The sequence below is a fragment of the Halomonas sp. SL18_1 genome, assembly GCF_055755715.1.
Map to the genome: position 1 here is coordinate 57,672 of NZ_JBVTRK010000001.1, position 452,258 is coordinate 509,929.

The window sequence follows — 452,258 nt, forward strand, 5'->3', positions numbered from 1 at the left end:
TACGCCTGCGCCAGCCGCTACTCGGGGCACTATGTGGTGACGCTGTCGGTGGACCAGGTGCTGTTCAAGCAGCCGATCCACGTCGGCGAGCTGGTGACCTTCCTGGCCAGCGTCAACCACGTGGGCCGCTCCTCCATGGAGATCGGCATCAAGGTGGTCGCCGAGAACATCCGCGACAAGGTGATTCGCCATACCAACAGCTGCTATCTGACGATGGTGGCGGTGGACGGCCACGGCAAACCGGCCCCGGTGCCGCCGCTTACCCTGGCGACACCGCAGCAGAAGCTGCGCTTCGAGAAGGCCGCGCTGCGCAAGAAGCTGCGCAAGCAGGCCGAAGAGGAGGAGCGTCGCACCCAGGCGGCCCACGATGACCAGTGATCCCCTCTCTTAAGGAAGCGCTGAACAAATCGCCGAGCGAGATGAAGCGCAAGGCGCCCGGAGCACAGGAACCGGAGCATATGGGGTATATGTGAGGATTCCGCCGGTCCGACGCCTCGGCACCGCGCAACGTAGCGATTCGCTCGCGCAGGCATTTGTGCAGTGTTTCCTCAACCGCAGCCGATTGCGGTGATTCTGCCCGCCTCATCCAGGCGGACGTTGAGCCGGTCGGCGCGGTATTCCATGGTGTAGGCGTGACCGGGGCGCATCACCCGCAGCGCCTCGGCACCGCTCTCTTGCTGAAGCACCTCACCGAGCGCCTCACTGTAGGAGTCGCCGATGTGCGCCTGAACGCGCTGGGCCCCGCAGGGGTCATCCTGGCGGTCGGCGGTGGGCGGCGGCGGGGCCGGCTCGTGGGGCGGCGGCGTGGTGGGCATGGCGCAGGCCGTAAGCATCAGGGCCGCGCCGAGCGGCGCGGCGAATCGGTACCACATGGGGCGTCTTCCTGTGACAGTGAATTCGGCACCGGCATCCCCGGCGCCGCTGGAAAGGCTCAGTAGGTGGAGCGCTCGATCGCCTCACCGCCCTCCTGAATGTCCTGGCCGGCACCGCGAATGGTATTGCAGCCACCCAGCAGCGACAGGGCGAAGAGTGCCACCAGTATCAGCGCGAGCATCCGTCTCATGATTGCCTCCGATCTCGAGTCAGGGGAACATCGTTCACTTTAGCATCGATGGCGGAAAATCGCCCCGCACCTCCGGCACTGTGCCATCATGCAGGCAGCGTCCCGGAATCACAGGCCAGAATCACAGGAGAGTGCCATGCCCCCCTTCGAGCCGGATGAGCGCCTGGTGGCCGACAGCTACCCGGTCACCGAGCTGCCGCTGTGCCAGCTGCGACTGATGGACGACGCCCGCTTTCCCTGGCTGGTGCTGATCCCCCGTCATCCCGGCATCCGGGAAGTCTTCGAACTCGATGAGTCAGACCAGCAGCAGCTATGGCGAGAAGCCAGCCGCATCGGCCAGGCGCTGATGCGGAGCCTCGAGGGGACAAGCTGAACGTGGCGAGCCTGGGCAATCAGGTCGCCCAGCTGCATGTCCACGTGATCGTGCGCCGCCGCGATGACGATGCCTGGCCGTCACCCGTGTGGGGACATGGCACGGCGGTTCCCTACGACCTGGACGGCCTGGCTGCCATGCGCGACCGGCTGCTGGCCCAGCTCGAGGGGCTCGAGCTGGGCTAGCCTCCGAAGGGGCCGGTCCGCGGCGTCGCCTCCCCGCTGCGGGAGGGCGGCTCGCCCAGCAGTGGCGCCGAGCCGGGCTGACTGACTCCGGTCACCGACAGCGACACCCCCAGCACCAGGATCGCCAGGCCGCCTCCCAGGGCGGCCCAGCTCAGCAGGCGACCGGCGCGCTGTGCCCCGCCCTGACGCGCCAGTCGCCGCTCCGCCCAGCCGCGGGCCATGACGCTGGCTAGCGCCAGCCCCGAGACGGTGAGCGCCGTGCCCAGCGACATCACCAGCACCGCCGCCACCCCGACCACGAATTGGCCGAGCAGGCTCGCCGCTCCCAGCAGCAGCACGGCACCGCTGCAGGGTCGCATGCCGATGGCCACCACCGTTGCCAGAGCGGTGCGCCAGTCGGCGGCCTGCTGCGGATCCAGATGATGATGGCCGCCGCAGCAGTGGTCATGGGCATGAGCGTGACCCTCGGCACGGGGGGCCGGCGACGCGCGGCGCAGCTGGCGGATCGCCCGCAGGCACAGCCAGGCCCCCAGCAGCGCCACCATCAGGAAGCTGGCCTGCTCGACCCACACCACGCTGCCCATGGCCTGACGGGTCACCCAGCCCAGCCCATACACCAGCACGACCACCAGGCCGATGGCCATCATGCCCTGCAGCAGGGAAGCGGCGAAGGAGAGCCCCAGGGCACGACGCACGGCGCCCCCCTGGGACAGCAGGTAGGTGGTCAGCACCGCCTTGCCGTGGCCCGGCCCGGCGGCATGAAAGACCCCGTAGCCGAAGCTGATCCCCAGCAGCACGGCCCAGGTGGCGGGGACGGCGCGCCGGAGAGCTCGGTGATCGCCAGGGTCAGCGCCCGATGCAGGTCCCGCTGCCAGGCCACGATCTGAAAGCTCAGCGACTGAAAGCCCCCCTGGAAGGCCAGGTGGAAAAGCAGCGCGGCCAGCAGCAGCGCAACGGCTGCCAGCCACCACTTGCCGCTCACGCGGCGAAGCGCTACTCGCATGTCACCTCCCCGGTCTCGGCAAAGTGGCGCCCGAGGCCCGGCGCGGCCTCGTCGGTGATATCGAGCATCGCCGCCTCCATGACTCGCTCCGGGTCCGGGTCGGCGGGCACGATGCGCGTGCTGCAGGCCAGGTCACCGCCCACCACCAGGGCATCGTCCAGCGGCGTATTGCCCTCGGCCTCATGCACCACCTCCAGGTAGTAGGTGGGATCGAAGACCTTGTAGTGGAGGGTCCGCTCCTGCAGGGGCTGCGGCGTCGCCAGCGGCAGCAGGAAGATGAACTCGATGCGCCCGCCGCGCGACATCACGGTGTACTCGCTGACCTCGCCCAGGGCCAGCCGCTCACCGCCCAGCCGCAGCTCGGTAAAATAGTCGTGGGGACGCAGGTTCTCGCGGATCTCGGCGCCCAGCTGGTCGAGCCCGGCTTCGATCCCGCCACCCCCGGCGGCATGCTCCAGCTCCTCGAGAATCACCAGGCTGTAGAAGGGGTCCATCCGCCAGGCCTGGTGCAGGCCCTCCAGGCGCCCCTGGTCATCGACCACCAGCCGCATGCGCATATCGATCCAGCCGTGCGGGTGCGCCAGGGCCAGGCCCGGCACGAGCAGCAGGGCAGCGGCCAGCGCGGTGAGCCCGCGCCAGCGTCGCAAAACGAGACAAGACAGTGTCATGGTGGTGCAGGGACTCCCGATAGTGAAACAGCTACCTCTATTGCGCCCAGGGCCCCAGCCCCAGGCGCGACTCGAGATCCGCAAGCAGCGGGTCGAGCAGGTGCGGCGGCAGCGGCCGCCCACCGCGCGTCGCCGTCAGGCTGGCACGAGCTCCCTCGCCCTCTGCCGTCACCGTCAGCTGGACGCGATAGCCCGGCCAGCGCGACAGCACGGCCTCGGCGCGGCCCAGCGCGGGGTCGGCATGGCGGATCACGTAGCCCTGCTCGGCCAGCAGGTTGATCCCCTCGCGCAGGGTGGCCTCCGGAGAGGCGGCGTAGGCGAGCTCCCGCGGCTCCGGGGGCGTGGCACCACCGGCCGCACAGCCGGCCAGTCCGGTCGATAGCAGCACAACGAGCAGCCAGCGCCTCACAGGACCTCCCCGGGTTCGACCCGCTCCAGCGCCTCGCGCAGCTGCCGACAGAAGTCGGCATCGCTGGCGCTGCGTGAAGTGCGCTGATCGCCCTGCCAGTCGATCACCTGGAGATCCCGGCTGACCCGGACCGCCTGGCCATCAGCCACCAGCGAGACCCGCTCCAGCCGCGTGGCGTCGGCGGGCCGAGCATAGCCGACGCTGCCGAACCCGACCATCACGCCGGTAGAGAACCCCGCGCCACGCCCTACCCCGTAGCTGCCGTACCAGGTGGGACGGGACCAGCCGTCATAGGGGGTGCCGTAGCCGGGCACGCGATGACGGCGCTCGACGCTGATCACACCAAGCGCCGGGGCGGTGTGGCGCACCTCGAAGCCATCCTGCTCGAACACCACGGCGGCTCGGCGCACCCACTCGACCGGCGACGGCTCGCTGGCCTCCCAGCGACACGCCGCGGCCGGCCGCGGCTCGGCCGCGGGCAGCACGGTCGGCGTGGTCTCGCAGCCGGCCAGCACCAGCACAATGGGCATCGGCCACCAGGGGCGCATGGCATGTCTCCTGAGCAGATTTCCTTCGTCTTGCCGGCAGTCTACGCTGGCCCGGGCGCCATGCAACCACCCGCCGAGCCAGCCTCGACCCGATATCAACGCCCCCTTCAGAGTCCCGTCGGCGCCAGGGGTTCCTTGACCCGCCACAGCGGGTGGCAAAATGGCGCAGCCCCTTGAAAACCGAGCCGCCAGCCGGCATCCCATGGGGAGACGCTATGGCGGCGATGGCAAGATTTGGCTTACCCGCCATCCGGCAAGCCCTTACACTGGGCCCGTCGTTTCGGACCCTATCGCGAACAAGGAGGCACTCGCATGACCGACACCAATGCCATCGGCCTGCATCAAGGCAGCGCCAGCCAGCTGGCCGACAAGCTCAATGCCCTGCTGGCCAACTACCAGATCTTCTACATGAACGTGCGCGGCTACCACTGGAACGTGAAGGGCCCCCAGTTCTTCGAGCTGCACACCAAGTTCGAGGAGTTCTATACCGACCTGCTGGTCAAGGTCGATGAGGTGGCCGAGCGCATCCTGACGCTGGGGCACACGCCGGTGCACGCCTACAGCGACTACGTGGCGATGGCCGAGATTCGCGAAGACAAGGAAGTACACGACGGCGAGGCCTGCGTGCGCGGCGTCCTCCAGGGATACCAGACCCTGATCGAGCTGCAGCGCGAGATCCTCGCCCTGGCCGCCGACGCCGACGACGAGGGCACCGCCGCCCAGGCCGGCGACTACATCCGCGAGCAGGAAAAAACCGTATGGATGCTTAACGCCTACCTGGGCTGAGCCGCCCCCCTCGGCTGACCGTGACGCCGCCCGTGCCGGGCGGCGTCTCGCTATGCGGGCAACTCAGCCCTCGGCCAGCTCCTCGACCAGCGCCCTGAGCAGCGTCCAGAACTCGCTCACCGACGCCAGCTCGACCCGCTCATCGGGCGAGTGGGCGCCGCGGATCAGCGGACCGAAGGAGATCATCTGCAAACCGGGGTATTTGCCGGCGAGAATGCCGCACTCCAGGCCGGCGTGGATCACCTTGACCGCCGCCTCACTGCCCAGCTGCTGGCGGTGCAGGCGACAGAAACGCGTCAGCAGGGGGCTGTCGGCGCCGGCGTTCAGCCCGGATAGACGTTCTCGACCCGGGTGTGCGCACCGATCAGTTCGAACAGGGCGCGAAACCGCTCGGCGATGTCCTGCGCGGCGCTGTCGCGCAGCGAGCGCACCAGGGCGCAGAGATGGAAGCGGCCGTCCTCCAGGCTGACCACTCCCAGGTTGTTGGAGGTTTCCACCACCCCGTCCAGCTCGGGGCTCATGCGCTCCACGCCGCAGGGCGCAGCCGACAGCGCCGCCACCAGCATGCGGCTGGCGTGGGCGTTGAGCGCCTGGGCGGGGGGCGACATCAGCGGGTGCAGGGTCAAGGACAGGCCGTCATCGACGCCGGCCAGCTCACCGCGCAGCTCCTGCTGCAGGGCGGCGACCCGCTCGCCGGCCGCGGCCGCCTCGTCGGCAGGCAGCACCAGGGTGGCGAACGCCTCGCGGGGCAGGGCATTGCGCAGGGTGCCACCATGGTAGTCCACCAGACGCGCATCGAAGGCCTCCAGCGAGCGCAGCACCCGCACCAGCAGGCGGTTGGCGTTGCCGCGACCGCGATGGATATCGATGCCCGAGTGTCCGCCCACCAGGCCGGTCAGCGACAGCCGCAGAGCCACCTCGTCCTCAGCCAGCGGGGCAGTGGGCAGCGCCGCCTCGACCACCACGTCGGCGCCGCCGGCGCAGCCGATGAACACCTCGCCGCGATCCTCGGAGTCCAGGTTCAGCAGCACCTGGCCCTCGAGCCAGCCCTCCGCCAGGTTCAGGGCGCCGCCCATGGAAGACTCTTCCTCCAGGGTGAACAGCGCCTCCAGGGGCCCGTGGGTCAGGCTGTCGTCTTCCAGGATGGCCAGGGCCGCCGCGACTCCCAGGCCATTGTCGGCGCCCAGGGTGGTATGGCGGGCATGCAGCCAGCCGTCGGCCACATAGGTCTCGATGGGGTCGCGGGTGAAATCATGGGGGTGGTCGGCGTTGGCCTGAGCCACCATGTCCAGATGCCCCTGCAGGATCACCCCGGGGGCGTGCTCATGGCCAGGCATGGCCGGCTTGCGCAGGCGCAGGTTACCGTGGGCGTCGCGATCATGCGCGAGCCCCCGGGCGTCGGCCCAGCGCTCGAGCGTGGCGACCAGTTCGGCCTCGTGGCCGGAAGGGCGCGGCGTGTTGCACAGGGTGCGAAAGTGGCGCCACAGCGGCTGCGGCGAAAGCTGCTCGAGGTGTTCGTTCATGGCGAGTCTTCATCGAGGTTAACCGCGCTACCTTACCGGGCAAACCGCGTCGGGAAAAGCGCTCAGTCGTCCGCCTCGGCCCCGAGCATGGCGGCCACCGCCTGGCGCAGCTGTGCCATGGCCTGGCGACGCCCGGCCACCCCCAGCTGCGCCGCCAGCCAGGTCGGGTCGCGGCCCTGGAAGGCCCAGGCCACCAGCCAGGCGAGCGCCGGGGCAGGGTCGGCGTCGAGGATCCGGCGACGCAGCAGCGCCTGCAGCGCCGGGCGGACCGTGGCCGGCTCCCGCCGGCCATAGGCGACATCGGCAAGGTCCTGGCGATCGCGCGCCGACAGCCTGGGCCGCGCCCCCTCGGCGAGCAGCGCCAGCGCCACCTGCGGATCGAGCGCCTTCAGCTCGAAGGCCAACAGCGCCGGCAGCAGGCGTTGAAAGTCCGCCGTCAGCGACTCGGCCAGGGCCTCGCCCCGGACACTGGTAGACATGACCACCATTAACGCATGCTCGCCGGTGGCGGTCTCTCGCGAGAGCCCCAGGCGCACCGCGCGAAAGCCCAGCGCCCGCCAGAAGGCGATCAGCTGAGGCTCGGCGCCGAAGCTGGCTCCCACCAGATCGATACCCGCCTCCCGCGCCGCCGCCAGCTCTGCCGTCAGCAGGCGGCGCCCCAGCCCCTCCCGGCGTCGCTCGGGGTGCACGGCGATACGCTGCACCCGCCGCAGTCGTGCGATCAGCGCCTCCCGGCAGCCGGCGTGGGCCGCCAGCGACTGCGCCAGCAGGTGGCCCGGCGGCCGGCGCTCGCCGCGCGCCACCCGCTCGGCCAGGGCGGCAGAAAAACCGCCCTCGTCGCCGACCACCGCCACCGCCTGGGGGCGCGCTTCGGCCTCCAGGGTGGCAATGCGCAGTCCCGGGGCGTCGAGCAGGCGCCGCAGATCGCTGGGCGTGGTGCGGTAGTGGGCCTGGACCAGCAGGCCGAAGAGGTCGCGCAGCGCCGACTCCCGGCAGGCCAGGTCGTCGCGGGACCAGCGCCTGAGCGTAAGGCGCTCCGCCGGGGCGGGTGGCGGCTCGGCATCCAGCAGCAGCAGGTCGGCCAGGCGCCGCTCCAGCGGATCACCCGCCGCCCAGCGTACCGGGGCAGCCAGATGCATCTCCCGCCAGTCGGGGGTCTGGCGCCTCAGGCGGTCGCGAAAACGCAGCGCGAAGCCGCGTCCCGAGCCTTCGTAGCCGTGCACCGTGGTGGCGAAGGCGATGCGCGGGAAGGCCGCCAGCCACTGCCCCAGCAGGGCAGCGGGAATGGCCGCCGCCTCGTCCACCAGCAGCAGCGTGCCGGGCCCGCCCGCCTCGCCTCGCTCGGCCAGGGTCGCCAGCTCGTCCGGGGCGCAGAACTCCACCCGGCCGCCTTCCGGGTCTAGGAAGACATGGTTCTGCAGAGCTCCCGCCGGGCGTAGCCGCTCGAGCCGCTCGAACAGCGCCGCCACCGCCGCCGGCCGCGGGGCGGTGATGCGAATCCGCCGCTCGCCGGCGGCCAGCAGCCGCGCACAGGCGATCCCCAGGGCCGCGGTCTTCCCGCGGCCCCGATCGGCGGTCAGCACCAGGGGGCGGCGGCGCCGCAGCTTGACCAGGCCGGCGACCGCCGCGGCCTGGTCGGCGGTCAGACAGTCGGGGTCGGCGCGCGTCGCCGGCATCCGGGGCGAGGCGTCGGGCAGCGCCGGCAGGCGAAGTCCAGCCGCGCTCCAGCAGGCGATCTCCTCGGCCGTCGTTAGCCTCCGGACAAGGCGCGCCAGATAGCGCGAGCCGCCGTCATCCGGCGCATCGCCGGGCGCTTCCCAGCAGGGCGGCGTCAACAGCAGCAGCAGACCGCCGGCCCGCAGGGTGCCGCCGAGGGCACCGAAGGCGTCCGGGTCGAAGCTGACGTCACCGGAGGCGGCATCGACCACCAGCAGATCCTGCTCGCCCCCAGGCGGCTGCGCGCCTGCGAGGGGGGCAGCACCGCCTCCGCCTCGAGGGTCGGCGGCGCCACGTCCGACACCCAACAGGGACGGCGCCAGCCGCCCCCTCGCCACAGCGCCAGCGCACGTTGGCGGGCATCCGCCGGCTCACCGCGCACCCACACCAGGCCTCGCCAGCCAAGCTGCCCCAGCTGGTATGACCAATTGAGCAAAGAGTCCGTCTCAGATTCCATTAGCCACCTCGCCACCCGCTGAACACCCTCGCCTTTCGACGGAAAAAGCATCCCCTGCGCTTAGCCATTGGTCGCACCCATTGGCTCGACAGCAACCGTAAGCCTGCTAATTCTGGCGCAAAGTTCCTCGACGTTCCATGCAGGACGACCATAGTTCCGGCGTCGTTCCGAGAATTTGCCTCATCGATCCGAATGCCGCGTCGCAGCAGTCGCATTGCCATTATTGGTATTACCAATTTTCCAAACTTGAGCACTCCGCAGGCCGCCTATAGTCTCTTTCCTCGGAACTAGGCCTTTTCCTACAACAATACCCGTCACAATGAAGTGGAGTCGCGTCTATGCAAGCCTCATCCGGCCGCCGTACGTCCGTTCGTTTCGCGCTCAGCGGCACTGCCGCTGCCATTATCCTCGCCGGCGCCACCCTGGCCAGCACCGCCAGCGCCCAGGAGCGCGTCCGCTGGCAGGTCCCAATCGCTTTCCCCTCCCACCTGGTCGGCCTGAGCACCCCGGTGGTGCATCTCTCCGAAAGCCTGGAGGCCATTTCGGGAGGCAACATCAACCTGCGTTACTACGAGCCGGGCGAGCTGATCCCGCCCTTCGAGATCCTCGATGCGGTATCGGAAGGTCGCTATCCGGCCGGCTTTACCTGGGTGGGATACGACCAGGGCAGCATCCCTTCGCTGCCGCTCTTTGCCGGCGCCCCCTTCGGCTTTGAGCCGCCGGCCTACCTGGCCTGGCACTACCACGGTGACGGCCACGAGCTGCTCAAGGAGATCTACGAGCCCTACGACGTGCATCCGCTGCTGTGCAGCATGATCGGCCCCGAAGCGGCGGGCTGGTTCGCCGAGCCGCTGGAGTCGCTGGACCAGATCGACGGCCTGCGCATCCGCTTCGCCGGCATCGGCGGGCGAGTGATGGAGCGCCTGGGCGCCTCGGTGACCATGCTGCCCGGCGGCGAGCTCTACCAGGCCATGGAGCGCGGCACCATCGATGCCACGGAGTTCTCCGCGCCGGCCGTGGATCGCATTCTCGGCATGCAGGAGATCGTCAACAACTATGTCCTGCCGGGCTGGCACCAGACCTTTACCACCGCCCACCTGCTGATCAACAAGGATGCCTGGGAGGCCCTTGAGGACACCACCCGCGCCCAGATCGAGCTGGGCTGTCGCTCCGCGACCCTGTTCGGCTTCGCCGAGAGCGAGTGGGAGAACCCGCTGGCCCTGCGCGACTTCCAGGCCGAGGGGGTCAACGCCCAGGTGCTGCCGGAGGAGATCCTCGAGGCGCTGCGTGAGGTCACCTACGAGGTCCAGGCCGAGATCGCCGCCGAGGACGAAATGTTCCGTCGCGTTCTGCAGAGCCAGCAGGACTGGATGCGCATTCACGGCGACTGGCACGTCAAGGGACACCTGCCGCGCGAACACTTCGCACCCGACAGGGTGCAGCAGCTCGACTGAGCACCGCTCGGATGAGCTCGACCGGAGGGCCTGCCCAGGCTCTCCGGTAGTTTTGCCCCCTCAGGCCCAGAGAGCCCTTCATCATGTCGACCCACGTTTCAGACTCGCCGGATCCCCGTGATCTACCCACCAATGCGCTCAGCCATCGGCTGGACATCACCGTTGCCACCATCGGCAAGCTGCTCTCCTGGCTGTGGCTGGCCACCCTGGCAGTGGTGCTGACCAACGTCTTCAGCCGCTTCATCCTCGGACGCGGCTCCATCGCCCTGGAAGAGCTCTCCTGGCACTTCTTCGGCGCCACCATGATTCTGACCCTGGCCTACGCCGTGGTCACCGATGACCACGTGCGCGTCGACGTGCTGCGGGAGAAATTTTCGCTGCGCTTCCAGGCCTGGGTGGAACTGCTCGGCATCGTGCTGCTGATGCTGCCGGTGCTCTATTTCATGATCGACAACCTCATCGAGTACGCCTATCGCTCCTTCACCCGAGGCGAGCGTTCCCAGGCGCCCAGCGGCCTGCCCTACCGCTTCATCATCAAGAGCACGCTGCCCATCGGCATGGCCCTGATTGCCATTGCGCTCTCGTCGCGGGCGCTGCGCTGCTGTACCTATCTTTTCCGCTTTCCGCGGGAGCTTCACCTGCGTCGCCCGAGCGACTTTCGCTAACGCGGATCAGCGAGGATCATCATGGGTCTTGAAGAACTACTCGTCATCGGCATGTTTGCCGGTTTCATGGGGCTGCTGCTGCTTGGCTTCCCCGTCGCCTGGTCGCTGGCCGGCATCGGCTTTCTGTTTGCCATCATCGGCCACGTGCTGGTCGAACACTTCCACGCCGACCTCTGGTTCTCCTGGGGCGGCACCATCGGCGTGCTCGACCGCCGGCTCTACGGCATCGTCGCCAACGAGCTAATGGTGGCACTGCCGCTGTTCATCTTCATGGGCATCATGCTCGACCGCTCCGGCATCGCCGAGCGGCTGATGAACTCCCTGGTCCGGGTGCTGGGCGGGCTGCGCGGCGGCTATGCCGTCACCGTGGTCATCGTCGGCGTGCTGCTGGCCGCCTCCACCGGCATCGTCGGCGCCTCGGTGGTACTGCTCGGCATGCTCTCCATCGGCCCCATGCTGCAGGCCAAGTACAACAAGTCGCTGGCCGTCGGCACCGCCTGCTCGGTGGGCACCCTGGGCATCCTGGTACCGCCGAGCATCATGCTGGTGCTGATGGCCGACCGCCTGGGTACCTCGGAGGCCTCGGTGGGCCGGCTGTTCATGGGGGCGCTGATTCCCGGGATCATGCTGGGGGTAATGTACATCGCCTATATCCTGATCGCCGCCTATATCAAGAAGGACCTGGCCCCGGCACCGGAGAACCGCAAGCCGCTCAACACCCGTGCACTGTTCGAGGTGCTGATTGCCGTGCTGCCGCCCATGGCGCTGATCGTGGCGGTACTAGGCTCGATCTTCACCGGCTTTGCCACCACCACCGAGGCCTCGGCGGTGGGCGCCCTGGGCGCCATGCTGCTGGCCCTGTTCAGCCGCCGACTCAGCCTCGAGGTGGTCTCCAAGGCGCTCTACCAGACCACTCGCACCACGGCCTTCATCTTCGGCATCTTCGTCGGTGCCACCATCTTCGCCGTGGTGCTGCGCGGCCTGGGCGGCGACGACGTGATCCGCGATGCCATCACCGGCCTGCCCTTCGGGCCCGCCGGCGTGGTGCTGACGATCATGCTGGTGGTGTTCCTGCTGGGCTTCTTCCTCGACTGGGTCGAGATCACCCTGATCATTCTGCCGCTGGTGGCGCCGGTGGTCTTCAGCCTGGGGGTCGACCCGGTATGGTTCGCCATCCTCTTCGCCATCTGCCTACAGACCTCCTTCTTGACGCCACCGGTGGGGTTCGCGCTCTTCTACATCAAGGGGGTCTGCCCGCCGGGAATCGTCACCCGGGACATCTACCTGGGCGTGGCGCCCTTCGTGGCCCTGCAGCTGCTGGGGCTGGCGCTGGTGTTCTTCTACGAGCCGCTGGCCACCTGGCTGCCCGGCCAGGTCTACGGCGGCCGCTAGGAGCCCTCCTCCACAGCGACCGCCCCAAAGACGGCATCCACCGGCTCGAGCCGCTGGATGCCGCCACCGCAAGGCGCTTCAACTTTGGTCGAACGCCAAGCGGCCTTTCAACGCTGGAAACGCCACCAAGCCCCTTTCCATCAACCGCTCACTCGATCATAAGAATATGATTAACAAGCACAAAGCCTGACTCCACCGCCCCCTCTTTGCTGTCGAGCAAACGCTCGACTGGGTTTCGGTGACGTCTATCGATTGCCGCCATGTGAGCGTGCTAGCTTGTGTCTTGACGCCGAGCTGTGCAGCTGGTCAATACCGACCGCGACGCCACCGCGATACGCCACCTCGGCACGAGTTATCCAATCGACGACACAAGAAACACGAAGGGAGCTCCACATGAAGATGATGACCAAGTTCGCCCTCACCGGCCTGGCGGCCGGCGTTGCGATGGCCGCCCTGTCGTCCACCGCCCAGGCCCAGGAGCGCTGGACCATGACCTCCACCTGGCCGGACAGCATCGATCTGATCGAGATCGATCGCCACTGGGTGAACCTCGTCAATCAGATCGCCGGCGACGAGCTGGAGATCGAGTTCCGTGCCGGCGGCACCCTGATGCCTGGCACCGAGGTGTTCGACGCCACCGAGACCGGCAGCATCGAGGCCGCCGGCGACTGGCCCGGCTACTGGGCCGGCCGCAACCCGGCCTTCTCGCCGCTGGCCACCACCACCATGCTGTTCAACGGCGTGGATTACCTGAACTGGATCCAGCAGTGGGGCGGCTGGGATCTCTACCAGGAGATCTACGGCCAGTACGACATGGTCTATCTGCCCTACGGCATCACCAATAACGAGTCGGGCTTCATGGGCCGCACCCCCATCGAGAGCCTGGCCGACCTGGATGGCAAGCGCCTGCGCCTCTCCGGCCGCGACCAGGGTCGCGTACTCGAACAGCTGGGCGGCTCCCAGGTGACCCTGGCCGGCGGCGAGATCTACCAGGCGGTGGAGCGCGGCGTGGTCGACGGCGCCGAGTTCTCCACGCCGGGCGTGGACTACAACGCCGGCTTCGCCGAGGTGGTTGAGTACTGGTCGGTGCCCGGCTGGCACCAGTCGGCCAGCGTGTTCGGCGTAATGATCAACAAGGACGCCTGGGACGCCCTCTCCGAGGAGACCCAGCAGAAGCTGAAGATCGCCGCCGACGCCACCATGGCCTGGTCGCTGGCCTGGTCCGAGCGCGGCTCCACCGAAGGCACGGTCAACTTCATCGAGGCGGGCGTGGAGATCAACCCGCTCCCCGAGGAGGACCTGGCACGCATTCAGGACATCACCAACGAGGTGATCCTGCGCGGTGCCTGCGAGCATCCGGACCACGCCAAGGTGTACCACTCCATGATCGGCTACCTGGAGCACTATGCGAACTGGCGCGATATCTCCGCGCCGTTCAACATGAGCCGCACCATGGACAACCTGCCGTCCCTGGAAGAGATCGAAGCCTGCCTGTAAGGCGCACCTCAGCCGCCCCGGCCTCGCCCGGGGCGGCCTGCGTTCCGACGTCGGAGACTGATCCATGAATGCGATTGCCAAGGCGATCGACACGCTCAACGAGGTGCTTGGGCGAGTCATCGCACCGCTGATCGCCATCATCACCCTGGTGGTGCTCTACGATATCGCTTCGCGCCTGTTCACCGGGCGCCCCAGCGACTGGGCCTTCGACATCACCAAGATGCTGTTCGGCGCCCACTTCATGCTGATGGCCGCCTATGGCCTGCGCCATCACGCCCATGTCGAGGTCGATGTGCTCAAGCGCCTGCTCTCACGCAAGAAGCAGGCCGCCGTCGAGATCCTCGGCTATCTGCTGTTCTTCGTGCCCTTTATCTGGATGCTGCTGCCGCTGGGCTGGAACTTCTTCATGCGCTCCTTCAGCCGCGGCGAAACCACCTACGGGGTCGTGTCGATTCCCGTTTATCCGGTGAAAGGCGTCATCGTGGTGGCCGCCTTCCTGATCCTGCTCCAGGCCATCGCCATCGTCATCCGTGCCATCCAGCAGCTGCGGGAGGAAACCGCATGAACCTGAGTCCCGAACTGCTGACGCTGTTCATGTTCGGCGGGCTGCTAATCGGCCTGTTCATGGGCCATCCGCTGGCCTTCGTGCTGGGCGGCGTCGCCGTCATCGGCGCCTACCTGGGCCCCGGCGAGCGCATACTCGCCAGCATCATCAACAACATCTACGGCAACGCCATGGACAACTATGTCCTGGTGGCCATCCCGCTGTTCGTGCTGATGGCGCGCTTTCTCAATGACTCGGGGGTCACCGAGAAGATGTTCGCGGTGATGCGCCTGCTGCTGGCCAACCTGCGCGGCGGCCTGGCGCTTACCGTGGTCATCGTCTCGGTGATGCTGGCCGCCACCACCGGCATCGTCGGTGCCTCCATCGCAGTGATGGGCATGATCGCCCTGGCGCCGATGCTCAAGCACGGCTACAACAAGGAGCTCAGCTCGGGCGTGATCATGGCCAGCGGCTGTCTGGGTATTCTGATCCCGCCGAGCATCATGCTGATCCTGATGGCCAGCTACTCGCCGGTGTCGGTGGGCGCCCTGTTTGCCGGCGCCCTGGTGCCGGGACTGATGCTGGGGGCGATGTATGCCCTCTACGTGCTGGTGATCTGCTACGTCAAGCCGAGCTACGGCCCGCCGGTGCCCGCCGAGGAGCGCGCCGAGACCAGTACCGGCCAGCTGCTGGTCATGCTGGCCAAGTACGTGCTGCCGCCGATGACGCTGATCCTGGGCGTGCTGGGGGCGCTGTTCACCGGGGTGGCCACCGCCACCGAGGCCTCGGCCATCGGCGTGGGCATCGCCTTCCTGCTGTTCATGATCTTCGGCGACCGCAAGCTCAAGACCTGCTTTCGCACCCTGATCGAGGCCAGCAAGACCACCACCATGGTGATGCTGGTGCTGGTGGGCGCCACCGCCTTCACCGGGGTCTTCTCCCGCGGCGGCGGCATGACGGTGATCAGCGACCTGGTGATGGCGATGCCCGGTGGTACCACCGGGGCGCTGATCCTGATGCTGTTCCTGGTGTTCCTGCTGGGCATGTTCCTCGACTGGACCGGCATCGTGCTGCTGAGCTTCCCGATCATGCTGCCGATCGTCCAGCAGATGGGCATCGACGTGCTGTGGTTCGTGGTCATGGTGGCGGTGGTACTGCAGACCTCCTTCCTCACCCCGCCGTTCGGCTATGCGCTGTTCTACTTGAAGGGCGTGGCCCCCAAGGGGGTGGAGATCGTCGACCTCTACAAGGCGGTGCTGCCCTTCGTGGCGCTGATCGTGCTGGCCTGCCTGCTGATGGCCTTCTTCCCGGCGCTGGTCACCGGCCTGCCCTCGATACTGGTCGGCTACTGAGCCCAGCGCCTGCCCCCCATGAGCGCCCGCCATCCTCTGGATGGCGGGCGCTCTCTTTATGGGTCGGAAATTTGACCGAGGTCATAAAAATCTTTCCGCGTATCATTACCATTTGCAGGGAGTTGCTTTTTTGCTATCGTGCCGATTGACCGAGACTGGCAGAGGGGACGCAGCCGCCGGAGAGCGGCCTATCTCCCAACCCCCTTCAAGGAATCAGATCCCATGCGCAAGACGCTGTTTGCCGCCACTGCCGTTACCACCACCCTGCTCGCCGCACCGCTGGCCTCCGCCGCCAGTCTGACGCTCTATTCGGGCCGCGGCGAGTCCATGGTCGAGCCGATCATCGCTCAATTCGAGAAGGACACCGGTATCAGCGTACAGGTTCGCTACGGCGATACTGCCCAGCTGGCCGTGCTGCTCCAGGAGGAAGGCGACCGCTCACCGGCCGACCTTTACTGGGGGCAGGACGCCGGCGCCATGGGGGCCATCAGCCAGGCCGGACTGCTGGCCGAACTGCCTGGCGATATTTCATGAAGGACTGCCGACCATCTACACCAGCGAGACTGGCAACTGGGTCGCCGCCAGCGGACGCGCCCGGGTCGTAGCCTATTCGCCGGAGCGTGTCAGCGAGGACGAAATCCCCGAAAGCGTCTTCGACCTCGTCGACGAGCGCTATGAGGGCCGCGTCGGCTGGGCGCCCACCAACGGCTCCTTCCAGTCTTTCCTAACCGCCATGCGCGTCGAGCACGGCGATGACACGACCCGCGAGTGGCTGGAAGGCATGCGTGACAACGGTGCCGTGACCTTCCGCAACAATACCACTCAGGTACAGGGCATCGCCGACGGTGAGATCGACTTTGGCCTGGTCAACAACTACTACCTGCCGCGCTTCCTGGCCAACGACAGCGATTTCCCCGTCTCCCAGGCATTCTTCACCGATGGCGACATCGGCAACCTGGTCAACGTCGCCGGCATCGCCGTGCTGGCAAGCAGCGACAATCAAGACGCCGCCGTGGAATTCGTGCGCTACCTGCTCTCGCCGGCCGCCCAGCAGTACTTCACCGGCAACGTCTACGAGTACCCGGTGACCCGCAACGTGATCCAGAACCCGGTGCTCGAAGACTTCGACCGCCTACTGGAAGTCAGCCCCCAGATCGACCTGGATGAGCTGGAGGATCTCGAGGGCACCCTGAACCTGCTGCGCGATGTCGGGCTGCTGTAAGCCACCCGCACCGCCAGTGACGCGCCGCCTGCCCAGCAGGCGGCATCTGTCTTTCTGAGAGGCACGATGACCCGGACCGACAGCACTGCCCGACCACTGGCCACCCCTCGCCTGTCCCGACTGCTGCCGGGGCGCGTGCCGTTGCATATCCTACTGCCGTCGCTGCTGGTTGCTGCCGCCATGCTGGTGCCGCTGGTCTACCTGGGGCTGCGTGCCTTCGAGGCCGACGGCGCCACCCTGGCCAATCTGGTCTTTCGCACCCGCAACCTCCAGCTGCTGTTCAATACCCTGGGACTCGCCCTGGGCGTCGTGGTCCTGACCACCCTGATGGCTTTCCCGCTGGCCTGGCTGGTCACCCGCACCGATATCCGCTTCAAGCGCACCCTAACCGTACTCGGGGTGATTCCGCTGGCGGTACCGGGCTACGTAATGGCCTACGCGCTAATCGGCCTGGGCGGCAACTACGGGGTGCTGGCACAGCTCACCGGTATCCAGCTGCCGCGCATCCAGGGCTACTGGGGCGCGACCTTGGCGCTATCGCTTTACACCTTTCCGTACCTGTTTCTCAATCTGCGTACCGCGCTGTCCGGTCTCGACGGCAACCTGGAGGAGAGCGCCCGCAGCCTGGGTTACTCCCAGGGCGAGATCCTGCGCCGCGTGATCCTGCCCCACCTGATGCCGGCCCTCATGGCCGGCTGGCTGGTGATCACACTTTACGTGCTGGGCGACTTCGGGGCCGTGGCCCTGATGCGCTATGAAGCCTTCAGCTATGCCATCTATACCCAGTACTCCGGCGCTTTCGACCGTGTCTACGCCGCCTGGCTGGCGATCATGCTGCTGGCCGTGGCCGCCAGTTTCGTGATGCTCGACAGCCTAGTGGTCAAACGCAAGCTGGCACGGGTCGGCACGGGCGTGGCACGCCCGCTGAGGCCCGCGCCGCTGGGTCGCGCACGCTTCCTGGCCTGGCCCTATCTGGTGGCGCTGTTCGCTGCCTCCATCGGCCTGCCGGTGATGATTCTCGGCTACTGGCTGCTGCTCTCACCGCCCGATCTCAGTTTCTTCGCCCGCGTGCCCGGCACCTTCCTGCGATCGGCGGGTGCCGCCCTGCCGGCGGCACTGCTAGCGGCGACCTTCGCCCTGCCGCTGGCGTATCTGACGGTGCGCTACCGCTCGCCCTTCTCCACCCTGGTCGAGCGGACGGCCTACATCGGCTATGCCCTGCCCCCGCTGGCGCTGGCGCTAGCGATGGTGTTCTTCTCGCTGCGCACCGCCCCCTTCTCTACCAGACCCTGGCGCTGTTGATCATCACCTGGGCCATGGCCTCGCTGGCCCTGGCCCTGGGGCCGATCCGCAACGCCCTGCTGCAGACCCGTCCCAGCATGGAGCAGGCCGCCCACTCCCTGGGTCACGGTCCCGTCAGCACCTTCATCCACGTGATCTTCCCGCGCCTGCGGCGCGGCATCCTGGCCGGCGTAGTGCTGGTCTTCGTGCTGTGCATGAAGGAGCTGCCGATCACCTTCCTGCTGGCCCCCACCGGCTATACCACCCTGGCGGTCACCGTCTTTACCCGTACCTCGGAAGGCATGCTGGCCGAAGCGGCACCGTTCGCCGCGGCCATCGTGGTGTTCTCCAGCCTGTCCGTGGGCCTTCTGCTCACCAAGGAGGGCAAATGATGACGAACCTCAATATCAGCGCCGACCCCAAGGGGGCCGCGGTTCGCCTGGCCGACCCGCTGCTGTCGGTCAGCGGCCTGCACAAGCGCTACCGCGACGGCGACCCCCTGGCGGTAGAGGATGTCAGCTTTTCACTGGGCAACGGCGAGATCCTCGCCCTGCTGGGTCCCAGCGGCTGCGGCAAGTCGACCACCCTACGCATGATCGCCGGCTTCGAGGACCCGGACCGGGGCGATGTCTATCTGCGCGGCAAGCGCGTCACCCAGTTGCCGCCCCAGCAGCGCCGCATCGGCATCGTCTTTCAGGACTACGCCCTATTTCCGCACATGAGCCTGGGCGAGAACGTGGCCTTTGCCATGCGTCATGTGCCCAAGGCCAAGCGCCGGGCCAAGGCTCGCGAATGGCTCGACCTGGTGGGTCTGGCCGACCTCGCTGCGCGCATGCCCGACGAGCTCTCCGGCGGCCAGCAGCAGCGCGTGGCCCTGGCCCGGACCCTGGCCGCCGAGCCGGAGCTGGTGTTGCTCGACGAACCCTTCTCCAATCTCGACGCGGCGCTGCGCGAGTCGACCCGCAAGGAGGTGCGCCGGCTGTTCAAGGCCGCCGGCACCTCGGTGATTCTGGTCACTCACGACCAGGCCGAGGCGCTCTCCTTCGCCGATCAGGTCGGCGTCATGCACTCGGGTCAGCTGCTGCAGGTCGACCGCCCGGAGCGCATCTACCAGACCCCGGCCACCGCCTTCGTCGCCGAATTTCTCGGCCATACCAACCTGCTCGAAGGGGAGGCCGATGGCGAAATCGCCCAGACTCCCCTCGGCCCGGTGGCGATCGACCATAGTCGCCGGGGCCCGGTGCAGCTTTCCCTGCGCCCCGAGCATCTGTCGCTGTCGGCGGCCCCGGACGACCACGGGGCCACCATCGTCGAGCGCGAGTTCCGCGGCCACGACTGCTTCTACCTCCTGGAGCACCAGGGCCAGCGCTTCTGCGCCATCACCCCCAGCCACACCCTGTGGAAAATCGGCGAGCAGGTCAGGCTCGAGCCCCAGCGCACCGCCACGGTGCTAAGGGAATAAGCACTACCGAAGGTTCGAGGCGCGAGGGACAAGGGGCAAGGACAGGCCACCCCACTTGGAGCAGCCTCGACTCTCGCTACTGGGCTTAGTGGGCCTCGTCCCAGTTCGCCCCACTCTCCGCCTCGACGATCAGCGCCACCTTGAGTTCGGCGGCGGCCTGCATGCGCGCCTTCACCTCGCCGATAAACTCCTCCACCTGAGCCTCGGCCACCTCGAAGACCAGCTCATCGTGGACCTGCATCACCATCCAGGCGTCCATCTCGCCTTCCTGCAGCCAGGCGTCGACCTCAATCATGGCGCGCTTGATGATATCCGCGGCGGTGCCCTGCATGGGGCGTTGATGGCGGTGCGCTCCGCCCCCTGGCGACGGGCACGATTCTGGGAGTGGATCTCCGGCAGATGCAGGCGTCGGCCGAACACCGTCTCGACGAAGCCGTCCTCCGCCGCCTGGGCGCGGATCCGCTCCATGTAGCGTGCCACCCCGGGATAGCGGTCGAAGTAGCGGTCGATGTAGGTCTGCGCCTGGCTGCGCTCGATATGCAGCTGGCGACTCAGGCCCCAGGCGCTCATGCCGTAGATCAGCCCGAAGTTGATCGCCTTGGCGCTGCGCCGCTGGTCGCTGGAGACCTTGTCGAGTGCCACCCCGAACACCTCGGCGGCGGTGGCCGCATGGATGTCGCACCCCTCGGCGAAGGCCTCGAGCAGACCCTTGTCCTCGGAGAGGTGGGCCATGATGCGCAGCTCGATCTGGGAGTAGTCGGCGGCGACGATGCGGTAGCCCGGCCGGGCGATAAAGGCCTGGCGGATCTTTCGCCCTTCCTCGGTGCGGATCGGGATGTTCTGCAGATTGGGGTCCGACGACGAGAGCCGCCCGGTGGCGGTGACCGCCTGATGGTAGCTGGTGTGCAGCCGGCTGGTCGCCTTGTTGACCAGTCGCGGGAGCTTGTCGGTATAGGTGGACTTGAGCTTGGCGAGCCCACGATGCTCCATGATCACCTTGGGCAGGGGATAGTCCAGCGCCAGCTCCTCCAGCACCGCCTCGGCGGTGGAGGGCGCCCCCTTGGGGGTCTTCTTGAGTACCGGAATCTTCTGCTCCTCGAAGAGGATCTGGCCGAGCTGCTTGGGAGAGCCCAGGTTGAACTCGCGGCCGGCCAGTTCGTGGGCGCGGGCCTCCAGCTCGCGGATACGGGTCTCGAGTTCGCGACTCTGAGCATGCAGGCGCTGCGGGTCCAGCGCCACCCCGGTGCGCTCCATGCGCGACAGCACCGGCACCAGCGGCAGCTCGATGGTCTCCAGCACCTCGGCCAGGCGCCCCTCGGCCTTTAGGCGCGGGCGAAGCTCGCGATGCAGCCGCAGGGTGATATCCACGTCCTCGCAGGCGTAGGGGGCAGCCTGTTCCAGGGCGATCTGATTGAAGGTGAGCTGCCCCGCACCCTTGCCGGCGATCGACTCGAAGGTGACGGTCTTCTCGCCCAGGTACTTCAGCGCCAGCGAATCCATGTCGTGACGGGTGGCGGTGGAGTCGAGCACGTAGGATTCCAGCATGGTGTCTTCGAGCGGGCCCACCACCTGGATATCGTCGCTGGCCAGCACCGAGATATCGTACTTGAGGTTCTGGCCAACCTTGGTCTTGCCGGCATCCTCCAGCATCGGCTTGAGCGCGGCCAGCACGGCGTTGCGGTCGAGCTGCTCCGGGGCGTCCAGGTAGTCGTGACCCAGCGGGATGTAGGCCGCCTCGCCGGGGGTGAGCGCAAGCCCCACCCCGACGATACGGGCCTCCATGTAGTCGAGGCTGGTGGTCTCCAGATCGAAGCAGAAGGTCTCGGCGGCCTCTAGCCGTGCCAGCCAGGCGTCCAGGGCGTCCTGGTCGAGGATCACATGGTCCTCGCGGGCGACGGCACCAGGCGCCTTGCTGGCGTCATCGGCATCGGCCGGCGGTGGGGTGCCGCCGCTCACGTCATCCACGCCCTCGTCCCTGCCCTCGAGGAGCTCCGACAGCCAGGCCTTGAACTCCAGTTTTCGATAGAGTTCGAGCAGCGCCTCCCGGTCGGGATGGGCGATGTCCAGATCGCCAAGGCCCACCGGCAGCTCGCAGTCGGTCTTGATGGTGGCCAACTGGTAGGAAAGAAACGCCTGGTCGCGGTGCGACTCGAGCTTCTTTGGCAGGGTCTTCGCCCCGCGGAAGTCCAGCGACTTGACCTTCTCCAGGTCGGCATAGATGGTGTCAAGCCCACCCCCCATGCCCTGCAGCAGCCCCAGGGCGGTCTTCTCGCCCACCCCGGGCACGCCGGGGATATTGTCGACCTTGTCGCCCATCAGCGCCAGAAAGTCGATGATCAGCTCCGGGGGTAGGCCAAACTTCTCCTGGACGCCGTCGACGTCCAGGGTCTCGTCCTTCATGGTGTTGACCAGGGTGATATGGGCGTTGACCAGCTGGGCCATGTCCTTGTCGCCGGTGGAGATCACCGCGTCGCGACCGGCCTCGGTGGCCTGGCGCGCCAGGGTGCCGATGACGTCGTCGGCCTCCACGCCCTCGATGCACAGCAGCGGCAGCCCCAGCGCCTTGACGCAGGCGTGCAGCGGCTCGATCTGGGCACGCAGGTCGTCGGGCATCGGCGGCCGGTGGGCCTTGTACTGCTCGAACAGCTCGTCACGAAAGGTCTTGCCAGGGGCATCGAAGACCACCGCCATGGGACTGTCGGGGTAGTCCTTGATCAGCCGCTTGAGCATGTTGAGCACGCCCTTGATGGCGCCGGTGGGCTGGCCTTCGGAGGTGGCCAGCGGCGGCAGGGCGTGGAAGGCGCGGTAGAGATAGGAAGAACCGTCGACGAGAACGATGGGCGTATCGGCCATGTATCGGCATCCGTTGAGTCTGGAAGAGCTGGAAGAGTAGCGTGATCCTGAGCCGTCATGATACGCATTGCCCGAGGCTTTTGCCGCCATCCTTGGGATCGTGCGGTCCAAGGTCATACACTGAACCCAGTGACTCGGAAGTACACTACCCAATGGCGATGACAGCCGCTGGCGGTCTCGGAGGCCAATATGAACGTTTCTCACCGCACCCTGGCGGTTGCCCTGCTCTCGCTGGGACTTGGCATGGCGGCCGCCCTGCCCGGCATGGCGCAAACCTCCACCGATATCGAGCCGGACATTACCATCCGTCAGGAGGAGGACCGCACCATCCGTGAGTATCGGGTCAACGGCCAGCTCTATGCCATCGAGATCCAGCCTTCGCGAGGCCCCAGCTACTACCTGGTGGACCACGACGGCGACGGCAACTTCGAGCGTCAGCAGGGCGATCGCATCGCCGTGCCGCAGTGGGTGCTGCGCTCCTGGTAGCCACCCACGGCGCGCTCGCCGGTAGCGACCGCGCACGGCGTCTTCCGTGGGCGTGCATCGCCGTGCCAAGTCGCTACAATAGGCGCCTTGGCAACCTGGGCGAGAGACACATGGCCGTATTCACACCGCTTAGCGACGCACAGGTCGCAGAGTTCCTCAGTCGGTTCGACGTCGGCTCGCTGGTCGCCCTGGAGGGCGTTCCCAGCGGCACGGAGAACTCCACCTTCTTCGTCACTACCGAGCGCCGCCAGCTGGTGCTGACCCTGTTCGAGCAGGGCGAGCACGAGGAGCTGCCGTTCTTCGTCGACCTGCTCGATTACCTTGACGAACACCGCGTGCCCGTCGCGGGGCCGGTACACGACCGTGACGGCATCGCCCTGCACAGTCTGGCCGGCAAACCGGCGCTGCTGTTCCCGCGCCTGCCCGGCCGCCACCCCCAGGCGCCGAACCTGGAGCAGTGCCGAGTGCTGGGCGACACTCTGGGGCACTTACATGTCGTCTCCCAGCGCTTCCCGGGGCACCGACCCAACCCCCGCGACCTCAACTGGCTGACGGCCATGCACCACAAGGTGCTGGTCTACCTGTCGCCGGAAGACCAGACGCTGATGAAGGACGAAGTGGAGATCTACCAGGGCGTGCTCGGCGACGCCCCGGACCTCCCCCAGGGTGCCCTGCACGGCGACCTGTTCCGCGACAACACCCTCTTCGAGGGTGACCGCCTGGGCGGCATCATCGACTTCTACAACGGCTGCACCGGCGATCTGCTGTTCGACCTGGCCATCGTCATCAACGACTGGGCGACCGAGGCCGACGGCCGCCTTAATCGCGAGCGCCACGACGTCATCCTCCGCGCCTACCTGGCACGGCGTCCGATGACCGCGGCCGAGCGCGAGACCTGGCCGACGATGCTGCGCATGACGGCCCTGCGCTACTGGCTCTCCCGGCTGCTGGTGGTCTATGTGGACCCGCCCGCCCACGATCTCACGCCCCATGATCCCGAGCAGTTCCGCACCATCCTGCGGGCTCGCCTCGCGCATGGCGCTCTCCCCCTACCCGAGACAGGCTCATGAACATGGCAAGCAGAGGCGGACCGGCACTGCGCGCCCGGCGCATCTGGAACATCGACCAGTGGGGCAGCGGCTACTTTGACGTGGACGACACCGGCCACGCCCTGGTGCGCCCGTTGGGCAGCGAGAGCGACGGACCCGCGCTGCCACTGGACGAGCTGGTGGACGAGCTGCGCCGGGCCGGGCTGCGCCTGCCGGTGCTGGTGCGATTCACCGATATCCTGCATGACCGGGTCGAGCAGCTGTGCATCGCCTTCGACACCGCCATGGCCGAAGAGAGCTTCGAGGGCGGCTACACTGCGGTCTACCCGATCAAGGTCAACCAGCAGCGCCGGGTGGTGGAGGAGATCCTCGGCACCCAGGAGCGCGGTCGCGGCCGAGTGGGACTCGAGGCCGGCAGCAAGCCGGAGCTGCTCGCCGTGCTGGCGCTCTCCGGCGATGGCTCCTCGCTGATCGTCTGCAACGGCTACAAGGACCGAGAGTACGTGCGCCTGGCACTGATGGGTGAGAAGCTCGGCCATCGGGTCTACCTGGTGGTGGAGAAGCTCTCGGAGCTGCCGCTGATTCTCGAAGAGGCCGAGCGACTCGGCGTCACCCCGCGCATCGGCGTGCGCGCCAGGCTCGCCTCGGTGGGTCGCGGGCGCTGGCAGAATACCGGCGGCGAAAAGTCCAAGTTCGGCCTCACCGCCAGCCAGATCCTGCTGGTGGTCCAGCAGCTGCGCGAGGCCAACGCCCTGGCCAGCCTGCAGCTGGTGCATTTCCACCTGGGCTCGCAGATCGCCAATATCCGCGACATCCAGCGCGGCCTGCGGGAGTGCGCGCGCTTCTACCAGAGCCTGATCTCGCTGGGCGCTCCCGTCGATACCGTGGACGTGGGGGGCGGCCTGGGCATCGACTACGAGGGCACCCGTTCACGCAGCTTCTGCTCGGCCAACTACTCCATGCTCGAGTACGCCCGCAACGTGGTCTACGCCTTTCGCCAGGCGTGCCAGGAGTTCGAGCTGCCGCAGCCGCATCTGATCAGCGAGTCGGGCCGCGCCCTCACCGCGCACCATGCGGTGCTGATCAGCAACGTGATCGGTGACGAGCGGGTCAGCGAACAGGCGCCGGAGCGGCGGGTCGAGGACGACCCCCAGGTCGACGAGCTGTGGCGGGTGCACGACCTGCTCCACGAGATGCACGAGCCGCGCGGGTTGGTGGAAGCCTGGCACGACCTGGTGCATGCCATGGGCGAGCTGCACGAGCGCTTCGTGATCGGTATGGCCGACATCAACGCCCGGGCCGAGGGGGAAGGGGTCTACTTCGCCGCCTGCGCCCGACTGCGCCAACGGCTCGACACCCGCAACCGCGTTCACCGCGAGATCGCCGACGAGCTGGCCGAGAAACTCGCCGATAAGCTGTTCGTCAACTTCTCGCTGTTCCAGTCGGTGCCCGACGTCTGGGGCATCCAGCAGATCTTCCCGGTGCTGCCGCTCTCCGGGCTCAACCGCGAGCCCGAGCGGCGCGGGGTGATTCAGGACATCACCTGCGACAGCGACGGCCGCATCGATGGCTATGTGGACGGCCAGGGGGTGGAGACCACCCTGCCGCTGCCGGAGTGGCAGGAGGGCGAAGAGAAACTGCTGGGCTTCTTCCTGGTGGGCGCCTACCAGGAGATCCTTGGCGACCTGCACAATCTGTTTGGCGACACCGACTCGGCGGACGCCGCCCTGGACGGTAACGGCAGCTGGACGATCAGCCAGATCCAGCAGGGCGATCGAGTGTCGGACGTGCTCGGCTACGTCAACTTCAACGCCGAGGTGCTGCGCCGCCACCTGGCCGACCAGCTCGCCGCCAGCGGCCTCAGCAAGGCCGAGCAGCAGCGCTTCCTCGATGACCTCTCGGCGGGACTGGAAGGCTACACCTACCTGGAGTAGACAGCCGTCGAGGAAGGCGCACCAGAAACGCAAACGCCCCGCCTAGGCGGGGCGTTTGCGTGAGTGGGGCCGTCTCACTCGATGACGCTGGCGGAAACCTCCAGGCCTCCGGTAAGCGTCATGCGCAGGCTGGCACCGCGAGGCAGCTCGCCCACGCCGGACGGCGTGCCGGTCAGCACCACGTCACCGGGCTGCAGCGTGAAATGACGGCTCATCTCGGCCACCAGGGTCGGTACCGGAAACAGCATGTCCGAGCCCTCGCCGTGCTGGCGAAGCTCGCCGTTGATCTCCAGCTCGAAGCTCAGGGCGTTCCAGTTCGGCACCCGGCTGAGCGGCAGGAAAGGGGTCAGCGGGCAGGCACCGTCGAAGGCCTTAGCCACCTCCCAGGGATGCCCTTTTTCCTTGAGACGGGTCTGGACATCGCGCAGGGTCAAATCCAGCCCCAGCCCGATGCCGACGATGGCCCGCTCGGCCTCGTCGCTGGTGGCATGGGCCAGCTCTTCGCCAATCAGCAACGCCAGCTCGATCTCGTAGTGCACTTCGCCCTGGGAAAAAGGCGCATCGAGCGGGGCGTCCAGCGAGACCGCGCTGGTGGACGGCTTGATGAACAGCAGCGGCTCGCTGGGCACCGGGTTGTCCAGCTCCTTGGCATGGTCGGCATAGTTGCGGCCGATGCAGACGATTTTACCCAGCGCATGGGGAAATTCCTGGCCATCGGTAAAACGTGGAACAAAGCGCATGGCGGGTCTTCTCCTTCTCGTTAGCGTGCCGCTCTTCAACGACAAGCGTAACAGTCTACCGCACACCGCGCTGCGTGCCACACTCCCCGACGGCCTGGCCAGGCTCGCTCAGCCCAAGGGGGTCCAGACCTCGTCCGGACCGTGGGCCAGGAAGCTGGGGCGCGGGCGCGGCGCGGCGAAGGGCGCCACACAGCCGTTGTCCCGACGATTGTAGACGAAGAAGACGTTGCTGCGCGGGTCCGGCGACATATTGGCGTTGGAGCCATGCAGCACGTTGCAGTCAAACAGCAACAGGCCCCCGGCGGCGCCGGTCGGCGCCTCGATGCCGTGGCGCTCGACCAGCTGCGACAATGCCTCGCGACTCGGCACGCCGAGCTCCTGCTTCTTGAGCGACTGGCGATGATTGTCTTCCGGGGTCTCGCCAAGACAGGGCACGAACACTCGATGGGAGCCGGGAATCAGCATCAGCGGCCCGTTGAAGTGATGGTTGTCGGTCAGCACGATAGAGGCGCTGACCGCATGCATGGCGGGCATGCCGTCCTCGGCGTGCCAGGTCTCGAAGTCGGAGTGCCAATTGAAGCCTTTGCCCTCGAAGCCCGGCTTGTAGTTGATGCGCGACTGATGCACATAGGGCTCCCCGCCAAGGATCTGGCGCGCCCGCCCCAACAGCCGCTCGTCCCGCGCCAGGGCGGCGAAGCGTTCGGAAAGAAAGTGTACCGCGAACAGCGAACGAATCTCGCGACTCTCCGGCTCGGTGATGCTGAAGTCGCGACCGCGGAACGCCTCGCACTGCAGCAGCTCGTGCAGCTCACTGCGCAGCTCATCGAGCTCCTCGCCGCTGATGAAATCAGGCTCGAACAGAAAGCCCTTGCGCTCGAACTCATCGAGCCTGGCCTGGCTCAGCGGCCCCTGCATGGCGCGCCCCTTGACCACCCCCTCGCGCCGGCTCAGCCACGGCATGTCCAGCGGCTCACTCAAACGCGTGGGGTAGGGATCCTGGCCGGCTCGCGGCGCACCCTTCACTCGGCTAGGCGCCGCCGATGTTCCGGCGGTGGCAGCGAAATCGGCTTGCTTGAGCTTGGGGTTGGACGATGTCTGCACTGACATCCAATCACCTCCTGTGTTTCCGTGATTAGTTTCAGCTAGGCTCGTACCAACGGCAAGACAGCCGCGGGCGACCCCAGGAAAGGAGCCGCTACTATCATCTAAGGGCGGACGTCAGCCGTTTCAACCCCTCCCGGCGCCAGCTCGGCCCGAAGGAGTCAAGCGCGACTAGGCAGCAGGGCTGCCCCGGTTGGCGAGCCGGCCACCCCAAGTGCTAAACCGAGGGACAAGGCAGTCGAACAGGCGCAGGTCGCCACTGCATACGAACGAGGGAGGAGCCTGGCCATGCTACGTTTATATTTTCTGATACCCGACAAGGTCACCGCCACCGACATCGTCCATGAGCTCAGCGAGATGGGCCTGGCCAAGGAGGACATGCACGTGCTGGGCACGGACTGGCGATCTCTCGAAGAGGAAGAGGGCGTCCCCCACGCAACCCTGATCCAGACCTCCGACGTGGTCAACGCCTTCCGTAGAGGCGCCATCACCGGGGGTACTGTCGGCGTGGCGCTGGGCCTGGCCATCCACTTCATACTGGCCGGCACCCATATCGTCTGGATGGTGGTAGGACTAGGCGTATTTGGCACCCTGTTCGGCATCTGGGCCAGCACCATGGTCGGCGTATCGGTGCGCGACATCAAGGTTGCCAAGTTCGACAAGCAGTTAAAACAAGGCCAGCTGCTGCTGATGGTCGACGTTCCGGCCGAGCGAGAGGAGAACGTCACGCGTGTGATCCGCCGCCACCACCCCGAGGTCGTGATCGACAAGATACGCCCCCGGGACAAACGCAAGCACGGCGGCGAAGGTCACTGAAACCGGCAGATCCCCCGCTTTGGACTCTGGCGCGAGGCGGTTCCCATCGTCGGATCATCCACCACTTGCGCCTTTAGCTGCTCGGGGGCGAGAGCTACCGACTGAAGCAGAAGAGGCTCAGTTGACGGTCACGGGTGGGTCAGTAACGAAAAAACCGCCTCAATGGGCGGCTTCTCAACTGCTGCAATTCGTTGATAATCCCGACGTTTAGATGGTGCCGGCACCAGGAGTCGAACCCGGGACCTACTGATTACAAGTCAGTTGCTCTACCAACTGAGCTATGCCGGCTCGGGACCGACTCAGACGAAATGCAGAATCGGAAACAGGGTTGGCGTGGCTGGGGTACCAGGATTCGAACCTGGGAATGCCGATACCAAAAACCGGTGCCTTACCACTTGGCTATACCCCAGCAGTGTGGTGGCCAGAGACGGAATCGAACCGCCGACACGGGGATTTTCAATCCCCTGCTCTACCAACTGAGCTATCTGGCCGCTGCCAACGGTGCGTATTAAACAAGATACCGCCGTCGCCGTCAACCCCTTTCTTATCATGCAGATGAGGAGGCGTGACCAAGGCCCAGCCGCTTAGCGCTCGGGCGGCACATAGCCTTCAGCCTGGTCGGTCTCGCGGTTGTCCAGGAAGCGCTCCATCTGGTCGGTGAGATACTCCCGTGCGGCGGGGTCGAGCATGTTCAGGTGCTTCTCGTTGATGAGTCGCGTCTGCAGCGCCTGCCACTCCTCCCAGGCCCGCTTCGACACACTGGCCTGGATATCTCTGCCCTTCTTGCCCGGCAGGGGCGGAAACGGCAGGGCCTCGAGTTCCTGCTGGTACTTGCGGCAGTAGACAGTCTGGCTCATGGGGTTCTCCTGGTCAGGTGTGGGGGGATCAAGGGCCTGGCGCGGTAAGGGTGAAGGTCGCAAGCGAGGTGAGCAGCGACTTCACCGGTGCCGCCAGGCCCAGGCTGTCGGGGTTATCGGGATCGTACCAGCGCCGGCCCTCGCCCACCGAGTCGAGTCGACTGACTCTGGCCGGCTGCGGGGTGATCTCGAGCCGAAAGTGGCTGAATACATGGGTAAAGGTGGACCCGCTGGGGGCCAGCCTGCTGCCCGGGGCGTGCTGATCCAGCCAGGCCACGAGGGCGGGCTGATCGTCGAACTGCGGCAGGCTCCAGAGTCCGCCCCACAGGCCGCTGGCAGGCCGTCGCTCCAGCAGTACACGCCCCTGGGCATCCTGCAGCACCAGCATCAGGGTGGTACGGGTGGGCAGGGCCTTCTTCGGCTTGGACTCGGGGAAGCGGCGCTGCTCCCCCGCGCATGGGCCACGCAGACGTCCGCAAAGGGACAGCTCACGCATTCGGGCATGCCGCGACGGCACAGGGTGGCCCCGAAGTCCATCATCGCCTGGGTGTAGTCGGCCAGGCGATGATGGGGCGTGTAGTGCTCGGCCAGGGCCCACAGGCGGCGCTCCACGGCCGGCCGCCCCGGCCAACCCGGTATGGCATGCAGGCGAGCGAGGCTGCGCTTCACGTTACCGTCGAGAATCACCGCCCGCCGGCCGCTGCTCTGGGCCACGATGGCCCCCGCGGTGGAGCGACCGATGCCCGGCAGCTCGGCCAGCGCCTCCACCTCGAGGGGCAGCTCGCCGGCATGGTGGTCGACGATCTCCCTGGCCGCCCGGTGCAGGTTGCGGCCACGGGCGTAATAGCCAAGCCCCGTCCACAGGTGCAGGACCTCATCCTGTTCGGCGTCAGCCAGGGCCTGGACGTTCGGAAAGCGCGCCATGAAACGCTCGAAATAGGGGATCACCGTGGCGACCTGGGTCTGCTGCAGCATGATCTCAGATACCCAGACCCGGTAGGGCGAGCGGTCATGCTGCCAGGGCAGGTCGTGGCGGCCGTAGCGGTCGTACCAGGCCAGCAGCCGGCCCTGGAAGGCCTCGGCGGACAGTACGGGCACGGGAGAATCCGTCATCATCGATCCTTGTCGGGCGCGCTCAGGGTCAGCGGCAAAAAAAGCGCCGACACGGGGCCGGCGCAGGGACTGACTTGCTTGATGCTCAGTTGAAGAGACCGCGCAGGGCGTCACGGAGTTCCTGGCCGGCACCCTCCCCGAGCCGCTCCTCGAGCTGTTCCAGGGGGCGCTCCAGGCGCCGCTCGATTTCATCCTGCCCCGGCGCGCGGCCTCGTCGCGTAGCAGCTCGACCAGGCTGGCCTGGAAGGCTTCGCGGTCGAAGCGGCACCACTCGCGGCTATCGCCCAGGTAGCTGCCGGAGCAGCGCACCGGCAGCGGTACCCGCTCCAGGCGCGGGTTGACGCGACAGGCCGCATCGGCGCTATCGACGAAGCGGGCCGCGGCGCGCAGGTCGAAGCGCTCGGTGACCAGGTCCAGCTCCCCCTCGCCGCCCAGTTCAATGCCGGGCAGGGTGAGCAGGATGTCGTCGCTGCGGGCCACACCGTCGTTGATCCGGATACTGGCCTCGGCCCGGTCGAAGCGGGTGTCGGCACTCCAGTCGCGGGTGGTCTCGCGTCCCTCGAGGGCGGCGACGGTGGTGCACAGCTCCCGGGAGACATTGACGTCGAGCACTGCCCCTTCGTCGATATGCGCGGCCAATCGACCATCCAGGTTGCGCCGCAGCTGCAGCCAGCTGTTGCCCCGCGACTCCAGCTGACCGTCGACCGTGAGTCGGCCGCGCAGCGGCGACGGCTCCTCGCTGCGGCCCAGCGCCTGAATCAGCGGCTCCAGGCGCACCCGCGAGAGCGTCGGCGACAGCTGCCAGCGAACCGGGTCGCGGGTCAGGTCGAGCTCCCCGCCGGCATGGAGCTCACCGTCGTAGAACCCTGAGGTGAAACGCTCCAGGCGCTGTCGCCCCTCGCTTCCGGCCAGCTCCAGCTCGACCTCGGCAAAGTCAAGGCCCATCAGCCGTAGCTGCCCCAGCGTCAGGCTGGCGTCCAGGCTCAGTGCCGAGAGCCATTCGGCGGGCACCAGCGGCGCCTCCTCATCGGCATGGGCGCGGCCGATGGCGAAGAAACCGCTCCGCGAGGCGGTATCGGCGGCCCCTTCGGGCGGCGGCAGGTAGGCATCCAGGTCCAGGCGGTCGCCCCGCAGATCCACGTTCAGGTCGTTGCCCGCGAACCCCATGGCCAGGCGGCCGGTGAAGGTGCTGTCATCCAGCACCAGGGTCAGGCTGGAAAGCTCGAGCCGGTTCAGGTCGCCGCGCACCGGACTGGTCATGGCGACGTCGGAGAGCGCGTCCGACCCGGCCATGACCGGCAGTCGCTCCATGCGCGTGAGCCAGGGCCTAAGCGACAGCGGCGCCAGGCTGAGCTGGCCGCTGTAGGTGGGCGCCGTGTCCAGCCCGGCCAGATTGAGATTGCCGCTCAGGCGCAGGCCGTCCGGGCCGCTGAGCTGCAGCTTGCGCAGCTGGGCGGTGTGCTCGGCTAGATCGGCATCGAGCACGAAACCAAGCGAGAGCGCTACCGGCTGCTCGCCCAGCGCCGAGTGCTGGAGGCTGGCATCCAGCTGGCCCTCCTCGAGCCGCATGCGTCGCTGGGAGAGCTCCAGCAACAGCTCCCGGCCGCTGACATTCAATGCCTGGCGCCCCTCCACCTCGGCGAGCCGGGTGGTCGTATTCAGCTGGGGCTCCTCGAGCCGGTAGCGCCGCTCGGCCAGGTCGAGATGAACCCGGCTTTCCAGCGAGACCTCGCTAGAGAGCCCCGGCGTGCGCTCCAGCTCCCGCCAGTCCAGGGCGCCATAGGAGGCTATGCGAAAGGAGGTCCGGAGCGGAAAGGCGCGGGCGGGATTGACGTTGGTGCCGGTCAGGCTGAGCCCTTCCAGCAGCCACTCCCGCTCCTCGCCAAGGTCGCGGTACAGCACCTCGCCGTTGCGCACCTGAACGCTGGCGATGTTCAGTGCCACCGCCAGATTGCCGCCCCCGCGAAGCTGGGGCTGGGGCCGGCGCTGGCCGGGGCCAGCACCGTCTCGGCGCCCTCGCGACGCTCGTCCAGCCGCTGCAGCAGCGACTCCCAGTTGCCGCGCCCCTCGGCATCGCGCTCCAGGCGCAGCTGCATGCCATCCAGGGTCAAGCCCTCGATGGCGATCTCGCGGCGCAGCAGAGGCGCGAAGGCGAGGCTAACCTCGGCCCGCTCGAAGGCCAGGAAGGGGGCCTCATCCTCCTGTTCCGGCAGGCGGCTCTCGACGCTCTCCACGCTGACCCCCAGCCGCGGGTAGAACGACCAGGCCAGCGGCCCCTCCATGGTCAGCTCGAGCCCGCTATGCTCTTCCACCACCTCGATGAGGCGCGGCTTGAAGTCTTCGGGATCGAGAAAGGTCGTGACATATACCACTGCGGCCACCACCACGACGCCGAGCACGCCGATGGCCGCCAGCAGCGTTTGAAAGAGTCGCTTCATGGCGTCTCTTCTCCCTGTCCCTGTAGCGGTGGGTCGAGTTCGAAATAGTCACCGGTGGCATGCAGCCGGTAACCCAGACGGCTGAGCAGCATCTGATCGGGCATCGGCAGCTGGGAGGCCGGCACCCGCAGCTGGCATCCCCGGTCATGGGCCGAACGGCTGATCAGCGCCAGCAGACGCGAGCCGACGCCTCGCCGGCGGGTGGTCTTGCGTACGCACATCTGTGACAGCCACCAGGCGTCGGGGTCGGAGCGCACCGCCACGGCGCCGAGCAGCCGATCATTGAATCGCGCGCAGCCAAAGAAGTGGCCAGCACTGAGGTGGTCGGAAATGAAGTCGTCCACCGCGGCAGGCAGGCGATCGGCCGGGGCATCCTGATAGATGCGCTGCAGATCGAGCCGTACCTGGGCATCCTCGCCCCAGGCGGTGTGATCGACGAGATGTAGCGTTACCGGCATAGGAGCTCTCCGGGGCCAGGCGGCAATGCGCCGCCGCTGTGATGGGCGCATTGTAGCGGATGGGGGCGTCGATTCACTATAATGGCCGCTCTACGGCGGCAAGCGCTGCGGCTTGCCCGCCCGGCAGCGGCCGCGCCGTGCTTCCGGGCCAACCCCTGAATTCGCGCCGGCACCGCAGAGACAGGCCAGCGCTGGAGAGAGTCCCCATGTCCGAGCGTATCGCCACGGTCAGCCGTGACACCCAGGAAACCCAGATCACGGTGTCCGTGAACCTGGATGGCGAAGGTCGACTGACCTGCGAGACCGGCGTTCCTTTTCTCGACCATATGCTCGACCAGGTGGCCCGCCACGGCCTGGTCGATCTCGATATCAAGGCGGTGGGCGACCTGCACATCGACGACCACCACACCGTCGAGGACCTGGGCATTACCCTGGGCCAGGCCTTCGCCCGCGCCATCGGCGACAAGCGCGGCATCCGCCGCTACGGCCATGCCTATGTGCCGCTGGACGAGGCGCTCTCGAGGGTGGTGATCGATTTCTCCGGCCGGCCGGGCCTGTTCATGGAGGTCGACTTCACCCGCGCCAGCATCGGCCGCCTAGACACCCAGCTGTTCTGGGAATTCTTCCAGGGTTTCGTCAATCATGCCGGCGTCACCTTGCATATCGACAACCTGAAGGGGTTCAACGCCCACCACCAGGCGGAAACCATCTTCAAGGCCTTTGGTCGCGCGCTGCGCATGGCCGTGGAGCCCGACCCGGGCATGGCCGGCCAGATGCCGTCCACCAAGGGCTGCCTGTAGGACCGCGACCGACACCAGAGGAGCACTCATGACCATTGCCGTCATCGACTACGGAATGGGCAATCTGCATTCGGTTGCCAAAGCCCTGGAGCACGTCACCCACGAGCATGTGACCATCACCCGCGACCCGCGCCGTATCCGCGGCGCCACCCGCCTGGTGCTGCCCGGCCAGGGGGCGATCCGCGACTGCATGGGTGAACTCGAGAAGACCGAGCTGCGCGGCCTCGTCGAGGAGCTGCTGGCCAGTCAGGCCAAGCCGCTGCTGGGCATCTGCGTGGGCCAGCAGATGCTGCTGGAGCACAGCGAGGAGAACGGCGGCATCCACTGCCTGGGCTTTCTGCCCGGCGAGGTGAGGCGCTTTCCCACCGACATGCGCGACGACCACGACCAGCGCCTGAAGGTCCCGCACATGGGCTGGAACCTGGTGCATCAGCATCGCGAGCATCCGCTGTGGAAGGGCATCGACCAGGACGAGCACTTCTATTTCGTGCACAGCTATCATGCCGAGGCCAGCGACGACGCCACGGTGTTTGGCACCACCGACTATGGCCGCATCAGCGCCCATGTGGCGGTGGGCCGCGATGCCACCTTCGCCGTGCAGTTCCACCCGGAGAAGAGCTCCCGGGCCGGCCTCACCCTGCTGGAAAACTTCGTGCGCTGGACTCCCTGAGCGGCGGCCACACCGCGCCAGGACGACCTCGCCGCACACGACTCATCCACCGGGCGCCCCGCTGCTGCGCCGCCAATCACCGGCGCCCGACGACGCGCCACTAATTTCAGGCGCCCGCAGACGCGCCGCTAATCAGGCGCCCGACGACGCGCCGAAAGGAGCTGGACATGCTGGTAATTCCCGCCATCGATCTCAAGGACGGCCAGTGCGTGCGCCTGAAGCAGGGCCGCATGGAAGACGCCACCACCTATGGCGACGACCCCGTGGCCATGGCCGCTCGCTGGGTCGAGGCCGGCGCCCGTCGCCTGCACCTGGTCGACCTCAACGGCGCCTTCGCCGGCGAGCCGGTCAATGGCGAGGCGGTGACCGCCATCGCCAAGCGCTTCCCCGAGCTGCCGATCCAGATCGGCGGCGGCATCCGCTCCGCCGAGACCATCGAGCACTACCTCGCCGCCGGGGTCAGCTACGTGATCATCGGCACCAAGGCGGTCAAGGAGCCCGACTTCGTCGGCGAGATGTGCCGCGCCTTTCCGGGACATGTGATCGTCGGGCTCGATGCCCGTGACGGTTTCGTCGCCACCGACGGCTGGGCCGAAGTCTCCCAGGTGAAGGCGGTAGATCTCGCCAGGCGCTTCGCCGACGATGGGGTCTCGAGCATTGTCTACACCGATATCGCCCGGGACGGCATGCTGAACGGCGTCAACGTCGAGGCCACCGCGGCGCTTGCCCGCGACGGCGGCCTGCCGGTGATCGCCTCGGGCGGAGTGACCAACCTAGACGACCTGCGTGCCCTGGTGGAAGCCGGTGAGCCGGGGATCCTCGGCGCCATCACCGGGCGTGCCATCTACGAGGGCAGCCTGGACGTGGCCGAAGGCCAGCGTCTCTGCGACCAACTCACCAGCCAAGCGGGGAACTGACCATGCCACTGGCCAAACGCATCATCCCCTGCCTCGACGTCGACGCCGGCCGCGTGGTCAAGGGCGTCAACTTCATCGGCATTCGCGACGCCGGCGACCCGGTGGAGATCGCCCAGCGCTACAACCAGCAGGGCGCCGACGAGATCACCTTCCTGGACATCACCGCCAGTCACGAGGATCGCGACACCACGGTGGAGATGGTCGAGCGAATCGCCGGCGAGGTGTTCATTCCGCTGACCGTGGGGGGCGGCATCCGCTCCTGCGACGACATTCGCACCATGCTCAACGCCGGCGCCGACAAAGTGTCGATCAACACCGCCGCGGTGAACAATCCCGAGTTCGTCCGCGAGGCCGCCGAGCGCTTCGGCAGCCAGTGCATCGTGGTGGCCATCGATGCCAAGCAGGTATCCAAGGAGGGCGAACCGCCGCGCTGGGAGATCTTCACCCACGGCGGCCGCCGCCCTACCGGACTGGATGCCGTCGAGTGGGCCAAGAAGATGGTCGAGTACGGCGCCGGCGAACTGCTGCTCACCAGCATGGACCGCGATGGCACCAAGGCAGGCTTCGACCTGGGCGTGACCCGCGCCATCAGCGAAGCAGTCAGCGTACCGGTGATCGCCTCCGGCGGCGTCGGCAACCTCGACCACCTGGTGGAAGGGGTGCGTGAGGGCGGTGCCGACGCGGTGCTGGCCGCCAGCATCTTCCACTTCGGCGAATACACCATTCCCGAGGCCAAGCGCTATATGGCCGAGCGGGGCATCGAAATGCGACTCTAGGAGAACATATCTCTCTCAGGAGCGTCATCGTGACACCTTCAGGGAAGACGGCCCGTCTCGGCCTGGTCGGAGCGCTACTTTGCCTACTGCTGTCGGCCACCGCGGTGGCCGACAGCTTCTATCCTTCCTGGCCGCCCAAGCCGGAGCTCAGTCATGTGCTGGTGCAAACCAGCCTCTACACCACCCACTTCAGCCCGCGGGACGAGCATAACAACCAGCAGGACCTGATCAGCATCGAGCTCCACAACCCCGACCGCTGGCTGGCGGGCCTTGCCTGGTTCAGAACTCCTACGACCAGCCCACCTGGTACGGGTACGTCGGGCGCAAGTTCCCCTTCTGGGAGCCGGCCGAGAACCTGAGCTTTCGCGCCAAGCTGACTGCCGGCGCCCTGCACGGCTACCGGGGCGAGTACCGGGACAACATCCCCTTCAACCGCTACGGCACCGCCCCGGCCGTGTTGCCCAGCCTGGGGCTGCGCTGGGAGCGCTTCGAGGCCGACCTGATCGTGTTCGGGGTGGCGGGGGCCATGGTCACCGGCGGCATCCGCTTCTAGTCCAACGACAGCCCCAGGTTGCTGACCCCCTCGTTGCGCCCGAGCCGGCGCAGCGCCTTGAGGGAGTCGCGATCGAGCGGGCCCTCCACCGCCTCCAGCACGGCGTCCTGGAAGTCATTCTCCTCGGCCATCAGCGGGTGCTGCTTGAGCAGCGCCGAGAGGCGCCGGGGATCCTCTTCGCCTTCGGTCAGCTCGATAAAGGCGCGCACCCCGCCCTTGGAGGCACGGCTCACCTCCAGGATCGCGTCGGGAGCCTCGCCGCGCAGGGTATCGAGCAGCGCCGAGAGCGCCACCACCGCCTCCAGGGCGCGCCGGGCGCCAAAGCTGTCATCGTCTGTCGGCGGCTCCAGCTCGGCGAGTTTCTCCGCCTGGCGGTCGAAATCGATGCTGGCCTCCTTGACCGACAGCCGCTCCCAGACCAGGTCGAGAATCGCGCGCAGGCCCGCCGCCGGGTTGCCCGCATCACCGACCTGAGCACGGCGGGCCTGGTGGTAAAAGACAAAGTTGGGCAGCAGTCGTTCGCACAGTGCGGCCATGAAGGCCTGCTGACGTCGCGGCTCGAGGGTGAGAAGGCGCTGATGAAAGCCGCTCATGGAGTCTCCTGGCAGTTGGTCTGTCTCATGGGCACGGGTCTCGTCACGGCCAGAGGTAGCGTGGCGGAACGCGATTGCGGTCGTCGAAGACCACCCCTTCGGCCATCAGCCGCTGGCGCTGTTCGTGTGCCCCGGGGTGGTCGGCCAGCCGCCGCGAGGCGGTGATCACCCGAAACCAGGGCAGCGAATGTCCGGCGGGCAGTTCGCGCAGGGCGCGCGCCACCAGCCGCGGCGCGCCACCCTCGGTCATCGACGCGATGCGCCCGTAGGTGGTCACTCGCCCCGGCGGCACCTGGGCGAGGATGGTCAATATCTGTTCGCGCAGCGACGCCTTCATGTACCCTTTCGCTCCCTGACCCTGCGGGCCGCACCGGCACCGCCCATTCATTCTCTACTCGGCGAGGCCTTCATGCACGTCCACCTGCTTCAACACAGCGCTTTCCAGGGCCCGGCGCGTATCGCCGAATGGCTGAGCAGCATGGGACACAGCCATACGATCTTTCACCTCTACGCTGGCGAAGCCCCGCCCAGCCTGGCCGACTGCGATGCCCTGATCGTGCTCGACGGGCCCTGGGGCAGCGAAGACGAGGCCGACCACCCCTGGCTCAAGCGCGAGCGCAAGCTGATCGACCGGGCCCTGGATAGCAACAAGCCGCTGCTGGGGATCGGCCTCGGCGCCCGGCTGATCGCCGAGGCGCTCGGGGCGACCGTGGGACGCGGCACCTTCGCCGAGGTGGGCTGGCACGAGGTAACGCTCTCGCCGCAAAGCCCCCTGGACCTGCCCGAGCGTTTCACCGCCTTCATGTGGCATGAGCGGGTCTTTGCCCTGCCCGACGACGCCCTGCCGCTGGGCAGCAGCCAGGCCAGCCCGGTGCAGGGATTCGCCTGGGACGGCGGTCGCGCGCTGGGCCTGCTGTGTCACCTGGAGCTGACCCGGGCCGGCGTGATCGAGCTGCTCGACGGCGCAGCGCCGCCGCAAGGTGGCGCCGACGGGCCTCACGTCCAGTCCCGCGAGACGATGCTCGCGGAGAGCGCGCGCTTCGACCGCCTGGCCCCGCTGCTCGACCGCCTGCTGAGCCAGTGGCTAAGCACAGGCCGCGCCTGAGCCCCGAACCTCAGGCCAGCGCGGCGCGGTTCGAGCCGGCGCAGGCCTGCTCGGCGGTCTCCGACCAGGCCCTCGCGGCTGCCAGGCAGCTCTCCCAGTCCCCCACGTGCAGGAAGCGGCGGGGGTCTTGCTTCTCCAGCTGGTAACGGTACATGGGGTCGTAGTACTCGGTGAGCAGCGGGGCCAACCACGCCTCGTGGGCCTGGGCATTGCCGCGCTCATGCTCGCGAAACGCCAGCGCCTGGAGCCGAGCGATCCGCGCCAGCCGGGCGCTGCCCAACCGCTTGCGAAGCCGCGCCAGCGCCGAGGCAAGCTGCTTGCGCATCAGCGCCCAGCCCAGCCACTCCCCGCACTGGCGACGATAGACCGCCCAGAGGTCGTCGATATAATCCTTCTGGATTTGCGCCAGCCGCCAGTCCAGCGGCATCTCCACGCGCAGCCTGGGCGCCTGCTCCATGGCTCGCCAGAAGGACAGCGGCACATTGGCCGAGCCGATATGACGCGACTCGTCCTCCACCACCACCGGGCCCGGCAGCGCCAGCAGGCGCAGTCCCATGGCGTGTTCGAAGTCGATCTGCGAAGGCGCCGGCAGCGGATGACGACCGAAGGCGGAGCCCTTGTGGCGCGCACACCCCTCCAGGTCGAGGCCGTTGTCCAGGGACTGGATAAGCGCCGTCTTGGCACAGCCAGTCAGGCCGCCCACCACCAGCAAGGGGTGGTCAGCGGCGGCATCGATGCGTGCGCAGAGCCCCTGGCGCATCGCCTTCCAGCCGCCGCGAATGCGCGGTCGCTCAATACCCGCCTCGGCGATCCACTGCTGGGCGATCTGCGAGCGCAGCCCGCCCCGGAAACAGTAGACGATGGCGTCGGGATGACGCTCCAGCGCCGCCAGCCAGGCGCGGACGCGGCCCGTCTTGATGGCACCGCTGACCAGCCGCTGGCCGAGCGCGATGGCCGCCTGCTGCCCGCGCTGCTTGTATTCGATGCCGACCCGGCGGCGCTCCTCGTCATCCATCAGCGGCAGATTGACCGCGCCGGGCAGCGCGCCCTGGGCGAACTCTACCGGGGCACGCACGTCGATCAAGACCCGCCCCGCGCGCAGCAGCGAGAGGTCGGGGTCGACCTGCGGCAGGCTCATCCGCGCACCTCGATCAGCGCCGGCCCCCTGGCCTTGACCACTTCGCCGAAGGGCTGGAGCTCGATGCCATGGGCGCGACCGATGCGCTCCACGTCATCCTCCCAGGAGGGGTGTACCGAGAGCAGCAGGCCTCCGGAGGTCTGCGGATCGCACAGCCACTGCCAGTGAGGGTCATCCATGGCCGGCAGGCTCTCGCCCAGGGCCTCGCGGTTGCGCCGGGTGCCGCCCGGGACCGCGCCGCGGCGGCGATAGCCCTCCGCCTCGGCCAACCGCGGCAGGCGCCGGAAGTCGATGCGCGCGGCAACGCCGCTGGCCGCACACACCTCGGCCAGGTGACCGGCCAGACCGAAGCCGGTCACATCGGTCATGGCGTGTACGCCCTTGACCTTCGCCAGTTCGACGCCGATCCGGTTCGATTTCAGCATGGTTTCCCGCGCCAGGCCCTGGTGGCCTGCCTCCAGCAGTCCCTGCTTCTCGGCGGTGGTGAGGATCCCCACCCCCAGGGGCTTGGTCAAAAACAGCAGATCGCCGGGCTGGGCCCCGTTGTTGAGCTTGAGATGCTCCAGATCCACCAGGCCGTTGACCGCCAGGCCGAAGATCGGCTCCGGCGCATCGATGGAGTGGCCGCCGGCCAGCGCCAGCCCCAGCTCGCGGCATACCGCCTGGGCGCCGGCCACCACGTCGCCGGCGATCTCGGCCCCCAGCTTGTCCAGCGGCCAGCCAAGAATGCCCAGCGCCATCACCGGGGTGCCCCCCATGGCGTAGACGTCGCTGATGGCGTTGGTGGCGGCAATGCGGCCGAAATCGAAGGGGTCATCGACGATGGGCATGAAAAAGTCGGTGGTCGCGATCATGCCGCGACCGTCGCCCAGATCGTAGACCGCCGCATCCTCGCGGCCCTGATTGCCGACGATGAGTCGAGCATGGGCGGCCCCCGGGCCGGCCTTGGCCAGGATGCCGTCCAGGACATCGGGGGCAATCTTGCAGCCGCAGCCAGCCCCGTGGCTGTACTGGGTCAGGCGGATGGCGCTCATGTCGTTCTCCTTGGCAGTTCCTGTTGGCATTCTAATCAAAGGGCGCAGATGACCGGAATCACAGCACCTCCAGGGCATCGGCCAGCTTGTCCACGGCCACCACCTCCATGCCCTCGGGGGCGCGTTTCGGCGCGTTGGCGCGGGGACGATGGCACGGGTGAACCCGTGCTTGGCGGCTTCGACGATACGCTCCTGGCCGCTAGGGACCGGACGAATCTCACCAGACAGCCCCACCTCGCCAAACACCACCAGCTCACGGGGCAGGGGGCGATTCTGCAGGCTGGAGACCACCGCCACCAGCACCGCCAGGTCGGCGCTGGTCTCCAGCACCTTAACCCCGCCGACCACATTGAGGAAGACGTCCTGGTCGCCGGTGAACAGCCCGCCGTGACGATGCAGCACCGCCAGCAGCATCGCCAAGCGGTTGTGATCGAGCCCCACCGCCACGCGCCGCGGATTGCCCAGCGCCGACTCGTCGAGCAGCGCCTGAACCTCCACCAGCAGCGGTCGGGTCCCTTCCCAGACCACCATCACCAGACTGCCCGAGGCCTGCTCTTCGCTGCGCGACAGGAAGATCGCGCTGGGATTCTTCACCTCCTTCAGGCCGTGCTCGAGCATGGCGAAGACCCCCAGCTCGTTGACCGCGCCGAAGCGGTTCTTCTGCCCACGCAGGGTCCGGAAGCGCGAATCGGCACCGCCCTCGAGCAGCAGGGAAGCGTCGATCATGTGCTCCAGCACCTCGGGGCCGGCCAGGGAGCCGTCCTTGGTGACGTGTCCCACCAGCAGCAGGACGGTATGCGTCTGCTTGGCAAAACGGGTCAGGGCCGCGGCGGATTCACGCACCTGGGCCACGCCCCCCGGCGCCGAGGCGATATCCTCCAGGTGCATGGTCTGGATGGAGTCGATGACCAGTATCTCCGGACGCTCCCGCTCGGCCACGGCAAGGATCGTCTCGACGCTGGTCTCGGCCAGCATCTTGAGCCCCGCCACCGGCAGCTGCAGGCGGTGGGCGCGCATCGCCACCTGGGCGAGCGATTCCTCGCCGGTGACGTAGAGCACCCGCCGGCTCTGTGCCAGTTTGCAGGCGGTCTGCAGCAGCAGGGTCGACTTGCCGGCGCCCGGGTGGCCGCCCAGCAGCACCGCGGAGCCGGGGACTAGCCCGCCGCCCAGCACCCGGTCGAATTCGCCGAAGGTGGACGACAGCCGCGGCACTTCGGCGAGATCGACACTGGCCAGGTCCACTACCTCACGGGACAAACTGCCGGCATAGCCGCCGCGACCGGTTCCGGACGCCGTCCCTGCACCGGGTCGCGCCGCGGCTAGCCGCACCTCGGTCAGGGTATTCCACTCCTGGCAGCTGCCACACTGCCCCTGCCACTTGCGGTACTCGGCACCGCACTCGGTACAGACGAAGGCACTCTTCGCTTTGGCCATGCGCGGGCCCCTCTCGATGAATGGCCCCATTCTACCAGCAGCACCGGCAGCGGCGCCCAAACGCGCGAAGGCGGCCCTCAGGCCGCCTTCGTCGAACTCACGCTCGCCCTCAGAGGCGCTGCAGGCGCAGCATCTCGTTGTTCTCGAAGCGGCGACGCTGGGGGTCGATCAGCTCGAGAGTGGATTCATCGAGGCGCAGGAAATAATAGACCTGGCCATCATCATCGGGCGTCAGCTCATAAACGGTGGCATCCGGATCCACGGCCGTGCCGCTAAGCACTTCCCAGTTGCCGGCGTAGTTCTCGTCCTCCGGCTCCTGCGGATGCTCCCGGTAGCTGGCGCGCAGCGTGAAGGTGCGCTCCGCGAGACTGCTCTGTTCATCGCCCATCAGCCGCACATCCAGGTCGATCCCCCACCGGGACCACAGTTGCGGCAAGGCAGCGTGCCCTGATAGGCCACTTCGCCGTCGTCCATGGCGGGGCGGCCGCATGATCATCGCTCGGGGCGGCGGCACAGCCCGCGAGTAGGGCCAGCATTGCCGAGCTGGCCAGCAGGGTCCTGATTTGCATTCGTTCACTCCTAAGCAATGGGCTTGTCGCCGTAATCTACGGCAGCCTGTTTCACAGCATAACGCCTCTGCGGCTCAGCGGACAGTTTCGATCCGCGGCGGTTCCCTCCGGGCCGACTCACAGGGCGCCCGAGTAGACATGCTGAAACACCAGCGCCAGCACGATGGGCATGACCACCAGGCTCCCCAGATTACCGATCAGCACCAGCGAGGCCACCTTGTGGGGCTCCTGGCGGTACTGCTCGGCCACCAGATAGTTGAGCACTGCCGGCGGCAGGGCCGCAAACACCCACAGGGTAGCGGCCTGCAGGCCGGTCAGCTCCAGCCACAGGACCATCGGGACCGCCAGCAGAAGCCCGGAAAGCGGGCAGAGCACGGCGCCCAACAGCCCCGTCTTCCAGTCGCCGAAATCGATATCGAGCATTCTCACACCGAGGGCGAACAGCATCAGCGGAATGCACACCCCGCCCAGCATATGCAGCGCCTCGAGCAGCCAGCTCGGCAGGGACACCCCTCCCAGGTTGATCGCCAGTCCCGCGATGCTGGCCAGCACGATGGGCATGCGCAGCAACCGCCACAGCGGCGTCCTGGGGCTCAGCATATAAAGCCCCACCGAAAAATGCAGCAGCATCTCGACGATGAACACCACCACGGCCGCCGGCAGCGCCGCTTCACCGAAGGCCAACACCAGTAGCGGAATCCCCATGTTGCCGGCGTTGTTGAACATCATCGGCGGCAGGAAGGTCTTGGGTTCCAGCTTCAGCCACTTGGCCAGCGGCCATAGCACCAGCCCGGAGCCCAGCACCACGACGGCTGCCGCCAGCGCCAGGCCGGCATACTCCTCCAGCGGCGCCCGGCCATCGGCCAGCACAGCGAACACCAGCATGGGGACGAAAAGCTCCATGTTGAGGGTGTTCAGGCCGCGGATGTCAGGCGTACGGTAACGACCATAGAGCGTGCCGCAGCCGGCAATCAAAAATACCGGCAGCAGGGTGGCGAAAATCTGGGCGGTCATATACGGGTTCCAGGATCCAGACGAAAGCGCCTAGGCTAGCATGCTGCCGGCTTGCGCGGTCAGGCCGCAGCGGTCACCATGGGCTAAAGTCCATCATGACGAACAGCGAGCCACCATGAGCCAGTTCTGGAGCCCGGCGGTTCACGAGCTGACCCCCTATGTGCCCGGGGAGCAGCCGCGCGAGCGCCTGATCAAGCTGAACACCAACGAGAACCCCTACCCGCCGGCCCCCGGCGTGGAAACTGCGCTGCGGGAGTTTCCCGCCGACCACCTGCGCCTATACCCGGATCCCGAGTCCCGTGCTCTGCGCCAGGCGCTGGCCGACGAATTTGGCGTCGACATCGGGCAGGTGTTCGTCGGCAACGGCTCCGATGAAGTCCTGGCGCTCGCCTTCCAGGCGTTCTTCTGCCACGGTCAACCCCTGCAGATGCCGGCCATCACCTACAGCTTCTACCCGGTCTATTGCCGGCTGTACGGGATCGAGCGCCAAGGCCTTGCCCTGGATGAGCAGTGGCGCGTGGACCTGAACGCCTTCGATGACAGCGGCAGCGGGGTGATCTTTGCCAACCCCAACGCCCCCACGGCCCACGGCCACGGCCGGGCCGACATCACCAGCTTGCTGGGGCGGGTCACCCAACGCGTCGTGCTCATCGATGAGGCCTATGTGGATTTCGGCGGTAAAAGCGCCATACCCCTGGTAGCCGACCATCCCAACCTACTGGTGACAGGCACTTTTTCGAAGTCTCGCAGCCTGGCCGGTTTGCGGCTGGGCTACGCCGTCGGGTCCCGTGAGCTGATCGAGGGGCTCGAGCGGGTCAAAGACTCCTTCAACTCCTACCCCATCGACAGCCTGGCAAGTGCCGTCGCCATCGCCTCGCTCGAGGACCGGGAACACTTCGACGCCTGCCGGGAGCGCGTGATCACCACCCGCGAACGCACTGCCAGACGCCTTGCCGATCTTGGCTTCCAGGTGCTGCCGTCGCAGGCCAACTTCGTGCTGACCAGCCACCCTGAACACGACGCCGCCCAGCTCTTCGTCGGCCTGCGTGAACGCGGCATCCTGGTGCGTCATTTCAACACCGAGTCACTGCGCGACTTCCTGCGCATCTCCATCGGCACCGACGACGAGATGGACAGCCTGATCGAAGTGCTCGAGGGGCTCTGCCGCTAATACACGAGGCAGCCGCTCACTAACGACGAAACCCAGCCTCTTTCGAAGCTGGGTTTCTGAATAAGTGCCTGACGACCGGGGCGGCCCTCCGTCGGGCGGCGCTCCGCGACTCTCCATGGGGAGTCCCTGGCGTAATCCAGGCTGTAATGCGAAAAGCCCCGCGCTCTTTCGAACGCGGGGCTTTTCTAAATAAATGCCTGACGATGACCTACTCTCGCATGGGGAAGCCCCACACTACCATCGGCGCTGAGCGGTTTCACTGCTGAGTTCGGCAAGGGATCAGGTGGTTCCCACTCGCTATGGTCGTCAGGCGAAAACGGTTGGAATCATGCCGACGCTACGTCTCGTCGTATCCGTCAATGTCGCGCGCAATGCGCAGACCCCTTGGGGTTATATGGTCAAGCCTCACGGGCCATTAGTACCGGTTAGCTCAACGCCTTGCAGCGCTTCCACACCCGGCCTATCAACCAGCTGGTCTCGCTGGGCCCTTCAGGAGGCTCGAGGCCTCGGGGATGTCTCATCTTGAAGGGGGCTTCCCGCTTAGATGCTTTCAGCGGTTATCCCGTCCGCACATAGCTACCCGGCAATGCCACTGGCGTGACAACCGGAACACCAGAGGTGCGTCCACTCCGGTCCTCTCGTACTAGGAGCAGCTCTTCTCAAACATCCAACGCCCACGGCAGATAGGGACCGAACTGTCTCACGACGTTCTAAACCCAGCTCGCGTACCACTTTAAATGGCGAACAGCCATACCCTTGGGACCGACTTCAGCCCCAGGATGTGATGAGCCGACATCGAGGTGCCAAACACCGCCGTCGATGTGAACTCTTGGGCGGTATCAGCCTGTTATCCCCGGAGTACCTTTTATCCGTTGAGCGATGGCCCTTCCATACAGAACCACCGGATCACTAGAACCTACTTTCGTACCTGCTCGACGTGTCTGTCTCGCAGTTAAGCACCCTTATGCTCTTGCACTCATTGCACGATTTCCGACCGTGCTGAGGGTACCTTCGTGCTCCTCCGTTACGCTTTGGGAGGAGACCGCCCAGTCAAACTACCCACCACACACTGTCCTCGATCCGGATCACGGACCTGAGTTAGAACGCCAATGATGCCAGGCTGGTATTTCAAGGTTGGCTCCACCCGAACTGGCGTCCGGGTTTCCAAGCCTCCCAGCTATCCTACACAGGCAACATCAGCGTCCAGTGTGAAGCTATAGTAAAGGTTCACGGGGTCTTTCCGTCTAGCCGCGGGTACACAGCATCTTCACTGCGATTTCAATTTCACTGAGTCTCGGGTGGAGACAGCGTGGCCATCATTACGCCATTCGTGCAGGTCGGAACTTACCCGACAAGGAATTTCGCTACCTTAGGACCGTTATAGTTACGGCCGCCGTTTACCGGGGCTTCGATCAGGAGCTTCGCCCGAGGGCTAACACCATCAATTAACCTTCCGGCACCGGGCAGGCGTCACACCCTATACGTCCGCTTACGCGTTTGCAGAGTGCTGTGTTTTTAATAAACAGTTGCAGCCACCTGGTATCTTCGACCGCCTTCCGCTCCGGCCGCGAGGGCCTTCACGTAGTGGCGGCGTGCCTTCTCCCGAAGTTACGGCACCATTTTGCCTAGTTCCTTCACCCGAGTTCTCTCAAGCGCCTGGGTATTCTCTACCTGACCACCTGTGTCGGTTTGGGGTACGGTCCCACTGTATCTGAAGCTTAGAGGCTTTTCCTGGAAGCGTGGCATCGATGACTTCCACCCCGTGGGGTGTTCGTCTCGCTTCTCGGCCTTAGGGATCCGGATTTGCCTGAACCCCCAGCCTACAAGCTTTCACCAGGACAACCAACGCCTGGCTCACCTAGCCTTCTTCGTCCCCCATCGCAATACAGTGAGGTACGGGAATATTGACCCGTTTCCCATCGACTACGCCTTTCGGCCTCGCCTTAGGGGCCGACTCACTCTGCTCCGATTAGCGTCGAACAGAAACCCTTGGTCTTCCGGCGGGGGAGTTTTTCACTCCCCTTGTCGTTACTCATGTCAGCATTCGCACTCGTGATACCTCCAGCAAGCCTCTCGACTCACCTTCGTCGGCGTACACGACGCTCCTCTACCGCTTGTGTGCATCCCGAAAACCACTCGCTGCTGGCTCGGCTTACGTTGGCGACCAACTCGACTATCGTTGGGCGCTTTCGCTCGCTTCGCTCGCGTAAACGAATAGCTTTGGGTGATGCACACAAGCCCGTAGCTTCGGTACCTGGTTTAGCCCCGTTACATCTTCCGCGCAGGCCGACTCGACTAGTGAGCTATTACGCTTTCTTTAAAGGATGGCTGCTTCTAAGCCAACCTCCTAGCTGTCTGAGCCTTCCCACATCGTTTCCCACTTAACCAGGATTTGGGGACCTTAGCTGACGGTCTGGGTTGTTTCCCTTTTCACAACGGACGTTAGCACCCGCTGTGTGTCTCCCACGCTGGCACTCACCGGTATTCGGAGTTTGCCTCGGGTTGGTAAGTCGGGATGACCCCCTAGCCGAAACAGTGCTCTGACCCCCGGTGGTGATACGTGAGGCGCTACCTAAATAGCTTTCGAGGAGAACCAGCTATCTCCGGGCTTGATTAGCCTTTCACTCCGATCCACAAGTCATCCAAATCTTTTTCAACAGATCCTGGTTCGGTCCTCCAGTTGATGTTACTCAACCTTCAACCTGCTCATGGATAGATCGCCCGGTTTCGGGTCTATATCCAGCGACTGGTCGCCCAGTTAAGACTCGGTTTCCCTACGCCTCCCCTAATCGGTTAAGCTCGCCACTGAATATAAGTCGCTGACCCATTATACAAAAGGTACGCGGTCACACGACGAGCGTGCTCCCACTGCTTGTACGCATACGGTTTCAGGATCTATTTCACTCCCCTCGCCGGGGTTCTTTTCGCCTTTCCCTCACGGTACTGGTTCACTATCGGTCAGCCAGGAGTATTTAGCCTTGGAGGATGGTCCCCCCGTCTTCAGTCAAGGTTTCACGTGCCCCGACCTACTCGATTTCACTGGATCAGGCTTTCGGCTACGGGACTATCACCCGCTATGGTCGCGCTTCCCAGCGCGTTCGCCTAACCATTCACCAGCTTAAGGGCTGGTCCCCGTTCGCTCGCCGCTACTGGGGAATCTCGGTTGATTTCTTTTCCTCGGGGTACTTAGATGTTTCAGTTCCCCCGGTTCGCCTCCCAACACCTATGGATTCAGTGTGGGATACCCTGCTGATGCAGGGTGGGTTTCCCCATTCAGAGATGCCCGGGTCACAGGTTGTTTGCCACCTCGCCGAGCCTTATCGCAGGCTTCCACGTCTTTCATCGCCTCTGGCTGCCTAGGCATCCACCGTATGCGCTTAATCGCTTGACCATATAACCCGAAAGGGTCTGGTCGGCGATTACGTACGACAATTGCCGGATACGCTTGAGACGTATCTCATGTCCTTTCTTCTCAGAAAGGAACTTGTCAGCATGATTCACATTGTTAAAGAGCATTTAGAGCGGTAAGCCCTAAGCTGTAAGCTTTAAGTCAACACCTTGCAGTGTCGTCAAAGCTTATAGCTTAGCGCTGACATCAGACTGTTTTGATGGGGTTTTCTTACAGCTTCAAGCTTACGGCTTAAGGCTGAGAAGATGGTGGAGCCAAGCGGGATCGAACCGCTGACCTCCTGCGTGCAAGGCAGGCGCTCTCCCAGCTGAGCTATGGCCCCTTTCAACATCTCTTTGTGATAAAACCACGAGAAATGTAATTTGTGTGAGACTAGGCGAAAGACGACGACGTGTAGCCTGCTACACGAGGAGTCTTTCAACGACGTATCACGCAAATTTGGTGGGTCTGGGCAGACTTGAACTGCCGACCTCACCCTTATCAGGGGTGCGCTCTAACCAACTGAGCTACAGACCCGGCTAACCACTGGGTCCGCGACCCAAACAGTCTTTGCTCTGGCCGATCAGGTAATTCATTGTGAGCACTTGCCGCGAGGCGGCGATATGTCGTTTAAGGAGGTGATCCAGCCGCAGGTTCCCCTACGGCTACCTTGTTACGACTTCACCCCAGTCATGAACCACACCGTGGTGATCGCCCTCCGAAGTTAGGCTAACCACTTCTGGTGCAGTCCACTCCCATGGTGTGACGGGCGGTGTGTACAAGGCCCGGGAACGTATTCACCGTGACATTCTGATTCACGATTACTAGCGATTCCGACTTCACGGAGTCGAGTTGCAGACTCCGATCCGGACTGAGATCGGCTTTATGGGATTAGCGCACTCTCGCGAGTTGGCAACCCTTTGTACCGACCATTGTAGCACGTGTGTAGCCCTACCCGTAAGGGCCATGATGACTTGACGTCGTCCCCACCTTCCTCCGGTTTGTCACCGGCAGTCTCCCTAGAGTTCCCGACCGAATCGCTGGCAAATAGGGACAAGGGTTGCGCTCGTTACGGGACTTAACCCAACATTTCACAACACGAGCTGACGACAGCCATGCAGCACCTGTCTGTGCGCTCCCGAAGGCACGAATCCATCTCTGGAAACTTCGCACGATGTCAAGGGTAGGTAAGGTTCTTCGCGTTGCATCGAATTAAACCACATGCTCCACCGCTTGTGCGGGCCCCCGTCAATTCATTTGAGTTTTAACCTTGCGGCCGTACTCCCCAGGCGGTCGACTTATCGCGTTAACTGCGCCACAAAGTCCGCGAAGGACCCAACGGCTAGTCGACATCGTTTACGGCGTGGACTACCAGGGTATCTAATCCTGTTTGCTACCCACGCTTTCGCACCTCAGTGTCAGTGTCAGTCCAGAAGGCCGCCTTCGCCACTGGTATTCCTCCCGATCTCTACGCATTTCACCGCTACACCGGGAATTCTACCTTCCTCTCCTGCACTCTAGCCTGACAGTTCCGGATGCCGTTCCCAGGTTGAGCCCGGGGCTTTCACAACCGGCTTATCAAGCCACCTACGCGCGCTTTACGCCCAGTAATTCCGATTAACGCTCGCACCCTCCGTATTACCGCGGCTGCTGGCACGGAGTTAGCCGGTGCTTCTTCTGTGGGTGATGTCCTTCTTCCGGGGTATTAACCGAAAGCCTTCTTCCCCACTGAAAGTGCTTTACAACCCGAAAGCCTTCTTCACACACGCGGCATGGCTGGATCAGGGTTGCCCCCATTGTCCAATATTCCCCACTGCTGCCTCCCGTAGGAGTTCGGGCCGTGTCTCAGTCCCGATGTGGCTGATCATCCTCTCAGACCAGCTACGGATCGTCGCCTTGGTGAGCCATTACCTCACCAACTAGCTAATCCGACATAGGCTCATCCGATAGCGCAAGGTCCGAAGAGCCCCTGCTTTCTCCCGTAGGACGTATGCGGTATTAGCCTGAGTTTCCCAGGTTATCCCCCACTACCGGGCAGATTCCTATGCATTACTCACCCGTCCGCCGCTCGACGCCCAGGAGCAAGCTCCCGTCGTTTCCGCTCGACTTGCATGTGTTAGGCCTGCCGCCAGCGTTCAATCTGAGCCATGATCAAACTCTTCAGTTTAAGATCATATAGTTCTTGCCCTCCCGAGGGAGGAAGCGAACCAAACTTGGCTCAAGGTTCAAACGTTCTCAAAAAGACCCGAAAGCCTTTGACGAGTCGCTTGCCTTGATAATGGTGTGACTTCTCACCACCTCATCGACAAGCGCCCACATGAATTACCTGATCGATTGTTAAAGAGCGGCCCCTGACTCCCCTCAATTTCAACCCGAGGAGCGGAGCGTCTCGCTTGCTGTCGTGACCGGAGCTTCCGGCCTCGCCAGCGCCCTGCGAGGAAGGCGTATTCTACTGACCCGGCTGAGCTTGTCAACTCTCTTCGCTGCCTCACTGCTGTGAGCGTGGCGTCGAAGCCCAGCGTTGCTGGTGGCCGCTCAGAGCCCCTGACGGGCCTCTGTGTCGAGTGGGCGTATTCTACCGAATCCGCCGCGGGCGTCAAGTCGGAACTTTGCGAAGCGATTCGAAAAACCCAAAGCGAGACAACCACTTACCACTCTTGTCACCGCCTGCAACGTTGCCCGTTGCCGGCAGCGGATGCGTACTTTAAGGCTTTCCCCGCCCCTGCAAGGGGCGGCTGTAAAAATATTCGGTTCATCGGAGACTGGCGTGAAATTGCCCTGTGGGAGGGAGCTTTAGCTCGCGAAGTAGCGCGCAGCGCTACCCATGGGGCGCCTGTGGCGCCTTCGCCCGGCAGAGCCGGCCTCCCACCATGAAACCTGCCAAACATGCTCACCTCACGCCAAAGGCGAAGAGCCAAATATTTCAGGCGCCTGACCCGGGCATGGCGAGACGAAGACAGCGAACCTGTCCACAGGTGCTCAGAGACAACCCCCTGTGGATGCTTTTGCGCCCCGGGCAGAGACGACAGCGCCCGCACGAGGCGGGCGCTGCAGAATCTGCCAAAGGGCAACTTACTTGATGATGACGCGGGCGTAGCGCTTCTTCCCCGCCTGAATCACGTAGCTCTTGCCGGTATCAAGCATCGCATCCTTGGCCACCACGTCACCATCCACCTTGACCCGGCCGTTGCCCAGCATGTCCTTGGCCTGGGCGCTGTTGCTGGCAAGCCCCGAGCGGTTGAGCACCGCGGCGATCGGCGCCTGGGCGCTGCCTTCGAACTCTACCTCAACCTCCGGCAGGTCCTCAGGCAGCTCCCCCTCCGCGAGCTGGTTTCCCGCCGACCGGTGGGCATTGGCAGCCGCCTCTTCGCCGTGGTAGCGGCCGATCAGCTCGCGGGCCAGCACCATCTTGATGTCGCGGGGGTTGGCACCGGCCTGGACGTCTCGCTTGAGCGCTTCGATCTCTTCGTTTGCCTTGAGGGAGAGCAGCTCGAAATAGCGCCACATCAGGCTGTCGGGCATCGAGACCAGCTTGTTGAACATGGCGCCCGGCGCTTCGTCGACGCCCACGTAGTTGCCCAAGGACTTGGACATCTTCTGCACGCCGTCGAGCCCCTCAAGCAGCGGCATGGTGATGACCACCTGCGGCTCCATGCCGAAGTGCTTCTGGATCTCGCGTCCCATCAGCAGGTTGAACTTCTGATCGGTACCGCCGAGCTCCACGTCGGCCTCGAGCGCCACCGAGTCGTAGCCCTGCACTAGCGGGTAGAGAAACTCGTGGATCGAGATCGGCTGGCCGGAGGCATAGCGCTTGTCGAAGTCGTCGCGCTCGAGCATCCGCGCCACGGTGCTCTGGCCGGCCAGCTCGATCATGTCGGCGGCGCTCATCGAGGAGAACCACTCCGAGTTGAAACGCACCTCGGTCTTGTCGGGGTCGAGGATCTTGAACACCTGCTCCCGATAGGTCTGGGCATTGGCCTTGACCTCCTCTTCGGTGAGCGGCTTACGAGTGACGTTCTTGCCGGTAGGGTCGCCGATGCGGCCGGTGAAGTCGCCGATCAGGAAGATCACCTCGTGCCCGAGGTCCTGGAACTGGCGCATCTTGGTCAGCAGCACGCTATGGCCCAGATGCAGGTCCGGCGCCGTCGGATCGAAACCCGCCTTGATCCGCAGCTTGCGACCGGAGTCGAGCTTTTTCTTGAGCTCATCCTCGATCAGGATTTCCTGGGTACCACGCTGCAGCAGCGCCAGCGCGCTCGCGACATCGCTCATCGTCTCCTACTCCACGGCAAATCGGTTGCTCGGCCCTGCGGGCAGGGTCCATCGAATGGGGCAGGATGGTAGCATGACTTGAGGCTTCGCGGAGGGGCCGCGGTCACGGGAGATAAAGCGCATGTCACTGTTCATTGGCCTGATGTCCGGCACCAGCCTGGACGGCATCGACGCCGCCCTGGTCCAGGTCGTATCGACAGGCCAGGCAAGGCTGCTGGCCAGCCACGCCGAACCCATGCCGGAGACGCTACGCCAGCAGCTGCTGACACTGTGCCAGGCCGAGCATGTCGACTTTGCCGTCCTGGCCGCCGCCGAAGATGCCTTCTGCCGTCTGCAGGCCAAGGCGGTGACGCGGCTGCTCGACGCCAGCGACTCGCGGCCCGAGGCCATTGCCGCCATCGGCAGCCACGGCCAGACCATCGAACATGCCCCTTGGGGACACGCTGGCGGCCCCGCCTATACCCTGCAGCTGGACAACCCGAGCCTGCTCGCGGAGCTGACCGGCTGCCGGGTGGTGGCCGATTTTCGGCGCCGCGACCTGGCCGCCGGCGGGCAGGCCGCCCCCTGGCACCCGCCTTTCACGAAGCGCTGTTCCGCCACCAGGGCGCGTGGCGGCTGGTACTCAACCTGGGCGGTTTCGCCAACCTGACACTCCTGCCGCCGGCCGACCACGACGCCGAGGTGACCGGCTTCGATACCGGCCCGGCCAATGTGCTGCTGGACGCCTGGCACGCCCGTCACTGCGGCGGGCGCTTCGATGCCAACGGCGCCTGGGCGGCCTCGGGGCAGGTGGACGAGGCCCTGCTAGAGCGACTGCTCGCCGAGCCCTTCTTCCATCGCCCGCCGCCGCGCAGCACCGGCCGCGAGGTCTTTCATCTCGACTGGCTGGCGCGCCAGCTAACCGGAAACGAAGCGCCCGCCGACGTCCAGGCCACCCTGGCGGAGCTGACCGCCACCAGCGTGGCACTGGGCGTGGAGATGGCACGCGAACGCTACGGAGCGCCGCGCCCGGCGGCCCTGATCCCCTGCGGCGGCGGCGCCCACAACCCCCACCTGCTGGATCGGCTGGCACGCCACCTGCCCGACACGCCGCTAATCGCCAGCGCCGACTGGGGCTGGCCCGCCGACTGGCTGGAGGCCGGCGCCTTCGCCTGGCTGGCGTGGCGGCGGCTCGCCGGCCTGCCCGGCAACCTGCCCGCGGTCACCGGCGCCGCCGGCCCCAGGGTGCTCGGCGGCGTCTACGCTCCCTAAAATTCGGTTCTTCGCAGACTGGCGTGAACAGGCTATGTGGGAGGGACGGTTCGACGCCTCGACTTCAGCTCGCGAAGTAGCGCGCAGCGCTACCCATGGAGCGCCTCCGGCGCCTTCGCCCGGCAGAGCCGGCCTCCCACCATCAAACCTGCCAAACATGTTCACGCTAAAGTGCGAAGAACCTAAAAGTCGTCCTCATCGCGCAGCGACAGCCGCTGCGCGCTGTCCTGCGCCTTGGCCAGGGCATCGCTGCCCTCGTCACCATACTTGATCATCATGCGCAGGTCGTTGGCGGAATCGGCATGCACCAGCGCCACTTCCTCGCTGATCTTCCCCGCCTTGAACAGCTCATAGAGCGCCTGATCGAAGGTCTGCATGCCGAGGTCACGGGAGCGGCTCATGACGTTCTTGATCTCCCCGACATCGCCCTTGCGCACCAGGTCGCCCACCAGCGGGGTGCGCAGCAGCACCTCGATGGCCGGGCAGCGACCGCCGTCCACGGTGGGCAGCAGCTGCTGGGCGACGATGGCATGCAGGTTCAGCGACAGGTCGAGCCAGATCTGCTCGTGGCGCTCATGGGGGAAGAAGTGAATGATCCGATCCAGCGCCTGGTTGGCATTGTTGGCGTGCAGGGTGGCCAGGCAAAGGTGGCCGGTCTCGGCAAAGGTCAGGGCGTGCTCCATGGTCTCGCGGGTGCGCACCTCGCCGATCAGGATCACGTCCGGCGCCTGCCGCAGGGTGTTCTTCAGCGCCACTTCGAAGGAGTCGGTATCGATTCCCACTTCCCGCTGGTTGATGATTGCCTTCTTGTGGGGATGGACATACTCGATGGGGTCCTCGACGCTGATGATATGGCCGCCGATGGTCTCGTTGCGCTGCTGGATCATCGACGCCAGGGTGGTCGACTTGCCGGTACCGGTGCCGCCTACCACGAATACCAGGCCCCGCTTGATGTTGGCCAGCTCACCCAGCACCGGCGGCAGCGACAGCTCCTCCAGGTGCGGGATGTCATAGGCGATGCGGCGGATCACCATGGCCATCTGGTTGCGCTGCTGGAAGGCGCTGACGCGAAAGCGCCCTCGCCCCGAGAGGCTCAAGGCGAAGTTCAGCTTCCCGCTCGCGGTGAAAGCGCTCCTTGAATCCCTCCGGCAGCGCCGCGTAGACCAGCTCCCGCACCTGCTCCACCGACAGCCGCTGGTCGCCCAGCGCGGTCAACTTGCCGGCCATCTTCAGCGTCGGCGGCGCTTGCACCGAGATCAACAGGTCCGAGGCTTCCTTCTGGGACATGATGCCCAGCAGCTGTTCCAGCCATTCGCGTGCGGTCATCTAGCGGCTCCCCTGGGTGATGGTCGGTTGCTTACGGCGTCAGCACACTCTTGGCACGCGCCTGGGCCTCTTCCCTGGCCACCACGTTGTCGCTGACCAGCTTGGCCAGGGAAGCATCCAGCGTCTGCATGCCCAGATTGCCGCTGGTCTGGATGGCGGAATAGATCTGCGCCACCTTGTCCTCGCGGATCAGGTTGCGCACCGCCGCGGTGGCGATCAGTATCTCGTGGGCGGCGACCCGGCCGCCCCCTGGCGCTTGAGCAGGGTCTGGGCGATCACCCCCTGCAGCGACTCCGAGAGCATCGAGCGCACCATAGCCTTCTCCTCGCCGGGGAAGACGTCGATGATCCGGTCGATGGTCTTGGCCGCCGAGGTGGTATGCAGGGTACCGAAGACCAGGTGGCCGGTCTCGGCGGCGGTCAGCGCCAGGCGAATGGTCTCCAGGTCACGGAGCTCGCCGACCAGGATCACGTCGGGGTCCTCGCGCAGCGCGCTGCGCAGTGCCGGGGCGAAGCCGTGGGTATCGCGGTGCACCTCGCGCTGGTTGATCAGGCAGCGCTTGCTGCGGTGTACGAACTCCACCGGATCCTCGATGGTCAGGATATGGTCGTATCGATGATCGTTGATGTAGTCGATCATCGCCGCCAGGGTGGTGCTCTTGCCCGAACCGGTGGGGCCGGTCACCAGCACCAGCCCCCGGGGCAGCAGGGAGAGGCGCCGGAAGACATCGCCGAGCCCCAAATCGTCCATCGTCAACACCTCGCTGGGGATGGTGCGAAACACCGCCCCGGCACCCCGGGCCTGATTGAAGGCGTTGACACGAAAGCGCGCCACCCCAGGCACCTCGAAGGAGAAGTCGGTCTCGAAGAACTCCTCGTAGTCGCGCCGCTGGCGATCTCCCATGATGTCGTAGATCAGCTTGCGGACTTCGCGGTCCTCCATGGCCGGCACGTTGAGCCGGCGAATATCGCCATCGACGCGGATCATCGGCGGCAGTCCCGCCGACAGATGCAGGTCAGAGGCGTTCTGCTTTGCCGAGAACGCCAGCAGTTCGGTAATATCCATGCACTTCCCCTGCTCCCAGATACGGTTTCACTTAGTATGACAGACCTTTCGACATGGCGAACTTCGTGTGGCTGAGATGACGGATCTCGTACTTCGCGACTCGCTGGCGGCCGCACGCCGACGGCTGGCCGAGGCCCTGGCGGCCGCCGGGCGGGCCGACGACGACGCACGCTTGCTGGCAGTCAGCAAGACCAAGCCGGCAGCGGCGATTCGCGAGGCGCGAAAGCTGGGCCAGCGGGACTTCGGCGAGAACTACCTCCAGGAGGCCCTCGACAAGCAGGCCGAGCTGGCCGACCTGACGGATATCGTGTGGCATTTCATCGGCCCACTGCAATCCAACAAGACCCGCGCCGTCGCCGAGCATTTTGCCTGGGTACACAGCCTCGACCGTGAGAAGATCGCCCGGCGCCTCAACGATCAGCGCCCGGCCGACATGGCACCGCTCAACGTCTGCCTGCAGGTCAATATCAGCAACGAGGCGAGCAAGTCGGGCGTCACCCTCGACACGCTGCCGGCGCTGGCCGAGGCGGTGCTGGCGCTGCCATCGCTGCGCCTGCGCGGACTGATGGCGATCCCTGCGCCGGCCGACGACCTGGCGACTCAGCGGCGGCCCTATGCCCGGCTGCGCGAGGCCCAGGAGGCGCTGCGCGCACGGTTCCCGGGGCGCCGCTGGACACCCTGTCGATGGGCATGAGCGGCGACCTGGAAGCCGCCATCCTGGAGGGCGCCACCCTGGTGCGGCTGGGCACGGCCATCTTCGGCGAACGCTCGCCTCGATGACGGCACCTACGCGTCGGCCGCCGGCCGGCGTGATTCACAGCAGAGAAAGGACAGATCGCATGGCCAGCAGAGTCACCTTCATCGGCGCCGGCAACATGGCCAGCGCCATCATCGGCGGAATGATCGACAACGGCCATCCGGCCACCGCCATCACCGCCACCTCGCCCAGCGACGCCTTCCTGGCGCCGATCCATGAGCGCTACGGCATTCGCACCAACACCGACAACGCCTCTGCCGTACAAGGTGCCGACGTGGTGGTGCTGGCGGTCAAGCCGCAGGTGATGCGCGAGGTCTGCGAGAGCCTGCGCGACACCCTGCAGCGTCTGCGCCCGCTGATCGTCTCGGTGGCCGCCGGCATCGATGCCGAGACGCTGAACCAGTGGTTGGGCGGCGGCCTGCCGCTGATCCGCTGCATGCCTAACACCCCTCGCTGGTGGGCGCCGGCGCCTGCGGCCTGTTCGCCAACGCCGACGTCAGCGATGAGCAGCGCGCCGAGGCTACCCGGCTGCTCGAGGCCGTGGGCCTGGTCGAGTGGGTCAAGGAGGAGGCGCTGCTCGACGCGGTCACCGCCGTCTCCGGCAGCGCCCCCGCCTATTTCTTCCTGATGTTCGAAGCCATGGAAGAGGCCGGCGTCCAGCAGGGGCTGCCCGCCGACACCGCCCGGCGCCTGGCCCTGCAGACGGCGCTGGGGGCGGCACGCATGGCGCAGCTCAGCGATCAGCCACCGGCCCAACTCAAGCGCAACGTGATGTCGCCCGGCGGCACCACCGAGCGTGCCATCGAGCACCTCGAGCAGGCCGGGCTGCGCGACATCATGCGTGACGCCATGGACGCCTGCGCCGCCCGCGCCCGAGAGATGGCCGAGGAATTCGGCACGCGTTAGGCTTTTTCCGAAAAGTCGGCAAGCTTTTTTCGAACAAGGAGAGGCCCCATGGGCAATCAGCTGGGAAATGCCGGTCTGCTGCTGATCAACACCCTGATTAATATCTACATCTTCATGATGATGCTGCGCTTTCTGCTGCAGGCGTCGGGCGCGGACTACTACAACCCCATCAGCCAATCGGTGGTCAAGATCACCCAGCCGGTGGTGCGTCCCTTCCAGGGCTTCCTCGGCCCGGTGATGGGGCGCTTCGATATGGCGACCCTGGCCGCCGCCTTCGTGCTAAAGGCGGTGAGCATCGTGGTGATTCTGCAGATCGCCGGCTTCGGCATGCCGCCGGTGGCGGGCATCGCCATCGGCGCGGTGGCGGCCATCGCCAATGCCATCCTCAAGATCTACTTCTTCGCGCTGATCGTGATGATCATCTTGAGCTGGGTGGCGCCCAACGCCAGCCACCCCGGGGCGCTGCTGATCATGCAGCTGGTGGAACCGATCATGGCCCCGGTGCGCAAGGTCATCCCGCCGCTGGGCATGATCGACCTGTCACCGATCGTGGTTTTCATCGCCATCAGCATCATCGATGGTATCGTGGTTGGCTCCCTGACCCGGGCCGCCGGCATCTCTGGCGCACTGGTCGGCCTGTAACGCCCGGGCCCACGCCGCACCCGCACGACTGGACACCGAATAACACAATGCCCGAGCTTCCCCGCGATTCGGTCGGCCTGGTGACGCCCCAGACGGCGCACTTCGACGACCCCCTGGATCTGGCCTGCGGCAAGACGCTGCCGGCCTACGACCTCGTCTACGAGACCTATGGCACCCTCAACGCCGAGCGCAGCAATGCGGTGCTGATCTGCCATGCCCTGTCGGGGCACCATCATGCCGCCGGCTACCACGACGCCGACGAGCGCAAGCCGGGCTGGTGGGACGCCCATATCGGCCCAGGCAAGTCGATCGACACCAACCGCTTCTTCGTGGTCTCGCTGAACAACCTGGGCGGCTGCCACGGCAGCACCGGCCCGATCAGCGAGAATCGCGACACCGGCCGGCTGTGGGGGCCGGAGTTCCCCATGGTGACGGTGGGCGATTGGGTGCACAGCCAGGCCCGCCTGGCCGACCGCCTGGGCATCGAGCGTTTCGCCGCGGTGATCGGTGGCAGCCTGGGCGGCATGCAGGTGCTGCAGTGGACGCTGAGCTACCCCGAGCGTATCGCCAATGCGGTGGTGATCGCCGCCACGCCCAAGCTCTCGGCGCAGAACATCGCCTTCAACGAGGTCGCTCGCCAGGCCATTCGCTCGGACCCGGAGTTCCATGACGGCTGGTACCTCGAGCATGGCACGGCGCCGCGCCGCGGCCTCAAGCTGGCGCGCATGGTGGGCCATATCACCTACCTCTCGGAAGACGCCATGGGCAGCAAGTTCGGTCGCGACCTGCGCAGCGAGGACCTCAACTTCGGCTACGGGGTGGAGTTCCAGGTGGAGTCCTACCTGCGCTACCAGGGCGACACCTTCTCCAACTCCTTCGATGCCAACACCTATCTGCTGATGACCAAGGCGCTCGACTACTTCGACCCCTCCGCGGCCCACGGCGGGGTGCTAGCCAAGGCGCTCGCCCCTTCGCGCTGCCCCTTCCTGGTGGTGAGCTTCACCAGCGACTGGCGCTTCCCGCCGTCGCGTTCCAAGGAACTGGTCGACGCCCTGGTGCGCGCCGGCAAGCCGGTCAGCTACGTCAACATCGACTCGCCCCACGGCCACGATGCCTTCCTGCTGCCCGAGCCGCGCTACCAGGCGGTGTTCGCCGCCTTCATGTCACGCGTGGCCCGGGAGCAGGGCCTGGAGGAAGCTGCCTGATGCGCGCCGACCTGAAACTGATTCACCGCTGGGTGCCGGACGGCGCCCATATCCTCGACCTGGCCTGCGGCGACGGCACCCTGCTGGCCTCGCTGGCCGAGCACAAGGCAGTCACCGGCTACGGGCTGGAGATCGACCCGGAGGGCATCACCGCCTGCGTCGGCAAGGGGGTCAACGTCATCGAACAGAACCTCGACGAGGGGCTCGCCAACTTCGAGGACGACACCTACGACCTGGTGGTGATGACCCAGGCGCTGCAGGCGCTGCGCCGGCCCGACCGCATGCTCGACGAGATGCTGCGGGTCGCCGACGAGTGCATCATCACCTTCCCCAACTTCGCCTATTGGCGCCACCGCGTGCATCTCGGCATCCGCGGCTACATGCCCGTTTCCAAGTCGCTGCCCCACGCCTGGTACGACACCCCCAACATTCACCTGTCGACCTTCAACGACTTTGAACACCTGTGCCGGGAAAAGGGTCTGATCATCACCGACCGCGCGGTGGGCATCCGCGACCACGAGGGGCACTGGACCTCGCGGCTGTGGCCCAACCTGTTCGGCGAGATCGCCATCTTTCGCGTCAGCCGACGGCAGGAGTGAGCCCACCGGCCTGTCAGGGCGCGCCGCCAAGGCGTTGTCCGAAAAGTCGGCGAGCGCAGCCGGCATTCAGGCAGCGCACAACACGATCAGGGGAGGAGCAAGCATGAATCACCAAACCCTTCTGGCCCGCCTGGCCACAGGCCTGGCGCTGCTGTGCCTGGCCCTGCCGCTCCAGGCCCAGCAGTACGAGCGGGTCGACAACTACCAGATCCACTACAGCGCCGTGAGCACCAGCTTTCTCACCGAGGAGGTCGCCGCCGAGCACAACATTCAGCGCAGCCCGGCCATGGCGGTACTCAACGTCAGCGTGCTCGAGGAGCTCGAGGACGGCTCCACCCGCCCGGTGAACGCCCAGGTCGACGGCCAGGTCGGCGACATCGGCGGCCAGGCTGCCTCACCGCTCTCCTTCCGCAGCCTCCGCGACGGCGACAGCATCTCGCAGATCGCCGTCTTCCGCATTCATGACGACGAGCCGATGCGTTTTGAACTGGACGTGCGCTACGACCGCAACCGGGAGCCGGCCAGCGTCAATTTTATCCAGCGCTTCTACATCAACCGCTGAACCCGCCGGAAGGTGCCTCGGGCGACGCTCGCCCGCTCAATCGACGCCGAGCGTCTGCGCCCGGCCCGCGAGCGACACCGGCAGCGCCCCGCCCAGGCGAATGGCGGTGGGCAACTCCCCGCGTCGCTCGATCACGCAGCCGTGGGCCAGCACCTCGACGCCCTCTCCCGCCACCTCGCGCAGCGTCGCCGCGTAGGCCGGGTCGAGGTGCGCCGCCGGGGCCACGTCACCGATACCGGTATGCGCCACGCAGAACAGCAGCACGGCGCGATCGCCACCGGCGGCCAGTGCCGCCAGGGCCTCCAGGTGCCGGCGGCCGCGCTCGCTGACCGCATCGGGAAAGTCGCCGTGCCCGTCGGCCTCCTTCAGCGTCACCTGCTTGACCTCCACGAAGGCCGTCCCCGCACCGGATCCTCCAGGCGAAAGTCGAGACGCGACGCCTTGCCGTCACCCAGCGCCACCTTCGTCTCCCGCTTGAGGGTGGTGTAGCCGGCGAGCCCGGGGACCCTGCCGGCGCACAGCGCCTCCTCGACGATGCGGTTGGTCCGTCCGGTGTGCACCGAGGCCAACGCCACGCTGCCATCGGGCTGGGGCAGCTCGATCAGTTCCCAGGTCCAGGCCAGCTTGCGCGCCGGGTTGTCACTGGGCGCGAGCCACACCCTGCATCCCGGCACATTGACCGCCCGCATGGAGCCGGTGTTGGGGCAGTGGGCGACGACATCGCGGCCGTCATCGAGGCGCACCTCGGCGAGAAAGCGCTTATAGCGCCGCCGCAGCACCCCGGGAGGAGCGTCGGGTACTCCATGGCCTAGAGGCGCGCCAGGAAGCGCTCGAGGCGTTCCACAGCCTCCTCGAGCCGGGCGATGCCGGTGGTGAAGGCGATGCGCACATGGCGCTCGCCACCGCTCAGGGCGAAGTCGATCCCGGGCGTGATCGCCACGTTCTCCTCCTCCAGAAGGCGCCGGCAGAAGGCCTGGCTGTCATGGCTGTAGCGGGAGATATCCAGCCACAGGTAGAAGGCCCCCTGGGGCGGCAGCGAAGGCGCCAGGTCGAGGCGCGCCAGCCTCGCCAGCAGGGCATCCCGACGCTGCCCCAGCTCGCGCCGCTGGGTCTCGAGCAGGGCCCGGCACTCCGGCGTGAAGGCGGCCAGCGCCGCATGCTGGGCCGGGGTGGACGCGGCCAGGAACACGTTCTGAGCCAGGCGCGTCAGCGGCTCCACCGCCGCCTCCGGCGCCAGCAGCCAGCCCAGCCGCCAGCCGGTCATGCCGAAATACTTGGAGAAGCTGTTGACCACGAAGGCGTCCGGGGTGATCGCCGCCACCGAGAGCGGCTCGAGGTCATAGCAGAGCCCCTGATAGATCTCGTCCACCAGCAGCTGGCCACCCTTCGCTGCCACCGTCTCGGCCACCGCGCCGAGCTGGCCCGCCTCGAGCATATGGCCGGTGGGGTTCGAGGGCGTGGCCAGCATGGCCAGGCGGGTGGCGTCGCGCCAATGGGCATCGACCAGCGCCGCATCCAGCTGCCAGCCGCTCTCGGGGCCCACCGGCACGGCGTCCACTTCGGCGCCGGCCAGGGCCATGAAGTGGCGGTTGCAGGGGTAGTTGGGATCGGCCATCAGCACCCGGTCGCCGGGGCCCGCCAGCAGCTGGCTGGCCAGCAGCAGCGCCCCGGAGGCGCCGGGGGTGACCAGGATGCGCCGCGGGTCGACCTCAGCGCCGAAGTGCTCGGCGTAGTGGCCGGCGATCGCCTCGCGCAGTGCCGGCAGCCCCGCCGCCGGCGTATAGCGAGTATGCCCTGCGGCCAGGGCCGCCTGGCCGGCGGCGACCACCGGCGCGGGGGTGGAAAATCGGGCTCGCCCACCTCCAGGTGGATCACATCGTGCCCCGCCGCCTCGCGAGCCTGGGCGGTCTCCAGCAGGCTCATCACACGAAAGGGGCCACCCGATCGACTCGCGCACTCCACGACATGGCGGACTCCTGTGCAAATTCCGATTTGGCGCGGTCCAAGCCGTGAGGCCGAAAGCCTGGGCGTGCCGCGTCGCTGAATGGCGCATTCTAGCGGCTTTGGCCGGCGGCGGGAAAATGCTATGCCGAACCGGCCCAAGGACGCTGGCAGCGCCAAGGAATGATGAGCGGCAGTATTGCAAACACTGCCATTTTCAGCTAAACAAGCATGCCTTTGGCGTGAGATACCTGACCCCATCATGGCGGGTATTGATCAGCAGTCACTCAAGTAATGAGGCAGTCCCATGCCAGTAGCAGACAAGAAGACGGAAGCGCCCAAGAAGTTCACCCCGTACGAGTCGGCGGCCGGTGAAGAGTACATGAACGAGCAGCAGCTGGAGCACTTCCGACAGATCCTGCTGGGCTGGAAACAGGAACTGATGGAGGAGGTGGACCGCACCGTGCGCCACCTCCAGGAAGAGGCGAACAACTACGCCGATCCGGCCGATCGCGCCACCCAGGAGGAGGGCTTCAGCCTGGAGCTGCGCACCCGGGACCGCGAGCGCAAGCTGCTCAAGAAGATCAACGAGACCCTCGAGAAGATCGACGAGGACGACTACGGGTTCTGCGAGGCCTGCGGCGTGGAGATCGGCATCCGCCGTCTCGAGGCCCGCCCCACGGCCACCCTATGCGTGGACTGCAAGACCCTGGCGGAACTCAAGGAAAAGCAGCTCGGCGGCTGAGCCGATGCGCTGCCGCTCCCCTCGCGACGGGCACCCCAGGGTGCCCGTTTGCATACCGGCCCAGTGCGACCGGAGTCGCCCATGAATCGCTACCGCGGCCGCTTCGCCCCCACGCCGTCCGGCCCTCTGCACGCCGGGTCGCTGATCGCCGCCCTGGCCAGCTACCTGGACGCCCGCCGGGCCGGCGGCGAGTGGCGGGTACGCATCGAGGACATCGACCCGCCGCGCTGCCCCGCCGGCGCCGCCGATGCCATCCTGCGGCAGCTCGAGGCATTCGGCCTGCACTGGGATGGGCCGGTGACCTGGCAGCACGGGCGCGACCCGGCCTACGGCGCCGCCCTCGAAGCGCTCATCGCCCGGGGGCTCGCCTATCCCTGTAGCTGCTCGCGCAAGCAGTGGCGCGAGTACCCCGTCTACCCCGGCTGGTGCCGAGAGGGCGTGCGCGAGCCCGGCAAGCCGGTGGCCTGGCGGCTGCGCAGCGACCTGGGCCTGCGGCCGGTGGTGTGGCAGGACCGGCTGTTCGGCGAGCAGCGCTTCGACCCCGCCGACCTGGGCGACGTGGTGCTCAAGCGCAAGGATGGCCTGTGGGCCTACCAGCTGGCGGTGGTGGTGGACGACGCCGAACAGGGTATCAGCGACGTGGTTCGCGGCTTCGACCTGCTCGACAACACCCCCTGGCAGCGCCAGCTGCAGCACGCCCTGGGCTATCCCGAGCCTCGCTACCTGCATCTGCCGCTGATCCTGGGAGCCGACGGCCAGAAGCTCTCCAAGCAGAACCTGGCGCCGCCGCTGCCCACCGACGACGACGCGGTTCGCCCGCTGCTGCACGCCGCCTTGCAGGCCCTGGATCAGGCGCCGCCCGAAGCGCTCGCCCGGGCCCCGGTGGCCGAACAGCTCGCCTGGGCCGTGGCCCACTGGGACGTGGCGCTCATTCACCCCGAGCCGGTCCGGCACACCCGCGACGACGATGCCACGGCATCGCCACCGGCCTGAGCGAGGCGCCCGCATGTACGTCTACCGCATCATGCTGTTCCTGGTCTTCGGCGGCTATCTGCTCTCGCCGCTGCTGATGAGCGGCTGGTCGAGCCCCGGCGTGGCCTGGTACCGCCCCTTCGTCATCTGGGGCGTGCTGATTGCCCTGACGCTGTGGCTGGAGCAGAAGAGGAAGCTCGATGAGCGCTAGCCTGGCCGGCGTCTTCGCCCTGGGCACCGGCTACCTGCTGGTGCTGTTCCTGTGCGCCCTGGCGGTGGAGCGCGGCTGGATCAGCCTGCGCATCACCCGCCACCCTGCCGTCTACACCCTGGCGCTGGGGGTCTATGCCAGCGCCTGGGCGATCTATGGCAGCCTGGAGCTGGCCGCCAGCGCCGGCTACGGCTACCTGGCCTACTACCTGGGGGTGGCCGGCGCCTTCCTGCTGGCGCCGGTGCTGCTGGTGCCCATCCAGCGCATGACCCGCACCTACCAGCTCACCTCGCTCTCCGACCTGTTCGCCTTCCGCTTCCGCTCGCGCTGGGTCGGCACCCTGATCACCGTGATCAGCCTGCTGGCGGTGCTGCCGCTGCTGGCCCTGCAGGTCCAGACCCTGGGCGACGCCATCTTCCTGATGACCGGCGGCGTGGCCTCGCCGGCGCTGCTGGCGCTGGCCTTCAGCGCCCTGATCGCACTGCTCGCCATGCTGTTCGGCGCCCGCCACAGCCGCCAGCATGCCCGCCACGACACCCTGCTGGCGGTGATCGCCTTCGGCTCGGTAGTCAAGCTCGGCGCCATGCTGACCCTGGGCGCCATCGCCCTGTTCGGGGTCTTCGACGGCCCCGCCGACCTGCAGGCCTGGCTCGACGGTCCCGGCCAGGCCTACCAGGCCGGCGTGGTGCAGCCCGATCCGGCCCACTGGCGCACCCTGCTGCTGCTGTTCTTCGCCGCGGCGCTGCTGATGCCGCATATCTTCCACATCACCTTCGCCGAAACCCTGTCGCGGCACACCCTGCTCCAGGCCAGCTGGTCGCTGCCGCTGTTCCTGCTGCTGATGGCACTGCCGGTGCCGCTGATCCTGTGGGCCGGCCAGTCCCTGGGCAGCGACGAGACGATCGGCGCCGCCTACCTGGCCTTCGGCCTCTCGGAGTCGCTGTGGGTCCGGGCGCTGGCCTTCATCGCCGGCCTGGCGGCCACCAGCGGCACCATGGTGATCATCGCCCTGGCGCTGTCGGGCATGATCCTCAACCACGTGCTGCTGGTGGCCCATCCGCCAGACGCTCAGCACAACCTCTATCGCTGGCTGCGCTGGCTGCGCCGGGCGCTGATCGCCGCGGTGATCCTCGGCGGCTGGCTGTTCTATCGCACCGTGGGGGTCCACCACGATCTCACCCCGCTGGGGCTGTCGGCCTTCGTCGGCATGGCCCAGTGCCTGCCGGGGCTGATGGCACTGCTCTACTGGCCGGGGGCCAACCGCAAGGGGATGGTCGCCGGCCTCTGCGTCGGCACCCTGATCTGGCTGGTCGGCATGTGGCTGCCGCTGCTCACCGGCATGACGCCCTGGATCGTGATCCCGCCGGGGCTGGAGGGGCTCGCCGGCGAGCCTGACTGGTACGTGGTGACCCTGGTGTCGCTGGCCGCCAACATCCTGGTCTTCATTCTGGTGTCGCTGGCCACCCACACCTCCGACGGCGAGCGCGCCGCCGCCGAGGCGTGCTCGGTGGACGCGGTGATCCGGCCCAAGCGGCTGCCGCTGGTGGCCACCACCGGCGCCGACTTCAAGCGCCACCTGGCCCCGGCCCTGGGCGAGGAGGTAGCCGAGCGCGAAGTGGAGCGCGCCCTGGCCGACCTGGGACTCTCGCCGCTGGACGGCCGCCCCTACGCGCTGCGCCGGCTGCGCGATCGCATCCAGGCCAACCTCTCGGGGCTGATGGGCCCCTCGGTGGCCCAGGACATCGTCGACCGCCAGCTGCCCTACCGGCGCGGCGGCCAGGAGCCCACCGACGATATCCAGTTCGTCGAGAACCGCCTGGAAGCCTACCGCTCGCGGCTCACCGGCCTGGCTCGGGAGCTCGACGGCCTGCGCCGTTACCACCGCCGCATTCTCACCCGGCTGCCGGTGGGGCTATGCGCCTTCGGCGTCGACGATGAGCTGCTGATGTGGAACGACGCCTTGGCCGAGCTCTCGGGCATCGACGGCACCAGCGTGATCGGGGCCCGGCGCGACGGCCTGCCCGCCCCTGGGGCGAGCTGCTCGGCCGAATGCTCGGCGAGCAGCACGACCACCTCTACAAGCAGCCGGTGGCGCTGGAAGGCGGCACCCGCTACCTGACCCTGCACCGCGCCGAGCTCCAGGCGGACGACGACATTCGTGGGGCACCGTGATCCTGATCGAGGATCACAGCGAAATGAAGTGGCTCGAGGATGAGCTGGTGCACGCCGCCCGGCTGGCCTCCATCGGCCAGCTGGCGGCCGGCGTGGCCCACGAGATCGGCAACCCCATCACCGGGATCTCCTCGCTGGCCCAGAACCTGCGCTACGACACCGACGACCCCGAGGTACTGGAAACCGCCACTCAGATCCAGCAGCTCACCGATCGCGTCTCGCGCATCGTCGGTTCGCTGGTGGGCTTCGCCCACGGCGGACGCCATGTGGGCGGCACCCGCTTCGCCCCGGTCGCCATCGCCACCGTCACCGACGAGGCGCTGCACTTGATCCAGCTGGCACGCTCGGGCGAGGATGTGGCCTATCACAACCTCTGCCCCCCGAGCTGGAAGCCATCGGCGACGCCCAGCGGCTACAACAGGTGATGATCAACCTGCTCAGCAACGCGCGGGACGCCAGCCGGCCCGGCGGCCACATCGTCATCGATGCCGCGCCGGACGGCGAGATGCTGCGGGTGACCGTCACCGACGAGGGGCATGGCCTTGACCCCCACGTCCGTGAACACCTGTTCGAGCCCTTCACGACCACCAAGCCGCCGGGCGAGGGCACCGGGCTCGGCCTGCCGCTGGTCTACAGCATCATTGCCGAGCATCATGGCAGGATCGAACTCGAATCTCCGCCCCCCGGGCATTCCTGCGGCACCCGCATCAGCCTGTGGCTGCCCACCGAACGACAGGATGGTGAAGAGACCGATGAGCCGAATTCTGATCGTTGAAGACGAAGCCATCATTCGCGCCGCGCTGCGTCGCCTGCTGGAGCGCCACGACTACCGGGTCAGCGAGGCCGGCTCGGTGGACGAGGCCCTGGCCCAGGAGCCCCAGGGCTTCGACCTGGTGATCAGCGACCTGCGCCTGCCCGGCGACCCCGGTACCGAGCTGATCGCCCGCGCCGCCCCGGTGCCGGTGCTGATCATGACCAGCTACGCCAGCATGCGCTCGGCGGTGGATGCCCTCAAGCAGGGCGCCGTGGACTATGTGGCCAAGCCCTTCGACCACGATGAGCTGCTCGAGACCGTGGCCCGCGTCCTGCATCAGCAGGCCTCGCAGCGCGCCGAGCCCCCGATATTACCGACGATGGCGGCACCCGCCAGCAGATGATCGGCGAGTGTGCGGCGATGCAGGCGGTCTATACCCGCATTCGCAAGACCGCCCCGGCCGACGTCACCGTGCTGATCCAGGGCGAATCGGGCACCGGCAAGGAGCTGGTGGCTCGGGCCATCCACCAGCAGAGCAAGCGCGCCGGCGCCTCCCTGATCTGCGTGAACTGCGCGGCGATCCCCGAGACGCTGATCGAGTCCGAACTGTTCGGCCACGAGAAGGGCGCCTTCACCGGCGCCAGCGCGGCGCGTACCGGCCTGGTCGAGGCCGCCGACGGCGGCACCCTCTTCTCGACGAGATCGGCGAGCTGCCGCTGGACGCTCAGGCGCGGCTGCTGCGCGTGCTGCAGGAGGGCGAGATTCGCCGCATCGGCTCGGTGGAGACCCGGCATGTGAACGTGCGCCTCATTGCCGCCACCCACCGCGACCTGCGCGCCCTATCGAAGACCGGTGAGTTTCGCCTCGATCTCTACTACCGCCTCAACGTGATGCAGATCGACCTGCCGCCGCTGCGCGATCGCGACGAAGACGTGTTGACCATCGCCGATGTTCTCCTGGACAAGGCCTGCCGCCGACACGACCGTGAAGGGTTGCGGCTCTCCCGGGCCGCGCGCCGCGAGATCCGCGACTACCCCTGGCCCGGCAACGTCCGCGAACTGGAAAATGCCCTGGAGCGCGGCGTGATCCTAGCCGAAGGTCATCTGATCCACCCCGACGACCTGGGCCTGCGTCCGAGTCTCCCGGGCGCGTCACGCCCCGTTGCCGAGCCCACGGCCCGAGCGACCGAGTCGATCGAGCTCGAGCCGGACGACGGCAGCGAGGATTTGTCGCTGGAGGACTACTTCCAGCATTTCGTGCTGGAGCATCAGGACCAGATGAGCGAGACCGAGCTGGCCCAGAAGCTGGGCATCAGCCGCAAGTGCCTGTGGGAGCGACGCCAGCGCCTGGGCATTCCACGCAAGAAGCAGGCCCGGCGCAGCAGCGGCTGATGCGTGCCGGCCGCCAAGCCATTTCTAGGCTTCGCCCGAAAAGTCGGCGAGCGCAGCCAGTTTCCAGACGAAGCCTACGACCAATGTCCAAGCGCCCGGGGCCAACCCCTCGGGCGCTTTTTTTGGGTCATCGAAGCGGGAATTGCACCAGGTGTTACCTTCCCACACAGCAGGTGCCCCTTAGTGGCGCAAGATGGGTAACACTCCGCCGGGGGCTTGCCGACGCCGCGCCAGCCGATAACCATAAGGCGCTGTCTTAAAAGGATAAAAAACAATGTGGCACGCGGACTGCAATATCTAGGGCAAGAAAACAACATCCGGCTGTCACCCGCGCCAACAACAACAACAAGGCGGCCAGGCGAGACAGGGCCCGCACCAACAACAATAACGTCGGGCCGAGAAAGGATGTGGAAGCGGAACCGGGAGTCGCAACAACAACAAGACACCCTCCCACAGCTTCCGCCCTTCGAGGCAACAACAACAACAGCTCGAAGTACCGGATCCATCAGGACGCGATGCGCCCACACCGGCCGCCAACAAGAACAAGGGCCGCAGAGGCGCGCCCTCGGCAACAACATCAACAAGCCGAGGGTAGGCAATTCAGCTTGCCGTCGTGGTTGGATTATTGTTTTGAATACGAGACGGTCGCCACCAGGAACGTCAACAATCACAACAACACTGCTTGCCTGTGTATTCCTTGGTGACTGTGGTGCGTATTCAAGGCGATGCGCCATCACGAAGAAGAAACAGCCGCACGGACGCAGCGTTTTCAGCTTGTCGGAGGAGGCCCACGGGTCTCCTCTTTTGCTGTGCGCGTCCACCATGCTCGAGCCCGACACGCTTCCAGGAGGACAGCGCCCGCCGCGAAGGTGTTTCCCCTAAGTCTCGGGGTCGGCTACACTCTCCCTTTCGCACCCTGCGAGTCGATATCGCCGCATGTTCAAAGGATTTACCCGCTTTCTGCAGAGCCCTGGCGAGCACTTGAGGTCGCTGTTCGGCCCCGAGGAAGCCGCCGCCGGCGTTGCCGGGCCCCGCATCATCCCGCGCAACGAGCACCCCGTATCGCGCCAGCACTTCAGCGAACCGGCGCTGAAGGTGCTCTACCGCCTGCACAACGCCGGCTACGAAGCTTACCTGGTGGGGGCTGCATTCGCGACTCGCTGCTGGGCAAGATGCCCAAGGACTTCGACGTCGCCACCGATGCCACCCCGGAGCAGGTGCGCGAGCTGTTTCGCAACTCGCGCATCATCGGCCGGCGCTTTCGCATCGTCCACGTGCGCTTCGGTCGCGAGGTGATCGAGGTCACCACCTTCCGCGGCCGCCCGGGCGACGATCATGGCGACCATATCGCCCAGCAGTCCGAGGACGGCCTGCTGCTGCGCGACAACGTCTGGGGCAACATCCAGGAAGACGCCATCCGCCGAGATTTCACCATCAATGCGCTCTATTACAGCATTGCCGACTTTTCGATCCATGACTTCGCCGACGGCGTTCACGACATCGAATCGCGCACCCTGCGGCTGATCGGGGACCCGACGACCCGCTACCGGGAAGACCCGGTGCGCATGCTGCGCGCCGTGCGCTTCGCCGCCAAGCTCGACTTTCGGATCGCGCCGACCAGCGAAGCGCCGATCTTCGAACTGGCACCGCTGCTGCTGCAGATCCCCCCTGCGCGACTCTTCGACGAGATTCTCAAGCTGTTCATGGCCGGCCACGGTGTCGACACCTTCCGCCAGCTGCGCCACTACGGCCTGTTCGCCATGCTCTTCCCCGAGGCCGAGGAAGCCATGGCCGAGCTGCCCTGGGCCGAGCCGCTGATCGAAGCCGCCCTGGCCAGCACCGACCGGCGCATCCAGGAAGAGCGTCCGGTGACGCCAGCGTTCCTGTTCGCGGCCCTGCTGTGGGGGCCGGTGCAGCAGCGTCAGGCGGCTCTCGAAGCCGACGGCATGCCACCAATTCCCGCGCTGCAGGCCGCCGCCCAGCAGGTCATTTCCCGCCAGCTTCAGCACATCTCGATCCCCAAGCGCTTCAGCCTGCCGATGCGTGACATCTGGGACCTGCAGCAGCGCCTGCCCAAGCGGAGTGGTAAGCGCGCCCAGCAGACGCGCGAGCACCCTCGCTTCCGGGCCGCCTACGATTTCCTGCTGCTGCGCGAGGCTGCCGGCGAAATCCCGCCGGGTCTCGGCGACTGGTGGACCGCCTATCAGGAGGGCGACGAGCACGACCAGCAGCGCCTGGTCGGCAAGGCCCAGGACAGCGCCCCGGGCGGCAACGGCCGTTCCCGGCGCCGACGTCCCCGCAAGCGGCGTCGCCGCAGTGCACCGCCCGGTAACTCATGACCCCGACCGTTGACGCCTACGTGGGGCTGGGCAGCAACCTCGACACCCCCGACAGCAGGTCGAGCAGGCGCTGGCGGCGCTGGACCGGCTGCCGCTGACTAGGCGGGTCAGCGCCTCACGCCTCTATATCAGCGCGCCGGTCGGCCCCCAGGACCAGCCCGACTTCGTCAACGCCGTGGCCCACCTGGCGACCCGTCTCTCGCCGCTGGCGCTACTCGACCAGTTGCAGGCCCTTGAGCAACGCCATCGCCGGGTGCGCCAGCGGCGCTGGGGACCTCGCACCCTGGACCTGGACCTGCTGCTGTATGGCGGCCGATGCATCGAGACGCCGCGTCTGCGCGTCCCCCATCCCGAGATGGCGGCGCGGGCCTTCGTGCTGGAGCCGCTCGCCGAGCTAGCGCCCTCGCTGCGGCTACCCGACGGCCGCCGCCTGGCAGCCTTGAAGGCGGCCTTGTCCCGAGCCGAGAGGCCGCAGGTGTTACCCGTTACCCCAAGCGATGAAAGCGATGTTACCTATCGACACGGATAGCGCATTCTGGTAACAATCACGCGCAATGCGGGCGCCGCGGCTCAGGCCGTTCGCCCAGGACAACACGAGAGCACGCCATGAAAACCGTCACCCTCAGCACGCTCAGGGCCCGCAAGCAGGCCGGCGAGCCCTTCAGCTGCCTGACCGCCTACGACGCCTCCTTCGCCCGGGCCGCCTCTGAGGCCGGCATCGAGGTGCTGCTGGTGGGCGACTCCCTGGGCATGGTCCTGCAGGGCCACGCCAGCACCCTGCCGGTGACCCTCGAGGATATCTGCTACCACACCCGCTGCGTGGCGCGCGGCAAAGAGGCCAGCCTGCTCATGGTCGACCTGCCGTTCATGAGCAACGCCAGCCAGGAGCGGCTGCTGCAGGACGCCGGCGAGCTGATGCGTGCCGGCGCCGAACTGGTCAAGGTGGAGGGCGAGGCCTGGATGGCGGACGGCATCCGCGAGCTGACCCGCCGCGGCGTGCCGGTCTGTGCCCATCTCGGCCTCACGCCCCAGACCGTCTACCAGCTGGGCGGCTACAAGGTGCAGGGGCGCGACGCCGAGCGGGCCACCCAGATTCTCGAGGACGCTCGCACCCTGGTGGCGGCCGGCGCCTCGGTGATCCTGCTGGAGTGCGTGCCGGCGAGCCTGGGCCGCGCGGTGAGCGAGGCGCTGGACGTGCCGGTGATCGGCATCGGTGCCGGCCCCGACGTGGACGGCCAGATCCTGGTCATGCACGACGTGCTAGGCGTGACCCACGGCCGCACCCCACGCTTCGTCAAGAACTTCCTGGCCGAGGCCGAGGACATCCAGGACGCCTTCCGCCGCTACCACGAAGAGGTCAAGGCGCGCCGCTTCCCGGCCGAGGCGCACTGTTTCTAGCGTTACGCTCAGGAGTCCACCATGCGTACCCTGCGAGAGATACCCGCGCTGCGCGAGGCCCTTGGCGAGTTTCGCCGCCGCGACCAGCGCATCGCCCTGGTGCCGACCATGGGCAACCTCCACGAGGGCCACCTGGCGCTGGTGGAGAGCGCCCGGCGCCAGGCCGAGGTAGTGATCGCCACCATCTTCGTCAATCCTATGCAGTTCAGCCCCGACGAGGATCTCGACGCCTATCCGCGCACCCTGGAGGCGGACCAGTCACAGCTCGAGGAGGCCGGCTGCGACCTGCTGTTCGCCCCCGATACCTCGCTGCTCTACCCCCGCGGCTTGGCTCACCAGACCCGCGTCTGCGTGCCCGAGGTCAGCGAAGGGCTGTGCGGCGGCGCTCGCCCTGGCCACTTCGACGGTGTGGCCACGGTGGTCAGCATCCTGTTCAACCTGGTGCAGCCCGACGTGGCCTGCTTCGGCGAGAAGGACTACCAGCAGCTCGCGGTGATCCGCAAGCTGGTCACCGACCTGCACTTCCCCATCGAGATCGTCGGGGTGCCCATCGTGCGCGCCGAGGACGGTCTGGCCCTTTCCTCGCGCAACGGCTACCTGGATGCCGACCAGCGCCGCCGGGCCCCGACGCTCTACCGTGCCCTGTGCCAGGCCCGCGACGCCCTGGAGGCCGGCGAGCCAAGCGCCGCCGTACTGGACGCCGCCCAGGCGCAGCTCCGTGAGGCGGGCTTTGTCCCGGACTACCTGGAGCTGCGCGCCGCCGACCTGGGGCCGGTGAACGACACCACCCATGACGCCGTGCTGCTGGCCGCCGCCCAGCTGGGCGGCGCGCGCCTGATCGACAACCTGACCCTGACCCTACCGCGCTGAACCGCTGAGTGCGCAGCCGGTACCGTAACACCAAGAGGATTCCGTACCATGTATACCGTCATGCTCAAGGCCAAGCTGCACATGGCCCGCGTCACCCACGCCGTGCTCAACTACGAAGGCTCCTGCGCCATCGACGGCGACCTGCTGGACCTGTCCGGCATCCGCGAGAATGAGCAGATCCAGATCTACAACGTCGAGAACGGCCAGCGCTTCACCACCTACGCGATTCGCGCCGAGGAGGGCTCCCAGGTCATCTCCATCAACGGCGCCGCCGCCCACCTGGCCGGCCCCGGCGACCGGGTGATCATCTGCAGCTACGGCCACTACAGCGAGGCGGAGCTCGACGACCACCAGCCGGCCCTGGTCTATCTCAAAGAGGGCAACGACGTCAGCCACACCAGCAACGCCATCCCCGTTCAACTGGCCTGACGCCCACGGCAGGCACTCGCATGGCGGGTGCCTGACCTGACAGCCTACCCGATACGCCTCGCTGCCCCTCTCCCCTGCCGACTCCCGCCTCTCCCATCTCGCGTCAAGCCCACTATACTGATGACTCCACCCATCGACCCAAGGGGGATTGCCGCACTGCACAACATTCCCCTATGCTGGCAATCGTAAAGACTGCCAACCACCTTCAGGAGTAACCCCATGCAAGACGTGGTGATCGTTGCCGCACGGCGTACCGCCATCGGCACCTTCGGCGGCTCCCTGGCCGGCATTCCCGCCAGCGACCTGGGCGCCCTGGTAATCAAGGACATCCTGGCCAGCACCGGCGTGGCCGGCGACCAGGTCGACGAAGTGCTGCTCGGCCAGGTACTGACCGCAGGCGTCGGCCAGAACCCCGCCCGCCAGGCGGCCATCAAGGCCGGCCTACCGGCTGCTGTCCCGTCCATGACCATCAACAAGGTCTGCGGCTCCGGCCTCAAGGCCCTGCATCTGGCGACCCAGGCGATCCGCTGCGGCGACGCCGAGCTGATCCTGGCCGGCGGCCAGGAGAATATGTCCGCCTCGCCCCACGTGCTGCCCAACTCGCGCAATGGCCAGCGCATGGGCGACTGGAAGGCCGTGGACACCATGGTCCATGACGGCCTGTGGGACGCCTTCAACAACTACCACATGGGCATCACCGCCGAGAACCTGGCGGAGAAGTACGGCATCACCCGCGAGGCCATGGACGAGTTCGCCTCCGCCTCCCAGCAGAAGGCCGCCGCCGCTATCCAGGAAGGCAAGTTCAAGAGCCAGATCGTCCCGGTGGAGATTCCCCAGCGCAAGGGCGACCCGGTGGTCTTCGACACCGACGAAGGCCCGCGCTCGGTAACCGCCGAGAAGCTCTCCAGCATGCGCCCCGCCTTCAAGAAGGATGGCACCATCACCGCCGGCAACGCCTCCTCCATCAACGACGGCGCCGCCGTGGTCATGCTCTGCTCCGCTGAGAAGGCCAAGCAGCTCGGCCTCGAGCCCCTGGCCCGCATTGCCGCCTACTCCAACGCCGGCGTCGACCCGGCGATCATGGGGATCGGCCCGGCCCCGGCCACCCGCCGCTGCCTGGAGAAGGCCGGCTGGAGCCTGGACGATCTCGATCTGGTCGAGGCCAACGAAGCCTTCGCCGCCCAGGCGCTCTCCGTCAACAAGGAGCTGGGCTGGGATACCGACAAGATCAACGTCAACGGCGGCGCCATCGCGCTGGGCCACCCCATCGGCGCCTCCGGCTGCCGGGTGCTGGTGACCCTGCTGCACGAGATGATCGCCCGCGACGCCAAGAAGGGCCTCGCCACGCTGTGCATCGGCGGCGGTCAGGGCGTCGCACTCGCCATCGAGCGCTAAGCCCCACTGCACGCTAGCTATAAGCTGTAAGCACAATGAAATGAGGATCTTCGCAGACTGGCGTGAACAGACTATGTGGGAGGGAGCTTCAGCTCGCGAAGCAGTGCGCAGCACTGCCAAAGGGGCGCCTGCGGCGCCTTCGCCCGGCAGAGCCGGCCTCCCACAATGCAGCCAGAAGCACGGATTCACGCTAAAGTGCGAAGAACCTTTTCTTTCGTTTGCCGCCCTCCATAGAAAAAACCTCCACGGTTAGACCATGGAGGGTTTTCTTACGGCTTACCGCTTAAGGCTTGAAGCTCGCCGTAGGCGGTCGCTTACAGCGCGGTCTCGGCTTCGGCGGCTTCGAACGCCGCCTTCTCTTCCGCGGTGATCTCCTTGATGGAGAGCTTCACCCGGTTGCGGTTGTCGATGTCGAGCACCTTGACCACCACCTCGTCGCCCTCGTTGAGGAAATCGCGCACGTCGTTGACCCGCTCGGGCACGATCTGCGAGATATGCACCAGGCCGTCGGTCCCCGGCATGATGTTGACGAAGGCGCCGAAGTCGGCGATGCGCACCACCTTGCCGCGGTAGAGCTGGCCGATCTCGGGCTCGGCGGTGATCGCCAGCACGGTATCGATGGCCCGCTTGGCCGCGGCCTTGTCCTCGGCGTAGATGCGCACGGTGCCATCGTCGTCCAGGTCGATGGAGGCGCCGGTATCCTCGCAGATCTTGCGGATGGTGGCGCCGCCCTTGCCGATAACGTCGCGGATCTTGTCCGGGTCGATCTTGATGGTGGCCATGGAGGGGGCGTTCTCGGAGACCTCGGCACGACTCTGGCCGATCACCGCGTTCATCTGCTCGAGGATGTGCAGGCGCGCCTCGTTGGCCTGCTGCAGCGCCTGCTCCATGATCTCCTCGTTGATGCCCTCGATCTTGATATCCATCTGCAGGGCGGTGACACCGGCGGACGAACCGGCCACCTTGAAGTCCATGTCACCCAGATGGTCTTCGTCGCCGAGGATATCGGTGAGCACGGCGAAGCCGTCGTCGTCCTTGACCAGGCCCATGGCAATGCCCGCCACCGGCGCCTTCATCGGTACGCCGGCATCCATCAGCGCCAGCGACGAGCCGCACACCGAGGCCATGGAGCTGGAGCCGTTGGACTCGGTGATCTCGGACACCACGCGGATGGTGTAGGGGAACTCGTCGTCGCTGGGCAGCATCGCCTCGACGCCGCGACGGGCCAGGCGCCCGTGGCCGATCTCGCGACGCTTGGGCCCGCCCATGAAGCCGGCCTCGCCCACGCAGTAGGGGGGGAAGTTGTAGTGCAGCAGGAAGCGGTCCTTGCGCTCCCCCTCCAGGGACTCGATCAGCTGAGCGTCGCGCAGGGTGCCCAGGGTGGCGATGACGATCGCCTGGGTCTCGCCGCGGGTGAAGATCGCCGAGCCGTGGGTCTTGGGCAGGGTCCCCACCTCGATGGCCAGGGGCCGCACGGTCTTGTGATCGCGACCGTCGATGCGCGGCTCGCCCTTGATGACCCGGGAGCGCACCACGCGCTTCTCAAGGCTGGCGAAGGCGCCCTTGACCTCGTCGGCGTCGAACTGGCCTTCCTCTTCGCCGGCCAGCTGCTCAACCGCTTCGGTCTTGAGGGCACTCAGCGCATCCTGGCGGGCCATCTTGTCGGTGACGCGATAGGCCTCGCCGATCTTCTGCTCGAAGCCGCGCGCCACGGCCTCCTTGAGCGCGACATTGTCTGCCGGCGGCTGCCAGTCCCACTTGGGCTTGCCGGCCTCGGCGGCCAGCTCGTTGATAGCCGCGATGGCCACCTGCATTTCCTGGTGGCCGTAGAGCACCGCGCCCAGCATCTCGTCTTCGAGCAGCTCGGCGGCCTCGGATTCGACCATCAGCACCGCCTTGTCGGTGCCAGCGACGACCATGTCCAGCTCCGAGGTGGTCAGGTCTTCCACAGTGGGGTTGAGGAAGTAGCCCTTCTCCTCGCTGAAGCCCACGCGGGCCGCGCCGATCGGGCCGTTGAACGGCACGCCGGAGATGGCCAAGGCCGCGGAAGTGCCGAGCAGCGCGGCGATATCCGGGTCATGGTTGCGGTCGGTGGAGAGCACGGTACAGATCACCTGCACCTCGTTCATGAACCCCTTGGGGAACAGCGGGCGGATCGGGCGATCGATCAGCCGCGAGGTGAGGGTCTCCTTCTCGGTGGGCCGCCCCTCACGCTTGAAGAAGCCGCCGGGGATCTTGCCGACCGCGTAGGTCTTCTCTTGATAGTGGACGGAGAGCGGGAAGAAAGGCTGATTGGGGTTGGCTTCCTTCTTTGCCACCACGGTGCAGAGCACCACGGTGTCGTCCATGGTGACCATCACGGCACCGGTGGCCTGGCGGGCGATGCGCCCGGTTTCCAGGGTGACGGTGCTGCGACCGTACTGAAATGTCTTCTTGACCGGATTCACGGCGACTTCCTTCAACTGTACTTTTCTGTGTTTGGGTCGTTTCGACTCGGCGACCATTTTAGGGGTTGACGCGCCCCGCGGCCACCGTATAGCGACATTTCCACAGTGGAATCGTCACGCCTCCGGTCTCTCGGGGCTGATCCGGCGACAGGTCTTCGAGGAGGCGCTGTGAACCCCTCCCTGGGCGCTACTTTTGCCTTCCCTGGCAAAAGACCTCCTCTCCGACCTGTCCCCGGCGCCCCTCGTGCAGCCGCCCCACAACGCGAAACGGGCAGCCCCCTGGGGGGACTGCCCGTTGACACGTCGAGAACAAGGAAAGGAGGAATTCGCGTTACGAGCGATGAGAGGCTGGTCGCCGCCGGAGCGCAGCTCCCGGAGTGTAGCCCGCTACATGAGGAGAGCGAGCACCGCCGGCGGCCAGGCTATCGAGCGCAGTAGCGAATTACCCTTTACTTTAGCGACGCAGGCCCAGACGCTGGATCAGTGCCTGATAGCGCTCGAAGTCCTTGCGCTTCAGGTAGTCAAGCAGCTTGCGGCGCTGGTTGACCATGCGGATCAGGCCACGGCGGGAGTGGTGATCCTGCTTGTTGCTCTTGAAGTGATCCTGCAGGCCATCGATGTTGGCGCTCAGCAGGGCCACCTGAACTTCGGGGGAACCGGTGTCGTTCTCGCCACGGCCGAACTCATTGACGATCTCGGCCTTCTTCTCAGCGGTCAGTGCCATCTGTCTCTCCAGTAAGCAATATGCCTAAGTGATAAGTGTATGAGACCACGCATATTTGCAGTCTCGGCGTTACTCCCTGGGAAAATGCTGCCGAGTGGCTCAGCATTTTCTCTATTCGGCTGCGGTACTCAGCAGCCGTTTCGGCGCCACCTCCTGTGGCGTCGTCACCGTGCCGAGGCCCAGAAAGGCGCCGTCACGATAGAGCCTTGGCGTCTCGCCGACGGCGAGACCCGTGGTGTCCACCCCGGCCGGCTGGCCGTGGGTCAGTCGCCCTGCGGCCACCACCCCCACCTCCAGACGTGGCAGATGCTCGACCAGCACGTCCACCGGCAGCAGCGTCGCCTCGCGTTCCGCCTGACCCGACAGCGCCTCCAGGGCCTCGAGGCTCCACATGCCCTCGCCGCTGAAGGGCCCGGTCTTGAGCCGACGCAGCGCGCTGATATGGGCGCCGGTACCCAGTGCCAGGCCGATGTCCTCGGCCAGGGTGCGCACATAGGTGCCCTTGCTCACGCGCACCTCCAGCTCGAAGGCGTCGCCATCAAAGGCGAGAAGGCGCGCATCATACACCGTCACACGCCGCGCTGCACGCTGAACCGACTTGCCCTCGCGGGCCAGCTCGTAGAGCTTGCGGCCCTGGAGCTTCAGCGCCGAATACATCGGCGGAACCTGCTCGATCTCGCCGCGAAAGCGCGTGAGCACGCCCTCGATGTCGGCCTCGGACAGCCGCGGCACCGCACGGCGCTCGAGGACCTCGCCCTCGGCGTCGCCGCTGTCGGTGATGACGCCGAGCTCCACCCGGGTGCGGTAGCCCTTGTCGGCCTCCAGCAGGTGGGCGGAGAACTTGGTCGCCTCGCCGAAGCAGACCGGCAACAGCCCCGTCGCCATGGGGTCCAGGGTCCCAGTATGGCCCGCCTTCTGGGCCTGGAACAGCCGGCGGGCGCGCTGCAGGGCATGGTTGCTGGACAGCCCCTTGGGCTTGTCGAGCAGCAGCACCCCGTTGACCGGCAGGCCGCGGCGACGTCTCGCCATCAGTCGCGCTCGCTCCCGTCGCCGCCGTCGTCCTCATCATCGCCGCGCTGGTCGCCGCTGCGGGCGCGGTCGCTCTGCACCGCCTCGTCGATCAGCGACGACAGCCGATGGCCGCGCACCACGCTCTCATCGAAATGGAAGCGCAGCTCCGGCACATGGCGCAGCTTGATCCGCTTGGCGATCTGGCCGCGCAGGAAGCCGGCCGCCTGGCGCAGCACCTTGAGGTTCTCCGCGACCCGCTCGGGGCTGTCCTCGCCGAGCAGGGTCACATAGACGTCGGCATAGCCGAGGTCGCGGCTCACCGTGACCCCGCTGACGGTGACCATGCCCAGCCGCGGGTCCTTGACCTCGCGCTGGATGAGCACCGCCAGCTCCTTCTGCAGCTGATCGCCGACCCGGTCGGTTCGCTTGAACTCGCGCATTGTCGACTCCTGGAGCGGTTAGAGCGTCCGCTCGACCTTGACCTGATCGAAGACCTCGATCTTGTCGCCGACCTGGACATCGTTGTAGTTCTTCACCCCGATGCCGCACTCCATGCCGTTGCGCACTTCCTGGACGTCGTCCTTGAAGCGGCGCAGCGACTCGAGCTCGCCCTCGTAGATGACCACGTTGTCGCGCAGCACGCGGATCTTCTTGTTGCGGTGCACGGTGCCCTCGACCACCATGCAGCCCGCCACGGCGCCGATCTTGGGCGCGCGGAAGACGTCGCGAACCTCGGCCACGCCGACGATCTCTTCCTTCCACTCTGGGGCCAGCATGCCGCTCATGGCCTGCTTGACCTCGTCGATCAGCTGGTAGATGACGCTGTAGTAGCGCAGATCCAGGCCTTCGCGCTCGATGATCTCGCGGGCGGCGGCGTCGGCACGCACGTTGAAGCCGACCACGATGGCGTCACTGGCCAGTGCCAGGTTGGCGTCGGTGCCGGTGATACCGCCCACCCCGGAGGAGACCACGGCCACCTGGACCTCGTCGGTGGAGAGCTCCTCCAGCGCGCCCTTGATTGCCTCCAGCGAGCCCTGGACGTCGGCCTTGAGCACGATGTTGACCTTGGCCACCTCGTCCTGGCCCATCTGGCTGAACATGTTCTCCAGCTTGGCCTTCTGCTGGCGCGCCAGGCGCACCTCGCGGTACTTGCCCTGACGGAAGTTGGCGACCTCGCGGGCCTTCTTCTCGTCGGCCAACACCATGAAGTCGTCACCCGCCTCGGGGGTGCCGTCGAGGCCCTGGATCTCCACCGGCATGGCGGGACCCGCCTCGTCGACCTGCTTGCCCAACTCGTTGGTCAGGGCACGCACGCGGCCATAGTGCAGGCCGGCCAGCACGATATCGCCCTTCTTCAGGGTGCCGTTCTGGACCAGCACGGTGGCCACCGGGCCGCGGCCCTTGTCGAGGCGCGACTCGACCACCACGCCCTTGCCGGGCGCTTCCGGCACCGCCTTGAGCTCGAGCACCTCGGAGACCAGCTGGATCGCCTCCAGCAGCTCCTCGATGCCTTCGCCGCTATGGGCGGAGACGTGCACGAACTGGGTGTCACCGCCCCACTCCTCGGAGATCACGCCGTGCTGGGAGAGCTCGTTCTTGACCCGGTCCGGGTCCGCGCCCTGCTTGTCGATCTTGTCGACCGCCACCACCAGCGGCACCTCGGCGGCCTTGGAGTGCTCGATGGCCTCGACGGTCTGGGGCATGACGCCGTCGTCGGCCGCCACCACCAGGATGACCACGTCGGTGGCCTTGGCCCCGCGGGCCCGCATGGCGGTGAACGCCGCGTGACCCGGCGTATCCAGGAAGGTCACGCCGCCGTGATCGTCTTCCACATGGTAGGCGCCGATGTGCTGGGTGATACCGCCGGCCTCACCGGTGGCGACCTTGGCCTTGCGGATATAGTCGAGCAGCGAGGTCTTGCCGTGGTCGACGTGACCCATCACGGTCACCACCGGCGAACGGGTGATCTCCTCGCCCTCGTAGGAGATGCCCTCGAGCACCTCGGTCTCCAGCGCATCGTCCTTGACCAGCTTGGGCTTGTGGCCCATCTCTTCCACCACGATGGCCGCGGTGTCCTGGTCGATGGTCTGGTTGATGGTCACCGCCGCGCCCATGGTGAACATGGTCTTGATGACTTCGTTGGCCTTGATCGACATCTTGTCGGCCAGGTCGGCGACGCTGATCGACTCCGGAATGGAGACCTCACGCACGATCGGCTGGGTCGGCTTCTGGAAGCCGTGCTTGCCACCGCTCTGGCCGCCGCCACGACGGCTGCCGCGGCGCTCGGCGCGCTTGGCCTTCTTGCCACCGCGACGCCGCTCTTCGCGATCGCCCCGATCGTCATCGTCACGGCCGCCGCGCCCTTTCTTGGCCGCCGCTTTCTTGGGCGGCGCGGTGCGACGGTCGCTGCGGCCCTCCTTGGGCGGCGCTGGCGGCTGCTCGGCGGCGGGCTCGCTCTCCTCGAGCTCGGGCACCGGCACCTCGGGAACCTCCGGCACCTCGGCAGCCTTCTCGGCCTCGAGCTTGGCGGCGGCCTCCTGGGCGGCCTGCTCGGCGGCGCGCGACTTGGCCTCTTCGGCCTCCCGGGCCTCGCGCCGCGCCTCGGAATCGGCCATGTCGCCGACCAGCTGACGCGGACCGGTCTCTTCTGCCGGCGCTTCCTTGGGCGCCTCCTCTTCGGTGCGCTTGACGTAGGTGCGCTTCTTGCGCACCTGCACCTCGATCGACTTGCCGCGCTCACCGGTCTTGATCCGGCTGCGGGTCTTGCGGGTCAGGGTGATGCGATTCTTCGCCCCGGCCCCCTTGGTGCCATGGCTCTTGGTCAAAAAGTCGAGCAGCTGCCGCTTGTCCTCTTCGGACACGGCGTCGCTCTCGGACTTGTGCTCGAGCCCGGCTTCTTTCATCTGTTCCAGCAGGCGGGGCACATCGCGGCCCACCTTTGCGGCAAAATCCTTAACGGTCATTTCTGACATCTTGACCCTCCTCAGCCCGTGACCCGTTGTCTGTTCGTCACCTGAACGTTCGGCTTTCGCGCTCGACGTCCGGCGGCTATTCGCCCTGTCGCTACTCGCCTTCGAACCATGGCGCACGGGCCGTCATGATCAGTTCTGCAGCGCGCTCTTCGTCCATGTCCTCGATGTCCATCAGGTCGTCGACGGACTGCTCGGCCAGGTCTTCCATGGTGACGATACCCCGACTGGCGAGGATGAACGCCAGGTGGCGCTCCATGCCATCCATCTCCAGCAGGTCATCGGCCGGCTGCGCCCCGTCCAGCGCCTCCTCCGAGGCAATGGCCAGGTTGAGCAGCTCGTCCTTGGCGCGCGCACGAAGTTCTTCCACCTCTTCCTCGTCGAGCTCCTCGATCTCGAGCATCTCCTCGACGGGCACGTAGGCGATCTCCTCCAGCGTGGTGAAACCCTCTTCCACCAGCAGGCGGGCGAGCTCGTCGTCGACCTCGAGATGCTGGATGAAGTGCTCGACCAGGCTGTCGATCTCCTGCTCCCGCTTGTCCTCGGCCTCGCTCTCGGTCATGACATTGAGCCGCCAACCGGTGAGCTCCGAGGCCAGGCGGACATTCTGGCCGCTGCGGCCGATGGCCTGGGCCAGGTTGTCCTCGGCGACCGCCACGTCCATGGCGTGCGTCTCCTCGTCGACGAGGATCGAGGCGACATCCGCCGGCGCCATGGCATTGATCACCAGCTGCGCGGGGTTGTCGTCCCACAGCACGATATCGACGCGCTCATTTTGCAGCTCGGACGAGACCGCCTGAACCCGCGAACCGCGCATCCCGACGCAGGCGCCCACCGGATCGATGCGGCGATCGTTGGTCTTCACCGCGATCTTGGCCCGCGAGCCGGGATCCCGTGCGGCCCCCTTGATCTCGATGAGCTGCTCGGCGATCTCCGGCACCTCGATGCTGAACAGCTCGATGATCAGCTCCGGGCAGGTGCGCGAGAGGATCAGCTGAGCGCCGCGCGCCTCGGGGTCGACCTTGACCAGCAGGGCACGCACCCGGTCGTTCATGCGGTAGCGCTCGCCGGGGATCATCTCGCTGCGCGGCAAAAATGCCTCGGCGTTATCGCCCAGGTCGATGATCAGGCCGTCGCGGGTGGTCTTCTTGACGATGCCGGCCACCAGCTCGCCTTCACGCTCGGCGTAGAGGCGCACCACTTCGGCACGCTCGGCCTCGCGCACCTTCTGCACGATGACCTGCTTGGCGGTCTGGGCGGCGATGCGGCCGAAGGCGGCATTCTCGATCTGCTCCTCGACCACGTCGCCGCGCTTGAGCGGCGGGTCGCGGCGCTCGGCGAAGGACTCCTTGATCTCGGCGTCGGGATTCTCGAACTCGTCGTCCTCGACCACCTCCCAGCGGCGGAAGGTCTCGTAGTCGCCGGTGTGGCGATCGATGTGGACCCGCACGCTGACCTCGCGGCCCTCGAAGCGCTTGCGAGACGCGCTGGCCAGCGCCGCCTCGACGGCCTCGAAGATCACGTCGCGGGGCACGCCCTTCTCGTTGGAGATCGCATCGACGACCGTCAGTATTTCTTTACTCATGCCTTTGCCTCGCCAGAAAACCTGTCCTTATGCATCGACTCGCGCCCTCAGTCCTCGAAGACCGGTACCACGCGCGCCTGATCGATGCTTTCGATGGGAAAGCAATACTCCTCGCCGTCCAGCTGCAACAGCACTTCGTCTCCCTCGGTGCCGGCCAGCAGCCCCTGGAACTTGCGCCGCCCGTCGAAGGGCGTGCGCAGCCTAAGCGCCACCTGGTGGCCCCGGTAGCGGGTAAACTGATCGAGGGTGTAGAGCGGTCGATCCAGGCCGGGCGATGAGACCTCGAGGCGATACTCGCCGCTGATGGGATCCTCGACATCGAGCACGGCGCTGACCTGGCGGCTCACGTCGGCGCAATGCTCCACGCTCACGCCGTCGGCATGATCAATGTAGACCACCAGTTGTGAGTGCTTGCCCTGGGAGTGATACTCGACTCCCCAGAGCTCGAACCCCATGGCGGTTACCACCGGCTCGATCAGCGCGTAGAGCGCAGCATGCTTGAGTGCCACAGAGAAAGCTCCTACAGCCGTTGCATCAGGCACCTGGCCGGGAGTGAACAGAAAAGTCAGGTGGCTGATTGGCGTTGCCCGGATAAGCGCTGCCGGCGCAGACCGGCAGTATGCTGCTAACAAAAAGCCCCTTCGCAGGAAGGGGCCTTTCACAAGAAACCTGTGGTACCACTTCAGCGATCTCGTCTGCCTCGCAAGGCAGCGGATCGGAAGATGGTAGCGGGGACCGGATTTGAACCGATGACCTTCGGGTTATGAGCCCGACGAGCTACCAGACTGCTCCACCCCGCAACATTCCAGGTCGGCGAGTATAGGCATTCGACAGTTGCGCGTCAAGCCGCCTGGGCGACTCTACCTATCTCTTCCTGGTGCCAATCCTGCTTCCGCGATCCCGTCGTCTTGCTCGCGACCGCGGTCTTGCTGATGGTGCCGAAGGCGGGACTTGAACCCGCACGACCGTAAGGTCACTACCCCCTCAAGATAGCGTGTCTACCAATTCCACCACTTCGGCAGTGCGATGCGTGAAGGCGCGACCTTAGCCGCCGTTTTCCTCCAGCACTGGCGCGGTATTATCCACGTCCCGAGCGTCGTCGTCAAGCGTCGGCACGCTGCGCTGCTCTTCGATCAGCCGCGCATCGGGAATCCCGACCTCCGGCGCCTGGCCCGCCTGGGTGGCGAAGTAAGCCAGGGTCAGGGAGGTGGCGAAGAAGGCCGCCGCCAGCACCGCGGTGGTACGCGACAGAAAGCCGCCGGTACCGCGGGAGCCGAATACGGTCTGGGAAGCACCGCCACCGAAGGCGGCACCGGCTTCGGCGCCCTTGCCCTGCTGCAGCAGGATGAGGACGACCAGGGCGATGGCGAGCACCACATGGGTCAAGAGAATGGCAACTTGCATGGTATTAACCTGCTGACTGGCAAATGGCTAGAAAATCGTCGACCTTGAGCGAAGCACCGCCCACCAGGCCGCCGTCGATATCGGGCTGAGCCAGCAGCTCAGCCGCATTGTCCGCGTTCATGCTGCCGCCGTAGAGCAGCCGCAGTCCGTTCGCCAGGTCGCGATCGAAGCCGGCCTGATAGGCGCGGATGCCGGCCATGACGTCCTGGGCCTGCTGCGGGGACGCCGTGCGGCCGGTCCCGATCGCCCATACCGGCTCGTAGGCAATAACGACTCGCGCCCGCTGCTCGGGCTCCAGCCGCGCCATCACATAGCCCACCTGGCGCAGCACCACATCCATGGTACGGCCGGCGTCGCGCTCCTCGAGGGTCTCCCCCACGCACAGCACCGGCGCCATGTCGGCGCTCAGCGCCGCCAATAGGCGGTCGTAGACATCCTCGTCGCTCTCGCGGTAGAGCTGGCGCCGCTCCGAGTGCCCGACCAGCGCATAGGCAACGCCGAACTCATGCAGCATGCGACCGCTGACCTCACCGGTACGCGCCCCGGAGTGCAGCGGGTTCAGCGTCTGGGCGCCGAGCTTTAGGGGCGTGCCGGCAAAACAGCGGCGCGCCGCCTCGAGATAGGGAAACGGCGGGAAGACCACCACCTCCAGCGGCCCGGCCAGCGACGCCTCGGAAAAGCCTCGGCCGAAGGCCTCGACCAGCTCGGTTGAGCCGTTCATCTTCCAGTTGCCGGCGATCAGCGGCGTTCGCATGACCCGTCCTCTTTCAAAGTGGTGCGAAATGGTATAGGAGCTGCCTTGTCAAGACAACCGTCGACATCACCTCAGCTGGGCCTCCACCTCGCCGGCCAGGCGACGGGCGAGCCCCTCGACGTCAAGGTGGGCACGCCCCTCGACCATCACTCGGATCAGCGGCTCCGTGCCCGAGGGGCGCAGCAGCACTCGCCCTTCGTCGCCCAGCTCCGCTTCCACGGCGGCGACCGCGTCCTGCACCGCCGAATGCTCCATCAACAGCTTGGCATCGCTGCCGGGCGTCAGGCGGACGTTGACCAGTACCTGAGGCACCCTTTCCAGGCCGTCCAGCAGGCGGTTGAGCGGCCGGTCTTCGCTGACCATGATGGCCAGCACCTGCAGGGCCGAGACGATGCCGTCGCCGGTGGTCTGGACATCGCCACAGACGATGTGTCCCGACGACTCGCCGCCCAGCTGCCAGCCGTTGGCAGCCAACCGCTCGACCACGTAGCGATCGCCGACCTTGGCACGCTCGAAGGGCACTCCCATGCGCTCCAGCGCCATGGCCAGCCCGAAATTGGTCATCAGGGTGCCCACCACCCCGCCGTCGAGCTTGCCACGGGCGTGGCGATCCCGGGCGATCAGATAGAGGATGTCGTCGCCGTCGATCTCGCGGCCGTCGGCATCCACCATCAGCACCCGGTCGCCGTCGCCATCGAAGGCGATCCCCAGGTCGGCGCCCTGCTGGATCACCGCGGCACGCAGGCTGGCCGGATGGGTGGAGCCCACCTCGTGATTGATGTTGAGGCCGTCCGGCGAGGCCCCCACCAGGCTCACCTCGGCACCCAGCTCGCGAAACACGCTGGGCGCGATGTGATAGGTGGCGCCGTGGGCGCAGTCCAGCACCACCTTCAGGCCGTGCAGGCTAACCCGGTTGGGGATGGTGGACTTGCAGAATTCGATGTAGCGCCCCGGCGCATCGTCGATGCGCGTCGCCTTGCCGAGCCTGTCTGCCGCCACCGTGGTCAGCGGCTCCTCGAGCATCGCCTCGATGCGCTCTTCGATGCCGTCGTCCAGCTTGGTGCCGGCGGCGGAGAAGAACTTGATGCCGTTGTCGGCGAAGGGGTTGTGCGACGCCGAAATGACGATGCCGGCATCGGCACGGAAGGTGCGGGTCAGGTAGGCGATGGCCGGCGTGGGCATGGGGCCAAGCAGCGCCACGTCGACGCCGGCGGCGGAGAGTCCAGCCTCCAGCGCCGATTCGAACATGTAGCCGGAGATCCGCGTGTCCTTGCCGATCAGCACCCGGGCACGGCCAGTATCGCGCACCAGCACCCGCCCCATGGCCCAGCCCAGCTTGAGCATAAAATCGGCGGTGATCGGATACTCGCCCACGGTGCCGCGAATGCCGTCGGTGCCGAAATAGCGTCTGGTCATGGTTAGCAGCCTTCCTTGAGTACGGCCCAGGTCATGTTCACCGCGTCCAGCGTTGGGCCCACGTCATGGACGCGCAGGATACGGGCGCCGCGCTCGACGGCCAGTGCGGCCAGCGCCAGCCCACCCGGCAAGCGCTCCTCCACCGGCCGACCCAGCACCTTGCCGATCATGCTCTTGCGCGACATCCCCACCAGCAGCGGCACCTCGAGGCCGGCCAGCCGCTCCATACGGTTGAGCAAGCGCAGGTTATGCTCGACGGTCTTGCCGAAGCCGAAGCCCGGGTCGAGCAGCAGACGCTCGCGACGCATGCCGGCCGCCTCGCAGGCCGCCACCCGGGCGGCGAGATAGTCGGCCACCGCCACCTCTACCGGTTCATCATAGTGGGGCGCCTGCTGCATGTCGCGGGGCTCGCCCTGGCGATGCATCAGGCAGACCGGCAGACCGCTGCCGATGGCCGCGGCCAGGGCGCCCTCGCGCTCCAGGGCACGCACGTCGTTGAGCATCCCGGCGCCCAGCGCCGCGGCCTCATTCATCACCTCGGGGCTGCTGGTATCCACCGACACCAGCGCGTCGAGCTCGCGCACCAGAGCCTCCACCACCGGGGCCACCCGGTCGAGTTCCTGCTGAGGGGTGACCGGCAGCGCCCCCGGGCGCGTGGACTCGCCGCCCACGTCGATGATCGCCGCCCCCTCGGCCAGCATGCGCTCGGCATGGCGCAGGGCGTCGTCCAGGGCCAGGTGGTGGCCACCGTCGGAGAAGGAGTCGGGGGTGACGTTGAGAATCCCCATGACCCGGGGAAAGGAGAGGTCGAGGCGGTGCCGCCCACACGGCAGCCAGGTCGGCGAAACGCTGTCCATCATCTAGGGTCGGTCCTGTGGCGGGTCGCAGAGGGGCAGAAACGGCAGGCCCCACGGCAAAGGCGCCCCAACGGGGCGCCTGCCTGGGGCGGTGAGCGGGATCAAGAGCCCGCGGGGCCACCCAGCGGGTCGGAGGGCCGGCGGCGCGGCTCGTCGTCCTCCTCCTCGCCGTCGTCGCTGCCGTCGCCGCTGTCGCTTGCCGGCGACTCACTCTCGCTCACCTCCGGCTCCTCTTCGCCGGTGATCGGTGAGCCGCTGCCGGAATCACCATCCTCCCAGTCCTTGGGCGGGCGCGGCGTGCGGCCCTCCATGATGTCCTTGAGCTGGTCGGCGTCGATGGTCTCGTACTGCATCAGGGCGTCCGCCATGGCGTCGAGCTTGTCGCGATTCTCCTCGAGAATCTGCTTGGCCCGGGCATAGCACTCATCGATGATCTTGCGCACTTCCTTGTCCAGCTTCGACGTGGTCTCGCCGGACTTGAGCTTGCCACCCTGGCCGGGGCCGCCGAGGAACTGGTGGGACTCGTCCTCGTCGTACATGATCGGCCCCATCTCCTCGGAGAGGCCCCACTTGGCCACCATGTTGTGGGCCAGCTCGGTGGCGCGCTTGATGTCGTTGGAGGCCCCGGTGGTGACGCCGTTGGGCCCCAGGGTCATCTCCTCGGCGATGCGACCGCCGAACAGCGAACAGATCTGACTGATGATCTGCTGCCGCGACAGGCTGTAGCGGTCCTGCTCGGGCAGGAACATGGTCACGCCCAGGGCGCGGCCGCGGGGAATGATGGTCACCTTGTAGACCGGGTCGTGCTCAGGCATCACCAGGCCGATGATGGCGTGACCCGATTCGTGATAGGCGGTGTTGAGCTTCTCCTTGTCGGTCATGACCATGGACTTGCGCTCGGCGCCCATCATGATCTTGTCCTTGGCCAGCTCCAGCTCATCCATGCCCACCAGGCGCTTGTTGCGCCGCGCGGCGAACAGCGCTGCCTCGTTGACCAGGTTGGCCAGGTCGGCACCGGAGAAACCGGGAGTACCGCGGGCGATCAGCGACGGCTTGACGTCGTCGGCCAGCGGCACCTTGCGCAGGTGCACGTTGAGGATATGCTCGCGACCGCGGATATCGGGCAGCGGCACCACCACCTGGCGGTCGAAGCGGCCCGGGCGCAGCAGCGCCGGGTCGAGCACGTCGGGACGGTTGGTGGCGGCGATGACGATGATGCCCTCGTTGGCCTCGAAGCCATCCATCTCCACCAGCAGCTGGTTGAGCGTCTGTTCGCGCTCGTCGTTGCCGCCGCCCATGCCGGCGCCGCGCGAGCGACCCACGGCGTCGATCTCGTCGATAAAGATGATGCAGGGCGCCTGCTTCTTGGCCTGCTCGAACATGTCGCGAACCCGCGAGGCACCCACGCCGACGAACATCTCGACGAAGTCGGAGCCGGAGATCGAGAAGAACGGCACCTTGGCCTCGCCGGCGATGGACTTGGCCAGCAGCGTCTTGCCGGTACCGGGCGGGCCCACCATCAGCACGCCGCGGGGAATGGTGCCGCCCAGGCGCTGGAACTTGGAGGGGTCGCGCAGGAAGTCGACCAGCTCCTCGACCTCCTCCTTGGCCTCGTCGCAGCCGGCCACATCGGAGAAGGTGGTCTTGATCTGGTCCTGGGAGAGCAGCTTGGCCTTGGACTTGCCGAAGCTCATGGGGCCGCCCTTGCCCCCGGCGCCCCCCTGCATCTGCCGCATGAAGAACATGAAGATGGCCAGGATCAGCAGGATCGGGAAACTGGCGATCAGCAGCCGCGTCCAGAGGCTCTGCTCCTGGGGCTCCTTGCCCACCACGGTGACGTTGTGGGAGAGCAGATCGTCGATCAGCTTGGGATCCTCCGCCGCCGGGCGGATGGTCTGGAACTCGGAGCCGTCGGTTCGCTCACCGGTGATGCGGTAGCCGTCGATGGTGACGCTACGCACCTGCTGGTTCTGCACCTGCTGGACGAACTGCGAGTAGTTCATCGTCTGCGGTGCCGTGTCGACGCTGAAGTTGTTGAACACCGTCAGCAGCACCGCCGCGATGACCAACCACAGAATCAGGTTCTTCGCCATATCATTCAAGGGACTACCCTCATTGCAAGCATCTTTCCCGGCCGAAACGCCTGGCTTTGAGACCACGCGCGGGCAAGGCATGTTCCACCCGGCGGCGACAGACCGCGCCACGCCCCACTGTGACACAGTTGAGCGACCTTGTCCGGCCATCGCGCCATTAGTCTTTGTCTATCGATGATCGGCCTGCCACCGACCATCCCCTTACGTGCCGCCGAGCCTGCGCTCAGCCGCGAAATCCTTCCGCCAGCAGGTACACCTCCCGGGAACGCGCCCGGGACGCTTCCGGCTTGCGCGTCACCACCCGCGCGAAGTCGCCGCGCAGCTCTTTCAGGTAAGCATCGAAGCCCTCGCCCTGAAACACCTTGGCCAGAAACCGACCGCCGGGCCTCAGCGTCTGGCGGGCCAGGTCCAGCGCCAGCTCCACCAAGTACATCGCCTGGGGCTGGTCGATGGCGGCCATGCCACTCATATTGGGGGCCATATCCGACATCACAAGGTCCACCGGGCGATCGCCCAGGGTCGCGAGGATCGCCTCCAGCACCGCCTCTTCGGTGAAGTCGCCCTGGATAAACTCGACCCCGGCCAGCGCATCCATCTCCAGAATATCGGAGGCGATCACCAGCCCTTCCGGGCCCACCTGCTCGGCGGCCACCTGGCTCCAGCCGCCGGGTGCCGCGCCCAGGTCGATCACCGCCATGCCCGGCTTGAACAGCCGATCCTTCTCGTCGAGCGCCAGCAGCTTGTAGCTGGCCCGGCTGCGGTAGCCGTCCTGCCAGCGCTGCTGGACGAAGCGGTCGTCGAAGTGCTCCTTGAGCCACCCCTTGCTGGTCTTGCTGGCGGCATGCTTGCCGGCACGGGGCCGACGAGCGGCATCGGCATTGTCACCCGAGGAGGAAGTGGAGCGAGCCACGGCATCACCTTGAAAATCGATCTGGAAATGCGAGCAGGCCTAGGTGCCTGAAGCGGTGCGAGCTGGAGCGGGGCGGGCGGCCTGGCAATCAGGCCTTGCCATGCTTTCACCGGGTGGCGTTTCACCGTACCATGGTGGGCTGAGCGCAACCGGATGACGCAAGATACCATGAGCTTGTCACAGGCACAAAAGAAAGCATTTCGCAGCATCGGCCATCACCTGGGCCCGGTGGTGATCGTATCGGAGAACGGGCTGTCCGAGGGGCTGCTGGCCGAACTCGACCGCGCGCTCAACGACCACGAGCTAATCAAGGTCAAGCTGGCCCTGCCCGATCGCGACGACCGCGCCGCCATGCTCGACGAGCTGATCGACGCCAGCGGCGCCGAGCGGGTGCAGACCATCGGCAAAATGGCGCTGCTCTACCGCGCCAACCCCCAGGCCAACCCCAAGCTCTCCAATATCAAGCGCTTCGAGGGGCACCACGGGCGACACTGAGCTGCCGCTCAGAGCTGTCAGCTTTAAGCCGTAAGCTGTAAGTCAAACCCAGAACACCTCCAGCTCAAACCTGAACTAGAGGTGTTCTTCTTACAGCTTAAAGCTTATGGCTTACAGCTGCCCGAAGGGCTACAGGTGCTCGACGCTTGAGATCTCGTACTCGACCTCGCCGCCGGGGGTCTTGACCAGCACGGTGTCGCCCTCCTCCTTGCCGATCAGCGCCCGGGCGATGGGCGAGGTCACGGAGATCTTGCCGGCCTTGATCTCGGCCTCGTCCTCGCCGACGATGCGGTAGGTCACCTCCTCATCGTTACCCAGATTGATCAGCTCCACGGTGACGCCGAAGATCACCTTGCCGGTGCGCGGCAGCTTGGTGACGTCGATCACCTGGGCGCTGGAGAGCTTGCTCTCGATCTCCTGGATGCGCCCTTCGATGAAGCCCTGCTGCTCGCGGGCGGCATGGTACTCGGCGTTCTCCTTGAGATCGCCATGCTCGCGGGCCTCGGCGATGGCGGCGATCACCTTGGGGCGCGCCTCGCTCTTGAGGTGATCGAGCTCCTTGCGCAGGCGCGCCTCACCAGCGACGGTCATCGGGACCTTGTTCATTGTGCAGCTCCTGCATGCAGTTCCTGTAGCCGCCGCACCGTAATGGCATTGCCGTACTCCAGCGCCATGCAAACGGCACTCGCCCCCGCCAGGGTGGTGGCGTAGGGGACCTTGCGGGCCAGCGCGGTACGACGGATCACCGAGGAGTCATTGATCGCCTGGCGACCCTCGGTGGTATTAACGATGTAGGCGATGTCGTCGTTCTTGAGCAGATCGACGATATGCGGACGACCTTCATAGACCTTGTTCACGACCTCGACGTCGAGACCGGCCGCCTCCAGGGCAGCGGCGGTACCGCGGGTCGCACACAGCGTGAAGCCCAATCCTAACAGAGAACGGGCGATCTCGATAACTCCCGGCTTGTCCGGCTCGCGCACCGAGAGGAAGGCCTTGCGGTCGCCCGAAAGCGCAGGAATCGCCTCGCCGGCGCCCAGCTGCGCCTTGTAGAAGGCCTCGGCGAAGGTGTCGCCGCTGCCCATCACCTCGCCGGTGGACTTCATCTCCGGCGACAGGATCGGGTCGACGCCCGGGAACTTGTTGAACGGGAAGACCGCCTCCTTGACGCTGTAGAAGTGCGGCACGATCTCCCGGGTGAAGCCCTGCTCGGCGAGGCTGGTACCGGCCATGCAGCGGGCGGCGACCTGGGCCAGGGAGGTGCCGATGCACTTGGAGACGAAGGGCACGGTGCGCGAGGCGCGGGGGTTGACCTCGATGACGTAGATCTCGCCGTCCTGCCAGGCCAGCTGCACGTTCATCAGCCCCTTGACGCCCAGCTCCACCGCCATGCGCTTGACCTGCTCGCGCATCTCGTCCTGCACCTCGGCGGGCAACGAGTAGGGCGGCAGCGCGCAGGCGGAGTCGCCGGAATGCACCCCGGCCTGCTCGATATGCTGCATGATGCCGCCGATCACCACCTCGCGGCCGTCGCTGACCGCATCGATGTCGATCTCGATGGCGGCGTTGAGGAAGTGGTCGAGCAGCACCGGGGAGTCGTTGGAGACCTTGACCGCGTGGGTCATGTAGTTCTCGAGCTCCGAGGCGTCGTAGACGATCTCCATGGCGCGCCCGCCCAGCACGTAGCTGGGGCGCACCACCAGCGGGTAGCCGATCGCCTCGGCCTTGGCGAAGGCCTCGTCGAAGCTGCGCGCGGTGGCGTTGGGCGGCTGCTTGAGCCCCAGCTTGTCGATCATCTGCTGGAAGCGCTCACGGTCCTCGGCGCGGTCGATGGCGTCCGGGGTGGTACCGATGATCGGCACCCCGGCGGCCTCCAGCTCGCGGGCCAGCTTGAGCGGGGTCTGGCCGCCGAACTGCACGATCACACCGACCGGCTGCTCCTTGTCGGCGATCTCCAGCACGTCCTCCAGGGTCACCGGCTCGAAGTAGAGGCGATCGGAGGTGTCGTAGTCGGTGGAGACGGTCTCCGGGTTGCAGTTGACCATGATGGTCTCATAGCCGTCGTCGCGCATGGCGAAGGCGGCGTGCACGCAGCAGTAGTCGAACTCGATCCCCTGGCCGATGCGGTTGGGGCCACCGCCCAGCACCATGATCTTCTGGCGCTCGGATACCTCGGCCTCGCACTCCTCCTCGTAGGTGGAGTAGAGGTAGGCGGTATCGGTGGCGAACTCGGCGGCACAGGTGTCCACCCGCTTGTAGACCGGGCGGATGCCGGCCTTCTGACGGGTCTTGCGGAACTCCTTCTCGGCCACGCCCAGCAGGCGGGCCAGGCGGGCGTCACTGAACCCCTTGCGCTTGAGGCGGAAGAGCTCCCGGGCGTCGAGCTCGGAGAGCGAGCGCTTGGCCACCTCCTGCTCGAGGCGTACCAGCTCCTCGAGCTGGACCAGGAACCAGGGGTCGATCTTGGTCAGCGCGAAGACCTCCTCGACGCTCATCCCCGAGCGCATGGCGTCGGCCACGTAGAAGATGCGCTCGGCCCCGGCGGCCTGCAGCTCGCCCTTGATATGCGCCAGGGCCTCGTCGGTGAAGTCGCCGGGTTTGAAATCAGGAAATATGGGGTCGAGGCCGTCGTTGCCGGTCTCCATGCCGCGCAGCGCCTTCTGCAGCGACTCCTGGAAGGTGCGCCCGATGGCCATCACTTCGCCCACCGACTTCATCTGAGTGGTCAGGCGGTCGTTTGCCTGGGGAAACTTCTCGAAGGTGAAGCGCGGAATCTTGGTGACGACATAGTCGATGGAGGGCTCGAAGGAGGCCGGGGTGCGCCCCCGGTGATGTCGTTCTTGAGCTCGTCCAGGGTATAGCCCACCGCCAGCTTGGCGGCGATCTTGGCGATCGGGAAGCCGGTGGCCTTGGAGGCCAGCGCCGAGGAGCGCGACACCCGCGGGTTCATCTCGATGACCACCATGCGCCCGGTATTCGGGTCGACGCCGAACTGGACGTTGGAGCCGCCGGTCTCGACGCCGATCTCGCGCAGCACCGCCAGCGAGGCGTCGCGCATGATCTGGTACTCCTTGTCGGTCAGCGTCTGCGCCGGGGCCACGGTGATGGAGTCGCCGGTGTGCACGCCCATGGGATCGAAGTTCTCGATGGCGCAGACGATGATGCAGTTGTCGTTCTTGTCACGAACGACCTCCATCTCGTACTCCTTCCAGCCCAGCAGCGACTCGTCGATCAGCAGTTCATGGTTATTGGAGAGCTCGAAGCCGCGGGTGCAGATCTCCTCGAACTCCTCCTTGTTGTAGGCCACCCCGCCGCCGGAGCCGCCCATGGTGTAGGAGGGGCGGATGATCACCGGGAAGCCCAGCAACGCCTGGATGCGCCAGGCCTCTTCCATGCTGTGGGCCACCTCGGCCTTGGGGCACTCCAGGCCGATGCGCTTCATGGCCTGGTCGAAGAGGTCGCGGTCCTCGGCCTTGTTGATGGCGTCGGCGTTGGCGCCGATCATCTCCACGCCGTACTGGGCCAGCACACCGTGCTTGTCCAGGTCCAGGGCGCAGTTGAGCGCGGTCTGGCCGCCCATGGTGGGCAGGATCGCATCGGGGCGCTCGGCCTCGATGATCTTCTCCACCGCCTGCCAGGTGATCGGCTCGATATAGGTGGCGTCGGCCATGGCCGGGTCGGTCATGATGGTGGCCGGGTTGGAGTTGACCAGGATGACCCGGAAGCCCTCCTCGCGCAGCGCCTTGCAGGCCTGGGCGCCGGAGTAGTCGAATTCGCACGCCTGGCCGATGACGATGGGGCCGGCGCCGATGATCAGGATGCTCTGGATGTCAGTACGTTTGGGCATGATGATTCCCGCGGCTAATCGGTGATAAACAGGCTGGTGTCGGTCGGGTCGCGCTCAGCGGCGCGCCTTCATCATGGCGACGAAACGATCGAACAGCGGCGAGACGTCCCGGGGACCGGGGCTCGCTTCCGGGTGCCCCTGGAAGCTGAAGGCCGGGCGGTCGGTGCGCTCGATGCCCTGCAGGGTGCCGTCGAACAGCGAGCGATGGGTGGCGCGCAGGGTGTCCGGCAGGCTCGCCTCGTCGGCGGCGAAGCCGTGGTTCTGGCTGGTGATCATCACCTGACCGCTGTCGAGGTCCTGCACCGGGTGGTTGGCGCCGTGGTGGCCGTGGCCCATCTTCACGGTCTTGGCCCCGCTGGCCAGGGCCAGCAGCTGGTGGCCCAGGCAGATGCCGAACAGCGGGACCTCGGTCTCGAGGAGCTCGCGGATCGCGGTGATGGCATAGTCGCAGGGCGCGGGGTCGCCGGGGCCGTTGGCCAGGAAGATGCCGTCCGGGTTCATGGCCAGCACCTCGGCGGCCGGGGTCTGGGCCGGCACCACGGTGAGGCGGCAGCCGCGGGAGGCGAGCATGCGCAGGATGTTGCGCTTGACGCCGAAGTCGTAGGCCACCACGTGGTAGGGGCGTTCGACCTGGCTGGTATCAGCGTACCCCTCGCCCAGGGCCCACTCCCCCTCGCGCCACTCATAGGGGGTCTGGCAGGAGACCACCTTGGCCAGGTCCATGCCCTTGAGGCCGGGGAACTCCCGGGCCGCGGCCAGGGCACGCGCCACGGCGTCGTCGCCGGAGGCCAGGTCACCGGCGAGGATCGCGCCGTTCTGGGAGCCCTTGTCGCGCAGGATGCGGGTCAGCCGGCGGGTATCGATATCGGCAATGCCCAGCACGTTCTGGCTCTTGAGGTAGTCGGAGAGCGACTGTTCGGAGCGGAAGCTGCTGGCGATGAGCGGCAGGTCGCGGATCACCAGGCCGGCGGCGGCGATGGCGCCGGACTCCACGTCCTCGGCGTTGATGCCGGTGTTGCCGATATGCGGGTAGGTCAGGGTGACGATCTGTCGGGTGTAGGAGGGATCGGTCAGGATCTCCTGATAGCCGGTCATGGCCGTATTGAACACCACCTCACCGCTGGTCTGTCCATCGGCACCGATCGCCGTGCCATGAAATACACTGCCGTCTTCCAGGGCCAGTATCGCGGGTCTGTTCAACGTAACATCCTCCCATGCTAATGCGAGCCTGAGGGGCGCAGGCTCGTCGGCTATCGTCACTACGACAGATTCGGCTCGTAAAAAAGCGGGACGAAGCCGATAGAAAACCGGTTTCATCCCGCTTGTTGTCTGTCTTACTCGGGGGCTGGCCACGCAACAAGCGCGCAGTGGAACTGCTGTTTTTCAGGCGCCCGGCCAAAATTTTGGAGATGTTACAGGAAATGGTGCCCGGCGACTACCCCCAGTGAGGTTATCCGCAGGGCTATCGCAGCTGATAGCACCCACGGTAGAGAGAGGCTAAGTGGGAGGCCGGCTCTGCCGGGCGAAGGCGCCGAAAGGCGCCCAGATCGGGCAGCGCTGCGCGCTGCTTCGCGAGCTGAAGCTACCTCCCACAAAATAACTGCGATAACCCTGGGGTTTCACCTCACTCCAGCCCCAGCACATCCTGCATGCCATAGCGCCCGTTGCCCTGGCCGGCGACCCAGCGGGCCGCCCGCACCGCGCCCTTGGCGAAGGTCATCCGGCTCGACGCCTTGTGGGTGATCTCGATGCGCTCGCCCTCGGCGGCAAACATCACCGTATGCTCGCCGACGATATCGCCGGCGCGCACCGTGGCGAAGCCGATCTCCTTGGGGTCCCGCGGCCCGCACTGGCCGACGCGCTCGAAGACGCCGTGCTCCTTGAGGCTGCGCCCCAGGCTCTCGGCCACCACCTCGCCCATCTTCAGCGCCGTGCCGGAGGGCGAATCGACCTTGTGACGGTGATGGGCCTCGATCACCTCGATGTCGTAGCCCTCGTCGCCCAGTGCCCTGGCCGCGGTCTGCAGCAGCTTCAGGGTCAGGTTGACACCCACGCTCATGTTGGGGGCAAAGACCATGGGCAGCCGGTCGCGGAAGCCTTCGAGCACGGCCAGCTCCTCGTCGGAGAGCCCGGTAGTGCCGATCACCATGCGCTTGCCGTGGGCCGCGCAGAAGGCCAGGTTGGCCAGCGTTACCTGGGGAGCGGTGAAGTCGATCAGCACGTCGAAGTCGTCGACGATGGCGTCGAGGGAATCCACCGCCGCCACCCCCAGCCTGCCGACGCCAGCCAGCTCGCCGATATCGGCGCCGGCAAGGGTACTGCCCGGCTCGACGATGCCGCCGGCCAGGACGGCGTCGGCGTCCTGCTGCACGGCGTTGACCAGGGTGCGGCCCATGCGGCCGGCGACACCGACGATGGCGATACGGGTCATGCGGACTCCTGAACTGTCATGGCGTTGAGAATGGGGAGGAGTATACCAGAGCCTCAGGCAGCATCTCGCGGTGATACGCTTCGCTCGATCTCCTCGCCATGGTCGAGTTCGACCCGCTTGATATCGTAGGCAGCCTGTAGGTTCAGCCACGACTGAGCTTCGCCACCAAAGTAACGAGCCAGACGCAGGGCCGTATCTGCCGAAATCGCGCGGCGCTCCTTGACGATCTCATGCAACCGGGTCGCAGGAACGCGAAGCTCACGCGCGAGGGCGTTCACACTCATTTCTAGCGGCTCGAGATAGTCCTCCCGCAGCACCTCGCCCGGATGGATAGGCCGCATGCCGTTCTTGATCATGCTGAGGGCTCCTTGTTCGGAATGGTCAGTGGTAGTCCACGATCTCGACATCGTAGGCGGCGCCGCTGTTGAAGCGAAAGCAGAGGCGCCATTGGTCATTGATCCTGATGCTGTATTGACCCTGCCTGTCCCCGCGAAGTGCCTCAAGGCGATTGCCGGGTGGCGAGCGCAGGAAATCCAGGGTGGTCGCCGAATCCAGCAGCTGCAGCTTACGCTCGGCCTGTCGCCGGAAGGCGCGAAATGCTTTGGCGCATCCAGTCCCTTCATAGAGTTGCTGAGTGCGCTTACAGGCAAAGGACTCAATCATTTCCGCAGACTATTACGCGACGCGTAATACGTCAAGCAGAACGCCTGACCGGGGCCCGCTTGGGCAGTCGCGAAGGAATCGCCCACACTGCATATGATGCTGCGACGAAGGGATCCCCATGCCGCCTCCGAGCTCACTGGATGCCACCAACGAAGACGCCCTGCTCGCGCTGCTGGCGCGCCGGCCGCGGCTGCTGCTCACCGGCCCGCCCGGCAGTGGCAAGAGCACCCTGGCACACCGGGTGGCGGCACGGCTGGCCGCACAAGGCCAGGCTTGCCGCTGCCTGGCCGCCGACCCCCGCCTGCCCGGCATCGGCCCGCCAGGTGCCATCTGCCTGGGGCGCTGGGACGAGCACCGGGGCGACTGGCAGCTGGAGGCCATGGAGGCGCTGGCCACCCTGGACAGCGCCCGCTTCCGCCTACCTCTGGTCGAGGCGGTGCGCCGCCTGGCCGAACGCGTCGATGCCGGCGCCCTGATGATTGACGCGCCCGGCGTGGAGCGCGGCATCGGCGGGGCAGAGCTGCTGGCGGCGTTGGCCAGCGCCGGGGCCGTGAGTGCCGTGGTACGCCTGGCACCTGCAAGCCAGCCCGCCCCCTACCCTGACGAACGCGCCTCCCTGGGGCTGGAGACGCTGAACCTGCTCGCCCACCCGCAGGCGCGACACCCGGGCAAGCAGCAGCGCCGCCGATGGCGCAATGCGGCCTGGGACGCCTACCTGGAAGACGCTAGCGAAGCGAACCTCGATCTCTCCCGCCTGGCCGTGATCGGCACCCCGCCGCCCCAGCAGGCGGTGAACGCCTGGCGGGGACGCCAGGTTGGCCTGCTGAATGCCGAAGGCCACACCCTGGCACTGGGCGAGATCCTGGCGCTGGAGGGCGAGCGGCTGCGGCTGCGCCTACCCGCCCCGGCCGACCCGGCCGACCCGCCCCATACCCTGGTGGTGCGCGATGCCGTTCGCCACCCCGAAAGCGGCCTGGGGACGGCTCGCCCGCAGCAACCGCCCCCCGCACCGCAGGAGGCGCCCCTGCTCGCCCTGCCGCCGCGGGAGCACACCAGCAACCCGCGCCCCTCGGTGCGCCTGAACGGCGTGCGCGCCACCCTGGTCAACGGCGTCTTCGGCGACCCGCTGCTGCATCTGCGCCTGCGTCATCGCAAGCGCAGCCTGCTGTTCGACCTGGGCGACCCCGGCCGCCTGCCGGCACGGCTGGCCCACCAGGTCGGCGAGGTGTTCATCACCCATGCGCATGTCGACCATATCGGCGGTTTCTTGTGGCTGCTGCGCTCGCGCATCGGCGACTACGGCCCCTGCCGGGTGTACGGACCACCCGGGCTGGCCGCCCACCTGGACGGTTTCCTGCACGGCATCCTGTGGGACCGAATCGAGAAGAATGCGCCACGCTTCGAGGTCTTCGAGCTGCACGACGAACGCCTGGCCCACTACCGACTCGTCGCCGGACAGCCGATGAAGGCGCTGTCACCGCGGAATGTCGAAGGGGGCGTGATCCACGCCGAGCCGGGGTTTCGCGTCCGCGCCACCACCCTGGACCACGGCACGCCGGTGCTGGCCTTCGCCTTCGAGCCCGACACCCAGCTCAAGGTACGCAGGGAGCGCCTGGAGGCTCACGGCTGGGCTCCCGGCCCCTGGCTGGGCGAGCTCAAGCAGCGCGCCCTGGAAGGCGATGACACCGCCACCATCACGCTGCCCGACGGCAGCCGCCATGGAGTCGCCGAGCTGGCCCGCCGGCTACTGTTCTCGCAGCCGGGCCGGCGCCTGGTCTACGCCACCGACTTCGGCGACACCCCCGCCAACCGCCAGCGGCTTCTCTCACTTGCCCACAACGCCGCGGTGCTGTTCTGCGAGGCCTCGTTTCGCGAGGACCAGGCCGAACAGGCCCGTCGCACCGGCCACCTGACCGCCCGCGCCTGCGGCGAGATCGCCTCCGCGGCGGGGGTCGGCCAGCTGGTGCCGTTCCACTTCTCGCGCCGCCACGTGGAGGACCTGGGCGAGCTCTATGCCGAGATTCGCCGGCACTTTCCGCGGCTGGCCGCGACGCCGGGCAGTGAGCCCGATACCGAAAAGCGGGATTAAGGCGTCTGAGCGTCCCGCCGCAGCAGCAGGGCGATGGCGACCAGCACCAGGGCACTGCCCGGCAGCCACTGCCAGCCGAGCTGCTCGGGGGCGGTGGCAAACAGCAGCAGCATGGAGACGAAGGGCACCATGTAGCCGTAGGCGGTCACGGCTCCCGGCGTCAGCGCCGCGGTGGCCCGCTGCATCAGCCAGAAGGTGAGGGCGCTGGAGAAGAGCCCCAGATAGACCAGCAGCAGCAGGTCGCCGCCGGTCATGGACGCCAGGCGACCCACCGGCTCGAGAAGCAGCGCCAGTCCGCCGATCAGCGCCCCGCCGAGCCCCAGGCTCCAGAAGGTACGCACGGCCGCCGACGCCGGCAGCCAGCCGCGGGCGAGCCCCCACTTGCTGAGCACCGGATAGAGAGCCGACGACACGCAGCCAAGGAAGAACACCGCCTCGCCGATGCCCAGGCGCAGAGCGCCCGCCTCGTCCAGCGACTCGGCGAAGGCCAGCCCCAGCGCGCCGCTGGCGCCTAGCGCCAGAATGGCCGGCAGCCGCCAGCCGGGCCGCTCGACGCGAAACCCCAGCCCCAGCAGGAAGGCCAGCAGCGGCACGCTGACATAGAGGGTGGCCATGGCGAGCGCCGTGGCGTGGTGGGCGGCCCAGAACATGGCGCCGAAGAAACCGGCCAGGCAGAGGCCCATCAGGCCATAGAGCGGCAGCACCCGCCAGGGCGGCACGAAGCCTGGCGCACGGCGCGCCAGCCACCACAGCCCCGCACAGGCGATGGCGAAACGCAGCGCGGTGAGCGCCAGGGGCGGCAGTTCGCTCATCAGCCCCACGGCGGGGAACGACAGCCCCACCAGCAGCGCCCACAGCAGCATCCCCAGGTGGGCGCTGCGCTCAGCGCTCGCCCGGCTCAATTTTCCCAGACGATCTCGAGAGTCTCGTCGCCGGCCATGCGCTCCAGGTGGCTCGCCACCACGCCCTCCAGGCGATCCAGGCTCTCCTCATCCAGCGTCTCGATGGCCACCACCAGACTGCCCGGCTCGGCCCGCATCAGGCAGGAGCCCTCTTCGAACGCCACCCGCCCCTGCGCCTCCTGCTGCTCCACGTCCAGCTTGTGCGCCCAGTGCTTGCACAGTCGGTTGATCAGCTTCTTTCCAGACTCGGTAGCGATCTCCGCTCGCGACATCGGCATGGCACTCTTCCTCTTGCAGGGGTATCGAGCTACCAGACTATGACGAGCCCCCTGCTCGACGCCAGCCCCCGCACCGCCTATTCGAGCAGAACGAAGTGTTCGGCAAGACAGACCATCGGGAGCTGGCACACTGCTTTGGCCAGTGGTTGCATGGTTTGCACCAACGGCCCGGGCTTGAGCCATGTAGGCGTGGTAACGTGACCGCCACACTGCACCGGGAAGAGGGAGACACCCCATGGTCGACGCGCTTGGCTGCCTGACACGCCTCAGGGTCGGGCAGAGCCGAGGACAGCCGGCCCCCAACAAGCCCTGCCTGCTGCTGGCCATCATCTGCGAGATCCAGGCGGGCCATATCGCATCGAATCGGATCATCCTCGACGCCCGTCTCTTGGCACGCTACCACGACCTCTATGAAGTGCTCACGGGCGAACGGCACAGGGCCAGCGCCTGGCTCCCCCTTTGGCACCTGCGCGGCGACAAGGGACCGTCCGGTGCACTCTGGTCGCCCGAATACCCGTACAAGATCGCTGACCTGGCGAATCAACTCGGCCAACCGAAGTCCCTCAACCAACTCCTGGAGCGCTTCTCCTCAGCGCGACTCGACCCCGTGCTTTTCTCGGCGCTACAGGAGCGACAAACGGCTGACGAGGCCTGCGCCCTGCTAGCCCACCGCTACCTAGCATCGGATTCGGCGGCTCATAAGCGCATTCAAGCCTATCTCGAGACGGCGCTATCCAGCGGCGAATACGAGAAGCATCCCGAGCGACTGAAAGGCAGTATCCAGGAATCACAGCAGAAGTACGCCCGCTCCGCCGCTTTCCGCTCCCTGGTACTGGAGGCCTACGACTACCGCTGTGCAGCGAGTCGGCTGCGCTATATCACCCCGGACTTTCGCTACCTGGTGGAAGCGGCCCACCTGATCCCCTTCGCCGAGAGCCAGGATGATCGGCCTACCAATGGCTTGGCCCTGACGCCCAATCTGCACTGGGCCATGGACAACCACCTGGTCGCCCCCGGTCCCGACCATCGCTGGCACCTGAGCCCCACGGTGGATGCCCTGGTACCCGATAATCGCTGGCTCTGCGAGCTGGACGGCCAACCGCTGGTGCTGCCCCGGGACCCGCAGTGGAAGCCGGACAGGGAGGCCCTGGCCTGGCGACTGGACCGTCTGCAGCATTGAGCCCCGTTCACGACAGGGCCCCGACATCTGGCGATGCCGGGGCCCGTCTGACTCCGCGAGGCACGATGCCCCTTACGGCTTCATGTCCTCGAAGAACTTCTTCACGCCGTCGAAGAAGCCGCTCTTCTTGGGCGAGTGGTGGGCGCTGTTGGTGCCGCCGAGGCTCTCCTGGAACTGGCGCAGCAGCTCCTTCTGCTCCTCGTTGAGCTTGACCGGGGTCTCCACCACCACCTTGCACAGCAGGTCGCCGGCGGGACCGCCGCGCACCGGCTTCACGCCCTTGCCGCGCAGGCGGAAGAGCTTGCCGGTCTGGGTCTCGGGCGGAATCTTCAGCTTGACCCGGCCGTCCAGCGTCGGCACCTCGAGCTCACCGCCCAGCGCCGCGTCGACGAAGTTGATCGGCACCTCGCACTGCAGGTGACGCCCTTCGCGCTGGAAGATGTGGTGCGGCTTGATCGCCACCTGGACGTAGAGATCGCCCGGCGGGCCGCCGTTGATGCCGCTCTCGCCCTCGCCGTTCAGGCGAATCCGATCGCCGGTATCCACCCCGGCCGGGATCTTCACCGAGAGGGTGCGGGTCTCGCGCATCCGGCCTTCGCCGTGGCACTTGTGGCACGGCACCTTGATGTGCACGCCGCTGCCGTGGCAGGTGGGGCAGGTCTGCTGCACGGCGAAGAAGCCCTGCTGCATGCGCACCTGGCCGTGGCCGTGACAGGTCGGGCAGGTCTCCTTGGTAGAGCCCGGCTCGGCGCCCTCGCCGTCGCAGCGGTCGCACGCCACGTGGCGCGGCACGCGAATGTCCACGCTGGTGCCCGACACCGCGCTCTCGAGATCCAGCTCGAGGTTGTAGCGCAGGTCGCTGCCGCGCTGCGGGGCATTGGGATTGCGCCGCCCGCCGCCGCCGAAGATGTCGCCGAAGACATCGCCGAAGATATCGCTGAAGCCCCCGGCACCCGCGCCGGCGCCCGCCCCGCCGAAGCCGCCGGCCTGGCCGTCGACGCCGGCATGGCCGAACTGGTCGTAGGCGGCCCGCTTCTCGCTGTCGCTGAGCACCTCGTAGGCCTCGGAGACCTCGCGAAACTTGGCCGCCGACTCATCATCGCCCGGGTTGCGGTCCGGGTGATACTTCTGTGCCAGGCGTCGGTAGGCCTTCTTGATCTCTTTCTGATCGGCCCCGCGCTCGACGCCCAGCACCTCGTAAAAATCGCGTTTGGACATGGGTCCATGCGCCTCCTGGTCTAGGCAGTTAACGCCTGATCCGCGGAAACGGCAACGCGGGAGTCATCCCCCCGCGCTGCCGTCGTCCGTGGCATGGCCGTGACGGTTACTGCTTCTTCTGGTCGTCGTTGACTTCTTCGTACTCGGCGTCGACCACGTCCTCTTCCGGCTTGCCGCCGGCTTCGGCGCCGTCACCGCCACCCTGCTGGGCGGCATCGGCCTGCTCGGCATACATCTTCTGGGCCAGGTTGCCGGAGGCTTCGGTCAGCTTGTCCAGCTTGGCCTGGATGTCGTCCTTGTCGTCGCCTTTGACCGCTTCCTCGAGCTCGGTGATGGCGGTCTCGATGGCCTGCTTCTCCTCGTCGCTGGCCTTGTCGCCGGCCTCCTCGAGGGTCTTGCGCGAGGCGTGGACCATGCCGTCGGCCTGGTTGCGCAGCGCCACCAGCTCCTCGAACTTCTTGTCCTCGTCGGCGTGGGCCTCGGCGTCGCGAACCATCTGCTCGATCTCGTCGTCGGACAGGCCGCTGGAGGCCTTGATGACGATGGACTGTTCCTTGCCGGTGGCCTTGTCCTTGGCGGAGACGTTCAGGATACCGTTGGCATCGAGATCGAAGGCGACCTCGATCTGCGGCACGCCGCGGGCGCCGGCGGAATGTCGGCCAGGTCGAAGCGGCCCAGCGACTTGTTGCCGCCCGCCTGCTTGCGCTCACCCTGCAGCACGTGGATGGTCACGGCGGTCTGGTTGTCATCCGCAGTCGAGAAGGTCTGGGTCTTCTTGGTCGGGATGGTGGTGTTCTTCTCGATCAGCGGGGTCATCACGCCGCCCAGGGTCTCGATGCCGAGCGTCAGCGGGGTGACGTCGAGCAGCAGCACGTCCTTGACGTCGCCGCCCAGCACGCCGCCCTGGATCGCCGCACCCACGGCCACGGCCTCGTCCGGGTTGACGTCCTTGCGGGCGTCCTTGCCGAAGAAGTCGGCCACGCTCTTCTGCACCAGCGGCATGCGGGTCTGGCCGCCGACCAGGATGACGTCGTCGATCTCTGAGGCGGACAGCCCGGCATCGGCCAGGGCGGTCTTGCACGGCCCCAGTGAGCGCTTGACCAGGTCCTCCACCAGCGACTCCAGCTTGGCCCGGGTCACCTTGACGTTGAGGTGCTTGGGCCCGGTGTTGTCGGCGGTGATGTAGGGCAGGTTGACGTCGGTCTGCTGGGCGCTGGAGAGCTCGATCTTGGCCTTCTCGGCGGCTTCCTTGAGGCGCTGCATGGCCAGGTTGTCGCCGGAGAGGTCGATGCCGCTGTCGCTCTTGAACTGATCCACCAGGTAGTTGATCAGGTGCATGTCGAAGTCTTCGCCACCCAGGAAGGTGTCGCCGTTGGTGGCCAACACCTCGAACTGGGTCTCGCCGTCGACGTCGGCCACCTCGATGATGGAGATATCGAAGGTGCCGCCGCCCAGGTCGTAGACCGCGATGGTCTTGTCGCCGCGGGCCTTGTCCATGCCGTAGGCCAGCGCCGCCGCGGTGGGCTCGTTGATGATGCGCTTGACCTCGAGGCCGGCGATACGGCCGGCGTCCTTGGTGGCCTGACGCTGGCTGTCGTTGAAGTAGGCCGGCACGGTGATGACCGCCTCGGTGACTTCCTCACCCAGGTAGTCTTCCGCGGTCTTCTTCATCTTCTTCAGCACTTCGGCGCTGACCTGCGGCGGTGCCAGCTTCTTACCCTTCACCTCGACCCAGGCGTCGCCGTTGTCGGCCTCGGTGATGGCGTAGGGCACCATCTTGATGTCCTTCTGGACGACGTCGTCCTTGAAGCGACGGCCGATCAGCCGCTTGATCGCGTACAGGGTGTTCTGGGGGTTGGTGACCGCCTGGCGCTTGGCTGCCTGGCCCACCAGCGTCTCGCCGTCGTCGGTATAGGCGATGATGGAGGGCGTGGTGCGCGCGCCCTCGGCGTTCTCGATCACCTTGGCGCTGTCGCCGTCGAGCACGGCCACGCAGGAGTTGGTGGTCCCCAGGTCAATACCGATGATGCGTCCCATAGGAAATCCTCGAAAAGTCGTTGCTTGAATTCGTCTCTGCGGCGCTTGCCGCGGGGTTGTCGTCTATCTGGGGGCGGCGCCTGACTTTTCAAGTCCCGCCGCACAAGTCCCTTGATTCGCCGGCGGCGGCTCAGCCCGCCGCCTGGCTGACCACCACCATGGCCGGGCGCACCAGGCGACCGTTGAGCAGGTAGCCCTTCTGGATCACTTCCATCACGCTGTTGGGCTCGAGCTCGGGATTGGGCACCATGGCCATCGCCTCGTGGTACTGGGGGTCGAAGGGCTCGCCGGCCGGGTCGACCGTCTCGACGCCGAACTTGCCCAGCACGTCGCGCTGAAGCTTCAGCGTCATGGCCACGCCCTCGCGATGGGTTTCGCTGGCGTCCTCCTCCATGGCATCCAGCGCCTTTTCCAGGCTGTCCACCACCGGCAGCAGCTCCTTGACGAACTTCTCCAGGGCGAACTTACGCGCCTTCTCGGCCTCCTGCTCGGCGCGACGGCGCACATTCTGCGCCTCAGCGGCGGCGCGCAGCGCCTGGTCCTTGGCCTCGGCCACGCTCTGCTCGAGCTCTTCGACCCGAGCCGCCAGCACTTCGGCCTCGGGGTTGGCGCCCTCGGTATCGAAGGTTTCGCCCTGCTCTTCGACCAGGCCCTCGAGCTCCTCCTGGGCCAGGCGGCTCTCGGCCTCCTGCTCGGGGGTCTCGCTCTCCTGTTCGTGACGAGCCAGCTCGTCATCCAGCGGGGTCTGAGGTTCTTTGGCCATGGGCATCTCCTGAAACGCTAGGTCGGCCCGCGGGCCGCGCATGATTCGGGGTGGCAATCACGTTGCAATCTGCCGGCTATATGGGGGCCATGGCGACAATCTCAAGGGATGGGCAGCGAGGATGGCACCGCGTGCATTGAGCGCCGCCCTGGACTACTGTATAAAAACTCAATATCCGTGTATGGATATCCAGCTACGCCGTTCAGCCAGCGCCGGGAGGAGAATGATGCTGACTCAGCTAGCCATTCGTGACTATGCCATCGTCGACACCCTTGACCTGGAGCTGGCCGGCGGCATGACCGCCATCACCGGGGAAACCGGCGCCGGCAAGTCGATCCTGCTCGGCGCCCTGGGGCTGTGCCTCGGCGAGCGCGCCGACGCCGGCAGCGTTCGCCACGGCGCCGAGCGCGCCGACCTCAGCGCCCGCTTCGATATCGCCGCGCTGCCCGCCGCCCGCGCCTGGCTTGCCGAGCGCGAGCTGCCCGACGACGACTGCCTGCTGCGCCGCACGGTTAGCGCCGCCGGCCGCTCCCGGGCCTGGATCAACGGCCAGCCGGCTACCATCGCCGACCTCAAGGCGCTGGGCGAGCATCTGGTGGAAATTCACGGCCAGCACGCCCACCAGGCGCTGCTGCGCGAGGAGACGCACCTGCGCCTGCTCGACGACTTCGCCGGTCAGCGCCAGGCGGTGGCCGAGCTGGCCGAGACCTTTCGCCGCTGGCAACAGGCGCGCCGGCGCCTCAAGCGGCTGGCGGAGAGCGGCGACGAGGCCCAGGCCCGTCGCCAGCTGCTGCGCTACCAGGTCGAGGAGCTCGACGGCCTGGCCCTGGGCGATGACGAGCTGGAGGGGCTGGAGCAGGAGCAGGAGCAGCTGGCCCACGCCGAGGAGACCCTGCGTGAGGCGCAGTTCGCCACCGACTGCTGCGACCACGACGAGGGCGGCGCCCTGTCGCTGCTGCACCAGGCCACCAGCCGGCTCTCCGCGCTGCCCGGCCACCAGCAGGGCAGCCTGGCCGAGGCCCTGGCCATGCTGGGCGAGGCGCGCATTCAGGTAGAGGAGGCGGCCCGCGAGCTGCAGCGCTTCGTCGATACCACCGAGTTGGACCCAGAGCGCCTGGCCTTTGTCGAGGCGCGCCTGGGCGAGGTCCATCGCATCGCCCGCAAGCACCACGTGATGCCCGAGGAGCTCCCCGCCCTGCATCGCCGGCTCGGCGAGGAGCTCGAGGGGCTGGAAGGCGGCGACCAGGACCTCGAGACCCGGCGCGCCGAGGTCGAGGCCCTGCGCGACGCCTGGCGCGACCAGGCCCGCCGCGTGGGCGAGGCCCGTCGCAAAGCCGCCAAGCGCTTCGGCAAGGCGGTCCAGGAGCAGCTGACCTTCCTGGCCATGGGCAAGGCGCGCTTCGAGGTAGAGGTGGAAGGGCTCGACACCCCCAGGCGGAGGGGCTGGACGCCGTGCGCTTCCTGATCAGCGCCAACCCCGGGCAGCCGCCGCGCCCGCTGACCAAGGTCGCCTCGGGCGGCGAGCTGTCACGCATCAGCCTGGCGATCCAGGTAGTGGCCGCCCGTCATTCGACCATTCCCAGCCTGGTGTTCGACGAGGTGGACGTGGGCATCTCCGGGGCCACGGCGGAGATCGTCGGCCAGCTGCTGCGCCGGCTGGGCGAGGGCGGCCAGGTGATGACGGTGACCCATCTGCCCCAGGTGGCGGCTCAGGCCCACCACCACTTGCACATCGAGAAGCAGGCCAGGCGCGATGCCACCCTGACCCGCATGGCGCTGCTGGACGAGGCCGGCCGGGTCAGCGAGCTGGCGCGGATGCTGGGCGGCGTGACCCTCTCCGACCGCACCCTGGCCCACGCCCGGGAAATGCTCGACGCCAGTCAGCAGCGCGCCCATCACTGAGCCATCTTCTGGCCAGCACAGAACCCCCCCCGGCTCATCCGAGCCAGGGGGTGGGCGACGATTCGGGCGCGCGAGTTACTTCTTCTGGATGCCTTCCGGACGAGTCGCCTGGGATCCCCTGGGGCGCACATAGAGCACCAGCGCATGGTCCACCAGCTCGAAGCCATGCTCCTCGGCGATCTCCTGCTGGCGCCGCTCGATGGTCTCGTCGAAGAACTCGATGATCTCACCGCTCTCCAGACACACCATATGGTCGTGGTGCTCTTCCTGGGAGATCTCGAAGACCGCATGACCGCCGTCGAAATTGTGACGGATCACCAGCCCGGCGGACTCGAACTGAGTCAACACGCGATAGACGGTGGCCAGGCCCACGTCTTCTCCCGCGTCGAGCAGGGTCTTGTACACGTCCTCGGCACTGAGGTGGTGCTGCCCGGTGGCGTTCTCGAGGATCTGCAGGATCTTCACTCGCGGCAAGGTGACCTTGAGGCCCGCCTTGCGCAGTTCATGGTTCTGGTCGGCCATGTTCGCTCTTCGCAGTATCAGGTAGGGTCGGGTATGATCGACCGAATCCACGATAGTGAAGAACCGACTCAAATGCAAAAGCTGATCAAAACCGTCACCCTTTCCGTTGCCCTGACGCTGGTCACCGGCTGCGTGTACAAGCGTGACCTGCCCCAGGGAAACTATCTCACCGAGGGCATGGTCGAACAGCTCCAGCCCGGCATGAGCCGCGACCAGGTGGTCGGCGTGATGGGCCGCCCGCTGCTCGAGGCGCCCTTCGATGCCAACCAGTGGGACTACGTCTTCCGCCTTGACGAGGCCTATGGCGACGTCCAGCAGCGCCGCGTGACCCTGACCTTTGCCAACAACCAGCTGGTCGATATCAAGCGGGAAGGGGACATGACCGGGGACATCGAGCTGCGCCCTCAGGACGGGATCGGCCCCAGCGTCGAGGGCACCAGCCCCACCGAAGGCATGCCGGCCACCCAGCCCGAGGCCGCCCCGGAAACCACCCCGCGCACCGGCGGCACCCTGCCCCAGGGCGGCGAGCCGGCCTCGGGCGACGCTCTGGAACTCTGATTCCCGCGACACCCCTGACGGCCCGGGGGCCACTCGCTTGGCCGGGTGCCCTGCCGTCAGCCTTCGCCGCGAGCGGCGCGCCGGGCACGCGCCTGCTTGGGGTCGAGGCTCAGCGGCCGGTAGACCTCGACCCGATCCCCCTCGCGCAGCACCTGGTGCTCCGGGTCGCGCAGCCGCTTGCCGAAGATTCCCAGATCGGCCTGCCGGAATGTCTCCGCCGCGACCTCGGGGAAGTGCCGTGGCAGCTCGGCCAGGAGCACCGCCTGACGCGCCGTGGTGCCCGCCGGCACCGTCAGGGCAATGACCCGCTGCTTCTCGGGCAGGGCGAAGGCCACCTCGACCCGGCGCTGCGCACCCGCTGCCTCAGCGGCCATAGAGGTCATCGGCGCGACGGGTGAAAGAGTCGACCAGCTGCCCCGCCACCTGCTGGAACAGCTTGCCGAAGGCCATCCCCAGCAGGCGGTTCGCGAACTCGAACTCCAGCTCCAGGCTGACCTTGCAGGCGTTGTCGCCCATGGGCAAGAACAGCCAGCGTCCGCGCAGGCGCTTGAAGGGGCCGCTGACCAGCGACATCTCGATGCGCTCGGGTTCGATCAGATCGTTGCGGGTAGTGAAGCTCTGCTCAATACCGGCGCGCCCCAGGGTCATCTCGCCGATCAGGTGGGAGTCGTCACGCTCCAGCAGCCGCGCATGCCGACACCCCGGCAGGAACTCCGGATAGCGTTCGAAATCGTTGACCAGTTCGAACATGTCCCTAGGGGTGTGCCGCACCAGGGCGGACCGATTGACCGTTGGCATTGCGCTCTCCGCTGACTTCACCGTGCCCAGGGCGTATCATGAGCCGTTATTTCACGCCTGAATGGTACCACGCTTCCCCGCAGTTCGAAGGGGGGGGCGCCATCGGCAGAACACGATACGAGGTTCCATGGCCAACAAGAAAGGCAAGGGCAAGGGTCCCGGCAGCAACGTCATCGCCCAGAACAAGAAGGCAAAGTTCGAGTACCACATCAACGAGACCTTCGAGGCCGGCCTGGTGCTGGCCGGCTGGGAGGTGAAGAGCCTGCGCGCCGGCAAGGCCCAGCTCACCGACACCTATATCCTGATCAAGGACGGCGAGGCGTGGCTGCTGGGCAGTCATATCATGCCCCTCAACACCGCCAGCACCCATGAGGTCGCCGACCCCACGCGCACCCGCAAGCTGCTGCTGCACCGCAAGGAGATCGCCAAGATCTTCTCGCGCACCCAGGACAAGGGTCACACCTGCGTGCCCCTGAAGCTTTATTGGAAGGGCAACAAGGTGAAGTGCGAGCTGGCGCTTGTGACCGGCAAGAAGCTCCACGACAAGCGGGCCACCGAGAAGGACCGCGACTGGCAGCGGCAGAAGGGCCGCATCATGCGGGAACAAGTCAAGGCCTGAGGTGTCACAAGGACGTCCATCTGATATGATGGCGCTTATGGGGGCGACATGGCTTCGACGCCGGTGACAACCCCTGCGGTGCATGCCGAGAGCGTGATGTATCTCGTAAATCCAACATCACGACTAAATAGTCGCAAACGACGACAACTACGCTCAGGGCGCGCTGGCAGCTTAAACGCTGTTAGCTTCTAGCCCGGCCCCAAAGCGATGTGCCCATTCATCGCGGAGGGGATACGAGCCAAGACTGATGGGATCGCGGTTGGTGGTGTCCTCTCGCCAACCGTTAAAACTGACGAGGAATCGCGTTGCTGAATCCTGCCCGTCGGAGTCAGCAGCGTTAAAGCAAAAGACGGACCTAAGCATGTAGAGCCAATGGGCGAGTGCCGGCGGACGCGGGTTCGATCCCCGCCGCCTCCACCAAATACAGGTTTCAGGAGATCCCAGAAAACTCCAGAAACCCCTTCACAAAGGGCCTTACGGCCCTTTTTTGTTGCCAGGAGATCCCAGAGAGATCCTTGACATGCCCCCATCTGAAGGGGCATATGTGGGGGCACAGCGTCGAAGACAACCACCTGATGCCCCCAAAACTACCAGAACCCGTGCCAGTCAGCGCCTGCCTGGCCAGCGGACTGCCCCACTCATGGGACATCTGGCACTGCCGAAAGGGGGCATGAGGCCGTCACCAACACGAGGTGCCCCCCGTGAGCCGCCAGACCAACAAGCTGTCCGCGACTGCCGTACGCAACGCCAAACCCAAGGACAAGACCTTCAGGTTGGCCGACGGTGGCGGCCTCTACCTCGAAGTCTCCCCCACCGGCAGTAAGTACTGGCGGATGAAGTACCGCCACGCCGGCAAGGAGAAGCGGCTAGCCATCGGCGTCTATCCCGAAGTCTCTCTAGCGGATGCGAGGCAAGCCCGCGACGAGGCCAAGCGCCAGCTAGCTCAATGCATCGATCCCAGCGCTGCCAAACGTCTCGCCAAACATCTAGGCCACCAGGCCGCCATCAACACCTTCGAGGCAGTGGCTATCGAGTGGCTGGAGCAGGTCCACCGGCATGAGGTAGTGCCTGACCACTACCAACGCAACAAACGCCGCCTGGAGCGCGATGTCTTTCCCATCATTGGCAAACGCCCTATTGTCGAGATTACGCCGCCCGAACTGCTGGGATGCCTGCGACGTATCGAGACGCGAGGGCATATCGAGACTGCCCACCGCGTCAAGGCGCTATGTGGCCAAGTCTTTCGCTACGGCATCTCCACCGGCCGAGTGGAACGCGACCCCACCCCGGACCTGCGCGGCGCCCTGCGCCCCAACAAGGCCAAGCACTATGCCGCTCTGACCGATCCGAAGGAAGTGGCCGAATTGCTAATGGCGATAGACGGCTACGGCGGCCAACCGGTCACCATCGCCGCCCTGAAGCTGGCGCCCCTTGTCTTCACCCGCCCCGGCGAGTTGCGCCAGGCGAAGTGGTCTGACGTTAGCCTTGACGAAGCCACTTGGTCCTTTCAGGCCAGCAAGACCGGCCAGCCTCATATCGTTCCGCTGCCGATCCAAGCTGTGGAAATCCTACGTGACCTCCATGGCCTGACAGGACGCACCGAATTCGTCTTCCCCGGCATCCGCAGCAGTAAGCGTCCAATGAGCAACAACACTGTCAACGCCGCTCTGAAGACACTGGGATTCAAGGATAAAATGACCGGACACGGCTTTCGGGCTATGGCCCGTACGATCCTAGCGGAGCGCTTGAACTACCCTGAGCATTACATTGAGCAGCAGTTGGCTCATGCAGTAAGGGACAGCAATGGTCGCGCCTACAATCGTACCACTCATCTTGAGCAGCGCAGAGAGATGCTACAAGCTTGGGCAGATTACTTGGATAGCTTGCGCGGCTTGCCGACAAAAGCTGCATCATCGAGTCAGGATGAAGCGGCTCCAGCGCTGCTATAGCCATCGGATGAGATAAACGGCCACTCTAGCTCGAAGCTAGAATAGTTAGCATTACCATGATTGATTCGTCAATCCGTAATTACCGGCGACATCATCTTGACAGGCGGTGACTGATCATTATTAACTATTCCTGTGCTTGCAGACAGACTTGCTGTCATGCTTCGTGACAATTGAAAGTAATGTCCGGGGCCCTGCCCTTGACACTCTCCGATAGGATCGCCATGAATCCTAGAACGCGTAAGAGTGTCTGCAAGCACTTCCTACATCTAGCCAGTTGATCCAATGTCTAAACTAAAAAACCTAAGATCATCCTCAAGCTTAAATGACCTTGCTCACCTTCTTGGCTATAAACCAAGCATGCTGGCGTACATTGTTTATAAAATACCGCCAGAAGAAAAATATTCTCAATTCTCTATACCAAAGTCGTCAGGTGGGGAAAGGGTTATTCATGCACCCACTCCAAGGCTGAAACTACTTCAACAAAGTTTAGCCAACCTTTTACAAGACTGCCTCAATGAAATAGAAAGAGGCAACGACTATAAAGCATCGCCTTCCCATGGCTTCAAGCCAAAAAAGTCAACAATCACAAATGCAAAAAATCATCGCAACAAAAGGTATGTGCTTAATTTTGATTTGAAAGATTTTTTCCCAAGCATTAATTTTGGCAGGGTTAGAGGCTTTTTTATAAAAAACAACAAATTCCTCCTGGAAGAGAAAGTCGCCACAATAATTGCGCAGATAGCATGCCATAACAGCTCCCTACCGCAAGGCTCTCCATCTTCTCCGGTTATATCAAATCTAATCGGACACATACTAGACGTTCGACTAATCCATCTGGCCAGGAAACATAAATGCTACTACACACGGTACGCTGATGACATCTCGTTATCAACTAACGAAAAAGTCTTCCCACCTAGAATCGCCATAAACGATGCAAAAGGAAACTGGGCTTTATCGCCAACGGTGGAAAAGATAGTTGAACGATCAGGATTTGAAATCAACCACTCCAAAACCAGATTACAGCTGGACTTTTCTCGACAAGAAGTCACCGGACTTGTTACCAACAAAATAATTAACACCCCCTGTGAATATCGGAAGCTCGCAAGAGCTATGGTACGGTCACTTATAATGCAAGGGAGTTTCCACCTACCTCCAAAGAATCAAGAAAATCTAGTCCCTGGCTCCATTGATCAACTTCACGGAATCTTGTCTTATATAGATCACGTCAATCTTGTCCGAGAAAACGGGCATACATTAAACCTTCACAGCATCAGCCTTCAAGATCACGATAAAAAATCTGCATTTGAAAAGGACTTTTCAAATTTCCTTTTTACAGATACTGCTTCGCTCCACTTAAGCCACTAATAATCTGCGAAGGGAAAACCGATAATCTATACTTGAAGTGCGCAATAAAATCTCTTGGCAAGGCTTATCCTAAGCTCTGCAACATAAAAAATAATAAAATATCGTATAAGGTAGATTTTTTCAAATACTCCAGGACAAAAGGAGGGGACAGTCAAAAAGGTCGGCTTCTAGGATTGAGAGGCGGAAGCGACAACTTGAGAAAATTCATCTCGGACTACGAGAAAAGATGTAAAGAGATTAAGGCACCAGGAAAAGTGCATCCTGTTATCATCTTAATCGACAATGATAGTGGCTCAAAAAAAATATTTAGCTGCATCAAGAAGCTCTGTGGATTTAAGAAAGACATCAGCGGAAGCGAAAGCTTCTACCATATAAACAACAATCTCTATGTTATTGCAATTCCCGACATCAAAGGAAGTCAAAACACAGCTATTGAGGACTATTTTGACAAAGCGACCCTGAGCACTGTTTTAAATGGGAAAAAATTCAATCCTAGCAATGAGGTTAGTGGAGCCAAGACTTACGGAAAGCAGGCATTTGCTAGAGATGTCATAGCCAAGAAGTGCAACAGCATAGACTTTAGCAGCTTCTCCACAATCCTTGATCGAATCTCAAGTGTAATTGATGACTACAAAAGCAAAGAAAAGCATTAATCATTAACATCTGATCGGGTTTCGGCTGGGTAGCCAATAACGCGTAGAGAAGTATTACGAATTTGGCAGACCTCCTTTTTGAAGCATTCATGATCACAACGATGTTATCTGCTGAACCTGAAAGTAAGGCCAGCAGACAAACCCAAGGAACCATATACACCCAACAGATGGATTATTATTATATATTTCTTTGACCATTGAGATTGACTATATTTGTTTGGAGACAATCGAACCGCCCTCGCCTCATCTCCTTTAAGATATATCGAATCACACTGTCCTCGCTTTCGATAACTTGGAACCATGACCTATTGTCTGGCGAAGACAATGTAACCATAGCTGTAGAGGCATCAGCATTTTGCCAGCACTCCTTAACCACATCACGAAAAACAAAACCATCACGCTTTTCTTTTCTTTCTATTCTAGGCGATGGATCTTCCGCCAGAATATGAAGATGGTAACCACCGGAAAAATTCTTTTCTATCGACACAGCTATTCTTACCGCCTTACGGGACCGACCACCAAAAATTCTAATATTAAGCGACTTCACAAAGCGCGCCGAGATTTCTTGCGCGCGAGCCTCTTTTACTTCTCTCCTAAAATTCAAGGTTATGAAGTATTTCCAACCATGTCCCTTCAAGAACTCGACATAGCTCTCCAACATACATTGATTCCTGAACTCTTCCAGCGCACCATCATTAACAGAAAGACTCAGACATTCTTTAGCAAACCCCACTATTCACTACCTCTCTAACATGATTGGATAGGACTACTACCATAGCTTCAGCCAAGGCATCCGTATTGAATGCCTTTGGATGTCTACCACCGGGTGCCATGCTTCTCATGAGTCGCCAGATGCGTTAAACTGAGATCCTACACACAACACTGTACCTAACATTACCACGTACATTTAGTGTTCAGAGAAGCCCGTATGTCTCGCATGTCTGGAGAAAGATGTATGGCCCCACCACGCCGCTTCAGCGCCATTGCCAAACGACGCAACGTGGAGGAAATCGATCGTCTTATCAGGTCGGGACGGAGCATTCGACAAGCCTGTCTTGGAGTGGGAATTCACCCCAATCAATTCCACAAATGGAAAGGTCAGCTAGAAGACTACAAAAATGGAGACAGCACCGCGTTTGAGGAGAAATCAAAAAGGCCAAAAACGCTAGCTCGAAAGACACCAGAAGAAGACGCTCAGATTATAATCAACCTTGCCAGGTCAGGCGCATATAGTTCCGCGAATGCCATAACTCAAGAAGCAAAGAACATCTTAGGACGCTCCATCACAACAGGAACCATTATTAAGATCCTGGAAGCATCCGGAGATTATGGATTCATTGAAGTAAAAGACAAGAATGGGAAGGTTGTAAAAAGAAAGGCAGGGCTCATTAAAAACCCTTAGCCCTCGGTATGCCGTATTTCTATCTCCTGTGCAATTGACGAACAAGCCAACCAAACAGAGCTTACATTTTCAGTTCAACGAGAAGCTGCAATCCGCGACTCTATCCACTCTTGGATATCTTCTTCAACCCACGCCACAGCACGCGGCCCAAGCTTAATAGGCTTAGGGAATTCGCCTTTCGCAATCAGACGATATAGTGAAGTATTACTTAACGCTGTTCTCTCCAGCACAGCCCTTTTTCTGATCAGCATTTGCATCTACTACAGCTCCTATGATGTCAGAGAATGGGAGCAAGCCTCACTCCTCTAAACTCTGAGGATCACATGCTATAGCAGTAGCACTTCCTTGTCAGCCTTGGACCGGGTGGCAGAAATAATTTTTCATTCAAATGGAGAGTTTACCCCTTAATAGTTACATTAGGAAACGTTAGCCATCTGGCAAGACAGGCCTTCAGACTCCCCAGACTTCATGAGAAAACTTATAGACTATAAGTCAATATTCCCTACAATATAAATTCCACGTTAATAACAATGCCATGACAAACAAGGAAAACTGAACATGAGAGCGATTACTTAGATAAAGGACCATGTCTTAATATTATAAGAACTATGGACGGCTATAGGATGACACGTCGATACTATAGCCGAACCACACAGGAACTTACAACAATGGCACATAGTATCAGCAGGCTAATACTCACCATCTACGTCAACATCACCATCTCTAAGAGAGAGGTAATCTAGATTAATCTTCATATGCTGAGAAATGAAAGCCAAAGTGACATTTTTAGGGTAACCGACAAACGCACCCTGGCCCCAAATTTCGTAACCAGACTGGTCCGACAACAGATGACATTTATCTTCGATTAAGTCCATGACTGCAGAATACATGTCATTACTAGCATCGTCATGAAGTAGTGCGAAAATTGAAAATACGTAACTATCCTTCTCCTCCAGCGAATCAAGATAGATATACAGTGCTCTTACACAGCTCCGAGCTCCATCTAACTTGAAATTTTCTTTCTCCAATTCAACTTGTATATCTCCAAGCACAGGGAGGTAATGATGGCAAAACTGATCTGGCAGCCCTGGTCTAAGATACCTAGACGTTCTCCATCTAATCAAGGACTCTCTATTTTCGTCACTCAACTCATATATCGCCCCACGGTGATCTTTATATGCTGCATACAAGTCTTCCTTGCTAACGTGGATTATTAAGTTTGGCTTTGTCTCATACCATGAAGAGTTAAAGTTCAGCTGCAACCTTCTAACACTTTTTGCATAAGCCACCCCATCCGAGACTTTTCGTACTGGAAAGAATACAGCAACTTCAATGCATGGGTCGTCAGAATCGCTGGCACAAGAAATATCACAATCCTGAGAAAGCACAGCGAGCACATAGGTGTCTTTAATCTTATTTTTTGCATTAACATGTCTATACTTCCCGATGCTTCGAGAGTCTATCCATGTATCTCTTTTTCTTGCGATACTACAGATGGGTCAAGACAGCAACCTTGCCTAACGTTAAGCTCCCCAAGAAGCCTTTTACCAAAACTCTCCTGACACCCTTCCATACAAACTTCCTTTTTAAGCCTGGAGAGTTAGATCGTCGAGCGTTCTTTGCCCGTGCACTCCATCAGATGTAGATGGCTGCGACGACAAATTAATTGTACTAGCTATAGCCTCCGCCGTTGCAACGATCTCATCCAAATCAAAATAATCTTCTTCCAGCAATTGGAATAATGTCTTCCCGTTATATGAATAATTTTTAACCAAGGAGCCTGCTGGAACGTCAAAAATTTCTGAAATACTTACTGCAGCTGCATAAATTTCGTCGACCCTGCGCCTCACCGCCTGCTTCTCAGGTCCAGATTTCTCTGGGTCTAAATAATTGTAGATTGTCTGCCTTGAAACACCCAAAAGTTTACCCAAGTCACCATTAGAAATACCTGTCTTAGACCTTATCTCTTTGACTTTATCTTGGTAACTAAGCGCTTTACCGAATAACCCTTTAACTGGCAGAGCTGTTGAAAAAGGAACCCAATCACTTCCTTGGTCGATCTTAGCCTCAAACGCCCTTTCGTACTCATACCGCTCATCGAACGGAGTGATTTCATTATCTTCAATGAAGTTTGAAGATGCGAGTGAAATTGGCAGCATTATCGCTGCAGCATATACGTTCGTGTTCAACATAACTCACCCCTCCTGAATGTCATACTCTTTTTTGCTATCTCAGAAAGTGTGCTCCAAAAAATATCGCTAGTTGGCTTATGTAAATCCCTAATTGTTTCCATTAATACATCTTTCTGGTATTTGGGACTTGCCTCAAATGTATGGACATGCTTAATATCAAACACAGCATAGTTTTTTTCTCCAAGATTTTCCCATGCGTCCTTTTTGGGGAGGCGCATTGCACAGCGCTTATCTTTTTCCATCAAGTCGATAGGCAGAAGCTTAATTACTCGGCCATTTCTTGGTGAAACTTCTTCCATTTCACTAATCAAGTATGAACACTCACTGGTCTTAGTAAAATATGAAATTTTGCTCGACTTCTGAAGATCATTATCTAACGGAACGCTCACCGGCTTAAAGTTATCTAAGAAGTCTTCTAACACATAGCCATTCGTGGGAGTTATAGCATCCACATAGCGAAGGGTTATGCTCTTCATAAGACAACTTCTAAACTGGCTTGAGTATTCCTCCATCGCTCTCACTACTGATTCGAATACCTCAAAGAAGCGCTCATGCCCATGATAGTCACTAGTCTTGAAAATGAGCTTATCACTGTTAATTTCAACTATGCTCATTTCTTTAGAGGCACGAAATACTGTTCTTTTAACAGAAGAGCTCTTCGTCAAGAGCTGATTCGTTTTGGTGTCTATCTGATGCTCAGTAATATTATAGTTAGACTCTATCAGATCCTCATGACCTAATCGTATCATGCTATCATGAAGGCTAGTCACATCCTCCTCGATAAGTCGATCAAGCTGAGATAGGCTTGAGAATTCGAATGTAAGCACAGCATGCACCAGAGGCGCATCGCCAAGTTTTCTATTCATTTCAATGACTTACCATTTTGGTGTGTGATGGGCTTACTCTGATTTTACACTATTTTTGACATCCTGGCTGTGTGGTGTATGCCTCATCAAGTGAAAATGATGCTAAACAGCTTGAGATTGCCATCTGATTCGAGGTCTATCGTGTCCATGAGTAGTGGGCTGGCTATCCAACGCATCCGGGGGCACATTAGGGGGCATGCAAATCATACACAGAAAAAAGCTCTTTTAGAAACAACTACTTATACCCTAAATTCGGTAGACGCCGCCTCCACCAATCAAGCAAGCGAATCAAGCACCTACGGGTGCTTTTTTCGTTTCTTGGCACCAGCCTGCCGCCAGCGCGACAGCGAACGGCTGGGCCCTGGGCAACTCACACGAGCTCGGAGTCGTCGGTGCGCACGATCACCGCGTCGTCCCCGCCCGGCACCCGCACCGAGAATTCGCCTCCGCCCAGGTGGGTCACGGTATGGCCATCCCGGGTCCTGAAGGAGGCCGGCTCCTCGCCCGTGGCGCCCGCATGCGGCAGGTCGCCGAGGTCCCGTGCGCTGACGTACATGTCGATGATGTACTCGCGGCCCAGCTCATCGAAGGCCATGATGGTCTTTTCATGCTCCAGCACCTTGGCACCCTCCTCACGACATCTGCACTTTAGTCTAACACTTGACGCGAAAAGCACTTGCGAGCAGCCTCAGGGGGGGCCATTATCTGCGCCCATTCGCCGGGCCTGAGACAGGACCTGGGCGAGAGCGAGACCGGGGTGGCATCGGGTCGGGGTGCGCTGTCGCGGCCCACTACCGATAAGACCCTACCACTATTGAATTTTCCCGATCTGGATCCGAACCCCCATGAGCAAAGTCCTGATTGTCGGCGCCGGTGGCGTCGGTGGCGTCGTCACCCACAAGTGCGCCCAGCATCCCGAGGTCTTCAGCGAGATCCTGCTGGCCAGCCGCAACGAGGCCAAGTGCCAGGCCATCGCCGCCCAGTTGGATCGCCCGATCCAGACCGCCCAGGTGGACGCCGACAGCGTCGATGACCTGGTCACGCTGATCGAGTCGTTCCAGCCCGACGTGTTGATCCACGTGGCGCTGCCCTATCAGGACCTGACCATCATGGAGGCATGCCTGCGCACCGGCGTGCCCTACCTGGATACCGCCAACTACGAGCACCCCGACGAGGCCAAGTTCGAGTACAAGGAGCAGTGGGCCTTCCAGGACCGCTACGCCGAGGCCGGCAACATGGCCACCCTGGGCTGCGGCTTCGACCCGGGCATGACCAACATCTACTGCGCCTACGCCCAGAAGAACCTGTTCGACGAGATCCACCGCATCGACATTCTGGACGCCAACGGCGGCGACCACGGCTACCCCTTCGCCACCAACTTCAACCCGGAGATCAACATTCGTGAGATCACCGCGAAGGGGCGCTACTGGGAGAAGGGCGAGTGGAAGGAGACCGCGCCACTGGCCGAGAAGCGCAAGTTCGACTTCGACGGCATCGGCGAGAAGGACATCTACCTGCTCTACCACGAGGAGCTCGAGTCCCTCAGCCAGAACATCAAGGGCCTGGAGCGCATCCGCTTCTGGATGACCTTCTCCGACAAGTACATCACCCACCTCAAGGTGCTCGAGAACGTCGGCATGACCCGCATCGAGCCGATCAAGGTCGGCGATGCCGAGATCGCCCCGCTGGAGTTCCTCAAGGCGGTGCTGCCCGACCCGGCCTCGCTGGGCCCGCGCACCAAGGGCAAGACCAACATCGGCATCATTGCCGACGGCATCAAGGACGGTAAGCGTCGCAAGGTGCATATCTACAACATTTGCGACCACGAGAAGTGCTTTGAGGAGGTCAAGTCCCAGGCGATCTCCTACACCACCGGCGTGCCGGCGGTGACCGGCGCCATGCTGATGCTGGAAGGCATCTGGAAGGGCAAAGGCGTGTTCAACGTCGAGCAGCTCGACCCGGACCCCTTCATGGCGCGCATCGGCGAGATGGGCCTGCCCTGGCAGGTGGTCGAGCTCGACCCCGACCACGACCCGCTGGCCTGAGTCATGGCGAACGCACGCGAGCAGGGCCTGGACTTTAATGTCCGGGCCTGCCCCTCACCGGCCTATGTGGTGGACGACGCCCTGCTGCGCAAGAACCTGGAACTGCTCGGACAGGTTCAGGCGCGCAGCGGCGCGCGTATCCTGCTGGCGCTGAAGGGCTTCGCCATGTGGGATACCTTCCCGCTGGTGCGCCAGTACCTGGTGGGCACCACCTCCAGCGGCCAGGACGAGGCGCGCCTGGGAGCGGAGGCCTTCGGCGGCGAGGTGCACTGCTACTCGCCGGCCTTCACCGAGGAGGAGATGGCGGTGGTGCTGCGCTACGCGGACCACCTGAGCTTCAACTCCCCGGGCCAGTGGCGGCGCTTCCGCGAGACCATCGCGGACGCGCCGCGCCGGGTCTCCTGCGGACTGCGGGTCAATCCGGAGCACTCCACCGGGGCGGTACCGCTCTACGACCCCTGCGCGCCGGGCTCGCGGCTCGGCACCCGGGCCAGGGACCTGGCGCCGGCGGATCTGGAGGGGCTCGAGGGGCTGCACTTTCACACCCTGTGCGAGCAGAACAGCGACGACCTGGAGGCGACCCTGGCGGCCTTCGAAGCCAAGTTCGGCCACTATCTGGGCAGCCTCAAGTGGGTCAACTTCGGCGGCGGCCACCATATCACCCGCGACGACTACGACGTCGAGCGGCTGGTGCGGCTGGTGCGCGACTTCAAGGCGCGCCATCCGCACCTCACCGTCTACCTGGAGCCCGGTGAGGCGATCGCGCTGAATACCGGCTACCTGGTCTGCTCGGTGCTGGATATCGTCGAGAATGACGGCCCCATCGCCATCCTCGACACCTCGGCCACCGCGCACATGCCCGACGTGCTGGAGATGCCCTATCGGCCGGAGATCATCGGTGCGGGTGAGCCGGGCGAGAAGGCCCACAGCTACCGGCTGGGCGGCCCCACCTGTCTCGCCGGCGACGTGGTCGGTGACTATTCGTTCGACCGGCCACTGGCGATCGGCGACCGCCTGGTGTTCACCGACATGGCCCACTACACCATGGTCAAGACCACCACCTTCAACGGCATCCGCCTGCCGTCGATCTGTCGCATCGACGAGTCGACCCGAGCGGTGCGAACGGTCCGGACCTTCGGCTACGTGGACTACATGCAGCGGCTGAGCTGATCGGCGCGCTTCGGCCACAACGCACTGCGAGCCCCTTCGGGGGCTCTTTTCGTTTCTGCGACGGCAGTTACATCCTGCCAGCCGTCGCTGTGGCAACGCCTTCCCCTCCCACCATTTTCCCGCAAGGTAGAGGCATAGCGATCCAGCAAGGGACCCTATCATGACACGTATCTACAAGTTCGGCGGCGCCTCCATCCAGGACGCCGACGCCATTCGCCATCTGGCCCACCTGCTTGGCAGCCACGACAGCCGCCCGCTGGCGGTCGTGGTCTCCGCCATGGGCAAGACCACCAACGGCCTCGAGGCGCTGCTGGCCGCCGCCCGCTCGGGGGCCGACGACGACTACCGCCAACGGTTCGACGCGCTCAAGGAGCACCATCTGAGCGTGGCCCGCGAGCTGCTCGGCGACGCCGCCGAGCCCGTGGCGCAGCGCATCGGCACCCTGTTCGACGAGCTTCATGCGCGCCATCAGCGCTACCGGCAGGAGGCATACTCGCTCCACTACGATCAGACCGTCTGCTTCGGCGAACTGCTGTCCACCCGCCTGGTGGCCGCCTGGCTAAACCACTGCGGCATCGCCACCGAGTGGTGCGACGCCCGCGAGCTGATCGTCACCGACAACCGGCATCAGGCGGCCAACATCGACTGGGAGACCACCGCCGAGCGGCTGCGCTCGCTCAACCTCGACGACGGCAGGCTGTGGATCACCCAGGGCTTCATCGGCGGCACCCGCGAGGGGCTCGCCACGACCCTGGGCCGCGAGGGCTCGGACTTCAGCGCCGCCATCCTCGCCCACTGCCTCGACGCCGAGGACGTGACGATCTGGAAGGATGTCCCGGGGTGTTCAATGCCGACCCGCGACGCTTCGACCATGCCGTGCAGCTCGCGCGTCTCAGCTATGCCGAGGCCGTCGAACAGACCTGGTACGGCGCCAAGGTCATCCATCCCCGCACCCTGGCACCGCTGCAGCGCAAGGGCATCCCGCTGATCGTGCGCTCCTTCGTCGACCTCGACGCCCCGCCCAGCCACATCGGCCCCGAGCCGGGCGAAGGCGACCGACGCCCGGCCTTCATCCTGCGCGACGACCAGCTGCTGATCGATATCCAGCCCAGCGACTTCAGCTTCATCGACGAGTCGCGCCAGGCCGATATCCTCACCCGGCTTGCCGCTGCCGGCCTGCATGCCAACCTGCTCGACGTCGAGGCCATGCGCCTACGGCTGGTGGTCGACCACAAACCCGAGCCCCTTGAGTCGCTGCTCTCCGACCTGGCCCAGGACTACACGGTGACCACCCAGCGCGACCTGGCGCTACTCACCGTGCGCCATTACAGCGATGCCCTGCTCGCCGCCCTAAGCGAAGGGAAGACGGTGGTCGCCGAGCGGCGCAACGCCAGCACCGCCCAGCGGCTGTTCTGGCGCCACGAGTGCCCGGCAACCTGGCAAATTCCCGGCTGACCCCTCGCCATCCGACACGGCGCCGCCCGACCTCCTCGTGGGCGGCGCTCACGGCAAAGCGGCTTCCCCCTCAGGCCACCGCACGCTTGGCCTCGGCCGCCGCCTGCATGGCCAGGGCGGTGTCGAGCATGCGGTTGGAGAAGCCCCACTCGTTGTCGTACCAGGCCATGATCTTGACCAGGCGGCCATTCACCCGGGTGTGATTGGCATCGAAGGTGGAGGAGTTGGGGTCGTGGTTGAAATCGATGGAGACCAGCGGCTGAGCGTTGACCGCCAGCACCGGGGACGCTTCGGCGGCCTTGGCCACGATGGCGTTGATCTCTTCCTGGGAGGTATCGCGGCTGGCGGTGAACACCAGGTCGACCAGGGAGACGTTGATCACCGGCACCCGCACGGCTAGGCCGTCGAACTTGCCGGCCAGCTCGGGCAGCACCAGCCCCACGGCGGCGGCGGCCCCGGTCTTGGTGGGAATCATCGAGTGGGTGGCGCTGCGCGCCCGGTAGGGGTCGCTGTGGTAGACGTCGGAGAGGTTCTGGTCGTTGGTGTAGGCGTGCACCGTGGTCATCAGGCCGTTCTCGATGCCCACGCTCTCGCTGAGCGCCTGGGCGATCGGCGCCAGGCAGTTGGTGGTGCAGGAGGCGTTGGAGACCACCCGGTGCTCAGCGGTAAGCACGTCCTCGTTGACCCCGTAGACCACGGTGGCGTCGGCGTCCGGGCTTGGCGCGGAGATCAGCACCCGCTTGGCACCGGCCTCCAGGTGCTTGGCGGCGGCGTCACGCTTGGTGAAGAGCCCCGTGCACTCCATCACCAGATCGACCTCCAGCGAAGTCCAGGGCAGCGCGGCCGGGTCGCGCTCGGAGAGGATGGCGATGCGGTCGCCGTCCACGCTCAGGCTCTCCTCGTCGTGCTCCACCTTGAAGGGGAAGTGGCCATGCACGGTGTCGTGACGCAGCAGGTGGGCGTTGAGCGCCGGATCCCCCAGGTCGTTGATGGCCACCACCTGCACGCGGTTACGGTAGCCGTTTTCGTACAGAGCACGCAGCACGTTGCGGCCGATGCGACCGAAGCCGTTGATGGCAATCTTGAGCGTCATATCCTCTCTCCTCCAGAGCGTCTCTGAGTAGCGTTCCAAGGTAGGGCAGAGCCGGTGGGCAGAGATCGGGCATCGGGGATGCCGGCTGGGCAGCCTGCGGCTCTTGGTTATATGACCCACAATGTGACGCAAACCGCTCAGGGACTCAAGATTTTTTTAGTAACTTTACGACATAACCGCCTGGTCACTGCATCACACCACCGCCCCCTCCTCTCCAGCCTTCTAGCATACAGGCTAGCAAATCCGATGCGCCGGGCAAGGCGACAGGGCGCGACAGGCGCCCACAATAATGTAGTAAACTTACCATGAAGCCGGTATCGTTGTAGTCTGACGACATCCCCCTTCTCAAGGAGGCGCCAACATGCCGAACCAACTGCCGCATCCCCCATTCGCCGTACCAAGATCGTCGCCACCCTGGGACCCGCCAGCGACCGCGACGGCGTCCTCGAGGCGATGATCGCCGCCGGCGTCGACGTGGTGCGCCTCAACTTCTCCCACGGCGCCCCCGACGACCACCGCCAGCGCCTGGCCCGGGTCCGCGAGATCGCCGACCGCCTGGGCAAGAGCGTGGCCGCCCTGGGCGACCTGCAGGGGCCCAAGATCCGCATCGCCCGCTTCCGCGACGGCGCCGTTACCCTCCAGGAGGGCGCCCCCTTCATCCTCGATATGGCGCTCGATGGCGAGGCCGGCGACGACACCCGGGTCGGCTGCGACTACCAGGCGCTGGTCGACGACGTGGCCCCCGGCGACCGGCTGCTGCTCGACGACGGCCGCCTGGTACTCCAGGTCGAGCGCATCGCCGGCCGCGAGGTCCACACCACCGTCACGGTGGGCGGCAAGCTCTCCAACAACAAGGGCATCAACAAGCAGGGCGGCGGCCTCTCGGCCCCGGCGCTCACCGACAAGGACCGCGAGGACCTGGCGACCGCCGTGGAGATCGGCGTGGACTACCTGGCGGTGTCGTTTCCGCGCTCCGCCGCCGACATGGCCGAAGCCCGCGCGCTGCTCGGCGAGGCCGGGAAGGAGATCGGCCTGGTGGCCAAGCTGGAGCGTGCCGAGGCGGTGGCCGACGACGCCACCCTGGACGGCATCATCGAGGCCAGCGAGGCGGTGATGGTGGCCCGCGGCGACCTCGGCGTGGAGATCGGCGACGAGAAGCTGATCGGCACCCAGAAGCGCATCATCAAGCGCGCCCGCGCCCTCAACCGGGCGGTGATCACCGCCACCCAGATGATGGAGTCGATGATCGAATCCCCCTGCCCACCCGGGCCGAGGTGTTCGACGTGGCCAACGCCGTGCTCGACGCCACCGACGCGGTGATGCTCTCCGCCGAGACCGCCGCCGGCGACTTCCCGGTGGAGACCATCGAGGCGATGAACCGGGTCTGCCTGGGCGCCGAGCGGGAGCGGGTCGCCCAGGCCTCGGGCCACCGCATCCACGAGGGCTTCTCCCAGGTGGACGAGACCATCGCGCTCTCCGCCATGTACGCCGCCAACCACCTCCAGGGCGTGGCGGCCATTGCCTGCATGACCGCCACCGGCTACACGCCGCTGATCGCCTCGCGGATTCGCTCGGGGCTGCCCATCGTCGGCCTGGCCCACAGCCCCATCGCCCAGCGGCGCATGGCGCTCTATCGCGGGGTGGTCTCGCTGCCCTTCGACACCAGCGAGATGGCCCCCACCGAGCTCAACGCCCGGGCCCTGGCGCTGCTGGTCGAGCAGGGCGTGGCCGAGCCGGGGGATCGTGTCATCCTGACCCGCGGCGATCACATGAACGCCCACGGCGGCACCAATACCCTGAAGATACTCGAGGTGACGGATCATGACTGAGCAACGCCCACCGCGAACGGTGCAGCGCACCCTGCCAGCCCGCAAGCGCATTGCGCTGATCGCCCACGATGGCAAGAAGGAGGAGCTGCTGGAGTGGGCCGCGCGCTGGCGCGACACCCTCGCCGACCACGAGCTGACCGGCACCGGCACCACCGCCGGGCGGGTCGCCACGGCACTGGGACTCGATGTGGAGGGGCTGCTCAGCGGACCGCTGGGGGGTGATCAGCAGATCGGCACCCGGATCGCCGAGCAGCGCCTCGACCTGCTGATCTTCTTCTGGGACCCCTTCGCTCCTCAGCCCCATGACCCCGACGTCAAGGCGTTGTTGCGCCTGGCCGCGCTGTGGAACGTGCCGGTGGCCTGCAACGCCGCCAGCGCCGACTTTCTGATCAGCTCCCCCTGGCTGACAGAGGCCTACGAGATGACCATCCCCGATGCGGGCGCCTGGGTCTCGGCCCGCTCGAGCGACTAACCCCTCCCCCGGGTGCCGGACCTGACTGCCCGGCACCCAGCCCCACCCCTCCAGATCAGCCTGCGATGAACGCAAAAAAAGCCACCCGGGGGATGGGTGGCTGAAGTGTCGAGGATACTGCTTGGGGATTGATGCCAAGGGGATGGCACACCCTCAATATGACACAGCCTGCTAGCATTGTACAATCATTGCATAGGCAAAAACCGACGTGCGGTTCGTCGCTCGGCGGCAAAGCCCGTATCATGAGCCGGTGAAGCGCCGGCGCTTCCGCCCACACGCACGAGAAGGAGGTCACTGCGTGATCACGACGCGACTACTCCCCTGGCTCATCGGCTGCCTGCTGCTGGCCCTGATGGCCGCCACACCCGCCCTGGCGCAACCGGCCGAGCCTGCCAACGGCCCGGCCTACTCGACCCTGGCCGACCTGCTCGAGGACGAGACGACCCGCCAGCAGCTGATCGACCAGCTGCGCCAGCAGGCCGGGGACTCTCCGGCTACCGAGGCCACGCCCCCCAGTGGCCAGGAGCCCGAGGAGGTATCGCTGCCCAGGCAGCTGGCCGAACTGACCAGCCGCGTGGTCAGCGATATCGGCGGCGAACTGCAGCACCTGGCCGGCATCGTGACCGGCATCTTCAGCCCCGACGAGGAGGCCGTGGCCTTCGACATGGCCGCTTTCACCACCGCGGCCATCAACCTGGGCCTGGTGATCCTCGCCACCTTCGTGCTGTTCGTCGGCTTCCGACGCCTGGCCAGGCCGCTGTTCACCCGCATCAGCGGCTGGTCGCTGCACGGCGACGGCCTCACCCCGGTGCTGCGGCTGGTGCTCTGCGTCGCCCTGGCGGCGGTCATCGACGTGCTGGTCGTGGCGCTGGCCTATGTGGGCGGCAACCTGATCGCCACCTTCGCCGTGGGCGAGACCGGCGAGCTCTCCACCCGCGCTTCGCTGTTCCTCAACGCCTTCCTGGTGATCGAGCTGCTCAAGGCCGCAGTGCGCATGCTGTTCTCCTCGCGCTACGAGGGGCTGCGTCTACTGCCGATCTCGGCCGCCGAGGCCTCCTACTGGAATCGCTGGCTGGCCCGCCTGATCGGCCTGGTGGGCTACGGTCTGATGGTGGTGGTGCCGCTGACCAACTTCTACGTCTCGCCGGCCCTGGGGCAGGGCGTGGGCACCCTGATCATGTTCGGCGCCTTCTTCTATGCGGTCGCCGTGGTGCTCAAGAATCGCACCCGCATCCGCGACAACATCGACGAACTGGCGTCCCGCAGCGGCTTCACCGCCACCCGGGTGACGCTGCAGCTGTTCGCCCGCACCTGGCACCTGTTTGCGCTGGTCTACTTCCTGATGGTGCTGGTGCTAACCCTGACCCGGCCGGCGGACGCCCTGCCCTTCGTGCTTACCGCCACGCTCAAGACCCTGGTGGCGGTGGTGGCCGGGATCCTGGTCTCGACCCTGCTGACCCAGACCATCGGCCGGCGCATCCGCCTCTCCGACGACCTGCGGCGCAAGCTGCCGCTGCTCGAGCCGCGGCTCAACGCCTATGTGCCCAACATGCTGCGCGCCCTGCGCACCCTGATCCTGATCGCCGTGGCGATGCTGGTGCTCGACGCCTGGGGCGCCTTCGACCTGGCCGGCTGGTACGCCTCCGAGCCGGGCCGCGGCCTGATCGCCAAGCTGGTCGGCGTCGCCATCATCCTGGTGATTGCCATCGGGGTGTGGATCGGGCTGGCCAGCCTGATCGAGCACAAGCTCAACCCCGAGACCGGCACCGGCGAGCCCTCGGCGCGCGCCAAGACGCTGCTGACCCTGTTCCGCAACGCCCTGGCGATTGCGGTGGTGACCATCACCACCATGATCGTGCTGGCCGAGATCGGCATCAATATCGGGCCGCTGATCGCCGGTGCCGGCGTGCTGGGTCTGGCCATCGGCTTCGGCGCCCAGAAGCTGGTCCAGGACATCATCACCGGGATCTTCATCCAGGTAGAAAACGCCATGAACACCGGCGACGTGGTCACCGTCGGCGGCGTCACCGGGGTCGCCGAACGGCTGAGCATTCGCTCGGTGGGCATCCGCGACCTCAACGGCACCTACCACATCGTGCCCTTCTCCAGCGTGGACACCGTCTCCAACTACATGCGCGAGTTCGGCTACCACGTCGGCGAATACGGCATCGCCTACCGCGAGAGCATCGACGAGGCGATCGTCGCCCTGCGCGAGGCCTTCGACGAGCTCGCCGCCAGCGACGACCACAAGATGAACATTCTCGCCCCGCTAGAGGTGGCCGGCGTCACGGCACTCGCCGACAGCTCGGTCAACATCCGGGTGCGCATCAAGACCGTGCCGGGCATGCAGTGGGCCGTGGGGCGCGCCTACAACCGCCTGGTCAAGCTGCACTTCGACACCAAGGGCATCGAGATTCCCTTCCCCCACACCACCCTCTACTTCGGGGTGGGCAAGGAAGCCGAGGCGCCACCCGCCAACCTGCGGGTCATGCAGCAGAGCTTCGATATCGACGGCCGCCCCGACGGACAACCGCGCTCCGCTGACCAGAGCCGCACCGGCGAGGAGGACCCGCGCGCCAAGCCCAACCCCGAGTTCAAGGGCGACTACGACGACGAGGTCTGAGCCCGGGCGGCCGGTGCCTGCCGGCTGCCCAGCCATCCACGCGAAAGGGGCGCCGTAGCGCCCCTTTCCATTTCCCCTTATCCGGTGCCCCGACGGGGCACCGGGCCGCAAGATCAGCTCGCCTTCTTCTTGCCGGCCAGCGCCGTGGCCGCCTGATCGTCGGGCTGCGGCAGCGAGGGCAGCGACTTGTCGAGCAGCTCGACGCTCTGGCGATAGTCGAGCTGGCTCTTGTTGTGCTCGCCCAGATTGGCGAACAGTCGCGCCAGCTCGGCGCACACCACGCCGCTGGGACGCTGACGCTGGCTCGCCTCGAAGTACTCCTGGGCCTTGCCCCAGTAGGCGTTGCGCAGCGCCAGCCGCCCCAGGGTGAGCAGCAGATCCGGATCGTTGGGGCGCTCCTGCAGCCACTTCTCGGCATGCACCAGCTGGCGCGCCGGGTCGACGTTGAGCAGGCCGTAGCGCAGCACCAGTCGGCTGTCCCAGTGCTCCTTCAGCGAATGGCGCAGCAAGCGCTCGGCGATGCCCTCCTCGTTGCTCCGCACCAGCGCCTCGGCGTAGAGCACCACCAGCTCGACGTCGCTGCGCAGCGCATCGGGCATGTCGGCCCACAGGCTGCGCACCCGCTCGACGTTGCTCGGATCGCGGGCCTCCCGGGCCAGCAGCTCCTTATAGGCGCGTCGCTCCAGCTGGCTGCGCTCCTCCGGCGAGATCAGCTGGCGGGCGGCAAGCCGCGGCATCAGTCGACGCAGCCCGTCCCAGTCGCTGACGCTGAGGTAGGCCTGCTTGAGCTGCTTGAGCACCTGGGGATGGTTGGGCATCTGGCGATCGAGCCGGGTCAAGGCGGCCAGCGCCTCCTCGTACTGCTGGCGGTCGAGCATCAGCTGGGCCTGCATCAGGCCCACGGCGGTCTCCGCCCCGTCGGTGCTGAGATGGGCTCGCTTGAGCAGGGTATCGGCCTGGTCGTAGCGCCCCTGGTAGTGCGCCGCTAGCGCCGCCGAGAGGTAGTTGACCAGCGGCGTACCGGAGTCGTCGGCGGACTTCACCAGCGATTTCTCGGCGTGCTTCCAGCGCCCCTCGGCCAGCGCCACCAGGCCGCGCACGGTGCGCTTCATGGCATTGCGATGGCGGGTGCGACTATTCCACACCTTGAGCCGGCTGACCGGCCGGTTCAGGCGCATCAGCAGGCGCAGGGCGAAATGCAGCACGAAAAAGGCCATCAGCAGCAGCACCAGACCGAACCAGAAGGAGGTCTGATAGGAGGTCTCGCCGACCCGCACCAGCCAGTAGCCGGGCACCGAGACCATCAGCTGGCCGAAGAAGGCACCCAGCGCGAGGCCTACGACAACGATCAGTAGCAGCTTTCTCATGCGTCATCTCCCTGTTCGCCGCGCGAACCGAAACGACGTTCGATGAAGGTCGCCAGCGCCTGCTGGGAGCCGCTGATGTCCGGCAGCTCGGGGCGGATGGTTTCGGCCTTGAGCGACTCGAGGCGGGCCATCACCGACTGCACCTCGTCACGCTCGGTATCGTAGTAGCCGTCGATCAGGGTCAGCGCCTTGTCGAGGCTGGCCTCATAGAGGTCCTGCTCTTCCTTGAGCAGCGCCAGCTGCGCCTGCTCCAGCACCAGCCGGGCGCTCTGGCGCAGGTAGGACTCCTGCTCGGGGGAGATCAGGCCTTCCAGGGCCTCGTCGTGATGGCGGATGACCACCAGGTCACGCAGCTCCTGACCGAAGCGCGACAGCTGCTGCTGCCAGCCGCCGGCGGGGCTTCCTCGATGCCGGAGCGCGCCGGGATCTCCTCGAGCTCACGGGACAGCGGCAGAGTGGCCAGGCGCTCCTGCTGGGCGTTCAGCGCCAGGTAGAGGCCGGTGCGGTCGACCTGGGGCACGCTCTCCAGAATCGCCAGCTCCGAGGCGATGGCGCGGCGGATGGAGAGCAGCGCGGGATTCTCGGCTTCGCTCAGGCGCGCATCGGCGGTGCGCAGCAGCGCCGCGGCGCCGTCCACGTCACGCTCCAACTGCAGCCGCTGGTTGGCCAGGCGCAGCAGGTAGGCGGCCTCGGCGTGGAGCCACTCGCGCTCGTCGGCCTGCTGCTCGCGGGAGAGCTCGTCCAGCACCTGGTCCAGGGCGGTATCGACCTCGCCGCGATAGCTGGCGAACTCGCGCTGCATCCCCTCCAGCGCCTCGGCCATCTCGGCGTCGCGCTCGCTCTCGCCTTCGGCCAGGCGGGCCTCGAGGCGACTCTCGAGCTCGCCAAGCGACTCGGCCGTGGCGGCGTCGGCGGTACGGGTCTCCAGCTCGGCCAGGCGCTGCTGCTGGGCATCCAGCCGCTGCCAGGCCTGCAGGGCGAACATCCCCGCGGCGATGGCCAGCACCAGCACCAGCACCAGGGCCAGCCCGCCCATCTTGCCGCCGCCCTTGCCGCCCCCCTGGGCTGTCGGGGGCGGCGGGGGCGGTGCCTCCTGGCTACCACCGGCGCCAGCCGCCTTGGGCCTGTCGGCCGCGGCTTTCTGGTCAGAGGTGTCGGCGGCCTGCGGCTTGGACGCGTCGGTCGCGGCCTTATCACCGGCAGCGGACTTGGCACCCTCGGCGGCGGCGCCGGCCGGCTTTTGCTCGGCCTCTGCCGACTTGCTCTCTGCCGACTTGCTCTCTGCCGGCTTGCTTTCCGCCGGCTTGGCGTCGCTCGACTTGGCGTTGGCCGCTGTCTCACGGGGCGATCCCGAAGGGGTCGGCGGGGCACTCTGCGGTTTATCATTGCCGCTCTGCTGCGACGATTTGCCGCGCTGGCGGGAGCGATTCTTGCCCGATCCGGCGCCACTTTTATCCGCGGCAGAGGTCTCTTGCCCCTTGCCGCCCTGTGACTCGCCGGATGGCACCTTCTGTTCATCCTGCTCGTTTGATTGTTTGCTCATCTGTCGCTAGCCCTTTTCGAGATCGTCGTGATCGACATCGGCATCCGCGGAGGCACAGGCCTCCGCCACCGCCTCGGCCAGTGCGGCCGGCGTGGCGCCCGGCGCCACCACGAGTGTGCGAAACCCCAAGTCGTAGGCCAGTGTAGCCAAACGGCGACTGGACACGATTAGCGGTTGGTTCAAGGTGGTCTCGGTACTCCATCTTGCCAGATGTTCCAGCAATTCTCCGCTGCTGACCACCAGGGCACGGAAATCGCCATCGGCGAGACGGGACTGCATGTCGGGGAGGGCGTCTCCAGGCGGCGCCGGTAGGCCGCCAGGCGGGTGACGCGCGCGCCGCGCTCGGTGAGGGTCTCGGCGAGCAGGGCACGACCGCCTTCGCCGGCCACCAGCAGCACCCGCTGGCCGTCGAGCTCGCGCAGCGAGCCGAGCGTCAGCAGCGCCTCGCTGGTGTCCTCTCCGGCCCGGGGCGGAGGCACGTGCACGCGCACGCCCAGCCGGGCATGCAGCGTCTCGGCGGTGGCGCCCCCCACCGCGTAGTAGTCGATGCCCACCGGCAGCTGCGGCCAGTAGCGATCCAGGGCATCGTGAAGACACTCGGCGGCAAAGGGGCTGACCACCACCACCTTGTGAAAGTGATCGAAGTCGAGCCAGGCGGCCCGCATCGCCGGGGTCTCGGGCAGCGGCTCCAGGGTCATGGCCTCGAGCCGGGCCACCGCAAAACCGGCGGCCTCGATGGCCTCGGCCAGAGCCCCGGCGCGGGCGCCGGGGCGGCAGATCAAAACCGGCGGAGACCCGGGCATCAGCCGGCGCCGTAGACCTGCGCCAGGATCTCGCCAGCGCCCTGATCCAGCAGCTCCTCGGCCACGCGGATGCCCAGCGCCTCCGGCTCATGGATGGAGCCACGCCCCTCGGCGCGTAGCACCTCGGTCCCCTCCGGATTGCCCACCAACGCCCGCAGCCAGAGGGTCTGGCCGTCGTTCTCGAAGCTGGCATAGCCACCGATGGGCACCTGGCAGCCGCCCTCCAGGCGGGTGTTCATGGCCCGCTCGGCGCGCACCCGGGTGGCGGTGATGGGGTCGTCCAGGGGGGTCAGCAGGGCCACCAGGTCGGGATCATGGATGCGGCACTCGATGCCCAGCGCCCCCTGGCCACAGGCCGGCAGACACACCTCCGGCGGGAGCTCCATGGCGATGCGATCCTCGAGCCCCAGGCGCTTGAGGCCCGAGGTGGCCAGCAGGATGGCGTCGAACTCGCCGTCATCCAGCTTGCCCAGCCGGGTCTGAACGTTGCCGCGCAGGCTGAGCACCTCCAGGTCGGGGCGCGCCTCGCGCATCTGCAGGCCACGACGCAGGCTGGAGGTGCCGATGCGCGACCCCTCCGGCAGCTCGTCCAGCGAGGCGTAGTGGTTGGAGACGAAGGCGTCGGTGGGCTCGGCACCGGCCAGGATCACCGACAGCCCGAGCCCCTCGGGGAAGTGCATGGGCACGTCCTTCATGGAGTGCACGGCGATGTCGGCGCGACCGTCGAGAATCGCCTCCTCCAGCTCCTTGACGAACAGCCCCTTGCCGCCGACCTTGGCCAGCGGGGTGTCGAGGATCTTGTCACCACGGGTGGACATCGCCACCAGCTCCACCTCCAGCCCCGGGTGCTGGGCCATGAGCAAGTCGCGAACATGTTCGGCCTGCCACATGGCCAGTTGACTCTTGCGGGTGGCAATACGCAGCGTACTGATGGATCGCACGTGGTTCTCCCCATGCATGTTGGGCCCGCCCGGGCCCGCTTGGCTGTTGACGCCGCAAACGGTCACGATCGCGGTCGATGAGAGCCATCATAAAGCACCAGAGGGGGCAGGAAAACTCGCCCCCATTCGCCGGCGGCGCGCGGGCGGCCCCTCGCCAGCCTCGTCGACTCTGGTACACTGCCAGACCATGACCCGGGGGCGCGGCGGCGCCACCCATGAACGACACAGCATAAACCATGCAGGATGCCCACGCCGATGAGCTCTAGTCCCAAAAACCCCGGCACCAACCAGGCCTGGGGCGGTCGCTTCAGCGAACCCACCGACGCCTTCGTCGAACGCTTCACCGCCTCGGTGGATTTCGATCAGCGCCTCGCCCTGCAGGACATTCAGGGCTCCATCGCCCACGCCACCATGCTGGCGCGGGTGGGTGTGCTGACCGAGGCCGAGCGCGACGCCATCGTCACCGGGCTTACCGAGATTCGCGGCGAGATCGAGGCCGACACCTTCCAGTGGTCGGTGGCACTGGAAGACGTTCACATGAACATCGAGGCGCGGCTCACCGACAAGATCGGCATCACCGGCAAGAAGCTGCACACCGGGCGCTCGCGCAACGACCAGGTGGCCACCGACATCCGCCTGTTCCTGCGCGACGAGATCGACGTGGTGGAGACCGAGCTCCGCCGCCTGCGCGAGGGGCTGATCGAACTGGCCGACCGCGAGGCCGACACCATCATGCCCGGCTTCACCCACCTGCAGACCGCCCAGCCGGTGACCTTCGGCCACCACCTGCTGGCCTGGCAGGAGATGCTCGCCCGCGATCACGAGCGCCTGCTCGACTGCCGTCGCCGGGTCAACGTGATGCCCTTGGGCGCCGCGGCGCTGGCCGGCACCACCTACCCCATCGACCGCCACGTCACCGCCGAGCTGCTGGGCTTCGAGCGTCCGGCGGAGAATTCGCTGGATGCGGTCAGCGATCGCGACTTCGCCATCGAGTTCACCGGCTTCGCCAGCATCCTGCTGATGCACCTGTCGCGGATGAGCGAGGAGCTGGTGCTGTGGACCAGCGCCCAGTTCGACTTCATCGACCTGCCCGACCGCTTCTGCACCGGCAGTTCGATCATGCCGCAGAAGAAGAACCCCGACGTGCCCGAGCTGGTGCGCGGCAAGACCGGGCGCGTCTACGGCCACCTGATCGGCCTGCTGACCCTGATGAAGTCCCAGCCGCTGGCCTACAACAAGGACAACCAGGAAGACAAGGAGCCGCTGTTCGACACCCTGGACACCGTCAAGGACTGCCTCAAGGCGTTCGCCGATATGGTGCCGGCCATCGAGGCACGACAGGCGAACATGGTCGAGGCCGCGCGCCGCGGCTTCTCTACCGCCACCGATCTGGCCGACTACCTGGTACGCCGCGGCGTAGCCTTCCGCGACGCCCATGAAATCGTCGGCCAGTCGGTGGCCTTCGGCCTGCGCGAGCAGAAAGACCTCTCCGAGATGAGCCTCGAGGAGCTGCGCCAGTTCTCCGACGTCATCGAAGCGGATGTCTTCGAGGTGCTGACCCTGGAGGGCTCGGTGGCGGCCCGCAACCATATCGGCGGCACCGCCCCCGACCAGGTGCGCGCCGCCGCCCAGCGCGCCCGGGAGGCGCTGGCCGCCCTGCGAGGGGACGCGCGCCCATGAGCCGGCTTGCCCTGGCTGCGCTGGCGCTGACCGCCGGTCTGCTGCTGGCCGGCTGCGGCCAGAAGGGTCCGCTCTTCCTGCCCGATGACGAGGCGACCGCCGGGCGCGGCAGTGCAGCCGCCGCGCCCTCCGACACAGAAATCCGCGAGAAGGGCTGACCATGGACCACTTTGCATATCGCGACGGCGTGCTCTACGGCGAGGAAGTGCCTCTGCTGCGGGTGGCCGAGGAGATCGGCACGCCCTGCTACGTCTACTCCAAGGCGACCCTGGCCCGCCACTTTCGCGCCTATACCGAAGCGCTGGGCAGCCATCCGCACCTGATCTGCTACGCAGTGAAGGCCAATTCCAACCTGGCGGTGCTGGGCCTGCTCGCCCGGCTCGGCGCCGGCTTCGATATCGTCTCGGTCGGCGAGCTGGAGCGGGTGCTGGCCGCCGGCGGCGACCCGGCCAAGGTGGTGTTCTCCGGGGTGGCCAAGCAGCAGGCCGAGATGGCCCGCGCCCTGGAAGTGGGCATCAAGTGCTTCAACGTCGAGTCGCGCCCCGAGCTCGAGCGCCTCAACGCCGTGGCCGAACGGCTGGGCCGGGTGGCGCTGGTGTCGCTGCGCGTCAACCCGGACGTGGACGCCGGCACTCACCCCTATATCTCCACCGGCCTCAAGGATAACAAGTTCGGCATCCCGGTGGACGAGGCGCTGGCGGTCTACGAGCTGGCGGCCGGCCTGCCCCACCTGAAGGTGGTGGGCCTGGACTGCCATATCGGCTCCCAGCTCACCGAACTGGCGCCCTTCCTGGACGCCCTGGACCGCCTGCTGGTGCTGCTCGAGCGCCTGGCCGAGCGCGGCATCCACATCGAGCACCTGGACCTGGGCGGCGGACTCGGCGTGCCCTATCGCGACGAGCGCCCGCCGGCACCCTTCGACTACGCCGCCTCGCTGCTCGAGCGCCTGGCCCAGTGGCAGGGCGGCGAGCACCTGACCCTGCTGTTCGAGCCGGGCCGTTCCATCGCCGCCAACGCCGGCGTGCTGCTGACCCGGGTCGAGTACCTCAAGCCCGGCGAGACCAAGAACTTCGCCATCGTCGACGCGGGCATGAACGACCTGATCCGCCCGGCGCTCTACCAGGCCTGGCAGGCGATCCTCCCGGTGGACACCCGTCGGGCACGCGACAGTGCCACCTACGACGTGGTGGGCCCGGTCTGCGAAACCGGCGACTTCCTGGGCAAGGAGCGAGAGCTCGCCATCGCCGAGGGCGACCTGCTGGCGGTGCGCTCCGCCGGCGCCTACGGCTTCGTCATGGCCTCCAACTACAACAGCCGCCCCCGCCCCGCCGAGGTGATGGTAGACGGCGACCACTACCATGTGGTGCGCCGTCGCGAGCGCCTCGAGGCGCTCTGGGCCGGCGAGTCGCTGCTGCCCGAGGCGCCGCCGCGGGCCGACGGGGAGTCCCGCTGATGCTGCTGCACTTCACCAAGATGCATGGCCTGGGCAACGACTTCATGGTGGTCGACTTGGTCACCCAGCGCGCCCGCCTGCGCGACGAGCAGATCCGCCAGCTGGCGGACCGCCGCTTCGGCATCGGCTTCGACCAGCTGCTGGTCGTCGAGCCGCCGCGCAGCCCCGACATGGACTTTCGCTACCGCATCTTTAATGCCGACGGCAGCGAGGTGGAAAACTGCGGCAACGGCGCGCGCTGCTTCGCACGCTTCGTGCGCGACCAGCGCCTGACCCACAAGCACGAGATCCGCGTGGAGACCGCCGGCGGCCCGCTCACCCTGCTGGTCGAGGGCGACGGCCAGGTGACCGTGGACATGGGCGTGCCGCGCTTCGAGCCTGCGGCCCTACCCTTCGAGGCCGACGAAGACCGCCCCCGGCATGTGCTGGAAGTCGACGGCGAGCGCCTGGAAATCGGCGCGGTCTCCCTGGGCAATCCCCACGCGGTGCTGCGGGTGGACGACGTCGAGTGCGCCCCGGTGGCGCGCCTGGGGCCGGCCATCGAGGCGCACCCGCGCTTCCCCAAGCGGGTCAACGCGGGCTTCATGCAGGTGGTCACGCCCCACGAGATCCGCCTGAGGGTCTACGAACGCGGCAGCGGCGAGACCCTGGCCTGCGGCACCGGCGCCTGCGCCGCCGCGGCCTGCGGCATCCGCCAGGGGGTGCTGGAGAGCCCCGTCACCGTTCACCTGCCCGGCGGCACCCTGCATATCGAGTGGCCCGCCCCGGATGCCCCCTGCGCATGACCGGCCCCGCCGAGCGTGTCTTCGATGGACGCGTCGCCCTGAGCTGAGCGCTGCCCGAGCTGATCAAGGAGTCTCCATGTCCCGAGCCGTCCCCGAACCGCGCAAGACCCTGGACCCGACCGGGTGGCCGAGTGGCTGGCCCGCCACCCGGACTTCTTCATCGGCCGCGAAGGGCTGCTGCAGCAGCTCAAGGTGCCCCATCCCGAGGCGCAGGGCGCCACCTCGCTGCTCGAGCGCCTGGTCTTCGACCTGCGGCGCCGCGCCGAGCAGGCCGAGTGGCGGCTCGAACAGCTGCTGGAATCGGCCCGCCACAACGAGGTCCAGTTCCGGCGCACTCGGGAGCTGGTGCTGGCGCTGCTCGAGGCGGAGGACGCCGACGCCCTGGGCCAGGCCCTGGCCACCCAGATGGCCGAGAGCTTCCAGACCCCGGCCGTCGCCCTGTGGTGTCCGGCCAGCCTCACCGACCGGGAACCCCGTCCTCCCCAGCCGCCCCGTCAGATCCTCGACGAGCATGCCAGCCAGCGCCTGGCCGCCCTGCTCGACGGCCGCGCCAGCCGCTGCACCCGCCTGACGCCCACCGACTGGAGCCGTCTGCTGCCCCATGTCGAGGCGCCGCGCCAGGCCGGTTCCTGCGCCCTGGCACGGTTGACCCTGGGCGAGCCGCTGGGCTACCTGGTGCTGGCCAGCCCCGACCCGGACCACTTCCGGGCCAGCATGGACACCCTGTTCACCGAGTACCTGAGCGACGTGCTGGCCCGCCTGGTGCTGCGTCCCGGCCCCCATGGCTGAAGCGCCGCTGCGCGACCAGGTCGACGCCTGCCTCGGCGAGCTGGCATGCACCGCCAGCCCCGCCACCCTGGCCGCCTATCGCCGCGACCTGGAGGCACTGTGCGACTTCATGGCGCGCCACGGCGTCACCGATGGCGCCGAGCTGAGCGCGCCGCTGGTGCGCCGCTTCCTGGGCAGCGAACGCGCCCGCGGCCTTGCCCCACGTAGCCTGGCCCGGCGCCGGGCGGCGCTGTCGCGCTTCGCCGAGGGGCTGGTGAAGGCCGGGCAGCTGCCCCATAACCCGGTCGCGCTGGTGCCCACCCCGCGCCAGCCCGCCCACCTGCCCAAACCGCTGGACGCCGACCAGCTCAGCCACTTCTCGATACGCCCCACGACGGCTCGCCGCTGGCGGTGCGCGACCAGGCCATGCTCGAACTGTTCTACTCCAGCGGGCTACGGCTCGCCGAGCTCGCCGGCCTGGACCTGGACGACCTGCAGCCGCAGCGGGTCCGGGTGCGGGGCAAGGGCGGCAAACCGCGCCAGGTGCCGGTGGGCCGCCGCGCCCGGGCCGCGCTCGACGCCTGGCAGGCCATCCGCGGGGCCCTGGCGCCGCCGAGTGAATCGGCGCTGTTCGTGGGCGCCCGGGGGCGGCGTCTGGGCCACCGCGCCATCCAGAAGCGCCTGGCCGAGCTGGCCCGGCGTCGCGGGCTGGCCGAGCACCTGCACCCCCACCGCCTGCGCCACTCCTTCGCCAGCCACCTGCTGGAATCGAGCCATGACCTGCGCGCCGTCCAGGAGCTGCTGGGCCACGCCCACCTCGCCACCACCCAGGTCTATACCCGGCTCGACTGGCAGCACCTGGCCGCCAGCTACGATGCGGCCCACCCCCGTGCCCGCCGCCGAGACGCCGACGCCACCGAGTAACCGCCATGCCCGACCACCCCCTGGAGGCGCTGACCTTCGACCTCGACGACACCCTGTGGGACAACCAGCAGGTGATGCTCGACACCGAGCTTGGCCACTACGACTGGCTCGACCAGGCCCTGGCCGCCTGGCTGGCAGAACGCGGTCAGCCGCCGGCCGAGCGCTTCGCCGAGCGCTACCCGCTGGAGGCCTTCGTGGCCCGTCGCCGCCGGCTGGCCGAGGCTCACCCGCTGCGCCGCGGCGACTTCACCTGGCTGCGCGAGCAGGCGCTGCTGGCGCTACTGGGCGACTATGGCCTGGACGCCGCCTCGGCCCGGCACTGGGCCGGCGCCGCCATGGCGACCTTCATGACCCTGCGCCACCGGGTCACCCCCTACCCCGAGGTCGCCCCGCTGCTTGCCGAACTGGGGCGCCGCTACCCACTGGCCAGCATCACCAACGGTAACGTCGATGTCTCCCGCCTGGCGCTAGGCGAACACTTCCCGGTGGCCATCGCCGCCGGGGAAATCCTCGCCCCCAAGCCCGACCCGCGGCCCTTCCTGGCGGCGCTGGCGCGACTCGGCACCACCCCTCTCGGGCGCTGCACGTGGGCGACTCCTGGCGCGAAGACGTCGAGCCGGCCCGGCGGCTGGGCATGCGGGTCGCCTGGATCTCACCCCATGTGGATGACCAGCCCCTGCCATCGGGCATTCACCGCCTGAACCACGTTCGTAAACTGCCTGCGCTGATCCGCTGGCTGGAGCGGCAGCGCTAACGCATAGCGAGAAGCGCTGGGGGCGGGGCCTCGCGAGGGGCTTTTCCAAGGACAGCGCCCTCGCAATGGTCCGACACCTCGGGGCCTGCCGCCAGGATAGCCCCACCTCTCCCCCGCTAATCAGCGCCCAGCAGCCAGTCGTCCAGCCGTGCGCAGGTCTCGTCGATGCCCTGGCGCTTCAGCGAGGAGAACAGCTGCAGGCTCACCAGGTCCTCCCACTCCCGCAGCCGACTGCGCACCTGCTGCAGTGCGCCCTTGGCCGCGCCGGACTTCAGCTTGTCGGACTTGGTGAGCAGGATGTGCACCGGCATGTCCTGGTCATCCGCCCAGCCCAGCAGCGTCTGGTCGAACTCGGTCAGCGGGTGGCGCACGTCCATCACCAGCACCACCCCGCGCAGCGAGCGGCGGGCGCGCAGATAGTCGGCGAGGTGCTGCTGCCACTCGCGCTTGACTGCCTCGGGCACCTTGGCATAGCCGTAACCGGGCAGGTCGACGAGGCGCCGGGATTCATCGTCCCCCAGCGCGAAGAAATTGATCAGCTGCGTGCGCCCCGGGGTACGCGAGGTTCGCGCCAGGGCCTTCTGGCGGGTAATGGCGTTGATGGCGCTGGACTTGCCGGCGTTGGAGCGCCCAGCGAAGGCCACCTCGGCGCCCTGGTCGGGCGGGCACTGGGCGAGGCTCGGCGCGCTGGTCATGAAGCGCGCGGCGGGGTAATGAAGTCGTGACATGCGTCGAGGTCCTGCCGAAGAGAGAAGCGCCCGCGCCGGCGGGATGCGTGGCCTGCATTCCCGACGCGAGCTTGTTTCGTTATAATGCCGTGTCTTTTGTCTGCGACCTGGGGCACGCTAGTGTACCACCGTGCTCTCGCCGGCAGCGACCGATTCGCTCGGCGCGCCAGGCGGCAGGGCACCCGGCCTGGAAGTTGAGGGACTTGGGGGAGCGCTGAACAAATCGCTGAGCGAGATGAAGCGCAAGGCGCACGGAGCACAGGAACCGGAGCATATGGGGTATATGTGAGGATTCCGACGGTCCGACGCTTCGGCACCGCGCAACGCAGCGATTCGCTCGCGCAAGCATTTGTGCAGTGTTCCCTTGGGCGGGGCACCCAGGGTGCGTACCGGTAAATAACACAACGGCATAGTGGATTAGCGATGAGAAAGTTACTGGCAAGCCTGGCACTTACCATGGGCGCCGTCGGCGCCGCCCACGCGGACCTGGAAGCAGACGCCGACCCGGCCGCCGGCCGCGAACTGGCACAGCCCTGCGCCGCCTGTCACGGCGAGACCGGCATCAGCCCGGCGTCCTCCTTCCCGCATCTCGCCGGCCAACAGATGTCCTATACCGCCAAGCAGATCATTGACATCCGCGACGGCCACCGGCTGGTACCGGAAATGGTCGGCCAGGTGGACGACTTCTCCGACCAGGACGCCTGGGACGTGGCCGCCTTCTACGCCGAGCAGGAGGCCCACGTCGGTCAGGCCGACCCGGACGACGAACTGATCGCCCGCGGCCAGGAGCTCTACCGCTCCGGGGACATGTCCAAGGGCATCCCCGCCTGCGCGGCCTGCCACACCCCCAGCGGCGAAGGGATCAACTCCGCCGTCTACCCGGCGCTCTCCGGCCAGTTCGCCGAGTACACCGTGGCCACCCTGCAGGACTATGCTTCCGGCGAGCGGGCCAACGACCCCAACAACATCATGCGCGATATCGCCGCCAAGATGAGCGATGCCGACATGGAAGCCGTGGCCAACTATATTCTTGGCCTGCACTGAGCTAGCCGCATTCGCTGATGGCCTACCGGCCAGCGCGTCGAAGGCGGCCCAGCGGCCGCCTTCGGCGTTTGCGGCCCCGGCGGAACCCTCGGCTCCGACCGCGCTCCAAGTCAGCGACTCGGCCGCCATCGGGCGACCGCCCCGGCACGAGCGCCCCGGAAAATCCAAGGAGTGATTCCCGCATGTTCAAGCCCTCTCATATCGTGACGTCCGCCATGCTCGCCGTCGCCGGCCTCGGCATGTCGGCGGCTGCCCTTGCCAGCAACCTGGTGGAAGGCCAGCACTACGAGGTGATCAGCGAGCCGGTCGAGACCCGCGTCGACGCCGACAAGATCGAAGTCACCGAGGCCTTCTGGTACGGCTGCCCCCACTGCTACAACCTGCAGGGCGCGGTCACCGCCTGGTACGAGACCCTGGACGACGACGTCGAGGTGCTTCACCTGCCGGCCACCATGGGCGGCGACTGGAACACCCACGCCGCGGTCTATTTTGCCGCCGAGGAGCTCGGCATTCTCGAGGACGCCCACGCCGACATCTTCCACGCCATCCACGAAGAGGGCCGCAACCTGACCGCCAGCGACGACATCGCCGCCTTCTTCACCGACTACGGCGTGAGCGAGGATGAGGCTCGCCAGGCGCTAGACGCCTTCGCGGTCAAGGCCAAGGTCAACCAGGCCCATGCCCGCATGCGCGCCATGCAGCTGATGGGCGTGCCGGCGCTGGTGGTCGACGGCCGCTACCGGGTCACGCCCTCGAGTGCCGGCAGCCTGGAGAACATGCCGCAGATCGCCGACGCCCTGATCGACAGGGTGCGCCAGGAACGCAACGAGTAAGCCGTGCAGACTGAGCTGTCACACCTGGCCGACGCCAAGACGCCGCCGCTCGACGGCGGCCATCTGAAACTGCTCACCTTCAACCTGCAGGTCGGCATTCAGACCTCGGCCTACCACCACTACCTGACCCGCAGCTGGCAGCACCTGCTGCCACATCCCAGGCGCCAGCGGCGCCTGGACATGGTCAGCGAGGTGCTGGGACGCTTCGACATCGTCGGCCTCCAGGAGGTCGACGGCGGCAGCTTTCGTTCCAGCCACGTCAACCAGGTGGAGTACCTCGCCAGTCGCGGCGGCTTTCCCCACCACTTTCAGCAGCTCAACCGTAACCTGGGCCGCTTCGCCCAGCACAGCAACGGCCTGCTGTCGCGCCTGAAGCCGACGCATATCGAGGAGCATCGCCTACCCGGCACCCTCCCCGGGCGCGGCGCCATCCACGCCCGCTACGGCGACGGACCGGACGCCCTGCACCTGTTCGTCGCCCACCTGGCGCTGAGCCACCGTGGCCGGGTGCGCCAGCTCGACTACCTCAGCGAGATCATCCAGCCGCTGCGCCATGTGGTGGTGATGGGCGATCTCAACTGCACTCCCGAGCAGCTGCACACCCACTCGCGGTTCTGCGCCTCGCTGCCGCTGCACCCCGTGCGCCCGCTGCTCAGCTACCCCTCCTGGCAGCCGCGCCGCGCCCTCGACCACATCCTGCTCTCCCACTCCCTGGAGGCCAGCGACGTGCGGGTGCTCGATCACCTCTTCTCGGATCATCTGCCCATCGCCGTGGACGTGGCGCTGCCGGCGGCCTGCCTGCAGACCCTCACCGCCCGACTCAAGGGGGAAGGCCACTGACCGCCGGCCCCGAGGGCGTTGAGAGACAGGGATGACGCCCCGCGGCGAATCGGCGATGATGCCCACCCTGTTTGGCTTCTGGACGGAATTTTCCCATGCCTTCCGCGAACCGTGAACCGGTCCTGCTCGCCTGGCTCGACGGCATTACCGAGGTCGTTGGCCGAGCCATTGCCTGGCTGGTGATCGTCATGATGCTGGTGCAGTTCGCCATCGTGGTGATGCGCTACGCCCTTGGCATCCACAGCGTGGTGATGCAGGAGTCGGTGATGTACATGCACGCCATGGTATTCATGCTCGGCGCGGCCTGGACCCTGCGCCACGACGGCCACGTGCGGGTGGATATCTTCTACCGCAAGCTCTCCGAGCGCGGCCGTGCCTGGATCGACCTCTGCGGCACCCTCTTCCTGCTGATTCCGGTAACGCTGTTCATCGCCATCGGTAGCTTTGGCTATGTGCGCAGCAGCTGGGCGATTCTCGAGCGTTCTCCGGACGGCGGAATTCCCGGGTCTATCTGCTCAAGTCGCTGATCCTGGTGATGATGGCGCTGCTGCTCATCCAGGGCATCGCCCAGCTGATCCGCCAGGTGATGATCCTGCGCGGCCAGGCGCCGGGCAGCGACCCGAGCACAGGGAGGTGCTCTGACGTGGAAGCCCTGCTCGAGTTCATGCCGCTGTTCCTGTTCCTCACCGTCTGCGCGGTGCTGATGCTGGGCTACCCGGTGGCCCTGGCGCTGGCCGGCACGGCGCTGATCTTCGCCGGTCTTGGCCACCTGCTGCTGTCGATGGGCGTGCCGGTGCCCTTCGAGGCACGCTACATGAGCGCCATGCCCAACCGGCTCTACGGCATCATGACCAACCAGACGCTACTCGCCGTGCCGCTGTTCGTGCTGATGGGGGTGCTGCTGGAGAAGTCGCGGGTCGCCGAGACCCTGCTCGACGCCATGGCGATGGCCTTCGGCTCGCTGCGCGGGGGGCTGGGCATCTCGGTGGTGCTGGTGGGCATGCTGCTGGCCGCCTCCACCGGCATCGTCGGCGCCACCGTGGTGACCATGGGCCTGCTGTCGCTGCCCACCATGCTCAAGCGCGGCTACTCGCCGCAGCTTGCGACCGGCAGCATCTGCGCCACCGGCACCCTGGGTCAGATCATTCCTCCCTCCATCGCCCTGGTGCTGCTCGGCGACGTGCTCTCCAACGCCTACCAGCAGGCCCAGCTGGCCATGGGCGTGTGGAGCCCCAGGACCGTCTCGGTGGGCGATCTGTTCGTCGGGGCATTGATTCCCGGCCTGCTGCTGGTGGTGGCCTACATCGCCTACCTGCTGGTGACTGCCTGGCTCAAGCCGGAGAGTGCCCCGCCCGCGGACCGCAACGCCCTGAAGGCGGAGCTCGGCCATACCGGTAGCCTGCTGCCGCTGCTGATCAAGGGGCTGATGCCGCCGGTGCTGCTGATCGTCGCCGTGCTGGGCTCGATCCTCGGCGGCTTCGCCACCCCCACCGAGGCCTCGGCGGTGGGCGCCACGGGCGCCTTCCTGCTGGCGCTGGCCAATCGCCGCCTGAACCTGACGATGCTCAGCGACGTGGTACGCAGCACCGCCCAGGTCACCAGCATGGTATTTTTGATCCTGATCGGCGCCGCGCTCTTCTCGCTGGTGTTCCGCGCCTACGGTGGCGAAGAGCTGGTCAAGGAGCTGTTCGCGGCGCTGCCCGGCGGCGTGGTGGGTGCCACCCTGGTGGTGATGGTGGTGATCTTCCTGCTCGGCTTCATCCTCGACTTCATCGAGATCACCTTCGTGGTGGTGCCCATCGTCGGGCCGGTGCTGCTGATGATGGGCATCGACCCCATCTGGCTAGGCATCATGATCGCCGTCAACCTGCAGACCTCGTTCTTGACGCCACCGTTTGGTTTCGCGCTCTTCTACCTGCGCGGGGTCACGCCGCCCTCGGTGCCCACCTCGGCGATCTATCGCGGGGTGATCCCGTTCATTGCCCTGCAGCTGGCCATGCTGCTGGCGCTGGCCGCCTTCCCGGGGCTGGCCACCTGGCTGCCCTCCCTGCTCTAGTTACTGGCACAATGGGGCCAACCAGGCCTGGGCGAGCAGCAGCACCACGGCATAGCGCCCGCCCTTGGCCAGGGTGATCAGCAGGGTGGCCCGCCACCAGGACAGCCGGAAGATGCCGGCCAGCACGGTGAGCGGGTCGCCCACCACCGGCGCCCAGGAGAGCAGCAGGCTCCACTCGCCGAAGCGGTGGTACCAGCGCTCGGCCCGGGCCAGCCCTTGCGGCGAGGCGGGGAACCAGCGGCGGTCCTGGAAGCGCCGCGCGTAGCGCCCCATCCAGACGTTGATCAGGCTGCCCAGGGTGTTGCCGGCAGTGGCCACCAGCCACAGCATCAGCGCCGGCTCGCCCAGGCACCACAGCCGCGCCAGCCAGACCTCGGAGCCGCCGGGCAGCAGGGTGGCACTGACCAGCGCCACCGCAAACAGACTCAGCACTGGCGCCGCTCCCGGCGCACCGCGCCGCTTGATCGATACATGCTACAGGACCCTCTTACCGCCATGACTGCGACTCGCTCTCTTCCCAATGCGTTGACCATTGCCGGCTCCGACCCCAGCGGTGGCGCCGGCATCCAGGCCGACCTCAAGACCTTCTCGGCGCTGGGCGCCTACGGCACCAGCGTGATCACCGCCCTGACCGCCCAGAACACCCGCGGCGTCGTCGGCGTGCACCCGGTCCCGGCGGCGTTCATCGGCACCCAGCTCACTGCCCTGCTCGACGACGTGACCATCGACGCAGTGAAGATCGGCATGGTGGCCAGCCGCGACGTGGCCGAGACGATTCGCGACGCCCTCACCCGACGGCGACCGCGCTGGATCGTACTCGACCCGGTGATGGTGGCCAAGAGCGGCGATATCCTGGTGGATGACGCCGGCATCGCCGCGGTACGCGAGGTGCTGGTACCCCTGGCCGACCTGATCACCCCCAACCTGCCGGAAGCCGCCGTGCTGCTCGACTGCCCGTCTCCCGAAACACGCGACGGCATGCAGGCCCTGGCGCCGTCGCTCGCCGCACTGGGCGCCGGCGCCGTGCTGCTCAAGGGCGGTCACCTCGAGAGCGAGAGCTGCCCCGACCTGCTGATCCAGGGCAGCGCAACCCGCTGGCTGGAGGGGACGCGCATCGCCACCGCCAACCTGCATGGCACCGGCTGTACGCTCTCCTCGGCGATCACCGCCCGCCTGGCGCAGGGCGACGACCTGCCCACGGCGGTGGGCGCCGCCAAGCGCTGGCTCGAGGCGGCGCTCAGTGCCAGCACGCGGCTTGACGTGGGACAAGGTCACGGCCCGGTACACCACTTCCACGCCTGGTGGTAGGCCGCCGGGCTTGCAGCCCGGCGACTCCCCACCCATGCTGAAGACGGCCCCCGACGGGTTCGTTCTTGATGGGAGGGAGATACCATGACCCAGACCCTGCTGTTCGCCTGCGACCTCTCCGCCGAGAACCGCGCCGCCTTTGCCCGTGCCGTTCGCCTGGCCGTGGACAGCGGCGCGCGCCTCGACGTCATCCATGTGCTGGACCCCGACCTCCCTCACCGGGTGCTGCACGACCTGGAAGAGGCCGTGGTGGACGATATGCAGGCCATGCTGACCGACATCCGCGAGGACTACGCCCTGCCCGAGCCACGCACCCTGCTGCAGACGGTGGCCGGGGCCCCTTACGCCGAGATCATCCGCGAGGCTCACGACCGCGAGGTGGACATGATCATCCTCGGCGCCCACCGCAAGCGCGGCCAGCCGGACCTGGTCGCCGGCACCACTCTGGCGCGGGTCCTGCGCAGCGCCCCCTGCCCGGTGCTGTCGGTGAGCCAGCCCGCCAACCACGATTGGCAGGACATCCTGGTGCCGGTGGATTTCTCGCTGGCGACCCGCCACATCCTGCGCCAGACCCTCAAGCGCTTCCCCGAGGCGCGCCTCACCCTGCTGCACGCCTGGGACATTCCCGGCGAGCGGGAGCTGAGGCTCCGACCGCGAATACGCCCGCTGGCGGGACCGCGAGGTGGAGCGCCTGCGCGGCCAGCTGGAGCGTGAGACCGACCAGCTGATGAGCGAGCTCGACGACGTCCCGGAGCTGGAGCTGGTGCTCGAGCAGGGCGACCCCCTGGAGGTGCTGCTGACCCGCCTGCGCCGACAGCCACCGGACCTGCTGGCGCTGGGCAGCCGCGGCCAGCTGGGCCGCCAGAGCCATATCACCGAGGCACTGCTCTCCGAGCCGCACTGCGACATCATGCTGTGCCGCGCCTGGTAGCGCCTGCGCTGCGGCCCGCCCGTGCTACCCTTGGCGGCGCTTGAAATGTCAGGGAGCACAGGATGAAAGCACTGATTCAGCGGGTCACCCAGGCCAGCGTGACCGTGGAGGGGAGCACCGTGGGCGCCATCGACCGGGGGCTGCTGGCCTTGGTGGGCGTGGAGAAGGGCGACGACGAGGCCGCCGCGGAGAAGCTGCTGCACAAGCTGCTGCACTACCGGGTGTTCGGCGACGCCGAGGACAAGATGAACCTCAACCTGCAGCAGGTGGAGGGGGGCTGCTACTGGTCTCCCAGTTCACCCTGGCCGCCGATACCCGCAAGGGGCTGCGCCGAGCTTCTCCAGCGCCGCGCCGCCCGCCGAGGGCGAGCGGCTCTTCCACTATCTGCTCGAGCGGGCCCAGGCCGCCTGGCCCCGGGTGGCCAGCGGTGAGTTCGCCGCCGATATGCAGGTCTCGCTGATCAACGACGGGCCGGTGACCTTTCTGCTGGAGAGCTGAGGGCACCGAGGACCGAGGACCGAGGACCGAGGACCGGCAGCGTGAGGGCGCCGGGGAAGCGCGAAAGCGACATCTACCCCGGGGTGCTGGCGCAAGCGCCGCGGCGCGCGGCAATCGACAGGGAAGTCGATTGAGGGTTGGCAAGAGGGACCTTGTTCCGGCCCGACGCGCAGGCCGCAAGCGCAGCGCCAGGGTTTCGCCCCGGGGGTCGCGACTCGCGCTTTCCCGGCATCACTCACCTTGTCCAGTCATGCTGATACGCATCAAGCCCCGCTTTCCAGCAGCTCCGCCTCCATGGTCTCCAGCGCCTCCTCGGCGGCCAGCCACTCGGCTTCCAGGTCATCCAGGCGCGACTTGAGTTCGCCCTGGCGGGCCAGGGTGGCGGTCAGCTCCTCCTTGCGGGCGGCATCGGTATAGAGGTCGGCGTCGCCCAGCGCCTCCTCCACCGCGGCAAGCTCCCCCTGCACCTTCTCCATGGCCTGTTCGGCCCGGTCGCGCTGCTTCTTGAGCGGGCGCAGTTTCTCGCGCAGCTCGGCGGCGGCGCGCCGGGTCGCCTTGCGGTCCTCCTTGGCGACGCCGCCCTCCGCCTGACGCTCGGCCTTGTCGGCCCGGGCATCGCGACGCTCATCCTCCAGCCGCGCCTTGAGCCAGGCGCGGTAGTCCTCCAGGTCGCCGTCGAAGGGCTCCACCCGATGGTCGGCCACCCGCCAGAACTCATCCACCGTGGCCCGCAGCAGGTGGCGGTCGTGAGAGACGATGATCACCGTGCCCTCGAAGGCCGCCAGCGCCTCGGTGAGGGCCTCGCGCATCTCCAGGTCCAGGTGGTTGGTGGGCTCGTCGAGCAGCAGCAGGTTGGGTTTCAGCCAGGCCACCAGCGCCAGGGCCAGGCGCGCCTTCTCGCCGCCGGAGAAACGCCCCACCTCGGTGAAGGCATCATCCCCCTGGAAGCCGAAGCCGCCGAGGAAGTTGCGGATGGTCAGGTCCGCCGCCGTGGGTGAGAGCCGCTGCACGTGCTGAAAAGGGGTCGCCGCCAGGTCGAGCCCCTCCAGCTGGTGCTGGGCGAAGTAGCCGATGGCCAGATGCTCGCCCGGGATGCGCCTGCCCGAGAGCAGCGGCAGCTCCCCGGTCAGCGACTTGATCAGCGTCGACTTGCCGGCGCCGTTGGGGCCCAGCAGCCCGATCCGCTGTCCCGGCAGCAGGGTCACCTTCACCTGGTCGAGCTGGACGTGCTCTGCCCCCGCCTCGTCGCGGTAGCCCAGCCGCGCCTCGTCCAGCACCAGCAGCGGATGCGAGGTCTTGTCGGCGGCGGGCAGGGTGAAATGAAACGGCGAGTCGGCATGGGCCATGGCGATGTCCCCCATGCGCTCGAGCATCTTCAGGCGGCTCTGAGCCTGGCGCGCCTTGGTGGCCTTGGCCCGGAAGCGCGCCACGAACCGCTCGATCTCCTCCTTGCGGGCCTGCTGCTTGGCCGCCTCCGCCTGCTGCAGCGCCAGCTTCTCGGCTCGGGTCCGCTCGAAGGTGGTGTAGTTACCCCGGTACAGCACCAGGCGCTGGCGATCGAAGTGGACGATGTGGTCGCACACCGCATCGAGGAAGTCGCGGTCGTGGGAGATCAGCAGCAGGGTGCCCGGATAGCGGGTCAGCCACTGCTCGAGCCACAGCAGAGCGTCCAAATCGAGGTGGTTGGTGGGCTCGTCGAGCAGCAGTACATCCGAGGGCATGAACAGGGTGCGCGCCAGGTTGACGCGCATCCGCCAGCCACCGGAAAAATCCGACAGCGGGCGCGCCAGATCCGCCTGGGTGAAGCCCAGCCCCACCAGCAGCTGGGCGGCACGGGCCGGCGCGCTATAGCCGTCGAGCGCCTCGATGGCGCCGTGCAGCTCGGCCTCCCGATGCGCCTCGCCCTGGGCCCGCGCCCGCTCCAGGGCCGCCTCGGTCCGGCGCAGCTCGCGGTCACCGTCGAGCACATAGTCGACGATGGCGCGATCCAGCGCCTCCACCTCCTGGGCCATATGGGCGATTCGCTGGCCGCCGCTCATCTCGATCTCGCCGCGGTCGGGAGCGAGCGTGCCCAGCAGCAGGCCGAACAGGCTCGACTTGCCGGCCCCGTTGGGACCGACGATGCCCGCCTTGTGGCCGGCGTGCAGGGTCAGGTCGGCTTCCTCGAGCAGGGTCTGGGTGCCGCGTTGCAGGGCGACCCGGCGCAGTGCAATCATGCAGACTCCAATGGCAGAAGGAGGCTGCCGCGCTGGCGACAGCCGATCATGAACGACGATTCTACCGCAATGACCCCGGCCCTGCGGGCCCGTCTCGCCGCCGACCCGCTGTGGGATTTTGCCCTGGCCCTCTATGCCCGCCCGGGCGTGGAAACCGCCTGCCTGCGCCTCCAGGATGAGGCCGGCCTCGATGTCTGCGAGCTGCTATGGCACTGCTGGCTCTACCGACACGGTCTCGCGGTTGCGGGGGAGCCGGCAGCACTGGCACCGATCCGCGCCTGGCAGCGCGACGTCACCGCCGTGCTGCGCGGCCTGCGCCGCGAGCTGAAGCGCGCGGCCCGGGACCAGCCCGGGGTGGCCGAGGTCCGCGGTCGGCTCCAGCGCACCGAGCTTGCCGCCGAGCGCGAGACCCTGTCACGGCTGCAGGCGTTGAGCGAAAGCGGTCAGGGCATTTGCCAACTTTCAAGCCCCCTCCCGGCCTCGAATCAACCCTGGCATCACGCTGGCAACTGCAGAAAAAACCTCAACTTCTGGCGCTGCAAACCCTCGAATGCCAGCTTGACCCTCCCCAGGGGCCACGCTAGCCTGAAATTACCTGTGCAGCCATTGCGGCTGATAGTCGCCTGTTGACGCAAGCTGTTTTCACGGGACTAAACCTGCGAGGAGAACATAAGAATGAAGGCAACCAAGCTGCTGACCACTGCCAGTATTGGCGCGCTGCTGTTCGGCATGTCTGCCGCCGCCCAGTCCGCCAACTGGCGCTATGCGCACGAGGAATTCGAGGGTGATGTCCAGGACGTCTTCGCCGTCGCCTTCAAGGAGTATGTCGAGGAAAACTCCGACAACACCGTGCAAATCTATCGCTTTGGCGAGCTCGGCGAGTCTGACGACATCATGGAGCAGACCCAGGCCGGCATCCTCCAGTTCGTCAACCAGTCACCCGGTTTCACCGGCGCGCTGATCCCCGAGGCGCAGATCTTCTTCGTGCCCTATCTGCTGCCGACCGATGAAGAAACCGTCATCGAGTTCTTCGACACCAGCGTCGCCATCAACGAGATGTTCCCAGAGCTCTACGCCGAGCAGGGTCTCGAGCTGCTCAAGATGTACCCGGAAGGCGAGATGGTCGTCACCGTCGACGAGCCCATCCGCACCCCGGAAGAGCTGCGCGGCAAGAACATCCGTATCATGACCAACCCGCTGCTCTCCGAGACCTACCGCGCCTTCGGCGCCACCCCGACGCCGCTGCCCTGGGCGAGGTCTACGGCGGCCTGCAGACCGGCATCATCCAGGGTCAGGAGAACCCGATCTTCTGGATCGAGTCCGGCGGCCTCTACGAAGTCTCGCCGCACCTGGTGTTCACCGGCCACGGCTGGTTCACCACCGCCATGATGGCCAACCAGGACTTCTACAACGGCCTCTCGGAAGAGGAGCAGCAGCTGGTGCGTGATGCGGCCGAGGCCGCCTACGATCACACCATCGAGCACATCCAGGGCCTGGCCGAGGAGTCGCTGGCCAAGATCCAGGAGGCTTCCGACGAGGTCACCGTGACCCGCCTCAACGAGGAGGAGATCCAGGCCTTCCGCGAGCGTGCCCCGCAGGTCGAAGAGCGCTTCGTCGAGATGACCGGCGAGCGCGGTGCCGAGCTGCTCGAGCAGTTCAAGGCCGACCTGGAAGCCGTTACCGGCGAGTAAGCCCACGGGCCACTCACCGCTAGCGTGCAAGGGGCAGCCGGCCGGCTGCCCCTTGTGGTTCATACCGTAACTGCGCGGCAGCCAGCTGCCGCCTCTCGGCCAATCAGCGTTGAAGCATAAGGGCATGCGGCTCGCTACGGTTGCATACCCTTGGGCCAAGTGGACAGCCATTCATCGCTGCGCAGGGAAGCCCCTCAGGAGCCCGGTCTCATGACAGAAGAAGAATCCGAGAAGAACTACCGATCGACCCTCCCCGGTCCGCTAGGGATCGTCGACACCTGGATCAGCAAGGCGGAGTCGGTGATCCTGGCCATGGGCGTGATCCTGATGGCGATCAACACCATCGCCAACGTGGTCAGCCGCTTCGCCCTCGGTGAAAGCCTGCACTTCTCCGAAGAGGTCAACCGCATCCTGATCGTGATGATCACCTTCGCCGGTATCGGCTATGCCGCTCGCCACGGGCGCCATATCCGCATGTCGGCCTTCTACGATGCGCTGCCCACCGGCGGCCGGCGCGCCCTGATGATCTTCATCGCCCTGTTCACCTCGCTGGTGATGTTCGTGCTCTGCTACTACTCGATCGGCTACATCTCCACGGTCCAGTCTCGCGGCCGTGTCCTGCCTTCGCTGAGCATCCCGGTGTGGACCATCTACCTCTGGGTACCCGTCGGCTTCGCTATCACCGGCATCCAGTACCTGCTCACCGCCATCAAGAACCTCACCTCCCGTGACGTCTACCTGTCGACCCATGTGGTCGATGGCTACAAGGATACGGAAACGGAAGTCTGACGCCGGCCTCACGAGGAATACATCATGACTACAGTCATCGTCACCATCATGATCGTGTTGCTGCTGCTCGGCTTCCCGATGATGATCCCGCTGGCCACCGCCGCCTTCGTCGGTTTCTACATGACCTTCGGCGGCACCGGGCAGATGGAAACCCTGATCCAGCAGCTGATGGGCGGCATTCGCCCCACCGCGCTCATTGCCGTGCCCATGTTCATCCTGGCCGCCGACATCATGACCCGCGGCCAGTCGGCCAACCGCCTGATCAACATGGTCATGAGCTTCGTCGGCCACATCAAGGGCGGCCTGGCGGTCTCCACCGCGGCCTCCTGCACCCTGTTCGGCGCCGTCTCCGGCTCCACCCAGGCCACGGTGGTGGCGGTGGGCTCGCCGCTGCGTCCGCGCATGCTCAAGGCCGGCTACAAGGACCCCTTCACCCTGGCGCTGATCATCAACTCCAGCGACATCGCCTTTTTGATCCCGCCGAGCATCGGCATGATCATCTATGGAGTCATCTCCGGCACCTCCATCGGTGAGCTGTTCATCGCCGGTATCGGGCCGGGCCTGCTGATCCTGGCCATGTTCTCGGCCTACTGCGTGGTCTATGCCATCGTCAAGAAGGTGCCGACCGAACCTCGGTCCACCTGGAAGGAGCGCGCCCTGGCAGTCCGCGACGCCCTCTGGCCGCTGGGCTTCCCGGTGCTGATCGTCGGCGGGATCTATGGCGGGATCTTCAGCCCCACCGAAGCGGCCGCCGCCTGCGTGCTATATGCCGTGCTGCTGGAGTTCGTGGTATTCCGCTCGCTGAAGATGCAGGACATCTACACCATCGCCAAGTCCACCGGCCTGATCACCGCCGTGGTCTTTATTCTGGTGGCGGTGGGCAACGGGTTCTCCTGGATCATCTCCTTCGCCCAGATCCCCCAGGAAATCCTGTCCGCCGTCGGCATCCACGAGGCGGGGCCAACCGGCGTGCTGATCGCCCTCTGTGTGGCCTTTTTCGTGGCCTGTATGTTCGTCGATCCCATCGTGGTGATCCTGGTGCTGACGCCGATCTTCGCGCCGGCCATCGCCGCCTCCGGCCTCGACCCGGTGCTGGTGGGCGTGCTGATCACCCTGCAGGTGGCGATAGGCTCGGCGACGCCACCCTTCGGGTGCGACATTTTCACCGCCATCGCCATCTTCAAGCGGCCCTACTGGGAGGTGATTCGCGGTACGCCACCCTTCGTGTTCATGCTGGTGCTGGCGGCGGTGCTTATCATCATGTTCCCGCAGATCGCCCTGTTCCTGCGCGACCTGGCCTTCCGCTGATCGATGTGGCTGACCCGATGTTGAGGAGATGGTAACGATGTTCAATCGGATACTGATACCGGTGGACGGCTCCAAGGGCGCCATGAAGGCGCTGGAAAAAGCCGTGGGACTGCAGCTGCTGACCGGCGCCGAGCTCTACATTCTGTGCGTGTTCAAGCACCACAGCCTGCTGGAGGCCTCGCTCTCCATGGTGCGGCCCGACAAGCTGGATATTCCCGACGACGCTCTCAAGGAGTACGCCACCGAGGTTGCCGTGCATGCCAAGAGCGAGGCGGTGGAGCTGGGGGCCGACCCCGCCAGGCTGCGTGCCTTCGTCAAGGGCGGGCGCCCCTCGCGCACCATCGTGCGCTTCGCCCGCAAGCGCGAGTGCGACCTGATCGTCATCGGCGCTCAGGGCACCAACGGCGAGAAGAGCCTGCTGCTGGGCAGCGTGGCCCAGCGGGTGGCCGGCTCGGCCCACTGCCCGACCCTGGTGGTCTGACCCCCCCCCGGGCCGGCCACGCCCCCGCACGCCGCGGGTGCGGAACCGGCCCGGCCCTGCTAGAGTCCGACTATCGGAACGGCGCGCTCGGCAGTGGGGGCGCCTCTCGATCCCTTCAACAAGGACTCTGCATGAAGCCTCTGCTGACTTCCACGCTTGCCCTGGCGCTGGCCGCCCCCTTGGCCATGGCCGCCCCCGAAACCGACGCAGAACGTCTCAGCTACAGCCTGGGCGCCGCCTACGGCCAGAGCATCATCCAGGACTTCGCCGATCTGGACGTCGACGCCTTCGCCGATGCCATCCGCGATGTCATCGCCGACAATGAACTGGCCATGAGCAACGAGGAGATGGCCGAAGCCCTGGCCCGCTTCCAGCAGGACGCCATGGCCAGCCGTCAGGCCGAGACCGAGCAGCTGGCCGAGCTCAACCTGGCCGAGGGGGAGGCCTTCCTGGCCGAAAACGCCGAACGCGACGAGGTCGAGGTCACTACCTCGGGCCTTCAGTACGAGGTGCTGGAAGCCGGCGATGGCGCAAGCCCCGGTCCCATGTCCGAGGTCGAGGTGCACTATGAGGGCATGCTGGTGGACGGTACGGTCTTTGACAGCTCCTTCGATCGCGGCGAGCCGGTCAGCTTCCGGGTCGACCAGGTGATCGAGGGCTGGCAGGAGGCCCTGCAGCTGATGAGCGCCGGCGACAGCTGGATGATCTACATTCCCGCCGAGCTCGCCTACGGCGCCCAGGGCCAGGGCCCCATCGGCCCCAACGAGACGCTGATCTTCCGAGTCGAGCTGCGGGAGGTGACGGACTGATCGCCTCGCTCAGAAGCCCGGTCCTGGCGCTGGTCGCCACGACCCTGCTGACGCCCCTGCCGGCGCTGGGCGACGAGCGCCCGGTCGAGTTGCCGCGGCTCGGCGCCGCTGGGGATGCCGTCAGCGTGATGGGCGTCTCCTCGGGGGCTACATGGCCACCCAGCTGGCAGTGGCCTGGCCGGAGCGCTTCAGCGGGCTGGCCGTGCTGGGCGCCGGCCCCTGGAGCTGTGCCCAGGGCGGGCTGGGTCGCGCCCTGGGACAGTGCATGTCGACGCGCCGTGGCCCCCCCGACCTCGACGAGATCAACCTGCGCCTGCGCGACTATCAGGCCAGGGGACTGGTGGGCGAGGCGACCAACCTGGCCGCACTGCGCGCCTTCGTCTGGCACGGCGAAGCGGATACCGTCGTGGCGCCGGCGCTGGGGGAAGCGCTGAGCGAGCAGCTGGCAGGCTGGCTGGCCAGCCCCGGCGGGCAGCTGAAGCACGTGCTGCAGCCCGATGCCGGCCACGGCTGGCCGGTGCCGCTGCGCGACGCCATCCCACCGCGCCACCTGGCGGACTGTCGCAGCGGTGGCGGTACCCACCTGCTGGCCTGCGGCCTGGACGTTGCCGGCGAAGCGCTGAGCTGGCTGCACGGCGAGCTGTCGCCGCCGGTCACGGAAGATGATAGCGCCCGCCTCGAGCCTTTCGATCAGGCTGACTACGCCGTCCGGGGGCTGGGCGAAGTGGGCTATCTGCTGATTCCCGAGGGCTGCGAGGCGGGGGGCTGCGACCTGACCCTGGCCCTACACGGCTGCGGGATGGACAGTGAACAGATCGGCGAGGCGTTCGTGAGGCACAGCGGACTCAATGCGTGGGCCGCCGCCAATCGCCGCCTGGTGCTCTATCCCCAGGCCGAAACCAGCCTTGCCAATCCCCAGGGCTGCTGGGACTGGTGGGGATTTGCCGAGAGCAGCTGGCAGCTCGACCCGCTCCACGATACCCGAGAAGGGACCCAGGTCAGGGCGCTGATGGCCATGCTCGACCGCCTGATGGAAGCGCCCGACGACGACCGCCGCTGACGCCCGGGCCATCGCCTGGGACGCTATCTCAGCCCGTGCCCAGCTGGCTCTCCAGCGCCGAGCGCAGGGCATGCGGCGTCGGCGAATAGAGCACCCGCTGGCGAATTTCACCGTGACGGTCCACCAGGTAGAGCGACGAGCTGTGGTCGATGGTGTACTCCAGCGCCGAGTCCGGCGCTTCGACACGGCGCCGCACCACCCCGTAGCGCTCCATGACGTCGGCGAGCTCGGCATCGCTGCCGGTCGCGCCGATGAACTCATCGCCGAAGTAGCCGGCGTACTCGCGCAGTCGTTCGACGGTATCGCGCTCGGGGTCCACCGTGATCATCAGCGGCACCACCCGGTCGCGATAGGGCTCATCCAGCTGCTGCATGACCTGCCGCACCACCGCCATGCTGATCGGGCATACATCGGGACAGTAGGTGTAGCCGAAGAACATCACCGCCAGCTGGTCTTCCTCGAGCTGGGCCAGCGAGAAGTCGCCCTGAGTCGAAGCCAGCTCCACCGGCCCGCCCTGCGGCTCGCCGCTCTCCCCGCCCTGCTGCTGGTACCAGCCATAGCCGCCGAGGGCGACGACCAGCACGACAGCGACACCCAGTGCCGCCCAGATCCCTTGTCGCTTCATGGTCTACTCCGCTCCACCTCGAAATCGAATCGGCCGCCAAGCCGCTCCCCTGTCGTCTCCACCACCACGCGGGCCTGCCAGGGCATCACCGCCTGGGTGCAGATGGCTACCTGCCCCAGCCCCTGGAAGCGACCGTCTTCCTGGCGCTCCAGGGGGAAGCGGTGCAAGCCCATGTCCATGTCGCGGCCGACGAAGTCCACGTGCACGGCGCTGGCCTCCATGCCCTCCAGGGTCACCGTCAGCGGCAGCGGCTCCAGCGCCCGAATGCCGTTCGGCGTCGCCACCGAGAGACTTATCGCTCGGCCCTCCCCAGGGTCGCCGTACAGGCCGAAGCGTGCAAGTCACAGGCGGCGTCACCGCTGGCCCAGCTGACCGCCTGGCCGTCGCGCACCAGATGAGCGGCAAGATACCATAGCGCCACGCCCAGGGTGATCAGGGTGGCCAGCATCATCAGGCGCAGCCTCGGGAAACGGGGTGCGGCGGTCTCATGCAGTGAGGAGGAGCTCATGACGGCGAAAGCAGCACTTCAATGAAGGGGGACAGAGGGTAAGCTTAACAGCATTTGCTCCCGACCGACCGTGAGCAGATGTCGCAGCCAAGGACCAAGGAGAACGACATGGATAGCGTCTTGGGCGCACTGGGCCCCCTGTTCCTGCTGATCCTGCTCGGCTACCTGCTGGGCTGGCTAAGGCAGCCCGGCGACGACTTCTGGCCACAGCTGGAGCGGCTGATCTATTTCCTGCTGTTTCCCGCCATGCTGGTCGCCACCCTGGCCACCGCCGACGTTGCCCAGGTGCCGGTGACCCGGCTGGCCCTGACGCTGCTGGGCGCCATGCTCGCCTTCGGCGCACTGCTCTGGGTGACGCGCCGCAGGCTGGCCCTCGAGCCTGCCGCCTTCACCTCGGTCTTCCAGGGCGCCCTGCGCTTTAACACCTATGTAGGGGTGGCCGGGGCCGCCGCCCTGCATGGCGCTCCCGGCGCTACCGTGGCGGCGGTAGCCGTGGCGCTGATGGTGCCAGTGGTCAACGTGCTGTGCGTGGCCAGCTTCATCGCCGCCGGCACCCTGGGCCCCTCCAGCCTGGGCAAGAGTCTCGCCGCCCTGGTACGCAACCCACTGATCCTGGCCTGCCTGCTGGGCATCGCCCTGAACCTGACCGGCATCGGCCTGCCCGGCTGGAGCGGTGCCACGGTGGAGCTGCTGGGCCGCGCCGCGCTGCCCCTGGGGCTGGTGGCCGTCGGGGTCGCGCTGCGACCCCGCGCCCTGATGCGGCTGGACCGCGGCGTCTGGGCCGCCAACCTGGTCAAGCTGGTGCTGATGCCGACCCTGGTGCTGGCCCTGGCCCTGGTGCTGGGGCTGGATGCCGTGAGCCGCGACGTGGCGCTGCTGTTCGCCGCCCTGCCCACCGCCACCTCGGCCTATATCCTGGCCCGCCAGCTGGGCGGCGACGCCGAGCTGATGGCCGCGCTGATCACTGGCCAGACGCTGCTGGCCATGGCAACGCTGCCGCTATGGCTGCAGCTGGCGGGATAGATAAAAAATATTCGCATTTGCTTTGACAAAGGTAATGAGAATGGATTACAGTAAGGGCGTGGCGTTGATGAGGCGCCACACCCATGAGGGAAGCCGTCAGTTTCCCTCCATGGTTTCTCCCCCTCATTGCTAGTCACGGTCTTGCCTGCGCCCTCCCCGAGGGCGCTTTTTTTGGCTCTTCGCAGATCAGCGTGAAGTACCTTGTGGGAGCTTGGGTTCCCCGAGCGAATGGCGCCGAAGGCGCCCCGGTGGTGTTGCTTACACTTGCACCAGCCGCCTGGGAGTCCTTCGGCCTCCTTTCGCCCGGCAGAGCCGAGACGTCGAACCGCGGCCTCCCACCATAAAACCTGCCAAACATGTTCACGCTAAAGTGCGATGAACCTCTTTGTTTGCTGCGCTGAAAAGACGACGGCCCGAAAACGCGGGCCGTCGTCGTCAGGAAGAGCAGCGGCGGCGGTTCAATCGACCCGGCGGTAGATCAGGTCCCAGACCCCGTGTCCGAGCTTCTCGCCGCGGGCCTCGAACTTGGTCAGCGGCCGAAACTCGGGCCGCGGCACATAGGGGGCGGTGTCCGGCGCGGCGGTATTGGCATAGCCCGGCGCGGTGTCCATCACCTCGGCCATCCACTCGGCATAGGCCTGCCAGTCGGTGGCCATGTGCAGGGTGCCCCCGGGCTTGAGCCGGGTGCGAATCAGCGCCACGAAGGCGGGCTGCACGATGCGCCGCTTGTGGTGCTTCTTCTTCGGCCAGGGGTCGGGGAAGAACAGCTGCAGGGTGTCGAGGCTCGCCTCGGGCAGACACTCCTCGAGCACTCGCAGGGCGTCCTCGCGATAGACGCGCAGGTTGGTCAAGCCACGCTTGTCGGCTTCGTCGAGCAGCTTGCCAACGCCCGGGGCGTGCACCTCAATGCCGATGAAGTCGGTATCGGGATGGGTCTCGGCCTGCTCGATCAGCGAGGCGCCCATGCCGAAGCCGATCTCCACCACCCGCGGCGCCCGCCGCCCGAACAGCGCATCGAGGTCCTGCCGACCATCCGCCAGGGTGAGCCCCAGCCGGGGCCAGACCTCCTCGAGGCCGCGGGTCTGAGCCTGGGTCATGCGCCCGGCGCGCAGCACATAGCTCTTGATACCGCGGCGGTGCAGGGGGGCCTCCGGCCGTTCCGGGCCGGTGGTCGAGGGGCTGTCTTGGCGCGAGGGGTCAGTCATGGGGCACGGGACTCTCGTTCTGAACGCTCGTTCTGGGCTTGTGATCGGCCGCTCAGCCGTTGATCCGGCCGGCGAAGGGGGAGGAGGGATCGGCGCTCTGGCGGCGCGGCATGCGCCCGGCCAGGAAGGCCTCGCGCCCCGCCTCGACGGCCTTTCTCATGGCGCTGGCCATCAGCACCGGCTGGCGTGCGTGGGCAATGGCCGAGTTCATCAGCACGCCGTCGCAGCCCAGCTCCATGGCCATGGCAGCATCCGAGGCGGTGCCGATCCCGGCGTCCACCAGCACCGGCACGCCGGCCTGCTCGATGATCAAGCGGATGTTGTGAGGGTTCTGGATGCCGTGACCGGAGCCGATCAACGAGCCCAGCGGCATGATCGCGCAGCAGCCCAGCCGCTCGAGCTCACGGGCGACGATAGGGTCGTCGCTGGTGTAGACCATGACGTCGAAGCCATCGGCGATCAGCTCCTCGGCAGCCTTGAGGGTCTCCACCACGTTGGGATAGAGGGTGCCGTCGTCGCCCAGCACCTCGAGCTTGACCAGCCGATGGCCGTCGAGCAGCTCGCGCGCCAGCTTGCAGGTGCGCACCGCGTCCTTGGCCGTGTAGCAGCCGGCGGTGTTGGGCAGCAGGGTGAAGCGCTCCGGCGGCACCACGTCGAGCAGATTGGGCTCGCCGGCCTCCTGCCCCAGATTGGTGCGGCGCACGGCGAAAGTGACCACCTCGGCGGCGGAGGCGGCAATGGCCTCGGCGGCCTCGTCGAAGTCCTTGTACTTGCCGGTTCCGACCAGCAACCGGGAGGCGAATTCACGCCCGGCGACGCGCAGCGGCTGGTCCTGAAAGATGTCTGTCATCGAGTGTGCCTTTGTCTAATGATCGGAGTAGGGCGAATCCAGCGGCTCGATTTATCCGCCGCCGATGGCGTGGACGATCTCGACCCGGTCTCCCTCCCTCAGGCGCACCGCCTCGTGCTCGCTTTTCGGCACGATGTCCTCGTTGAGTTCCACGGCGATGCGTCGGCCACTCAGGCCCAGGGTCGCGACCAGCTGCGCCACCGTGAGGTCGGCGGCCAGGTCGCGGGGCTCGCCGTTGAGCTGAATCTGCATGGCGTCCTCTCTGCGTTGACGACTGTCGCGGCCCCACATTGTAGCCGGTTCGGCGCCACCGGGGTACGGTGAGCCGCACTGCCCAGCGGGGAGTCCCACTGGCGGGGGCGCTGATCAGTCCGAGTCCGGCAGCACATAGGTGGCCGTCACCAGCGCCACCGGAGCCTCGTCGCCGGCCGATAGAGCTGCACCTCGCCCACCGCCAGGCGGCGCCCCAGCTTGAGCAGTCGCGCATTGGCGATCACGTCGCGATCGCCCCGGGGCCGACGCAGGAAGCGGCAGTGCAGGTCGCTGGTCACGGCCATGGGCTCGGGGCCGATCTGGGCGAGAATCGCCACGTAGAGGCAGACATCCGCCAGCCCCATGAGGGTGGGACCGGAAACGCTCGCCCCGGGGCGCAGGTGCTCATCCTCGATGGCCAGGCTCATGGTGGCTCGCATATGGTCGACCCCCTCAATGGTCCCGGCGCGTTGCGGGAAGACCTCATCGAGAAAATCCTCGATGGCGGCGGCGGTCATCACGGTCATGGGCGGGCTCCTTGCGTGGGGGTCAGCGATAACTCGTCAACATAACCGAAAGCGCCCCGAGCAGATACCCGGGGCGCCCTCGAACCTCGAACCTCGAACCTCGAACCTCGCCGATTTTTTCGGTTCTTCGCAGACTGGCGTGAACGGGCTATGTGGGAGGGAGCTTCAGCTCGCGAAGTAGCGCGCAGCGCTACCCATGGGCGCCTCCGGCGCCTTCGCCCGGCAGAGCCGGCCTCCCACCACCAAACCTGCCAAACATGTTCACGCAAAAGTGTGATGAACCATTATTTCGCCTTGTGCACGGCGCGCCAGTGGTGCAGCAGCGGCTCGGTGTAGCCGGACGGCTGCTCGCGCCCCTTGAAGATCAGGTCGCTGGCGGCCTGGAAGGCGGTGGAGCCGGCGAAGTCCGCGCTCATCGGCGTGTAGGTGGGATCGTCGGCATTCTGCTCGTCGACCACCTTGGCCATGCGCTCCAGGGTCGCACGGACGCGCTCGGCGTCCACCACCCCGTGGTGCAGCCAATTGGCGATGTGCTGGCTGGAGATCCGCAGGGTCGCGCGGTCCTCCATCAGGCCGACGTTGTGGATATCCGGCACCTTGGAGCAGCCCACGCCGTGCTCGACCCAGCGCACCACGTAGCCGAGGATCCCCTGGCAGTTGTTGTCGAGCTCCTGCTGGACCTCCTCGTCGGACCAGCTGGCCTCGGCAGCCACCGGCACGGTGAGCAGTTCATCGAGGTAGTCCGGCTCGCCCAGCCCCTCCAGTTCGCGCTGCACCTCGATGACGCTCACCTGATGGTAGTGCAGGGCGTGCAGGGTGGCCGCGGTGGGCGAGGGCACCCAGGCGGTGTTGGCACCGGCCTTGGGGTGGCCGATCTTCTGCTCGAGCATGGCGGCCATCAGGTCCGGCATGGCCCACATGCCCTTGCCGATCTGGGCGTGGCCGCGCAGGCCGCAGGCCAGGCCAACCTGGACGTTGTTCTTCTCGTAGGCGCCGATCCAGGCGGCCCCCTTCATGTCGCCCTTGCGGATCATCGGGCCCGCTTCCATGGCGGTGTGCATCTCGTCGCCGGTGCGGTCCAGGAAGCCGGTGTTGATGAACACCACCCGGGAGGCGGCCTCGTTGATACACGCCTTGAGATTGACGGTGGTGCGGCGCTCCTCGTCCATGATGCCCATCTTCAGGGTGTCGCGGGCCATGCTCAGCAGGTCCTCGACGCGGCCGAACAGCTCGTTGGAGAAGGCCACTTCTTTCGGACCGTGCATCTTCGGTTTGACGATGTAGACGGAGCCCTCGCGGGAGTTGCGCGGCTCGCCTTCACCCTTCTTCAGGTCGTGCAGGGCGATCAGGCCGGTGACGATGCCATCGAGGATGCCCTCGGGCAGCTCGTTGCCCTCGGCGTCGAGCACCGCCGGATTGGTCATCAGGTGGCCGACGTTGCGCACGAACATCAGCGAGCGGCCCGGCAGGGTCAGCTTGCCGCCGTCCGGGGCGGTGTACTCGCGGTCGTCGCTGAGGCGACGGGCGACGGTCTTGCCGCCCTTCTCGACCTGCTCTTCCAGATCGCCCTTCATCAGCCCCAACCAGTTGCGATAGACCCCGACCTTGTCCTCGGCATCCACCGCCGCCACTGAGTCCTCGCAGTCCATGATGGCGGTCAGCGCCGCCTCCACCACCAGGTCCTTGACGCCGGCCGGGTCGGTCTTGCCGATGGGATGCTCGGGGTCGATCTGGATCTCCAGATGCAGGTCGTGATTGACCAGCAGGATGGCCTCCGGACGTGCGGCATCGCCGCGGTAGCCCACCAGTTTGCCGGGCGACTTGAGGCCGGTCTCACGACCGCCCTCCAGGGTCACCACCAGATGGCCGTCACGCAGCGCGTACTTGACGGCGTCGCGGTGGGAGCCGGTGGCCAGCGGGGCGGCGCGGTCCAATACGCCGCGAGCGTAGGCGATCACCTTCTCGCCGCGCTTGGGGTTGAAGCTCGCACCTTTCTCGGCACCGTCCTCCTCCGAGATGGCGTCGGTGCCGTAGAGGGCGTCGTAGAGACTGCCCCAGCGGGCGTTGGCGGCGTTCAGCGCATAGCGGGCATTGCTCACCGGCACCACCAGCTGCGGACCGGCCTGCACGGCAATCTCGCGGTCGACGCCCGCGGTGGTCACCTTGACCTGGGCCGGCGGGTCCACCAGATAGCCGATCTCCTTCAGGAAGGCACGGTAGCCGGCCATGTCGCCTACCGGGCCGGGGTGCTCGCGGTGCCAGGCGTCGAGCCGCTCCTGCAGGCGCTGACGCTCATCGAGCAGCTTGCGGTTCTTGGGTGTCAAATCATGAAAGAGCGCATCCACGCCGGCCCAGAAGGCGTCGGCGTCGATACCGGTGCCCGGAAGGGCCTGGTCGTTGATAAAGCGGTCCAGTTCAGCGGCCACCTGGAGACGATGGCGAGTGACGCGTTCGGACATGGGAAGTCTCCTCGTGCGTGGCGGCCGTTCCTGCCTCGGCCAGCCGCATGTCGTGGGATGATACCACTGCGAAGGCGCCAATTTTGTGGAAAACTGTTCCATCTGTAAACCCGGGGAGGGTCTACCCTACTAGACATAGGGCGAAGGCCCGACTTTCTGACCAATTGGACAGGATCCGTCCTCCTTTTTCGAATAGACGCTATCCCGACGGCCCCGTCGGTCGCTAGGATTCAAGGAAAGCACGTGTTGACCCGCTGGAGGACGCCATGACCGACTTCACCGCGCTGCAGGCCCTGGGGCCGGTCGCTCCCTTCGTCAACGAGCGCGGGCAGCCGCTGGACGATTACCTGCAGCACTACGGGCTGGCGCCGCTGCTCACCGAGCACGTGGGGCTCTACGTCGGCTACCTGGACACGGCGCGATTCCAGCTCTGGACCCAGGTCTGGAGCCCCCGGGAAGCCGTGGGTACGGCCTTCGTGGTGCACGGCTACTTCGACCACCTGGGGCTCTATCGCCACCTGCTGGAGCAACTGCTGGAGCGCCGCTGGCGGGTGGTGCTGTGGGACCTGCCGGGCCACGGCCTCTCCAGCGGCCGGCGCGCCTGCATCGACGACTTCGGCGACTACGGCGACTGCCTGCGGGCGCTTCAGGACCAGCTCAGCGACCGGGGGCTGGCACCACGCCCCTGGCTCGGCGTCGGCCAGAGCACCGGCGCGGCGATTCTGGCCACCGATGCCCTGAGCCGTCCCGACGACGGTCACTGGTCGGGGCTGGCCCTGCTGGCCCCCCTGGTGCGCCCTTGGGGCTGGTCGCAGTCGAGCTGGCTGCACCTGTTGATGGGCCCCTTCGTTCGCACCCTGCCTCGCCGCTTTCACGAGAACTCTACCGACGCCGAGTTCGCCGCCTTCCTGCGCGAGCAGGACCCGCTGCAGCCCGAGCACCTGTCGGTCAACTGGGTCAGCGCCATGCGTCGGTGGATGCCCGAGCTGCTGGCGCTGCCGCCCAGCGACGTGCCGACCCTGATCCTGCAGGGCGAGCAGGACCTGACCGTCGACTGGGAGTGGAACCTGTCGGTGCTCGCGCAGAAATTTCCCCAGGCGCGCATTCACCGCCACCCCGAGGCGCGCCATCACCTGGTCAACGAGGCCGAGCCGATTCGCCAGGCCCTGTTCACGGCGCTGGACGATTTCATTGGCGACCTGGAGCCCCGCGCTGACCGCGCGGCGGGCGACCCGTGAGAGCGCTCGCCCTCTCCCTGTCGACGGCACTGCTGATGGCCGGCTGCGCCGCACCGCCGCCGGAGACCGATCCGGTTCGCCGGGCGCTGCTGAACCTCAGCGAGCGGGCCGCCGAGCGGGTGATGGACGTGGCCGAGCTGCAGCCCCCCAGCGATCAGGTGCTGCTGCTGCCGCGCCCCGAGGTGGACAGCGATCTGGAGATCGACACCGAGCGCTTTCTCGAAAGCCTGACCCGCGGCCTGCTCAGCGCTACGTCCGGCCCCCAGGTGCTGGACTGGCACGACGACATGGCCGGCGAAGGCAGCGCCCAGCACTGGCGGCTGGCGAGCCGGCTGGAAGCCACAAGCCCCCGACTGCGCCTCTCGGACCGCGACCTGCTGCCCTACCGACTGACGCTGACGCTGCAGCGCCCCGACGCGGAGGCCGCCGTCTGGCAGACCGAGATCGAGGGCGCCTTCGACGCCACGGCGCTATAGCCGCGCATTCCCGTCGCCCGCCCCTCTCAGCCTTGCCGGAGCTGGCGATCCAGCTGCCGATAGCCGATGGCCTCCATCAGCTCGTCCCGCTCGGGACGCGGCTTGCCGGCCAGGTCGGCGAGGGTCAGCGCCACGCGCAGCACCCGGTGATAGGCCCGCGCCGAGAGCTTGAGCCGCTCCAGCACCCCGGCCAGCCAGGTGCGATCCGCCGTGGACAGGGCGCAGGCGGCCTCCAGCGCGCGGCTGCCCAGGTGGGCGTCGAGCGCGCCCCGGGCATACTGCCGCTCGCGCGCCGCCATCACCCGCTCGCGCACGCTGGCCGAACTCTCCCCGGTCTCGCGGGCGGTCAGCTGCTCCGGCGGTAGCGCCGGCACCTCCACCTGCAGGTCGATACGGTCGAGCAGCGGGCCGGAGAGCCGAGACTGATAGCGCTGGATCTGGGCGGCGGTACAGTGGCAGGCCTGGCGGGGATCACCCAGGTGGCCGCAGGGGCACGGATTCATGGCTGCCACCAGCTGGAAACGGGCCGGGAAGCGTCGCTCATGGCTGGCCCGGGCGATGTGGATACGCCCGGACTCCATCGGCTCGCGCATCACCTCCAGCACATGGCGGCTGAACTCGGGCAGCTCATCGAGGAACAGCACCCCGTGATGGGCCAGCGAAATCTCGCCCGGGCGCGGCCAGGAGCCGCCCCCACCAGAGCCACGGCGCTGGCGGTGTGGTGCGGGGCGCGAAAGGGGCGCCGGCCCCACTGATCGGCCAGCGACAGGCCGCACACCGAGCGGATCGCCGCCACCTCAAGCGCTTCGTCCTCGGTGAGCGGCGGCAGGATCCCCGGCAGGCGGCTGGCGAGCATGGTCTTGCCGGTCCCGGGCGGACCGGAAAACAATAGGTTATGCGACCCGGCCGCGGCGATCTCCAGGGCACGGCGCGCCTGGTGCTGCCCGCGCACCTCGGCCAAGTCAGCGTCGATCGTGGCGGCCAAGGGCGGCACGGCAAGACGGTGCGCCTCTATCGGCGTCTGCCCCAGCAGATGCGCCACCACCTCCAGCAGGTGATCCGCGGGCAATACCTGAAGGTCCCCGGCCAGGGCCGCCTCATCGGCGTTCTCCCGCGGCACGATCAGCTTGCGGCCGGCCTGGCGGGCGGCGAGTGCCAGCGGCAGCACCCCGCTGATCGGTCGCAGCCGGCCGTCCAGCGCCAGCTCGCCCACGCTCTCGACCCCCGAGAGCGCCTCCACGGGGAGCTGGCCGGAGGCGACCAGGATGCCCAGGGCGATGGGCAGATCGAAGCGCCCGCCGACCTTGGGCAGGTCGGCGGGCGCCAGATTGAGCACGATACGGCGAGTATTGGGAAAGTCGAAGCCGGCATTGAGGAGGGCGCTGCGCACCCGCTCACGGCTCTCCTTGACGGCGGCCTCGGGCAGGCCCACCAGGGTCATGCCCGGCAGGCCGTTGGCCAGATGGACTTCTACCAGCACCTCGGGCGCTTCCAGCCCCAGGCCGGCACGGGTGGCGATGATGGCCAGCGTCATGCGGTCCCTCGCAGTCGGTGGTAACGCCCTCAGCGTAGCAGCCCCCTCCCCGGGCCGCCCACGCCTCGCTTAGGGAAGCACTGCATAAATGCCTACGCGAGCGAATCGCTGCGTTGCGCGCTGCTGGGGCGCCAGCCCGGTCGAATCCTCACTATACCCCATAGGCTCCGGTTTCTGCGCTGCGGGCGCCTTGCGCTTCATCTCGCTCGGCTGATTTATTCAGCGCTTCCTTAGCGGCCGGTCTCGCCCGCGCCGGCGTCCTCCTCGGGTGCCGGGGGCGTGGCATCGGCGGCGGGCTCGCCGGCGCGGGCATCGAGCGCCTGCTCCAGGGCGGCGACCTGCTGCTCCAGCGCCTCGACACGAATGCGCGTGCGCTGCAGCACATCCATCAGGATGTCGAAATCCTCCCGGGATACCAGCTCCAGCCGGTCGAAGGCGCCGCGCACCACCTGCTGAACCCCTTTCTGGAACTCCTCCGGCGCCTGGGACGCTCCCTGCAGGCGCTCGCCCAGCTGCTGGGCCAGGCGGCTGATGTGGTCATGACTCACCATGCTGATCTCTCCCGATGCGATAAATGACTGCCTACAGGATACGCAAGGCCCGGCGGCCACGCATTCCCCGTGATGCTCCGCCAGGCCCATCGCGGATCGTCTGCCCTCCTCGCCCCTCGCTATTCACACGGCAACCGCCCCGGATGCCCCGTCATGAGGCAGCTGCACCCGCACCCGGCACCGGCCTGGTGCATTCGCGCCGGCTCCGCCTCCCCGCGGACGGCGACCACGCCCCCCGTAAATGGGCAACACCATGAAAGTAATGACGTAAAACGGCAGGTGGCACGAATCTGGCTTGGCAGCATTAGCGAACCCTCGGGCGGCCGCCGCCGCCCTGCCATACCGTCCAGGAGATTCGAGATGAAACTCATCACCGCCATCATCAAGCCGTTCAAGCTCGACGACGTCCGCGAGGCGCTGGCCGACAACGGCGTCCAGGGCATCACCGTCACCGAGGTCAAGGGCTTTGGCCGCCAGAAGGGCCATACCGAGCTCTACCGCGGCGCCGAGTACGTGGTCGACTTCCTGCCCAAGGTCAAGGTCGAGGTCGCCGTGGACGACTCGCGGCTCGAGAGCGTGCTCGACGCCATCTGCAGCGCCGCCAACAGCGGCAAGATCGGCGACGGCAAGGTCTTCGTCACCCCGCTGGAGGACGTGATCCGTATCCGCACCGGTGAACGCGGCGCCGAAGCCGTCTGATCACCGGACTTTTTCTGAGCCATGGAGACATTCCAATGACGGAACTCACCGAACTGAGCTATGCGCTCGATACCTTCTACTTTCTGATCTGCGGCGTGCTGGTGATGTGGATGGCCGCCGGCTTCTCGATGCTCGAGGCCGGCCTGGTGCGCTCCAAGAACACCGCCGAGATCCTCACCAAGAACATCGCCCTGTTCGCCATCGCCTGCACCATGTACCTGCTGGTCGGCTACTACATCATGTACTCGAGCAGCGCCGGGGGCCTGCTGCCCAACCTGGGCTTCCTGCTCGGCGGCGAAAACAGCGTGGATGCGGTGCTGGCCGGCGGCGACGACGCCCCCTACTACTCCATGCGGGCCGACTACTTCTTCCAGGTGGTGTTCGTGGCCACCGCCATGTCCATTGTCTCCGGGGCCGTGGCCGAGCGCATGAAGCTGTGGGCCTTCCTCGCCTTCGCCGTGGTCATGACCGGCTTCATCTACCCGGTATCCGGCTACTGGACCTGGGGCGAGGGCTGGCTCGATGAGCTCGGCTTCGCTGACTTTGCCGGCTCCGGCATCGTCCACATGGCGGGCGCCTCCGCGGCCCTGGCCGGCGTGCTGATCCTTGGCCCGCGCAAGGGCAAGTACGGCAAGGACGGCAGCATCTACGCCATTCCCGGCGCCAACCTGCCGCTGGCCACCCTGGGCACCTTCATCCTGTGGATGGGCTGGTTCGGCTTCAACGGCGGCTCCGAGCTCAAGGTCTCCGACGTCGACTCCGCCAACAACGTCGCCCAGGTGCTGGTCAACACCAACGCCGCCGCCGCCGGCGGGGTGATCGCCGCCCTGGTCCTGGCCAAGCTGTGGTTCCGCAAGGCCGACCTGACCATGGCGCTGAACGGTGCCCTGGCCGGCCTGGTGGCCATCACCGCCGAACCCCTGGCCCCCTCGGCGCTGGCTGCCACCCTGATCGGCGGCGTGGGCGGCGCCATCGTGGTGGCCTCCATCGTCGGTCTCGACAAGCTGAAGATCGACGACCCGGTCGGCGCCATCTCGGTGCACGGCGTGGTCGGCATCTGGGGCCTGCTCGCCGTGCCGCTGACCAATGCCGACGCCAGCTTCGGCGCCCAGATCATTGGCGGCCTGGCGATCTTCGCCTGGGTGTTCGCTGCCAGTCTGGTGGTATGGCTGGTGCTCAAGGCGGCCATGGGCATCCGCGTCAGCGAAGAAGAGGAGTACGAGGGCGTCGACCTGGCCGAGTGCGGCATGGAGGCCTATCCCGAGTTCCGCGCCGCCAGCGTACAGGGCGGCGGCGGTGGCCGCGGCCCCGGGGGCCATGCGTCGCAGCCTGGCGCGCAGGTTCAGGCCAAGCCGCGCACCGAATAGCACCAAGCAGTAGCCTGCCTCTTGAAGGCCCCTTCGGGGGCCTTTTTTCTTCGCCGCCTACGCAGTGTATGCTTTAGCCCAACGCGCTCCACCGCCAAGACGGGCTGCGACCCGCGAGCCCCGCCCCGGACAAAGAGGAAACAACCATGAAACTGGTGACCGCCATCATCAAGCCGTTCAAGCTCGACGACGTCAGGGAGTCACTCTCCGAAATCGGCGTCCAGGGCATCACCGTCACCGAGGTCAAGGGCTTCGGCCGCCAGAAGGGCCATACCGAGCTCTACCGCGGCGCCGAGTACGTGGTCGACTTCCTGCCCAAGGTGAAGGTCGAGATCGCCGTGGACGACGAGATGTCGGAGAAGGTGATCGATGCCATTACCCAGGTCGCCAATACCGGAAAAATCGGCGACGGCAAGATCTTCGTCACTCCGCTGGAGCAGGTCATCCGGATTCGCACCGGGGAAACCGACAAGGACGCCGTCTGACAGCCGTAAGCTGTAAGCGAAGAGCCCAGCCCAGGTAGCTACCAGACGCAGAAAACCCCACCGGCGCCGATGGGGTTTTCTTATGGCTTGAAGCTTATAGCTCCCGGCGCAGCCGGGTTATTTCTCGACGAAGGCGCGCTCGATCACGTAGTCGCCGGGCTCGCCCATGCGTGGGGAGATGGTGAAGCCCAGGTCGTCGAGCAGCGCGCTGGTCTCGTCGAGCATCGCCGGGCTGCCGCAGATCATGGCGCGATCCTGCTTGGGATCCAGCGCCGGCAGGCCGGTGTCCTCGGCCAGCTTGCCGCTGCGGATATGGTCGGTCAGACGCCCCATGGTGTGGAAGTCTTCGCGGGTCACGGTGGGGTAGTAGACCAGCTTCTCGCGGATCTCCTCGCCCAGGTACTCGTGGGCCGGCAGCTCCTGGGTGATGAAGTCGGCGTAGGCGAGCTCGCTGACGCTGCGTACCCCGTGCACCAGCACCACCTTCTCGAAGCGCTCATACACCTCCGGGTCCTGGATCAGGCTCATGAAGGGCGCAAGGCCGGTGCCGGTGGAGAGCAGGTAGAGGTTGCGGCCGGGTAACAGGTCGTCGGTGACCAGGGTGCCGGTGGGCTTGCGGCTGACCATGATCTGGTCGCCCACCTTGAGGTGCTGGAGCCGCGAGGTCAGGGGGCCGTCGGGCACCTTGATGCTGAAGAACTCCAGATGATCCTCGTAGTTGGGGCTGGCGATGGAGTAGGCGCGCATCAGCGGTTTGCCGTTCACTTCCAGGCCGATCATCACGAACTGGCCGTTCTTGAAGCGAAGGCTGCGCTCCCGGGTGGTACGGAAACTGAAGAGGGTGTCGTTCCAGTGGTGGACGCTGAGAACGTCTTCCAAGGCAAACTTGCTCATGCCGACTCCTTGATATTCGATTAGGAAATAACGCTTCCGGTAAACTATAAAGAGAATTCTAAGAGCCCCGGCGTTATCTGTTAATTGAATTGTATGGATAACGTTTATCTATACTATAGATATAGCCTGCTCCGGAGCCCACACCATGCACTTCACCCTTCGCCAGCTGGAAGTCTTCGTCGCCGTGGCCCAGCACGAGAGCGTCTCCCATGCCGCTCGCGCCCTGGCCCTCTCCCAGTCCGCCACCAGTACCGCCCTGGCCGAGCTGGAGCGCCAGTTCGACTGTCAGCTGCTCGACCGCATCGGCAAGCGGCTCAAGCTCAACGCCCTGGGCTTCCAGCTGCTGCCCAAGGCGGTCGCGCTGCTCGACCGCGGCGAGGAGATCGAGGAGCTGCTGCGCGGCCAGCAGGGTGTCGGCTCGCTGGATGTGGGAGCGACCCTGACCATCGGCAACTACCTGGCCACCCTGTTGATCAGCGATTTCATGCAGCGCCATCCGGGCAGCCGGGTGCGGCTGCAGGTGCGTAACACCAGCGCCATTATCGAACGAATCGTCCAGCATGAACTTGATCTGGGCCTAATAGAGGGACGCTGCGAGGACGATGCCGTGGTCACTCAGCCCTGGGTGGAGGATGAGCTGGCGGTGTTCTGCTCCCCCGCCACCCGCTGGCGGGCCTGGGCCCCGTGGAGCTGGACCGGCTGCTACGCGAGGCGTGGATCATGCGCGAGCAGGGCTCGGGCACGCGGCTGACGCTGGAGCAGGCCGCCCGCCACCGCCGCGGGCGCTTCAATATCCTGCTGGAGCTGGAGCATACCGAGGGGATCAAGCGGGCGGTGGAGTCGGGGCTGGGCATCGGCTGCGTCTCGAAGCTGGCGCTGCGCGATGCCTTCCGGCGCGGCAGCCTGGTGCCGATCCCCACCCCGGAGCTGGACCTGAGCCGCCAGTTCGCCTTCATCTGGCATCGCCACAAGTACCTGGCCACCGGGATGCGCGAGTTCCTGCGCCTGTGCCGCCAGATGACCGAGGGGATCCGGCGAAGCGACGAGATCGACCTGCCCCCGGTGCCCTGAGCCGGGGCACAGGCATCGCGTGCGTGCGACGAGTCGGCTCAGCGCCCCCCGGACGGGTCGGCCGCCTCCCCGCGCAGGGTGAAACCGCCGATGATCTCAGCCAGCCGGTCCGCCTGCTCCTGGAGCTGCACCGCCGCGGTGGTCGACTCCTCCACCATGGCCGCATTCTGCTGGGTCATGGCGTCCAGTTCGCTGACCGCTACGTTGACCTGGCCGATACCATCACGCTGCTCGCCGGCGGCACAGCTGATCTCGCCCAGCACGTCGGTCACCCGGGTAACGCTGGCGACGATCTCGGCCATGGTGTCGCCGGCCTGGGCCACCAGGCTGGCCCCATCCTTGACCCGGGTATCCGACGCTTCGATCAGCGCCTTGATCTCCTGTGCCGCCGTGGTGCTGCGGCTCGCCAGGTTGCGCACCTCGCCGGCCACCACCGCGAAGCCGCGCCCCTGCTCGCCCGCCCTCGCGGCCTCCACCGAGGCATTGAGCGCCAGCAGGTTGGTCTGGAAGGCGATGCCATCCATAACGTTGACGATCTCGGCGATCTGCCGCGAGGAGTCACCGATGGCGTCCATGGTGGAGACCACCTCGCCCACCACCTCGCCACCCCGGGCCGCCACTTGGGAAGCGGAGAGTGCCAGCTGGTTGGCCTGCTGGGCGGAGTCGGCGGTCTGCGCCACGGTGCCGGTGATCTCTTCCATGGAGGCGGAGGTCTGCTGCAGGCTGGAGGCAGCGCTATCGGTGCGCCGCGACAGGTCCTGCCCGCCGGTCGCAATCTCCGAAGCGGCCACCCGCACCGACTCGCTGCTGCGCCGTACCTCCACCAGGACATCATGGACCTTGTCGGCGAAGGCATTGAACTGGATGGCCAGCTGCGCGCCCTCATCCCGTCCGCGCACCGGCAGCCGCTGGGTCAGGTCGCCGTCACCGGAGGCGATCTCCCGCATGCGACTCGCCAGATGGCGCAGCGGTCGGGCGATGCGCCCGCCGACCCAGGCCAGGGCCAGGAGACCCAGCGCCGCCAGCAGCAGCCCCACCAGGCTCATGCCCAGGGTATCCTGGCGGCGCTGCTCGGCCAGCCCCTCCTGCAGGGCGTTGAGCTCCGCCAGCACGGCCGCCTCCGGCAGGCGAATCGTCAGGGTCCAGTGGATATCGGTGTCGCCGATGGGGAAAGCGAGGTAGCGCTCGAGCAAGCCCTCCGCCTCGACCCCGATCATCTGCCCCGAGTCGCGAGCCTCAGCGATTCGGCTGGCCACCTCGCTGCCCATCACCGCCTCGGCGGGCTCACCGAGACGATCGCCGGCGCCGGTATGCGCCACCACCCCGCCGCCATCGGCCACCAGGGCCATCTCGCCAGCACCGTCGTAGAGCTCGTCATTGGCCGCCTCCAGCAGCCCCTGAATGAAATCCACCGAAAGATCGGCCCCGGCCACGCCGCGGAAGTCGCCCTCCACCATTACCGGCACATTGAAGGAGGTGACCATCAGGGTCTGGTCGCCGAACGCATAGGCGGCCGGATCGATGATGCAAGGCGCCTCGTTCTCCCGCACACAGAGGTAGTACTCCCCTTCGCGAACACCGGAAGGCAGCAGCGCTTCACTCTCGAGGGTGTCGCCCAGGGGCAGCACGTCGATCGCACCATCGGCGTCACGGTACCACCAGGGCATGAAGCGGCCGGTCTCTTGTTCATAGCCGTCCGCTTCGCGCCCGGCATGGAAGCGATCTCGATCGAAGGCATCGGGCTCCCAGCCGATATAGACATCGACCAAGTCGGGATGGGCCACCAGGGTCTCACGCGTCAGCGTCGAGAGCTCGTCACGGTCCATCCACAGCGGGGGCGCCCCTGCGCATCCTCGCGGCCCATCAGGGCATTGGTCTGGGCAAGCATCTGGGCGACCCGCAGCGGCTCTTCCAGACGGCGCCGAATTTCCACCGCACGGGACGCCGCCAGCGATGCCAGGCGCTCATCGATTGAGTCGCGCATCAGCTCTTCAGTACGGGAGGCCACCGTTTCCTGGGTGCGCGAAGACGCCACCAGGGAGTAGGCCACCATCGCCACCACGACCACCAGCAGGCAAGGGCCTGCCAGGGCGATGACGAAACGGCGGATTGATGTGAAGTGCATGAACTCCCCCTTGGCCGAGCGCTGTGATCGAGATCATCGAGCTATCGGCGAAAGGGGAGAATTCTTTAGGCTAAGGTCGCATAGTGGCAACGCCACTCAGCGCATATCGCTGACGGCCTCCTGGATGTCCGCCAGGCTGGCCTTGGAGAGGTCCTTGGCCAGGGTGTGGATCACCAGCTTGCTGGAGGGGCCGTCGAGCTTGTCGCGCAGCTGGCCCAGAAAACGCGGCGGGGCCACCAGGATCAGCTTCTCCAGGGTGTTATCGACCCGCGCACGATAGATACGCTCGGCCACTTCCTTGGCGAAGACCTGCTCTTCGTGGGTACGCGCCACGCTTTCGCCCCCCGAGGAGCGGGCGCTGGTCGACATGGACTCGTGAACGTCGGCCCCACGGTCGGTCACCAGATCGCCCTCGTGCAGCCGTCCCTCGGCATGAATCAGGCTCTCCTTCTCTTCCAGCTTGAGGGCGTCGCGGGTAAAGATGCGCGCCCGGGCTGCATCGGCCACCACGATATAGGTTGTCATAGCCTCTCCTTGATGCCAGTGGATGGGAGCGCACGGCGTCTCGGCCGCTTCGGGCACTCCCTCTCTCAACATTGGCAAGGGCGACCCCAGCGGTCAACTGCTCAGATCACCTTGCGGCGCAGCACGCTGGTGATCGCCTCGCCGACCAGCACCAGCGCCACGATGGCGATCAGGATGGTCGCCACGGTGGGCCAGGCGAAGGTGTCGATGGCGCCCTGCAGCAGGACTCCGATGCCGCCGGCGCCCACCAGCCCCAGCACCGTGGATTCACGAATGTTGATGTCCCAGCGCAGAATGACGATGGCGAAGAAGGCCGGCATTACCTGGGGCACCACCGCGTAGGCGATCACCTTCAGCTTGGAGGCGCCGGTGGCCTGCATGGCCTCTACCGGCCGGCGGTCGATCTCTTCGATCGCCTCCCCCATCAACTTGCCGATGAAGCCGATGGAGCGAAACATGATCGCCAGTATCCCCGCCAGCACGCCGGGCCCGAAGATCGCCACGAACAGCAGCGCCCAGATGATGGTGTTCACCGAACGGCTGGCGACCAGGATAAAGCGTCCCAGCCACAGGCAGGCGCGATTGGGGGTGGTGTTCTGGGCAGCGATGTAGGAGACCGGCAGGGCGATGAAAATGGTCAGCATCGTCGCCAGGGTCGCGATATGCACCGTCTCGAGCATGGCATTGAGGATCGGCCCCAGCCGGCTCGGATCCGGTGGCCACATGCGCGACCCCAGATTGGAGATCTGATTCGGCGCGTCCCACACCCAGGGCCAGAAGATGTCGATGTCGCGCACCGCCCAGTAGACCACCATCAGGGTCACCAGCAGCACGGCATAGCGAATCAGGCGCTGCCGGCGGTCGTAGCGCTGCCAGACGCGATCGGCCAGGGCACCGGCGTGATCTACCATATCTTCTTCCTTACCCAGCCGCTGATGCCTTCGCTGACCAGGATCACCGCGATGATGATCAACAGGATCGCGAAGGCGAAGTCATAGTCGTAGCGTCCGAAGGCGTTCATCAGGGTGCCGCCGATGCCCCCGGCGCCGACGATGCCCACCACCGCCGAGGCGCGCAGGTTGCTGTCGAGCTGGTACATCGACAGCCCCACCTGGCGCGGCAGGATCTGCGGGAAGACCGCATAGACCAGCGTCGCCAGGTAGCCGGCCCCGGCGGCGCGCATCGCCTCCACCTGCCCCCAGTCGATCTCCTCGATCTCCTCGGCCAGCAGCTTGCCGACGAAGCCGATGGAGTAGAGGGTCAGGGTCAGGATCCCGCCAGGGGGCCGAAGCCCACCGCGGCGACGAACAGGATGGCCACGATCACCGGGTGGAAGCTGCGCGAGACGATGATCACCGCGCGGCCGAACAGATAGACCGGCAGCGGGGCGACGTTGCGCGCCGCCATCACCGCGAAGGGGATCGACAGCGCCACGCCGAGCAGGGTCGCCAGGATGGCGATCTGGAAGCTCTCCTTGAAGCCGGTGAACAGCAGCCCCCAGCGCTCGAAGCTCGGCGGAAAACCGCCGCCGAAGATGCGTGCCGCCCGCGGCAGCCCCTCGCTGATGCGCTCCCAGTTGAACGGCAGGCTACCGAAGGCCCAGATCAGATAGGCGATCACCGCCAGCCACAGGCCGTAGCGCAGCCAGGGATTGGCGATGAAGGGCGGCTTGCGCCAGGTTCGCGGCCCCGAGGACGAGCCGGCAGCCTCAGGCCTGGTCATGGGTCACCCCCGGCTCCCCGCGTCGGCGCTGGCCGGCGGCGTTCGACGAGCTCCTCCTCGGGCGCTTCGATGCCGCCATAGATGGCCTCCAGTGCCTCCTTGGTGAAGTCGGCCGGCGCCCCGTCGAAGATCATCTTGCCGTGGCGCAGGCCCACGATCCGCTCGGTGTAGGTCTTGGCCTGGGCCACGTTATGGATATTGATCAGCACCGGCAGCGACAGTTCGCTGGCCAGGCTCTGCAGCAGCTTCATGATCTGCTCGGAGGTGCGCGGGTCCAGTGAGGCGGTGGGCTCATCGGCCAGCAGCACCTCGGGCTCCTGCATCAGCGCTCGCACCACGCCGACCCGCTGGCGCTCGCCGCCGGACAGCGCATCCGCCCGCTTGTTGGCGTAGTGGGCGATCCCCACCCGCTCCATCAGGGTGAAGGCGCGCTCGATATCCTGCTGGGGATAGCGTCGCGTCACCGCCTGGTAGAGGTTCACGTAGCCGAGCCGACCGGCCAGCACGTTCTCCATCACCGTCAGCCGGTCGATCAGATTAAAGCCCTGGAAGACCATGCCGATCTTGCGCCGGGCCCGACGCAGTGCGGCCCCCCGAAGGTTGACCAGCTCCCGGCCGTTGAGCCGGATCGAACCGGAGGTCGGCTCCACCAGGCGATTGATACAGCGCAGCATGGTGCTCTTGCCGGCGCCCGAGGCGCCGACGATGGAGACCACGCTGCTGCCCTCGACGGTCAGATCGAGCTCCTTGAGTACCGGCTCGTCATGGCCGTAGCGTTTGACCAGCTTCGAGATTTCCAGCATTCACCCACCTCACAGCCAGAGACCGGCCCGCCCCGACCCGGTGGCCGAAGCAGGCAGCGCGGACTTATTCCAGGTCTTCGCGCGTGTAGCGCACGTCGTTGGCGGCCTGGATGGTGCGGATGACCTGCCAGTTGTCCTTGTAGTTGATGGGCACGAACTTATCCACGCCTTCGAACTCCTCGCCCAGCGCCGTGCCGGCGAAGTCGAAGCTGAAGAACGCCTCCCTGATCTTCTCCACCAGGTCGGGATGCAGGTTGTGGGCATAGTTGTAGGAGGTGGTAGGGAAAGAGTCGGTCTCGTAGATGATCTTGACCTCGTCCGGGTCGTAGAGGCCGCGGGCGGCCATGCGCTCGACCACCTCGGAGGCCACCGGGGCGGCGTCGTAGTCGCGGGCCACCACCCCCAGCATGGACTGGTCGTGGCTACCGGAGTAGACCACCTCGTAGTCCTCATCGGGCACGATGCCGTACTCCGGGAACAGCGCCCGGGGCGCCAGATTGCCGGAGTTGGAGGTCGGCGAGGTATGGGCCACCCGCTTGCCGGCGAGGTCGGTAAGCGCGTCGATACCGGACTCGACATGGGTATAGACCTGCAGGGTATAGCCGAACTGGCCGTCATCGGACCCCATCAGTGCGAAGGGCACCGCGCCGGCCAGATTGACCGCGAAGGGGGTCGGCCCGGTGGAGAAGCCGGCGATATGCAGGCGACCGCTGCGCATGGCTTCGACCTGCGCCGAGTTGGACTGAACGGCGAAGAAGCGCACGTCACGCTCCGTGACCTCCGCGAGGTGGTCGATGAACGGCTGCCAGATATCGGAGTAGATGGCCGGGTCTTCCACCGGGGTATAGGCGAAGATGAGGGTGTCGGGGTCGGCCCACTGAGACTCGTCGGCGGGCAGGTCGGCGACCATGTTGCCCTCCTCGTCGCAGTAGAGACTGTCCAGGTCACCGCGGGGGCAGTCGGCCTGAGCCTGGGCGGAGACGAGCCAGGCCAGCGGCAGCAGCGTGGCGAAGGCCAGGGTGGCGAAGGGGGGCTTCCGGGAAGCCAGGCGTGCTTTCATGGCGTACCTCATGATGTCATTGTTGTTGATATCGCGGTTGGCGGCGCTTTTGAGGCTGGCAATGGGGGGCTGGGTTCGGTGTGACAGCGTGCGCTATGCTGATGGCGCGCATCGACCTGATCGAAATCGAACATGGCTCCCGCCAGTCGTGATCACAAACGAAAGCTCATGTTTCAATCTAGGTAGTGTGACGATAGCATGTCAACCGAATTCCTCAACGCTCCCGCCGGACGCCGCAACCGCTATCTGCTGATGCGCCATGGCCACAGTCAGGCCAATGCCGGCGGGGTGATCATCAGCACCCCCGAGCGCGGCCTGGATGCCTTCGGGCTCTCCGCGCAGGGCCGCGAACAGCTAGATCGGTTGGTCGCCGAGTGGGCCTGGCCGGCACCGACCCATATCCTGCACTCCGATTTCCTGCGTACCGCCGAGACCGCCGCCCGCGTGGCCCGACGCTTCGACCTGCCGCTGGTCGCCGAGCCTGGGCTTCGCGAGCGCCATTTCGGCGAGCTGGAGGGCCAGCCCGACAGCCGCTACCCCGAGGTCTGGGCGCTCGACGCCGAGGACCCGGGGCACCGCCGGTTCGGCGTGGAGAGCGTCGCCGCCGTGGCCCGGCGCATGCAGGGGGTGATCGACCGTCTGGAGCGCGAGGCCCATGACGCCACCATGCTGCTGGTCAGCCATGGCGACCCCCTGCAAATCCTGCTGACCGCCCTGGCGCAGCGGCCGCTGGGCCAGCATCGCGACCAGACGCCGCTGGCGCCTGCCAGCGTCACTCTGCTGGCGCCGGGGCAGGCCCCGCCGACGGACTGAAAATGGGTTCATCGCAGACTGGCGTGAAATTGCCTTGTGGGAGGGAGCTTCAGCTCGCGAAGTAGCGCGCAGCGCTACCCATGGGGCGCCTGCGGCGCCTTCGCCCGGCAGAGCCGGCCTCCCACCATAAAGCCTGCCAAACATGTTCACGCTAAAGTGCGAAGAACCTGAAAATGGCGTGCCGCCACGCACTCGGCTTTGTTCGGTGCCGCCGACCCCCAGCGTTTGCCTAATGGAGCAGGCGCCATGTCGCCCGGTGCGGTAGCATTCGGTAACATGACAGCCGATGCTCAGAGGATGTGCCCATCGTGCCGGATACGGTCAGCCCCGATGCCAGTCGCCTCCTTGCCGCCCTTGCCAGCGGCAGTCGCGAGCTGATCGACGCCTATTTCTGGTCCCAGGGCGTGGATGCGCTGCTCGGCGAGCTGGGCCGCGCCTCCGGCGTCAGCCGTGTCTGGATCTTCCAGCTGATCGAGCTCAAGCCCGATGCCGTGGTGCAGGACTACGTCTTCGAATGGGCGTCGGCACCGCGCTATCGCCAGCTCATGCAGAAGCGCTTTCGCTTCTTCTCGATGATCTTCGACGACCCGGTCTACCGCCGTATGGTGGAAGAGCGCCAGCGCGGCGAGGCTCAGCGTTTTATTACCCACCGAATCCCCCCGGGCCCGCTGCGCGACAACCTCGAGAGTCAGGGCATTCGCTCCATGGTGACGGTGCCGATCATGGTCGAGGGCCGCTGGTGGGGCACCCTGGGCTTCGATGACTGCGAGCGGGCGCTGGACTGGCAGGGCAGCGGCATGCACGCCCTGACGGTGGCCGCCGAGCTGATCGCCTCGGCCCTCTACCGCCGCCGGCTCAGCAGCCGTCGGCGCCAGCTGGAGCTGTTCCAGCAGGTCACCGACTGCGGCATCTGGGAGATCGACCCGCGCAGCGGCTCGACCTGGTGCTCGCGGGCGCTGCTGCGAAGCCTCGGCTACCCGGACCGCTACGCCCACCTGCCGCTGCGCCGGCTGCTCGCCCATATCGCCACCGAGGATCGCCGGCGGCTCTGGGCACAGCTTCGCGAGGGATTCGAGGCGCGGCTGCCGAGCTGGCGGCTCGATGTGCGGCTGAAAAGCGCCCACGGCCAGTGGCGCTGGCACGAGATCGTCGCCGAATCCATGTATGACGAGCAGCAGCGACTGCGCGGCCTGGCGGGTCTAGTCATCGACATCAGCCAGCGCAAGCGAGGCGAGGAGATCGCCAAGGAGGCCGCCGAGTACGACGAGCTGACCGGGGTGATGAACCGTCGCGGACTGACCCGCCACCTGGCCGAGGCGCTAAGCGCCGGCACAGCGCCCCACCACCTGATGCTGCTCGATATCGACCACTTCAAGCCGGTCAACGACCGCTACGGCCACCCCGCCGGCGACTCGCTGCTGCGCCTGCTGGCCCGCCGCCTCGGCAACGAACTGCGCCCGGGGGACGGCCTGGCCAGACTGGGGGGCGAGGAGTTCGTGGTGGTCACCGGCGGCCTGAGCCGCCCCCAGGCCCGCGCACTCGGCGAGCGGCTGCGCACACGCATCGCCGACTCCCCCTTTCAGCTCGGCGGTGACCACAGCGGTGCCCCGCCGCTGGAGGTGGCGATCACCCTCAGCATCGGCATCGCCGAGCTCCCCGCCGACCAGGAGCTGCACCACGGCCAGGCCATGGCCATCGCCCGCGCCGACCAGGCGCTCTACGCCGCCAAGCACGCCGGCCGCAACCGGGTCCGAGCCGACTGGCCCTGAGATCGGTGGCTCAGTGGCCCAGGATCTGGCTCAGGAACAGCCGAGTGCGCTCCGACTGGGGGTCGTTGAAGAAGGGCTCCGGGGCGTTCTCCTCGATGATCTGTCCCTGATCCATGAAGATCACCCTGTCGGCCACGGTCTTGGCAAAACCCATCTCGTGGGTCACGCAGAGCATGGTCATGCCCTCGCGGGCGAGCTCGACCATGACATCGAGTACCTCCTTGATCATTTCCGGGTCCAGCGCCGAGGTGGGCTCATCAAACAGCATCACCTCGGGATGCATGCACAGCGAGCGCGCGATGGCCACCCGCTGCTGCTGGCCACCGGAGAGCTGCCCGGGTACTTTCTCGCCTGCTCAGCGATCTGAACCCGCTCCAGATACTTCATGGCCTCGGCCTCGGCCTCGCGGCGCGGCTTCTTCTGCACCCACATGGGCGAGATACAGCAGTTCTCCAACACCGTCAGGTGGGGAAAGAGATTAAAGTGCTGGAACACCATGCCCACGCTGCGGCGAATCTGCTCGATGCGCTTGACGTCCTGGGTGAGCGGAATTCCGCCCACCACGATCTGCCCTTCCTGATGCTCTTCCAAGTGATTGATACAGCGGATCAGCGTCGACTTACCGGACCCGAGGGGCCACAGATGACGATGCGCTCGCCGCGGTTCACTTCAAGATGAATGTCGCGCAGCACGTGAAAATCGCCGTACCACTTGTTGACGCCGCGCATCTCGACCATCAGGTCGCCAGTGCTGGATTGGGTTGCCTGTTCATTCATTTTATTAGTCCTTACCGTTTATGGCCGGTGTGGAGTTTCCGCTCCAGGTACTGGCTGTAGCGCGACATGCTGAAGCAGAAGATCCAGAACAGGAACGCCGCAAAGACATAGCCCTCTACGGCGAAGCCCAGCCAGCGCGAGTCGGACAGCGCCGCCTGGACGATGCCCAGCAGGTCGAACAGCCCGATGATCATTACCAGAGTGGTGTCCTTGAACAGCGAGATAAAGGTATTGACGATACCCGGGATCATCATCTTCAGCGCCTGGGGCAGCACGATCAGCCCCATGCGTCGCCAGTAGCTCATGCCCAGCGCCGCGGCCGCTTCCTCCTGGCCCTTGGGGATCGCCTGCAGGCCGCCGCGTATCACCTCGGCCATATAGGCACTCTGGAACAGAGTGATACCGATCAGGGCGCGGATCAGGCGGTCGACGCTGACCCCCGTGGGCATGAACAGCGGCAGCATCACCGAGGCCATGAACAGGATGGTGATCAGCGGCACCCCACGCCAGAACTCGATGAACACCACGCAGAAGCTCTTGACGATGGGCATCTGGGAGCGGCGCCCCAGTGCCAGCAGGATACCGATGGGCAGCGCCGCGACCATGCCAACCACGGCCAGCACCAGGGTCAGCATCAGCCCGCCCCAGCGATGGGTTTCCACCACCGGCAGGCCGAAGTAGCCGCCGTAGAGCACCCCATAGGCCAACAGCGGGAAGCCCAGCAAGCCGAAGACCGCGACCCAGCGCTTGAAGGGCAATCGGGGAATCGCCAGCCAGGCGATGAGCACCGCAAAGGTGGCGAAGATCAGGTTGGGCCGCCACAGCTCGGCGCGCGGATAGAGGCCGTAGATGAACTGGGTGAAACGGGCATTGACGAACACCCAGCAGGCTCCCTCCCGGGAGCAGTCGTCGCGGCTGGTGCCGACCCAGTCGGCGTTGATGAAGGCCCACTGGATCGTCGGCGTCAGCAGGAGGTAAAGCAGGTAGAGGCCCAGCAGGGTGAACAGGCTGTTCACCGGCCCGCTGAACAGGTTGGCGCGCAGCCATGCCAGGGGCCCCACGGTGCGGATCGGTGCCCGGCGCGCCTCGATCATCTTGTCGTTGTGCGTCATGGCGCTCTCCTAGCGTTCTACCAGCGCCACGCGGGCGTTGAACCAGTTCATGAACAGCGACACCAGCAGGCTGATGGTGAGATACACCGCCATGGTCATGGCGATCACCTCGATGGCCTGCCCCGTCTGGTTGAGAGTGGTGCCGGCAAAGACCGAGACCAGATCCGGATAGCCGATGGCGGTGGCAAGCGACGAGTTCTTGATCAGGTTGAGGTACTGGCTGGTCAGCGGCGGAATGATCACCCTCAGCGCCTGGGGGATCACCACCAGGCGCAGCACCAGCCCCTGGGCAGGCTCAGCGCCTGGGCCGCCTCGGTCTGGCCATGGGGAATCGCCTGAATGCCCGACCGAACGATCTCGGCGATGAACGAGGCCGTGTAGATGGACAGCGCCAGCCACAGGGCCAGGAACTCGGGGATCACGGTGATACCGCCGCGGAAGTTGAAACCGCGCAGCTCCGGCACCTCCCAGGTCACCGGCACCCCGGTCACCACCAGCACCGCGAGCGGCAGGCCAACGATCATCGCCAGCGAGATCCAGCCCGCCGGCAGTCGTTGCCCGGTCGCCTCGTGGCGGCGCCTGTTCCAGATCAGCAGGGCGATGCTGGCCACCACGGCCACGCCAAGCGCGGCGGGGATCAGCCCGAAGCCGGACAGGAACTGGGGCTCCGGCAAAAACAGGCCGCGGACATTGAGAAACACCAGCTCACCCAGGGTGAGGCTGTCGCGCGGGCTGGGCAGCGCCTGAAGCACGGCGAAGTACCAGAAGAAGATCTGCAGCAGCAGCGGGATATTGCGAAAGATCTCGATATAGCCGCTGGCCAGCCGGGCAATCAGCCAGTTGGGCGACAGCCGGGCGATGCCCACGGTAAAGCCGATGATGGTGGCGGCCAGGACACCCAGTGCCGAAACCAGCAGGGTGTTGAGCAGCCCCACCAGGAAGGTCCGGCCGTAGGTGCTCTGTGAGGTGTACTCGATCAGGCTCTGGCCAATGCCAAACCCCGCCGTTCTTTCGAGAAAGCCGAAACCGGTGGTGATACCACGAGCCGCCAGGTTGTCCTGGGTGTTGCCGATGATATAGAGCAGGAAGGCTGCCACGGCGGCGATCAGCAGCGCCTGGAAGAGCAGCGCGCGCTTGGCGCGATCACGCCAGAACGGCGGCTTGGGGCCCGAAGGTCGGGCCTGGGGTCGAACGGACATGGACAATTCTCCGCCTGGATCCGTCAAGCAGGGCACGCGGCTGCCGGCCCGGGATGGCCGAGCCGGCAGCAAGTCGCGCATCATGTGCATGTGGTGCCGGTTCAGCCGGCACCCTGGACGGAGCGTTAGCGGACGGGCGGCGCGTACTGCAGGCCACCGTCGATCCACAGGGCGTTGACGCCGCGCTCGATCTCCAGCGGCGAGTCCATGCCGACGTTGCGGTTGAAGACCTGGGCGTAGTTGCCGACCTGGCTAATGATGTTGTAGGACCAGTCGGCGTCAAGCCCCATGCCTTCACCATAGTTGCCGTCCTGGCCCAGCAGGCGCGCCACGTTGGGGTCCTCGGTGGCGAGCAGCTCATCGATATTGTCGCTGGAGATGCCGTACTCCTCGGCGTTGAGCATGGCGAACAGCGACCACTTGACGATGTTGTACCACTGGTCGTCGCCCTGGCGGACCACCGGGCCCAGCGGCTCCTTGGAGATCACCTCGGGAAGAATCATGGCGCCGTCGGGATCGGAGAGCTGAATGCGCAGGGCGGCCAGCTGGGAGGTGTCGGAGGTCAGTACATCACAGCGGCCCGCTTCGAACCCCCTACGGTCTGTTCCGAGGTGTCGAAGACGATGGGGTCGAACTCCATGCCGTTGGCACGGAAGTAGTCGGCCAGGTTCAGCTCGGTGGTGGTACCCGACTGCACGCAGACCGCCGCACCGTCCAGCTCGCTGGCGCTGCCGACGCCGAGGTCACGGTTGATCAAGAACCCCTGACCGTCATAGAAGTTGGTCCCGGCGAAGTTCAGGCCCAGGGTGGTGTCGCGGGTGGTGGTCCAGGTGGTATTGCGCGAGAGATATCGACCTCGCCGGACTGCAGCGCGGTGAAGCGCTCCACGGCGTTCAGCGAGATATAGCGGACCGCATCGGCATCGCCGAAGACCGCCGCGGCGACGGCGCGGCAGACATCGACATCGATCCCCTGCCAGTTGCCCTCGTCATCCGGGGAGGAGAAGCCTGGCAGACCATCACTGACGCCGCACTGTACGGCCCCCCGGTCCCGCGTGTCCTCCAGGGTGGAGGCGGCGACGAACCCGGAGGTCCCCAGCGCCAGAGTGGCTGCCGCTGACATCAGTACCAGTTTGTTCTTGTTGTACAACATGGGAAACTCCCTTCTTCTTGGATAAAACGCATCGAACCAATGCATGCATGCCTTTCAGCATGTGCCATGACATTAGCAAGGTTCATTCCAGAAAAGGGATAGGGCAGGACAGACTGTGATTCAACGCTAGCTAACGCAGCAAAAGATCCTCGAATGCTGCACCAGAAAAGAGCGGCTCCCCTGGATCCGAGGGCCGAGCGCCCACTTTTCGACCCTACCAACGGCACCGCGCCCCCGCCGGCAGGGCCGACGGGGGCGCGGTATGGCGCTTTGGCGCGATCAGCTGCGGATCAGGTGGTCGAAGGCGCCGAGGGCGGCCTTGGACCCTTCGCCCATGGCGATGATGATCTGCTTGTAAGGCACGGTGGTGACATCGCCGGCGGCGAACACGCCGGGCAGGCTGGTCATGCCGTGGGCATCGACGATGATCTCGCCGCGCTCCGACATCTCCACCGGCGACCCCTTGAGCCACTCGGTGTTGGGCACCAGGCCGATCTGCACGAAGACACCTTCCAGGTCGAGGCGCTTGATCTCGCCGCTGGCGCGCTCTTCATAGGTGAGGCCGTTGACGCGCTGGCCGTCGCCGTTCACCTCGGTGGTGCGAGCCCCCAGGATGATATCGACGTTGGGCAGGCTCTTGAGTTTGTTCTGCAGCACGGCGTCGGCGCGCATCTCGTCCATGAACTCGATCAGGGTCACATGGCCGACGATACCGGCCAGGTCGATGGCCGCCTCGACGCCGGAGTTGCCGCCGCCGATCACCGCCACGCGCTTGCCCTTGAACAGCGGGCCGTCGCAGTGGGGGCAGTAGGCCACGCCCTTGTTGCGGTACTCCGCCTCGCCGGGCACGTTCATCTCGCGCCAGCGGGCGCCGGTCGCCAGTACCAGGGTCTTGCTCTTGAGGCTCGCCCCGGATTCGAAGCGCACCTCGTGCTCGCCGCCGGGCTGGGTGGCCGGCACCAGCTGGGTGGCCCGCTGCAGGTTCATCACGTCGACCTCATACTCCTTGACGTGCTCCTCCAGGGCCGCCACCAGCTTGGGGCCTTCGGTGTAGTTCACGGAGATGAAGTTCTCGATGCCCAGGGTGTCCACCACCTGGCCACCGAAACGCTCGGACGCCACGCCGGTGCGCAGGCCCTTGCGAGCGGCGTAGATGGCCGCCGCCGCGCCGGCCGGGCCGCCACCGATCATCAGCACGTCGAAGGCATCCTTCTCGCTGAGCTTGGCGGCCTCGCGCTCGGCAGCACCGGTGTCCACCTTGGCCAGGATCTGCTCCAGGCTCATCCGGCCCTGGTCGAACGACTCGCCGTTGAGGTAGATGCTGGGCACCGACATCACCTGGCGCACCTCGACCTCGTCCTGGAACAGGGCGCCGTCGATGGCCACGTGGCGGATGTTCGGGTTGAGCACCGCCATCAGGTTCAGCGCCTGCACCACGTCGGGGCAGTTCTGGCAGGAGAGCGAGAAGTAAGTCTCGAAGTGGAGCGGGCCTTCGAGGCTCTGGATCTGCTCGATCACTTCCTGACTGGCCTTGGGCGGATGGCCGCCCACCTGCAGCAGCGCCAGCACCAGGGAGGTGAACTCGTGTCCCATGGGAATGCCGGCGAAGACCACGCCGGTCTCCTCGTCGGGACGATTGATGGCAAACGACGGCTTGCGGGCATCCTGACCGTCGCTGCGCAGGGAAATCTTGTCGGAAAGCCCGGCGATCTCGTTGAGCAGGCCGAACAGTTCCTGGGACTTGTCGCCGTCATCGAGGGACGCGACGATCTCGAACGGCCGAGTGACCTTCTGCAGATAGGCTTTGAGCTGAGTTTTCAGATTGTCGTCCAACATGACAGCGGTTTCCTTCATGTTTGGCTAATGTAAAAGCGCAGCGCAGGCCGGCGCACACGGCCAGGGGCCGATGAGCTGCGCGGATTGTCTGCGCTTTTCTTGAAAACGCCCGGGCGGAACATGCCCGGGCGAGGAGCTCACGAGGCCAGGGGGTTGCCTCGCGGGGTCGGGCGATCGCTTAGATCTTGCCGACCAGGTCCAGGGAGGGCGCGAGGGTCTCTTCGCCTTCCTTCCACTTGGCGGGGCAAACTTCGTTCGGGTTGTTACGCACGTACTGAGCGGCCTTGACCTTGCGCAGCAGCTCTTCGGCGTTACGGCCGATGTTGCCGGCATTGATCTCGACGATCTGGATCTTGCCTTCCGGATCGATCACGAAGGTGCCACGCTCGGCCAGGCCGGAGTCCTCGATCAGCACTTCGAAGTTGCGCGAGATCTTCAGGGTCGGGTCGGCCAGCATCGGGTACTGGATCTTGTTGATGGTCTCGGAGCTGTCGTGCCACGCCTTGTGGGTGAAGTGAGTGTCGGTGGAGACGCTGTAGATCTCGACGCCCAGCTCCTTGAACTCTGCGTAGTTGTCCGCCAGGTCACCCAGCTCGGTGGGGCAGACGAAGGTGAAGTCGGCCGGATAGAAGAAGAAGATGCTCCACTTGCCCTTCAGGCTCTCCTCGGACACGTCGATGAACTCGCCGTTGTGGAAAGCGGTAGCGTTGAACGGCTTGACTTCAGTGTTGATCAGGGACATTCAGTGATGCTCCTTGTCGATGGGGTGTGTTCCGAATACGGGGCCTATCGTAACGCGGCCCTCGCAATAGTCTAAATTGAATGGTGTCATGATGCTGATTGGCCTCGTCTATGGAGAGCCAATAAACTATTGAAATGACACCACCTCACCCTGGCGGTCCAGTGCCAGGAAGCTCTCGATGTTGCCCATCTTGAGCGATTCGACCATCTTCTGCAGGTGCGGCTCGGCCTCCTCGCTGGAGGGCGGCAGAGACCCGCTTCCGGCCAGGGCCGCCACGAAGACGATATCCCACTCGACCCCTGTCTCCCGCGACTCGGCGACCAGCGCGGCCATGTCGCTGAGCTCATCCAGGGTCTTGTCGACACATACCACCGGCGTCAGCACCCCGCCCTCGCCCTGCTCGAAGCGAGCGCGCTGTTCCGGGGTGGGGTGATCCGGCAGCTCGGCACGGGTGAAGACGAACAGCAGCCGCTGAGGGTCGGGCTGGCTGTGCGCCTCGTTCAACAGATCGGCAAAGCAGGAAATGGCCAAGGCAGTCCTCCGGAAGTCGCAACGCCTGCAGGGAGAGCGATGATGGAACAGCCACCGCCCCGACGCAAGGCGCTCAGGGCGCGAGCTCGACGCGCAGGCCATCGTCGCCCGGCGGCCAGGTGCCGGCCTCCCGAGTCTCGCCGCCAGCCTCCAGCACCAGGTAGCTGCGGTGCTGGTGGTGGCGCAGCGTGCCGGCGAGCCCCGCCAGGGCCTCGTGGTCATCGGCGCTCAAGGCCGCGAGGCGGGTGCCGGGCAGGGTCCACATCCGAGCCTGGCCGCGCCGCGCCATGTCTCGGGGCGGCTCGGGCAGCCCCTGCTCGGCCAGCCAGGCCGCCACCGCCTGGGTCTCGCCCACCACCATCAGCGGTGTCTCCTCAAGCGCCTCCTCGAGCGCCGCCGGGGGCGCCTCGAGGGGCCTCGGCCGACCCGGCAGGCGTGGGGCAAGGGCAGCCGAGTCGGCGTCCAGCGCCAGCAGGCGGGTCTCTGGATCCAGCACCAGACGACGCAGGGTGAAGGGGGCGGCTTCCAGCTCGCGCAGCACCGCGAAGTCGGGGTCCACCACCAGCGCCCGGGGCGCCTCCTCAAGGGTGAGCGAGATCTCGGCCTCCCGGGCGTCCAGCGTCACCATATGCCGGCTGACACCCGAGTCGCTCTCCACCGCCAGGGGCACCCGCAGGGGCCAGGGCGCATCGCCGCCCGACTGCGCCAGGCACCCCTCGAGCTTCCAGCCCGCCTCGGTGCGCCGGTGCGCTACCTGTGTCAGCGACAGGGCGGGGCGCCCGGGGCGCGTCACCCAGGCGTCGAAGAAGTCCTCCAGCGGCTCGCCGGCGCTCGCCCCGAAGGCGGCGGCCAGGTCATCCCAGCCGGCGGCGTGGAACATGTAGCGCTCGGCGAAGCGCCGCAAGCCGGCATCGAAGGCCGCGTCGCCGATGCGCTCACGCAGCATATGGAAGAGCATGGCGCCGTGCTGATAGCCCACCACCCGCCCGGCCGGGTCGGGGCCGCCCCGGAAGTCCGCCAGGGGACGCTCAAGGCCCTCGGGCAGGGCGGCGAGGTCGGTCAGCCAGCGGCGGCGGGTCTCGCGCGCCTCGCCGCGCCGCTCGTCCAGGTGGTAGTCGGCCAGGTAGGTGGTCAGCGCCTCGGACCAGTTGCCGCCCGCCCGGTCCGATCTCCGTAGTCGACCCGCACTCCGGCGCCCCACCAGGCGTGCATCAGCTCGTGGGCCAGCGAGGTGTGAGGGATGAACGGTAGCGGGATGACCCGCTCGCCGAGCAGGGTGAAGCCGGGAAAGGCCAGACCCACCGGGGCCGGAGAGGCGGCGATGGTGAAGCTGTCGTAGGGATAAGGGCCGACCCGCTCGCTGAACAGCGTCAGGTAGTCCGCGGTGTGCGCGAGATAGGTCTCGGCGAAGGCGGCGTCCAGCTCGGCGGGAAAGAGGGTGCGCAGGCGCACTCCGCCTCCGTGCGCTGCCGCTCGTGCCAGGGCCCCGCGGCCAGCTCCACGCCATCCGTGCGCGGGTGGGCGTGGTGAACCCGGTAGCCATCCTCGTCCTCTTGCGGCTCTCCCACCAGCGAGCCGGTGCCCACTGCCCGCTGCCCCTCGGGCACCAGGATCTCCAGCGAGAGGGCAAAGGCCTCGAGATCGGCGAAGCGGGGGTACCAGCCGCTGCCGGCGGGCAGCAGGCTGCCCGCCGACGACACCCTCAGCCGCGACCCGCTGTCGTCGAGCTCACCGCGCCAACGCAGCGTCAGCGTCTCGGCCGCCTCGGGCAGAGCCAGCCGGTAGCGCCCCTGGCCGTCACGCTGTGGCGGAAGGGCCACGCCACCGACCGTGGCCTCCTCCAGCACCAGGCCCGGCAGCAGCTGGAAATCCGCCGACGCGGGCGGCGGGGAGAGGCTCATCTCCCCCTCGAGGGTGCCCCGGGCCGGGTCCAGGGTGACGCGCAGCGCTAGGCTCGGCGGCTCATCGTTCGCTCCGGCCACCAGGGCCAGGCCCGGCAGCACCATCAGCAGCGCCGCGAACCACCAGCCCCTCGCCCGGGGAAACAGGGCGGCGCTTCGCATGCGGGACGTCATGAGGCACGCGGCGGAAAGCGCGCCAGGATCTCCTGCTCTTCGCCGTTGCGGCGCACCTGCAGCGGCAGCAGAGTCCCCGGGCGCTGCTGCCGCACCAGGTCGGTCAGGTCGGCGGGACGCGACAGCGTCTCGCCAGCGGCGCGCAGGATCACGTCCCCCGCCTCAAGACCGGCCTGCTCGGCAATGGAGCCTTCGAGAATGGCATGAATCTCGACCCCCTCCTCGTGGGGCACGATGTAAACCCCCAGCTGCATGGGGGCAGCGCCTCGGGCTGGCGATCGGCGATGGCGAAGACCGCCCGGGCCAGGCCCTCCTCCGGCGGCTCGCACCCACGCTCGCCCACCTGCCAGGGCAGCAGGGTGCTGTGGGCTTCGACCCCCAGGTCAGAGAGCTGGTGCGGAACGCCGTGGCCGTAGGCGAGGTGCCCCTGGCCGATCAGCCCTACCACCAGGGCGCCCTCCTCGCCCGCTTCGGCCAGGCCCGCGGCCATGGCGCGGTCCCAGGCCAGCTGAGCGGCCACGAAGCGAGCGAAGTCGGCCTCGCCGCCCTCCCGGGAGGGATGCTGGTCATAGACCTCGGCGAGGCGCTCGCGGTAGGCCGCCGGGGGCTCGGCGGGCGCGCTGATGGCGAAGCGCTCCGCCTCGGGCACCGCCTCCCAGCCCTCGTTGACCAGTCGACCGCGCAGCTCCGGGGTGATGTTGACGGCCTGCAGCGGCACCCGGTGCAGCCGGGCGAAGTGCAGGATGGGGAAATAGAGCTCGGGATCGAAGCCCCAGGCGGTTCGCCAGCGGCTGTCGTCGAGGAAGGCCTGCTCATCGAGCTCTCCCGCTACCCAGGCGTCCAGCGCCGGCTGTGCGTCCCGCGGCAGCATCTCCAGGCCGATCACCATGTCCGGGCGGCGCGCGTGAAGTCCCGCCAGGGTCGACAGCTGCCAGCGGTGGTGATCCATGCAGTCGTGCTGCTCGCCGAGCAGCACCACCTCCTGCTCGGCCAGCTCGCGAAACAGGGCGGGCGGCGAGAGGCGCTCGCCGCCCGGCTGCAGCCACTGGCCCGGCGCCAGGCAGTCCTCGGCCCAGGTGGGAGTCGTGCCCAGCGCCAGCGCGCCGGCCACACAAGCGAGCGCCAGGCGGCCGGCGCGAATAGCGGTAAGCGACATTGGTATCTCCATGGAAAGCGTTACAGGATGAGAGTACCACCCCGCGGCCGGGTTCCGAGCCACGCGGCCTAGCGATCGGCTCCGATCGTCGCCCCCTTCCCGCTCGCAGCTCCCGGATAGGCACGGTCAATCGGACCAATGAATGCATACAATCGTCTGTTTGAATCGTTAGGCTTGTACTCTATTGCTAAAGCATAATTTTACTTCCAAAAATTATTGTGCAATATTTGTATAACTAATTGCTGATTCGTGCCGCCAAGCGCACAGCCATCCCCCTTGGCGTCAACAGCACACATCGCGACTCTCCCCCATACACGCCAAGGAGGCTGTGGATGACACTGACCATCAAAGCTCGATTGATCCTGCTGATTGCCCTGCTGATCGCCCTGATCGCCGCCGTCGGCGGCCTGGGCATTCGCGGCATGACCTCGATGGACCAGGCGATCGATACCATCTATGAAGACCGCCTGATCCCAGTCCAGCAGCTGACGCGCATCGACGAGCTGATGCGCGACAGCATCATCGAGCTCAACCAGATCAGCCTCACTCATGATCATGCCGGCAGCGACGCGGCCAGCCGCGCTAACCGGCAGCCCTACCTGAACAGCGTGGATGCCAATCTCGAGACAATGGAGCAGGTCTGGGCGGCCTATATGGGCACCTACCTGACGCCCCGTGAGGCCGAGCTCGCCGAACGCTACGCCGATCAGCGCCGCGCCTTCTTCCAGCAGGGCATCGAGCCGGCCATCGCCCTCTACGAGGCCGGCCGGATCGACGAGGCCTCCGCCCATATGATCGAGGCGACCCGGCCGGCCTTCGTGGCTGCCAACCAGACGCTCCATGAGCTGATCGACCTCCAGACTGAAGTGGCCCGTGCCGAGTACGCCGCCTCCCAGTCGACCTTCGACTTCATGCGCTACCTGACGGCGGCGATGATCGCCCTGGCGCTGCTTATCGGCAGCCTCGGCGGCTGGACGCTGAATCCGCGCCATTACCCGTCCGCTGGAGCGCATGGTCGGCTACTTCCAGGCGATCGCCGCCGGGCACCTGGACAATCGCATCGAGACGGGCAGCCGAGACGAGATCGGTGTCGCCCTGGAGGCGCTCGATGATACCCAGACCCGGCAGCGGGAGCTGGTGGCACGTATTCAGTCCTCCGCCCAGGCCATCCACGCCGCCTCCGGCGAGATCTCCTCGGGCAACCACGACCTCTCCCAGCGCACCGAGGAGCAGGCCGCCAGCCTCCAGGAAACCGCTACCAGCATGGAGCAGGTCGCCTCGACGGTGAAGCAGAACGCCAACAACACCCGCCAGGCCAACGAGCTGGTCCGCGACGCGCGCCAGCTGGCGGATAACGGTGGCGACAAGACCGCACAGGCCATGGGCAAGATGCAGGAGCTCGAAGACAGCGCGGAGAAGATCGGCAGCATCATCTCGGTGATCGACGGCATCGCCTTCCAGACCAACATTCTCGCGCTGAACGCCTCGGTGGAGGCCGCTCGGGCCGGGGAACAGGGTCGGGGATTTGCCGTGGTGGCCGGCGAGGTGCGCAACCTGGCACAGCGCTGCGCCTCGGCCGCCAAGGAGATCCAGACGCTGGTCACCCACGATGGCGAGCTGGTCAAGGATGGCAGTGCCCTGGTCAGGGAGGCCGGCGAGGCCATGGAGCAGGTGATGGGCAGCGTACACCGGGTCTCGGAGCTGATGGCCGATATCAACGCCGCCTCGGAGGAGCAGGCCCAGGCCGCGGAGCAGGTCAGCGTTGCGGTCAGCCAGATGGATCAGGTCACCCAGCAGAACGCCACCCTGGTAGAGCAGTCGGCGGCGGCGGCCTCGTCACTGAAGAACCAGGCGGGCCTGCTGGCGGAGGCGGTCAGCTCATTCCACATGGGCGACAGCCAGACGGCCATCACGACGCCGCAGGCACTCGTCGCGGCAGCGACCGACCTTCCCCATCCATCTGCCCATCCCGTCCCGGAAGCCGACCCCATGCCCCGCGCCAGCCGCCAGCGCAAGGCATCGACAGAGCCCGAGTGGGAGGCGTTCTAAAAGGGCACGGAGCCAAGGAAAGAAGCGAGCTCCCGCTGACGATTGAGAACGAGTGAAAGGCATTCAAGGCCTGACGGTGTCGTCAGGCCTTTTCCTGCAGCGCGCGAATCAGTTCCGGCACCGCCATGCTTTGGTCCTCCACGCCGGCGTAGAGGGCATGCACGGCACCCGCCACACTTCCCTCGACCCCGAGTTCCTCCGTCATGGCGTGGTAATACCCCAGGTCCTTGCTGGCGTTAGCCACGCTAAAACGGAACCCAGAGGGATCACCGGACGCGATGAAGGGTCGCAGCCTCTCCAGCACCACCCCGCCGCCGCCGCCCTTGCCGAGCACCTCGAGCAGCGCGGCGTCATCGATACCGGCCCGCCGCGACGCCGCCGCGGCCTCGGCGAGTACCGCCGAGAAACCCAGCGAGACGAAGTTATGCAGCAGCTTGAGGGTATGACCGGCGCTGACGTCACCCGCATGGGCGATATTCTCGGCGAAGCACGCCAGTACCGGCCGCACCTCGTCGAACAGCGCCTGGGGCGCACCGACGATCAAGTTGAGGTGCCCCTCTTCAGCCTCCTTGGGCGTGCGGGTCATGGCGGCGTCCATAAAGCGGCCGCCGGCCTGGGTGACACGCGCCGCGACCTGTTGCGTGGAACTCGGCAGCGCGGTGGAACAGTCGACCACCACCGCTCCGGGGGCCAGGCCCTCCAGCACGCCGCCAGGCTCGAACAGTACCGCCTCGACCTGCGGCGAGCCGGTCACGCACAGCAGTACCAGCTCGGCCGATTCGGACACCTCACGGGCGCTTGCCCGGGACTGGGCGCCCGCCGCCAGCAGGTCCTCCACCGGCTGATTGCCGGAATGATCGAGAAAGGTCAGCGTATGGCCTGCCTCAAGCAGGTTCTTGGCGATGCCATGCCCCATCAGCCCAACGCCAATCATGCCGATGCGACGTGCGCCGGCAGGCGATTCCAGTGAGCGACTCATCGTGGGTCTCCATGCGTCGGTAACGAGATAAAAGCGCGATCATCATGCTTGATGGCGACGGTCTTGATTCGGGTGTAGCTACGCAGCCCCTCGAAGCCTTTCTCGCGACCGTGGCCGGAGCGCCCCACGCCGCCAAACGGCAGCTCGATGCCGCCACCGGCGCCATAGTTGTTGACGAACACCTGGCCGCTGCGGATGCCTCGGGCCAGGCGCAGCTGGCGGCCACCGTCGCGGGTCCAGACCCCGGCACATAGGCCGAAGTCGGTGGCATTGGCCAGGCGCAGCGCTTCGGCTTCATCGTCGAAGACCTGCACCGCCAGCACCGGGCCGAACAGCTCTTCGCGCAGCACGTCGTGGCCATCGGGAATCTCGGTGAGCAAATGCGGCACCACGAAGTGCCCCTCCTGTGATGCCCCCTCGGCCAGCTGGCCGCGGGCGGCAATGCGGATGCCGTCCGCCTCGGCGGCGGCCAGGCGCGCCTCGAGCCGCGACTTCTGGCGGGCGTTGATCAGCGGCCCGCAGTCGGCGTCTGCCTCGCCGGCATCGCAGCGCAGCGCCGCGAAGCGCTCCACCAGGCGGCCGGTGAAGGCCTCGGCAATCTCGCGCTGTACCAGCAGCCGGCTGCCCGCCGAGCAGGTCTGGCCGGCGTTCTGGATGATGCCTCTCACCACGGTGTCGAAGGCAGCGTCGAGGTCGGCATCGGCGAACACGATCTGCGGCGACTTGCCACCCAACTCCAGGGTCACCGGCACATGGTGCACCGCCGCCGCCTGGGTCACCTGGGTGCCGGTCTCCGGCGAGCCGGTAAAGGAGAGATGGTCGATGCCCGGGTGCGAGGCCAGCGCCGCACCGGCCTCACGGCCTAGCCCCGGCACCACGTTGAGAGCGCCAGCCGGCAGGCCCTGCTGCATGGCCAGCTCGGCCAGGCGCAGCACGCTCAGGCAGGCGTCCTCAGCGGGCTTGAGCACCACCGTATTGCCGGTGGCCAGCGCAGCGGCGATGCAGCGGCCGAAAATCTGCGCCGGGTAGTTCCAGGGGATGATCTGGCCGCAAACCCCGTGGGGTTCACGCAGCGTCATCACCGTGAAGCCGTTTTCGTAGGGGAGGGTCTCACCGTGGAGCTTGTCAGCACCGCCGCCGTAGAAGCGAAAGTAGCGCGCACAGGCAGTGATATCGGCCCGCGCCTGGGTCAGCGGTTTGCCAGTGTCCAGGCACTCCAGTGCAGCTAGGTGTTCGTGGTCGGCCTCGATGGCTGCGGCCATGGCCAGCAACCAGGCGCCGCGTTCACGGGTACTCCAGCGCGCCCAGTCGCCCAGTTCACCCTCGAAGGCACGCCTCGCAGCGCTCACAGCGGCGTCCACGTCCGCTGCCTGGCAGCGGGCGATGCGCGTGGTGATGTGCCCGCTGGCGGGGGCTTCCATATCCAGGGTGGCCTGTGTGGCCTGCCATTCGCCGCCGATCAGCGCGGCCTGGGGCGGCATCGCAGGGCTCTCCATCATTGTCATTCTCCTTTATCCATATACCAGATTGACCAACCCCATGGAGATCCATGGCATATAGGTGATCAGCATCAGACAGGCCATGACCACCAGCACGAAGCGCAGCAGCCAGGGCAGCATCTGGTCCAGTGAGATCTTGGCCACCGCGCAGGCAGCAAACAGGTTCACGCCCAGCGGCGGCGTGATCATGCCCAGCGCCAGGTTGACCACCATCACCAGGCCAAAATGCACCGGGTGAATGCCGAACTGCATGGCGATCGGCGTCAGAATCGGCGCCAGCACCAGGATCGCAGCGGAGGTCTCGATGAACATGCCCACCACCAGCAGCAAGGCATTGACCACCAGCAGGAACATCAGCGGGTTGTCGATGGCGGCGGTGACCGCATTGGCAATCTGCGCCGGCAGGCCGATGCGGCTGAGCAGGAAGCTGAACAGCGAAGCGGCGGCGATGATCAGCATCACCGCGGCGGTGGAGATCACGCTCTGGCGCAGGATCGGCACCAGGTCGGCGAGCTTCAGTTCACGGTAGTAGAAACCGCCGACGATCAGCGCATAGAACACCGCCACCGCCGAGGCCTCGGTGGGGGTGAATACGCCGCCGTAGATGCCGCCGATCACCACCACCGGCATCAGCATCGCCGCCCAGGCGCGCTGGAAGGAGGTGACGAAGCCGGTGCTGTCCTTGTAGTCCTCCTTGCCGAAGCCGCGCGCCTTGCAGAACAGGTAGAGGAACAGGATCAGCGCCCCGCCGATCAAAAAGCCCGGCCCGACCCCGGCCAGGAACAGCTGGCCGATGGAGGTATCGGTGCTGACCCCGTAGAGGATCAGCGGGATCGACGGCGGAATCAGCACCCCGAGCTCCGCTGAAGAGGCCTGGATCGAGGCCGCCAGCGGCCGCGGGTAGCCGTGCTTGACCATCGCCGGGATCAGGATCGCGCCGATGGCGAAGGTGGTCGCCACGCTGGAGCCGGAGACCGCGGCGAACATCATGCAGGTCAGCACGCAGGACATCGCCAGTCCGCCCTGCACCTGGCCGACGATGGCCTTGGCCAGGTCGACCAGGCGCTGGGAGATCCCGCCGGCGGCCATCAGATTGCCGGCCAGGATGAAGAACGGGATGGCCATCAGCGGGAACTTGTCAATGCCGATGAACATCTGCTGCGGCACCAGCAGCAGCGGCAGCCGAGTAAAGAATTCGATGCCGATGATCGAGGCCAACATGATCGACACGGCGATCGGAACGCCGAAGGCAAACAGGATCAGCAGCGAAAGCCCTATGACCAGGTTCATGAGCGCGGGCCTCCCTGGGCGTCATCAGCGATGCCGGGCTGCTCCTGCTGCAGCTCGACCTCCGGGCTGACCTCACTGTTGTCCGGCCCCACCGGCTCTCGCCCGCTGAGCTGAGCGCACAGCCTGGCCACGACCGCCACGATGGCGAAGGCTGAGCCGGTGGGGATCGCCGCATAGGCGTAGGACATGGAGATGTTCATCCCCGACATGGTCTGGTTGCTGACTCTCCCCGTCATCTGGATGCCGAAGTGGATCAGCACTCCCAGCACCAGCAGGCAGCACAGCACGATGGCGGTTTCCAGCCATAGTGCAAAACGTGTGGGTATGACCTTGTAGATGGCCTCCACGGCCATCATGTAACCGCCGCGGAAGGTGGCCGCCGCGGCCATGAAGACGCACCAGATCATCGCCGCCCGCGAGGCGACTTCGGTCCAGGTCGAGGGGGCATTGAACACGAAGCGGGTCAACACCTGATAGAAACTGAGCGTCACCGAGATCACCAGCATGACGATGGCGATGGCCATCGCCACACGCGTCAGCTGGTGCTCGAGGCGCAGAAGTGCAGCGAGCATAGGGTCACCATGGCCAGTGACGCCCCCGGCATACGCCGGGGCTAGAGGGAAGAATCAGCAGCTGGCGGCTTTCTCCTGGATGCGCTCCAGCATCTCGCTGCCATGTTCGGCGGTGAAGATCTCGTAGGCCGGGGCCACGGCTTCCTGGAAGGGGCCAATATCGACATCGGTCTTCACCGTCATGCCGTTCTCGCGCAGCAGCTCAATGCCTTCCTGCTCGAGACGCGATACCTCGCCACGGGTGGCCTCGGCTGAGGCACGGGCGGCCTCGTGGAACCACTCGCGCTCCTCGTCGCTGAGGCCGTCGAGCAGGATCGGCGAGCCGAGCACCGCGGAGGGCGAGTAGACGTGGCCGGTCAGCGACAGGTAGTCCTGCACTTCCCAGAAATTGGTGGCTACGATCACCGTGATGGGGTTCTCCTGGCCGTCCACGGTGCCCTGCTGCAGGGCGGTGAACAGCTCGGGGAATGCCATCGGCGTGGGCCGCGCGCCCATCTGGCGGAAGGCCTCCTGGTGGACCTCGTTCTCCATGGTGCGCACCCGCAGCCCGTCGGCGTCGGCCGGTGAGGCGATCTCGCGGCGGCTGTTGGTCATGTGGCGGAAGCCGTTCTCGGACCAGGCCAGGCCGACCAGGTCGTGGTCGCTCATCTTGGCCAGCAGCTCGTCGCCGAGCTCACCGTCGAGCACGCAGCGCGCCTGGTCGTAGTCTTCGAACAGGAACGGCAGGTCGAGCACGTAGGTCTCGGGCACGAAGTTGCCGAGCGGCCCGGTGGAGGTGATCACGATGTCAACGGTGCCGATCTGCAGGCCCTCGATCATCTCGCGCTCACCGCCCAGCGAGCCAGAGGTGTGCTCGGTGACGGTGAAGGCGCCGTCGGAGAGTTCTTCCAGGGTCTCCTTGAAGGCCTGGGCGCCCACCGCATAGTGGGAGGTGGAAGAGAGCGTATGGCCGAGACTTACCTCGGTGGCGGCCTGGGCCTGCAGGGCCATGCCGACTGTAGCAAGACCACCGATAGCGGCAACGAGTGTGTGGCGTGCAAAGCGTTTGGTCATTGTAGTGCCCTCTTGTGTTGTTGTGAGGGTGGCGATTGTCGGGCGACCGCCCAGCTGAGCGGCGCTACCCTGCGGTGTTTCACTACCTGGCGCGGCAGTGAGGGGACTCATCAGCGCTCGTTAATGAACGCATCGATGATCTGCTTGAAATCGTCATCGCCGGGGAAGCCCAGGCGGTCGGCCTTGGCGGTGTCGAAGCGCGCCGGCCAGCTGGCGATGATCGCTTCGATGCGCGGGTCGGGCTCGTGGCGTACCCGCGCTACCGCCTCGTCGCCGGCCACCTGGCGAAGCGCCTCGAGCATCTCGGCAACCGTGACCGTGATCCCCGGCAGCATGAAGGCGCGGAACTTGCCCAGCGCCTCGCCGTCGACCTCGGCGCCGTGCACCAGCGCCTCGACCACCTTGCCCGGCGACATCACGAACAGCGGCTGCTCGACCGGCACCGGGCAGATCGCTTCCTCGCCGCCCAGCGGCTCGCGCAGGATGCTGGAGGCGAAACTCGACGCCGCGGCGTTGGGCCGCCCGGGACGAATCACGATGGTCGGCAGGCGCAGCACCCGGCCGTCGACCAGGCCGCGCCGGCTGTAGTCGTTGATCAGCAGCTCGCACATCGCCTTCTGGGCACCGTAGGAGTTCTGCGGCTGCAGCGCGGTCATGTCGTCGAGGGTCTCGGGCAGGTCACCGCCGTAGGCGGCCACCGAGCTGGCCATCACCAGCCGGGTCGCGCCGAGCTCGCGGGCACGGCAGGCCTCCAGCAACGCCCGGGTGGCGTCGAAGTTCACCGCCATGCCGAGGTCGAGATCCGCCTCGGCGGCGGAACTCACCACCGCCGCCAGGTGGTAGATGACGTCGGGGCGGGTATCGAGCACGCCGTCCCAGGCGCCGGAGGCGGTGATATCCAGCGCTTGACGATCGAAGGCAATGCCCGAGGTCTCGGGTACGGCGGCCTCGCTCTGGTCGACCAGCGTGAAGCGGGAGATCGGCTGGCCGCACAGCTCACCGCGGGCGACCAGTTGCTGCAGCAGGCGCTGGCCGAGGAAGCCGGCGGCGCCGGTGATCAAGATATGCATGAAGCGTCGCGTCCTGGTTGTCGTTGTGTGTGACGTGATTGACCCTTAGGCCCGTGGCTGGAGCCCGTACTCGCGCCCCCAGTCCAGGCCCTGGCGGGTATCGCCGGCCGGGCGATACTCGCAGCCGATCCAGCCGGCATAGCCCAGCGCCTCGAGGCGCGCGAACAGCGCCGGGTAGTGCACCTCGCCAACATCCGGCTCGTGGCGCTCCGGCACCCCGGCGATCTGCACGTGGCCGACGGCGGGGAACTGGCGCTCCAGGTGGCGCGTCAGGTCGCCATCCATGACCTGGCAGTGGTAGAGGTCGAACTGCAGGCGCAGGTTGGGCTCGCCGACCTCCTCCAGCACCGCCATGGCCTGGGCCTGGCGCGAGAGAAAGAAGCCCGGCATGTCGCGGGTGTTGATCGGTTCGATTAGCACCTCGCGCCCCAGCCTGGCGGCCTCGCGGGCGGCGAAGCGCAGGTTGTCGAGATAGGTGGCGTGATGGGCGGCGCGGGTCGTGTCGTCGGCATCGGCGGGCAGCAGCCCGGCCATGGCGTGGATGCGGGGGCAGCCCAGCGCCTCGGCGTAGCGCAGCCCCTCCACCACCGAGTCGCGAAACTCCGCCTCGCGTCCCGGCAGGCTGGCCAGGCCGCGCTCGCCGGCGTCCCAGTCCCCCGGCGGCAGGTTGAAAAGCACCTGCTCGAGGCGGTGCTCATCGAGCCGCTGGCGCAGCACCCGGGGGTCGTGGGCATAGGGAAACAGGTACTCGACGCCGCGAAAGCCCGCCTCGGCAGCGGCGGCGAAGCGCTCGAGGAAGTCGTGCTCGTGGAACAGCATGCTGAGGTTGGCGGCCAGTCGAATCATCGTGGGTATCCGGTTCGGTTCGCATCAGTCGCGCGGGAAGCGCGCTTCGAGTTCGGCGACCTGCTCCGCCGTCAGGGCGCGCGGGTTCTCGCCGCGCAGCAGCAGGAACAGCTTGGCGGTCTCTTCCAGCTCCTCGGTGGCATACACCGCCGCCTCGAGGCTCTTGCCGGCCACCACCGGGCCGTGGTTGGCCAGCAGCACCGCGCTGTGCTGGCCCGCCAGGCCGCGCACCGCATCGCCGAGGGTCGGGTCGCCGGGCACGTGGTAGGGAACCAGCGGCAGCCGGCCCACCCGCATCACGTAGTAGGCGGTGAGCGGCGGGATGCAGTCGCAGGGGTCGATATCCGGCAGGCAGGAGACCGCCACCGAGTGGGTGGAGTGCAGGTGCACGATGGCACCGGACCGGGGCCGCTCGGCATACATCGCCATGTGCAGGAAGTGCTCCTTGGTGGGCTTGTCACCGCCCTGCCAATCACCTTGGGCATCGAGGCGCGAGATACGCGCCGGGTCCAGCCGGCCCAGGCAGGCGTTGGTGGGGGTCATCAGCCAGCCACCATCTTCCAGGCGCACGCTGATGTTGCCGCTGGAGCCCATGGTCAGGCCGCGGTCGAACAGCGACTTGCCGAGGGTGGCGATCTGTTCGCGCAGCTGACTCTCCTGACCCAGATGAGCACTGGGGGCCTTGCGTTCGCTCATGCCTTGCCCTCCCCGGTCAGCTCATCGAGCACCGTAAAGGCGCGGATGAAGAAGTCCTCACCGCCGAAGTTGCCCGACTTGAGCGCCAGCGACAGCGGCGCCTCGCGGTCCGTCAGCGGCGCCTGGGTCCAGGGCACGCCGGGGTCGATCTGGCCGCCGATGCGCAGCTGGCGAATGCCCAGCGCCGAGACCACTGCCCCCGAGCTCTCGCCGCCGGCCACCACCAGGCGCCCGACGCCTTCATCGACCAGCGTCCGCGCTAGTCGGCCCAGGGCCTGCTCTACCAGCTCGCCGGCACGCGCCACGCCCAGCGCCTGCTGGGCGGCCTTGACCTGCTCGGGGTCGGCGGAGGCGTAGACCAGTACCGGGCCGCCGCTGGCGAGCTGCTCACGGGCAAAGGCCAGGGCGGCATCGAAATGAGCTTCGCCTTCGGCGAGCTGCAGGGGGTCGAGGGCCATGCCGGGATGATGCGCGAGGAACTCGGCCACCTGGCCAAGGGTTGCCCGCGAGCAGCTCCCCGATAGCACCAGCGCGCCGCCAGCGGCCGGCGCCAGCCGGCCCGGCTCGCTGACCTCGGCCAGCCAGCCGCGGCGGCGATACTGCTCTGGCAGCGCCTGCCCCAGGCCAGAGCCACCGGTAACCAACGGATAGTCGACCACCGCCTCGGCCAGCACCTCGAGATCCTGCTCGTCCAGGCTGTCGCAGATCACATGGCGCACGCCGTCTGCTGCCAGGTCGGCCAGATGGGCACGCGTCGCCTCGCTGCCTCGCGCGAGTGTCGGTCGCGCTGCCAGGCCAACAGCATGCGGCGTCTGGCGCCCCAGCACCCTGACCAGGTCGGCATCGGTCATCGGATTGAGCGGGTGGTGTTGCATGCCGCTGTCGTTGAGCAGCCGGTCCCCGACGAACAGGTGGCCCTGATAGACGCTGCGGCCGTTGGTCGGAAACGCCGGCACCATCACGGTCTGGCCGCCGCCCAGCTGCTGCCCTGTTTCTGTCGCCCGAAGCCGCTCCACGAGGGCATCGGCCACCGGGCCGATATTGCCCGCGTCGGTGGAGTCGAAGGTCGAGCAGTACTTGAAGAAGCACTGACGTGCGCCGCGCGCCTGGAGCCACTCGAGCGCGGCCACGGAGTCGGCCACCGCCTCGTCCACCGGGCAGGAGCGCGATTTCAGCGCCACCACTACCGCGTCCACGTCGTCGAGGTCGAGCGCGTCGTCGGGCACGCCGATCAGCTGCACGCAGCGCATGCCGGCGCGCACCAGGTTGTTGGCGAGATCGGTCGCGCCGGTGAAGTCGTCGGCGATGGCACCCAGTACCAGGCTCATGCGTCACCTCCTGCGTCGGCGTCATTGGCGGCCTCGGGTAGCGCGATGCCCGACAGCCGCTGGTAGACCTTGATCACCGCCGCGTCGTCTTCACGACCGAAGCCGGCGCCCTTGGCGGCGGTGAACTGCTGCAGGGCGCTCGCCGCCACCGGCGTGGGCATGGCCAGCTCGCGGCCGGTCTGATGCACGATATTGAGATCCTTGACGAAGATGTCCACCGCCGAGAGCGGGGTGTAATCGCCTTCGAGGATATGCGGCACGCGGTTCTCGAACATCCAGGAGTTACCCGCCGAGTGGGTGATCACCTCATACACGGTGTCCGGGTCGAGGCCCATGCGGATGCCCAGCGCCATGGCCTCGGCGGCGGTGGCGATATGCACCCCGGCCAGCAGCTGGTTGACCAGCTTCATGCTCGAGCCGACACCCGCGTCATCGCCCAGGCGGTAGACGGTGGCGGCCATGGCATCCAGCACCGGCCGGGCCTTGTCGAAGGCGGCGGGGTCGCCGGACGCCATCACCGAGAGGTCACCGCTGCGCGCCTTGGCCGCCCCGCCGCTGACCGGGGCATCGAGCATCGCCAGCCCCTCGGCGGCCAGCCGCTCGCCCAGGCTACGCGCCTGGCTTGGCGCCACGGTGGCGCACTGGATGACCAGGCTCCCCGCGGCAAGCTTGCCCGCCAGGCCCTGCTCGCCGAACAGCACCTGCTCGACCTGCTCGCCGTTGACCACCAGCAGCACCACCACCTCGCAGTCGGCCAGCTCGGCGGTCGAAGCCACGCTGCTGCCGCCCTGGGCCGCGAAGGACTCGCGAGCCGTGGCCGACAGGTCGCAGCCGGTCACTGTCAGGCCACGCTCATGGAGCGCCAGCGCGGCCCCCATGCCCATTGCCCCCAGGCCGACGACACCCACGCGTGGAACTGTTTGAGGGCTGCTATGGCTCACGTTGATCTCCTAGGCCAGGTGTCATGATGCCCAATCAAGCCGTCAGGGAGTGTCGGCTTGGTCGAGCTGGTAGCGCTAACATGGTAGCGCTAACATCTCTTTTAGTAGAGGTAGCGGTTATCATCAAGGATAGGCTTGCAAGGACACGACCAATGTCTAAGACATCTCCACCACGTCGGCGGCGCAGCTCGGCACGCACGACCCTGGCCCAGGTTGCCGAGGCCGCGGGGGTATCGCCGATCACGGTCTCGCGGGCACTGAATACGCCGGAGCGCGTCAATACCGAGACTCGGCAACACATTCTGGCCACCGTCGAGCGGCTCGGCTATGTCCCCAACCTAGTGGCAGGCAGCCTGGCGTCGGCCAGTTCACGCTTTATCGCGGTGATCGTGCCGTCGCTGGCCAATGCGGTGTTCATCGAGGTGATCCAGGGACTGCAGGAGACCTTCGAGGCGGCCGGCTACCAGATTCTGCTCGGCAACACCGACTACGACCTCGACCGCGAGGCCCAGCTGGTGCGTACCTTCCTGGGCTGGTCGTGCTCGGCGCTGGTCACCGCCGGGCTGCGCCACAGCGACGCCTGCCGTACCCTGCTGCAACAGTGGGACCATCCGATCATGGAGGTGATGGAGCTGGGCGAGGCGCTGGATCTCAACGTGGGACTGGATCACACCGAGGCCGGCCGCTGCATGGCCCGCCACCTGCTGGCCCGGGGGTACCGCCAGATCGTCTATGTGGGCGCCCGCATGGCCGAGGACTACCGCGCCGGCATGCGCTATGCCGGCCACGGCGAGGTGCTCAAGGCTGCCGGCCACGAGGCCCCCTTGATCGAACTCGAACAGCTAGGCAGCCTGAGCGCCGGCGCCATGGGGCTCGAAGAGGTCCTGAAGCGGCATCCTCGAGCCGATGCCATTCACTTCTCCAATGACGACTTGGCGAGTGGCGCCCTGCTGCATGCGCAGCGCCTGGGGCTGGCAGTCCCCAAGGACATCGCCATCGCCGGCTTCAATGGCCTTCCGCTGGGGGAGTTCGTCACACCGCGATTGACCACCATCCACTCGCCCCGTGAGACCATGGGGCGAGTGGCGGCGGAAGAGGTGCTCAACCGGCTGGCCGGCAAGCGGGTGCGTCGTCTTCAGCATGATGTCGGATTCAAGCTGCGCATAGGCGAGAGCTGCTGATGCCGGTGCCCTCTCGAGCCGCGCCAAAGGCATACCGCCAGGGCGCCTCGTGCCGCGCCGCATGGCTGAGGCGGCCGCCGATCAGCCGGACTGGGCCGCTGCGACCACGGGGGAGCGCGGCTCGAGTCCGCCGACGATCTCGTAGCTGCGCAGGCGATCCTCCAGGGCGAACACGTCGGTGTTGAGCATCAGCTCGTCGGCGCCGGTCTGTTCGAGGAAGTGCTCGAGGCCTTCGCGAACGGTCTCGGGGCCGCCGATGATGGCGGCGCCCAGAAACTGCTGCAGCTGGGCTTCCTCGACGGGCGTCATCGCCAGGTGTTCCACCGGCGGCTTGGCGCAGGTGCGCGCGCCGCGGATCATCCCCAGGAACTTCTGCTTGGCGGTGGTGGCCAGGTACTCGGCCAGGGCGTCGTTCTCGGCGGCGATCACCGGCAGGCCGACCATGGCGTAGGGGCGCGCGAGCACCTCGGAGGGGCGGAAGCTGTCGCGGTAGAGGCGCAGCGCCTCGAACAGATAGCCGGGGGCGAACTGGGCGGCGAAGGCGAAGGGCAAGCCGAGTCGGGCGGCCAGCTGGGCGCTGTAGCCGCTGGAGCCGAGCAGCCAGATCGGCACTTTCGCGCCCTGACCGGGGACGGCGCACACGCGCTGGCCGGGCTGCTCGTCACCCAGGAAGCCTTGGAGCTCGGCGAGACGCTGAGGGAAGTCGTCGACACCGGCACGGGGATCGCGGCGCAGGGCGGCCATGGTCGCGCCATCGGAGCCCGGCGCTCGCCCCAGGCCCAGGTCGACGCGCCCCGGATAGAGCGCCTCCAGGGTGCCGAACTGCTCGGCAATCACCAGCGGCGGGTGGTTGGGCAGCATGATGCCGCCGCTGCCCACCCGAATGCGCTCGGTGACCCCCGCCACATGCCCGATCAGCACGGCGGTGGCGGCGCTGGCGATGCCCTCGATGCCGTGATGCTCGGCGAGCCAGAAGCGGGTGAAGCCGAGTCGCTCGGTCAGCTGCGCCAGGGCCACGCTCTCACGGAAGCTGTCGGCGGCGCTGCCCCCTGGCGAATCGGCGCCAGGTCGAGAACGGAAAGCGGTGTATCGGCGAGTCGAGGCATGGAAGCTCCAAATTGTTAGCCTGCTGATGACTCCCACCATCGGGGCAGCGGCGGCGATATGCAATCCACCGCGTGACACGGCGCCCGCGTCGCACACTCGGTTGCCGTTGGCTCAGGCGCCAAAATGCCAGCGCAAGGCATCGACAGCGCCCGAGCGAGAGGCGTTCTGGCGGGTGGGCCGGGGGCGTCGTCCTATGGCCTGAGGATCGCCACCGGGCATCGCGCCTCATGCAGCACCGCATGGCTGACGCTGCCGCTGATCACCCGGGCCAGGCCACTGCGTCCGTGGGTGGTCATGGCCAGCAGGGTGTTCTGGCAGTCGCCCAGGTAGTCGACGATGGCCTGGGCCGGGTTGCCGTGCAGCACTTCCCAGTCGGGGTCGAGGCCATCGGCCTGGTGCACTCGCCTGGCCAGGCCGTGCATGTAGCTGGACTCCATCACATCGCCCTGGGCGCCCTCTTCCGTGACGTCGTCCGCCGACTCCTTGCCGAGTACCTGCAGCAGCTGCAGGCGCGCCCCAAGCTGGCGCGACAGTTCGACCGCATGGGGCAGCATGGCCTCGGAGAGCGTCGAGCCGTCCACGCAGACCATCACCGTATCGATGCGCCGGATCGCCTCCGGGTCGAAGCGCGGGCCGCGTACCACCACCGGTGCACCGGCTTCCCGCACGGCCTGGCCCGCCACGCTGCCGAGGAACAGCTCGGAGGCGGGATGCCGCCCATGGGAGGTCAGGCAGAGCAGGCTGTCCGGCTGGGAGGCCAGCCGGGCCAGCACGGCAGCGGGGCTCTCCCCCACCTCGACGTTCAGCGACTCGGCGTATTCGCTCAGCCGATGGCGCTCGAGCAGCTGGAGGAGCGCCTCTCGATGCCGCTCGGCGCGCTCTGCCGAGCCGGCCACGGAGGTCAGCAGCAGCCGGGCCGAGAGCTGCCGCTGAAGCAGTTCGGCCAGCATGATGCCGCGCAGGGAGTAGACCGACTCGTCGATCGCCACATGAATGGTCAGCATCTCAGCACCTCCATAGCCTCTGCCAACGACTGTCCGAGCCTCGCCGACTCCTGGCAATCTGCCACCGGAAACCGCGTCTCGACAGCCCCTTCGCTGCAAAGCAGTGTAGCAAGTGCCGCGGTTCTCGACGCTGGCGCCTAGGGCCGCTTCTCGGAAGCCGCCTCGCCATCTGGCCGCCGTGGCAACCCGAAGGGACGGTGCAGCAGCTGGTAGGCCAGGACCCCCACCACCACACCCCAGAAGGCGGAGCCCAGGCCCAGGAAGCTGATGCCGGACGCCGTGGCGATGAAGGTGATCACCGAGGCCTCCAGGTGCCCCTTCTGGGCGGCGAAAGCGCTGATGTTGCTGGTGATGGCGCCGATCAGCGCCAACCCCGCCAGAATCGCCACGAACTCGCCAGGCAGCGAGGTGAAGAGCAGCACGATGGTGCCGGCGAAGGTGCCACCCACCAGGTAGAAGACGCCATTGGCCACTCCGGCCACGTAGCGCTTGTCGGGATCCTCGTGGGCCTCCTTGCCGGTGCAGATCGCCGCGGTGATGGCCGCCACTACCGTGGTAATGCCGCCGAAGAAGGCGGTGGCGAAGGAGGTCAGGCTGGTCAGGGTGACGATGGGTTTGGCCGGGATGTTGTAGCCGGAGGTACGCAGGATCGCCATGCCCGGCAGGAACTGCCCGGTGAGGCTGACCAGCACCAGCGGGATCGCCAGGCTCAGTGTGGCGTTCCAGGTCCACTCGGGGCGGATGAACTGCGGCTCGGCCAGCTGCACCGAGACCCCGCGCAGGCTAGCCCCTTCCAGCACCACCGCCAGCACCACACCGACGATCAGCAGCAGGATCAGGCTGTAGCGGGGGGTGAGCCGCTTGAAGGCCAGGTAGGCGACCAGCATGCCGATGGCCAGGGCCGGCACCGGCTCAAGCGACAGGAAGACCCCGACGCCGAACTGGAAGAGGATGCCCGCCATCATGGCGCTGGCGATGCCCGGCGGGATCGCCTGGATAATACGGTCGAAGGAGCCGGTGATACCCACCACGAAGAGGAGCGCCGCGGCGGTGAGGTAGGCGCCCACCGCCTCGTTCAGCGACAGCCCCGGAAAGAGCGTGACCAGCAGCGCCGTCCCCGGTGCCGACCAGGCCGTCACCACCGGCACCTTCAGCCACAGGCTGAGCAGGATGCCGGAGAGACCGGCACCGATAGAGATCGCCCAGACCCAGGAGGTCATCATGGCCGTCGAGATCTCCGCGCTCTGGGCCGCCTGGAAGAAGATCGCCAGGGGGCCGGAGTAGGAGATCAGCACCGCCACGAAACCGGCGGTCAGGGCGGGGATCGACCAGTCCTTGTGCAGTTGCATTTCAATTTCCTATTACAGGTGATAGGCGGTTTAGCCAGGCGAGGCCTCACTATGCGGCCTTGAGTCGGCTGGTTGTTATACCCGCTCCCAGAGAGCTATGTTCGACATCCCGGTTTCCTGTCGAATAACCTCCTTGGGCCTATCCCAAGCGCATCTCACTGCATATCAGGGAGGAGAGCAAGGCTCCATAGAATCGTCGTGAGCTTCCACTCCTGTCGGGTGTTAGGAGATTCTGGCGCTCGCCGAAAGGGCTAACCAATATCGTGTGCGTAACCTGCCATACCCCTGGGGTATCGGCCGGCCAAGTCCTCTTGCCATCCAAAAGCCACAAAAAACCATGATTTCCGGTGGTTTCGCCGACTATACCCTGCCTTCAGCAGGTCCCGGCAGGATTGGACATTGCACACAAGTCCAATGCCGCTGGCCTTGCATTGCCAGAATGGAAGATCCCCAACGCTCTTGGGGCAATGATTCGGGGAAAGGTGGCATTTTTGTCAATCCAGCAACGCCGAGAGCCTGCGACAAAAGCATAATGAGTGCAGAAGATGGCAAAAAAGGCGACGAGTTCACCCGTCGCCAAGCCACCGGTCATCACTGACCGAGAGAGAACATGTCACGCCTTGTCACGAGCCTTGCGCCACCCCGCTAGCCACTCGACTGCAGGGCCAACCCAACCTTGCCCATTCGACCGCCTGCCTTGAGACGATCCAGGGCCTCGCAAATAGCCTCTAGGGGATAGACACTGTCGATAACGGGTGTGATCTCGTGACGCTCCACATAGGCAATCAGCTCCCTAAACTCGGAAGCGTTGCCGCTGGTGGAGCCGATGATCTGCAGCTGGCGAATAAAGAGACGCCTGATATCCGCCGAGGGCTGGTCCCCCGAGGTCGCCCCGCAGGTCACCAGGCGCCCGCCGCGCACCAGCGACTTCATGGCCGAGGCCCAGACGGCCTCGCCAACGTTCTCGACCACCACGTCCACGCCGCGGCCATCGGTCAGCGCCATGACGCGTCGAGCCACCTCCTCGGTACTGCCGTTGATCGCCTCGTGGGCGCCCAGCGTCAGGGCCCGTTGGAGCTTGTCATCCTCCCGGGAGGTGACGATCACTCTGGCGCCGATGCTGGCGGCCAGCTGCATGGCGGCAAGCGACACACCGCCGCCCACCCCGAACACCAGCACCGTCTCCCAGGGCTTCAGCTGCGCTCGGGTGAAGAGCATCCGCCAGGCGGTGAGGTAGTTGACCCCCAGGGCCGCGGCCTGCACGAAGTCCAGGTGCGCAGGCATGGGGAAGAGGTTCTCCACTGGAACGCTGAGCCACTGGGCGAAGGTGCCGTCCACATGCTCGCCCATCAGCTTCATGCGGGTGCAGAGCACGTCGTCGCCCCGCTGGCAGAACTCGCACCGCCCGCAGGTCAGGTTGGGAAAGACCACCACCCGCTGGCCCGTCGCCAGGCGCGTCTCGCCCTCTTCAATGGCCTCCACCACGCCAGCGCCGTCCAGCCCCATCACCAGCGGCAGCTCGTGGGTGATGCCCGCGCCACTGTTACGCATGTAGAGATCGACCTGATTGAGGGTGCCCGCCTCCAGGCGCACCAGCGCCTCGCCCGGCCGTCGCCGGGGCCGCTCGCCCTGCCTGACCTCGACCACCTCATTGCCACCGTGGCCGGTAATCACGACGGTCTTCATGGTTCCCTGCATGGCTAGGCCCTCTCCAGCAGCGTGGCAATGCCCTGCCCCACGCCTACGCACATGGTGCACAGGGCGTAGCGCTTGCCGCTCTTCTGCAGCTCGTGGGCCGCGGTCAGCAGCAGGCGGGCGCCGGACATCCCCAGCGGATGGCCCAGCGCGATGGCGCCGCCGTTGGGGTTGACCCGCGGGTCGTCATCCTTGATCCCCAGCTCGCACATGCAGGCGAGCGCCTGGGCGGCGAAGGCCTCGTTGAGCTCGATCACGTCGATCTCGTCCAGCGACACGCCGGTGCGCTCGAGCAGCTTCTGCACCGCGGGAACCGGGCCGATGCCCATGATGCGCGGCTCGACGCCAGCGGTGGCCATGCCGAGGATCTTCGCCATGGGGGTGAGGCCGTGCGTCTCCACCGCGGCGGCGCTTGCCACCAGCATGGCGGCGGCGCCGTCGTTGACTCCGGAGGCGTTGCCGGCGGTGACGCTGCCACCTTCGCGGAACGGCGTCGGCAGCCCGGCGAGCTTCTCGAGCGTCGTCGCGCGCAGGTGCTCGTCCTGGTCGAAGCGCAGCGGTTCCTGCTTGCGGCGCGGAATCTCGATGGCGGTGATCTCCAGCGCGAAGCGGCCGGCGGCCTGGGCAGCTGCGGCCTTCTGCTGGGAGCGCAGGGCGAAGGCGTCCTGGTCCTCGCGGTAGATGGCGAACTGCTCGGCCACGTTCTCGGCGGTCTCGGGCATGGAGTCGACGCCGTAGGCCTTCTTCATCTGCGGGTTAACGAAGCGCCAGCCGATGGTGGTGTCCTCGATCTTCTGGCCCCGGGAGAAGGCGCTGTCGGCCTTGCCCAGCACGTAGGGGGCGCGGGACATGGACTCCACGCCACCGGCCAGGGCCAGCTCCATCTCGCCGGCCTTGATGGCGCGGAAGGCGGTGCCCACCGCGTCCATGCCGGAACCGCACAGGCGGTTCAGGGTGGTGCCGGGAATGGACACCGGCAGGCCGGCCAGCAGCGCCGACATCCGCGCCAGGTTGCGGTTGTCCTCACCGGCCTGGTTGGCACAGCCCATAAAGACCTCTTCGATGGCGGCAGGGTCGAGATCCGGCGCCTCGGCCAGCACCGCCTTGAAGATGGTGGCGGCCATATCGTCGGGACGCACGCTGGCCAGGGTGCCGCCGAAGCGGCCGATGGCGGTGCGCCGCGGATGGCAGAGGTAGACACTATTCATAACTGGCACCAAATTATTCACGGCAATTTATTTAAAGTTCTTTCGATAGGACTTGAGGATCTCGCCGACGATGCCGCTACGGAAGCTCAGCACGCAGACCACGAAGATTACCCCCAGGATTGGACCCACCCAGGCGCCCAGGGCGCCCTGGGCCAGCAGATGCTGCAGGCTGACCACCAAGCCGGCGCCCACCACAGGGCCGAACAGGGTGCCCACCCCGCCCAGCAGGGTCATCAGGATCACCTCACCGGACATGTGCCAGTGAGCGTCGGTCAGCGAGGCCAGCTGGAACACCACCGTTTTGGTGGAGCCGGCCAGGCCGGCCAGGCCCGCGGAGAGGATGAAGGCCAGCAGCTTGTAGGCATCGGTGTTGTAGCCCAGCGACACTGCCCGCGGCTCGTTCTCGCGGATCGCCTTGAGCACCTGGCCGTAGGGTGAGTGCACGGCGCGCTGCACGATGGCGAAGCCGATCAGGAAGACGGCGAACACGAAGTAGTACATCGCCAGGTTGCTGCGCAGGCTGATCACGCCGAACAGCTCGCCCCGCGGCACCCCGTGCAGGCCATCCTCACCACCGGTAAAGGGCGCCTGAACGTAGAAGAAGTACACCATCTGCGCCAGCGCCAGGGTCACCATGGCGAAGTAGATTCCCTGGCGGCGAATCGCCAGGGCACCGAACACCGTGCCCAGGGCCAGGGCCGCCAGGGTGCCGACGATGATGCCCATCTCCGGGGTCAGCGCCGGGTAGCTGGCCAACAGGTAGCCGGTCACGTAGCCGCCGGTGGCCAGGAAGGCGGCATGCCCGAAGGAGAGCAGCCCCGCGTAGCCCAGCAGCAGGTTGAAGGCGCAGGCGAACAGCGCGAAGCACAGCACCTTCATCAAGAACACCGGGTAGGCGAAGAAGGGTGCCACCAGGCCGATCGCAATCAGCACGAGATACAGGAGGTTGCGGCGCATATTGGCGCGCCGCTGGCGCTCCATGGTCGGGGTCAGGGTTTGCGTCGTGGCCATGACGTCATGCCTCCTTGCCGAAGAGACCGGCGGGTCGAATCAACAGCACCAGGATCATTACCAGGAAGATCACGGTGTTGGCCGCCTCGGGGTAGTAGACCTTGGTGAGGCCCTCGATCAGGCCCATGCCCAGGCCGGTGAGCACGGCGCCGAGGATCGAGCCCATGCCGCCGATCACCACCACGGCAAAGACCACGATCAAGAGGTTGGAGCCCATGGTCGGCGACACCGGATAGAGCGGTGCGGCCAGCACCCCGGCGAAGGCGGCCAGCGCCACGCCGAAGCCGTAGGTCAGGGTAATCAGCAGCGGCACGTTGACACCGAAGGACTGCATCAGCGCCGGGTTCTCGGTGCCGGCCCTCAGGTAGGCGCCAAGCCGCGTGCGCTCGATGATGAACCAGGTACCCAGACAGACCACCAGCGCCGCCAGCAGCACCCAGGCGCGATAGACGGGCAGGAACATGAAGCCCAGCTGGAAGCCGCCCTGCAGCGCCTCCGGCGTGGGATAGCGGGCGCCCGAGACCCCGAAGAAATTGACCAGGGTGCCTTCGAAGATCAGCGCCAGGCCAAAGGTCAGCAGCAGGCCGTAGAGGTGGTCCAGGTGGCCGATGCGGCGCAGCAGCAGCCGCTCGATCACCATCCCCAGCAGGCCCACCACCAGCGGCGCCAGCAGCAGTGCCGCCCAGTAGTTGATACCCAGGTAGCGCATTCCCAGCAGGGTGGCGAAAGCCCCGAGCATGTACATGGCCCCGTGGGCGAAGTTGACGATCTTCAGTAGGCCGAAGATCACCGCGAGCCCCAGGCTCAGCAGGGCGTAGAAGGCGCCGTTGATCAGGCCCAGCATCAGCTGGCCCATGAACACCGCCAACGGCACCCCGAATATCATCGTCATGTTAGGTTCTCCTCAACATAGGGAAGAAGAAAGCTCACACCCCTAGCAGGGAATGCAGGTGGTCGCGCTTGCCGGCCAGCTCGGCCTTGCTGATCTCTTCGACGATCCGGCCGTGCTCCATCACATAGTGGCGGTCGGCCAGGGGCGCGGCGAAGCGGAAGTTCTGCTCCACCAGCACGATAGTCATGCCGCGGTCGCGCAGCTTGACCAGCACTTCGCCGAGTTTCTGCACGATGACCGGGGCGAGCCCTTCGGTGATCTCGTCGAGCAGCAGCATGCGCGCGCCGGTGCGCAGGATGCGCGCCATGGCCAGCATCTGCTGCTCGCCGCCGGAGAGTCGGGTACCCTGGCTGCGCCGCCGCTCATAGAGGTTGGGGAACATCTCGTAGATCTCGTCGAGAGACATCCCGCCGGAGCGCACCGTGGGCGGCAGCAGCAGGTTCTCTTCGACGTCGAGGCTGGCGAAGATGCCGCGCTCCTCCGGGCAGTAGCCGATGCCTAGCCGCGGAATGCGGTGGGGCTTCATGCCCAGCGTCTCGTTCCCGTTGATCATGACCGAGCCGGTGCGCCGGCCCACCATGTTCATGATCGCCTTGAGGGTGGTGCTGCGCCCCGCGCCGTTGCGGCCCAGCAGGGTGACCAGCTCGCCACGCCTCACGTCGAAGTCGACGCCGTGGAGGATGTGCGATTCGCCGTAGAAGGCGTGCAGGTCGCGCACCCGCAGCATTTCGGCGCCATCGTGATCCTGATAGTGCGTGGCGTCGGCGACCGGTTCGGCTACCTGATTCATGCGCTGGCCTCCTCTTCTGCATCCGCTTCAGTGCCCATGTAGGCCTCCTTGACCCGCGGGTCGGCGGACACCTCGGCGTAGTCGCCTTCGGCCAGCACGGCCCCACGCGCCAACACGGTGATGCGATCACACAGCCGGCTCACCACGCTGAGGTTGTGCTCCACCATCAGCACGGTGCGGCCCTTGGCCACGCGACGGATCAGCTCGACGATGCGGTCGACGTCCTCGGCGCCCATGCCCTGGGTCGGCTCGTCGAGCAGCATCAGGGTCGGCTCCATGGCCAGGGTGGTAGCCACTTCCAACGCCCGCTTGCGCCCGTAGGGCATCTCCACGGTGAGCACGTCGGCGTACTCGCGCAGGCCCACTTCGTCCAGCAGTTCGATGGCCCGCTCGTTGAGGTGCTCGAGGGTGCGCTCGGACTTCCAGAAGTGGAAGGAGGTGCCCATGGGCCGCTGCAGCGCCACCCGCACGTTCTCCAGCGCGGTCATGTGGGCGAACACCGCCGAGATCTGGAAGGAGCGCACCATGCCCAGTCGGGCGATCTGGTTGGCCTTCATGCCGGTGATGGCGTCGCCGCGATAGAGGATCTCGCCGCGGGTCGGCGGCAAAAACTTGGTGAGGAGATTGAAGACGGTCGTCTTGCCGGCCCCGTTGGGACCGATCAGGGCGTGGATATGTCCTTCCCGGACCTGCAGGTTGACATCGTCCACGGCGGTGAAGCCGCGAAACTGCTTGGTCAACCCGCGAGTTTCGAGTATGTACTCATCTGCCATAAAGATTCCCTTATCGTTGTTGATAATCAGGCAGCGGGGAAAAGAGGCACCACCGGGAACCCGGTGTCATAGTGAATCGCGTAGCGGAAGCCCCAGTGCAATACGCTGCTTCAGCCAGGGGCTGACGCGATAGCGCGCCTCGCCGTAGTGCTCATGCAGGCAGGCGAGCACCTGAGAGAGGGTCTGCGGCCCGAAGCGCTCACCGAAGGCCAGCGGACCCTGCGGGTAGCCAAGAGCCAGGGTGACGGCACGGTCCAAAGTGGCCGGCTCGGCCACGCCACGACGCACGATCTCGCTGCCGATATTGGTCATGAAGGCGAGGATCCGCTGGGCCACGAACCCCGGCGAGTCATGGATCACCTCCACCGGCACGCCGTCGACGCTCAATACACAGCTCGCCTGGGCCAGCACCGACTCATCGATGGCGGGATGGCGCATCAGCACCCGGCAAGCATCGAAGCCGGCCAGGGACTCCAGCGCCAGGGTGCGCTCGGCGGGAAGGCCTCGCTCGGCGATGGTATCGCTGGCCGTCTTCCCTATCGGCGTAACCAGGCAGATGGCCTCCGGAGAGGGCACCGTGCCCGCCTCCAGCCAGGTGCCAGCAGCCTCGGCCAGTCGGGCGATGCGCTCACGCCACTCGGGCTCCCGGCGATCCAGCCAGAAGGGGCGCGTGACGGGACCGCCGGCGGCGGCACGACGTCCGGCTCGAGCCGTTTGCCCTGCGCGTAGCGGTAGAACCCCTCGCCGCTCTTGCGCCCCAGCAGGCCGGCGGCGATGCGCCGCGGCACCTGCCAGGAGGGCGTGTAGTAGGGGTCGTCATAGAACTGGCGGTAGACCGACTCCATCACCGCATGGGTCACATCGAGGCCGATCAGGTCGAGCAGCTCGAAGGGGCCCATACGAAAGCCGAGGCTCAATGTCAGGATCCGGTCGATCTGCACCGGCGTGGCGATGCCCTCGTCCAGAAGGCGCAGCGCCTCGGGGGCGTAGGCGCGCCCGGCGTGGTTGACCAGGAAGCCGGGGGTGTCCGGGGTCAGCGCCGGGAAGTGGCCGGCATCCCGGGCCAGCCGCGCGAGCCGTTCGATCACCGCCGGGCGGGTCAGCTCACCACGCACCACCTCGACGATCTTCATCAGCGCCACGGGGTTGAAGAAGTGGTAGCCCGCCACCCGCTCGGGGTGGCGGCAGGCGCTGGCGAGCCGCGTCACCGACAGCGAGGAGGTGTTGCTGGCCAGTATCGCCTCACTGGCCACCACCTCCTCCAGCTGGCGCAGCAGCGCCTGCTCGGCCTCCAGGTTCTCGACGATCGCCTCGATCACCAGATCGCACTCGGCGAGCCCGGTCAGGCCATTACTGAGATGAATCCGGGAGAGCGTCGCCTCCCGCTCTTCCGGTGCGAGCCGCCCCTTGGCCACCGAGCGCTCCAGCAACCCGCTAATAAAACTCAGCCCCTCCTCGACAGCCCCTTCGTGGCTGTCATGCAACCACACCTCATGGCCCGCAGCAGCAAACAGCTGGACGATACCGCGGCCCATCACGCCGCTGCCGACGACACCAATTCTCTCTTTCGCTGACTCCGCCACGCCTCACCTCCTCAGAGCTTGCTCTCAAGTTCCGGCAGCGCCTGGAAGCGATCCGCGACGAGGCCGCAGATCATCGAGAGCGCCACCGGGAAGATCCCGATCTTCCTTACAGTTTGCTTTCCAGTTCCGGCAGCGCCTCGAAGAGATCCGCCACCAGGCCATAGTCGGCCACCTGGAAGATCGGCGCCTCCTCGTCCTTGTTGATGGCGACGATCACCTTGGAGTCCTTCATGCCGGCCAGGTGCTGGATGGCTCCGGAGATACCCACGGCGATGTAGAGTTCGGGGGCGACGATCTTGCCGGTCTGGCCCACCTGCATGTCGTTGGGCACGAAGCCGGCGTCCACTGCGGCCCGCGACGCGCCGATGGCCGCGCCCAGCTTGTCGGCGATGCCCTCGAGCAGCTTGAAGTTCTCGCCGCTGCCCATGCCGCGACCGCCGGAGATCACCACCTTGGCGGCGCCCAGCTCGGGACGGTCGGACTCGGCCAGCGCTTCCTTGACGAAGGTGGACTGGGCGTTGTCGGCCACGACGTCCACCGCTTCGACCTCGGCGCTACCGCCTTCGCCAACGGCATCGAAGCCGGTGGCACGCACGGTGATCACCTTGAGCGGATCCTCGCTCTGCACGGTGGCGATGGCGTTGCCGGCGTAAATCGGGCGCTTGAAGGTGTCCGGGGACTCCACCGCTATGATCTCGGAGATCTGGGAGACGTCCTTGAGGGCGGCGACGCGGGGCAGCACATTCTTGCCGGTGGTGGAGGCGGCGGCCAGCACGTGGCTGTAGTCGCCGGCCAGCTCGGCGAGCAGCGCGGCGGTGGGCTCGGCCAGCAGGTGGGCGTAGGCGGCGTTGTCGGCCACGCGCACCTTGCGCACGCCGTCGAGCTTGGCGGCCGCTTGTGCCACGGCGCCGACGTTCTCGCCCGCCACCAGAATGTCAATGTCGCCGCCGATGGCTTGCGCCGCGGCAACCACGTGGGCAGTGGCGCCAACCAGGGCGCCGTCGTGATGTTCGGCCAGGACCAGAATGCTCATGAAATCAGCTCCCTCAAAGCACTTTGGCTTCGTTTTTCAGTTTGTCCACGAGCTCATCCACGGAGCCCACCTTGATGCCGCCCTGGCGCTCGGCCGGCGGCTCGACCTTGAGCAGCTTGACCTTGGAGGCCACCTCGACGCCCAGGTCTGCCGGCGACTTGACGTCCATCGGCTTCTTCTTGGCCTTCATGATGTCGGGCAGCTTGGCGTAGCGCGGCTCGTTCAAGCGCAGGTCGGTGGTGGCGATGGCGGGCAAGGAGAGCTCGACGGTCTGCAGGCCGCCATCGATCTCGCGAGTCACCTGGGCCTTGTCGCCGTCGATGACCACCTCGGAAGCGAAGGTGCCCTGGGGCAGGCCGGTCAGGGCGGCGAGCATCTGGCCGGTCTGGTTGTTGTCGGTGTCGATGGCCTGCTTGCCGAGGATCGTAAGGCCCGGCTGCTCCTCGTCCACCACCTTGGCCAGCAGCTTGGCGGCGGCCAGCGACTCGACGCGCTCGTCGGTCTCGACATGCACGGCACGGTCGGCGCCCAGCGCCAGCGCGGTACGCAGCTGCTCCTGGGCGGCCTTGGGACCGATGGTCACCGCGACGATCTCGGTGGCCACCCCGCGCTCCTTCAGCCGCACCGCCTCTTCCACGGCGATCTCGCAGAAGGGATTCATGGCCATCTTGACGTTGGTGAGGTCGACGTCGGAGTTGTCCGGCTTGACCCGAATCTTGACGTTGTAGTCGATGACGCGTTTGACCGCGACGAGGACTTTCATGACGTATCTCCCGTGAACTGTTGTTGTAACTACCAGAGCGACTTAGGCGCTGGGTGAAAAGTCGACGAGCGATGGTCAGGCAAGGCAAAAATCGGCGAAAAGACGGAGTTTACGGGCTGTAAATGAGTACTTTGAGCCGATTTTTAACGCCGCATGACCGAGCGCAGGCACTTTTCACAGTGCCTAGCAGAAGGCCTGGATGCCGGTCTGGGCCCGCCCCAGGATCAGCGCGTGAACGTCGTGGGTGCCCTCGTAGGTGTTCACCACCTCGAGGTTGACCAAGTGGCGCGCCACCCCGAACTCGTCGCTGATGCCGTTGCCGCCCAGCATGTCGCGGGCCAGGCGGGCGATATCCAGCGCCTTGCCGCAGCTGTTACGCTTCATGATCGAGGTGATCTCCACCGCGGCGCTGCCCTCGTCCTTCATGCGGCCCAGGCGCAGGCAGCCCTGCAGGGCCAGGCAGATATCGGTCTGCATGTCGGCCAGCTTCTTCTGGATCAGCTGGTTGGCGGCCAGCGGCCGGCCGAACTGCTGGCGATCCAGGGTGTACTGGCGGGCGGTGTGCCAGCAGTCCTCGGCGGCGCCCAGCGCCCCCCAGCTGATGCCGTAGCGCGCCGAGTTGAGGCAGGTGAAGGGGCCCTTGAGGCCGCGCACCTCGGGGAAGCGGTTTTCCTCGGGCACGAAGACGTTGTCCATGACGATCTCGCCGGTGATGGAGGCGCGCAGGCCCACCTTGCCGTGGATCACCGGTGCCGAGAGCCCCTCCCAGCCCTTCTCAAGCACGAAGCCGCGGATATCGCCCTCGTCGTCCTTGGCCCACACCACGAAGACGTCGGCGATGGGGCTGTTGGTGATCCACATCTTGCTGCCGGTGAGGCGATAGCCGCCGTCGACCCTGCGGGCGCGGGTCACCATGGCGCCGGGGTCGGAGCCGTGGTTGGGCTCGGTTAGGCCGAAGCAGCCGATCCACTCGCCGCTGGCCAGTTTCGGCAGATACTTCTGCTTGGTGGCCTCGCTGCCGAACTCGTTGATCGGCACCATCACCAGGGAGGACTGCACGCTCATCATGGAGCGGTAGCCGGAGTCGACGCGCTCGATCTCCCGGGCGATCAGGCCGTAGCAGACGTAGTTGAGGCCGCTGCCGCCGTACTGCTCGGGAATGGTGGCCCCCAGCAGGCCGGTCTCGCCCATCTCGCGGAAGATGGCCGGGTCGGTCTGCTCGTGACGGAAGGCCTCCAGCACGCGGGGGGCGAGCTTGTCGGCGGCGAACTGGGCCGCGCTCTGCTGCACCATGCGCTCCTCCTCGGTGAGCTGCTGGTCGAGGAGCAGCGGGTCCTGCCAGTGGAAGGCGGGCATCTGGGACATGGCAAAGGTTCCTGTCGTTGTCGTTAGGGGCGCTGACGGAGCTCAGCTGGCCTCGATAAGGTCGGCGTAGGCCTTGAGGTGACGATCGTCATCGCCGAAGCGGTGGCCCAGCATCACCAGGTGGCGGGCATGGTGGGCGAGGCTGTACTCCCAGGTCATGCCGATACCACCATGGAGCTGGATCGCCTCTTCGGCGATCAACCGAGCCGCACGCGTCACCACGTGCTGGGCGGCAATCAGCTGGCGGCTGCGCTCCTGACTTGCCGGCTCGTCGGCCAGACAGGCCGCGAGGATGGCCATGGAGGTGGCCAGCTCCAGTTCGGTACTCATATCCACCATGCGGTGCTGGAGCACCTGGAAACGGCCGATGGGCTTGCCGAACTGCTGACGGGTCTTGAGATACTCCAGGGTTAGCTCGCAGGCCTGCTGCATGCTGCCCACTGCCTCGGCGCACTGGGCTGCCATGGCGCGCCCCAGCTGGTAGTTCAGGGCCTCATGGGCCGCACCGGCCTCGCCCAGCAGGGCGTCGTCGGCCAGGCTCACGTCATCGAGGGTGATGTCGCAGGCCCAGGGGCCCGCCATGGTGGGATAGGCGCGGCGCCGCACGCCGTCCGCCGCGGGGTCGACCAGGAAGAGCGAGAGGCCGTCGCACTCGCCGGGCTCCCCCGCCGTGCGCGCCACCACCAGGAGCCTGTGGGCGGCCTGACCGCCGATCACCACCGACTTGCGGCCCGAGAGCCGCCAGCCGTCGGCGGTGCGCTCAGCACAGGCCTCCGTCCACTCAGGCCGAAAGTGGGTGCGCGGCTCCTCGCTGGCCACCGCAAGCAAGAGCTCACCCGCGGCCAGGGCAGGTAGCAGCGCCTCGCGCTGGGCCTCGCTGCCGAGTGCCTGCACCAGGCCGCCCCCGAGAATCTGCGACTCCAGGTAGGGCTCCAGGCAGAGGCCACGACCGAGCTCCTGCATCACCACTAGGTTCTCGACCCCGCTGCCGCCCATGCCGTCATGGGCCTCGTCGATGGGCACCGCCAGCACGCCGAGTTCGGCCAGCTGGGCCTGGAAAGCCTCGCTGAAGCCCGGCTCACTGCGCTGTACCGTGTCGCGCTGCTCGAAGCCATAGTGCTCCCTGACCAGGCGGGCCAGCATGTCCTGCAGCATCTGCTGCTCGTCAGTGAAGGAAAAGTCCATGGTGGCCTCCTATAAGCCCAACTGGGCCTTCGCCAGGATGTTCTTCTGGATCTCATTGGAACCGCCGTAGATCGACAGCTTGCGCAGGTTGAAATACTGGGCGGCGGGCGTGGCGCTGTAGTCGGCATGCAGTGGCTCCCCGTCGTGCTCAAGCGCCATCTCCTCCGCCAGGAAGGGCAGGGCGTGGGGGCCCAGCACCCGGCGGGTGAGGTCGCTGATCGCCTGGCGGATCTCGGAACCGGTGATCTTGAGGATCGAGCTCTCCGCCCCCGGCACCCCGCCAGCCTGGGCCCGGGCCAGGATGCGCAGGGTGCTCATCTCTACCGCCATCAGCCGCATCTCTACCTCGGCAATACGCTGGCGCAGAAGGGGCTCCTCGAGAGCCGGGCGACCGTCAATCACCTCACGTGCGGCGATCGCCTTGAGATGAGCCAGGGCCGCCTTGGAGATACCGACGCCGGCCTGGCCGGTGCGCTCGTGGGTCAGCAGGTACTTGGCGCAGGTCCAGCCGTCGTTCTCCTGACCGACCAGATTCGCCACCGGCACCCGGACGTTGTCGAAGAACACCTCGTTGACCTCGTGGGCGCCGTCCAGGGTGATGATCGGCCGCACCGAGATCCCGGGGCTCTCCATGTCGATCAGCAAAAAGGAGATGCCCGCCTGAGGCTTGGTCTCCGGATCGGTACGCACCAGGCAGAAGATCCGGTTGGCGTGCTGGCCCAGGGTGGTCCAGGTCTTCTGCCCGTTGACGATGTAGTGGTCGCCCTCGCGCACTGCTCGGGTCTTCACCGCGGCCAGGTCGGAGCCGGCACCCGGCTCGGAATAGCCCTGGCACCACCAGTCCGTGCCGTCGAGGATGCGCGGCAGGTAGTGGGCCTTCTGCTCGGGGGTGCCGAACCTGATGATCACCGGCGCCACCATATTGACGCCGAAGGAGATCAGCCGCGGCGCACCCGCCGCCGCGCACTCCTCCTCGAAGATATGCTTCTCCACCACGCTCCAGCCAGTGCCGCCGTGTTCCACCGGCCAGTTGGCGGCATACCAGCCGCGACGATTGAGGATCGCCTGCCAGCGTTGGTGGTCTTGCTTGGTGAGCTTCTTACCGAGCCGCACCTTGGCGGCGATGTCGGCAGGCAGCTCAGCCGCCAGGAAGGCCTTTACCTCGTCGCGGAAGGCCAGCTCCTGTTCACTGAAATGGATATTCATGCGGTGGTCCCTCTTGTGTTGTCCCCGCCGCCGCCGTTAGAGAGCGACTGTCGCGGCCGCGAGCCAGGAAGGCTTCGACCTTGGCTTGGCGCTGGGGCGAGGCCAGGCACTCCAGGAAGAGCTCGCGCTCGCGGGCGAGCGCCTTGTCGAAGGGGTGGGTCATGGCCGCCTCCAGGGCCTCGACGGCCTTGAGGGGGGCGAGATCCCCGAGGCGGGCAGCGCCAGCGCCTCGCGCTGGGTGGCCAGCCACGCGAGCGGCGCCTCGCTGTTAGAGAGGAGCTCACGCTCCCGGGTGGGACGCACGCCCTCTCGGGCAAGCTCCGCTGCCATGGCCACACGTGCTTCCTCTGGGGTATGTCCCTGCTCAGCGACGCCATCGACAAGGCCTAGCTCAAGGGCCGGGCCAGCCCCAATGGGCTCGCCGGAAAGTATCCGCTCAAGGGCAGCTTCCAGCCCGACAAGCCTTGGCAGCCGCTGGGTGCCTCCGGCGCCAGGGATCAGCCCCAACTTGACCTCCGGCAGGCCGAAGCGCGCATCGGGCGCGGCGAATCGATAGTGACAAGCCATTGCCAGCTCCAATCCGCCGCCGAGAGAGACGCCATGAAGCCAAGCCACCACCGGCTTTGGCGAGTCCTCGATAGCATTGATCACGTCTGGCAGCACCGGCGCCTGGGGGGAGGTGCCGAACTCCTTGACATCCGCACCGGCAGAGAAACAGCGTCCGCCAGACTGCAGCAGGACCCACTCCACTGCTGGGTCTTCCAGGGCGGCGGCCAGCGCCTCTATCAATCCGGACCGTACAACATGGCCCAGGGCATTCACCGGCGGGTTAAAGAGTGTGATCAGGCCGCAGCGGCCGCTGCGGGTCAGAGTGACGGGCTTGCTCATGGCGCTCTCTCCCGATGGTTGTTATCTGCCGTGCTGGCGTATTCAGCGATGACACCAAACCGGCACGCGATCAGCACAGGGGGCAGGGCGTGAGGATCCCAGGGCCGATTCGATTTCGCTTCGAGTCTAGTCAGACTCAAAATAAAAGACAATGTATTGACATAAATTTTATCGTGGCCTAGGTTTCATCTCAAGGCGCACAGCAAAGCCAGTGCACACCGCGAAGTCAACAAAGACAAATAAATTGTTTTTTCAGGAGCTTATATGTCAATCCATACGAATCTGATGCCTGAGCGCAGAGAGGCCATGGTCGAGCTTGGTGCTTGGAATGACATTATCATTACAGATTATTTGGATGAGGCGGTGGCCTCGGCGGGGGATCGGGTTGCCATCACCACCTACCGAATGAGCGACGGCAGCCGCATCGAGCTGAGCTATCGTGAGCTGAACGACAAGGTCACTCGCCTAGCGGCAGGGCTTGCGGGCTTGGGAGTGGAGAAGGGCGACATCATCTCCTGTCAGCTACCCAACTGGTGGCAGATGACCGCCCTGCATCTGGCTTGCGTACGCATCGGCGCCGTGCTCAACCCCCTGATGCCGATCTTCCGCGAGCACGAGCTGGAATTCATGCTCGGCATGGCCGAGAGCAAGGTGCTGGTGGTCCCCCAGGTCTTCCGCAAATTCGACCATTCCGCCATGGCGCATGAACTCCAGCGCTCACTGCCCCAGCTCAAGCATGTGCTGGTGGTCGGCAGCGAAGGGGAGGACAGCTTCGAGCGGGTGCTGCTAGAGCGCGCCTGGGAAGATGAGGTCGATACCGCCACCTTGTTCCGGGAACGCCGCCCGTCGGGAGACGACGTGGTGCAGGTTCTCTATACCTCGGGCACCACCGGCAAACCCAAGGGAGTGATGCATACTTCCAACACTCTGTTCAGCAATATCCGACCCTTCGCCGAGCGTCTGGCCCTAGGCGAGGAGGACACCATCTTCATGCCCTCCCCGCTGGCCCACCAGCTGGGCTTCCTCTATGGCCTGATGCTGCCCGTCTATCTCAAGGCCAGCGTGGTGCTCCAGGACACCTGGCTGCCGGAAGAGGCCGTGGCCATCATCCGCGCCGCACGGCCCCGCCTGATGCTCGGCTCGACCCCTTTCCTGGCCGATATCGCCGAGCAGGCCATCGCCCACGGCCCGGACCTGCAGTCGCTGAAGCTGTTCCTGTGTGCCGGCGCCCCGATCCCCAGCCCCCTGGTGGAGAAGGCCGCCCAGAACCTGCCGACGCGCATCCTCTCCGCCTGGGGCATGACCGAGAACGGCGCGGTGACCACCACACTGCCCGAAGATGATCCAGAGCGTGCCGTGAATTCCGATGGAGTGACGCTGCCTTACGTGGAGCTCAAGGTCACCGACATGGAAGGCAACACGCTACCCGCCGGGCGGGAGGGCCCTCTTTACATGCGTGGCGCAAGCCTCTTCGTCGGCTACTTCAAGCAGCCGGAGCTCTACGGCGTGGATGACGAAGGATGGTTTCCCACTGGCGACCTGGCGCGTCTCGATGAGCAGGGCTATGTGCGCATCACCGGACGTTCCAAGGACGTGGTGATTCGCGGTGGCGAGAACATCCCCATCGTCGATATCGAGAACATCCTCTACCAGCACCCCAAGATTCAGGCGCTGGCCCTGGTCGGCAAGCCCGACGAACGCCTTGGTGAGCGGCTGTGCGCCTACGTGACCCTCAAGGAGGGCGAAGAGTCGCTGACCCTCGAGGAGGTCTGCACCTTCCTGGCCGCGCGCAAGGTGACCCGCCAGTACCAGCCGGAATTCCTGGAGGTACTCGACGAACTGCCGCGCACTCCCTCCGGCAAGATTCAGAAATTCAAGCTACGAGAGCAGGCCAGCCGGCGCGATTGAGGCCACCCTCTACAGCAAAGATTCCCTACTACCCGATAGGAGAGAGACCTGATGGAAGGCTTAAAAGATAGAGTCGTGATAGTGACCGGCGGCGGCGGCGGCATCGGTCAGGCGGTGAGCAAACGGTTCGCCGAGCATGGCGCCAAGGTCGCGGTCCTCGATCGCGACGAGGCGGCTGCCCAAGCCACCGTTGCACTGGTCACCGAGGCCGGCGGCCAAGGCCGCGCCTACGCCGCCGACATCACCGACTACAACGCTATCGTGGCCACCGTGGCGAACATCGAGCAGGATCTCGGTACCCCCACCGTATTGGTCAACAATGCCGGCTTCGACCGCTTCATGCCATTCCTCAAGACCGAGCCGGCCATGTGGGAGTCGCTAATCGCCGTCAACCTGACCGGTGCGCTCAACATGCACCATGTGGTGCTGCCGAAGATGGTCGAAGCCGGTGGTGGCCGGGTGATCAATGTCGCATCCGACGCCGCCCGGGTCGGCTCCTCCGGCGAAGCCGTTTATGCCGCTTGCAAAGCTGGCATGCTGGGCCTAAGCAAGACCTTGGCGCGTGAGCTCGCCAGCAAGAACGTCACCCTCAACGTGGTCTGCCCCGGCCCCACCGATACCGCCCTGCTCAAAGGCGTAGCCAATACCGCCCGGGACCCGGAGAAACTCCTCGAGGCCTTCCGCAACGCCGTGCCCATGCGCCGCATCGGCCAGCCAAAAGACTACCCCGGCATCATCACGATGCTCGCCAGCGACGAGGCCAGCTTTATCACTGGCCAAGTGATCAGTGTCTCCGGCGGCCTGACCATGGCCGGCTAACCGAAGCCGACGCTTTTTATTTACAGCGATTTTCAGGAGCTCTGCGATGACCCACTCAGCGACAAACTACGAAGACATCCTCTACGACGTCACCGATGGTGTGGCCACCATCACCATCAACCGCCCCGACCGCTACAACGCCTTCCGCGGCCAAACCTGCATGGAGCTGCTCGACGCCTTCAACCGCGCCGGTTGGGACAAGTCCATCGGCGTGATCGTACTGACCGGTGCCGGCGACAAGGCGTTTTGCACTGGCGGTGACCAGGGCGCCCACGAGGGCCAGTACGACGGTCGCGGTATCATCGGCCTACCGGTGGAGGAGCTGCAGACCCTGATCCGCCAGGTGCCCAAGCCGGTCATCGCCCGGGTCAACGGCTTCGCCATCGGCGGCGGCCATGTGCTGCACGTGGTGTGCGACCTCTCCATCGCTGCCGAGACCGCCGTCTTCGGCCAGGTAGGCCCCAAGGTGGGCTCCGTGGACCCGGGCTTCGGCACCGCCTACCTCTCCCGGGTCATCGGCGAGAAGCGCGCCCGCGAGATCTGGTATCTGTGCCGCAAGTACAGCGCCCAGCAGGCGCTGGAATGGGGCCTGGTCAACGCCGTGGTGCCGCCGGAGCAGCTCGACGAGGAGGTGCGCAAGTGGTGCGACGAGATCCTCGAGAAGAGCCCCACCGCGCTTTCCATCGCCAAGCGCTCCTTCAATGCCGACAGCGAGAACATCGCCGGCATCGGCGCACTCGGCATGCAGACCCTGAGCCTCTACTACGAGACCGAGGAGTCCAAGGAGGGGGTCACGGCCTTCAAGGAGAAGCGCAAGCCCCAGTTCCGAAAATTCTAGCTCCGCAAGCACTATAAGTGATGCCCCAAGGGGAATGAGGGAGGGTGCCGCCGGCCCAGGGGGCGGCGGCTTTCCGAAATGGAAGGAGACGGCCATGAACTTTGCCTTTACCGAACAACAAGATGCCATTCGCGAAAGCGTGGCCAAGCTGTCCGCCGACTTGCTAGCCCCCGCTACCGGCGGCGTGAGGAGGAGGCCCGCATCGAGCGCGAGATCGTCGAAATGCTCGGCGAGATGGGCTGCCTGGGCGGGGAGCTTCCCGAGGAGTACGGCGGCAGCGGCCTGGACTGCGTTACCAGCGGCGTGATTATCGAGGAGATATCCCGCGGCGACTTCAACGTCGGCTACCTGCCGTTGCTCGCCTCGCTGAACGGCCAGATCATCGCCCAGCATGCGCGCCCCGAGCTAGCCCGCGAATGGCTCGCCGGCATCACCTCCGGCAAGAAGATCTGCTGCATCGCCCTGACCGAGCCCCACGGCGGCAGTGACGCCGCCAACCTGAAGCTTAAGGCGACCCGCAACGGCGACCACTTCGTGGTCAACGGCGAAAAGACCTCGATCTCAATGGCAGACCAGGCCGATGTAGCGGTGGTCTTCGCCCGCACTGGCACCCAGGAGCAGCGCGCCAGCGGCATCAGCGCCTTGCTGGTGCCCATGGATCTGGACGGGATCACCACCAGCCGCTTCGAGGATTCCGGGCAGCGCGCCATTGGCCGCGGCTCGATTTTCTTCGACAATGTGGCCGTGCCCGCCGATCACATGCTTGGCGCGGAGGGCCAGGGCTTCAAGCAGGTGATGCAGGGCTTCGACTACAGCCGCGCGCTGATCGGCCTTCAGTGCCTGGCGGTGGCCCAGCAGTCTCTGGACGAGACCTGGCAGTGGCTCACGGAGCGCGAGGCCTTCGGCCAGCCGCTGGCGGGCTTCCAGGGGCTGACCCACCCGCTGGCCGAGTACCAGACCTACGTCCAGGCCTCCCGCCTGCAGTGCTACTACGCCCTGTGGCTGAAGGACAACGACCTGCCCCACACGGCAGAGGCGGCCATGAACAAGTGGTGGGGTCCCAAGCTCGCCTTCGACGTGATCAAGCAGTGCATGCTGGCCCACGGCCACACCGGCTGGGCGAGGACCTGCCCTTCTCGCAGCGCATGCGCGACGTGCTGGGGCTGCAGATCGGCGACGGCACCGCCCAGATCATGAAGAACATTATCACGCGTCAGTCGGTGCCGCGGTGACCAGCGCCTACCGGGAAGTGAGGCGCAGCGCCGCCCCCCTGACGCCACCGAGCGACAAAGGAGTGCTCCCGATGGCTCAGGACGACAGAAGCGTCGCCAACCGCCTTTTCTTCCGCCTCTTCCAGGCCAGCAATATCCTGCAGAAGCAGACCGTCAGCGCCGTGGGGCTCACTACCGTCCAGTGGGCGGTGCTTGGCGCCCTGTCCCGCAGCGGCTACGAAGAGGGAATCGCCTTCAATGACCTGACCGAGTATCTGGTCGTCAGCCGACAGAGCCTGGACGGTGTCCTCAAGCGCCTGGAGCGCGAGGGCCATGTGCGGCGAATCCCCACCCCGACGACGGCCGCGCCCGGCTGATCCTGTTGACCGATCAGGGGCGGACTTACTGGGAAAGCCTGCAGCCAAAGATCCATGACTTCTATGCCCAGGGACTGGAAAGCCTGAGCTTCGACGAAACGGTCAGCCTGCTGCACTACCTCAACAAGTTCCAGAAGGACCTGGAGCGAATTCAGCCCATATCGACCGAAGAGGAGGCCGCCACCACCGACAATATCTTCAAGAACTGATCACGGCGCCCCCGGCGCCCCAATGCAACACCTTCCGTCACAACAACAACGGCCTCATCCACGATGAGGCAAGGAATTCGCATGTCTAAAAATCGCAACACCCTTCTAAAGACCATCGCCCTGGCCGTCGGTGCCACCCTGCTCGCCAGTGGGACAAGTGCCAGCGCCAGCATTAGCGACGGTGCCATCCGCATTGGTTACCTGGCTGATATGTCGGGTCCCTACCGCGATCTGGCAGGTCCCGGCGGCCTGGAAGCCATGCGCATGGCCATCGAGGAGCACGGAGGGTCGATTCACGGCGCTCCTATCGAGGTGTTCAGCGCAGACGACCGCAACAGCGCCGACGTGGGCGCCAACACGGTGCGCGAATGGATCGACCAGCGCAACGTCGACATGGTAGGAGGACTGGTGGCTTCTTCAGTTACCATCGCTGCCACCCGACTGCTCGCCGATCACGACCGCATCGGCATGGTCTCCGGAGCCGCTGCCCTTAGCGTTACCAACGAACACTGCAGCCCCAACCACATCCAGTGGGTCTACGATACCCACGCCATGTCCAACGGCACCGCGCGAGCCATTGTCGAGGAGGGCGGTGACAGCTGGTTCATCCTTTCGGCAGACTACGCTTTCGGCCACTCCCTGGAAGCCGAGGTGGAAAATGTGGTCACCGAAATGGGCGGTGAGGTCCTCGACAAGGTCCGCCACCCCCTCAATACGAGCGACTTCTCCTCCTACATTCTCCAGGCCCAGGGGTCGGGGGCCGAGATCGTCGGTCTGGCCAATGCTGGATCTGACACGGTCAACGCCATCAGCACCGCTGGCCAGTTTGGGCTGGCGGAAGCAGGTCAAACCCTGGCTGGGCTGATGGTGTTTCTCAATGATATTCATGCGCTAGGCCTGGAAACCACTCAAGGCATGCAGCTCACCACCGGCTGGTACTGGGACGTGAACGATGAGGCCCGTGAGTGGGCGGAGCGCTACTACGAGCGTGTGGGCAGCATGCCTACCATGGTGCAGGCCGGGATCTATTCCAGCACACTGCACTACCTCAATGCTATCGAGGGTACCGGAAGCGACGATGCCAGCACCGTGCGCGCCTGGATGGGCGAGAACCCAGTCAACGACATGTTCACAAGCAACGGCGTGATTCGTGAAGACGGCCGCATGGTCCATGACATGTACCTGGTTGAGGTGAAGTCGCCCGAGGAGTCCTCAGGCGAGTGGGACCTCTATCGTGTGCTGCGGACCATTCCAGGCGATCAGGCCTTCCAGTCTCTTGATAACAGCGGCTGCTCACTCATCAACTCCTGATCTCTTCAACTCCTGTAACCTGCGAGTGTGGCAGCGCCACGCTCGCTTTCTTGCCCCTGCTATCATCGGCACCTCCCCAACCAGGCTCCTTGAGCATGGCTTCAAGACAAGGGCTCCCGTGATACACGGCTGAATCTGAACTTCTCCGTCTGAAATCCCTAGCCAATTTGCGCTTGGCACCTCTCGCCTCCTCACTTTTCCTACAACTTCGAGCCTACGATCGCTTTACAGCAGTGAAAAAAGGCCCGCCCGCCGAAGCGGATACGGGCCAAGGAGGATAGCGGTTACCGCGTGAAACCGGACGCGGCAGTCTCAGCCAGCAAGGGGCTTCACTCCCCCGCCGGCTTCTTCAGGGGGTGGGGATTGCTGGCGAACTCAAAGTCCTTGGTCTCGAAGATCAGCGAGACCAGCACGCCCAGCACCAGGGCCCAGAACGAGGAGCCGATGTCCAGGATCTGGATGCCCGAGGCGGCGATCAGGAAGGCAAAAAGCGCGCCCATCTCGTGCTTCTTGCCCGAGAAGGCGATGGCCAGCGAGGAGGTGATGACCCGCACCAGCGCCAGGCCGGCGATGATGGCGATGAAGTAGCCCGGGGTCGCCTCGAGCAGGCTGACCACGAAGCCGTAGAAGGGCGCGCCGATCACGAAGATGGCCCCGGCGATCACCGCCGCCACCCAGCGCTTGTCACGCTCCCCGCCTCCGGGGAGGAGCAGATGCCGGTCATGGGCGCGGCGATGCAGGTGCTGTGCAGGTTGAAGAAGGAGGAGATCATGGTGCCAAGACCGCCCACGGCGGTGATGGCGTTGGCGGGCACCTCCTTGTAGCCCATGCCCTTGACCAGGCCGACCCCGGCCGGGGTCTCCATGCCCACCAGGATGATCGCCAGCGGCAGGCCGTAGGCCAGGAAGGCGCCCAGGGTGAACTCGGGGACGATGAACTCGGGGAAGCGCACCGAGAACTCGATGCCGGAGAAGTCGACGCCGGTGACCATCAGGTAGAGGATCCCCGCCAGCATGGAGACGATCAGCGGCGGGATCTTGCGAAACAGCCGCGCGGCCAGGAAGAAGGAGAGGATCATGATCGAGGCCGGCAGCAGGGCGTTGTCCAGCGGGCTGACCATGTTGAGGCCGAAGCTGAGCAGCACGCCGCCGATCATGCCCATCACGATGGGCATCGGAATCAGCCGCATCACGGTCTTCATCACCCCGGCGAGTCCCGCCGCCAGCGAAATGGCCCCGGCGATCAGGGTCGCCCCCAGCGCCGCCTCCAGGCCCACCACCGGAATGATCGCCGCGAACAGCAGCGCCCCGGGGATGGAGTTGGCCATGGGCAGGGGCAGCCGATAGTAGGCCGGCATGAACAGGCCGAAGAGCCCGTTGATCATCAGGTAGCTGATCACCCAGATCATGATGAAGGAGGAGTCGAGGCCCGCGGCGGTGCCGGCGCTGATATGGATCACCCCGGCGCTGAGGCCGAAGATGCCCGCCACCAGGCCGGCGCTGAAGTTGTCGGGGTTGAGGTCTCTGACGAAGTCGGAGGGCGCATGCCTCAGACTCACGCCTTTTTCGATATGTTTCACGGTATGCTCCAGGGGATTGTTGTCATTGGTAGTCTTGGTAGTGACGAGGGCAATTTCACCGGCTCGGCATTGGCCGAACCGGCACGACAGCCGACTATCCCTGGTCGCCGCCACCCACCGGCAGCACGCTGCCGGTGATGTAGCTGGCCTCGTCGGAGGCCAGGAAGAGGATCGGCGCGGCCATCTCGTCGAGGGTGCCGTAGCGGCCCATCAGGCAGCTCTGTTTGGTCTGGTCGATATGGGCCTGGAACCAGGCCCGCTCCGTCTCGTTGCGCGGCGCCGGCGTGCCGCGGGAGATCTTTCGCGGCGGCGCCTCGGTGCCGCCGATGCCGGCGGCCGCCACCCGGATGCCGTGCTCGGCGTATTCGAAGGCCAGGGATTCGGTCAAGGCATTGACGCCGCCCTTGGCCGCCGAATAGGGGATCCGGTGGATGCCGCGGGTGGCCACCGAGGAGACATTGACGATCACCCCGCCGCCCTGGGCCACCAGGGTCGGCAGCACGGCCCGACAGCACCACAGGGTGGGCATCAGCGAGCGGTTCACCTCGGCGGCGATCTCGCTCTCGCTGAACTCGGTGAACGGCTTGAAGTTGATCGCCCCGCCCACGTTGTTGATCAGGATGTCGATGCGGCCGAAGTGCTCGACGCTCTTCGCCATCACCGCCGCGGCGCCTTCCCAGGTCTCAAGGTCTGCCTGCAGGGCGATGGCCTCCACGCCCTGCTCGGTCAGCCCAGCCACCACCTCATGAATCAGCTCCGAGCGGTCCACCAGGGCCAGGCGGGCCCCCTCGGCGCCGGCCCGCTCCGCGACCCGCCGGCCGATACCCTGGGCCGCCCCAGTCACGACCATCACCCTGTCTTGGAAACGCGGGCTACCGAAGGCGACGGCGCTCATGCCACCTCCTCGGCCTGGGCGACCTGGTTGGGGGTAAACTTCTCGTAGTGGAAGCTCTGGGGCACGATGCCCTCGGCATCGAAGTGCTTGAGCACGGCGTCCACCATGGGGGCGGCCCGCACAGGTAGACGTCGACGTCGCCGTCGTGCATCACCTCGGCGTCCATATGGTGGGTCACGTAGCCCTTGCGGGGATGCTCGCTCGCCTCGTCCACCACCACGGTGGCGTAGGTGAAGCTGGGCAGCTTGGCGGCGATGGCCTCCAGGGCGTCCACCTTGACCAGGTGGTCGTCCTTGTTGACGCCATAGATCAGGTGGATCGGCGCTTCGCAGCCCTTCTCCACCAGCTGGGCCAGCATGGAGAGGAAGGGCGCGAGGCCCGTGCCGCCGGCCAGCATCAACACCGGGCGGGTGACCTCGCGGAGATAGAAGCTGCCCAGCGGGCCGGTGAGGGTCAGGCGATCCCCGGGCGCGGCACGCTCGCCGAGATAGCCGCTCATCACCCCGTTGGGGATATTGCGGATCAGGAAGGTGGCCCGCTGCTCGCCCGGCAGGGAGCTGAAGGAGTAGGAGCGGTGCGCCTCGGTGCCCGGCACATCGATATGCACGTACTGGCCGGGCAGGAAGGTCAGCTCGCTCCCCGGGTCCAGCTCCACCGCCAGCTCGATGCTGTCTTCGGAGAGCGGCTCGACCGCGGCGACCCTGCCCTCGACCTTGCCCACCTGGGTCTTGCACAGGGTGGAGGCCACCGGCACCTGGATGACGCAGTCGGTGGACGGCACCATCTGGCAGGTCAGCACCATGCCTTCGGCGGCCTCCTCGTCGGAGAGCGCCTCCTCGATGTACTCGTCACCCATGTCGAAGTCACCCTGCTCGCAGTGGCCCTTGCAGGTGCCACAGACACCGTCGGAGCAGTCCATCGGCAGGTTGACCTTCTGGCGGTAGGCGGCGTCGAGTACCGTTTCCCCTTCCTTGCAGCCGATGAAACGGGTGACGCCGTCCTCGAAGTTGAGGGCAATGGTGTAGCTCATGGTCGTTCTCCTCCGACACCGGGCCGTCGACGATCAGATGTGGTAGACGTCGATGACCTGGTGGATATAGTCGTTGTTGAGTTGCACTACCTTGCGGGTGATCAGCGGGCGCTCGCCGGACACGTCCAGGGTGTAGAAGGAGCTCCCGAAGAAGCTGCGGGTCTCCTTGTAGCGGTGCACCAGCGTCTGCCAGTTGAAGCGCAACTCCACCTTGTCGCCCGCCTCCTCGAGCACCTCGATATTGGTGATCTGGTGGGTGGTGCGCGGCTCCGGCGTGCTCGCCCCGCTGCGCTCGGTCTTGATCCGATAGACCCGGTCCTCCAGCCCCTCGCGGCTGGGGTAGTAGATCAGCGATATCTCGCTGTGCGGGTCCTGGGTCAGCCGGTCGTCGTCGTCCCAGGCCGGCATCCAGAACTCCACTTCCTTGTGGTAGCAGGTCAGCCACTCGTCCCACTCGCGGTCGTCGAGCAGCCGCGCCTCGCGGTACAGAAAGGCCTGGATCTCGTGATAGCTAAGGCTCATGTCGTGTCTCCCCTTCTCGGTACGGCCTGACTCAGGCGCTCTGGGTGGCGATAAACTGGCTGCGTTCCTTCTCGATGGCGCGCAGCATCTCCTCGACCCAGTGCTTGTGGTGCAGCACGTAGAGGCCTTCGTCCTCGGGGGAGGCACCGCTCAAGAGCGGCTTCATGCCGATCGCCTGGGCGTTCTCGTCGGCGCCCTGGATCCACTGCTTGGCACCGCGGGAGAGATCGTTCCACTCCGCCAGCTCACCGTGATAGCCCTCTTGGCAGGCGCGGAACTCTTCCAGGTCGTCCGGCGTGCCCATGCCCGAGACGTTGAAGAAGTCCTCGTACTGACGGATGCGGATGCGGCGGCTCTCGGCCGACTCGCCCTTGGGCGCGAAGCAGTAGATGGTCACTTCGCTCTTGTCGACGTCGATGGGGCGGATCACCCGGATCTGGGTGGAGAACTGATCCATCAGGTAGACGTTGGGGTAGAGGCAGAGGTTACGGGTCTGGTTGACGATGGAGTCGGCCCGCGCTTCGCCCAGCTCCTTCTCGATCCACGCCTTGTTCTGGTAGACCGGGCGCACCTCGGGGTTGAGCAGCCGGGTCCACAGCAGCATGTGACCGTTCTCATAGGAGTAGAAGCCGCCCTGGCTCTTCGACCAGCCGTCGGCGTCCACCGCCTTGGTGCCGCCGGCGTCGTAGTTGCGGCGGTCCATGGTGGAGGCGTAGTTCCAGTGCACGGTGCTGACGTGGTAGCCGTCGGCGCCGTTCTCGGCCCCCAGCTTCCAGTTGCCGTTGAAGGTGTAGGAGGAGGTGCCGCGCAGGATCTCCAGGCCTTCCGGCGCCTGGTCGACGATATTGTCGATGATCTTCTTGGTTTCCCCGAGATAGTCGTCCAGCGGCATTACATCGGCGTTGAGGCTGCCGAACAGGAAGCCCTTGTAGCTCTCGAAGCGCGGCACCCGCTTGAGGTCGTGGGACCCCTCCTGCTTGAAGCCGTCCGGGTAGGCGCCGAGCTTCTCGTTCTTGGCCTTGAGCAGCTTGCCGTCGTTCTTGAAGGTCCAGCCGTGGAAGGGGCAGGTGAAGGTGCCCTTGTTGCCTTGCTTGCGGCGGCACAGGGTGGCGCCACGGTGGGCACAGGCGTTGATCAGGGCGTGCAGCTCGCCGGCCTTGTCGCGGGTGATGATCACCGGCTGGCGGCCCATGGTCACGGTGAAGTAGTCGCCCGGCTCGGCGATCTGGCTCTCGTGGGCCAGGAACAGCCAGTTGCCTTCGAAGACGTGCTTCATCTCGAGTTCGAAGAACTCGCGGTCGGTGAACATGCTGCGGTGGCAGCGGAAGATGCCGGCCTCGGCGTCGTCGACGACGGCGCCGCGCACGCGCTTCTCGAGTTGATCAAGCTTGCTGGTCATGGAGTCATCCTCTTTATCTTGTCGTGACCGCTTGGGGCTGATCCGGCGGCGGGCCTGACGCCTCTTCGGCCCCGCCTCCGGCGCTCCTGAATGGTGGTCGACTCCCACCGCTCGGTGCTTTTCCGGCGGCGGGCCGTTGAGGAGGCGCTGTGAATCCCTCCCTGGACGCTACATTCGACATCCCTGTCGAATGACCTCCTCTTCGGCCCGCCCCGGCGCCCCTCGCGGTAAGTCAGAGTCGGAGTCAGGAGCCGATCAGACCTTGGCGGTACCGGCCAGCTGGCTGTGCCGGTCCTGCTCGTCTTCCTTAGCCCGCGGGCGGGCGTGGCGGCTCTGCAGCTCGGCCTTGTCGGTCTTGGCCAGCTCGATGTCGAACACCACCTCGGAGAAGGGGCCCTCCAGCTCGCGCTTGGCGATCTCGTCGGCATCCTCGATGCGCTCGGCCGGCACCACCAGCTCCTCGCGGGTGGCGAAGGCGAAGTCGTCGAAGGTGTAGGGGTCGCCGGCCAGGTTGATCTGAGTGGTCAGGTGCTGGTGCCCCGGTGCGGAGATGAAGTAGTGGATGTGTGCCGGGCGCTCGCCATGGCGGCCCAGGGACTTCAGTACCACGTCGGTGGGAGCGCCTTCCGGCACGCCGTAGCCGGAGGGAATGATGCTGCGCGCGGCATAGCGCCCTTCGCTATCGGCGTAGATGGTGCGGCGCATGTTGTACTCGCTCTGGGTCGGGTCGAAGAACGAGTAGCCGCCCTTGGAGTTGCAGTGCCAGATCTCGACCTTGGCGCCGGGGATGGGGTTGCCGTCCAGGTCGCGCACCTGGCCGGTCAGCCACATCACCTCGGCCTCAGGGTCGCTGCCATCGTCCATGCGCGCGAAGCCTTCGGCCTCCGGGGCGCCGGCCACGTAGAGCGGGCCCTCGATGGTGCGCGGGGTGCCACCTAGGCGCTTGGCTTCGGCGTCGGCGGCGTCCTGGCGCATGTCCAGGTAGTGGTCGAAGCCCAGCCCCGGCGAGAGCAGCGCGAACTGGGTGTCGCGGCCCAGGGCGTTGAGCAGGCTGACGGCGGACCAGTACTCCTCCTCGCTGACGTCGAAGTCGTCGATCAGCCTGTAGAGGTCGGAGAGCAGGCGGTGCATGATCTGCTTGGCGCGCTCGTTGCCGCCCTCCTGGTCGAAGCCGGCGACGGCCTTCAGGAAGTCCTGCACTTCGGGGGTATCGAAAATCTTCACGGTCATGGCGGTTTCCTCTTGGATTTCTCTTTGTTCACCCGTCCGGTGACGGGCTCTGGCGTGCTTCATCCGTGACTCAGGTGTCGTCCTCGCGGATGGAGGACGGGTGGCGACACAGCGGCTTGACGCTGATCTCCATGTAGGGGAAGAGGGGCAGATGACCAACCAGCTCCTGCAGCTCGGCGTTGTCCTCGACGTCGAAGATGCTGACGTTCGAGTAGCTGCCGGCCACGCGCCACAGGTGGCGCCACTTGCCGGCGCGCTGCAGCTCCTGGGCGTAGGCCTTCTCGGTGGCCTTGATCTCGGCGGCCTGCTCGGCCGGCATCTCCGGCGGCAGCTTGACGGTCATTTCCACGTGAAACAGCATCGCTCTCTCCTCCTCAGTCTGTAAGCGCTCGCTTACTGGCGCGAATACCGGGCCAGCTTGGCTTCATTCAGGGTGATGCCAAGGCCCGGGCCGGATGGCAGGGCCACTCCAAAGTCGTGGTACTCGAGCGGCGTCTCGACGATGTCGTCCTGGAGCAGCAGCGGACCGAACATCTCGGTGCCCCAGGCCATCTCGGGCAGGGTCGCCCAGGCGTGCAGGGAGGCGGCGGTGCCGATGGTGCCCTCCAGCAGGGTGCCGCCGTAGAGGCCGATGCCCGCGGCCTGGGCCACGTGGGCCAGCTCCAGCACGCCGCCCAGGCCACCGGACTTGGCGATCTTCAGGGCGAAGGCGCCGCTGAAGCCGCCGGCCGCCAGGTCGAAGCCGTCGCGGGCGTCCTGCACCGCCTCGTCGGCGAGCATCGGCACCTCGAAGCGGTTGGCCAGGCGGATCAGGCCGGCGTGCTCGCGGGCCGGGATGGCCTGCTCGATCAGTGCGATGCCGGCCTCCTGCAGGGCGGCGATGCCGCGCACCGCGGTGGCTTCGTCCCACGCCTGATTGACGTCGACGCGGACGCTGGCCCGCTCGCCCAGGGCCTCCTTGATGGCGGCCACGTGGCGCACGTCGCGATCCACCGGGTTGGCGCCGATCTTGAGCTTGAAATCGCGGTGGCGCTGCTGCTCCAGACGCAGCAGCGCCTCATCGATATCCTTGGCGGTATCGCCGCTGGCCAGGGTCCAGAGCACCGGCAGGTGCTCCTGACGGGCGCCGCCCAGCAGCTCGGCCACGCTGAGGCCCAGGCGCTTGCCCTGGGCATCGAGCAGGGCCGTCTCCAGCGCCGACTTGGCGATCATGTTGCCGCGGGTGTGGCGTGCCAGCCGGGCGCGCAGGGCGTTGAGATTGTCGGCCGGCTGGCCGATCAGCAGCGGCGCCAGGTAGCTGTCGATATTGCGCTTGATGCTCTCGGGGCTCTCGGGGCCGTAGGCCAGGCCACCGATGGTGGTGCCCTCGCCCAGGCCCTCGATGCCGTCGCTGTGACGCATGCGCACGATGACCATGGTCTGGCAGGCCATGGTGGTCATGGAGAGCTTGTGGGGACGGATGGTCGGCAGGTCGACCAGCAGCGTCTCGATGGTGTCGATCAGGGGTGTCATGGCGGTTCCCAATCCAGATGTTTCGATGATTGGGAAGCAGTGTGATTGCAGCGGAAAAGCGGAACCAATATTGTTTAGGTGTCCCGCCATACCCTGGAGGTATCATGGAGCTGCGCCATCTGAGGTACTTCTGCGTGGTGGCCGAGGAGCTCAACCTGACCTGTGCGGCCGAGAAGCTGCATATGTCGCAGCCGCCTTTATCCAGACAGATCAAGCAATTGGAGCAGGAAGTGGGCGCCGAGCTGTTCGAGCGAGGGCCCCGCGGCCTGCGCCTGACCCCTACCGGGCTGTTCTTCCAGCAGCATGCGCTGCAGATACTGGAGAAGGTGGACGCCACGGTGGCGGCCACCCGGCGCATGGCCCGTAGCAAGCGCGTGCTGTTCAGCATCGGCTTCGTGCCCTCGGTGTTCTACGGGCAGCTGCCGCTGCTGGTGCGTGACTTACGACAAAAGGATAATGTCGAGCTGAGTCTGGCCGAGCTGACCACGGTGCAGCAGATCCAGGCCCTCAAGGCGGGGCGCATCGACATGGGCTTCGGCCGCCTGCGCATCGACGACCCGGAAGTGGAGCAGGAGGTACTCTTCGACGAGCCGATCATGGCCGCGGTGCCCTGCGGCCACCCCCTGGAGGGCACCACCCCCACCCTCGAGGCGCTGGCCCGCTACCCGCTGATTCTTTTCCCCGCCAAGCCCCGCCCCAGCATGGCCGACATCATGCTGGGCCTGTTCCGCCGCCAGGGGCTCAAGGTGGAAGTGGTGCAGGAGGCCAACGAGCTGCAGACGGCGCTGGGCCTGGTGGCCTCGGAGATCGGTATCAGCCTAGTACCGGAGCAGGTCAAGCGCGTGCGACGCGACGGCGTGAGCTTCGTCTACCTCGCCGACAAGCGCCTGACGTCGCCGGTGCTGTGCAGCCGACGCCGCGGCGAGACGCCCTCGCCGATCATGCGGGAGGCCAACGCCATCCTCGAGGTACTGGTGGAGAACCGCCGCAGCGGGCGCTATCCCTGAGGATGCCTGCCAGGCTGGATGGACGGCGGCTCGGTGGGGAGGCGTCTCACCAATCGCAGGCGAGGGGCAGGCGGTCAAGGGTGTCCAGGCCCAGCCGGGATGCCGGCAGCTGTTTACCGCGAGCTGATCGCAACATAACAAACGCCGCCTCCAATGGCTGGAGGCGGCGTGGATAGTCCCATAAAGAGCTCAGACGGCCTTGAGGCCGAGGATCTCACGAGCCTGCTGCCAGCTGGCCACCGGACGCTCGTACTTCTCGCACAGGGCCGCGGTGCGCTCGACCAGGGCCGCGTTGGAGGGGGCCAGGGTGTCGCGGTCGAGGCGCACGTTGTCCTCGATGCCGGTACGGGTGTGGCCACCGGCGGCGATGGACCACTCGTTGAGCATCAGCTGGTTGGGCCGACCCCAGCACCGCACCACTGGGCATCCGGGGCCAGGCGCTTGAGGGTCTCGATGTAGACGTCGAAGGTCGGCTTGTCGGCGGGCATGGCATTTTTCACGCCCATCACGAACTGGACGTAGAGCGGCGCCTTGAGCTTGCCCTGCTTGGAGAGCGCTACCGCCTGGTGGATGTGCGACAGGTCGAAGGCCTCGATCTCGGGCTTGATGTCGTACTTGAGCATCTCCTCGGCCAGCCAGTTCACCAGCTGAGGCGAATTCTCGTAGACGCGGGTGGGAAAGTTGTTGGAGCCCACCGACAGGCTCGCCATGTCGGGCTTGAGCGGCAGCATGCCGCCGCGCTCCTCGCCGGCACCGGAACGGCCCCCGGTGGAGAGCTGGATGATCATGCCCGGACAGTACTTCTGCAGGCCTTCCATCAGGCGAGCGAACTTCTCGGGATCCGAGCTCGGCGTCTGGTCGTCGTTGCGCACATGGCAGTGGGCGATGGTCGCCCCGGCCTCGAAGGCCGCCTGGGTGCTCTCGACCTGCTCCTCGATGGTGATGGGAACGGCCGGGTTGTTTTCCTTACGGGGCAGGCTGCCGGTAATGGCAACGCAGATAATGCAGGGGTTGGACATGGTGACCTCGCTTCGCACCGACGCTTCGCATCGGTGCGGCTGTTCGAGTGGGGGAGATGTCGTTGTATGTGCGCTCGTGGCAACGGGGGCAGCTCAGCCCTCTTGGATCGCGGCCAACAGCTTCTCGGCGAAGAGGCCGGGCACCTCCACGGCGGGCACGTGGCCGACACCCTCGAGGATCTCCAGAGAAGCGCCGTCGAGCTCGGCGGCCAGGGCCTCGAGGGTCGCCGGCGGGGTAGCCAGGTCCACGCTGCCGCCCAGCAGCTGCACCTTCACCGGCTTGCTGGCGAGCTTGCCGGTAAAGGCGTGGCGGCCCAGCATCTCGCAGAGCCTGGCGTAGGAGTCGTCGTCGCCGCGGCCCATCTGGGTGCACCAGCCCGCCTTCAGGGCCGGCTCGGCCTCGATCCGGGCCGGGCGAACCAGCGCGGCACGATCTCCTCGGCCATCGCCGCTAGGCCCTCCTGGCGCACGCGCCCGGCGCGGGTGGTCCACAGCTCCTCGGTGCCGATCACCGCCCCGGTGTTGGTCAGGGTGGCAGAGAGCAGGCGCTCGGCGTGCTCGGCTAGCAGCTGCTGGCCCACCACCCCGCCGATGGAGGTGCCGACGAAGTGAAAGCGCTCGGCACCGGCGTGATCGGCCAAGGCCAGGACCTCAGTAGCCAGGTCGGCCGGCGTGATGGGGGCCTCGCCCCAAGCCTGGCTGGCGCCGTGGCCGGGCAGGTCCCAGGCCAGCACCCGGTATCGCGGCAGCAGCGCCGGCAGCAGGTCGTCCCACACCGCCTGGGTCATGCCCAGCGGATGGGCCAGTACCACCAGGGGGTTGGCCTCGGCGCCTAGCAGGCGGTAGGCGACGCAGCGCCCCTCGATGTTCAGAAATGCCATAGGACCTCCGTTACACCATTCGATCAGGGTGGCGCCCCCCTGGCGGATCACCTCGTGACCCGCGGCGAAGGGAACCAGGTGGGTGAAGCCCTCCATGGCCACGGTGGCGCCGTCGTGGACGTAGCGCGCCACCGCGTCATGCAGGCTCAGGAACTCGGCCATGGGATCTTCTCCTGGTGGCCGTTCCTATTGTTCGAATAACGAACAATAATATGTTATGCGAACAAATTACTCCCGATCCCGGCCGACGTCAAATCCCGGATTCCAGGCATGCCAAAGGGAGGCCAGGCCTCCCATTGCGATGCAGCGGATAATGTCTTGGTGTTTCGGTCGGTTGCCGAGGAAGCGGGCCGGGGTAGGCGGAGCCAGAATGGGCGATGGCCACTACCAAGGTATAAGATAAGATCTCTGCACTACGGCTTTTCGCTCGCAGGTATACGCACCCATATTCGCTATGCGAACATTGTGCTAGGATGGAGGGAAAGCGCCCGAGTCACCACATCCAGTTACAAGCGACGCATCGGACATGACCGAAGAGAAAGACGTACTCAGCCCCGACGATCGGGACTTCGTCACCGCCCTGGCCAGCGGGCTGGAGGTGATCCTGGCCTTCGATGAGGCCCACCCACGCATGACCCTGAGCGAGGTGGCTCAACGTACCGGGATGAACCGAGCCAAGGCGCGTCGGTTCCTGCTCACCCTGCATGCCCTGGGCTATGTGCGCAAGCAGCAGCGCGTCTTCGAGCTGGCCCCGCGGGTGCTGCAGCTCGGCTATGCGTTCCTCTCCGCCAACGACTACCGCAGCGTGATCCAGCAGGTGCTGGAAGAGATCACCGACACCTGCGGCGAATCCTCTTCGCTCGGGGTGCTGGACGGCGACGATGTCATCTATGTGGCCCGCTCCTCCTCTCGCCACCGGCTGATGGCGATCACTCTCTCGGTGGGCACCCGCCTGCCGGCCGCCTACACCTCCATGGGGCGGGTGCTGCTGGCCCAGCTGACCGACGACGAACTGGATGCCTGGCTCGATCGGGTGGAGCTGAAACCGCATACCGACAAGAGCATCGTCAAAAAAGCCGAGCTACGCAGGTGCATCATGGCAGTGCGCCAGCAGGGATACGCCGTTGCCGACCAGGAGCTCGACTCCGGCCTGCGCTCCATTGCCGTGCCGGCCTTCGACACTCATAGCAAGCTGCTGGGCGCCATCAACATCAGCACCAATGCCGCCCGGGTCGGCATGGACACGCTGCTGAAGGAGCACCTGCCCCTGCTGCAGGAGAAGGCACGCCTCATTCGCAGCAGCATCGGCTGAACCGGACCGCATCACCCAGCCCCCTGCGACTATCCGCCGAAACAGCTGCCCACCAGGTCGACCAGATTGGCCAGCGCCGGGGAGTCGTTGCCCGACCGCCAGGCCATCCACAGCGGCATGTCGCAGGCGTCGAGCTCCGCCAGGCGCAGGAAGCGAATGCCCGGCATGGGGTGGTGGCCGCTGGCGGCGGGGACGATGGCCACCCCCAGCCCGGCGGCCACCATGCTGAGGATGGTGATGTTGTCGGCGCCATACTGCACCACGCGGGGCTCGAAGTTCAGGTGCGCCAGGTGCGCTACGACCCGGTCGTAGTAGACCGGCGAGATGCTGCGGTGTCCCCAGACGAACTCCGCCTGGGCAAGGTCAGCCAGGCGGCGGGGCGGCGATCTCGCCCACGGCGATGACGCCGGCACCGCCAGCATCAGGTGGTCATGCTGCAGCAGACGCGTCTCCAGCCCCGGCTGCTCACCGCTGTCCAGGTAGAGGATGCCGGCATCCAGGGTATCCTCGCGCAGACGCTCGAGCTGGGGGCCGGAGAGCAGCGGAAAGACCTCGAAGCCGACCTGGGGATAGCAGGCCCGATAGCGGCCCAGCAGGTCTGCCACCTCCGGCACCCACAGATGGGCCACGGTAATGCCCAGGCTGAGCTTGCCGGTCAGGCCGCTGCCCAGCGCCGAGAGCCGCGCCCGGATCCGGGTGCGGGCATCGAGCAGCGGCACCGCTTCCTCGAAGAGGGCCTTGCCGGCGACCGTCAGGCGCACGCCGCGAGCATGCCGATCCAGCAGCCGGGTGCCCAGGTCCTCCTCCAGCAGCCGAATCTGCCGAGTCAGCGCCGGCTGGGCGACATGCACCCGGCGGCTAGCGGCGGAGATCGAACCGGTCTCCACCACCGCGACGAAATAGCTGAGCTGGCGAAACTCCATGCAGGCGCCCCCTTGGGAGATGCGGGTTCCCTCCGGACACTAGCCATACCATGTCAGCATGGCAACCATCCAAAACCTATATTTTTGCTATCTTTTGCGCTGTTCCATAGTGAGGAGACAACCCATAACAAGTCTCGCCCTGTGCGAGCTGGACTCTCCCCATGACCAAGACCTACCACCTGCTGACGGGGCTGCACTTCGCGCTGTGCACCCTGGCCATGATCTGGCCCGGCGCCCTGATCGCCAACCGTATCGAGCCCACCGTGCTGGGCCTCCCTTTCCTGTTCTTCTGGTACATCCTGTGGATGCTGGTGCTGTTCGCCGGCATGTGGGTGGCCTACGTGATCCGTCACGGAGGTGGCCGCCATGACTGATTCGCTGATCGTCGTCGGTATTACCCTCACCTACCTCCTCGGCGTGCTCTGGGTGGGTCTGCGCGCTCGCGGCCAGCAGAGTTCGAGCCTCGAGGGCTACGTGGCCGGCGGACGCCACGTGGGCGTGGTGATCCTGTTCTTCATCCTCGGCGCCGAGATCTTCTCGGCCTTCGCCTTCTTGGGTGCACCCGGCTGGAGCTACCAGCACGGCGCGCCGGCCTTCTACATCCTCGCCTACCTGTCGCTGGTGCCGATCACCATCTGGGCCATGGGCCCGCGGGTCGCCGAGCTGGGCCGCCAGAAGGGCTACCTGACCCAGGGCGACATGATCGCCGACCACTACCAGAGCAAGCCGCTGGGAATCCTGGCCGGGGTGATCGGGGTGCTGGCCCTGGTGCCTGACCTGACCATCCAGATCGCCGGGGCGGGGCTGCTGTTCCAGGCGGCCACCGACGGCCTGATCCCCTTCTGGCTGGGCGCCCTGCTGGCCTTCGTGGTGGTGGCCGCCTACGTCTTCTGCAGCGGCCTGAACGGCATCGGCTGGACCAACCTGATCCAGGGCATCATGATGATCGCCATCGCCTGGTTCCTGGGCCTGTCGATCTCCGAGCGCCTCTACGGCGGGGTCGGCGAGATGTTCAGCCAGATCCAGCTGACCATGCCCGAATACCTGACCCTGCCCGGGGCCACCGGCATGAACTGGGGCTACTTCAGCACCGCGGTACTGGTCAGCGCCTTCGGCGGCGCCATGTGGCCGCACCTGTTCATGAAGTTCTACTCCGCCGACAGCGGCAAGACGCTGCGCAAGGTCAGCGTCTTCTACCCGCTCTACGCCTACCTGCTGGTGCCGCTGCTGTTCATCGGCTTCGCCGGTATCCTGGTGTTTGCCGATGACCCGCTGGCGCGCGCCGATACCGTGCTGCTGCGCATGGTCATGGACGTGGCCAACTTCTCGCCCTGGGTGGTCGGCCTGATGCTCTCCGGGGCGCTGGCGGCGGCCATGTCCACCGGCGCCAACCTGGCCCATACCGCCGCCATCGTGCTGGTGCGCGACGTGGCCGGCCCCACCCTGATGAAGGGGGCCAGCGAGAAGGCCGTGGTCAGCGCCACCCGCTGGAGCGTGCTCGGTCTGTCGCTGATCGCCTACCTCTTCGCCCTGGCCAATCCCGCCTCGCTGGTGCTGCTGCTGCTCGGCGCCTACGGCCTGATCGTCCAGCTCTTCCCGATGGTGCTCGGCGCACTCTTCCTGCCGCAGCTGCGTCGCGCCAGCGTCATGGCCGGCGCCCTGGTGGGCAGCCTCGCCTACCTGCTGATGGAGTTCGTCTGGAGCTCGCCGCTGGGCTGGCACGCCGGCATCTGGGCCATGCTGCTCAACGTCGGCGTGGTGGCGGCCTGGCAGTGGCTCGGCAAGCCCGCCCTGGCGGCTCCGACCCCGCAACGCACCCAATAAGCGCCATGGAGACCATGATGACAACCCCATCCCCGACGCTGGACCTCAAGGGCGCCATCGGCGCCCAGGTAGACGCGACCCTCGAGGAGATCCAGGCGCTCTACCGCCAGCTGCACCAGACTCCCGAGCTGCCCTTCCAGGAACACAGGACCAGCGCACGACTCGCCAAGGCCCTGGAGGGGCACGGCTATGAGGTGACCCGCGGCGTCGGCGGCACCGGCGTGGTGGCCCTGCTGCGCAACGGCGAGGGCCCCACGGTGATGCTGCGCGGCGACATGGACGCCCTGCCGATCGAGGAGGCGACCGGCCTCGACTTCGCCAGCCGCGAGACCGCCATCGCCGAGGATGGCCACGAGGTGCCGCTGATGCACGCCTGCGGCCATGATCTGCACAGCAGCTGCGTGGTGGGCGCCGCCGCGGCGATGGTCGCACTGAGGGAGAACTGGCAAGGCACCCTGATGCTGGTCTGCCAGCCCGCCGAGGAGATCTTCGGCGGGGCCAGGGCGATGCTCGAGGACGGCCTCTATGAGCGCTTCGCCCGCCCCGACGTGATCCTCGGTCAGCACAATATGCCGGCCCTGGCCGGCAGCGTCGGGCATATCGCCGGCGGCGCCATGGCCGCCTGCACCAACCTGGCGGTGACCATCCACGGCGCCGGGGGCCACGGCTCCATGCCCGCCCAGGCGGTGGACCCGGTGGTGATCGCCGCCCACGTGGTGACCCGCCTGCAGAGCATCGTCGCCCGGGAGGTGCCGCCGGAGGAGACCGTGGTGGTCACGGTCGGCAAGCTTGCCGCCGGCACCCAGGCCAACATCATCCCCCACTCGGCGGAGCTGGAGATCAACGTGCGCAGCTTCGACAACGCCCTGCACCGCCAGGTGGTGGAGAGCATCGAGCGCATCGTGCGCGCCGAATGCGAGGCGGGACGCTCGCCCAGGCCCCCCGAGTTCCGGGTGCTCAACGAGACCATCGCCCTGCACAACGACCCCGTGGCGGTGGCGCAGGTGCGCCGCGCCCACGCCGAGCACTTCGGCGAGGCGAGCCTCTATGCAATGCCGCGGCTCAACGGCAGCGAGGACTTTCCCTACTTCGGCAACGCTGAGGCGGGGGGCTTCGGCGGCAAGGACATCCCCTGCGTGTACTGGTTCATCGGCGCCACGCCGGCCGAACGCTGGGCCGATACGCCCGGCCAGGGGGTTGCCGAGAAGATGCGCCAGCTGGAGATGCCGCATTCGCCCTACTATTTCCCCGGCAACGACGTGACCCTGCGCACCGGCATCGAGGCCATGGCGGCAGGAGCGCTGGCCTACCTGGCCCGCTGATCCACGCTCTCCAAACCATTATGGCAGCAAGGCGGGCGCCTTCTGGCGCCCGCCTTGCGGTTTGTTGCCGGATGCCGCGGCCAGCCCGCAACCGGAGTCAGCCGGGGCTCAGCGTCATTTTCCCCGATAGTAGCCCGGCGTGACGAAGGGCATCTTGCTGACCACCATCGGCAGGCGCTTGCCGCGGACCTCGGCATACACCCGAGTGCCGATCTCGGCGTGGGCGACCGGCACATAGCCCATGGCGACCGGCTTGCCGAGCGTCGGCCCGAAGCCGCCGGAGGTGACCATGCCGATCAGATGGCCCGCCTCATCGTAGAGCTCGGCACCCTCCCGCACCGGGGCACGGCCTTCGCCCAGCAGGCCGACCCGCTTGCGGCTGTGATCCTTGACCTCCACCTGGTGCAGGATCAGGTCGGCGCCGGGGAAGCGGCCGGGACGCGGGCCGGCGTGCCGGCGCGGCTTGCCGATGGCCCAGATCAGGCCGCCCTCGACGGGGGTGGTGCCGGTATTCAGGTCATGGCCATAGAGACAGAGCCCGGCCTCCAGGCGCAGCGAGTCGCGCGCCCCCAGGCCGATCGGCGCCACTTCCGGCTCCGCCAGCAGGCGCCGTGCCAGCGCCTCGGCTTGGTCGGCGGCGACCGACATCTCGAAGCCATCCTCGCCGGTATAGCCGCTGCGGCTGATCCACACCTCGGCGCCGTCGAGGTGGAACCGACCGTGCTGCATGAAGACCAGCTCGCAGGCCGCGGGGCAGAGCCGTGCCATCACCTCGGCGGCCTTGGGCCCCTGCAGGGCCAGCAGCCCACGGTCCAGCACCTCGATCTCGTGACCCTCGGCAAGATGCGCGCGCAGGTGGGCGATGTCCTGCGCCTGGCAGGCGGCATTGACCACCAGATAGAGGCAGTCGCCGGCGTTGACCACCATCAGGTCATCGAGAATCCCGCCATCCTCGTTGGTGAACAGGGCATAGCGCTGCATGCCCTCCGGCAGGCCGACGATGTCGGCCGGCACCAGGCGCTCCAGCGCCTCGGCCGGCGCGGGCCCGCGCAGCAGCAGCTGGCCCATGTGCGACACATCGAACAGACCGCAGGCCGCACGGGTGTGCTCGTGCTCCTGCTTGACGCCCGCCGGGTACTGGACGGGCATCTCGTAACCGGCGAAGGGCACCATCTTGGCGCCCTGGGCGACATGAAGGTCAAACAGCGGGGTGCGTTTCAGTTGGCTCATCGAGGCGGCCTCTGCTTGCGGATGTCGGGGGACGGGCCAGTGGTTGGCCAAGCGGCGGCGTCAAGACGCCGGGCCGGACCCGGAGCCCCAGACTAGCCCATGTTTCCTATAAGAAACAACAGAAACGCATCGGAAATCCCCTTCCCCGCTTCCAGGCCGCCACACGGCACCATTCCGATATAGAGAGGGCATGGCCAGGGACAATGCCACCGAAAACGGGAAATGGATTTCTTATCGGAAACACGGCGGCACGAAACGCTAGCCGATCACGAAGGCCTCGATCAGGATCTTCATGGCAATCACGAACAGCAGCGCCATGATCGCCCTGTCGAACCAGCGCCGCGACAGCCGGCGCCCCAGACGCGCGCCCAGAGGCATGGCCGCCGCGATCACCCCCAGCGCCAGGAGGCTGACCGCCGCCAGGGGCCAGGTGAGCAGGCCAGCCGTCAGCATCGCCGGAATCTGCACCACGGTGATCGCAGCGAAGAAGGTCGAGATCGAGCCGATATAGACCCGGCGGTCGAGCTGCATGGCGTTGAGAAAGGAGACCGACACCGGCGCCGACATGCCTGCGGCCCCCTGCAGCAGCCCCCCAAGCCCGCCCAGGGGCAGCACCAGGCGCCGGGCGATGGCGTAGGGCAGCGCGCGAGCGCCGTTGAGCCAGCGCATCGCCAGATAGAGCAGGATGCAGCCCGCCACCACCACCGACAGGGTCTCCTTGTCGACCACCACCAGCGCCCAGGTGCCCACGGCCACCCCCAGGCCACCGCTGAGCGAGAAGGCCAGCAGAAAGTCGCGGGGCAGCAAGTGGCGGCGATAGTGCCACACCTGCCAGGCGTTACTGATGAGATTGGGCGCCAGCAGCACGGCAATCGCCACCTGGACGTCGTAGAGCATGGTCAGGACGGGCACGACGATCACCGGCACGCCCGACCCGATCGCGCCCTTGATGATTCCCGCCAGCGCCAGGGTCACGAGGGCGATCAGCATGGTGCCATCCGTATCGAAAAAGGGTCGCAGGAGTATACACCCTGAAGGCCCGAGGACTTGGGACGCACCTGGCTCCGCCACATCGGCCCACGAAATCAAAGAGATCCCCTTGATCGCTGGGCAGCAATCAGAGCGAGATACCGTGTATCGTGCCACTGGCTGGTTGCGGAGGGCGTCGGGGTTCGCTCCAATACCAACCTTGCCCTCAATCCTGGAGGAATCAGCTTGCCAGATGTCCATCTCGCAGATACTGCCCTAGCGCTCTACCACACCCTGGATACTACCCACTGGCAGCGAAGTTTCGATGCACGTTCACTGTCGCGTGGGCTGGCCTATGCACGCCAGGGCAAGGTGTGCGAAGGCTCCCGCCTAGAGCGCCAGGGAGAACTGCTGGTGCTGCGGGCCCAGGTGAATGGCAGCGGGCGCAGCCGCTACCTCACGAGCGTTGCCGTGGATCCCTACAGCCCGGACATGGGGGTTGTCAGCGACTGCAGCTGCCCGGTGGGGCGCCAGTGCAAGCATGCAGCGGCGGTGATCCGCAGTTTTCTCGACGACATGGAGGCCAAAGGCATGGCGGCCCAGGACGATACGGCCTCGCTCAAGCAACGTTGGGAATCATGGCTGGCCGAGCTCGAGGCGCCATCCGGGGCCAGCATGGCGGCCGAACAACTGGAAGAGGATTACCGCCTGGCGTTGTTCCTCGATATTGATCCGAACCCCCGCTCGCCGACGCTCAAGGTGTCACCAGTGTGGATGCGGCCCAGCAAGCAGCGCAGTCGCGGCAACGGCTGGGTCAAGCCTCGACCCATTATGGTGAGGCGCGGCGGCAGTCTCTTGCCTAAGCCGCCGCAAGGGCTGGCACCCGATCAGGAAGAAGCCCTGGAGCTGCTGATGCTCGGCGAGCAGCGCCGTCAGCTCGCCGGGGGTACGAGCAATATTGGAGCCTGGTTACCCACACCTTTCAGGCGCGAGCGCTCTGGTCGCTGCTGGAGAGTGATTCACCGCCGCTACTCTTCCACCCCAAGCAGACGGGTGCCATGCTCGATCCGGGCCCGGCCTGTCGTCTGACACTCGCCTGGGAGCCGGATACCGATGGCCATCAGCACCTGCGGGCGGATGCTGAGCCGGCTGGGTGATCTCCCATGAGGCCGCTATCGTGCGCGCCGGCACCGAGCTTTGCTATCTCGACAGCAAAAATGGTCGCTTTGGGCGCCTGGAGGGAGACGCCGACCTTCTGATGCGCCTGCGACGAGCGCCGTCGCTGCCCCCGGAGATGAGCGACTGGCTCACCGAACGCATGCATCAGGCGCCGGCCCTTGCCAAGCGGCTGCCAACTCCCCAAGCGGTAGAGGCACGCACTCTGGAAGGGCTGATCCCGCAACTCAAGATCACCATGCGGATAGGTTCCGGGCAACTGGGCTACCGCGACGGCGCCATGGTGCCTCGCTGGGTCGAGGTGGGCGCGGCAGTGGTAGGCTTCGACTACGATGGCATCGAGGTGCCACCGGAAGAGGGCAAGAGCGCTCAGGTCTTCCGGGACGGGCAGCGCCTCACCGTGATGCGCGACTCCGAGGCGGAAATAGCACTGGTGCGGTCATTACCGTCCGGTGTGGTGCCCTTGGAGTATTTGCAGCAGATCGAGGCAGTACCCGCCCATCTCGATCTTCCTGAATGGTCGCTGCTGCTGCCCCTCGAGGGCACACTACCGACCACTGCCGCCGAGTGGGCGACCCACCTGGCCGGCCCCGATGGCTGGTGGGAGATGATCGCTCGGCTTCGCGAGGCCGGTTGCCTGGTCGAGTTCGATGATGAGTTCCCCGAGGAGCCGATCTACGTAGAGCCGGATGACTGGTACGGCGAGCTGGAGCCGGCCGGCAACGGCTGGTTCGACCTAGCGCTGGATATCGAGGTGGAAGGCGAGCGGCTCAACCTGCTGCCGATCCTGCGCCGCCTGTTCAAGGATCCCCGGTTCCCGCTAGAACCCACCGACGATGAGGCAGAAAACGCCACCTGGACGCTGACCCTGCCCGAAAACCGCCGCCTGGTGATGCCGCTTGCACGGCTGCGATCCCTGATGGCACCCATCCTCGACTGGCTCAATGACGAGAGCGACTCGGAGGCAGCCGTGCGCCTGCCGCTGACCGCAGCCGAGAAGGTGGCACCACTAGCCGAGCACGAGCGCTGGGCGGGGCGTGAGGATGTGACTGACCTGGCTCGGCGCCTACGCACACTGCCTGCCAGCCTGCCGTCGCCCCCCGGGTTTACCGGCGAGTTGCGCGACTATCAGGCCCGCGGCATCGCCTGGATGCGCTTTCTCTCGGAGCTGGGCACTGGCGGTATCCTGGCCGACGACATGGGCCTTGGCAAGACAGTACAGGTGCTGGCACATCTGCTCGATGAGCGTGCCCGCGGGGTGCTGGACCGACCGACCCTGGTGGTAGCCCCCACCAGCCTGGTAGGCAACTGGTGCAGCGAAGCAGCTCGCTTCGCCCCCGAACTCGAGGTGGTGGCCCTGCAAGGCGGCAAGGCCCAGCGCGAGCGTCAATTCGAGAAAATGCTGCCCACTGCCGACCTGGCGGTGACCACCTATGCGCTGCTGATCCGCGACCTGGAGCGTCTACGCGAGCACGACTTCGGCTTGCTGGTGCTCGATGAGGCCCAGGCGATCAAGAACGCTGCCAGCCAGACCGCCCGCGCAGTGCGCGAGCTCAAGATCGGGCGCGCCATCGCCATGACTGGCACGCCCTTGGAGAACCACTTGGGTGAGCTGTGGGCCCAACTCGACGCCGTGGCCCCGGGGGCGCTGGGTAGCCAGCAGTGGTTCGGCCAGCGCTTTCGTACCCCCATCGAGAAGGAGGGCGACCTTGCGCTGCGCCAGCGCCTTTCCCGGCGCATCGCCCCGCTGATGCTTCGCCGCACCAAGCAGCAGGTGCTGACGGAACTGCCAGAGAAGACCGAAGTCAGCCGTGAGGTCACCCTGAGCGGCGCCCAGCGCGAGCTCTATGAGAGCCTGCGCCTGGCCCAGCACCAGCGGGTCCAGCAGGCGGTGGCCGAGCGCGGCCTGGCCGGCTCCGGCATCGTCATGCTCGATGCGCTGCTCAAGCTACGTCAGGTGTGCTGCGACCCACGGCTGGTCAAGCTGGAGAGTGTGCGCAAGGTGAAACGATCCGCCAAGCTGGAACAGCTTAGCGAGCTGGTGCCGCCCCTGGTGGAGGAGGGGCGGCGTATCCTGATCTTCTCCCAGTTCACCGAAATGCTAGGGCTGATCGGTCAGACTCTGGAGAAAGACGGCATCCCCTTCACGACCCTGACCGGCGACACACCGGGCAAGACCCGCACCCAGCGGGTCACACTATTCCAGCAGGGCGAGATTCCGGTGTTCCTGATCAGCCTCAAGGCCGGCGGCACGGGGCTCAACCTCACCGCCGCGGATACCGTGATCCACTACGACCCTTGGTGGAACCCGGCGGTAGAGGCCCAAGCGACCGGCCGCGCCCACCGCATGGGCCAGCAGAACCCGGTATTCGTCTACAAACTGGTGTGTGCAGGTACCGTGGAGGAGCGCATCCTGAGCCTGCAGGCACGCAAGGCGGACCTTGCGTCATCGATTCTCGAAGGCGGAGCCGAGCACAAGACCGAAGGTCCTCTGTTCGATGAGGATGACCTCGCTCTGCTCTTCGCGCCGGTAGCTTAGGGGTGCGCACCTGGCGGCCGATCAGCAGCCAGTCCCGATTGAGGATCGCGACATCCTGCATGATCTGCTCTTCCAGCAGCCCCTCGTCGGCAAGCCCTGCGGGGCGCAGCTTGCGCGGTGGCTCGCCAGCGCTGTCCGCCAGCTTTCAGATGCCCTGTTCGATGGCCATAAACGTTTCCTTATGCTTAGGGGCTATATATCTCTTTTGCGGTAGCCCTCGGCGCTCTCTATAATGTGCCCCAACACGGCCCCGATCGGTGGATCCGCTCTGCGGTGAAGCTGCTGAGGGGTTTTTTAATGGCCGCTCGTTGGCTGCTCTGGCCATTCCCACTGCTCCCACCCTTCGATGACGCCCATGCCATGCAGATCGAGCCCGACATGGGCGAGGTCGGGAAACGCTTGCAGCAAGTGTTTGAGACGTTGCCACCAGCTTGAGCTGGGGTTGATGGTGGACAGCAGATGCTGGATCACGCACAGCAGGACGAAGACGCGCGCCAGCACGTGCTCATTTCCAGGCTGCCAGGCGCTCTCGAAGAGAGGCACGTCCCCACTGCCCGGTTTTCTGGGCTGATCCACCATGTTGCGGTTCCACAGCCGGCTATGGTGGGCGCAGACGTTGCGGAGGTAGTTGAGGCTGCGCAGCCAGGAGGCGAGCACTCGACCATCACGGATGCCGTAGCGGGCGGAAATCCGATCCTGGTCGTCCTGACGCATCCCGTCGTAGAGCGTGGAAAGCGTGCCGAAGTCCCACACTTCGCAGGCGATCCAGATGGGGAGAGGCAGCCCGTACTTCTCCTTGTTATGACGCATAAACTCTTCCTTGGAGCGGTTGATCATCAGTGCCTGCTTCTGCAGCCAGGCCTGGTGGTCGGTAATGCCGGTCTTTTGATTGACCTCTTCGGCGAAGGCTTCGAAGAGCTGGTCAGGCTCCAGGTAGGAGAAAGGGCCGTACTCCCCGAGGGTATGGGAGATATCGACCCGGAATGCCACCTCGATTCTCTCCAGGGCGTCCATCACCAGCAGTCGCAGCTGCTTGTCGAAGACATAGAGCGCGACGGCATCTCTGAAGGTGGCGCCAGGCGTGAAGTCATCCAGCGCGATACGTTCGACGCGGCCATTCCTGGCCTTCTTTCCCGCTCTCCGGCGGGGCCAGACACAGCAGAGCTCACTGCGCTGGCGAAAGGGAAACCAGTAGCCGCTCAGCCGGTAGTAGCCGATGCGCTGCAGGTAGTCGAGGGCCTTCTCATCGTCGCTGACGGTCAGCCCACGCGCCTTGAGGGTTTCCAGCTGGTCGCGGTAGCTGAGCCATGGTTTGTTGTATCGCACGCTTGGCCTCCCTGCTGTGGTCGACATCTCCTACGACACCGCCTGCTCCACCACCGCCTCGGCCAAGTGAGTACGGGTCTCGCCGGCCTCGCCGAGGCGGGCCTTGAGCTGGTCGCATAGGGCCATCAGTTCGTCGACCTTGTCGACGATACGCTGCTGCTCTTCTAGCGGAGGAACTGGAACGATGCAGCTTCTTAGCTAGAAGTCAAAAAGGGGCCCACGACGGTGTCGTAGGCCCCTTTTGGGATTCGTGGCGCGCCCGGCAGGATTTGAACCTGCGACCCTCGGCTTCGGAGGCCGATACTCTATCCAACTGAGCTACGGGCGCATGCCCCACGCTTGGCGTGAAGCGGCAATATCGTAACTGGCCAGGGCCCGGCTGTCCAGCCTGGCACTCGGCGAGCCCCGCCGCGGGCGGTTGCGGCACTCATGAGCCGCGGCCGAAGATCCGGTAGGCGTCGGGCACCTCGGCGTCGGTTTCCGCCTGGCCCATCGTCCGCTCCAGCCTGGCCACCAGGGTGGCGGCACTGGCGGATACCCGGGCCTCCAGGGCCTCGCCGACCTCCTCCCGGGCCCGCGCGACCTCGTCCAGCAGCTCCGCCTCCATGGCCGGGCGATAGCGCGTCTCCTCGGCCTTGAGCAGCGCGTACTCGGTGCCGGCGAAGCTGGCCAGCGAGACCGCCACCGCGGCCGTGCCCGCCACCAGGGCTCCGGGCCCCGTGGGTGCGGCCGCCGCCCCGGCGGTGGCACCGGTGACCAGGGAGCGTGAGGCCTGGCTACCCAGGCGAGCGGCGACCCGCCCAGGGCGACCCTGGCGCTCTGGGCGGCGGCCCCGGCGGCGAACCGCTGGGCCAGGGCGCGACCGGCCACCAGGCCCAGCGCCCCGCCGGTACCTGCCGTGCTCCAGCGCAGCCGATCCAGGCTATCGTGCAGGGCCTCGTCGAAAACCAGCCCCAGGTCGATGACAGGGCCGGGCTCGGCGGTGGACGCGGTGGCCTGTCGTCCGACATAGCGGGCATGCAGGCGCTGCTCCAGCGCCGCGACCTGCTCCCGCTGGGCCTGCGCCAGCCGTGTTGCGAAGTCGGCCTGGAGCGCGACCAGCGACGCCTCGATCCCGCTCTGCTCGACAAGGTGGCGGTGCAGCCGGGCCTCGAGCCAGTCGTCGAGATCGCCGGCGATCGCCATGCCCAGCCGCAGGTAGCTGCCGCGCAGCGAGAAGTACCAGTCGAAGTAGGCGGGCACGGCCTCCTCCAGGGGGGCGAAGGCCGCCGTCAGCCGCGGCGCCAGCCAGGGCGCCAGCTCCTGCTGCAGGCTGGCATCGAACTCGGCGGCGAAGCCGGCCAGGTCGCGGTTGAAGGCCGCGTGGGCATCGGCATCCAGGATCAGGGATTCACCGCCCACCACCACCCGAAACAGCGGCGCCTCGCTCTCCGAGGGCAGCAGCCGACGCCCCTGATCGAGGGCCAGCAACAGCAGGCCGACCATCAGCAGCGACAGCCCCCAGCGGCGCCAGCCGGCGAAGCGCCAGCGCCCCGTGCCGGCGGTGGTGCCCGGCGTGGCCCCCTTGACGATCGATGGCATGGCAACCCCTCCGTTCCGCGTGGCGCGCCTCCCCCGCTATGGCGGCGGCCGGCCGGTCGCCGGCCCCGCCCCGGCGGCAAGCCGGTCGGCGCCCACCAGCAGGCGCACATAGGCCCAGGCGAAGGCGCTCTGGGTCAACAGCAGCAGCACCCAGCCCAGCAGCACCAGCCCCTCGCCCAGCGCCGGGTGCTCCGCGGCGTTCTGCATGGCCCAGTACTGGGTCAGGGTCACGGCCTCGGCAAGCCGCTCGCCGAGTGCCAGCAGGCTGTCACCACCGCTCGGCACGTGACGAATCAGCGCCTGCTCCCAGCCCAGCCCGACCAGGTAGGGCTGCGGACGCCACAGCGCCTGGCCGACCAGCGCCAGGGTCACCAGGCTCGCCGTCGGCCACACCACCAGCCGGCGCGTCACCGCCGGCAGGTAAGCGGCGATGACATGGCGCCCCAGGCGGCGGCACAGCAGGTGTCGTAGCGCCACCATCCCCAACGCACCGGCCAGCAGCGGCGCCCAATAGACCGGTGGCAGCAGGCGGAGTTTCACCACCAGCAGCAGCGCCAGCCCGGCCCCCAGCAGCTGATGGCGGATCAGCATCAGCAGCCCGCCGCGCAGCCAGCCATGCCAGGGAGAGTCGTCGCGCAGATACTGGCCGAGCCAGGCCCGGCGCCTCAGCCGCGCCGCCTCGAGGCTGCCGGTGGCGATCAGCAGGGCCGCAACTCCCCAGACCGGCAGGAACAGCAGGCCGGCCGCGTCCTGGCCCAGCAGCGACCAGGCCAGCAGCGCGCATACCGCAAGCCCCAGGTGGCCATGCCGACGCACGCCGCCCCACCGGCTGCCTGGAAGAAGCCGAGGCATGGCCGGCCTCAGCCGCCTGCCGGGCGCGGCGAATCACCGGCCCCGTCATCACCGGGCCGTCGATCATCTGCGCCAGCGCAACGCCGAGACAGGGCAGCGGCGTGACAGGGTCGGGCATCGGGGAGGGGGAAATCGTTCACGCCAGTCGCCTCGTCGTTGCGTCATGCCGGGGTTATGTCCGACTCACGATACCCCGCCGCCGACAGCACCTGCCAGCGGGCGCGCCAACGGCCGCCCGGGTGTGCCACAATATCGCTTCGATGCCAAAGGCGTAGGCAGCGGCGTTTTCCAGCGGTTTGGGTTGTCGGTATACTGGGGCGCACTGTGCGCATCATGGCATCCCTCGGCTGTCGCGATGCCGACGATGACGTCGCCACGAACAGAATTCGATTACAGGACCGTCAAGAGGTGGTGAGAGTGAAATCCAGCAAGCTGATCATGGGGTGCCTGGCCACCCTGGGCCTGACGACGGGCGCCTCGTCCGCGCTGGCCGATGTGGACCGCGATGCCATTGCCGAGCGCCTGAAGCCGGCCGGCCAACTGTGCCTGCAGGGCGAAGACTGCGGCACCGCCGCCGCTCCGGCCAATGGCAATGACGTCGCCGACGCCAACGGCATCGACGGCGGCGAGATCTACAACCGGGTGTGCATGGCCTGCCACGAGACCGGCGCCGCCGGTGCCCCGGTGCGCGGCAACGAGGGGCAATGGGCCGACCGCCTCGACAAGGGTTGGGACGAGCTGCTGGCCAACTCCATCAACGGGATCGGCGCCATGCCGGCCCGCGGCGGCAATCCCAACCTCTCCGACGAGGAAGTCGCCGCCTCCACCGCCTACCTGCTCGAGCCGGTGATGGACGTGCCGGATGTCGCCGAGGACGAGGCCCCGGCGGAGGAAGCCCCTGCCGAGGAGGCGCCCGCGGCTGACGAAGAGGCGGTGACCGAAGAGGGCGCGCTGGAAGAGGAAGCCGAAGCCGCCGCCGTGGCAGCCGATGAAGCGGTCGAGGACGAAGCCGTGGAAGCGGCCGCGACCGAAGAGGCCGCCGTGGACGATGACGAGCCGGCATGGGCCGGTATCGACGGCGAGGCCATCTACAACCAAGCGTGCATGGCCTGTCACATGACCGGTGCCGCCGGCGCCCCGATTCGTGGCAACGACGACCACTGGGCCGAGCGCATGGAGAAGGGCATGGAGACCCTCTACGAGAACTCCATCACCGGCATCGGCGCCATGCCGCCCAAGGGCGGCCACGCCAACCTCTCCGATGACGAGGTGCGTGCCGCCACCGACTATCTGGTCGAGCCGACTCGCTAAATCGAGAGTCGCAGCAAGACGAACGGGGCGCCTGAGGGCGCCCCGTTTTGCATGGGTCGCAACGGCCTTGCGTTTGAGCCTTCACAGGGCCCTGCGCTGCATGGAGCGCCCTCAGCCCAATAAAGAGCCCTCAGCCTAACAGCGAGCGCAGCCCGGCGATGGCATCCTGGCCGCGGGCCTGCTTCTTCTCGGGGTCCTCGCGGTCCGGCCGCCCCTCCCACTCCAGGTCGTCGCCCGGCAGCTCGTCGAGAAAACGGCTCGGCGCGCAGTCCATCAGCTCACCGAAGGCCTTGCGCTGGCGGGCCAGAGTCAGGGTCAGGGTGCGCCGCGCGCGGGTGATGCCCACATAGGCCAGGCGGCGCTCCTCCTCCACGGTGCCGACCTCGATGGCGTTGCGGTGGGGCAACAGCTCCTCTTCCAGGCCCATCAGGTAGACATGGGGAACTCCAGCCCCTTGGAGGCATGCATGGTCAACAGCTGCACCTTGTCGGTGTCGTCCTCCTCGGCCTGCTGCTCGAGGATGTCGCGTAATACCAGCCGGGAGATCGCCGCTTCCACGTCGTCGGTCTCGCCCGCCTCGGCGGCCGCATCGTCCTCGGGCTCACGGTTCATGGACTTCTCCAGCTGATCGATCAGGGTCCAGACGTTGGCCATGCGCCGCTCGGCGATGGTCGGCGCGCTGGCGTTCTGGTAGAGCCAGGCCTCGTAGTCCATCTCGCGCAGCATGTCGCGAATGGCGGCGATGGCGTCACCGCCGTCCATGCGCCGCCGCACTCCGTCGATAAAGTGGGTAAAGCGGCCCAGCCGCTCCACGGCCCGGGTCGGCAGCTGCTCGGCCAGGCCCAGCTCGTGGCAGGCGGCGAACAGCGAGATGCCGCGACCGGTGGTCTGGCCGTTGGCATAGTTGGCGAGCTTCTCCAGGGTACCGGGGCCGATCTCCCGGCGCGGCACGTTGACGATGCGCAAGAAGGCGTTGTCGTCGGCGGGATTGATCAGCAGGCGCAGGTAGGCCATGGCGTCCTTGATCTCGTTGCGCGAGAAGAAGGAAGTGCCGCCGGAGAGCTTGTAGGGGATCTGGTAGTGCTGGAGTTTCAGCTCCAGCAGCCGGGCCTGGAAGTTGCCGCGGTAAAGTACCGCGAAGTCGCGCCACTCGGCCCGCTCCTTGATCCGCCGCGTCAGGATCTCGCTGGCCACCCGTTCGGCCTCGGCCTCCTCATGGCGGTTGACTACCACGCGGATCGGCGCCCCCTGGCCCATCTCCGACCACAGGGTCTTCTCGTAGACGTGGGGGTTGTTGGCAATCAAGGTATTGGCAGCGCGCAGGATGGTGCCGGTGGAGCGGTAGTTCTGCTCCAGCTTGATGACCCTGAGCCGCGGAAAATCCTCGCCCAGGGTGACCAGGTTCTCGGGACGCGCGCCGCGCCAGGCGTAGATCGACTGGTCGTCGTCGCCCACCACGGTGAAGGTGGCACGCTCGCCCATCAGCAGCTTGACCAGCAGGTACTGGGAGACGTTGGTGTCCTGATACTCGTCCACCAGCATGTAGTGGATCTTGCGACGCCAGCGCATCAGCGCCTCCGGGTCGTCGCGCAGCAGCACCACCGGCAGCAGGATCAGGTCGTCGAAGTCCACCGCATTGTAGGCCTTGAGGTGGCGCACATAGGCCTCGTAGACCCGGGCGGCATAGTGCTCGTCATCGCTGCCGGCGTGAGACAGTGCCTGGCCCGGCAGCACCAGATCGTTCTTCCACGCCGAGATCTGCTGCTGGACGGCGTTGATCTGCTCGGCGTCGACCTGGGCGTCCTTGTTCATCAGGTCGCGCAGCAGCGCCTTGGCGTCCTCGGGGTCGAACAGCGAGAAGCCGGGCTTGTAACCGAGCGCCTTGAGCTCGCCGCGGATGATATTGAGCCCCAGGGTGTGGAAGGTGGAGACGGTCAGCCCGTGGCCCTGCTTGCCCTTGAGCATCTCCCCCACCCGCTCCTTCATCTCCCGCGCCGCCTTGTTGGTAAAGGTCACCGCGGCGATGCGCCGGGCGCTCATCCCGCACTCCTGCACCAGGTAGGCGATCTTGGTGGTGATCACGCTGGTCTTTCCCGACCCCGCGCCGGCCAGCACCAGGCAGGGGCCGTCGATATAGCGCACCGCCTCCTGCTGGCGGGGGTTGAGCCGGGCGATGCGGCTGGCAATGGTCGGGGTCATCGGGGCTTCCTCGGCAGATCCACCTGTGCGGCGCCGGCATAGCCCAGCTGCCGCCAGGCCTCGAAGACGATCACCGCACAGGCATTGGAAAGATTGAGACTGCGGCTCTCGGCCAGCATGGGGATGCGCAGGCGCTGTCCTTCGGGCAGGGCATCGAGCAGCGCCTGGGGCAGCCCGCGGGTCTCGGGACCGAACAGCAGCACGTCGCCCTCGCGATAGGCCGGCTCATGATACCCGGTGCGCCCGCGGGTGGACACGGCGAAGACGCGCCCGGGCTTCACCGCCTCGAGGAAGGCCGGCCAGTCGCGGTGCACGCGCAGCGCCGACCACTCGTGGTAGTCGAGCCCGGCGCGGCGCAGCCGCTTGTCGTCCAGCACGAAGCCCAGCGGCTCGATCAGGTGCAGGCGAAAGCCGGTATTGGCACACAGCCGGATCAGGTTGCCGGTGTTGGGGGAATCTCGGGCTGGTAGAGAACGACATCAAGCATGGCGGTTCCGATAGAAGGCCCGGTGAAACGCAGGCGGGCCCCGTGACGGGGCCCGCGATCCTCGGCGACAGGTGACGCCGAAGCGGCTCAGAAACGCAGGCGCACGCCGACCTGAGCGCCGCGATCCAGGGTGCGGGTGCCGCGGTCGCGATCGAAGTCGGCGCCCAGCTGGCGCAGACCGACATAGCCGTCGACGTTGGGGGCGAAAGCGTAGCGGGCACGCACGCCGACCTCGTAGCCGTCGTCCAGGTCGCGGCTGGCGGCCACGCCAGGGGTGTAGAAACCGTAGCCGCCCAGCGAGACCTCCGGCATCTGCGGCAGGTAGACATAGCCGTAGCCGCCCAGGCCCAGGCCGCCGCCCTTGCCATAGTCGGTGTCATACTGGGTCCAGCGCGCGCCGATGCCGATGTCGCGCTCGCGGCTGTGCTGCACGCCCATCAGTTGGGCATGAAAAACGGTGGCATCGCGCCGATATTCGCTGTGTAGCACCCCGCCGCCCAGGGTGATGCCCTGGGTCACTTCGCCCTGGGCCTCGAACTGCACCGCGTGGGGCCCCAGGTTGAGCTCCAGGCTGCCGACGGCCTGGGCGGCGCCGGCGCTGAGCAGTGCCACGCCGGCCAGGGTCACCGTGCCAAGGGATCGTGTCAAAACGTTCATCAAAGGCTCCTTATGATACGCAGGGACTGCGCCATTCTCCTTGCCCGCTCCGTTAGCCCGCCGCGACCCCGTAGCGGTCGCGGTAGGCGCGAATGGCCGGGGCGTGCCCGGCCAGCCACTCGTCGCCGGCCTCTTCGAGGTAGGCGAGCACCATGTCCAGGGTGACGATGCTGACCACCGGCATGCCATAGCGGGACTCCACTTCCTGGATGGCACTCTGGCCATTCGCGTCCGCTTCGCCCGCGCCCCGCTCCTGACGATCCAGGGCGATCACCACCCCGGCCGCCTCGGCACCGGCGGCATCGATCAGCGTCATCACCTCGCGAATGGCGGTGCCGGCGGTGATCACGTCGTCGATGATCAGGATGCGTCCCGCCAGCTCGGCGCCGACGATATTGCCGCCCTCGCCGTGGTCCTTGGCCTCCTTGCGGTTGAAGGCAAAAGGCAGGTCGCGATGGTGATGATCGGCGAGCGCCACGGCCGCGGTGGAGGCCAGGGGAATGCCCTTGTAGGCCGGGCCGAACAGCACGTCGACCTCCAGGCCGCTGTCGACGATGGCGCTGGCATAGAAGCGGCCCAGCCGAGCCAGAGCGCCGCCGGTGCGGAACAGGCCGGCGTTGAAGAAGTAGGGGCTCACACGCCCTGACTTGAGGGTGAACTCGCCGAAGCTCAGCACGCCCTGCTCGATGGCAAATTCGATGAACTCTCGCTGGTAGGCTTGCATACTGACCGCCACGGCGTTTCCCCTCGCTTTTGCTACCCCTGATACCGCCAGTGCAATGGCCCTATCACGTTTATCGAAACGGGCCATTTACCCAAACGTCGAAACGTCGGGTATCATACACGCGCGACGTTAAAGGGACCATGTATGAAAATCGCTACCATCAATGTCAATGGAATCCGCGAGGCTGTCGGCCGCGGCTTTCTCGACTGGCTGGCCAACCAGGACGCCGACGTGGTCTGCGTCCAGAACCTCAAGGCCAAGAGCTTCGAGCTCGACGACAGCATCCTCTATCCGGAGGGCTACGAGGGCTACTTCCTCGACGCCGAGCAGGACGGCTTCTCCGGGGTGGGGCTCTGACTGCCGCAAGATCCCCAAGGCCATCATGTACGGCCTGGGCTTTCCCCAGTGCGACCATGAGGCGCGCTTCCTTCAGGCCGACTACGACCGCTTCAGCATCGTCAGCTTCCTGATGCCCGACGGCAGCGACTACGCCGCCAAGCAGACCTTCATGGCGCAGTATCAGGAATACCTGACCAAGATGGCCCGCAAGCGGCGCGAGTACATCATCTGCGGCACCTGGCACATCGCCCACAAGACCATCGACCTGGCCAACTGGGCCGATAACCAGACCACACCCGGCTTCAAGCCCGAGGAGCGCGCCTGGATGGATCAGGTGTTCGGCCCTACCGGCTTTATCGATACCTTCCGCGAGATCAACCGCGACGCCGGCGAGTACACCTGGTGGCCCGAACTGGATCAGGACGTGCCGCGGTCGCGCCAGGACGGCTGGCGCATCGACTACCAGATCGTCGGCCCCAACTTCCGCCGCCACGTGGTCGACGCCTGGATCGACTACGACGCCACCTTCTCGGAGTTCGCGCCGCTGATCGTCGAGTATGACCTGACGCTCTGAGCCCGCTCCCTTCGTCGCCGCTCCGGCCCCGGCCGGAAGGCATTGCGCCGGCCTTGATAGGCCGGCGCAATGCGTTTCTGTTTAGCGGCGAATGCCCAGCGCTTCGCGCTGATGGTCGAACAGCTCGGCCCCGGCCTTTTCCGCCAGGTCGAGCATGGCGTCGAGCTCGCCGCGCGAGAAGGTGCCCGCCTCGGCGGTGCCCTGCACCTCGATCAGCCCGCCCGGCTCGGCCATCACCACGTTCATGTCGGTGTGGGCACCGCTGTCTTCGGGATAGTCCAGATCGACCACCGGCACGCCCTTGAAGATGCCCACCGACACCGAGCTGATCAGCTGCACGAAGGGGTCGCCCTTGATCAGCTTCTCGCGCTGCAGGTAGCGAAGGGCGTCAATCAGCGCCACGCAGCCGCCGGTGATGGCGGCGGTGCGGGTGCCGCCGTCGGCCTGAATGACATCGCAATCCACGGTGATGGTGAATTCGCCGAGCTTTTTGAGATTCACCGCCGCGCGCAGCGAGCGACCGATCAGCCGCTGGATCTCCAGGGTCCGCCCGCCCTGCTTGCCGCGGCTCGCCTCGCGGCCGCCGCGGGTATGGGTGGCGCGCGGCAGCATGCCGTACTCGGCGGTGACCCAGCCCTGCTTCTTGCCGCGCAGCCAGCGCGGCACACCGGCTTCCACGCTGGCATTGCACAGCACCCGAGTGTCGCCGAACTCCACCAGCACCGAGCCCTCGGCATGGCGGGTGTAGTCGCGGGTCAGGCGAATCTCGCGGGGCTGGTCGGGCCGGCGGCCGCTGGGGCGCTTGAGGTCGGAAGCCATGTGTCCTCTCTGAATCGGTGAGACGTGAGGTGCCGGGCGCACGGCGCCTGGGCACAGCGGCGCCCCGGCAACGGAGTGGTCGCCATTCTACACGTTCGGCCCACCGAATCGGTTACACTGCGCCCCCTGACCTATCGATGGGCCGTCGTTCGACACGCAAGGGGAATCGCCATGGCTGAGCAGAGCACCCGGGTACACAGCATGACCGCCTTCGCCCGCCAGACCCGCGAGGCCGAATGGGGCAGCCTGCAGCTGGAGCTGCGCTCGGTGAACCAGCGCTATCTCGAGCCGCACTTCCGCCTGCCCGAGGCGCTGCGCGACCTGGAGCCGGCCTTTCGCGAGGCGCTGCGCTCGCGTCTCGCCCGCGGCAAGGTAGAGTGCAACCTGCGCTTCGAGCCGGCCAGCGCCAACGAGACGCTCACAATCAACCGGGAACGCCTCACCGCCCTGGCGGCCGCCCTGGGGGACGTCCGCCAGGCCCTGCCCCAGGCGCCCATGCCCGATGCCCTGGCGCTACTCGACCACCCCGGCGTGCTGGAGAGCGAAGCCCTCGACCTGGACGCCGTCAAGGCCGAGGCCGCCGCACTCTTCCGGGCCACCCTGGGCGAGCTGATCGACGCCCGGGCGCGGGAGGGCGACAAGCTCGCCGCGCTGATCCGCGACCGCCTGGCCGGCATTCGCGAGCAGGTCGCCGAGGTGCGCCGGCTGATGCCGCTGATCCTGGAGCACCAGCGCAGCCAGCTGCTCGAGCGCCTGGAAGCGGTCCAAGCCGAGCTCGACCCCCAGCGCCTGGAGGCCGAGCTGGTGCTGCTGGCCCAGAAGGCCGACGTCGACGAGGAGCTCGACCGCCTGGAGACCCACGTCGCCGAGGTCGAGCGCCAGCTGGGCCAGAAAGGCCCCATGGGCCGGCGCCTGGACTTCTTGATGCAGGAGCTCAACCGCGAGGCCAACACCCTCTCCTCGAAGTCGGTGGTGGCCAACACCACCCGCTGCGCGGTGGAGCTCAAGGTGCTGATCGAGCAGATGCGCGAGCAGATCCAGAATATCGAGTGAATCGAGTCGCGCTGCCCCAGCCGATACCGGAGAGTCTTGCTAACGAGCCATCGAGAGGAAGCACGCCATGGGAGTCGAAGCATCCAGCCTGCTGCTGGTGGCCGTGGGAGGGGCGCTGGGCGGGATGGGGCGATTGGCCGTGACCCAACTGTTCGCCCACTGGCTCGGCGTGCGCTTTCCCTGGGGCACCCTGGCGGTCAACCTGACCGGGGCCCTGCTGGCGGGCTGGCTCGCCGCGCGACTGGGCATCCCCACCACCATCGAGTTCTCCTCCGCCTGGCTGGCGCTGGTGGTGGGCCTGCTCGGCGGCTACACCACCGTCTCCTCTTTCAGCCTGCAGACCCTCGGCCTGTGGCAGGGCGGCCATCCACGCCGCTCCCTGGGCAACGTCCTGGCGACCTGCCTGGCGGGCCTGGCGATGGCGAGCCTGGGCTGGTGGCTGGGAGGAAGCAGCCTATGACCCGCTGGTACCCCTATCTGGCCATCGGCCTGGGCAGCGCCCTTGGCAGCGTATTGCGCTACCTGGTGTCGGTGGGCTCGCTGTCGGCCTTCGGCCCGCTGTTCCCCTGGGGCACGCTGATCGTCAACGTCGTCGGCTCCTGGCTGATCGCCTGGCTGGCCACCCTCGGGAGCCGCCATACCCAGGGCCGCGTGGCGCGCTGGCAGCCCTTTCTCGTGGCCGGCTTCTGCGGCGGTTTCACCACCTTCTCGCTGTTCAGCCTCGAGATTCTGTATCTGATCACCATCGAACGGCCATGGCTGGCGCTGCTGTATGGCGGGCTCAGCCTGCCGCTGTGGCTTGCCGCGGCCTGGCATGGACAGAAAGTGGCCCGGGCGAGCGGATGAGCCGCGACGGATGACGGCAGGGGCCCGACGAAGGGCGCAAACACCCTGCAGCGGGCGGTGAATTCGTGCGATACTCCGCCTTTTCCTGCAGTCGCTCCAACACTCGTCGCCACATCAGGGACGCATGCTCATGTCTGAAGGTACGCTTTTCATCATTTCCGCTCCCTCCGGCGCCGGCAAGACCTCCCTGGTGCGTGAGCTGGTCGAAAGCCTCGACGGGATTCAGGTCTCGGTGTCGCACACTACCCGCGCTCGCCGCCAAGGCGAGGTAGATGGCGTCAACTACCACTTCGTCGACGTGGCAACCTTCGAGGCGATGATCGAACGCGGCGAGTTCTTCGAGCATGCCCGGGTGTTCGACAACTACTACGGTACCTCGCGACCGGCGGTGGAGAAGATGCTGGCCGCCGGCCAGGACGTGATCCTGGAGATCGACTGGCAGGGGGCACGCCAGGTGCGTCAGCAGATGCCCGATGCCGTCTCGATTTTCATCCTGCCGCCCTCCCGCGAGGAGCTGGAACGCCGCCTGGCCAGCCGCGGCACCGACGAACACGCCACCATTGCCCGGCGCATGCGCGATGCGGTCAGCGAGATGTCGCATCACGACGAATACGACTACCTGGTGATCAACGACGACTTCACCACCGCCCTGCGCGAGCTGCAGTCGCTGGTCATCAGCCGCCGCCTGACGCTGGCCCGCGTCAAAGAGGGCCACGCCCCGCTGCTGGCGGCGCTGCTATCCTGACCCGAGCGCAAGCAGGCCGACAGCTCTGCGGCGAGCGACGCAAGGGCCTACCCGTGCTTGTCACAGCCGCCGGGCGTCGAGTAACCTAGACTATCCCGCACTATTCTCGGCGTCGTCGGCCGCAGCTGGCGACGCCCTCAGCTTTCAGGAAGACCCACATGGCGCGAGTCACCGTCGAAGATTGTCTCGAAAACGTCGAAAATCGTTTCCAGCTGGTGATGATCTCCACCCAGCGCGCCCGCCAGCTGGCGCGCGGCTCCCGCGATGCCCAGCTGCCGTGGGAGAACGACAAGCCCACCGTGATGGCCCTGCGCGAGATCGCCGCCGGCCTGGTCGACGACAGCGTACTGGATGAGCCCATCGAAGCGCCGGTCAGGATTCGCCACGAAGGCGAGCCGGGTATCGCCCTCGAGGAGTAAGTCAGCATTCGAGGCGCGCTAATGTTCACCATCGACGACCTGGCCGACCGACTCGGCGGCTATCTTCCCCGGACGAGATCCAGCAGGTCAAGCGCGCCTTCTACTACGCCGAGCAGGCCCACGATGGCCAGCGGCGGCGCTCCGGCGAGCCCTACGTCACCCACCCCCTCGCCGTGGCCAATATCCTGGCCAACATGCACATGGACCATCAGAGCCTGATGGCCGCCATGCTGCACGATGTGATCGAGGATACCGGCGTCTCCAAGGAGGCGCTCGGCGAGCAGTTCGGGAAGCCGGTGGCGGAACTGGTCGACGGGGTCTCCAAGCTGACCCAGATCACCTTCGAGGACAAGGCGGTCGCCCAGGCCGAAAACTTCCAGAAGATGGTGCTGGCGATGTCCCGGGACATCCGGGTGATCATCGTCAAGCTCGCCGACCGGCTGCACAACATGCGCACCCTGGGCGCGCTGCGCCCGGAGAAGAAGCGCCGCATCGCCCGCGAGACCCTGGAGATCTACGCCCGTATCGCCAGCCGGCTGGGTATCAACACCATTCGTGTCGAACTCGAAGACCTCTCCTTCCAGGCCCTGCACCCGATGCGCGCCGAGCGCATCAAGCGCGCGGTCTCCAGCGCCCGTGGCCATCGCCGCTCGGCGATCCGCCAGGTGCAGAACACCCTGCAGCAGAGCCTCGACGACGAGGGACTCGCCGGCACCGTGGTGGGGCGCCAGAAGCACCTGCTGTCGATCTACAAGAAGATGCGCGACCAGCGCAAGCCGTTCGCCGAGATCATGGACGTGTTCGGCTTTCGTATCGTCACCGAGGACGTCGACAGCTGCTACCGGATCCTCGGCGTGGTGCATAACCTCTACAAGCCGGTGCCGGGACGCTTCAAGGACTATATCGCCATTCCCAAGGCCAACGGCTACCAGAGCCTGCACACCACCCTGTTCGGCGCCGGCGGCATGCCCATCGAGGTGCAGATCCGTACCCGCGAGATGGAGGCCATGGCCAACAACGGCATCGCCGCCCACTGGCTCTACAAGGCGGGCCAGACCGATCACCCCATCGCCGAGGGCAGCCACGCCCGGGCCCGGGCCTGGGTCAAGGGGCTGCTGGAGATGCAGCGCCATGCCGGGGACTCGCTGGAGTTCATCGAGCACGTCAAGAACGATCTCTTCCCCGACGATATCTACGTCTTCACGCCCCGCGGCGACATCATGGAACTGCCCCAGGGCGCCACGGTGATCGACTTCGCCTACAGCGTGCACACCGATATCGGCAACAGCTGCATCGCCTGTCGCATCGACCGCCACCTGGCCCCGCTCTCCACCCGCCTGGAGAGCGGTCAAACCCTGGAGATCATCACCGCCCCGGGAGCCCGCCCCAACCTGGCCTGGCTCAACTTCGTGGTGACCGCCAAGGCGCGTTCGGCGATTCGTCATGCGCTGAAGCACCAGCAGCACACCGAGGCGGTGCAGCTGGGCCATCGCCTGCTCAACAAGGCGCTGGCCGAGTTCGAGACCAGCCTGGAGGAGCTACCCGACGGCCTGCTGCCGCGGCTGCTCAAGGAGCTGTCGCTGAAGAACGAGGATGCCCTGCTGGAGTCCATCGGACTCGGCACCCGGGTGGCCTACGTGGTGGCCCGCCGCCTGATCGACCTGCTGCACGGCAGCGAGGACGACACCCGCCGCCAGGCCACTAGGTCCCAAGGTCCCATCGTGATCAGTGGCGCCGAGGGCATGGTGATCAAATTCGCCCGCTGCTGCCATCCGCTGCCCGGCGACCCGGTCATCGGCCACCTCTCGGTGGGCAAGGGCATCGTGGTGCACCGCGACGAGTGCCGCAACCTCGACGAGCTGAAGAGCGACCCGGACAAGCTGTTCCCGCTGGAGTGGTCCGAGGACAATAGCGAGGACTTCCCGGTGGCGCTGCGTCTCGAGATCGAGAGTCGCCGCGGCCTGGTGGCCGAGCTGGCCGGCCTGGTCACCGATGCCGATGCCAATATCGAGCGCATCGGCATCGAAGAGCGCGACGCCCGCCTGGCTATCGTCCACCTGACCCTAGCGGTGCGCAACCGCGTGCACCTGGCGCGCATCATCAAGCGTATTCGCAACCTGTCCCACGTCGGCAAGATCAGTCGCGTCGGCAATTGATTCCCCTCGAGCCCGCCCGCTGTCGCCGGCAGCGGGCGGGCGTATCGATTGACCCTGTAGCGCTAACGCCGCAAGGAGCCATCATGAGCAACAAGGCCGTGATCAACACCGAGAAGGCGCCCGCCGCCATCGGCCCCTACTCCCAGGCCATCAAGGCCGGCAACACCGTCTACCTTTCGGGCCAGATCCCCCTGGATCCGACCACCATGGAGCTCGTCTCCGAGGACATCGAGGCCCAGGCCCGCCAGGTGTTCACCAACCTCCAGGCCGTCTGCGAGGAGGCCGCCGGTTCGCTGGGCGAAATCGTCAAGCTCAACCTCTACCTGGTGGACCTGGACAACTTCGCCGCCGTCAACAAGGTGATGGAGGAGTTCTTCGCCAAGCCCTACCCGGCCCGCGCCGCGGTGGGCGTGAAGGCGCTGCCCAAGGGGGCGCAGTTCGAGGCGGAGGCAGTAATGGTCATCGGCGACTAGAAGAGGCGGATTCTGGGGTATCACGATGAGGCTCTTTCTGGCGCTGATGCCGCCGCCGGCGCTGCGCGAGCGGCTGGGGGAGCTGGCCGATGTCGCCCAGGCCCGCTGCGGCGGGCGGCGCATGCCCGACGAGGGCCTGCACCTGACCCTGGCCTTTCTCGGCGAGGTGGAGGAGGCCAAGACCGGCGAGCTGATCGACTGGGTTAGCGGCCTGGCCGCTCCCCCGGGGTGCTGGCGGCTCGATGCCTGGGGCCATTTCCGCCGACCGGGAATCGTCTGGGTCGGGAGCGAGGCAAAGGATCCGCCGCTGCAGGCCCTGCACCGGCAGCTGTGGCACGACCTGACAGGGCTCGGCCATGGCGACCCGCCAGCGCGCTTCGTCCCCCACGTCACCCTGCTGCGACGCGCCAGGCGATTCGACAGCGAGCGGCTGCCGGACATTCGCCTGGAATGGGCCTATCATCAGATTGAGCTGATTCACTCAATCGTCGATCAGCACGGCGCCCGCTATGCCAGCCTGGCTCGCTCGCGCGGGAGCTGAAACGCTCGCCACCTCGGAGGGAAGGGAATGTCGCCATTGCGCCGCCTGGGTGCTGGACTGCTTACCGGCCTGGCCATGGCGCTCAGCGCCGACGCCCTGGCTAACGCCGAGATCAGCGTGGCGGCGGGCGCCACCAGCGAGTCCACCACGGCACTGCAGGCCGAGATCGCCTGGCCGCTCCCCCTGGCCCGGCTCCATGAACGGCTTGGGCTGCGCCTGGGGACCGGGCTGGTACTCCTGCCCGGGGATGACGGCGACGACAACGCCGCCTGGCTGCTGGGCCCCACACTGCGCTGGACCTTTGCCAGCGAGCGGCGCCCCTTCCTGGAAGCAGGCATCGGCGCGGCGCTGTTTTACCGCACCCGTCTGGAAACCCGCGAGCTGGCCAGCGCCTTCCAGTTCCAGGACCGCCTGGCCCTGGGGCTACCTCTGGGCCAGGGCGAGCTGGCGCTGAGCCTTACCCACTATTCCAACGCCGGGATCAAGGCCCCCAACGACGGCTTCGAGACCCTGACGCTGGGCTACCACCGGCAGCTCAGATAAGGTTCATCGCAGACTGGCGAGAATGGGCCTTGTGGGAGGGAGCTTCAGCTCGCGAAGTAGCGCGCAGCGCTACCCATGGGGCGCCTTCGTCGAACCGCTGGCAGAGTCGAGGCGTCGAACCGCGGCCTCCCACCTTAATGCTTGCCAAGCGTGTTCACGCTACAGTGCAAAGAACCAGAAATACCCGCCAGCGCCATCACACCGGCTCCGGCAAGAAGCCGCCCAGCTGCATCACCTGGGCGTAGCCGTCGCGGTAGCTGGGGTAGCGGAAGGCGTAGCCGGTGGCCAGCAGCCGGCCGTTGTCGCAGCGCTTGCTGGCGCGCTTGCGCAGCGGCGCCTGGATCACCTCGGTGGGCTCCACCTTGAGCAGCTTGGCCATCCAGGCCATTACCTCATAGAGCGGTGCCGGGTCGCAGTCGCTGGCCAGGTAAAGATCGTCCAGCGGCTTGCCCGCCTCGCTCATGGCGATCAGGTGGGCCAACACCCCGGCGCAGTCGTCGCGGTGAATGCGGTTGGAGTACATGGGCGGCGCCTTGGGCGCGATGCGTCCCTCGAGCACCTGGTGGATCAGCCGGTCGCGGCCCGGGCCGTAGATGCCCGAGAAGCGCACCACGCTGCCGGCCAGCGGGCTGTCGTGCAGGGCCTGCTCGGCCTCACGCATCAGCACGCCCGAGAAGCCGGCGGACTCAGCCGGACTCTGCTCGTCGACCCGCTCCCCCTCCTTCTGGCCGTAGACGCTGGTGGAGGAGACGAAAAGGATGCGCTGCGGCGGTTTGTCGCGCCCCTCGTAGGTGCGCAGCACCGCCTTGAGCCCGTCCGGGTAGGCGGCGCGGTAGGCGGCCTCCTCGAAGCGGTCGGCGCTGAGCACATAGACCACGAAGTCGGCATCCGGCAGCGCGGCCAGGGCGGTTTCGTCGTTGAGGTCCAGGGCCAGCGGCTCGATGCCGCTCCCCGCCAGCGCCGCCGCGCTGCGGCGGGCGCCGATGACCCGGTGACCGGCCTCGATCAGTTCGCGGCCAAGCACCATGCCGATATCGCCACAGCCTAGAATAAGCGTCGTATTCTTCACCTTTCTCTCGCCCCCTGATAAAAAGTCCCTATTGGAAAAACCTCATCCATCCTTCGAGAGGATGCCCGCGGGCACCATCATGACTCTAACAGAACTTCGCTACATCGTAACCTTGGCTCAGGAGCGCCACTTCGGCCGCGCCGCCGAGCGCTGCTTCGTGTCCCAGCCCACCCTCTCGGTGGCGGTCAAGAAGCTCGAGGAAGAGCTGGGCGTGGCGCTGTTCGAGCGCTCCAAGTCCACCGTCCAGGTCACCCCGCTGGGCGAGAAGATCGTCGAGCAGGCCCAGCGCGTGCTGGAACAGAGCAGCGTGATCAAGGAGCTGGCCAACGCCGGCAAGGACCAGCTGGCCAGCCCCCTGCGCATCGGCGCCATCTACACCATCGGCCCCTACCTGTTCCCCCATCTGGTCCCCGAGCTCGCGCGCAGTGCCCCGCAGATGTCGCTCTACATCGAAGAGGGCTTCACCGCCAACCTGCGCCGCAAGCTCAGGAGCGGCGAGCTCGACGCCATCATCATTGCCTTGCCCTTCACCGAGACCGACGTGGTCACCAAGCCGCTCTACGACGAAGCCTTCGAGGTACTGATCCCCGCCGACCACGCCTGGGCTCAGCGCGCCACCATCGACAAGGAGGACCTGCTGGACGAACGCCTGCTGCTGCTCGGCGAGGGGCACTGTTTCCGCGACCAGATCCTCGAGGCCTGCCCGGCGATCAGCCACAAGCTCAACAGTCCTCATAACACCCTCACCGCCGAGGGCGGGTCGCTGGAGACCATTCGTCATATGGTGGCCTCCAAGCTGGGCATCACCGTGCTGCCGCGCTCGGCCATCGGCACCGGCCACTACGAGAGCGGCCTGCTGGTCAGCCTTCCCTTCAGCGAACCGGCGCCATCGCGCACCGTGGCCATCGCCTGGCGTGCCAGCTTCCCGCGCCCCAAGGCCATCGATACCCTCACCGCGGCCATCGCCCGGTGCCACGAGGCGCTGCCCGAGCCGGCATGAGCACCGATCGCTCTGCGCTCGACGCGCCGGTTACCGACCTCAAGGGCGTCGGCGAGGCGCTGGCCACCAAGCTGGCGCGCCTGCGCGTGGAAAGCGTGGCCGACCTGCTGTTCCATCTGCCGCTGCGCTATCAGGACCGCACCCGCATCACGCCCATCTGTACCCTGCGGGCCGGCCACGAGGCGGTGGTGGAGGGCGAGGTAACGGCCAGCGACGTGGTGCGCGGCCGCCGCCGCAGCCTACTGGTGCGGCTACGGGACGGCTCGGGCATCCTCAGCCTGCGTTTCTTCCACTTCTCGCCGGCCCAGCAGCAGCAGTTCCGCCCCGGCGCCCGGGTGCGCGCCTTCGGCGAGGCTCGCGCCGGGGCCACCGGCCTGGAGCTCTACCACCCCGAGTACCGCCTGCTCAGCGCCGAGGCGCCGCCGGTGGAGGAGCACCTGACGCCCATCTACCCCACCACCGAGGGGCTCCACCAGACCCGCCTGCGCTCACTGATCGACCAGGCCCTGGCGCGCCTCGAGGCCCATCCCGAGGCGCTTCCCGACTGGCTCACCGCCGACCTGCGCGGCCGCTTCCGGCTCCCCGAGCTGCATCACTGCCTGCGAGTGCTGCACCACCCCCGCCGGAGGTCGACCCCGAGACCCTGGCCGGCGGCCGCCACCCGGCCACCCGGCGCCTGGCCCTGGAGGAGCTGCTGGCTCATCGCCTCAGCCTGCAGGCGGTGCGCCTGAAGATTCAGGAGGACGGCGCCCCGCCCTGCCCTCGGGGCGCAGCCTGCAGGCGCGCTTTCTCACCCAGCTGCCCTTCTCGCTGACCGGCGCCCAGCGCCGGGTGCTGGACGAGATCGGCGCCGACCTGGCCCGGGAGGTACCCATGCTGCGCCTGGTGCAGGGCGACGTGGGCTCCGGCAAGACAGTGGTGGCCGCCATGGCGGCGCTGGCCGCCATCGCCGGCGACTGCCAGGCGGCGATGATGGCCCCCACCGAGCTGCTGGCCGAGCAACACTATCGCGCCTTTCGCGCCTGGTTCGAGCCGCTCGGCATCGAGGTGGGCTGGCTCTCCGGCAAGCTCAAGGGCAAGGCGCGCCTGGACACCAAGGCGGCGATCCAGGACGGCCGCATCCGCATGGTGGTGGGCACCCATGCGCTCTTCCAGGGCGACGTGCACTTCGAGCGCCTGGGCCTGGCCATCGTCGACGAACAGCACCGTTTCGGGGTGCACCAGCGCCTGGCGCTGCGTGAGAAGGGCGAGGCCGGCGGCCTGACGCCCCACCAGCTGGTGATGACCGCCACGCCGATTCCCCGCACCCTGGCGATGAGCGCCTATGCCGACCTGGACGTCTCGGTGATCGACGAGCTGCCCCCGGTCGCACCCCGGTGAAGACGGTAGCGCTGCCCGACGAGCGGCGCCCCGAGGTGGTCGAGCGCATTCGCCACGCCTGCGCCGAGGGGCGCCAGGCCTACTGGGTCTGCACCCTGATCGAGGAGTCCGAGGCGCTGGAGTGCCAGGCCGCCGAGGCCACTCGGGACGAGCTCACCGAGGCGCTGCCGGAACTGGCCATCGGCCTGGTCCACGGGCGCATGAAGGCCGCCGAGAAGGCCGAGACGATGGACGCCTTCAAGGCCGGCGAGCTGGACCTGCTGGTGGCCACCACGGTGATCGAGGTGGGCGTCGACGTGCCCAACGCCAGCCTGATGATCATCGAGAACCCCGAGCGGCTAGGGCTCTCCCAGCTGCACCAGCTGCGCGGCCGGGTCGGCCGCGGCGCCACCGAGAGCTTCTGCGTGCTGCTCTATCATCCGCCGCTGTCGGCCCACTCCAAGGAACGCCTGGCGGTGATGCGCGAGACCACCGACGGCTTTCGCATCGCCGAGAAGGACCTGGAGCTGCGCGGCCCCGGCGAGGTGCTGGGCACCCGCCAGACGGGCCTGGCCCAGATGAAGATCGCCGACCTGGAGCGCGACGCCGACCTGCTGGAGCGCGTCGCCCCCCTGGCCGAGGCGCTGCTGGCGACCCACCCCGAGGCCAGCCGGCCGCTGATCCGCCGCTGGCTGGGCGAGGAGGCTGGGCGCTATGGGCAAGTCTGATCCCCCGGCGGCGCGTGTTGCCATTGTTAGAACACGAAGCGGCTACCATTGAAACACGGTCCTTTCGATACTCAGGGGTGTCCCCACACCAACAAGGACAACCCCATGGACATGAAACTGCTGCTGAACTGGCGCCTGCACCTGACGGTGATCCTGGCGTCGCTGTTCGCCGAGTGGATCGGCATCCTGCGCATTCCTCTAGGGCCCGGCACCCTGCTGCTGCTGCCGCTGTTCTACGCCTTCATCATCGGGGTGCTGCTCAACCCCCACCTGTTCAAGCGAATGGAGCGGGTCATCCCCAAGCGGGTGAGCGACGCCGCCAGCCCGCTGATCCTGATCGCCGTGCTGCCCTTCATCGCCAAGTTCGGCTCCACCATCGGCCCGGCCATCGAGCAGATCATCGCCGCCGGTCCGGCGCTGGTGCTCCAGGAGCTGGGCAACCTCGGCACCATGCTGCTGGCCCTGCCGTTCGCGGTGCTGGTGCTGCGCATGCGTCGGGAGGCCATCGGCGCCACCTACTCCATCGCCCGCGAGCCCAATATCGCCATCATTTCCGACAGATACGGCCTGAAGAGCCCCGAGGGGGTCGGCATCATGGGCGTCTACGTGGTCGGCACCATGTTCGGCACCCTCTACTTCGCCCTGATGGCGGGCTTCATTGCCTCCCTGGACATCATCGACGTGCGCGCCCTGGCCATGGCCTGCGGGGTGGGCAGCGGTAGCATGGTGGCCGCCTGCTCCGGCGCCCTGGCCGAGGCCGTGCCCCACATGCGCGAGGAGCTGCTGGCCTTCTCCGGCGCCAGCAACCTGCTGACCTACGCCACCGGACTCTATGTCTCGCTGTTCATCGCACTCCCCGTGGCCGAATGGCTCTACAAGCGCCTGGCCGGCGATACCCTGAAGGAGGCCCGCAATGAAATCCACTGATACCACCGCACCCTTCGACGCCGAGGCCCTCCAGGAGCTGCGCCCGGAGAATCAGCTCGGCAAGACCGCCCTGCTGCTGGCCGCCGTGTGCCTGGCGGCGTGGATCGCCAACGTGGTCAACGGCGCCCCGCTGCATCAGGCGCTGCCGGGCATGGTGATTCTCTATGTCATGGTGATGATCGGGCTGGGCATCGCCCGGGTCGTGCCCTTCTATCTGCCCAGCGTGGCCTGGGTCTCGCTGGTCAGTATCCTGATGACCCTGCCGTTCTTCCCCGGCAACGCCTGGATCGTCGAGCGGCTCTCCCACGTCGACTTCCTGGCCGTGGTCACCCCGGTGCTGGCCTATGCCGGTTTGGCGCTCACCGGCCGCGAGTTCACCATGTTCAAGCAGACCGGCTGGAAACTGGTGATCGTCTCGCTGCTGGTGTTCACCGGCACCTTCGTCTCCTCGGCCTTCATCGCCCACCTGATTCTCTAAGGAGCCTGCCCATGGACGACAGCCTGCTGCCCTCGGCAGACCAGCTCCGGGCCTGGCGGCACGACTTCCATCGCCACCCGGAGACGGCCTTCGAGGAATTTCGCACCGCCGAGCGCGTCGCCGGCCTGCTCCAGGAGTGGGGCCTGGCAGTCACCACCGGCGTTGCCGGCACCGGGGTGGTGGGCGTGCTCGAGGGCCGGCGCGGCACCGGTCCGAGCATCGGCCTGCGCGCCGACATGGACGCCCTGCACGTCAGCGAGGAGAACGACTTCGCCCACGCCTCCGCGACCCCGGGCAAGATGCACGCCTGCGGCCACGACGGCCACACCACCCTGCTGCTGGGCGCCGCCCGGGCGCTCTCCCGGGACCCGGATTTCCGCGGCCGGGTGGTGTTCATCTTCCAGCCGGCGGAAGAGAACGAAGGAGGCGGCCGCGCCATGATCGAGGCCGGCCTGTTCGAGCGCTTCCCCATGGAGGCCGTCTACGGCCTCCATAACTGGCCGGGGCTGCCGGTGGGCGAGGCCGCCGTCCATGACGGCCCGGTAATGGCCGCCTTCGACATCTTCTCGCTGACGCTCAGCGGCAAGGGCTGCCACGCCGCCATGCCGCACCTGGGCACGGACACCCTGCTGGCAAGCTGCCAGATGATCACCCAGCTGCAGGCGCTGATCAGCCGCGAGATACCGGCCCACCAGCCGGCGGTGCTCAGCGTCACCAGCCTGCATGCCGGCGACACCTACAACGTGATCCCCGAGAAGGTCGAGCTGCGCGGCACCCTGCGCTGCTTCGACATGGCCCTCAAGGAGCAGCTGGAGGCGCGGTTTCGCCAGGCCGTCGACAGCCTGGCGGAGTTCCACGGCCTGCGCGTCAACCTGGACTACCGCCGCCAGTACCCGGCAACGCTCAACCATCCGGACCACGCCCGGCACTGCGCCGAGGCGCTCGCCGATACCGCCGGGATCACCCGGGTGCACCGCGACCTGCCGCCCAGCATGGCCTCGGAGGACTTCGCCTTCCTGCTCCAGGAGTGCCCGGGGGCCTATATCTGGCTGGGCAACGGCGTCGACTCGGCCACGCTGCACAATCCCCGCTACGACTTCAACGACGCCCTGCTGCCGATCGGCACCCGCTACTGGATCACCCTGGTCCAGTCGCTGACGCGCTGATCCCGCCGCACGGCCTTGGTACGCCTTCTCCCGCCAACCGGCGGGAGGGTACTCCGTGCCCCGACAAGGAGCCACACCATGACGCTTTCTCTCACCGTGATCGGACTCGGCCAGATGGGCGGCGCCATGGCGCTGACCCTGAAGCGAGCCGGCTTCGCCGTCACCGGCAGCGACATCAGCGCCGCTTCCCGTGACCGGCTGGCCGCCGAGGGCCTGACTACCGTCGCCCCGGAAGCCATCGGCGACAGCGACGTCTACTTGCTCTCGCTGCCCACCTCGGCCCAGGTGCGCGAGGTGATCGAGACCTCCCCGCGCCTGCTCGACCTGGCCCCCCCGGGCAGCGTGATCGTCGACACCTCCACCTCCGACCCCGCCGTCAGCCGCGCGCTGGCCGCCCAGGTCAGCGAGGCGGGGCTCGAATGGCTGGACGCCCCGGTCAGCGGCGGTCCCCGCGGAGCCGCCAGCGGCAGCCTGGGCGTGCTGCTCGGCGGCAGCGAGGCCACCGTGGCGCGCCTGACCCCGCTGCTAGAGGCGCTGTCGGCCCGCTTCACCCATGTGGGCGGCCCCGGCTGCGGCCACACCGTCAAGCTGGCCAACAACTACCTGTGCGCCGCCCACCTGATCACCACGGCCGAGGCGGTGGCCCTAGCGGCCCGGGGCGGCGTCGACCCCGAGGCCTGTCTGGCCGGACTCAACAGCGGCTCCGGGCGCAGCGCGGTCAGCGAGGTGAACTTTCCCCAGTGGGTGCTCAGCGAACGCTTCGACTCCGGCTTCACCATGGGGCTGATGCGCAAGGACCTGGGCCTGGCCCGGGAGGCCGCCGAGCAGCTCGACCTGGCGCTGCCGCTGCTGGACGACGTGACCCACCTCTGGCAGCAGCGCCATGCGGCGATCACCGACGACGCCGACTTCAACCGTATCGTCACCCCCCTGCTGCAGGCCGCCGCCCGCAAGGAGCCGACCCCATGAACACCCTGGATCAACGCGCCCAGGAGCGCCTCGATGCCCTGCTGCGCCACTTCGCGATGGGCAGCCGGGACGCTCCCCTGAGCCACTGGATCGGCGGGCGGGCCCTGGCCGGCGAGGGCGAGCCCGTGACCCTCGCCAACCCGGTGACCGGGGCCACGCTGGTACACTACGCCGATGCCGGCCCGGCCCGGGTCGAACAGGCGGTCGCCGCCGCGGCGCAGGCCCAGCAGACATGGATCGCGCTCACCGCCAGCGAGCGCGGCCGGCGCATGCAGGCCGCGCTGAGCGGGCTGGCCGGCCACGAGGAGGCCCTGGCCGAGCTGGAGAGCCTGGTGGCCGGCAAGCCGATCCGCGACTGCCGTGCCGAGGTGGCCAAGGTGCGCGAGATGTTCGAGTACTACGCCGGCTGGTGCGACAAGCAGCACGGCGAGGTGATCCCGGTGCCGACCTCCCATCTCAACTATGTGCGGCCGGTCCCCTACGGCGTGGTGGGCCAGATCACCCCCTGGAACGCCCCGCTGTTCACCTGCGGCTGGCAGCTGGCGCCGGCCATCGCCGCCGGCAACGGCGTGGTGCTCAAGCCCTCCGAGCTGACCCCCTTCTCTTCAACGGTGCTGGCGCAGCTGCTCGAGCGCGGCGGGCTTCCCAAGGGGCTGATCAACATCGTCAACGGCCTGGGGCCCAGCACCGGGGCGGCGCTCACCGGCCACGACACTATCGCTAAGCTGGTGTTCGTCGGCTCGCCCGAGAGCGGACGACAGATCGCCGAGGCCGGCGCCCGCCGGCTGGTGCCCAGCGTGCTGGAGCTGGGCGGCAAGTCGGCCAACATCGTCTTTGCCGACGCCAACCTCGACGACGCCGTGGCCGGCGCCCAGGCGGCGATCTTCGCCGCCGCCGGCCAGAGCTGTGTGGCCGGCTCCCGGCTGCTGGTGCAGCGCGAGGCGTTCGAAGAAGTGACCGAGCGGCTGGCCCGCGCCACCGCCGAGATCGCGGTCGGGCTGCCCAGCGACGAGGCGACCCGCATGGGGCCGCTGCAGAACGCCCGCCAGTATGCCCGGGTCACCGCCATGCTCGACGAGGCCCAGGCCGAGGGGGCCCGAATATTGACCGGGGGCGGGAGGCCGAACGGGCTGCCCGAGGCAGCCGCCGGCTATTTCCTGGCGCCCACGGTGCTCGCCGATGTCACCCCCGAGATGCGCATCGCCCGGGAGGAGGTATTCGGCCCGGTGCTGGTGGTCATGCCCTTCGACGACGAGGCCGAGGCGCTGCACCTGGCGAACGCCACCCGCTTCGGTCTCGCCGGCGCCGTCTGGACCCGCGACCCGGCCCGCGCCCACCGCGTGGCCGGCGCCCTGCGCGCCGGGACGGTGTGGATCAACAGCTACAAGGCGATCAGCGTGATGTCGCCCTTCGGCGGCTTCGGCGACAGCGGCTACGGACGCTCCAGTGGCCTGGAGGGGCTGCGCGAGTACACCGTGCCCCAGAGCGTCTGGGTGGAAACGGCGCCCGAGGCCGGGGTGGCCTTCGGCTATGGCAGCGGCGTCGGCTAGCCTTTGATTAGGCGTCGCCTTCGGGCGTCGGGGGCTCGCTGCGAAACGCCTGCATCCAGCTGGCCAGGTGGCGCAGCAGCAGGACGCTGGCCTTGGGCTGCTGACGCCCCACCCGGGTGACCATGTGCGCCTGGGAGCGCTGAAACAGCGGGTCGTCCACCGGGCGCGCCACCAGCCGGCCCTCGGCCAGGTCGCGGGCCACGGCGAACACCGGCAGCAGGGTGATGCCCATGCCGCTGACCACGTACTGGGCGAGAATCGCCATGGAGTTGGTGTTCATGGCCATGCGCGGGCTCAGGCGCGCCTGCTGGAAGGCCTGGTCGACCATCTGACGCACCCCGTGACTGGGATCCCACATCGCCATCGGCTGCTCGCTGAGCTGCGCCAGGGTCAGCGGTGCGCTCAGCGCCGCCAGGGGGTGGTCGGGAGGCAGGATCGCCATCAGCGGCTGGGGGCTGGAGGTCCAGAAGCGCAGCTGATGGTGGGTGCGCTCGTGAAACATCAGGCCGATATGGGCGCGATCCTCGATGATCGCCTCGATGATGCCGGTGGTTCCGGCCAGCTGGATATCCAGCTGGATGCCGGTGTAGCGCTCGGTGAACTCGCGCAGCGGGGTGGCGATCAGGTCGCCGACGAAGCCCTCCCCAGCCACCAGCGACACCGTGCCGGTCTCCAGCCGCTGATAGGCCTCCAGCGAGGCGATGAAGCTCTCATCCAGGGCCCCGCGCCGCTCGCAGTACTCGAGCAGCATCTCGCCCACCGGGGTGGGGCGAATGCCGCTGCGGCTTCGCTCCAGCAGGGTCGCCCCCAGGGCATCCTCGAGCAGACCGATCTGCCGGCTGACGGCGGAGGGGGCGATATCGAGGCGCGCCGCGGCACGACGCACCGAGCCCGACTCCAGGGTCAGGCGGAAATAGACCAGTCGCTGATGGGGATATCCACGCGCGTGCCCGATGAGGGTGGGAGAAGGGCGGTGCGGGCAATGCCCGCGGCGTCACAGGTGCCGGAGCAGCTTCTGCAGCTTCTGCAGGTCGCCGGAGTCGCCCACTAGGCGCACGCTGCCGGCCATCATGCCGTCGAGAAAGGCCTGCTGGGTGGGCTTGCGCAGCACCTTGAGCGCCGTCGCCGAGTCTTCGAAGCGCAGCTCCAGGTCGAGGTCCACCGGCAGTCCGGCCCGGCTCTCGATACCGCTGGGCGACATGCGGTAGTGCCTGGCGATACGCAGGTCCTCGGTGGCGATGCCCCAGTCGAGGTGGCGCAGCTCGCTCAGGGTATCGCGAAATCGCGGCTTGCGCCGCAGGGCACGCTTGAGCAGCACACCCAGCACCCACAGCATCAGTCGCAGTTTCATGTCGAGTCCGCGTCGAACGAGAAGAGGGGGGAGGCATCGCGGCCCGCCTCATCAGACGCGGGCCGCACCAGGTTACTGACGGCGTTGGTCTCAGCCCTTGCCGACGGCATCCTTGAGCCCCTTGCCGGGCTTGAAGGCCACCGTCTTGCTGGCGGGAATGGCCAGCGGCTGACCGGTCTGCGGGTTCTTGCCGGTACGGGCCGCCCGCTCACGCACGGTGAAGGTCCCGAAACCGATCAGCGACACGTCCTGGCCCTGCGCCACGCTGCCGGTGATCTCGTCGAGAATCACGTTGAGCACCTGACTGGCCTTGTCCTTGGATAGATCCGCACGCTCGGCGATCGCCGCAGCGAGTTCTGGCTTGCGCATAAGCCCTCCTGATATTGGCTGGGGTCCGGCGGTAGGCGCCGGCGGGTATTATTGTTCACATGATCGAGATGAGATGACACATGACACCTGCGTGGCACGACGTCACTAGCCTAGCAACGGCGGTGCGACTCGCGCCAGCTCAACTTTCCGCCGCACGCGGCTGCCTGTCAACGCAAATCCGATCAAACGTTCGTCTTGTGCTTCGGCGTAGGCCACCAGATCACGCCCCTCGCCCTCGATCCGCCAGCGCGTCGGCGGGCGGGTCGGTGGCAGCGCCACCACCGGCAGCAACGGTGTCTTGACCAGCACCGGCCAGGCGCCGTAGCGCACCTCGGTGGGCTCGCCCGACAGAGTGGCGGCCAGGGCCTTGGCGCTGGCCTGCAGCGGCTGCACGTACATGGCGTTGATGCCGGCGACGCAGGCCGCATCACCCAAGGCATAGATGCCCGGCGTGGAGCTTGCCAGGTAGCGATCGACCCGGATGCCGGCGGCCTCGGTGGCCAGCCCCGCCGACTCGGCCAGCGCGATACGCGGACGCAGGCCGGTGGCCGTCAGCACCAGGTCGGCGCCAAGCCGGCTGCCGTCGTCCAGGGCCACGACCACCTCGTCGCCGGCCACGTCGAGCCCGGCCAGGCCGCGCCCCAGGTGCAGCGCCATGCCCGCCTCGGCGAAGGCCTCGCCCAGGGCGTGCCCCAGCGGCTCGGGGAGCAGCCGGGGCAGCGGGGTGGCCTCCGGCGCCACCAGGCTCACCGCGTGGCCGCCGGCGATGAGATCGTTGGCAAACTCGCAGCCCACCAGGCCGGCACCGATGATCGCGACCCGCGCCGGACGCCCCAGGGTCTCCAGCACGGCGTGGAAGCGCCGGTAGTCATCCAGGTCGTTGACGCTGAACACCCGCCCGGCCACCGCCTCAGGGACGGAAAAAGGCAGCACGGGCGCCGCCCCGGTGGCCAGTACCAGCTCGCTCCAGGGCAGGCGCTCCTCGCCGAGGCACAGCGTGCGCGCCACCGGATCGATAGCCTCCACCCGGGTATGGGTGCGCATCACCAGATTGAGCTGCTCGGCCGCCTCCAGCGCCGAGCGGGCGGCCAGCCGCGCCGGCGGCAACCGCTTGGCGAAGCCGGTGGTAAGCAGCGGCTTGGCGTAGTCGTCGCCGCTGTCGGCGGTGATCAGGGTGATCGGGCGGTCACCGTCCCGCGCGCGCAGCTGGCGCGCCAGGCCCAGTCCCGCCATGCCGGAGCCGACGATCGTCAGGGGGCGGTCATGGCACTCCTCTCAGGCTGTGGGGGCCGGCGCGCGCCGGTCACCGCCGGGAACCGTGTCTGCGCCACATGGTACACTATGCGCCCCCAAACGACCTGGAGAGACTCGGTGACCCGCAGATGCACGGCCCGCCCCGGCCCGCTTCCCCGGCGACGCCCCTGCTGCGCTGGCGCCCACTGGCGGCCGCCCAGCCGCAGATGAGCCCGGCCTGGTGGGCCTGGGTGGCCTCTCGCGACTCGCTGACCGCCCGGCTGATCGAGGCCGGGGCCGGGCGCACCTTCCGGGTCCGCCTGCTCGACCAGCGCCTGGGACTGCCGCGCCCCGACGAGGCCCGGGCGCTGGGGCTGGTGCCGGGGCGCCTGGCCTGGCGGCGCGAAGTGGCGCTCTGCCTGGAGGGCCAGCCCTGGGTGGTGGCGCGCTCGGTGGCGCCCCTCGCGACGCTGCGCGGCCAGCGGCTGGAGCGCCTCGGCGAACGCTCCCTGGGCAGCTGGCTGTTCCGCCAGCCGGACCTGGCGCGCAGCCCCATCGAGGTTACCGCGGCCCCCGCCCCCTTTCATCCTTCCCGCGGCCCCTGGGGACGGCGCTCGGTGTTCCGCCACCGGCGTTTCGCGGTGCTGGTTCAGGAGTTCTTTCTCGACGCCATGGCGGATGAACTGGGGCTACCTTCACGTTAGGATGAGCGCCATCGACTGAGGAGGCATCGATGGACCGTTCCGTGCTGCACCCCACCGGCCTCGCCCGGATTCCCGATTTCTGCACCTGATGCGCCTGGACCGGCCCATCGGCACCTGGCTGTTGATGTGGCCCACCCTCTGGGCGCTGTGGGTGGCCGCCCAGGGCCTGCCCGAGCGCCGTATCCTGCTGATCTTCGTTGCCGGGGTCTATCTGATGCGCGCCGCCGGCTGCGTGGTCAACGACTACGCCGACCGCCACTTCGACGGCCACGTCAAACGCACCGAGCACCGCCCCCTGGCCACCGGCCGAATCAGCGAGGGCGAGGCCCAGGCGCTGTTCCTGATCCTGGTGATGGCCGCCTTCGTGCTGGTGCTGTTCACCAACCTGTTCACCGTGCTGCTGTCGCTGGGGGGCGTAGTGCTGGCCTTCATCTACCCCTTCATGAAGCGCTACACCCACCTGCCCCAGCTGTTCCTGGGCGCGGCCTTCTCCTGGGCGATTCCCATGGCCTTCGGCGCGGTGCTGGGCCACGTGCCGCTGGAGGCCTGGCTGCTGTTTGCCGCCAACCTGGTGTGGACGGTGGCCTACGATACCCAGTACGCCATGGTCGACCGCGATGACGACCTGAAGATCGGCATCAAGTCCACTGCCGTGCTGTTCGGGCGCGCCGACCGGCTGATGATCGGGCTGCTGCAAGGGGCGACCTTAGCCTTGCTGGCCTGGGCGGGGGTGCGCCTGGGCCTGGGCGGTTTCTTCTGGGCGGGGCTCGCGGCTATGGCGGCCACCTTCGTCTATCAGCAGTGGCTGATCCGGGAGCGCGACCGCGACCGCTGCTTCCGAGCCTTCCTCAACAACCACTGGTCGGGACTGTTGGTGTTCGCCGGCCTGGCCCTCACCCTCTGGCCGGCGGTGAACGGCTGAGCGGCGCTGGCGGCGCTGTCATCCAACTGTCATCATGACATGGTCATATCGTCATCGACCCGTCACTGATCACGAGGCTTCCGGATGACCGCCAAGACCGTTCTGATCGTCGATGATGAAGCGCCGATTCGCGAGATGATCGCCGTGGCGCTGGAGATGGCCGACTACCGCGTACTGGAAGCGGACAACGCCCAGGAGGCCCACGCCATGGTGGTCGACCACCGCCCCGACCTGCTGCTGCTGGACTGGATGATGCCCGGCACCAGCGGCATCGAACTGGCCCGGCGACTCAAGCGCGAGGAGGCCACCCGCGAGATCCCGATCATCATGCTCACCGCCAAGAGCGAGGAGGACAACAAGATCCAGGGACTCGAGGCCGGCGCCGACGACTACATCACCAAGCCCTTTTCGCCGCGGGAGCTGGTGGCACGCCTCAAGGCGGTGCTGCGCCGGGCGACCCCCCAGGGCGTGGAGGATCCGGTCACGGTGGAGGGGCTGGAACTCGACCCGGTCAGCCACCGGGTGAGCGCCGACGGCCGCGCCCTGGAGATCGGCCCCACCGAGTACCGCCTGCTGCAGTTCTTCATGACCCACCAGGAGCGCGCCTACACGCGCAGCCAGCTGCTCGACCAGGTCTGGGGCGGCAATGTCTATGTGGAGGAGCGTACCGTGGACGTGCATATCCGCCGCCTGCGCAAGGCGCTGGGCGAGCGCCACCAGCACCTGGTGCAGACCGTGCGCGGCACCGGCTATCGGTTCTCCACCAAGGGCTGACGTGGCCCGCCCGTGGAGCCGTGAGCTGTGGCGCCTGGCCTGGCTGGCCGCCGCGGGCAGCCTGGTCGGCTGGCTGTTCTCGGCGCCGGCACTGGGCCTGGCCGCCGGTCTGACGGCCTGCCTGCTCTACCATCTTCGCCAGCTGCGCGCCCTGCACCGCTGGCTGACCCGCCATCCGCAGAGCGAGCCCCCCTCGGCGAACGGCCTGTGGGGCGAGCTGTTCGACCGCCTGTATCGCTACCAGAAGGGACAGCGGCTGACCCAGAGCCGCCTGCGCACCGCCCTACGGCGTATCCAGGAGTCCTCGGAGGCGATGCGCGACAGCGTGGTGATGCTCGACCAGCACGGCGACCTGGAGTGGTGGAACAGCGCCGCCGAGCGCATGCTGGGCCTGGACGCCGCCCACGACCGCGGCCAGCACATCACCAACCTGGTGCGTGACCCGCGTTTCGTCGCCTACTTCAACGCCCGCGACTACCGCGAGCCGCTGACCCTGGCCTCGCCCATCGACGAGCGCATGATCCTGCAGTACCAGATCACCCTCTACGGCGACGACGAGCGTCTGCTGATGGCCCGCGACATCACCCGCCTGCACCGCCTGGAGGAGATGCGTCGCGACTTCGTGGCCAACGTCTCCCACGAGCTGAGAACCCCGCTGACCGTGCTGACCGGCTACCTGGAAACCTACGGCGACCATGCCGATCAGCTGCCGCCGCGGCTGGCCCGCGGGCTTGGCCAGATGCAGGCGCAGGCCACGCGCATGCAGAACCTGGTCAACGACCTGCTGCTGCTGTCGCGACTGGAGATCGACCGCGGCGGCGAGGATCATTCACCGCTGGACATCGGCGCACTGCTCGAGTGCGTGCGCCGCGACGCCGAGGCGCTCTCCGGCGGCCGCCAGCGAATCGTGGTGGAAATCGAGACGTCCCGGCGGCTGGTCGGCAGCGAGCAGGAGATTCGCAGTGCCGCCTCCAACCTGGCCTTCAACGCCGTGCGCTACGCCGGCGAGGGTCGCCAGATCGTGCTGCGCTGGAAGCCCCACCCCGAGGGAGCCTGCCTGGAGGTGGAAGATGACGGCGAGGGCATCGACCCGGCGCACATTCCGCGGCTCACCGAGCGTTTCTACCGGGTCGACAAGGGGCGCAGCACCGCCACGGGCGGCACCGGCCTGGGGCTGGCAATCGTCAAGCACGTGCTGCTGCGCCACGACGCCCGGCTGGAGATCGTCTCCCACCCGGGCCAGGGGGCGTGCTTTGCCGGCATCTTCCCTCAGGCGCGGCTACGCGCGGCCCAAGACGCCTCTGCGCCCCGTGGCTCGGCGGTGCCGATCCCGCCGCGGCGCCGATAGCGGGCGCCGCAGCGGCTCAGCCGGGTGTCGCCTCAGTGATGGTGGTGGTCATCGGCGTCGGCGCTGCCTTCGCCCGCACTCTGCACCCAGACCTCCACCTCGACCTCGCCGCGCTCGGCGAATTCCAGGGTCATCGGGAAGCGATCCCCCTCGCGCAACGGGGCCACCAGGTTCATCAGCATCAGGTGGTAGCCGCCGCCGGGACGCATGGTCTGAGTGATGCCGCCGGGCACCTCGATCTGCATCACCTGGCGCATGCGCATCACGCCGTCGTCCATCGCCATGTCATGCAGCTCCACGGTGTCGCTGGCCGGGGTGCTGGCCCCAACCAGCACCGCCGGTTCTTCGCCTTCCACGGTGATATCGACATAGGCCGCCCCGTGGGGCACGCTGGGCGGCGCCGGGGTGGCGAAGGGGTGGGAGATCTGCACATCGCCGAGCCGATAGTCGTGGGCAAGGGCCGGCGTGGCCAGCAGCAGGCCGGCGGCCAGCAGCAGGAAAGAGGTCGGACGCATGGGCGAGTTCCTTGTCATACCTTGGGAAAACCAGTCTCAATAGGCCGATGATAGCAGCTTGTGGCGTTGACTCGCCTGGCCCCGGTGTCGCACCGCCCTTCGCCGCCCCCTTCCGTTCGGCTCAGCCCTTGCGGGTCAGGGCGCTCTCGTCGAGCTCGTCCGGGTCCATATGGCGAATGTCCAGCCCCTTGACCAGGTAGATGACATACTCGGCCAGGTTGTCGGCATGATCGCCGACCCGCTCCAGGGCGCGTAGGATCCACATCACGCTGAGCACCGGACCGATGGCGCGACTGTCCTCCATCATGAAGGTCATCAGCGAGCGCATGGCGCTGCCGTACTCGTCGTCCACCGACTCGTCTTCGTGCACCACCTGCAGCGCCAGCTCGGTGTCGAAGCGGGCGAAGGCGGTCAGCGCGTCGCGCAGCATCTTGCGCACGTGCTCGCTGATATGACGCACCTCCACCAGGCCGCGCACCTGAGTGCCGTTCTCGATCAGGGTCAGGGCGTTGCGGGCGATCTTGCTGGCCTCGTCGCCGATCCGCTCCAGGTCGGCGGTGGCGCGGATCACCGCCAGCACCAGGCGCAGATCGGAGGCCGCGGGCTGGCGCCGTGCCAGCACCCGGGTGCACTCGTCGTCGATGGTCAGCTGCATCTCGTTGACGGCGCGGTCGTTGTCGCGGACTTTCTCGGCCAGCCGGCTGTCGCCATCGATCAGCGCCTTGACCGCCTCCTGTATCTGCTGCTCGACCAGGCCGCCCATGGTCATCAGCTGAGTCTTGAGCTCCTCGAGCTCCTGGTTGAACTGCCGCGAGATATGCTGGCTATGGGTGTCGCTGGTGATATCCATGGGACTCTCCTAGGGCCGAGGGCCGGTCAGGCCATACGGCCGGTGATGTAGTTCTCGGTGCGCGCCAGGCGCGGGTTGGTGAAGACATCGTCGGTGGGGCCGTACTCCACCAGCTCCCCCTCGTGCAGGAAGGCGGTGTAGTCCGAGACCCGGGCCGCCTGCTGCATGTTGTGGGTGACCAGCACCAGGGTCAGCTGGGACTTGAGGCCGCGAATCAGCTCTTCGATCTTCAGCGTGGAGATCGGATCGAGGGCCGAGGCCGGCTCATCGAGCAGCAGCACCTCCGGGCGCACCGCCAGGGTGCGGGCGATCACCAGGCGCTGCTGCTGGCCGCCGGAGAGCGACCAGGCCGAGGCGCGCAGGCGATCCTTGACCTCGTCCCACAGCGCCGCGGCGTTGAGCGCCCATTCGACGATGTCGTCCAGGCGCCGTCGCGACAGCCCCCCTGCAGGCGCAGGCCGAAGGCGACGTTCTCGTAGATCGACATGGGGAAGGGATTCGGCGCCTGGAACACCATTCCCACTCGCCGGCGCAGCTCATCCACGGCCACCTCGGGGGCATGGATGTCCTGGCCCTCGAGCCGAATGCGGCCCTGCCAGCTGACCGCCTCGTTGAGGTCGTGAAGCCGATTGAGGGCGCGCAGCAGGGTCGACTTGCCGCAGCCCGAGGGGCCGATAAAGGCCGTGACCCGCTGGCGGGGAATCCGCAGGCTAAGGTGGCGCAGCGCCGGCTTGGCGCCGTAGGCCAGGCTCAGCCCCTCGATCTCCAGGCTGCTGGCCTGGGCGGGAAGTCGATGATCGGCCCCGTCGGCCGCCGGGCTACCGGCGCGGTCTGAAATGGCTGCACGGACATCGCTTGGCTGATTCCTCCTCAATGGCGCGTCAGCGCCCCGTGACGCGCCCTGAGATAATGACGCAGAAATATGGCAGTCAGGTTAAGCACCAGCACCACCAGGACCAGCAGCAGCGCCGTGGCGTAGACCATCGGCATGGCGGCCTGCACGTCGTCGCCGTGGAAGGCGGTGTCGTAGAGGTGGTAGCCCAGGTGCATGAACTTTCGATCAAGATGCAGGAAGGGAAATTCCCCGTCCACCGGCACCTGGGGCGCCAGCTTGGCCACCCCCACCAGCATCAGCGGGGCCACCTCGCCGGCGGCCCGGGCGATGGCCAGGATGACCCCGGTCAGCATCGCCGGGACCGCCATGGGCAGCACCACCCGGGTCAGCATCTCCAGCCGGGTGGCGCCCAGCGCCAGCGCCCCCTCGCGCTGATGCGCGGGAATCCGCGCCAGTCCCTCCTCGGTGGCCACGATCACCACCGGCAGGGTCAGCAGCGCCAGGGTCAGCGAGGCCCACAGCAGGCCGCCGGTGCCGAAGGTCGGCGAAGGCAGCGTCTCGCTGAAGAACCACTCGTCCAGCGAGCCGCCGATGCCGTAGACGAAGACCCCCAGGCCGAACACCCCGTAGACGATGGAGGGCACCCCGGCCAGGTTACGCACCGCGATGCGCACCCAGCGGGTCAGCCGCCCCTGGTGGGCCACCTCGTTGAGATAGACCGCCGCCAGCACCCCGAAGGGCGTGACCACCACCGACATCAGCAGCACCATCAGCACGGTGCCGAAGATCGCCGGCCAGACGCCACCGGCGGTGTTGGCGGCGCGGGGCCCTTCGGAGAGGAAGCGCCACACCCCCGGGTCCAGGCGCCGAGTTTCTCGGGCAGCGACATGGCGTTGGGCCGCCAGGCGCGCAGTACCTCATCCAGCGGCTGGAGCAGGCGGCGACCGTCGACGCTCTCGAGGATCGCCACCTCGCCCCGCATGGCATCGGCCAGCGCCCGGGCGCGAGCGTTGGCGGCAGCCAGCTCGCGCCGGGCGTCACGATCCTCGGGGTCGGCCTCCAGGCGGCGCACCAGGGGCAGGATCGCCTCCCGGCGCAGGGCCTCGCGCTCGCTGCGCAGGCCGTTGAGCGCTTCCAGCCGCGCGGTGAGCGCCGCCCAGGCCGCCGGCTCGTCCGACGCCGCCTCGGCGGCCGCCGTCTCGGCCGGGGCCACCGCCACCAGTCGGCCGATGAACTCGCCGTAGCGGCGGCGCTCCAGCACCACCAGCTCGGCCGGCTGCTCGCTGGCGACGATGCGTTCCACCGCCAGCCAGTGCCACACCTGGCCGTCCAGGTCGCGGTTGCCGGTGAAGTAGAGCCGCTCGCGGCCCTCGCCCTCCGGCAGCGGCAGCTCGCGCACCGCGCGGCCGGCCAGCTGGCGGCCGTCGTCGAGTTCCAGCAGGCTCACCGAGGCGGGCCAGAAGTGGCCCAGGCCGCTCGCCGCGATCAGCGTCAGGAGCCCACCCAGCATCAGCAGCGACAGCGCCACGCTGCCGGCGGCCAGCCAGGCCCAGGGGCCCTCGCCCCGCGGCAGGCGGGCGCGGCGCCCCCCGATGACGCCAGTAAGGCTCATATCCCGCCTCCCAGCTGACGGAAACGCCGTCGCAGGCGAGCCCTGACCCCTTCCGCCAGGGTGTTGACCAGGAAGGTGAAGAGGAACAGCAGCAGGGCCGCCAGCATCAGCAGGCGATCAGGGGTCGCTGCCGGGCACCGCCTCGGGCAGCTCGATGGCGATGCCGGCGGCCATGGAGCGCATGCCCTCCAGCGGGCTCAGGCTCAGCAGCGCGGTGTTGCCGCTGGCCATCAGCACGATCATGGTCTCGCCCACGGCGCGCCCGGCGCCGATCATCACCGCGGCGAAGATCCCCGGCGCCGCCGCCGGCAGCACCACCTTCCACAGCGTCTGCCAGCGGGTGGCCCCCAGTGCCTGGGCGCCCTCGCCGAGGCTCGCCGGCACCCCGGAGAGGGCATCCTCGGCCAGGGCGTAGACGCTGGGCATCACCGCGAAGCCCATGGCCAGGCCGACGATCAGCGCATTGCGGCTGGCGTAATCGAGCCCCAGTTCGCGGTCCAGCCAGCCGCGCAGATCGCCGGCGAACAGCAGCGTCTCGACCCCGGGCGCCAGATGCAGCGCCAGCAGGCCGAGCCCGGCCAGCCAGGGCACCAGCCACAGGCCGGCCCAGGCGAGGGGCAGGCGTCGGCGCAGCGCCCCCGGCAGGCAGCGCCACAGCCCACCGGCCAGCAACGCCCCCGGCGGCAGCACCAGCAGCAGCGCCAGGGCACCGGCCAGGTGGCGCTCCACCCAGGGCGCCAGCACCAGACCGGCCACGAACCCGATGACCACCCCGGGCAGGGCCTCCATCAGCTCCAGGGTTGGCTTGAGGCGGCTGCGCAGGCGCTGCGACATGAAGGCCGCCGAGTGGATGGCGGCCCCCAGCGCCAGGGGAATGGCGAACACCAGCGCCCAGAAGGCGGCCTTGAGGGTACCCCAGGCGAGGGGGGTGAGAGAGGCGGCAATCTGCTCACGACTCAGGCCGCCGACAACCAGTCCGGGGAACACCTCCAGCGCCAGGAAGGCGCCGATGGCCAGCAGGGCGGCGATCACGCCGATCCCGCCGGCGGCGATCAGGCCGGTGGCCAGGCGGTCGACCAGTCGTCGCCATGGCGAGCGGGGCGACGGCGGCGCGGGAGGGGGCTCGATCATGGCGGCCAGGGTACGACAGTTTGATGACAGTTGGGTGACAGCCTCACGGGGGCGAAGCCCCGAGCCCCAGGCGCCGACGCTGCCGGTCGAGCGCCTCGTCGGACAGGGCGACGAAGCCCAGCTCTGCCACCGTGGCCTGGCCCTGCGGCGATAGCACCAGCTCGAGGAAGGCGCGCTCGGGGCCCGGCAGCGTCTCGCCGGGAGGCAGATTGAGATAGAGATAGAGCGAGCGCGTCAGCGGATAGTCGCCGCGTCGCACCGGCCCGGGCGTCGGCCGGTGGCGCCGGCCATGGGCGTCCACCAGGGCCAGCGGCTTGACGGCCGGCATCAGGTGGTTGAGGCCGGCATAGCCGATGGCCGCGCGGCTCTCACCGACCGCCGCCACCACCGCGGCCGAGCCGGGATGCTCGTTAAGCCCCGGGCGGTATTCGCCGTCGCACAGTGCCCGCTGACGAAACAGCCCGTAGCTGCCCGAGGCCAGGTTACGCCCGTGCAGGGCGATGCGGCCCGCCGGCGCCTCGAGCCCGAGCTGCGCCCAGCGGGTGATCGCCGTCTCGGCCCCGCAGCGCCGGGTGCGCGAGAAGATCGCATCGACCTGGGAGAGCGTCAGCGCCTCCAGGGGGTGATGGCGATGCACCACCACCGCCAGGGCGTCTCGGGCCACCTCCAGCGCCAGCGGCGGATAGCCGCGCCGGTCCAAGAAGGCCTGGCGCTCTTCGTCGGTCATGGGCCGCGACATGGGACCCAGACGCGTGGTGCCGGCGGTCAACGCCGGCGGCGCGCTGGCCGAGCCGCTGACCTGCAGCTGCAGGCGAATGCCAGGGTGGCGGTCGCTGAGCTGTTCCCCCAGCGCAGCATCAGCCCGGCCAGGGTGTCCGACCCCTGCGCCCCCAGCGTTCCCACCGGCTCCTCGGCGCGCACGCCAGTCGCCTGCAGGCAGAGCATCAAGCCCAGCGCCAGCCCGGCGAGCATGCGGCGATATCGGGTCATGGACCTCCTCCGGCGAAGCGATTCGCCCCCTGGGCACCCCGGCTTGGGCATCGGGGCGACTTTGGCATGAACGACGTTGGCGTATAAGATGGCCACGAACCGAGCGCGCTGCACCGCAATATCGACAGCCGACCGTGTCTTCCGCCGACAACAACAAGCCGAGCGTACGATATTCCATGACCGATCTCGACGATGTGCCCGCCCCCCAGGGTCAACTGACCCTCAAGCTGCTGGCCACCCGCCAGGACACCAACCTCTACGGCGATATCCCCGGTGGCTGGCTGGTCAGCCACATGGACCAGGCCGCCGAGCTGGCCGCCGGCCGCGAGGCCCACGGCCGTACCGCCACCGTGGCCATCGAGACCATGGACTTCCTGTGCCCGGTACGCGTGGGCTCGATGGTCAATATCTACACCGCGGTGCGCGAGATCGGCCACAGCTCGGTGAAGATCGACGTGGAGGTGTGGATCCGCCCACCCCACGATCGCGGCGAGACGCTCAAGGTCACCGAGGCGCGCTTCGTGATGGTGGCGCTGGACGACAACGGCCGCATCCGCGCGGTGCGCCAGGGCTGAGCCCTGCAAAGACCGGGAGTGATATCTGACTTCCTCATCATCAATTTCAGGAAGCCAGAGATTTATGTCACGAGCGAAGAGAGCGCCGTAATAAATGGTTCTTCGCAGACTGGCGTGAACAGGCTATGTGGGAGGGACGGTTCGACGCCTCGACTTCAGCTCGCGAAGTAGCGCGCAGCGCTACCCATGGGGCGCCTCCGGCGCCTTCGCCCGGCAGAGCCGGCCTCCCACCATAAAACCTGCCAAACATGTTCACGCTAAAGTGCGATGAACCTAATAAATCGCGGCTTCCTACGCCCCGACGCTATCGCGCCCCTTAAGATAGGAATACTCGCCGATATCGCTGAACGGCCTCACCAGCTGCTGGAACGCCCGATAGGACTCGTAGACCTTGGCCGAGTCGGGGTCGCGCTCGACCTGCGCCTGAATCACCTCCTGGGAGGATTCGAAGAGCGCCTCCATGACGTCCTCCGGGAAGGTGCGCAACTGCACGCCGTGCTCATCGACCAGGGTCTCCAGGGCCTGGGCGTTGCGGTAGGCGAACTCGCTGATCATTGCCAGGTTGGAGGCGCGGGCCGCCTCACGCACCACCTCCTTGAGGTCGTCCGGCAGGGCGTTCCAGGCGTCCAGGTTGACGGTCCCTTCCAGCACCGCGGTGGGCTCGTTCCACACCGAGGTGTAGTAGTAGTCGGCCACCTGATGCAGGCCGAAGGCCATGTCGTTGTAGGGCCCCACCCAGTCGGCAGCGTCCAGCACGCCGGTCTGCATGGAGGTGAAGATCTCGCCGCCGGGCATGTTGACCGTGGTCACACCGATCCCGTTCATCGCCTCGCCGGCGAGCCCGGGCAGGCGCAGGCGGATACCCTGCATGTCGGCCAGCGAGTTGATTTCGCGCTTGAACCAGCCGGCCATCTGCGCCCCGGTATTGCCCACCGCGAAGGGCTTGAGGTTGTGCTTGGCGTAGATCTCGTCCCACAGCTCTTGGCCGCCGCCGTGGTAGAGCCAGGCATTCTTCTCGGTGGTGTTCATGCCGAAGGGCACGGCGGTGAAGAACTGCGAGGCGGCCACCTTGCCGCGCCAGTAGTAGGCGGCGGAGTGGCCCATCTCGGCGGTGCCGGCGGCGACGGCGTCGAAGACCTCCATGGCGGGCACCAGCTCGCCGGCGCCGTGCACACGGACGCGCATGCGGCCGTTGGAGAGCTGTTCGATGCGCTTGGCGAACTCGTTGGCACCGGTCCCCAGGGCAGGGAAATTGGTCGGCCAGGAGGTGACCATGTCCCAGGTGATGGTCTCCTGGGCCTTGGCGGTAGAAATAAAGGGGGCGGCGGCGACACCGGCGGCACCGAGGCCGGCGGTTTTGAGAAACTTGCGACGTTGCATAACGGGCATGACTCCAGGGTGATTATTCTGGTCTGCGCTCTGCTTGGCGCAGTGTGTCCACCCTGGAGTATGCGTCAGCGCCGATTTGAGCGGCAAGTCGCCCTTTTGACGTAGACGTCAACGTACCCGGGGATATGCCGATTTACGTCGCGAGCGCAGCAGTTAAGCGGCGTATCCCTATAGAGGGGTGAGCTTGGCAAACCCCAGCACCAGCCACTTGTCGCCCTCCCCCTCGAAGCTGACCTGCACCCGGGCGCGCTGTCCCTCGCCCTCGGCGTTGAGGATCACGCCCTCGCCGAACACCGGATGGCTGACCCGCTGGCCAAGGGCCAGGCTCGGCAGGTCGTCGCCGCCGTCCACCGAGGTCTGTCGCGACAGCCCTACGGCGGGCCGGGTGGCGGTCACCGGCCGGCTGATCTGGCCGCGCAGGCGCACCTCCTCGAGGAACTCCTCGGGCAGCTCGCGCAAGAAGCGCGACGGCCGCTGGAAGGTCTCCTTGCCGTGCAGCCGGCGAATCTCGGCATAGCTGAGATAGAGCTTGCGCATGGCGCGGGTCAGGCCCACGTAGCAGAGCCGGCGCTCTTCCTCCAGGCGGCCGGGCTCCTCCAGCGACATTCGATGGGGAAAGAGCCCCTCTTCCACGCCGGCGACGAACACCACCGGGAACTCCAGCCCCTTGGCCGAGTGCAGGGTCATCAGCTGCACGCAGTCCTCGAACTCGTCGGCCTCGTGGTCGCCAGCGTTGAGCGCCGCCTCCGCCAGGAAGGTCTCCAGGGCCGCGCCCCCTCCCCCGCCTCGGGCGGGTCCAGCGCCTCGCCCTGGGTAAAGGCCCGGGCGGCGTTGACCAGCTCCTCGAGGTTCTCGACGCGCATCTCGCCCTTGGCCTGGCTGCCCTTCTCGCCTTTTTCGCTGCGGTGATGCTCGATCAGCCCCGAGACGCTCAGGGTATGCTCGATGATCTCGTGCAGCGCCATGCCGGCGGTTTCGTTGTCGAGACGCTCGACCAGGTCGGCGAAGGCCTTGAGCGCGGTGCCGGCGCGCCCCTTGAGGGAGCCGTCGGCCAGGCCGTCGTGCAGCGCCTGCCACAGCGACACGCCGCCGTGGCGCGCCCGCTCGCGCAGCAACTCCACGGTGCGGGTGCCGATGCCTCGGGCCGGCACGTTGATGATGCGCTCCAGGGAGGCGTCATCGTCGCGGTTGAGCAAGAGTCGCAGGTAGGCCAGGGCATTCTTGATCTCGAGGCGCTCGTAGAAGCGCTGGCCGCCGTAGATGCGGTAGGGCACGCCCTGGCGGATCAGAATCTCCTCCAGCACCCGGGACTGGGCGTTGGAGCGGTAGAGGATGGCGATCTCGCGGCGGTTGACGCCCTCGTCGACCTTCTCCCTGAGGGTGTCGACGATATAGCGCGCCTCGTCCAGGTCGTTGAAGCCGGCATAGACCGAGATCGGCTCGCCGCGCTCGCCGGCGGTCCACAGCTCCTTGCCCATCCGCTCGCTGTTGTGGCGAATCAAGGCGTTGGCCGCCTCGAGAATGGCGCTGGTGGAGCGGTAGTTCTGCTCCAGCCGCACGGTCCTGGTATCGGGAAACTCCCGCTCGAAGCGACGGATGTTCTCGACCCGGGCGCCGCGCCAGCCGTAGATCGACTGGTCGTCATCGCCGACTACGGTCATCGGCGTGGTCATGCCGGAGAGCAGCTTGAGCCAGGCGTACTGCAGGGTGTTGGTGTCCTGGAACTCGTCCACCAGCACATGGCCGAAGCGCTCCTGATAGTGGGCCAGCAGGGCGGGATTGTCCCGCAAGAGCTCCAGGCTGCGCAGCAAGAGCTCACCGAAATCGACCAGGCCGCCGCGCTCGCAGGTGAGCTGGTAGCGATCGTAGAGCTCCACCATCTGGCCCAGGTAGGCGTCGCCGTGGGCGTCCACTTGGTGGGGGCGCAGCCCCTCCTCCTTACAGCCCGAGATAAAGGACTGCACCTGACGCGGCGGGAAGCGCTCGTCGTCGATACGGTGGTCCTTGAGGAGGCGCTTGATCAGCCGCAGCTGGTCGTCGCTGTCGATGATCTGGAAGTGCTGGGGCAGCCGGGCGTCCTGCCAGTGGGTGCGCAGCAGGCGGTGGGCGATGGAGTGGAAGGTGCCCACCCAGACGTGGCGCAGCGACAGGCCCAGCAGCGCCTCCAGGCGGGTGCGCATCTCGCGGGCCGCCTTGTTGGTGAAGGTCACGGCGAGCACCGCATAGGGCGAAAGTCCCTCCACCTGCATCAGCCAGGCGATGCGGTGGACCAGCACCCGAGTCTTGCCGGAGCCGGCGCCGGCCAGCACCAGCATGTTGCCCTGAGGGGCGCTCACCGCCTCGTGCTGGGCCGGGTTCAACTGATCGAGAATCGCCGTGACGTCGTCCATGGGAAGGGGTCTGCCGCTCGAAAAATGAGCGCACAGCTTAGCACAGGGGCGAGGGGCGAGGGGCGAGGGGCGAGGGGCGAGGGGCGAGGGGCGAGGGGCGAGGGGCGAGGGGCGAGGGGCGAGGGGCGAGGGGCGAGGGGCGAGGGGCGAGGGGCGAGGGGCGAGGGGTAGTGTGATGAGCCACGGGGCAAGGCACAAGGGGTTACCTTGTCGCTTGCCCTTGGACAAAGGCCATGTGGTTCCTTGTCACTTGCTCCTCAAACCTCGTACCTGAACGACTAGGGCTTCCCCTCCTGCTCCGGAAACCGTAACGGCGTCAGGCTCTTCTTGACCGCCTTGAGCTGCTCGGCGAGCTTGGGCCCGCGGGTCTTGGCCACGCCCACGGCGAGCACGTCGACCAGCACCAGGTGGGCGATACGCGAGCTCATCGGGGTATAGATCTCGGTGTCCTCGTGGACATCGATGTAGAGCGGCAGGGTCACCTCCTCGGCGAGCGGCGAGCCACTGGGGCACAGGCCGATTACCGTGGCCCCGGCCTCGCGGGCCAGGCGCACGCTGGCCACCAGCGCCCGGGTGCGCCCGGTCTGGGAGATGGCCACCACCACGTCGCCCTCCCCCAGGGTCACCGCCGACATGTTCTGCATGTGCGGGTCGGCGTAGGCGGCGGTGGAGATCTGCAGGCGGAAAAACTTGTGCTGGGCGTCGAAGGCCACCGCGCCGGAGGCGCCGAAGCCGTAGAACTCGACCCGGTTGGCCATGGCCAGGGCGTTGATCGCACGCCCCAGGGCATCGTTGTCGAGCCGGTCGCGTACCGACAGCAGGGTGCCGACGGTGGAGTCGAAGATGCTCTGGGAAAACTCGGCGACGGAGTCGTCGTCGTTCATCGAGAACTGGGCGAACTGGCTGCCCGAGGCGAGCATCTGCGCCAGCTTGAGCTTGAAGTCCTGGAAACCGTTGCAGCCCAGGGCCCGGCAGAAGCGGACCACCGTGGGCTCGCTGACCTTGGCCTCGGTGGCCAGGTCGACGATGCGCATGTGGATCACTTCATCGGGGTTACGCAGCACATAGCGCGCCACCTTCTGCTCGGAGCGGCGGAAGTGCTCCATGCGGCGTCTCATCTCATCGAACAGGGCGCGGCTCACGCTGGACTCCTTGGCTAAGCATCGATTCTCGTCTTGACCCCAGACAGTATGCCCCATCCCGCCCCCGCTAGGGAGTGTCGACGAAACAGCGTGGAACGACCCACTTCGTCATCTTTCTGTCAAGTGGGGTATAGTAAGGTTGGCAAGAAAAAGAAGAGAGCCATACGAAGGGAGAGTCGATCATGCGCAATGTCGAACGCTTATCCTCCGTCAAGAGCGAACTTCTCGACATCTTCATGAGCATGAACGTCGCCGAACACGAGCAGCGTTCCCGCACCGCCGCCCAGCGCAATCTGCGCGCCCGGCGCGGCATCGAGCTGCATCAGGAGTTCAAGCAGCTCGAGCGGGAGCTCGCCGGCCTCGACGACGAGACGCATTGACGTCGGCCGCCCGAAGGCGGCCGACAGTAGACGCTAACCGCCCGACCCCGGTATCGGGCTAAGCCCCCGTCGCGCCCTCGCTTCCCCAGCGGGGCGGCGGCGCGACGGAGTGCGGGGCACTATCCCAGCAGGCTGTTGATAAACACCACCAGCATGCCCAGCGGTGCGATGTAGCGCGCCACCACTACCCATAGCTGCTCGGTGCCGCCGGTGAGGTTCAGCTCGCTGGCCACGCTCTGACGATCCAGCACCCAGGCCACGAAGACGATCGCCCCGAGGCCGGTCAGCGGCAACAGGAACTTGCTGGTGAAGGTATCCAGCAGATCGAAGACGTTGAGCCCGAAGAGGATCGGCACGTCCCAGACGTTGAATGACATCAGGGCCGCAATGCCCAGCGCCCAGACCGCCACGCCGCCGGCCACGGTGGCCACCACGCGGGTCATCGGGGTGCGCTCTTCGACGAACTCCACCACCGGCTCGAGCAGCGAGATCGCCGAGGTCAGGGCAGCGAAGGTCAGCAGCAGGAAGAACATCAGCCCGAGTAGGGTGCCGCCGGTCATGTTGCCGAAGGCCAGCGGCAGGGTGACGAAGATCAGCCCCGGCCCTTCGCCGGCACTCAGGCCATTGGCGAAGACGATGGGGAAGATCGCCAGGCCGGCCAGCAGGGCAATGGCGGTATCCAGGATGATCACCGTACGGGCGGTGCCCAGCAGGTTGACGTCCTCGCCCAGGTAGGAGCCATAGGCCATCATGATGCCCATGCCCAGCGACAGGGTGAAGAAGGCCTGGCCCATGGCGGCCAGCACCACGCCGCCGGTCAGGGCGCTCCAGTCGGGGCGGAACATGAAGGCCAGCGCCTCGCCGAAGTGGCCGGTGGTCATGCCGTACCCGACCAGCACCAGCATCAGCACCACCAGCGCCGGCATCATGGTACGTACGGCCCCTTCCAGGCCCTTGGTCACCCCTTGGGCGACGATCCAGATCACCAGCGCCATGAAGGCGGTGTGCCACATCAGCAGCAGCCCGGGGCTGGAGAGCAGGCCGCCGAAGATGGCGCCAACGCCGTCGGCATCCTGGCCGGTGAAGGCCCCGGTCACCGAGTTCAAGGTATAGGAGAGCGACCAGCCGCCGATCACACTATAGAAGGAGAGGATCAGGAAGGCCGCCAGCACCCCGCTGACGCCCACCAGCGCCCAGGCCTTGGTCTGGCCGCTCTTGTGGGCTAGCTCGGACATGGCATTGATAGGGTTCTTCTGGCCACGGCGACCGATCAGCCACTCGGCGACCAGCACCGGCAGGCCCACCACCGCCACGCAGGCCAGGTAGACCAGCACGAAGGCGGCGCCGCCGCTGTCGCCGACCATGTAGGAGAAGCGCCAGATATTGCCCAGCCCGACCGCGGAGCCGGCCGCAGCGAGCACGAAGGTCATCTTCGATGACCACTGCGCGTGGACGAGTTTTGACATGAATCACCTGTTGTTGTGTATCTGGTTGTTGATGTGCCATAGAGCAAAAAACAAAGCAAGAAACGATAGGTTTTTGCCCAGAAGACGGCAAATCTATCCGATCATACGCTTGGTGGCCAGCCGAGCGGGCGACGATTTCGTCGCATCCCGGCACCGGTAACAGGTAAGCGTCAAGAAAATGCTACAGCCTCAGAAAAGCGACGCCTGACGCTCGCCTGGGAAGTCGCCCAGCGGCGGCAGATCGCAGGCTGTTTTCAGCCGACCATGGAGACGGCGCGCCAGTTCCGGCGCCTGGCGATTGTCCGCGGTATGCACAAACAGAAAAGGGGTTATCCCCTGTTTTATCCACAAGCCAAGACGCTCCACCCAGGGGGTGAAGTAGGCATCGTTGAGCGTCGAATCCAAGTGACCAATAAAGCGGATCAGCGGGTTAGGGCCCGTGGAAATCACGTGTAACGGGCGTTTCGGCTTTTCTCTCTGGGCCTGCATCAGCCCGGGATGGCCGTTGGCCGCCGTGGCGAAGAGCGGTCGCACATCGAGCATGACCCGGTTGGCCCCGTGACTTATCAACAATCGGTTGAAGGCGACTTCGTCGCTCCCCTTGTGGAAAAACGCCGGGTGGCGCGGCTCCACGGCGCAGGGCAGCCCCGCCGGCCAGCGCCCCAGCAGGGCCGCCAGCCGCGGCAGCTCGGCGGGACCGAAATCCCGCGGCAGCTGCACCATCAGCGGCCCGAGGCGGTCCCAGAGCGGCGCCAGCGCCTCGACAAAGGCATCGAACTCGGCCTCGATGCCGGCCAAGCGTCTCTCGTGGGTCAGCACGGCCGGGAGCTTGAAGCAGAAGCGAAATCCGGGCGGCACCTGACGCGCCCAGGCGGCCACCGTGCCGGCCCGCGGCGCTCCGCTGTAGAAAGTGGTATTGCCCTCCACCGCGCCGAACACCCGAGCATACTCCTCGAGGCCGCCGCCATGGGGCGGATAGAAGCCGCCGCGCCATTCGGCGTTGGCCCACATGGGCAAGCCGAGATGCAGGCGCGGCGCGGCATCAGGCGGCGTCACTCCACTGTCACGCTCTTCGCCAAGTTGCGCGGCTGGTCCACGTCGGTGCCCTTGAGCACAGCCACGTGGTAGCTGAGCAGCTGCAGCGGCAGGGTGTAGAGAATCGGCGCCAGCGCCTCGTGCACATGGGGCAGGCGCAGCACGCGAATGCCCGCCGCCTCCTCCAAGCCCACCTGCTCGTCGGCAAACACGAAGAGCTCGCCGCCGCGGGCCCTGACCTCCTGCAGGTTGGACTTGAGCTTGTCGAGCAGCTCGTCGTTGGGGGCAACGGAAATGACCGGCATCTCGCTGTCCACCAGCGCCAGGGGACCGTGCTTGAGCTCACCCGCGGGATAGGCCTCGGCGTGAATGTAGGAGATCTCCTTGAGCTTGAGCGCCCCCTCCAGGGCGATGGGGAAGTGCGCCCGCGCCCCAGGAAGAGGGCGTGGTGCTTCTCGGCGAAGGCCGCCGAGAGCGCCTCGATCTCGCCATCCAGTGCCAGCACCCGACTGACCTGCCTAGGCAGCGCCCGCAGCGCGGCCACCACCTCGGCCTGGGTCTCGGCCTCCAGCCCCTTGACACGCCCCAGCGCCAGGGTCAGCAGCATCAGCGCGGTGAGCTGGGTGGTGAAGGCCTTGGTGGAGGCCACGCCGATCTCGGGGCCGGCCTGGGTCATCAGGGCCAGATCGGATTCGCGCACCAGTGAGCTGCCCGGCACGTTGCAGATCGCCAGGCTGGCCAGATAGCCGCGCTCCCGGGCGAAGCGCAGTGCCGCCAGGGTGTCGGCGGTCTCGCCGGACTGGGAGAGCGTCACGAACAGGGTGTCCTCCGGCACCACCACCCGGCGGTAGCGGTACTCCGAGGCGACCTCCACCTGCACCGGCACCCCCGCGTAGCGCTCCAGCCAGTAGCGCGCCACCATGCCGGCGTGGTAGCTGGTGCCGCAGGCGACGATATGGATCTGCCGTACCCGCTCGAACAGCGCCTCGGCGTCAGGCCCGAAACTTTCGACCAGGGCGCTGCGCTCGCCCAGCCGCCCCTCCAGGGTGGCGGCGATCACCGCCGGCTGCTCATGGATCTCCTTCTGCATGAAGTGGCGATAGTCGCCCTTGCTGGCCGCGCCGTCGCCATGCTCGAAGGTTTGCACCTCCCGTTCGACGCCGGTGCCGTCGGCATCGAACGTCTCGATGCGGCCCGCCCCGGAGAGCCGTACCACGTCGCCCTCCTTCAGGTAGCTGAAGCGGTCGGTGACCTGCAGCAGCGCCAGCGGGTCCGACCCCAGGAAGGCCTCATCGATCCCCACCCCGACCACCAGCGGGCTGCCCTTGCGGGCACCGACGATCACGCCCGGCTCGTCGGCGTGAATCACCGCCAGGGCATAGGCCCCCTCGAGCCTGGCCAGCGCCGCCCGGACGGCACCCAGCAGATTCCCGGCCTCGCGGTATTCCCGCGCCACCAGATGGGCGATCACCTCGGTGTCGGTCTCGGAGGCGAAGGCGTAGCCCGCCGCCTGGAGCTCCCGGCGCAGCGCCTCGTGGTTCTCGATGATGCCGTTGTGCACCACCGCCAGCCGCTCGCCGGACTGATGCGGATGGGCGTTGGCCTCGCTGGGCCGGCCATGGGTGGCCCAGCGGGTATGGGCAATGCCGCAGCGACCGGCCAGCGGTGTATCATCCAGCCGGGCCTCCAGGGCGGCCACCTTGCCCGCCGCCCGGCTGCGCTGAAGCTTGCCTTCCGGCGCCAGCACCGCCATTCCGGCCGAGTCATAGCCGCGGTACTCCAACCGCTTGAGCCCCTCGAGCAGGATACCCTGGACGTTGCGCTGGGCAACGGCACCGACGATTCCACACATGCGCTATCTCCTTGCTGAGCTCCGGCGTCAGTGATCGCTTGTCTTGGTAGGACGCGGCCAGTCGGCCTTGCCGATCTGCCGGCCGCGGGACACCGCCAGGGCGTGGTCGGGCACGTCCTTGCTGATGGTCGACCCGGCGCCGACGGTGGCCCCTGGCCGACGCGAAGCGGCGCCACCAGGGCGGTGTTGGAACCAATGAAGGCGCCGTCGCCGATCTCGGTTCGATGCTTGTTGGCGCCATCGTAGTTGCAGGTGATGGTGCCGGCGCCGACGTTGACGTCGCGCCCCAGCCGGGCATCGCCCACGTAGCTCAGGTGATTGATCTTGCTGCCCTCGCCCACCTCGACATTCTTGGTCTCGACGAAGTTGCCCACCTTGGAGCCCACCGCCAGACGCGAGCCGGGCCGCAGCCGAGCGAAGGGGCCGATGCGGTTGCGGCCGGCCACCACGGCGCCGTCGATGACGCTATGGGCTTCGATGACCGTCTCCGCGCCGATATGGCTGTCGCGGATGACGCAGTAGGGGCCGATGCGAACCCCTTCGCCCAGCTCCACCTCGCCCTCGAACACGCAGCCCACGTCGATCTCCACGTCGTGGCCGCAGCTCAGCCGGCCGCGCACGTCGAGCCGGCCCGGGTCGAGCAGCGCCACCCCCTCGTCCATCAGCCGTTTGGCCTGGTCGCCCTGATAGGCACGCTCGAGCCGGGCCATCTGGGCGCGGTTGTTGACCCCTTCGACCTCCAGCGGCCTGGCCGGCTGGGCGGTGGCGATGTCCACCCCTTCGGCGGCGGCCATGGCGATCACGTCGGTGAGGTAGTACTCGCCCTGGGCATTGTCCGCCGACAGCTGGGGCAGCCAGCGGCGCAGCTGCGCCGCGGTCATGGCCATGATACCGGTGTTGCACTCCCGCACCTGGCGCTCATGCTCGCTGGCGTCCTTGTGCTCGACGATGGCCACGGCCTCGCCCTCGGCGTTACGCAGGATGCGCCCGTAGCCGGTGGGGTCGTCGAGAGTCACGGTGAGCAGCGCCATGCGCTCCTCATCGACCTCGGCCAGCAGCGCCTCGAGGGTCTGACGGAGGATCAGCGGCACGTCGCCGTAGAGCACCAGCACCTTGCCGTTGCCCAGCGCCTCCAGGGTCTGGGCCACCGCGTGGCCGGTGCCCTTCTGCTCGGCCTGCAGGGCGAAGCGTACTTCACAGTCGTCGAGGGCCTGGCGGACCCGATCGGCACCATGGCCAACCACCACGTGCAGCCGGTCGGCGTTGAGCCCACCGGCGGTGTCGATCACATGGCGCACCATCGGCTTACCGGCCAGAGGGTGCAGTACCTTGGGAAGCGCCGAGCGCATGCGCGTGCCCTGCCCGGCCGCCAGTATCACCACATCGAGGCTCATCATGACTCCTTGTGCCTGTTTTCCGGTTCATCGCACTTTAGCGTGAACATGTTTGGCAAGCTCCAAGGTGGGAGGCCGGCTCTGCCGGGCGAAGGCGCCGTAGGCGCCCCAGGGGTAGCGCTACACGCTACTTCGCGAGCTAAAGCTCCCTCCCACAGAGCCAGTTCACGCCAGTCTGCGATGAGCCTATTTTCCTGTTTTCCTCCGCTACAGTGTAGCGGCTCACTCACGCCAACCTGGCCTAGCGAATCTCCAGTTCCAGCTCCTCCACCAGCGCCTCGCCGAAGTGGTCCACGAAGGCCGGACTGACCGTGCTGGCCCAGCCCTCGTCCTCGCGAACCAGCATCAGCACCTTGAGGTCGTGCTCCCGGGCAAGCTCGGCCCCCTCCTCGTCGCCCAGCACCATCAGCGCGGTGGCCCAGGCGTCGGCCCAGGCATTGGAGGGATGGAACACGCTCACCGAGGCCAGGCGGTGGTCGATGGGCTGGCCGCTGCGCGGGTCGATGGTGTGGGAGTAGCGCCGGCCCTCCTCCTCGAAGTAGTTGCGGTAGTCGCCGGAGGTGGCCAGGGAGATAGCCTCCAGCGGCAGGATATGCTGCGCCTGCTGGCGGTCATCCATCGGTGCCTCGATGCCGATGCGCCACGGCTGCTCCTCGGTATCCCGGTAGCCGCGGGTGATCAGGTCCCCACCCAGGTTGACCAGGTAGTGCTCGATCCCCTCGCCGTTGAGGTAGGCCGCCACCCGGTCGGTGCCGTGCCCCTTGGCCACGCCGCCGAGGTCGACGAAGACGTCGCGCAGGCGCCGCGCCTGCAGCCCCTCGACGTCGACCTCGATGCTGTCGGGCCCCACCGTCTCCAGCTGCTCGGCAATCAGCGCCGGGTCCGGCACCTCCCGGGGGCGGCCCTCGGAGCCGAAGCTCCAGAGGTTGACCAGCGCGCCGATGGTGACGTCAAAGGCGCCGTCGCTGGCCTCGGCCACCGCCTGACTGATCGCCAGGACTTCCACCAGCTCATCGGAAAGCGGCTGCCACTCCCCCAGCGGCGCCTGGTTGAAGGCCATCAGCTCGGCATCGTCTCTATAGATGGACATGGCCGCATCGACGCTCTCCAGGGTCTCCAGAATCCCCGCCTCCAGGCGCTGGGCCTCGCCCTGGGTCAGCGGGTCGGCAATGGAGACCTGGTAGAAGGAGCCGAAGATCGCCCCTTCGAGACGCACCGGCGAGTCCAGGGGGCGGTCGCTTTCGGAGCAGCCGGCCAGCAGCGGGGCGACGGCCAGGCTGGCCAGCAACACAAGGGGCAAAGAACGGAACATGAGCGAGACTCCCTCGAAGAATGGCGAGCGCGGCTACCAGAATACCCACAGCAGCCACAGCCCGAGAACGATGCGGTAGACCACGAAAGGCTGCATCCCGATCCGCTTGATGGCGACCAGGAAATAATGAATGCACAGATAGGCGCTGATCCCCGCCAGCAGGGTGCCCACCATGAGCGCCGGCAGGTCGAGGGGCGCCGGGTCTCGAATCAGGCCAATCACCTCCAGCCCGCCGGCCAGGAGGATCACCGGAATCGACAGCAGAAAGGAGAAGCGTGCCGCCCCCTCCCGGCTCATGCCCAGCAGCAGCGCCGCGGTGATGGTGATGCCCGAGCGGGAGGTGCCGGGAATCAGCGCCAGCGCCTGGGCACCGCCGATCACCAGGGCATCCTTCAGGGTCAGCTGATACTCGCTTCGTCCGCTGCGCCGGCGCCAGTCGGCGTAGCCCAGCAGCAGGCCGAAGCCGATCAGGCTGACGCCGATAAGCACCGGCGAGCGCATGCCCAGCGCCACCTGATCGCGAAAGGCGAAGCCGATCACACAGACCGGCAGGGTGGCCAGCAGCACCCACCAGGCGAGGCGGGCATCGGGGTCTTCGCCCCCCGGCGCCAGGCTCCCGACCTCAAGGAGTCGATCCAGCTGACGGTCATGCGCGCCAGCTCGTGGCGGAAATAGAGCACCACCGCGGTCAGGCTGCCCAGGTGCAGCGCCACGTCGAAGGCCAGCCCCTGATCCTCCCAGTCGGTGAGCACCGGCACCAGAATCAGGTGGGCGGAACTGGAGATCGGCAGAACTCGGTCAGCCCCTGTACGATGGAAAGAACGACGACCTGCAGCCAATCCATTGGGCGATTCCTCGACAGTAGCGAGCCATGCCCCGGCCTGCCACGGGGCAACGGCAGGGGCGACGTAACGCGCAGAGGATACACGCCTCATCGGCGCTTGTCCGCCACGGCCCTCTGCATGGCAAGCCGGGGGCACTCCTGCCTTCAACAGGCCGGAGGGAAGTGCGAGAATCACGGCAGTGCAAAGGGACTGAACATGCCATGATCGCCGAAGACCCCGCCCGGCCCAGCGGCGCCAAACCCGACCGCCTAGAGCAGCATGCCCGCCATACCCGCGAGGCCAAGCGCGCGACCTACATCGCCGCCTGGCTGGACGGGGTGCTGGGGGTGGCCAAGGTGATCGTCGGCACCCTGGTGGGATCGGCGGCGCTGGTGGCCGACGGCATCCACTCCTTCTCCGATCTGGTCACCGACGGTTTCGTGCTGGCCGCCACCCACTATGGCCGCCAGGGCCCCGATCACGACCACCACTACGGCCACGGCCGCATCGAGACCCTGGCCACCCTGCTGCTGGGCAGCGTGCTGATCTTCGTGGCCGGGGCCATCGCCTGGTCGAGCCTGCAGCGGCTGCTGGCGGGCACCCAGATCGCCGCCCCGGGAATCTGGGCCATGCTGCTGGCCCTCGCCGCCTTGCTCAGCAAGGAGCTGCTGTTCCACTACACCATGCGCATCGCCAAGCGAGTCGGATCGAAGCTGCTCGAGGCGAATGCCTGGCACTCACGCTCGGACGTGCTCTCCACCGCGGTGGTGCTGGTGGCACTGGTCGGCGCCCAGTTCGGCGCCGGCTGGCTCGATGCCGTGGCTGCCGTCATCGTCGGCCTGCTGGTGGGCAAGGTGGGCTGGGACCTGCTGTGGGAGTCGGCCCGCGAGCTGGTCGACACCGCCCTGCCGGCCGACGCCCAGCAGAAGATGCACCAGGTGGCGCTCGACGTTCCCGGCGTGGAGGGTGTGCACGATCTGCGCACCCGGCAGTCGGCGGGCCACGCCATGGTCGATCTCCACGTGGTGGTGGGAGCGCGTATCAGCGTCTCCGAGGCCCACGAGATCGGCAACGAAGTCAGTCGCCGGTTACGCCGAGCCTACCCCGCCCTGAGCGACGTCACCTTTCATATCGACCCTGAGGACGACGCCGGCGAAGGCGATCCCAGCCGGTTTCCCGGCCTGCCGCTGCGCCCGGAGGTGAACCGGACGCTGGCCGAGCGTTGGTCCGACCTGCCAGTCTGGCCGCATATCGAGGCGTATCGGCTGCACTATCTCGAGGGGCGGATCTACGTGGAAATCTGGGTCGACGACCAATGGGGCCCATCGGACGGACGGGAGCTGACCCAACAGCTGGTCCACGAGGCCGGCGACCTGCCCTGGCTGGCCGATGTCGAAGTGGTCAGGCGGCTGCGCTGAAGCGTTGACAAGGCGACATTCTTGCCGGAAGGTAAGCCTCCCCTGCACCTAGTTCATGCTTGGAGTTCCCGTGGCCGCCGAGATGATTGTGCCCGCCGTTTCCCTGATCGCCATCCCGTTCAGCCTGCTGCTGAGCGTGATCCTATTCGTAGCGATTCGCGCTTTTTTCACCCGCGACAGGAGCGACTCCTGACGCGGGAGTGGGAGGCCCTCACACCCCAGCCAAGATCGCCGTGGCGATACTGAAGTAGATCAGCACCCCGCAGGCGTCGATCAGCGTGGTGACCAGCGGTGCCGAGGCGGTGGCGGGGTCCCAGCCCAGGCGCTCGAGTACGAAAGGCAGACACATCCCCAGCAGACTGCCGAACAGTACGATAGTGACCATGCTCATGGCCACTACCATGGCAACCGCTTCGCCGCCGCGCATGACACCAATGGGAGCCACCGCCAGCGCCATGGTCAGGCCAAGCGAACCGGCCACCAGCAGCTCACGCCCGAGCAGCTTGCTCCAGTCCTTTACTCCGACATCGCCGGTCGCCATGCCCCGCACCATTAGGGTCGCGGCCTGGGCGCCGGCGTTACCGCCGCTGCCGATCAGCAGCGGCAGGAAGAACACCAGCGCCACCTGGGCGGCAATGGTGTCCTCGAAATAGGCGATACCGGCACCGGAGAAGAGATTGGCAAAGACCAGCAGCACCAGCCAGATGACCCGCTTGCGATACAGGCTCCAGATCGGCACCCGACTGACGCCATCCTCCAGGGCACCGATGGACATCCCCTTGTGGAAATCCTCGGTGGCTTCGGACTCGGCCACGTCCATGGCGTCATCGTGGGTGACGATGCCCACCAGCCGCTCGTCATGATCGATGACCGGCATGGCCAACAGGTCATAACGCGAGATCAACCGGGCGACTTCTTCCTGCTCCTCATCGACCGAGATGCTGATCACGTCCTTGATCATCAGATCATCGACCTGGGCACCGGGGCGCGCCACCATCAGCTGGCGCAACGACAGGGTGCCGGCCAGCTTGCCGTCGGGGTCAATGATATAGAGCTGGTAGACGGTCTCGGCATCCGGCGCCGTCTGGCGCACCCGCATCATCGCCTGGGAGACGGTCATGCCGCTGGGAATGGCCACGTAGTCCGAGGTCATGATGGCCCCGGCGGTGCCCTCTTCGTAGCTGGCCAGGCGCTTGAGATCCTCGCGCTCCTGGCGCGCCATGCGCCTGAGCAGCGTCTCGCGGCGATCTTCACCCAGCAGGTTGAAGAGGTCGGCGCGCTCATCCGATCCCATTTCCTCAAGCACCGACAGCAGGGTCTCATCGGACATTGCTTCGGTCACTTCCAGCTGCACTTCACCGGGCAGATAGCCCAGCACATTGGCACAGCGTTCGAGAGGCAGATAGTCGAGCAGTCGCAAAACGGCCGGAAGCTCCTGATCATCCTCGACCAGCTCCTCGAGAATCTCAGCCAGATCGGCGGCCCGCAGTTCAGGCAACAGCTCATCGAGACGCTCTCGCTGATCTTCAACCAGCGACTCAAGCAGCACCGCTTTCTGTTCCTGCAGGGTCTCATTCAAAGGCATGGGCATCCTCCTGACGCCAATCGGCAGAGAGAGGGGTAATCAAGAGTCGCGATCACCAGGCTAGCCGGCATCATAACAGAGACGAAAACGCCCCCCGAACCCCGTCATGGCGACAGGAGTTCAGAGGGCGTTAAAACGGCTTGGGTCTGGCTTCAGCCCTTGCCGGCTTTCTTGCGCAGCTGCTGGATGGTGCGCAGCTGGGCCACGGCCTCGGCGAGCTCGGCGGCGGCGCGGGTGTAATCCAGCTCCGCCGACTTGTCGTTGAAGGCCTTCAGCGCGTGCTGGCGGGCTTCCTCGGCGGCGGCCTCATCGAGGTCGCCGGCACGGGAGGCCGCGTCGGCCAGAACCGTGACCACGTTGGGCTGCACTTCCAGGAAGCCGCCGGAGACGTAGAAGTTCTCCTCCTCGCCACCATCATGAATCACCCGGATCGGGCCCGGCTGCAGCTCGGTCAACAGCGGGGCGTGCCCGGGCAGGATGCCCAGGTCGCCCATGATGCCCGATGCCACCAGCTCTTCGATCTCGCCACTGAAGATCGACGCTTCGGCGCTGACGATGTTGCACTTGAAGCTGTTCGCCATAGCGAATCCCCCTGATGGACGGGATTACTTCATCTGGTTGGCTTTCTCGACGGCCTCGTCGATGGTGCCGACCATGTAGAAGGCCTGCTCCGGCAGCTCGTCGTACTCGCCGTCGAGGATGCCCTGGAAGCCACGGATGGTCTCCTTGAGCGACACGTACTTGCCGGGAGAGCCGGTGAAGACCTCGGCCACGAAGAACGGCTGCGACAGGAAACGCTGGATCTTACGCGCCCGGGCCACGGCCTGCTTGTCCTCGTCGGACAGCTCGTCCATGCCCAGGATCGCGATGATGTCCTTGAGCTCCTTGTAGCGCTGCAGCACGCCCTGCACGCGGCGAGCGGTGTCGTAGTGCTCCTCGCCGACGACCAGCGGGTCGAGCTGGCGCGAGGTGGAGTCCAGCGGGTCGATGGCCGGATAGATCCCCAGCTCGGCGATCGAACGCGCCAGTACCACGGTGGCGTCCAGGTGGGCGAAGGTAGTGGCCGGCGAGGGGTCGGTCAGGTCGTCCGCGGGCACGTAGACGGCCTGCACGGAGGTGATCGAGCCCACCTTGGTGGAGGTGATGCGCTCCTGGAGAACGCCCATCTCCTCGGCCAGGGTCGGCTGGTAGCCCACCGCGGAGGGCATCCGACCCAGCAGGGCGGAGACCTCGGTACCGGCTAGGGTGTAGCGGTAGATATTGTCGACGAACAGCAGCACGTCGCGGCCTTCATCGCGGAACTTCTCGGCGATGGTCAGGCCGGTCAGGGCGACGCGCAGACGGTTGCCCGGCGGCTCGTTCATCTGACCGTAGACCAGCGAGACCTTGTCGATAACGTTCGACTCGGTCATCTCGTGGTAGAAGTCGTTACCTTCACGGGTCCGCTCCCCTACGCCGGCGAACACGGAGTAACCGCTGTGCTCGATGGCGATGTTGCGGATCAGCTCCATCATGTTGACGGTCTTGCCCACGCCGGCGCCGCCGAACAGGCCAACCTTACCGCCCTTGGCGAACGGGCAGACCAGGTCGATGACCTTGATGCCGGTCTCCAGCAGCTCGTTGGACGCTGCCTGCTCGGCATAGGTGGGGCGGGACGGTGAATGGGCATGCGCTCCTGCTCACCGATGTCGCCGGCCTCGTCGATGGGGCGACCCAGCACGTCCATGATGCGTCCCAGCGTCTCCTTGCCCACCGGCACGGAGATGGCGGCACCGGTGTTCTCGACGTCCATGCCACGCTTCAGGCCCTCGGTGGAGCCCATAGCGATAGTCCGCACCACGCCGTCGCCCAGCTGCTGCTGGACCTCGAGCACGGTCTCGGAGTTGGCGACGTTGAGCGCGTCGTAGACCTTGGGAACGTTGTCCCGCGGAAACTCGACGTCAATCACCGCGCCGATGATTTGTACGATACGTCCGCTCATCTTGCGATCCTCTCAAAAACCTGCAAATGAAACCTGGTATGCCGGAAGAGCCCTGGGCTCTTCCCGGGCGCTATACGGCTGCGGCACCGCCGACGATCTCGGAAATTTCCTGGGTGATGGCGGCCTGACGGGCCTTGTTGTAGACCATCTCCAGATCGTCGATCAGGCCGCCGGCGTTGTCGGTGGCGTTCTTCATGGCGATCATTCGCGCGGCCTGCTCGCAGGCCCCGTTCTCGACCACCGCCTGATACACCTGCGATTCGATAAAGCGAACCAGCAGGCTATCCAGCAGCGCCTTGGCATCCGGCTCATACAGGTAGTCCCAGCTACCGGGACGCTTGTGGTCCTGATCCTCCGCATCGGCCCCCATGTCGGGAGACAGCGGCAACAGCTGACGAACCACCGGCTTCTGCGTCATGGTGTTGACGAACTCGTTGTACACCACATACAGACGATCCAGCCGTCCCTCGTCGTAGGCGTCGAGCATCACCTTGATGCTGCCGATCAGGTCCTCGACCTCGGGCGCCTCGCCCAGGCCGCTCTTGGCCGCGACCAGGTTGCCGCCGTAGTTGCGGAAGAAGCCGCCCGCCTTGCTGCCCAGCGCGCAGAAATCGAGCTCTGCGCCTTCGCTGCGCCATGCCATGGCATCCTTGATGACGGCCTTGAACAGATTGACGTTCAGACCGCCACACAGGCCGCGATCGGTGGACACCACGATATAGCCGACTCGCTTCACCTCGTCACGCTCGACCATGTAGTCGTGCTTGTACTCGGGGTTGGCGTCGGCGATATGGCCCACGACGTTGCGGATCTGCCGGGCGTAAGGCTGGCTGGCCTTCATCAGATCTTGCGCTTTACGCATCTTCGACGCAGCGACCATTTCCATGGCGCTGGTGATTTTCTGCGTATTCTTGATGCTCCCGATCTGGGTGCGTATCTCTTTTGCAGCTGCCATAGCGATCTACTCCGTTCGTGGCCCTCAGAAAGCTCCAGGGCCCGCCCTCACCGGGCGGGCCGGCGGAATTACCAGCTCTGAGTGGCCTTGAACTGCTCGAGACCCGCCTTCAAACCCTGCTGGATCTCGTCGCTGTAGTCGCCGGTCTGGTTGATCTTGTCGAGCAGCTCGGCGTGTTCGGACTTCATGTAGTCGAGCAGAGCCCGCTCGAAGTCCAGCACCTTGCTGACATCGACGTCATCCAGGAAGCCTTCGTTGGCGGCATACAGGGACACCCCCATCTCGGCCACCGACAGCGGCGTATACTGCTTCTGCTTCATCAGCTCGGTGACGCGCTGACCGTGCTCCAGCTGCTTGCGGGTGGCCTCGTCCAGGTCGGAAGCGAACTGGGAGAAGGCCGCCAGCTCGCGGTACTGGGCGAGTGCCAGACGCACGCCGCCGCCGAGCTTCTTGATGATCTTGGTCTGAGCCGAACCGCCCACGCGGGAGACCGACAGACCGGCGTTGATCGCCGGGCGGATACCGGCGTTGAACTGGTCGGTCTCCAGGAAGATCTGGCCGTCGGTGATCGAGATCACGTTGGTCGGAACGAAGGCGGAGACGTCGCCGCCCTGGGTCTCGATGATCGGCAGCGCGGTCAGCGAGCCGGTCTGGCCCTTGACTTCGCCGTCGGTGAACTTCTCGACGTAGTCGGCGTTGACGCGCGCGGCGCGCTCGAGCAGACGCGAGTGGAGATAGAAGACGTCACCCGGATAGGCTTCACGGCCCGGCGGACGACGCAGCAGCAGCGACACCTGACGGTAGGCCCAGGCCTGCTTGGTCAGGTCGTCGTAGACGATCAGGGCGTCCTGGCCGCGGTCGCGGAAGTACTCGCCCATGGTGCAGCCGGCGTAGGGCGCCAGGAACTGCATCGGGGCCGGGTCGGCGGCGCCGGAGGCGACGACGATGGTGTGCTCCATCGCGCCGTGCTCCTCGAGCTTGCGCACCACGTTGGCAATGGTCGACTGCTTCTGACCGACGGCCACGTAGATACAGGTAACGCCCTTGCCTTTCTGGTTGATGATGGCGTCGATGGCGATGGCCGACTTACCGATCTGGCGGTCGCCGATGATCAGCTCGCGCTGGCCGCGGCCGATCGGCACCATGGCGTCGATCGCCTTGAGACCGGTCTGGATCGGCTGGTCGACGGACTGACGGGTGATGACGCCCGGGGCGACCTTTTCCACCGCGTCGGTGAGCTTGGCGCCCACCTCGCCCTTGCCATCGATCGGCGTTCCCAGCGGGTCGACCACGCGACCGATCAGCTCGGGACCCACCGGCACCTCGAGGATGCGGCCGGTACAGCTGGCGGTCATGCCCTCTTCCAGCTGCAGGTAGTCGCCCAGCACCACCGCACCCACGGAGTCGCGCTCGAGGTTGAGCACCATGCCGTAGATGCCGCCGGGGAATTCGATCATTTCACCGAACATCGCGTCTTCGAGGCCGTGAATCTTCACGATGCCGTCGGAGACGCTGACGATGGTGCCCTGGTTGCGGGCTTCGGATGCGACGTCAAGCTTCTCGATACGCTGCTTGATGATGTCGCTGATCTCGGAAGGATTCAGTTGCTGCATGCCATGTCCCTCAGACTCAGGCGGTAAGGGCTTCGGAGAGGCGGTTCAGTCGACCGCGCACCGACCCGTCGATGACGGTGTCGCCGGCGCGCAGGATGACGCCCCCGATAAGCTTCGGATCCACCTGAGTGGTAATGGAGATTTCGCGATTCAGGCGCTTCTTGAGCGCACCGGCGAGCTTCTGCTGCTGCTTGTCGTCGAGCTCGTAGGCCGAAAGCACGGTGACGTCGACGCGCTTCTCGTAGTCGGCGCGCAGCCGTTCGAACTGCTCGGCGATGGCGCCCAGGGCCGAGAGGCGCCCCTTGCCGGCGAGGATATCGAGGAAGCGACGTCCGGCCTCATCGACCTTGACGTCGGCCAGCTCGATGACCAGCTCGACCTTGCGCTCGCCGGTCAGCTTCGGGCTCGCGATCAGTTTCTGCGCATCGCGCTCCGCCACGACCTGGCCCAGCTTGAACAGCAGCTCGGACCAGGCCTTGAACGCCTTCTGGTCGCGTGCGAACTCAAATGCGGCCTTGGCGTAGGGGCGTGCGACGGTAGACGTTTCCGCCATGGGTCACCTCCTTCACAGTTCGGCGGCAAGCTTGTCGAGCAGCTTGCGGTGTGCCTTCTCGTCGACGGAGGCTTCCAGGACACGCTCGGCACCGGTGATGGCAAGCGTCGCCACCTGGGCGCGAAGCTCTTCCTTGGCGCGATGGATTTCCTGATCGATCTCGGCGCGGGCGCCGGCCACCAGGCGTTCACCTTCGGCGCGGGCCTGCTCGCGGGCTTCCTCGATCATCTGGCTGGAGCGCTTGTTGGCCTGCTCGAGGATCTGGGACGCCTGCTCCTTGCTTTCACGCAGGGTCTGCGCCGCCTGCTCCTGAGCGAGCTCGAGGTCGCGGGACGCACGGCTGGCCGCGTCGAGGCCATCGGCGATCTTCTTCTGGCGCGCGTGGAGCGCAGAGCTGATCGGCGGCCACACGTACTTGATGCAGAACCAGACAAAGATCGCGAAGGCGATCGTCTGCCCGATAAGCGTCAAATTGATATTCACGGGTATGTACCTCTGACTGGTTCGTGGCGACCGGGTATAGAAGCAAACCGAGCGCCGTGGCGCTCGGTGCTGTCGTTAACCGGCGACGACGAAGATCAGGTACATCGCGATACCGACACCGATCATCGGCACGGCGTCGAGCAGACCGGCCATGATGAAGGTGCGAGTCTGCAGCTGGTCGCCCAGCTCCGGCTGGCGAGCGGTGGACTCGAGCAGCTTGCCGCCGAGCAGGGCGAAACCGAGACCGGTGGCCAGGGCGCTGACGCTGATGATGATGGCCGCAGCAATGTAGACGATTTCCATGGTAGTGCTCCTGATAGTGAGTTGGGGTTAAGGGGTTAGGGGTTGGTTGACGTGCAAGCGTTGCTCAATCAGTGGTGCTCGTGAGCGGCGCTCAGGTACACGATCGACAGGGTCGTGAAGATGAACGCCTGCAGCGATACCACCAGGATGTGGAAGATCGCCCACGGCACATCCAGCAGCCAGATCGCCCAGAACGGCAGCAGTGCGATCAGGATGAAGATCACCTCGCCGGCAAACATGTTGCCGAAAAGACGCAGACCAAGGCTGATTGGCTTCACGATCAGGCCAACCACCTCGAGAATCAGGTTGAAGGGAATCAGCGACCAGTGGTTGAACGGCGTCAGGGAGAGCTCCTTGGCGAAGCCGCCCACGCCCTTGACCTTGCAGCTGTAGAAGACGATCAGGCAGAACACGCCGAAGGCCATGCCCAGGGTGGCGTTGACATCGGTGGTGGGCACGATCTTCATGTACTCGAAGCCGAGGCGACCGAACAGCTCCGGGAAGTAGTCGACCGGCAGGATCTTCAGCGTGTTCATTAGCAGGATCCACATGAACAGCGTCAGCGCCAGCGGTGCGATGTTGGCATTCTTGCCGTGGAAGGTGGAGCGGGTCAGGTTCTCGATGAACTCGATGACCATCTCCACGGCGTTCTGCAGCATTCCCGGCACCCCGGTGGTGGCCAGGCGGCCGGCCTTGCGGAAGACCCCCAGGAACAGCACGCCCATGGCGATGGACCAGCCCATGGTGTCGAGGTGAATGGCCCAGAAGCCCATCTCGGTGGCTTCGGCGGAGGTCGAGGCCAGCGACCAGCCATTCTCCGGATGCCTGCCGAAGGTCAGGTTCTGGAGGTGGTGCTGTATGTAATAGATGGCGGACATCTCATTATCTGCTGCCATACTGCTTCCTCAGGTTCGTGGGGTCGGCCGGTCACGCGCAAGCCAGGGAGTCAGCCAGTGCATGAGTTGGGCCGCCACATAGGCGACAAAGAACAAAGCGGGGTTTGAGGGGGGCACTGTCACGAACACCACCACGAACAGCGCCACCGTCAAACCGAACTTGCCCATCGCTGCCTGATACAGATTCATCACGCTGACCCTGGGCCGCTTGCCGCCGCGGCTGCGCAGGCCTCGCCAGACGAAATAGAGCGTCGGCAGCAGGCTGACCAGCCCGCCCATCAGCGCCGACAGGGCGCCTTCTAGGCCGTATCGCAGGGCGCCCAGCAGCGCTACGCTCAAGGCGGCGAGCCCCTGTGCCAGGAACAGTCGGGTGAAGTCCGGGCGCCGGCGCCTCATGGCAGCGTCTCTGTGCATCCTGTCGACATTTCCTGCCCTGCCAGAGCAGGGGTTGGGTGCCGGCTGAACCGAGCGTGACACTCAGGCAAACAACGGCGGATTATAGGGAAGCGGGGTAGGGCCTTCAACCAAACAACGGGCCTTTTACGCGCGAAACCTGCCACTTGCGACCAAAGGCGCAGGAATTGTCGACATTCACTTCGGAACGCGGGCCACCCGCGTGCTCGCCAAGGCGGCTAGGCTTTGTCCGAAAAGTCGGCGAGCGAAGGCCAGACAAGGCAAAAATCGGCGAAAAGACGGAGTTTACGGGGTGTAAATGAGTGCTTTGAGCCGATTTTTAACGCCGTATGGTCGAGCGCAGCCAGTTTTCAGGCAGAGCCTAGCGGATATGCTCGAGAATGCCGTCTAGCTCGTCCAGGCTCGAGTAGCGAATCGTCAGCCGCCCCTTGCCACCGCGGCCGTGCTGGATCGAGACCGGGGCCCCGAGCAGCTCGCCCAGGCGAGTCTCCAGGCGGGTCACGTCGGGGCTCGCCGGGGCCTTCTCGGCCTTTTTCGGCTCCCCCGCCGCAAGGCGCTTGACCAGCGCCTCGGTCTGGCGAACCGTGAGGTCGTGATTGACCACCTCGTGGGCCGCCCGGCGCTGCTTGGCTGCAGGAAGCACGAGCAGCGCCCGAGCGTGGCCCATGTCCAGGTCGCCGCGCTCGAGCAGGGTCTGGACCTCCGGGTCCAGCGCCAGTAGGCGCAGCAGGTTGGCGACCTGGGCCCGGGAGCGGCCCACGGCGTCGGCGACCTGCTGCTGGGTCAGCGCGAACTCATCCATCAGCCGCTTGAGCGCCAGCGCCTCCTCCACCGGGTTGAGGTTCTCGCGCTGGATGTTCTCGATCAGCGCCAGGGCCAGGGCCACCTCGTCGCTGACCTCACGGATCACCGCCGGGATGGTATCGAGCTCGGCCAGCTGGGCGGCACGCCAGCGACGCTCACCGGCGATGATTTCGTAGCGCGCCTCGCCGATGGGCCTGACCACGATGGGCTGCATCACGCCTTGGGCGCGAATCGAGTCGGCCAGCTCCTCCAGGGCCTCGGGCTGAATATCGCGGCGCGGCTGGTACTTGCCGCGGCTGAGCTGGCCCAGCGGCAGGCGCTCCAGACGCTCGTCGGCGACCGCCGGGGCCATGTCGGCCTCAGCCGTATCGGGCTGCGCCGCTTCGATCTCGGGTAGCTCGAGGCTTTCCCGGCGCCGGGCACCGGCGCCGATCAGGGCATCCAGGCCGCGGCCCAGGGCGCGTTTATGCGTCATCGACTTTCCCTCATCACAGCAAGGTGGTACCAGGCGGCGTTCACAGAGACAGCCGGCGAATCAGCTCCTTGGCCAGCACCCGATGGGCCTGGCTGCCCCGCGAGAAGCGCGCATACTTGGTCACCGGCAGCCCGTGGCTGGGCGCCTCGGCGACCCGCACGTTGCGCGGTATGGTGGTCTTGAGCAGCGCCTCGCCAAAGTAGTCGCGCAGCTGCTTGCTGACATCCCGGGTGAGGCTGTTGCGGCCGTCGAACATGGTGCGCAGGATGCCGTAGATGGCCAGCGACGGATTCACGCTGTCCTTGATCTGCTCCACGGTGTCGAGCAGCGCCGAGAGCCCCTCCAGGGCGTAGAACTCGCACTGCAGTGGAATCAGCACGCCGTCGGCGGCGGTCAGGGCGTTGACGGTGAGCATGTTCAGCGACGGCGGACAGTCGATCAGCACCACGTCGTATTCGCCGGCCACCGTCCCGAGAGCATCCACCAGGCAGCGCTCGCGGCCCTGCTGGCGATCCAGCAGCTCGACCTCGGCGGCGGTCAGGTCGCCATTGCCCGGCAGCAGCGCATAGCCCGCCGCGGGGCAGTCGAGAATCACCTGGGGGCGGTCTTCTCGCCCAGCAGCAGGTCGAGCACGCTGCCGTCCAGCTCGTACTTGTCGATCCCGCTGCCCATGGTGGCATGGCCCTGGGGGTCGAGATCGACCAGCAGCACGCGACGGTCCAGCGCCGCCAGGCTGGCGGCGAGGTTGACGGCGGAGGTGGTCTTGCCCACGCCCCCTTTCTGGTTGGTCACGGCGATAATCTTGGTCACGGGCGACTCCCTCATTCCGCACTTCCCTGGTGACGGCGCCTCAGGGGCGACCGTGGGTGGAACCTCGACGCTCGACGATCAGCAGCTGTCGCTTCCCCTCGGTGAAGGGCACCGACAGGACATGGCGCTCGCTCACCGCCAGCGCTTCGGGTAGGGCGGCGAGCTCGTCATCGGCACCAGGCCCCTTCATCGCCAGCCAGCGCCCGCCGGGGGCGGGCAGGTGGGCGGTCAGGCGAACGAAATCGCCGAGACTGGCAAAGGCCCGCGAGATCACCTGGCCGTAGCCGTCGCCGGGCGGCGCATGAGCCTCGACCCTCGCCTGCACCGGCGTCACGTTGGCGAGGTCGAGCTCCATCACCGCCTGGCGCTGGAAGCGCACCTTCTTGCCGTTACTGTCGAGCAGTGTCACGGCCAGTTCAGGCCTGAGGATGGCCAGGACCAACCCCGGCAATCCCGGTCCCGCACCCACGTCCAGCAGCGCCTGGTCCCCGACGAACGGCACAACGGCGGCGCTGTCGAGCAGGTGCTTGGCCACCATCTCATCGGGTGAGCGTACCGCGGTGAGGTTATAGGCGCGATTCCACTTGTGCAACAGGGCCAGCAGGGCCAACAGCTGATCGCGCTGGGACGCTTCGAGGTCGATGGACAGGGCGTCGAGACCCTCATCCAGGCGGGCGATGACGCTGGGCGTTACGGCGTCACTCATCCGTTGGCCACCCGGTTGTCCTCGAGAAGCCGTCGCTTCTTGAGATGAATCAAGAGGATGGAGACCGCCGCCGGGGTCACGCCGGAGATGCGCGAGGCCTGAGCCAGGGTCGCCGGTCGCGCCTCGCTGAGCTTCTGGCGAATCTCGTGGGAGAGCCCCTCGACCTGGGCATAGTTGAGATCGTCGGGCAGCGGCGTGGCCTCATGGCGCTTGAGCTTGTCGATCTCCTCCTGCTGGCGGTCGATATAGCCCTGGTACTTGGCCTGGATTTGCACCTGTTCGGCCACCGAGGCCTCCTCGACAGGCTCACCGACCAGGCTCGCCACGTCGGCGTAGCCGAGCTCGGGACGCTTGAGCAGGTCCATCAGGCTGTACTCCCGCGCGAGGGGCTTGCCGGTCTTGGCCGCCACGGCCTCGGCGGCGGCGGTGCCGGGCTGCACCCAGCTGGCCTTGAGACGTGCGCTCTCGCGTTCGATGGCCTCGCGGCGAGCGCTGAACGCCGCCCAGCGGGTGTCGTCCACCAGGCCCAGCTCGCGGCCGGTCGCGGTGAGGCGCAGGTCGGCGTTGTCCTCGCGCAGCAGCAGGCGATACTCCGCCCGGGAAGTGAACATCCGGTAGGGCTCCTGGGTCCCCAGGGTGATCAGGTCGTCGACCATCACCCCCAGATAGGCCTCATCGCGACGCGGATGCCAGGCCTCGGCGCCCTTGGCTCGCCGAGCGGCGTTGAGCCCGGCCAGCAGGCCCTGGGCGCCGGCTTCCTCGTAGCCGGTGGTGCCGTTGATCTGCCCGGCGAAGAACAGGTTGTGGATAAATTTGGTTTCCAGGGAGTGCCTGAGGTCCCGCGGATCGAAGAAATCGTACTCGATGGCATAGCCGGGCCGGGTGATATGGGCGTTCTCGAGCCCCTGAATCGAGCGCACCACCTGCAGCTGGACGTCAAACGGCAGCGAGGTGGAGATGCCGTTGGGGTAGAGCTCATGGGTCTCCAGGCCTTCCGGCTCGATGAACACCTGATGACTGGCCTTGTCGGCGAAGCGGTGCACCTTGTCTTCGATTGAGGGGCAGTAGCGCGGCCCGACGCCCTCGATCATCCCGGAATACATGGGGGAGCGGTCGAGGTTGGCGAAGATGATCTCGTGGGTGCGCTCGTTGGTGTGGGCGATGTGGCAGCTCACCTGGCGCGGGTGCATCTCGCGGCGGCCGAGAAACGACATCACCGGGGTCGGGGTGTCGCCGGGCTGCGCCTCGAGCACCGAGAAATCCACGCTCTTGGCATCGAGCCGTGGGGGCGTGCCGGTCTTGAGCCGGTCGACGCGAAACGGCAGCGCCCTCAGCCGTTCGGCCAGGGCGTTGGAGGGCGGGTCGCCGGCGCGGCCGCCGCGGCTGCTGTCGAGGCCGATATGGATCACCCCGCCGAGGAAGGTGCCGGTGCACAGAACCACCGTCTCGGCGAAAAAGCGGATGCCGGTTTCGGTCACCACCCCGCGCACGGTGTCGCGCTCAACGATCAGGTCCCCGGCGGCCTGCTGGAAGAGCGTCAGGTTGGGCTGGTTTTCCAGCATCCCGCGGATCGCCGCCTTGTAGCGCACCCGGTCGGCCTGGGCGCGCGTCGCCCGCACCGCTGGCCCCTTGCGGGCGTTGAGCATGCGGAACTGAATACCGCCCAGGTCGGTGGCCAGCCCCATGGCACCGCCCAGGGCATCGATCTCCTTGACCAGATGACTCTTGCCGATCCCGCCGATGGCGGGATTGCAGGACATCTGACCGAGCGTCTCGATGTTGTGGGTCAGCAGCAGGGTCTGACAGCCCATGCGGGCGGAGGCCAGGGCGGCTTCGGTTCCCGCATGGCCGCCGCCGATGACGATGACGTCAAAGCGGTCGGGGTAATCCAAGGTGCACCTCGTTGGCGCCGCGGCGCCGTCTTCCAGTCAGTCAGGGATGAAATCAGCCCGCCAGTATAAACCCCCTGTGGGTAATCGTCAGGGTTTTCCACACCTCGAACGTCCATGGAGCCTAGCTCGCCTCTCATTAATTAAAACAGATTATATATAAAGAGAAGTTCTGTTGTGGTTGTTACTACTGGTGTGGACAAAATCCGTGGACAAGTGGGTATCTGGTAATCTTATCAATAGCTTAGATTGTTGGCGAAAGGCGGGGAAAAGGGCGGACTGGCTGCGGACGAGCGGTGGTGAGGCTGTGGGCAACAGTGCCGCTTGTCCACAGCGGTCGTTGGACACCGCTTGTCCACCGACGGATACCGGGCTTGTCACCGTGGCTGTGAACAACCTCGCTGGGTGCGAGACAAGCCGCTAACGCCGGGGCCTGGCGGCCGATTTAAGGGGGTGGGGAAAAATTTTTTTCCACAGGCAGAAAAACGGCCCTGTCGTGTGCGACAGGGCCGTTTGGGTCGGGCGAGTCTCCGCGGCGGGAAGACGAGTCTAGGCCGTGGGCCGCGTCGCCTCAGTGCTTGAGCACTCGGGAGAGGAAGCTGCGAGTCCGCTCGTCGTGGGGCTGGTCGAAGATGCGCTCCGGCGGCCCCTCCTCGGCGATCTCGCCCTTGTGGATATAGATGACCCGATCGGCCACTTCGCGGGCGAAGCCCATCTCGTGGGTGACGATGATCATGGTCATCCCCTCCTTGGCCAGCTCACGCATGGCATCGAGGACCTCCCCGATCATCTCCGGGTCCAGTGCCGAGGTGGGCTCGTCGAAGAGCATCAGTCGTGGCTCCATGGCCAGGGCCCGGGCCAGGGCGACGCGCTGCTGCTGACCTCCGGAGAGCTGGCTGGGGTACTTGGCGGCCTGGTCGCTGATGCCGACCCGCTCGAGCAGCCGCTGGGCGGTTTCCACCGCATCCGCGCGGCTCCAGCCGCGTACCTGCATGGGGGCCAGCGTCACGTTGTCGAGAACGCTCAGGTGGGGAAACAGATTGAACTGCTGGAAGACCATGCCGACTTCCGTGCGGATGCGCTGCAGGGCCTTGCTGCTCTTGCCGTGGGTCGTGAGCTCGTTGCCATCGACTTCGATATGCCCCTGCTGGAACTCCTCCAGGCCATTGATGCAGCGGATCAGGGTCGACTTGCCGGAGCCGCTGGCACCGATGACGACCACCACCTCCCCTGGCTTGACTCGCAGGTCGATGTCCTTGAGGACATGCAGGCTGCCGAAATGTTTGTTGACCTTCTCCATGATCACGATGGGAGCGGTCGCCGTATCGTGCTGTGTCATGGGCTGACTCCCGTTATTGTCCCACCAGGCCGCGACGCTCCAGCTGGCGCAGCAGCAGCGACAGGCTCCAGGTGATGGCCAGATACATCAAGGCCACCATGAGATAGACCTCCAGGGCGGTGAAGGTGGTGGCGATGTAGATCTGCCCCTGTCGAACCAGCTCACCGACGCCGATCACCGAGAACAGCGAGGTGTCCTTGATGCTGATGATGCCCTGGTTGCCCAGCGGGGGATCATGCGCCGGAAGGCCTGGGGCCAGATCACGAAGCGAAACGCCTGGGGTGCGGGACAGGCCCAGGGAGAGGGCCGCCTCGCGCTGGCCGCGTTCGATGGACTGTACGCCGCCGCGCACCACCTCGGAGATATAGGCCCCGGAGTTGACCGCGATGGCAGCGATGCCGGCGGTCAGGGCGTTGATCGGCCCACCGAGCAGCTGGGGCAGGCCGTAGAAGATGAACAGCACCTGGACCAGGATCGGCGTACCCCGAAACACCTCGATGTAGAGGATCGCCGGCCAGCGCAGCCAGCGGATCGGGCTGATCCGCAGCAGGCCGAAGAAGATGCCGATGAAAAACCCGATGGCCAGGCCACCGAAGGAGATCAGCAGCGTCCAGGGAATGCCGGGCAGCAGGTGGGGTATCGACCGGAACGCTGCCGCCCAGTCGAATTGAAAGGTGACTTCCACGCGTGTGTCTCCGCAGTCGGGACGACTCAACGTTGGCGGGGCCGGGGGTCTGGCCACCCGGCCCCGCGTCTACCCCGCCCGGGGGCGGGGCCATCAGGCCGTCGGATCGATCAATCGTCGCTCGGCGCTTCGCCGAACCACTTCTCGTAGATCTCGGCGTAGGTGCCGTCTTCACGCATCTCGGCCAGGGCCGCGTTCACCGGCTCGACCCACTGGCTGCCCTTGTGGAAGACGATGCCGTACTGCTGGCCGGCGTAGAGGGGCCCGACCACCTTGGTGCGGCCTTCACCGCGGGTCTGGGAGAAGTAGGCAACGTTGGGGGCGTCGTAGAAGGCGGCATCCACGTTGCGGCCGAGCAGCGCCATGTACATGTCGCTGTTGCCCGGGTAGGGCACGATATTGGCGCTGTCGCCGAGGTGCTCCTGGAGGAAGTCGTAGCTGGTGGAGCCGATGCGGGTGGCCACCGACAGGCCTTCGAGATCCTCGACCGTCTCGACGCTATCGTTGTCGATGCGCACGATGATCTGCAGGCCGCTATCGTAGTAGGGATCCGAGAAGTCGACGATCTCGGCGCGCTCCTCGGTAATAGTGACCCCGGCGATGGCGATCTCCTGGCTGCCGGTCTGCACCGCGGGGATGATCCCGGCAAACTCCATGGTGGTGAGATCGACCTCGAAGCCGGCACGCTCGGCCACTTCGTTGATGATGTCCATGTCGAAGCCGATCATCTCACCGGTATCGGGATCCATCATCTCGAAGGGCACGAAGCTGGGGTCGGTGACCACGCTGACCGTGGGGGTGTCGGCGAAGGCTGCGGCGGAGAGGCCGACCCCCAGCGCCAGGCTCGTGGCCAGGGCAGATTGCTTGAAATGCTTGGAAGAAACGAAAGATTTGTTCATCGGGTTCCCCGTTATAGGACATTTTCATGGGATTCGCCAGATTAACCTTGGCGAGAATCCCGAAAAGCGTCAAGTCGGGGAACGGGAAGCGGTCAACGCCCGGGCTCAGACCATGAAGGAGGCGCCACAGCCGCAGGTGGTGGTGGCGTTGGGGTTCTGAACCAGAAAACGCGCGCCGGCCAGGCCCTCCTCGTAGTCCACGGTGGAGCCGACCAGGTACTGGTAGGAGAGCTCGTCGACGACCAGCGCCACCTCGCCGAATTCGATCAGGGCGTCGTCATCGCCCACGTCGTCGGCGAAGTCGAAGCCGTACTGAAAGCCGGAGCAGCCGCCGCCGGTGACATAGACCCGCAGCTTGAGTTCGCGGTTGCCCTCTTCCTGGACGAGCGCCTGCAGCCGCTTGCGTGCGGCGTCGGAGAGCATCATGGGCGTGGGCACGAAGGATTCTGCGCCGCTCATGGGCACCTCCCTTAGGGGAATAAGAAAATTCGACCGGCCATTATCCCCAATCCCCAGCAAATTGGTCAACTTTTGCTGGGGATTGGGGGTGTGAGATCAGGGCATCAGCGCCGGGGCGGCCAGGCCGGCGTGCTCGTCGAAGCCGAACATCAGGTTGAGGTTGTGGATCGCCTGGCCGGAGGCGCCCTTGACCAGGTTGTCGATCACCGCCAGTACCACCACGGTGTCGCCGTCGCCGGGGCGGTGCACCGCCAGGCGGCAGAGGTTGGCGCCCTTGACGCTGCGGGTCTCGGGATGGCTGCCGGCGGGCATCGCGTCGACGAAGGGCTCCTTGGCGAAGCGCGCCTCGAACAGCGCCTGCAGATCGCCCGGCTCGCCGGTCAGCCGGCCATAGAGGGTGGCGTGGATGCCGCGGATCATCGGGGTCAGGTGGGGCACGAAGGTCAGCCCCACCGGGCCACCGGCGGCGTCGCCGAGCCCCTGGCGGATCTCCGGGAGGTGGCGGTGGCCGGAGGCGCCGTAGGCCTTCATCGATTCGCTGGCCTCGGCCATCAGCGAGGGCACCTTGGCGCCGCGCCCGGCGCCGGTGACGCCGGACTTGCAGTCGGCGATCACATGCTCGGCATCGATCAGTCCCGCCTCGAGCAGCGGCAGCAGGCCGAGCTGCACCGCGGTGGGATAGCAGCCGGGCACGGCGATCAGCTTCGCCTGGCGAATGGCGTCGCGGTTGACCTCCGGCAGGCCGTAGACGGCGTCGTCGAGCAGCTGCGGGGCGCCGTGGGGCTGGCCGTACCAGCGGGCCCACTCCTCGGCGTCGCGCAGGCGGAAATCCGCCGAGAGGTCGATGACCCGGGTTCCTTCGGCCAGCAGTTCGCCGGCCAGGGCATGGGCCACGCCGTGGGGAGTGGCGAAGAACACGGCGTCGCAGGCGCCCAGGCGTTCGGCGTCGGGCTCGCTGAAGGCGAGCGTGTCGTAGTGGCCGCGCAGGTTGGGGTACATGTCGCTCACGGGCATGCCCGCCTCGGAGCGTGAGGTAATGGCCTCGACCTCGACCTCGGGGTGCTGGGCCAGCAGCCTGAGCAGTTCGACCCCGGTATAGCCGGTGCCGCCGACGATTCCTACCTTGATCACGATGGTCTCCTCTCGTAGATGGCCTGAGGCCAGTGGCCTGAAGCAGCGGGGCGCCCGGAACTGGGATGACGCCTAAGGGTTATGATACACAAGTGACAGGGCGGCTCCCTAGCCGTCCGCAACCTTGGCCGCACAGGAACACCGCCGTGCCGCGACTGCCGCGCTTCGATGCGAGCCTGGAAGGCTTTCGTCGCCAGCTCGCCAATGTGGATGCCCTGCCGCAGCTCTGCGTGCTGGGGGTCGTCTGGGCCTGATTGACCGGTGCGCTGATGGTCGGGTTCCGGCTGCTGCTGGAGCTCGGCGCCTTCACCTTCATGCCCGACGGCGACCCGGAAGCCTTCGAAGGACTCTCGCCGCTGCTGCGTGCCGCCCTGCCGCTGCTGGCGGTGGCCATCATCGGGGGCTTCCTGCGGCGCCAGCCGCCGGCGGCCCGCAAGCTGGGGGTGGGGCACGTCATCGAGCGGCTGACCTATCATCAGGGGCGCTTTCCGCTGCGTAACTGGCTCAACCAGTGGTGGGTCGGCGTGGTGTCGGTAATCGGCGGGCTCTCGGCGGGTCGCGAGGGGCCGGCCATCCATCTGGGGGCCGCGGCAGCCAGCGGCCTCGGGCAGCACCTACGCCTGCCCCACAACAGCCTGCGGGTGCTGGTGGCCTGCGGCACCGCGGCGGGCATCTCCGCCTCTTTCAATACGCCGATCGCCGGGGTCATCTTCGCCATGGAGGTGGTGATGATGGAGTACACCATCGCCGGTTTCATGCCGGTGATCCTGGCGTCGACCATGGGCGCGCTGGTGGCGATGCTGGTCTACGGCTCGGAGCCGGCCTTCCAGGTGCCCACCGTCAGCCTGGAGTCGCTGGCCCACCTGCCCTGGATCGTGGTCACGGCCCTGTTCATCGGCCTGCTGGCCGGGCTGTTCATCCATGTCTCGCGCAGCGGCCATCGGGTCGATCACTGGCCGGTGTGGCTGCGCCTGGGGGCGGTGGGGCTGGCCACCGCCGCGGTGGCCTGGTGGTATCCCGAGGTGCAGGGGATCGGCTACGACAGCCTGGCCGCCTCGCTGACCGGTGAGCTGGCGGTGGACGTGCTGCTGGCGCTGGTGGTGGCCAAGCTGCTGCTCACCGCCATCACCGTGGCCAGCGGCATTCCCATCGGCATCATCGGCCCGGTGCTGGTGGTGGGCGCCGCCGCCGGCGCCCTGGCGGGGCTCGCCGGGGCCTGGCTGTCGCCGCATCTGGCCGCCGAACCGGGGTTTTACGCCATGCTGGGCATGGCGGCGATGATGGGGGCGGTGCTGCAGGCGCCGCTGGCGGCGCTGATGGCACTGCTCGAACTTACCCACAACCCCCAGATCATTCTGCCGGGCATGCTGGCGGTGGTGATCTCCGGGCTGACCTCGCGCCAGCTGTGCCGCTGTGACGGCTTCTTCATCAGCGTGACCCGCAACGGCCTGCATCCGCTGCAGCAGCCGCTGATGCAGGCGCTGTCGCGGGTCTCGGTGCCGGCGGTGATGGAGCGCAGCCTGGTGCGCACGCCGCGCATGGTGACCCGGGAGCAGGCGCGTCGCCTGCTCGAGGCCAAGCCGGTCTGGGTGCTGATCATGCGCTCCACCGACGACAAGCCGACCCTGGCGCTGAAGGCGGCGGACCTGGCGCGGGCGCTGATGAACGAAGGCATCGTCGAGCAGGCCACCACGGCGGAGGGCGAGCTGATCGATCTGCTGGAGGTTCCCGGCCAGCGCCTGGAGATGGCGCCGATTCACCTCCAGGCGACGCTCTCGGAGGCCTTCGAGCGTCTCAACGACAAGGCGGTGGATGCGCTCTACGTGGAACACGGCCATCGGCCCAAGCAGAAGCGCATTTCCGGTATCATCACCCGCGGTGCCATCGAGCGCTACTACCGCGTCAACGCTTCCCCCTCCGCTTGAAAGGACTGCCATGTATCTCTGGATCAAGGGTCTACACATCGTCGCCGTGGTGACCTGGTTCGCCGCTCTCTTCTATCTGCCGCGGCTCTATGTCTACCACGCCATGGCCCGCGACAAGGGGGAGCAGCAGGCCATCGACTATTTCAAGGTGATGGAGCGCAAGCTCTATCGCGGCATCATGACCCCCTCGATGATCGCCGTGGTGGGGCTTGGCGCCTGGCTGCTGATCCTGATGCCGGCCTGGCTGGGCCAGGGCTGGATGCACGTCAAGCTGCTGCTGGTCGTGCTGCTGGTGGGCTATCACCATGTCTGCCTGGTCTATCTCAAGCAGTTTGCCGCCGGGCGCTGTACCAAGGGCCATGTCTTCTTCCGCTGGTTCAACGAGCTGCCGGTGCTCGCCCTGCTGGCGATCGTCCTGCTCGCCGTGCTCAAGCCGTTCTGATGAGTGACGACACCCTGTCCGCTTCGCGTCCGCCGGTGGTGCTGGTACTGGCGGGCCATGACCCCACCGGCGGCGCCGGCCTGGTGGCCGACCGCGAGGCCGTGGCCGCCTGCGGCGGCTGGGCGCTGACGGTACCTACGGCGCTGACGGTACAGAACTGTCGCGACGTGCATAGGGTGATTCCCCTCGAGGCACGCTTGATCGGCGAGATGGCCGCCGCGCTGGACGAGTTCGAGATCGCCGCCATCAAGGTGGGGCTGCTCGCCAGCCCCGCTAGCCTGGAGGCGGTGGTGGCCATCCTCGAGGCGCACCCCGGCGTCCCGACGGTGGTGGACCCGGTGCTTAAGGCCGGCGGCGGGAGTGAGTTATCCACAGCTGGGCTGCTCGACGCCTTTCGCCGTCGACTGCTTCCTCATGTGGATATCTTGACGCCCAATCGGCTCGAGCTGGCGCGCCTGGCCGGCCCGGAAGCGCGCGATGATGCCGATCGGGCGCGGCGGCTGATTGGCCTGGGCGCCGGGGCGGTGCTGGTGACCGGCACCGACGACCCCGAGGCCCAGGTGCCGGCGGACCGGGTCGAGCAGGTGTTGTACACCCGCACCCAGCGCCACGCCTGGCGCTGGCCGCGCCTGCCGGGGCGTTATCACGGCTCAGGCTGCACCCTGGCGGCGGCGCTGGCGACCCGGCTGGCGCGGGGGAGCCCTTGCGCGAGGCGTGTCGCCAGGCTCAGGCCTTCACCTGGCAGGCCCTCGAGCGGGGCTGGCAGCCGGGCAACGATCAGTCGCTGCCCGATCGCACTGTGCGACCGCCGGGCGCTCGCTCGGTTTGACCGGCGGCTATGCCGGCGCCCCTTTCGCGCCATGGGGCTGGCCAAGCCGGGCGGCGGCCCACAGAATGTGGGGATAACGCGACGGCACGCGCAAGATGGCCGACAATCACCGGGATTTCACGGTTAGTGCCGAGGTTATCCCCGATTCTGTCCACAAGCCGTCAGGCCTGGCCGCGCTCATACTCGATTCCATCCATCCGTGACAGCAACGAGGCATTCATGACCACTTCCGCACAGCTCTTCGAACAGGCCTGCCGGCATATCCCCGGCGGCGTGAACTCTCCGGTGCGCGCCTTCAAGGGGCTGCATCGGCCGCCGGTGTTCATGGAACGCGCCCAGGGCGCCTACCTGTATGACGTGGAGGGCAAGCGCTATGTGGACTACGTGGGCTCCTGGGGGCCGATGATCACCGGCCACGCCGACCCCGAGGTGCTGGGGGCGGTGCGCGAGCGACTCGACCAGGGGCTCTCCTTCGGCACGCCCACGGCCATCGAGACCACCATGGCCGATCTGATCTGCGAGATGATCCCCACCATCGAGATGGTGCGCATGGTCAACTCGGGGACCGAGGCCACCATGTCGGCGATCCGCCTGGCGCGAGGCTTCACCGGGCGCGACAAGATCGTCAAGTTCGAGGGCAACTACCATGGCCACTCCGATTCGCTGCTGGTCAAGGCCGGCTCCGGCGCCCTGACCCACGGGGAGCCGAGCTCGCCGGGAGTGCCCGCCGCGCTGGCCGAGCATACCGTGACCCTCTCCCACAACGATCCCGACGCCGTCGAGGCCTGTTTCGAGGAGATCGGCAGCGAGATCGCCTGCATCATCGTCGAGCCGGTGGCCGGCAACATGAACTGCATTCCGCCGCAGCCGGGTTTTCTCGAGACCCTGCGCCGAGTCTGCAACGAATATGGCAGCGTGCTGATCTTCGACGAGGTGATGACCGGCTTCCGGGTCGCCATGGGCGGCGCCCAGGCCCACTACGGCATTACCCCGGACCTGACCTGCCTGGGCAAGATCGTCGGCGGCGGCATGCCGGTGGGCGCCTTCGGCGGCAAGCGCGAGATCATGGAGCATATCTCGCCGCTGGGGCCGGTCTACCAGGCGGGCACGCTCTCCGGCAATCCGCTGGCCATGGCCGCCGGCATCGCCCTGCTGAACAAGCTGCGCGAGCCGGGCTTCCACGATGCCCTGGCCCAGCGGGTGGAGACCCTCTGCCACGGCCTGCAGGAGCGCGCCGATGCTGCCGGGGTCGACATGATCACCCAGCGTGCCGGCGGCATGTTCGGGCTTTTCTTCACCGGGCAGTCGCGGGTCGACAATTTCGCCCAGGCCACCGCCTGCGACGCCGACGCCTTCCGCCGCTTCTTCTCGGCGATGCTCGACCAGGGGGTCTATCTGGCGCCCTCGGCCTTCGAGGCGGGCTTCATGTCCAGCGCCCATACCCCCGAGGACATCCAGCTCACCCTGGACGCCGCCGAGAAGGCCTTCCTCGCCGTCAGTCAGGGCTAAGGCGGCGCTCCCCGCCTTACCCGACCCTGATTCCTCCTTGGCCAGCCAACCGGGCAGATCCTTCCCGGTTGGCTGACCCGGTGCGCCGGCCCGTCGGGCCGGCCCTTCCCCGCTGTTTCATTCCCTTGGCATATTGTGAATCGGCCGCCGGTCCGTCTTTCCAACATAACCATTTGATTTTAATACTGGATAAATCGACGGGCTGGGGAGTTAATGGCTTGTAACCAATCTGTGCTCATACGGTTACTTAAGGTAAGTTGTTGTTTTGTTGCGCAATCAAGGGATTCGCCCCGGCGGCCCCGCAGGGCCTTGTTACATCGATGCAACAGTTTGCGTTCTTATCCTACGCCCGCCATCGCTTCCCGTGATAACTCCCACCGGTAGAAATCTTTTTATTCATTTTTTTATCAATGGGTTGCGAATGCAGTCGCCAGTCCTGGCACGCATTATGCGATGTATTGGGTGACTGCGAATGCTGAGCACCCCATGGCGATAGGCATGGCTTACCGCAGGTTCGCAGCAGAGACATGAAGGGTGAAAGCAACACGACACGGAGTAAGGATCATGAAAAAGTATTATGTAGTAGCAGGTACCTCTCTGGCGGCACTGGTCCTCGCGGTCTCTACTGCGCATGCCAACCCCACTAACGGTATCGTCAAGGGGGATGTCGATCAGCACGTCACCTCGACAGCTACGGCTACGGGCGGCGATAGCGGCAACGCTAACGGTGGCAGTGGCACTAACACTAACGAAGCCAATGCCAATGGCGGTAATGTAGGTGGTGGTTTGTACGATCTAGTTCAAACCAGCCGTCGTCACCATAAGAAGCCCGGTGGCAGCGGTGGCGGCGATGGTGGTGATGCCTGGGCCAGCGACGGCACCGGGATGGGCGGTGATGGTGGTACCACCGGCCGTGGTGGCGATGCCCTGGCCATTAGCGAATCCTACAATACCGCCACCTATGTCATCGCCAAGCAGGAGCTGAACTCCGAAGTTAACGGTCATCAGATTCGTATCGAAGGCGGTGACGGTGGTAATGGAGATGATGGTGGAAGAGGCGGCTCTGCCACTGCCTATAACGATGCCTGGGCAGAAGGTGGTGATGGCGGCGATGGTGAAGGCGGTAGCAGCAGGGCTACTGCCGAGGCTGGAGATGGTGGTGACGGAGGTAGGGCTACCAACACGGTCAGAAACCGCGGAACCGCTAAGACAGGCAATGCTAATGGAGGAGATGCTGATAGCAGCGCCGATGGTACCGGAGCCGCTGCAGATGCCGACGCTAATGTAGAAGATGTGGCTGCTAGCAATAACATGGGAGCCGGGAAGCATGATAGCAAGCGGCGTTCAAGCAAGAAGAGCGGTGGCGGTGGTCAGCAGGAAGCCTCTGCAGAGGGAGAAGCCACCGCGGTAGCCGATGCCGATGCGACAGCGCGCTCCTCAGCCAGTGCCGATGGTGGAGCCAGCGGCGATGCTACTAACGACGGCTTTGCACAGGGATACGCCGAAGGCGGAGATGGCGCCGAGGGTGGTGAAGCTACCGCTTCCAGCGGTGACGGTGGCGCTGGCAATGGCGGCGGCGGCGGCGGTGCTCAAGGCTGGACCGGCGATGCCGTAGCCATGGGCGGTGCTGGCGGTGCTGGCGGTGCTGGCGGTGCCGGTGGCAATGCGGTGCTGAGGACCGGCAATGTGAACGTGTCGCTTGCTGCTGGCGGCCAGTATGGCGGTATCGCCAACGTCAACGCCACCACTGGTCTTTATAACTCCCAGCAGGCTGCAACCAACGTGGCGGCTCACAGCAATGTCCGGATCGGCAACTGAGTCTGGCGTAACGCTTAGGCTCTGTGCTTAGCCGGTAAGGCCAGGAGCTGGCGGGGAAGACTCTCCGCCAGCTCCCGTGATGAAGGCTGGATGGATCAGGTACCTGGAGGACCAGGCCATGAAGGCACTAGCATGCACCACCGTTTCGCTAAGGGCACTCCGGCTGCAGGGTTGGCCTGCTTCGATGCTGGCGGTGGCTGGGTTGTCACTGGGTATCATTGGTGGGGCGGCAGCCAGTGATACGCCACAAGTCGGCTTCAACGCCATGCCTACTCTGGATCAGCATGAACTGGAAAGCAATCGCGGCAAAGATGGCATACATATCTTCCATGTGAATGCAGCTCAAAGCATTCAAAATATGAGTGCCACTGTCAATAATCCGAACTTCCAGGTCGTGAATGGAGATATGATTTCTGGAAATATCACTTTCGAAAACAATGCAATGGGCTTTTACAGCGGAACGGGAATATTCAACGCTGTCAGCGGTAGTGGTAATGCCATCAACAATGCCATCGGTATCAGCGTTGTCATTGGCAATGTTGGAAATTAATGGCCAACCTGAAGCGGTATCTATATCGAAGAGTGATGAGAAGGTCGACGTGTATAAGCGACTGAAAAATGGTGGATTGGCGGTCAGCCTAGTACGTTGCTATCGGAGTATTAAGGCTACGCCAGGCGGAAAATGACACATCATTTCACGCGATATCCGTTACTTCTCTCATTAATGATATGAGGAGTAGTAGTTCCCATGCGAAAGCTACGACATGTTCCGGTATTCATCGCGTCGCTGGCAGTGGGAAGCGCGACCTTAACGGTTCAGGCAGGACCTGTTATGATTTCCAGCCACTTTGGAAGCTTTCAGGTAGAAGCCCAGAGCCTGCAGGAAATCGGCTGGGAGCGGGTAGTCAGGCAGGAGTACGATTACAGCTGCGGATCGGCTTCTGTTGCGACCCTCCTTACCTACCATTACGACCGCCCCACTACCGAGGCGGAAGTTTTTGAGTGGATGCTGGAGCACGGCGACCGAGAGCAGATCGAGACCTATGGTTTCTCCATGCTCGATATGAAGCAGTACCTGGATCGTGAAGGCCTCAACTCTGATGGTTTTCGTATCGATTTGAGAGACTTTACGAATATTGGCGTGCCGGGAATTACGATGATCGATACTGCAGGCTATAAACATTTCGTTGTAGTCAAAGGTATCGATGAACACAATATCCTGGTGGGCGACCCGGCGGCGGGCACCATGGTGGTACCGATTGATCGTTTTGAAAAACTATGGAATGGCGTTGTTCTTGGCGCCCGAGCAGAGCTTGAAGTTGCCCAGCAGTACTTCAACCATGAAAAAGACTGGCGTGTACGTCCCGAATCACCCTTGTCACAGGGAGTTCGCCGTACAGGCGTTGGGTCGAGCATGCTGATGTTGCCTGGAACTAATGAATTGGGTAGGTAGCATAATGAGAGGAGTTGCTAACCATGAACGCCCATTTGTTTGATCGTTTCTCTGCCCCGAGACGGGGTCTTTTTTGCTTGGCCGGATTGCTACTATCATCTAGCTCATTAGTCGCTGCAGATGCACTAATGAAAAATGAGAGCTACATGTCGAATGGTCCATTAGTCAATCACTCACATGATATTTTCCATCGTGGTGTGGTGATTGATGATAATGTACTTTCTGAGATGCGAGGTGGGTTCAGCATTTCCGGCATGGAGCTAAGCTTTGGCGTCACGATGAAAAGCATGATGGATAATATTAGATATGAGACATCTGTCAGGCTGACTAAATCCGGCCCGCAAATTATTTCACAGCAGCTTAGTGATACGGCTAGTTCAGCCGTTGGGGGTGTCGCAAAAAATTTCGAAAGTCAATTAATACAAGTAGGGGAGGGACGGGAAAATCAGTAGTCGATACCACCCCAAGTGGCATTAATCTTCAGGGGTTGGCTAATCACTCTGGTGTCGTATTGAATGATCATAGAGGCTTTACAGCCATGTTGCATAATATCACTCGTAATGCCATCACAAGTACAACAGTCAGCAATGCATCAGGAATGACAATTGAGAATATTGTCAATGTTCAAATTGGGGTTAATAACATTTCCGACCTGAGGTCAGCGAGACAAAGGGAAGCAATTATCAGGTCAATCCAAGGGTTCTAGGCTCTTGTTGTTTATATGCAAGAAGCTGTCTTTAATGACAGCTTTTTTTATTATTCTCTCTGAGGTAATAGAGCAGCTAAATAATTTAGCTGCTCTATTACGCTTTGAACTTTAGAATAAATCCATTCCAAACGGGACTCGGAATGTTAGCGCTACATCAGGAGCATCGTCAGTTACGCCAAATTCGAGTCCTAGGTTGAGTGCTGTATCCTGATTAAGCTGATAGGACCAGCCTAACAGCATTGAGCCAACATTCAGAGTGCTTGACTTCTGTGTGGTTCGAGTTGAGTTTTGTTCAAAAGTTGTCTTGGTTCTGTCAATAAAATCATTCTTGTAGCCCAAAGTGAAAGAGCTCCTTGGGTTGATTGAATAGGCCATTCCAAAACTTATGCGAACGGCATCACCCGGATCGACTTTAGTAATGAAAAAGTCATCCGCATCATTGTCTTCGTCCTCTACGCGAATTAGCTGGTTAACACTCTCCTTAAAATTGTGTAGGTAGCCGATGTTAGCAAAATATACGGCTGGATCAGAAGGGAACAACACCGTAATGCTGGGCTCGATGGAATGAAAGCCAGAGCCCGTAGCTAACTCCCGCTCGACTCCATCAGAGTCTCTTCTTATATCAAAGGGGCCATCGCCAGTGTTGGATTTATAACGCAGGTTGCCAATGAAAAATGGTGTATTTCCTCGCCCTTGATTGAGCTGGTAGTGGGCTGCTAGCTCAATATCGCCAAGCCCATCTCCGCTAAGATTTCTTTCGAGCGCACCCTGTGGGCCAACGGGAGAAGGTCCTGCTGCCCTAAAAGTATCATAGCGATAGACATAGGGAACCTTCATTTCTAACTCGAGCCTGTCAGTGGCACCGTAACGTGCCGTTACGGATGCCGTCCAAGTGTCACGATCCGTGTCTTCGGCTGCAAGTGCACCAATGGCCAGTGTCTCGAGAATTTCCACTCCTCGAAAAGTGATCCGATTAACGCTAGCGTGTGAGTATTGAAGTTCTGGCTCTAGAACCAATCGTCCTCGTGGTGTTAATACACCGCCAATATCCGGGACGCCAGCTATTTCCGGCTGTGCCTGTTCCACGGGCGGGGGCTGACCGACAGGTTGTACATTGATACCCTGATCGATGCCTGTTTGACTTTGGCCAAAAGCAATGCTGGAAAATACCACTGTCAGTGCACTTGGTATATATACTGGCTTTTTCAAAATTTTCATTTTAGTTCCTTCCCCTTGATGATGCGGCGTAGGGCCTATTATGCCCCCTTTTGTTGAGGTTCAGTCAGGCTGCGGTGCATCCTGGACTTATGGTTAATACTTTCATGTTTAATTCCTCATAGCGTTGATACCTTTCGATAAGAAGATCCGCTAGAGATGTCTTCCAACCGAGTCTCGCTCTTCTGATCTTTCCGGGTTATTCCATGCTTCTCAATTAAGCGGTAGAGAGTGACACGTGAGATACCAAGCTCGGCTGATGCCTTTTGGATGTTGTTTTTATTCCGCGCAAGTGCGGCTTTTATTACTTCACACTCGGCCATGTCTCTGGCTTTTTCGAGCGAAAGTGGTTGTCTATACGAGTGGCGCCGCTCAAGCCCCAGGTCCTCGGGCTTAATGAGTCGGCTTTCGCTCATGACCATGGCTCTTCTGATGCGATTGATGAGCTCGCGAATATTTCCTGGCCATGCATACTCTTTCATACGTTTTATACTTTCTTTGCTGAATCCTTTAACTCGGGATGATTTCTCACCCTTGAATTTTTCAAAGAAGTAATTGCAAAGCATCTCAATGTCTTCTTGTCGTTCTCTTAATGGTGGGATGGAGATTTGAAGCACATTGAGCCTGTGGTACAGGTCTTCACGGAATTTCCCCTCTTTGACTGCTTGCTCCAAATCGATATGCGTAGCAGCAAGCACCCTAACATCCACGGGTATCTCTTCTATGCTTCCAACTCGCTGTACCTTGTGGTCTTCAAGAAACCTGAGAAGATTGACCTGCATGTCGAGAGGAAGGTCACCGATTTCATCCAGGAAAAGCGTGCCACCCGAAGCCGACTCTATACGACCAATCTTTCTCTGATTAGCGCTAGTGAAAGCTCCTTTTTCATGACCGAATAGCTCCGATTGAATCAGCTCAGATGGTAGCGCGCCGCAGTTTACAGCAATGAAGGGACCTGTTTTACGTTTCGATAGATCGTGGATAGAACGAGCAGCAAGCTCTTTTCCTGTGCCTGACTCTCCGCTGATGAATACCGGTGCTTCGACACAGGCAACCCTGCTGATCGTGCAAAGTGTTTTTTCCATTTCGGAAGATTTTCCTACCATCTTGAACTTGTAATCATCAGTTGTGGATACCACTGAGTTACTTTGGTAGGAGTTTATCTTGGATGCATGCCTAACCAGACACTCAATTTGTCCATAGTGTATGGGGTGTGTATGATAGGCATAAAAAAGCTTCTTAAGGACATTTTTTATTGCTGGGTGACTTAGGTCGTGATTCTCAAGTATGGCGATCCACTCGATTTTGCTTTTACAGATTATTTTTTCAATATCTTCAATCGCATTGATTGATTGGTCGCTGAAGATGACAATGCCTGCTGCAGCTTCCTCCAGCTGCTTTTCTAGATCTGGTGATATAATCAGGGTGTCAACTAAATTGGCTTTCCAACCCTGAGTGGAAAGCTTGTTCATGAGAATCTTGGTGCTTGGTAATTTATCACCAATGATTAAGATGTTATCGCCAGTTTCTTCCATGGCATATTCACCTGTCATATAGCCGCTCAAGTCTAGGGAGCTGATATGCTTGGTTTTCAGCGATGGCTGTTCTGACGTTTCTCGGATTTTTCATACTCATTCGCTAAATTGTTACAGATCATCGCCAACCCCAAATTATCCCTTGCCCAGTTCATTGCCTGAATTCGATTGTGAACCTTTATCTTTTTGAATATATTGTAAAGGTGAGATTTTACAGTATGCTCGCTTACAAATAGTTGGTCTGCAATTTCTGTATTGCTTGATCCGCTGCTAAGAAGACTAATTATTTCAAGTTCACGATTGGTCAGTCCACATGCAGGGCGATAGAGGTTTAGCTGCTGCCGTCGGTAGAATGTGATGAGCCGGTTCATCAGGTGTCGAGTCATCCACAACTCATCGGAAAGCAGTCTTTCGATACCTTTGCAAATAAGGTCGAGGCTGTCGGTTCTATAAAATATTCCTTGTAAATGTAGGGTGGTAAGAAGTTGTGTTGCTTGATCTTCATTTTTTATATTGAATGCTGCTAATACCATCCCATCCCCTGACTCAGAGGCGATGCCTAGCCAGTGGTGCATTAGACGATCATTGACATGATCGGCATCGAGCAGGATTAGCGTTTTTTCCTCTTTGGAATTTTTCTTGTATTCACAGTTGGGGCTTAGGGATTCAATATTTAATCCCAAGTTTTTCTCTACATATTTTATGAAGAGCTGTGATTGAGGGTTGATATCGGTTATTAGCTTCACCGATACATTTTGATAGTCCATGTTTATTCTCCGATAAACTTACCCTTGGCCCATGTTTTTGGAAAGCATTATTTTACTAGCACCTATTCTTGTTGATTTAATTATTTTTCATGTATCGCTGAGTAATCCGATACTAAAAAAATGATCGGCAGCTATTTATCCGTTAATGGGAACGGTTGAGCTGGCTTACACAGTATGGCCCAAAAGTAACGATTTGTTAAAAAATTTTAATTCATTTTATCAATTATGGGGTCATTGATGATTGTTTTTTTCTATGGATAGGCGTCCCGATGAATTTCCCAGTATCCACTCTGTGTTTTCATCATGATAACTTGGTTTAGATACATCATGCTTATGTACTTTATCTTACTCATCATGATGCCTTTGCACCTTGCTTTTGCTTATGTGCATCTGCACCCAGCGGAGATGACTGTCAGCTCAGTAAGACGTTCTTTACAGGTAGTGTGGTGGGGAGTTCTGGTAGAATAGGCGGATAAAATCTGATCTGCTCTTGGATGAGGCCGGAATGTCCAACGTGAAGTCAATGTCGTATGCCAGAGCGATCGTGCTGGCGAGTGGAAACGCGGGAAAATTACGAGAATTCAATCAGCTACTCGAGCCTCTGGGGCTGGATGTGAGACCTCAGGCAGCCTTTGATGTGCCCGAGGTGGAGGAGACCGGGCTGACCTTCGTCGAGAACGCCCTGCTCAAAGCGCGGGAGGCGAGTCGGGTGAGCGGGTTGCCCGCTCTGGCCGACGACTCCGGGCTCGAGGTAGATGCCTTGCATGGCCAGCCGGGGATCTACTCGGCGCGCTATGCCGGTGAGCCGAAGAGCGATGCCCGCAACAATGCCAAGCTGCTGGAGGCCCTCAAGGAGGTGCCCGAAGGACGGCGAAGCGGACGCTACTGGTGCGTGCTGGTCTACTTACGCCATGCCGAAGACCCGGTGCCCTTGATCGTGCAGCGCAGCTGGGATGGCGAAGTGCTGTTCGCTCCACGGGGCGAGGGGGGCTTCGGCTATGACCCGCTGTTCTGGCTGCCCGATCAGCGCATGAGCGCGGCAGAGCTTTGCGCTGAAGCCAAGAATCGCCTGAGTCACCGGGGGCGTGCGCTCCAGGCCCTGGTCAGTGCGCTGCGTGAGACGGGGGTCGCGTGATTCCCGCTAGCCGCAATGAGGGTCTTCCCCACTGGCGCTTTACGTGCATGTGCCCTGGTGCGTGCGCAAGTGCCCCTACTGTGATTTCAACTCCCATGGGGTGGGGCGCGGTGCCGAGCTCCCGGAGACGGCATATCTGGAGTCGCTCATCGCCGATCTCGACGCCGATCTCCCGCTGGCCGCCGGGCGAGAGCTGGTCAGCGTGTTCATCGGCGGCGGTACCCCGAGCCTGATGTCGGCGTCCTTCTACGCCGAGCTGTTCGAGGCGCTGGCCCGACGGCTGCCGCTGGCCACGGACATCGAAATCACCCTGGAAGCCAACCCGGGGACGCTGGAACGAGGGCGCTTCGCCGGCTATCGCCAGGCGGGGATCAATCGGCTGTCGCTGGGCGTACAGAGCTTTCAGGATGCTCAACTGACGGCGCTGGGCCGTATCCATAGCGGGGACGATGCCCGCGCGGCGGTGGAGGAGGCGCGTCGCGCCGGCTTCGATAACCTCAACCTCGACCTCATGCACGGCCTGCCCGGGCAGACCCCGGCGCTCGCCCTGGCCGACCTGGACCAGGCGCTGTCTCTGGCGCCCGAGCACCTCTCCTGGTATCAGCTCACCGTGGAGCCCAACACCGAGTTTCACTCCCATCCCCCGCGGCTGCCCCAGGAGGAAGTGCTCTGGGATATCCAGGACCTGGGCCACGAGCGGCTCGAGGCGGCCGGTCTCTCACGCTACGAGATCTCTGCCTATGCCCGCCCGGGGCGCCGCTCCTGCCACAACCTCAACTATTGGCGTTTTGGGGACTACCTGGGAATCGGCGCCGGGGCTCACGCGAAGCTGAGCCGCTTGGCTCAGACGGGCGACGAGCCGCTGCAGATCGAGCGGCGCTGGAAGACTCGTCAACCCTCGTCCTATCTGCGGCGCCGCCGGGATCCAAGAGGCTTTGTCGCCGGACATTCCCGGGTGGAGGAGGCCGAGCTGCCGCTGGAGTTTGCCATGAATGCCCTACGCCTCGTGGCGGGGGTGCCCTGTCGGACTGGCCCGCTCATACCGGGCGCCCGGTCTCGGTACTCCTTGATCGGCTAGCCGAGGCTCGCAAAAAAGGACTTCTTGTGGAAGATGCCCAGCGACTGCAAGCTTCGCCCCAAGGTCTGATTATTCTTGAATGAGCTGCTGAACCTGATCGCCGAGAATCAGGTCGACGCAACATCTGCATCACCCTGACCATCCAGGAGATTTCCATGCTCAAACCCGTTCGTCTGATTGTCCCTGTCGCCACCGCTATCCTGCTGGTGGGCTGTGCGACGACCGATCCCTACTCCGGCCAGACCCAGCGGTCCAGCACGGCGACCGGGGCCGGCGTGGGTGCCGCCGTAGGGGCCGCTGCCGGGGCGCTGTCGGGAAGCGGAAGCACCAGTCGTCGTGATCGTGCGCTGATCGGTGCCGCCGTGGGCGCTGCCGCCGGCGCCGGTATTGGCGCCTACATGGATCGCCAGGAGCAGCAGCTGCGCGATAGCATGCAGGGTACCGGCATCGGGGTGGACCGCCGCGGCGACGACATCGTCCTCAATATGCCGAGCAGCGTGACCTTCGGCTTCGACTCCAGCGAGCTGACGCCCAGCGCTCGCAACGCCCTCAACGACGTCTCTTCCGTGCTGACTCAGTACACCGACACCCGGGTCAACATTGCAGGCCATACCGACAGCACCGGGGACGCCTCCTACAACCAGCGCCTCTCCGAGCGTCGGGCCGAGTCGGTGGGCAATTATCTCGCCCAGACGGGCGTGGCCCGTAATCGTCTCTACATGACCGGCTACGGCGAGCATCAGCCGGTGGCCACCAACGCCACCGAAGAGGGGCGGGCGCAGAACCGTCGGGTGGAGATCACTCTGACCCCCATCGAGTCTCAGTTCCAGCAGTAAGACATCGCTGGACGCCATGGGTCGGGCCCGCCGCGCGCAGCGCAGCGGGCCCGACTGCGTTGATTCCTCGTTTCCCAGGATGCCCGAGCCATGCTCTCCTATCAGCACGCCTACCATGCGGGTAACTTCGCCGATGTGCACAAGCATCTGACGCTTTATGCCGTCCAGCAGTATCTTTTACGTAAAGAATCTCCTATTACGTTTATCGATGCCCATGCCGGGCGCGGCCGCTATCCGCTGGCGGCCGAGGAGACCCGCAGGCTGGGGAATACCGTCAGGGCATATTGCCGCTCTGGGAGCAGCGAGACCGGCTGTCGGCCGATCCGCTATTGGCGGCCTGGCTGGCGGCGGTCGGCCGGGCGCAGCCCGCGGCGGATCGCCTGAGCCACTATCCCGGCTCGCCCTGGTGGCTGGTCGAGACGCTGCGCGAGACCGATCGGGCGCTGCTCTTCGAACTGCATCCCGGCGAGCATGGCCACCTGGCCGAGCTGCCCCTGCCGGCAGGCGCGCGGCGCCAGCAGGGGGACGGGCTGAGCGGCCTGGTGCAGCGGCTGCCGGTCGCCACGCCACGCCTCTGCGTGCTGATCGACCCCAGCTATGAGCGCAAGACGGAGTATGTCGAGGTGGCCGAGACGCTGCTGGCGACGATGCGCAAGGTGCGCCATGCGGTGGTGCTGGTGTGGTATCCGCTGCTGGCGGCGGGGCGGCACCGGGCCCTGCTGGAGGGCATTCGCGACGGCGGGGTGCCCAAGGTGTGGCGCAGCGAGGTGGTGCTGCGCGAGCCGGAAGGACAGGGGCGGGGCATGCATGGCAGCGGCATGCTGGTGGTCAATCCGCCCTGGGGGCTCGACGCACAGCTGGCCGCGGCGATGTCGCAGGTCACCCCGCTGCTGGGGGATGCCTGCCGCTATCGCAGCGATTGGTGGGTAGCGGAGTAGGGCCACCCGTCCCGCCTTGAGCCCCGAGCCTGCTTCCCTTACTTGCCGATGCAGAAGCTGCCGAAAATCTCTCCCAGGAGGTCGTCGGCGCTGAACTCGCCGGTGATCTCGCCAAGCGCCTGCTGGGCATCGCGCAGGTCCTCGGCCAGCAGCTCCCCGGCCCCGTAACCGGCCAGCTGGGCCTCTCCGTTGGTAAGCGCTTGCTTCGCCCGGTCCAGAGCGTCCAGGTGACGGCGGCGGGCCGAGAAGCGCCCCTCGGTAGTGGCCGAATAGCCCATCACCTGCTTGAGGTGTGACTTCAGGTTATCCACACCCGCACCGGTCTTGGCCGATAGCCGCACGATGGGGGTGGCTGTGGATAACGCCATGCCGGGCGCCTCGTGGCTGGTGTCGATCTTGTTGCGCACCAGGGTCAAGCGCGACGGGTCGGCCAGGCGCGCCACGAATTCCGGCCAGATCGCCATGGGGTCGGTGGCATCCGTGGCGGCGGCGTCCACCAGCAGCAGCACCCGGTCGGCCTTTTCGATCTCGGCCCAGGCGCGGGCCACGCCGATCTGCTCGACGGCATCCGGGGTGTCGCGCAGGCCGGCGGTGTCGATCACATGCAGCGGCATGCCGTCGATGTGGATATGTTCGCGCAGCACGTCCCGGGTGGTGCCCTCGATATCGGTGACGATGGCGGTCTCCTGCTCGGTCAGGGCGTTGAGCAGGCTCGACTTGCCGGCGTTGGGCCGGCCGGCGATCACCACGCTCATCCCCTCGCGGATGAGTGCGCCCTGGCCGGCGGCGGCGCGCACCTCGGCCAGCTCGGCCATGATGCCGGCGAGCCGCTCGGCGACCCGGCCGTCGGCGAGAAAATCGATCTCCTCCTCGGGAAAGTCGATGGCCGCCTCGACGTACATGCGCAGCTCGATGAGCCGTGTGACCAGGGCCTCGACGCGGCGTGAAAACTCTCCCTGCAGGGAGCGCAGGGCATTCTCCGCGGCGCTGCGTGAGCTGGCGTCGATCAGGTCGGCGATGGCCTCGGCCTGGGCCAGGTCGAGCTTGTCGTTGAGGAAGGCGCGTTCGGAGAATTCGCCGGGCCTGGCCAGGCGGGCGCCCAGCTGGACGCAGCGCTCCAGCAGCAGGTCCATGATCACCGGCCCCCCGTGGCCCTGCAGCTCCAGCACGTCCTCGCCGGTGAAGGAGTGGGGGCCGGCGAAGTACAGCGCGATTCCCTCGTCGATTACCGCCGACTCGCCCCGGAAGGGGCCGTAGTGGGCGCGGCGCGGAGCAGGACAGTGGCCCACGACCGCCTCGGCGATCGCTGCGCAGGCGGGTCCTGAGACGCGAATGATGCCGACCCCGCCACGCCCCGGCGGGGTGGCCAGGGCGGCAATGGTGTCCGGCGCATAGAGGGGCTCGGGCATCGTGTTCTCCTCGTGGCTTGGGGCTCATTGTCCGGTTCGCTGCCCCCAAACGCCAGACCCCCGCGCGGGGCGGGGGTCTGGGTGTGAGGGGAGAAAGACCGCGCTACTTGGTCTTCATGCCCTTGCCGACGCTGGGGTCGTTTTCGATCTTGCGGGTAATCACATACTGCTGGGCCACCGAGATGATGTTGTTGACCACCCAGTAGATGACCAGCCCGGCCGGGAACCACAGGAAGAAGAAGGTGAAGACGATCGGCAGCATCTTCATGATCTTCGCCTGCATGGGGTCCGGTGGTGTCGGGTTGAGCAGCTGCTGCACGTACATCGAGGCGCCCATCAGGATCGGCAGGATGAACAGCGGATCGCGGATCGACAGGTCCTGGATCCAGAACATGAAGGGCGCATGGCGCAGCTCCACGGACTCCAGCAGCATCCAGTACAGGGCGATGAAGACCGGCATCTGCACCAGGATCGGCAGACAGCCCCCCAGCGGATTGATCTTCTCCTTCTGGTAGAACTTCATCATCTCCTGGGACATCTTCTGGCGATCGTCGCCGTACTGCTCCTTGAGGCGCTGCATCTCCGGGCCCAGCTTGCGCATGCGAGCCATGGACTTGTAGGCCTTGGCGGAGAGCGGCCACATGGCCAGCTTGACCAAGACGGTCAGCAGCACGATGGACCAGCCCCAGTTGCCGACGATGTTGTGGATCTGGTCAAGCAGCCAGAACAGCGGGTTGGCAATGAACCACAGCCAGCCGAAATCCACGGTCAGGCGCAGGTTGGGGGCCACTTCCTCGAGATAGCTCTGCACCTTGGGACCCACGAAAAGGGTCGCCCCCAGGCGCGCCTCGCCGTCGGCGGCCACCGTGCTCACCGGCCCGGCGAACGCCGCCACGTTGCGGTTGCGCGAGTCGGTGGTGGCGTAGTAGAGGTTCTGCTGGTTCTGGGGCGGTGCCCAGGCCGAGACGAAGTAGTGCTGGAGGATGGCCACCCAGCCGCCCTGGACGTCGACGTTATTGAAGCGGCCGCGCTGGATGTCGTCGAAGTCGACCTTCTGGTAGCGATCCTCCGGCGAGGAGAAGGCTGCACCGAGGTAGGAGCTCATGCCCAGGGCCACGCCGCTGGAGGGATCCGGGCTGTTGTCCCGGGCCAGCTGGCCGATGAAGCGAGCGGTGACCGGCTCCTCGGTATTGTTGGCCAGGTAGTAGTTCACATCCACGGCGTAGCGGCCGCGCTCGAAGCTGAAGCGCTTGATGATGTCGACGCCGTTCACCTCGGCGGTGAGATCGACCTCCAGGCGGTCTTCGCCGTCGGCCATCCGGTAGCTGGTGTTACCCGGCGTGAAGCTGATGCGGCCAGAGTGCCCGTCGAGCTGCAGCCCGGAGCGCGCGACATAGCTGCGGGTCTCGCTGTCGGAGAGCAGCACATAGGGGCGCTCCGAATCCAGCGTCAGGCGATGCTGGGGCAGGGCCGCATAGATGATGTCGCCGCCCTGAGGGTCGATGCGCAGGTCGAGCACATCGGTGACCACGGCCACCAGGTCGCGGGTCCCGTCGGGGCGCGCCGGCTCGCTGGGCATCTCGCCCGCCATCTCCTCCTCTGCCCGAGGGGCGGTAGGCACGGCCAGGTCGTCATCGTCCGGCTGCGCCGTCTCCTCGCCGGGAGCAGGGGCCGTGAAGGTGGGGGCTTCCGGCTCAGGGGTTACCTGGCCGTAGTCCTGGTTCCACTGCACGACGATCAGGTAGGCGAGCACGGCCAGTGGAATCAGCAATAGGAGTCGTTTTACGTCCATGAGGGTTCTGCCCGGTGGGTAGTGAACATGCCGCTGGAACGGTACGCATTGCAGGCCAATAAGCGAAAGCCTGCCCGGGGCAGGCTATCGTGAGGGCGGCGGCGGATCCGGTCAGGATGCCATCGACTTGTGAACGTCCCGTTCAAGGCGGCGCCACATGCCGTAGAGCTGGCGGTGAAGCGTCGCGTTGTCCAGCTCATGAGCGCCCCGTCGGGCCAGCAGCACGATATCCACGGCGGGCAGCCGGTGCTGTTGTAGACGGACGGATTCTCGAGCAAGCCGTTTGAGGCGGTTGCGATCGACGGCTCGGCGGACGTTGCGCTTGCTGAAGACCAGGCCGAGGCGGGGGTGGCCCAGCCCGTTGGGGCATGCCAGGGCCATCAGCCCCTTGCCATGAACCTTGAATGCAGCGTGATCGAAGACCTGTCGGTAATCCCCTGCGGTCAGCAGCCGCAGCCGCGGGGGAAAGCCATGATGACCGGACACGCGCAAACCGCGATCAGGCGCTCAGACGCTTGCGGCCCTTGGCGCGACGACGAGCGAGAACGGCACGACCATTCTTGGTGGCCATGCGCGCACGGAAGCCGTGCACACGCTTGCGCTTCAGAACGCTGGGCTGAAAGGTACGTTTCATAACTCTTGATTCCCACGTGGTGTGTTTGGACGGTACGTCTTACAGGAAACGTCCGGGTACCTGGCTGGAACCCGGAGAGATTCGGTTCAAGACCGGAAATTGTAGTGATTTCGGGCGGCGGGTGCAATTTTTCCGTTGGGCCGGGTGGCAGGAAGCGGGCATCGGCTGCGGTTCCCGGCTGGGCATGAGTTTTCTAATGCTGTGGTTAATATTGGGGACGCCAGCTGTGGATATCCTTGGAAATGCTCTTTAGGTCAATAGCCTATATCCATTGATTCGGTGTGGAAAAGCTGCGATCAAGCGGTTGACCAGCGGTGCAGTGATTACCGCCTCTCGCCAACGTTATCCACACCCCGGCAGGGGCGCTCCTCTTCTGCTGGCAGCCGACTTAGCCTGCGGCTAGCTTTTCCACAGGCTGTCATCGAGCCGCAGGTCGTGTGGATAACCTGCCTTGCCAAGGATACAATGTGCGGTCATTCATCAACCGGATGGTGGGGTCGCGTGTCGCTCGCTCTTTGGCAACAGTGTTTGGATTACCTGCAGGATGAGCTGAATGCCCAGCAGTTCAACACCTGGATCCGTCCGCTGCAGGCGGAGGAGGGGGAGTCCAATGAGCTTCGGCTGCTGGCACCGAATCGCTTCGTGCGCGACTGGGTCGGTGACAAGTATGCCAAGCGCATCAATGAGCTGCTTCGGGAGCTGGCCCCGGCCAAGCCGCCCAGAGTGGTGCTGACCGTCGGGAGCCGTCGCGCAGCGGCGCCCATGCCGCAGCCCCGAGAGCTGGGGACGCCGGTATCGGCCAGCCCGCGCTCGCCTTTGGGCCCTGCCGTCCAGACCTCGCCTCGCGGGGATGTCGGCGATGAGCGCGAGATCGACCAGCTCCGGGAAGAGAGCGCCGGGCCTCGACGCTCCGGCGGTGAGCGCGAGGTGCAGGTAGAGGGCAGCCTCAAGCACAGCAGCGGCCTCAACCCCAACTTCACCTTCGAAACCTTCGTCGAGGGTAAATCCAACCAGTTGGCCCGCGCCGCCTCTCGACAGGTCTCCGAAAATCCCGGCGGGGCCTATAATCCGCTGTTTCTGTATGGGGGGGTGGGCCTGGGTAAGACCCACCTGATGCATGCGGTGGGCAATGCGCTGGCCGGGCGCCGCGAGAACGCCCGGGTGGTCTACCTGCACTCCGAGCGCTTCGTGGCCGATATGGTCAAGGCGCTGCAGCTCAACGCCATCAACGACTTCAAGCGCTTCTATCGCAGCGTCGACGCGCTGCTCATCGACGATATCCAGTTCTTCGCCGGCAAGGAGCGTTCCCAGGAGGAGTTCTTCCATACCTTCAACGCCCTGCTCGAGGGCGGCCAGCAGATGATCCTGACCTCCGACCGCTATCCCAAGGAGATCAGCGGCGTCGAGGAGCGGCTCAAGTCGCGCTTCGGCTGGGGCCTCACCGTGGCCATCGAGCCGCCCGAGCTGGAAACCCGAGTGGCGATCCTGATGAAGAAGGCCGACCAGGCCAAGGTCGATCTGCCCCACGATGCCGCCTTCTTCATCGCCCAGAAGATCCGCTCCAACGTGCGTGAGCTGGAGGGAGCGCTGAAGAAGGTCATTGCCGACTCGCATTTCATGGGCAAGCCGATTACCCAGGACTTCATACGGGAGTCGCTCAAGGATCTGCTGGCGCTGCAGGACAAGCAGGTGGGCGTCGACAACATCCAGCGCACGGTGGCGGAGTACTACAAGATCAAGCTGGCGGACCTACTCTCCAAGCGTCGCTCGCGCTCGGTGGCGCGGCCGCGCCAGGTGGCCATGGCGCTGGCCAAGGAACTCACCAACCACAGCCTGCCGGAGATTGGCGATGCCTTCGGCGGGCGCGATCACACCACGGTGCTGCATGCCTGTCGCAAGGTTCAGGCACTGCAGGAAGAGAACGCGGATATCCGCGAGGACTACAAGAACCTGCTGCGCCTGCTGACCAGCTAGGCGCAAGGACACCAACCGCCTGTCACCCTTCTTCAGGACTAGACGTGGAGCCGACATGAAGTTTTCCATATCCCGCGAAGCCCTGCTTCGGCCGCTGGCGCTGGTGGCCGGGGTGGTAGAGCGCCGCCAGACGCTGCCGGTGCTGTCCAATGTGCTGATTCAGGTCGACCACGATCAGGTGGCTCTGACCGGCACCGACCTGGAAGTCGAGCTGATCGGGCGGACCGCCGCCTCTCAGGTGGAGGTGCCGGGGGCGGCGACCGTGCCCGCTCGCAAGCTGATGGATATCTGCAAGTCGCTGCCGGATCAGGCCGAGCTGCAGTTCAGCCTGGAAGAGGGGCGCGCCGTACTGCGCAGCGGGCGCTCGCGTTTCACCCTGTCGACCCTCCCGGTGGCCGAGTTCCCCAATATCGAGGACGCTCAGGGCGACATCGAGCTGAGCCTGCCGCGCGGCACGCTGAAACACCTGATCGATGCCACCTCCTTCGCCATGGCCCAGCAAGACGTGCGCTACTACCTCAACGGCATGCTGCTCGAGCTGGGTGCCGGGCTGGTGCGCACCGTGGCCACCGACGGGCACCGCCTGGCGGTCTGCTCGGGGCCCGCTGAGATCCAGGTCGAGCCGGCTCGCAAGCTGATCGTGCCCCGCAAGGGAGTGCTGGAGCTGGTGCGTCTGCTCGATGACAGCGATGAGCCGGTGACGCTGACCCTGGGCAGCAGCCATGTGCGCGCCCACACCGGCGACTTCACCTTCACCTCCAAGCTGGTCGACGGCAAGTTCCCCGACTACCAGCGCGTGGTACCGAAGGGGGGTGACAAGGTGTTTCTGGCCGACCGCGCCGAGCTGCGTCAGGTGCTGTCGCGCACCTCCATTCTCTCCAACGAGAAGTACCGTGGTGTGCGCCTGCATCTCAAGGAGGGCAATCTGCAGGTCATGGCCAACAACCCCGAGCAGGAGGAGGCCGAGGAGAGCGTGGTCGTCGAGTATAGCGGAGCGGGCCTGGAGATCGGCTTCAATGTCGGCTACCTCATCGACGTGCTGAATGTGCTGGACGAGGATCGGGTGCAGGTGACCCTCTCCGATTCGAGCAGCAGTGCCCTGCTGGAAGAGCCCGGCGGTGGTGATGCGCTTTATGTCGTCATGCCCATGCGGCTCTGATCGCGACTGGCATTGCCTCGCATGCGCCACCCACGGCCCCGAGCGCCATCGCTGTTATGCGAATAAACCACCTGAATTTCAGTGGATTGCGTAATCTTGGCGCCATCGACATGGCGCCGGGACACGGCATCAACCTGATCAGTGGTGCCAACGGCAGCGGCAAGACCAGCCTGCTCGAGGGTATCCATGTGCTCGGCATGGGACGCTCCTTTCGAACCCGCCAACTAAAACATGCCATTGCGCACGATGCCTCGGAGATGACCCTCTTTGCCCGGCTCGCCGGCGACCCCCGCTACCGGTGGGGATCCGCCGGGCCCGGGATGCCGCCGAGCTGGAGATGCGGATGGCAGGGGAGCGGGTGGATCGATTGGCGCGCCTGATAGAGGCGATGCCGCTGCAGCTGGTCAACCCCGATGCCTTTCGCCTGCTCGAGGGCCCCCCGGCGGGACGACGGGAGTTTCTTGACTGGGGTGTGTTTCACGTGAAACACGACTTTTTCGACGCCTGGCGGCGGGCGCGTCGCGCCCTTAAACATCGGAATGCGCTGCTCAGGCGTGATAGAATGGACAGCGACTCGCTGGCGGCCTGGGAGCGCGAACTGGCCGACTGGGGCGAACGAATCGACGCCCTGCGCAGCGAGTGGATGGCGGCCTTCCTGCCGGTCTTCGAGGAGACCCTGGCCAGCCTGCTGGACGTGAAGGGGCTAACCCTGCGCTATGCCCGCGGCTGGGATCGGCAGCGCAGCCTGTTGCAGGTGCTGGAGCAGGGGCGTGCCACGGACCATCAGATGGGGTTCACCCAGCAGGGGCCGCAGCGTGCCGATCTACGCATTCGTTTGGGCCGCTATCCGGCAGTGGAGGTGCTCTCCCGCGGTCAGCAGAAGCTCGTGGTGAGCGCGCTCAAACTGGCTCAGGGCAGGCTGTTGGAGGCGTCGACCGGCCGTACCTGCCTCTACCTGATCGATGACCTGCCGGCCGAGCTCGACGTGGCCCACCGGCGTGTTTTTTGCCGTCTGCTGGAGGCCATGGCCTGTCAGGCATTCATCACAAGCGTTGAACACGATGCCCTGTCGGGGCTTTGGGAGCCCCAGACCCCAGTGGCAATGTTTCACGTGAAACACTCGGCCGAGGGGCAGGGCAGCTGGTGCCTCGGGCACAGATAGACTTCATGATGGAGTAGTCAATGAGCGAGCAGGCTTACGACTCAACGAGCATCAAGGTTCTCAAGGGGCTGGATGCCGTACGCAAGCGTCCCGGGATGTACATCGGCGATACCGACGACGGGACGGGCCTTCACCATATGGTGTTCGAGCTGGTGGACAACTCCATCGACGAGGCGCTGGCCGGTTTTTGCTCCGAGATCAGGGTGATCATCCACCCCGACGAGTCCGTGACCGTCAGCGACAACGGCCGCGGCGTGCCTACGGATATCCATGAGGGCGAAGGGGTGTCGGCCGCCGAAGTGATCATGACGGTCCTTCATGCCGGCGGTAAGTTCGATGACAACTCCTACAAGGTGTCCGGCGGGTTGCACGGGGTCGGTGTGTCGGTCGTCAATGCGCTTTCCGAAGAGCTCAAGCTGACGATCTGGCGGGCCGGCCAGGTCCACGAGCAGATCTATCGGCATGGCGTGCCCCAGGCCCCCCTCTCCATTGTTGGGAAGACCGAGAACAGCGGAACTCGCATCCATTTCAAGCCCTCATCGGAGACCTTCCACAATATCGAGTTCCACTACGATATCCTGGCCAAGCGTCTGCGCGAGCTCTCCTTCCTCAACTCCGGCGTCGCCATTCGCCTGATCGACGAGCGTAGCGGCAAGGAGGAGCTGTTCCACTACGAGGGGGGCTCAAGGCCTTCGTGGACCACCTCAACACCAACAAAACCGTGCTCAACCCGGTATTTCACTTCAATGCCGTGCGTGAAGACGGCGTCGAGGTGGAGGTGGCCATGCAGTGGAGCGACTCCTTCGCCGAGAACATCTTCTGCTATACCAACAATATCCCCAGCGTGACGGCGGCACCCATCTGGCCGGTTTTCGTGCGGCCCTCACGCGCACGCTCAACGGCTATATCGAGTCGGAGGGCCTGCTCAAGAAGGCCAAGGTCAACACCTCGGGCGACGATGCCCGGGAGGGCCTCACCGCCATTATTTCGGTGAAGGTCCCGGATCCCAAGTTCTCCTCCCAGACCAAGGAGAAGCTGGTTTCATCGGAGGTTAAGACGGCGGTCGAGCAGGAGATGGGGCGGCTGTTCGCCGACTACCTGATCGAAAAGCCCAACGAAGCCAAGGCCATCGTCAATAAGATGCTCGATGCGGCGCGTGCTCGAGAGGCGGCGCGCAAGGCGCGCGACATGACCCGCCGCAAAGGGGCGCTGGATATCGCCGGGTTGCCCGGCAAGCTGGCCGACTGTCAGGAAAAGGATCCCAGCCTCTCCGAGCTGTTCCTGGTCGAGGGGGATTCCGCCGGCGGCAGCGCCAAGCAGGGGCGTGATCGACGCACCCAGGCCATCCTGCCGCTCAAGGGCAAGATCCTCAACGTGGAAAAGGCGCGCTTCGACAAGATGCTCTCGTCGGCGGAAGTCGGCACTCTGATCACTGCCCTGGGCTGTGGCATCGGGCGCGAGGAGTTCAATCCCGACAAGCTGCGCTACCACTCCATCATCATCATGACCGATGCCGATGTGGACGGCTCGCATATTCGTACGCTGCTGCTCACCTTCTTCTTCCGTCAGATGTCACAGCTGATCGAACGCGGCCATGTCTTCATCGCTCAGCCACCCCTCTACAAGATCAAGCGCGGCAAGCAGGAAACTTATCTCAAGGACGAGCAGGCGCTGATCGACTACCTCACCACCACGGCAATGGACGGCACCCGGCTCTACGTGAACCCGGATGCCCCCGGCGTATCGGGCACTCAGTTGGAGTCGCTGGTTAACCAGTATCGCGATGTGATGAAGCGCATCGACCGCCTGTCGCGGGTCTATCCCAACGATGTGTTGCGCAAGGTGGTGCATGCAGCGACCCTGGAAGGCGAGGCGAGCCTCAAGGATCGCGTGACCATGCAGAACTGGATCGATTACCTGCAGGGCGAGATGGATGCCCTGCTAGCCTACGAAGGCGGCCCTCGCTACACCTTCCGACTCGAGGAGGATACCGAGCGTGAGCTCTTCCTGCCCGCGGTCACGCTGACCGCCCATGGCGTGAGCACCGACTACGTCTGGGGCATCGATTTCTTCACCAGCGCCGATTACCGGGCCATGGCGGCACTGGGCGTCACCCTGGACGGCTTGCTGGAGGAGGGTGCCTACGTGGCCCGCGGTGAGCGTCAGAAGCCGGTGGCTACCTTCTATGAGGCGCTGGAGTGGCTGATGAATGAAGCCCAGCGCGGCCTGTCGATCCAGCGCTACAAGGGGCTAGGGGAGATGAACCCGGAGCAGCTGTGGGAGACCACCATGAACCCCGATACCCGCCGGCTGCTGCGTGTCTCGATCGAGGATGCCGTAGCCGCCGACATGATGTTCAACACCCTGATGGGCGACGAGGTGGAGCCGCGCCGCGACTTCATCGAACGCAACGCCCTGGTCGCTAATCTTGATGTGTAGGTCGATGTATAGGCCAAGGCGGGTGTTTCACGTGAAACACCGCTGATTGCTGCAGCCTGTCGGGTTTGACCGATCGTCGCGAGAAAGCCCGGTTTTTGTAGCAGATCAGCGTTAAGTCCGACAGGTTGCTAGGCGTCAGATAGGCGCAGGAAAGAGAGGGCCCGCCGTCGAGTTCGACGCCGGGCCCTCTTGTTGAAGGGGGGGACTTGGCTAAGGGCGTTCACCTTCCAGCAGCCAGTCGGCGAAGGCGGCCAGGTCGTCGAAGATTCGTGCCGGGCTATCCGGCGCGGCCAGCTCGGGGTGCTTGGCCAGGGACCGCTCGCCCTTGCCGGTGCGTACCAGTACAGGCTGGCAGCCCATGGGCTCGCCGGCCTGGAGATCGCGCAGGCTGTCGCCCACCATCCAGCTTCCCGCCAGGGATTCCAGGCCAAGTGCTCGACGGATCTGCTCCAGAAGGCCGGGGAGCGGCTTGCGACAGTCACAGCCGTCATCGGGTCCATGAGGGCAATAGGCGATATGGGCGAGCTCCCCCCTCAGCGCTCACCAGCCGGGCCAGCTCGGCATGCATCTCGGCCAACGTCGCCTCGTCGTAGAGGCCGCGGGCGATACCCGACTGGTTGGTGGCCACGGCGATCGTCCAGCCGGCCCGCGATAGTCTGGCGATGGCATCGATGGCGGCCGGATAGGGGACCCACTCGTCCAGGGACTTGATGTAGGCGTCGGAGTCACGGTTGATGACTCCGTCGCGGTCGAGAATTACCAGGTGCGTGGCTGAGGGCGAGGGCATCAAGCGTCTGTCTCCGACTCGGCAATTGACGAGGGCCAGTGTTTCACGTGAAACACCAGTTTCCAAGGTCATGGGCGCCCCAGCCCAGTCAGCTACCAGCGACAGCCTGACGGCGGCAGTAGCAGGAAGCCCTCACCGGAATTTCGGCTCGGGCCACCGCCCGCTCCAGCTGTTGCTTGATATGCACCGACTCGATCGTCTCGCCGCGCCGGGTGAGACACTCATACAGCCCGTGCAGGCTCCAGACGTTGTGTGGATGTTGGCAGGCGCGACTGAGCGTACTGTCGAGACCGAGATCGGCGCGATAGACCGCCTCTGCTTCATCTAGTCGTCCCTGATCCAGCAGCAGGGCGCCTAGGGCGTGCCGCGTCGGCTGCATCCAGGCCCATGGCTCGTCGTAGGGCAGGGTGTCATCGAGCTCGACGGCTCGGTGCAGATGCGCGAAGGCGGTGTCATGGTTGCCCCGGTGATACTCGAGTTCGCCGAGCATCATCTGTTCGGCGACCTTCAGAATGTCCCTGGCGGTATTGTTGAACAGCATGCGGCTCTCGGGCACCGCGGCCTGGGCGGCGAAGAACCTGTCCCGCTCCGCCTCGGCCTCGGTGAGCCTGCCGGTGTTGGCCAGCGCCACTGTCCGTGCATAGCGTATCAGTGCCGTCGTCGTGGCATAGAGTTCGCCATCCTCGGGCAGCGGTTGCCCGAGGATGGCGTCCCACATCCCGAAGCGGATCAGCACATGCTGCTTCATTGGGACAAAGGCCTCGAACCAGTCTGCCATCTTGCGAAGCAGGGGCTCCGACAGTGTCGAGAGCATCTCGTCTGCGGTCTCCAGTGCCGGCGTAGGCTGACCGAGAAACATCGCCCCGTAGATCTTGAAGTGGTAGTTGTGAAGTCGATAGATCGAATAGAAGTTGTCCGGGCCCTCCTTGTCGAGGAAGCGACGGTCCGCCTCGATCGCCTGCGAGTTGCGGACGACCACGCTGTGATAGTCGCCACAGAGCACGTCGATATGGGTCGCCATGTGGATCAGGTGGCCCGAATCGGGGACCAATGAACAGAGCCGGTCGCCGTGCCGGAGGGCCAGTTCGGGGTGCGGCGACATTTCCATGAGGTGGATATACAGGTGCAGGAGCCCGGGATGGTCCCAGGCACCTTCGAGCTCGCGGAAGGCCCGCTCGAGCACGCTCCTTGCCTCAAGGGTGTCCGCGCCTTCCGCAGGCTCGCCGGTGGGCAGATCCCAGAGCTGCCATGGCGTCCGGTTCAGCAGGGCCTCGGCGAAGAGGGCGGCCACGTCCAGATCGTCGGGGTGGGCACGATAAACGTCGCGCATGGCGTCGGCATAGGCGTCCAGGTAAGGACCGAACTCATCCACCGGCGCTTCCGGCGCCCGGTGCCGAACGGCCTGGACCAGTGCTCGCTCGACTGGCGAGATGCGTTCAAGGAGTGCGGTGGCGGCCTCGACGGCGGGAAGGGCGATCGCCAGCGCCTCGGTTTTCTCTTCCGCCTCGAAGGCCTCCCATGGCCGGTTGTAGTTGGGTCCGGCCGCATGGGTGAGGCCCCACTGCGCCATCGCGCACTGTGGGTCGGCTTCCAGCGCCAGGCGGAAACACGCGATCGCCGACTCGTGGTTGAAGCCGTAGAGCCAGACCAGGCCGCGATCGAACCAGCATCGCGCGTCCGCTGACGTGGTAGTGATCGTCCGGGAGTAGTCACCAAGGTTGTAATAGTCGCTCATTATCGCCTCCTGTGTCGGCAGGCCGACCCGTCTGGGCCCGTGGATAGCGCATCATGCTGTGCGCCAAGATCAGCGCACCATCGAGCGAACTCGACTCGTTCCCGGTGAGGACGGCTCCAGTCGGATTGGGGGCCTAGGTGGATGTCCACGTATAGGCGTACGAAGGCCCCGTTCGGGGGAGGTACGGCATTAGGTCCCAAGATAAGGTCGGGTCGTTTCGCCCCCTTATGGAGTAAAGCTAGAAGCGAACCCCAGCCTCATCAATCCATGGTGGCGACCGAAGGGAGGGCCACGCTCCCATGTGGCTGTGGTCATCCCGGGATGTTTCACGTGAAACATCGCCTGGCGTCGTGGCAATGAAAAAGGCCGACAGGCAATCGCCTGTCGGCCTCTTGGCTGCCTTAAGCGGGCTTACTGCGGTAGCAGGGCGATATCCGCGACTTCCAGGAACAGCGCCTGGAGGGCGGCCAGCAGTGCCAGGCGGTTATCTCGCACGGCCTCATCGTCGGCCATTACCATGACCTGGTCGAAGAAGTCGTCGACCGGAGCGCGAAGACTGGCCAGGGCGTCCAGCGCCTCGCGGTAGTGCCCCTTGGCAAATAGCGGCATGACCGCATCGCGGCGATCGGCCAGGGCCTCGTACAGCGCCTGCTCGGCGGCATCCTGGAGCAGGTCGGGTCGACGGTGCCCGCGCCCGAATGGCCCTGCTTGGTGAGGATGTTGCTGACCCGCTTGTTGGCGGCGGCCAGGGCGGCGGCTTCGTCGCGCTGGGCGAAGGCATGGACCGCCCGCAGGCGACGGGCGAAGTCCAGCGGCCGGGTGACCGGGCGGGCGCGCACGGCGAGGTAGACCTCTGCCTCGATGCCTTCGTCGTGGGCCCAGGCGCGGAACCGATCGAGCATATAGCCCAGGACCTCGTCGACCAGCGTTTCGGCATAGGGCAGCTCCTGGTGCTGGGCGGCGGCCAGTTCCAGGAGCTCGCGCAGGTCGAGGTCCAGCTCGCCCTTGATCAGGATGTTGAGTACGCCGATGGCGGCACGGCGCAGGGCGAAGGGGTCCTTGGTGCCGCTGGGCCGCTGGCCGATACCGAAGATCCCGGTCAGCGTATCCAGGCGATCGGCCAGTGCCAGGGCACGGCCGGTGCGGGTCTCGGGGATGGCGTCCGTGGCGAAGCGGGGAAGGTACTGCTCCTCCAGCGCCTGGGCGACCTCGGCGGGCTCGCCGTCATGCACGGCGTAATAGCGCCCCATGATGCCCTGCAGCTCGGGAAACTCCAGCACCATCTCGGTGACCAGGTCGCACTTGGCCAGCTCGGCGGCGCGCCGCGCTTGGGCCACATCGCCGTCGATGCGTCCCGCGATGAAGGCGGCTACGGCCGCGGCACGATGCGCCTTGTCGGCCAGGGTGCCCAGCTGCTGCTGGAACACCACCCCGTTCAACTCGCTGATCCGCGAGGCCAGGGTGCGTTTGCGGTCAATGTCATAGAAGAAAGCGGCATCGGCCAGCCGGGGGCGGATCACTTTCTCGTTGCCCTCGATGACCTGCTGCGGATCGCTGCTATCGATGTTGGAGATGGTGATGAACAGCGGCTTGAGCCGCTCCTGGTCGTCGAGCAGGTGAAAGTATTTCTGGTTGGCCTTCATCGAGGAGATCAGGCACTCGGCCGGCACCTCCAGGAAGCGTTCGTCGAAGCTGCCGGTCAGGGCCACGGGCCACTCGACCAGCCCGCTGACCTCGGTAAGCAGCTCCTCGTCGATCACCGCCTGGGCCTCCTGCACCTCGGCTTCGGCCAGTACCTGCTCGCGGATGCGCTCGCGGCGCTTGTCGCGGTCGGCCAGTACATAGGCCTGTTCGAGGGTCGCCAGGTAGTCGTCGGCATGGGATAGCGCAATGGCGGCGGGGGCATGGAAGCGATGGCCGCGGGTGGTGCGGGATGCCGTCACGCCGAGCACTTCGCCCTCGACCACGTCGCTGCCGTAAAGCATGACCAGCCAGTGCACCGGGCGGGAGAACTCGATGCGCGACGCCCCCCAGCGCATGTTCTTGGGCACCGGCAGGGAGGCCACGGCCTTGGCGACGATGCCGGGCAGCAGCGCGGTGGTCGCTTCGCCCGGCTGATGCTCACGGTAGCCCAGCCAGGTGCCCTTGGGCGTCTCCAGGTGAATCAGGTCTGCCACCTCGACACCGCAGGAGCGGGCAAAGCCTTCGGCGGCCTTGGTGGGCTGGCCCTCCTTGAAGGCGGCAGCTAACGCCGGGCCGCGGCGCTCGGTCTCGCGGTCGGGCTGCTTGTCGGCCAGCGCCTCGACCTGCACCGCCAGGCGGCGAGGGGTGGCGAAGGCTTGAACGTCGTCGAAGGCAACCCCGGCCTCGTCGAGACCGCGGCGGATGCCCGCGGCGAGTGCGTCGGAGAGCGTGTCGATCGCGGCGGGGGAAGCTCCTCGACGCCCAGTTCCATCAGAAAGGTGGTGGCTGCCATGCTCAAGCATCTCCCTCTTCGGCAAGCGATTCGTCGGCCAGACATTCCTGACGCAGGGCCTCGGAGGCCATGGGGAAGCCGGCGGCCTTGCGTGACGCGTAGTAGGCGTGAGCCACGTCGCGGGCCATGGTGCGCACGCGCAGGATATAGCGCTGGCGCTCGGTGACCGAGATGGCGTGGCGGGCGTCGAGCAGGTTGAAGGTATGCGATGCCTTCAGCACCTGCTCGTAGGCGGGTAGCGGCAGGCCGGCCTCGAGCAGCTTGGCGCACTCGCGCTCCTGGTGGTCGAAGGCGCCGAACAGGGCCGGCACGTCCGCCTGCTCGAAGTTGAAGGCCGACTGCTCCCGCTCGTTCTGCAGGTAGACGTCGCCGTAGGTGACCCGAGAACCGTCCGGCGCGATGGCCCACACCAGGTCGTAGACGCTATCGACGTTCTGCAGGTACATGGCGATGCGCTCGAGGCCATAGGTCAGCTCGCCGGTGACCGGGTAGCACTCGATCCCCCCGCCTGCTGGAAGTAGGTGAACTGGGTCACCTCCATGCCGTTGAGCCATACCTCCCAGCCCAGGCCCCAGGCGCCCAGGGTGGGCGATTCCCAGTTGTCCTCGACGAAGCGAATGTCGTGCACCAGCGGATCGATGCCCAGCCGCGCGAGCGAGCCCAGGTAGAGGTCCTGGAGGTCGGCCGGGGAGGGTTTCATCACCACCTGAAACTGGTAGTAGTGCTGGAGGCGATTGGGGTTCTCGCCATAGCGCCCGTCGGTGGGGCGGCGTGAGGGCTGTACATAGGCGGCGTTCCAGGTCTCGGGACCGATGGAGCGCAGGAAGGTGGCGGGGTGGAAGGTGCCGGCACCGACCTCCATGTCCAGGGGCTGAAGCACCACGCAGCCTTTTTCGGCCCAGTACTGCTGCAGGGCAAGGATCAGGCCCTGGAAAGTCGCCGCGTCGGGCGTCGACGAGGGTGTCGAGAGAGTCATTGGGAAAGCACCGTTGGCCATGAATTCACAGGCCAACCAGTATACAAGCAGCCGCAAGTCGGTTATAGGTGCCGATACGCCGTGCCTGGCCGCAGGTGAACGTCAGCGCTCGAGCAGCTCTTCGTACCACTCGAGGGTACGCTGGGCCGTCAATTCCGCATTGAACGATTCCCGTATGAGCTCCAGGGCATTGCGTGCTCGTGCTTGGGCAGCGTGTTCATCGCCTATGACGTTGAGAATGGCCTCGCGCATTGCCGCGCTGTCCCCAGGCGGTAGCAATAGCCCCGTTTGGCCGTCGATCACCAGCTCCGAGGTGCCACCGGCATCGGTTGCCACCACCGGGCAGCCCACCGACATCGCCTCGATGATCACCCGTGGTAGCCCCTCGCCGCTCTGAGAGGCCGAGACCAGCAGTCGGCAGCTGCGCAGGATGGCCGGTACGTCGTTACGGTAGCCGGTGAAGTGAATCCGCTCGGCAAAGGGGCTAGTGGCAATGCGCTTCTTGAGCGCCGCGTTGTCGATGATCGAGCCGACCAGCACCAGGTGCAGGTTGGCGTCGGCGGGTAGCTGGTCGAAGGCATCGATGAGGGGCATGATGCCTTTCTTGACGCTGTTGCGGCTGATGCAGCAGATCGGAACGGCTTCCGGTGGAAGGCCGAATGCCGTCAGGTCGGCCGGCGGCATGTCATACCAGGCCGGATCATGGCCCTTGTGGATGGTCTTGAGCTTGGATTCGGGGAGGTGCCAGCCTAGAAAGCGTGTGTCGAGCAGTGCCTGGCGAACCGCCTCTGCCACGCAGTAGATGCCGTCCAGGCGGGGGTGCAGAAACGTATGCCAGGACTCCGGTTGCAGATAGCTGACCCCGGTCGTGACGCCGCGGTACCCGAGCAGGCGGGTACGAGTACGCCGACCGGCCCGGAGGAGGCAGGCCAGCGCTCGTGTGTTGAAGGCGTGCGCGATATCATAGTCACCGCGCTCAAGCTCCTCGCGAATGACAGTGGTAGCTGCCCTGTCGTACCGGCTACGCACCTTTAGCGCTAGCGTGGGAATGTTCTGCTCGGCCAGAATATAAGCGTTCCGCCCCTCGGGGTTGCACATCACCACCAGCCTGTCGACCTGTTTCGAAAGCCGGACGAACAGTTCCGTCTCGGGGCGATCCGCTCGATCTGTCACGCATAATACTTTCATCATTCATACTCGTCCGAAATCGCCGCGCCGATGAATCAGAATTCATAATGACCACGACAGTCGACATGACACCCTCGCCAAGGGCCACTCGCTTTCTGCTCTATGCCGAGCAGAACTATGCCTATTCTATCTTGCGTCCGCTGCAGTGGGCGATACGTGCGCGAGGCGGCGAGGCCCGATGGTTCTTCGCCGGCGAGGAAGTGGATCCGAGGCACCTAGAGCCAGGAGAGCAGCGGCTGATGGACGTGGCCGAGGTCAGGGCGTGGGAGCCCGAGGTGGTGCTGGTGCCGGGCAATATGGTGCCGTCCTTCATTCCCGGCTTGAAGGTGGCGGTGTTTCACGGCTTCAACGTGGCCAAGGCGGGGCGCAGCGACGACCGGGGACACTTTAATATTCGCGGCTGCTTCGATCTCTACTGCACCCAGGGGCCGAGCAGCACCAGTGGCTTCGAAGCGCGTGCCTCGCGTCATGGCCACTTTCGGGTGGTCGAAACCGGCTGGCCGGCCCTGGATCCGCTGTTCCGTCCTGAGATACCCGCCGGGCGTGAGCCCGTGCTGCCGGCGGCGGATGGCCGCCCGCGTATCCTGCTGTGCTCGACCTTTACGCCGCGACTGAGCGCGGCAGCGCAACTGCTGGAAACCGTGCGTCGCCTGCGCGATACCGGCCGGTGGCAGTGGCTGATCCAGTTCCATCCCAAGATGGACCCGGCGGTGGTGGAGGCCTATCGGTCGCTGGAGAACCACAGCCTGAGCTTCATCGACACCCGCAATATCCTGCCGCTACTGCGCAGCTCGGATGTCATGGTGTGCGATACCTCTTCGGTGATGCTGATGTTCCTGCTGCAGCACAAGCCGGTGGTGACCTTCCGCAACCAGAGCCGTGGCGACAGGTCGCATCTGCTGGATGTCACGCGGGTGGAAGCGCTGGAAGGTGCCATCGAGGAGGCCCTGTCGCAGCCGCCCGAGCTGATGGCGCGCATCGAGGCCTTTGCCAGGGACCTGCATCCCTACACCGATGGGCGCTCCAGCGAGCGCGTGCTGGATGCCGTGGAGGAGTGTCTTCGCCAGGGTCGGGCGGGCCTCAAGGCCAAGCCCCGCAACGGCCTGCGCAACCTCAAGGAGCGCCGCAAGCTGGGGTATTGGAAGCCCTGGTAGCGGCCGCACCGACCGTGTCTAACGTACCTGTTCGCCTTGTTTATCCGCGTCGCGGCGCTCTTCTCGACTCAGCAGCCACAGGCCGGCATGCTTGTTGAAGTTGCCCTGCATGTAGTTCATGGCCACGATGAAGCCGATACGCCCGTCGAGGAAGCCGCCGCGCAGGATATAGATCAGGAAAAAGGTCCAGAGCGACCTAAGGCAGACCAGCAGCAGGCTGCGGTTGCGCTTGCCCTTGGCAAAGTACTTCTGGCTGCCCAGCCACGCATACTTGGCGTTCTTCTCCAGGGCATGCCCATAGTCGCGGGCGGTGAAGTGCAGCAACCTGCCGGGCAGCCTGCCGATCCTGCCGGGGGCCGGAACGATGGTTTCATGCACCTGGGCATCGGTGAACTTGGCTCCCTCGCGGCGGAACAGTCTCAGCGGGGCCCGGGCGCTACGGCCGAACTTGAGCCCCTTGCCGTGCCGTACCACCAGCCATTTGATCCGAAAGGCGGTCTCCTCGATACGGGGACTGCCCAGCAGCGCTTTCAACGCGTCCCGAGCCGTGTCGTCCAGGGCCTCATCGGCATCGATGGAGAGCACCCAGTCCATGCTGGCCCGGTCGAGCGCGCGCTGCTTCTGGACGCCGAAGCCGGGCCAGTCGGTGACCCAGACCTTGTCGGTGTACTGTTTCGCCACCGCGACGGTGTCATCGGAGCTACCGCTGTCGAGGACGATGATCTCATCGGCGATATCGGCGACCGATGCCAGGCAGCGCGGCAACCGGTCGGCCTCGTTCTTGGCGATGACACAGACCGACAGGGTGTGTCGTTGGGGAGAGGAAGCATCAGGCTGCATGCGATCTGCCATAAAAGGGTGGTGGTCATGATCCCAGTCAGGGATAAATCTCTTCGTCCGGTGCCGCATCGTCGGGCGTCTCGACGACCTGTCCCTGCTCGGTATCGGCCTGGCGCTGTTCCGGCACCAGGCCTTCCCAGAGCCGCTCCTGCAGTGCGGTCTCTTCGCGCATTCGGGCATGCAGCGCCGGCTTGCCATGCTCTTCGAGCAGCGTCGGTTCATCGGCGAGCAGTGAGACCCCCAGACCGGCGCGGTGCCAGTCGATGGTGAATCCCATGGCCTCGAGAATGGTGGAAAGACGTCCACCATTGAGGCTTCGCGCTGCTCCCGGTCAACGGGAACGTCCGGCCCCAGCAGCATGAAGGTGTTGTCGCGATCGCCCTGGATCAGCTCGTCCCAGACCGAGACCCGCATGGTCAGGTGGTCGCTGGCGATCACCACCAGGGTATTGTCCAGCAGGCCCTCTTGCTCCAGACGCTCGATCAGATCCCGGGCCAGCCATGCCGAACACTCCACCGAGTAGAGAATATCGACGCCGTCGAACTCGCCCTGGCGATCGATGCAGGCCTGTGCCGGGTAGCCGTTGGGAGCGTGGCCGGCGATGGTCAGGTTGACCACCCCCAGGGGCCATCGCCCTGCTCCAGGCGGCGGATCTCCTCGACGGTGAAGTCGTAGAGGGAATCGTCATAGAGGCCCCAATTGTTGACGTAGTCCGGATCCTCCAGCCGGGGCTGAAGCTCCTCGCGCCCCAGTACCGTCTCGAAGCCGTGGTCCTCGTAGAAGATGCCCTTGCCGGCAAAAGCAGTGCTGGCTCCGCCCAGGTAGCTGAGTCGATAGCCCGCTTTCGCCAGCAGGTCGCCGAGACAGTCGACCCCGGGCACCACCTTGTCCAGCGGCGTGAACTGTCGATCATGCAGGAGCCCGGCGGGCATCAGCGGGGTACCGCACTGGCTGGCGATCATGCCGGCCATGGTCCAGCCGGTGTTGTTGATCTGGCGAACGCCCTCGTAGACCAGGCCGCGCTCGCCGATGACGTCCAGGTCGGCGTAGGCGTCGCCGAAGCGTTCCCGGTCGGCATAGGTGCGCTCGATGCTCTCCAGATAGAGCAGCAGCAGGTTCGGCGGTGATTCGGGAGACTCGAGCAGCATCGGCTCCACGTATTGACGCTCCAGCCAGGCGCCGTCGTCGGTGACGATGGCGGCCCCCCGCTGAGTGATGCCATAGAGCAGGGGGTTGCTGGCCAGCAGGGCGATCGCCAGCAGGGGTTCGGCGCGCCGCCAGCGGTGATCGTGCCGGACAAGCCAGACCACGGCGATCAGCAGGGCCAGCATCGACAGGCAGTAGAGCACGGCGGCACCGATGCGGCTGACGCCGCCATGATCGGTCATGCCCGCCTGCAAGTGGAAGTAGACCGCTCCCACGTCGACGATGCCGAAGCTGTCGGCCAGATAGACGTAGAGCCCCCAAAGGGCGAGGGGCAGCAGCGACCAGGGCCAGAGCTTGCGGCCCGCAGCGGGAGGCTGGAAACTGAGCGGTGCTCCCCAGCGCAGCAGGGCGCCCAGGCCGACCCAGGCGGCGGCGATCAGCGGCAGCCACCAGGGCGAGAGCCGGGTCAGGGTGGTGATGGCATAGCCCAGGCACAGGCCCATGACGAGCAGGGACCACCAGCGGGGGTGGGGCATTCTCGGCGGCGTCAGCATGATCGATATAGGGTATCGTCTGGCTCTCGTTGAAGGGATCACCTTAACAGGGTCCCCCGTGTTCAGGTAGCCGCCAAACGGCTTCGCAAACGAGGCGATAGTTGGTGGCGTAGCAAGAGTTGACTGTCGCAAGAGGCGCGCCATGCGGAGCATCGCGGATTCCGGCCCGGCGCTGGCGTAGGCTAGCCGGCCCGATGGTGCCCTTCGGTGATGTCGTCCATCGCCCAGGGATAGCCCAGCTTGTGCAGCGAGCGCGCCAGTCGCGCCAGATTGCGAGGGATATGGCGGCGACTCGGGCGTATCCGACAGCGATCCAGATCGATCAGCCAGATCCTGTCTTCCCCGTCGATCAGCACATTGCGGGCGTTGAGATCCACGTGATCGAGCCCGACGTCATGGAAGCGACGGATGGTGGCGCCAACGGCGCGCAGCAGGGCGGCCTCGGCGCGGCCGTCTTCGAGCCGCTCGGCGAGGGCGCGTGCGCCGGGGATGCGCACCGTAAGCAGCGCCGCCTCGTAGCTGAGCCCATGGCGTATCACGCCGGCCGCCACCGGCCTGGGCACCGGCAGGCCCTGCTCGTGCAGCCAGGCGGTCAGTCGCAGCTCGCGAAAGGCGCGGGTGCGCTCGCACCCCAGCCACAGGTAGCGTGCCTCGCTGAGTCTGGCCACCAGGCCGCCGCGTCGATAGGGGCGCAGCACCCACTGCTCAATGCCAGCGTCCAGGAAGAGACTGCTGCCTCGCCCCGGGGCGTCTCCCACCACCCGGCCCTGCCGGCGCCAGTGGTCCGGGTCGAGCAGCGACGGGCCGAGTTGTGGCGCCATGACGGCGTCACATACACTGCCTGCATCATATAGAATGATCGTCTTTCCCGTCCGATATGTTGCCAAGCGCATGAAGCATCCTCTGCCTGCCCGACCCCGCCACATTGCCGTATTGCGGCTCTCCGCCCTGGGCGACGTCTGCAATCTGGTGCCGACCGTGCGTGCCCTGCAGCGCCAGTGGCCGGAGGCGCGCATCACCTGGATCATCGGCAAGGCCGAGCACAGTCTACTGGCGGGCCTGTCGGGGGTCGAGTTCATCGTCTACGACAAGGCGACGGGACTGGCTGGCATGCGCGCCATCTGGCGCCAGCTTTCGGACCGCCGGTTCGACGTGCTGCTGCATATGCAGCAGGCGCTGCGGGCCAGCGTGCTCTCCCTGGGGCTCAAGGCCAAGGTGAGGGTGGGCTATGACAAGGCCCGCGCCAAGGACGCCCAGCACTGGTTCACCCACCGCCGGCTGGCGCCGCATCCCCGTGCCCATGTGGTGGAGTCCTTTCTCGATTTCGCCCGCCTGCTCGGCGTGGAGGATCTCTCCCTGGAGTGGCACCTGCCGATTCCCGATGCCGCCGTCCAGGAGGCCCGCGAGATCGCCGGAACGGGGCGCTACCTGGTGATCAGCCCCTGCAGCAGCCTGCGGGTGCGCAACTTCCGTAACTGGTCGGCGCAGGGCTATGCCGCGGTGATCGAGCACGCCTGGGCCCAGCACGGCATCAAGGCGGTGCTGACCGGAGGCGGCAGCACCCAGGAGCGCGAGATGGGCGAGGAGATCCAGTCGCTCAGCCGGCCGGAAGCAGTGCACGACGCCATCGGCAAAAGCTCGCTCAAGGGGCTGCTGGCGCTGATCGAGGGCGCCGAGGCGGTGATCGCCCCCGACTCCGGGCCGGTGCATATGGCCAATGCCCTGGGCACGCCGGTGGTCGGCCTCTATGCCACCTCCAACCTGGACCGCACCGGTCCCTACCTCTGGCGGGCCGAGGCGGTGAACCGCTATCCCGAGGCGGTGCGCACCTATATGCACAAGGAACCCGAGCAGCTGGCCTGGGGGCAGCGGGTGCGCCACCCCGACGCCATGTCGTTGATTCATACCGAAGACGTCATCGAGCGGCTGGAGACGGTGCTTTACCGGGACGCCCAAGGCGCGCCGAAGGAGAGCCCCGATACGGAAAGTCCCGATACGGAGAGCCCCGATGAAGTTTGACCTGACGGCCCTGGAGCAGGCCCGCGTGCTGGTGGTGGGCGACGTGATGCTGGACCGCTACTGGCACGGCGGCACCCTGCGCATCTCGCCGGAGGCCCCGGTGCCGGTGGTGCAGGTGCGCGACAGCGAAGACCGCCCGGGTGGCGCGGCCAACGTGGCGCTCAATATCGCTTCCCTGGGCGCTCAGGCGGCCCTGGCCGGCCTGGTCGGCGATGACGACAATGCCGAGCGGCTGGTCGCTCCGCTCGATGCGGCCGGAGTGAGCACTCACTTAGAGCGCAGCGTGGGGATTCCCACCATTACCAAGCTGCGGGTGGTGAGCCGCAACCAGCAGCTGATCCGCCTGGACTTCGAGGAGGGGCTCGGCGAGGTGGACACCTCGGGGCTGCTGACCCGGGTCGAGCGGGCGCTGCCCGACTGCGACCTGGTGATTCTCTCCGACTACGGCAAGGGCACGCTCAACCGGGTGGAGGCGCTGATCGCCCTGGCGCGTGCCGGCGGCAAGCGGGTGCTGGTCGACCCCAAGGGCAGCGACTTCGGCAAGTATCGTGGCGCCAGCATGATCACCCCCAACCTGGCCGAGTTCGAAGGGGTGGTGGGGGCCTGTCGCGACGATGCCGAGCTCGCCGCCAAGGCCGAGGCATTGCGTGACGAGCTAGGGCTCGAGGCGCTGCTGATCACCCGTAGCGAGAAGGGTATGACCCTGATCCGTGAGGGTCACGAGCCGCTGCACCTGCCGACCCGGGCCCGGGAGGTCTATGACGTCACCGGCGCCGGGGACACCGTGATCGGCGTGCTGGGCCTGGCGCTTGCTGCCGGCCATGGCTTCCCCGAGGCGATGACCCTGGCCAACCTGGCCGCCGGCCTGGTGGTGGCCAAGCCGGGCACCGCGACCCTCTCCATCGCCGAGCTCTACACTGCCCTGCACGGCGACAAGCTGGCCGAATTCGGGGTGATCGAGGAGGCGCCGCTGATCGAGGCGGTGCGCGCCGCCCAGGCCCGCGGCGAGCGGGTGGTGATGACCAACGGCTGCTTCGACATCCTCCATGCCGGCCATGTGGCCTACCTGGAGCAGGCCCGCCGGCTCGGCGACCGGCTCATCGTGGCGGTCAACGACGACGCCTCCATCGCCCGTCTCAAGGGGCCACGGCGGCCGATCAACCCGCTGGCCCGGCGCATGCAGGTGCTGGCGGGACTGGGCGCCGTGGACTGGGTGGTGCCCTTCACCGAGGATACCCCTCAGCGACTGATCGAGGCGGTGCTCCCCGATGTGCTGGTCAAGGGGGGCGACTACCGCCCCGAGCAGATCGCCGGGGGCGAGGCGGTGCGTGAGGCCGGCGGCGAGGTGATCGTGCTGGGCTTCGAGGATGGCGTCTCCACCACGGCGATGATCGCCACCATCCTCGACCGCGAGGCGTGAGGGTGCGCACTGGGCGACCCTGGGCGAGGCGTCTCTACTCGGCGGCGCTCTACCTGCTGTCGCCGCTGATCTGGCGGCGCGTCTGGCGCGAGCAAGTGCCCCCTTACCCCCGGCGGGAGCGGCTGGGGTGGCTGACGCCCTCGCCCCACCGCCGGCGAACCCTCTGGCTGCACTGCGCCTCGGTGGGCGAGGTGCTGGCCGCCCGTCCGCTGATCGAGGCGCTGGTCGAGCGCTATCCCGGCCATCGCCTGGTGATCACCACCATGACCGCCACCGGCGCCGAGCGGGCGGCGGCCCTAGCCGCCCAGCTCGGCCAGTCGGGGGCTGGCGGCGAAGTGAGCCATCACTTCGTGCCGCTGGACTTTCCCGGCGCGGCGCGCCGCTTCATCGACCGGCTCGCCCCGGCGCTGGCGATCCTCTTCGAGACCGAGCTGTGGCCCAATCTGCTGGCTGCCTGCGACCGTCGCGGGGTGCCGGTGGCCGTGGTCAACGGGCGCCTCTCGCCCCGCGCCTTTCGCGGCTACCGCCGGCTGAGGCCGCTGATGGTCGAGGCGCTGAGCCACGTCGACTGGCTGGCGGCCAAGTCCGCGGCCGATGCCGAGCGCTTTAGGGCGCTGGGCATGGCCGCCGAGCGCAGCGAGGTCGTGGGCTCGCTGAAGTATGACTTGTCGCCGGACCCCGTCGCCTTGGCCCAGAGCCGGCAGCTGTGCACCCGGCTGGGGGCGCGTCCCATCTGGGTGGCGGGCTCCACCCACCCGGGCGAGGACGAGCTGCTGCTGGCGGTGCATGCTCGGCTGCGGGCGCACTACCCCGAGGCGCTGCTGATCCTGGTGCCGCGCCACCCCCAGCGCTTCGAGGCGGTGGCGGCACTGTGCGCCGAGCGGGGCCTGGCCGTGGCGCGGCGCTCCCGTGAGGAGTGGCCGGGCCCGGCGACCGCGGTCTATCTGGGTGACACCATGGGAGAGCTGCTCACGCTCTACGGGGTCGGCGATCTGGCCTTCGTCGGCGGCAGCCTGGTGCCGGTGGGCGGACACAACCTGCTGGAGCCAGCGGCTATGGGCGTGCCGGTGCTTACCGGCCCGGCGCTGGCCAATTTCGAGGAGGTGGCGGCCACCCTGCGCGATGCCGATGCCCTGGTGGAGGTCGGCGATGCCGAGGCGCTGGGCCATGTGCTTCTGGCGCTGTTCGACGACGAGCCGGAGCGTCACCGCCTGGCCGAGGCCGGCCAGGCGGTGATCGCGGCCAATCGCGGCGCCCTGGTGCGCACCCTGGCGGGGCTGTCGCGACTGTTGGGGTGAGTGAGTGCTTGCTGTTGTCGTCAGGCCGGCGTCAGCCGCTCGACGCCGCTCTCGCTGCCCAGCAGCAGCACGTCGGCGCCACGGGCGGCGAACAGGCCGTTGGTGACCACGCCGACGATGGCGTTGATGCGTGCCTCCATGGCCACCGGGTCATCGATGGGGAACTCGAAGCAGTCGATGATCTGGTTGCCGTTGTCGGTCACCACGCCCTCGCGGTAGACCGGGTCGGCGCCCAGCTTGACCAGTTCCCGGGCCACGTAGGAGCGCGCCATGGGGATGACCTCCACCGGCAGCGGGAACTCCCCTAGGCGCTCGACCTTCTTGGAAGCGTCGGCGATGCAGATGAAGCGCTCGGCACAGGCGGCGACGATCTTCTCCCGGGTCAGGGCCGCCCCGCCGCCCTTGATCATGTGTAAGTGAGCGTTCACTTCGTCGGCGCCGTCGATGTAGAAGGGCACGCTGCCCACGCTGTTGAGCTCGAACACCTCGATGCCGTGACCGCGCAGCCGCTCGGCGCTGGCCTCGGAGCTCGCCACGGCGCCCCTGAAGTCGTCGCGCAGCTTGGCCAGGCGGTCGATGAAGCGGTTGGCGGTGGAGCCGGTGCCGATGCCGAGCACGGTGTCGCGCTCGAGCCAGGGCGCGATCTCGTCGATGGCGGCGGCGGCGACGGCGTCCTTCAGTTCGTCCTGGGTCATGGGGTCGCTCTCAGGTGGCGGATGGATGGGAATCGGGCGCCATTATAGGCCAGCCGGGCCGCTCTGCCGATGGCATGGCGGAGGGTGCGCCCGGGATAGCCCTGCCCCCGAGTCGGCAAAGCGGGCTTGATGGCGAGTGTCCCGCAGGCAGAACGATCGCAGGTAGCAGCATCGCTCGGGACTGATCCGTCGGCAGGCCCCGGAGCGCCGGAGCGCCGGACCGCCGAGGAGGCGCTGTGAATACCTCCTTGTACGCTACCGATTCCCTGCTGCGCTCTCGCGTCCCGCTCCGCTTGCAGGTCCGGTGCTGGCCATCCATGGCCAGCCCGTTCGGAGCAGTGCTCCTCACCCCTGGAATCGGACCTCCTCTTTGGCCTGCCCCGGCGTCCCTCGCCAAGCACAGCAGCGACGACCCTTATCTTACCGGGGCTGCGCTGGACGCCATGCCGTCGGGAATGCTACCAATAGGGGTTCTCTGCACTGCAGCACAGCCCTTCGCGTCACTCCTCTGGGATATCAGGATGCTAGAAGCCACCGTCAAGAAGATTCTCCAGGCCCGGGTCTACGAGGCCGCCCGGGAAACGCCGATCTCCCCGGCCCCCTTCCTCTCCCGCCGCTTTCACAACACCATCCTGATCAAGCGCGAGGACCTGCAGCCGGTCCACTCCTTCAAGATCCGCGGCGCCTACAACAAGATGGCCCAGCTGACCGAGGAGCAGAAGGCCAAGGGCGTCATCGCGGCGTCTGCGGGCAACCACGCCCAGGGCCTGGCCATGGCGGCCAAGCAGATGGGGGTCAAGGCGGTGATCGTGATGCCGCGCATCACCCCCGAGATCAAGGTGGCCGCCGTGCGCGCCCGGGGCGCCAAGGTCGTGCTCAAGGGTGACGCCTTTGCCGCTGCTGCCGCGCACGCCCGGGAGCTGATCGAGGAGCACGGCTACACCTACATTCCGCCCTTCGACGATATCGACGTCATCGCCGGCCAGGGCACCGTGGCCATGGAGATCCTCCATCAGCACGCCGGGCCGCTGGACGCCATCTTCGTGCCGGTGGGGGGCGGCGGGCTGATCGCCGGGGTGGCGGCCTACGTCAAGTACCTGCGCCCCGAGGTCAAGGTGATCGGCGTCGAGGCCGAGGACAGCGCCTGCCTCAAGGCGGCCCTGGAGGCAGGCGAGCGGGTGGTGCTCGACCAGGTGGGCGTCTTCGCGGAAGGGGTGGCGGTGGCCCAGATCGGCGAGGTGCCCTTCTCCATCGTCCGCGAGCTGGTCGACGAGGTCATCACCGTCAACGCCGACGAGATGTGCGCGGCGGTGAAGGACATCTTCGACGATACCCGGGCGGTGTCGGAGACCTCCGGGGCCCTGTCGCTGGCGGGGCTGAAGAAGTATATCCAGCGGACCGGCGCCGAAGGCCAGACCCTGCTGTGCATCAACTCCGGCGCCAATACCAACTTCGACCGGCTGCAGCATATCGCCGAGCGCACCGAGCTGGGCGAGCAGCGCGAGGCAATCCTCGCGGTGACGATTCCCGAGAAGCCCGGCAGCTTCAAGAAATTCTGCAAGACCATCGGCAAGCGCATGGTCACCGAGTTCAACTACCGCTACGCCGACCCGGACGCGGCGCACATCTTCGTCGGCGTGCAGGTCAAGCCCGGCGGCGAGGATCGCCAGGCGGTGATCGACAAGCTGCGCGATGCCGGCTATCCGGTGGAGGACCTCACCGATAACGAGCTGGCCAAGCTGCATATTCGCCACCTCGGCGGCGGTCGCCCCAAGGAGCACTTCGACGAAGAGGTCTACCGCTTCGAGTTCCCCGAGCGCCCCGGGGCGCTGATGAACTTCCTCACCCACCTGCCCCACGACTGGAACATCTCGCTGTTCCATTACCGTAACCACGGGGCAGCGTACGGACGGGTGCTGGTGGGCATGCAGATACCCAATGGGGATCGTTGCCACGTGGAGGAGCACTTCGACGAGATCGGCTATCGCTACTGGAAGGAATCCGACAACTCGGCCTATCGGCTGTTCATGGCCTGAACCGCGCTGGGTAAGCGCTGACTCACGCTAAAGCCGAGAAATAGCATGCGTTTCGATATGTAATCCCTGGTCAGGAACAGTTGTCAGTCTGGTGTCTTAGCCCCTATAGTCGTCGCTGCACATCGCCATGTGCGACATCGTTAACTCTCCGCCGCGGCGGACGCATAACCAGGGAGCAGGCAATGAAGCGCAAGCCCGATCTGGTCATGGCACTGGTGCTGGCATTCGGCATCGGCGTCGTGGTGACCGGCTATGCCCAGGCGCTGGCGGGCAGCTGAGTCGGCCATCAGTGCCATGATCAGATGCAGCAACCGAAACGACCGGCCGGTGCAGAGCACCGGCCGGTCGTTTGCGTTACGGGCTCAGCGTCAGGGTCTGACGAGGCGGGCGTCGCTGGCGATGGCATCCAGCGGCACGTCCCAGGACGCGCTCGGCAGCCGGGCGACCCGCTGGCACTCGTGGGCCAGGCCGATCAGCCGCGGTCGGGGGCCCGGTCGGCGGGTGAAGGCCAGGCTGCGGTCGTAAAAGCCGCCGCCCATGCCCAGGCGCTGGCCGGCCTCGTCGAAGCCCACCAGCGGCAGCAGGATCACGTCCAGCGCCCAGGCCGCCAGGCGCCGGGCCCGGTGCGCGCCGTGGCGGGTGTCGGGCTCGGCGATGCCGAACCGGTTGCGCACCATCGGCGTCCCCTGGTGGTAGTGAACGAACCATAGGGCGTTGTGAGTGAGCGGTTTGAGCACCGGCAGGTAGACCCGGGCGCCGCGCTCTGTGAGCCACGGGATCAGCGGCCGGGGGTCGATCTCGCCGTCGTTGGGCAGATCGAGGGCCACGCGGCGGGCGCGCTGCAGCTCGGGCAGGCGGCGCAGCCGGCGACGCAGGGCCTGGGCGGCCTGGCGCTGTTGTAACGGCTCGAGGGCACGGCGGCGACGACGCAGGGCCTGGCGCAGGCGCCAGCGGGCGTCCGAGGAGTCGTCGCGGGTGTCGAAGTCGAGAGGGGCTAGCAGGCTGCACATGATGCGTGGGGTTCCCCAGAGTGCCGCTGTCGTTCTGGCCCTTGAACCCTTGGTTCAAGGTGGGTGGCCGCAGCCGAACCGTCAGGCTTTCCGTCGCACGGACATGCACACGGGTCCGGCTAGCTATTGGCCGCCCTGGGTATTGCGCATAGGCTCGAGGGACTATAACGACTGGCCAACACCCCAGGGAACAACTTCATCGTATCAGAGCTGGCGGTGACGTCCAATGTCATTCGCAGGGTGTCTGTCCCGGGGCCGGGCCACCGGCCAACGCCTGCTCGAGCCGCTCGCTCAGCCGGTCCAGGCTCTGCTCGCCGCTGCGCCGCTCGTCCAGTGCCTCGAGCAGCTCGTGGGCGATATTCAGCGCTGCCATGATGGCGATCCGCTCGCTGCCCAGCAGGTTGTTCTGGGCGTGGATACCGTGCATGGCGCGATCCAGGTAGCGGGCGGCGCGGTCCAGCTTGTGCTCCTCGCCGGGATTGCAGGCGATCACATAGTGCCGACCCAGCAGGGTGATCTCGGCGGTGGGGCGGGAAGCATCGCTCATGGGGGCTCCGGTGCGGGCCATGGGGTGGCCCGATACGTTAACATCCTGGAGAGAGCTGTCTAGAACTGCCCGCATTGGCGCGGCGTCCGCTTAGACAGTGCCCAGTCAAGACGCGTCGTTCGACCACTATAAGAGAGCCGCTCGTGGGCGGTCAACGCGCCGCGAACGTCGCTCTGCGTCGCCTGCCACTACGGAAGTCACCATGTCCACGATCGATGAACGTCCGGATTTCTCTACCATCGCCGACCTGTTCTTATTGCATGGCAGCATGCAGTCCCCGGCCTTTCTCGACGGCCGGCTGTGTGCCGGCCTGGCGCTCAACGACCTCAGCGCCGCCGACTGGCTGGAAACCGTCTGCCTGGACCTTGGGGTCGAGCAGCCTCGCGATCGCGACAGCGCCGAGGCGCTGCTGGCCTGGCGCCGCCAGGCCCTGGAGGCGCTGGCCGACAGCGCCTTGAACTACGAGCCGCTGCTGCCCGATGAGCTCTACTCCCTCGCCGAACGCGCCCGTGGCCTGCGCGACTGGACCCTGGGCTTCCTGGAGGTGGTCGAGGAGGCCGGCGAGGCCCCCCGCCAGCGCTGGTCGGCGCCGCTGCGCGAGGCGCTGGAAGATTTGTCGGCTCTGGCCGCCATGGAGACCGACCTGGAGGAGAGCGCCGAGAACGAGAACGACCTCTTCGCCCTCACCGAGCATGCGCGGATGGCCGCCATGCTGCTCTACACCGAGCAGCACCCGGGCCAGCCGCAGGTGGAGTCCAGCGAGCCGACCCGCCACTGATGTCCCCGTTCATTGCCAAGGAGCCGCGATGCTGCCCGATCCCCTGCCCCGTCCCGCCCCCGTCACCAATGCGGAGTACCTGTCACGCCGCCGCGCCCTGATGGCCGCCCTGCCCGTCGACAGCGCGGTCCTGCTGCCCGGTGCCGCGCTGGTCACCCGCTCGCGGGACAGCGAGTATCCCTTCCGCCAGGACAGCGACTTCCACTACCTCACCGGCGTTGCCGAGCCCGATGCCCTGCTGCTGCTGCTGCCGGGGCGCGCCGAGGAGAGAGCGTACTGTTCTGCCAGGACCGCGACCCTGCCCTGGAGACCTGGACCGGGCGTCGCCTGGGCGCCGAGGGCGCGGTGCGCGAGCACGGCCTCGATCAGGCCTTCGAGAACGCCGAGCGCGACGCGCGACTCGAGTCGCTGCTGGATGGCCGCACCACCCTCTATCTGCCGCTGGACAGCGCCGAGGCGATGGCCACCGCCGAGGAGGTACGCACCGCCCTGGCGGCGAAGGTGCGCCGCGGGGCGCGGCCGCCCGAGGCGCTGGTCGAGGTCTCGCCGCTGATCCATGAGGCGCGCCTGATCAAGAGCGAGAGCGAGCTGGCGCTGATGCGTCATGCGGCACGGATCTCGGCCCGTGCCCATGCGCGTGCCATGCGCGCCGCCCGCCCGGGGCTTGGCGAGTACCACCTGCAGGCCGAGCTGGAACACGAGTTTCGCTGGCAGGGCGGCAGTGGCCCGGCTTACGCCAGCATCGTCGGTGGCGGGCACAACGGCCGTGTGCTGCACTACATCGAGAATCGCGATGCCCTGCGCGACGGCGAGCTGGTGCTGATCGACGCCGGCGCCGAGTTCGACCTCTATGCCGGTGACATCACCCGCACCTTCCCGGTGGGCGGGCGCTTCAGCGAGGCCCAGCGGGCCCTCTACGAGGTGGTGCTGGCGGCCCAGGAGCGCGCCGTGGCGGCGGTCAAACCCGGCGTCACCCTGGCCGAGATCCACGCCGGTGTGGTTCACGACCTCACCGCCGGGCTGATACGGCTGGGGCTGCTCGAGGGTGAGGTCCAGGCGCGCGTCGATGACGACAGCATCAAGCGCTTCTATCCGCACTCCACCTCCCACTGGCTGGGGCTGGACGTTCACGACGTCGGCGCCTATCGCCTGGCGGGCGAGCCCAGGGCGCTGGCGCCGGGCATGGTGCTGACCGTCGAGCCGGGGCTCTACGTGCCCGACGAGGCGGAGATCCCGGCGCCCTACCGCGGCATCGGCATTCGCATCGAGGACGACGTGGCGGTCACCGCCGACGGGCACGAGGTGCTCAGCGAGGGGGTGCCCAAGCGGGTCGATGAAATCGAGTCCCTGATGGCCAGGAAATGATCAGCGGAAAGGGAGTTCGAATTATGTTACGTAATTTACATTACGAGTCGGCCGACTTTTATGCCTGCCGGGGAGAGCCGGTATGAGCCCCGTGCCCCCGCGCCCGGTGGATATCGCCATCATCGGTGGCGGCCTGGTGGGGGCCAGCCTGGCCGTTTGCCTGGCGCCCCTGATCGAGCGCCATGGGCTGTCGGTGGCGGTGATCGAGGCCGCGCCCATGGGCGAGCTGGCCGACAGTGCCTGGCAGCCGAGCTTCGATGCCCGCTCCAGCGCCATCGCTCAGGGCTCGGCGGAGCGCTTTCGCGACATGGGACTGTGGGAGGCCATGGCCGAGCAGGCCGCACCGATTCGCCGGATTCACGTCAGCGAGCGGGGTCGGCTGGGGGTGACCCGACTGCTGGCCGAGGAGCTGGGTCAGGAGGCCCTGGGCTATGTCATTCCCAACGCCTGGATGGGGAGCGTGCTGCATCGTCGCCTGGCGGCGCTACCCCTGGCGTGGCACTGCCCGGCCAGGGTGGAGGCCATCGTCCCGGAAGCCGAGGGGCATCGTCTGAGGCTCTCCGACGGCGGTGAGCTGCGGGCCGGTCTAACGGTACTGGCCGATGGCGGCCGCTCGGGGCTCAAGGAGCGCCTGGGCATCGCCAGCGAAGAGGCGCCCTACGATCAGGTGGCGCTGATCGCCAACGTCGAGGTGAGTCGCCCCCACGGCGGCACCGCCTTCGAGCGCTTCACCCGCGACGGGCCCATCGCCCTGCTGCCGCTGTCGGGTCAGCGGATGGCGCTGGTCTGGACCCACCCCAGCGGTATGGAGGCGGCGCGCCTGGCCCAGAGAGACGGCGACTTCCTGGTCGAGCTGCAGCGCGCCTTCGGCGACCGTGCCGGGCGCTTTCGCCGCGTGGGCAGCCGCCACGCCTACCCGCTGACGCTGGTCACCGCCCGGGAGACGGTGCGCCCCGGGCTGGCGGTGCTGGGCAATGCCGCCCATGCGTTGCACCCGGTGGCCGGGCAGGGCTTCAACCTCGCCCTGCGCGGGGTGACGGACCTGGTGGCGGCTCTGGAGCAGGCCCTGGCGGAGGGGAAGCGCTCGGCTCCCTCGCGACCCTGGGCGACTTCGAGGCGCGTCGGTTCGCCGATCGCCACAGCGTCGTTCGCTTCAGCGACGGCCTGGTGCGGCTGTTCGGCATCGACCACCCGCTGCTCTCCCACGCGCGAGCCGCGGGGCTGGTGGGCCTCAATCTGGCGGGGCCGCTGCGCCGCAGCCTGGCGCGCCGCGCCATGGGCCTGGAGCGCTGACATGCAGACACATCACGGAGGGAACGGCATGGCGCAAGCCGGTGAGGAGCGTCAGCGCTGCGAGGCGATCATCGTCGGCGGCGGCATGGTGGGGGCGGCGCTGGCCGCGCTGCTGGGCCAGGCGGGCGTCGCCGTCACCCTGCTCGATGCGCGTCCGGCGCTGCTGGACGCCGAACGGGTGGGCCGGGGCCGGCCCGCCATGCGGGTCAGCGCCCTGACCCCGGTCTCGCAGCGCCTGCTCGAGGGCCTGGGGGCCTGGGAGTGGATGCGCGGCAGGCGGGTGACGCCCTATCGCCGCATGCGGGTGTGGGATGCCCAGGGGAGTGGCGAGGTGGCGTTCTCGGCGGATCAGGCCGGGGTGCCGGTGCTAGGGCATATCGTCGAGAACGACCTGGTGCTGGCGGCGCTGGAGGCGCGGCTGGTGGCCCTGCCCTCGGTGACGCTGGAGTTCTCGGCCCGGGTCGCCGGCCTCGACGAGACCCCCGGCGGGTGCGAGGTGGCGCTGGAGGATGGCCGCCGGCTGGCGGCGCCGCTGGTGGTGGCCGCCGACGGGGCGCGCTCGCCGCTGCGCACCCTGGCCGGCATCGAGGTCAGCGCCCGGGACACCGGCCATGTGGCGGTGGTCACCACGGTGCGCACCGCCCGCCCCCATGGCGGCGTGGCCCGCCAGGTGTTCCTGGAGAGCGGCCCGCTGGCCTTCCTGCCGCTGACCGTGGACGGCGATGACCGCTACTGCTCCATCGTCTGGTCGACCTCGCCCGCCGAGGCCGAGCGGCTGACAACGCTGTCGGCAGAGGCGTTGGGCGAAGCGCTGGGAGACGCCTTCGCACATCGTCTGGGCGAGGTCGAGGTGGTGGACCGCACCCAGGCGGTGCCGCTGACCCAGCGCCACGCCGAGCGCTATGCGCAACGCGGCTTCGCCCTGGTGGGCGATGCCGCCCACAGCATTCATCCCCTGGCCGGCCAGGGGGTCGATCTGGGGCTGATGGATGCCGCGGTGCTGGCCGAGGAGGTGCTGGCCGCGCGGCGTCGCGGCCTGGCCATCGGCGAGGCGGGGGTGCTGGCGCGCTATGCCCGCCGCCGGCGCGGCGACAACGCCGCCATGCTGGCGCTGATGGACGGCTTCCGGCTGCTGTTCGGTGCCCGCCACCCGGCGCTGACCCTGGCCCGCAACCTGGGCATGAGCGGCGTCGACCGGCTCACGCCGGTCAAGCGGCTGCTGATGCGCCAGGCGATTGGGCAGCGCGGGCGCCTGCCGATCTCCTGCCGCTAACGGCGGCGCTGGCTGACCACGTTGAGCGCCTTGAGCAGGTTGAGGGCCTCAGAAAGCTGGTAGTCCTCGCGCAGCCGCTCGCTCATCTCGCGTCGCTCGCGGGGGTCGTCCCGGGAGCGCAGGTGGCCTTCCAGGTCGGCCTCGCGGACCTGGCGGCCGCTTTCGGTCACCTCGACCCGGCCGCGCACCACTTCCACATCGGGCTCGATGCCCTGGGCCTGGATCGAGCGGCCGCTGGGCGTGAAGTAGAGCGCGGTGGTCAGCTTGAGCCCTTCGCCGTTGCCTAGCGGCATGATCTGCTGCACCGAGCCCTTGCCGAAGCTCTCGGTGCCCATTACCACCGCCCGATGCTGGTCCTGCAGGGCGCCGGCGACGATCTCCGCCGCCGAGGCGCTGCCACCGTTGATCAGCACCACCAGCGGCACCTCGGGGGCGACGGTGTCGCGGCCGGCCGAGAAGCGCATCTCGGCGTCGGGCAGGCGGCCCTCGGTGTAGACGATCAGGCCACTGTCGAGGAAGGCGTCGGCCACCGCCACCGCTGCCTGCAGCACGCCGCCGGGGTTGTTGCGCAGGTCCAGCACCAGGCCATTGAGGGGGCCTTCACGCTCCATGCGCTCGATGGCGGCGCCCACCTGATCGGCGGTGCGGCTCTGGAACTGGCTGATGCGCAGGTAGCCGTAGGCGGTTTCCAGCAGCTCGCTGCGCACGCTCTCGGTGCGGATAATCTCGCGGGTCAGGGTGAGGGTGCGCGGCGACTCCTCGCCGCGCCGCTGGATGGTCAGGGTCAGCTCGCTACCCGGTTCGCCGCGCATCAGGGTCACCGCTTCCTGCAGCGTGAGCCGGTCGGTGGGGGTGTCATCGATGCGCAGGATCTGGTCCCGGGACTGCAGGCCGGCCCGGGAGGCGGGGGTGTCGTCGATGGGGGTGATCACCGTCAGCTGGCCGTCCTGCAGGCCGACCTCGATGCCGATGCCGCCGAATTCGCCTTGGGTGGATTCGCGCAGCGTCTGGAATTCGTCGCGGTCCAGGTAGGCGGAGTGGGGGTCGAGCTCGCTGAGCATGCCGCGCATGGCGTTGCGCAGCAGGGTGCGGTCGTCGACGTCTTCCACGTAGACACGCTTGATGCGCTCGAACACCTCGGCGAAGGTCTGGATCTCCTCCAGCGGCAGGTCGTCGGCCGGTGCTGCCGCCTGGGCGGCCGACGGCAGCCAGACGAGCGACGTGGCCAGCAGGGCGGCCAGCAGGCGACGGGGAGCGGCGGGCAGGAGCCCGGCGAGACAGAGGGGCATGCGAACTCCGCGATAGCGAGACGAGGCGTCCAGCATAGCTCGCCGCCGGGAGGTTGGGGAAGCCCGCGTCAGCGCCGGGCGATCCAGCCCTGGGGATCGATGGGATCGCCGCCACGGCGCACTTCGAAGTAGAGCGCCGGCGCCGAGTGGCCGCCGCTGGCGCCGACCCTGCCGAGGGTGTCGCCGCGGGCGACCGCCTGGCCCACCTCCACTTCGAAGCGCTGCAGATGGGCGTGCAGGGTCATGACCTGATCGCCGTGGTCGAGGATCAGCAGGTTGCCGAAGCCGCGCATCCAGTCGGCGAAGACCACCCGGCCGGCGTGCACCGCCGCCACCGGGGTGCCCTCCCGGGCCTCGATCAGGATGCCGTTGCGGTGCACGCCGCTGCTGCCGCGAAAGCGCGAGGCCACCGCTCCCTGCACCGGCCAGGGCAGATCGCCCCGGGTCTGTTCGATGGCGGTGGAGGGGGCGGGCGCTCGAGACGGGCCAGCTCCTCCTGGACCTGCTTGAGGGTCTGTTCGGCCCGCTCGCGATCGCGGCCCAGGTCGGCCAGCCGTGCCTGCTCGCTGGTATAGCGATCCTGCAGCTCGGCCAGCAAACGCTCGCGCTCGGCCATGCGGCTGGCCAGTTCGCTGCTGCGCTCCGCCAGCTCAGCGGCCAAGGTATCCATCCGCTCGCCGCGCGCCTGCAGCTCTCGGCGGTTCTCGCTCAGCTCGGCATCCAGCCGGGCGATCTCGTCGAGCCGGGTGTGGCGGGCCCGGGCCAGATAGTTGAGGTAGGCCTGCAGCCGGTCGAGGCGCGCCGGGTCGTCCTGATTGAGCAGCAGCTTGAGCTGCGGGCTCGGCCCCAGCCGGTAGAGGGCGTCGAGCTGGGTACGCAGGGCGGCAACCTGGTCGTCGCGCTCCTGCTCGAGAGCGGCGCGCTCCGTCTCCAGGGTGTCGATGGCCTCAGCCAGGCGGCGCCGGTCGGCCTGGAGGTCGTCCAGGCGGCGGTGGGTCTCGGCAAGCTCGGTTTCCACCCGGCGCAGCGCCTGGGAGGCTTCGTCCTGTTCCTCGCGGGTGGCGCGCAGGCGCAGGCTGAGCGACTGTATGTCGGCGCCGATGGCGTCGAGCCGCTCGCGCGCCTCGCGCTCGCTGCTCGGGGAGGCCAGCACGGTGGCCCCGCCGCCGTCGAGCGTCAGGGCGAGGCTCAGCAGCGCCACCCCCAGGGGGGCAGCAGGCGTCCGGCGTGGCTCATGGTCGCTGGCGTTCGGGCATCATGCCGGTTCGACCAGCACCCGGCCGGTCATCTCCGCGGGGATCGGCTGGCCCATCATCGTCAGCAGGGTCGGCGCGATGTCGCACAGCCGGCCGTCGTCCAGCAGCCGCACCGAGGCGGAGCCGACGTAGATCAGCGGCACCTCGAAGGTGGTGTGGGCGGTCTGGGCCACGCCGGTGTCGGGGTTGACCATCTGCTCGGCGTTGCCGTGGTCGGCGGTGATCAGGCAGGCGCCGCCCGCCTTCTCGATGGCCGCCACTACCCGCCCGACGCAGGCGTCCACCGCCTCGATGGCCTTGACCGCGGCGTCGAAGTCGCCGGTATGGCCGACCATGTCGCCGTTGGCGTAGTTGCACACGATCAGGTCGTAGGTGTCGGACTCGATGGCCGCCACCAGCTTGTCGGTGACCTCGGCGGCGCTCATTTCCGGCTTCTCGTCGTAGGTCTTGACGTCCTGGGGCGAGGGCACCAGGACCCGGGTCTCGCCTTCGTACTCGGCCTCGCGGCCGCCGGAGAAGAAGAAGGTGACGTGGGCGTACTTCTCGGTCTCGGCGATGCGCAGCTGGGTGAGGCCGCGGCTCTCCATCACCTCGCCCAGGGTATTGTGCAGGTCGGCCGGCGGGAAGGCGGCCGGTGCCGGGATATCGGCGGCGTACTGGGTCAGGGTGACCAGGCTGCCGCCGGCAAGGGTCGGTCGCACGCGGCGCTCGAAGCCGTCGAAGGCCTCCTCGACAAAGGCGCGGGTCAGCTCGCGAGCGCGGTCGGCGCGGAAGTTCATGAAGATGGCCGCATCGTCATCGGCGAGGGTCACCGGCCCCTTGCCGGCGTTCACCGCGGTGGCGGCGACGAACTCGTCGTTCTCGCCGCGCTCGTAGGCGGCGGTCAGCCCCGCCTCGGCGCTGGCGGCCTGGTGCTCGCCGACGCCCTCGGTGAGCAGTCGATAGGCCTTCTCCACGCGATCCCAGCGGTTGTCGCGGTCCATGGCGAAATAGCGGCCGATGATCGAGGCCACGCCGCCGTTATCCTTGCCCACCAGCTCGGCAAGCCGCGTATTGACTCGCTCGATGGAGGCCAGGGCGCTGCGCGGCGGCATGTCGCGGCCGTCGAGGAAGCCATGCACGAAGATGCGCCGGGCCCCGCGCCGGGCAGCCAACTCGGCCATGGCCAGGAAGTGATCCTCGTGGCTGTGCACGCCGCCCGGTGAGAGCAGCCCCAGCAGGTGGACGGCCTTGTTCTTGGCGACCGCGGCATCAATGGCGTCGGTCAGGGCGGGGATGGCGTCCAGTTCGCCCTCCTCGACCGCCTTGGAAATACGGGTGAGCTCCTGGTAAACGACCCGGCCTGCGCCCAGATTCATGTGGCCCACCTCCGAGTTGCCCATCTGCCCCTCGGGCAGGCCCACGTACTTGCCGTCGGTGTGCAGCAGGGCGTGGGGCCGATGTCGCCACAGCCGATCCATGTTCGGCGTGTGGGCCGCGGCCACGGCGTTGTTGGCGGTGTCCGGGTTGTGGCCGTAGCCGTCGAGGATGATCAGGGCGACGGGGCGGGGCGTGCGGGTCGTGGAATCGGGCATGGGGAGAGGGCCTCTTGTTGGGTTGGCGACACCAAGCGAGGGCACCTATGTTGACATGGCTGAATCGTTTCTGCCAACGGAGGGGCCGCCCTCCCGGAGGGGGCAGCGGTTCGCGGGGTCGCGACTTGCAGCGGCTTGCGGCATCATAGCGCACGGCAGGGTCGAGCGTCATGGCCGGTCGATGTGCCGCATGGCCCATGCCGCCAGGCGCTCCTACCTGGTGTATACTGGGCGCCGCCCAGATTGCCCAAACCGTGTACCCGACGAGAGTTTTCCGGACCCATGATCGATCAGCTGTTCGAATTCGTGCAGAACCACCCGCTGCTGGTGGGTGCCTTCCTGATAGTGTTGACCGCCTGGATCGTTTACGAGGTCCGCAACAGCGCGGCCAGCGGCGTGACGTCCACCCAGGCGACTCAGCTGGTCAATCGCGAGGACGCCGTGGTCGTGGACACCCGCGAGGCCGGCGACTTCAAGGCCGGGCATATCGCCGGGGCACGCAATATTCCCCAGAGCCGCATCGACGAGCGCCTGGGCGAGCTGGAGAAGGTCAAGGACAAGCCGATCATCGTGGTCTGCAAGAGCGGCCAGAGCTCCGGCGCCACGGTGGCCAAGCTGGCCAAGGCCGGCTTTGACCGGGTATTCAAGCTCAAGGGCGGCATGATGCAGTGGCAGGCCGACGGTCTGCCGGTGGTCAAGAAGTAGTTTCACTCCGCATTCTAAAGGATTCTTTCCATGGCCGAAGAGAACAACCCCAACGCCGGCGGCAACAGCCAGGCCGCCGCCGACCAGCAGAACAAGCCGCAGCTGCAGTTCTCCGTGCAGCGCATCTACGTCAAGGATATCTCCTTCGAGGCGCCCAACTCGCCGGCGGTCTTCCAGCAGCCGTTCAAGCCCAAGGTCAGCCTCGACCTGAACACCTCCAGCCAGAAGGTGGGCGAGGACCTCTACGAGGTGGTGATTAAGGTCACCGCCCAGGTGACGCACAGCGAAGAGGGCACCACCTCCTTTCTGGCCGAGATCGAGCAGGCCGGCCTGTTCCGCATCAGCGGCATCGAAGGCGCTCAGCTGGATCACACCCTGGGCGCCTTCTGCCCCAACGTGCTGTTCCCCTACGCCCGCGAGTGCGCCGACAACCTGGTCAACCGCGGTGGTTTCCCGCCCCTGATGCTGGCGCCGGTCAACTTCGAGGCGATCTACGCCCAGAAGAAGAAGCGCGAGGCCGAGCAGGCCCAGCAGCAGGGCGAGCAGACCACCCAGTAAGGGGGGTGACTCCGTGGTGGCGCTAACGTGACGCTGCGAAAAGCCCCGCGTATCCACGTCGCCGCCGACTATGAGGTCGGCGGCGACGTCGTTCTGCCCGAAGGACCGGCCCGCCACGTGGCCCGCGTGCTGCGCCTGGGCGAGGGGGCGCCGCTGCGCCTGTTCGACGGCGCCGGCCGGGAGGCCGAGGCGGTGCTCGTCGAGGCCAGCCGCAAGCGGGTGGTGGCGCGCATCGAGGCGGTGAGCGCGGGCGACGGCGAGTCGCCCCTGGCGGTGCACCTGGGCCAGGCGATTTCCAAGGGGGATCGCATGGACTATGCCATCCAGAAGGCCGTAGAGCTCGGCGTGGCGGCCATCACCCCGCTCTACACCGAGCACGGCGACGTGCGCCTCAAGGGAGAGCGCGAGGCCAAGAAGCTCGCCCACTGGCAGGCGGTGGCCGCCAGCGCCTGCGAGCAGTGCGGGCGGGCCACGGTGCCGCCGGTGCACCCCCCGCAGGCGCTGGCCGACTGGCTGGCCGCCCGCCACGAGACCCTGCGCCTGGTGCTTCACCCCGGCAGTGTCGGGGCGCTCGAGCACAGCGAGGCGCCCGCCTCGGCGGCTCTGCTGATCGGTCCCGAGGGCGGTCTCGCCGAGGCCGAGGTCGCGGCCTCCCGGGCCATCGGTTTCGCGCCGCTGTCGCTGGGCCCGCGTATCCTGCGTACCGAGACCGCTCCGGTGGTGGCGCTTAGCCTGCTGCAGTATCGCTTCGGGGATTTGTGAGCGCTTACTTTCACTCTTCCCATCTGTGAGGAAGCCCGTCATGTCCGATTTCCGCGACCGCCGCATCGACCGCCCCGCCGCCGGGCGCCGCTATCGCGCACCGAAGTGCGCCGTGGGCGAGGTGGCTTACCTGGAGGTGGTCACGGTCAACGAGACCGGCGCCTTCCTCGACTGGGGCCATCCCAAGGACCTGCTGCTGCCCTATGGCGAGCAGCGCTTCCGGCCCACGCCCGGCAAGCGGGTACTGGTGAGGATCTATGAGGACCAGCAGGGCCGCCCGGTCGCCTCCCAGAAGCTCGACAGCTTTATTTCCGACCAGGCCGAGGGCCTGTCGGCCGGTGACGAGGTGACCCTGGTGATCGCCGAGCAGACCGACCTGGGGTTCAAGGCGGTGGTCGACCACCGCGCCTGGGGACTGCTCTATCGCGATGATGTGACCCGGCCGCTGCGCCGCGGCCAGCGTCTAACCGGCTACGTGAAGCGGCTTCGCGAGGATGGCCGTCTGGATCTCTCGCTGCTGCCGCCGGGGGCCGCACGCCTCGACGTGGTGGGCGAGACGGTGCTCAAGGCGCTGCGCGAAAGCGGCGGCTACCTGCCTCTGGGCGACAAGAGCGACGCCGCCGAGATCAAGGCGCGGTTGGGAGTCAGCAAGAACGCCTTCAAGCAGGCCATCGGCCGGCTCTACAAGCGGCGGCTAATCACCCTCGAAGCCACCGGTATCCGGCTGGTGCCGGGAGGACGTGATGGCAATAGCCGAGGAGAAGGGGAATAGGGGTGGCGGAACATGACTCGCCGCTGCGGCTACAGCGCTTCTTTCCCTATCGACTGGCGACACTGCAGGCGGCGGTCAGCGACTGTGTCGGAAGGCTCTATCACCGTCGTTTCGCGCTCAGTCATCGGGAGTGGCGGGTCCTGGCGACCCTGGCCGAGTTCCCCGGCTGGTCGGCCAGGGAAGTGGCCGAACATGCCAGCCTTGAGAAGATGCCGGTCAGCCGGGCGGTGTCGCGCCTGACGGCGCGAGGGCTGCTGACGCAGGCGCCGGACCGGCGCGATGGCCGTGTCCAGCGGCTATGGCTGACCGACGAGGGCGAGCGGCTCTATCGACGCATTGTGCCCCTGGTGCTGGCCCGTGAGGAGGCGCTGCTGGAGGCCCTGACGCCCGCCGAACGGGTGCAGCTGGAAGCGCTCATGGACAAACTGCTCGCGCGCACCGCTGAGCTCTCCGCGCGAGATGACCAACTCAGTCCAGGCCGTTGAACTCCTCTTCGTGCAGCCAGGCGGCATGCTTGGGCGCGCGCTTGGTCTTGGACCACTCTTCGACCATTGCCGGAGCGACTTCCTTAAGCTTGCGCAGCTGCTCGACGGTGCCTTTCTCGTACGTCAGTTCCAGGCGGTGGCCGTTGGGGTCAAAGAAGTAGATCGAGCGGATGATACCGTGCTCGGTGGGACCGATGACCTCGACGCCCTTGCTCTCGAGCTCCTCCTTCGCCGCCATCAGGGCCGCCTCGTCGGCCACGCGGAAGGCGATATGCTGTACCCACTCAGGGGTGTTCGGATCGCGTCCCATCGGGGGGAATTGGGGATCTCGAAGAAGGCGAGGATGTTGCTGCATATTCCGCGCCATCGTGACCGCCCGTTCCGATCTATCGTGACCGACCATTCCGGGCCAACGTGACCGGCCATTCCGTTTCATCGTGACCGATTTCGGCCTGTTTCCCGGAATCCGCGGTCACGATGCCGGAATCATCGGTCACGTTCCCGGAATCTCACCTAACTCGCTGGAATGATTCGGACTTTTACGGCATACCCCCTCCTTTTGCCTTTGCCCCTGGAGGGGGATATGCCAGCACCGAGGATTCCCATGCGAACCATCACCGAGGTGTTGCGCCTCAAGTACGACGCCGGGCTCAGCCACGAGAAGATTGCCCGGGCCTGCGGCCTTTCCAAGGGCGTGGTCAGCAAGTACGTCAGCCTGGCCCAGGTGGCCGGCATCAGTTGGCCTCTGCCTGACGGTACCGATGAAGCCGCGCTGGAGGCGCGGCTGTTCCCGGCCAAGACCCCGCCGCTGCGCTTCACAGCGCCGGATTACTTCCAGGTCCACCAGGCGCTCAAGCGCAAGGGCGTGACCCTGCAGCTGCTATGGGCGGAGTACGTCGAGGTCCACGGCGACAAGGCGTACCGCTACAGTCGGTTCTGCGATCATTACCGCGCCTGGCGGAACCGCCAGCGGCGCAGCATGCGCCAGGTCCACCGGGCCGGCGAGAAGTTGTTCATCGACTACTGCGGCCCGACCGTGCCGATCATCAATCAGGCCACCGGCGAGATACGCCACGCCCAGGTGTTCGTCGCCGTGCTGGGCGCTTCCAGCTACACCTATGCCGAGGCCACCTGGAGCCAGGCGCTGCCCGACTGGATTGCCTCCCACCAGCGAGCCTTCCAGTATCTGGGCGGGGTGCCCGAGCTGCTCGTCCCCGACAACCTGAAAAGCGCGGTGACGCGGGCGTGCCGCTACGAGAGCCAGCTCAACACCACCTATGCTGAGATGGCCCGGCACTACCAGGTCGCCGTGCTGCCGGCGCGGCCCTACAAGCCCAAGGACAAGGCCAAGGCAGAGGCGGCCGTGCTGCTGGTGGAGCGCTGGATCCTGGCCCGCCTGCGCCACCACACCTTCTTCACCCTGGTCATGCTGAACCAGGCCATTCGCGAGCTGCTCGACGACCTCAACCGACGGCCCTTCCAGGGCCGCGAGGAGAGCCGGCGTGACCTTTTCCAGGCCATCGACCGGCCGGTGCTGCGCCCGTTGCCGGAGACGCCCTACGAGTACGCCGAGTGGCGCAAGGCCAAGCCCGGCATCGACTACCACCTCGACATCGACAAGCGCCTCTACAGCGTCCCCCACAGCCTGGTGGGCCAGGTGTTGGAGGTGCGCCTGACCCACGCCATGGTGGAGGTGTTCCACAAGGGGCAGCGAGTGGCGGCGCACCCGCGCCATGCACCGGGGCGTTTCTCGACCCTGGCCGAGCACATGCCCAAGCGCCACCAGGCCCATCGCGACTGGTCGCCGAGCCGCTTCCTGGCGTGGGCCAAGGGCATCGGCGTCGCCACCCTGGAGATGACCCAGCGACAGCTGCAGGACCGTCCCCATCCCGAGCATGGCTACCGTGCCTGCCTGGGCCTGCTGCAGCTCAGCCGGCGCTACGGCAAGGACCGGCTGGAGCAGGCCTGCGCGCATGCCCTGGCGATCCCTACCACGCGCTACAGCAGCATCGCCTCGATCCTCAAGCAGGGGCTGGATCAGCAACCGATGCTGACGCTCCCTGAGACGCTCGACGACCTGCCGCCCCACACCAACGTGCGCGGTCCCGAGTACTACCACTGACCTGAGGAGACGACCGATGATGACCCAGCCCCTGCTCGACACCCTGCGCCACCTCAAGCTGACCGGCATGCATGACGCCCTGGCCCATCAGCTCACCCAGCCGGACACCTACGACCTGCCGTTCGAGGATCGCCTGGGCATGCTGCTCGACCGTGAGGTCCTGCATCGCGACAACCGCCGCCTCGACCGGCTGCTGAAGGCGGCCAAGCTGCGGGTGACGGCCTGCATCGAGGACATCGACTACCGCCATCCTCGCGGTCTGGAGCGGGGCCGCATGGCACCGCTGACGAGCGGCGAGTGGATCGGCCAAGCGCTCAACCTGTGCATCACGGGGCCCACCGGGTGCGGCAAGACCTGGCTGGCCTGCGCCCTGGGCAACCAGGCCTGCCGGCAAGGCTACTCGGTGCGCTATCTCCGGGTGCCGCGCCTGTTCGAGCAGCTGCGCATCGCCCAGGGCGACGGCTCCTACGCCCGGCTGATGGGCCAGCTGCAGAAGACCGACCTGCTGATCCTCGACGACTGGGGCATGCAGAAGATGACCGCGCCGCAGCGCCAGGACCTGATGGAGGTGATCGAGGACCGGCATGGCCGGGGCTCGACGCTGATCGCCAGCCAGCTGCCGATCGAGCACTGGCACGACTATATCGGCGCCGCGACGGTGGCTGATGCCATCTTGGACCGGCTGCTGCACAGCGCCCACCGCCTGACACTCAGAGGAGAATCGATGCGCAAGAACGCCGCCCCGCAAGCGGCAGCAGTTGACCCATCGTGACCGGTCAGCTTACAAAACCAGAGCCAGCGAGAGAGCGGTGAGCAAATCGGTCACGATCGCCGGAATGACCGGTCACGTTCGCCGGAATACGCAGTTGCCATTGCCCGCATCGAGGAAGAGGTGCATATAGGGATCCGGCTCCTTGGTGGAGGGCACCCGGTCCTCTGCGATGGCGACCAGGAAGTCCATATTGAGCTTGTCCTGGTACCACTCGACGGTTTCCTTGGCGTCCCGACAGCGGTAGGCGACGTGATGAATCTGCTGGATATCGATCATGGCGGGGGCCTCGTTCTTGGCAGATAGTTTCATGTGAAACTAAAATAGTAACGATCGTTACGGATGTCAAGAATGGCCGCCGCTGTTTTGGTGTTGCCCGGGGCGCTGCGGCATACTGGCCCCATCCCGACTCCCGACCGGAAACCCGACGCCATGAGCGAACGCGCGCTGAAGATCGGCGTGGTGATGGACCCCATCTCCACCTCGCCTACAAGAAGGACACCACCCTGGCCATGCTGTGGGCGGCCCAGGCGAGGGGCTGGTCGCTGCACTACCTGGAGCAGCAGGACCTGTTCCTCGAGGACGGCCGCGCCCATGGGCGGATGCGCGACCTGACGGCGTTCCGCGACCCCGATCGCTGGTACGCCCTGGGGCCGCCGGAGAGCCGCCCCCTGGCCGAGCTCGAAGTGATCCTGATGCGCAAGGACCCGCCGGTGGATGACCACTTCCTGCACGCCGTGCACCTGCTGGGCTTCGCCGAGCGTGAGGGCGTGCTGGTGGTCAACCCCACCCGGGCGCTGCTGACCTGCAACGAGAAGCTGTTCGCCCAGGAGTTCCCCCAGTGCTGCGCCCCAACCCTGGTGGCCTGCAGCGAGCCGGTGCTGCGTGCCTTCCACGCCGAGCACGGCGACGTCATCTTCAAGCCGCTGGACGGCATGGGGGCAGCGGCATCTTTCATGTCCAGCCGGACGGGCGCAACCTCGGCGCCATCATCGAGACCCTCACCGAGCACGGCCGCCGCCAGATCATGGCCCAGCGCTACCTGCCCGCCATCAAGGACGGCGACACCCGCATCCTGCTGGTGGACGGCGAGCCGGTGCCCTACGGCCTGGCGAGGGTGCCCATGGCCGGCGAGACTCGCGGCAACCTAGCCGCCGGCGGCCAGGGCGTCAGCCGTGAGCTGACCGAACGCGACCACTGGCTGATCGAACAGGTGCAGCCGATGATCCGCGAATATGGTCTGATGTTCGTGGGCCTCGATGTGATCGGCGACTACATCACCGAGATCAACGTCACCAGCCCCACCTGCGTGCGCGAGATCGACGATCAGCGCGGCACCGATATCGCCGGCATGCTGATGGACGCCATCGCGCGTCGCCTGGCCCCCTGAGACCCGGTACAGGAGCCTGTTTGCGCATGGCGGTTTCCATCAGCGACCCGATCCGCTACGCCCCGGTGACCCGGCCCTACCGGCGCTGGCTGGCGGTATCGGCCGCGCTGCTGCTGCACCTGGCGGTGATCGGCGTGGTCGCTAGCCGGCAGTTCGTTCCGGCGCCGGCCGAGCCGACCAGTCTCGACGTGGTGCTGGTAACCGCGCCCCGCGAGGCGCCGGTGGAGGCCGACGCCATCGCCGAGGCCGCCCAGCTGGCCGCCGGAGAGCAGGAGCAGGCGCCCGCCGAGACGAGGGCCGCCCCCCGGAGGAGGTGCCGGCGCAGGAGCAGGAGGAGAGTGGCAGCGAGGCGGCGCCGGTCTCCCCGGCCGAGCCGGAGAGCGCTGCACTGCCCGAGCCCGAGCCGGCGGCCGAGGCGCCAGACCCGCTCGCCAGCGACGCCGAGTCGCTCCCCGAGCCGCGGGAAAGCGCCCCCCCTCGGCGGAGCGCTCCGCGCCCTCGGCCTCGGGGCGTGACCTCAGGGCCGAGGCCACCCGCAGCATCCGCGAGCAGGGCCTCGACCCCGGCATGGCCGGGCCGTCCGACGAAGCGCCGCGGATGGCCGCCAACCGCGCCGCCGAGGCGCGCTATATCGATGACTGGACCCGCCGCGTCGAGGACTACGGCAACCGCGTGCACCCGGCGCCCCGCGACCTGCACGGTCAGCTGCGCATCCGGGTGGTGATCGGACGCGATGGCGAGCTCCGTCAGGCAGAGGTGATACAATCCTCAGGACATCCCGAACTCGACCAGGCGGCGCTGGATACCGTGCATGGTGCGGCCCCCTACCGGCCCTTCGACAGCGGTATGGGGGACCTGGACAGCCTCTCCATCTCGCGCGTCTGGCGGTTCGGCCAAGGCAATCACTACGGCGTGCGGTAGGGCCATGGGCCCGCCGCCCGGGAGTCTCATGCAAAGCTTGAAACATCACTTCCTGATGGCGATGCCGCACCTGGAAGACCCCAACTTCGCCGGTAGCCTCAGCTATCTGTGCGATCATGACGACAACGGCACCATGGGCGTGATCGTCAACCATCCGCTGGATATCACCCTGGATGCGCTGTTCGAGCAGCTCGAGCTGGAGGCCGATGAGAGCCCGCACCGCAATGCCCCGGTCTACTACGGCGGCCCGGTACACAAGGATCGCGGCTTTATTCTGCACCGCGGCGCCAGCGATGCCTGGGACTCCAGCATCCAGGTCGCCGAGGACATCGCCCTGACTACCTCCATGGACATGCTGCAGGCGCTGGCGGCGGGCAAGGGCCCCCGGCAGTTCCTGGTATGCCTGGGCTGCGCCGGCTGGGAGGCCGGCCAGCTGGAGCATGAGCTGATGGAGAACGCCTGGCTGACCGTGGAGGGGCGTGCCGACATCCTCTTCGAGGTGCCGCCGGAGCAGCGGCTCAGTGCCGCCGCCGGTATCCTCGGCGTGGATCTCAACCTGATGTCGCGGGAAGCGGGCCACTCCTGACATTCGCGCTGCAACGGCCTGCACTCGGTCATACGGCGTTGCTCAGAGACAAGAAATGCTCATTTACACCCAAGTAAACTCCGCTTCCTTGCCTATGAGCGCCTTGTCTGACCTTCGTTCGTCGCGTTGCCGCATCGAATGTCGGTCCGAGGAGGGGCTATGGCCGGCCAGCGCCTGATTCTGGCCTTCGATTTCGGCACCCGGCGCATCGGGGTGGCGGTGGGCAACGAGATGATCGCCAGCGCCCGCCCCCTGGAGCCGCTGCCGGCCCGTGACGGCATCCCCGACTGGAACCGAGTGTCGCGCCTGGTCGAGGAGTGGCGGCCGGAGCTGTTCGTGGTGGGACTGCCGCTCAACATGGACGGCTCGGAGTCCGAGATGAGCGCCCGGGCGCGCAAGTTCGGCAAGCGCCTGTACGGGCGCTACGGCAAGCCCTGCGAGTTGGTCGACGAGCGCGGCTCCACCCGCGAGGCCAAGGCGATCGCCCGCGAGGCAGACGGCCTGCGCGACGCCCGCAAGAGCTACCGCGACGATGGGGTCGACGGCATCGCCGCGGTGCTGATTCTGGAGAGCTGGTTTGCCCGTCAGGAGGGGCTGCCGCCGCGCTGAATGCGGCGGCCGTGCTATGCCGGGTCCGGGTTGCCGCCGCGATACTTGGCGGCGATGTCGCTCACCGAGATGCAGGTGAACTTCTCGATGAAGAACGCCAGGGTGGCCGGGCAGCGGAAGCGCTCCTCGAACTCCTCGGTTCCCTCCTCGCCGCGGCGGCGGCTGACGCTGGCGCGATACTCCTCTCCGGCCTTGCATACCCGCACCCTTGCCTGGCGGTCGGCGTCCTGCTTTTCCACGACCAGCTCCTGCTGCCTGGCCAGCAGGTCATCGAGCATCTTGCCCCCCTCGCGCTCCTCCGGTGTGGCCCATACCTCCTGGTCCCGCTTGCCGTACTGGAACAGCACGATGACCGGCAGTACCGAGAAGATGGCGGTGGAGAGGAACCAGGTGAGCGCCGCGTTGGACAGCGAGGCGGTGAACACCGCGATCAGCTGGATGACGATGCCAATCGCCAGCAGCACCGCCAGCGGGCGCCAGATCCGCGGGTTGAGAAAGCCCTTGCCCAGGGTGTGCCCCCATAGCCCAATCACCGCCACGCTGCCCACGCCGAGCTGGATCAGCGCCACCGGGGAGCCGCCGCCGCGCAGCAGCGCGATCAGCCCGATGACCACCAGCAGGGTGTAGAAGCCGCAGAGTGACAGATAGGCGCGATGCAGGTTCATGGGGGGTGCCTCCGAGTTGGCGGGATCATCGGTCAGGGTATGTTGTTCTCCCCCAGCATAGGCGATACCCGTCAACGTGCCGTGGGTCAAAAGTTGGCGTCGTCAACGCCCAGGCGTTCGGGCACGAACCAGCGCACCGGGCGCAGTTCCTTCTCGATCAGCTCGTCCACCTGCAGCAGGGTGGCGAAGATCGCCATGCGCACCGGTATGCCGTTGTCGGTCTGGCGGAAGATCGCCAGGCGCGGGTCGCCGTTGAGGTCTACGTCGAGGTCGTTGGCCTCCGGCGGCTATCCCGGGGCAGCGGGTGCATGACGAGGGTGTCGCGGCCGCAGCGCCGGTCCAGGAAGGCACGGTCGACGGTAAAATCCCGCGACAGGCTGAAGCCCTCGCTCATCTCCGCGGTGAAGCGCTCCTTCTGGATGCGGGTGGTGTAGACCACGTCGACATCGGAGAAGTCGTCGGCGAGGCTCGCCCGCTCCTCGACGCGGTGGCCGCGGGAGGCGACCAGGTCGATCAGGTGGCGGGGCATCTCGAGCCCCGGCGGGGCCACCAGGGTGATGCGCATGGGGTCATAGAGCGACAGCAGCTTGATCAGCGAGTGTACGGTGCGACCGTACTTGAGATCGCCGGTGAGCAGCACATCGGCGCCGGCGAGCCGCTTGCTCAGCCGGGTGAACTCCTTGTCGATGGTATAGAGGTCGAGTAGCGCCTGGCTGGGGTGCTCGCCGGGGCCGTCGCCGCCGTTGATCACCGGCACATGGGTGGCGGCGGCGAACTCCGCTACCGAGCCCTGTTCCGGGTGGCGCATGACGATGGCGTCGCAGTAGCCGCTCATCACCCGGCTGGTGTCGTAGAGCGACTCACCCTTGGCCATGGAGGAGAAGGTGAAGCCGGTGGTGTCGCAGACGCTGCCGCCCAGGCGACAGAAGGCGGCGTGGAAGCTGACCCGGGTCCGGGTGCTGGCTTCGAAGAAGAGGTTGCCGAGCACGGCGCCCTCCAGCACCCGGGTCACCTGGCGGCGTTGGGCGATGGGCTCCATGCGGGCGGCGACGCGCAGCAGGTGGTCAACGTGGTCGCGGGACAGGGAATCGACGGAAAGCAGGTGGGGGCTCATCGAAGGTCTCGAAAATAGCGGCGAAAGATGGCCGTAGTGTACTCCGCTGCGGCGTTAGCTTCACGAGCCGGAGGGCTTTCCTGTGCTGCCGTCGCGAGGTGGCTCGCCATTGGGTGCCGACGCCTTGCCGCCTGGCCATGCGGCCTGCCACTGCCGCAGCAGCCAGGCGAAGGCGAGCCCCAGGACCAGCAGCCACACCCCGGCCCCGGCCAGCAGCCACAGGCTGTCGGCCAGGCGCAGCACCAGCCCCCCGAGGCTGACGCCCACCGACTGGCCCAGGAACAGGCAGCCGGCGAACACCGCCATGGCGGTCCCGCGCACGGCGGGCGCCATCTGGGTGGCGTTGATCTGCAGGGTGCTGTGCATCATGTAGAAGCCGAGCCCGGCGGCGAAGGCGCTGGCGGTGGCCAGCAGCGGCAGGGTCGCCAGTGCCAGGCCAATGAAGCCAAGCCCCATCAGCACCCCGCCGCCCGTGGCCAGGCCCGGCTCCCCCAGGCGCGCCACCAGCGGCCTGGCCAGGGCGGAGAAGAGCAGCCCACCCACGCCGAACAGGGCCACCATCAGCCCGGCCTGGGTCAGCGACACGTCCAGCCGGGCGTAGAGATGGCTGGCCACGAAGGCCAGCGCGCCGAAGGCGGCGATCCCCTCGAGAAACACCAGCACCAGGATGCGTCGGGCGCGGGAAATCAGCAGCACCTCGTGGATGCGCGAAACGAAGGTGACGCGGCCCAGGTCAGCCTTGGGCGGCGACAGCGCCGGCTGGCGCCGCAGGGCTTCGAGCAGCAGCCCGCCCGCGGCCAGGAACAGCAGGGTGAGCAGAACGAAGGCGGCCTGCCAGCCCAGCGTATCGGCCAGGAAGCCGCCCGCCACCTGGCCGGTGATCAAGCCCATCACGGCCCCGGAGAGCATATGGGCCAGCGTCACCTGGCGCCGCTCATAGGGCACGTTGTCGCCCACCCAGGCCATGGAGAGCGGAATGATGGCGGCGGCGGTGGCACCGGTCAGAGTGCGGAACACCAGCAGCATCGACAGTGAGCCGGAAAGTGCCGAGCCCAGGGCGCCCAGGGCGCAGGCCAGGGTGGCCAGGCCGATCACCCGCAGGGTGCCGTGTCGGTCGCCCAGCGGGCCGTAGGCGAGCTGCATCACCCCGTAGGCGATGGCGAACAGGGTAATGTTCTGGGCCACCTCGGCCACCGGCCGGGCGAATGCCTCGGACAGAGCCGGAAGCATGGCATCGGTGACGCGCATCGAGGCCATGCTGGCGAAACCGGCCAGGGCCAGCAGCAGGATAACGAGGCGGGAGGGGGCGGCCACGGTGTTAGCTCTCCTGACGCTGGGCGTGGTCCTGGGCCATGGCCCGCTCGGCGGGGCGAACCAGCCCCAGAAAGCTCGCCACGGCCAGCAGGCCGCCCAGGGCCACCACGATCGCCATGGTCCGCGAGGTGCCGTCGTGCAGCTGCGCCACCGCACCGCCCACCAGCGCGGCGATGGTCATCTGCAGGAAACCGAACAGCGATGAGGCCGCCCCGGCACAGTGCGGATTGGGGGCCAGGGCGCCGGACATGGTCTGCGGCATCAGTACGCCCACTCCGATCATGAAAACCACGTGGGGGCCGACCACGGCCCAGGTGGCAAACACCCCGGTGAAGGCCAGCACCGCCATCAGACTGCCGCCCGCCGCGCAGATCAGCGTGGCCAGGCCGACCAGTCGCTCGCGGCCCAGGCGATGGCTGTAGCGGCCGCTGAGCAGGGTGCCGATGAAGAAGCCGGCCACGATCAGGGTGAAGAACAGCCCGTACTGGAAGGGAGAGACGCCCAGAAACTCGATCAGTACGAACGACGACCCCGAGAGATAGGCGAACAGGCCGGAGAAGGCGGCCGCGTTGGTCAGGGTATAGCCCATGAAGGTGCGCTGACCCAGCAGCGAACGAAAATTGCGCAGGATCGCCGCCGGGTGGATCGACTGGCGACGCTCCGGGGGCAGCGGCTCGGGCAGCGCCAGGATCAGCAGCGGCAGCATCGCTGCCGCGTAGAGCGCCAGCAGCACGAAGACCGACTCCCAGCCCCAGAACAGCAGCAGCCCGGCGCCGACGATGGGGGCTAGTGCCGGGGCCAGCGACATGGTGCTGGCCATGTAGGAGAGGATGCGCCCGGCCTCGATGGGGCCGTAGATATCGCGCACCGCGGCGCGGCCCAGCACCGGCCCGGTGGCGCCGCCCAGCGCCTGGAGAAAGCGGCCTACCAGCAGCCACTCGATGCTCGGTGCGAAGGCGCACAGCAGGCTGGCCAGCAGGAACAGGCTGAATCCGCAGACCATCACCGGCTTGCGCCCGAAGCGGTCGGAGAAGGGGCCGCAGAACAGCTGAGCGGCGGCGAAACCGGCCATGTACAGACTCAGCGTCAGCTGCACCTGGTCAGGGCCGGTGTCGAGTGCTTCGGCCATAGCCGGCATGGCCGGCAGGTACATGTCGGTGGCCAGCGGGCCCAGGGCGGTCAGCGCCGCCAGGGTAATCACCGTGGCAGGGGACTTTAGCCTCAGCACATTGAACTCTCCTCGGGTGAGTGAACAACGATCAGCGGGCGCCGCCCACCCGGCTCGAGTCTCGTCGCTCGAGGCACGGGAGGCGCGGCGCCCGCCAGTCGTTAGCCTGCTTAATATAGTCTATTTGCCGCCGCTTTGCTTATCCTGCGTCGGGTTGCTCCCCCGGGGCCGACCGCTGGAAGGCGGGCAGCGCTCGGCAATTGGCGACGATGCGGCGGATCCGCGGGTAGGCCGAGAGGTCGCAGTCGAAGCGTTCGGCATTGAACACCTGAGGCACCAGGCAGACGTCGGCGAGCGTCGGGGTGTCGCCGTGGCAGAAGTCGCCGCTGCCTGTCTCTCGGGAGAGCAGTGCCTCCAGTGCCTGGAAGCCCTCGGTGATCCAGTGGCGGTACCAGGCCAGCTTGGCGGTTTCCTCTACATCGAGCTCGCCCACCAGGTACTTGAGCACCCGCAGGTTATTGAGCGGATGGATCTCGCAGGCCACCAGCTGGGTCAGGGCCCGCACCCGGGCCCGCTCCGCCGGCGCTTCGGGCAGCAGGGCCGGGCTGGGATGCAGCTCGTCCAGGTACTCGCAGATCGCCAGGGACTGGGTCAGGGTGGTGCCGTCGTCGGTGACCAGCGCCGGGACCAGCCCCTGGGGATTATGGGCGCGGAAGGTCTCGCTGCGCTGCTCGCCCTTGACCAGGTTGACCGGGACCTGCTCAAAGGCCAGGTCCTTGAGGTTCAAGACGATGCGCACCCGGTAGGCGGCGGACGAGCGGAAGTAGCCATATAGCGTGGTCATGCCTGGACTCCTCAGGTTCACTTGGGCTGGCTTACTTTGGCTGGCAGGGCACCACCTGCTGGTCGATGGTGCCGAAGATGTTGTTGCCCGCCCGGTCGAACATCTCGATGCGCACCCGGTCGCCGAAGCGCAGGAAAGGGGTCTTGGCCGCGCCGTGGAGAATCTGCTCCACCATGCGCACCTCGGCCAGGCAGCTGTAGCCCACGCCGCCATCGGCAATTGGCTTTCCGGGGCCGCCGTCGGGGTCGGGGTTGGAGACGGTACCCGAGCCGACGATGGCGCCGGCGCCCAGATAGCGGGTCTTGGCCGCATGGGCGACCAGCTGCGGGAAGCTGAAGATCATGTCGGGGCCGGCCTCCGGCTCGCCGAATTTCTCGCCGTTCAAGTGCACGGTCAGCGGCAGGTGGACCTTGCCGTCCTGCCAGGCGTTGCCCAGCTCGTCAGGGGTCACGCAGATCGGCGAGAAGCTCGAGGCGGGCTTGGCCTGGAAGAAGCCGAAGCCCTTGGCCAGCTCGCCGGGGATCAGGCCGCGCAGGCTGACGTCGTTGACCAGCATGATCAGCTTGATGTGGCCGGCGGCCTGCTCTGGGGTCACCGCCATGGGCACGTCGTCGGTGATCACCGCGATCTCGCCCTCGAAGTCGATGCCGTGCTCCTCGCTGACCGCCTCGATGTCTTCGGTGGGCGCGAGGAACTTGTCGCCGCCGCCCTGGTACATCAGCGGGTCGGTCCAGAAGGTCTCCGGCATCTCGGCGCCCCGCGCCTGGCGCACCAGCTTGACGTGGTTGAGGTAGGCGGAGCCGTCGGCCCAGTGGTAGCTGCGCGGTAGCGGTGAGTGCAGCTTGCCCTGGTCCAGGTCAAAAGCGCCCTCGGCGCTGCCGTCGTTGAGTTCAGCGTAGCGCGCTTCCAGCGTCGGGCTCACCGCGTCCCAGTTCTCGATCGCCTGCTGCAGGGTGGGCGCGATATCGCGGGCGGAAACGCCGCGAGAGAGGTCGCGGGAGACCAGGATCAGTTCACCGTCGCGGCCGTTCTTGAGGGTGGCGAGTTTCATCTTGTCTCAATCCTTTTCGTCGGGGCAAATGTTGTCGTTGTGGGAGGGAGTGGCAATGGCCAGTCGCTCAGGGTTTCGTCGGGTCGAAATGCGAACGCAGTGTCGACCAGACATCCACGTAGTCGCGCTGGCGGAAGTCCGCCTCCAGCGCCGCCTCGGTGGGGTGGTAGACGTAGCGGCTCTCGAACATGAAGGCCATGGTAGCGCCCTGGTACTGGGGCGTCAGCTCGGCATTCGAGGCCTTCTCGAAGGTGTCGGCGTCCGGCCCGTGGGGCGACATGCAGTTGTGCAGGCTGGCGCCGCCGGGCAAAAAGCCCTCCGCCTTGGCGTCGTACTCGCCGTGGATCAGGCCCATGAACTCGCTCATCAGGTTGCGATGGAAGTAGGGCGGACGGAAGGTGTTCTCGGCCACCATCCAGCGCGGCGGGAAGATCACGAAGTCGATGTTGGCCATCCCCGGCGTGTCGGAGGCCGAGGTCAGCACCGTGAAGATCGATGGGTCCGGGTGGTCGAAGCTCACCGTATTGATGGTGTTGAAGTTGGCCAGATCATACTTGTAGGGGGTGACGTTGCCGTGCCAGGCCACCACGTCCAGGGGCGAGTGGTCCAGGTCGGTGACCCAGAAGCGCCCGGAGAACTTGGCCACCAACTCGAAGTCGCCCTCCAGGTCCTCGTAGGCCGCCACCGGGCTCTGGAAGTCGCGGGGGTTGGCCAGGCCGTTGGCGCCGATGGGGCCGAGGCCGGGCAGCTCGAAGGGGCTGCCGTAGTTCTCGCACACATAGCCGCGGGCGGCGTCGACGCCCTCGCCCAGGCGCACCTGGAACTTGATGCCGCGGGGGATCAGGGCGATCTCGCCGCTGGCGACGTCCAGCTCGCCCATCTCGGTGCGCAGCCTCAGGGTGCCCTGCTGCGGTACGATCAGCAGCTCGCCGTCGGCGTTATAGAAGAAGCGCTGGGTCATATCCTGGCTGAAGGCGTAGACGTGCACGCCGCAGCCGGCCTGGGTGCCGGCATCGCCGTTGACGGCGATGGTCAGCAGGCCGTCGACGAAGTCGGTCGGCTCAGCGGGCAGCGGCGCCGGGTCCCAGCGCATCTGGTTGGGGTCGGCGGCGGGCTTGGCCAGCGGCGAAGTGGCCACTGCCTTGTCGGGCAGCGCCCGGTAGGCGCTCTGCTTCACCGAGGGGCGAATGCGGTAGAGCCAGCTGCGGAAGTTCTGGTGACGCGGGGCGGTGAAGGCCGAGCCGGTGAGCTGCTCGGCGTAGAGCCCGTAGGCGCAGCGCTGGGGCGAGTTCTGGCCCTGGGGCAGGGCGCCGGGCAGCGCCTCGGTGGCGAAGTGGTTGTGAAAACCGCTCATGTAGTCGAGCTGTTCCGGCATAGTGGTAGCTCCTGGAATAAATAGTTTCTTCTGAAACCATATCCTGATACTAGATCCTGATGGTTGCATGTGCAACCATCTGCAGGAGCTGGCCTGAAGGAGAATGACAATGGCAAAGTCTGGCGAACTCGAGAGCCGGAGGGGGGGCGAAGCGCGCCTGGAGCTCAACCAGTTTCTGCCTTATCGGCTTAATAGCCTGGCTGATCGCATCAGTCAGGCGCTGGCCGAACTCTATGAGGAGCGCTATCAGCTCAATGTCGCCCAGTGGCGGGTGCTGGCTTGGCTCAGCCACTGTGACGAGTTGACGGCGAAGAAGATCTGCGCCTACACCCACATGGACAAGGCGCGGGTGTCGCGGGCGATACAGGCGCTAGAGGAGCGTGGGCTGATCTCACGTATGCCCTCGCCCCATGATCAGCGGCTGCACGATCTGCACTTGACAGAGGCGGGGCAGGCGCTACTGGACGAGCTGATCCCGGAGGCCCGGGCCTGGGAGGCAGAGCTGGTGGCGACTCTCAGCGACGGTGAGTATCGCGACCTGTTCAACGTGATGGGCAAGCTCGAGCGTCAGCTGGAGCGGCTCGGCTAGGCGCCTTTCGGACTTAACGCAGATCTCTGCGAACCCCCGGGCTTTCGGCCAATTTTATCGATATGATTCGTTAATTTGCCCGCTATTCGCCTCTATCAGATCGAAAAAGTGGCTCGACATCCGTGCTCTTTGCGACGATCGGTCGAATCCGACAGTCTCCTTGATGTTAGGGGCTGTCACGGGGCGCGGCAGTCGAAAGCCGCGCCGTCCTGGTCCATGACCAGTCGGATGTAGAAGCTGCCGGCCATGTTGCAGCGGGTGCGTCCTTCGCCGCCGAAGTCGACGAAGCAGTCCTGCTGGGAGTGGCCGCCGGCGCTGACCTGATTCCAGTACCAGCCCGGCGGGGTATCCGGAAAGGCGCTCAGGTCGATGGCCAGGTCTCGGTCGCCTGCAGGCTGCATCAGGCCTCGCAGCTCGTGGAAGCGGGGTAGGCGCCAGGGGCACTCGGGGCTTGCCAGGGCCTCGGTGCGTGCCTGTGCCTCGCGCCAGTTGAAGCTCTCGCTGTCACCCACGCAGCGGCCATCCTGATAGCGCTGGCCGAGGCTGCAGCGCTGCCAGATCAGCCCCTGAGCCGGGTCGCCCACCAGGCCCGCGGCGGGGAAGGTGTAGGCGCCCTCACTCGCCTGATCGGCAAAGGCCGCAACGCCGATGGTCATCGCCAGCGCGCCGGCCAGGCCGAGGCGCCGTGCCTTCACGCTTCGTCCCGCAGCGGCTCGGTGCTGGGCACCTTGCCGCCCAGCCGGGCGGTGATCTCCGCGGCGGTATCGCGTACCAGCTCGCCCAGGTCGGCCAGGCGCGACTCGGGAATCCGTGCCACCGGGCCGGAGACCGAGATGGCGGCCAGCGGAGTGCCGTGCTGGTCATGGAGGCAGGCGGCCACGCAGTGCAGGCCGATGGCGTGCTCTTCGCGGTCGCAGGCGTAGCCCCGCCGGCGCACCTCCGCCATGCCGGCGCGCAGCGCCTCGGGGGTGTGCAGGGTGTTCTCGGTGACCCGGGGGAGGCCCTCTTCGGCCAGCACGCGCTCGAACTCGTCGTCCGGCAGCCAGGCCATCAGCGCCTTGCCCACGCCGGAGGCGTGCAGCGGGGCCCGCGAGCCGAGCCGGGTGATCATGCGCATCATCTGCGGCGACTCGCTCTGGGCCAGGAACACCGCCGTGCCGCCATCGCGGATACCCAGGTTGGCAGTTTCGCCGGACTGGGCGGTGAGCCGACGCAGGAAGGGACGGCTGGTGGCCACGAAGTCGCGGGCCTCCAGGAAGCTGTTGCCGATGCGGAAGGTCTTGACGTCGACCTTCCACACGCCGAGCTCGGCGTCCTGGGTGATGAAGCCCTGGCTCTGCAGGGCCTGCAGCAGCCGGTGGGTGGTCGAGGGAGCCAGATCCACCATCTCGGCCAGCTCCGACAGCGCCAGCCCGCCGGGGGTGGCGGCCAGCCGTTCGAGCAGATTGAGCCCGCGCACCAGCGACTGGCTGTGGCCGCTGGTGCTCTTGCCGGGCCCGGGGGGGCGTCCCGCCGATCTGCGTTTGACTTCACTCACCTGCTTGCTCTCCGTCCGGTTGACCTGGCCATGCCATCAGGATACCCGTTCCGCTCCGCCTTGTCTCGGCTCCGGAAATGCCTTCCATTTTCTCCGCGCTCAGCGGTGGCGCCAGCGCGGCGGGCGCTTGGCGATAAAGGCGTCGATGCCCTCGGTGGCGTCCTCGGCCATCATGTTGCAGGCCATGACCTCGCCGGCAAAGGCGTAGGCCTCGTCCAGGGGCATCTGCAGCTGGCGCTGGAACATGCTCTTGCCGGTGCGCACCGCCACCGCGCTCTTGGCGCACAGGCTGTCGGTGAGCGCGGCCACGGCGGCATCCAGGGCGTCGTCCTCCGCGACCCGGTTGACCAGCCCCCAGTCGCAGGCGGTCTCGGCGTCGATGAACTCGCCGGTCAGCAGCAGCTCCATGGCGCGCTTGCGGCTGACGTTGCGCGACAGGGCCACCGCCGGGGTGGAGCAGAACAGCCCGGCGTTGATGCCGGAGACGGCGAAGCGCGCCGAGCGGGCGGCCACCGCCAGGTCGCAGCTGGCCACCAGCTGGCAGCCGGCGGCGGTGGCGATCCCCTGCACCCGGGCGATCACCGGTACCGGCAGGGCGACGATGCGCTGCATCACCTCGCCGCAGCGGGCGAACAGCGCCTGATAGTAGGCCTCGTCGGGCGTGGCGCGCATCTGCTTGAGGTCGTGGCCGGCGCAGAAGGCGCGGCCCTCGGCGGCGATCACCACGCAGCGCACCCGCTCGTCCTCGGCGAGGCGGGCCAGCGCCTGATCCAGGGCCTCTAGCATCGCCTCGGAGAGGGTGTTGAACTGGTCCGGACGGTTCAGGGTCAGGGTGGTTACGCCGCCCTGGTCGTGGCGAATCAGCGGGCGGTCAGCGTCGGAAGCCGGCATTGTCGTATCCTTTTCATGAGAGGGTCTGCCCAGACTAGCCGCTGCAGGCCGGCCTTCGTTACCCTTGCGACCAAAGGCGGTGCTGCCGTCCTGCTGCCCGGGAGAGAGCCATGACCGAATCCACTCGCTATCCGTCGGAGGATGAGGCCCTGCACAAGGGATTGCCCCAGACCGGCAATCGGCTGCTGGCGGATGTCAGCCTGCCCGCGGCGGTGATCCACGAGCCGGCGCTTGCCCACAACCTGGGCTGGATGCAGCGCTTTGCCGATGCGCATGGCGCTAGGCTCGCCCCTCACGGCAAGACCACCATGGCGCCGGCGCTGTTTCACCGCCAGCTGGACGCCGGTGCCTGGGGCATCACCCTGGCCACGGCGCCGCAGTGCCGGGCGGCCTTCGCCCACGGCGTGAGGCGACTGCTGATGGCCAATCAGCTGGTGGGCGAGGCCAACATGGCGATCATCGCCGAGCTGATCGAGGCCGGTGCCGACTTCTACTGCGTGGTGGACAGCGCCGAAAACGTGGGCCAGCTGGGTCGCTACTTCGCCGCCCGCGGGCTGCGCCTGAAGGTGCTGATCGAGCTGGGCGTGGAGGGTGGGCGCTGCGGCTGTCGCGATCAGGACGAGGTAATGGCGCTGGGCGAGCTGGTGGACGGCGAGCAGTCGCTGGTGCTGGCGGGGTTGGAAGGCTATGAAGGGGTAGTGTACGGCGAGGAGCCGGTGGACGCGGTGCGCGCCTACGCCTGGCACCTGGTCGAGGCCGCCCAGGCGCTGGACCACGATGGTCTGATTGAGAGTCCGGCGCCGCTGATCACCGCCTCCGGCTCGGCCTGGTACGACCTGATCGCCGAGGTGTTTCACGAGGCGCGCCTCGGCGCGCACTTCGTGCCGGTGCTGCGTCCCGGCTGCTACGTGGTCCATGATCACGGCATCTACCGGGAGGCCCAGCGCGATGTCCTGGGGCGGCGCCCGGAGCTGGATCGCGGGCTCAGGCCGGCGCTGGAGGTCTTCGCCCAGGTGGTGTCGCTGCCCGAGCCGGGGCTGGCCATCGTCGGGCTGGGCAAGCGCGATATCGCCCACGACCAGCTGCCGGAGCCGCTGCGGCGCTATCGCGAAGGGGGCGAGGCCGAGCGTGCCCTGCCGGTCGACGGCTGGCGGGTGACCCGGCTGATGGACCAGCATGCCTTCGTGGCACTGCCCCGGGATGAAGAGCTGGCAGCCCACAACGGCCGGGTGCGGGTCGGCGACATCGTCGCCTTCGGCGCCTCCCATCCCTGCCTGACCTTCGACAAGTGGCGGCGAGTCTGCCGCGTCGATGAGCGTCTGGAAGTGGTTGAGGTGATCCCAACCTGTTTCTAGCAGCGTTCTCACTCGGCCTACAGCCGGCAGCATCGCCGAGTTCTGGTACACTCGACGCCATGACATGTGTCCTGGGAGGTGTGATGGCAACAGAGCTGAGTGATTTCGAACAGAACATGCGGCGTGAGATCGACGCCTTTCTCAAGCCGGGCAAGGCGGCGGCCCCCAAGGCCGATGCCCCCAAGGCGCGTCGACGCGAGGCGTCACCCGGGCCCGACCGGCCGGCCAAGGCGCTCAAGACCGGCCACGTGGTCAAGCTGGCCGTGCGTACCCGCCCCCTGGAGCTGGATACCGTCTTCGAACACCGCTCCACCAGCATTTCCAAGCTGGAAGCCCAGCTTGAAGCCGAAAAGGCCGCCAGGAAGGCGGGCTATCCCATCATCGGCCATCTGATCGAGATCCAGCGGCTGTAAGCCGGGCGTCCCCTGGCTCAGTGGGGGCGCAGTGTCTCGCCAGCCGCAGAAAAGCGCCGCCGTGTCGGTATCAACACGGCGGCGTTTTCCATGAGCGCTCAGCCATTGGCTGAGCCTTCAAGGCGGCTCACTCCTCGAAGTTGGTCTCGGAGTAGAGCACCCGCACGCGCAGGGTGTGCTCGACGTGACGCAGAGCGTCCAGCGCCCGGGGGCCGTAGGCCTTGTCGACGTCGATGACCACGTAGCCGACCTTGTCGTTGGTCTGCAGGTACTGGCCGGAGATGTTGATGCTGTTCTCCGACAGCACGTGGTTGATCTCGGAGAGCACGCCGGGCACGTTGTCGTGGATGTGCAGCAGGCGGTGCTTGTCCGGATGGGCCGGCAGGGCGACCTCGGGGAAGTTGACCGAGGTGACGGTGGTGCCGTTGTCGGAGTAGGTGATCAGTTTCTCGGAGACCTCGATGCCGATATTCTCCTGGGCCTCCAGGGTGGAGCCGCCGATGTGCGGGGTGAGGATGACGTTGTCCAGGCCGCGTAGCGGGCTGACGAACTCCTCCTCGTTGCCCTTGGGCTCCACCGGGAAGACGTCGATGGCCGCGCCGTGCAGTTTGCCCGCCTTGATCGCCTCGGCCAGGTCCTCGATCACCACCACGCTGCCGCGGGAGGCATTGATCAGGATGCTGCCCTGCTTCATCAGCGCCAGCTGCTCGGCGCCGATCATCCACTTGGTGGAGGCCAGCTCCGGCACGTGCAGGCTGACCACGTCGGCGCGGGCCAGCAGCTCCTCGAGGCTGGCCACCTGATTGGCGTTGCCCATGCCCAGCTTGGTCACCACGTCGTAATAGATGACGTTGAAGCCCAGGGACTCGGCCAGCACCGAGAGCTGGGCGCCGATGTTGCCGTAGCCGATGATGCCGAGCGTCTTGCCGCGGGCCTCGTGGGAGTTCTTGGCGCTCTTCAGCCAGCCGCCCTGATGGGCGCGGGCACTCTTCTGGGGGATGCCGCGCAGCAGCATGATCGCCTCGGCCAACACCAGCTCGGCCACCGAGCGGGTGTTGGAGTAGGGGCATTGAACACCGGAATGCCGCGCACCAGCGCCGCGGTGAGATCGACCTGGTTAGTGCCGATGCAGAAGCAGCCCACGGCCACGAGCTTCTCGGCGGCCTCGAAGACCCGGGAGTTGAGCTGGGTGCGGGAGCGAATGCCGAGGAAGTGGACGTCGCGGATCTTCTCGCGCAGCGTCGCCTCGTCGAGAGAGGTCGGCAGGTGCTCGATATTGGTGTAACCGGCGTTCAGGAAATTGTCCACCGCGCTCTGGTGGACGCCCTCGAGCAGCAGGATCTTGATCTTGCTCTTGTCCAGGGACGTTTTGGCCATGGTCGAATCAACCCCTTGGTGTGGTGCTGGATCAGGCGGGATAACAGGGCGCTTATGGTAGCACAGCGAGGCATCGGCAAGATGAAAATGCTGCGCTGCGAAGATGAAGGCGCTGCACCTTGATCGACGCCGGGCAGACGACCCCCGGGGGAGCGTGTATACTGTGGCCCCTGACTATCGGCGACGGGCAAGAGACCCATGGCAGAGCGTGACGACCAACCCACCGAGGCGACGGCCAGCGAGGCGGCGTCTCTCGACTTCGCAAGCACCGTCGAGCGCCTCGAGCAGCTGGTGGAGCGGCTGGAGTCCGGCGAGCTGTCGCTGGAGGGCTCGCTTGCCGCCTTCGAGCAGGGTGTGCGACTGACCCGCGATGCCCAGCGCCGGCTGGATGAGGCCGAGCTGCGGGTGCGAACCCTGATCGAGCGCCCCGACGGCGGCATCGACCTCGACCCCTTCAGCACCCCAGCGGCGGAGGATGATGGTGAACGCTGACTCACTGGCGGCGCGCCTGGCCGCCGATCGCGCCCGGGTGGATGCCTGCCTGGCGGCGCTCTTCGAGGGGCGCCGTGCGCCCGTGGAGCGGCTGGAGGCGGCCATGCGCCACGGCCTGCTGGTGGGCGGTAAGCGGCTGCGCCCGGTACTGGTCTATCTGGCCGGCCGTGCCCTAGGGGCCAGCGATACGCAGCTGGATGCAAGCGCGGCCGCCGTTGAGCTGATCCACGCCTACTCGCTGGTGCACGATGACCTGCCGGCCATGGACGACGACGACCTGCGCCGTGGCCAGCCCACGGTGCACCGCGCCTATGACGAGGCCACCGCGATTCTCGCCGGGGATGCCCTGCAGACCCTGGCCTTCGAGCGGCTGGCCCAGGCCGAGCACCCGCGGCTGCCGGCCCTGATGCTGACCCTGGCCCAGGCCGCCGGCCGCGATGGCATGGTGGGGGGCAGGCGATGGACCTCGCCGCGGTGGGGGCCACCCGGACGTCGAGGCGTTGGCCAGCATGCACGCCCACAAGACCGGAGCGCTGATCCGCGCCGCGGTGCGCATGGGAGCGCTGACGGCGGTGGCCGAGGACGATCCCCGGGTGGCGGCGCTGGATGCCTACGCCCGGGCCATCGGCCTGGCCTTCCAGATCCACGACGACGTGCTCGATGTGACCGGCGATGCCGTGACCCTGGGCAAGGCGTCGGGCGCCGACGCGGCCCGCAACAAGCCGACCTACCCCAGCCTGCTGGGGCTCGACGGCGCCCGCGCCCGGGCCGGCGAACTGATCGACGAGGCCGTGGCGGCGCTGGCACCGCTGGGCGATGCCGGCGCGCCGCTGGCCGAGCTGGCCCGCTACATGATCGAACGTGACCACTGATGCGCTTCCCTGACAGACAGATGCCCACATGAAGCTCTACGACGACATTCCCGCCGAGCGCCCGGCCACGCCGCTGCTCGACACCCTGGACACGCCGGCCGCGTTGCGGGCCATGAACGCCGGCCAGCTGGCGCAGGTGGCCGACGAACTGCGCGCCTACCTGCTCTACAGCGTGGGAGTCTCAGGCGGCCACTTCGGCGCCGGCCTGGGGGTAGTGGAGCTCACCGTGGCCCTGCATCACGCCCTGGAGACGCCCCACGACCGGCTGGTGTGGGACGTGGGCCACCAGGCCTACCCGCACAAGATTCTCACCGGACGCCGCGAGGCGATGCCCAGCATTCGCCAGTACGGGGACTGGCCGCCTTTCCACGGCGTGCCGAATCCGAGTTCGACACCTTCGGCGTCGGTCACTCCAGCACCTCGATCTCGGCGGCGCTGGGCATGGCCCTGGCGGCGCGGACCCAGGGCGAGCGGCGCCGGGTCTGCGCGGTGATCGGCGACGGCGCCCTGACCGCGGGCATGGCCTTCGAAGCGCTGGCCCACGCCGGCCACCTGGACGCCAACCTGCTGGTGGTGCTCAACGACAATGAGATGTCGATCTCCGAGAACGTCGGCGGCATCGCCAGCTACCTGGCCAGCATTTTGGCCAGCAAGCCCTATCTCGCCATGCGCGAGGAGGGCAAGAAGGTGTTGGCGCACCTGCCCGGGGCACTGGAGCTGGCGCGGCGCACCGAGGAGCACATGAAGGGCATGGTCAGCCCGGCCACCCTGTTCGAGGAGATGGGCTTCAACTACATCGGTCCCCTCGACGGCCATGACCTGCCGACGCTGGCACAGACGCTGCGCAATATCCGCGACCTGGAGGGGCCCCAGTTCCTGCACGTCAAGACCTGCAAGGGCCGCGGCTTCCTGCCCGCCGAGGCCGACCCCATCGGCTATCACGCCATCACCAAGCTGGAGAAGAACGGCGACACCCCGCCCAAGAAGGCGTCGTCCAGCGATGCCATGCGCCCGAAGCCGCGCAACGATGTATTGCGCCCGAAGCCGCGCAAGTTTTGCAACGTCTTCGGCGACTGGATCTGCGACATGGCCGCCGCCGACGAGCGGCTGATCGGCATCACCCCGGCGATGCGCGAGGGCTCGGACCTGGTGCGCTTCTCCCGGGAGTACCCGGAGCGCTACTTCGACGTGGCCATCGCCGAGCAGCACGCCGTGACGCTGGCCGCCGGCATGGCCTGCGAGGGCGCCAAGCCGGTGGTGGCGATCTACTCCACCTTCCTGCAGCGCGGCTACGATCAGCTGATCCACGACGTGGCGGTGCAGGACCTCGATGTCACCTTCGCCATCGACCGCGCCGGCCTGGTGGGCGAGGACGGCCCCACCCACCACGGCAGCCTGGACCTCTCCTACCTGCGCTGCGTGCCGGGCCTGGTGGTGCTGGCCCCGGCCGACGAGGCGGAGTGCCGGGCCATGCTCAGCGCCGCCTACCACCACCCCGGGCCCGCCGCGGTGCGTTACCCCCGTGGCACCGGCCCCGGCGTCGAGATCCCCGCCCACCTGGAGTCGCTGGCCATCGGCCGGGCCGAGAAGCGCCGCGGGAGTGGCGCCGCCCCGGGTCGCCGGGTGGCCCTGCTGGCCTTCGGCAGCCTCAACGGCCCGGCAACGGCGGTGGCCGAGGCGCTGGATGCCACCCACCTCAACATGCGCTCCATCAAGCCGCTGGATCGGGAGGCGGTGCTCGCCGCGGCGGCCCAGCACGACCTGCTGGTGACCCTGGAGGAGAACGTGGTGGCCGGCGGCGCCGGCAGCGCCGTGGGCGAGCTGCTGGCCGCCGAGGGGGATCCGTCTCGCTGCTCCAGCTGGGCCTGCCCGACGCCTTCGTGGAGCACGGCAAGCCGGCGGAGCTGCTCACCGAGTGCGGCCTCGACGCCGCTGGGATCGAGGCCGCCATTCGCGCGCGGCTGGGGGAGTAGCCACCCCGGCCAGCGCCCGACGTCGTCAAAGCAAAGGGGCCTTCCAGATGGAAGGCCCCCTCTGCGAAGGCCGCTTCTGCGGTGAGCCTTGCGGGCTTACTCCTTGCGTTCGATATCCACGTCGCTGGCCTGGGTGAAGTCGCCCAGCGCCATCATATGGCCGAGCTTGCCGGCCTTGGTGGAGAGGTACTGCTCGTTGTGGGGGTTGAGCCCGGTGGTCAGCGGCACCCGCTCGGTGACCTTGACGCCGGCCTGGGTCAGCGCATCCACCTTGCGCGGGTTGTTGGTCATCAGCCGCAGGGCGGCGATGCCCAGGTGCTCGAGCATCGGCACGCAGAGATCGTAGCGGCGCAGGTCGGCGCCGAAGCCCAGCCGCTCGTTGGCCTCCACGGTGTCGGCGCCCTGATCCTGCAGGTGATAGGCGCGGATCTTGTTGAGCAGGCCGATCCCGCGACCCTCCTGGCGCAGGTAGAGCAGCGCCCCGCGGCCCTCGTCGGCGATGCGCTTGAGGGCTTCCTGAAGCTGATAGCCGCAGTCGCAGCGCATCGAGAACAGCGCGTCCCCGGTCAGGCACTCGGAGTGTACGCGCCCCAGGACCGGCGCGCCGTCGGCCACCTCGCCCAGGGTCAGGGCGATATGGTCCTTGCCGGTGGCCTCGTCCTCGAAGCCGTGCATGGTGAAGGTGGCCCAGGGGGTGGGCAGCCGGGAGGCGGCGATGAATCGAATCGTCACGGGGTACCTCGGTGATGAACCACGGCGGTGCCGGAGATGAAGCAGGCATTTTAGCAGGAACCCTGGCCGCCCTCACGGGCATCCCTCGGTCGAGACCTTGGCCTCGGTCAAGCCTAGCGCGAAACGATGCGCTACAATGTCGCGACATTTCCTGTGGATGACCGCCTGCATGGAACTCAAGAACGATCGCTTTCTGCGCGCCCTGGCGCGTCAACCGGTAGACCGCACCCCGGTGTGGATGATGCGTCAGGCCGGCCGCTACCTGCCGGAGTACCGCGCCACCCGCGCCGAGGCCGGTAATTTCATGGACCTGTGCCGCAATCAGGACCTGGCCTGCGAGGTGACCCTGCAGCCGCTGGAGCGCTATCCGCTGGATGCCGCCATCCTGTTCTCGGATATCCTGACCATTCCCGATGCCATGGGGCTGGGGCTCTATTTCGAGACCGGCGAGGGGCCGAAATTCCGCAAGCCGGTGCGCACCGCCGACGAGGTGGCGGCGCTCAAGGCGCCGGATGCCGAGCGCGACCTCGACTACGTGATGCGTGCCGTCTCCACCATCCGCCACGAGCTGGGTGGCCGGGTGCCGCTGATCGGCTTCTCCGGCAGCCCCTGGACGCTGGCCACCTACATGGTCGAGGGCAGCTCCAGCAAGGACTTCCGCCATGTGAAGACCATGCTCTACGACACGCCCAGCGTGATGCATGAGCTGCTCGATACCCTGGCCACCGCGGTGACCGACTACCTCAACGCCCAGATTCGCGCCGGCGCCCAGGCGGTGCAGATCTTCGACACCTGGGGCGGGGCGCTCTCCACGCCGGCCTACCTGGAGTTCTCGCTGCGCTACATGGAGCAGATCGTCGCCGGCCTGATCCGCGAGCACGACGGTAGGCGCGTGCCGGTGATCCTGTTCACCAAGAACGGCGGCCAGTGGCTCGAGGACATCGCCCTGGCGGGCCCGGACGCGGTGGGCCTGGACTGGTCCACCGAGCTCTCCGATGCCCGCGCCCGGGTGGGCCACAAGGTGGCGCTGCAGGGCAACCTGGACCCCAACGTGCTGTTCGCCCGGCCCGCGGCGATTCGCGCCGAGGTGGCACGCATCCTCGACAGCTATGGCCAGGGCCCGGGCCACGTCTTCAATCTGGGGCACGGCATCAGCCAGTTTACCGACCCGGATCGCGTCACCGCCTTCATGGAGGCGCTCCACGAGCTGAGCCCCCAGTACCACCGCACCATCCAGCACCAGCATGCCTGAGACGCCAGGACCCTGGCGACGGCTCTGGCAGTGGTGTGACAGCAGCGACCGGCGCCGCCTATGGGCGGCGCTGGCCGTCGTGGGGGCGCTGGCGATCGCCCTGGGCAGCCTGACCCCGGGCAGCCAGATGCCCCAGAGCCTGCCCTGGGACGAGTTCAACCACTTCGTCGGCTATGGCGGCCTGGCGGGATTGGTGGGCCTGGCTGGCGTCAGGCTGCCCTGGGCCTTCGCCGGCGTGGTGCTCTACGGCGTCGTCATCGAGTTCCTGCAGATCCCGGTGCCGGGCCGCAGCGGCGGCGACGGATGGGATATGCTCGCCAATGCCCTGGGGGCAGGGGCGGCGCTACTGCTGCTCCATGCCCTGCGTCGCACCTGGCCGGCCAGGCACGGCTGAGCGCCAGGCCACGGCGGCCGGCACCGGCGCGATCGCCACCCGGCACGACGCCCCGTCACCGCAAGGTGACGGGGCGTCACTGCGTCTGGGGGTTACGGCAGTTCCGCGCGCTCGATGATGACCGGGGTCTCGGGGGCGTCCTGGAAGGGCCCCTGGGTACGGGTGGGCACCTGGCGAATGGCGTCGACCACCTCCATGCCGTCGACCACCTGACCGAAGACCGCATAGCCCCAGGTCTGGCCGGACTGCGTGCTCTGATGGTCGAGGAAGGTGTTGTCGGCAACGTTGATGAAGAACTGGGCGGTGGCGGAGTGGGGGGCGCCGGTGCGCGCCATGGCCAGGGTGCCGCGCTGGTTGGAAAGGCCATTGTTGGCCTCGTTGGTGATCGGGTCGCGGGTAGGCTTCTGGCGGAAGTCTTCATCGAAGCCGCCGCCCTGGACCATGAAACCGTCGATCACCCGGTGGAAGAGGGTGCCGTCGTAGTGACCCTCCTGCACATAGATCAAGAAATTGTTGACGCTCTCCGGGGCCTCTTCCTGGAACAGCTCGATGGCGATGGGGCCATGATTGGTGTGCAGGATGACGTCGGCAGCGGGGTCGTCGGCCTGGGCGGCGAGCGGCAGGATGCCGGCCACGAGTAGGGTCAGCAGGGGGCGTTTCAGCACGGTGGGCTCCTGTGAGAGTTGTCAGGCTGCCAGCTTAAGCGCTCGCGGCCCTGCTGTCAGGCACCGTGTAGCAGGGATTGCCGCTGCGACATCCGGCCACGGGGGATTGTTTGACGTGGGTCAGAAGTGGCCGGAGTAAAGAGGTATCCCGTATGGATTTTATGCGGCTTTCCCGGACCATTCCAGGCATGCAGGTCGAGTCGGCGGCTTCCCGATGCGGGCAGGGTCGCGGCCTCGGCCAGGGATGTCCAGATCCTGACCGGCCGTGCGGTGCTCCTGTCTCGGTCGATTCAGGCAGGAGGTAGCCAATCCATGGTGGCGGAACTCGGAAACTTTGCACTCATTCTGGCGCTATGCCTGGCCCTGGTCCAGAGCGTACTGCCGCTGCTGGGCGCCCAGCGAGGGGATGCGCGACTGATGCGCACGGGGCGCTTTCTCGCCGCGGGACAGTTCGTCTTTCTGACGCTCTCCTACGCGGTGTTGACCTGGGCCTTCGTGGTCAGCGACTTCTCGGTGCGCTACGTGGCCAGCCACTCGAGCCTGACCCAGCCGCTGATGTACAAGATCACCGCAGTCTGGGGGGGCACGAGGGCTCGCTGCTGCTGTGGGTCTGGTTGCTGGGCGCCTGGGGCGTCGCGGCGGCAATCTTCAGCAAGTCGCTGCCGCGCGAGATGCTGGCGCGGGTGCTGGGCGTGCTGGGCATGGTCTCGGTGGGCTTCATCGCCTTCACCGTCTTCACCTCCAACCCCTTCGATCGCGTCGTGCCCGGGCCCGTCGATGGCCGCGGCATGAATCCGCTGCTCCAGGACCCGGGGATGATCCTGCACCCGCCGCTGCTCTACATGGGCTACGTCGGCACTGCCGTGGTCTTCGCCTTCGCCATCGCCGCCCTGCTGGGGGGCGCCTGGACGCCGCCTGGGCGCGCTGGTCGCGGCCCTGGACCACCGTGGCCTGGGTATTTCTCACCATGGGCATCGCCATCGGCAGCTGGTGGGCCTACTACGAGCTGGGCTGGGGCGGCTGGTGGTTCTGGGATCCGGTGGAGAACGCCTCCTTCCTGCCCTGGCTGACTGCCACCGCCCTGATCCACTCCCTGGCGGTCTCCGAGAAGCGCGGCGGCTTCAAGGTGTGGTCCCTGATGCTGGCGATCATCACCTTCGCGCTGGTCGTGCTGGCGGCCTTTATCGTGCGCTCGGGGGTGATCACCTCGGTGCACGCCTTCGCCACCGACCCGGAGCGCGGGGTCTTCATTCTCGGCATGCTGGCGCTGACCCTGCTCGGCTCCTTGACCGTCTACGCCTGGCGGGCGCCCAAGGTGGGCCTCGGCGGCGCCTTCCACTGGTACTCCCGGGAGTCGCTGCTGCTGGCCAACAACGTGCTGCTGGCGGTGGCCTGCACGGCGGTATTCATCGGCACCCTCTACCCGCTGGCGCTGGATGCCTTCGGTCTCGGCAAGATCTCCGTGGGCCCTCCCTACTTCGACGCGGTGTTCGCCCCGCTGATGCTGCCGCTGCTGCTGCTGGTCGGCCTCGGGCCTTCGGTCATGTGGAAGCAGGCCGACCCCGGGCAGACCTTTCGCCAGCTGCGCTGGGTGCTGGCGGTCAGCGTGATCGCCGGCGGGCTATGGCCGCTCACCGTGGGCGCCTGGCGCCCGCTTACCGCGCTGTCGCTGATGCTGGCGACCTGGATCATCCTCACCGCCCTGCTGGATATCCACAAGCGCATGGGCAGCGCCCGCCAGCCCCTGGCCGCCCGGCTCAAGAAGGTCATGCGCCGAGCTTTCTCGGTATGCACCTGGCCCACGTGGGGCTGGCGCTGATCGTGGTCGCCATCGCCATGGTGAATACCTATGAGGTGGAGCGTGACGTGCGCATGGAGACGGGCGAGCGCGCCTCGGCGGCCGGCTACGACTTCACCCTCCAGCGCATGGAGGCGGTGCGCGGCCCCAACTGGGACGCCGACCAGGCGGTGGTCGAGGTGTCGCGCAACGGCAAGCCGGTGGCCACCTTGCTGCCCCAGCGTCGCTACTACGACACCCAGCCCAACAACCCCATGCACCAGGCCTCACTGCACCGGGCGCCGACCCGCGACGTCTACGTCTCGCTGGGCGAGCGCCTGGTGGGTGACGCCTGGAGCTTCCGGCTCTACTACAAGCCCTACATGTTCTGGATGTGGACCGGTGCCATCCTGCTCTCCCTGGGGGGGCTGCTGGCGGCCGGCGACAAGCGCTACCGGCTGGCGCGCCACCGCGCCGGTGCCCGGCGTGAGGCAGAGCGCCCCAGCGCCGTGGCCGCTCGGGAGGTGACCCCCTGATGAACCTACGTCTGCTGATTCCGCTGGTGGCGGTGTCTGCCCTGCTGGGGCTGCTGTTCATCGGCCTGGGCATGAACTCCCGCGACCTACCCTCGCCGCTGGTGGGCCAGCTGGCCCCGGCCTTCGAGCTGGAAGCGCTGGAGGATGCCGGGCGCACCCTCACCGAGCAGGATTTCGTCGGCGAGGTGGCGCTGGTCAATGTCTGGGCCACCTGGTGCAGCACCTGTCGTCAGGAAAAGCCCCTGCTGATGGAGCTGGCCCGGGGCGGCATCCCGATTCACGCCTTCAACTACCGCGATGAGCGCGAGGCGGCGGTGCGCTACCTGGACGTCAGCGGCAGTCCCTACCAGGTCATCGCCTACGACCCCAAGGGGGACGCCGGCATGGACTGGGGCGTCTACGCCACGCCCGAGACCTACGTGCTCGATCACCGAGGCATCATCCGCTACAAGCGCATCGGCCCGTTGAATCGCCAGCTGCTGCTCGACGAGGTGTTGCCGCTGGTCGAGAAACTTCGCGCCGAGCAGGAGGCCGCCCAGTCATGACGCATCGATTCTCCCATCCGGCTCGCGGCCTACCGCTGGGGCTGGTCGCCCTGGTCGCTTGGCTGCTGCCGGCCGGCCTGGCCATGGCGCTGGCCATCGGCGAGCCCATCGCCTTCGAGACCGAGGCCCAGCAGCGCCAGTACGAGACCCTGGTGCGCGAGCTGCGCTGCACGGTGTGCCAGAGCGAAACCATCCATGAGTCCAACGCCGAGCTCGCCGCCGACATGCGTCGGCGGGTCTACCAGATGACCCTGGACGGCCATGACGGCGACGCCATCGTCGACTTCATGGTGGCCCGCTACGGGACTACGTGCGCTACCGGCCGCCACTGCAGGCCAATACCGCCCTGCTGTGGGCTAGCCCCTTTCTGCTGGCCCTGATTGGCCTCGGCGCCTGGTGGCAGATCATACGCGGGCGCCGGCAGATGGCGGTGCGCCCCGAGTTTACCGAGCAGGAGCGCGCCGCGCTCAAGCGACTGGATCGCGGCGAGTGATCCCCGGAGGTGATGGATGAACGGTCTCTTTCTCTTGTTTGCCTTGGCTCTGTGTCTGCTGGCGCTGGCCTTCGTGGTGATCCCGCTGCTGCGTGAGCCGCCTCGGGGAGACATCGAGTCACAGCGTGCGGTCAACCTGGCGATACATCGCGACCGGGTGCGCGAGCTGGACCAGGACCTGACGACGGGCACCCTGACCCAGGCGCAGTACGACATCGCCCTGGCCGACCTGGAGCGCGAGCTGCTCGACACCGGTGTCATCGACCCGGAAGCGCCACGCCATGAGGCGCCGCCAGGCGTCGGGCGCCTGCCCCGGGTGGCGGCCTTGGCCAGCGTTGCCGCGGTGCCCTTCCTGGCGGTGGGTATCTATCTCAGCGTGGGCCATGCCGAGGAGGTCTTTGCCACTCAGCCGCCGCCGGGGACCATGCCGGCGGCCTCCCAGGAGGCGCCGCCCAGCGATGAGCAGCTGCAGCGAGAGTTCGAACGACTCGCCCAGCAGCTGCAGGGGCGGCTGGCCCAGGAGCCGGACGACCTGGAGAGCTGGGTGCTGCTGGGCCGGACCCTGGTCTTTCTCGACGACCTGGAGGGGGCCGAGCGCGCCTTCCGCGAGGCCATGCGCCACGGCGGCGAGCGCGACCCCGACCTGCTCACCCGCTACGCCGATGTGCTGGCCGAGCGTCAGGGCAGCCTCGCCGGTGAGCCCATGGCGCTGATCGAGCAGGCGCTGGTGCTGGACCCGACCACGCCCAGGGGCTGTGGATGGCCGGCACCCAGGCCTTCGATGCCAATGAGCTGGACGTGGCCCGGCGCTACTGGGAGCGGCTGCTGAACACCCTGGATGAGGACTCCGCCGAGGCCGAGATCATCCGCGGCAACCTGGCCCAGGTCGCCCAGGCGGCCGAACAGGGTGGATCCTGAATGCATAGTCGAGGAGGTGCTCATGAAGACGCCGCTGAGCCGTGACGCCCTGCAGGCTGTCCGGCAGGTCCCCCTGTTCACCGGGCTGGAGGATGACACCCTGGCGCTGCTGACCGGCGGCGCCCTGGAGCGCAGCTATCGGCGCGGGACCCTGCTGTTCAGCGAGGGAGAGCCGGCGGATCGCTTCTATGTGGTGCTGGACGGCTGGGTCAAGCTGTTCCGCGAGAGCCCCGATGGCAACGAGTGCATGGTAGGGCTCTTCACCCGGGGGGAGTCCTTTGCCGAGGCGGCCATGTTCGACCGACTCGGTTTCCCGGTGCATGCCGCGGTGGCCGAGGATGCCCGGCTGCTGATCTTCACCGCCGATCACTTCCTCTCGACCCTCGAACAGAACCACGAACTGGCGCTCAATCTGCTGGCCAACCTCTCGGCCATGCTGCGCTACCTGGTGCGCCAGCTCGACCAGCTGACCAACCAGCCCACCTACCAGCGCCTGGCCGCCTTTATCGTCTCGCTATGCCCGCGCGATGCCCAGCGCGCCACTGTCTGCCTGCCCTGCGACAAGTTGTTGATTGCTGGGCGGTTGGGCATGAAGCCGGAGAGCTTTTCGCGGGCCATGGCGCGGCTGCGTGAGGTCGGCGTGCACTGTGAGCGCAACTGCGTGGAAGTGGCCGATGTCGACGCCCTGCTGCGCTTCGCCAACGGCTGTGAGGGGGCCGAAACAACCCCTCGGAGCGATTTCTCGACCCTACCTCTGACATAAGTCAACTCCAGTATGCATCAATTGACAGTGGTCAAGTGAGCAGGGGCGAAAACTGCTACTACTAAGCCTAGGTGGAGGGTGGCTGATGGTAGTGGCCGATAGCTGACGGTATCGGCCCTGCCGGACACCCGCCAGGCACTACCCCAAGGGGAAACCAAGCGAGGCACGTTATGCACAAGAGAGCATTGAGCAAGGGGATTTTCGCCCTCAGCTTCCCGCTGGCCGCCATGATGGGCACCGCCCAGGCCGCGGCGCCAGAAATGACCGCGGAAGAGATGGACCGCGCCAGCGACATCTACTTCCAGCGCTGCGCCGGCTGCCACGGCACCCTGCGTAAGGGCGCCACCGGCCCGGGCCTGCTGCCCGAAGATACCATCGAGATGGGTCAGCGCCGGCTGGAGAGCATCATCACGCTGGGCACCGAAGGCGGGATGAACAACTTCGACGGCATCCTCAGCGAAGAAGAGATCACTCTGATCACGAAGTACATCCAGCAGGCCCCGGAAGAGCCGCCGGAGATGTCCCTGGCCGATATCCGCGACACCTGGGAAATTCTGGTGCCGCAGGATCAGTGGCCTACCGAGCCCCAGCACGATCGCAACTGGGAAAACTTCATGGTCACCATCCTGCGTGACCGTGGCGCCATGGGCATCATCGACGGCGACACCAAGGAGCTGGTCACCGAGGCCGAGACCGGCTACGCCGTGCACGTGGCCAAGTCGAGCTCCGACGGCCGCTTCTGGTACGTCCAGGGCCGCGACGGTCGCCTCTCCAAGATCGACCTGTGGATGGACCCGCCCCAGGTGACCGCTGAGGTGTTCATCGGTATCGACGCCCGCGACGTAGCGGTCTCCAAGTACGGCGAGTGGAAGGACAAGTACGTCATCGGCGGCGGCTACTGGCCCCCGCACTTCGTCATCGCCGACGCCGAGACCATGGAGCCGCTCAAGGTCGTCTCCACCCGCGGCTACGACACCGAGGGCAACTACGTCCACGAGGCCCGCGTGGCGGCGCTCTATGACACGCCCATGGCGCCCTCCTTCCTGGTCAACGTCAAGGAGACCGGGCAGGTCTGGCAGGTCGATTACAGCGATATCGACAACCTGCGCATCGATCACATTGCCTCGGCCGAGTACCTGCACGACGGCTTCTTCGATTCGACCGGCCGCTACTTCATGATCGCGGCCAACTTCAGCAACAAGATGGCCTTCATCGACACCTTAGAGCGCAAGCTGGTCAGCCTGCTCAATACCGGTGATATCCCCCACCCGGGGCCGGGCGCCAACTGGATCGACCCGGAGTGTGGTCCGGTGGCCGGCACCACCCACCTGGGCCAGGGGCTGGTGACCTTCTGGGGTACCGACCCGGAGAACCATCCGGACCACGCCTGGGAGATCTGCGGCACCGTCGAGACCGACGGCCCGGGGCTCTTCCTGCGTAGCCATCCGGACTCCCCGCACGTCTGGATCGACCAGTCCATGCACCCGGAGGCCTTCGCCAATCAGTGGGTCCAGGTCATGAACAAGGAGACCCGCGAGCTGACCCCGATCCATGTGGCGGATCGTCCCCCGGAGCATGACGCCGTGGCGCTTCACATGGAGTACGACCAGTCCGGTACCGAGGTATGGGTCTCCATCTGGGCCCGCGGCCGCGGCCACCAGGACGATGGTGCCATCATCATCTACGACGACAAGACCATGGAAGAGATCGGTCGAGTCGAGAACCTGAACACGCCGACCGGCAAGTTCAACGTCTACAACCGCAAGGCTAAGTACCTGCGCAGCTAAGCCGACCGCCGGGGCGCCCCCAGGGCGCCCCGGCCCTTCTTCAGCCGTTTCGTGCCAGGCAGGGCCACGGAGCCGCTGAAGAAGGGGCCGGCACCATAACCATAACAAGGCGCAGGTCAGGCTGATGAAGGCAATAACGGGTGTCATGACAAATTCGGGAGAGTGATCATGGGGGAGCGTCTACGCAATTGGCGCAAGTTGACGATCATGGGGGCCTCGCTGGGGGCCGCCGCGGTCTTTTTCGTGGCCGGCATCCTGTTCTGGGGGGGCTTCAACACGGTGATGGAGGCCACCAACAGCATGAAGTTCTGCAGCACGGCCTGCCACGAGATGACCTGGGTGCACGAGGAGTATCTCGACCGGCCGCACTACCAGAACGCCACCGGGGTGGGAGCCACCTGCTCCGACTGCCACGTGCCGGATGATTGGGGGCCCAAGATGATCCGTAAGATCGAGGCCAGCCGCGAGGTGTGGCACTGGATGTTGGGGACCATCAACACCAAGGAGAAGTTCGAGGACAAGCGGCTGCACCTGGCCGAGAACGTCTGGCGCTCGATGCTGCGCACCGACTCGCGTGAGTGTCGCAACTGCCATGACTGGTCGGCCATGGATCTCGAAGAGCAGGCCCCCGTGCGGCCCGTGAGCACGCCCGCGCCTTCGAGCAGGGCCAAACTTGCATCGAGTGCCACCAGGGCATCGCCCACGAGCTGCCGGAAGACTGGGACGAGTCCGAGGTGTGGGCCGCACGCTTTGCGCATGATACCGATGCCGACCTCGACCGCGGTGAGCCAGAAATGCCGCTGGAAGCCGAAGATCTGGGTGAGGCCGTGGTGGCCGAGGGCGATATCGCCTCGACCCTGGACTGGGACGACGTTCCGGCGCTGGACGTGACCCTGTTCCTGCCTGGCCAGGCCTCCATCGAGTGGATCCAGGACGGCAGCGAGCATGGCGGCGGCCGTGCCTTCAGCTTCGGCGATCGCTGCATCTGGTGTCATGCTGGCGAAGAGGAGCAGATCGGTCAGATGGCGGTCGATGCCGAGAAGTTCGAGACCTTCGATCTGGGCGACAAGCGCGGCCACGTTCCGATGACCGTGCAGGCCTCCTTCGACGACGACTACCTGTTCATGCGCTTCCAGTGGGAGGCCGGCGAGCACGCGCCGCTGCCCTTCGTCGACGGCGGCCGCATGGATCCCGACAATCCCATGAAGCTGACCGTGAGCTTCGCCGACGAGCGCGTCGACATGGCCGACCGCGGCGGCTGCTGGGCGAGCTGCCACCACGACTCCACCTACATGCCGGATGCCCCGGATGAGGAGACCCTGGCGCAGTCCGAGCTGGCCGAGCGCCTCGACCTGATGAACGGGGTCACCAAGTACCTCACCGAAAGCCGCACCGAGATCGAGATCCGTGGTCGTCGCGGTGCCGCCCGCGGGGGCTGGGACAAGCTCCGTGAGGAGGAGGAGATCGCCGAGCTGCTGAGCGGTGGCGCTTACCTGGACGTGGCGCGCTTCAAGAGCGGCGATGCGCTGACCGAGAGCGGCTACATCCTCGAGCAGCGTCACCTCTCCGAGAGCGAGGCGGTGGTGATGACCGCCGAGGAAGCGGACGGTGTCTGGACCGCCTACCTGACTCGGGCCCTGCGCACCGGCGTAGAAGGCGACAAGCCGCTGTCCACCGATGGGAAGTACAGCTTCAACGTCGCCCTGCACGATGACTACGCCTCATCGCGCTTCCACCACGTCTCTTGGCAGTACGGCCTGGCCTTCGACGCCGAGATCCCGGGCGACTTCGAGGACGACATGGTAGAAATCAACGCTACGCGCATCACCCGGTGATGCGCCCCGGCACCAGAGGAGCAAGTCGCAATGCGTAAATGTCTTCTCACTCTTGGCGCCAGCCTGCTGGCCACCCTGCTGATGAGCGGGGCGGCCCAGGCCGGCAGCGAGAAAGAGGCTAACGGCGCCGTTGACGATGATGTGGTCGTGGTGGACATGGTGAACATGGAGTTTCTCCCGGCGGAACTGGAGATACCCCCGGTACGACGGTGCGCTGGGTGAACGCCACGAGTCGCTCCTTCCACGACGTGTATTTCCCGGACGAGGACATCGGCTCGCCGCTGCGCATGCTCCCGGATGAGAGCTGGGAGCGCACCTTCGACGAACCCGGCACCTACGAATACATCTGCCGACCGCATGAGCAGCGTGGCATGGTGGGCGTGGTCCGTGTGGTCGAAGCGAGCGACGACGAGTAGCCGGTCAGGGAGCGACCTGATTCAAGCAGCAAGCGGTGCGGTGATGCACCGGCAACAGAGGAGTTCGCATGGCGAAAACCACTCAACTGGCAGCCTGGGCCACCGGGCTGCTGACCGCCCTGGCGCTGTCCACGGCCGGCGCCGCGGTGGCGGCGGAAGGCCCCAGCGGCTATCGCAGCGCCGATTTCGGGATGTCCGCCGAGGCGGTGATGGAGCGCCTCGAGGCGGATAGCATCGTCAACGTTTCGGTGCAGGAAATCGGCGACGGCGATGTGATCATCGACGGTGAGCTGCAGGCCGAGGGCGAACCGGATACCGATGTGCGCTACGTCTTCCCCGGCGGCAACGACCAGTTGGCGCTGGTGGTGGCCTTCCACCCTCAGGTGGAGGACTATGCCAGCGTCAAGGAGCAGCTCGAGGCGCGCTACGGTCAGCCCTGGGCAGAAGAGATGGCCGAATGGTGGTTCGAGCAGCTCAAGGACGGCATGCCCGAGGAGCCCCAGAGCCTGAGCGTGTGGGGCGGCGAGGGCGAAGAGATGACCGAGCGGGGTCGCTTCGTGCGCCTCTGGTCCTTCGACGACTACCTCTCGGTGGAGTATCTCGACACTCGGCTGTTTCACTGATGGGCAGTGAAAACAGCGCTTTCACCCTTCAGCCGCCCTTCGGGGCGGCTGTTTCGATAGAGGACATCGAGCCATGAAGATAGCGACTCTGCCGGCGCTGCTGGCGGCCGCCGCGCTCAGCCTGTCGGTCCATGCCGGCGAGGACCATCACGGCCATGGGGCGCATGGGGAGGATCATGCCCATGGCGAAGCGGAAGCCGCGGCGGGCCCCTTCGCGGTGCGCGGTATCTTCCTCGGGCATGATCCGAGCGAAGGGCGGGTGACCCTGGCCCACGAGGCCATTCCCGATGTGATGATGGCCATGCGCATGCACCTCTTCCTGCCGGAAGGCGAGGCGGTGCCGGCGCTCGAGCCCGGCGACAAGGTGGCCTTCCAGCTGTACAGCCGCATCGACGCCGGTCAGCGCTGGTACGCCCAGGGCTTCGAGCCGCTGCCCGAGGGGACCGAGCTGACGCTGCCGGACACTCTGCGCGAGGCGATCGGCCACTGAGCCAACCCTGAGTGGGAGTCCGCGACAAGGCGCTGCCCCTACGGGGTAGCGCCTTGTCGTAGGCGGGTCAGGCGATGGCGTGCTTTTTCATCCGATAGAGCAGGGTGTCGCGGGTCAGCCCCAGCAGTCGTGCCGCCCGGGAGCGGTTTCCCTGGGCTTGTTCCAGCGCCTGACGGATCAGCTGCCCCTCCAGCGCCTCGAGGCTTACCCCACCGGCGGGCAGCTGCCAAGGGGCGTTAGCCTGACGAGGCGTGGCGGCCTGCAGCCAGTCGTCGGGGAGGTCGTCGGCGCCAATGGTGCGTCCGTGCATCAGCACCACGCAGCGCTCGATGAGGTTGCGGAGTTCGCGAACATTGCCGGGCCATGGATGGCCGGCGAGCCGGCTCAGCAGGTCGCTGGCAAGCCTGGGGGGCGCGACGCCATGGCGGCTGGCAAGCTCCTCGCAGAAGCGCCGCGCGAGCAGCGGCAGGTCGCCATCGCGTTCACGCAGCGGCGGCAGCTCCAATGGAATGACGTGCAGGCGATAGAAGAGGTCCTCGCGGAAGGTGCCATCTGCGACCCGGGTGCGAAGGTCCTGATGGGTGGCGGCCAGGATACGGACATCGACCCGCTCCACGCGCCCGGCGCCCAGCGCCTGGCACTCTCCGTACTCCAGAAAGCGCAGCAGCTTGGCTTGTGCGGCCGGTGGCAGCTCGGCCACCTCGTCGAGAAACAGGGTGCCGCCGTGAGCCTGCTGCACGCGGCCGGGGGTGTCGGCCTGGGCCCCGGTGAAGGCGCCGCGCTGGTAGCCGAACAGCTCGGACTCGACCAGATCCTCGGGGAGTGCAGCGCAGTTCAGGGTAACCCAGGGGCCCTGAGCACGGCGGCTGCTCTGGTGCACCAGGCGTGCCAGCAGCTCCTTGCCGGTGCCGCTCTCGCCCAGGATCAACACCGTGGCGTCGGTAGCGGCCACCAGGCGCGCAGAGCGCACCACCGCCTGCAGCGCGGGGGAATCGCCGATCAGCTCGAAGCGCGAGGCGTGGTTTACCGTAACCCTGTTCATCCGATCTCCCTTCAAGGCCCGCCCCAGTGGGTGAGCATCGGCGGCACCGGGGCCAGTACGATGATGATCAGCCCGGCCAGCCTGCGCGTGGCCGGTGCGCGCAACGTGGCGGCCGCGCTGCTGGCCATGACGCCGACGGTGAACAGCATCGGCATGGTGCCAAGGCCGAAGAACAGCATGAACAGCGCGCCGCGCAGGGCATCCTCCGTGGTCAGGCTGTAGACCAGCGCGGAGTAGACCAGGCCACAGGGCAGCCAGCCCCACACCAGCCCGAAGCCATAGGCCTGATAGAGGCGCTGGACCGGCAGCAGCCGCCGCCCCAAAGGTTCCAGGTAGCGCCACAGTGGGCGTCCCACCGCCTCGATACGCGCGAAGCGGGGAAACCAGCCGCCGATATAGAGCCCGACCGCGACCAGAAAGCCGGCCCCCAGCAGCGTCATCAGCGGGCGGTGGGTAGCGCCCACGGCGCCGCTCAGCATCCCGGCGCTGCCGGCGACCAGGGCGCCGGCCAGCAGATAGCTGCTGATACGTCCGGCGTTGTAGGTCAGGTTGAAACCCATCAGCCTGCGCGGTCTCGCTCGCACCTCGGGGGCTAGGCTGAACGTCAAAGCGCCTGCAATGCCGCCGCACATGCCCAGACAGTGGGTGCTGCTGAGTAGCCCCAGCAGAAAGGCGATGGTCCACTCAGCCGGCATGACGGCTTGCTCCCCGGATGTGCCGCGGCAATCGCTTGCGTAATCTCACCATGCTGTGTCATCTGCCTTGACCGGCGTGGCAGATGACACAAGCATACTCAGGCAGCGGGTCGGCTGTCGCCTGCCAGGACAGGAAAAGTGCGGAAACAGGCCTGTCAAATCAAGGAGATGTATATTCATGGTGGTAATGGCTAACATTGGCATGAAAGCTGCTTATAAATAATACCGTTTCGTTAGAAAGAAGCCCTTGCACGGCCCCGCTCGGGGCCGTTTTTTTGCCTGCTATCTGCTTCTTGCACCGTGGGTGCGATGTGGCATTTGCCTTGCTGATCCGGGCATTTAACCTGTTCGACGCCGGGCGAGGTATCCGCGGGCGGGTCATGCCGTCTTGTCCTGACGGAAAATTTTCCTTTATGTCAGTGTGTTAGCTATTTTCAGCGGGCTTGGGTCATAACTGGCACCTGTTTTGCCTATTAAGGCGGCCATTACTTGATTCGAGAGCCCAATATGCTGCATCACTCCCTATCGTTTCGCCAGCCTCTGGCGGTCGCCGTTTCCCTGTTCACCTGGCAGGTCGCCATGGCGGCGGATCAGGCGCCGCTTGCCTCGCCGGCCATGTCGACCCTGGTCATCACCGCGCCGGCCATGGCCGATCCCTACACGGTCTCCACCGATGCGCGCCAGCCGCGTCTTCCGCTGCCGGCTCAAGACGGCGGCGCCTTCCTCAAGTCAATCCCCGGCTTTGCCGTCAGCCGTAAAGGGGGCACCAGCGGCGATCCCGAACTGCGCGGACTGGGCGGCTCACGGCTGGCCATCCAGGCCGGTGGAACGAGCATCCTGGGGGATGCGGCGGACGCATGGACCCGCCGACCGCCTATATCTTTCCCCAGGCCTATGATCGCGTCGAGATCATCAAAGGGCCTCAGAGCGTGCGCTACGGCGTGGCCCCGGCCGGGGTGGTGCGCTTCGAACGCGACAAGCCGGTGCTGACCGAGTCTACCGTGGAGGGTTTCGCCAGCACCACCCTGGGTAGCCACGACCGCTTCGATCTGGTGGGCGATATGACTGCCGGGAATCAGGATGGCTATGTGCGCCTGATTGGTACGCTTTCCGATCAAGATGACTATCAGGACGGTGACGGCAACGAGGTCCATTCGCAGTACCATCGCTGGAGCGGTACCGCCATTGTCGGCTGGACGCCGGATTCCGACACCCGCATCGAGCTTGCCTACGACCGCAGCGATGCCGAAGCCGCCTATGACGATCGCGGCATGGACGGCACCGAGTTCGCTCGTACCGGCTATACTCTGAGCGTGACGCGTCAGAACCTGGCACCCTGGCTGACCGAGGTCGAGGCAACGGCCTATTACAACTACGTCGATCATGTCATGGACAACTTCCGCCTGCGTGAGGCGCCGATGATGGCCATGGCCAGCAATCCCGACCGGCGTACCCAGGGCGCCCGGCTGGCCGCGGAACTTCTGCTCGGCGAGGCGACCTTCCTGTCGACTGGCCTCGACTATACCGAGAATCGCCACCGCTGGCGGGGCACCACGAGCTGGCGCGAGCAGCCGCGCAGCGGGCGTGCCGAATTCACCGATCTGGGGGCCTTCGCCGAGATCGAGCATGAGCTGGGCGCGCGCAGCTGGTTGACCCTTGGCCTGCGCGTCGACCGCACCGAGGCCGAGGCGCTCGATCCGGCAGGCTTCGGCGGCGCCGAGCGGGGCGAGACCGAGCGCTCGACCCTGTGGAGCGGCTTCGCTCGCTATGAGTATGCGCTGGACGAGCAGCCGCTGAGTCTGTTCGCCGGGCTGGGGCGCGCCGAGCGGGCCGGCGACTTCTGGGAGCGCAACCGGGTCTTCGATCTCGGCACCGAGTCGCTGACACAGCTCGACAGCGGTGCGAGCTGGCGAGGAGAGCGCCTGAGCGCCAATCTGTCGCTCTTCTACGGCTGGTATGACGACTACATCCTGGTGGACGAGTCTGGAAGCGGTCCGCGGGCGCGCAACATCGATGCCACGACCTATGGCGCCGAGGCCGACATGGCGGTGAACCTCACTGACAGCTGGAGCCTGAGCGCCTCCCTGGCCTGGGTGCGCAGCGACAACGACACCGACGATCTACCGCTTGCCCAGACCCCGCCGCTGGAGGCCACCCTGGGGCTGGACTATGCGCAAAATGCCTATTTCGGCGGCGTGCTGTGGCGTGGCGTGATGCGCCAGGATCGTATCGCCGAGGGGCAGGGCACCATCTACAGCCTGGATACCGACGAGACCCCGGGATTTGCCACGGTGTCGGCCTATGCCGGCCGCGAGCTTTTCCACAACACCAGGCTGACGCTGGGTGTGGATAACCTCTTCGACCGCACCTATGCCGAGCATATTCAGCGCGGCAGCGCTGACCTGGGCGCCTCGGATGCACGGGTGAACGAGCCTGGCCGCACCCTGTGGGCCGATCTCACCACCCGCTTCTGAGCCCATGACGGCGGTGGTGAATCGCCATTCGGCTTTCGGCGGGTCAGGCGCCGCCGAAGGCCTCGATCAGCCCCAGGAAGGGCGCCAGGGTCAGGGCCAGGATGGCCAGCACCGCCAGGATGGCCAGCACCACCCGCACGGGATGCTGGCACAGGCGCTGCCACTGGGTGGGCGCCACGCCTCGCTCGACACGGTCGGCATGCGCCTGTTGCTCCCGCGCCTGGCGCTCGGCCTGGTAGCGGTCTAGCGCCTCCCGCGCCGCCTCCAGCTGCGTGTCGTCGCGCAGCCAGATGGCGTCGACCCCCAGCCTCCAGAAGCCGGCATGGGTCTCGTAGGTGTCGAAGCCGTGCTCGTCGAGCAGCCGGCGCACCTCCCAGGCCTCCTCTTCGGAGACATGCGATAGCCGAAACAGCAGCGTCGCCATCAGCCGGCCGCCTCGCATTGCCGCTCGGCCCGGGCGATGGCGGCATCGGCACCGTCGAGCGCGAAGCTCAGGAACCAGTAGTCCTCCTCGGCACGGGTCAGGCGCAGTCGCAGGGTGTCGCCGCGGCGCATCTCCTCGATCAATAGCTCCTGCTCGTTCAGGTAGAAGTTCACATAGAAGCCGCTGTCACCGCGCTGGGTGATGAACTCCGCCATGCCGTTATGGAGGGTGTCGTGATCGACCCGCAGGTCGGCCGGGACCAGGTTGGCCACCCGACTCTTGGCCTGATGCTCGTCGAGCTCGACGCGAACCTCCAGCCACGGCAGGTCGCAGACCCGGGGGGTGAAGTTGAGGCTAAGCAGGGTGTCGCTGTAGCTGTACTGCTCAAGGGCGCGGAAGTGGCGCTCCTCGCCCAGCGTCAGGGTCACGGAGTGCCAGCGGCCGTGCGTTTCGAGGTCGCTGGTGTTGAAGGTGGTGGCGCCGGCCAGCGGCGCGGCGCTCAGGCCGACAGCCAGCGCGGCGAGGCGTGCAGTGGCGGCAAGGGTCTGGATCATGGCCCGGTCATCCTGAAGGTCAGGAGGGCGATGGTAGCATTCACGACCCTGGACGCCGAGCCATCACGGCCTTTCGGGCGCCTCCAGGCGGCTGTAGTGGGCGGCGAGGTCGGCGATGTCCTGGTCGCTCAGGCCACGGGTCATGCTGGCCATTCGGTGGCCTCTTCGCCGGCGCGCAGCGCCTTCATGCCTTCGATGAAGCGGGTTTCATCCATCCCGGCGATGCTGGGATAGCGCGAGGTCACGCTGCGCCCCTGGTAGCCGTGACAGCTGGTGCACAGCTTGGCCATTTCGGCGCCGCGCTTGGGGTCGCCGACGTAACCGAGGGCTGCCGCTTCGTCGGTTGGCTGCGGTTTCGCGTCGCGCTGTGGCGTCGACGCCTCGGCAAGGGCGCTCGTGGCGAGGATCAGCAGCAGGGGAGCGAGCAGAGCGGGAAGCACAGCGCGCATGATGGTGTCACCCTAGTCCGAGTCGTGTAGCGCCATTCTACCCGCTGCGCGTACGGCTGCCCTTGACATGCGTCAGGTCGCCCCGGGAGCGGCGGATCGCCCCGGCAGACGTTCATCTAAAGCCGGCCCCCGTTCATCAGTCGAAATCGCGACTCGGCAGCAGCCAGCTCTCCGAGGGGCGATGGCCGGCCTGCTCGGCCTGCCGGTACTGCTCGGCCATGTCGTCGGTGATGGTTTTCAGGCAGGCCTCGACGCTGGGATGGTCGTCGGCGCTTTCGAAGATCGGTTCGTCCTGCAGCGGGGTCTGGATGTAGTGGCTCTGTTCACAGCTCACCCGTCCCTCTTCCAACTGACGGTAGAGGCGTACCCGGATCGGGGTGGGAATATCACCCAGGCAGAAGGCGTACTCGGTAACCAGCTGGCGCTGATGGATGATCAATGGATTGCGCATGGCATTGAGCGGTTCTTCAGTCATGGCGACTCCGTGAGCCCCGCGGAGGGAGTTGAGCACAGTGCGATCGAGACTATCACCTTGTCGGGAAGGCGAGAAGAGCTCTCCAGGGCCCTCCCAGGGCGTCAATGTCGCATCGACCCTTTCGTTGCCAGATCAACGCAGTTGTCACGATTTTCCGGCTGAATGCGGCATGAGTGGCCAGGTTTGATACAGGTCAGGTTTTCAGCCCCTGGCTATGCTAACGTTAAACAGGTATCGAATATACGCTTTTTCCGGCTGCGCAAGGCACGCCCCAGGGTACTACAGGAAGGGTGTCGTTGCGGTGATGTGCCACGGTCGGGGCTTTTCCATGTCACGGAGTGCAGGCGCCGGTTCCGGCGGACGTCCAGTCGGCATGAACATGATGGAGACGAATGGAATGAGGTTGTTGCACTCCTGGCTGCTGGTGTTGCTGGTAATGTTCTGGCTGCCCACGGTCGCCACGGCGGCGGATTGGCTGCCCGAGATGTTCCCCGAGGCCAGCAGCGTCGGGCAGCCCCTGGAGGACGCCCCGGCCGTGCCGGTGCTGCAAGATGGCGAGATCGTCGGCTATGTCTTCGAGACCAACGACCTCGCGCCCATTCCCGCCTACTCCGGCTATCCCGTCAATATGCGCGTCGGCATGGATCTGGAAGGCCGAATCACCGGCGTGCAGGTGCTGGATCACTCCGAACCGATCATGCTGGTCGGCATCCCCGAGACCGTGCTCGACGATTTCGTCGATCAGTACGTCGGCAAGTCGATCCGCCAGAAGGTGCGTGTCGGCCTCTCGCGCCAGCAGCGCGAAGGCTATGAGCACGTCGACGCGGTGTCCGGTGCCACCGTCACCGTCGTGGTAATGGGCGAGGGCATCATGCGCTCGGCCCGCCAGCTGGCGCGTCAGTTGGGGATCATCACCGCCGCCGTCAGGGAGCCGGCCACGGTTCGCGAGGATATCTTCGAGGAGGCCAGTTGGGCCGAGCTCAAGGAGCAGGGCGCCATCGGCCATCTGCATCTGACCCGTGGCGAGGTCGACGACGCCTTCGTCGGCACCGATGCCGAGGGCGTCGAAGCCGCGCCGGAGGGGCGCGAGGACGAGACCTTCATCGATCTCTACTTCGCCTACCTGAACGTTCCCACCATTGGCCGCAATCTGCTGGGCGAGCGCCAGTACGAGCAACTGATGGAAAGCCTCGGTGAGAACGAGCATGCGCTGGCGCTGCTGGCCGATGGCCGATACTCCTTCAAGGGCTCCGGCTTCGTGCGCGGGGGCATCTACGACCGCATCCTGATCCATCACGGCGGCCGCTCGGATCAGTTCCGCGATACCGACATGCGTCGCCTGTGGGGCATCGACGCCGAGGGAGCGCCGCGCCTGCCCGAGCGCGATATCTTCATCCTGCGCGAAGAGGCGGGCTTCGACCCCGGCCAGGCGTGGGAGGTCGAGCTGCTAGTGCGTCGTCAGGTGGGGGCTCTGGACACCGAGTTTGCCGGTTTCGCAGCGGAGGTGACGGTGCCGGAGCGCTTCCTCGAGATTCCCGAGCCGCCCGCCGATGCCATGCTCGACGCCGACGAGGACCGCCCCTGTGGATCTCGGTCTGGGAAGATCGGGTCATGCACATCATCGTGCTGGGGGCCGGTCTGGGCGTGCTGACCTTCATCCTGCTGTTTCAGGACATGCTGGCCAAACGGCCTCGACTGCTGCACACCCTGCGCTACAGCTTCCTGGTCTATACGGTGGTGTTCATCGGCTGGTATGCCCTGGCGCAGCTCTCGGTGGTGAATATCTTCACTTTCACCAACGCGCTGTTCACCGATTTCCGCTGGTCCACCTTCCTGATGGACCCGATGATGTTCATTCTCTGGAGCTTCGTGGCGGTCTCGCTGCTGCTATGGGGGCGCGGCGTCTACTGCGGTTGGCTCTGCCCCTTCGGCGCCATGCAGGAGCTGATCAGCGCGGTGGCGCTGAAACTGAAGGTGCCGCAGTTCGAGCTGCCCTTCGTGGTTCACGAGCGTCTCTGGGCACTGAAGTACATCATTCTGCTGGGGCTGTTCGCCATCTCGCTGCAGTCCTTGACCCAGGCGGAGATCTACGCCGAGGTCGAGCCCTTCAAGACGGCGGTGCTGCTGAAGTTCCAGCGCGAGTGGGGCTTCGTGCTCTATGCGGTGCTGCTGCTGGTGATCAGCGCCTTCAACCACAAGTTCTACTGCCGCTATGTCTGCCCGCTGGGGGCCGGCCTGGCGATCCCTGCACGCATTCGGCTGTTCGACTGGCTGCGCCGCCACAAGGAGTGCGGCAAGCCCTGCCAGATCTGCGCCCACGAATGCCATATCCAGGCGATCCATCCCGATGGCCGGATCAACCCCAACGAGTGCCACTACTGCCTGGATTGCCAGGTGACCTACCACAACGATCGCAAGTGCCCGCCCATGGTGGTGCAGCGCAAGAAGCGTGAGAAGGCCACCCGGCTCAGCAGCAAGGCGGCAGAGAAACAGCGTATCCCGGTGGCAGAAGTATCCGGAGACGGTGCCTGAGGGGCCGGTGCCCCTCGGGAGCGGTACCCCGCGCGGCGTGAGGCGCCATCAGGCGCCCACGAATCGCCGGAAAGCGAAGGCCGAACGCAGAGTCGGCATCGAGGCTTCTCTCGACATAATGAAACGGAGGTAGTGTCATGAGCGACAACCATAAGGACGACAAGCCCACCGGCTCGCCCGAAGGCGCTTCGGTCAACCAGGGGCGTCGTCGCTTCCTGGCGGGTAGCGCCATGGTCGGTGCGGCCGGCATGGCCGGTGTCACCGGCGTGGCGGGCGTGGGTGCCCTGACCCGCAGCCAGCCGGCCCAGGCGGCCAGCAATGGCGGCGCCGACATCCACGTGCCGCCGGGTGAACTGGACGAGTACTACGGCTTCTGGAGCGGCGGCCACAGTGGTGAAGTGCGCGTCTACGGCGTGCCCTCCATGCGCGAGATCATGCGGATTCCGGTGTTCAACCACTGCTCGGCCTCCGGCTGGGGCATGACCGAAGAATCCAAGCGCATCATGGGCGACAGCCATCGCTTCACCAACGGCGACGCCCACCACCCTCACGTCAGCTACACCGATGGCAGCCACGACGGCCGCTACCTGTTCATCAACGACAAGGCCAACACCCGCGTGGCGCGGATTCGTCTTGATGTCTTCAAGACCGACAAGATGGTCACCGTGCCCAACGTCCAGGCGATCCACGGCCTGCGTCTGCAGAAGGCGCCGCGCACCGGCTATGTGTTCGCCAACGGCGAGTACATGATTCCCCAGCCCAACGACGGGCGGGACATCAACGACCCGTCGAAGTACTACACCCTGTGGAATGCCATCGATGCCGACACCATGGAGGTGAAGTGGCAGGTGATGGTAGACGGCAACCTGGACAATATGGACGCCGACTACACCGGCAAGTACGCCGCGGCGACCTGCTACAACTCCGAGGGCGCTGTGGACCTGGCGGGCAAGATGCGCGCCGACCGCGACTGGGTAACCGTGTTCAGCATCGAGCGTATCGAGCAGGCGGTGGCCGACGGCAACTACATGACCATCGGCGACTCCGACGTGCCGGTGGTCGACGGCCGCAAGAGCTCCGACCTCAACGTTACCCGCTACGTGCCGGTGCCCAAGAACCCCCACGGGCTCAATACGTCCACCGATGGCAAGTACTTCATTGCCGCCGGCAAGCTCTCGCCCACCGTGTCGATGATCGAAATCGCCAAGCTCGACGACCTCTTCGAGGGCAATCTGGACGACGAGCGCGACGTCATTGCCGCCGAGCCGGAAATCGGCCTGGGGCCGCTCCACACCACCTACGACGGCCGCGGCAACGCCTACACCACGGTGTTCATCGACAGCCAGGTGGTGAAGTGGAACATGGAAGACGCCGTGCGCAACTACAACGGCGAGGACGTCGAGTACATCCGCCAGAAGCTGGATGTCCACTACCAGCCGGGCCACAACCATGCAACCCTGGCAGAGTCCAAGGATGCCGACGGCAAGTGGCTGTTCTCTCTGAACAAGTTCTCCAAGGACCGCTACCTGCCGGTGGGCCCGCTGCACCCGGAAAACGATCAGATGATCGACATCTCCGGCGAGGAAATGAAGCTGGTGCACGACACGCCCACCTTCGCCGAGCCCCACGATGCGGTGATCATCCGCCGCGACCAGATCCAGACCAAGCAGATCTGGGAGCGCGACGATCCCTACTTCGCCGAAACCATTGCCATGGCCGAGGCGGACGGTGTCAACGTCGAGACCGACAACACCATCATTCGTGACGGCAACAAGGTGCGGGTCTACATGACCTCGGTGGCGCCGAACTTCGGGATCACCGAAATTCCCGTCAAGCAGGGCAACGAGGTCACGGTGACCATCACCAACCTGGACCGCGTCGAGGATCTCTCCCACGGCTTCTGCGTGGTGGATCACGGCGTGAGCATGGAGATCAGCCCGATGCAGACCGCCTCGATCACCTTCACGGCAGACAAGCCCGGGGTGTTCTGGTACTACTGCAACTGGTTCTGCCACGCGCTGCACATGGAGATGGTCGGTCGCCTGCTCGTCGAGCCGGCGTAAGCCCCTCCGGGGTCGGCGGCAACGCCGACCCCCTCCCTCCTCTCTTTATCTCCAACCGAGAGTCATATGCGTTCGACATGGCTTTTCCTGCTCTTGCTGATGCTGTTTCCGGCGCTGGGCTTCGCCGCCGAGCGTCTCGTCGTGCCGGGCGAGCAGTCGCTGCAAGAGGTGCTGGATTCGGCACAAACCGGTGATCGGGTGCGCCTGATGCCGGGCCTCTACGAGGGTAACTTCGTTGTCGAGACCACCATCGAATTGGTCGGTGAGGAAGGGGCGATTCTGGACGGTCAGGGCCGCGGCAGCGTGCTGAGCGTGATGGCGCCGGCAACCACGGTATCGGGCCTGCATATCCGCAACGACGGGGCCAATCTGACCGAGATAGACAGCGGCATCTTCGTGGCCGATTCTGCCACGGGCGCCGTCATCGAGAACAATCGTATCGAAGCCCGCGGCTTCGGTATCTGGCTGGATGCGCCAGCCGATGTGCGGGTGGAAGGCAACCGCATCAGCGGCGACGCCTCCCTGCGCTCCCAGGACCGCGGCAACGGCCTGCAGCTCTTCAACGTCACCGGTGCCGAGATCATCGGCAACGAGATCTGGGAGGCCCGGGACGGCATCTATATCGATGTCAGCAACCACAATCGCCTGATCGGTAATCTGCTGCGCGATCAGCGCTATGGCGTACATTACATGTTCTCGCACGCCAACGAGGTGCGCGACAACGAGACCCGCAACAATCGGCTCGGCTACGCGCTGATGCAGTCGCGCCAGCTCGAGGTGGTCGGCAACCGCTCGATCCGCGATCAGAACTACGGCTTTCTGCTCAACTTCATCGTCGACTCGGTGATCGCCGAGAACATCGCCATCGAAGCCCAGCGGGGGGCGTGGCGGCGGCACCCGACGGCCACGCCATCAGCGGCGCCGAGGGCAAGGCGCTGTTCGTCTATAATTCGCTGTTCAACGAGATTCGCGACAACCTGTTTGCCCGCACCGAGATCGGCATTCATATGACCGCCGGCTCCGAGGACAACGAGTTTCACGGCAATGCCTTCGTCGGCAACGAGAGCCAGGTCAAGTACGTGGCCCTGCGCGAGCAGGAGTGGTCCCATGACGGCCGCGGCAACTACTGGAGCGACTACCTGGGCTGGGATCTCAGCGGCGACGGTATCGGCGACATCCCCTATGAACCCAATGATTCGGTGGACCGGCTGATCTGGACCTACCCGATGGCCAAGATCCTGATGAACAGCCCGGCGGTTCAGGTGCTGCGCTGGGTACAGCGCGAGTTTCCGATCCTGCGTCCGCCCGGCGTCAAGGACAGCCACCCCCTCATGACCCTACCCGACTGGATGGCGGAGGCCCTGCAATGACTCACCCCGTAATCGAGATGGCATCCGTCGGCAAGCGTTTCGGCAAGCTGGCCGCCCTCAACGACGTCAGCCTGCGCCTGGGCGAAGGCGAAGTGCTGGGCCTGATGGGCCACAATGGTGCCGGCAAGTCCACGTCGATGAAGCTGATCCTCGGCCTGATTCGGCCCAGCAGCGGCGAGCTGCGGGTGTTCGGCCATGACCCGAGCGGCGCCGAGGCCAACGACCTGCGGCTGCGGTTGGGCTATCTGCCCGAGAACGTGCAGTTCTACGAGCAGCTCAGCGGCCGCGAGGTGTTGCGCTACTTCGCCAAGCTCAAGCGCGTCGGTCACGGCGTCGTCGACACTCTGCTGGAGCGGGTCGGCCTGACCCACGCCATGCATCGCCGGGTGAAGACCTACTCCAAGGGCATGCGCCAGCGCCTGGGCCTTGCCCAGGCATTGATCGGCGAGCCGCGCCTGATGCTGCTCGATGAGCCGACCGTGGGGCTCGACCCCATGGCGACACGCGATTTCTATGCGATGGTCGATGAGCTGCGCGGCCGTGGCGTCAGCGTGATCCTCTGCTCCCATGTGCTGCCGGGGGTCGAGCGGCATATCGACCGGGCGGCGATTCTCGGCCAGGGCCGTATGCTGGCCTCGGGCAGCATCGACGAGCTGCGTGAGGCCGCCAACCTGCCGCTGGTGATGCGCCTGCGCACCGCTCTGACGCCGGACGCCGTGGCCGAGCGGCTGCAGGCCTTCGGCGTTCGTGTCGACCAGGGCAGCCTGGGGCGGCTCGAGCTGGCGGTGCCCACGCGGGCCAAGGTCGAAGTGCTGCGCGCCCTGCTGACTGACGGCCAGGTCGAGGATATCGACCTCGAACCGCCGACGCTGGAGTCGCTCTACGCCCACTTCGACGGCACCGTGCGTCGCAACACCGCGGTGGAAGAGGTCACTATGTCAGCCAACGTCGGCCCGGAGGGCGTTACCGTATGAACAATCTGCTGATAGTCGCCGGCAAGGAGTTTCGCGACGGCCTGCGCAACCGCTGGGTGCTGGCCATTACCCTGGTGTTCGGGCTGCTGGCCATCGGGCTGGCCTACTTCGGTGCCGCGGCCTCCGGTCAGGTGGGCTTCACCCGGGTGTCGACCACCATCGTCAGCCTGTCGAGCCTGGCGGTCTTCCTGATCCCGCTGATCGCCCTGATGCTGGCCTATGACAGCATCGTTGGCGAGGACGAGCAGGGTACCCTGCTGCTGCTGCTCACCTATCCCATCAGCCGGGTCGAGATCCTGGCCGGCAAGTTCCTGGGCCATGCGGCCATTCTCGGGGTCTCCACCCTGGTCGGTTTCGGCGTGGCCGGGGTGGTTATCGCCGCCTTCGGCAGCGTGGAGAACCTCGGCGAACTGGTGGCCGCCCTGGCCCTGTTCATTCTCTCGGCAATGCTGCTGGGCTGGGCCTTCATCGGCTTCGCCTACCTGATCAGCGTCAACGTGGCCGAGAAGTCCCGTGCGGCGGGCATCGCCCTGGTGGTCTGGTTCCTGTTCGTCATCGTCTTCGACCTGGCGCTGCTGGGCCTGCTGGTCGGCACCGGGGGCCAGGTCAGCGAGGGGCTCTTCCACTACCTGCTGCTGCTCAACCCCACGGACATCTTCCGCATCGTCAACCTGACCTTCTTCGAGGCGGCGCGGACCCAGGCCGGCCTGGCCTCCATCGGCGCCGATGCGGCCTTCCATCCGGCGATGCTGATCGGTGCGATGCTCGCCTGGGTGGTCGTCCCCTGAGTCTGGCCCTGTGGGTCTTCCGCAGCCGTGAGGCGTGACGTCCAAGGAGTTATGTCATGTTGACGCGTAGGAAGTTCATCATCGTGCTGGGCGGTGTCTCGCTCGCTGGGCTGGCCGGCTGCGGCAGCGAAGAGAGCGAGGCCGTGGCCTGCGGGCCGCTCCCCATCGAGTCAGGCGATGAGTGTGCCGTATGCGGGATGTTCATTGCCGAGCATCCTGGTCCCAAGGCGCAGGCCTGCCTGCGCGATGGGCGAGTGCTCAAGTTCTGTTCCACCTCCGACATGTTCGTCTGGCTGCTGCAGCCGGACTCGGTGCCTCAGCTGCAGCAGGCCTTCGTCCATGACATGGGCACTACCGACTGGGAGTCCCCGGCCGACGATGCCTATATCGGAGCCGACGTGGCCTTCTATGTCACTGAGCAGCCGCTGATGGGGGCCATGGGGCCAACGCTGGCCTCTTTTGGCAGCGAGGCGGAGGCGCGCGCCTTCATCGAGGAGCACGACGGCCTGCTGCTCGACTATGAAGAGGTCGACGTGGCGGTGATCAACCAGCTGGCTCGCTCGCACATCGAGCGCAGCATGTAGCAGCGCTCTGGGTGTCTCGAGAATAGGCGTAAACGTATCGCCCCGGCCGGAGCAACCGGCCGGGGGCGATGCGTGCTCAGGGGCTTGCCGACTTAGAGCACCGGCTCCAGCATGAAGTCGACGGCGGCCTTGACTTCTTCGTCGCTCAGGCTGGGGTGGCCGCCGCGCGCCGGCATGGCCTGGAAGCCCTCGATGGAGTGCTCGTACATGACATCCATGCCCTGCTCCAGGCGCGGGGCCCAGGCGGCCTCGTCGCCCTTGATCGGGGCGCCGGCGGCGCCGGTCATGTGGCAGGCCATGCAGGCCTGGTTGTAGATGGCTTCACCGTCGGGCTCGGCCTGGGCAGCGGCGGTGAAGGCGAGGGCGGCAGCACCGGTCAACAGGGCAGTGGTCAGTTTGTTCATCAAGGTTCTCCTGGTCGTGCTAGTCACGGGTTGGCCTGGCCCCGGTGGGGCAGTAGGCCAGGTTGGGAAATATTTCCATGATCACATCATGGTAGACAAGAATCGCGCCCAAGGGCAGGGCAAAGGTTAGGCCGGTGGAGACGAAGGAGGTTCACGTCCATCGCTCTGGATCTTCAGCAGCTTGACCAGCTGAGGCTGGCGGCGGCCGAGCATATCCGCCAGCGTATAGCGGTCCAGGACGGCCATGAAGGCGCCGAGGGCCTCATTGAGAATCGGCTTGAGCCGGCAGGCCGGGGTAATGATGCACTCGTTGTGGTCGCGAAAGCACTCCACCAGGCCGAGTTCGCTCTCGGTGTCCCGCACCAGCTCGCCCAGGCTCACCTCCTCTGCGGGGCGGTTGAGCAGCAAGCCGCCGTTCTTGCCGCGAATGGTGGTGATATAGCCGCGGTGGCTGAGGTCCTGGACCACCTTCATCAGGTGGTTGCGAGACACTCCGAAGCTGTCGGCGATCTCGGTGATGGTCGCCCGCTCATCGCCCTTGACGGCGAGGAAGATCAGCACGCGCAGGGCGTAGTCGGTGTAGCGAGTTAGATGCATAAGGTTACTCGGTAGTCCCCCGGCGTTTGATTTGCGTCAAAAACGTGAATAAAAGCGGTATATCTTATCACCGGTTACTACAGCGGGCGTGGCAGGGTGCGACATCCGGTCGCGTCAGCACGAAGGTGGCCACGCAGCAGAAGATTACCGCGGTCAGCCCCAGCGCCGGCGCCGGCGCCCCACCCAGCCACAGCACCAGCCAGCTGAGCACCAGCAGGCCCGCCGCGAGACGCTTGGCGCGGCGGGGCACGGCGCGCTGACTCTGCCAGGCGTGCAGCGTGGGCCCCAGCCGGGGATGCTCCCACAGCCAGCGGGCCAGGCGCGGCGATCCCTTCGGGGCCGCCCAGGCGGCCACCAGCAGAAAGGGCGTGGTGGGCAGCAGCGGTACCACCAGGCCGGCGGTGCCCAGGCCGATACAGCCGTAGGCCAGGCAGCGCCAGGCCATTCGTGACACCATGGACATCATGCGGACCTCACGGATTGGCAGCGACTCCTCTAAGTAGTATTTTATATGCATGTTTGGCGTCGATGTAAAGCCCGCGCGGGCGTCCCCCCCGATCGTCGCGGTCCGCGCGGGCCCAGCCTGCCGGCCTGGCGCTGGCTCTTCCCCCTGGCAGCGCTGCACGCGGCGCTGATGGTGCCGCTGTCGCTGCTCTCCCTCTATCACTCGCTGGATCTCCTGCCGCATTTGGCCTCGCCCGCCGCCCATGCCCGGGAGCTGCTGTTCGGGTTTGCCCTGGCGGTGATCGCCGGCTACCTGCTCGGTCCACTGCCGCGCCATCGCCTTATCGGTCTGGTGGGGCTCTGGCTGGTGGGGCGCCTGGGGGTGCTGGAGTGGCCGGGCAGCTTCCTGGCGAGCCTGGCGGATGGCGCCTTCGCCCTGTGGGTGGCGGCACTGCTGGTGCCGCGTTTCCTTGCGGCCAAGAAGTGGCGCAATCGGCTCTTGTCACCGCTGCTGGGGCTGATCTGCCTGCTGGCGGTGGTGACCCTCACCTGGCGCTATCTGGAGGGGATGCCCACCACCGACCCGCTGATGCACCAGAGCGTGCTGTGGCTGGTGCTGCTGATGACCTTCATGGGCGGCCGGGTGATCGCCCCGGCGGTCAACGGTCATCTGATGCAGCGTCACGGCGTCGCTGGCGGCGGCGTGCAGCCGCCTATCGAGGCGGCACTGATCGTGCTGCTGGGGTTGGCCCCCTTCATCATGCTGTGGCCCCCGCTGCAGCCGCTGGCCGCGCTGCTGGTGGCGGCCGCCGGGCTGCTGGTGCTGTGGCGGATCCGCCGCTGGCGGCCGGCGCTGTGTCGGGAGCGGCGGGATCTGCTGGTGCTGATGCTCGGCTACGGCTGGCTGGGCATCGGGCTGCTGCTGCTGGCGCGCACCTGGTGGCTGCCGGCCCACGCCAGCACCTCGCTGCACGCCTTCACCATCGGGGCCCTGGGCACCCTGGCCAGCGCCATCATGCTGCGCCAGGTGATCCTGCGCGCCAAGGGGCGCCCCGAGTCGGAGTGGAGCCTGGTGCCGCTGGCGGCGTTGTTTGCCCTGGCGGCCCTGCTGCGGCTGTGGGTGCTGGAGACGGGCAGCGCCTGGCTGGTGGTGCTGTGGGGGTCGGCCGCGGCCTGGAGCCTGGCCTGGCTGCTGGTGGCGTGGCGGCTGTGGCACTGGCTGGCGCGGCTGCCGGCCGGGCGGCCCCGATAGACTTGACCCTGGGCAAGGGTCCGACCTGCCCCTGACGACGCGGCCGGCCGCCAATGGCATACTGACGGCATGAGGCGATGGCCCGCTCCATGCCCCCTTTCAAGAGGCTGTTTCCGATCATGCAAGACACCCTGCTGTTCAACCGCCCCCTGGTGGAGAAGTACGACCGCCCGGGGCCGCGCTATACCTCCTATCCCACGGCGCCGCAGTTCCATACCGCCTTCGCCGAGGACGACTATCGCGCCGCCGCCGAGCGCAGCAACCGTGCCGAGACGCCCAAGCCGCTCTCGGTCTACGTGCATATCCCGTTCTGCAAGAGCCTGTGCTACTACTGCGCCTGCAACAAGATCATCACCCACAACACCGAGCGCGCCGCCGAGTACCTGACCTGGTTGAAGCGGGAGATCGAGGTCCAGGGGGCGCTGTTCGACGATTCGCGGCGCATGACCCAGCTGCACCTGGGCGGCGGTACGCCCACCTACCTGAGCAATGCTCAGCTGGGCGAGCTGATGGCGGCGCTGGACGCGGCCTTTCACTTTGCGCCCCCCGCCGAGCGCGAGTTCTCCCTGGAGGTGGACCCGCGCACGGTCACTCCCGAGCAGATCCATGAGCTGCACGATCTGGGGTTCAACCGGCTCAGCTTCGGTGTCCAGGACTTCGACGAGGCCGTGCAGAAGGCGGTCAACCGCATCCAGAGCGAGGAGCAGGTGGTGGAGCTGGTGCAGGCGGCCCGCGAGGCCGGCTTTGCCTCGGTCAGCGTCGATCTGATCTACGGCCTGCCGCTGCAGACCGTGGCCAGCTTCGATGCCACCCTGGACAAGATCATCGCCCTGCGTCCGGATCGTATCGCCACCTACAGCTATGCGCATCTGCCCGACCTGTTCAAGGCCCAGCGGTTGATCCGCCCGGAGGACATGCCGCCGCCGGAGCGCAAGATGGAACTGCTCGAGCTGACCATTCGGCGTCTCACCGAGGCGGGCTATGTCTATATCGGCATGGACCACTTCGCCCTGCCCGAGGACGAGCTCAGCCTGGCCCGCGAGAACGGCACCCTGCAGCGCAACTTCCAGGGCTACTCCACCCATGCCGATTGCGACATGATCGGGCTCGGCAACACCTCCATCGGCAAGGTGGGCGACAGCTACAGCCAGAACGTCAAGGAGACCGCCCAGTACCAGGCGCGGCTCGAGGCCGGCCGGCTGCCGGTGATGCGCGGCTACCGACTCAATGACGATGACCGCCTGCGTCGCGACGTGATCAACGCCCTGATGTGCCACGGGCGGGTGGACTTCGCCGATATCGAGGCCCGCCACGGGATCGCCTTTCGCGACTACTTCGCCGACGCCCTCGGGGCGCTCGAGGAGATGGCCGACGACGGCCTGTTGGCGATCCGCGAGGACGAGCTCGAAGTGCTGCCCGCGGGGCGTTTGATGATGCGCAACATGGCCATGACCTTCGACGCCTACCTCAAGCCCGAGGAGAACCGCTACTCGCGTACGGTGTGACGGCCCTTGGGATCACGCGAACACGGCGCCCTGCGGGGCGCCGTGTTCGTGGAGGGGATGGTGTCATGGCCGAATCGTTGAGATAGGGATCGTGTCCGCCGCTTGGGGATCAAAGAGTTATCGGAACGCAAGGGGGAGAGCCAATTTTTTATCCAGATATGGTGCTTGATCATCGAATCTGGACTATATATGGTACGCAGGCCCCGGTCGGGGCAGTGGCATGAGCTTGACGCATATCAGTGCAGGCGGCCGCCATCGCGCCTAGGATGATCGGTTCGTCGGCCTGCCGTGGCCGCATGCGATTCCACCGGCTCGATCCCATGGAGAGTAGCGATGTCCCTGTTGCCGTTGTCATTCCTGCCGCGTCCACCCGCCCCGACCCAGCTGATTCGCGCCATTGACCCCCGCGTGCCACTGCCGATCAAGCAGCGCGTGGTCGAGCCGCTGCTCAACCGTACCTTCGCCGAGCCCCTCGCCGAGGGTGAGTTCGACGCCCTAGAGGGGCGGCGTATCACCCTCAACGTGGAAGACCTGGGCGTCGTCTTGACGCTGAGTCTCCAGGATCAGCGCCTGGTGCTCACCCGCGAGGCCGGCGAGGCGACCATTCGCGGGGGCTGGCGGGAGTTTCTCTGCCTGGCGACGCGCCGCGAGGACCCCGATGCGCTGTTCTTCCAGCGCCGGCTGCTGATCGAGGGTGACACCGAGCTTGGCCTGATGGTCAAGAACCTCCTCGACAGCCGCGAGGAGGGCCTGGCCCAGGGCCGGTTCGGCGACTGGCTGGTGCGGCTGGAGCGCATGGCGCGCCGCAACGATTGACCCTGCCCCTATCCAAGGAACTGTCGGAGCCTCTTCATGAGCACAACCACCAAGGCCGTCAAGTCATCCAACGAGGTGCCGCTGCAGGTGCCCTCTCGCGATATCTGGGACGCCAAGTATCGTCTCAAGGATCGTCACGGGCGGCCCGTGGACAAGGACGTGGCGGCCACCTGGGAGCGGGTGGCCCGGGCCCTGGCGGCGGTGGAGGGCGGCAAGGCCGATGAGTGGCTGCCCAAGTTCCGCTGGGCGCTGGAGAACGGCGCCATTCCCGCCGGGCGCATCATGTCCAACGCCGGCGCCGAGGACTACAAGCCGGCGGTGAGCCTGATCAACTGCACGGTGTCGCGCACCATCCGCGACTCCATGCACGATATCCTCTCGTCGGTGGTGGACGCCGGCATGACCCTCAAGGCGGGCTGCGGCATCGGCTATGAGTTCTCCACCCTGCGCCACAAGGGCGCCTTCGTGTTCGGCGCCGGGGCCGGCACCAACGGCCCGCTGGCGTTCATGGATATCTACGACAAGATGTGCTTCACGGTGGCCTCAGCCGGCGGGCGACGCGGCGCCCAGATGGGCACCTTCGACGTCGGCCATCCCGACGTGCGCGCCTTCATCGAGGCCAAGCGCGAGGCCGGCCGGCTGCGCCAGTTCAACCTCTCGCTGCTGATCACCGACGAGTTCGTGGAGGCGGTGAAGAACGACAGCGACTGGCCGCTGGCCTTCCCGCTGCATGCGGGCGAGAAGGACGACGTCAAGCCGGAGGACCTGATCTACCGCGACTGGCCGGTGATCGAGGAGGGCTACACCGTTGACGCCGAGGGGCGCGTCGCCTGCCGCATCGTCGAGGTGATCAAGGCGCGCGAGCTGTGGGACACCATCATGCGTTCGACCTACGACTTCGCCGAGCCGGGCTTCATCCTGATCGATCAGGTCAACCGCATGAACAACAACTGGTTCTGCGAGGAGATCCGGGCGACCAATCCCTGCGGTGAGCAGCCGCTTCCTCCCGAGGGCGCCTGCCTGCTGGGCTCGGTCAACCTGACCCGCTTCGTCATCGACCCCTTCGGCAAGAAGCCGCGCTTCGACTGGGAGCGCTATCGCAAGGTGGTGGCGATCTTCACCCGCATGCTGGACAACGTGGTGGAGATCAGCGGCCTGCCGCTCGAGGGGCAGCGCCGCGAGATCGAGGCCAAGCGCCGCCACGGCATGGGCTTTCTGGGCCTGGGCTCGACCCTGACCATGCTCAAGATCCCCTACGGCTCCGCCGAGTCGCTGGCCTTCACCGAGGAGGTCAGCCGCAACCTGGCCATCGAAGGCTGGAAGCAGGCGCTGGAACTCTCCCGCGAGAAGGGCATGGCACCGATCCTCGCCGAGGATTTCGAGATCACGCCCAGGATGCTGCGCGAGCGGCCCGAGCTTGCCAAGGACGGTTACGAGGTGGGCGACAAGGTGCCGGGGCGCATCCTGCACGCCCGCTACAGCCGCTACATGCAGAAGGTCGCCGAGGTGGAGCCGGAGCTGGTCGCCGCGCTCGCCGAGCACGGCGCGCGCTTCACCCACCACAGCTCGATCGCGCCCACCGGCACTATCTCGCTGTCACTGGGCAATAACGCCTCGAACGGTATCGAGCCGTCGTTCTCGCACCGCTACTTCCGCAACGTCATCCAGGCGGGCAAGAAGACCAAGGAGCAGGTCGAGGTGTGCTCCTTCGAGCTGGCGGCTTACCGGCACTTCATCGCCAGCGAGGCCGTGGAGAGCGACCTGCCCGACTACTTCATCACCGCCGATGCGGTAACGCCCAAGCAGCACGTGGCGGTACAGGCCGCCGCCCAGGTGTGGGTGGACTCGGCGATCTCCAAGACGGTCAACGTGCCCACCGAGTTCCCCTTCGAGGCGTTCAAGGACCTCTACCTGGACGCCTACGAGAGCAAGCTCAAGGGCTGCACCACCTTCCGCTTCAACCCGGAGGCCTTCCAGGGCGTGCTGGTCCGCGAAGACGACCTCAAGAACACCACTTACGTCTTTGAGCTGGAGAACGGCGAGACCGTGGAGCTTGCCGGCGACGAGAAGGTGATCTATGACGGCGAGGAGCACAATGCGGCGAACCTCTATGATGCGTTGAAGGAAGGCACCTATGGCAAGTGGTAACTCACGACCTACTGCGCTCGCCGAGGCGGTGTTGCAGTCTTTCTCGGAATGCTCATTTACGGCTCGTAAACTCCGCTTCCTCGAAAGCCTGCGCCTTGCCTCGCCTTCGCTCGTGACGGTCGTGAGCGGCCGTCACCCAAGCGTCAACGCACAACTTTCCGCAGGAGCCCCGTGATGGCCGTCGAAATCAATTCCAAGATCGTCTCCTACAGCGTCAAGAAGGCCGTGGAGGAGCAAGCCCCCCTGGCCGACGAGAACCCGCTCACGGTGCGCATTCCCTCGCGCCCGGAGGGCACCCTGGAGGCGGTCTCCGAGAAGATCTCCTACGTCGGCGCCGAGGGCCGCAAGAAGGTCTACCTGCTGGTCTCCTTCATGCCCGTGGAGGGCGTGCTCGACGGCAAGCGGGTGGTGATCGAGCGGCCGGTGGAGTTCTTCTTCCCCTCCGGCCAGCTCTCCAGCGAGCACCAGTGGATCACTGCCACCATGCGCAGCCTGTCGCTGGCCGCCCGCGGCGGCTACGTCACCCAGGCGGTGGCCGATCTGCGCAAGGTGGCCTGGGACAAGGGCCTGGTACGCTGCGGCATGAACCGCTGGGCAAGCCGATGTTCCACGACTCCGAGGTCGCCGCCATCGCCTGGTCGATCCAGCAGATCCTCTACCGCCGCGGCTTCCTCGACCAGGACGGCAACCAGGTGCCGGTGGAAGAGCTGGTCAGCCGCTACGCTCACCGCCTGACCCACGGCCACGCCTGGCAGCCGCCGGCCCATGAGGAAGAGGCCGCGCCCGCGGGTGCCGTCTCGGCCATCGGCGGCGACGCGGCCAGCGACAAGGGCGACGGCCCCACCGTGGTGGGCCACTGCCCCGAGTGCCGCGGCGAGCTGATCATGATGGACGGCTGCCCCACCTGCTATGCCGGCTGCGGCTGGTCCAAGTGTGGTTGAATCGAGGGGTCATGCCGCAATGATACGCGGCCGCTCTCTCCGGCAGGGGCCGCGAGCGGTGCATCCTTGCCGGTGATCACCATGTCGAAGTCCTCCAGTCCGGCGAAGTAGGCAGGACGAATCACGCCGATCTTGCTGTCGTCCACCACCAGCAGGCGCTGTGCCGCAGAGGCGATGGCGGCCTGCTTGGGCGCGACTTCATGGAAGTGAAAGCAGCTCACGCCACGCTCGGCATGCACCCCCGCTGCCGACAGGAACGCCTTGTTGATACCCAGGCGGTGAATCGCATCGGGCATGTCATCGCCGGAGAAGGTCTGGGAAACGGCGTGGTAGAGGCCGCCGAGCAGGATCAGCCGCACACCGGGCAGCCGGCTCACCGCATTGGCGACATTCAAGGCATAGGTCACCACCGTCAGCTCGCGGATGCCCGCCAGCAGGCCGGTCAGCGGCATCAGCGTCGTGCCGCAGTCGATGAACAGGGTGTCCCCTCCTCGATGAACAGCACGGCTTGCTCGCAGAGCCGGTGCTTGGCCTGGGAATGGCTATCCAGCTCCTTGTCCAGATTGTAGACCGGCGCGTACTGGGGGTTATCGGCCATCACCAGCCGCCCGCCGAAGAAGACGAGGGCGCCGTTGCTGGCTGCCACGTCGCGGCGGATGGTCATTTCCGAGACGTGGCAGTGCCTCGCCGCGTCCGATAGGCGCATGGTGCCGCCTGCGGCCAACGCCTGCTGCAGGCGGGCCAGGCGCTCGGCTCGTCGTGGGTTCATGTTGCGGTTCCTTATGCGGCTCCTTGATGCATCGGAGACTTTTGCCAGAAAATGTTAGAAAAATAACACGCGGTGTTATAAATTTCACATCATGCCCGCTCCCGGTGCGCCGGGTCCTAGCACGACAATGACAACAGGTGCCCCATGACCCCTATCATGAGCCTCGTCGGCATGGCGACCCTGATCGCCATCGCCCTGCTTTTCTCCACCGATCGCCGCGCCATCCGCCTGCGTACCGTGGGCGGCGCCTTCGCCATCCAGGCCGGTATCGGCGCCTTCGTGCTCTATGTGCCCGCTGGCCAGGCGGTGCTCGCCGCCGTCTCCGGGGCGGTCAGCCAGGTGGTGGCCTACGCCAACGATGGCATCGACTTCGTGTTCGGCGGCCTCGCCGACGTGGAGAACATCGGCTTCGTCTTTGCCATACAGGTGCTGCCGGTCATCGTGTTCTTCTCCTCGCTGACGGCGGTACTCTATTACATCGGCATCATGCAGTGGGTGATTCGCCTCCTCGGCGGTGCCCTGCAGAAGGCCCTGGGCACCTCCCGCACCGAGTCGCTATCGGCCACCGCCAATATCTTCGTCGGCCAGACCGAGGCGCCCCTGGTGGTACGCCCCTTCATCGCCCGCATGACCCCGTCCCAACTCTTCGCGGTGATGTGCGGCGGGCTCGCCTCGGTGGCCGGTGCGGTGCTGGCCGGCTATGCGGCGCTGGGCGTTCCCATGGAGTACCTGGTGGCCGCCTCCTTCATGGCCGCCCCCGGCGGGCTGCTCTTCGCCAAGCTGATCATGCCCGAGACCCAGACCCCCGAGGACAGCATCTCGGCGGCCGAGAAGCGCCTCGACGAGGAGGAGGATCACCCCACCAACGTCCTGGATGCCGCCGCCGCTGGCGCCTCCTCGGGGCTCAAGCTGGCCGCCAACGTCGGCGCCATGCTGGTCGCCTTCATCGCCCTGATCGCCCTGGTCAACGGCATCCTCGGTGGCCTGGGCGGCTGGGTCGGCATGGAGGCGCTGAGCCTGGAGCTGATCCTCGGCTGGCTCTTCGCGCCGCTGGCCTTCCTGCTGGGCGTGCCCTGGGAGGAGGCGACGCTGGCCGGCTCCTTCCTCGGCCAGAAGCTGGTGGTCAACGAGTTCGTTGCCTATATCAACCTGGCCCCCTACCTCGAGGGCAGCCAGCTGGTGCCGGCCACCGGCCAGGCGATGACGCCCCACACCATGGCGATCCTCTCCTTCGCCCTGTGCGGCTTCGCCAACCTGTCGTCCATCGCCATCCTGCTCGGCGGCCTTGGGAGTATCGCCCCAGCCGTCGCCACGATATCGCCCGCTTTGGCCTCAAGGCGGTGCTGGCCGGTACCCTCTCCAACCTGATGTCCGCCTCTATCGCTGGCCTCTTCCTCTCCCTGGGGGCCATGGGCTGATGCCGATTTCCGCTACGACCTATTCTAGGAGTCCTGACATGACCGAACTGCAGCAGGCGGCCCGCCAGGCCCTGACCCTGATGGACCTGACCAGCCTCAACGACGACGATACCGACGCCGCCATCGAGGCGCTCTGCCAGCGGGCTCAGACGCCTGTCGGCTCGCCGGCGGCAGTCTGCGTCTATCCCGCCTTCGTGGTGACCGCCAGGCGCGCCCTGACGGCCTATCGGCTCAACGATGTCGTCAAGATCGCCACGGTGACCAACTTTCCCCACGGCGGCGACGATGTCATGGCGGCCGCCCGGGAGACACGGGCCGCCGTGGCCTCGGGAGCCGACGAGGTGGACGTGGTGTTTCCCTATCGCGCCCTGATGGCCGGCAACGAGGCGGTCGGCCTTGAGCTGGTCGAGGCCTGTCGGCAGGCCTGTGGCGATGCCGTGTTGAAGGTGATCATCGAGTCCGGTGAGCTTGCCGATCCTGCCTTGATCCGCCGTGCCAGCGAGCTGGCCATCGACGGCGGAGCCGATTTCCTCAAGACCTCCACCGGCAAGGTCGAGGTCAATGCAACCCTCGAAGCCGCCGAGATAATGCTCCAGGTGATCCGTGACAGTGGCAAGGAAATCGGCTTCAAGGCCGCCGGCGGGGTGCGCAGCGCGGAAGACGCCCAGGGCTACCTGCAGCTGGCCGAGCGGCTGATGGGCGCGGCCTGGATCACGCCGGCCCATTTCCGCTTCGGCGCCTCGGGGCTCCTGGACGATCTGCTGGCGACCCTGGGGGTCGCGCCGGGCGGTATGGCCCCGGCGGGAGGCTACTGATGGATACCCAGGCCCTGCCCCAGGAGCTGATCCGCACCAAGCGCGACGGCCAGGCGCTCGACCCCGAGGCGATTCGCGTCCTGGTGGCCGGTATCGCCGACGGCAGCCTGAGCGATGCCCAGATCGGCGCCTTCGCCATGGCGGTCTATCTCAACGGGATGAGTGCCGCCGAGACGGTGGCGCTCACCGAGGCGATCCGCGACTCCGGCGAGGTCCTCGACTGGTCAGGGCTCGATCTGCCCGGTCCCGTTCTCGACAAGCACTCCACCGGCGGGGTGGGGATCTGGTCTCCCTGGTGCTGGGTCCCTGGATCGCCGCCTGTGGCGGCTTCGTGCCGATGGTCTCGGGCCGTGGGCTGGGTCACACCGGCGGCACCCTGGACAAGCTGGAGGCGATCCCCGGCTACTCGGTGACGCCGGACACCGCCACCTTCCGTCGCCTGGTTCGCGAGGCGGGGGTGGCCATCATCGGCCAGACGGCCGACCTGGCCCCGGCCGACCGGCGGCTCTATGGCGTGCGTGACGTCACCGCCACCGTGGAGTCGCTGCCGCTGATCGTCAGCTCCATTCTCGGCAAGAAGCTGGCCTGCGGCCTCGATGCCCTGGTGATGGACGTCAAGGTGGGCAGCGGCGCCTTTATGCCCACGCCGGAAGCCTCCCGGGAGCTGGCCGAGACCATCGCCGAGGTGGCGAGCCGCGCCGGCACGCCCACCACGGCGCTGCTCACCGACATGAGCCAGCCGCTGGCGCCCTGCGCCGGCAACGCCCTGGAGGTGCGCGAGGCCCTCGCCCTGCTGTCGGGAGAGAAGCGCGGGGGTCGCCTGCTGGAGGTGACCCGGGAACTGGCCTGCGAGCTGCTGCTGGCCGGCCGGCTGGTCGAGGATCGCCGGGCCGCGCTGTCCAGGCTCGACGAACGGCTCGCCTCGGGGGCGGCCGCCGAGCGCTTCGCGCGCATGGTGGCGGGGCTGGGCGGTCCTGCCGACCTGCTGGAGCGCCCCGCTGCCTACCTGCCCGAGGCGCCGGTGATTCGCGAGGTGTTCGCTAAGCGCCCGGGACGGGTGCAGCGTTTGGACACTCGCGCCCTGGGCCTCGCCGTGGTGGCGCTCGGCGGCGGGCGCCGCTCGCCGGACGACGCCATCGACCCGGCCGTCGGCCTGGCCGACATCGCCCCCCTCGGCGAGTGGGTCGATGCGTCGCGCCCGCTGGCGGTGATCCATGCCCGCAGCGAAGCACAGGCCGAACGCGCCGCCGTCCAACTGCAGGCCGCCACCTGGGTGGGCGAGGAGAGCGCTGCGGCGCCTACACTGATTCAAGAGGTGATCCGCCGACCATCCACCACCCAGGAGGCCCCATGACCCGCGCCATCGTGCTGGTACTCGACTCCTTCGGCATCGGTGCCGCCGCCGACGCCGAGCGCTTCGGCGATGCCGATGCCGATACCCTGGGCCATATCGCCGCCGCCTGCGCCCGCGGCCAGTGTGACGGCGCCGACCGTCAGGGCCGCTGGCGCTGCCCCACCTGGCGCGGCTGGGGCTCTTCCATGCCCATGCCGAGAGCACCGGCGCCTGGGCCGAGGGCGTCGAGCCGCCAGCCGAGGTGATCGGCGCCTACGGCCACGCCCGGGAGGTCTCCTCGGGCAAGGACACCCCCTCGGGGCACTGGGAGATCGCCGGGTGCCGGTGCGTTTCGACTGGGGCTACTTCCTCGAGCGGGAGAACAGCTTCCCCGCCGAGCTGCTCGACGCGCTGATCCGGGAGGGCGAGCTGCCCGGGGTGCTGGGCAACTGCCACGCCTCGGGTACCGAGATCATCGCCCGGCTCGGCGAGGCGCACATCGCCAGCGGCAAGCCCATCGTCTATACCTCCGGCGACTCGGTATTCCAGATCGCCGCCCACGAGGAAGCGTTTGGCCTGGCGCGACTCTACGCCCTCTGCGAGACCGCCCGCCGCTTACTCGAGCCCTACAACATCGGCCGGGTGATCGCCCGCCCCTTTACCGGCGAGCGCGCCGATGACTTCGCCCGCAGCGCCAATCGCCGGGACTACAGCGTCGAGCCGCCGGCGCCCACGGTGCTGCAGAAGCTGCATGACGATGGCGGCGAGGTGATCGCCATCGGCAAGATCGCCGATATCTACGCCCACTGCGGCATCTCCCGCACGGTGAAGGCCAGCGGCCACGATGCCCTGATGGATGCCACCCTCGAGGCCCTTGAGGCGGCCGGTGAGCGCTCGCTGATCATGACCAACTTCGTGGATTTCGACACCCTCTACGGTCACCGCCGCGACGTGGCCGGCTACGCCGCGGCGCTGGAGCACTTCGACGCCCGGCTGCCGGAGCTGCTGGGGCGCCTTGCCGACGACGACCTGCTGGTGCTGACCGCCGATCACGGCTGCGATCCCACCTGGCACGGCACCGACCACACCCGGGAGTATGTGCCGGTGCTGGCGCGGGTGCCGGGCTGGTCCCGGGCTCGCTGGGTCGGCGCGACAGCTTCGCCGATATCGGCCAGACCCTCGCCGCCCACCTGGGGCTTGCCCCCATGGACGACGGCAAGCGCTTTCTCGACACAGGAGGACACTGATGGCCACTCCCCATATCAACGCCGAGCCCGGCGATTTCGCCGACACCGTGCTGATGCCCGGCGACCCGCTGCGCGCCCAGCATATCGCCGAGACCTTTCTGGAGGATGCGCGTCGGGTCACCGACGTGCGCAACATGTTCGGCTACACCGGCCGCTACCGGGGGCGGAGATCTCGGTGATGGGCCACGGCATGGGGATCCCCTCGGCCTCCATCTACGCCAAGGAGCTGATCACCGACTTCGGCGTGAAGCGGCTGATCCGCGTCGGCTCCTGCGGTGCGGTGGCGGACGACGTGGCGGTGCGCGACGTGGTGATCGGGCTGGGTGCCTGCACCGACTCCGGGGTCAACCGTACCCGCTTCATGGGCCACGACTTTGCCGCCATCGCCGACTTCGCGCTGACCCGCCACGCGGTGGATGCAGCCCGGGACCAGGGGGTGCCGGTGAAGGTGGGCAACCTCTTCTCGGCGGATCTCTTCTATAACCCCCAGGGTGAGCTGTTCGACCTGATGAAGCGCTACGGCATCGTCGGCGTGGAGATGGAGGCCGCCGGCCTCTACGGCGTGGCCGCCGAGTTCGGCGCCCGGGCGGCGACCATCTGCACGGTGTCGGATCATATCCTCAAGGGCGACTCGCTGAGCAGCCAGGCGCGCCAGAGCACCTTCGACGAGATGGTGGAGATCGCCCTGGAGGCGGTGCGCCGCGACGACGAGGAATCGGCTCCATGAGTGGGGAGGCCGGGAGCGGCGTCGAGCCGGCCATCGTCGAAGCGCTGGTGACGGTGCGCGGCCACGCCTATGCCCCCTACTCCCATCATCCGGTGGGGGCGCTGGTGGAGAGCGACAGCGGGGCGCGCTATGTCGGCGCCAATGTCGAGGTGGCCCACTACAAGGGACTCTGCGCCGAGGCCTCGGCCATCGCCGCCATGGTCAGTGCCGGCGAGCGGCGTCTGCGCCATGTCTACGTGATCGGCCCGGGTGATCATCTGTGCACACCCTGTGGCGACTGCCGTCAGCGCATCCGCGAGTTCGCCGACGCCGAGACCCGCATTCACGTCATCGATGCCGAGGGAGGGCTGCTGCGGCGCTACACCATCGACGAGCTGCTGCCCGACGCCTTCGGGCCGGAGAACCTGGGCGACGGCGACTAGTCGCGCAGCTCCAGCCGCGCGAAATGCGGACGCAACCGCCGCACCAGGGCCTCCACCGCATCGCGGTCGGGGGCGTCGTCCACCGGCCGGCAGTAGTCGGGATTCTGACATTGGGCCAGGCGCGCCAGCTGCAGCGCATAGTGGCGCACGCCGCAGTCGGCCAGCGTTAGCGCTAGCTCCTCCAGGCGTGCCAGGTCGAAGTCGCGCCAGTGCACCGTGGTGCAGCACTCGAAGGCGGTGTCGCCCTCCAGCAGCAGCGACAGGCTGCGGGCGTGGCGCTGCCAGATCCCCTCCCGCCCCACGATGCGGTCGAAGTCGCGGCCGCGTCCCTTGACGTCGAGGGCCACCC

Annotated in this window: 384 protein-coding genes, 8 tRNA genes, 3 rRNA genes, 2 other RNA genes and 77 pseudogenes (2 of these 474 cut by a window edge); 219 read left to right on the forward strand and 255 right to left on the reverse strand. The window is 66.4% G+C overall.

Annotated features, from left to right (window positions below):
* Positions 1–378, forward strand: the 3' portion of a protein-coding gene (locus tag ACSJDS_RS00260; RefSeq protein ID WP_473031632.1) for an acyl-CoA thioesterase. 126 nt of this gene lie to the left of the window's left edge; 378 of the gene's 504 nt are visible here — the last part of the coding sequence; its start codon lies beyond the left edge, outside the window; its stop codon occupies positions 376–378.
* A 170-nt stretch (positions 379–548) separates the two neighbouring features.
* Here the strand turns inward: ACSJDS_RS00260 and ACSJDS_RS00265 are convergent, their stop codons facing one another.
* Both ACSJDS_RS00265 and ACSJDS_RS00270 read right to left on the reverse strand, forming a co-directional pair.
* Entirely contained in the window at positions 549–872 is a 324-nt protein-coding gene (locus tag ACSJDS_RS00265; protein ID WP_473031633.1) for an I78 family peptidase inhibitor, read from the reverse strand.
* 59 nt (positions 873–931) lie between these two features.
* Complete coding sequence (locus ACSJDS_RS00270; RefSeq protein ID WP_473031634.1) at positions 932–1,063, reverse strand: entericidin A/B family lipoprotein; 132 nt, start codon at positions 1,061–1,063, stop codon at positions 932–934.
* A 136-nt stretch (positions 1,064–1,199) separates the two neighbouring features.
* Between ACSJDS_RS00270 and ACSJDS_RS00275 the strand changes: the two genes are divergently transcribed.
* On the forward strand, positions 1,200–1,436 hold the full coding sequence (locus tag ACSJDS_RS00275; protein WP_473031635.1) for an HIT domain-containing protein: 237 nt from the start codon (positions 1,200–1,202) through the stop codon (positions 1,434–1,436).
* A gap of 2 nt (positions 1,437–1,438) precedes the next feature.
* The gene (locus ACSJDS_RS00280) at positions 1,439–1,621 is read left to right on the forward strand and encodes a hypothetical protein (RefSeq protein ID WP_473031636.1); all 183 of its coding nucleotides are present in this window, start codon (positions 1,439–1,441) and stop codon (positions 1,619–1,621) included.
* Here the strand turns inward: ACSJDS_RS00280 and ACSJDS_RS00285 are convergent.
* Genes ACSJDS_RS00285 through ACSJDS_RS00305 form a run of 5 tightly spaced genes read right to left on the reverse strand, consistent with a single transcriptional unit; the run spans position 1,618 to position 4,249 of the window.
* A complete protein-coding gene (locus tag ACSJDS_RS00285) occupies positions 1,618–2,418 on the reverse strand; it encodes a nickel/cobalt transporter (RefSeq protein ID WP_473031637.1) in 801 nt (266 codons plus the stop codon). The two genes, ACSJDS_RS00280 and ACSJDS_RS00285, sit on opposite strands and share 4 nt — an antisense overlap.
* The gene (locus tag ACSJDS_RS00290) at positions 2,346–2,624 is read right to left on the reverse strand and encodes a hypothetical protein (protein WP_473031638.1); all 279 of its coding nucleotides are present in this window, start codon (positions 2,622–2,624) and stop codon (positions 2,346–2,348) included. The genes ACSJDS_RS00285 and ACSJDS_RS00290 overlap by 73 nt, the downstream gene beginning before the upstream one ends.
* Positions 2,615–3,292 (reverse strand): DUF1007 family protein, encoded by a 678-nt coding sequence (locus tag ACSJDS_RS00295; protein WP_473031639.1) that lies wholly within the window; start codon positions 3,290–3,292, stop codon positions 2,615–2,617. The genes ACSJDS_RS00290 and ACSJDS_RS00295 overlap by 10 nt, the downstream gene beginning before the upstream one ends.
* 37 nt (positions 3,293–3,329) lie before the next feature.
* The gene (locus tag ACSJDS_RS00300) at positions 3,330–3,701 is read right to left on the reverse strand and encodes a hypothetical protein (RefSeq protein WP_473031640.1); all 372 of its coding nucleotides are present in this window, start codon (positions 3,699–3,701) and stop codon (positions 3,330–3,332) included.
* Positions 3,698–4,249: a hypothetical protein gene (locus ACSJDS_RS00305; protein WP_473031641.1), complete on the reverse strand. Its 552-nt coding sequence runs from the start codon at positions 4,247–4,249 to the stop codon at positions 3,698–3,700. Before ACSJDS_RS00305 ends, ACSJDS_RS00300 begins: the two co-directional genes overlap by 4 nt.
* 312 nt (positions 4,250–4,561) lie before the next feature.
* On the opposite strand from ACSJDS_RS00305, the gene ACSJDS_RS00310 reads away from it, so the two are divergent.
* The gene (locus ACSJDS_RS00310; RefSeq protein WP_473031642.1) at positions 4,562–5,035 is read left to right on the forward strand and encodes a Dps family protein; all 474 of its coding nucleotides are present in this window, start codon (positions 4,562–4,564) and stop codon (positions 5,033–5,035) included.
* A gap of 63 nt (positions 5,036–5,098) precedes the next feature.
* Here the strand turns inward: ACSJDS_RS00310 and ACSJDS_RS00315 are convergent.
* Together ACSJDS_RS00315 and ACSJDS_RS00320 are read right to left on the reverse strand one after the other, a co-directional pair.
* Positions 5,099–6,558, reverse strand: a pseudogene (locus ACSJDS_RS00315) (aminoacyl-histidine dipeptidase).
* A 62-nt stretch (positions 6,559–6,620) separates the two neighbouring features.
* Positions 6,621–8,486, reverse strand: coding sequence for a GNAT family N-acetyltransferase (locus ACSJDS_RS00320; RefSeq protein ID WP_473031643.1), 1,866 nt, complete (start codon positions 8,484–8,486; stop codon positions 6,621–6,623).
* A 583-nt stretch (positions 8,487–9,069) separates the two neighbouring features.
* Between ACSJDS_RS00320 and ACSJDS_RS00325 the strand changes: the two genes are divergently transcribed.
* The 11 genes from ACSJDS_RS00325 (at position 9,070) to ACSJDS_RS00375 (ending at position 19,600) form a co-directional block, all read left to right on the forward strand.
* Complete coding sequence (locus tag ACSJDS_RS00325; RefSeq protein ID WP_473031644.1) at positions 9,070–10,185, forward strand: TRAP transporter substrate-binding protein; 1,116 nt, start codon at positions 9,070–9,072, stop codon at positions 10,183–10,185.
* An 83-nt stretch (positions 10,186–10,268) separates the two neighbouring features.
* Positions 10,269–10,850 (forward strand): TRAP transporter small permease subunit, encoded by a 582-nt coding sequence (locus ACSJDS_RS00330; protein ID WP_473031645.1) that lies wholly within the window; start codon positions 10,269–10,271, stop codon positions 10,848–10,850.
* A gap of 21 nt (positions 10,851–10,871) precedes the next feature.
* Positions 10,872–12,242, forward strand: a complete 1,371-nt coding sequence (locus ACSJDS_RS00335; protein WP_473031646.1) for a TRAP transporter large permease — start codon at positions 10,872–10,874, stop codon at positions 12,240–12,242.
* Positions 12,243–12,635: 393 nt separating this feature from the next.
* Entirely contained in the window at positions 12,636–13,739 is a 1,104-nt protein-coding gene (dctP, locus tag ACSJDS_RS00340; protein ID WP_473031647.1) for a TRAP transporter substrate-binding protein DctP, read from the forward strand.
* Positions 13,740–13,803: 64 nt separating this feature from the next.
* Positions 13,804–14,304 carry a TRAP transporter small permease subunit gene (locus tag ACSJDS_RS00345; RefSeq protein ID WP_473031648.1) on the forward strand — a complete coding sequence of 167 codons (501 nt, stop codon included), beginning with the start codon at positions 13,804–13,806 and terminating at the stop codon, positions 14,302–14,304.
* Positions 14,301–15,635 carry a TRAP transporter large permease gene (locus ACSJDS_RS00350; RefSeq protein ID WP_473031649.1) on the forward strand — a complete coding sequence of 445 codons (1,335 nt, stop codon included), beginning with the start codon at positions 14,301–14,303 and terminating at the stop codon, positions 15,633–15,635. Before ACSJDS_RS00345 ends, ACSJDS_RS00350 begins: the two co-directional genes overlap by 4 nt.
* A gap of 222 nt (positions 15,636–15,857) precedes the next feature.
* Positions 15,858–16,169, forward strand: a complete 312-nt coding sequence (locus ACSJDS_RS00355; protein ID WP_473031650.1) for an extracellular solute-binding protein — start codon at positions 15,858–15,860, stop codon at positions 16,167–16,169.
* A 13-nt stretch (positions 16,170–16,182) separates the two neighbouring features.
* Positions 16,183–16,857 (forward strand): extracellular solute-binding protein, encoded by a 675-nt coding sequence (locus ACSJDS_RS00360; protein WP_473034940.1) that lies wholly within the window; start codon positions 16,183–16,185, stop codon positions 16,855–16,857.
* A gap of 66 nt (positions 16,858–16,923) precedes the next feature.
* On the forward strand, positions 16,924–18,159 hold the full coding sequence (locus ACSJDS_RS00365; protein WP_473031651.1) for an ABC transporter permease: 1,236 nt from the start codon (positions 16,924–16,926) through the stop codon (positions 18,157–18,159).
* Positions 18,156–18,530, forward strand: coding sequence for an ABC transporter permease subunit (locus ACSJDS_RS00370; protein ID WP_473031652.1), 375 nt, complete (start codon positions 18,156–18,158; stop codon positions 18,528–18,530). Before ACSJDS_RS00365 ends, ACSJDS_RS00370 begins: the two co-directional genes overlap by 4 nt.
* Positions 18,527–19,600: an ABC transporter ATP-binding protein gene (locus ACSJDS_RS00375; protein WP_473031653.1), complete on the forward strand. Its 1,074-nt coding sequence runs from the start codon at positions 18,527–18,529 to the stop codon at positions 19,598–19,600. Before ACSJDS_RS00370 ends, ACSJDS_RS00375 begins: the two co-directional genes overlap by 4 nt.
* A gap of 85 nt (positions 19,601–19,685) precedes the next feature.
* Here ACSJDS_RS00375 and polA read toward each other — a convergent pair.
* Positions 19,686–22,453 (reverse strand): annotated as a pseudogene (gene polA, locus ACSJDS_RS00380) (DNA polymerase I).
* Between the two features lie 189 nt (positions 22,454–22,642).
* On the opposite strand from polA, the gene ACSJDS_RS00385 reads away from it, so the two are divergent.
* The 3 genes from ACSJDS_RS00385 (at position 22,643) to speA (ending at position 25,922) form a co-directional block, all read left to right on the forward strand.
* The gene (locus ACSJDS_RS00385) at positions 22,643–22,939 is read left to right on the forward strand and encodes a DUF2782 domain-containing protein (protein ID WP_473031654.1); all 297 of its coding nucleotides are present in this window, start codon (positions 22,643–22,645) and stop codon (positions 22,937–22,939) included.
* 110 nt (positions 22,940–23,049) lie between these two features.
* Complete coding sequence (locus ACSJDS_RS00390) at positions 23,050–24,009, forward strand: homoserine kinase (RefSeq protein WP_473031655.1); 960 nt, start codon at positions 23,050–23,052, stop codon at positions 24,007–24,009.
* Between the two features lie 2 nt (positions 24,010–24,011).
* Positions 24,012–25,922: a biosynthetic arginine decarboxylase gene (speA, locus tag ACSJDS_RS00395; RefSeq protein ID WP_473034941.1), complete on the forward strand. Its 1,911-nt coding sequence runs from the start codon at positions 24,012–24,014 to the stop codon at positions 25,920–25,922.
* Positions 25,923–25,996: 74 nt separating this feature from the next.
* Here the strand turns inward: speA and ACSJDS_RS00400 are convergent, their stop codons facing one another.
* Together ACSJDS_RS00400 and thpD are read right to left on the reverse strand one after the other, a co-directional pair.
* On the reverse strand, positions 25,997–26,662 hold the full coding sequence (locus ACSJDS_RS00400; RefSeq protein ID WP_473031656.1) for a fumarylacetoacetate hydrolase family protein: 666 nt from the start codon (positions 26,660–26,662) through the stop codon (positions 25,997–25,999).
* A 108-nt stretch (positions 26,663–26,770) separates the two neighbouring features.
* Positions 26,771–27,769, reverse strand: coding sequence for an ectoine hydroxylase (thpD, locus tag ACSJDS_RS00405; protein WP_473031657.1), 999 nt, complete (start codon positions 27,767–27,769; stop codon positions 26,771–26,773).
* A 282-nt stretch (positions 27,770–28,051) separates the two neighbouring features.
* Here thpD and ACSJDS_RS00410 point away from each other — a divergent pair, with 282 nt between their 5' ends.
* Positions 28,052–28,579 (forward strand): DUF1269 domain-containing protein, encoded by a 528-nt coding sequence (locus ACSJDS_RS00410; protein WP_473031658.1) that lies wholly within the window; start codon positions 28,052–28,054, stop codon positions 28,577–28,579.
* Between the two features lie 212 nt (positions 28,580–28,791).
* Here ACSJDS_RS00410 and ACSJDS_RS00415 read toward each other — a convergent pair.
* From ACSJDS_RS00415 to ACSJDS_RS00450, 8 genes and pseudogenes are all read right to left on the reverse strand, one after another.
* A tRNA-Thr gene (locus tag ACSJDS_RS00415) sits at positions 28,792–28,867 on the reverse strand.
* Between the two features lie 46 nt (positions 28,868–28,913).
* A tRNA-Gln gene (locus ACSJDS_RS00420) sits at positions 28,914–28,988 on the reverse strand.
* A gap of 6 nt (positions 28,989–28,994) precedes the next feature.
* A tRNA-Phe gene (locus tag ACSJDS_RS00425) sits at positions 28,995–29,070 on the reverse strand.
* A gap of 93 nt (positions 29,071–29,163) precedes the next feature.
* Positions 29,164–29,436 (reverse strand): oxidative damage protection protein, encoded by a 273-nt coding sequence (locus ACSJDS_RS00430; protein WP_473031659.1) that lies wholly within the window; start codon positions 29,434–29,436, stop codon positions 29,164–29,166.
* A 28-nt stretch (positions 29,437–29,464) separates the two neighbouring features.
* A pseudogene (gene mutY, locus ACSJDS_RS00435) lies at positions 29,465–30,549 on the reverse strand (A/G-specific adenine glycosylase).
* 522 nt (positions 30,550–31,071) lie between these two features.
* A pseudogene (locus tag ACSJDS_RS00440) lies at positions 31,072–32,493 on the reverse strand (AsmA family protein); the annotation flags it as partial.
* A complete protein-coding gene (locus tag ACSJDS_RS00445; protein WP_473031660.1) occupies positions 32,484–32,987 on the reverse strand; it encodes an AsmA family protein in 504 nt (167 codons plus the stop codon). The pseudogene ACSJDS_RS00440 and the gene ACSJDS_RS00445, both read right to left, overlap by 10 nt.
* On the reverse strand, positions 32,984–33,445 hold the full coding sequence (locus ACSJDS_RS00450) for a GNAT family N-acetyltransferase (protein WP_473031661.1): 462 nt from the start codon (positions 33,443–33,445) through the stop codon (positions 32,984–32,986). The genes ACSJDS_RS00445 and ACSJDS_RS00450 overlap by 4 nt, the downstream gene beginning before the upstream one ends.
* Before the next feature lie 206 nt (positions 33,446–33,651).
* Here ACSJDS_RS00450 and hisB point away from each other — a divergent pair, with 206 nt between their 5' ends.
* The 5 genes from hisB (at position 33,652) to ACSJDS_RS00475 (ending at position 36,967) form a co-directional block, all read left to right on the forward strand.
* Entirely contained in the window at positions 33,652–34,245 is a 594-nt protein-coding gene (hisB, locus tag ACSJDS_RS00455) for an imidazoleglycerol-phosphate dehydratase HisB (RefSeq protein ID WP_473031662.1), read from the forward strand.
* 28 nt (positions 34,246–34,273) lie between these two features.
* Positions 34,274–34,915 carry an imidazole glycerol phosphate synthase subunit HisH gene (gene hisH, locus ACSJDS_RS00460; protein WP_473031663.1) on the forward strand — a complete coding sequence of 214 codons (642 nt, stop codon included), beginning with the start codon at positions 34,274–34,276 and terminating at the stop codon, positions 34,913–34,915.
* A 167-nt stretch (positions 34,916–35,082) separates the two neighbouring features.
* Positions 35,083–35,832, forward strand: a complete 750-nt coding sequence (hisA, locus tag ACSJDS_RS00465; protein WP_473031664.1) for a 1-(5-phosphoribosyl)-5-[(5-phosphoribosylamino)methylideneamino]imidazole-4-carboxamide isomerase — start codon at positions 35,083–35,085, stop codon at positions 35,830–35,832.
* Between the two features lie 2 nt (positions 35,833–35,834).
* Entirely contained in the window at positions 35,835–36,608 is a 774-nt protein-coding gene (hisF, locus tag ACSJDS_RS00470; RefSeq protein ID WP_473031665.1) for an imidazole glycerol phosphate synthase subunit HisF, read from the forward strand.
* Positions 36,609–36,637: 29 nt separating this feature from the next.
* On the forward strand, positions 36,638–36,967 hold the full coding sequence (locus ACSJDS_RS00475; RefSeq protein ID WP_473031666.1) for a hypothetical protein: 330 nt from the start codon (positions 36,638–36,640) through the stop codon (positions 36,965–36,967).
* Between the two features lie 190 nt (positions 36,968–37,157).
* Here ACSJDS_RS00475 and ACSJDS_RS00480 read toward each other — a convergent pair whose 3' ends face one another.
* Positions 37,158–37,754: a YjaG family protein gene (locus tag ACSJDS_RS00480; protein WP_473031667.1), complete on the reverse strand. Its 597-nt coding sequence runs from the start codon at positions 37,752–37,754 to the stop codon at positions 37,158–37,160.
* Positions 37,755–37,797: 43 nt separating this feature from the next.
* Positions 37,798–38,091, reverse strand: a complete 294-nt coding sequence (locus ACSJDS_RS00485) for an MGMT family protein (protein WP_473031668.1) — start codon at positions 38,089–38,091, stop codon at positions 37,798–37,800.
* Positions 38,092–38,163: 72 nt separating this feature from the next.
* On the opposite strand from ACSJDS_RS00485, the gene ACSJDS_RS00490 reads away from it, so the two are divergent.
* Entirely contained in the window at positions 38,164–38,859 is a 696-nt protein-coding gene (locus tag ACSJDS_RS00490) for a type 1 glutamine amidotransferase (RefSeq protein WP_473031669.1), read from the forward strand.
* A 10-nt stretch (positions 38,860–38,869) separates the two neighbouring features.
* Here ACSJDS_RS00490 and mnmH read toward each other — a convergent pair whose 3' ends face one another.
* The 5 genes and pseudogenes from mnmH to ACSJDS_RS00515 form a co-directional block, all read right to left on the reverse strand.
* Positions 38,870–39,997: a tRNA 2-selenouridine(34) synthase MnmH gene (gene mnmH, locus ACSJDS_RS00495; protein ID WP_473031670.1), complete on the reverse strand. Its 1,128-nt coding sequence runs from the start codon at positions 39,995–39,997 to the stop codon at positions 38,870–38,872.
* Positions 39,994–41,031, reverse strand: coding sequence for a selenide, water dikinase SelD (gene selD / locus ACSJDS_RS00500; RefSeq protein ID WP_473031671.1), 1,038 nt, complete (start codon positions 41,029–41,031; stop codon positions 39,994–39,996). Before selD ends, mnmH begins: the two co-directional genes overlap by 4 nt.
* A 58-nt stretch (positions 41,032–41,089) precedes the next feature.
* Positions 41,090–42,465 (reverse strand): annotated as a pseudogene (gene radA / locus ACSJDS_RS00505) (DNA repair protein RadA).
* 109 nt (positions 42,466–42,574) lie between these two features.
* Positions 42,575–43,034, reverse strand: a pseudogene (locus ACSJDS_RS00510) (copper resistance protein NlpE N-terminal domain-containing protein).
* A gap of 117 nt (positions 43,035–43,151) precedes the next feature.
* Entirely contained in the window at positions 43,152–44,048 is an 897-nt protein-coding gene (locus ACSJDS_RS00515; RefSeq protein WP_473031672.1) for an AEC family transporter, read from the reverse strand.
* Positions 44,049–44,163: 115 nt separating this feature from the next.
* Here ACSJDS_RS00515 and hisC point away from each other — a divergent pair, with 115 nt between their 5' ends.
* Positions 44,164–45,219, forward strand: coding sequence for a histidinol-phosphate transaminase (gene hisC / locus ACSJDS_RS00520; RefSeq protein ID WP_473031673.1), 1,056 nt, complete (start codon positions 44,164–44,166; stop codon positions 45,217–45,219).
* Between the two features lie 195 nt (positions 45,220–45,414).
* Here hisC and rrf read toward each other — a convergent pair.
* From rrf to tyrS, 6 genes are all read right to left on the reverse strand, one after another.
* Positions 45,415–45,530: ribosomal RNA gene (gene rrf / locus ACSJDS_RS00525) — 5S ribosomal RNA — on the reverse strand.
* Between the two features lie 83 nt (positions 45,531–45,613).
* Positions 45,614–48,610 (reverse strand): 23S ribosomal RNA (locus tag ACSJDS_RS00530).
* Positions 48,611–48,874: 264 nt separating this feature from the next.
* Positions 48,875–48,950 (reverse strand) — tRNA-Ala (locus ACSJDS_RS00535).
* A gap of 117 nt (positions 48,951–49,067) precedes the next feature.
* Positions 49,068–49,144, reverse strand: a tRNA-Ile gene (locus ACSJDS_RS00540).
* A gap of 94 nt (positions 49,145–49,238) precedes the next feature.
* Positions 49,239–50,774 (reverse strand): 16S ribosomal RNA (locus tag ACSJDS_RS00545).
* Together the 16S, 23S and 5S rRNA genes with 2 tRNA genes alongside form the textbook arrangement of a ribosomal RNA operon.
* Before the next feature lie 905 nt (positions 50,775–51,679).
* Complete coding sequence (gene tyrS / locus ACSJDS_RS00550) at positions 51,680–52,879, reverse strand: tyrosine--tRNA ligase (RefSeq protein WP_473031674.1); 1,200 nt, start codon at positions 52,877–52,879, stop codon at positions 51,680–51,682.
* Between the two features lie 121 nt (positions 52,880–53,000).
* On the opposite strand from tyrS, the pseudogene ACSJDS_RS00555 reads away from it, so the two are divergent.
* Positions 53,001–54,130, forward strand: a pseudogene (locus ACSJDS_RS00555) (anhydro-N-acetylmuramic acid kinase).
* Positions 54,131–54,312: 182 nt separating this feature from the next.
* On the opposite strand, the pseudogene ACSJDS_RS00560 reads toward ACSJDS_RS00555, so the two are convergent.
* Positions 54,313–55,456, reverse strand: a pseudogene (locus tag ACSJDS_RS00560) (PilT/PilU family type 4a pilus ATPase).
* Between the two features lie 31 nt (positions 55,457–55,487).
* Positions 55,488–56,521: pseudogene (locus ACSJDS_RS00565) on the reverse strand (type IV pilus twitching motility protein PilT).
* 76 nt (positions 56,522–56,597) lie between these two features.
* On the opposite strand from ACSJDS_RS00565, the pseudogene ACSJDS_RS00570 reads away from it, so the two are divergent.
* The 6 genes and pseudogenes from ACSJDS_RS00570 (at position 56,598) to ACSJDS_RS00595 (ending at position 61,192) form a co-directional block, all read left to right on the forward strand.
* Positions 56,598–57,301: pseudogene (locus tag ACSJDS_RS00570) on the forward strand (YggS family pyridoxal phosphate-dependent enzyme).
* Positions 57,302–57,360: 59 nt separating this feature from the next.
* Positions 57,361–58,184, forward strand: a pseudogene (gene proC, locus ACSJDS_RS00575) (pyrroline-5-carboxylate reductase).
* Positions 58,185–58,232: 48 nt separating this feature from the next.
* Positions 58,233–58,826 carry a YggT family protein gene (locus ACSJDS_RS00580; protein WP_473031675.1) on the forward strand — a complete coding sequence of 198 codons (594 nt, stop codon included), beginning with the start codon at positions 58,233–58,235 and terminating at the stop codon, positions 58,824–58,826.
* 47 nt (positions 58,827–58,873) lie between these two features.
* Entirely contained in the window at positions 58,874–60,031 is a 1,158-nt protein-coding gene (gene metX / locus ACSJDS_RS00585) for a homoserine O-succinyltransferase MetX (RefSeq protein WP_473031676.1), read from the forward strand.
* On the forward strand, positions 60,031–60,630 hold the full coding sequence (metW, locus tag ACSJDS_RS00590) for a methionine biosynthesis protein MetW (RefSeq protein WP_473031677.1): 600 nt from the start codon (positions 60,031–60,033) through the stop codon (positions 60,628–60,630). The genes metX and metW overlap by 1 nt, the downstream gene beginning before the upstream one ends.
* A gap of 103 nt (positions 60,631–60,733) precedes the next feature.
* On the forward strand, positions 60,734–61,192 hold the full coding sequence (locus ACSJDS_RS00595; RefSeq protein WP_473031678.1) for a DUF4426 domain-containing protein: 459 nt from the start codon (positions 60,734–60,736) through the stop codon (positions 61,190–61,192).
* A gap of 36 nt (positions 61,193–61,228) precedes the next feature.
* Here the strand turns inward: ACSJDS_RS00595 and sfsA are convergent.
* Both sfsA and ACSJDS_RS00605 read right to left on the reverse strand, forming a co-directional pair.
* Positions 61,229–61,971 (reverse strand): annotated as a pseudogene (sfsA, locus tag ACSJDS_RS00600) (DNA/RNA nuclease SfsA).
* Between the two features lie 29 nt (positions 61,972–62,000).
* A pseudogene (locus ACSJDS_RS00605) lies at positions 62,001–63,159 on the reverse strand (pyridoxal phosphate-dependent aminotransferase).
* A gap of 281 nt (positions 63,160–63,440) precedes the next feature.
* On the opposite strand from ACSJDS_RS00605, the gene dksA reads away from it, so the two are divergent.
* From dksA to ACSJDS_RS00680, 15 genes and pseudogenes are all read left to right on the forward strand, one after another.
* Positions 63,441–63,878, forward strand: coding sequence for an RNA polymerase-binding protein DksA (gene dksA, locus ACSJDS_RS00610; RefSeq protein ID WP_238978710.1), 438 nt, complete (start codon positions 63,441–63,443; stop codon positions 63,876–63,878).
* A gap of 81 nt (positions 63,879–63,959) precedes the next feature.
* Complete coding sequence (gene gluQRS / locus ACSJDS_RS00615) at positions 63,960–64,871, forward strand: tRNA glutamyl-Q(34) synthetase GluQRS (RefSeq protein ID WP_473031679.1); 912 nt, start codon at positions 63,960–63,962, stop codon at positions 64,869–64,871.
* Positions 64,872–64,884: 13 nt separating this feature from the next.
* A complete protein-coding gene (locus ACSJDS_RS00620; protein ID WP_167119311.1) occupies positions 64,885–65,061 on the forward strand; it encodes a hypothetical protein in 177 nt (58 codons plus the stop codon).
* Positions 65,051–67,180 carry an SLC5/6 family protein gene (locus ACSJDS_RS00625; RefSeq protein ID WP_473031680.1) on the forward strand — a complete coding sequence of 710 codons (2,130 nt, stop codon included), beginning with the start codon at positions 65,051–65,053 and terminating at the stop codon, positions 67,178–67,180. The genes ACSJDS_RS00620 and ACSJDS_RS00625 overlap by 11 nt, the downstream gene beginning before the upstream one ends.
* A 49-nt stretch (positions 67,181–67,229) precedes the next feature.
* Positions 67,230–67,658 (forward strand): histidine kinase dimerization/phospho-acceptor domain-containing protein, encoded by a 429-nt coding sequence (locus ACSJDS_RS00630; protein ID WP_473031681.1) that lies wholly within the window; start codon positions 67,230–67,232, stop codon positions 67,656–67,658.
* Positions 67,658–68,008: a sensor histidine kinase gene (locus tag ACSJDS_RS00635; RefSeq protein WP_473034942.1), complete on the forward strand. Its 351-nt coding sequence runs from the start codon at positions 67,658–67,660 to the stop codon at positions 68,006–68,008. Before ACSJDS_RS00630 ends, ACSJDS_RS00635 begins: the two co-directional genes overlap by 1 nt.
* Positions 67,986–68,390, forward strand: coding sequence for a response regulator (locus ACSJDS_RS00640; RefSeq protein ID WP_473031682.1), 405 nt, complete (start codon positions 67,986–67,988; stop codon positions 68,388–68,390). The genes ACSJDS_RS00635 and ACSJDS_RS00640 overlap by 23 nt, the downstream gene beginning before the upstream one ends.
* A gap of 17 nt (positions 68,391–68,407) precedes the next feature.
* A pseudogene (locus ACSJDS_RS00645) lies at positions 68,408–68,826 on the forward strand (sigma-54 factor interaction domain-containing protein); the annotation flags it as partial.
* A 51-nt stretch (positions 68,827–68,877) separates the two neighbouring features.
* The gene (locus ACSJDS_RS00650) at positions 68,878–69,378 is read left to right on the forward strand and encodes an AAA-type ATPase lid domain-containing protein (RefSeq protein WP_473034943.1); all 501 of its coding nucleotides are present in this window, start codon (positions 68,878–68,880) and stop codon (positions 69,376–69,378) included.
* A 936-nt stretch (positions 69,379–70,314) separates the two neighbouring features.
* A pseudogene (gene pcnB / locus ACSJDS_RS00655) lies at positions 70,315–71,717 on the forward strand (polynucleotide adenylyltransferase PcnB).
* Positions 71,714–72,246: pseudogene (gene folK, locus ACSJDS_RS00660) on the forward strand (2-amino-4-hydroxy-6-hydroxymethyldihydropteridine diphosphokinase). Before pcnB ends, folK begins: the two co-directional pseudogenes overlap by 4 nt.
* 77 nt (positions 72,247–72,323) lie before the next feature.
* A complete protein-coding gene (gene panB, locus ACSJDS_RS00665; protein ID WP_473031683.1) occupies positions 72,324–73,115 on the forward strand; it encodes a 3-methyl-2-oxobutanoate hydroxymethyltransferase in 792 nt (263 codons plus the stop codon).
* Between the two features lie 21 nt (positions 73,116–73,136).
* Positions 73,137–73,985: a pantoate--beta-alanine ligase gene (panC, locus tag ACSJDS_RS00670; RefSeq protein WP_473031684.1), complete on the forward strand. Its 849-nt coding sequence runs from the start codon at positions 73,137–73,139 to the stop codon at positions 73,983–73,985.
* 48 nt (positions 73,986–74,033) lie between these two features.
* Entirely contained in the window at positions 74,034–74,414 is a 381-nt protein-coding gene (panD, locus tag ACSJDS_RS00675; protein WP_473031685.1) for an aspartate 1-decarboxylase, read from the forward strand.
* A 219-nt stretch (positions 74,415–74,633) separates the two neighbouring features.
* Positions 74,634–75,809: an acetyl-CoA C-acetyltransferase gene (locus ACSJDS_RS00680; RefSeq protein ID WP_473031686.1), complete on the forward strand. Its 1,176-nt coding sequence runs from the start codon at positions 74,634–74,636 to the stop codon at positions 75,807–75,809.
* A 314-nt stretch (positions 75,810–76,123) separates the two neighbouring features.
* On the opposite strand, the gene pnp is transcribed toward ACSJDS_RS00680, so the two are convergent.
* From pnp to rlmE, 15 genes are all read right to left on the reverse strand, one after another.
* Positions 76,124–78,256 (reverse strand): polyribonucleotide nucleotidyltransferase, encoded by a 2,133-nt coding sequence (gene pnp / locus ACSJDS_RS00685; protein ID WP_473031687.1) that lies wholly within the window; start codon positions 78,254–78,256, stop codon positions 76,124–76,126.
* 454 nt (positions 78,257–78,710) lie between these two features.
* Positions 78,711–78,980 carry a 30S ribosomal protein S15 gene (gene rpsO / locus ACSJDS_RS00690; RefSeq protein WP_473031688.1) on the reverse strand — a complete coding sequence of 90 codons (270 nt, stop codon included), beginning with the start codon at positions 78,978–78,980 and terminating at the stop codon, positions 78,711–78,713.
* Between the two features lie 111 nt (positions 78,981–79,091).
* Positions 79,092–80,009, reverse strand: a complete 918-nt coding sequence (gene truB, locus ACSJDS_RS00695) for a tRNA pseudouridine(55) synthase TruB (RefSeq protein ID WP_473031689.1) — start codon at positions 80,007–80,009, stop codon at positions 79,092–79,094.
* The gene (gene rbfA / locus ACSJDS_RS00700; RefSeq protein WP_473031690.1) at positions 80,009–80,431 is read right to left on the reverse strand and encodes a 30S ribosome-binding factor RbfA; all 423 of its coding nucleotides are present in this window, start codon (positions 80,429–80,431) and stop codon (positions 80,009–80,011) included. The genes truB and rbfA overlap by 1 nt, the downstream gene beginning before the upstream one ends.
* An 18-nt stretch (positions 80,432–80,449) precedes the next feature.
* Positions 80,450–82,963, reverse strand: a complete 2,514-nt coding sequence (gene infB / locus ACSJDS_RS00705; RefSeq protein WP_473031691.1) for a translation initiation factor IF-2 — start codon at positions 82,961–82,963, stop codon at positions 80,450–80,452.
* A gap of 91 nt (positions 82,964–83,054) precedes the next feature.
* Positions 83,055–84,545 carry a transcription termination factor NusA gene (gene nusA / locus ACSJDS_RS00710; RefSeq protein WP_473031692.1) on the reverse strand — a complete coding sequence of 497 codons (1,491 nt, stop codon included), beginning with the start codon at positions 84,543–84,545 and terminating at the stop codon, positions 83,055–83,057.
* 47 nt (positions 84,546–84,592) lie between these two features.
* A complete protein-coding gene (rimP, locus tag ACSJDS_RS00715; RefSeq protein ID WP_473031693.1) occupies positions 84,593–85,054 on the reverse strand; it encodes a ribosome maturation factor RimP in 462 nt (153 codons plus the stop codon).
* Positions 85,055–85,268: 214 nt separating this feature from the next.
* Positions 85,269–85,345: transfer RNA gene (locus tag ACSJDS_RS00720), tRNA-Met, on the reverse strand.
* A 133-nt stretch (positions 85,346–85,478) separates the two neighbouring features.
* Positions 85,479–85,565: transfer RNA gene (locus tag ACSJDS_RS00725), tRNA-Leu, on the reverse strand.
* Positions 85,566–85,589: 24 nt separating this feature from the next.
* Positions 85,590–85,949 carry a preprotein translocase subunit SecG gene (gene secG / locus ACSJDS_RS00730; protein WP_473031694.1) on the reverse strand — a complete coding sequence of 120 codons (360 nt, stop codon included), beginning with the start codon at positions 85,947–85,949 and terminating at the stop codon, positions 85,590–85,592.
* Positions 85,950–85,953: 4 nt separating this feature from the next.
* Positions 85,954–86,703 (reverse strand): triose-phosphate isomerase, encoded by a 750-nt coding sequence (tpiA, locus tag ACSJDS_RS00735; RefSeq protein WP_473031695.1) that lies wholly within the window; start codon positions 86,701–86,703, stop codon positions 85,954–85,956.
* Between the two features lie 66 nt (positions 86,704–86,769).
* Entirely contained in the window at positions 86,770–88,119 is a 1,350-nt protein-coding gene (glmM, locus tag ACSJDS_RS00740; RefSeq protein ID WP_473031696.1) for a phosphoglucosamine mutase, read from the reverse strand.
* 2 nt (positions 88,120–88,121) lie between these two features.
* Positions 88,122–88,979, reverse strand: a complete 858-nt coding sequence (gene folP, locus ACSJDS_RS00745; RefSeq protein WP_473031697.1) for a dihydropteroate synthase — start codon at positions 88,977–88,979, stop codon at positions 88,122–88,124.
* 98 nt (positions 88,980–89,077) lie between these two features.
* A complete protein-coding gene (gene ftsH, locus ACSJDS_RS00750) occupies positions 89,078–91,078 on the reverse strand; it encodes an ATP-dependent zinc metalloprotease FtsH (RefSeq protein WP_473031698.1) in 2,001 nt (666 codons plus the stop codon).
* A 214-nt stretch (positions 91,079–91,292) separates the two neighbouring features.
* The gene (gene rlmE, locus ACSJDS_RS00755) at positions 91,293–91,979 is read right to left on the reverse strand and encodes a 23S rRNA (uridine(2552)-2'-O)-methyltransferase RlmE (RefSeq protein ID WP_473031699.1); all 687 of its coding nucleotides are present in this window, start codon (positions 91,977–91,979) and stop codon (positions 91,293–91,295) included.
* A gap of 168 nt (positions 91,980–92,147) precedes the next feature.
* Between rlmE and yhbY the strand changes: the two genes are divergently transcribed.
* Entirely contained in the window at positions 92,148–92,474 is a 327-nt protein-coding gene (gene yhbY / locus ACSJDS_RS00760) for a ribosome assembly RNA-binding protein YhbY (protein WP_473031700.1), read from the forward strand.
* Positions 92,475–92,603: 129 nt separating this feature from the next.
* Here yhbY and greA read toward each other — a convergent pair whose 3' ends face one another.
* The 5 genes and pseudogenes from greA to ACSJDS_RS00785 all read right to left on the reverse strand — a co-directional run bounded on the left by greA (position 92,604) and on the right by ACSJDS_RS00785 (position 99,108).
* The gene (greA, locus tag ACSJDS_RS00765) at positions 92,604–93,080 is read right to left on the reverse strand and encodes a transcription elongation factor GreA (RefSeq protein WP_473031701.1); all 477 of its coding nucleotides are present in this window, start codon (positions 93,078–93,080) and stop codon (positions 92,604–92,606) included.
* Positions 93,077–96,321, reverse strand: a pseudogene (gene carB, locus ACSJDS_RS00770) (carbamoyl-phosphate synthase large subunit). The gene greA and the pseudogene carB overlap by 4 nt, the downstream one beginning before the upstream one ends.
* 54 nt (positions 96,322–96,375) lie before the next feature.
* Positions 96,376–97,521, reverse strand: coding sequence for a glutamine-hydrolyzing carbamoyl-phosphate synthase small subunit (gene carA / locus ACSJDS_RS00775; RefSeq protein WP_473031702.1), 1,146 nt, complete (start codon positions 97,519–97,521; stop codon positions 96,376–96,378).
* Between the two features lie 424 nt (positions 97,522–97,945).
* On the reverse strand, positions 97,946–98,752 hold the full coding sequence (gene dapB, locus ACSJDS_RS00780; RefSeq protein WP_473031703.1) for a 4-hydroxy-tetrahydrodipicolinate reductase: 807 nt from the start codon (positions 98,750–98,752) through the stop codon (positions 97,946–97,948).
* A 53-nt stretch (positions 98,753–98,805) separates the two neighbouring features.
* Entirely contained in the window at positions 98,806–99,108 is a 303-nt protein-coding gene (locus tag ACSJDS_RS00785) for a HigA family addiction module antitoxin (RefSeq protein ID WP_473031704.1), read from the reverse strand.
* Here ACSJDS_RS00785 and ACSJDS_RS00790 point away from each other — a divergent pair.
* Together ACSJDS_RS00790 and ACSJDS_RS00795 are read left to right on the forward strand one after the other, a co-directional pair.
* Complete coding sequence (locus ACSJDS_RS00790; protein WP_473031705.1) at positions 99,092–99,442, forward strand: hypothetical protein; 351 nt, start codon at positions 99,092–99,094, stop codon at positions 99,440–99,442. The two genes, ACSJDS_RS00785 and ACSJDS_RS00790, sit on opposite strands and share 17 nt — an antisense overlap.
* A 91-nt stretch (positions 99,443–99,533) precedes the next feature.
* Positions 99,534–101,504, forward strand: a complete 1,971-nt coding sequence (locus tag ACSJDS_RS00795; RefSeq protein ID WP_473031706.1) for an MBL fold metallo-hydrolase — start codon at positions 99,534–99,536, stop codon at positions 101,502–101,504.
* On the opposite strand, the gene ACSJDS_RS00800 is transcribed toward ACSJDS_RS00795, so the two are convergent.
* Both ACSJDS_RS00800 and ACSJDS_RS00805 read right to left on the reverse strand, forming a co-directional pair.
* Entirely contained in the window at positions 101,501–102,406 is a 906-nt protein-coding gene (locus ACSJDS_RS00800) for an EamA family transporter (protein WP_473031707.1), read from the reverse strand. The genes ACSJDS_RS00795 and ACSJDS_RS00800 overlap by 4 nt on opposite strands.
* Positions 102,403–102,684: a DUF2218 domain-containing protein gene (locus tag ACSJDS_RS00805; protein ID WP_473031708.1), complete on the reverse strand. Its 282-nt coding sequence runs from the start codon at positions 102,682–102,684 to the stop codon at positions 102,403–102,405. The genes ACSJDS_RS00800 and ACSJDS_RS00805 overlap by 4 nt, the downstream gene beginning before the upstream one ends.
* Positions 102,685–102,919: 235 nt before the next feature.
* On the opposite strand from ACSJDS_RS00805, the gene ACSJDS_RS00810 reads away from it, so the two are divergent.
* The gene (locus ACSJDS_RS00810; RefSeq protein WP_473031709.1) at positions 102,920–103,864 is read left to right on the forward strand and encodes an HNH endonuclease; all 945 of its coding nucleotides are present in this window, start codon (positions 102,920–102,922) and stop codon (positions 103,862–103,864) included.
* A gap of 72 nt (positions 103,865–103,936) precedes the next feature.
* Here ACSJDS_RS00810 and dnaJ read toward each other — a convergent pair whose 3' ends face one another.
* The 3 genes and pseudogenes from dnaJ to grpE all read right to left on the reverse strand — a co-directional run bounded on the left by dnaJ (position 103,937) and on the right by grpE (position 107,882).
* A complete protein-coding gene (gene dnaJ, locus ACSJDS_RS00815; RefSeq protein WP_473031710.1) occupies positions 103,937–105,082 on the reverse strand; it encodes a molecular chaperone DnaJ in 1,146 nt (381 codons plus the stop codon).
* Positions 105,083–105,188: 106 nt separating this feature from the next.
* Positions 105,189–107,119 (reverse strand): annotated as a pseudogene (gene dnaK / locus ACSJDS_RS00820) (molecular chaperone DnaK).
* A gap of 130 nt (positions 107,120–107,249) precedes the next feature.
* Positions 107,250–107,882, reverse strand: coding sequence for a nucleotide exchange factor GrpE (gene grpE, locus ACSJDS_RS00825; RefSeq protein ID WP_473031711.1), 633 nt, complete (start codon positions 107,880–107,882; stop codon positions 107,250–107,252).
* Between the two features lie 226 nt (positions 107,883–108,108).
* Between grpE and recN the strand changes: the two are divergent.
* Positions 108,109–109,784 (forward strand): annotated as a pseudogene (gene recN, locus ACSJDS_RS00830) (DNA repair protein RecN).
* Between the two features lie 75 nt (positions 109,785–109,859).
* On the opposite strand, the gene fur reads toward recN, so the two are convergent.
* Entirely contained in the window at positions 109,860–110,306 is a 447-nt protein-coding gene (gene fur / locus ACSJDS_RS00835; RefSeq protein ID WP_473031712.1) for a ferric iron uptake transcriptional regulator, read from the reverse strand.
* A 72-nt stretch (positions 110,307–110,378) separates the two neighbouring features.
* On the opposite strand from fur, the gene ACSJDS_RS00840 reads away from it, so the two are divergent.
* Positions 110,379–110,864, forward strand: a complete 486-nt coding sequence (locus ACSJDS_RS00840) for an outer membrane protein assembly factor BamE (RefSeq protein ID WP_473031713.1) — start codon at positions 110,379–110,381, stop codon at positions 110,862–110,864.
* Positions 110,865–110,920: 56 nt separating this feature from the next.
* Here the strand turns inward: ACSJDS_RS00840 and ACSJDS_RS00845 are convergent, their stop codons facing one another.
* Both ACSJDS_RS00845 and ACSJDS_RS00850 read right to left on the reverse strand, forming a co-directional pair.
* Positions 110,921–111,238 carry an RnfH family protein gene (locus tag ACSJDS_RS00845; RefSeq protein ID WP_473031714.1) on the reverse strand — a complete coding sequence of 106 codons (318 nt, stop codon included), beginning with the start codon at positions 111,236–111,238 and terminating at the stop codon, positions 110,921–110,923.
* Positions 111,228–111,662, reverse strand: a complete 435-nt coding sequence (locus ACSJDS_RS00850; RefSeq protein WP_473031715.1) for a type II toxin-antitoxin system RatA family toxin — start codon at positions 111,660–111,662, stop codon at positions 111,228–111,230. Before ACSJDS_RS00850 ends, ACSJDS_RS00845 begins: the two co-directional genes overlap by 11 nt.
* A 127-nt stretch (positions 111,663–111,789) precedes the next feature.
* On the opposite strand from ACSJDS_RS00850, the gene smpB reads away from it, so the two are divergent.
* From smpB to ACSJDS_RS00875, 5 genes are all read left to right on the forward strand, one after another.
* Positions 111,790–112,281: an SsrA-binding protein SmpB gene (gene smpB / locus ACSJDS_RS00855; protein ID WP_473031716.1), complete on the forward strand. Its 492-nt coding sequence runs from the start codon at positions 111,790–111,792 to the stop codon at positions 112,279–112,281.
* Positions 112,282–112,320: 39 nt separating this feature from the next.
* Positions 112,321–112,701, forward strand: a transfer-messenger RNA (tmRNA) gene (ssrA, locus tag ACSJDS_RS00860).
* 281 nt (positions 112,702–112,982) lie between these two features.
* On the forward strand, positions 112,983–114,230 hold the full coding sequence (locus ACSJDS_RS00865; RefSeq protein WP_473031717.1) for a tyrosine-type recombinase/integrase: 1,248 nt from the start codon (positions 112,983–112,985) through the stop codon (positions 114,228–114,230).
* Positions 114,231–114,512: 282 nt separating this feature from the next.
* The gene (locus ACSJDS_RS00870) at positions 114,513–115,595 is read left to right on the forward strand and encodes a retron Ec67 family RNA-directed DNA polymerase/endonuclease (RefSeq protein ID WP_473031718.1); all 1,083 of its coding nucleotides are present in this window, start codon (positions 114,513–114,515) and stop codon (positions 115,593–115,595) included.
* Between the two features lie 32 nt (positions 115,596–115,627).
* Entirely contained in the window at positions 115,628–116,248 is a 621-nt protein-coding gene (locus ACSJDS_RS00875) for a hypothetical protein (protein ID WP_473031719.1), read from the forward strand.
* A 178-nt stretch (positions 116,249–116,426) separates the two neighbouring features.
* On the opposite strand, the gene ACSJDS_RS00880 is transcribed toward ACSJDS_RS00875, so the two are convergent.
* Entirely contained in the window at positions 116,427–116,981 is a 555-nt protein-coding gene (locus ACSJDS_RS00880; protein ID WP_473031720.1) for a hypothetical protein, read from the reverse strand.
* A 222-nt stretch (positions 116,982–117,203) separates the two neighbouring features.
* On the opposite strand from ACSJDS_RS00880, the gene ACSJDS_RS00885 reads away from it, so the two are divergent.
* Complete coding sequence (locus ACSJDS_RS00885) at positions 117,204–117,650, forward strand: transposase (RefSeq protein ID WP_473031721.1); 447 nt, start codon at positions 117,204–117,206, stop codon at positions 117,648–117,650.
* Between the two features lie 74 nt (positions 117,651–117,724).
* Here ACSJDS_RS00885 and ACSJDS_RS00890 read toward each other — a convergent pair whose 3' ends face one another.
* The 5 genes from ACSJDS_RS00890 to ACSJDS_RS00910 all read right to left on the reverse strand — a co-directional run bounded on the left by ACSJDS_RS00890 (position 117,725) and on the right by ACSJDS_RS00910 (position 121,327).
* Positions 117,725–117,907 carry a helix-turn-helix transcriptional regulator gene (locus ACSJDS_RS00890; RefSeq protein ID WP_473031722.1) on the reverse strand — a complete coding sequence of 61 codons (183 nt, stop codon included), beginning with the start codon at positions 117,905–117,907 and terminating at the stop codon, positions 117,725–117,727.
* Between the two features lie 432 nt (positions 117,908–118,339).
* Positions 118,340–119,047, reverse strand: a complete 708-nt coding sequence (locus ACSJDS_RS00895) for a hypothetical protein (RefSeq protein WP_473031723.1) — start codon at positions 119,045–119,047, stop codon at positions 118,340–118,342.
* Positions 119,048–119,236: 189 nt separating this feature from the next.
* The gene (locus tag ACSJDS_RS00900; RefSeq protein ID WP_473031724.1) at positions 119,237–119,842 is read right to left on the reverse strand and encodes a hypothetical protein; all 606 of its coding nucleotides are present in this window, start codon (positions 119,840–119,842) and stop codon (positions 119,237–119,239) included.
* Positions 119,836–120,708 carry a TIGR04255 family protein gene (locus ACSJDS_RS00905; protein WP_473031725.1) on the reverse strand — a complete coding sequence of 291 codons (873 nt, stop codon included), beginning with the start codon at positions 120,706–120,708 and terminating at the stop codon, positions 119,836–119,838. Before ACSJDS_RS00905 ends, ACSJDS_RS00900 begins: the two co-directional genes overlap by 7 nt.
* Before the next feature lie 370 nt (positions 120,709–121,078).
* On the reverse strand, positions 121,079–121,327 hold the full coding sequence (locus tag ACSJDS_RS00910; RefSeq protein WP_473031726.1) for a hypothetical protein: 249 nt from the start codon (positions 121,325–121,327) through the stop codon (positions 121,079–121,081).
* 226 nt (positions 121,328–121,553) lie between these two features.
* Between ACSJDS_RS00910 and ACSJDS_RS00915 the strand changes: the two genes are divergently transcribed.
* The 3 genes and pseudogenes from ACSJDS_RS00915 (at position 121,554) to ACSJDS_RS00925 (ending at position 125,378) form a co-directional block, all read left to right on the forward strand.
* Positions 121,554–122,753 carry a saccharopine dehydrogenase family protein gene (locus ACSJDS_RS00915; protein ID WP_473031727.1) on the forward strand — a complete coding sequence of 400 codons (1,200 nt, stop codon included), beginning with the start codon at positions 121,554–121,556 and terminating at the stop codon, positions 122,751–122,753.
* Positions 122,754–122,756: 3 nt separating this feature from the next.
* Positions 122,757–123,923: a carboxynorspermidine decarboxylase gene (gene nspC / locus ACSJDS_RS00920; protein ID WP_473031728.1), complete on the forward strand. Its 1,167-nt coding sequence runs from the start codon at positions 122,757–122,759 to the stop codon at positions 123,921–123,923.
* Between the two features lie 160 nt (positions 123,924–124,083).
* A pseudogene (locus ACSJDS_RS00925) lies at positions 124,084–125,378 on the forward strand (aspartate kinase).
* 70 nt (positions 125,379–125,448) lie between these two features.
* Here the strand turns inward: ACSJDS_RS00925 and gap are convergent.
* On the reverse strand, positions 125,449–126,471 hold the full coding sequence (gene gap / locus ACSJDS_RS00930; RefSeq protein ID WP_473031729.1) for a type I glyceraldehyde-3-phosphate dehydrogenase: 1,023 nt from the start codon (positions 126,469–126,471) through the stop codon (positions 125,449–125,451).
* Positions 126,472–126,798: 327 nt separating this feature from the next.
* Here gap and pyk point away from each other — a divergent pair.
* From pyk to ybiO, 3 genes and pseudogenes are all read left to right on the forward strand, one after another.
* Positions 126,799–128,300: pseudogene (pyk, locus tag ACSJDS_RS00935) on the forward strand (pyruvate kinase).
* On the forward strand, positions 128,293–128,772 hold the full coding sequence (locus ACSJDS_RS00940; RefSeq protein ID WP_473031730.1) for a methylglyoxal synthase: 480 nt from the start codon (positions 128,293–128,295) through the stop codon (positions 128,770–128,772). Before pyk ends, ACSJDS_RS00940 begins: the two are co-directional and overlap by 8 nt.
* Positions 128,773–129,070: 298 nt before the next feature.
* Positions 129,071–131,395: a mechanosensitive channel protein gene (ybiO, locus tag ACSJDS_RS00945; protein WP_473031731.1), complete on the forward strand. Its 2,325-nt coding sequence runs from the start codon at positions 129,071–129,073 to the stop codon at positions 131,393–131,395.
* A gap of 113 nt (positions 131,396–131,508) precedes the next feature.
* Here ybiO and ACSJDS_RS00950 read toward each other — a convergent pair whose 3' ends face one another.
* From ACSJDS_RS00950 to hemC, 5 genes and pseudogenes are all read right to left on the reverse strand, one after another.
* A complete protein-coding gene (locus ACSJDS_RS00950) occupies positions 131,509–132,762 on the reverse strand; it encodes a heme biosynthesis HemY N-terminal domain-containing protein (RefSeq protein ID WP_473031732.1) in 1,254 nt (417 codons plus the stop codon).
* Entirely contained in the window at positions 132,759–133,103 is a 345-nt protein-coding gene (locus tag ACSJDS_RS00955) for a uroporphyrinogen-III C-methyltransferase (protein ID WP_473031733.1), read from the reverse strand. Before ACSJDS_RS00955 ends, ACSJDS_RS00950 begins: the two co-directional genes overlap by 4 nt.
* Entirely contained in the window at positions 133,064–134,305 is a 1,242-nt protein-coding gene (locus ACSJDS_RS00960) for a uroporphyrinogen-III C-methyltransferase (protein WP_473031734.1), read from the reverse strand. Before ACSJDS_RS00960 ends, ACSJDS_RS00955 begins: the two co-directional genes overlap by 40 nt.
* 6 nt (positions 134,306–134,311) lie before the next feature.
* Positions 134,312–135,108: pseudogene (locus ACSJDS_RS00965) on the reverse strand (uroporphyrinogen-III synthase).
* The gene (gene hemC / locus ACSJDS_RS00970; RefSeq protein WP_473031735.1) at positions 135,108–136,049 is read right to left on the reverse strand and encodes a hydroxymethylbilane synthase; all 942 of its coding nucleotides are present in this window, start codon (positions 136,047–136,049) and stop codon (positions 135,108–135,110) included. Before hemC ends, ACSJDS_RS00965 begins: the two are co-directional and overlap by 1 nt.
* Positions 136,050–136,304: 255 nt before the next feature.
* On the opposite strand from hemC, the gene argH reads away from it, so the two are divergent.
* The 8 genes and pseudogenes from argH (at position 136,305) to ACSJDS_RS01010 (ending at position 142,413) form a co-directional block, all read left to right on the forward strand.
* Positions 136,305–137,729 (forward strand): argininosuccinate lyase, encoded by a 1,425-nt coding sequence (gene argH, locus ACSJDS_RS00975; RefSeq protein WP_473031736.1) that lies wholly within the window; start codon positions 136,305–136,307, stop codon positions 137,727–137,729.
* On the forward strand, positions 137,726–137,887 hold the full coding sequence (lptM, locus tag ACSJDS_RS00980) for an LPS translocon maturation chaperone LptM (protein WP_473031737.1): 162 nt from the start codon (positions 137,726–137,728) through the stop codon (positions 137,885–137,887). Before argH ends, lptM begins: the two co-directional genes overlap by 4 nt.
* Before the next feature lie 2 nt (positions 137,888–137,889).
* Positions 137,890–139,182, forward strand: coding sequence for a diaminopimelate decarboxylase (gene lysA / locus ACSJDS_RS00985; protein WP_473031738.1), 1,293 nt, complete (start codon positions 137,890–137,892; stop codon positions 139,180–139,182).
* A pseudogene (dapF, locus tag ACSJDS_RS00990) lies at positions 139,182–140,014 on the forward strand (diaminopimelate epimerase). The gene lysA and the pseudogene dapF overlap by 1 nt, the downstream one beginning before the upstream one ends.
* Before the next feature lie 29 nt (positions 140,015–140,043).
* Positions 140,044–140,756: pseudogene (locus ACSJDS_RS00995) on the forward strand (DUF484 family protein).
* Positions 140,749–141,659, forward strand: a pseudogene (locus tag ACSJDS_RS01000) (tyrosine recombinase XerC). The pseudogenes ACSJDS_RS00995 and ACSJDS_RS01000 overlap by 8 nt, the downstream one beginning before the upstream one ends.
* Positions 141,660–141,733: 74 nt before the next feature.
* Positions 141,734–142,171, forward strand: a pseudogene (locus ACSJDS_RS01005) (HAD family hydrolase); the annotation flags it as partial.
* A 74-nt stretch (positions 142,172–142,245) separates the two neighbouring features.
* The gene (locus tag ACSJDS_RS01010; RefSeq protein WP_473031739.1) at positions 142,246–142,413 is read left to right on the forward strand and encodes a hypothetical protein; all 168 of its coding nucleotides are present in this window, start codon (positions 142,246–142,248) and stop codon (positions 142,411–142,413) included.
* 116 nt (positions 142,414–142,529) lie between these two features.
* Here the strand turns inward: ACSJDS_RS01010 and yihA are convergent, their stop codons facing one another.
* Entirely contained in the window at positions 142,530–143,141 is a 612-nt protein-coding gene (gene yihA, locus ACSJDS_RS01015; RefSeq protein WP_473031740.1) for a ribosome biogenesis GTP-binding protein YihA/YsxC, read from the reverse strand.
* Positions 143,142–143,564: 423 nt separating this feature from the next.
* Here yihA and ACSJDS_RS01020 point away from each other — a divergent pair, with 423 nt between their 5' ends.
* From ACSJDS_RS01020 to ACSJDS_RS01040, 5 genes are all read left to right on the forward strand, one after another.
* Entirely contained in the window at positions 143,565–144,185 is a 621-nt protein-coding gene (locus tag ACSJDS_RS01020) for a c-type cytochrome (protein ID WP_473031741.1), read from the forward strand.
* 182 nt (positions 144,186–144,367) lie between these two features.
* On the forward strand, positions 144,368–145,018 hold the full coding sequence (locus ACSJDS_RS01025; RefSeq protein WP_473031742.1) for a thiol:disulfide interchange protein DsbA/DsbL: 651 nt from the start codon (positions 144,368–144,370) through the stop codon (positions 145,016–145,018).
* A 3-nt stretch (positions 145,019–145,021) separates the two neighbouring features.
* Positions 145,022–145,858 (forward strand): endonuclease/exonuclease/phosphatase family protein, encoded by an 837-nt coding sequence (locus ACSJDS_RS01030; protein WP_473031743.1) that lies wholly within the window; start codon positions 145,022–145,024, stop codon positions 145,856–145,858.
* A gap of 95 nt (positions 145,859–145,953) precedes the next feature.
* Entirely contained in the window at positions 145,954–146,385 is a 432-nt protein-coding gene (locus tag ACSJDS_RS01035) for a TRAP transporter small permease subunit (protein WP_473031744.1), read from the forward strand.
* Between the two features lie 137 nt (positions 146,386–146,522).
* Complete coding sequence (locus tag ACSJDS_RS01040) at positions 146,523–147,914, forward strand: TRAP transporter large permease (protein ID WP_473034944.1); 1,392 nt, start codon at positions 146,523–146,525, stop codon at positions 147,912–147,914.
* On the opposite strand, the gene ACSJDS_RS01045 is transcribed toward ACSJDS_RS01040, so the two are convergent.
* Positions 147,915–148,346 carry a YqaA family protein gene (locus ACSJDS_RS01045; RefSeq protein WP_473031745.1) on the reverse strand — a complete coding sequence of 144 codons (432 nt, stop codon included), beginning with the start codon at positions 148,344–148,346 and terminating at the stop codon, positions 147,915–147,917. It lies immediately after the preceding gene.
* Between the two features lie 63 nt (positions 148,347–148,409).
* On the opposite strand from ACSJDS_RS01045, the gene thiD (ACSJDS_RS01050) reads away from it, so the two are divergent.
* From thiD (ACSJDS_RS01050) to dtd, 3 genes and pseudogenes are all read left to right on the forward strand, one after another.
* Positions 148,410–149,222 (forward strand): bifunctional hydroxymethylpyrimidine kinase/phosphomethylpyrimidine kinase, encoded by an 813-nt coding sequence (gene thiD, locus ACSJDS_RS01050; RefSeq protein ID WP_473031746.1) that lies wholly within the window; start codon positions 148,410–148,412, stop codon positions 149,220–149,222.
* An 84-nt stretch (positions 149,223–149,306) separates the two neighbouring features.
* Positions 149,307–150,153, forward strand: a pseudogene (locus tag ACSJDS_RS01055) (universal stress protein).
* Positions 150,154–150,215: 62 nt separating this feature from the next.
* A pseudogene (gene dtd / locus ACSJDS_RS01060) lies at positions 150,216–150,651 on the forward strand (D-aminoacyl-tRNA deacylase).
* A 263-nt stretch (positions 150,652–150,914) separates the two neighbouring features.
* Here dtd and ACSJDS_RS01065 read toward each other — a convergent pair.
* Entirely contained in the window at positions 150,915–152,867 is a 1,953-nt protein-coding gene (locus tag ACSJDS_RS01065; RefSeq protein WP_473031747.1) for an ATP-binding cassette domain-containing protein, read from the reverse strand.
* 48 nt (positions 152,868–152,915) lie between these two features.
* Between ACSJDS_RS01065 and ACSJDS_RS01070 the strand changes: the two genes are divergently transcribed.
* The 7 genes and pseudogenes from ACSJDS_RS01070 (at position 152,916) to ACSJDS_RS01100 (ending at position 159,005) form a co-directional block, all read left to right on the forward strand.
* On the forward strand, positions 152,916–153,497 hold the full coding sequence (locus ACSJDS_RS01070) for a TIGR02444 family protein (protein ID WP_473031748.1): 582 nt from the start codon (positions 152,916–152,918) through the stop codon (positions 153,495–153,497).
* A 99-nt stretch (positions 153,498–153,596) separates the two neighbouring features.
* Positions 153,597–154,558 (forward strand): annotated as a pseudogene (gene dctP, locus ACSJDS_RS01075) (TRAP transporter substrate-binding protein DctP).
* Between the two features lie 210 nt (positions 154,559–154,768).
* A complete protein-coding gene (locus ACSJDS_RS01080) occupies positions 154,769–155,347 on the forward strand; it encodes a TRAP transporter small permease (protein WP_473031749.1) in 579 nt (192 codons plus the stop codon).
* A gap of 24 nt (positions 155,348–155,371) precedes the next feature.
* Positions 155,372–156,655 (forward strand): TRAP transporter large permease, encoded by a 1,284-nt coding sequence (locus ACSJDS_RS01085; protein WP_473031750.1) that lies wholly within the window; start codon positions 155,372–155,374, stop codon positions 156,653–156,655.
* Positions 156,656–156,692: 37 nt separating this feature from the next.
* The gene (locus tag ACSJDS_RS01090) at positions 156,693–157,136 is read left to right on the forward strand and encodes a universal stress protein (RefSeq protein ID WP_473031751.1); all 444 of its coding nucleotides are present in this window, start codon (positions 156,693–156,695) and stop codon (positions 157,134–157,136) included.
* Positions 157,137–157,267: 131 nt separating this feature from the next.
* Entirely contained in the window at positions 157,268–157,945 is a 678-nt protein-coding gene (locus ACSJDS_RS01095) for an FKBP-type peptidyl-prolyl cis-trans isomerase (protein WP_473031752.1), read from the forward strand.
* 151 nt (positions 157,946–158,096) lie between these two features.
* Positions 158,097–159,005 (forward strand): alpha/beta hydrolase, encoded by a 909-nt coding sequence (locus ACSJDS_RS01100; RefSeq protein ID WP_473031753.1) that lies wholly within the window; start codon positions 158,097–158,099, stop codon positions 159,003–159,005.
* A gap of 28 nt (positions 159,006–159,033) precedes the next feature.
* Here ACSJDS_RS01100 and ACSJDS_RS01105 read toward each other — a convergent pair whose 3' ends face one another.
* From ACSJDS_RS01105 to ACSJDS_RS01115, 3 genes are read right to left on the reverse strand one after another with little or no spacing between them, the layout of a single operon-like run.
* Positions 159,034–159,630: an SCO family protein gene (locus ACSJDS_RS01105; RefSeq protein WP_473031754.1), complete on the reverse strand. Its 597-nt coding sequence runs from the start codon at positions 159,628–159,630 to the stop codon at positions 159,034–159,036.
* Positions 159,627–159,914: a hypothetical protein gene (locus ACSJDS_RS01110; RefSeq protein WP_473031755.1), complete on the reverse strand. Its 288-nt coding sequence runs from the start codon at positions 159,912–159,914 to the stop codon at positions 159,627–159,629. Before ACSJDS_RS01110 ends, ACSJDS_RS01105 begins: the two co-directional genes overlap by 4 nt.
* 8 nt (positions 159,915–159,922) lie before the next feature.
* Complete coding sequence (locus ACSJDS_RS01115; protein ID WP_473031756.1) at positions 159,923–160,138, reverse strand: hypothetical protein; 216 nt, start codon at positions 160,136–160,138, stop codon at positions 159,923–159,925.
* A 108-nt stretch (positions 160,139–160,246) separates the two neighbouring features.
* On the opposite strand from ACSJDS_RS01115, the gene ACSJDS_RS01120 reads away from it, so the two are divergent.
* Complete coding sequence (locus ACSJDS_RS01120; RefSeq protein WP_473031757.1) at positions 160,247–161,161, forward strand: AEC family transporter; 915 nt, start codon at positions 160,247–160,249, stop codon at positions 161,159–161,161.
* A gap of 458 nt (positions 161,162–161,619) precedes the next feature.
* On the opposite strand, the gene trmB is transcribed toward ACSJDS_RS01120, so the two are convergent.
* The 5 genes and pseudogenes from trmB to ACSJDS_RS01145 form a co-directional block, all read right to left on the reverse strand.
* Positions 161,620–162,366, reverse strand: coding sequence for a tRNA (guanosine(46)-N7)-methyltransferase TrmB (trmB, locus tag ACSJDS_RS01125; protein WP_473031758.1), 747 nt, complete (start codon positions 162,364–162,366; stop codon positions 161,620–161,622).
* 52 nt (positions 162,367–162,418) lie between these two features.
* The gene (locus tag ACSJDS_RS01130; protein WP_473031759.1) at positions 162,419–163,216 is read right to left on the reverse strand and encodes a thiazole synthase; all 798 of its coding nucleotides are present in this window, start codon (positions 163,214–163,216) and stop codon (positions 162,419–162,421) included.
* Between the two features lie 51 nt (positions 163,217–163,267).
* On the reverse strand, positions 163,268–163,468 hold the full coding sequence (thiS, locus tag ACSJDS_RS01135) for a sulfur carrier protein ThiS (RefSeq protein WP_473031760.1): 201 nt from the start codon (positions 163,466–163,468) through the stop codon (positions 163,268–163,270).
* Positions 163,469–163,582: 114 nt separating this feature from the next.
* A pseudogene (locus ACSJDS_RS01140) lies at positions 163,583–163,995 on the reverse strand (PaaI family thioesterase).
* Between the two features lie 284 nt (positions 163,996–164,279).
* Complete coding sequence (locus ACSJDS_RS01145; protein WP_473031761.1) at positions 164,280–166,454, reverse strand: malate synthase G; 2,175 nt, start codon at positions 166,452–166,454, stop codon at positions 164,280–164,282.
* A gap of 266 nt (positions 166,455–166,720) precedes the next feature.
* Between ACSJDS_RS01145 and ACSJDS_RS01150 the strand changes: the two genes are divergently transcribed.
* Both ACSJDS_RS01150 and ACSJDS_RS01155 read left to right on the forward strand, forming a co-directional pair.
* Positions 166,721–167,692: an alpha/beta hydrolase gene (locus ACSJDS_RS01150; protein ID WP_473031762.1), complete on the forward strand. Its 972-nt coding sequence runs from the start codon at positions 166,721–166,723 to the stop codon at positions 167,690–167,692.
* The gene (locus ACSJDS_RS01155) at positions 167,689–168,168 is read left to right on the forward strand and encodes a hypothetical protein (protein ID WP_473031763.1); all 480 of its coding nucleotides are present in this window, start codon (positions 167,689–167,691) and stop codon (positions 168,166–168,168) included. Before ACSJDS_RS01150 ends, ACSJDS_RS01155 begins: the two co-directional genes overlap by 4 nt.
* 26 nt (positions 168,169–168,194) lie before the next feature.
* On the opposite strand, the pseudogene ACSJDS_RS01160 reads toward ACSJDS_RS01155, so the two are convergent.
* A pseudogene (locus tag ACSJDS_RS01160) lies at positions 168,195–169,702 on the reverse strand (YifB family Mg chelatase-like AAA ATPase).
* 230 nt (positions 169,703–169,932) lie between these two features.
* Complete coding sequence (locus ACSJDS_RS01165; RefSeq protein ID WP_473031764.1) at positions 169,933–170,253, reverse strand: accessory factor UbiK family protein; 321 nt, start codon at positions 170,251–170,253, stop codon at positions 169,933–169,935.
* A 360-nt stretch (positions 170,254–170,613) separates the two neighbouring features.
* Between ACSJDS_RS01165 and ACSJDS_RS01170 the strand changes: the two genes are divergently transcribed.
* The 3 genes from ACSJDS_RS01170 (at position 170,614) to glnK (ending at position 172,804) form a co-directional block, all read left to right on the forward strand.
* On the forward strand, positions 170,614–170,952 hold the full coding sequence (locus tag ACSJDS_RS01170; RefSeq protein WP_209474746.1) for a P-II family nitrogen regulator: 339 nt from the start codon (positions 170,614–170,616) through the stop codon (positions 170,950–170,952).
* Positions 170,953–170,987: 35 nt separating this feature from the next.
* Positions 170,988–172,319: an ammonium transporter gene (locus tag ACSJDS_RS01175; RefSeq protein ID WP_473031765.1), complete on the forward strand. Its 1,332-nt coding sequence runs from the start codon at positions 170,988–170,990 to the stop codon at positions 172,317–172,319.
* A 146-nt stretch (positions 172,320–172,465) separates the two neighbouring features.
* On the forward strand, positions 172,466–172,804 hold the full coding sequence (glnK, locus tag ACSJDS_RS01180) for a P-II family nitrogen regulator (RefSeq protein WP_473031766.1): 339 nt from the start codon (positions 172,466–172,468) through the stop codon (positions 172,802–172,804).
* A 117-nt stretch (positions 172,805–172,921) separates the two neighbouring features.
* Here glnK and ACSJDS_RS01185 read toward each other — a convergent pair whose 3' ends face one another.
* The gene (locus tag ACSJDS_RS01185; RefSeq protein ID WP_473031767.1) at positions 172,922–173,698 is read right to left on the reverse strand and encodes a ferredoxin--NADP reductase; all 777 of its coding nucleotides are present in this window, start codon (positions 173,696–173,698) and stop codon (positions 172,922–172,924) included.
* A gap of 145 nt (positions 173,699–173,843) precedes the next feature.
* Here ACSJDS_RS01185 and ACSJDS_RS01190 point away from each other — a divergent pair.
* A pseudogene (locus ACSJDS_RS01190) lies at positions 173,844–174,769 on the forward strand (LysR family transcriptional regulator).
* Positions 174,770–174,807: 38 nt separating this feature from the next.
* On the opposite strand, the gene ACSJDS_RS01195 reads toward ACSJDS_RS01190, so the two are convergent.
* The 7 genes and pseudogenes from ACSJDS_RS01195 to phnD form a co-directional block, all read right to left on the reverse strand.
* Complete coding sequence (locus ACSJDS_RS01195) at positions 174,808–176,595, reverse strand: methyl-accepting chemotaxis protein (protein ID WP_473031768.1); 1,788 nt, start codon at positions 176,593–176,595, stop codon at positions 174,808–174,810.
* The gene (locus ACSJDS_RS01200) at positions 176,568–176,894 is read right to left on the reverse strand and encodes a hypothetical protein (RefSeq protein WP_473031769.1); all 327 of its coding nucleotides are present in this window, start codon (positions 176,892–176,894) and stop codon (positions 176,568–176,570) included. Before ACSJDS_RS01200 ends, ACSJDS_RS01195 begins: the two co-directional genes overlap by 28 nt.
* Positions 176,895–176,990: 96 nt before the next feature.
* Positions 176,991–177,491, reverse strand: a complete 501-nt coding sequence (locus tag ACSJDS_RS01205; protein ID WP_473034945.1) for a host attachment protein — start codon at positions 177,489–177,491, stop codon at positions 176,991–176,993.
* Positions 177,492–177,520: 29 nt separating this feature from the next.
* On the reverse strand, positions 177,521–178,330 hold the full coding sequence (phnE, locus tag ACSJDS_RS01210; protein ID WP_473031770.1) for a phosphonate ABC transporter, permease protein PhnE: 810 nt from the start codon (positions 178,328–178,330) through the stop codon (positions 177,521–177,523).
* Positions 178,324–179,141: pseudogene (gene phnE / locus ACSJDS_RS01215) on the reverse strand (phosphonate ABC transporter, permease protein PhnE). The gene phnE (ACSJDS_RS01210) and the pseudogene phnE (ACSJDS_RS01215) overlap by 7 nt, the downstream one beginning before the upstream one ends.
* Positions 179,138–179,944, reverse strand: a complete 807-nt coding sequence (phnC, locus tag ACSJDS_RS01220; RefSeq protein ID WP_473031771.1) for a phosphonate ABC transporter ATP-binding protein — start codon at positions 179,942–179,944, stop codon at positions 179,138–179,140. The pseudogene phnE (ACSJDS_RS01215) and the gene phnC overlap by 4 nt, the downstream one beginning before the upstream one ends.
* Before the next feature lie 64 nt (positions 179,945–180,008).
* Entirely contained in the window at positions 180,009–181,004 is a 996-nt protein-coding gene (gene phnD / locus ACSJDS_RS01225; RefSeq protein ID WP_473031772.1) for a phosphate/phosphite/phosphonate ABC transporter substrate-binding protein, read from the reverse strand.
* Positions 181,005–181,202: 198 nt separating this feature from the next.
* On the opposite strand from phnD, the gene ACSJDS_RS01230 reads away from it, so the two are divergent.
* A complete protein-coding gene (locus tag ACSJDS_RS01230; RefSeq protein WP_473031773.1) occupies positions 181,203–181,817 on the forward strand; it encodes a histidine phosphatase family protein in 615 nt (204 codons plus the stop codon).
* 308 nt (positions 181,818–182,125) lie between these two features.
* Positions 182,126–183,586 (forward strand): sensor domain-containing diguanylate cyclase, encoded by a 1,461-nt coding sequence (locus ACSJDS_RS01235; protein WP_473031774.1) that lies wholly within the window; start codon positions 182,126–182,128, stop codon positions 183,584–183,586.
* 10 nt (positions 183,587–183,596) lie between these two features.
* Here ACSJDS_RS01235 and ACSJDS_RS01240 read toward each other — a convergent pair whose 3' ends face one another.
* From ACSJDS_RS01240 to ACSJDS_RS01305, 14 genes and pseudogenes are all read right to left on the reverse strand, one after another.
* The gene (locus tag ACSJDS_RS01240) at positions 183,597–183,893 is read right to left on the reverse strand and encodes an AAA family ATPase (protein ID WP_473031775.1); all 297 of its coding nucleotides are present in this window, start codon (positions 183,891–183,893) and stop codon (positions 183,597–183,599) included.
* Entirely contained in the window at positions 183,854–184,177 is a 324-nt protein-coding gene (locus ACSJDS_RS01245; protein WP_473031776.1) for an ATP-binding cassette domain-containing protein, read from the reverse strand. The genes ACSJDS_RS01240 and ACSJDS_RS01245 overlap by 40 nt, the downstream gene beginning before the upstream one ends.
* A gap of 17 nt (positions 184,178–184,194) precedes the next feature.
* Positions 184,195–184,362, reverse strand: coding sequence for a hypothetical protein (locus ACSJDS_RS01250; protein WP_473031777.1), 168 nt, complete (start codon positions 184,360–184,362; stop codon positions 184,195–184,197).
* 11 nt (positions 184,363–184,373) lie between these two features.
* Positions 184,374–185,474, reverse strand: coding sequence for an amino acid ABC transporter permease (locus tag ACSJDS_RS01255; protein ID WP_473031778.1), 1,101 nt, complete (start codon positions 185,472–185,474; stop codon positions 184,374–184,376).
* Between the two features lie 9 nt (positions 185,475–185,483).
* Positions 185,484–186,673 (reverse strand): annotated as a pseudogene (locus ACSJDS_RS01260) (amino acid ABC transporter permease).
* 125 nt (positions 186,674–186,798) lie between these two features.
* Positions 186,799–187,822, reverse strand: a pseudogene (locus ACSJDS_RS01265) (amino acid ABC transporter substrate-binding protein).
* 282 nt (positions 187,823–188,104) lie between these two features.
* Positions 188,105–189,661: an alkyl hydroperoxide reductase subunit F gene (gene ahpF / locus ACSJDS_RS01270; RefSeq protein WP_473031779.1), complete on the reverse strand. Its 1,557-nt coding sequence runs from the start codon at positions 189,659–189,661 to the stop codon at positions 188,105–188,107.
* 178 nt (positions 189,662–189,839) lie between these two features.
* Positions 189,840–190,403 carry an alkyl hydroperoxide reductase subunit C gene (gene ahpC / locus ACSJDS_RS01275; RefSeq protein ID WP_473031780.1) on the reverse strand — a complete coding sequence of 188 codons (564 nt, stop codon included), beginning with the start codon at positions 190,401–190,403 and terminating at the stop codon, positions 189,840–189,842.
* 126 nt (positions 190,404–190,529) lie between these two features.
* Positions 190,530–190,934: a ribonucleotide reductase subunit alpha gene (locus tag ACSJDS_RS01280; RefSeq protein WP_473031781.1), complete on the reverse strand. Its 405-nt coding sequence runs from the start codon at positions 190,932–190,934 to the stop codon at positions 190,530–190,532.
* 73 nt (positions 190,935–191,007) lie between these two features.
* Entirely contained in the window at positions 191,008–192,135 is a 1,128-nt protein-coding gene (locus tag ACSJDS_RS01285) for a M1 family aminopeptidase (protein ID WP_473031782.1), read from the reverse strand.
* Entirely contained in the window at positions 192,066–192,386 is a 321-nt protein-coding gene (locus ACSJDS_RS01290) for a hypothetical protein (RefSeq protein ID WP_473031783.1), read from the reverse strand. Before ACSJDS_RS01290 ends, ACSJDS_RS01285 begins: the two co-directional genes overlap by 70 nt.
* Entirely contained in the window at positions 192,305–192,997 is a 693-nt protein-coding gene (locus ACSJDS_RS01295; RefSeq protein ID WP_473031784.1) for a hypothetical protein, read from the reverse strand. The genes ACSJDS_RS01290 and ACSJDS_RS01295 overlap by 82 nt, the downstream gene beginning before the upstream one ends.
* A gap of 8 nt (positions 192,998–193,005) precedes the next feature.
* On the reverse strand, positions 193,006–193,263 hold the full coding sequence (locus ACSJDS_RS01300) for a PDZ domain-containing protein (RefSeq protein ID WP_473031785.1): 258 nt from the start codon (positions 193,261–193,263) through the stop codon (positions 193,006–193,008).
* A complete protein-coding gene (locus ACSJDS_RS01305; protein ID WP_473031786.1) occupies positions 193,158–194,165 on the reverse strand; it encodes a ChaN family lipoprotein in 1,008 nt (335 codons plus the stop codon). Before ACSJDS_RS01305 ends, ACSJDS_RS01300 begins: the two co-directional genes overlap by 106 nt.
* A 332-nt stretch (positions 194,166–194,497) precedes the next feature.
* Here ACSJDS_RS01305 and ACSJDS_RS01310 point away from each other — a divergent pair, with 332 nt between their 5' ends.
* Both ACSJDS_RS01310 and ACSJDS_RS01315 read left to right on the forward strand, forming a co-directional pair.
* Positions 194,498–195,277: an MCP four helix bundle domain-containing protein gene (locus ACSJDS_RS01310; RefSeq protein ID WP_473031787.1), complete on the forward strand. Its 780-nt coding sequence runs from the start codon at positions 194,498–194,500 to the stop codon at positions 195,275–195,277.
* The gene (locus ACSJDS_RS01315) at positions 195,177–196,214 is read left to right on the forward strand and encodes a methyl-accepting chemotaxis protein (protein ID WP_473031788.1); all 1,038 of its coding nucleotides are present in this window, start codon (positions 195,177–195,179) and stop codon (positions 196,212–196,214) included. Before ACSJDS_RS01310 ends, ACSJDS_RS01315 begins: the two co-directional genes overlap by 101 nt.
* 82 nt (positions 196,215–196,296) lie before the next feature.
* Here the strand turns inward: ACSJDS_RS01315 and ACSJDS_RS01320 are convergent, their stop codons facing one another.
* From ACSJDS_RS01320 to ltnD, 10 genes are all read right to left on the reverse strand, one after another.
* Entirely contained in the window at positions 196,297–197,193 is an 897-nt protein-coding gene (locus tag ACSJDS_RS01320) for an NAD(P)-dependent oxidoreductase (RefSeq protein WP_473031789.1), read from the reverse strand.
* On the reverse strand, positions 197,190–198,692 hold the full coding sequence (locus ACSJDS_RS01325) for an aldehyde dehydrogenase family protein (protein ID WP_473031790.1): 1,503 nt from the start codon (positions 198,690–198,692) through the stop codon (positions 197,190–197,192). Before ACSJDS_RS01325 ends, ACSJDS_RS01320 begins: the two co-directional genes overlap by 4 nt.
* Before the next feature lie 12 nt (positions 198,693–198,704).
* Complete coding sequence (locus ACSJDS_RS01330) at positions 198,705–199,982, reverse strand: TRAP transporter large permease (RefSeq protein ID WP_473031791.1); 1,278 nt, start codon at positions 199,980–199,982, stop codon at positions 198,705–198,707.
* Complete coding sequence (locus tag ACSJDS_RS01335; protein WP_473031792.1) at positions 199,979–200,554, reverse strand: TRAP transporter small permease; 576 nt, start codon at positions 200,552–200,554, stop codon at positions 199,979–199,981. Before ACSJDS_RS01335 ends, ACSJDS_RS01330 begins: the two co-directional genes overlap by 4 nt.
* Positions 200,555–200,608: 54 nt before the next feature.
* Complete coding sequence (locus tag ACSJDS_RS01340) at positions 200,609–201,607, reverse strand: TRAP transporter substrate-binding protein (protein ID WP_473031793.1); 999 nt, start codon at positions 201,605–201,607, stop codon at positions 200,609–200,611.
* A gap of 110 nt (positions 201,608–201,717) precedes the next feature.
* Complete coding sequence (denD, locus tag ACSJDS_RS01345) at positions 201,718–202,677, reverse strand: D-erythronate dehydrogenase (protein WP_473031794.1); 960 nt, start codon at positions 202,675–202,677, stop codon at positions 201,718–201,720.
* Positions 202,678–202,722: 45 nt separating this feature from the next.
* Positions 202,723–203,523, reverse strand: coding sequence for a 2-oxo-tetronate isomerase (otnI, locus tag ACSJDS_RS01350; RefSeq protein WP_473031795.1), 801 nt, complete (start codon positions 203,521–203,523; stop codon positions 202,723–202,725).
* Positions 203,524–203,547: 24 nt separating this feature from the next.
* Complete coding sequence (gene otnC, locus ACSJDS_RS01355; protein WP_473031796.1) at positions 203,548–204,219, reverse strand: 3-oxo-tetronate 4-phosphate decarboxylase; 672 nt, start codon at positions 204,217–204,219, stop codon at positions 203,548–203,550.
* On the reverse strand, positions 204,216–205,547 hold the full coding sequence (gene otnK / locus ACSJDS_RS01360) for a 3-oxo-tetronate kinase (protein WP_473031797.1): 1,332 nt from the start codon (positions 205,545–205,547) through the stop codon (positions 204,216–204,218). Before otnK ends, otnC begins: the two co-directional genes overlap by 4 nt.
* Positions 205,544–206,488: an L-threonate dehydrogenase gene (gene ltnD / locus ACSJDS_RS01365; protein ID WP_473031798.1), complete on the reverse strand. Its 945-nt coding sequence runs from the start codon at positions 206,486–206,488 to the stop codon at positions 205,544–205,546. The genes otnK and ltnD overlap by 4 nt, the downstream gene beginning before the upstream one ends.
* Positions 206,489–206,640: 152 nt before the next feature.
* On the opposite strand from ltnD, the gene ACSJDS_RS01370 reads away from it, so the two are divergent.
* Positions 206,641–207,669: a LacI family DNA-binding transcriptional regulator gene (locus tag ACSJDS_RS01370; RefSeq protein ID WP_473031799.1), complete on the forward strand. Its 1,029-nt coding sequence runs from the start codon at positions 206,641–206,643 to the stop codon at positions 207,667–207,669.
* An 81-nt stretch (positions 207,670–207,750) separates the two neighbouring features.
* On the opposite strand, the pseudogene ACSJDS_RS01375 reads toward ACSJDS_RS01370, so the two are convergent.
* The 18 genes and pseudogenes from ACSJDS_RS01375 to ACSJDS_RS01460 form a co-directional block, all read right to left on the reverse strand.
* A pseudogene (locus tag ACSJDS_RS01375) lies at positions 207,751–208,775 on the reverse strand (LLM class flavin-dependent oxidoreductase).
* Between the two features lie 192 nt (positions 208,776–208,967).
* A complete protein-coding gene (locus ACSJDS_RS01380) occupies positions 208,968–209,780 on the reverse strand; it encodes a universal stress protein (protein ID WP_473031800.1) in 813 nt (270 codons plus the stop codon).
* 137 nt (positions 209,781–209,917) lie between these two features.
* Positions 209,918–211,129: a benzoate/H(+) symporter BenE family transporter gene (locus ACSJDS_RS01385; protein WP_473031801.1), complete on the reverse strand. Its 1,212-nt coding sequence runs from the start codon at positions 211,127–211,129 to the stop codon at positions 209,918–209,920.
* Between the two features lie 645 nt (positions 211,130–211,774).
* The gene (locus tag ACSJDS_RS01390) at positions 211,775–212,815 is read right to left on the reverse strand and encodes a zinc-binding dehydrogenase (protein WP_473031802.1); all 1,041 of its coding nucleotides are present in this window, start codon (positions 212,813–212,815) and stop codon (positions 211,775–211,777) included.
* A gap of 14 nt (positions 212,816–212,829) precedes the next feature.
* Positions 212,830–214,032 carry a 3-oxoadipyl-CoA thiolase gene (gene pcaF, locus ACSJDS_RS01395; RefSeq protein ID WP_473031803.1) on the reverse strand — a complete coding sequence of 401 codons (1,203 nt, stop codon included), beginning with the start codon at positions 214,030–214,032 and terminating at the stop codon, positions 212,830–212,832.
* Positions 214,033–214,059: 27 nt separating this feature from the next.
* Positions 214,060–215,043, reverse strand: a complete 984-nt coding sequence (locus ACSJDS_RS01400; RefSeq protein WP_473031804.1) for a branched-chain amino acid ABC transporter permease — start codon at positions 215,041–215,043, stop codon at positions 214,060–214,062.
* Positions 215,044–215,047: 4 nt separating this feature from the next.
* Positions 215,048–215,935, reverse strand: a complete 888-nt coding sequence (locus ACSJDS_RS01405) for a branched-chain amino acid ABC transporter permease (RefSeq protein ID WP_473031805.1) — start codon at positions 215,933–215,935, stop codon at positions 215,048–215,050.
* Positions 215,936–215,969: 34 nt separating this feature from the next.
* Complete coding sequence (locus tag ACSJDS_RS01410) at positions 215,970–216,725, reverse strand: ABC transporter ATP-binding protein (protein WP_473031806.1); 756 nt, start codon at positions 216,723–216,725, stop codon at positions 215,970–215,972.
* Complete coding sequence (locus ACSJDS_RS01415) at positions 216,722–217,498, reverse strand: ABC transporter ATP-binding protein (RefSeq protein ID WP_473031807.1); 777 nt, start codon at positions 217,496–217,498, stop codon at positions 216,722–216,724. The genes ACSJDS_RS01410 and ACSJDS_RS01415 overlap by 4 nt, the downstream gene beginning before the upstream one ends.
* A gap of 66 nt (positions 217,499–217,564) precedes the next feature.
* A complete protein-coding gene (locus ACSJDS_RS01420) occupies positions 217,565–218,074 on the reverse strand; it encodes a 3-hydroxyacyl-CoA dehydrogenase family protein (RefSeq protein ID WP_473031808.1) in 510 nt (169 codons plus the stop codon).
* Positions 218,035–219,081 carry a 3-hydroxyacyl-CoA dehydrogenase NAD-binding domain-containing protein gene (locus tag ACSJDS_RS01425; RefSeq protein WP_473031809.1) on the reverse strand — a complete coding sequence of 349 codons (1,047 nt, stop codon included), beginning with the start codon at positions 219,079–219,081 and terminating at the stop codon, positions 218,035–218,037. The genes ACSJDS_RS01420 and ACSJDS_RS01425 overlap by 40 nt, the downstream gene beginning before the upstream one ends.
* A 106-nt stretch (positions 219,082–219,187) precedes the next feature.
* On the reverse strand, positions 219,188–220,114 hold the full coding sequence (locus ACSJDS_RS01430) for an electron transfer flavoprotein subunit alpha/FixB family protein (protein WP_473031810.1): 927 nt from the start codon (positions 220,112–220,114) through the stop codon (positions 219,188–219,190).
* 13 nt (positions 220,115–220,127) lie between these two features.
* Positions 220,128–220,877, reverse strand: a complete 750-nt coding sequence (locus tag ACSJDS_RS01435) for an electron transfer flavoprotein subunit beta/FixA family protein (RefSeq protein ID WP_473031811.1) — start codon at positions 220,875–220,877, stop codon at positions 220,128–220,130.
* A 183-nt stretch (positions 220,878–221,060) separates the two neighbouring features.
* Positions 221,061–222,242: an acyl-CoA dehydrogenase gene (locus ACSJDS_RS01440; protein ID WP_473031812.1), complete on the reverse strand. Its 1,182-nt coding sequence runs from the start codon at positions 222,240–222,242 to the stop codon at positions 221,061–221,063.
* A gap of 42 nt (positions 222,243–222,284) precedes the next feature.
* The gene (locus ACSJDS_RS01445) at positions 222,285–223,427 is read right to left on the reverse strand and encodes an acyl-CoA dehydrogenase family protein (RefSeq protein WP_473031813.1); all 1,143 of its coding nucleotides are present in this window, start codon (positions 223,425–223,427) and stop codon (positions 222,285–222,287) included.
* 9 nt (positions 223,428–223,436) lie between these two features.
* Positions 223,437–224,633, reverse strand: a complete 1,197-nt coding sequence (locus tag ACSJDS_RS01450; protein ID WP_473031814.1) for an acyl-CoA dehydrogenase family protein — start codon at positions 224,631–224,633, stop codon at positions 223,437–223,439.
* Complete coding sequence (locus ACSJDS_RS01455; RefSeq protein ID WP_473031815.1) at positions 224,614–224,796, reverse strand: hypothetical protein; 183 nt, start codon at positions 224,794–224,796, stop codon at positions 224,614–224,616. The genes ACSJDS_RS01450 and ACSJDS_RS01455 overlap by 20 nt, the downstream gene beginning before the upstream one ends.
* Positions 224,793–225,521, reverse strand: a complete 729-nt coding sequence (locus ACSJDS_RS01460; protein WP_473031816.1) for an enoyl-CoA hydratase/isomerase family protein — start codon at positions 225,519–225,521, stop codon at positions 224,793–224,795. Before ACSJDS_RS01460 ends, ACSJDS_RS01455 begins: the two co-directional genes overlap by 4 nt.
* Positions 225,522–225,785: 264 nt before the next feature.
* Between ACSJDS_RS01460 and ACSJDS_RS01465 the strand changes: the two genes are divergently transcribed.
* The 7 genes from ACSJDS_RS01465 to ACSJDS_RS01495 all read left to right on the forward strand — a co-directional run bounded on the left by ACSJDS_RS01465 (position 225,786) and on the right by ACSJDS_RS01495 (position 232,194).
* Positions 225,786–227,429: an AMP-binding protein gene (locus ACSJDS_RS01465; RefSeq protein ID WP_473031817.1), complete on the forward strand. Its 1,644-nt coding sequence runs from the start codon at positions 225,786–225,788 to the stop codon at positions 227,427–227,429.
* 75 nt (positions 227,430–227,504) lie between these two features.
* Positions 227,505–228,248, forward strand: coding sequence for an SDR family NAD(P)-dependent oxidoreductase (locus ACSJDS_RS01470; protein ID WP_473031818.1), 744 nt, complete (start codon positions 227,505–227,507; stop codon positions 228,246–228,248).
* 46 nt (positions 228,249–228,294) lie between these two features.
* Positions 228,295–229,086: an enoyl-CoA hydratase-related protein gene (locus tag ACSJDS_RS01475; RefSeq protein ID WP_473031819.1), complete on the forward strand. Its 792-nt coding sequence runs from the start codon at positions 228,295–228,297 to the stop codon at positions 229,084–229,086.
* A gap of 78 nt (positions 229,087–229,164) precedes the next feature.
* Complete coding sequence (locus ACSJDS_RS01480; protein WP_473031820.1) at positions 229,165–230,283, forward strand: acyl-CoA dehydrogenase family protein; 1,119 nt, start codon at positions 229,165–229,167, stop codon at positions 230,281–230,283.
* Between the two features lie 106 nt (positions 230,284–230,389).
* Positions 230,390–230,674, forward strand: coding sequence for a MarR family winged helix-turn-helix transcriptional regulator (locus ACSJDS_RS01485; RefSeq protein WP_473031821.1), 285 nt, complete (start codon positions 230,390–230,392; stop codon positions 230,672–230,674).
* 5 nt (positions 230,675–230,679) lie between these two features.
* On the forward strand, positions 230,680–230,883 hold the full coding sequence (locus tag ACSJDS_RS01490; RefSeq protein ID WP_473031822.1) for a hypothetical protein: 204 nt from the start codon (positions 230,680–230,682) through the stop codon (positions 230,881–230,883).
* 81 nt (positions 230,884–230,964) lie between these two features.
* On the forward strand, positions 230,965–232,194 hold the full coding sequence (locus tag ACSJDS_RS01495) for an ABC transporter substrate-binding protein (RefSeq protein WP_473031823.1): 1,230 nt from the start codon (positions 230,965–230,967) through the stop codon (positions 232,192–232,194).
* Positions 232,195–232,523: 329 nt separating this feature from the next.
* Here the strand turns inward: ACSJDS_RS01495 and ACSJDS_RS01500 are convergent.
* From ACSJDS_RS01500 to ACSJDS_RS01535, 8 genes and pseudogenes are all read right to left on the reverse strand, one after another.
* Positions 232,524–233,887, reverse strand: a pseudogene (locus ACSJDS_RS01500) (benzoate/H(+) symporter BenE family transporter).
* The gene (gene benD / locus ACSJDS_RS01505) at positions 233,868–234,668 is read right to left on the reverse strand and encodes a benzoate diol dehydrogenase BenD (RefSeq protein ID WP_473031824.1); all 801 of its coding nucleotides are present in this window, start codon (positions 234,666–234,668) and stop codon (positions 233,868–233,870) included. The pseudogene ACSJDS_RS01500 and the gene benD overlap by 20 nt, the downstream one beginning before the upstream one ends.
* Positions 234,646–235,698 (reverse strand): benzoate 1,2-dioxygenase electron transfer component BenC, encoded by a 1,053-nt coding sequence (gene benC, locus ACSJDS_RS01510; RefSeq protein ID WP_473031825.1) that lies wholly within the window; start codon positions 235,696–235,698, stop codon positions 234,646–234,648. The genes benD and benC overlap by 23 nt, the downstream gene beginning before the upstream one ends.
* 33 nt (positions 235,699–235,731) lie before the next feature.
* Positions 235,732–236,220 (reverse strand): benzoate 1,2-dioxygenase small subunit, encoded by a 489-nt coding sequence (benB, locus tag ACSJDS_RS01515; protein ID WP_473031826.1) that lies wholly within the window; start codon positions 236,218–236,220, stop codon positions 235,732–235,734.
* A 31-nt stretch (positions 236,221–236,251) separates the two neighbouring features.
* Positions 236,252–237,619 carry a Rieske 2Fe-2S domain-containing protein gene (locus ACSJDS_RS01520; RefSeq protein WP_473031827.1) on the reverse strand — a complete coding sequence of 456 codons (1,368 nt, stop codon included), beginning with the start codon at positions 237,617–237,619 and terminating at the stop codon, positions 236,252–236,254.
* 255 nt (positions 237,620–237,874) lie between these two features.
* Positions 237,875–238,849, reverse strand: a complete 975-nt coding sequence (catA, locus tag ACSJDS_RS01525; RefSeq protein WP_473031828.1) for a catechol 1,2-dioxygenase — start codon at positions 238,847–238,849, stop codon at positions 237,875–237,877.
* A 70-nt stretch (positions 238,850–238,919) separates the two neighbouring features.
* Positions 238,920–239,210, reverse strand: coding sequence for a muconolactone Delta-isomerase (gene catC, locus ACSJDS_RS01530; protein ID WP_473031829.1), 291 nt, complete (start codon positions 239,208–239,210; stop codon positions 238,920–238,922).
* 32 nt (positions 239,211–239,242) lie between these two features.
* Positions 239,243–240,361, reverse strand: a complete 1,119-nt coding sequence (locus ACSJDS_RS01535) for a muconate cycloisomerase family protein (RefSeq protein WP_473031830.1) — start codon at positions 240,359–240,361, stop codon at positions 239,243–239,245.
* A 104-nt stretch (positions 240,362–240,465) separates the two neighbouring features.
* Here ACSJDS_RS01535 and ACSJDS_RS01540 point away from each other — a divergent pair, with 104 nt between their 5' ends.
* Positions 240,466–241,368: a LysR family transcriptional regulator gene (locus ACSJDS_RS01540; protein ID WP_473031831.1), complete on the forward strand. Its 903-nt coding sequence runs from the start codon at positions 240,466–240,468 to the stop codon at positions 241,366–241,368.
* Between the two features lie 189 nt (positions 241,369–241,557).
* Here ACSJDS_RS01540 and ACSJDS_RS01545 read toward each other — a convergent pair.
* The 3 genes and pseudogenes from ACSJDS_RS01545 to ACSJDS_RS01555 all read right to left on the reverse strand — a co-directional run bounded on the left by ACSJDS_RS01545 (position 241,558) and on the right by ACSJDS_RS01555 (position 243,430).
* Positions 241,558–242,387, reverse strand: a pseudogene (locus tag ACSJDS_RS01545) (3-oxoadipate:acetyl-CoA acetyltransferase).
* Positions 242,388–242,480: 93 nt separating this feature from the next.
* On the reverse strand, positions 242,481–242,750 hold the full coding sequence (locus ACSJDS_RS01550) for an alpha/beta fold hydrolase (protein WP_473031832.1): 270 nt from the start codon (positions 242,748–242,750) through the stop codon (positions 242,481–242,483).
* Positions 242,751–242,770: 20 nt separating this feature from the next.
* Positions 242,771–243,430 (reverse strand): alpha/beta fold hydrolase, encoded by a 660-nt coding sequence (locus ACSJDS_RS01555; protein ID WP_473031833.1) that lies wholly within the window; start codon positions 243,428–243,430, stop codon positions 242,771–242,773.
* A 364-nt stretch (positions 243,431–243,794) separates the two neighbouring features.
* Between ACSJDS_RS01555 and ACSJDS_RS01560 the strand changes: the two genes are divergently transcribed.
* On the forward strand, positions 243,795–244,580 hold the full coding sequence (locus ACSJDS_RS01560) for an IclR family transcriptional regulator domain-containing protein (RefSeq protein WP_473031834.1): 786 nt from the start codon (positions 243,795–243,797) through the stop codon (positions 244,578–244,580).
* A 29-nt stretch (positions 244,581–244,609) separates the two neighbouring features.
* Here the strand turns inward: ACSJDS_RS01560 and ACSJDS_RS01565 are convergent, their stop codons facing one another.
* Positions 244,610–245,503, reverse strand: a complete 894-nt coding sequence (locus tag ACSJDS_RS01565) for a LysR family transcriptional regulator (RefSeq protein WP_473031835.1) — start codon at positions 245,501–245,503, stop codon at positions 244,610–244,612.
* A 161-nt stretch (positions 245,504–245,664) separates the two neighbouring features.
* Here ACSJDS_RS01565 and ACSJDS_RS01570 point away from each other — a divergent pair, with 161 nt between their 5' ends.
* From ACSJDS_RS01570 to ACSJDS_RS01580, 3 genes are read left to right on the forward strand one after another with little or no spacing between them, the layout of a single operon-like run.
* Positions 245,665–245,877 carry a hypothetical protein gene (locus ACSJDS_RS01570; RefSeq protein ID WP_473031836.1) on the forward strand — a complete coding sequence of 71 codons (213 nt, stop codon included), beginning with the start codon at positions 245,665–245,667 and terminating at the stop codon, positions 245,875–245,877.
* Entirely contained in the window at positions 245,870–247,327 is a 1,458-nt protein-coding gene (locus tag ACSJDS_RS01575; RefSeq protein WP_473031837.1) for a sodium:solute symporter family protein, read from the forward strand. The genes ACSJDS_RS01570 and ACSJDS_RS01575 overlap by 8 nt, the downstream gene beginning before the upstream one ends.
* 17 nt (positions 247,328–247,344) lie before the next feature.
* Positions 247,345–248,649, forward strand: coding sequence for an amidohydrolase (locus tag ACSJDS_RS01580; RefSeq protein ID WP_473031838.1), 1,305 nt, complete (start codon positions 247,345–247,347; stop codon positions 248,647–248,649).
* 114 nt (positions 248,650–248,763) lie between these two features.
* Here the strand turns inward: ACSJDS_RS01580 and gcvT are convergent, their stop codons facing one another.
* Both gcvT and ACSJDS_RS01590 read right to left on the reverse strand, forming a co-directional pair.
* Positions 248,764–249,879, reverse strand: coding sequence for a glycine cleavage system aminomethyltransferase GcvT (gene gcvT / locus ACSJDS_RS01585; protein WP_473031839.1), 1,116 nt, complete (start codon positions 249,877–249,879; stop codon positions 248,764–248,766).
* 258 nt (positions 249,880–250,137) lie between these two features.
* Positions 250,138–250,869 (reverse strand): sulfite exporter TauE/SafE family protein, encoded by a 732-nt coding sequence (locus ACSJDS_RS01590; protein WP_473031840.1) that lies wholly within the window; start codon positions 250,867–250,869, stop codon positions 250,138–250,140.
* A 393-nt stretch (positions 250,870–251,262) separates the two neighbouring features.
* Between ACSJDS_RS01590 and ACSJDS_RS01595 the strand changes: the two genes are divergently transcribed.
* Positions 251,263–251,937, forward strand: a complete 675-nt coding sequence (locus ACSJDS_RS01595; protein WP_473031841.1) for an SWIM zinc finger family protein — start codon at positions 251,263–251,265, stop codon at positions 251,935–251,937.
* Between the two features lie 64 nt (positions 251,938–252,001).
* Positions 252,002–254,563 (forward strand): DEAD/DEAH box helicase, encoded by a 2,562-nt coding sequence (locus ACSJDS_RS01600; RefSeq protein WP_473031842.1) that lies wholly within the window; start codon positions 252,002–252,004, stop codon positions 254,561–254,563.
* A 294-nt stretch (positions 254,564–254,857) separates the two neighbouring features.
* Here the strand turns inward: ACSJDS_RS01600 and ACSJDS_RS01605 are convergent, their stop codons facing one another.
* The 5 genes from ACSJDS_RS01605 to ACSJDS_RS01625 form a co-directional block, all read right to left on the reverse strand.
* On the reverse strand, positions 254,858–255,889 hold the full coding sequence (locus ACSJDS_RS01605; RefSeq protein ID WP_473031843.1) for an Abi family protein: 1,032 nt from the start codon (positions 255,887–255,889) through the stop codon (positions 254,858–254,860).
* 30 nt (positions 255,890–255,919) lie between these two features.
* Complete coding sequence (locus ACSJDS_RS01610) at positions 255,920–256,075, reverse strand: hypothetical protein (protein WP_473034946.1); 156 nt, start codon at positions 256,073–256,075, stop codon at positions 255,920–255,922.
* Positions 256,076–256,140: 65 nt separating this feature from the next.
* Positions 256,141–256,217: transfer RNA gene (locus tag ACSJDS_RS01615), tRNA-Arg, on the reverse strand.
* Positions 256,208–257,470, reverse strand: coding sequence for a hypothetical protein (locus tag ACSJDS_RS01620; protein ID WP_473031844.1), 1,263 nt, complete (start codon positions 257,468–257,470; stop codon positions 256,208–256,210). The genes ACSJDS_RS01615 and ACSJDS_RS01620 overlap by 10 nt, the downstream gene beginning before the upstream one ends.
* A 36-nt stretch (positions 257,471–257,506) precedes the next feature.
* Positions 257,507–258,286: a hypothetical protein gene (locus ACSJDS_RS01625; RefSeq protein WP_473031845.1), complete on the reverse strand. Its 780-nt coding sequence runs from the start codon at positions 258,284–258,286 to the stop codon at positions 257,507–257,509.
* A gap of 453 nt (positions 258,287–258,739) precedes the next feature.
* Here ACSJDS_RS01625 and ACSJDS_RS01630 point away from each other — a divergent pair, with 453 nt between their 5' ends.
* Positions 258,740–259,633, forward strand: coding sequence for a c-type cytochrome (locus ACSJDS_RS01630; RefSeq protein ID WP_473031846.1), 894 nt, complete (start codon positions 258,740–258,742; stop codon positions 259,631–259,633).
* Positions 259,634–259,763: 130 nt separating this feature from the next.
* Here ACSJDS_RS01630 and rep read toward each other — a convergent pair.
* The 4 genes and pseudogenes from rep to pyrE all read right to left on the reverse strand — a co-directional run bounded on the left by rep (position 259,764) and on the right by pyrE (position 263,700).
* Positions 259,764–261,832: pseudogene (gene rep, locus ACSJDS_RS01635) on the reverse strand (DNA helicase Rep).
* Positions 261,829–262,319 (reverse strand): annotated as a pseudogene (gene trmL / locus ACSJDS_RS01640) (tRNA (uridine(34)/cytosine(34)/5-carboxymethylaminomethyluridine(34)-2'-O)-methyltransferase TrmL). Before trmL ends, rep begins: the two co-directional pseudogenes overlap by 4 nt.
* Before the next feature lie 87 nt (positions 262,320–262,406).
* Positions 262,407–262,976 (reverse strand): YfaZ family outer membrane protein, encoded by a 570-nt coding sequence (locus ACSJDS_RS01645; protein ID WP_473031847.1) that lies wholly within the window; start codon positions 262,974–262,976, stop codon positions 262,407–262,409.
* A gap of 52 nt (positions 262,977–263,028) precedes the next feature.
* Positions 263,029–263,700 (reverse strand): orotate phosphoribosyltransferase, encoded by a 672-nt coding sequence (gene pyrE, locus ACSJDS_RS01650; RefSeq protein ID WP_473034947.1) that lies wholly within the window; start codon positions 263,698–263,700, stop codon positions 263,029–263,031.
* Positions 263,701–263,844: 144 nt separating this feature from the next.
* Here pyrE and ACSJDS_RS01655 point away from each other — a divergent pair.
* A pseudogene (locus ACSJDS_RS01655) lies at positions 263,845–264,613 on the forward strand (exodeoxyribonuclease III).
* Between the two features lie 81 nt (positions 264,614–264,694).
* On the opposite strand, the gene rph reads toward ACSJDS_RS01655, so the two are convergent.
* Positions 264,695–265,432: a ribonuclease PH gene (gene rph, locus ACSJDS_RS01660; protein ID WP_473031848.1), complete on the reverse strand. Its 738-nt coding sequence runs from the start codon at positions 265,430–265,432 to the stop codon at positions 264,695–264,697.
* 171 nt (positions 265,433–265,603) lie between these two features.
* Here rph and ACSJDS_RS01665 point away from each other — a divergent pair, with 171 nt between their 5' ends.
* The 9 genes and pseudogenes from ACSJDS_RS01665 (at position 265,604) to ACSJDS_RS01705 (ending at position 272,208) form a co-directional block, all read left to right on the forward strand.
* Positions 265,604–266,485, forward strand: a complete 882-nt coding sequence (locus ACSJDS_RS01665; protein ID WP_473031849.1) for a YicC/YloC family endoribonuclease — start codon at positions 265,604–265,606, stop codon at positions 266,483–266,485.
* Between the two features lie 67 nt (positions 266,486–266,552).
* Positions 266,553–266,945 carry a fluoride efflux transporter FluC gene (locus ACSJDS_RS01670; RefSeq protein WP_473031850.1) on the forward strand — a complete coding sequence of 131 codons (393 nt, stop codon included), beginning with the start codon at positions 266,553–266,555 and terminating at the stop codon, positions 266,943–266,945.
* On the forward strand, positions 266,942–267,331 hold the full coding sequence (locus ACSJDS_RS01675; RefSeq protein ID WP_473031851.1) for a fluoride efflux transporter FluC: 390 nt from the start codon (positions 266,942–266,944) through the stop codon (positions 267,329–267,331). Before ACSJDS_RS01670 ends, ACSJDS_RS01675 begins: the two co-directional genes overlap by 4 nt.
* Before the next feature lie 130 nt (positions 267,332–267,461).
* The gene (gene gmk, locus ACSJDS_RS01680) at positions 267,462–268,076 is read left to right on the forward strand and encodes a guanylate kinase (RefSeq protein ID WP_473031852.1); all 615 of its coding nucleotides are present in this window, start codon (positions 267,462–267,464) and stop codon (positions 268,074–268,076) included.
* Positions 268,077–268,234: 158 nt separating this feature from the next.
* The gene (gene rpoZ, locus ACSJDS_RS01685) at positions 268,235–268,495 is read left to right on the forward strand and encodes a DNA-directed RNA polymerase subunit omega (RefSeq protein ID WP_473031853.1); all 261 of its coding nucleotides are present in this window, start codon (positions 268,235–268,237) and stop codon (positions 268,493–268,495) included.
* A gap of 21 nt (positions 268,496–268,516) precedes the next feature.
* Positions 268,517–270,651 (forward strand): annotated as a pseudogene (locus ACSJDS_RS01690) (RelA/SpoT family protein).
* 83 nt (positions 270,652–270,734) lie between these two features.
* Positions 270,735–271,124 (forward strand): RidA family protein, encoded by a 390-nt coding sequence (locus tag ACSJDS_RS01695; protein ID WP_473031854.1) that lies wholly within the window; start codon positions 270,735–270,737, stop codon positions 271,122–271,124.
* A 25-nt stretch (positions 271,125–271,149) separates the two neighbouring features.
* The gene (gene thpR, locus ACSJDS_RS01700; protein WP_473031855.1) at positions 271,150–271,665 is read left to right on the forward strand and encodes an RNA 2',3'-cyclic phosphodiesterase; all 516 of its coding nucleotides are present in this window, start codon (positions 271,150–271,152) and stop codon (positions 271,663–271,665) included.
* A 27-nt stretch (positions 271,666–271,692) separates the two neighbouring features.
* Complete coding sequence (locus ACSJDS_RS01705; RefSeq protein ID WP_473031856.1) at positions 271,693–272,208, forward strand: acyloxyacyl hydrolase; 516 nt, start codon at positions 271,693–271,695, stop codon at positions 272,206–272,208.
* A 196-nt stretch (positions 272,209–272,404) separates the two neighbouring features.
* Here the strand turns inward: ACSJDS_RS01705 and ACSJDS_RS01710 are convergent, their stop codons facing one another.
* Positions 272,405–273,277, reverse strand: coding sequence for an NAD(P)H-binding protein (locus tag ACSJDS_RS01710; protein ID WP_473031857.1), 873 nt, complete (start codon positions 273,275–273,277; stop codon positions 272,405–272,407).
* 79 nt (positions 273,278–273,356) lie between these two features.
* On the opposite strand from ACSJDS_RS01710, the gene ACSJDS_RS01715 reads away from it, so the two are divergent.
* From ACSJDS_RS01715 to ACSJDS_RS01745, 7 genes and pseudogenes are all read left to right on the forward strand, one after another.
* Positions 273,357–274,277 carry a LysR substrate-binding domain-containing protein gene (locus ACSJDS_RS01715; protein WP_473031858.1) on the forward strand — a complete coding sequence of 307 codons (921 nt, stop codon included), beginning with the start codon at positions 273,357–273,359 and terminating at the stop codon, positions 274,275–274,277.
* A pseudogene (recG, locus tag ACSJDS_RS01720) lies at positions 274,274–276,364 on the forward strand (ATP-dependent DNA helicase RecG). The gene ACSJDS_RS01715 and the pseudogene recG overlap by 4 nt, the downstream one beginning before the upstream one ends.
* 105 nt (positions 276,365–276,469) lie before the next feature.
* Entirely contained in the window at positions 276,470–277,291 is an 822-nt protein-coding gene (locus ACSJDS_RS01725; protein ID WP_473031859.1) for a DUF3100 domain-containing protein, read from the forward strand.
* Positions 277,278–277,769 (forward strand): hypothetical protein, encoded by a 492-nt coding sequence (locus ACSJDS_RS01730; RefSeq protein WP_473031860.1) that lies wholly within the window; start codon positions 277,278–277,280, stop codon positions 277,767–277,769. The genes ACSJDS_RS01725 and ACSJDS_RS01730 overlap by 14 nt, the downstream gene beginning before the upstream one ends.
* Positions 277,770–277,780: 11 nt before the next feature.
* On the forward strand, positions 277,781–278,935 hold the full coding sequence (locus tag ACSJDS_RS01735; RefSeq protein ID WP_473031861.1) for a M20 aminoacylase family protein: 1,155 nt from the start codon (positions 277,781–277,783) through the stop codon (positions 278,933–278,935).
* Positions 278,936–279,013: 78 nt separating this feature from the next.
* Positions 279,014–279,904, forward strand: a complete 891-nt coding sequence (locus ACSJDS_RS01740) for an NAD(P)-dependent oxidoreductase (RefSeq protein WP_473031862.1) — start codon at positions 279,014–279,016, stop codon at positions 279,902–279,904.
* Positions 279,901–281,454: an aldehyde dehydrogenase family protein gene (locus ACSJDS_RS01745; RefSeq protein ID WP_473031863.1), complete on the forward strand. Its 1,554-nt coding sequence runs from the start codon at positions 279,901–279,903 to the stop codon at positions 281,452–281,454. Before ACSJDS_RS01740 ends, ACSJDS_RS01745 begins: the two co-directional genes overlap by 4 nt.
* Positions 281,455–281,461: 7 nt before the next feature.
* On the opposite strand, the gene ACSJDS_RS01750 is transcribed toward ACSJDS_RS01745, so the two are convergent.
* The 4 genes from ACSJDS_RS01750 to ACSJDS_RS01765 all read right to left on the reverse strand — a co-directional run bounded on the left by ACSJDS_RS01750 (position 281,462) and on the right by ACSJDS_RS01765 (position 284,428).
* Positions 281,462–282,409, reverse strand: coding sequence for a LysR family transcriptional regulator (locus ACSJDS_RS01750; RefSeq protein WP_473034948.1), 948 nt, complete (start codon positions 282,407–282,409; stop codon positions 281,462–281,464).
* Positions 282,410–282,448: 39 nt separating this feature from the next.
* On the reverse strand, positions 282,449–282,805 hold the full coding sequence (locus ACSJDS_RS01755) for a hypothetical protein (protein WP_473031864.1): 357 nt from the start codon (positions 282,803–282,805) through the stop codon (positions 282,449–282,451).
* Between the two features lie 90 nt (positions 282,806–282,895).
* Positions 282,896–283,189, reverse strand: coding sequence for an HU family DNA-binding protein (locus ACSJDS_RS01760; protein ID WP_473034949.1), 294 nt, complete (start codon positions 283,187–283,189; stop codon positions 282,896–282,898).
* Between the two features lie 90 nt (positions 283,190–283,279).
* A complete protein-coding gene (locus ACSJDS_RS01765; RefSeq protein WP_473034950.1) occupies positions 283,280–284,428 on the reverse strand; it encodes an FAD-dependent oxidoreductase in 1,149 nt (382 codons plus the stop codon).
* A 128-nt stretch (positions 284,429–284,556) separates the two neighbouring features.
* Between ACSJDS_RS01765 and ACSJDS_RS01770 the strand changes: the two genes are divergently transcribed.
* The 4 genes and pseudogenes from ACSJDS_RS01770 (at position 284,557) to phoR (ending at position 288,155) form a co-directional block, all read left to right on the forward strand.
* Positions 284,557–285,111 carry a chorismate--pyruvate lyase family protein gene (locus tag ACSJDS_RS01770; protein ID WP_473031865.1) on the forward strand — a complete coding sequence of 185 codons (555 nt, stop codon included), beginning with the start codon at positions 284,557–284,559 and terminating at the stop codon, positions 285,109–285,111.
* Positions 285,112–285,140: 29 nt separating this feature from the next.
* Positions 285,141–286,033: pseudogene (gene ubiA / locus ACSJDS_RS01775) on the forward strand (4-hydroxybenzoate octaprenyltransferase).
* Between the two features lie 84 nt (positions 286,034–286,117).
* Entirely contained in the window at positions 286,118–286,807 is a 690-nt protein-coding gene (gene phoB / locus ACSJDS_RS01780; RefSeq protein WP_473031866.1) for a phosphate regulon transcriptional regulator PhoB, read from the forward strand.
* Between the two features lies 1 nt (position 286,808).
* A complete protein-coding gene (phoR, locus tag ACSJDS_RS01785) occupies positions 286,809–288,155 on the forward strand; it encodes a phosphate regulon sensor histidine kinase PhoR (protein WP_473031867.1) in 1,347 nt (448 codons plus the stop codon).
* Positions 288,156–288,187: 32 nt separating this feature from the next.
* Here phoR and ACSJDS_RS01790 read toward each other — a convergent pair whose 3' ends face one another.
* The 7 genes and pseudogenes from ACSJDS_RS01790 to ACSJDS_RS01820 all read right to left on the reverse strand — a co-directional run bounded on the left by ACSJDS_RS01790 (position 288,188) and on the right by ACSJDS_RS01820 (position 294,088).
* Positions 288,188–288,670 (reverse strand): copper chaperone PCu(A)C, encoded by a 483-nt coding sequence (locus ACSJDS_RS01790; protein WP_473031868.1) that lies wholly within the window; start codon positions 288,668–288,670, stop codon positions 288,188–288,190.
* A 121-nt stretch (positions 288,671–288,791) separates the two neighbouring features.
* Positions 288,792–289,520 carry a phosphate signaling complex protein PhoU gene (gene phoU, locus ACSJDS_RS01795; RefSeq protein WP_473031869.1) on the reverse strand — a complete coding sequence of 243 codons (729 nt, stop codon included), beginning with the start codon at positions 289,518–289,520 and terminating at the stop codon, positions 288,792–288,794.
* A gap of 26 nt (positions 289,521–289,546) precedes the next feature.
* Positions 289,547–290,289 (reverse strand): annotated as a pseudogene (pstB, locus tag ACSJDS_RS01800) (phosphate ABC transporter ATP-binding protein PstB).
* Positions 290,290–290,390: 101 nt separating this feature from the next.
* A pseudogene (gene pstA, locus ACSJDS_RS01805) lies at positions 290,391–291,967 on the reverse strand (phosphate ABC transporter permease PstA).
* Positions 291,964–293,098: pseudogene (locus ACSJDS_RS01810) on the reverse strand (ABC transporter permease subunit). Before ACSJDS_RS01810 ends, pstA begins: the two co-directional pseudogenes overlap by 4 nt.
* Positions 293,099–293,141: 43 nt before the next feature.
* Positions 293,142–293,948: a phosphate ABC transporter substrate-binding protein gene (locus tag ACSJDS_RS01815; protein WP_473034951.1), complete on the reverse strand. Its 807-nt coding sequence runs from the start codon at positions 293,946–293,948 to the stop codon at positions 293,142–293,144.
* Positions 293,864–294,088, reverse strand: a complete 225-nt coding sequence (locus tag ACSJDS_RS01820; protein ID WP_473035097.1) for a hypothetical protein — start codon at positions 294,086–294,088, stop codon at positions 293,864–293,866. Before ACSJDS_RS01820 ends, ACSJDS_RS01815 begins: the two co-directional genes overlap by 85 nt.
* 176 nt (positions 294,089–294,264) lie before the next feature.
* Here ACSJDS_RS01820 and ACSJDS_RS01825 point away from each other — a divergent pair, with 176 nt between their 5' ends.
* Positions 294,265–294,663, forward strand: a complete 399-nt coding sequence (locus ACSJDS_RS01825) for an acyl-CoA thioesterase (RefSeq protein WP_473031870.1) — start codon at positions 294,265–294,267, stop codon at positions 294,661–294,663.
* Between the two features lie 291 nt (positions 294,664–294,954).
* On the opposite strand, the gene ACSJDS_RS01830 is transcribed toward ACSJDS_RS01825, so the two are convergent.
* The 3 genes and pseudogenes from ACSJDS_RS01830 to hexR all read right to left on the reverse strand — a co-directional run bounded on the left by ACSJDS_RS01830 (position 294,955) and on the right by hexR (position 299,584).
* The gene (locus tag ACSJDS_RS01830; protein ID WP_473031871.1) at positions 294,955–296,043 is read right to left on the reverse strand and encodes a TRAP transporter substrate-binding protein; all 1,089 of its coding nucleotides are present in this window, start codon (positions 296,041–296,043) and stop codon (positions 294,955–294,957) included.
* Positions 296,044–296,220: 177 nt separating this feature from the next.
* Positions 296,221–298,442, reverse strand: a pseudogene (uvrD, locus tag ACSJDS_RS01835) (DNA helicase II).
* Positions 298,443–298,720: 278 nt separating this feature from the next.
* Positions 298,721–299,584, reverse strand: a complete 864-nt coding sequence (gene hexR / locus ACSJDS_RS01840; protein WP_473031872.1) for a transcriptional regulator HexR — start codon at positions 299,582–299,584, stop codon at positions 298,721–298,723.
* Between the two features lie 182 nt (positions 299,585–299,766).
* On the opposite strand from hexR, the gene ACSJDS_RS01845 reads away from it, so the two are divergent.
* Complete coding sequence (locus ACSJDS_RS01845) at positions 299,767–299,964, forward strand: PA3496 family putative envelope integrity protein (protein WP_473031873.1); 198 nt, start codon at positions 299,767–299,769, stop codon at positions 299,962–299,964.
* 119 nt (positions 299,965–300,083) lie between these two features.
* On the opposite strand, the gene ACSJDS_RS01850 is transcribed toward ACSJDS_RS01845, so the two are convergent.
* The 6 genes and pseudogenes from ACSJDS_RS01850 to ACSJDS_RS01875 all read right to left on the reverse strand — a co-directional run bounded on the left by ACSJDS_RS01850 (position 300,084) and on the right by ACSJDS_RS01875 (position 307,867).
* A complete protein-coding gene (locus ACSJDS_RS01850; RefSeq protein ID WP_473031874.1) occupies positions 300,084–301,430 on the reverse strand; it encodes a sodium-dependent transporter in 1,347 nt (448 codons plus the stop codon).
* 189 nt (positions 301,431–301,619) lie between these two features.
* Complete coding sequence (locus ACSJDS_RS01855; RefSeq protein WP_473034952.1) at positions 301,620–302,441, reverse strand: DUF72 domain-containing protein; 822 nt, start codon at positions 302,439–302,441, stop codon at positions 301,620–301,622.
* Between the two features lie 41 nt (positions 302,442–302,482).
* Positions 302,483–304,317 (reverse strand): annotated as a pseudogene (gene glmS, locus ACSJDS_RS01860) (glutamine--fructose-6-phosphate transaminase (isomerizing)).
* A 27-nt stretch (positions 304,318–304,344) separates the two neighbouring features.
* Positions 304,345–305,714: pseudogene (gene glmU, locus ACSJDS_RS01865) on the reverse strand (bifunctional UDP-N-acetylglucosamine diphosphorylase/glucosamine-1-phosphate N-acetyltransferase GlmU).
* Positions 305,715–305,952: 238 nt separating this feature from the next.
* Positions 305,953–307,023 (reverse strand): FAD:protein FMN transferase, encoded by a 1,071-nt coding sequence (locus tag ACSJDS_RS01870; protein WP_473031875.1) that lies wholly within the window; start codon positions 307,021–307,023, stop codon positions 305,953–305,955.
* 33 nt (positions 307,024–307,056) lie between these two features.
* Positions 307,057–307,867: pseudogene (locus tag ACSJDS_RS01875) on the reverse strand (undecaprenyl-diphosphate phosphatase).
* 201 nt (positions 307,868–308,068) lie between these two features.
* Between ACSJDS_RS01875 and ACSJDS_RS01880 the strand changes: the two are divergent.
* Together ACSJDS_RS01880 and ACSJDS_RS01885 are read left to right on the forward strand one after the other, a co-directional pair.
* Positions 308,069–309,265, forward strand: coding sequence for a cation diffusion facilitator family transporter (locus ACSJDS_RS01880; RefSeq protein ID WP_473031876.1), 1,197 nt, complete (start codon positions 308,069–308,071; stop codon positions 309,263–309,265).
* Between the two features lie 70 nt (positions 309,266–309,335).
* Positions 309,336–309,458 carry a hypothetical protein gene (locus tag ACSJDS_RS01885; protein WP_473031877.1) on the forward strand — a complete coding sequence of 41 codons (123 nt, stop codon included), beginning with the start codon at positions 309,336–309,338 and terminating at the stop codon, positions 309,456–309,458.
* A gap of 18 nt (positions 309,459–309,476) precedes the next feature.
* Here ACSJDS_RS01885 and mgtE read toward each other — a convergent pair whose 3' ends face one another.
* The 19 genes and pseudogenes from mgtE to argC form a co-directional block, all read right to left on the reverse strand.
* Entirely contained in the window at positions 309,477–310,850 is a 1,374-nt protein-coding gene (mgtE, locus tag ACSJDS_RS01890) for a magnesium transporter (protein ID WP_473031878.1), read from the reverse strand.
* Positions 310,851–311,002: 152 nt separating this feature from the next.
* A complete protein-coding gene (locus ACSJDS_RS01895) occupies positions 311,003–311,431 on the reverse strand; it encodes a F0F1 ATP synthase subunit epsilon (RefSeq protein WP_473031879.1) in 429 nt (142 codons plus the stop codon).
* A 24-nt stretch (positions 311,432–311,455) separates the two neighbouring features.
* Positions 311,456–312,831: pseudogene (gene atpD / locus ACSJDS_RS01900) on the reverse strand (F0F1 ATP synthase subunit beta).
* Between the two features lie 70 nt (positions 312,832–312,901).
* Positions 312,902–313,786: a F0F1 ATP synthase subunit gamma gene (gene atpG, locus ACSJDS_RS01905; RefSeq protein ID WP_473031880.1), complete on the reverse strand. Its 885-nt coding sequence runs from the start codon at positions 313,784–313,786 to the stop codon at positions 312,902–312,904.
* 68 nt (positions 313,787–313,854) lie between these two features.
* Positions 313,855–315,399: a F0F1 ATP synthase subunit alpha gene (atpA, locus tag ACSJDS_RS01910; RefSeq protein ID WP_473031881.1), complete on the reverse strand. Its 1,545-nt coding sequence runs from the start codon at positions 315,397–315,399 to the stop codon at positions 313,855–313,857.
* A gap of 16 nt (positions 315,400–315,415) precedes the next feature.
* The gene (locus ACSJDS_RS01915) at positions 315,416–315,952 is read right to left on the reverse strand and encodes a F0F1 ATP synthase subunit delta (RefSeq protein ID WP_473031882.1); all 537 of its coding nucleotides are present in this window, start codon (positions 315,950–315,952) and stop codon (positions 315,416–315,418) included.
* A gap of 12 nt (positions 315,953–315,964) precedes the next feature.
* Complete coding sequence (locus tag ACSJDS_RS01920; protein ID WP_473031883.1) at positions 315,965–316,435, reverse strand: F0F1 ATP synthase subunit B; 471 nt, start codon at positions 316,433–316,435, stop codon at positions 315,965–315,967.
* Positions 316,436–316,510: 75 nt separating this feature from the next.
* Entirely contained in the window at positions 316,511–316,738 is a 228-nt protein-coding gene (atpE, locus tag ACSJDS_RS01925) for a F0F1 ATP synthase subunit C (protein ID WP_195861500.1), read from the reverse strand.
* Between the two features lie 68 nt (positions 316,739–316,806).
* On the reverse strand, positions 316,807–317,634 hold the full coding sequence (gene atpB, locus ACSJDS_RS01930; protein ID WP_473031884.1) for a F0F1 ATP synthase subunit A: 828 nt from the start codon (positions 317,632–317,634) through the stop codon (positions 316,807–316,809).
* 9 nt (positions 317,635–317,643) lie between these two features.
* Positions 317,644–318,048: an ATP synthase subunit I gene (locus ACSJDS_RS01935; protein WP_473031885.1), complete on the reverse strand. Its 405-nt coding sequence runs from the start codon at positions 318,046–318,048 to the stop codon at positions 317,644–317,646.
* 361 nt (positions 318,049–318,409) lie between these two features.
* The gene (locus ACSJDS_RS01940) at positions 318,410–319,327 is read right to left on the reverse strand and encodes a ParB/RepB/Spo0J family partition protein (RefSeq protein WP_473031886.1); all 918 of its coding nucleotides are present in this window, start codon (positions 319,325–319,327) and stop codon (positions 318,410–318,412) included.
* A gap of 40 nt (positions 319,328–319,367) precedes the next feature.
* Positions 319,368–320,137, reverse strand: a pseudogene (locus ACSJDS_RS01945) (ParA family protein).
* Between the two features lie 40 nt (positions 320,138–320,177).
* Entirely contained in the window at positions 320,178–320,843 is a 666-nt protein-coding gene (gene rsmG, locus ACSJDS_RS01950; RefSeq protein ID WP_473031887.1) for a 16S rRNA (guanine(527)-N(7))-methyltransferase RsmG, read from the reverse strand.
* Positions 320,840–322,735, reverse strand: coding sequence for a tRNA uridine-5-carboxymethylaminomethyl(34) synthesis enzyme MnmG (gene mnmG, locus ACSJDS_RS01955; RefSeq protein ID WP_473031888.1), 1,896 nt, complete (start codon positions 322,733–322,735; stop codon positions 320,840–320,842). The genes rsmG and mnmG overlap by 4 nt, the downstream gene beginning before the upstream one ends.
* A 568-nt stretch (positions 322,736–323,303) precedes the next feature.
* Positions 323,304–324,071 (reverse strand): amino acid ABC transporter ATP-binding protein, encoded by a 768-nt coding sequence (locus tag ACSJDS_RS01960; protein ID WP_473031889.1) that lies wholly within the window; start codon positions 324,069–324,071, stop codon positions 323,304–323,306.
* Between the two features lie 13 nt (positions 324,072–324,084).
* Positions 324,085–324,756: an amino acid ABC transporter permease gene (locus ACSJDS_RS01965; protein WP_473031890.1), complete on the reverse strand. Its 672-nt coding sequence runs from the start codon at positions 324,754–324,756 to the stop codon at positions 324,085–324,087.
* A gap of 110 nt (positions 324,757–324,866) precedes the next feature.
* Positions 324,867–325,655 (reverse strand): transporter substrate-binding domain-containing protein, encoded by a 789-nt coding sequence (locus ACSJDS_RS01970; protein WP_473031891.1) that lies wholly within the window; start codon positions 325,653–325,655, stop codon positions 324,867–324,869.
* Between the two features lie 105 nt (positions 325,656–325,760).
* Entirely contained in the window at positions 325,761–326,114 is a 354-nt protein-coding gene (gene erpA, locus ACSJDS_RS01975; protein ID WP_473031892.1) for an iron-sulfur cluster insertion protein ErpA, read from the reverse strand.
* 96 nt (positions 326,115–326,210) lie between these two features.
* Positions 326,211–327,245 (reverse strand): N-acetyl-gamma-glutamyl-phosphate reductase, encoded by a 1,035-nt coding sequence (gene argC / locus ACSJDS_RS01980; RefSeq protein WP_473031893.1) that lies wholly within the window; start codon positions 327,243–327,245, stop codon positions 326,211–326,213.
* 146 nt (positions 327,246–327,391) lie between these two features.
* Here argC and ACSJDS_RS01985 point away from each other — a divergent pair.
* The 8 genes and pseudogenes from ACSJDS_RS01985 (at position 327,392) to ACSJDS_RS02020 (ending at position 335,673) form a co-directional block, all read left to right on the forward strand.
* Positions 327,392–329,170, forward strand: a pseudogene (locus tag ACSJDS_RS01985) (chloride channel protein).
* 10 nt (positions 329,171–329,180) lie between these two features.
* A complete protein-coding gene (hemJ, locus tag ACSJDS_RS01990) occupies positions 329,181–329,612 on the forward strand; it encodes a protoporphyrinogen oxidase HemJ (protein WP_473031894.1) in 432 nt (143 codons plus the stop codon).
* Positions 329,612–330,568 (forward strand): bifunctional hydroxymethylpyrimidine kinase/phosphomethylpyrimidine kinase, encoded by a 957-nt coding sequence (thiD, locus tag ACSJDS_RS01995; RefSeq protein ID WP_473031895.1) that lies wholly within the window; start codon positions 329,612–329,614, stop codon positions 330,566–330,568. The genes hemJ and thiD (ACSJDS_RS01995) overlap by 1 nt, the downstream gene beginning before the upstream one ends.
* A 92-nt stretch (positions 330,569–330,660) precedes the next feature.
* A complete protein-coding gene (hemL, locus tag ACSJDS_RS02000; RefSeq protein WP_473031896.1) occupies positions 330,661–331,950 on the forward strand; it encodes a glutamate-1-semialdehyde 2,1-aminomutase in 1,290 nt (429 codons plus the stop codon).
* Between the two features lie 564 nt (positions 331,951–332,514).
* A complete protein-coding gene (locus tag ACSJDS_RS02005; RefSeq protein WP_473031897.1) occupies positions 332,515–333,768 on the forward strand; it encodes a hypothetical protein in 1,254 nt (417 codons plus the stop codon).
* A 118-nt stretch (positions 333,769–333,886) separates the two neighbouring features.
* On the forward strand, positions 333,887–334,318 hold the full coding sequence (locus ACSJDS_RS02010) for a hypothetical protein (protein WP_473031898.1): 432 nt from the start codon (positions 333,887–333,889) through the stop codon (positions 334,316–334,318).
* A 198-nt stretch (positions 334,319–334,516) separates the two neighbouring features.
* On the forward strand, positions 334,517–335,221 hold the full coding sequence (locus ACSJDS_RS02015; RefSeq protein WP_473031899.1) for a C39 family peptidase: 705 nt from the start codon (positions 334,517–334,519) through the stop codon (positions 335,219–335,221).
* Between the two features lie 23 nt (positions 335,222–335,244).
* Positions 335,245–335,673 carry a hypothetical protein gene (locus tag ACSJDS_RS02020; RefSeq protein ID WP_473031900.1) on the forward strand — a complete coding sequence of 143 codons (429 nt, stop codon included), beginning with the start codon at positions 335,245–335,247 and terminating at the stop codon, positions 335,671–335,673.
* A 365-nt stretch (positions 335,674–336,038) separates the two neighbouring features.
* Here the strand turns inward: ACSJDS_RS02020 and ACSJDS_RS02025 are convergent, their stop codons facing one another.
* The 3 genes from ACSJDS_RS02025 to ACSJDS_RS02035 form a co-directional block, all read right to left on the reverse strand.
* Entirely contained in the window at positions 336,039–337,148 is a 1,110-nt protein-coding gene (locus ACSJDS_RS02025; protein WP_473031901.1) for a transporter, read from the reverse strand.
* A 116-nt stretch (positions 337,149–337,264) separates the two neighbouring features.
* Positions 337,265–338,680: a sigma-54 interaction domain-containing protein gene (locus tag ACSJDS_RS02030; protein ID WP_473031902.1), complete on the reverse strand. Its 1,416-nt coding sequence runs from the start codon at positions 338,678–338,680 to the stop codon at positions 337,265–337,267.
* Between the two features lie 56 nt (positions 338,681–338,736).
* Positions 338,737–339,447: a LuxR C-terminal-related transcriptional regulator gene (locus tag ACSJDS_RS02035; RefSeq protein ID WP_473031903.1), complete on the reverse strand. Its 711-nt coding sequence runs from the start codon at positions 339,445–339,447 to the stop codon at positions 338,737–338,739.
* 523 nt (positions 339,448–339,970) lie between these two features.
* Here ACSJDS_RS02035 and rdgB point away from each other — a divergent pair.
* From rdgB to ACSJDS_RS02055, 4 genes and pseudogenes are all read left to right on the forward strand, one after another.
* Positions 339,971–340,582, forward strand: coding sequence for an RdgB/HAM1 family non-canonical purine NTP pyrophosphatase (rdgB, locus tag ACSJDS_RS02040; protein WP_473031904.1), 612 nt, complete (start codon positions 339,971–339,973; stop codon positions 340,580–340,582).
* A 31-nt stretch (positions 340,583–340,613) separates the two neighbouring features.
* Positions 340,614–341,798 (forward strand): annotated as a pseudogene (gene hemW, locus ACSJDS_RS02045) (radical SAM family heme chaperone HemW).
* A 17-nt stretch (positions 341,799–341,815) separates the two neighbouring features.
* Positions 341,816–342,496, forward strand: a complete 681-nt coding sequence (locus ACSJDS_RS02050) for a YiaD family glycine zipper/OmpA-like lipoprotein (protein ID WP_473031905.1) — start codon at positions 341,816–341,818, stop codon at positions 342,494–342,496.
* Positions 342,497–342,586: 90 nt separating this feature from the next.
* A pseudogene (locus tag ACSJDS_RS02055) lies at positions 342,587–343,434 on the forward strand (23S rRNA (adenine(2030)-N(6))-methyltransferase RlmJ).
* A gap of 38 nt (positions 343,435–343,472) precedes the next feature.
* On the opposite strand, the gene mnmE reads toward ACSJDS_RS02055, so the two are convergent.
* The 4 genes from mnmE to rpmH form a co-directional block, all read right to left on the reverse strand.
* Entirely contained in the window at positions 343,473–344,843 is a 1,371-nt protein-coding gene (gene mnmE, locus ACSJDS_RS02060) for a tRNA uridine-5-carboxymethylaminomethyl(34) synthesis GTPase MnmE (RefSeq protein ID WP_473031906.1), read from the reverse strand.
* 103 nt (positions 344,844–344,946) lie between these two features.
* Positions 344,947–346,635 (reverse strand): membrane protein insertase YidC, encoded by a 1,689-nt coding sequence (gene yidC / locus ACSJDS_RS02065; protein WP_473031907.1) that lies wholly within the window; start codon positions 346,633–346,635, stop codon positions 344,947–344,949.
* 111 nt (positions 346,636–346,746) lie between these two features.
* Positions 346,747–347,127, reverse strand: a complete 381-nt coding sequence (gene rnpA, locus ACSJDS_RS02070; protein WP_473031908.1) for a ribonuclease P protein component — start codon at positions 347,125–347,127, stop codon at positions 346,747–346,749.
* Between the two features lie 7 nt (positions 347,128–347,134).
* A complete protein-coding gene (gene rpmH / locus ACSJDS_RS02075; RefSeq protein WP_010626003.1) occupies positions 347,135–347,269 on the reverse strand; it encodes a 50S ribosomal protein L34 in 135 nt (44 codons plus the stop codon).
* Between the two features lie 501 nt (positions 347,270–347,770).
* Here rpmH and dnaA point away from each other — a divergent pair.
* The 4 genes and pseudogenes from dnaA to gyrB all read left to right on the forward strand — a co-directional run bounded on the left by dnaA (position 347,771) and on the right by gyrB (position 354,003).
* Positions 347,771–349,243, forward strand: coding sequence for a chromosomal replication initiator protein DnaA (dnaA, locus tag ACSJDS_RS02080; protein WP_473031909.1), 1,473 nt, complete (start codon positions 347,771–347,773; stop codon positions 349,241–349,243).
* Positions 349,244–349,298: 55 nt separating this feature from the next.
* Positions 349,299–350,402, forward strand: coding sequence for a DNA polymerase III subunit beta (gene dnaN, locus ACSJDS_RS02085; RefSeq protein WP_473031910.1), 1,104 nt, complete (start codon positions 349,299–349,301; stop codon positions 350,400–350,402).
* A gap of 56 nt (positions 350,403–350,458) precedes the next feature.
* Positions 350,459–351,564: pseudogene (recF, locus tag ACSJDS_RS02090) on the forward strand (DNA replication/repair protein RecF).
* A 20-nt stretch (positions 351,565–351,584) separates the two neighbouring features.
* Positions 351,585–354,003 (forward strand): annotated as a pseudogene (gyrB, locus tag ACSJDS_RS02095) (DNA topoisomerase (ATP-hydrolyzing) subunit B).
* A 210-nt stretch (positions 354,004–354,213) separates the two neighbouring features.
* On the opposite strand, the pseudogene gmhB reads toward gyrB, so the two are convergent.
* The 5 genes and pseudogenes from gmhB to ACSJDS_RS02120 form a co-directional block, all read right to left on the reverse strand.
* Positions 354,214–354,790, reverse strand: a pseudogene (gene gmhB, locus ACSJDS_RS02100) (D-glycero-beta-D-manno-heptose 1,7-bisphosphate 7-phosphatase).
* Positions 354,791–354,878: 88 nt separating this feature from the next.
* Positions 354,879–356,525 (reverse strand): hypothetical protein, encoded by a 1,647-nt coding sequence (locus ACSJDS_RS02105; protein ID WP_473031911.1) that lies wholly within the window; start codon positions 356,523–356,525, stop codon positions 354,879–354,881.
* A gap of 411 nt (positions 356,526–356,936) precedes the next feature.
* A pseudogene (glyS, locus tag ACSJDS_RS02110) lies at positions 356,937–359,001 on the reverse strand (glycine--tRNA ligase subunit beta).
* 2 nt (positions 359,002–359,003) lie between these two features.
* Positions 359,004–359,977: pseudogene (glyQ, locus tag ACSJDS_RS02115) on the reverse strand (glycine--tRNA ligase subunit alpha).
* Between the two features lie 102 nt (positions 359,978–360,079).
* Complete coding sequence (locus ACSJDS_RS02120) at positions 360,080–361,150, reverse strand: glycosyltransferase family 4 protein (RefSeq protein ID WP_473031912.1); 1,071 nt, start codon at positions 361,148–361,150, stop codon at positions 360,080–360,082.
* A 62-nt stretch (positions 361,151–361,212) separates the two neighbouring features.
* Here ACSJDS_RS02120 and ACSJDS_RS02125 point away from each other — a divergent pair, with 62 nt between their 5' ends.
* Positions 361,213–362,319, forward strand: a complete 1,107-nt coding sequence (locus ACSJDS_RS02125) for a CDP-glycerol glycerophosphotransferase family protein (protein WP_473031913.1) — start codon at positions 361,213–361,215, stop codon at positions 362,317–362,319.
* Positions 362,320–362,337: 18 nt separating this feature from the next.
* Here the strand turns inward: ACSJDS_RS02125 and ACSJDS_RS02130 are convergent, their stop codons facing one another.
* From ACSJDS_RS02130 to ACSJDS_RS02140, 3 genes and pseudogenes are all read right to left on the reverse strand, one after another.
* Positions 362,338–363,159 carry a glycosyltransferase family 2 protein gene (locus tag ACSJDS_RS02130; RefSeq protein ID WP_473031914.1) on the reverse strand — a complete coding sequence of 274 codons (822 nt, stop codon included), beginning with the start codon at positions 363,157–363,159 and terminating at the stop codon, positions 362,338–362,340.
* 37 nt (positions 363,160–363,196) lie between these two features.
* A pseudogene (locus ACSJDS_RS02135) lies at positions 363,197–364,859 on the reverse strand (sulfatase-like hydrolase/transferase).
* Positions 364,860–365,041: 182 nt separating this feature from the next.
* Positions 365,042–365,752, reverse strand: a complete 711-nt coding sequence (locus tag ACSJDS_RS02140; protein ID WP_473031915.1) for a 3-deoxy-D-manno-octulosonic acid kinase — start codon at positions 365,750–365,752, stop codon at positions 365,042–365,044.
* Between ACSJDS_RS02140 and ACSJDS_RS02145 the strand changes: the two genes are divergently transcribed.
* Genes ACSJDS_RS02145 through waaA form a run of 3 tightly spaced genes read left to right on the forward strand, consistent with a single transcriptional unit; the run spans position 365,751 to position 369,596 of the window.
* Positions 365,751–366,878 carry a glycosyltransferase family 9 protein gene (locus ACSJDS_RS02145; RefSeq protein WP_473031916.1) on the forward strand — a complete coding sequence of 376 codons (1,128 nt, stop codon included), beginning with the start codon at positions 365,751–365,753 and terminating at the stop codon, positions 366,876–366,878. The two genes, ACSJDS_RS02140 and ACSJDS_RS02145, sit on opposite strands and share 2 nt — an antisense overlap.
* A complete protein-coding gene (hldE, locus tag ACSJDS_RS02150) occupies positions 366,868–368,298 on the forward strand; it encodes a bifunctional D-glycero-beta-D-manno-heptose-7-phosphate kinase/D-glycero-beta-D-manno-heptose 1-phosphate adenylyltransferase HldE (RefSeq protein ID WP_473031917.1) in 1,431 nt (476 codons plus the stop codon). The genes ACSJDS_RS02145 and hldE overlap by 11 nt, the downstream gene beginning before the upstream one ends.
* Positions 368,299–368,300: 2 nt before the next feature.
* The gene (gene waaA / locus ACSJDS_RS02155; RefSeq protein ID WP_473034953.1) at positions 368,301–369,596 is read left to right on the forward strand and encodes a lipid IV(A) 3-deoxy-D-manno-octulosonic acid transferase; all 1,296 of its coding nucleotides are present in this window, start codon (positions 368,301–368,303) and stop codon (positions 369,594–369,596) included.
* 20 nt (positions 369,597–369,616) lie between these two features.
* Here the strand turns inward: waaA and rpiA are convergent, their stop codons facing one another.
* Positions 369,617–370,291, reverse strand: coding sequence for a ribose-5-phosphate isomerase RpiA (gene rpiA, locus ACSJDS_RS02160; RefSeq protein WP_473031918.1), 675 nt, complete (start codon positions 370,289–370,291; stop codon positions 369,617–369,619).
* Positions 370,292–370,812: 521 nt separating this feature from the next.
* Here rpiA and ilvA point away from each other — a divergent pair.
* Positions 370,813–372,327, forward strand: a complete 1,515-nt coding sequence (gene ilvA, locus ACSJDS_RS02165; protein WP_473031919.1) for a threonine ammonia-lyase, biosynthetic — start codon at positions 370,813–370,815, stop codon at positions 372,325–372,327.
* 368 nt (positions 372,328–372,695) lie between these two features.
* Here the strand turns inward: ilvA and ACSJDS_RS02170 are convergent, their stop codons facing one another.
* From ACSJDS_RS02170 to ACSJDS_RS02180, 3 genes are all read right to left on the reverse strand, one after another.
* Positions 372,696–373,337, reverse strand: a complete 642-nt coding sequence (locus tag ACSJDS_RS02170) for a 5-formyltetrahydrofolate cyclo-ligase (RefSeq protein WP_473031920.1) — start codon at positions 373,335–373,337, stop codon at positions 372,696–372,698.
* 8 nt (positions 373,338–373,345) lie between these two features.
* A non-coding RNA gene (ssrS, locus tag ACSJDS_RS02175) (6S RNA) lies at positions 373,346–373,530 on the reverse strand.
* A 36-nt stretch (positions 373,531–373,566) separates the two neighbouring features.
* Positions 373,567–373,884, reverse strand: a complete 318-nt coding sequence (locus tag ACSJDS_RS02180; RefSeq protein WP_473031921.1) for a cell division protein ZapA — start codon at positions 373,882–373,884, stop codon at positions 373,567–373,569.
* Positions 373,885–374,086: 202 nt separating this feature from the next.
* On the opposite strand from ACSJDS_RS02180, the gene ACSJDS_RS02185 reads away from it, so the two are divergent.
* The 4 genes and pseudogenes from ACSJDS_RS02185 (at position 374,087) to ACSJDS_RS02200 (ending at position 378,593) form a co-directional block, all read left to right on the forward strand.
* Complete coding sequence (locus ACSJDS_RS02185; RefSeq protein ID WP_473031922.1) at positions 374,087–374,662, forward strand: UPF0149 family protein; 576 nt, start codon at positions 374,087–374,089, stop codon at positions 374,660–374,662.
* Between the two features lie 28 nt (positions 374,663–374,690).
* A pseudogene (gene pepP, locus ACSJDS_RS02190) lies at positions 374,691–376,027 on the forward strand (Xaa-Pro aminopeptidase).
* Positions 376,028–376,109: 82 nt separating this feature from the next.
* Positions 376,110–377,320: pseudogene (gene ubiH, locus ACSJDS_RS02195) on the forward strand (2-octaprenyl-6-methoxyphenyl hydroxylase).
* 1 nt (position 377,321) lies between these two features.
* Positions 377,322–378,593 (forward strand): UbiH/UbiF/VisC/COQ6 family ubiquinone biosynthesis hydroxylase, encoded by a 1,272-nt coding sequence (locus tag ACSJDS_RS02200; protein ID WP_473031923.1) that lies wholly within the window; start codon positions 377,322–377,324, stop codon positions 378,591–378,593.
* Here ACSJDS_RS02200 and ACSJDS_RS02205 read toward each other — a convergent pair.
* From ACSJDS_RS02205 to gpmI, 4 genes are all read right to left on the reverse strand, one after another.
* On the reverse strand, positions 378,590–379,882 hold the full coding sequence (locus tag ACSJDS_RS02205; protein WP_473031924.1) for a S41 family peptidase: 1,293 nt from the start codon (positions 379,880–379,882) through the stop codon (positions 378,590–378,592). The two genes, ACSJDS_RS02200 and ACSJDS_RS02205, sit on opposite strands and share 4 nt — an antisense overlap.
* Positions 379,883–379,950: 68 nt before the next feature.
* Complete coding sequence (locus ACSJDS_RS02210) at positions 379,951–380,292, reverse strand: murein hydrolase activator EnvC family protein (RefSeq protein ID WP_473031925.1); 342 nt, start codon at positions 380,290–380,292, stop codon at positions 379,951–379,953.
* A complete protein-coding gene (locus ACSJDS_RS02215) occupies positions 380,241–381,083 on the reverse strand; it encodes a murein hydrolase activator EnvC family protein (RefSeq protein WP_473031926.1) in 843 nt (280 codons plus the stop codon). Before ACSJDS_RS02215 ends, ACSJDS_RS02210 begins: the two co-directional genes overlap by 52 nt.
* A gap of 54 nt (positions 381,084–381,137) precedes the next feature.
* A complete protein-coding gene (gene gpmI, locus ACSJDS_RS02220; RefSeq protein ID WP_473031927.1) occupies positions 381,138–382,712 on the reverse strand; it encodes a 2,3-bisphosphoglycerate-independent phosphoglycerate mutase in 1,575 nt (524 codons plus the stop codon).
* A gap of 282 nt (positions 382,713–382,994) precedes the next feature.
* Between gpmI and ACSJDS_RS02225 the strand changes: the two genes are divergently transcribed.
* From ACSJDS_RS02225 to ACSJDS_RS02245, 5 genes are read left to right on the forward strand one after another with little or no spacing between them, the layout of a single operon-like run.
* The gene (locus ACSJDS_RS02225; RefSeq protein WP_473031928.1) at positions 382,995–383,417 is read left to right on the forward strand and encodes a rhodanese-like domain-containing protein; all 423 of its coding nucleotides are present in this window, start codon (positions 382,995–382,997) and stop codon (positions 383,415–383,417) included.
* Positions 383,418–383,447: 30 nt separating this feature from the next.
* On the forward strand, positions 383,448–383,975 hold the full coding sequence (secB, locus tag ACSJDS_RS02230) for a protein-export chaperone SecB (RefSeq protein ID WP_473031929.1): 528 nt from the start codon (positions 383,448–383,450) through the stop codon (positions 383,973–383,975).
* 33 nt (positions 383,976–384,008) lie between these two features.
* A complete protein-coding gene (locus tag ACSJDS_RS02235; protein ID WP_473034954.1) occupies positions 384,009–384,737 on the forward strand; it encodes a 16S rRNA (uracil(1498)-N(3))-methyltransferase in 729 nt (242 codons plus the stop codon).
* 40 nt (positions 384,738–384,777) lie between these two features.
* Positions 384,778–385,509 carry a CvfB family protein gene (locus tag ACSJDS_RS02240; protein ID WP_473031930.1) on the forward strand — a complete coding sequence of 244 codons (732 nt, stop codon included), beginning with the start codon at positions 384,778–384,780 and terminating at the stop codon, positions 385,507–385,509.
* 2 nt (positions 385,510–385,511) lie between these two features.
* Positions 385,512–385,994 carry a MarR family winged helix-turn-helix transcriptional regulator gene (locus ACSJDS_RS02245; protein ID WP_473031931.1) on the forward strand — a complete coding sequence of 161 codons (483 nt, stop codon included), beginning with the start codon at positions 385,512–385,514 and terminating at the stop codon, positions 385,992–385,994.
* Here the strand turns inward: ACSJDS_RS02245 and ACSJDS_RS02250 are convergent.
* Positions 385,978–386,304, reverse strand: coding sequence for a VOC family protein (locus tag ACSJDS_RS02250; RefSeq protein ID WP_473031932.1), 327 nt, complete (start codon positions 386,302–386,304; stop codon positions 385,978–385,980). The two genes, ACSJDS_RS02245 and ACSJDS_RS02250, sit on opposite strands and share 17 nt — an antisense overlap.
* A gap of 273 nt (positions 386,305–386,577) precedes the next feature.
* Here ACSJDS_RS02250 and istA point away from each other — a divergent pair, with 273 nt between their 5' ends.
* Together istA and istB are read left to right on the forward strand one after the other, a co-directional pair.
* Positions 386,578–388,116, forward strand: a complete 1,539-nt coding sequence (istA, locus tag ACSJDS_RS02255; protein WP_473031933.1) for an IS21 family transposase — start codon at positions 386,578–386,580, stop codon at positions 388,114–388,116.
* A 16-nt stretch (positions 388,117–388,132) separates the two neighbouring features.
* Positions 388,133–388,888, forward strand: coding sequence for an IS21-like element helper ATPase IstB (gene istB, locus ACSJDS_RS02260; protein WP_473031934.1), 756 nt, complete (start codon positions 388,133–388,135; stop codon positions 388,886–388,888).
* Between the two features lie 72 nt (positions 388,889–388,960).
* Here istB and ACSJDS_RS02265 read toward each other — a convergent pair whose 3' ends face one another.
* Positions 388,961–389,164 carry a VOC family protein gene (locus tag ACSJDS_RS02265; protein ID WP_473031935.1) on the reverse strand — a complete coding sequence of 68 codons (204 nt, stop codon included), beginning with the start codon at positions 389,162–389,164 and terminating at the stop codon, positions 388,961–388,963.
* Positions 389,165–389,317: 153 nt separating this feature from the next.
* On the opposite strand from ACSJDS_RS02265, the pseudogene gshB reads away from it, so the two are divergent.
* The 5 genes and pseudogenes from gshB to ruvX all read left to right on the forward strand — a co-directional run bounded on the left by gshB (position 389,318) and on the right by ruvX (position 392,391).
* A pseudogene (gene gshB / locus ACSJDS_RS02270) lies at positions 389,318–390,275 on the forward strand (glutathione synthase).
* 26 nt (positions 390,276–390,301) lie between these two features.
* Positions 390,302–390,790, forward strand: coding sequence for a hypothetical protein (locus ACSJDS_RS02275; RefSeq protein WP_473031936.1), 489 nt, complete (start codon positions 390,302–390,304; stop codon positions 390,788–390,790).
* Positions 390,791–390,842: 52 nt separating this feature from the next.
* Complete coding sequence (locus ACSJDS_RS02280; RefSeq protein ID WP_473031937.1) at positions 390,843–391,196, forward strand: energy transducer TonB; 354 nt, start codon at positions 390,843–390,845, stop codon at positions 391,194–391,196.
* A gap of 28 nt (positions 391,197–391,224) precedes the next feature.
* Positions 391,225–391,782, forward strand: coding sequence for a YqgE/AlgH family protein (locus tag ACSJDS_RS02285; protein ID WP_473031938.1), 558 nt, complete (start codon positions 391,225–391,227; stop codon positions 391,780–391,782).
* A 159-nt stretch (positions 391,783–391,941) separates the two neighbouring features.
* A complete protein-coding gene (gene ruvX, locus ACSJDS_RS02290) occupies positions 391,942–392,391 on the forward strand; it encodes a Holliday junction resolvase RuvX (RefSeq protein WP_473031939.1) in 450 nt (149 codons plus the stop codon).
* A 14-nt stretch (positions 392,392–392,405) separates the two neighbouring features.
* Here ruvX and ACSJDS_RS02295 read toward each other — a convergent pair whose 3' ends face one another.
* From ACSJDS_RS02295 to hmgA, 7 genes and pseudogenes are all read right to left on the reverse strand, one after another.
* Entirely contained in the window at positions 392,406–393,056 is a 651-nt protein-coding gene (locus tag ACSJDS_RS02295; protein WP_473031940.1) for a hypothetical protein, read from the reverse strand.
* An 86-nt stretch (positions 393,057–393,142) separates the two neighbouring features.
* A pseudogene (pyrB, locus tag ACSJDS_RS02300) lies at positions 393,143–394,170 on the reverse strand (aspartate carbamoyltransferase).
* 60 nt (positions 394,171–394,230) lie between these two features.
* Positions 394,231–395,484 carry an MFS transporter gene (locus ACSJDS_RS02305; protein WP_473031941.1) on the reverse strand — a complete coding sequence of 418 codons (1,254 nt, stop codon included), beginning with the start codon at positions 395,482–395,484 and terminating at the stop codon, positions 394,231–394,233.
* 4 nt (positions 395,485–395,488) lie between these two features.
* Positions 395,489–396,712, reverse strand: a complete 1,224-nt coding sequence (locus tag ACSJDS_RS02310; RefSeq protein ID WP_473031942.1) for a multidrug effflux MFS transporter — start codon at positions 396,710–396,712, stop codon at positions 395,489–395,491.
* A gap of 139 nt (positions 396,713–396,851) precedes the next feature.
* Entirely contained in the window at positions 396,852–397,496 is a 645-nt protein-coding gene (gene maiA / locus ACSJDS_RS02315) for a maleylacetoacetate isomerase (protein WP_473031943.1), read from the reverse strand.
* Positions 397,497–397,527: 31 nt separating this feature from the next.
* The gene (locus tag ACSJDS_RS02320; RefSeq protein ID WP_473031944.1) at positions 397,528–398,547 is read right to left on the reverse strand and encodes a fumarylacetoacetate hydrolase family protein; all 1,020 of its coding nucleotides are present in this window, start codon (positions 398,545–398,547) and stop codon (positions 397,528–397,530) included.
* A gap of 67 nt (positions 398,548–398,614) precedes the next feature.
* Positions 398,615–399,922: a homogentisate 1,2-dioxygenase gene (gene hmgA / locus ACSJDS_RS02325; protein WP_473031945.1), complete on the reverse strand. Its 1,308-nt coding sequence runs from the start codon at positions 399,920–399,922 to the stop codon at positions 398,615–398,617.
* Positions 399,923–400,025: 103 nt separating this feature from the next.
* On the opposite strand from hmgA, the gene ACSJDS_RS02330 reads away from it, so the two are divergent.
* Positions 400,026–400,511, forward strand: a complete 486-nt coding sequence (locus ACSJDS_RS02330) for a MarR family winged helix-turn-helix transcriptional regulator (protein ID WP_473031946.1) — start codon at positions 400,026–400,028, stop codon at positions 400,509–400,511.
* Positions 400,512–400,687: 176 nt separating this feature from the next.
* On the opposite strand, the gene ACSJDS_RS02335 is transcribed toward ACSJDS_RS02330, so the two are convergent.
* The 3 genes from ACSJDS_RS02335 to ACSJDS_RS02345 form a co-directional block, all read right to left on the reverse strand.
* The gene (locus ACSJDS_RS02335) at positions 400,688–401,206 is read right to left on the reverse strand and encodes an Lcl C-terminal domain-containing protein (RefSeq protein ID WP_473031947.1); all 519 of its coding nucleotides are present in this window, start codon (positions 401,204–401,206) and stop codon (positions 400,688–400,690) included.
* Positions 401,203–402,048: an IclR family transcriptional regulator gene (locus tag ACSJDS_RS02340; protein WP_473031948.1), complete on the reverse strand. Its 846-nt coding sequence runs from the start codon at positions 402,046–402,048 to the stop codon at positions 401,203–401,205. Before ACSJDS_RS02340 ends, ACSJDS_RS02335 begins: the two co-directional genes overlap by 4 nt.
* Positions 402,049–402,147: 99 nt before the next feature.
* Positions 402,148–402,939: an enoyl-CoA hydratase gene (locus ACSJDS_RS02345; protein ID WP_473031949.1), complete on the reverse strand. Its 792-nt coding sequence runs from the start codon at positions 402,937–402,939 to the stop codon at positions 402,148–402,150.
* Positions 402,940–403,049: 110 nt separating this feature from the next.
* Between ACSJDS_RS02345 and ACSJDS_RS02350 the strand changes: the two genes are divergently transcribed.
* Together ACSJDS_RS02350 and ACSJDS_RS02355 are read left to right on the forward strand one after the other, a co-directional pair.
* Positions 403,050–404,294: an amino acid deaminase gene (locus ACSJDS_RS02350; protein WP_473031950.1), complete on the forward strand. Its 1,245-nt coding sequence runs from the start codon at positions 403,050–403,052 to the stop codon at positions 404,292–404,294.
* An 83-nt stretch (positions 404,295–404,377) separates the two neighbouring features.
* Positions 404,378–404,707: a hypothetical protein gene (locus ACSJDS_RS02355; protein ID WP_473031951.1), complete on the forward strand. Its 330-nt coding sequence runs from the start codon at positions 404,378–404,380 to the stop codon at positions 404,705–404,707.
* Between the two features lie 127 nt (positions 404,708–404,834).
* Here the strand turns inward: ACSJDS_RS02355 and serA are convergent.
* A pseudogene (gene serA / locus ACSJDS_RS02360) lies at positions 404,835–406,084 on the reverse strand (phosphoglycerate dehydrogenase).
* A gap of 198 nt (positions 406,085–406,282) precedes the next feature.
* Between serA and ACSJDS_RS02365 the strand changes: the two are divergent.
* The 3 genes and pseudogenes from ACSJDS_RS02365 to dxs all read left to right on the forward strand — a co-directional run bounded on the left by ACSJDS_RS02365 (position 406,283) and on the right by dxs (position 409,421).
* On the forward strand, positions 406,283–406,576 hold the full coding sequence (locus ACSJDS_RS02365) for an exodeoxyribonuclease VII small subunit (RefSeq protein WP_473031952.1): 294 nt from the start codon (positions 406,283–406,285) through the stop codon (positions 406,574–406,576).
* Positions 406,563–407,448 (forward strand): annotated as a pseudogene (locus ACSJDS_RS02370) (farnesyl diphosphate synthase). Before ACSJDS_RS02365 ends, ACSJDS_RS02370 begins: the two are co-directional and overlap by 14 nt.
* Before the next feature lie 28 nt (positions 407,449–407,476).
* Positions 407,477–409,421: pseudogene (gene dxs, locus ACSJDS_RS02375) on the forward strand (1-deoxy-D-xylulose-5-phosphate synthase).
* Positions 409,422–409,517: 96 nt separating this feature from the next.
* Here the strand turns inward: dxs and ribA are convergent.
* On the reverse strand, positions 409,518–410,153 hold the full coding sequence (gene ribA / locus ACSJDS_RS02380; protein WP_473031953.1) for a GTP cyclohydrolase II: 636 nt from the start codon (positions 410,151–410,153) through the stop codon (positions 409,518–409,520).
* Between the two features lie 169 nt (positions 410,154–410,322).
* Here ribA and hemE point away from each other — a divergent pair, with 169 nt between their 5' ends.
* Together hemE and ACSJDS_RS02390 are read left to right on the forward strand one after the other, a co-directional pair.
* On the forward strand, positions 410,323–411,405 hold the full coding sequence (hemE, locus tag ACSJDS_RS02385; protein WP_473034955.1) for a uroporphyrinogen decarboxylase: 1,083 nt from the start codon (positions 410,323–410,325) through the stop codon (positions 411,403–411,405).
* A complete protein-coding gene (locus ACSJDS_RS02390) occupies positions 411,398–411,799 on the forward strand; it encodes a VanZ family protein (protein ID WP_473031954.1) in 402 nt (133 codons plus the stop codon). The genes hemE and ACSJDS_RS02390 overlap by 8 nt, the downstream gene beginning before the upstream one ends.
* A gap of 92 nt (positions 411,800–411,891) precedes the next feature.
* Here the strand turns inward: ACSJDS_RS02390 and ACSJDS_RS02395 are convergent, their stop codons facing one another.
* Entirely contained in the window at positions 411,892–412,422 is a 531-nt protein-coding gene (locus ACSJDS_RS02395) for a peptidylprolyl isomerase (RefSeq protein WP_473034956.1), read from the reverse strand.
* A 354-nt stretch (positions 412,423–412,776) separates the two neighbouring features.
* Between ACSJDS_RS02395 and ACSJDS_RS02400 the strand changes: the two are divergent.
* The 12 genes and pseudogenes from ACSJDS_RS02400 to ACSJDS_RS02455 all read left to right on the forward strand — a co-directional run bounded on the left by ACSJDS_RS02400 (position 412,777) and on the right by ACSJDS_RS02455 (position 422,647).
* A pseudogene (locus ACSJDS_RS02400) lies at positions 412,777–414,777 on the forward strand (heme lyase CcmF/NrfE family subunit).
* Positions 414,777–415,322, forward strand: a complete 546-nt coding sequence (locus tag ACSJDS_RS02405) for a DsbE family thiol:disulfide interchange protein (protein ID WP_473031955.1) — start codon at positions 414,777–414,779, stop codon at positions 415,320–415,322. The pseudogene ACSJDS_RS02400 and the gene ACSJDS_RS02405 overlap by 1 nt, the downstream one beginning before the upstream one ends.
* 83 nt (positions 415,323–415,405) lie before the next feature.
* Positions 415,406–415,815 (forward strand): annotated as a pseudogene (locus ACSJDS_RS02410) (cytochrome c-type biogenesis protein).
* Positions 415,816–415,831: 16 nt separating this feature from the next.
* The gene (gene ccmI, locus ACSJDS_RS02415) at positions 415,832–416,644 is read left to right on the forward strand and encodes a c-type cytochrome biogenesis protein CcmI (RefSeq protein ID WP_473031956.1); all 813 of its coding nucleotides are present in this window, start codon (positions 415,832–415,834) and stop codon (positions 416,642–416,644) included.
* A gap of 111 nt (positions 416,645–416,755) precedes the next feature.
* The gene (locus ACSJDS_RS02420) at positions 416,756–417,496 is read left to right on the forward strand and encodes a Crp/Fnr family transcriptional regulator (RefSeq protein WP_473031957.1); all 741 of its coding nucleotides are present in this window, start codon (positions 416,756–416,758) and stop codon (positions 417,494–417,496) included.
* Between the two features lie 185 nt (positions 417,497–417,681).
* Positions 417,682–419,283: a cytochrome D1 domain-containing protein gene (locus tag ACSJDS_RS02425; RefSeq protein ID WP_473031958.1), complete on the forward strand. Its 1,602-nt coding sequence runs from the start codon at positions 417,682–417,684 to the stop codon at positions 419,281–419,283.
* A gap of 282 nt (positions 419,284–419,565) precedes the next feature.
* Positions 419,566–419,939 (forward strand): annotated as a pseudogene (locus ACSJDS_RS02430) (NapC/NirT family cytochrome c); the annotation flags it as partial.
* Positions 419,940–420,077: 138 nt separating this feature from the next.
* The gene (locus tag ACSJDS_RS02435; protein WP_473034957.1) at positions 420,078–421,118 is read left to right on the forward strand and encodes an ethylbenzene dehydrogenase-related protein; all 1,041 of its coding nucleotides are present in this window, start codon (positions 420,078–420,080) and stop codon (positions 421,116–421,118) included.
* A gap of 30 nt (positions 421,119–421,148) precedes the next feature.
* Complete coding sequence (locus tag ACSJDS_RS02440) at positions 421,149–421,340, forward strand: hypothetical protein (protein WP_473031959.1); 192 nt, start codon at positions 421,149–421,151, stop codon at positions 421,338–421,340.
* Positions 421,337–421,534: a cupredoxin domain-containing protein gene (locus ACSJDS_RS02445; RefSeq protein ID WP_473031960.1), complete on the forward strand. Its 198-nt coding sequence runs from the start codon at positions 421,337–421,339 to the stop codon at positions 421,532–421,534. Before ACSJDS_RS02440 ends, ACSJDS_RS02445 begins: the two co-directional genes overlap by 4 nt.
* A gap of 68 nt (positions 421,535–421,602) precedes the next feature.
* Positions 421,603–422,157 (forward strand): hypothetical protein, encoded by a 555-nt coding sequence (locus ACSJDS_RS02450; RefSeq protein ID WP_473031961.1) that lies wholly within the window; start codon positions 421,603–421,605, stop codon positions 422,155–422,157.
* Between the two features lie 73 nt (positions 422,158–422,230).
* Positions 422,231–422,647 carry a copper-binding protein gene (locus ACSJDS_RS02455; protein WP_473031962.1) on the forward strand — a complete coding sequence of 139 codons (417 nt, stop codon included), beginning with the start codon at positions 422,231–422,233 and terminating at the stop codon, positions 422,645–422,647.
* A 67-nt stretch (positions 422,648–422,714) separates the two neighbouring features.
* On the opposite strand, the gene ACSJDS_RS02460 is transcribed toward ACSJDS_RS02455, so the two are convergent.
* Together ACSJDS_RS02460 and ACSJDS_RS02465 are read right to left on the reverse strand one after the other, a co-directional pair.
* Positions 422,715–423,689 carry a sigma-54 interaction domain-containing protein gene (locus ACSJDS_RS02460; protein ID WP_473031963.1) on the reverse strand — a complete coding sequence of 325 codons (975 nt, stop codon included), beginning with the start codon at positions 423,687–423,689 and terminating at the stop codon, positions 422,715–422,717.
* Between the two features lie 11 nt (positions 423,690–423,700).
* Positions 423,701–424,384: a sulfite exporter TauE/SafE family protein gene (locus tag ACSJDS_RS02465; RefSeq protein WP_473031964.1), complete on the reverse strand. Its 684-nt coding sequence runs from the start codon at positions 424,382–424,384 to the stop codon at positions 423,701–423,703.
* Between the two features lie 507 nt (positions 424,385–424,891).
* On the opposite strand from ACSJDS_RS02465, the gene ACSJDS_RS02470 reads away from it, so the two are divergent.
* Positions 424,892–425,374, forward strand: coding sequence for a hypothetical protein (locus ACSJDS_RS02470; RefSeq protein ID WP_473031965.1), 483 nt, complete (start codon positions 424,892–424,894; stop codon positions 425,372–425,374).
* Positions 425,263–426,858, forward strand: a complete 1,596-nt coding sequence (locus ACSJDS_RS02475) for a TonB-dependent copper receptor (RefSeq protein WP_473034958.1) — start codon at positions 425,263–425,265, stop codon at positions 426,856–426,858. Before ACSJDS_RS02470 ends, ACSJDS_RS02475 begins: the two co-directional genes overlap by 112 nt.
* Positions 426,859–426,901: 43 nt before the next feature.
* On the opposite strand, the gene ACSJDS_RS02480 is transcribed toward ACSJDS_RS02475, so the two are convergent.
* The 5 genes from ACSJDS_RS02480 to ACSJDS_RS02500 form a co-directional block, all read right to left on the reverse strand.
* Positions 426,902–427,282: a DUF6164 family protein gene (locus ACSJDS_RS02480; protein WP_473031966.1), complete on the reverse strand. Its 381-nt coding sequence runs from the start codon at positions 427,280–427,282 to the stop codon at positions 426,902–426,904.
* Positions 427,282–427,836 carry a hypothetical protein gene (locus ACSJDS_RS02485; RefSeq protein ID WP_473031967.1) on the reverse strand — a complete coding sequence of 185 codons (555 nt, stop codon included), beginning with the start codon at positions 427,834–427,836 and terminating at the stop codon, positions 427,282–427,284. Before ACSJDS_RS02485 ends, ACSJDS_RS02480 begins: the two co-directional genes overlap by 1 nt.
* Positions 427,837–427,899: 63 nt before the next feature.
* Positions 427,900–427,989, reverse strand: coding sequence for a c-type cytochrome (locus ACSJDS_RS02490; protein WP_473031968.1), 90 nt, complete (start codon positions 427,987–427,989; stop codon positions 427,900–427,902).
* Entirely contained in the window at positions 427,977–428,285 is a 309-nt protein-coding gene (locus ACSJDS_RS02495; protein ID WP_473031969.1) for a c-type cytochrome, read from the reverse strand. Before ACSJDS_RS02495 ends, ACSJDS_RS02490 begins: the two co-directional genes overlap by 13 nt.
* 136 nt (positions 428,286–428,421) lie before the next feature.
* Positions 428,422–428,760 carry a hypothetical protein gene (locus tag ACSJDS_RS02500; protein WP_473031970.1) on the reverse strand — a complete coding sequence of 113 codons (339 nt, stop codon included), beginning with the start codon at positions 428,758–428,760 and terminating at the stop codon, positions 428,422–428,424.
* 397 nt (positions 428,761–429,157) lie between these two features.
* Here ACSJDS_RS02500 and ACSJDS_RS02505 point away from each other — a divergent pair, with 397 nt between their 5' ends.
* The 8 genes from ACSJDS_RS02505 to ACSJDS_RS02540 all read left to right on the forward strand — a co-directional run bounded on the left by ACSJDS_RS02505 (position 429,158) and on the right by ACSJDS_RS02540 (position 437,071).
* Entirely contained in the window at positions 429,158–430,411 is a 1,254-nt protein-coding gene (locus tag ACSJDS_RS02505; protein ID WP_473031971.1) for an FMN-binding protein, read from the forward strand.
* Positions 430,372–431,292: a 4Fe-4S binding protein gene (locus ACSJDS_RS02510; protein ID WP_473031972.1), complete on the forward strand. Its 921-nt coding sequence runs from the start codon at positions 430,372–430,374 to the stop codon at positions 431,290–431,292. Before ACSJDS_RS02505 ends, ACSJDS_RS02510 begins: the two co-directional genes overlap by 40 nt.
* A gap of 137 nt (positions 431,293–431,429) precedes the next feature.
* Positions 431,430–433,355: a TAT-dependent nitrous-oxide reductase gene (gene nosZ / locus ACSJDS_RS02515; protein WP_473031973.1), complete on the forward strand. Its 1,926-nt coding sequence runs from the start codon at positions 431,430–431,432 to the stop codon at positions 433,353–433,355.
* Between the two features lie 66 nt (positions 433,356–433,421).
* The gene (locus ACSJDS_RS02520) at positions 433,422–434,366 is read left to right on the forward strand and encodes a NosD domain-containing protein (protein WP_473031974.1); all 945 of its coding nucleotides are present in this window, start codon (positions 433,422–433,424) and stop codon (positions 434,364–434,366) included.
* Positions 434,321–434,725, forward strand: coding sequence for a NosD domain-containing protein (locus tag ACSJDS_RS02525; RefSeq protein ID WP_473034959.1), 405 nt, complete (start codon positions 434,321–434,323; stop codon positions 434,723–434,725). Before ACSJDS_RS02520 ends, ACSJDS_RS02525 begins: the two co-directional genes overlap by 46 nt.
* Positions 434,722–435,699, forward strand: a complete 978-nt coding sequence (locus tag ACSJDS_RS02530; protein WP_473031975.1) for an ABC transporter ATP-binding protein — start codon at positions 434,722–434,724, stop codon at positions 435,697–435,699. The genes ACSJDS_RS02525 and ACSJDS_RS02530 overlap by 4 nt, the downstream gene beginning before the upstream one ends.
* On the forward strand, positions 435,696–436,487 hold the full coding sequence (locus ACSJDS_RS02535) for an ABC transporter permease (protein WP_473031976.1): 792 nt from the start codon (positions 435,696–435,698) through the stop codon (positions 436,485–436,487). The genes ACSJDS_RS02530 and ACSJDS_RS02535 overlap by 4 nt, the downstream gene beginning before the upstream one ends.
* A gap of 56 nt (positions 436,488–436,543) precedes the next feature.
* Complete coding sequence (locus tag ACSJDS_RS02540; RefSeq protein ID WP_473031977.1) at positions 436,544–437,071, forward strand: nitrous oxide reductase accessory protein NosL; 528 nt, start codon at positions 436,544–436,546, stop codon at positions 437,069–437,071.
* A gap of 92 nt (positions 437,072–437,163) precedes the next feature.
* On the opposite strand, the gene ACSJDS_RS02545 is transcribed toward ACSJDS_RS02540, so the two are convergent.
* From ACSJDS_RS02545 to ACSJDS_RS02555, 3 genes are all read right to left on the reverse strand, one after another.
* Positions 437,164–437,475 carry a c-type cytochrome gene (locus ACSJDS_RS02545; RefSeq protein WP_473031978.1) on the reverse strand — a complete coding sequence of 104 codons (312 nt, stop codon included), beginning with the start codon at positions 437,473–437,475 and terminating at the stop codon, positions 437,164–437,166.
* Between the two features lie 126 nt (positions 437,476–437,601).
* The gene (locus ACSJDS_RS02550) at positions 437,602–438,072 is read right to left on the reverse strand and encodes an Rrf2 family transcriptional regulator (protein ID WP_473031979.1); all 471 of its coding nucleotides are present in this window, start codon (positions 438,070–438,072) and stop codon (positions 437,602–437,604) included.
* Positions 438,073–438,139: 67 nt separating this feature from the next.
* Positions 438,140–438,538 carry a YbaN family protein gene (locus ACSJDS_RS02555; RefSeq protein WP_473031980.1) on the reverse strand — a complete coding sequence of 133 codons (399 nt, stop codon included), beginning with the start codon at positions 438,536–438,538 and terminating at the stop codon, positions 438,140–438,142.
* Positions 438,539–438,583: 45 nt separating this feature from the next.
* On the opposite strand from ACSJDS_RS02555, the gene ACSJDS_RS02560 reads away from it, so the two are divergent.
* The 5 genes and pseudogenes from ACSJDS_RS02560 to ACSJDS_RS02580 all read left to right on the forward strand — a co-directional run bounded on the left by ACSJDS_RS02560 (position 438,584) and on the right by ACSJDS_RS02580 (position 445,178).
* A complete protein-coding gene (locus tag ACSJDS_RS02560; RefSeq protein ID WP_473031981.1) occupies positions 438,584–439,768 on the forward strand; it encodes an NnrS family protein in 1,185 nt (394 codons plus the stop codon).
* Positions 439,769–439,887: 119 nt separating this feature from the next.
* Positions 439,888–441,273, forward strand: coding sequence for an oxygen-independent coproporphyrinogen III oxidase (gene hemN / locus ACSJDS_RS02565; protein ID WP_473031982.1), 1,386 nt, complete (start codon positions 439,888–439,890; stop codon positions 441,271–441,273).
* Between the two features lie 333 nt (positions 441,274–441,606).
* Positions 441,607–442,089: a ubiquinone anaerobic biosynthesis accessory factor UbiT gene (ubiT, locus tag ACSJDS_RS02570; RefSeq protein ID WP_473031983.1), complete on the forward strand. Its 483-nt coding sequence runs from the start codon at positions 441,607–441,609 to the stop codon at positions 442,087–442,089.
* A 36-nt stretch (positions 442,090–442,125) separates the two neighbouring features.
* Complete coding sequence (locus ACSJDS_RS02575; protein ID WP_473031984.1) at positions 442,126–444,237, forward strand: adenosylcobalamin-dependent ribonucleoside-diphosphate reductase; 2,112 nt, start codon at positions 442,126–442,128, stop codon at positions 444,235–444,237.
* A 174-nt stretch (positions 444,238–444,411) separates the two neighbouring features.
* Positions 444,412–445,178 (forward strand): annotated as a pseudogene (locus tag ACSJDS_RS02580) (ribonucleoside-diphosphate reductase).
* Here the strand turns inward: ACSJDS_RS02580 and ACSJDS_RS02585 are convergent.
* Both ACSJDS_RS02585 and ACSJDS_RS02590 read right to left on the reverse strand, forming a co-directional pair.
* The gene (locus ACSJDS_RS02585; RefSeq protein WP_473031985.1) at positions 445,145–445,630 is read right to left on the reverse strand and encodes a DeoR/GlpR family DNA-binding transcription regulator; all 486 of its coding nucleotides are present in this window, start codon (positions 445,628–445,630) and stop codon (positions 445,145–445,147) included. The pseudogene ACSJDS_RS02580 and the gene ACSJDS_RS02585 overlap by 34 nt on opposite strands.
* Positions 445,630–445,947, reverse strand: coding sequence for a DeoR family transcriptional regulator (locus tag ACSJDS_RS02590; RefSeq protein WP_473031986.1), 318 nt, complete (start codon positions 445,945–445,947; stop codon positions 445,630–445,632). The genes ACSJDS_RS02585 and ACSJDS_RS02590 overlap by 1 nt, the downstream gene beginning before the upstream one ends.
* A 144-nt stretch (positions 445,948–446,091) precedes the next feature.
* On the opposite strand from ACSJDS_RS02590, the pseudogene ACSJDS_RS02595 reads away from it, so the two are divergent.
* The 6 genes and pseudogenes from ACSJDS_RS02595 to cdd all read left to right on the forward strand — a co-directional run bounded on the left by ACSJDS_RS02595 (position 446,092) and on the right by cdd (position 451,909).
* Positions 446,092–447,365: pseudogene (locus ACSJDS_RS02595) on the forward strand (NupC/NupG family nucleoside CNT transporter).
* A gap of 38 nt (positions 447,366–447,403) precedes the next feature.
* Positions 447,404–448,180, forward strand: coding sequence for a deoxyribose-phosphate aldolase (deoC, locus tag ACSJDS_RS02600; protein ID WP_473031987.1), 777 nt, complete (start codon positions 447,404–447,406; stop codon positions 448,178–448,180).
* Positions 448,180–449,534 (forward strand): annotated as a pseudogene (gene deoA, locus ACSJDS_RS02605) (thymidine phosphorylase). Before deoC ends, deoA begins: the two are co-directional and overlap by 1 nt.
* Positions 449,531–450,760: pseudogene (locus ACSJDS_RS02610) on the forward strand (phosphopentomutase). The pseudogenes deoA and ACSJDS_RS02610 overlap by 4 nt, the downstream one beginning before the upstream one ends.
* Positions 450,760–451,487, forward strand: a pseudogene (gene deoD, locus ACSJDS_RS02615) (purine-nucleoside phosphorylase). Before ACSJDS_RS02610 ends, deoD begins: the two co-directional pseudogenes overlap by 1 nt.
* Entirely contained in the window at positions 451,484–451,909 is a 426-nt protein-coding gene (cdd, locus tag ACSJDS_RS02620) for a cytidine deaminase (RefSeq protein ID WP_473031988.1), read from the forward strand. The pseudogene deoD and the gene cdd overlap by 4 nt, the downstream one beginning before the upstream one ends.
* Here the strand turns inward: cdd and ACSJDS_RS02625 are convergent.
* Positions 451,906–452,258: the final stretch of an anaerobic ribonucleoside-triphosphate reductase activating protein gene (locus ACSJDS_RS02625; protein WP_473031989.1), read on the reverse strand. The gene runs 412 nt beyond the window's last position; 353 of the gene's 765 nt are visible here — the last part of the coding sequence; its start codon lies off the right edge, out of view; its stop codon occupies positions 451,906–451,908. The genes cdd and ACSJDS_RS02625 overlap by 4 nt on opposite strands.

Bases quoted from the DNA above. Each gene is read 5' to 3' on its own strand.
- ACSJDS_RS01095 (WP_473031752.1), top strand. From the start codon at position 157,268: ATGAAGCCTCTGCTGACTTCCACGCTTGCCCTGGCGCTGGCCGCCCCC.
- ACSJDS_RS02330 (WP_473031946.1), top strand. From the start codon at position 400,026: ATGACAATGGCAAAGTCTGGCGAACTCGAGAGCCGGAGGGGGGGCGAA.
- hmgA (WP_473031945.1), bottom strand. From the start codon at position 399,922: ATGCCGGAACAGCTCGACTACATGAGCGGTTTTCACAACCACTTCGCC.
- ACSJDS_RS01295 (WP_473031784.1), bottom strand. From the start codon at position 192,997: ATGCGAAGCGCCGCCCTGTTTCCCCGGGCGAGGGGCTGGTGGTTCGCG.
- thiS (WP_473031760.1), bottom strand. From the start codon at position 163,468: ATGCAGATTCAGCTCAACGGCGAGCCCCGCGACCTGGCCGCCGACCTC.
- ACSJDS_RS01915 (WP_473031882.1), bottom strand. From the start codon at position 315,952: ATGGCGGAAACGTCTACCGTCGCACGCCCCTACGCCAAGGCCGCATTT.
- ACSJDS_RS01230 (WP_473031773.1), top strand. From the start codon at position 181,203: ATGTCAACCGAATTCCTCAACGCTCCCGCCGGACGCCGCAACCGCTAT.
- ACSJDS_RS00375 (WP_473031653.1), top strand. From the start codon at position 18,527: ATGATGACGAACCTCAATATCAGCGCCGACCCCAAGGGGGCCGCGGTT.
- ACSJDS_RS00635 (WP_473034942.1), top strand. From the start codon at position 67,658: ATGATCAACCTGCTCAGCAACGCGCGGGACGCCAGCCGGCCCGGCGGC.
- ACSJDS_RS02485 (WP_473031967.1), bottom strand. From the start codon at position 427,836: ATGATCCAGACCCTTGCCGCCACTGCACGCCTCGCCGCGCTGGCTGTC.
- ACSJDS_RS02560 (WP_473031981.1), top strand. From the start codon at position 438,584: ATGCATGTTTGGCGTCGATGTAAAGCCCGCGCGGGCGTCCCCCCCGAT.
- rsmG (WP_473031887.1), bottom strand. From the start codon at position 320,843: ATGAGTGACGCCGTAACGCCCAGCGTCATCGCCCGCCTGGATGAGGGT.
- ACSJDS_RS02545 (WP_473031978.1), bottom strand. From the start codon at position 437,475: ATGAACAAACTGACCACTGCCCTGTTGACCGGTGCTGCCGCCCTCGCC.
- metX (WP_473031676.1), top strand. From the start codon at position 58,874: ATGCCCGAGCTTCCCCGCGATTCGGTCGGCCTGGTGACGCCCCAGACG.
- yihA (WP_473031740.1), bottom strand. From the start codon at position 143,141: ATGTCACGACTTCATTACCCCGCCGCGCGCTTCATGACCAGCGCGCCG.
- ACSJDS_RS01735 (WP_473031861.1), top strand. From the start codon at position 277,781: ATGGACGACAGCCTGCTGCCCTCGGCAGACCAGCTCCGGGCCTGGCGG.
- ACSJDS_RS01870 (WP_473031875.1), bottom strand. From the start codon at position 307,023: ATGTTCCGTTCTTTGCCCCTTGTGTTGCTGGCCAGCCTGGCCGTCGCC.
- ACSJDS_RS01935 (WP_473031885.1), bottom strand. From the start codon at position 318,048: ATGCACAGAGACGCTGCCATGAGGCGCCGGCGCCCGGACTTCACCCGA.
- ACSJDS_RS02550 (WP_473031979.1), bottom strand. From the start codon at position 438,072: ATGCATCTAACTCGCTACACCGACTACGCCCTGCGCGTGCTGATCTTC.
- ACSJDS_RS01385 (WP_473031801.1), bottom strand. From the start codon at position 211,129: ATGCAACTGCACAAGGACTGGTCGATCCCCGCCCTGACCGCCGGTTTC.
- ACSJDS_RS01715 (WP_473031858.1), top strand. From the start codon at position 273,357: ATGACTCTAACAGAACTTCGCTACATCGTAACCTTGGCTCAGGAGCGC.
- ACSJDS_RS00365 (WP_473031651.1), top strand. From the start codon at position 16,924: ATGACCCGGACCGACAGCACTGCCCGACCACTGGCCACCCCTCGCCTG.
- panC (WP_473031684.1), top strand. From the start codon at position 73,137: ATGCGTACCCTGCGAGAGATACCCGCGCTGCGCGAGGCCCTTGGCGAG.
- ubiT (WP_473031983.1), top strand. From the start codon at position 441,607: ATGTCCCTGTTGCCGTTGTCATTCCTGCCGCGTCCACCCGCCCCGACC.
- metW (WP_473031677.1), top strand. From the start codon at position 60,031: ATGCGCGCCGACCTGAAACTGATTCACCGCTGGGTGCCGGACGGCGCC.
- ACSJDS_RS01560 (WP_473031834.1), top strand. From the start codon at position 243,795: ATGACCGAAGAGAAAGACGTACTCAGCCCCGACGATCGGGACTTCGTC.
- otnI (WP_473031795.1), bottom strand. From the start codon at position 203,523: ATGATTCGACTGGCCGCCAACCTCAGCATGCTGTTCCACGAGCACGAC.
- ACSJDS_RS02185 (WP_473031922.1), top strand. From the start codon at position 374,087: ATGTCCACGATCGATGAACGTCCGGATTTCTCTACCATCGCCGACCTG.
- ACSJDS_RS01200 (WP_473031769.1), bottom strand. From the start codon at position 176,894: ATGCACTTCACATCAATCCGCCGTTTCGTCATCGCCCTGGCAGGCCCT.
- ahpC (WP_473031780.1), bottom strand. From the start codon at position 190,403: ATGTCCCTGATCAACACTGAAGTCAAGCCGTTCAACGCTACCGCTTTC.
- ACSJDS_RS01150 (WP_473031762.1), top strand. From the start codon at position 166,721: ATGACCGACTTCACCGCGCTGCAGGCCCTGGGGCCGGTCGCTCCCTTC.
- ACSJDS_RS00390 (WP_473031655.1), top strand. From the start codon at position 23,050: ATGGCCGTATTCACACCGCTTAGCGACGCACAGGTCGCAGAGTTCCTC.
- thpR (WP_473031855.1), top strand. From the start codon at position 271,150: ATGAGGCTCTTTCTGGCGCTGATGCCGCCGCCGGCGCTGCGCGAGCGG.
- thpD (WP_473031657.1), bottom strand. From the start codon at position 27,769: ATGTCAGTGCAGACATCGTCCAACCCCAAGCTCAAGCAAGCCGATTTC.
- erpA (WP_473031892.1), bottom strand. From the start codon at position 326,114: ATGAGCGGCGCAGAATCCTTCGTGCCCACGCCCATGATGCTCTCCGAC.
- ACSJDS_RS01380 (WP_473031800.1), bottom strand. From the start codon at position 209,780: ATGCTGACCATTCATGTGGCGATCGACGAGTCGGTCTACTCCCTGCGC.
- ACSJDS_RS01855 (WP_473034952.1), bottom strand. From the start codon at position 302,441: ATGTGGGCCAACGCCGAATGGCGCGGCGGCTTCTATCCGCCCCATGGC.
- ACSJDS_RS01850 (WP_473031874.1), bottom strand. From the start codon at position 301,430: ATGTCAAAACTCGTCCACGCGCAGTGGTCATCGAAGATGACCTTCGTG.
- rpmH (WP_010626003.1), bottom strand. From the start codon at position 347,269: ATGAAACGTACCTTTCAGCCCAGCGTTCTGAAGCGCAAGCGTGTGCAC.
- hisB (WP_473031662.1), top strand. From the start codon at position 33,652: ATGTCCGAGCGTATCGCCACGGTCAGCCGTGACACCCAGGAAACCCAG.
- ACSJDS_RS02405 (WP_473031955.1), top strand. From the start codon at position 414,777: ATGAACCTACGTCTGCTGATTCCGCTGGTGGCGGTGTCTGCCCTGCTG.
- ACSJDS_RS01390 (WP_473031802.1), bottom strand. From the start codon at position 212,815: ATGAAGACCGTCGTGATTACCGGCCACGGTGGCAATGAGGTGGTCGAG.
- ACSJDS_RS02010 (WP_473031898.1), top strand. From the start codon at position 333,887: ATGAAGGCACTAGCATGCACCACCGTTTCGCTAAGGGCACTCCGGCTG.
- ACSJDS_RS01770 (WP_473031865.1), top strand. From the start codon at position 284,557: ATGCACGGCCCGCCCCGGCCCGCTTCCCCGGCGACGCCCCTGCTGCGC.
- cdd (WP_473031988.1), top strand. From the start codon at position 451,484: ATGAGTGGGGAGGCCGGGAGCGGCGTCGAGCCGGCCATCGTCGAAGCG.
- ACSJDS_RS01410 (WP_473031806.1), bottom strand. From the start codon at position 216,725: ATGAATCAGGTAGCCGAACCGGTCGCCGACGCCACGCACTATCAGGAT.
- ACSJDS_RS01465 (WP_473031817.1), top strand. From the start codon at position 225,786: ATGTCAATCCATACGAATCTGATGCCTGAGCGCAGAGAGGCCATGGTC.
- rbfA (WP_473031690.1), bottom strand. From the start codon at position 80,431: ATGCGCGAGTTCAAGCGAACCGACCGGGTCGGCGATCAGCTGCAGAAG.
- ACSJDS_RS00905 (WP_473031725.1), bottom strand. From the start codon at position 120,708: ATGAATAGAAAACTTGGCGATGCGCCTCTGGTGCATGCTGTGCTTACA.
- ACSJDS_RS01590 (WP_473031840.1), bottom strand. From the start codon at position 250,869: ATGCTGATCGCCCTCGTGACCCTGGCGCTGGCGGGAATCATCAAGGGC.
- truB (WP_473031689.1), bottom strand. From the start codon at position 80,009: ATGGCGAGACGTCGCCGCGGCCTGCCGGTCAACGGGGTGCTGCTGCTC.
- gap (WP_473031729.1), bottom strand. From the start codon at position 126,471: ATGACGCTCAAGATTGCCATCAACGGCTTCGGTCGCATCGGCCGCAAC.
- ACSJDS_RS01120 (WP_473031757.1), top strand. From the start codon at position 160,247: ATGGATAGCGTCTTGGGCGCACTGGGCCCCCTGTTCCTGCTGATCCTG.
- smpB (WP_473031716.1), top strand. From the start codon at position 111,790: ATGGCCAACAAGAAAGGCAAGGGCAAGGGTCCCGGCAGCAACGTCATC.
- argH (WP_473031736.1), top strand. From the start codon at position 136,305: ATGAGCTCTAGTCCCAAAAACCCCGGCACCAACCAGGCCTGGGGCGGT.
- ACSJDS_RS01895 (WP_473031879.1), bottom strand. From the start codon at position 311,431: ATGGCGAACAGCTTCAAGTGCAACATCGTCAGCGCCGAAGCGTCGATC.
- ACSJDS_RS00595 (WP_473031678.1), top strand. From the start codon at position 60,734: ATGAATCACCAAACCCTTCTGGCCCGCCTGGCCACAGGCCTGGCGCTG.
- ACSJDS_RS01575 (WP_473031837.1), top strand. From the start codon at position 245,870: ATGACTGATTCGCTGATCGTCGTCGGTATTACCCTCACCTACCTCCTC.
- yidC (WP_473031907.1), bottom strand. From the start codon at position 346,635: ATGGACGTAAAACGACTCCTATTGCTGATTCCACTGGCCGTGCTCGCC.
- hisH (WP_473031663.1), top strand. From the start codon at position 34,274: ATGACCATTGCCGTCATCGACTACGGAATGGGCAATCTGCATTCGGTT.
- atpE (WP_195861500.1), bottom strand. From the start codon at position 316,738: ATGGAAATCGTCTACATTGCTGCGGCCATCATCATCAGCGTCAGCGCC.
- ACSJDS_RS00960 (WP_473031734.1), bottom strand. From the start codon at position 134,305: ATGAGCAAACAATCAAACGAGCAGGATGAACAGAAGGTGCCATCCGGC.
- ACSJDS_RS00400 (WP_473031656.1), bottom strand. From the start codon at position 26,662: ATGCGCTTTGTTCCACGTTTTACCGATGGCCAGGAATTTCCCCATGCG.
- ACSJDS_RS00850 (WP_473031715.1), bottom strand. From the start codon at position 111,662: ATGCCAACGGTCAATCGGTCCGCCCTGGTGCGGCACACCCCTAGGGAC.
- speA (WP_473034941.1), top strand. From the start codon at position 24,012: ATGGCAAGCAGAGGCGGACCGGCACTGCGCGCCCGGCGCATCTGGAAC.
- ACSJDS_RS02540 (WP_473031977.1), top strand. From the start codon at position 436,544: ATGTTGACGCGTAGGAAGTTCATCATCGTGCTGGGCGGTGTCTCGCTC.
- ACSJDS_RS02440 (WP_473031959.1), top strand. From the start codon at position 421,149: ATGCGTAAATGTCTTCTCACTCTTGGCGCCAGCCTGCTGGCCACCCTG.
- ACSJDS_RS02530 (WP_473031975.1), top strand. From the start codon at position 434,722: ATGACTCACCCCGTAATCGAGATGGCATCCGTCGGCAAGCGTTTCGGC.
- ACSJDS_RS01495 (WP_473031823.1), top strand. From the start codon at position 230,965: ATGTCTAAAAATCGCAACACCCTTCTAAAGACCATCGCCCTGGCCGTC.
- ACSJDS_RS01755 (WP_473031864.1), bottom strand. From the start codon at position 282,805: ATGAAACTGCGACTGATGCTGTGGGTGCTGGGTGTGCTGCTCAAGCGT.
- ACSJDS_RS00305 (WP_473031641.1), bottom strand. From the start codon at position 4,249: ATGCGCCCCTGGTGGCCGATGCCCATTGTGCTGGTGCTGGCCGGCTGC.
- deoC (WP_473031987.1), top strand. From the start codon at position 447,404: ATGACCGAACTGCAGCAGGCGGCCCGCCAGGCCCTGACCCTGATGGAC.
- ACSJDS_RS02520 (WP_473031974.1), top strand. From the start codon at position 433,422: ATGCGTTCGACATGGCTTTTCCTGCTCTTGCTGATGCTGTTTCCGGCG.
- ACSJDS_RS01310 (WP_473031787.1), top strand. From the start codon at position 194,498: ATGACACTGACCATCAAAGCTCGATTGATCCTGCTGATTGCCCTGCTG.
- ACSJDS_RS02280 (WP_473031937.1), top strand. From the start codon at position 390,843: ATGGCCGGGCCGTCCGACGAAGCGCCGCGGATGGCCGCCAACCGCGCC.
- gmk (WP_473031852.1), top strand. From the start codon at position 267,462: ATGTCTGAAGGTACGCTTTTCATCATTTCCGCTCCCTCCGGCGCCGGC.
- ACSJDS_RS01090 (WP_473031751.1), top strand. From the start codon at position 156,693: ATGTTCAATCGGATACTGATACCGGTGGACGGCTCCAAGGGCGCCATG.
- ACSJDS_RS01325 (WP_473031790.1), bottom strand. From the start codon at position 198,692: ATGATGGAGAGCCCTGCGATGCCGCCCCAGGCCGCGCTGATCGGCGGC.
- ACSJDS_RS00885 (WP_473031721.1), top strand. From the start codon at position 117,204: ATGGCCCCACCACGCCGCTTCAGCGCCATTGCCAAACGACGCAACGTG.
- ACSJDS_RS02345 (WP_473031949.1), bottom strand. From the start codon at position 402,939: ATGCCGGCTTCCGACGCTGACCGCCCGCTGATTCGCCACGACCAGGGC.
- ACSJDS_RS00355 (WP_473031650.1), top strand. From the start codon at position 15,858: ATGCGCAAGACGCTGTTTGCCGCCACTGCCGTTACCACCACCCTGCTC.
- ACSJDS_RS01040 (WP_473034944.1), top strand. From the start codon at position 146,523: ATGCCGCTGTTCCTGTTCCTCACCGTCTGCGCGGTGCTGATGCTGGGC.
- ACSJDS_RS01480 (WP_473031820.1), top strand. From the start codon at position 229,165: ATGGAAGGAGACGGCCATGAACTTTGCCTTTACCGAACAACAAGATGC.
- ACSJDS_RS01130 (WP_473031759.1), bottom strand. From the start codon at position 163,216: ATGACAGACATCTTTCAGGACCAGCCGCTGCGCGTCGCCGGGCGTGAA.
- ACSJDS_RS01460 (WP_473031816.1), bottom strand. From the start codon at position 225,521: ATGAGCAAGCCCGTCACTCTGACCCGCAGCGGCCGCTGCGGCCTGATC.
- ACSJDS_RS01330 (WP_473031791.1), bottom strand. From the start codon at position 199,982: ATGAACCTGGTCATAGGGCTTTCGCTGCTGATCCTGTTTGCCTTCGGC.
- ACSJDS_RS02355 (WP_473031951.1), top strand. From the start codon at position 404,378: ATGGCAACAGAGCTGAGTGATTTCGAACAGAACATGCGGCGTGAGATC.
- ACSJDS_RS02035 (WP_473031903.1), bottom strand. From the start codon at position 339,447: ATGGACTATCAAAATGTATCGGTGAAGCTAATAACCGATATCAACCCT.
- ACSJDS_RS02460 (WP_473031963.1), bottom strand. From the start codon at position 423,689: ATGAACAGGGTTACGGTAAACCACGCCTCGCGCTTCGAGCTGATCGGC.
- ACSJDS_RS02590 (WP_473031986.1), bottom strand. From the start codon at position 445,947: ATGAACCCACGACGAGCCGAGCGCCTGGCCCGCCTGCAGCAGGCGTTG.
- ACSJDS_RS01725 (WP_473031859.1), top strand. From the start codon at position 276,470: ATGGACATGAAACTGCTGCTGAACTGGCGCCTGCACCTGACGGTGATC.
- ACSJDS_RS01825 (WP_473031870.1), top strand. From the start codon at position 294,265: ATGACCGATCTCGACGATGTGCCCGCCCCCCAGGGTCAACTGACCCTC.
- hisC (WP_473031673.1), top strand. From the start codon at position 44,164: ATGAGCCAGTTCTGGAGCCCGGCGGTTCACGAGCTGACCCCCTATGTG.
- gluQRS (WP_473031679.1), top strand. From the start codon at position 63,960: ATGAATCGCTACCGCGGCCGCTTCGCCCCCACGCCGTCCGGCCCTCTG.
- ACSJDS_RS00490 (WP_473031669.1), top strand. From the start codon at position 38,164: ATGCACGTCCACCTGCTTCAACACAGCGCTTTCCAGGGCCCGGCGCGT.
- ACSJDS_RS01745 (WP_473031863.1), top strand. From the start codon at position 279,901: ATGAACACCCTGGATCAACGCGCCCAGGAGCGCCTCGATGCCCTGCTG.
- ACSJDS_RS02015 (WP_473031899.1), top strand. From the start codon at position 334,517: ATGCGAAAGCTACGACATGTTCCGGTATTCATCGCGTCGCTGGCAGTG.
- ACSJDS_RS01405 (WP_473031805.1), bottom strand. From the start codon at position 215,935: ATGACGATGATATTCGGGGTGCCGTTGGCGGTGTTCATGGGCCAGCTG.
- ACSJDS_RS00580 (WP_473031675.1), top strand. From the start codon at position 58,233: ATGGGCAATCAGCTGGGAAATGCCGGTCTGCTGCTGATCAACACCCTG.
- catC (WP_473031829.1), bottom strand. From the start codon at position 239,210: ATGCTGTTTCACGTGGAAATGACCGTCAAGCTGCCGCCGGAGATGCCG.
- ACSJDS_RS01555 (WP_473031833.1), bottom strand. From the start codon at position 243,430: ATGGCCGAGTTCCTGAGCCTGCATGACGCGGTGGCGCGCTACGTCCAC.
- ACSJDS_RS02025 (WP_473031901.1), bottom strand. From the start codon at position 337,148: ATGAAAATTTTGAAAAAGCCAGTATATATACCAAGTGCACTGACAGTG.
- ACSJDS_RS01830 (WP_473031871.1), bottom strand. From the start codon at position 296,043: ATGCAACGTCGCAAGTTTCTCAAAACCGCCGGCCTCGGTGCCGCCGGT.
- ACSJDS_RS02420 (WP_473031957.1), top strand. From the start codon at position 416,756: ATGAAGACGCCGCTGAGCCGTGACGCCCTGCAGGCTGTCCGGCAGGTC.
- fur (WP_473031712.1), bottom strand. From the start codon at position 110,306: ATGGCCGACCAGAACCATGAACTGCGCAAGGCGGGCCTCAAGGTCACC.
- ACSJDS_RS01940 (WP_473031886.1), bottom strand. From the start codon at position 319,327: ATGACGCATAAACGCGCCCTGGGCCGCGGCCTGGATGCCCTGATCGGC.
- ACSJDS_RS02050 (WP_473031905.1), top strand. From the start codon at position 341,816: ATGCTCAAACCCGTTCGTCTGATTGTCCCTGTCGCCACCGCTATCCTG.
- rpsO (WP_473031688.1), bottom strand. From the start codon at position 78,980: ATGGCACTGACCGCTGAGAAGAAGGCCGAGATCGTCAATGAGTTCGGC.
- ahpF (WP_473031779.1), bottom strand. From the start codon at position 189,661: ATGTTGGACGACAATCTGAAAACTCAGCTCAAAGCCTATCTGCAGAAG.
- hemN (WP_473031982.1), top strand. From the start codon at position 439,888: ATGCAAGACACCCTGCTGTTCAACCGCCCCCTGGTGGAGAAGTACGAC.
- ACSJDS_RS02105 (WP_473031911.1), bottom strand. From the start codon at position 356,525: ATGAGCGACTATTACAACCTTGGTGACTACTCCCGGACGATCACTACC.
- ACSJDS_RS01705 (WP_473031856.1), top strand. From the start codon at position 271,693: ATGTCGCCATTGCGCCGCCTGGGTGCTGGACTGCTTACCGGCCTGGCC.
- tyrS (WP_473031674.1), bottom strand. From the start codon at position 52,879: ATGAGCGATGTCGCGAGCGCGCTGGCGCTGCTGCAGCGTGGTACCCAG.
- lptM (WP_473031737.1), top strand. From the start codon at position 137,726: ATGAGCCGGCTTGCCCTGGCTGCGCTGGCGCTGACCGCCGGTCTGCTG.
- ACSJDS_RS02465 (WP_473031964.1), bottom strand. From the start codon at position 424,384: ATGCCGGCTGAGTGGACCATCGCCTTTCTGCTGGGGCTACTCAGCAGC.
- infB (WP_473031691.1), bottom strand. From the start codon at position 82,963: ATGTCAGAAATGACCGTTAAGGATTTTGCCGCAAAGGTGGGCCGCGAT.
- ACSJDS_RS02470 (WP_473031965.1), top strand. From the start codon at position 424,892: ATGCTGCATCACTCCCTATCGTTTCGCCAGCCTCTGGCGGTCGCCGTT.
- ACSJDS_RS02170 (WP_473031920.1), bottom strand. From the start codon at position 373,337: ATGTGCAGCCTGCTAGCCCCTCTCGACTTCGACACCCGCGACGACTCC.
- dnaN (WP_473031910.1), top strand. From the start codon at position 349,299: ATGAAGTTTTCCATATCCCGCGAAGCCCTGCTTCGGCCGCTGGCGCTG.
- phnC (WP_473031771.1), bottom strand. From the start codon at position 179,944: ATGCTGGAAATCTCGAAGCTGGTCAAACGCTACGGCCATGACGAGCCG.
- ACSJDS_RS01205 (WP_473034945.1), bottom strand. From the start codon at position 177,491: ATGTTGAGAGAGGGAGTGCCCGAAGCGGCCGAGACGCCGTGCGCTCCC.
- ACSJDS_RS01100 (WP_473031753.1), top strand. From the start codon at position 158,097: ATGGCCACCCAGCTGGCAGTGGCCTGGCCGGAGCGCTTCAGCGGGCTG.
- ACSJDS_RS02535 (WP_473031976.1), top strand. From the start codon at position 435,696: ATGAACAATCTGCTGATAGTCGCCGGCAAGGAGTTTCGCGACGGCCTG.
- hemE (WP_473034955.1), top strand. From the start codon at position 410,323: ATGGAACTCAAGAACGATCGCTTTCTGCGCGCCCTGGCGCGTCAACCG.
- secG (WP_473031694.1), bottom strand. From the start codon at position 85,949: ATGCAAGTTGCCATTCTCTTGACCCATGTGGTGCTCGCCATCGCCCTG.
- mgtE (WP_473031878.1), bottom strand. From the start codon at position 310,850: ATGCCTTTGAATGAGACCCTGCAGGAACAGAAAGCGGTGCTGCTTGAG.
- ACSJDS_RS02450 (WP_473031961.1), top strand. From the start codon at position 421,603: ATGGCGAAAACCACTCAACTGGCAGCCTGGGCCACCGGGCTGCTGACC.
- ilvA (WP_473031919.1), top strand. From the start codon at position 370,813: ATGCTAGAAGCCACCGTCAAGAAGATTCTCCAGGCCCGGGTCTACGAG.
- ACSJDS_RS00625 (WP_473031680.1), top strand. From the start codon at position 65,051: ATGAGCGCTAGCCTGGCCGGCGTCTTCGCCCTGGGCACCGGCTACCTG.
- ACSJDS_RS01845 (WP_473031873.1), top strand. From the start codon at position 299,767: ATGCGCAATGTCGAACGCTTATCCTCCGTCAAGAGCGAACTTCTCGAC.
- ACSJDS_RS01300 (WP_473031785.1), bottom strand. From the start codon at position 193,263: ATGCAGCTGGGGGTTTACATCGTGCCCCACGAGGAGGGGGTCGAGATT.
- ACSJDS_RS00640 (WP_473031682.1), top strand. From the start codon at position 67,986: ATGAGCCGAATTCTGATCGTTGAAGACGAAGCCATCATTCGCGCCGCG.
- ACSJDS_RS01400 (WP_473031804.1), bottom strand. From the start codon at position 215,043: ATGGCCACGACGCAAACCCTGACCCCGACCATGGAGCGCCAGCGGCGC.
- secB (WP_473031929.1), top strand. From the start codon at position 383,448: ATGGCCGAAGAGAACAACCCCAACGCCGGCGGCAACAGCCAGGCCGCC.
- ccmI (WP_473031956.1), top strand. From the start codon at position 415,832: ATGAACGGTCTCTTTCTCTTGTTTGCCTTGGCTCTGTGTCTGCTGGCG.
- ACSJDS_RS01435 (WP_473031811.1), bottom strand. From the start codon at position 220,877: ATGAAAGTCCTCGTCGCGGTCAAACGCGTCATCGACTACAACGTCAAG.
- ACSJDS_RS00870 (WP_473031718.1), top strand. From the start codon at position 114,513: ATGTCTAAACTAAAAAACCTAAGATCATCCTCAAGCTTAAATGACCTT.
- ACSJDS_RS02480 (WP_473031966.1), bottom strand. From the start codon at position 427,282: ATGGCGACGCTGCTGTTTCGGCTATCGCATGTCTCCGAAGAGGAGGCC.
- ACSJDS_RS01065 (WP_473031747.1), bottom strand. From the start codon at position 152,867: ATGATTGCACTGCGCCGGGTCGCCCTGCAACGCGGCACCCAGACCCTG.
- mnmE (WP_473031906.1), bottom strand. From the start codon at position 344,843: ATGCCCGAGCCCCTCTATGCGCCGGACACCATTGCCGCCCTGGCCACC.
- phoB (WP_473031866.1), top strand. From the start codon at position 286,118: ATGACCGCCAAGACCGTTCTGATCGTCGATGATGAAGCGCCGATTCGC.
- ACSJDS_RS02505 (WP_473031971.1), top strand. From the start codon at position 429,158: ATGAGGTTGTTGCACTCCTGGCTGCTGGTGTTGCTGGTAATGTTCTGG.
- ACSJDS_RS00900 (WP_473031724.1), bottom strand. From the start codon at position 119,842: ATGTTGAACACGAACGTATATGCTGCAGCGATAATGCTGCCAATTTCA.
- denD (WP_473031794.1), bottom strand. From the start codon at position 202,677: ATGCATATCTTGATCACCGGCGCCGCCGGCTTCCTCGGCCAGCGCCTG.
- ACSJDS_RS00430 (WP_473031659.1), bottom strand. From the start codon at position 29,436: ATGAGCCAGACTGTCTACTGCCGCAAGTACCAGCAGGAACTCGAGGCC.
- ACSJDS_RS00445 (WP_473031660.1), bottom strand. From the start codon at position 32,987: ATGAAGCGACTCTTTCAAACGCTGCTGGCGGCCATCGGCGTGCTCGGC.
- ACSJDS_RS02435 (WP_473034957.1), top strand. From the start codon at position 420,078: ATGCCGCTGGAAGCCGAAGATCTGGGTGAGGCCGTGGTGGCCGAGGGC.
- atpB (WP_473031884.1), bottom strand. From the start codon at position 317,634: ATGGCAGCAGATAATGAGATGTCCGCCATCTATTACATACAGCACCAC.
- phoU (WP_473031869.1), bottom strand. From the start codon at position 289,520: ATGGATATCACCAGCGACACCCATAGCCAGCATATCTCGCGGCAGTTC.
- ACSJDS_RS01430 (WP_473031810.1), bottom strand. From the start codon at position 220,114: ATGAGCATTCTGGTCCTGGCCGAACATCACGACGGCGCCCTGGTTGGC.
- ACSJDS_RS01415 (WP_473031807.1), bottom strand. From the start codon at position 217,498: ATGGCAGATGAGTACATACTCGAAACTCGCGGGTTGACCAAGCAGTTT.
- ACSJDS_RS02030 (WP_473031902.1), bottom strand. From the start codon at position 338,680: ATGGAAGAAACTGGCGATAACATCTTAATCATTGGTGATAAATTACCA.
- ACSJDS_RS01620 (WP_473031844.1), bottom strand. From the start codon at position 257,470: ATGCCATCGATCGTCAAGGGGGCCACGCCGGGCACCACCGCCGGCACG.
- hisA (WP_473031664.1), top strand. From the start codon at position 35,083: ATGCTGGTAATTCCCGCCATCGATCTCAAGGACGGCCAGTGCGTGCGC.
- ACSJDS_RS00940 (WP_473031730.1), top strand. From the start codon at position 128,293: ATGACTGAGCAACGCCCACCGCGAACGGTGCAGCGCACCCTGCCAGCC.
- glmM (WP_473031696.1), bottom strand. From the start codon at position 88,119: ATGACCAGACGCTATTTCGGCACCGACGGCATTCGCGGCACCGTGGGC.
- dnaJ (WP_473031710.1), bottom strand. From the start codon at position 105,082: ATGTCCAAACGCGATTTTTACGAGGTGCTGGGCGTCGAGCGCGGGGCC.
- ACSJDS_RS00295 (WP_473031639.1), bottom strand. From the start codon at position 3,292: ATGACACTGTCTTGTCTCGTTTTGCGACGCTGGCGCGGGCTCACCGCG.
- ACSJDS_RS02365 (WP_473031952.1), top strand. From the start codon at position 406,283: ATGGCAGAGCGTGACGACCAACCCACCGAGGCGACGGCCAGCGAGGCG.
- ACSJDS_RS02140 (WP_473031915.1), bottom strand. From the start codon at position 365,752: ATGCGCTTGGCAACATATCGGACGGGAAAGACGATCATTCTATATGAT.
- ACSJDS_RS00915 (WP_473031727.1), top strand. From the start codon at position 121,554: ATGAGCAAAGTCCTGATTGTCGGCGCCGGTGGCGTCGGTGGCGTCGTC.
- atpA (WP_473031881.1), bottom strand. From the start codon at position 315,399: ATGCAGCAACTGAATCCTTCCGAGATCAGCGACATCATCAAGCAGCGT.
- ACSJDS_RS02285 (WP_473031938.1), top strand. From the start codon at position 391,225: ATGCAAAGCTTGAAACATCACTTCCTGATGGCGATGCCGCACCTGGAA.
- yhbY (WP_473031700.1), top strand. From the start codon at position 92,148: ATGAGCTTGTCACAGGCACAAAAGAAAGCATTTCGCAGCATCGGCCAT.
- ACSJDS_RS01665 (WP_473031849.1), top strand. From the start codon at position 265,604: ATGGCTGAGCAGAGCACCCGGGTACACAGCATGACCGCCTTCGCCCGC.
- ACSJDS_RS00310 (WP_473031642.1), top strand. From the start codon at position 4,562: ATGACCGACACCAATGCCATCGGCCTGCATCAAGGCAGCGCCAGCCAG.
- pyrE (WP_473034947.1), bottom strand. From the start codon at position 263,700: ATGCAAGCCTACCAGCGAGAGTTCATCGAATTTGCCATCGAGCAGGGC.
- atpG (WP_473031880.1), bottom strand. From the start codon at position 313,786: ATGGCAGCTGCAAAAGAGATACGCACCCAGATCGGGAGCATCAAGAAT.
- hemL (WP_473031896.1), top strand. From the start codon at position 330,661: ATGACCACTTCCGCACAGCTCTTCGAACAGGCCTGCCGGCATATCCCC.
- greA (WP_473031701.1), bottom strand. From the start codon at position 93,080: ATGAACAAGGTCCCGATGACCGTCGCTGGTGAGGCGCGCCTGCGCAAG.
- istB (WP_473031934.1), top strand. From the start codon at position 388,133: ATGATGACCCAGCCCCTGCTCGACACCCTGCGCCACCTCAAGCTGACC.
- dksA (WP_238978710.1), top strand. From the start codon at position 63,441: ATGCCAGTAGCAGACAAGAAGACGGAAGCGCCCAAGAAGTTCACCCCG.
- istA (WP_473031933.1), top strand. From the start codon at position 386,578: ATGCCAGCACCGAGGATTCCCATGCGAACCATCACCGAGGTGTTGCGC.
- ACSJDS_RS00270 (WP_473031634.1), bottom strand. From the start codon at position 1,063: ATGAGACGGATGCTCGCGCTGATACTGGTGGCACTCTTCGCCCTGTCG.
- ACSJDS_RS00620 (WP_167119311.1), top strand. From the start codon at position 64,885: ATGTACGTCTACCGCATCATGCTGTTCCTGGTCTTCGGCGGCTATCTG.
- ACSJDS_RS01165 (WP_473031764.1), bottom strand. From the start codon at position 170,253: ATGGTGAGTCATGACCACATCAGCCGCCTGGCCCAGCAGCTGGGCGAG.
- ACSJDS_RS01645 (WP_473031847.1), bottom strand. From the start codon at position 262,976: ATGAACGTTTTGACACGATCCCTTGGCACGGTGACCCTGGCCGGCGTG.
- ACSJDS_RS02200 (WP_473031923.1), top strand. From the start codon at position 377,322: ATGCAGACACATCACGGAGGGAACGGCATGGCGCAAGCCGGTGAGGAG.
- ACSJDS_RS00790 (WP_473031705.1), top strand. From the start codon at position 99,092: ATGCCGTTCTTGATCATGCTGAGGGCTCCTTGTTCGGAATGGTCAGTG.
- ACSJDS_RS00275 (WP_473031635.1), top strand. From the start codon at position 1,200: ATGCCCCCCTTCGAGCCGGATGAGCGCCTGGTGGCCGACAGCTACCCG.
- ACSJDS_RS02555 (WP_473031980.1), bottom strand. From the start codon at position 438,538: ATGATGTCCATGGTGTCACGAATGGCCTGGCGCTGCCTGGCCTACGGC.
- ACSJDS_RS01335 (WP_473031792.1), bottom strand. From the start codon at position 200,554: ATGCTCGCTGCACTTCTGCGCCTCGAGCACCAGCTGACGCGTGTGGCG.
- ACSJDS_RS01740 (WP_473031862.1), top strand. From the start codon at position 279,014: ATGACGCTTTCTCTCACCGTGATCGGACTCGGCCAGATGGGCGGCGCC.
- ACSJDS_RS01535 (WP_473031830.1), bottom strand. From the start codon at position 240,361: ATGACACCCCTGATCGACACCATCGAGACGCTGCTGGTCGACCTGCCG.
- ACSJDS_RS02250 (WP_473031932.1), bottom strand. From the start codon at position 386,304: ATGGGACGCGATCCGAACACCCCTGAGTGGGTACAGCATATCGCCTTC.
- ACSJDS_RS01195 (WP_473031768.1), bottom strand. From the start codon at position 176,595: ATGGACCGTGACGAGCTCTCGACGCTGACGCGTGAGACCCTGGTGGCC.
- ACSJDS_RS01305 (WP_473031786.1), bottom strand. From the start codon at position 194,165: ATGTCGCTTACCGCTATTCGCGCCGGCCGCCTGGCGCTCGCTTGTGTG.
- nosZ (WP_473031973.1), top strand. From the start codon at position 431,430: ATGAGCGACAACCATAAGGACGACAAGCCCACCGGCTCGCCCGAAGGC.
- rph (WP_473031848.1), bottom strand. From the start codon at position 265,432: ATGGCTTCCGACCTCAAGCGCCCCAGCGGCCGCCGGCCCGACCAGCCC.
- selD (WP_473031671.1), bottom strand. From the start codon at position 41,031: ATGAGCGCCATCCGCCTGACCCAGTACAGCCACGGGGCTGGCTGCGGC.
- ACSJDS_RS02500 (WP_473031970.1), bottom strand. From the start codon at position 428,760: ATGACTGAAGAACCGCTCAATGCCATGCGCAATCCATTGATCATCCAT.
- ACSJDS_RS01550 (WP_473031832.1), bottom strand. From the start codon at position 242,750: ATGGGCCGCGGCGACGACGACTCCTACGCCAGGCTCTGCGAGATGCTG.
- ACSJDS_RS00330 (WP_473031645.1), top strand. From the start codon at position 10,269: ATGTCGACCCACGTTTCAGACTCGCCGGATCCCCGTGATCTACCCACC.
- ACSJDS_RS02180 (WP_473031921.1), bottom strand. From the start codon at position 373,884: ATGAGCGATGCTTCCCGCCCCACCGCCGAGATCACCCTGCTGGGTCGG.
- ACSJDS_RS00290 (WP_473031638.1), bottom strand. From the start codon at position 2,624: ATGCGAGTAGCGCTTCGCCGCGTGAGCGGCAAGTGGTGGCTGGCAGCC.
- ACSJDS_RS02130 (WP_473031914.1), bottom strand. From the start codon at position 363,159: ATGCAGCCTGATGCTTCCTCTCCCCAACGACACACCCTGTCGGTCTGT.
- ACSJDS_RS00950 (WP_473031732.1), bottom strand. From the start codon at position 132,762: ATGAGAAAGCTGCTACTGATCGTTGTCGTAGGCCTCGCGCTGGGTGCC.
- gpmI (WP_473031927.1), bottom strand. From the start codon at position 382,712: ATGCCCGATTCCACGACCCGCACGCCCCGCCCCGTCGCCCTGATCATC.
- hemJ (WP_473031894.1), top strand. From the start codon at position 329,181: ATGTATCTCTGGATCAAGGGTCTACACATCGTCGCCGTGGTGACCTGG.
- ACSJDS_RS02585 (WP_473031985.1), bottom strand. From the start codon at position 445,630: ATGCCGCTGACCGGCCTGCTGGCGGGCATCCGCGAGCTGACGGTGGTG.
- ACSJDS_RS00805 (WP_473031708.1), bottom strand. From the start codon at position 102,684: ATGCCGATGTCGCGAGCGGAGATCGCTACCGAGTCTGGAAAGAAGCTG.
- otnK (WP_473031797.1), bottom strand. From the start codon at position 205,547: ATGAGCCTGGTACTGGGTGCCATCGCCGACGACTTCACCGGCGCGACC.
- maiA (WP_473031943.1), bottom strand. From the start codon at position 397,496: ATGACCACGCTATATGGCTACTTCCGCTCGTCCGCCGCCTACCGGGTG.
- ACSJDS_RS00650 (WP_473034943.1), top strand. From the start codon at position 68,878: ATGCAGATCGACCTGCCGCCGCTGCGCGATCGCGACGAAGACGTGTTG.
- ACSJDS_RS02295 (WP_473031940.1), bottom strand. From the start codon at position 393,056: ATGAACCTGCATCGCGCCTATCTGTCACTCTGCGGCTTCTACACCCTG.
- ACSJDS_RS02020 (WP_473031900.1), top strand. From the start codon at position 335,245: ATGAACGCCCATTTGTTTGATCGTTTCTCTGCCCCGAGACGGGGTCTT.
- rdgB (WP_473031904.1), top strand. From the start codon at position 339,971: ATGTCGTATGCCAGAGCGATCGTGCTGGCGAGTGGAAACGCGGGAAAA.
- ACSJDS_RS01570 (WP_473031836.1), top strand. From the start codon at position 245,665: ATGACCAAGACCTACCACCTGCTGACGGGGCTGCACTTCGCGCTGTGC.
- ACSJDS_RS01970 (WP_473031891.1), bottom strand. From the start codon at position 325,655: ATGAACAAATCTTTCGTTTCTTCCAAGCATTTCAAGCAATCTGCCCTG.
- panD (WP_473031685.1), top strand. From the start codon at position 74,034: ATGTATACCGTCATGCTCAAGGCCAAGCTGCACATGGCCCGCGTCACC.
- ACSJDS_RS00810 (WP_473031709.1), top strand. From the start codon at position 102,920: ATGGTCGACGCGCTTGGCTGCCTGACACGCCTCAGGGTCGGGCAGAGC.
- thiD (WP_473031746.1), top strand. From the start codon at position 148,410: ATGACTGCGACTCGCTCTCTTCCCAATGCGTTGACCATTGCCGGCTCC.
- nspC (WP_473031728.1), top strand. From the start codon at position 122,757: ATGGCGAACGCACGCGAGCAGGGCCTGGACTTTAATGTCCGGGCCTGC.
- pcaF (WP_473031803.1), bottom strand. From the start codon at position 214,032: ATGAATAGTGTCTACCTCTGCCATCCGCGGCGCACCGCCATCGGCCGC.
- ACSJDS_RS01445 (WP_473031813.1), bottom strand. From the start codon at position 223,427: ATGGACTTTTCCTTCACTGACGAGCAGCAGATGCTGCAGGACATGCTG.
- ACSJDS_RS01175 (WP_473031765.1), top strand. From the start codon at position 170,988: ATGACGGAACTCACCGAACTGAGCTATGCGCTCGATACCTTCTACTTT.
- ACSJDS_RS01105 (WP_473031754.1), bottom strand. From the start codon at position 159,630: ATGAAGCGACAAGGGATCTGGGCGGCACTGGGTGTCGCTGTCGTGCTG.
- ACSJDS_RS00840 (WP_473031713.1), top strand. From the start codon at position 110,379: ATGCAAAAGCTGATCAAAACCGTCACCCTTTCCGTTGCCCTGACGCTG.
- ACSJDS_RS02125 (WP_473031913.1), top strand. From the start codon at position 361,213: ATGACCACGACAGTCGACATGACACCCTCGCCAAGGGCCACTCGCTTT.
- ACSJDS_RS01255 (WP_473031778.1), bottom strand. From the start codon at position 185,474: ATGACGCACAACGACAAGATGATCGAGGCGCGCCGGGCACCGATCCGC.
- rpoZ (WP_473031853.1), top strand. From the start codon at position 268,235: ATGGCGCGAGTCACCGTCGAAGATTGTCTCGAAAACGTCGAAAATCGT.
- ACSJDS_RS01450 (WP_473031814.1), bottom strand. From the start codon at position 224,633: ATGAATATCCATTTCAGTGAACAGGAGCTGGCCTTCCGCGACGAGGTA.
- ACSJDS_RS01455 (WP_473031815.1), bottom strand. From the start codon at position 224,796: ATGACCCACCCCTTCGACAAGGCGCTCGCCCGCGAGCGCGAGCTCTTC.
- ACSJDS_RS01035 (WP_473031744.1), top strand. From the start codon at position 145,954: ATGCCTTCCGCGAACCGTGAACCGGTCCTGCTCGCCTGGCTCGACGGC.
- grpE (WP_473031711.1), bottom strand. From the start codon at position 107,882: ATGGCCAAAGAACCTCAGACCCCGCTGGATGACGAGCTGGCTCGTCAC.
- ACSJDS_RS02205 (WP_473031924.1), bottom strand. From the start codon at position 379,882: ATGCCCCTCTGTCTCGCCGGGCTCCTGCCCGCCGCTCCCCGTCGCCTG.
- ACSJDS_RS01250 (WP_473031777.1), bottom strand. From the start codon at position 184,362: ATGAATGAACAGGCAACCCAATCCAGCACTGGCGACCTGATGGTCGAG.
- ACSJDS_RS01315 (WP_473031788.1), top strand. From the start codon at position 195,177: ATGGTCGGCTACTTCCAGGCGATCGCCGCCGGGCACCTGGACAATCGC.
- phnD (WP_473031772.1), bottom strand. From the start codon at position 181,004: ATGAAAGCACGCCTGGCTTCCCGGAAGCCCCCCTTCGCCACCCTGGCC.
- ACSJDS_RS01440 (WP_473031812.1), bottom strand. From the start codon at position 222,242: ATGTCCCAGATGCCCGCCTTCCACTGGCAGGACCCGCTGCTCCTCGAC.
- glnK (WP_473031766.1), top strand. From the start codon at position 172,466: ATGAAACTGGTGACCGCCATCATCAAGCCGTTCAAGCTCGACGACGTC.
- ACSJDS_RS01790 (WP_473031868.1), bottom strand. From the start codon at position 288,670: ATGCGTCCGACCTCTTTCCTGCTGCTGGCCGCCGGCCTGCTGCTGGCC.
- ACSJDS_RS01820 (WP_473035097.1), bottom strand. From the start codon at position 294,088: ATGACCCGATATCGCCGCATGCTCGCCGGGCTGGCGCTGGGCTTGATG.
- ACSJDS_RS02320 (WP_473031944.1), bottom strand. From the start codon at position 398,547: ATGAAACTCGCCACCCTCAAGAACGGCCGCGACGGTGAACTGATCCTG.
- dapB (WP_473031703.1), bottom strand. From the start codon at position 98,752: ATGACCCGTATCGCCATCGTCGGTGTCGCCGGCCGCATGGGCCGCACC.
- ACSJDS_RS00515 (WP_473031672.1), bottom strand. From the start codon at position 44,048: ATGACCGCCCAGATTTTCGCCACCCTGCTGCCGGTATTTTTGATTGCC.
- ACSJDS_RS01170 (WP_209474746.1), top strand. From the start codon at position 170,614: ATGAAACTCATCACCGCCATCATCAAGCCGTTCAAGCTCGACGACGTC.
- ACSJDS_RS00350 (WP_473031649.1), top strand. From the start codon at position 14,301: ATGAACCTGAGTCCCGAACTGCTGACGCTGTTCATGTTCGGCGGGCTG.
- benD (WP_473031824.1), bottom strand. From the start codon at position 234,668: ATGAGCGCCGTCGCCTTCGGTAGCCCGCGTTTCCAAGACAGGGTGATG.
- hisF (WP_473031665.1), top strand. From the start codon at position 35,835: ATGCCACTGGCCAAACGCATCATCCCCTGCCTCGACGTCGACGCCGGC.
- ACSJDS_RS02350 (WP_473031950.1), top strand. From the start codon at position 403,050: ATGACCGAATCCACTCGCTATCCGTCGGAGGATGAGGCCCTGCACAAG.
- ACSJDS_RS01730 (WP_473031860.1), top strand. From the start codon at position 277,278: ATGAAATCCACTGATACCACCGCACCCTTCGACGCCGAGGCCCTCCAG.
- tpiA (WP_473031695.1), bottom strand. From the start codon at position 86,703: ATGCGAACGCCGCTGATCGCCGGCAACTGGAAGATGAACGGCTCAACC.
- rpiA (WP_473031918.1), bottom strand. From the start codon at position 370,291: ATGACCCAGGACGAACTGAAGGACGCCGTCGCCGCCGCCGCCATCGAC.
- ACSJDS_RS02005 (WP_473031897.1), top strand. From the start codon at position 332,515: ATGAAAAAGTATTATGTAGTAGCAGGTACCTCTCTGGCGGCACTGGTC.
- ACSJDS_RS02225 (WP_473031928.1), top strand. From the start codon at position 382,995: ATGATCGATCAGCTGTTCGAATTCGTGCAGAACCACCCGCTGCTGGTG.
- ACSJDS_RS00845 (WP_473031714.1), bottom strand. From the start codon at position 111,238: ATGGCCGCTGAGGCAGCGGGTGCGCAGCGCCGGGTCGAGGTGGCCTTC.
- phnE (WP_473031770.1), bottom strand. From the start codon at position 178,330: ATGGTAGATCACGCCGGTGCCCTGGCCGATCGCGTCTGGCAGCGCTAC.
- ACSJDS_RS01070 (WP_473031748.1), top strand. From the start codon at position 152,916: ATGAACGACGATTCTACCGCAATGACCCCGGCCCTGCGGGCCCGTCTC.
- ACSJDS_RS00785 (WP_473031704.1), bottom strand. From the start codon at position 99,108: ATGATCAAGAACGGCATGCGGCCTATCCATCCGGGCGAGGTGCTGCGG.
- gcvT (WP_473031839.1), bottom strand. From the start codon at position 249,879: ATGAGCCAACTGAAACGCACCCCGCTGTTTGACCTTCATGTCGCCCAG.
- lysA (WP_473031738.1), top strand. From the start codon at position 137,890: ATGGACCACTTTGCATATCGCGACGGCGTGCTCTACGGCGAGGAAGTG.
- trmB (WP_473031758.1), bottom strand. From the start codon at position 162,366: ATGACTGACCCCTCGCGCCAAGACAGCCCCTCGACCACCGGCCCGGAA.
- ACSJDS_RS02490 (WP_473031968.1), bottom strand. From the start codon at position 427,989: ATGGCCAGCATGACCCGTGGCCTGAGCGACCAGGACATCGCCGACCTC.
- ACSJDS_RS00680 (WP_473031686.1), top strand. From the start codon at position 74,634: ATGCAAGACGTGGTGATCGTTGCCGCACGGCGTACCGCCATCGGCACC.
- ACSJDS_RS02275 (WP_473031936.1), top strand. From the start codon at position 390,302: ATGGCGGTTTCCATCAGCGACCCGATCCGCTACGCCCCGGTGACCCGG.
- ACSJDS_RS02455 (WP_473031962.1), top strand. From the start codon at position 422,231: ATGAAGATAGCGACTCTGCCGGCGCTGCTGGCGGCCGCCGCGCTCAGC.
- dctP (WP_473031647.1), top strand. From the start codon at position 12,636: ATGAAGATGATGACCAAGTTCGCCCTCACCGGCCTGGCGGCCGGCGTT.
- ACSJDS_RS02575 (WP_473031984.1), top strand. From the start codon at position 442,126: ATGAGCACAACCACCAAGGCCGTCAAGTCATCCAACGAGGTGCCGCTG.
- ACSJDS_RS01520 (WP_473031827.1), bottom strand. From the start codon at position 237,619: ATGACCAGCAAGCTTGATCAACTCGAGAAGCGCGTGCGCGGCGCCGTC.
- ACSJDS_RS00335 (WP_473031646.1), top strand. From the start codon at position 10,872: ATGGGTCTTGAAGAACTACTCGTCATCGGCATGTTTGCCGGTTTCATG.
- ACSJDS_RS01020 (WP_473031741.1), top strand. From the start codon at position 143,565: ATGAGAAAGTTACTGGCAAGCCTGGCACTTACCATGGGCGCCGTCGGC.
- ACSJDS_RS00795 (WP_473031706.1), top strand. From the start codon at position 99,534: ATGCCGCCTCCGAGCTCACTGGATGCCACCAACGAAGACGCCCTGCTC.
- ACSJDS_RS01675 (WP_473031851.1), top strand. From the start codon at position 266,942: ATGACCCGCTGGTACCCCTATCTGGCCATCGGCCTGGGCAGCGCCCTT.
- panB (WP_473031683.1), top strand. From the start codon at position 72,324: ATGAAAACCGTCACCCTCAGCACGCTCAGGGCCCGCAAGCAGGCCGGC.
- ACSJDS_RS01880 (WP_473031876.1), top strand. From the start codon at position 308,069: ATGATCGCCGAAGACCCCGCCCGGCCCAGCGGCGCCAAACCCGACCGC.
- ACSJDS_RS02145 (WP_473031916.1), top strand. From the start codon at position 365,751: ATGAAGCATCCTCTGCCTGCCCGACCCCGCCACATTGCCGTATTGCGG.
- catA (WP_473031828.1), bottom strand. From the start codon at position 238,849: ATGACCGTGAAGATTTTCGATACCCCCGAAGTGCAGGACTTCCTGAAG.
- ACSJDS_RS01695 (WP_473031854.1), top strand. From the start codon at position 270,735: ATGAGCAACAAGGCCGTGATCAACACCGAGAAGGCGCCCGCCGCCATC.
- benC (WP_473031825.1), bottom strand. From the start codon at position 235,698: ATGAGCTACACCATTGCCCTCAACTTCGAGGACGGCGTCACCCGTTTC.
- ACSJDS_RS00450 (WP_473031661.1), bottom strand. From the start codon at position 33,445: ATGCCGGTAACGCTACATCTCGTCGATCACACCGCCTGGGGCGAGGAT.
- ACSJDS_RS02265 (WP_473031935.1), bottom strand. From the start codon at position 389,164: ATGATCGATATCCAGCAGATTCATCACGTCGCCTACCGCTGTCGGGAC.
- ACSJDS_RS01485 (WP_473031821.1), top strand. From the start codon at position 230,390: ATGGCTCAGGACGACAGAAGCGTCGCCAACCGCCTTTTCTTCCGCCTC.
- thiD (WP_473031895.1), top strand. From the start codon at position 329,612: ATGAGTGACGACACCCTGTCCGCTTCGCGTCCGCCGGTGGTGCTGGTA.
- nusA (WP_473031692.1), bottom strand. From the start codon at position 84,545: ATGAGTAAAGAAATACTGACGGTCGTCGATGCGATCTCCAACGAGAAG.
- ACSJDS_RS01145 (WP_473031761.1), bottom strand. From the start codon at position 166,454: ATGTCCGAACGCGTCACTCGCCATCGTCTCCAGGTGGCCGCTGAACTG.
- ruvX (WP_473031939.1), top strand. From the start codon at position 391,942: ATGGCCGGCCAGCGCCTGATTCTGGCCTTCGATTTCGGCACCCGGCGC.
- ACSJDS_RS01565 (WP_473031835.1), bottom strand. From the start codon at position 245,503: ATGGAGTTTCGCCAGCTCAGCTATTTCGTCGCGGTGGTGGAGACCGGT.
- ACSJDS_RS00890 (WP_473031722.1), bottom strand. From the start codon at position 117,907: ATGCAAATGCTGATCAGAAAAAGGGCTGTGCTGGAGAGAACAGCGTTA.
- ACSJDS_RS01960 (WP_473031889.1), bottom strand. From the start codon at position 324,071: ATGACACAGCACGATACGGCGACCGCTCCCATCGTGATCATGGAGAAG.
- ACSJDS_RS01370 (WP_473031799.1), top strand. From the start codon at position 206,641: ATGTCTAAGACATCTCCACCACGTCGGCGGCGCAGCTCGGCACGCACG.
- ACSJDS_RS01475 (WP_473031819.1), top strand. From the start codon at position 228,295: ATGACCCACTCAGCGACAAACTACGAAGACATCCTCTACGACGTCACC.
- ACSJDS_RS00345 (WP_473031648.1), top strand. From the start codon at position 13,804: ATGAATGCGATTGCCAAGGCGATCGACACGCTCAACGAGGTGCTTGGG.
- ACSJDS_RS00410 (WP_473031658.1), top strand. From the start codon at position 28,052: ATGCTACGTTTATATTTTCTGATACCCGACAAGGTCACCGCCACCGAC.
- ACSJDS_RS02390 (WP_473031954.1), top strand. From the start codon at position 411,398: ATGCCTGAGACGCCAGGACCCTGGCGACGGCTCTGGCAGTGGTGTGAC.
- hldE (WP_473031917.1), top strand. From the start codon at position 366,868: ATGAAGTTTGACCTGACGGCCCTGGAGCAGGCCCGCGTGCTGGTGGTG.
- ACSJDS_RS01670 (WP_473031850.1), top strand. From the start codon at position 266,553: ATGGGAGTCGAAGCATCCAGCCTGCTGCTGGTGGCCGTGGGAGGGGCG.
- ACSJDS_RS02510 (WP_473031972.1), top strand. From the start codon at position 430,372: ATGCACATCATCGTGCTGGGGGCCGGTCTGGGCGTGCTGACCTTCATC.
- ACSJDS_RS01085 (WP_473031750.1), top strand. From the start codon at position 155,372: ATGACTACAGTCATCGTCACCATCATGATCGTGTTGCTGCTGCTCGGC.
- mnmH (WP_473031670.1), bottom strand. From the start codon at position 39,997: ATGAGCCTGCCGCAGGTCGACCCCGACCTCTCGCTGCTGCGCGCGGGG.
- ACSJDS_RS01115 (WP_473031756.1), bottom strand. From the start codon at position 160,138: ATGAGCTCCTCCTCACTGCATGAGACCGCCGCACCCCGTTTCCCGAGG.
- ACSJDS_RS00480 (WP_473031667.1), bottom strand. From the start codon at position 37,754: ATGAGCGGCTTTCATCAGCGCCTTCTCACCCTCGAGCCGCGACGTCAG.
- ACSJDS_RS00325 (WP_473031644.1), top strand. From the start codon at position 9,070: ATGCAAGCCTCATCCGGCCGCCGTACGTCCGTTCGTTTCGCGCTCAGC.
- ACSJDS_RS01185 (WP_473031767.1), bottom strand. From the start codon at position 173,698: ATGAGCAAGTTTGCCTTGGAAGACGTTCTCAGCGTCCACCACTGGAAC.
- ACSJDS_RS01025 (WP_473031742.1), top strand. From the start codon at position 144,368: ATGTTCAAGCCCTCTCATATCGTGACGTCCGCCATGCTCGCCGTCGCC.
- ACSJDS_RS02240 (WP_473031930.1), top strand. From the start codon at position 384,778: ATGTCCGATTTCCGCGACCGCCGCATCGACCGCCCCGCCGCCGGGCGC.
- ACSJDS_RS01540 (WP_473031831.1), top strand. From the start codon at position 240,466: ATGGAGCTGCGCCATCTGAGGTACTTCTGCGTGGTGGCCGAGGAGCTC.
- ACSJDS_RS02495 (WP_473031969.1), bottom strand. From the start codon at position 428,285: ATGCGCGCTGTGCTTCCCGCTCTGCTCGCTCCCCTGCTGCTGATCCTC.
- benB (WP_473031826.1), bottom strand. From the start codon at position 236,220: ATGAGCCTTAGCTATCACGAGATCCAGGCCTTTCTGTACCGCGAGGCG.
- ACSJDS_RS01080 (WP_473031749.1), top strand. From the start codon at position 154,769: ATGACAGAAGAAGAATCCGAGAAGAACTACCGATCGACCCTCCCCGGT.
- ACSJDS_RS00385 (WP_473031654.1), top strand. From the start codon at position 22,643: ATGAACGTTTCTCACCGCACCCTGGCGGTTGCCCTGCTCTCGCTGGGA.
- ACSJDS_RS00265 (WP_473031633.1), bottom strand. From the start codon at position 872: ATGTGGTACCGATTCGCCGCGCCGCTCGGCGCGGCCCTGATGCTTACG.
- ACSJDS_RS01320 (WP_473031789.1), bottom strand. From the start codon at position 197,193: ATGAGTCGCTCACTGGAATCGCCTGCCGGCGCACGTCGCATCGGCATG.
- ACSJDS_RS00485 (WP_473031668.1), bottom strand. From the start codon at position 38,091: ATGAAGGCGTCGCTGCGCGAACAGATATTGACCATCCTCGCCCAGGTG.
- ACSJDS_RS01340 (WP_473031793.1), bottom strand. From the start codon at position 201,607: ATGACCAAACGCTTTGCACGCCACACACTCGTTGCCGCTATCGGTGGT.
- folP (WP_473031697.1), bottom strand. From the start codon at position 88,979: ATGATGGACAGCGTTTCGCCGACCTGGCTGCCGTGTGGGCGGCACCGC.
- otnC (WP_473031796.1), bottom strand. From the start codon at position 204,219: ATGAGCGAACGCAAGGCCCCCAGTGCTCATCTGGGTCAGGAGAGTCAG.
- ACSJDS_RS01580 (WP_473031838.1), top strand. From the start codon at position 247,345: ATGACAACCCCATCCCCGACGCTGGACCTCAAGGGCGCCATCGGCGCC.